Annotated in this window: 279 protein-coding genes, 5 tRNA genes, 12 pseudogenes and 1 riboswitch; of the genes and pseudogenes, 150 read left to right on the top strand and 146 right to left on the bottom strand. The window is 70.6% G+C overall.

The features are described 5' to 3' along the window. Both ACH4U8_RS21935 and ACH4U8_RS21930 read right to left on the bottom strand, forming a co-directional pair. Positions 1-2,144: M4 family metallopeptidase (locus ACH4U8_RS21935; RefSeq protein ID WP_395779518.1), on the bottom strand; the 2,144-nt coding region annotated here is incomplete at its 3' end. A 308-nt stretch (positions 2,145-2,452) separates the two neighbouring features. Continuing rightward, the gene (locus ACH4U8_RS21930) at positions 2,453-3,880 is read right to left on the bottom strand and encodes a helix-turn-helix transcriptional regulator (RefSeq protein WP_360305501.1); all 1,428 of its coding nucleotides are present in this window, start codon (positions 3,878-3,880) and stop codon (positions 2,453-2,455) included. A gap of 273 nt (positions 3,881-4,153) precedes the next feature. Between ACH4U8_RS21930 and ACH4U8_RS21925 the strand changes: the two genes are divergently transcribed. Beyond that, complete coding sequence (locus ACH4U8_RS21925; protein ID WP_360305503.1) at positions 4,154-4,411, top strand: SCO5918 family protein; 258 nt, start codon at positions 4,154-4,156, stop codon at positions 4,409-4,411. A 237-nt stretch (positions 4,412-4,648) separates the two neighbouring features. On the opposite strand, the gene ACH4U8_RS21920 is transcribed toward ACH4U8_RS21925, so the two are convergent. Beyond that, complete coding sequence (locus ACH4U8_RS21920; protein WP_360305505.1) at positions 4,649-5,143, bottom strand: helix-turn-helix domain-containing protein; 495 nt, start codon at positions 5,141-5,143, stop codon at positions 4,649-4,651. A 128-nt stretch (positions 5,144-5,271) separates the two neighbouring features. On the opposite strand from ACH4U8_RS21920, the gene ACH4U8_RS21915 reads away from it, so the two are divergent. After that, positions 5,272-6,708, top strand: coding sequence for a DHA2 family efflux MFS transporter permease subunit (locus ACH4U8_RS21915; protein WP_395779516.1), 1,437 nt, complete (start codon positions 5,272-5,274; stop codon positions 6,706-6,708). Between the two features lie 134 nt (positions 6,709-6,842). On the opposite strand, the gene ACH4U8_RS21910 is transcribed toward ACH4U8_RS21915, so the two are convergent. The 3 genes from ACH4U8_RS21910 to ACH4U8_RS21900 form a co-directional block, all read right to left on the bottom strand. Next, entirely contained in the window at positions 6,843-7,439 is a 597-nt protein-coding gene (locus ACH4U8_RS21910) for an HhH-GPD-type base excision DNA repair protein (protein ID WP_395779514.1), read from the bottom strand. A 66-nt stretch (positions 7,440-7,505) separates the two neighbouring features. Continuing rightward, positions 7,506-8,189 carry a response regulator transcription factor gene (locus ACH4U8_RS21905; protein WP_360305511.1) on the bottom strand — a complete coding sequence of 228 codons (684 nt, stop codon included), beginning with the start codon at positions 8,187-8,189 and terminating at the stop codon, positions 7,506-7,508. Next, positions 8,186-9,448, bottom strand: a complete 1,263-nt coding sequence (locus ACH4U8_RS21900) for a sensor histidine kinase (protein ID WP_395779512.1) — start codon at positions 9,446-9,448, stop codon at positions 8,186-8,188. Before ACH4U8_RS21900 ends, ACH4U8_RS21905 begins: the two co-directional genes overlap by 4 nt. Positions 9,449-9,613: 165 nt before the next feature. Between ACH4U8_RS21900 and ACH4U8_RS21895 the strand changes: the two genes are divergently transcribed. The 3 genes from ACH4U8_RS21895 to ACH4U8_RS21885 are packed head-to-tail and all read left to right on the top strand — an operon-like array spanning position 9,614 to position 12,815. Next, positions 9,614-10,543 (top strand): ABC transporter ATP-binding protein, encoded by a 930-nt coding sequence (locus ACH4U8_RS21895; RefSeq protein ID WP_395779510.1) that lies wholly within the window; start codon positions 9,614-9,616, stop codon positions 10,541-10,543. Then, complete coding sequence (locus tag ACH4U8_RS21890; RefSeq protein WP_395779508.1) at positions 10,540-12,030, top strand: ABC transporter permease subunit; 1,491 nt, start codon at positions 10,540-10,542, stop codon at positions 12,028-12,030. Before ACH4U8_RS21895 ends, ACH4U8_RS21890 begins: the two co-directional genes overlap by 4 nt. Further along, positions 12,027-12,815 carry an ABC transporter permease gene (locus ACH4U8_RS21885; RefSeq protein ID WP_395779506.1) on the top strand — a complete coding sequence of 263 codons (789 nt, stop codon included), beginning with the start codon at positions 12,027-12,029 and terminating at the stop codon, positions 12,813-12,815. Before ACH4U8_RS21890 ends, ACH4U8_RS21885 begins: the two co-directional genes overlap by 4 nt. Positions 12,816-12,837: 22 nt before the next feature. Here ACH4U8_RS21885 and drmB read toward each other — a convergent pair whose 3' ends face one another. The 5 genes from drmB to ACH4U8_RS21860 all read right to left on the bottom strand — a co-directional run bounded on the left by drmB (position 12,838) and on the right by ACH4U8_RS21860 (position 25,825). Then, a complete protein-coding gene (drmB, locus tag ACH4U8_RS21880; protein ID WP_395779504.1) occupies positions 12,838-14,694 on the bottom strand; it encodes a DrmB family protein in 1,857 nt (618 codons plus the stop codon). A gap of 1 nt (position 14,695) precedes the next feature. Then, complete coding sequence (locus tag ACH4U8_RS21875; protein ID WP_395779502.1) at positions 14,696-17,902, bottom strand: helicase-related protein; 3,207 nt, start codon at positions 17,900-17,902, stop codon at positions 14,696-14,698. Continuing rightward, positions 17,895-19,781, bottom strand: coding sequence for a UvrD-helicase domain-containing protein (locus tag ACH4U8_RS21870; protein ID WP_395779500.1), 1,887 nt, complete (start codon positions 19,779-19,781; stop codon positions 17,895-17,897). Before ACH4U8_RS21870 ends, ACH4U8_RS21875 begins: the two co-directional genes overlap by 8 nt. After that, on the bottom strand, positions 19,781-24,454 hold the full coding sequence (locus tag ACH4U8_RS21865; RefSeq protein ID WP_395779498.1) for a DEAD/DEAH box helicase: 4,674 nt from the start codon (positions 24,452-24,454) through the stop codon (positions 19,781-19,783). Before ACH4U8_RS21865 ends, ACH4U8_RS21870 begins: the two co-directional genes overlap by 1 nt. A 444-nt stretch (positions 24,455-24,898) precedes the next feature. Next, the gene (locus ACH4U8_RS21860; protein ID WP_395779496.1) at positions 24,899-25,825 is read right to left on the bottom strand and encodes a serine hydrolase; all 927 of its coding nucleotides are present in this window, start codon (positions 25,823-25,825) and stop codon (positions 24,899-24,901) included. 125 nt (positions 25,826-25,950) lie between these two features. On the opposite strand from ACH4U8_RS21860, the gene ACH4U8_RS21855 reads away from it, so the two are divergent. Beyond that, the gene (locus ACH4U8_RS21855) at positions 25,951-26,781 is read left to right on the top strand and encodes a DUF5984 family protein (RefSeq protein WP_395779494.1); all 831 of its coding nucleotides are present in this window, start codon (positions 25,951-25,953) and stop codon (positions 26,779-26,781) included. On the opposite strand, the gene ACH4U8_RS21850 is transcribed toward ACH4U8_RS21855, so the two are convergent. Further along, the gene (locus tag ACH4U8_RS21850) at positions 26,758-28,440 is read right to left on the bottom strand and encodes an AMP-binding protein (RefSeq protein ID WP_395779492.1); all 1,683 of its coding nucleotides are present in this window, start codon (positions 28,438-28,440) and stop codon (positions 26,758-26,760) included. The two genes, ACH4U8_RS21855 and ACH4U8_RS21850, sit on opposite strands and share 24 nt — an antisense overlap. A 217-nt stretch (positions 28,441-28,657) precedes the next feature. On the opposite strand from ACH4U8_RS21850, the gene ACH4U8_RS21845 reads away from it, so the two are divergent. Next, positions 28,658-29,521 carry a LuxR C-terminal-related transcriptional regulator gene (locus ACH4U8_RS21845; RefSeq protein WP_360305527.1) on the top strand — a complete coding sequence of 288 codons (864 nt, stop codon included), beginning with the start codon at positions 28,658-28,660 and terminating at the stop codon, positions 29,519-29,521. A 307-nt stretch (positions 29,522-29,828) separates the two neighbouring features. Here the strand turns inward: ACH4U8_RS21845 and ehuA are convergent, their stop codons facing one another. From ehuA to ehuB, 4 genes are all read right to left on the bottom strand, one after another. Beyond that, complete coding sequence (gene ehuA / locus ACH4U8_RS21840; RefSeq protein ID WP_395779490.1) at positions 29,829-30,650, bottom strand: ectoine/hydroxyectoine ABC transporter ATP-binding protein EhuA; 822 nt, start codon at positions 30,648-30,650, stop codon at positions 29,829-29,831. A 49-nt stretch (positions 30,651-30,699) separates the two neighbouring features. After that, positions 30,700-31,362 (bottom strand): ectoine/hydroxyectoine ABC transporter permease subunit EhuD, encoded by a 663-nt coding sequence (ehuD, locus tag ACH4U8_RS21835; protein WP_360305531.1) that lies wholly within the window; start codon positions 31,360-31,362, stop codon positions 30,700-30,702. Next, positions 31,359-32,057 carry an ectoine/hydroxyectoine ABC transporter permease subunit EhuC gene (gene ehuC / locus ACH4U8_RS21830; RefSeq protein WP_395779488.1) on the bottom strand — a complete coding sequence of 233 codons (699 nt, stop codon included), beginning with the start codon at positions 32,055-32,057 and terminating at the stop codon, positions 31,359-31,361. The genes ehuD and ehuC overlap by 4 nt, the downstream gene beginning before the upstream one ends. Positions 32,058-32,118: 61 nt before the next feature. Continuing rightward, the gene (ehuB, locus tag ACH4U8_RS21825) at positions 32,119-32,970 is read right to left on the bottom strand and encodes an ectoine/hydroxyectoine ABC transporter substrate-binding protein EhuB (RefSeq protein ID WP_395779557.1); all 852 of its coding nucleotides are present in this window, start codon (positions 32,968-32,970) and stop codon (positions 32,119-32,121) included. 603 nt (positions 32,971-33,573) lie between these two features. Between ehuB and ACH4U8_RS21820 the strand changes: the two genes are divergently transcribed. Both ACH4U8_RS21820 and mtnC read left to right on the top strand, forming a co-directional pair. Beyond that, positions 33,574-34,155 carry a cupin gene (locus ACH4U8_RS21820; RefSeq protein WP_360305537.1) on the top strand — a complete coding sequence of 194 codons (582 nt, stop codon included), beginning with the start codon at positions 33,574-33,576 and terminating at the stop codon, positions 34,153-34,155. Then, positions 34,152-34,901 carry an acireductone synthase gene (gene mtnC, locus ACH4U8_RS21815; RefSeq protein WP_395779486.1) on the top strand — a complete coding sequence of 250 codons (750 nt, stop codon included), beginning with the start codon at positions 34,152-34,154 and terminating at the stop codon, positions 34,899-34,901. The genes ACH4U8_RS21820 and mtnC overlap by 4 nt, the downstream gene beginning before the upstream one ends. A gap of 69 nt (positions 34,902-34,970) precedes the next feature. Here the strand turns inward: mtnC and ACH4U8_RS21810 are convergent, their stop codons facing one another. The 8 genes from ACH4U8_RS21810 to ACH4U8_RS21775 all read right to left on the bottom strand — a co-directional run bounded on the left by ACH4U8_RS21810 (position 34,971) and on the right by ACH4U8_RS21775 (position 43,664). After that, positions 34,971-35,777 carry an FAD-binding oxidoreductase gene (locus tag ACH4U8_RS21810; RefSeq protein ID WP_395779555.1) on the bottom strand — a complete coding sequence of 269 codons (807 nt, stop codon included), beginning with the start codon at positions 35,775-35,777 and terminating at the stop codon, positions 34,971-34,973. Between the two features lie 7 nt (positions 35,778-35,784). Next, positions 35,785-36,399, bottom strand: a complete 615-nt coding sequence (locus tag ACH4U8_RS21805; protein WP_360305541.1) for a sulfite oxidase-like oxidoreductase — start codon at positions 36,397-36,399, stop codon at positions 35,785-35,787. 96 nt (positions 36,400-36,495) lie between these two features. Then, on the bottom strand, positions 36,496-37,869 hold the full coding sequence (locus ACH4U8_RS21800) for an amidohydrolase family protein (protein WP_395779484.1): 1,374 nt from the start codon (positions 37,867-37,869) through the stop codon (positions 36,496-36,498). Beyond that, positions 37,866-38,654, bottom strand: coding sequence for a nucleoside phosphorylase (locus tag ACH4U8_RS21795; RefSeq protein ID WP_360305545.1), 789 nt, complete (start codon positions 38,652-38,654; stop codon positions 37,866-37,868). Before ACH4U8_RS21795 ends, ACH4U8_RS21800 begins: the two co-directional genes overlap by 4 nt. Next, positions 38,651-39,619: an ABC transporter permease gene (locus ACH4U8_RS21790; protein WP_395779482.1), complete on the bottom strand. Its 969-nt coding sequence runs from the start codon at positions 39,617-39,619 to the stop codon at positions 38,651-38,653. Before ACH4U8_RS21790 ends, ACH4U8_RS21795 begins: the two co-directional genes overlap by 4 nt. A gap of 2 nt (positions 39,620-39,621) precedes the next feature. Further along, positions 39,622-40,881, bottom strand: a complete 1,260-nt coding sequence (locus tag ACH4U8_RS21785; RefSeq protein ID WP_395779480.1) for an ABC transporter permease — start codon at positions 40,879-40,881, stop codon at positions 39,622-39,624. Positions 40,882-40,894: 13 nt separating this feature from the next. Next, positions 40,895-42,505: an ABC transporter ATP-binding protein gene (locus ACH4U8_RS21780; RefSeq protein WP_360305551.1), complete on the bottom strand. Its 1,611-nt coding sequence runs from the start codon at positions 42,503-42,505 to the stop codon at positions 40,895-40,897. An 85-nt stretch (positions 42,506-42,590) separates the two neighbouring features. Then, the gene (locus ACH4U8_RS21775) at positions 42,591-43,664 is read right to left on the bottom strand and encodes a BMP family ABC transporter substrate-binding protein (RefSeq protein ID WP_360305553.1); all 1,074 of its coding nucleotides are present in this window, start codon (positions 43,662-43,664) and stop codon (positions 42,591-42,593) included. A 652-nt stretch (positions 43,665-44,316) separates the two neighbouring features. Between ACH4U8_RS21775 and mtnA the strand changes: the two genes are divergently transcribed. Continuing rightward, positions 44,317-45,318, top strand: a complete 1,002-nt coding sequence (gene mtnA, locus ACH4U8_RS21770) for an S-methyl-5-thioribose-1-phosphate isomerase (protein WP_360305555.1) — start codon at positions 44,317-44,319, stop codon at positions 45,316-45,318. A 102-nt stretch (positions 45,319-45,420) separates the two neighbouring features. Here mtnA and mtnB read toward each other — a convergent pair whose 3' ends face one another. Both mtnB and ACH4U8_RS21760 read right to left on the bottom strand, forming a co-directional pair. Further along, positions 45,421-46,068 (bottom strand): methylthioribulose 1-phosphate dehydratase, encoded by a 648-nt coding sequence (gene mtnB / locus ACH4U8_RS21765; RefSeq protein ID WP_360305557.1) that lies wholly within the window; start codon positions 46,066-46,068, stop codon positions 45,421-45,423. A 141-nt stretch (positions 46,069-46,209) separates the two neighbouring features. Beyond that, positions 46,210-47,193 carry a LysR family transcriptional regulator gene (locus ACH4U8_RS21760; RefSeq protein WP_360305559.1) on the bottom strand — a complete coding sequence of 328 codons (984 nt, stop codon included), beginning with the start codon at positions 47,191-47,193 and terminating at the stop codon, positions 46,210-46,212. A 229-nt stretch (positions 47,194-47,422) separates the two neighbouring features. Here ACH4U8_RS21760 and snpA point away from each other — a divergent pair, with 229 nt between their 5' ends. The 3 genes and pseudogenes from snpA (at position 47,423) to ACH4U8_RS21745 (ending at position 49,386) form a co-directional block, all read left to right on the top strand. Further along, positions 47,423-48,094: a snapalysin gene (gene snpA, locus ACH4U8_RS21755; protein ID WP_360305561.1), complete on the top strand. Its 672-nt coding sequence runs from the start codon at positions 47,423-47,425 to the stop codon at positions 48,092-48,094. Between the two features lie 270 nt (positions 48,095-48,364). Next, a pseudogene (locus ACH4U8_RS21750) lies at positions 48,365-48,783 on the top strand (NTP pyrophosphohydrolase). Positions 48,784-48,930: 147 nt separating this feature from the next. Beyond that, a complete protein-coding gene (locus ACH4U8_RS21745) occupies positions 48,931-49,386 on the top strand; it encodes a hypothetical protein (RefSeq protein WP_379987506.1) in 456 nt (151 codons plus the stop codon). Between the two features lie 21 nt (positions 49,387-49,407). On the opposite strand, the gene ACH4U8_RS21740 is transcribed toward ACH4U8_RS21745, so the two are convergent. Further along, complete coding sequence (locus ACH4U8_RS21740) at positions 49,408-50,385, bottom strand: hypothetical protein (RefSeq protein WP_395779478.1); 978 nt, start codon at positions 50,383-50,385, stop codon at positions 49,408-49,410. Positions 50,386-50,820: 435 nt separating this feature from the next. On the opposite strand from ACH4U8_RS21740, the gene thpR reads away from it, so the two are divergent. After that, complete coding sequence (thpR, locus tag ACH4U8_RS21735) at positions 50,821-51,411, top strand: RNA 2',3'-cyclic phosphodiesterase (protein ID WP_360305569.1); 591 nt, start codon at positions 50,821-50,823, stop codon at positions 51,409-51,411. A gap of 252 nt (positions 51,412-51,663) precedes the next feature. Further along, the gene (locus tag ACH4U8_RS21730; RefSeq protein WP_395779476.1) at positions 51,664-52,989 is read left to right on the top strand and encodes a sulfite oxidase; all 1,326 of its coding nucleotides are present in this window, start codon (positions 51,664-51,666) and stop codon (positions 52,987-52,989) included. Positions 52,990-53,113: 124 nt separating this feature from the next. On the opposite strand, the gene ACH4U8_RS21725 is transcribed toward ACH4U8_RS21730, so the two are convergent. Together ACH4U8_RS21725 and ACH4U8_RS21720 are read right to left on the bottom strand one after the other, a co-directional pair. Further along, the gene (locus tag ACH4U8_RS21725) at positions 53,114-55,333 is read right to left on the bottom strand and encodes an NADP-dependent isocitrate dehydrogenase (protein ID WP_360305573.1); all 2,220 of its coding nucleotides are present in this window, start codon (positions 55,331-55,333) and stop codon (positions 53,114-53,116) included. A 115-nt stretch (positions 55,334-55,448) separates the two neighbouring features. Next, a complete protein-coding gene (locus ACH4U8_RS21720; RefSeq protein ID WP_395779474.1) occupies positions 55,449-56,684 on the bottom strand; it encodes a PucR family transcriptional regulator in 1,236 nt (411 codons plus the stop codon). Between the two features lie 299 nt (positions 56,685-56,983). On the opposite strand from ACH4U8_RS21720, the gene ACH4U8_RS21715 reads away from it, so the two are divergent. Together ACH4U8_RS21715 and ACH4U8_RS21710 are read left to right on the top strand one after the other, a co-directional pair. Then, a complete protein-coding gene (locus ACH4U8_RS21715) occupies positions 56,984-58,282 on the top strand; it encodes an FAD-dependent oxidoreductase (RefSeq protein ID WP_360305577.1) in 1,299 nt (432 codons plus the stop codon). 133 nt (positions 58,283-58,415) lie between these two features. Then, entirely contained in the window at positions 58,416-60,455 is a 2,040-nt protein-coding gene (locus ACH4U8_RS21710; protein WP_395779472.1) for a S9 family peptidase, read from the top strand. A gap of 73 nt (positions 60,456-60,528) precedes the next feature. Here the strand turns inward: ACH4U8_RS21710 and ACH4U8_RS21705 are convergent, their stop codons facing one another. After that, positions 60,529-61,650, bottom strand: a complete 1,122-nt coding sequence (locus ACH4U8_RS21705; RefSeq protein ID WP_379987570.1) for a glycerophosphodiester phosphodiesterase — start codon at positions 61,648-61,650, stop codon at positions 60,529-60,531. A 259-nt stretch (positions 61,651-61,909) separates the two neighbouring features. After that, complete coding sequence (locus tag ACH4U8_RS21700) at positions 61,910-63,007, bottom strand: saccharopine dehydrogenase NADP-binding domain-containing protein (RefSeq protein ID WP_395779471.1); 1,098 nt, start codon at positions 63,005-63,007, stop codon at positions 61,910-61,912. A gap of 478 nt (positions 63,008-63,485) precedes the next feature. Here ACH4U8_RS21700 and ACH4U8_RS21695 point away from each other — a divergent pair, with 478 nt between their 5' ends. Further along, the gene (locus ACH4U8_RS21695) at positions 63,486-64,886 is read left to right on the top strand and encodes a M1 family metallopeptidase (protein WP_395779469.1); all 1,401 of its coding nucleotides are present in this window, start codon (positions 63,486-63,488) and stop codon (positions 64,884-64,886) included. 123 nt (positions 64,887-65,009) lie between these two features. Here the strand turns inward: ACH4U8_RS21695 and ACH4U8_RS21690 are convergent, their stop codons facing one another. Next, positions 65,010-65,660: a TetR/AcrR family transcriptional regulator gene (locus tag ACH4U8_RS21690; protein WP_360305587.1), complete on the bottom strand. Its 651-nt coding sequence runs from the start codon at positions 65,658-65,660 to the stop codon at positions 65,010-65,012. A gap of 102 nt (positions 65,661-65,762) precedes the next feature. On the opposite strand from ACH4U8_RS21690, the gene ACH4U8_RS21685 reads away from it, so the two are divergent. The 3 genes from ACH4U8_RS21685 (at position 65,763) to ACH4U8_RS21675 (ending at position 69,032) form a co-directional block, all read left to right on the top strand. Continuing rightward, on the top strand, positions 65,763-67,319 hold the full coding sequence (locus tag ACH4U8_RS21685) for an FAD-dependent oxidoreductase (protein WP_395779553.1): 1,557 nt from the start codon (positions 65,763-65,765) through the stop codon (positions 67,317-67,319). A gap of 127 nt (positions 67,320-67,446) precedes the next feature. Next, the gene (locus ACH4U8_RS21680; protein ID WP_395779467.1) at positions 67,447-68,112 is read left to right on the top strand and encodes a SigE family RNA polymerase sigma factor; all 666 of its coding nucleotides are present in this window, start codon (positions 67,447-67,449) and stop codon (positions 68,110-68,112) included. A gap of 11 nt (positions 68,113-68,123) precedes the next feature. Then, entirely contained in the window at positions 68,124-69,032 is a 909-nt protein-coding gene (locus ACH4U8_RS21675) for a hypothetical protein (protein ID WP_395779465.1), read from the top strand. A 24-nt stretch (positions 69,033-69,056) separates the two neighbouring features. Here ACH4U8_RS21675 and ACH4U8_RS21670 read toward each other — a convergent pair whose 3' ends face one another. The 7 genes from ACH4U8_RS21670 to ACH4U8_RS21640 form a co-directional block, all read right to left on the bottom strand. Continuing rightward, positions 69,057-70,574 carry an FAD-dependent monooxygenase gene (locus ACH4U8_RS21670; RefSeq protein WP_395779463.1) on the bottom strand — a complete coding sequence of 506 codons (1,518 nt, stop codon included), beginning with the start codon at positions 70,572-70,574 and terminating at the stop codon, positions 69,057-69,059. Between the two features lie 52 nt (positions 70,575-70,626). After that, complete coding sequence (locus tag ACH4U8_RS21665; protein ID WP_395779461.1) at positions 70,627-71,760, bottom strand: zinc-binding alcohol dehydrogenase family protein; 1,134 nt, start codon at positions 71,758-71,760, stop codon at positions 70,627-70,629. A 174-nt stretch (positions 71,761-71,934) separates the two neighbouring features. Continuing rightward, positions 71,935-72,873: a ketoacyl-ACP synthase III gene (locus ACH4U8_RS21660; protein ID WP_395779459.1), complete on the bottom strand. Its 939-nt coding sequence runs from the start codon at positions 72,871-72,873 to the stop codon at positions 71,935-71,937. Beyond that, complete coding sequence (locus ACH4U8_RS21655; RefSeq protein ID WP_360305595.1) at positions 72,870-73,118, bottom strand: phosphopantetheine-binding protein; 249 nt, start codon at positions 73,116-73,118, stop codon at positions 72,870-72,872. Before ACH4U8_RS21655 ends, ACH4U8_RS21660 begins: the two co-directional genes overlap by 4 nt. Next, positions 73,115-73,414 carry a lipoyl domain-containing protein gene (locus ACH4U8_RS21650; RefSeq protein WP_360305597.1) on the bottom strand — a complete coding sequence of 100 codons (300 nt, stop codon included), beginning with the start codon at positions 73,412-73,414 and terminating at the stop codon, positions 73,115-73,117. The genes ACH4U8_RS21655 and ACH4U8_RS21650 overlap by 4 nt, the downstream gene beginning before the upstream one ends. Continuing rightward, the gene (locus ACH4U8_RS21645) at positions 73,411-74,391 is read right to left on the bottom strand and encodes an alpha-ketoacid dehydrogenase subunit beta (protein ID WP_395779457.1); all 981 of its coding nucleotides are present in this window, start codon (positions 74,389-74,391) and stop codon (positions 73,411-73,413) included. The genes ACH4U8_RS21650 and ACH4U8_RS21645 overlap by 4 nt, the downstream gene beginning before the upstream one ends. Continuing rightward, a complete protein-coding gene (locus tag ACH4U8_RS21640; RefSeq protein ID WP_395779455.1) occupies positions 74,391-75,293 on the bottom strand; it encodes a thiamine pyrophosphate-dependent dehydrogenase E1 component subunit alpha in 903 nt (300 codons plus the stop codon). Before ACH4U8_RS21640 ends, ACH4U8_RS21645 begins: the two co-directional genes overlap by 1 nt. Positions 75,294-75,855: 562 nt before the next feature. Between ACH4U8_RS21640 and ACH4U8_RS21635 the strand changes: the two genes are divergently transcribed. The 11 genes from ACH4U8_RS21635 to ACH4U8_RS21585 all read left to right on the top strand — a co-directional run bounded on the left by ACH4U8_RS21635 (position 75,856) and on the right by ACH4U8_RS21585 (position 103,383). Beyond that, entirely contained in the window at positions 75,856-76,071 is a 216-nt protein-coding gene (locus ACH4U8_RS21635; protein ID WP_360305603.1) for an MbtH family protein, read from the top strand. Positions 76,072-76,105: 34 nt separating this feature from the next. Then, a complete protein-coding gene (locus tag ACH4U8_RS21630) occupies positions 76,106-76,765 on the top strand; it encodes an FMN-binding negative transcriptional regulator (protein WP_360305605.1) in 660 nt (219 codons plus the stop codon). 162 nt (positions 76,766-76,927) lie between these two features. After that, entirely contained in the window at positions 76,928-78,523 is a 1,596-nt protein-coding gene (locus tag ACH4U8_RS21625) for an amino acid adenylation domain-containing protein (RefSeq protein ID WP_395779453.1), read from the top strand. 34 nt (positions 78,524-78,557) lie between these two features. Beyond that, positions 78,558-78,788: an acyl carrier protein gene (locus tag ACH4U8_RS21620; protein ID WP_395779451.1), complete on the top strand. Its 231-nt coding sequence runs from the start codon at positions 78,558-78,560 to the stop codon at positions 78,786-78,788. Positions 78,789-78,934: 146 nt separating this feature from the next. Next, entirely contained in the window at positions 78,935-80,122 is a 1,188-nt protein-coding gene (locus ACH4U8_RS21615; RefSeq protein ID WP_360305611.1) for an NAD(P)/FAD-dependent oxidoreductase, read from the top strand. 43 nt (positions 80,123-80,165) lie between these two features. Continuing rightward, on the top strand, positions 80,166-87,926 hold the full coding sequence (locus tag ACH4U8_RS21610; protein WP_395779449.1) for an amino acid adenylation domain-containing protein: 7,761 nt from the start codon (positions 80,166-80,168) through the stop codon (positions 87,924-87,926). Positions 87,927-87,937: 11 nt separating this feature from the next. Further along, positions 87,938-95,779 (top strand): amino acid adenylation domain-containing protein, encoded by a 7,842-nt coding sequence (locus ACH4U8_RS21605; RefSeq protein WP_395779447.1) that lies wholly within the window; start codon positions 87,938-87,940, stop codon positions 95,777-95,779. Positions 95,780-95,784: 5 nt separating this feature from the next. After that, positions 95,785-100,815 carry an amino acid adenylation domain-containing protein gene (locus ACH4U8_RS21600; RefSeq protein ID WP_395779445.1) on the top strand — a complete coding sequence of 1,677 codons (5,031 nt, stop codon included), beginning with the start codon at positions 95,785-95,787 and terminating at the stop codon, positions 100,813-100,815. A gap of 15 nt (positions 100,816-100,830) precedes the next feature. Next, complete coding sequence (locus ACH4U8_RS21595) at positions 100,831-101,568, top strand: thioesterase II family protein (protein WP_395779443.1); 738 nt, start codon at positions 100,831-100,833, stop codon at positions 101,566-101,568. A gap of 118 nt (positions 101,569-101,686) precedes the next feature. Further along, on the top strand, positions 101,687-102,625 hold the full coding sequence (locus tag ACH4U8_RS21590) for an ATP-binding cassette domain-containing protein (RefSeq protein WP_360305621.1): 939 nt from the start codon (positions 101,687-101,689) through the stop codon (positions 102,623-102,625). Beyond that, complete coding sequence (locus ACH4U8_RS21585; RefSeq protein WP_360305623.1) at positions 102,622-103,383, top strand: ABC transporter permease; 762 nt, start codon at positions 102,622-102,624, stop codon at positions 103,381-103,383. Before ACH4U8_RS21590 ends, ACH4U8_RS21585 begins: the two co-directional genes overlap by 4 nt. Here the strand turns inward: ACH4U8_RS21585 and ACH4U8_RS21580 are convergent. After that, positions 103,367-106,510: a BTAD domain-containing putative transcriptional regulator gene (locus tag ACH4U8_RS21580; protein WP_395779441.1), complete on the bottom strand. Its 3,144-nt coding sequence runs from the start codon at positions 106,508-106,510 to the stop codon at positions 103,367-103,369. The genes ACH4U8_RS21585 and ACH4U8_RS21580 overlap by 17 nt on opposite strands. 741 nt (positions 106,511-107,251) lie before the next feature. On the opposite strand from ACH4U8_RS21580, the gene ACH4U8_RS21575 reads away from it, so the two are divergent. Beyond that, positions 107,252-108,178, top strand: a complete 927-nt coding sequence (locus tag ACH4U8_RS21575; protein WP_395779439.1) for a phytanoyl-CoA dioxygenase family protein — start codon at positions 107,252-107,254, stop codon at positions 108,176-108,178. Between the two features lie 151 nt (positions 108,179-108,329). Here ACH4U8_RS21575 and ACH4U8_RS21570 read toward each other — a convergent pair whose 3' ends face one another. Beyond that, complete coding sequence (locus ACH4U8_RS21570; protein WP_395779437.1) at positions 108,330-109,238, bottom strand: putative nonproteinogenic amino acid hydroxylase; 909 nt, start codon at positions 109,236-109,238, stop codon at positions 108,330-108,332. Between the two features lie 476 nt (positions 109,239-109,714). Here ACH4U8_RS21570 and ACH4U8_RS21565 point away from each other — a divergent pair, with 476 nt between their 5' ends. The 10 genes and pseudogenes from ACH4U8_RS21565 to ACH4U8_RS21520 all read left to right on the top strand — a co-directional run bounded on the left by ACH4U8_RS21565 (position 109,715) and on the right by ACH4U8_RS21520 (position 135,657). Then, complete coding sequence (locus ACH4U8_RS21565) at positions 109,715-109,945, top strand: phosphopantetheine-binding protein (RefSeq protein ID WP_360305631.1); 231 nt, start codon at positions 109,715-109,717, stop codon at positions 109,943-109,945. After that, positions 109,942-111,189 (top strand): cytochrome P450, encoded by a 1,248-nt coding sequence (locus ACH4U8_RS21560; protein ID WP_395779435.1) that lies wholly within the window; start codon positions 109,942-109,944, stop codon positions 111,187-111,189. Before ACH4U8_RS21565 ends, ACH4U8_RS21560 begins: the two co-directional genes overlap by 4 nt. After that, positions 111,186-111,917 carry a thioesterase II family protein gene (locus ACH4U8_RS21555; protein ID WP_395779433.1) on the top strand — a complete coding sequence of 244 codons (732 nt, stop codon included), beginning with the start codon at positions 111,186-111,188 and terminating at the stop codon, positions 111,915-111,917. The genes ACH4U8_RS21560 and ACH4U8_RS21555 overlap by 4 nt, the downstream gene beginning before the upstream one ends. Before the next feature lie 52 nt (positions 111,918-111,969). Further along, a complete protein-coding gene (locus ACH4U8_RS21550; protein WP_395779431.1) occupies positions 111,970-115,065 on the top strand; it encodes a type I polyketide synthase in 3,096 nt (1,031 codons plus the stop codon). A gap of 39 nt (positions 115,066-115,104) precedes the next feature. Continuing rightward, positions 115,105-120,741, top strand: a pseudogene (locus ACH4U8_RS21545) (SDR family NAD(P)-dependent oxidoreductase); the annotation flags it as partial. Positions 120,742-120,750: 9 nt separating this feature from the next. Continuing rightward, positions 120,751-127,332: a type I polyketide synthase gene (locus tag ACH4U8_RS21540; protein ID WP_395779429.1), complete on the top strand. Its 6,582-nt coding sequence runs from the start codon at positions 120,751-120,753 to the stop codon at positions 127,330-127,332. Between the two features lie 2 nt (positions 127,333-127,334). Then, on the top strand, positions 127,335-130,451 hold the full coding sequence (locus ACH4U8_RS21535; RefSeq protein ID WP_395779427.1) for a type I polyketide synthase: 3,117 nt from the start codon (positions 127,335-127,337) through the stop codon (positions 130,449-130,451). A gap of 175 nt (positions 130,452-130,626) precedes the next feature. Then, on the top strand, positions 130,627-133,848 hold the full coding sequence (locus tag ACH4U8_RS21530) for an amino acid adenylation domain-containing protein (protein WP_395779552.1): 3,222 nt from the start codon (positions 130,627-130,629) through the stop codon (positions 133,846-133,848). Positions 133,849-133,924: 76 nt separating this feature from the next. Beyond that, on the top strand, positions 133,925-134,668 hold the full coding sequence (locus ACH4U8_RS21525; RefSeq protein WP_360305645.1) for an alpha/beta fold hydrolase: 744 nt from the start codon (positions 133,925-133,927) through the stop codon (positions 134,666-134,668). 143 nt (positions 134,669-134,811) lie between these two features. Further along, positions 134,812-135,657: a DUF4097 family beta strand repeat-containing protein gene (locus ACH4U8_RS21520; protein WP_360305647.1), complete on the top strand. Its 846-nt coding sequence runs from the start codon at positions 134,812-134,814 to the stop codon at positions 135,655-135,657. Between the two features lie 131 nt (positions 135,658-135,788). Here the strand turns inward: ACH4U8_RS21520 and ACH4U8_RS21515 are convergent, their stop codons facing one another. The 4 genes from ACH4U8_RS21515 to ACH4U8_RS21500 form a co-directional block, all read right to left on the bottom strand. Further along, the gene (locus ACH4U8_RS21515; RefSeq protein ID WP_360305649.1) at positions 135,789-136,301 is read right to left on the bottom strand and encodes an Arc family DNA-binding protein; all 513 of its coding nucleotides are present in this window, start codon (positions 136,299-136,301) and stop codon (positions 135,789-135,791) included. Positions 136,302-136,308: 7 nt separating this feature from the next. Beyond that, positions 136,309-136,479, bottom strand: coding sequence for a hypothetical protein (locus ACH4U8_RS21510; protein WP_395779425.1), 171 nt, complete (start codon positions 136,477-136,479; stop codon positions 136,309-136,311). A gap of 36 nt (positions 136,480-136,515) precedes the next feature. Then, complete coding sequence (locus ACH4U8_RS21505) at positions 136,516-137,676, bottom strand: serine hydrolase domain-containing protein (RefSeq protein ID WP_379987558.1); 1,161 nt, start codon at positions 137,674-137,676, stop codon at positions 136,516-136,518. 158 nt (positions 137,677-137,834) lie between these two features. Then, positions 137,835-138,524: a substrate-binding domain-containing protein gene (locus ACH4U8_RS21500; protein ID WP_395779423.1), complete on the bottom strand. Its 690-nt coding sequence runs from the start codon at positions 138,522-138,524 to the stop codon at positions 137,835-137,837. Positions 138,525-138,761: 237 nt separating this feature from the next. Here ACH4U8_RS21500 and ACH4U8_RS21495 point away from each other — a divergent pair, with 237 nt between their 5' ends. Genes ACH4U8_RS21495 through ACH4U8_RS21465 form a run of 7 tightly spaced genes read left to right on the top strand, consistent with a single transcriptional unit; the run spans position 138,762 to position 145,995 of the window. Further along, positions 138,762-139,976, top strand: coding sequence for a 4-hydroxybenzoate 3-monooxygenase (locus ACH4U8_RS21495; RefSeq protein ID WP_395779421.1), 1,215 nt, complete (start codon positions 138,762-138,764; stop codon positions 139,974-139,976). Positions 139,977-140,003: 27 nt separating this feature from the next. Further along, on the top strand, positions 140,004-141,029 hold the full coding sequence (locus ACH4U8_RS21490) for an amidohydrolase family protein (RefSeq protein WP_395779419.1): 1,026 nt from the start codon (positions 140,004-140,006) through the stop codon (positions 141,027-141,029). Between the two features lie 19 nt (positions 141,030-141,048). Continuing rightward, positions 141,049-141,744 carry a 4-carboxy-4-hydroxy-2-oxoadipate aldolase/oxaloacetate decarboxylase gene (ligK, locus tag ACH4U8_RS21485; protein ID WP_395779417.1) on the top strand — a complete coding sequence of 232 codons (696 nt, stop codon included), beginning with the start codon at positions 141,049-141,051 and terminating at the stop codon, positions 141,742-141,744. Beyond that, positions 141,741-142,661, top strand: a complete 921-nt coding sequence (locus tag ACH4U8_RS21480; RefSeq protein WP_395779415.1) for an amidohydrolase family protein — start codon at positions 141,741-141,743, stop codon at positions 142,659-142,661. The genes ligK and ACH4U8_RS21480 overlap by 4 nt, the downstream gene beginning before the upstream one ends. 25 nt (positions 142,662-142,686) lie before the next feature. Beyond that, on the top strand, positions 142,687-143,994 hold the full coding sequence (gene ligA / locus ACH4U8_RS21475; RefSeq protein WP_395779413.1) for a protocatechuate 4,5-dioxygenase subunit alpha: 1,308 nt from the start codon (positions 142,687-142,689) through the stop codon (positions 143,992-143,994). A 1-nt stretch (position 143,995) separates the two neighbouring features. Further along, positions 143,996-144,970: a Gfo/Idh/MocA family oxidoreductase gene (locus ACH4U8_RS21470; RefSeq protein ID WP_395779411.1), complete on the top strand. Its 975-nt coding sequence runs from the start codon at positions 143,996-143,998 to the stop codon at positions 144,968-144,970. Next, positions 144,967-145,995, top strand: a complete 1,029-nt coding sequence (locus ACH4U8_RS21465) for an aldo/keto reductase (protein ID WP_395779409.1) — start codon at positions 144,967-144,969, stop codon at positions 145,993-145,995. The genes ACH4U8_RS21470 and ACH4U8_RS21465 overlap by 4 nt, the downstream gene beginning before the upstream one ends. 166 nt (positions 145,996-146,161) lie before the next feature. Here ACH4U8_RS21465 and ACH4U8_RS21460 read toward each other — a convergent pair whose 3' ends face one another. The 5 genes from ACH4U8_RS21460 to ACH4U8_RS21440 form a co-directional block, all read right to left on the bottom strand. Further along, positions 146,162-146,860, bottom strand: a complete 699-nt coding sequence (locus tag ACH4U8_RS21460; protein WP_395779407.1) for an ATP-binding cassette domain-containing protein — start codon at positions 146,858-146,860, stop codon at positions 146,162-146,164. A gap of 201 nt (positions 146,861-147,061) precedes the next feature. Beyond that, complete coding sequence (locus ACH4U8_RS21455; protein WP_395779405.1) at positions 147,062-148,324, bottom strand: ABC transporter ATP-binding protein; 1,263 nt, start codon at positions 148,322-148,324, stop codon at positions 147,062-147,064. A gap of 958 nt (positions 148,325-149,282) precedes the next feature. Then, complete coding sequence (locus ACH4U8_RS21450; protein ID WP_360305671.1) at positions 149,283-150,164, bottom strand: geranyl diphosphate 2-C-methyltransferase; 882 nt, start codon at positions 150,162-150,164, stop codon at positions 149,283-149,285. A 14-nt stretch (positions 150,165-150,178) separates the two neighbouring features. Continuing rightward, on the bottom strand, positions 150,179-151,351 hold the full coding sequence (locus tag ACH4U8_RS21445) for a family 2 encapsulin nanocompartment cargo protein terpene cyclase (protein ID WP_395779403.1): 1,173 nt from the start codon (positions 151,349-151,351) through the stop codon (positions 150,179-150,181). 159 nt (positions 151,352-151,510) lie between these two features. After that, positions 151,511-152,917 carry a family 2B encapsulin nanocompartment shell protein gene (locus ACH4U8_RS21440; protein WP_395779402.1) on the bottom strand — a complete coding sequence of 469 codons (1,407 nt, stop codon included), beginning with the start codon at positions 152,915-152,917 and terminating at the stop codon, positions 151,511-151,513. Positions 152,918-153,339: 422 nt separating this feature from the next. Here ACH4U8_RS21440 and lanKC point away from each other — a divergent pair, with 422 nt between their 5' ends. The 8 genes from lanKC (at position 153,340) to ACH4U8_RS21400 (ending at position 164,230) form a co-directional block, all read left to right on the top strand. After that, the gene (lanKC, locus tag ACH4U8_RS21435; protein ID WP_395779400.1) at positions 153,340-156,015 is read left to right on the top strand and encodes a class III lanthionine synthetase LanKC; all 2,676 of its coding nucleotides are present in this window, start codon (positions 153,340-153,342) and stop codon (positions 156,013-156,015) included. A 6-nt stretch (positions 156,016-156,021) separates the two neighbouring features. Continuing rightward, positions 156,022-156,108 (top strand): class III lanthipeptide, encoded by an 87-nt coding sequence (locus ACH4U8_RS21430; protein WP_360305939.1) that lies wholly within the window; start codon positions 156,022-156,024, stop codon positions 156,106-156,108. A 112-nt stretch (positions 156,109-156,220) separates the two neighbouring features. Continuing rightward, positions 156,221-156,886, top strand: coding sequence for a GNAT family protein (locus tag ACH4U8_RS21425; RefSeq protein ID WP_360305678.1), 666 nt, complete (start codon positions 156,221-156,223; stop codon positions 156,884-156,886). A 58-nt stretch (positions 156,887-156,944) separates the two neighbouring features. Continuing rightward, a complete protein-coding gene (locus ACH4U8_RS21420) occupies positions 156,945-158,144 on the top strand; it encodes an ATP-binding cassette domain-containing protein (protein ID WP_395779398.1) in 1,200 nt (399 codons plus the stop codon). Beyond that, positions 158,141-158,905 (top strand): ABC transporter permease, encoded by a 765-nt coding sequence (locus ACH4U8_RS21415; protein ID WP_360305682.1) that lies wholly within the window; start codon positions 158,141-158,143, stop codon positions 158,903-158,905. The genes ACH4U8_RS21420 and ACH4U8_RS21415 overlap by 4 nt, the downstream gene beginning before the upstream one ends. After that, entirely contained in the window at positions 158,905-159,489 is a 585-nt protein-coding gene (locus ACH4U8_RS21410) for a flavoprotein (protein ID WP_395779396.1), read from the top strand. Before ACH4U8_RS21415 ends, ACH4U8_RS21410 begins: the two co-directional genes overlap by 1 nt. Then, positions 159,486-161,645, top strand: coding sequence for a prolyl oligopeptidase family protein (locus ACH4U8_RS21405; protein ID WP_395779394.1), 2,160 nt, complete (start codon positions 159,486-159,488; stop codon positions 161,643-161,645). The genes ACH4U8_RS21410 and ACH4U8_RS21405 overlap by 4 nt, the downstream gene beginning before the upstream one ends. Continuing rightward, positions 161,639-164,230, top strand: coding sequence for an FtsX-like permease family protein (locus tag ACH4U8_RS21400; protein WP_395779392.1), 2,592 nt, complete (start codon positions 161,639-161,641; stop codon positions 164,228-164,230). The genes ACH4U8_RS21405 and ACH4U8_RS21400 overlap by 7 nt, the downstream gene beginning before the upstream one ends. Here ACH4U8_RS21400 and ACH4U8_RS21395 read toward each other — a convergent pair. Next, positions 164,208-165,113, bottom strand: coding sequence for a BTAD domain-containing putative transcriptional regulator (locus ACH4U8_RS21395; protein WP_395779390.1), 906 nt, complete (start codon positions 165,111-165,113; stop codon positions 164,208-164,210). The genes ACH4U8_RS21400 and ACH4U8_RS21395 overlap by 23 nt on opposite strands. 467 nt (positions 165,114-165,580) lie before the next feature. Between ACH4U8_RS21395 and ACH4U8_RS21390 the strand changes: the two genes are divergently transcribed. Further along, on the top strand, positions 165,581-166,165 hold the full coding sequence (locus ACH4U8_RS21390; protein ID WP_379989576.1) for a cysteine hydrolase family protein: 585 nt from the start codon (positions 165,581-165,583) through the stop codon (positions 166,163-166,165). 214 nt (positions 166,166-166,379) lie between these two features. Here ACH4U8_RS21390 and ACH4U8_RS21385 read toward each other — a convergent pair whose 3' ends face one another. From ACH4U8_RS21385 to ACH4U8_RS21370, 4 genes are all read right to left on the bottom strand, one after another. Further along, positions 166,380-167,858, bottom strand: coding sequence for a GntP family permease (locus ACH4U8_RS21385; RefSeq protein WP_379989584.1), 1,479 nt, complete (start codon positions 167,856-167,858; stop codon positions 166,380-166,382). A gap of 121 nt (positions 167,859-167,979) precedes the next feature. Next, positions 167,980-168,399 carry a RidA family protein gene (locus tag ACH4U8_RS21380; protein WP_395779388.1) on the bottom strand — a complete coding sequence of 140 codons (420 nt, stop codon included), beginning with the start codon at positions 168,397-168,399 and terminating at the stop codon, positions 167,980-167,982. A 124-nt stretch (positions 168,400-168,523) separates the two neighbouring features. Further along, complete coding sequence (locus ACH4U8_RS21375) at positions 168,524-169,279, bottom strand: IclR family transcriptional regulator (RefSeq protein ID WP_395779386.1); 756 nt, start codon at positions 169,277-169,279, stop codon at positions 168,524-168,526. Then, complete coding sequence (locus ACH4U8_RS21370) at positions 169,276-170,388, bottom strand: sugar kinase (RefSeq protein ID WP_379989578.1); 1,113 nt, start codon at positions 170,386-170,388, stop codon at positions 169,276-169,278. The genes ACH4U8_RS21375 and ACH4U8_RS21370 overlap by 4 nt, the downstream gene beginning before the upstream one ends. Here ACH4U8_RS21370 and ACH4U8_RS21365 point away from each other — a divergent pair. The 5 genes from ACH4U8_RS21365 to ACH4U8_RS21345 all read left to right on the top strand — a co-directional run bounded on the left by ACH4U8_RS21365 (position 170,381) and on the right by ACH4U8_RS21345 (position 174,560). Then, complete coding sequence (locus ACH4U8_RS21365) at positions 170,381-170,719, top strand: hypothetical protein (protein WP_395779384.1); 339 nt, start codon at positions 170,381-170,383, stop codon at positions 170,717-170,719. The two genes, ACH4U8_RS21370 and ACH4U8_RS21365, sit on opposite strands and share 8 nt — an antisense overlap. Positions 170,720-170,734: 15 nt before the next feature. Next, a complete protein-coding gene (locus ACH4U8_RS21360) occupies positions 170,735-172,024 on the top strand; it encodes an amino acid deaminase (protein WP_360305700.1) in 1,290 nt (429 codons plus the stop codon). 10 nt (positions 172,025-172,034) lie between these two features. Continuing rightward, on the top strand, positions 172,035-173,648 hold the full coding sequence (locus ACH4U8_RS21355) for an amidohydrolase family protein (RefSeq protein WP_379989581.1): 1,614 nt from the start codon (positions 172,035-172,037) through the stop codon (positions 173,646-173,648). 130 nt (positions 173,649-173,778) lie between these two features. Next, complete coding sequence (locus tag ACH4U8_RS21350) at positions 173,779-174,240, top strand: hypothetical protein (RefSeq protein ID WP_360305704.1); 462 nt, start codon at positions 173,779-173,781, stop codon at positions 174,238-174,240. Then, positions 174,237-174,560, top strand: coding sequence for a transcriptional regulator (locus tag ACH4U8_RS21345; protein WP_395779382.1), 324 nt, complete (start codon positions 174,237-174,239; stop codon positions 174,558-174,560). The genes ACH4U8_RS21350 and ACH4U8_RS21345 overlap by 4 nt, the downstream gene beginning before the upstream one ends. 99 nt (positions 174,561-174,659) lie before the next feature. On the opposite strand, the gene ACH4U8_RS21340 is transcribed toward ACH4U8_RS21345, so the two are convergent. Together ACH4U8_RS21340 and ACH4U8_RS21335 are read right to left on the bottom strand one after the other, a co-directional pair. After that, positions 174,660-175,514, bottom strand: a complete 855-nt coding sequence (locus ACH4U8_RS21340) for an ABC transporter permease (protein WP_379989582.1) — start codon at positions 175,512-175,514, stop codon at positions 174,660-174,662. A gap of 75 nt (positions 175,515-175,589) precedes the next feature. Then, positions 175,590-177,035, bottom strand: coding sequence for an MATE family efflux transporter (locus ACH4U8_RS21335; protein ID WP_395779550.1), 1,446 nt, complete (start codon positions 177,033-177,035; stop codon positions 175,590-175,592). A 183-nt stretch (positions 177,036-177,218) separates the two neighbouring features. On the opposite strand from ACH4U8_RS21335, the gene ACH4U8_RS21330 reads away from it, so the two are divergent. The 4 genes from ACH4U8_RS21330 to ACH4U8_RS21315 are packed head-to-tail and all read left to right on the top strand — an operon-like array spanning position 177,219 to position 182,300. Beyond that, positions 177,219-178,763, top strand: coding sequence for an ABC transporter substrate-binding protein (locus ACH4U8_RS21330; RefSeq protein ID WP_395779380.1), 1,545 nt, complete (start codon positions 177,219-177,221; stop codon positions 178,761-178,763). Continuing rightward, complete coding sequence (locus tag ACH4U8_RS21325) at positions 178,751-179,794, top strand: ABC transporter permease (protein ID WP_395779378.1); 1,044 nt, start codon at positions 178,751-178,753, stop codon at positions 179,792-179,794. The genes ACH4U8_RS21330 and ACH4U8_RS21325 overlap by 13 nt, the downstream gene beginning before the upstream one ends. Next, positions 179,791-180,654, top strand: a complete 864-nt coding sequence (locus ACH4U8_RS21320; protein ID WP_395779376.1) for an ABC transporter permease — start codon at positions 179,791-179,793, stop codon at positions 180,652-180,654. Before ACH4U8_RS21325 ends, ACH4U8_RS21320 begins: the two co-directional genes overlap by 4 nt. Further along, complete coding sequence (locus tag ACH4U8_RS21315) at positions 180,651-182,300, top strand: ABC transporter ATP-binding protein (protein ID WP_395779374.1); 1,650 nt, start codon at positions 180,651-180,653, stop codon at positions 182,298-182,300. The genes ACH4U8_RS21320 and ACH4U8_RS21315 overlap by 4 nt, the downstream gene beginning before the upstream one ends. Before the next feature lie 124 nt (positions 182,301-182,424). Here the strand turns inward: ACH4U8_RS21315 and ACH4U8_RS21310 are convergent, their stop codons facing one another. Continuing rightward, on the bottom strand, positions 182,425-183,144 hold the full coding sequence (locus tag ACH4U8_RS21310) for a response regulator transcription factor (protein ID WP_395779372.1): 720 nt from the start codon (positions 183,142-183,144) through the stop codon (positions 182,425-182,427). A 421-nt stretch (positions 183,145-183,565) separates the two neighbouring features. On the opposite strand from ACH4U8_RS21310, the gene ACH4U8_RS21305 reads away from it, so the two are divergent. The 3 genes from ACH4U8_RS21305 (at position 183,566) to ACH4U8_RS21295 (ending at position 186,040) form a co-directional block, all read left to right on the top strand. After that, complete coding sequence (locus ACH4U8_RS21305; protein ID WP_395779370.1) at positions 183,566-183,850, top strand: hypothetical protein; 285 nt, start codon at positions 183,566-183,568, stop codon at positions 183,848-183,850. Continuing rightward, a complete protein-coding gene (locus ACH4U8_RS21300; protein ID WP_395779368.1) occupies positions 183,847-184,455 on the top strand; it encodes a phosphatase PAP2 family protein in 609 nt (202 codons plus the stop codon). The genes ACH4U8_RS21305 and ACH4U8_RS21300 overlap by 4 nt, the downstream gene beginning before the upstream one ends. A gap of 130 nt (positions 184,456-184,585) precedes the next feature. Continuing rightward, a complete protein-coding gene (locus ACH4U8_RS21295; RefSeq protein ID WP_395779366.1) occupies positions 184,586-186,040 on the top strand; it encodes a sensor histidine kinase in 1,455 nt (484 codons plus the stop codon). Between the two features lie 140 nt (positions 186,041-186,180). Here the strand turns inward: ACH4U8_RS21295 and ACH4U8_RS21290 are convergent, their stop codons facing one another. After that, positions 186,181-187,194 carry a saccharopine dehydrogenase gene (locus ACH4U8_RS21290; protein ID WP_395779364.1) on the bottom strand — a complete coding sequence of 338 codons (1,014 nt, stop codon included), beginning with the start codon at positions 187,192-187,194 and terminating at the stop codon, positions 186,181-186,183. 94 nt (positions 187,195-187,288) lie between these two features. Between ACH4U8_RS21290 and ACH4U8_RS21285 the strand changes: the two genes are divergently transcribed. Beyond that, entirely contained in the window at positions 187,289-187,951 is a 663-nt protein-coding gene (locus tag ACH4U8_RS21285; RefSeq protein ID WP_395779362.1) for a TetR/AcrR family transcriptional regulator, read from the top strand. Positions 187,952-188,179: 228 nt separating this feature from the next. Here ACH4U8_RS21285 and ACH4U8_RS21280 read toward each other — a convergent pair whose 3' ends face one another. After that, the gene (locus ACH4U8_RS21280; RefSeq protein WP_395779360.1) at positions 188,180-190,219 is read right to left on the bottom strand and encodes an NACHT domain-containing protein; all 2,040 of its coding nucleotides are present in this window, start codon (positions 190,217-190,219) and stop codon (positions 188,180-188,182) included. A 408-nt stretch (positions 190,220-190,627) separates the two neighbouring features. Here ACH4U8_RS21280 and ACH4U8_RS21275 point away from each other — a divergent pair, with 408 nt between their 5' ends. Both ACH4U8_RS21275 and ACH4U8_RS21270 read left to right on the top strand, forming a co-directional pair. Continuing rightward, positions 190,628-191,515 (top strand): Scr1 family TA system antitoxin-like transcriptional regulator, encoded by an 888-nt coding sequence (locus ACH4U8_RS21275; RefSeq protein WP_395779358.1) that lies wholly within the window; start codon positions 190,628-190,630, stop codon positions 191,513-191,515. Further along, entirely contained in the window at positions 191,512-191,703 is a 192-nt protein-coding gene (locus ACH4U8_RS21270; protein ID WP_395779356.1) for a DUF397 domain-containing protein, read from the top strand. The genes ACH4U8_RS21275 and ACH4U8_RS21270 overlap by 4 nt, the downstream gene beginning before the upstream one ends. A 124-nt stretch (positions 191,704-191,827) precedes the next feature. On the opposite strand, the pseudogene ACH4U8_RS21265 reads toward ACH4U8_RS21270, so the two are convergent. The 23 genes and pseudogenes from ACH4U8_RS21265 to ACH4U8_RS21155 form a co-directional block, all read right to left on the bottom strand. Then, a pseudogene (locus ACH4U8_RS21265) lies at positions 191,828-192,607 on the bottom strand (hypothetical protein); the annotation flags it as partial. 147 nt (positions 192,608-192,754) lie between these two features. Next, entirely contained in the window at positions 192,755-193,642 is an 888-nt protein-coding gene (locus tag ACH4U8_RS21260) for a hypothetical protein (protein ID WP_395779354.1), read from the bottom strand. A gap of 761 nt (positions 193,643-194,403) precedes the next feature. Then, positions 194,404-195,522 (bottom strand): aminopeptidase P family protein, encoded by a 1,119-nt coding sequence (locus tag ACH4U8_RS21255; RefSeq protein WP_360305742.1) that lies wholly within the window; start codon positions 195,520-195,522, stop codon positions 194,404-194,406. Between the two features lie 49 nt (positions 195,523-195,571). Continuing rightward, positions 195,572-196,888, bottom strand: coding sequence for a dipeptidase (locus tag ACH4U8_RS21250; protein ID WP_395779548.1), 1,317 nt, complete (start codon positions 196,886-196,888; stop codon positions 195,572-195,574). Positions 196,889-196,967: 79 nt separating this feature from the next. Further along, positions 196,968-197,405 (bottom strand): hypothetical protein, encoded by a 438-nt coding sequence (locus tag ACH4U8_RS21245; RefSeq protein WP_395779352.1) that lies wholly within the window; start codon positions 197,403-197,405, stop codon positions 196,968-196,970. Continuing rightward, the gene (locus tag ACH4U8_RS21240; protein WP_395779350.1) at positions 197,402-198,889 is read right to left on the bottom strand and encodes an APC family permease; all 1,488 of its coding nucleotides are present in this window, start codon (positions 198,887-198,889) and stop codon (positions 197,402-197,404) included. Before ACH4U8_RS21240 ends, ACH4U8_RS21245 begins: the two co-directional genes overlap by 4 nt. Positions 198,890-199,285: 396 nt before the next feature. Continuing rightward, positions 199,286-200,731, bottom strand: a complete 1,446-nt coding sequence (locus ACH4U8_RS21235) for an MFS transporter (protein ID WP_395779348.1) — start codon at positions 200,729-200,731, stop codon at positions 199,286-199,288. 1,025 nt (positions 200,732-201,756) lie between these two features. After that, positions 201,757-202,173, bottom strand: a complete 417-nt coding sequence (locus tag ACH4U8_RS21230) for an NUDIX domain-containing protein (RefSeq protein WP_395779346.1) — start codon at positions 202,171-202,173, stop codon at positions 201,757-201,759. 748 nt (positions 202,174-202,921) lie between these two features. Then, positions 202,922-203,998, bottom strand: a complete 1,077-nt coding sequence (hypE, locus tag ACH4U8_RS21225; RefSeq protein WP_360305754.1) for a hydrogenase expression/formation protein HypE — start codon at positions 203,996-203,998, stop codon at positions 202,922-202,924. Beyond that, complete coding sequence (hypD, locus tag ACH4U8_RS21220; RefSeq protein WP_360305756.1) at positions 203,991-205,115, bottom strand: hydrogenase formation protein HypD; 1,125 nt, start codon at positions 205,113-205,115, stop codon at positions 203,991-203,993. The genes hypE and hypD overlap by 8 nt, the downstream gene beginning before the upstream one ends. Next, positions 205,112-205,462, bottom strand: a complete 351-nt coding sequence (locus ACH4U8_RS21215) for a HypC/HybG/HupF family hydrogenase formation chaperone (protein ID WP_360305758.1) — start codon at positions 205,460-205,462, stop codon at positions 205,112-205,114. The genes hypD and ACH4U8_RS21215 overlap by 4 nt, the downstream gene beginning before the upstream one ends. 74 nt (positions 205,463-205,536) lie before the next feature. After that, entirely contained in the window at positions 205,537-207,864 is a 2,328-nt protein-coding gene (gene hypF, locus ACH4U8_RS21210) for a carbamoyltransferase HypF (protein WP_395779344.1), read from the bottom strand. Beyond that, positions 207,861-208,673: a hydrogenase nickel incorporation protein HypB gene (gene hypB / locus ACH4U8_RS21205; protein ID WP_395779342.1), complete on the bottom strand. Its 813-nt coding sequence runs from the start codon at positions 208,671-208,673 to the stop codon at positions 207,861-207,863. Before hypB ends, hypF begins: the two co-directional genes overlap by 4 nt. A gap of 4 nt (positions 208,674-208,677) precedes the next feature. Continuing rightward, positions 208,678-209,070, bottom strand: a complete 393-nt coding sequence (locus ACH4U8_RS21200; protein WP_360305764.1) for a hydrogenase maturation nickel metallochaperone HypA — start codon at positions 209,068-209,070, stop codon at positions 208,678-208,680. Between the two features lie 188 nt (positions 209,071-209,258). Then, positions 209,259-209,360 carry a DUF6893 family small protein gene (locus tag ACH4U8_RS21195; protein ID WP_379988420.1) on the bottom strand — a complete coding sequence of 34 codons (102 nt, stop codon included), beginning with the start codon at positions 209,358-209,360 and terminating at the stop codon, positions 209,259-209,261. Continuing rightward, complete coding sequence (locus ACH4U8_RS21190; RefSeq protein ID WP_395779340.1) at positions 209,345-210,037, bottom strand: hydrogenase maturation protease; 693 nt, start codon at positions 210,035-210,037, stop codon at positions 209,345-209,347. The genes ACH4U8_RS21195 and ACH4U8_RS21190 overlap by 16 nt, the downstream gene beginning before the upstream one ends. Then, on the bottom strand, positions 210,034-211,566 hold the full coding sequence (locus ACH4U8_RS21185; RefSeq protein ID WP_395779338.1) for a hypothetical protein: 1,533 nt from the start codon (positions 211,564-211,566) through the stop codon (positions 210,034-210,036). The genes ACH4U8_RS21190 and ACH4U8_RS21185 overlap by 4 nt, the downstream gene beginning before the upstream one ends. Then, the gene (locus tag ACH4U8_RS21180) at positions 211,563-212,252 is read right to left on the bottom strand and encodes a DUF6084 family protein (RefSeq protein ID WP_395779336.1); all 690 of its coding nucleotides are present in this window, start codon (positions 212,250-212,252) and stop codon (positions 211,563-211,565) included. Before ACH4U8_RS21180 ends, ACH4U8_RS21185 begins: the two co-directional genes overlap by 4 nt. A gap of 140 nt (positions 212,253-212,392) precedes the next feature. Next, positions 212,393-213,007 (bottom strand): annotated as a pseudogene (locus ACH4U8_RS21175) (DUF5947 family protein); the annotation flags it as partial. Continuing rightward, positions 213,004-213,525: a hypothetical protein gene (locus tag ACH4U8_RS21170; RefSeq protein ID WP_395779334.1), complete on the bottom strand. Its 522-nt coding sequence runs from the start codon at positions 213,523-213,525 to the stop codon at positions 213,004-213,006. The gene ACH4U8_RS21170 and the pseudogene ACH4U8_RS21175, both read right to left, overlap by 4 nt. Further along, complete coding sequence (locus ACH4U8_RS21165) at positions 213,522-215,309, bottom strand: nickel-dependent hydrogenase large subunit (RefSeq protein WP_360305774.1); 1,788 nt, start codon at positions 215,307-215,309, stop codon at positions 213,522-213,524. Before ACH4U8_RS21165 ends, ACH4U8_RS21170 begins: the two co-directional genes overlap by 4 nt. Positions 215,310-215,390: 81 nt before the next feature. Further along, on the bottom strand, positions 215,391-216,473 hold the full coding sequence (locus tag ACH4U8_RS21160) for a hydrogenase expression protein HypE (RefSeq protein WP_395779332.1): 1,083 nt from the start codon (positions 216,471-216,473) through the stop codon (positions 215,391-215,393). Positions 216,474-216,547: 74 nt separating this feature from the next. Continuing rightward, a pseudogene (locus tag ACH4U8_RS21155) lies at positions 216,548-217,914 on the bottom strand (M28 family metallopeptidase); the annotation flags it as partial. Positions 217,915-218,664: 750 nt separating this feature from the next. Here ACH4U8_RS21155 and ACH4U8_RS21150 point away from each other — a divergent pair. Further along, positions 218,665-218,898: pseudogene (locus tag ACH4U8_RS21150) on the top strand (peptidylprolyl isomerase); the annotation flags it as partial. Here ACH4U8_RS21150 and ACH4U8_RS21145 read toward each other — a convergent pair. Then, entirely contained in the window at positions 218,855-219,376 is a 522-nt protein-coding gene (locus ACH4U8_RS21145; protein WP_395779559.1) for a hypothetical protein, read from the bottom strand. The pseudogene ACH4U8_RS21150 and the gene ACH4U8_RS21145 sit on opposite strands and share 44 nt — an antisense overlap. A 521-nt stretch (positions 219,377-219,897) precedes the next feature. Between ACH4U8_RS21145 and ACH4U8_RS21140 the strand changes: the two genes are divergently transcribed. From ACH4U8_RS21140 to ACH4U8_RS21130, 3 genes are all read left to right on the top strand, one after another. After that, positions 219,898-220,635: a nitroreductase gene (locus tag ACH4U8_RS21140; RefSeq protein ID WP_395779546.1), complete on the top strand. Its 738-nt coding sequence runs from the start codon at positions 219,898-219,900 to the stop codon at positions 220,633-220,635. 552 nt (positions 220,636-221,187) lie between these two features. After that, positions 221,188-221,739: an RICIN domain-containing protein gene (locus ACH4U8_RS21135; RefSeq protein WP_395779330.1), complete on the top strand. Its 552-nt coding sequence runs from the start codon at positions 221,188-221,190 to the stop codon at positions 221,737-221,739. Positions 221,740-221,980: 241 nt separating this feature from the next. Beyond that, complete coding sequence (locus ACH4U8_RS21130) at positions 221,981-222,826, top strand: helix-turn-helix domain-containing protein (RefSeq protein ID WP_379988429.1); 846 nt, start codon at positions 221,981-221,983, stop codon at positions 222,824-222,826. Here ACH4U8_RS21130 and ACH4U8_RS21125 read toward each other — a convergent pair. Together ACH4U8_RS21125 and ACH4U8_RS21120 are read right to left on the bottom strand one after the other, a co-directional pair. Then, positions 222,751-224,640 (bottom strand): ABC transporter ATP-binding protein, encoded by a 1,890-nt coding sequence (locus ACH4U8_RS21125; RefSeq protein WP_395779328.1) that lies wholly within the window; start codon positions 224,638-224,640, stop codon positions 222,751-222,753. The two genes, ACH4U8_RS21130 and ACH4U8_RS21125, sit on opposite strands and share 76 nt — an antisense overlap. After that, a complete protein-coding gene (locus ACH4U8_RS21120; RefSeq protein ID WP_395779326.1) occupies positions 224,637-226,337 on the bottom strand; it encodes an ABC transporter transmembrane domain-containing protein in 1,701 nt (566 codons plus the stop codon). Before ACH4U8_RS21120 ends, ACH4U8_RS21125 begins: the two co-directional genes overlap by 4 nt. Positions 226,338-226,616: 279 nt before the next feature. Here ACH4U8_RS21120 and ACH4U8_RS21115 point away from each other — a divergent pair, with 279 nt between their 5' ends. The 6 genes from ACH4U8_RS21115 to ACH4U8_RS21090 all read left to right on the top strand — a co-directional run bounded on the left by ACH4U8_RS21115 (position 226,617) and on the right by ACH4U8_RS21090 (position 233,050). Then, complete coding sequence (locus tag ACH4U8_RS21115) at positions 226,617-227,672, top strand: ABC transporter substrate-binding protein (protein ID WP_395779324.1); 1,056 nt, start codon at positions 226,617-226,619, stop codon at positions 227,670-227,672. After that, positions 227,669-228,697 (top strand): ABC transporter substrate-binding protein, encoded by a 1,029-nt coding sequence (locus ACH4U8_RS21110; protein ID WP_395779322.1) that lies wholly within the window; start codon positions 227,669-227,671, stop codon positions 228,695-228,697. Before ACH4U8_RS21115 ends, ACH4U8_RS21110 begins: the two co-directional genes overlap by 4 nt. A 7-nt stretch (positions 228,698-228,704) precedes the next feature. Then, positions 228,705-229,625, top strand: a complete 921-nt coding sequence (locus tag ACH4U8_RS21105; RefSeq protein ID WP_395779320.1) for a siderophore-interacting protein — start codon at positions 228,705-228,707, stop codon at positions 229,623-229,625. Positions 229,626-229,753: 128 nt separating this feature from the next. After that, positions 229,754-230,854: a Fe(3+)-siderophore ABC transporter permease gene (locus ACH4U8_RS21100; RefSeq protein ID WP_395779544.1), complete on the top strand. Its 1,101-nt coding sequence runs from the start codon at positions 229,754-229,756 to the stop codon at positions 230,852-230,854. A gap of 170 nt (positions 230,855-231,024) precedes the next feature. Continuing rightward, complete coding sequence (fepG, locus tag ACH4U8_RS21095; protein ID WP_395779542.1) at positions 231,025-232,068, top strand: iron-enterobactin ABC transporter permease; 1,044 nt, start codon at positions 231,025-231,027, stop codon at positions 232,066-232,068. Between the two features lie 112 nt (positions 232,069-232,180). Next, entirely contained in the window at positions 232,181-233,050 is an 870-nt protein-coding gene (locus tag ACH4U8_RS21090) for an ABC transporter ATP-binding protein (RefSeq protein ID WP_395779318.1), read from the top strand. A gap of 238 nt (positions 233,051-233,288) precedes the next feature. On the opposite strand, the gene metE is transcribed toward ACH4U8_RS21090, so the two are convergent. Next, a complete protein-coding gene (gene metE, locus ACH4U8_RS21085; RefSeq protein ID WP_395779316.1) occupies positions 233,289-235,607 on the bottom strand; it encodes a 5-methyltetrahydropteroyltriglutamate--homocysteine S-methyltransferase in 2,319 nt (772 codons plus the stop codon). A 175-nt stretch (positions 235,608-235,782) separates the two neighbouring features. Further along, a riboswitch (cobalamin riboswitch) is annotated at positions 235,783-235,948 on the bottom strand. An 861-nt stretch (positions 235,949-236,809) separates the two neighbouring features. Further along, a complete protein-coding gene (locus ACH4U8_RS21080) occupies positions 236,810-237,811 on the bottom strand; it encodes a LacI family DNA-binding transcriptional regulator (RefSeq protein WP_395779314.1) in 1,002 nt (333 codons plus the stop codon). Positions 237,812-238,001: 190 nt separating this feature from the next. Between ACH4U8_RS21080 and ACH4U8_RS21075 the strand changes: the two genes are divergently transcribed. Beyond that, complete coding sequence (locus ACH4U8_RS21075; RefSeq protein WP_395779312.1) at positions 238,002-239,747, top strand: amidase; 1,746 nt, start codon at positions 238,002-238,004, stop codon at positions 239,745-239,747. Between the two features lie 560 nt (positions 239,748-240,307). On the opposite strand, the gene ACH4U8_RS21070 is transcribed toward ACH4U8_RS21075, so the two are convergent. From ACH4U8_RS21070 to ACH4U8_RS21055, 4 genes are all read right to left on the bottom strand, one after another. After that, entirely contained in the window at positions 240,308-241,030 is a 723-nt protein-coding gene (locus ACH4U8_RS21070; RefSeq protein WP_395779310.1) for a hypothetical protein, read from the bottom strand. A gap of 373 nt (positions 241,031-241,403) precedes the next feature. Continuing rightward, a complete protein-coding gene (locus tag ACH4U8_RS21065) occupies positions 241,404-242,465 on the bottom strand; it encodes a hypothetical protein (RefSeq protein ID WP_395779308.1) in 1,062 nt (353 codons plus the stop codon). Between the two features lie 655 nt (positions 242,466-243,120). Continuing rightward, complete coding sequence (locus ACH4U8_RS21060) at positions 243,121-243,447, bottom strand: hypothetical protein (protein ID WP_395779306.1); 327 nt, start codon at positions 243,445-243,447, stop codon at positions 243,121-243,123. Between the two features lie 526 nt (positions 243,448-243,973). Next, entirely contained in the window at positions 243,974-244,897 is a 924-nt protein-coding gene (locus ACH4U8_RS21055; protein ID WP_395779304.1) for an MBL fold metallo-hydrolase, read from the bottom strand. A 240-nt stretch (positions 244,898-245,137) separates the two neighbouring features. Here ACH4U8_RS21055 and ACH4U8_RS21050 point away from each other — a divergent pair, with 240 nt between their 5' ends. Continuing rightward, positions 245,138-245,773, top strand: a complete 636-nt coding sequence (locus ACH4U8_RS21050; RefSeq protein WP_360305831.1) for a response regulator transcription factor — start codon at positions 245,138-245,140, stop codon at positions 245,771-245,773. On the opposite strand, the gene ACH4U8_RS21045 is transcribed toward ACH4U8_RS21050, so the two are convergent. Beyond that, positions 245,748-246,845, bottom strand: a complete 1,098-nt coding sequence (locus ACH4U8_RS21045) for a histidine kinase (RefSeq protein ID WP_360305833.1) — start codon at positions 246,843-246,845, stop codon at positions 245,748-245,750. The genes ACH4U8_RS21050 and ACH4U8_RS21045 overlap by 26 nt on opposite strands. 387 nt (positions 246,846-247,232) lie before the next feature. On the opposite strand from ACH4U8_RS21045, the gene ACH4U8_RS21040 reads away from it, so the two are divergent. Continuing rightward, on the top strand, positions 247,233-248,045 hold the full coding sequence (locus ACH4U8_RS21040; RefSeq protein WP_395779302.1) for a BTAD domain-containing putative transcriptional regulator: 813 nt from the start codon (positions 247,233-247,235) through the stop codon (positions 248,043-248,045). Between the two features lie 18 nt (positions 248,046-248,063). On the opposite strand, the gene ACH4U8_RS21035 is transcribed toward ACH4U8_RS21040, so the two are convergent. Beyond that, entirely contained in the window at positions 248,064-248,492 is a 429-nt protein-coding gene (locus ACH4U8_RS21035) for a nuclear transport factor 2 family protein (protein ID WP_360305837.1), read from the bottom strand. A gap of 228 nt (positions 248,493-248,720) precedes the next feature. On the opposite strand from ACH4U8_RS21035, the gene ACH4U8_RS21030 reads away from it, so the two are divergent. Genes ACH4U8_RS21030 through ACH4U8_RS21020 form a run of 3 tightly spaced genes read left to right on the top strand, consistent with a single transcriptional unit; the run spans position 248,721 to position 251,335 of the window. Next, entirely contained in the window at positions 248,721-249,506 is a 786-nt protein-coding gene (locus ACH4U8_RS21030; RefSeq protein ID WP_395779300.1) for an SDR family NAD(P)-dependent oxidoreductase, read from the top strand. Further along, positions 249,506-250,246, top strand: a complete 741-nt coding sequence (locus ACH4U8_RS21025; protein WP_395779298.1) for an SDR family NAD(P)-dependent oxidoreductase — start codon at positions 249,506-249,508, stop codon at positions 250,244-250,246. The genes ACH4U8_RS21030 and ACH4U8_RS21025 overlap by 1 nt, the downstream gene beginning before the upstream one ends. 51 nt (positions 250,247-250,297) lie before the next feature. After that, positions 250,298-251,335: an LLM class flavin-dependent oxidoreductase gene (locus ACH4U8_RS21020; protein WP_395779296.1), complete on the top strand. Its 1,038-nt coding sequence runs from the start codon at positions 250,298-250,300 to the stop codon at positions 251,333-251,335. Positions 251,336-251,371: 36 nt separating this feature from the next. Here ACH4U8_RS21020 and ACH4U8_RS21015 read toward each other — a convergent pair whose 3' ends face one another. Then, positions 251,372-251,938: a hypothetical protein gene (locus tag ACH4U8_RS21015; RefSeq protein ID WP_395779294.1), complete on the bottom strand. Its 567-nt coding sequence runs from the start codon at positions 251,936-251,938 to the stop codon at positions 251,372-251,374. A 9-nt stretch (positions 251,939-251,947) separates the two neighbouring features. Continuing rightward, positions 251,948-252,799 carry an SAM-dependent methyltransferase gene (locus ACH4U8_RS21010; protein ID WP_395779292.1) on the bottom strand — a complete coding sequence of 284 codons (852 nt, stop codon included), beginning with the start codon at positions 252,797-252,799 and terminating at the stop codon, positions 251,948-251,950. Positions 252,800-252,974: 175 nt separating this feature from the next. Here ACH4U8_RS21010 and ACH4U8_RS21005 point away from each other — a divergent pair, with 175 nt between their 5' ends. After that, positions 252,975-253,934: a TIGR03619 family F420-dependent LLM class oxidoreductase gene (locus tag ACH4U8_RS21005; RefSeq protein WP_395779290.1), complete on the top strand. Its 960-nt coding sequence runs from the start codon at positions 252,975-252,977 to the stop codon at positions 253,932-253,934. A gap of 48 nt (positions 253,935-253,982) precedes the next feature. On the opposite strand, the gene ACH4U8_RS21000 is transcribed toward ACH4U8_RS21005, so the two are convergent. Further along, positions 253,983-254,726, bottom strand: a complete 744-nt coding sequence (locus ACH4U8_RS21000; RefSeq protein WP_360305851.1) for a TetR family transcriptional regulator — start codon at positions 254,724-254,726, stop codon at positions 253,983-253,985. 66 nt (positions 254,727-254,792) lie between these two features. Here ACH4U8_RS21000 and ACH4U8_RS20995 point away from each other — a divergent pair, with 66 nt between their 5' ends. Next, positions 254,793-256,301 carry an MDR family MFS transporter gene (locus ACH4U8_RS20995; protein ID WP_395779288.1) on the top strand — a complete coding sequence of 503 codons (1,509 nt, stop codon included), beginning with the start codon at positions 254,793-254,795 and terminating at the stop codon, positions 256,299-256,301. 173 nt (positions 256,302-256,474) lie between these two features. On the opposite strand, the gene ACH4U8_RS20990 is transcribed toward ACH4U8_RS20995, so the two are convergent. After that, positions 256,475-257,677, bottom strand: coding sequence for an acyltransferase family protein (locus ACH4U8_RS20990; RefSeq protein WP_395779286.1), 1,203 nt, complete (start codon positions 257,675-257,677; stop codon positions 256,475-256,477). Then, on the bottom strand, positions 257,674-258,567 hold the full coding sequence (locus tag ACH4U8_RS20985; RefSeq protein WP_360305857.1) for an NmrA/HSCARG family protein: 894 nt from the start codon (positions 258,565-258,567) through the stop codon (positions 257,674-257,676). The genes ACH4U8_RS20990 and ACH4U8_RS20985 overlap by 4 nt, the downstream gene beginning before the upstream one ends. A 384-nt stretch (positions 258,568-258,951) precedes the next feature. Here ACH4U8_RS20985 and ACH4U8_RS20980 point away from each other — a divergent pair, with 384 nt between their 5' ends. The 3 genes from ACH4U8_RS20980 to ACH4U8_RS20970 all read left to right on the top strand — a co-directional run bounded on the left by ACH4U8_RS20980 (position 258,952) and on the right by ACH4U8_RS20970 (position 261,581). Then, the gene (locus tag ACH4U8_RS20980; protein ID WP_395779284.1) at positions 258,952-259,935 is read left to right on the top strand and encodes a DUF6081 family protein; all 984 of its coding nucleotides are present in this window, start codon (positions 258,952-258,954) and stop codon (positions 259,933-259,935) included. A 63-nt stretch (positions 259,936-259,998) separates the two neighbouring features. Next, positions 259,999-260,421 carry a DoxX family protein gene (locus ACH4U8_RS20975; protein ID WP_360305861.1) on the top strand — a complete coding sequence of 141 codons (423 nt, stop codon included), beginning with the start codon at positions 259,999-260,001 and terminating at the stop codon, positions 260,419-260,421. Positions 260,422-260,423: 2 nt separating this feature from the next. Next, positions 260,424-261,581 carry an acyl-CoA dehydrogenase family protein gene (locus tag ACH4U8_RS20970; RefSeq protein ID WP_360305863.1) on the top strand — a complete coding sequence of 386 codons (1,158 nt, stop codon included), beginning with the start codon at positions 260,424-260,426 and terminating at the stop codon, positions 261,579-261,581. A gap of 98 nt (positions 261,582-261,679) precedes the next feature. Here ACH4U8_RS20970 and ACH4U8_RS20965 read toward each other — a convergent pair whose 3' ends face one another. From ACH4U8_RS20965 to ACH4U8_RS20950, 4 genes are all read right to left on the bottom strand, one after another. Then, positions 261,680-262,654 carry an aromatase/cyclase gene (locus ACH4U8_RS20965; protein WP_395779282.1) on the bottom strand — a complete coding sequence of 325 codons (975 nt, stop codon included), beginning with the start codon at positions 262,652-262,654 and terminating at the stop codon, positions 261,680-261,682. 32 nt (positions 262,655-262,686) lie between these two features. Beyond that, positions 262,687-262,953, bottom strand: a complete 267-nt coding sequence (locus ACH4U8_RS20960; protein WP_360305867.1) for an acyl carrier protein — start codon at positions 262,951-262,953, stop codon at positions 262,687-262,689. Positions 262,954-263,047: 94 nt separating this feature from the next. Next, a complete protein-coding gene (locus tag ACH4U8_RS20955; RefSeq protein WP_395779280.1) occupies positions 263,048-264,268 on the bottom strand; it encodes a ketosynthase chain-length factor in 1,221 nt (406 codons plus the stop codon). Then, complete coding sequence (locus ACH4U8_RS20950; RefSeq protein WP_395779278.1) at positions 264,265-265,536, bottom strand: beta-ketoacyl-[acyl-carrier-protein] synthase family protein; 1,272 nt, start codon at positions 265,534-265,536, stop codon at positions 264,265-264,267. The genes ACH4U8_RS20955 and ACH4U8_RS20950 overlap by 4 nt, the downstream gene beginning before the upstream one ends. A gap of 1,493 nt (positions 265,537-267,029) precedes the next feature. On the opposite strand from ACH4U8_RS20950, the gene ACH4U8_RS20945 reads away from it, so the two are divergent. After that, entirely contained in the window at positions 267,030-268,046 is a 1,017-nt protein-coding gene (locus ACH4U8_RS20945; protein WP_395779276.1) for an ATP-binding cassette domain-containing protein, read from the top strand. Between the two features lie 219 nt (positions 268,047-268,265). Next, positions 268,266-268,961, top strand: coding sequence for an ABC transporter permease subunit (locus ACH4U8_RS20940; protein WP_395779274.1), 696 nt, complete (start codon positions 268,266-268,268; stop codon positions 268,959-268,961). Between the two features lie 783 nt (positions 268,962-269,744). On the opposite strand, the gene ACH4U8_RS20935 is transcribed toward ACH4U8_RS20940, so the two are convergent. Next, positions 269,745-270,314 (bottom strand): hypothetical protein, encoded by a 570-nt coding sequence (locus ACH4U8_RS20935; RefSeq protein ID WP_395779272.1) that lies wholly within the window; start codon positions 270,312-270,314, stop codon positions 269,745-269,747. Positions 270,315-270,406: 92 nt separating this feature from the next. Between ACH4U8_RS20935 and ACH4U8_RS20930 the strand changes: the two genes are divergently transcribed. The 4 genes and pseudogenes from ACH4U8_RS20930 (at position 270,407) to ACH4U8_RS20915 (ending at position 272,737) form a co-directional block, all read left to right on the top strand. Further along, entirely contained in the window at positions 270,407-270,718 is a 312-nt protein-coding gene (locus tag ACH4U8_RS20930) for a hypothetical protein (protein ID WP_395779270.1), read from the top strand. Continuing rightward, a complete protein-coding gene (locus tag ACH4U8_RS20925; RefSeq protein ID WP_395779268.1) occupies positions 270,649-271,311 on the top strand; it encodes a hypothetical protein in 663 nt (220 codons plus the stop codon). Before ACH4U8_RS20930 ends, ACH4U8_RS20925 begins: the two co-directional genes overlap by 70 nt. 108 nt (positions 271,312-271,419) lie before the next feature. Further along, entirely contained in the window at positions 271,420-272,118 is a 699-nt protein-coding gene (locus tag ACH4U8_RS20920; protein ID WP_395779266.1) for a type 1 glutamine amidotransferase domain-containing protein, read from the top strand. 74 nt (positions 272,119-272,192) lie between these two features. After that, positions 272,193-272,737: pseudogene (locus ACH4U8_RS20915) on the top strand (hypothetical protein). Between the two features lie 64 nt (positions 272,738-272,801). Here the strand turns inward: ACH4U8_RS20915 and ACH4U8_RS20910 are convergent. Next, complete coding sequence (locus ACH4U8_RS20910) at positions 272,802-273,686, bottom strand: helix-turn-helix transcriptional regulator (RefSeq protein ID WP_395779264.1); 885 nt, start codon at positions 273,684-273,686, stop codon at positions 272,802-272,804. Positions 273,687-273,988: 302 nt separating this feature from the next. Here ACH4U8_RS20910 and ACH4U8_RS20905 point away from each other — a divergent pair, with 302 nt between their 5' ends. Then, on the top strand, positions 273,989-274,840 hold the full coding sequence (locus tag ACH4U8_RS20905; RefSeq protein WP_395779540.1) for an aldo/keto reductase: 852 nt from the start codon (positions 273,989-273,991) through the stop codon (positions 274,838-274,840). A gap of 46 nt (positions 274,841-274,886) precedes the next feature. Here ACH4U8_RS20905 and ACH4U8_RS20900 read toward each other — a convergent pair. The 6 genes and pseudogenes from ACH4U8_RS20900 to ACH4U8_RS20875 form a co-directional block, all read right to left on the bottom strand. After that, positions 274,887-275,174: pseudogene (locus ACH4U8_RS20900) on the bottom strand (Tn3 family transposase); the annotation flags it as partial. A gap of 316 nt (positions 275,175-275,490) precedes the next feature. Beyond that, positions 275,491-276,465 (bottom strand): alpha/beta hydrolase, encoded by a 975-nt coding sequence (locus ACH4U8_RS20895; protein ID WP_395779262.1) that lies wholly within the window; start codon positions 276,463-276,465, stop codon positions 275,491-275,493. A gap of 326 nt (positions 276,466-276,791) precedes the next feature. Continuing rightward, positions 276,792-277,328, bottom strand: a pseudogene (locus tag ACH4U8_RS20890) (zinc-binding dehydrogenase); the annotation flags it as partial. A gap of 184 nt (positions 277,329-277,512) precedes the next feature. After that, positions 277,513-278,928, bottom strand: coding sequence for an amidase (locus tag ACH4U8_RS20885; RefSeq protein WP_360305885.1), 1,416 nt, complete (start codon positions 278,926-278,928; stop codon positions 277,513-277,515). Continuing rightward, complete coding sequence (locus ACH4U8_RS20880) at positions 278,925-280,316, bottom strand: MFS transporter (protein ID WP_395779260.1); 1,392 nt, start codon at positions 280,314-280,316, stop codon at positions 278,925-278,927. Before ACH4U8_RS20880 ends, ACH4U8_RS20885 begins: the two co-directional genes overlap by 4 nt. Before the next feature lie 53 nt (positions 280,317-280,369). Next, on the bottom strand, positions 280,370-281,560 hold the full coding sequence (locus ACH4U8_RS20875; protein ID WP_360305889.1) for a CoA transferase: 1,191 nt from the start codon (positions 281,558-281,560) through the stop codon (positions 280,370-280,372). A 130-nt stretch (positions 281,561-281,690) separates the two neighbouring features. On the opposite strand from ACH4U8_RS20875, the gene ACH4U8_RS20870 reads away from it, so the two are divergent. Both ACH4U8_RS20870 and ACH4U8_RS20865 read left to right on the top strand, forming a co-directional pair. Beyond that, complete coding sequence (locus ACH4U8_RS20870) at positions 281,691-282,380, top strand: TetR/AcrR family transcriptional regulator (RefSeq protein ID WP_360305891.1); 690 nt, start codon at positions 281,691-281,693, stop codon at positions 282,378-282,380. A 778-nt stretch (positions 282,381-283,158) separates the two neighbouring features. After that, positions 283,159-283,812 (top strand): PadR family transcriptional regulator, encoded by a 654-nt coding sequence (locus ACH4U8_RS20865; RefSeq protein ID WP_395779258.1) that lies wholly within the window; start codon positions 283,159-283,161, stop codon positions 283,810-283,812. On the opposite strand, the gene ACH4U8_RS20860 is transcribed toward ACH4U8_RS20865, so the two are convergent. The 4 genes from ACH4U8_RS20860 to ACH4U8_RS20845 form a co-directional block, all read right to left on the bottom strand. Then, the gene (locus ACH4U8_RS20860; protein WP_395779256.1) at positions 283,813-286,671 is read right to left on the bottom strand and encodes an ATP-binding cassette domain-containing protein; all 2,859 of its coding nucleotides are present in this window, start codon (positions 286,669-286,671) and stop codon (positions 283,813-283,815) included. It lies immediately after the preceding gene. A 3-nt stretch (positions 286,672-286,674) separates the two neighbouring features. Further along, complete coding sequence (locus ACH4U8_RS20855; protein ID WP_395779254.1) at positions 286,675-288,900, bottom strand: ATP-binding protein; 2,226 nt, start codon at positions 288,898-288,900, stop codon at positions 286,675-286,677. Positions 288,901-289,177: 277 nt separating this feature from the next. Beyond that, positions 289,178-291,013: a sulfatase-like hydrolase/transferase gene (locus ACH4U8_RS20850; protein ID WP_395779252.1), complete on the bottom strand. Its 1,836-nt coding sequence runs from the start codon at positions 291,011-291,013 to the stop codon at positions 289,178-289,180. Further along, positions 291,010-292,830, bottom strand: a complete 1,821-nt coding sequence (locus ACH4U8_RS20845; protein ID WP_395779250.1) for a sulfatase — start codon at positions 292,828-292,830, stop codon at positions 291,010-291,012. Before ACH4U8_RS20845 ends, ACH4U8_RS20850 begins: the two co-directional genes overlap by 4 nt. 271 nt (positions 292,831-293,101) lie before the next feature. On the opposite strand from ACH4U8_RS20845, the gene ACH4U8_RS20840 reads away from it, so the two are divergent. The 4 genes from ACH4U8_RS20840 to ACH4U8_RS20825 all read left to right on the top strand — a co-directional run bounded on the left by ACH4U8_RS20840 (position 293,102) and on the right by ACH4U8_RS20825 (position 299,581). Next, positions 293,102-294,343, top strand: coding sequence for an ABC transporter substrate-binding protein (locus ACH4U8_RS20840; protein ID WP_395779248.1), 1,242 nt, complete (start codon positions 293,102-293,104; stop codon positions 294,341-294,343). A gap of 55 nt (positions 294,344-294,398) precedes the next feature. Further along, entirely contained in the window at positions 294,399-295,364 is a 966-nt protein-coding gene (locus tag ACH4U8_RS20835; RefSeq protein WP_379988663.1) for a formylglycine-generating enzyme family protein, read from the top strand. 85 nt (positions 295,365-295,449) lie between these two features. Then, entirely contained in the window at positions 295,450-297,927 is a 2,478-nt protein-coding gene (locus ACH4U8_RS20830; protein WP_395779246.1) for a beta-glucosidase, read from the top strand. Positions 297,928-298,015: 88 nt separating this feature from the next. Further along, positions 298,016-299,581, top strand: a complete 1,566-nt coding sequence (locus ACH4U8_RS20825; RefSeq protein ID WP_360305907.1) for a sulfatase — start codon at positions 298,016-298,018, stop codon at positions 299,579-299,581. A 169-nt stretch (positions 299,582-299,750) separates the two neighbouring features. Here the strand turns inward: ACH4U8_RS20825 and ACH4U8_RS20820 are convergent, their stop codons facing one another. Continuing rightward, the gene (locus ACH4U8_RS20820) at positions 299,751-300,941 is read right to left on the bottom strand and encodes a serine hydrolase domain-containing protein (RefSeq protein WP_395779244.1); all 1,191 of its coding nucleotides are present in this window, start codon (positions 300,939-300,941) and stop codon (positions 299,751-299,753) included. Between the two features lie 89 nt (positions 300,942-301,030). Further along, on the bottom strand, positions 301,031-301,693 hold the full coding sequence (locus ACH4U8_RS20815) for a TetR/AcrR family transcriptional regulator (protein ID WP_360305911.1): 663 nt from the start codon (positions 301,691-301,693) through the stop codon (positions 301,031-301,033). A gap of 194 nt (positions 301,694-301,887) precedes the next feature. Here ACH4U8_RS20815 and ACH4U8_RS20810 point away from each other — a divergent pair, with 194 nt between their 5' ends. From ACH4U8_RS20810 to ACH4U8_RS20765, 10 genes and pseudogenes are all read left to right on the top strand, one after another. Further along, positions 301,888-303,444 carry a long-chain fatty acid--CoA ligase gene (locus ACH4U8_RS20810; RefSeq protein ID WP_395779242.1) on the top strand — a complete coding sequence of 519 codons (1,557 nt, stop codon included), beginning with the start codon at positions 301,888-301,890 and terminating at the stop codon, positions 303,442-303,444. 64 nt (positions 303,445-303,508) lie between these two features. Then, a complete protein-coding gene (locus ACH4U8_RS20805; RefSeq protein ID WP_360305915.1) occupies positions 303,509-304,714 on the top strand; it encodes an acyl-CoA dehydrogenase family protein in 1,206 nt (401 codons plus the stop codon). Between the two features lie 104 nt (positions 304,715-304,818). Further along, positions 304,819-306,306 (top strand): MFS transporter, encoded by a 1,488-nt coding sequence (locus ACH4U8_RS20800; RefSeq protein ID WP_395779240.1) that lies wholly within the window; start codon positions 304,819-304,821, stop codon positions 306,304-306,306. A gap of 724 nt (positions 306,307-307,030) precedes the next feature. Beyond that, positions 307,031-307,297, top strand: a pseudogene (locus ACH4U8_RS20795) (integrase core domain-containing protein); the annotation flags it as partial. 24 nt (positions 307,298-307,321) lie between these two features. Continuing rightward, positions 307,322-308,115 (top strand): annotated as a pseudogene (locus ACH4U8_RS20790) (ABC transporter ATP-binding protein). A 211-nt stretch (positions 308,116-308,326) separates the two neighbouring features. Further along, on the top strand, positions 308,327-308,590 hold the full coding sequence (locus tag ACH4U8_RS20785) for a hypothetical protein (RefSeq protein ID WP_395779238.1): 264 nt from the start codon (positions 308,327-308,329) through the stop codon (positions 308,588-308,590). Positions 308,591-308,701: 111 nt separating this feature from the next. Continuing rightward, entirely contained in the window at positions 308,702-309,004 is a 303-nt protein-coding gene (locus tag ACH4U8_RS20780; RefSeq protein WP_395779236.1) for a helix-turn-helix transcriptional regulator, read from the top strand. A gap of 28 nt (positions 309,005-309,032) precedes the next feature. Continuing rightward, positions 309,033-310,196 carry a tyrosine-type recombinase/integrase gene (locus ACH4U8_RS20775; RefSeq protein ID WP_395779235.1) on the top strand — a complete coding sequence of 388 codons (1,164 nt, stop codon included), beginning with the start codon at positions 309,033-309,035 and terminating at the stop codon, positions 310,194-310,196. 291 nt (positions 310,197-310,487) lie between these two features. Continuing rightward, positions 310,488-310,811 (top strand): hypothetical protein, encoded by a 324-nt coding sequence (locus tag ACH4U8_RS20770; RefSeq protein WP_395779233.1) that lies wholly within the window; start codon positions 310,488-310,490, stop codon positions 310,809-310,811. Positions 310,812-310,821: 10 nt separating this feature from the next. Continuing rightward, a complete protein-coding gene (locus tag ACH4U8_RS20765; protein WP_395779231.1) occupies positions 310,822-311,463 on the top strand; it encodes a nucleotidyl transferase AbiEii/AbiGii toxin family protein in 642 nt (213 codons plus the stop codon). A 664-nt stretch (positions 311,464-312,127) separates the two neighbouring features. Here ACH4U8_RS20765 and ACH4U8_RS20760 read toward each other — a convergent pair. Together ACH4U8_RS20760 and ACH4U8_RS20755 are read right to left on the bottom strand one after the other, a co-directional pair. Beyond that, a complete protein-coding gene (locus ACH4U8_RS20760; RefSeq protein ID WP_395779229.1) occupies positions 312,128-313,357 on the bottom strand; it encodes a hypothetical protein in 1,230 nt (409 codons plus the stop codon). Positions 313,358-313,620: 263 nt separating this feature from the next. Continuing rightward, on the bottom strand, positions 313,621-313,920 hold the full coding sequence (locus tag ACH4U8_RS20755) for a hypothetical protein (RefSeq protein WP_395779227.1): 300 nt from the start codon (positions 313,918-313,920) through the stop codon (positions 313,621-313,623). 58 nt (positions 313,921-313,978) lie between these two features. Here ACH4U8_RS20755 and ACH4U8_RS20750 point away from each other — a divergent pair, with 58 nt between their 5' ends. After that, positions 313,979-314,122 carry a hypothetical protein gene (locus ACH4U8_RS20750; protein ID WP_395779225.1) on the top strand — a complete coding sequence of 48 codons (144 nt, stop codon included), beginning with the start codon at positions 313,979-313,981 and terminating at the stop codon, positions 314,120-314,122. A gap of 303 nt (positions 314,123-314,425) precedes the next feature. On the opposite strand, the gene ACH4U8_RS20745 is transcribed toward ACH4U8_RS20750, so the two are convergent. The 3 genes from ACH4U8_RS20745 to ACH4U8_RS20735 all read right to left on the bottom strand — a co-directional run bounded on the left by ACH4U8_RS20745 (position 314,426) and on the right by ACH4U8_RS20735 (position 318,686). Then, a complete protein-coding gene (locus tag ACH4U8_RS20745; RefSeq protein ID WP_395779538.1) occupies positions 314,426-314,701 on the bottom strand; it encodes a DnaB-like helicase C-terminal domain-containing protein in 276 nt (91 codons plus the stop codon). Positions 314,702-314,825: 124 nt separating this feature from the next. Further along, complete coding sequence (locus tag ACH4U8_RS20740; RefSeq protein ID WP_395779223.1) at positions 314,826-318,221, bottom strand: HelD family protein; 3,396 nt, start codon at positions 318,219-318,221, stop codon at positions 314,826-314,828. 93 nt (positions 318,222-318,314) lie between these two features. Beyond that, entirely contained in the window at positions 318,315-318,686 is a 372-nt protein-coding gene (locus ACH4U8_RS20735) for a hypothetical protein (protein WP_395779221.1), read from the bottom strand. 472 nt (positions 318,687-319,158) lie between these two features. Here ACH4U8_RS20735 and ACH4U8_RS20730 point away from each other — a divergent pair, with 472 nt between their 5' ends. From ACH4U8_RS20730 to ACH4U8_RS20690, 9 genes and pseudogenes are all read left to right on the top strand, one after another. Further along, on the top strand, positions 319,159-319,470 hold the full coding sequence (locus ACH4U8_RS20730; protein ID WP_395779219.1) for a hypothetical protein: 312 nt from the start codon (positions 319,159-319,161) through the stop codon (positions 319,468-319,470). A 75-nt stretch (positions 319,471-319,545) separates the two neighbouring features. Beyond that, entirely contained in the window at positions 319,546-320,058 is a 513-nt protein-coding gene (locus ACH4U8_RS20725) for a hypothetical protein (RefSeq protein WP_395779217.1), read from the top strand. A gap of 862 nt (positions 320,059-320,920) precedes the next feature. Beyond that, positions 320,921-324,139, top strand: coding sequence for a helicase-related protein (locus ACH4U8_RS20720; protein WP_395779215.1), 3,219 nt, complete (start codon positions 320,921-320,923; stop codon positions 324,137-324,139). A gap of 17 nt (positions 324,140-324,156) precedes the next feature. Continuing rightward, a complete protein-coding gene (locus ACH4U8_RS20715) occupies positions 324,157-327,018 on the top strand; it encodes a hypothetical protein (protein ID WP_395779213.1) in 2,862 nt (953 codons plus the stop codon). Positions 327,019-327,026: 8 nt separating this feature from the next. Further along, complete coding sequence (locus ACH4U8_RS20710) at positions 327,027-329,975, top strand: DUF499 domain-containing protein (protein ID WP_395779211.1); 2,949 nt, start codon at positions 327,027-327,029, stop codon at positions 329,973-329,975. 1,991 nt (positions 329,976-331,966) lie between these two features. Continuing rightward, positions 331,967-332,662: an HNH endonuclease gene (locus ACH4U8_RS20705; RefSeq protein ID WP_395779209.1), complete on the top strand. Its 696-nt coding sequence runs from the start codon at positions 331,967-331,969 to the stop codon at positions 332,660-332,662. 222 nt (positions 332,663-332,884) lie between these two features. Continuing rightward, positions 332,885-337,981 carry a hypothetical protein gene (locus ACH4U8_RS20700; RefSeq protein WP_395779207.1) on the top strand — a complete coding sequence of 1,699 codons (5,097 nt, stop codon included), beginning with the start codon at positions 332,885-332,887 and terminating at the stop codon, positions 337,979-337,981. A 199-nt stretch (positions 337,982-338,180) separates the two neighbouring features. Beyond that, a pseudogene (locus ACH4U8_RS20695) lies at positions 338,181-339,582 on the top strand (IS1380 family transposase). A 429-nt stretch (positions 339,583-340,011) separates the two neighbouring features. Further along, a complete protein-coding gene (locus tag ACH4U8_RS20690) occupies positions 340,012-341,604 on the top strand; it encodes an ISL3 family transposase (RefSeq protein ID WP_395779205.1) in 1,593 nt (530 codons plus the stop codon). A 387-nt stretch (positions 341,605-341,991) separates the two neighbouring features. On the opposite strand, the gene ACH4U8_RS20685 is transcribed toward ACH4U8_RS20690, so the two are convergent. The 3 genes from ACH4U8_RS20685 to ACH4U8_RS20675 form a co-directional block, all read right to left on the bottom strand. Further along, positions 341,992-343,299, bottom strand: a complete 1,308-nt coding sequence (locus ACH4U8_RS20685; protein ID WP_395779203.1) for a VRR-NUC domain-containing protein — start codon at positions 343,297-343,299, stop codon at positions 341,992-341,994. Positions 343,300-344,094: 795 nt separating this feature from the next. Continuing rightward, positions 344,095-344,832: a hypothetical protein gene (locus ACH4U8_RS20680; RefSeq protein ID WP_395779201.1), complete on the bottom strand. Its 738-nt coding sequence runs from the start codon at positions 344,830-344,832 to the stop codon at positions 344,095-344,097. 985 nt (positions 344,833-345,817) lie between these two features. Then, entirely contained in the window at positions 345,818-346,210 is a 393-nt protein-coding gene (locus ACH4U8_RS20675; RefSeq protein ID WP_395779199.1) for a hypothetical protein, read from the bottom strand. A gap of 332 nt (positions 346,211-346,542) precedes the next feature. Between ACH4U8_RS20675 and ACH4U8_RS20670 the strand changes: the two genes are divergently transcribed. Continuing rightward, positions 346,543-346,770 (top strand): hypothetical protein, encoded by a 228-nt coding sequence (locus tag ACH4U8_RS20670; RefSeq protein ID WP_395779197.1) that lies wholly within the window; start codon positions 346,543-346,545, stop codon positions 346,768-346,770. On the opposite strand, the gene ACH4U8_RS20665 is transcribed toward ACH4U8_RS20670, so the two are convergent. The 4 genes from ACH4U8_RS20665 to ACH4U8_RS20650 form a co-directional block, all read right to left on the bottom strand. Beyond that, positions 346,767-347,321: a hypothetical protein gene (locus ACH4U8_RS20665; protein ID WP_395779195.1), complete on the bottom strand. Its 555-nt coding sequence runs from the start codon at positions 347,319-347,321 to the stop codon at positions 346,767-346,769. The genes ACH4U8_RS20670 and ACH4U8_RS20665 overlap by 4 nt on opposite strands. 12 nt (positions 347,322-347,333) lie before the next feature. Next, positions 347,334-347,543, bottom strand: coding sequence for a hypothetical protein (locus ACH4U8_RS20660; protein WP_395779193.1), 210 nt, complete (start codon positions 347,541-347,543; stop codon positions 347,334-347,336). An 83-nt stretch (positions 347,544-347,626) separates the two neighbouring features. Further along, positions 347,627-348,517, bottom strand: coding sequence for a NaeI family type II restriction endonuclease (locus ACH4U8_RS20655; RefSeq protein WP_395779191.1), 891 nt, complete (start codon positions 348,515-348,517; stop codon positions 347,627-347,629). Between the two features lie 241 nt (positions 348,518-348,758). Continuing rightward, the gene (locus ACH4U8_RS20650; RefSeq protein ID WP_395779189.1) at positions 348,759-349,910 is read right to left on the bottom strand and encodes a replicative DNA helicase; all 1,152 of its coding nucleotides are present in this window, start codon (positions 349,908-349,910) and stop codon (positions 348,759-348,761) included. Between the two features lie 1,195 nt (positions 349,911-351,105). Here ACH4U8_RS20650 and ACH4U8_RS20645 point away from each other — a divergent pair. Beyond that, on the top strand, positions 351,106-351,822 hold the full coding sequence (locus ACH4U8_RS20645; protein WP_395779187.1) for a hypothetical protein: 717 nt from the start codon (positions 351,106-351,108) through the stop codon (positions 351,820-351,822). Then, positions 351,819-352,328, top strand: a complete 510-nt coding sequence (locus ACH4U8_RS20640; RefSeq protein ID WP_395779185.1) for a hypothetical protein — start codon at positions 351,819-351,821, stop codon at positions 352,326-352,328. Before ACH4U8_RS20645 ends, ACH4U8_RS20640 begins: the two co-directional genes overlap by 4 nt. A 57-nt stretch (positions 352,329-352,385) precedes the next feature. Here the strand turns inward: ACH4U8_RS20640 and ACH4U8_RS20635 are convergent. Beyond that, positions 352,386-352,458: transfer RNA gene (locus ACH4U8_RS20635), tRNA-Lys, on the bottom strand. Between the two features lie 512 nt (positions 352,459-352,970). Continuing rightward, a complete protein-coding gene (locus ACH4U8_RS20630) occupies positions 352,971-353,678 on the bottom strand; it encodes a hypothetical protein (protein ID WP_395779183.1) in 708 nt (235 codons plus the stop codon). Positions 353,679-354,236: 558 nt separating this feature from the next. On the opposite strand from ACH4U8_RS20630, the gene ACH4U8_RS20625 reads away from it, so the two are divergent. From ACH4U8_RS20625 to ACH4U8_RS20605, 5 genes are all read left to right on the top strand, one after another. Further along, a complete protein-coding gene (locus ACH4U8_RS20625; protein ID WP_395779181.1) occupies positions 354,237-354,539 on the top strand; it encodes a hypothetical protein in 303 nt (100 codons plus the stop codon). Between the two features lie 208 nt (positions 354,540-354,747). Beyond that, the gene (locus tag ACH4U8_RS20620) at positions 354,748-358,611 is read left to right on the top strand and encodes a HEAT repeat domain-containing protein (protein WP_395779179.1); all 3,864 of its coding nucleotides are present in this window, start codon (positions 354,748-354,750) and stop codon (positions 358,609-358,611) included. A 777-nt stretch (positions 358,612-359,388) separates the two neighbouring features. Next, positions 359,389-360,039 (top strand): helix-turn-helix transcriptional regulator, encoded by a 651-nt coding sequence (locus ACH4U8_RS20615; RefSeq protein ID WP_395779177.1) that lies wholly within the window; start codon positions 359,389-359,391, stop codon positions 360,037-360,039. Positions 360,040-360,147: 108 nt separating this feature from the next. Beyond that, positions 360,148-360,384, top strand: a complete 237-nt coding sequence (locus ACH4U8_RS20610; RefSeq protein ID WP_395779175.1) for a helix-turn-helix transcriptional regulator — start codon at positions 360,148-360,150, stop codon at positions 360,382-360,384. 26 nt (positions 360,385-360,410) lie between these two features. Beyond that, positions 360,411-361,619 (top strand): tyrosine-type recombinase/integrase, encoded by a 1,209-nt coding sequence (locus tag ACH4U8_RS20605; protein WP_395779173.1) that lies wholly within the window; start codon positions 360,411-360,413, stop codon positions 361,617-361,619. A gap of 56 nt (positions 361,620-361,675) precedes the next feature. Here the strand turns inward: ACH4U8_RS20605 and ACH4U8_RS20600 are convergent. After that, positions 361,676-361,749 (bottom strand) — tRNA-Pro (locus ACH4U8_RS20600). 125 nt (positions 361,750-361,874) lie between these two features. Between ACH4U8_RS20600 and ACH4U8_RS20595 the strand changes: the two genes are divergently transcribed. From ACH4U8_RS20595 to ACH4U8_RS20580, 4 genes are all read left to right on the top strand, one after another. Then, positions 361,875-362,837 carry a hypothetical protein gene (locus ACH4U8_RS20595; RefSeq protein ID WP_395779171.1) on the top strand — a complete coding sequence of 321 codons (963 nt, stop codon included), beginning with the start codon at positions 361,875-361,877 and terminating at the stop codon, positions 362,835-362,837. Positions 362,838-362,931: 94 nt separating this feature from the next. Further along, positions 362,932-363,786 carry an AraC family transcriptional regulator gene (locus ACH4U8_RS20590; RefSeq protein WP_360324999.1) on the top strand — a complete coding sequence of 285 codons (855 nt, stop codon included), beginning with the start codon at positions 362,932-362,934 and terminating at the stop codon, positions 363,784-363,786. 45 nt (positions 363,787-363,831) lie between these two features. Further along, complete coding sequence (locus tag ACH4U8_RS20585) at positions 363,832-364,752, top strand: DMT family transporter (RefSeq protein WP_379987685.1); 921 nt, start codon at positions 363,832-363,834, stop codon at positions 364,750-364,752. Positions 364,753-365,185: 433 nt separating this feature from the next. Then, positions 365,186-366,358 carry a M28 family peptidase gene (locus tag ACH4U8_RS20580; RefSeq protein ID WP_395779169.1) on the top strand — a complete coding sequence of 391 codons (1,173 nt, stop codon included), beginning with the start codon at positions 365,186-365,188 and terminating at the stop codon, positions 366,356-366,358. A gap of 147 nt (positions 366,359-366,505) precedes the next feature. On the opposite strand, the gene ACH4U8_RS20575 is transcribed toward ACH4U8_RS20580, so the two are convergent. The 6 genes from ACH4U8_RS20575 to ACH4U8_RS20550 all read right to left on the bottom strand — a co-directional run bounded on the left by ACH4U8_RS20575 (position 366,506) and on the right by ACH4U8_RS20550 (position 372,749). Beyond that, positions 366,506-368,947: an endonuclease/exonuclease/phosphatase family protein gene (locus tag ACH4U8_RS20575; protein ID WP_395779167.1), complete on the bottom strand. Its 2,442-nt coding sequence runs from the start codon at positions 368,945-368,947 to the stop codon at positions 366,506-366,508. 354 nt (positions 368,948-369,301) lie between these two features. Beyond that, positions 369,302-369,372 (bottom strand) — tRNA-Cys (locus ACH4U8_RS20570). 87 nt (positions 369,373-369,459) lie between these two features. Beyond that, positions 369,460-369,530: transfer RNA gene (locus ACH4U8_RS20565), tRNA-Cys, on the bottom strand. An 87-nt stretch (positions 369,531-369,617) separates the two neighbouring features. Continuing rightward, positions 369,618-369,688, bottom strand: a tRNA-Cys gene (locus ACH4U8_RS20560). Positions 369,689-369,942: 254 nt separating this feature from the next. Then, positions 369,943-370,842 (bottom strand): glutathione S-transferase C-terminal domain-containing protein, encoded by a 900-nt coding sequence (locus tag ACH4U8_RS20555; protein WP_379987682.1) that lies wholly within the window; start codon positions 370,840-370,842, stop codon positions 369,943-369,945. Beyond that, positions 370,839-372,749, bottom strand: a complete 1,911-nt coding sequence (locus ACH4U8_RS20550; protein WP_395779165.1) for an FAD/NAD(P)-binding protein — start codon at positions 372,747-372,749, stop codon at positions 370,839-370,841. Before ACH4U8_RS20550 ends, ACH4U8_RS20555 begins: the two co-directional genes overlap by 4 nt. A 1,167-nt stretch (positions 372,750-373,916) precedes the next feature. On the opposite strand from ACH4U8_RS20550, the gene ssuE reads away from it, so the two are divergent. From ssuE to ACH4U8_RS20535, 3 genes are all read left to right on the top strand, one after another. After that, positions 373,917-374,507: an NADPH-dependent FMN reductase gene (ssuE, locus tag ACH4U8_RS20545; protein ID WP_360306431.1), complete on the top strand. Its 591-nt coding sequence runs from the start codon at positions 373,917-373,919 to the stop codon at positions 374,505-374,507. 72 nt (positions 374,508-374,579) lie between these two features. Further along, entirely contained in the window at positions 374,580-375,707 is a 1,128-nt protein-coding gene (locus tag ACH4U8_RS20540) for an LLM class flavin-dependent oxidoreductase (protein ID WP_395779163.1), read from the top strand. Between the two features lie 13 nt (positions 375,708-375,720). Next, on the top strand, positions 375,721-377,151 hold the full coding sequence (locus ACH4U8_RS20535) for an NtaA/DmoA family FMN-dependent monooxygenase (RefSeq protein WP_395779161.1): 1,431 nt from the start codon (positions 375,721-375,723) through the stop codon (positions 377,149-377,151). A gap of 172 nt (positions 377,152-377,323) precedes the next feature. Here the strand turns inward: ACH4U8_RS20535 and ACH4U8_RS20530 are convergent, their stop codons facing one another. The 7 genes from ACH4U8_RS20530 to ACH4U8_RS20500 all read right to left on the bottom strand — a co-directional run bounded on the left by ACH4U8_RS20530 (position 377,324) and on the right by ACH4U8_RS20500 (position 386,446). After that, positions 377,324-378,268, bottom strand: a complete 945-nt coding sequence (locus ACH4U8_RS20530; protein WP_379987673.1) for a glutathione S-transferase C-terminal domain-containing protein — start codon at positions 378,266-378,268, stop codon at positions 377,324-377,326. Positions 378,269-378,667: 399 nt separating this feature from the next. Then, entirely contained in the window at positions 378,668-379,723 is a 1,056-nt protein-coding gene (locus tag ACH4U8_RS20525; protein ID WP_395779159.1) for an LLM class flavin-dependent oxidoreductase, read from the bottom strand. Next, a complete protein-coding gene (locus ACH4U8_RS20520; RefSeq protein ID WP_395779157.1) occupies positions 379,720-381,474 on the bottom strand; it encodes a dipeptide ABC transporter ATP-binding protein in 1,755 nt (584 codons plus the stop codon). The genes ACH4U8_RS20525 and ACH4U8_RS20520 overlap by 4 nt, the downstream gene beginning before the upstream one ends. Next, entirely contained in the window at positions 381,471-382,331 is an 861-nt protein-coding gene (locus tag ACH4U8_RS20515; RefSeq protein ID WP_360306412.1) for an ABC transporter permease, read from the bottom strand. The genes ACH4U8_RS20520 and ACH4U8_RS20515 overlap by 4 nt, the downstream gene beginning before the upstream one ends. A gap of 2 nt (positions 382,332-382,333) precedes the next feature. Then, the gene (locus ACH4U8_RS20510; protein ID WP_360306409.1) at positions 382,334-383,266 is read right to left on the bottom strand and encodes an ABC transporter permease; all 933 of its coding nucleotides are present in this window, start codon (positions 383,264-383,266) and stop codon (positions 382,334-382,336) included. After that, positions 383,266-384,840, bottom strand: a complete 1,575-nt coding sequence (locus ACH4U8_RS20505; RefSeq protein WP_395779536.1) for an ABC transporter substrate-binding protein — start codon at positions 384,838-384,840, stop codon at positions 383,266-383,268. Before ACH4U8_RS20505 ends, ACH4U8_RS20510 begins: the two co-directional genes overlap by 1 nt. A 625-nt stretch (positions 384,841-385,465) precedes the next feature. Next, on the bottom strand, positions 385,466-386,446 hold the full coding sequence (locus ACH4U8_RS20500) for an NAD(P)/FAD-dependent oxidoreductase (RefSeq protein WP_379987668.1): 981 nt from the start codon (positions 386,444-386,446) through the stop codon (positions 385,466-385,468). A gap of 200 nt (positions 386,447-386,646) precedes the next feature. Between ACH4U8_RS20500 and ACH4U8_RS20495 the strand changes: the two genes are divergently transcribed. The 4 genes from ACH4U8_RS20495 (at position 386,647) to ACH4U8_RS20480 (ending at position 390,505) form a co-directional block, all read left to right on the top strand. Beyond that, positions 386,647-386,976, top strand: coding sequence for a hypothetical protein (locus tag ACH4U8_RS20495; protein ID WP_395779155.1), 330 nt, complete (start codon positions 386,647-386,649; stop codon positions 386,974-386,976). Positions 386,977-387,022: 46 nt separating this feature from the next. Continuing rightward, entirely contained in the window at positions 387,023-387,643 is a 621-nt protein-coding gene (locus ACH4U8_RS20490) for a hypothetical protein (RefSeq protein ID WP_360306398.1), read from the top strand. Between the two features lie 311 nt (positions 387,644-387,954). Then, entirely contained in the window at positions 387,955-389,742 is a 1,788-nt protein-coding gene (locus ACH4U8_RS20485; RefSeq protein WP_395779534.1) for a glycosyl hydrolase family 18 protein, read from the top strand. 226 nt (positions 389,743-389,968) lie between these two features. Then, positions 389,969-390,505 carry a group III truncated hemoglobin gene (locus ACH4U8_RS20480; RefSeq protein ID WP_395779153.1) on the top strand — a complete coding sequence of 179 codons (537 nt, stop codon included), beginning with the start codon at positions 389,969-389,971 and terminating at the stop codon, positions 390,503-390,505. Between the two features lie 45 nt (positions 390,506-390,550). Here the strand turns inward: ACH4U8_RS20480 and ACH4U8_RS20475 are convergent, their stop codons facing one another. Then, on the bottom strand, positions 390,551-391,402 hold the full coding sequence (locus tag ACH4U8_RS20475; protein ID WP_379992349.1) for a PAC2 family protein: 852 nt from the start codon (positions 391,400-391,402) through the stop codon (positions 390,551-390,553). A gap of 347 nt (positions 391,403-391,749) precedes the next feature. Here ACH4U8_RS20475 and metH point away from each other — a divergent pair, with 347 nt between their 5' ends. From metH to ACH4U8_RS20460, 3 genes are all read left to right on the top strand, one after another. After that, positions 391,750-395,226: a methionine synthase gene (metH, locus tag ACH4U8_RS20470; protein ID WP_395779151.1), complete on the top strand. Its 3,477-nt coding sequence runs from the start codon at positions 391,750-391,752 to the stop codon at positions 395,224-395,226. 74 nt (positions 395,227-395,300) lie between these two features. After that, positions 395,301-396,149 (top strand): putative RNA methyltransferase, encoded by an 849-nt coding sequence (locus ACH4U8_RS20465; protein ID WP_360306389.1) that lies wholly within the window; start codon positions 395,301-395,303, stop codon positions 396,147-396,149. Positions 396,150-396,278: 129 nt separating this feature from the next. Beyond that, positions 396,279-396,983 (top strand): HAD family hydrolase, encoded by a 705-nt coding sequence (locus ACH4U8_RS20460; RefSeq protein ID WP_395779149.1) that lies wholly within the window; start codon positions 396,279-396,281, stop codon positions 396,981-396,983. Positions 396,984-397,304 lie beyond the last annotated feature (321 nt).

Raw genomic sequence — 397,304 nt, 5'->3', positions numbered from 1 at the left:
GCGGAGACGCTGTCGAGGTGGGCGCCGAACATGACGACCGAGTCGGCGGGGCCGCCGGGCCAGTCGGCGATCAGGTTGTTGGAGCGGTAGGTGCAGGAGGTGCAGGTCTGCTCGCTGACGGTGAAGCCCGCGGCCTGGAGCTTGCCCTTGACGTAGGCGACGGAGGCCGTGTAACCCGCGCTGCCCGCACGGCGGTTGCCGCCGTTCTGCGACGCGATCTGGTTGAGCTGGGTCAGGTGCGCCTGGACGTTGGTCACACTGATGTCCGGCGGATCGGTCGGGTTGCCCGGACCGCTGGAGACGGTCAGGTTGTACTGCGCGGTGTGCGTGGCGCTCGTACCGGTACCCGTCACGGTGATCGCGGTGGTGCTCGACGGCGCCGAGGCGCTCGCCGACAGGTTCAGCACGGAGGTGCCACCCGCCTGCACCGTCGCCGGGTTGAACGTGGCGGTCACGCCGGACGGGAGGGGGCCCGCCGACAGGGTGATGTTCTGCGCCGCGCCCTGGGTCACGGAGGTCGTCACGGTCGTGGTCGTGGTGCCACCGGGCGCCACGCTGCCGTTGGTCGGGCTGACGCCGATGGTGAAGTCCGGACCCGGGCTCACGGGACAGGTCGGGTCACCGGTCTGGGCCGGCACGCTGACCGCGTCCCAGGCCGCCTTGGTCTTGCCGAACAGCACACACGTGGGGTCGAGGGTCTTGGCCGCGCTGAGCGTCGCGGTCCGGTACCTCTTGTAGGTCATGCCGCTGGTCTTGAGCAGCATGCCGCCGTAGAAGACCTTGCCGGCCTGCTGGATGCCGACCCCGGTGAGGGTGGTGTTGTTGCAGGTCGGGCTGGCGGGCTTGCCGCCGCCGGGGTTGGTGCCCTCGGCCAGCAGGTAGAACCAGTGGTTCAGCGGGCCGGCCGCCGCGTGCTCCTCGGTGCTCGGGATCGAGGAGCTGTAGCAGTCCGGGTCGCCGTTGGTGGAGGGCTTGTACATGTAGCGGATCGGGCCCTGGCCGACCAGGTTGACGGTCTCGCCGACGGTGTAGTCGGGGACGTCGTACGGCGAGGGCTCGTTGGTGTAAGCCTCGGTCAGCGCACCCATGATGTCGCCGGTGCCCTCGCCCAGACCCGCCTCGCCGCTGGTGCCGCCGGGGGTGTTCTGGTCGATGCCGTGGCCGAATTCGTGGCCGATCACGTCCATCGACGCGATCCACTGGTTCGACTGGTTGTGGCCGATCGTGATGGTCGAGCCGTCCCAGTAGGCGTTGAGCTCGTTGAGGCCGACCTTGACCGGCCAGCTCCCGCCGTTGCCATTGTGCCCGTTGCGACCGAGCCAGTCGCGGAGCATGTTCCATTCCTTCTGCGCCGCCCACATGGCGTCGACGCAGCCGGTCTCCTTGCTCGTCGCCTGGCCGTTGCCCCACGAGTCGGTGGACTTCGTGAAGACCTGGCCGGTGCTGTAGTCGGCGCAGGACAGGCCGGGACGGGTGGTGTCGCGCAGGGTGTAGGAGCCGCTGGTCTGGATGGTCAGCGGGTTCGGGCCGTTCCACTGGCTGTTGCCGGTGCCGGCCTTGACGTCGTCGGTGGTGTCGAGCACCGCTCCGGTGCTCGCGTCGACGAACACGTGCAGCCTGCTGGGCGCGGTCGCGGTACGACCCGCCACCACCGTCTCCCAGGCCAGCGCGCTCTTGTCGTCCTTGACCCGGACGACCAGGCGGTGCGACTCGACCTTGTCCACGACCGCGAGCCTGGCCTTGGAGGTGGCCTCGGCGGCGGCGGCGGTGATGGTCGGCTGGGTGGTGACCGATATGCGTGCTTCGGTGGAGGACTGGGTCGCCCGCACCCGGCCCTTTCCGTCGGCCAGTACCACGGCGTCCCCACCGACGACCGGGAGGCCGCGGTAGGTGCGCTGGTACGCGACCGAGTACAGGTCGTCGACCCACGGGGTCACGACCTGGCGTTCGTACTGCTCGTCGGGCCCCTTGGCGAGGACATCCAGGCCGCTGGCGGCCGCCCGGTCGGCGGCGGATACCGCGAGTGCCTGGGGGTTTGCGGGGGGAGGGGACGGGTCGGCGGCGGCCGACGGTCCGGCCGCGCCGATCGCCAAACCGGCGAGCATGGCCAGGACGGTCCCGGCCGTGGTCGTTCTGCGATTCATCGAGGCTCCTTGGGTGGAAGGCAGACCTCGACCACGTCGCCGGCATGCGCCGCGTACGCCTCGTGAGCGACGCGGGCGACCGTGCAGGCCGGGTTCGTGCCCGAGCGAGCGAAACACTCACACGGGTGTGGGGACTTGGTGAAGTGATCGGCAACGGCCGGCAAATTCTGGCAAACGCCAAGCAGACCCCGGGAGTCGCGGGAGTGCCGGGTCAACCGATCGGGCGGCCGTCGCTGATTTTCGGTGCCTGCTCCGAGGCCGTCTCATCGCCCATCGACAGAGACGGCCGGAGCCGCGCCGACCGCCGCTCAGTGACCGGGCATCTGCTCCAACAGGTCGCGGACCTCGGGCAGATCGCTCCAATGCCGAGTCAGACGTCGGCGCAGGCTCAGCAGTTCCCGATTGGTGGTGGCCGTGCCCAGACCCGCCGCCTCGTGCACCACCGGCGCGGCGGCGAGCACCGCCGCGTCCGGTTGGCCGGCGCACGCGAGCGCGTCCGCCAGGCGCACCGTGAGCAACACCCGCGCCGGTCGCATCGGCACCGGCAGCAGGTCGAGCGCCGCCTGTACCGATTGCACCGCCGCGCGCGCCGAGGGAAGGTCGCCGGTGCGCGCGGCCAGGTCGCGCAGCGCGCCGCCGATGGTGGCCTCCATCCGCAGCCGGCCGGCCAGCCCGGTCAGCCACGGCGCCTCGTCCCGATCGCGTTCGTCGAAGCGCGTCACGTGTCGATGTGCGGTGGTGATGTGCCGACGACACTCGGCGATGTCGCCGTCGAGCGCGTGGCCGCGCGCCTGGTAGAGCTGGGCCAGTGTGGTGATCCAGGCCCGACCGGGGTCCACCGCCTCCAGCGCGCGGGCATAGGCCAGCGCCGCCGCCGCGTCGCCGTCCAGGCGAGCCAGCGAGCACACGTCGCCGAGCAACGACGCGCGGGCGCCCGGGCTCTCGCAGACATCGGCCCAGTTGAGTCCTCGGTCGTACCAGGCCATGCCGATCACGCTCTGCCCCTGCTGCATCCGGAACCGACCGGCGAGCTGGGCGTAGTCGGCCGCGAGTCGGAGCTGCGCGTGCGGCGAACGGCCGTGCGCGTTGAGCGATTCGGCCCAACTGACGATCCGGCGCAGCACGTACTCCACCGAACCGACCAGCCCGGTGGTGGCGCCGCCGTGCAGACCGGCCTGGGTGTAGCCGCCGAGCAGGGCGGTGAGCACGTGTACGACGTCGGGGTCGACGCCGGTGGGGTTGTTCCCGTCGATGTCGCCCAGGATGGTGAGCGCGTCGGCGTACGGGGGCACCTCGCACTCGTGACACCCGTCCTTGCCGTGCAGCGGGCAGGGCAGCCCGTGGTACGGCAGCCGATCGGGCCAGAACCGGTCGGCCAGCGGTGCCAGACCGGCGGGTGCCTCGCCGCCCGGAATCACCGAGAAATGGGTGCGGTGCAGGGCGGGCGGCGGGATCGATCGGCTGGTCAACAGCGCGGACAGGTCCCCGCCGGTGTCCAGCAGATCGTCGAGTCGGCGCGGTAGTCCGGCGGGCGGCTCGCGCAGGCCGGCCTCCAGCTTGCTGATCAGGCTGTGGTGGTAGCCGACGCGTAGCCCGAGCTGCTGTTGCGTCATTCCCGCGAGGCGGCGCCGGGTCCGCAGCGTGCGGCCGAACTCCGCCCACAACGGTGTCGACGCGACCTTTAGCGGTGGGGACGCGACCTTTGTGGTGACGGGCGCGTTCGGGAGCCTGTTCACGTTCGTCCTCCCCGAGTAACTCCGGATGGTCGACGGTTGGTCACTGCCCGGAGCAGGGTGACAGACGGCGGTAGCGGTTGTCTGCGGTGGAACGAGCCATTCCGCTTTTGCCGGATGGGTGTACGGGGCTGGAGCCCGAACCGAGACGACGTGACATATCACCCTGCATCATCCGGCTGCCCCCCGGACGGCGGTCGTGGGGTGTGCTTGCGGCCGGGACTGCGCGAGACTTGCCACACCGGTAGCACTCACCCCTTCCTTTGCTGAGGCACTATGCGCTGCACGATCGCTGGCCAGTCCTTCCACCTGCAGATGAACGAGGTGGAGCGTGCGATGAGCGGGGTCAAGCCCGACCCGATCACCGGCGAATCGGTCCGTATCGGGCGCCGTACCTATCCGGTCAAGCAGGTGGGATCGGTGGTCACGGGACAACTTCCGCGTGATTTCAGCGCGGCGGAGGTCTCGCGGGCGCTCACCAAGCTCGGCTTCACCGTTTTGCCGCCGGCGCCGGCGGCCGAGACCGAACTCTGATCGTTCGGGTCTTTCGGGGCCGCTCGTAGTCGTTCGAAGTCTTGCGGGCCGTGCGGGGACGTTCGAAGTCGCGCGGAGTCGCGCGGAGGCGTTCGAAGTCGCACGGAGCCGTGCGGAGTCGCGCGGAGGCGTTCGGAATCGTTCGCATGGAGGCCGGTCGGGCTGTGTTTGCCCGGCCGGCCTTCGTCGGCCCCGGTCGGTGCCTGCCGTTCTCGGCCTTTTCGGGTCCGGCGTCGGTCAGGCGCTGGGCGTCGCCCGGCTGGGCAGGCCGGCGAGGAGGTCGCCTCGCGCGCCCGGACCGGCCGAGGCGCGCAGGTCGTGCGAGGTCAGCGGTTCGCCGCAGTGTGAGCACACGTGTACGGCCGTGGTGGGTTGGCCGCAGTTGGTGTGCGTGACGATCAGCGGCGGGCCGTCCGGCGCGGCCCACTGGTCGCCCCACTGACGCATCGCGTTGAGTACCGGCCACAAGGTGCGGCCCTTGTCGGTGAGCCGGTAGTCGTACCGTGCCGGTTTGTCCTGGTACGCCTCGCGGACCAGGACGTCGTGCTCGATCAGGTGCTCCAGCCGCTGGGTGAGCACATTGCGGGAAATGCCCAGCCGCTCGTGGAAGTCGTCGAAGCGGGTCACGCCCAGGAAGGCGTCCCGCACGATCAGCATCGTCCACCACTCGCCGGCCACCTCCAGGAACTGGGCGACCGAGCAGGGCATCTCCTGGAAACTCTTCCGACGCATGGCGCCATCCTAACCGGTGAGTCCTTTCATGGAACTCATTGAGTTGCATTATAGAACTTACCCGCTCTACGTTGAGTTTCGTCATAGAACTCATCCGTCATGGAACTCGACCGAGGGGATGCGCCGTCATGGCCGACACCGATCCGGATCACCCACCACGTGCGCTCGCCGCAGTTCTGGTCTGCGCGGGCGTGGTGCTCGTCAACCTCGACCTGTTCATCGTCAACGTGGCGATGCCGTCATTGGCCGAGACCTGGTCACACTCCTCGCTCGCCGACCTGTCCTGGGTGCTCAACGCCTACACCGTGGTGTTCGCCGCGCTCCTGGTCCCCGCCGGCCGACTCTCCGACCGGATCGGCCACCGGCGGGCGTTTCTGGCCGGGACCGCGGTGTTCACCGCGGCGTCCGCGCTGTGCGCCGCGTCGCCGACGCTCGCGGTGCTGGTGATCGCCCGCCTCGGCCAGGCGATCGGCGCCGCGCTGTTGATGCCCGCGTCGTTGGGCCTGTTGCTCACCTCCTATCCGCCCGAGCGGCGCGGCGCGGTGATCAGGGCGTGGGCCGCGATCGGCGGACTCGCCGCCGCCCTCGGGCCGATCCTGGGCGGGCTGCTGCTCGAACCCGGCTGGCGCTGGGTCTTCCTGGTCAACCTGCCGATCGGGGTGGGCACGCTGGTGCTCGGCCTACGGCGGCTGCCCGATCCGGCGCCCACCGACCGCGGGCCGCTGCCCGACCTGCTCGGGGCCGCGTTGTTGACGGTGGCGATCGGCGCGTTGTCGCTGGGCGTGGTCCGGGCGCCGGACTGGGGCTGGTGGTCCGGCCGTACGGTGGCCGTCTGGGCGCTCACCCTGGTCCTGGTGGTGGGCTTCCTGCTGCGCAATGGGCGCCATCCGCGCCCGGTGGTCGAAGGGGCATTGGTGCGCGACCGCACCTATGCGGTGGCCGGCGTCGCCAACACCCTGTTCGGGATCGCGTTCGCCGGGATGTTGATCTCCGGCACGATGTGGATGCAGACCGTGTGGGGCTGGAGCGCGCTGCGCACCGGGCTGGGCACGGTGCCCGGACCGCTGTGCGTGCCGTTCGTGAGCATTGTGGCCGGCCGATACGTGAGCCGGTTCGGACCCGGGCCGCTGGTGGTGCTCGGGGGGCTCTCGTTCAGCGCGGGGTTGGGGTGGTGGATCGTCCGGCTCGAACCGCACGCGCGTTATGCGAGCGACATGCTGCCCGGCTCGATCCTGACCGGTATCGGGGTCGGCCTGATTCTGCCCACGCTGATCGCCACCGCGACCGGGGCGCTGAGTCCGGACCGGTTCGCCACCGGCTCGGGGGTGATCACCATGCTGCGTCAGGTCGGCTCGGCGCTGGGCGTCGCGGTGTTCGTCGCGGCGGTGGGCGCGCCGACGACGCTCGACGGGTACGACCGGGCCTGGTACATCCTCGGCGCGGCGACCCTGCTCACGGCGACGGCGGCGCTGTTCCTGCCGCGACCGGGGCGGGAGCCGGCGACGGGGGGACCGGTGGCGTCGAAGGCCGGGTCGGTGCGGGCCGAAGGGGCGACGGCCGGCTAGCGATCGGCCGGGGTGCGGGGCGGGCCGTCGGGGCCGAACGGGGCCCGGGCCGGTGGGTGTCGTGGCCGGGAATCGGTGCCGGGGGCCGGCCGCGACACCGGGGCGGTCGGGGGCTCTCTCGGTCGGGAGCCCGGTCAGGCGTCCTTCGCCGCCTTGGCGGCCTTGGCCGCGCGCTTGGCCTCCTGCTTGTGTGCCCGGACCTTGGCCAGCGACTCGGGGCCGGTGATGTCGGCCACCGAGCGGTGCGCGCCGGCCTCGCCGTAGCCGCCGGCCGCCTCGCGCCAACCCTTCGGGGTCACGCCGTACTGCTTGCCGAGCAGGGCCAGGAAGATCTGCGCCTTCTGCTTCCCGAAGCCGGGCAGGTCCTGGAGGCGCTTGAGCAACTCCGTGCCGGTCGCCGCGTCGGCCCACACGGCGCTCGCCTTGCCGTCGTAGTGCTCGACCAGGTATCGACACAACTGCTGCACGCGGTTGGCCATCGACCCGGGATAGCGGTGCACGGCGGGCTTGGTGGAGAGCAACTCGGCGAATTCGTCCGGGTCGTACTCGGCGATCTCGTGCGCGTCCAGGTCGGTGCGGCCCAGGCGTTGGGCGATCGTGTACGGGCCGGCGAAGGCCCATTCCATCGGGATCTGCTGATCCAGGAGCATGCCGACCAGCGCCGCCAACGCACTGCGCCCGAGCAATTCGTCCGCCTCGGCCTGCTGGGCGAGGTGCACTGTCGTATTCATCCTTCGATGATCTCCCGGCGGACACCGCACGCGCACTCGGACTCGCCGAGGTGGGGGCGGGGGCGTTCAGTGGCTGCCGGTGCGCGGTACGACCAGTCCCGATTCGTAGGCGACGACCACCGCCTGGACCCGGTCGCGCAGGCCCAGTCGGCGCAACACCCGGCTCACGTGCGACTTGACCGTCTCCTCGCCGACCACCAGGCGGGTGGCGATCTCCGCGTTCGACAGGCCCTCGGCGACCAGACGCAACACGTCGACCTCCCGGGGGGTCAGGTCGGCCAGACCGGGTGGGGCCGGGCGTGGCCGCAGTCGGGTGAACTCGCCGATCAGCCGCCGGGTGACGCTCGGCGCCAGGAGCGCCTCGCCGGCGGCCACCACGCGGACCGCGTCGAAGAGGCGTTCGGCGGTCACGTCCTTGATCAGGAAGCCGCCGGCGCCCGCGACCAGTGCGTCGTAGACGTGCTCGTCCAGGTCGAACGTGGTCAGCATCAGGATCCGGGGCGGCTCGCCGTCGCCGACGTCGGTACGGATGCGCCGGGTCGCCTCGATGCCGTCCATGACCGGCATCCGTACGTCCATCACCACGACGTCCGGCCGCTGCTCGCGGCAACGCGCGATCGCCTCCGCGCCGTCCGCCGCGGTGCCGACCACGACGAAGTCCGGTTGGGTGTCCAGGAGTGCGGCGAAACCGGCCCGGACCACCTCCTGGTCGTCGGCCACCACGATCCGCAACGTCGCCTGCCCGTTCATCCCGTGCCCCCGGCGCCGGCGAACCCGCCGGCGCCGACGGTGCCGCCCGCACCGGCAAGCCCGCCGGCGCCGGGTATGCCGCCGGTGCCGGCCGGCCCACCGGTGCCTGCCGGGCGCGGGGCCGGGAGGGTGGCCTCGACCAGGAAGCCGCCCATCGGCGTCGCCCCGGTACGCACCTCGCCGCCCACGCTCGCAGCGCGCTCGCGCATGCCCGGCAGACCGTGCCCGCCCGGGCCGGCGCCGACGCGCGGGCCCGGTCCGTTGTCGCGCACTCGCACCCGCAACAGGTCTTCGTCGGAGTAGTCGAGCACTACGTCCACGGCGGCTCCGGGGGCGTGGCGGCGAGCATTGGTCAACGACTCCTGGACGATGCGATAGGCCGCCAACTCGACGCCCGGGTCGAGCACCGCGATCCGCCCGTGCACGATCAGCCGCATGCTCGCGCCGGCGAAGTCGCGGGACTCGTCGATCAGATCGAGCAGTTGCTGGAGTCCGGGCTGCGGCCGGCGGGTCGGCTCGGCGCCGGCGTCCTCGCGCAGCACCCCGAGCAGGCGGCGCATCTCGGTCAGCGCGGTGCGGGCCGTGTCGCCGATCGCGAGCAGCCGTTCGGCGCCCTGCTTCGGCATCCCCGGGGTGGTCAGTCGGGCGGTCTCGGCCTGCACCGAGATCATCGAGATGTGGTGGGCCACCACGTCGTGCAACTCCCGGGCAATCCTGGCCCGTTCGCCGCGCGCGGTGAACTCCAGCAGGGTGCTTTCGATCGCGTGCCGGGAGGCGTCCCGCTCGGCGGTGCGGGTGCGGGCGCCGCGCACCCGGATCCGGACCAGCGTCGCCCACGCGGCGAGCAGCGCGACCGAAGCGGCGATCGGCACACCCTGGTAGAGCAGGGCGGTGGGCACCGCGGCCGCGGTCATCGCCACCGCGACCGTCGCCGGCCGGCGCGGCGCGAACAGCAACGGCACCGTCGCGCACAGGCCCAGGATCAGCGCGATCGACAACGTGCCCGCCGCCTGGCCGGAGCGCAGCGCGGTGCGCAACACCGTCTCCGGCAGGGAGAACAGGCCGAGCGCCACCCCCGCGGCGAAGGCGAGGGAACCCCACGGCGGTTCCGTGCGCCATGGGTGGGTCGGCCACGGGTGGGCGGGCCGGCGGGGTCCGCGCCACGGTTGTGCTCGCCGCGGTCGTCCTCGCCACAGCGACTCGCCGCGCCGCCGACCGGGGTCGAGGGCGCGGCCCGGGATCGGATCGCTGTGCTTCATGGCGCCATTGTCTCGGCCGGTCCACCCGGCCCGCTTCCCCCGGGCCGGGGAATCCGCCTCCCCCGTAGCGGGGAGACGGACCGCGGGCTTCCCCCCATGCGGGGAACCCGGTTTGGCTCGCTTGCGTGATGCCTCGGAACCGGTCGCCTTCATAGCCTCGTGGACATGGAAGCAACCATCGAAGTACGCGGACTGCGCAAACGCTACGGCCCGCATACCGCCGTCGACGGGCTGTCGTTCACCGTCGAGCCCGGCCGGGTCACCGGCTTCGTCGGACCCAACGGCGCCGGCAAGTCCACCACGATGCGGATCATCCTCGGCCTGGACCGCCCGGACGACGGCTCCGCACTGGTCGGCGGCCGGCAGTACCACACGCTGCGCACGCCGCTGCGCGAACTGGGCTCGCTGCTGGACGCCGCCGCGCTGCACCCGGCGCGTCCGGCCCGCGACCACCTGTTGTGGATGGCGCACTCCAACGGCCTGCCCGCGCGCCGAGTGGACGACGTTCTGGAGACCGTGGGCCTGACGTCGGCGGCGCGCCGGCCCGCAGGCGGCTTCTCGCTCGGCATGCGGCAGCGGTTGGGCATCGCGGGCGCGCTGCTCGGCGACCCGCCCATGTTGATGCTCGACGAACCGGTCAACGGCCTCGATCCGGAGGGCGTGATGTGGATTCGGGGCTTGCTGCGCTCGCTCGCCGCGGAGGGCCGCGCGGTGCTGGTGTCCAGCCACCTGATGAGCGAACTGGAGGACAGCGCCGACCACCTGGTGGTGATCGGTCGCGGCCGGCTGATCGCCGACACGAGCATCGGCGAGCTGCTCGCGGGTGCCTCCGGCGGGCGGATCCTGCTGCGCACCGCGCAGCGCCGCGAGGCGATGACCGTGCTGACCGGGGTCGGCGCGACCGTCGCGGCCACCGATCGCGACGCGCTGACCGTCACCGGCCTGTCGGCCGAGCGCATCATCGGGCTGCTCACCGAGCACGGCGTGCCGTTCTCCGGGATCGCCGAGCACCGGGCCTCGCTCGAAGAGGCATACATGGAACTCACCCGGGACGCGGTCGACTTCCGCGCCGCCGATGTCGAGGAGCGAGCATGAGCGGCCCCACGACCACGCCCTACCGCAGCCCGCTGACCGGCGGGCGGGACACCTTCGGTCGGCTGCTGCTCGCCGAGTGGACCAAGCTCAGGTCGGTCCGCAGATGGATGCTCACGCTGATCTCGGCGGCCGTGCTGACCATGCTGGTCGGCCTGCTGATCGCAAGCGGCTCCGGCGGCACCCGGGAGGTGACGGGCGGCGGCGCGGGCGGCAAGGTCAGGCTGGCCGACCATTACACCGACGGGGGACAGTTCGTCGAACGCGAGTTGGCCGGCGACGGCGAACTGGTCGCCCGGGTCAACACCCAGGAACGCAGCGCCGGTCGGGCCAAGGCGGGCCTGATGATCCGGGCGAGCGACGCACCCGGCGCGGCCTACGCGGCGGTGGTGGTCACCCCCGACCACGGGGTCCGGTTGCAGAGCGGGTACGACCGCGACCGGGCGGGCGGCGGAGGGCCCGTGCCGCGCTGGCTCAAACTGGTCCGGGCCGGACACACGATCACCGCGTACGAGTCCGCCGACGGCACCGGTTGGCGACGGGTCGGCCGGGTCGACCCGGGGCAACTTCCGCAGACCGCCCGGATCGGGTTGTTCGTCGGCTCCCCGGACGCGGTCGAGGTCGAGCGGCAGTTCGGCAACGAGGGCATCTCCGGGCAGACCACCACCGGCAAGGCCACCTTCGACCACGTGCGACTGACCCCCGCACAGCCGCAACAGCCCACCGGGACCTGGCACAACCGGGTCGGCCCGGACGGTTCGACCGGCCCCTCCGGCCCGGCGGTCGAGCGCCCCGGCGCCGGCCCGCCCCCGGGCTTCACCGAGGTCGACGGCACCTTCACGGTGATCGGCACGGGCGACATCGGCCCCGACCCGTTCGGCGAGGACGGCACCCAGACGATCCTCGGTGGCGTACTGATCGGCCTGATCGCGGTGGTGGCACTCGGCGTCTTGTCGATCACCGCCGAATTCCACCGGGACACGATCCGCACCACGTTCGCGGCCGTACCCCGGCGCGGCCGGGTGCTCGCCGCCAAGGCGATCGTGATCGGCGCGGCCACCTTCGTCGCCGGACTGGTCGGCACCTTCGGCGCGTTCGCCATCACCGGCCCGGTGGAACGCGGCAAGGACCGCATACCGGCCGGCCTGTCCGACCCCAACGTGCTGCGCGCGCTGATCGGTACGGCCGCGCTGCTCGCGGTGGTCGCGGTGTTCGCGCTGGCGATCGGCGCGATCCTGCGCCGAGGCGCGCCCGCGATCGCCGTCGTGCTCGCGCTGCTGTTGATCCCGCGCATCGTCGGCTCGGGCCTGTCGGTGTCCACCGCGACCTGGCTGGAACGGCTCACTCCCGCAGCCGGATTCGCCATCCAACGCACCTTCGACCGCTACGACAGCACGGTCGGCCCGTGGACCGGGCTCGGCGTGATGTGCCTCTACGCCGCGGCCGCCCTGGTCGTCGCCGGATGGCGGCTGCGCCGGCGGGACACATGAGAAACGCCGCCCACGCCGAATGGACCAAGCTGCGCACCGTGCGCTCGACCGGATGGCTGCTGCTCGGCCTGATCGCGGCCACCGTGCTGGTGAGCGCACTGGCCACGTCGGCCATGCACACCTCGCACTGCCCGACCCCGGCCGGCTGCTTCGAGGACATCACCAAGGACAGCCTGATCGGCGTGCGGGTCGGCCAGATCGCCGTCGTCCTGCTCGCGGTATCGGTGATCGGCAACGAATACGGCACCGGGATGATGCACACCTCGCTGACCGCCCACCCCCGCCGCCTCACACTGCTCGCCGGAAAGGCGCTGCCGCTGGCGACGCTGGTCGCCACCGCAAGCACGCTCGCCGTACTCGCGTCGCTGTGGGCGGGGCGCACCATCCTGGCCGGCAACGGCTTCACCCCCGAACACGGCTACCCCACACCGCCCCCCATCGACGGCCCCACCCTGCGCGCGGCCGCCGGCACCATCCTCTACCTGACCCTGATCGCCCTACTCTCCTTCGGCATCGCCCTGCTGATCCGCGACACGGCCGGCGCCCTCACCGTCGTACTGACCCTCCTCTATATCCTCCCGCTCCTGGCCACCGCGATTACCGACCCCGACTGGCACCGCCGCCTCGAAAAACTGACCCCCATGACCGCCGGCCTGGCCATCCAAACCACCCGCAACCTCGACCGACTCCCCATCGCCCCCTGGCCCGGCCTCGCCATACTCGCCGGCTACACGGCAACAGCCCTGCTCCTCGGCACCCTCACCTTCACCCGCCGCGACGCGTGAGCGGGCGAGGATCGGCGATTCGTCAGGCCGTAACGGACGAGTCCTGGCCGATGAACTCGTACAGACCAGGGGCCGTTCCGTCGGGAGTTCCGATCAGGGCCGCGCGATCGAGAAAGCTGTTGTTGGTCTCGCAGCTGGTTTCCGGCAAAAGCACACACGCATGGCAGGCGGCGAGATTGAGGCTGTCCGTGCCGCTCGCCTCCGACTCCATGCACAAGGGATCCGCGGAACACCAGGACACACGTCGCAGTGCGGAATCGATCGACCGGGCGAGCTTGGCCGGTTCGCCTTGGCCGATGATGCCTCCCAGGCTGCCCGCCGAGTCACTGGTCGCCGTGTAGATCAGGACACCGGCCATTTCCGGTGACACGTACAGCCGTTCGCGAAGCGCGGCCGCAGGATACCCGGCGTCGAGACTCCATTCGTTGATCAGGACATGTGCGAGCGTGTGCAGCAGGATGAAGCGCGCGGTGATTTGGGATTCCGCGACGGGATCGCGGCTGCGGTCCCGGAGTTGAAGGCTGTGGTTGGCGCGAATGAGCCGGGACCGGTGTCGCGTTCCGGGCAGGTTCTCCCACGCCGAGACACGGGCCTGGTCGAGTCGGAGGAATACCCCCTCACCGATCACTTCGATGGCCGGCAACCATGCCATCGGCTTCAGGCTCAGAGCTCCGCGCCGCGCGGCGGTGTCGGTGGGCATCGGCATCTCGACTCGGGTGAACCCCTCGAGCACCCGAACCTCGCGGAGCCGCTTGACCAGCATGACCTGCTCGATGGCGGGGACCGGGGCAGCGGTTTCGTCGGCCTTCGGGGGCACGCACACGAAGCGAATGTGGTTCGGGTCCTCCGGCGTGGTTCGGATCAACTTCGCGTACTCCTCCTGGCGAAGCCGGGAGGAGGCTTCGTGGCCGGTCGACGCATCCATCTCGACCGTGCCGTCCAACCTGCTCAGGTCCTCACGCTCGCGGACGGCGAGGATCAGATCTCGAATCGTGTACGTGTCGTCCTTGAGACGATCGAGAAGCCCGAGTTTGAGCGCGTACTTTTCGATCTCTGCGTCCGACTCGTCGCGGAACATCGGGAAGTGTCGGTCGAGCAGACGCTGGAGGGGGCCATCCCACGGCGGAATGGACAGCGCGGAACGCATTCTCGGGAACCAGGCAGCCGACGAGCCACGCTGGAGTGTCCTGGGAACGCGGTTGCACTGCTCCACGGGAGCCGCCGCCCCCAGCCAGGGCCGCCGCCCCGCGCACCGGATTCCGATCTTGCCGAGGGCCATGCCACTGAACGCTCCCTCCATGGAGGCCTGTTTTCCGCACGTGCATCGGATGACAACTCCGCGAAGCGAAGCCGTGCGCCGGTCGGTGTGCAGGCTGAGCCGGTGTCCGGTGGCCGTGGACGGTTCCGATCGGCTGTGCACCCACATCCAGTAGGGGAAGTCGTCGAGGTGCCCGTCACCGCATGCCACGACGAATCGCGACGGGGTGAGATCGACGAGGCATTCGGGGCAGCGGCTTCTATTCGGAGGTGAGGCGAACTTGCCCCACTGCTGCAGTTTGTGACAACCGCGACAGGAGTAGATCGCGGGAAATCGGCGGACGCGTACCCCGTCCCCACTTGGCGGCGAAGCGGCCGGCGGCAGGCGGAAGTCCGCCACGCCCAGCCGAGCCGACAAGCGCGGTTCGCTGACCACCGACGCGTCGTCGTCGACTTTCCACGAGTCCAATCCACTGACAATGAAGGATTGCTCGCCGATCGCGATCATCGCGCCCACCCCGTACGTGGTGATCTGCTGGGCTCGCCGCACAGCGCCGATCGGCTTGCGCGCGGGGGGACGGGGGACCGTGGCAGACGCCGACTTTCCGGATCGAAGGGCCATGTCAGTTCTCCAGGTAGAGGTCGGATTCCGCGTCCACATCCCGGAGACTCCAAGGTGTGGCGGCGTACGCGTCACCCAGGTCCTCGTCCTCGTGTGCACGCAGCAGGGCGGTGTCCTCGGCTCGGGTCTCGCTTCGCTTCCAGCGATAGGGCGCCTCGTAGACGACCTCGGTATTCTGCTCGGCCAAAGCCCGCCAGTGTTCGATGATGTCGTCCAAGTGGGCGGCGGTAGCCTGGTGTTCCTCGGGGGCAATGGCGTGCACCCGAGTGAGCACCAGCGCTCGCAGATCCACCAGCTTCTCGTGGAAGCGCTCCACCCGGGCCGCGCCCGAGTTGGGCCGGGCCTCGCGGATCATCAAGCGGGCCAGGCCGATGAACATGGCGTGCAGTGCGCGGTCGCGAGCACGGGTCGAAAAGGGCGTCACACTGGTGGACTCGACCTGGCGGTACAGGGCCGAATGGTATGAGGCGAAGCTTTCGTAGTGTGAGCGGTCGCGCGAACGAGCTCCGTTGAGCAGGGTCACGACGAGACCCGGATATCTGCGACCGACCCTGCTGGTGGCCTGGATGTACTCCGCCGTGGTTTGCGGCTGGCCCATGACCACCATGAGGCCCAGTCGGTCGACGTCCACTCCGACGGAGATCATGTTGGTGGCGAGCACGGTGTCCAAGGGGGACGCCGGCAAGGCGGTTTCCAGCTCCTGGAGGTACCGCGGGATGTCGCTCGAAGGGATTCGACTCGTCAGTTCGGCGTGCCGATCCACTACGCAGGAAGCGGAACCGGAGCGTTCGACCAGTTGCCGCAGCCGGGCCTGCACATCGTCCGCGACCTGCAACTCGGCGGCGGCGAGGAGCCGGAGGCTGTTGAAGTAGCCGATCAAGGTCCAGTAGGGATCGCGGACGGCATCGACCGCAGCGAATGTCCGCGTGCTGTGCAGCAATGAAGCGTACGTGCGGACCAGCAGGGCTGCCTGGCTGACGCTCGGCGTCAGCACCCCGACATAGCGTCGGCCCGCCTTCGAGTCCGGTGGCGTTTCGACGGAGAACCAGGTGTCCCGGGTATCCAGACCGGGCGGAGGAAACTGCCGGACCTCGCGATCGAACAAGGCCCTGCCCTGCTCCCGCGCGCGACGGATCGTTGCGGTGGAGGCGATTACCTTCGGTCGGTCCGCGGCGATGTCGACGGCCGTTTCGTACAGGCCGGCCAACGTGCCCAACGGCCCCGAAATCAAGTGGAGTTCGTCTTGGATTACCAACTCGGGCGGGGGGATCGAATCGGCCCGATCGCGGTTGAAGAGTGCGGCCACATCCGCGCGCCAGGCCAGTTGGGCGAATTTGTCGGCCGTGGCGATCACCAGGGTCGGTCGCGCGTCGTACAGGGCCTCGTCGACCAGGTGCACCGGAATCCCCTGGGCGAAGTCGCAAGTCTTCGTACGGCAAAGGACATACATTCGCTTGAGCGCCGATTCGACGCGATAGTCGTTGTCGTCGAGCGGGGTTCCGCACCACGGGCATCGGCGCAGTTGTACGGGATTCATCTTGTCCAGGACTCGGCGTTCGCGCAGCTCCTGCAGCTTGCCTGCGGCATCCTTGAGCGAGTTCGGCGTGGCGTCCTTTCCGACCCACATGCCGAGTGACATCTCCTCCGTGCCGTATCGCTGCGGGTTTTGGCGACGGACCCATTCCATGGCACACAACAGGGCCGCTGCACGCTCGAACTGTTGCAGTGTCAGTAGGCGGAGGGTGTACCGCATGAGCACCGTGACCCCGCCACCGCGTGGCCCCAGTCGCATTCTGCGCAGGAATGTGGTGAAGGCGACCAGTCCCAGATATGCCTCGGTTTTTCCGCCCCCGGTCGGGAACCACAGCAGGTCCGCGAGTTCGCGGTCGGGATGCGCGGGGTCGGCGATGCCTTCGATACACAACAGGAGGAAGCCGATCTGGAACGGCCGCCAGGTGCCGGTCGGCTCGGGTTCGCCAACGCCTCCCGCGCGCACCCACGATGTGCGCCCGCGTTGGATCGCCATGACTCGATTGGCGAGCCGGAACGCCTCCAGTGCTTCGGGGTCGTGCTCCAGCAGTCTGATGCCCGCGAGCATGCGTTCTCGCGCGGCCCGGCAGAGTTGCACGTGTTCGGTGCCGGCCACCCGGAGTCGGGCGTCCGGCAGGTAACCGGACTCCGCGGCGCGATCCTCGATCCAGCCCGCGTAGCCGGCGACGAGGGCGTGCAGCGACGCGAACACCTCGTGGTCGGCCGCATGCGAGAGGTGATCCATACCCAGGTGGCGATCGTCGATCTCCGGATTCGAGTCGGTCGGCAGCACTTCGTACGAGGGGACGAACTCCGTCCAGACCGCGGGCACGGCAGCACGATCTCCGACCGTGTCCGCCGACGTGCGCGGGCGCGGAGGAATCCAGGCCCAGGCCGCGGCGCATCCGTGGCCGGCGGCGAACGCCGGGGCATGTCGGTGCAGGAGTCTCGAAGCATCGGCTTCGACATCGCTGTCACCGGTGAATGGGCGCTCCACGAAGATCGGCTTGCCGTCGGGTGCTTCGACTCGAATCACCGGTTGAAAGACGCAATACGCGTCCTGGAGGTCGTACTCGCCGACCAGCGCCGTGTTCACCAGTGTCGCGGTGATCGCCACCACACCGTGCGGGTCCGGTTGGCGTACGCGCAGCCGCAGTTCGAGGTCCGTGGTCAGTACGACGGGCGCCGGGAGTCCCTGCCGAAGGTCTACCGTCACCGATTCCGGCAACAGCGCCTCGCGTCGCCAAAGGAGATCCTGCTCATCCGTGGTGCGACGTTCGGGGCGTTCGGCCTCGACGGGGTTCCCGGAGCGATCCGTCGGCCGATATCGGGCTCCCCGGACGGTGACGGTCAGGAGCCGGCCACGCGTCGTGTCGACCGCGAACGTGAGCCCCATCGAGGACGGCCGGCGCACGTTCGCCAAGGCGATGCCGAGATCGGGTACGTCCTCGGGTCCGGGTCCGTCGGGGTCGAGATCGATGCTCAGGATTTCCTCGTGGGCTCGTGCCCGCGAAGTACTGCGTGGGAAGAGGATGCCGGTGATGTAGGACGTGATCGGAGTGTCTGACAGAACCTCGTTCGTGCCACCGGTCGGGCCCAGGACGTCCGCGCGAAGCTCGTCCACGAGTTGGTCGCGGAACATGCGGTGCTCGGTGTGCGGTTCGGTTCGCTCAGTCATCGGTCGCGTCTCCGCTCGAACGGGTATCGGAGCCGAAGCGGCCCAAGCCGATCAGTCGTGGTGCCAGCCAGTTGCCGTGCCCGCCGATACCGGCGATCGCCGCGGAAGCCGCACTTCCGACGACGGTTTCCACGGTGTCGATCCGCAACCGCGACACGCTTCGCGGCCAACGAGCCGCGGCCGCGTCGCGCCGATCGTGGACATGGGTGTGGAGGTCACGACGAAAGCATTCCGAGGTCGCGCCGATGGCTCGGCCCGCGTGTGAGATCACGTAGTGCGGGGCGAGCATCGAGCCGTCCGGAGCACCGTCTCGGTGGCCGGATTCCACCCGTGTGAGGATCACCGCGTCTCCCGTGTGCACCTCTGTCCGCAGATACTCCTGCAACGCGACGGGATCCGCCTCGAATCCATACGTCCCGGCGGGATCGGTCGTGTGCACGTCGCCCGAACGAACCTCCAGTCCCCATCGATGGTGGCGGGCCGGCCCGCCACGCGCCCACCGACCGGTCGCCGTGTCCTTGCGCACGAAGCGCATCTCGGGTGGAGCGAGTCTGTACAGGGATTCTCGGGCGCGAGTCATCGCCACGAACAGAACACGGGCCTCCTCGGCGGCATCGACGAATCCCGCATCGGGCAGGTCGCCGGGGTCGACGACCAGGACCCGATCGAACTCCGAACCCTTGGCGCGATGCGTGGTGGACACCGACAACAACGTTGCCGCGCGGTCGCTGAGTTCGTCGCCGATGGATCCCTTGGCCACGGCCGCGTGCAACCCGGAAAGGTCAAGGGTGTTCGGGGAGCCTCGCCCTACGGCATTGCGGAGCGAGCGCCAGGTCCGGTCCGGATCCAGGTCCGGCGCGAGCCGTCCCAGGGCTTCCAGGAACACCACGCGAGACATGACGGGGTCGGCACTGCGAAGCATCGTGTCGACCCAGCCGGGCACCACATGGTCACTTGCGGCCCGACGCACACTGTGATCGATTCGACCACGGTGCAGTTCCTCGGCGATGAGCAGAGCCTGCCCGTTGTCGCGACACAGGATCGCCGTCGTCTCGTGGCCCGCCGACAACGCGTCGCGGACGAACGGAACGGCAAGATCTCCGAAGTCCTCCAGCTCCAGCAGTTCGGTGCGCAGCGCTCGGTGCAGGTCGCGTTTCGCCGCGTCGCTTCCCTCGACGGCCAACACCGAGGCGTGACGTAGCACCTTGCGCGTTTCGGCGGTGCGGGCTCGGAAGTTCGTTTCGAGGGTGAGTTCCACCAACTCGTCGGCGAAGAAGGTACGCAGCCAGGTCACGAAGTCCCCGGCCCCGAACCGACGTCCGGTGGAGTCGGCGGTTTGGAAGCCGTAGATCGCCTGCGCGGGATCACCGACGAGTGTGAAGCCCGCATCGAAACGCTCGAGCAGCGCTCGGACCATGAGCTGACGAATACCCACCAGGTCCTGTACCTCGTCGATGAGGACGTGGGCGAGGTCGGCGTGCACGTGGTCCGTCTTCCCGCTCGTGATCGCCGTCGTGACCTCGTTGATCCGATGGTCGAAGGACAGCCGGTGCCAATCGACGGTCGCCTCGACGGCACCGAGAACTTCCAGGGCCCACGCGTCGAAGGTCAGCACCCTGATCCCGCGGGCACCATCGGTGTCCCGGGCCAGCCGGGTGCGCAGCTCGCGGACGGCGGCTCGCGAGAAGGTCAGCACGAGAATGTTGCCCGCGTCCAGGTCTTCCCGCTCGACCAGCAACTCCAGCCTGCGGGTCAGGGTATGGGTCTTTCCGGTGCCCGCACCGGCGGTGACGAACAACGGCGTTCGTGCCGGCTGCTCGATGATTTGCCTCTGCTCGACCGTGGGCGCCGGGGTTTCGGGTGAAAGCCGAGGCGTCATCACTTGTTCCACAGGTACTCGAACTGGGTGTAGGCGAGGTCGCGGCCAAAATTCTCGATATTGTCGCGGACGTTGAGAATCAGACAGCTTTCCTTGCCGCCGTTGACCGGGCCGCGGAGTCCACGACCGATCATTTGAATGTAGGTGTTCGGGCTGTACGTGGGGCGGGCAACCACCACCGCGCGCACGGCAGGTGCATCGAACCCCTGTGTGAACACGTTGTAGTTGGTGAGTACTCGGATCCGTCCCGCCCGAAAGTCGTCCACCCGGCGGGTGCGCAGGCCACTGCGGGTGGTGCCGTCGACCTGAGCGGAGGTTACGCCTCGCTCGTTCAGCAGGGCGGTGAGGATCTTCGAGTGTTCGACGGAGGTCGCGAAAACGAGGACGGGCCAGCTCGGGTCGAGCTGTTCGATCTCCGCCAGGATGCGCTTGGTGCGTTGGGTGTTCTCGGCGAGATCCTTGGTGACCGCATCGGGCAGCGACATGCTGTTGTTGTTGTCCGTCTCGGCACGCTGTTCGGCGGTGAGTGTGACGGTATGCCCCTCGAGTTCGCGTTGCTCGACCTGCGAGAGCACCCCGATGCGCTGCAGATGCGGGTACGGATTGTTCTCGTCCTCGCCGATGAAGACTCCGTGGTCGAGGCGTTGTTGCCCGAAGCGCAGGGCGAGCCGCCGGGTCTCCTCCACGTTGTTGCCGCGGAAGGGGGTTGCGGTGAGCCCTACCAGCGGACGTGCCGTCCGGTGCTGGGTGATGCCGAGCTGGTCCAGGATGTGGGTATAGCTGCGCGGGATCGCGAAGTGTGCCTCGTCCACGATCACGACCGAGGCCTCGCGTAGCCACGCGTAGCCGTCGGTTGCGATGTGCCGGTGGACCGACTCGTCCACCGCAACGACCAACTGTGGCCCCGAGGAGACCGGTTGGGCCCGATGGCCGGTCCACATGCGGCTGATCCGCAGCGGGACCTGCGGACCGAGTTGGGACCAGACGGACTTCCATGTTTCGATCGCCTGTTCGCACAGCTCGGCGCTCTGCGCGATCCACAGGACCGGGCCGTTCAGGTGCCCGTCCCCGAGCGCGCGGATCGTGGCCTCGGCGGCCACCCGGGTCTTGCCGGCCCCGGTCGGAAGCCGAAGCATCGCCCGCCCGGGATTGCTCTCCAGCAGCAGCCGGTACATGTTCGCGGCGATCAGTTCCTGGTAGCTGTGCAGCCGGGGAAAATCGCGCGGTCCCGGGACGTCCTCGAACGACACGGGCGTCGTCATGTCGGCGCTGCCTGCCCAACTCGCGGGGAAGCCGTACTCGCGGACGAACTTGAGCGCGGTGCTGCCGCCCACCCATTGCATGGGCGCCGGGAATCCGTGCTCGCGAAGCGCGGGGGCAAGTGCCCGCAGGACGTCGTCGCCGTGCGCGGCGATGACGAGCCGAGCCACTCGGACATCGTCGGGAACGACATGATTGATCGCCCGGTCGGCGGTCGCCAGCCCCTCGGGAAGGTGCTCCCGGAGCTCTTCCACGCCGACTGCGAGCAGGAGTTTGCAGGCCGGGTCCGGCTCACGGCGCACGGTGACGAAGCGCTGGTCGTGTCGGTGCTTCTCCTGGAGGTCCAGCAGCGCTTGGCAGCGACCTCGGTCCAGGTCCAGACCCAGGGCTCGGCAGACGGCCATCAGCACGGAGAGATCGTCGTCGGCGGTCCGCACGAGTACGAGGCCGTGATCGATCGCCTCGTCGAGTTCCTGCTCGCGGCGGCCGTTCGGAGTGAGAACGACCTGGGTCAGCGACGAGCACTGGGTCAACCGCAGATCCGTTCGTCCGGACAACCAGGGGCGCAGCCGCGGAAACAGGTCGATCAGCGGTACGGTTTCGCCCTCGGCCGTGTACTCCAACTGCTTGCTGATCAACCCTTGGGGATCCTTCATTCCCCAGGCGCCGTCGATCATCCGGCGGGCGTCCGCCTCCGCGGGGACGAGCAGGGCGGGCAGACCTTCGCGATTGAGGGCGCGGAAGACCTCGGGGTCGGCGGTAACGGCGATTTCGTCGTCTGCACGGGTGGTCCATTCCGCTCCCACTCGACATCGGGTTGCACTGTCTTCGGGCCAGGGCACGTCGGGGACCAACACCAGTAGGGCATAGGCCCGTCCCACGAAACGGTCGTCGGTACCGACGGCGATCCGCTCGAACAGTTCCGACCACAACAGGTCGGGCACCGACGTCAAGTCCGAGGGAATCCGCAGTGTTTCGGCGACGTACTCGTCGATTTCCGCCACCGGCAGCAGATCGCGGTAGGCACCGAGAGACGGCGCCACGCACTGGGTGACCTTGCGCAGGCCCAGTGACGTGGGTACGGCGCCCTGGCGCTGGACATACCAGGTCAGTGGCGAGGGGATGGACGCGCTACGCATGGTGCGACGGTTCACGCTCATCGTCCAGTCGGCGACCACGCCGAGTGGCGGAAGCGCCCTGACGAACGCTGCCCGCCCCGCGACGGACAGTTGCTTCAGTACGTGCAGGGGCCCGGCCGGGTAAGCGCCCTCGAAGGCGAAGGCAGAGAGCGAGGGCCGGCTTTCGGCAGCCTTCAACTGCCTGCAGTAGACGGTTCGGTAGTACTCCCGGTATTCCTCGAACCAGGGATCATGACGTGGGTCGCACGACGGCGCCGGCCGGTCCGACATCCCCAGTGCACGAAGCACGGCCCCATCCGGCTGGTGGAAGCCGGGGTCGACCAGGACCTGCGCGTCCCGGGATCCGTCTGCGGGGATCACCGATCCGGCGAGCAGGCAATCGCGCATCGGCCGGAAGGTTCGATCCGCGGTGCGGACGTGGATCTGCCGTCCCGGGGTGGCCATCTTCCGTTTGATCTCGTCGGCCGCCGGAGCACCGACTCGGCGCACCAGGTCCCAGAATTCCGTCCATTCCCGGTCGCCGTATCGAACGAACCCCCGATCGAGCACCGCGCGGAACCGGCCGTTGGCGTCGGCTTCGGGAATACCCAGGATGTCCAGGGCGCGGGCGGCTTCCGGATCCGAGACGACCAGGGGATGTACGTACGTCAGGTTGTCCCGCAGGCTCGTTGCGGTCGTGCTGCGGCGAAAGACCTCACCGGTGCGTGGCGCGATGAAGCGATCGTCCTGGGTGAGCAGGATGTTTGCGGTGGCGGCAAGGTCGGCGTGCGTCGAGTTCTGTGCACGCATGTCGGCGACGATTCTGAGCGCGAGTGCGGATCCCGCCGCGGATCGATCGGCGACCAGCGCCTCGAGCCATTGCCGGACCGACGCCGTGGGGATCCCCGAGCGGTCCATGATGTCCCTTACGCGCGAACGCCGTTCGCGACTTTCCACGCTGTGATGGACCCACGCGCGTGGGCGACCCGAGTGTTTCGACCACAAGGCGAGCCACTGCGGTTTCAAGTCCTCGGGATGCAGATGTAGGACGGTCGGAAGCGACAACCGGCCGGTCTGGTCGGGCAGCGACGGCCGCTTCGACGCAGCGTCGAGGATCGTGTCGCCGAGCAACTTGTCGGCCCATTGCGCGGCTTCTCGTCCACGGGCGGTCAGCAGCGGGAGATACGATCCGGGGTCGTTGTCGTCCAGCAGTTTCGGCAGGAACTCGACGATCATCGTTGCGGTGGCGGTGATCAGTTCGGTGTTGAAGTCGCTCTGGAGGAGGTTCTGCCGGTCCTCGTTCGTCTTCCACGCGGCATTGACCACACCGGTCAACGTGGTGTCGTAGTTCGTCGGGAAGAAGGCCCAGAACCGGCCGCGTTCCCCACGCGCTCGTACGCCCTTCTCCGGAACCGCCCACGACAGCCTGATGACCGGCCGGTTGTGCAACTCGCCCGCGGTCTCGCGTGCCTCGGCGGTGGGTTCGTGATCGATGGCGAACACGCGCCAGCGTTCGTTGCGGACTTCTCGTCCGTCACCCTCTTCTCGAATGGTGTGCAGATCGCCCTCCGAGTGATGCGTGAGGACACGTCGCGCCGTCCGGCCGGGGCAACGATCCTCGATCACGACGCTTGCCACGTGATCGGAGAACAACGGGAAGTGGGACGGGAAGTTCTCCAGGTCCCGCGCCAGTCTCTGCGCCGCATTCGGCTTCAGAGGCAGGACCACGACCGTGGATGCCCACGTCATCAACTCGTCGAGGACGAGGTCGGTGGTGCGCTCGGTGATCAGATCCAACGGTTTGGCCATGCGTAACACCGGAGTTTCGCCGGCTGTCGGCACGACCGACCGGATGAGCGTGGCGGACCACTCCCGATCGAATCCGAAGCTGCCCGATGTACTGAAGAACCGCGGGGTGTCGGAGACGCTGAGGACGGACTTGACGCCGACACCGAAGCGGCCGATTTGTCCACCCCGCTTACGCGAGACGCTCATTCGCAAAATCGTCTCGGCGCCGTCGGCGGTGATCGGCGAGCCGGAATTCGCGCAGTAGAGGTGCGTCTCGGTGAGGACCACGTGAATTCGTCCGTCGTCCGAGCCGCCGATCTCGTCGGCACCGTTCTGCACGAGTTCGAAGACTTGCCGCTCGCCGTAGCCGCCCTGGGTGATCCGGCGTTCGCCGTTGGCGTGCTCCTCCACGTGCCCGGGATCGGCGTGATAGACGCGGAGCGTGCTTTCGGAAAGAGCGATCACACGTTGGGCGACATCGGCGGCAGGTGGGGGAAGGGCATCCACGGCTGAGACTCCTTGGACCGGGCTCTGATGAGGGACAGGCGTGTGCGAAGGCGGATGCGCTCCCCGCGTACACGGCGGTCCGCCGGCCTCCGGGCAGCGAGAACCGCGTTCATCCGGATGTCGCTTGCACATGCCGCAAGCGGCCGGAATCGGATCGCCAACCAGCCGTACGACCCGTTCACGCTAGCGCGCCGGCCGTGATCTGTCCGAGTCTCGAAGCTCGCCGTAGCGAGATGGTGATGAGGGGTTTCCGGTGAAGCCGACACAAATGTGGTGTCATCGCTTCGCGAACGGTCGGCGTGTGATCGGACCGCAGGTCACTCGTCGGATCGACACCACTTCTCGTCGCGGGTCGCAGGGTCGAGGACATCTGCGCGGGACACCGCGATGTGCCTCGCCGGCTCCGGGTCCAACTCGGGTGCCACGTGCGATGGTTGCGGCCCCTCAGCCGTGGGCGGCTGCGGTGACGGCGGCTTGGGCGGCGGATTCGAGTTGGGTTATGCCGGCGGGCATGGAGGGTTGGTTGTCGGAGAGGATGGCGATCAGGAGGGGGTGGCCGGTGTGGGTGATGTGGGCGATGCTGTTGATCACCCACAGGCCGGTGGCGTCGCGGGGGAGCCGGCCGTTTTTGAGGGCCGGGGTGGTACCCGGATCGGCGGTGGTGGATACGCCCCAGGTCTGGTCGGCTTGCACCGAGGTCATCAGGTCGGCCAGGTAGGCGCGGGACGCGGCGTCGAGGGGGGAGTCGGCGGCGGTGATCGCGTCGAGCAGGCGGACCTGGTCGCCGGCGGTGGTACGGGTCAAACCCCAGGAGAGGCCGGTGGGTTCGGTGTCGGTCAGGCCCAGGGTGGTGTTGGCGGTGCGGAGGCCGGCGGCGCCGCCGATGGCGGACCACAGGGTGTCGGCGGCGTCGTTGTCGCTGGTTTCGATCATGGCCGCCGCGATGGAGCGTTCGGTGTCGGTCAGGGTGCGGTTCGCCTGTTGGGCCTGGAGGAGGAGGGTGGCCAGGATGTCGACCTTGACGATGCTCGCGGTGACGTACGGGCGGTCGGCGTTGTAGGTGACGAGGGTGTCGGCGGTCGGGTCGAGGACGGCCACCGACAGGTTGCCGGTGATCTCGGGCAGGGCGGCGGCGAGGGCGGTTTCGGTCGGGGTGGGGCCGGGGGTGTGCGACGGTGGCAAGGTGGGCTCCGGGCTTTCGGGCGGGGCGGCCGTCGTGGTCGCCGCGGCGCCGAACGGGGTCGGGTCGGCGCGGTTGCCGGAGACGACCAGCCACAGCAGCGTGGCACAGACGAGCACGATCGCGGCCGGTGCGAGGAGCGATGGGCCGCGGCGTGGAGCGCGGTGGGTGCCTTCCCGAGCGGGGCTCATGGTCGACACGGTGCTGTGCGGGTGTGTGTGGTGGGTGAGACGAGTCTTAAGAGTGGGTGAGAGTCGGGGGAGTGCCCGGGAGCGCCGGGGAGCTTCGAGGGGAGCGCCGCGGCGAGTGGTGGCGGGTGGACGTTGTGGTGGTGCGGGACTGGGAGACTCGGCGGATGTTGCGCTTTCGGTTCGTGTTGCGGCCCGTGTCGGCGGTGCGGCCCTGGGGTGCGGACCCGCCTCGACTGGGCTGGTTCATCCTGACGGACGGTTGGTATCGGATCGAGGTGGGCGGCCATGAGCTGCTGCGCTACGCGGACGTCGCGCCGGACTCGGAGCCGCCGTGGGTCGACTACCACGTGGTCCGGTTGTGGGAGGACGTGCTCGACCTGATGCCGCAGGCCCTGGAACCGGTGCCGGCGGATCTGCTCGATTTCGTCGCGGGCGAGCTGCCGGCGGCGACGTGGCCGGCCGCGCCGGAGATCGAGGCGGCGAGGGCCTGGCACGCGGGCCACTCGTTGACCATGGGCCACCTGCGGGCTGCTCCGGACATCCGGTTTTGGCGCACGGTCTCGGGCGGCGCCGACACGATGACCGTCGCGTGGTCGCATCCCGTCGATCCGGACGACGACGACCCGATCGTGTTCACCGCGCCGCCGACCGGTCGGGTCGTGCTCCCGACCGATGCCTTCGTGGCCGCGGTCACCGCGTTCGATCGCGAGTTGTTCGCCGCGATGGAGGAACGGGTCGCCGGCCTGGAAGCGGCCGGCCCACCCGCCGGGGTCGACCTCGATCTGCGCGGGCTGCGCCACGAACAGCGCGACCGTGCTGGCTGGTTGGCCGAGGCGACGACCCGCGACGCCGACACCGATTGGCCCGCCGTACGAGCGGGCGCAGGCACGCTGCTCGGGCCGGCGGGCGAGTCGGCGCGGGATCGGGAGGGGTCAGCTCGGGGGTTGGTCCAGTAGGGCGATGGAGGCTTCGCGCATTTCGATCTTGCGGATCTTGCCGGTCACCGTCATCGGGAAGGCGTCGACGAGGTGGACGTAGCGCGGGATCTTGTAGTGGGCGAGGCGGCCCGTGCAGAACTCGCGGAGTTCGGCCGCGGTGAGTTCGGGGGCGCCGGGGCGGAGTTTGACCCAGGCCATCAGTTCCTCGCCGTAGCGTTCGTCGGGCACGCCGACGACCTGGACGTCCTCGATGTCCGGGTGGCCGTACAGGAATTCCTCGATCTCGCGCGGATAGACGTTCTCGCCGCCGCGGATCACCATGTCCTTGATCCGGCCGACGATCGAGACGTAGCCGTCCGCGTCCATCGTGGCCAGGTCGCCGGTGTGCATCCAGCCGTCCGGGTCGATCACCTCGGCGGTGCGCTCGGGGTCTCGCCAGTAGCCGAGCATCACCGAGTAGCCCCGGGTGCAGAACTCGCCGGGGGTGCCCTCGGGCACGGTCGCGCCGGTGGTCGGGTCGACCACCTTGATCTCCAGGTGCGGGTGTACGCGGCCGACCGTACCGACGCGGCGTTCCAACGAGTCGTCGCGGCGGGTCTGGGTGGACACCGGGGAGGTTTCGGTCATGCCGTAACAGATGGTCACCTCGGTCATGCCCATCCGCTCGATCACCCGCTTCATCACCTCGACCGGGCACGGTGAGCCCGCCATCACGCCGGTGCGCAGCGAGGAAAGGTCGTAGGTGCCGGAGTCGAAGTCGGGCAGCGCGAGTTCGGCGATGAACATGGTCGGGACGCCGTACAGGACCGTGCAGCGTTCCTCGTGCACGGCGCGCAGGGTGGCGGCCGGGTCGAACAGCGGGGCCGGGACGACCATGCACGCGCCGTGGCTGGTCGCGCCGAGGTTGCCCATCACCATGCCGAAGCAGTGGTAGAAGGGCACCGGCAGGCACACCCGGTCGGCGGCCGTCCAGCCCTGGATCTCGGCCACCTGGAAGCCGTTGCCCAGGATGTTGCGGTGCGAGAGCGTGGCGCCCTTGGGGAAGCCGGTGGTGCCCGAGGTGTACTGGATGTTGATCGGGTCCTCCGGCCGCAGCGTGGCCTCGCGGGCGCGCAGCCGCTCGACCGAGACTGCGGTGCCCTCGGCGACCAGCGCGGGCCAGTCCGGGGTGTCGATGTGCACGACGCGTTCCAGGTCGGGGCAGGCGGGGCGGACCTCGGTGACCATCGCCGGGTAGTCGCTGGTCTTCACGCGCGACGCGGCGATCAGCAGCCTGGTGCCGGACTGGGCCAGCGCGTACTCGATCTCGTGCACCCGGTAGGCCGGGTTGAGGTTGACCAGGATCGCGCCGACCCGGGCGGAGGCGTACTGCACGAGGGTCCACTCGGCGCAGTTGGGTGACCAGATGCCGACCCGGTCGCCCGCCTCGATGCCGGTGGCGATCAGGGCGCGGGCGAGGTCGTCGACGGCGGCGTCGAACTCGGCGTACGTCCAGCGTCGGCCACTCGCGCACTCGACGAGGGCGTCGTTGTCGGGGTGGGTGGCGGCGATCCGGGCCAGGTTGGCGCCGATGGTCTCGTGCGGGAGCGGCGGCGTGCGCTCACCCTGGCGGGTGGCGGGCCCGGCCGGCGCGGGGGCGTCCTGGGGCTGCGGGGGCGGGGGCGCGGAAGCGGTCATCGCGGGTCACCTGGCCTGGTCGGGGTGTGGTGGGAGCGAGCGGTGCGGGTCGGCGTTGCCGCGACGGTAGGCGGGGTGGGCGGGGACGGCGAGCGTTGTACCCCCGAATGGGGGTGATGCGAGGCGGGACTCGGCAGTACGTTTCCCTTGCGGCCGGGGCGTGCCGTTCGTGCCGGGTGGACGCGAGCCGACCCCGGGCCGAGGACACGGAGGAGCCATGAGCCAGGGCGCGGGATCGGTCGGCGATCCGGTGGGTCGTGCCGTCGAGCGGTTTCGGGCGCGGACCGGGGTGGACGTCGCGTTCGCGGGTCCGTGTCCCGACGTGGGCGATCGGCTGGTGATCTCGTATCTGAGCGGGACCTCGACGCGCGTGTTGGCGGGGCTGACGGTGGTCGCCGGGACCGGGGTGGGCGGCAAGGCGATCACCACGCGGCGGCCGATCCGGGTGGTCGACTATGTCGCGGCGTCGGCGATCAGCCACGAGTACGACCGGGCGGTCACCACCGAGGGGGTGCGGGCGGTGTTCGCGGTGCCGGTGCTCGCGGGGCGCGAGGTGGCGGCGGTGTTGTACGGGGCGCTGCGTCGGCCGTGCGACTTCGGCGACGGGATCCTGACGACGGCCTGCGACGCGGCGCGTGACGCCGGGCACGAGATCGCGGTCGCGCGCGAGGTCGAGCAACGCATGGCGCAGGCGGCGGAGCTGCCGGGGTGGGCGGCGTCGGAGATCCGGTTGGCGTATGCCGAGCTGTTGGCGCTGGCCGGGGCCGCGACGGATCCCGGGCTGGGGGAGCGGTTGCGGGAGGTGTGTGGGCGGTTGGCGCGCACCGCGGGCGCCTCCGGCGGGGATACGGGTGGCCTCGGCGGGCCCGGGAGCGCGGCGGCCGGAGTGCGGCTGACACCCCGGGAGACGGACGTGCTGGCGCTGGTCGCGGTGGGTCGGAGCAACGCGGAGGTGGGGCAGACGTTGGGGGTGGGGGCGGAGACGGTGAAGAGCTACCTGCGCTCGGCGATGCGGAAACTGGACGTGCACAACCGGGTCGAGGCGGTCGTCGCGGCGCGCGCGGGCGGCTATCTGCCGTAACCGGCGGGTCGGCCGAGGACGGGAAGCCCTCCCGGACGGGCCGGACCTCCGTGCGGTGGGCGAGCGCGCCCCGACCCGCGGCCGGGCTTGTCCTCGAACGCCGGACGGGTGGGATCGGTGGGATCGGTGGGGTCGTGGACGTCGGCCGTCGTGCGGCTTCCGGCGTTGCCTGGGCCTCCGCGGGTGGAGTCGAGTACGTGCTCGGATTGGGCTTGCAGCTTGGTGGGCTTCTCGGCGGCGTTCTCCGGTTCGGAACCGGAGTCTCCCGGTGTGCTGGTGGGTCTCTCGTTCGGCGGGTGGGGCGGGGTCAGGATTCGGCGAGGATGGATTTGAGGAAGCGTTGGGTGCGTTCGTGGGTCGGGGTGGTGAGGAGGGAATCCGGGGGGCCCGATTCGATGATTCTGCCGTCGGAGAACATCAGGACCCGGTCGGAGACGTCGCGGGCGAAGCGCATGGCGTGGGTGACGCAGAGCATGGTGACGTCGGTGGTGTGGGCCACCTCGCGCAGCACGTCCAGGACCTCGGCGGCGAGTTCGGGGTCGAGTGCGGAGGTGACCTCGTCGAGCAGCAGGATGTCCGGCTCGACGGCCAACGCCCGGGCGATGGCCACCCGTTGTTGTTGACCGCCGGAGAGCTGGGCCGGGTAGGCGGACAACTTGTCGCGCAGGCCGACCAGTTCGAGCAGGTCGGCGGCGCGGGCCTCGGCCTCCTCCGTCGAGACGCCGTGTACGCGGATCGGCGCCTCGGTGACGTTGCGCAGCACCCGCATGTTCGGGAACAGGTTGAACTGTTGGAAGACCATGGTGATCCGACTGCGGATGGCCCGGATGTGCCGCTCCGACGCGGGTACCAGTTTCCCCTCGCGCCGCTCGTGGAAGAGTGGTTCGCCGCCGACCTCGATCACTCCGGTGTCCGGCCGGGCCAGCGTCATGAGCATCCGCAGGATGGTGGTCTTGCCGGAACCGCTGGGCCCGATCAGGGTGACCCGCTCGCCGGCGCGCACGCCGAACGACAGGTCGTCGAGCACCACGTTGTCGCCGAAGCGTTTGCCCACCCGGTCGAAGGTGATCAGGTCGGTGGGTGGTGCCTGGTCCGCCGGGGGCGTCGGCGCCGCCTGGGTCTGGGTCATCGTGTGTTCCTCCAACGTCGAGCCGGGTGGTCCGTGCGTTCGCGGGGCGTCAGGTCGCGCGCACCCGCCCGAACCGCCGCTCGACCAGCCGCAACAGCGCGGACATCACCAACGTGACGACGAGATAGAAGACGCCGGCGACGGTGAACGGCTCCAGCGTGCGGAAGGTCTCCGCGTTGAGTTCGCGGGCGGTGGAGAAGACCTCCACCACGGTGATCGCGATCAACTGCGGGGTGTCCTTGAACATCGAGAGCAGGTAGTTGCCCAGCGCCGGCAACACCCGCGGCACCGCCTGCGGCAGGATCACCGACGTCCACACCCGCCGGCGCGGCAGGTGCAGTGCCACGGCCGCCTCCCACTGGCCGACCGGCACCCCCTCGATGCCCGCGCGGTAGACCTCGGACACGTACGTCGCGTAGTGGATGCCCAGGGTCAACGCGCCGACGGTCAGCGGTGCCCAATCGATCCCGATCGTGGGCAGTACGTAGAACATGAAGAACAACTGCACCAACAGCGGGGTACAGCGGATCAGTTCGCAGATCAGCGCGACCGGTACGGACACCCAGCGGGTGGGGCTGCGCCGCAACAGCGCGAACACCAGGCCCAGTACGAGGGCCAACACGTAGCCGTACGCGGTGGCCTGGAGTGCGACCAGCATGCCGGACCACAGATCCGGGACGATCTCCCACGCGTAGTCCCAATCCCAACTCATCGGGCCGCCTCCGCACGCCGCAGCAGCCGTTGCAGCGGTCCCGGCTCGGGTGTGCGGCCGAGCGAGCGCATGGCGTGCCGTTCCAGGGCGCGGATCAGCGTGATCAGTACCAGCGCGATCAGCGCGTAGCCGAACAGCAGGCCGGTGAACACCAGGGTGGTCTCACCCGAGGACATCCGGATGAGTTGGGCGTTGAAGGTCAGATCCGGGATGGACACGATCGACACCACGGCGGACATCTTGAGCAACTCGATCAGGTTGTTGCCCAGCGGCGGGAGCATGGCCCGATACGCCTGGGGCAGCAACACCCGGCGGATGCGCTGGGCGCGGGTGAAGTTGAGGGCGATCGCGGCCTCGATCTGCGCGGCCGGCACCGCCTGGATCGCGCCGCGCACCACCTCGGCGGCATACGCGCCGATGTTCAGGCCGAGCGCCAGCATGCCGGCCCACATCGGGTGCAACTGCCAACCCAGGACCGGGACCACGAAGACGAACCAGAAGGCCAGTACCAGGGTGGGCAGGCCGCGGAAGACCTCCACGTAGCAGGCGCCGAGCAGCCGGGGCAGCCGATGCTCGCTGCATCGGGCCAGCCCGGCGGCCAGCGCCAGGAGCAGGCCGAGTGCCCCGCCGCCCAGCGTGAGGTAGACGGTGTTCAGCGCACCGTGCAACAACAGGTCGAGTTGCCCGGACGTCATCCGGCGGCCTCCGATCGGGAACGGGCGGGTGGTCTGCGCGAGCCGGCGCGGTTGCCCTCGCTCATGCCGCACACACCCGTTGCGCGGTCAGCTCCGGCGCCGGCACATCGGCCTCGGTGAAGCCGAACGGCCGCTGGATGCGCAGCAGTTCGCCGCTGTCCCGAAGCTTGTGCAATTCCCGATCGAAGGCCGCGACGAAGTCCGTCTGATCCGGCGTCACCGCGAACGCACCCGCGGCGGCCGTGATCGGCCGGCCGTCGACGACCGGCCGATACGGCGCGGTGACCTCCAGATCGGCGTGTTTGCGCTGCTGCAGGCCCCAGTTCAGCGAGATCGAGGTGAGCGCGACCGCGTCCACCCGGCCGCCGATCATCCCGTCGAACGCACTGGGCTGGTCGGCGAACCGGGTGATCCGGGCGCCGGGTACGCCGCTTCGTTCGGCCACGTCCGCCTCGACCGCGCCGAGCAGGACGCCCAGCCGGACATTCGAATTCGCGGCCACATCGGCCATGGTGGCCAGTCCGCGCGGGTTGCCCTTGGGTACCAGGAACGCTTCGGCCGCATCGAACTCGGGGTCGGTGAACAACACTTGCGCACACCGTGCGGGAGTGATGGACATGCCGGCGCCGACGATGTCGAACAGGCCCGCCCGCAGGCCCGGGATCAACGCGCCGAAGTCGGAGGGCACCGGTTCGATCCGGCGCACGCCCAGACGATCGAAGATCGCCTTGGCCAACTCGGCTGCCTCACCGGTGAGTTCGGCGTCCTTGTCGAGGAAGCTGTAGGGCGCCTCGTTGGCGAACCCGATGCGGACCGAGCCCCGCTTGCGCAGTCGGTGCAGCAACGTACCGCCGTCCGGTTCGTCGTTCAGGTCCACTCGGCTGCACGCGGCGGCGGTGCCGGCCGCGGTCACCGCCAAGCCGACGGCTCCGACGCCGCGCAGCAGACCGCGGCGGGAAAGTCCGGGACCGGGTCGGGGTCTGGCATCGACGGCACGCAAAACGCGGTCAGCTCCTTCCGCAGGGGACAGGGCACGCCCCGCCGCGGCCGTCGCTGCGAGAGCCTCGACCCCGAGAGCCGTCGACGCGGGGCCGAAACGGTCGGAGTCGGCGCCCGGAAGCGAGCCGGACCCGGTGGTGCGAAGTGGCGACCCTAGGCCGATCCGACACCGGCCGACAAAGAGTCGGGCAAACCCGAACGGCCGTTTCGTGATCGGCCTGTGGCCGGAGCGGCCGATTGTCACGAATGCATCACGACTGGTGTCCGACTTGCCGGATACCCGAGGTGGCCGGCGTCCTCGGCGGAGCCCGTGACCGGCCGCGTTCGTTATTCGGACGTGACGGCCGGCGGGCCCGGCAGGGCGGGCAAAGTCGTCTCGGAGGGTGACCGCGCCCTCGGCCGGAACGGGTCGAGACGGTAGTTTTGGGATCGTTCACGATCGCTTTCGCACCCGAAGGCGAACGAGGACCCAGCGCCCGGGGAGCCCGCCCCGATTCAGTAGCCAAGGAGGGACGCCATGTCCTTGCTGACCGTCTGGCCCGAGACCGACGCCGCCGAGTCGATCCTGCGCACCTCGGACCCGGCCGAGATCGCGAGTGCCCTGAAGCCGATCGGCGTGCGTTTCGAGCGCTGGACGGCCGACGTCGAGCTGCCCGACGGCGCGACGCAGGACGAGGTGATCGCGGCGTATCGAACCGAGGTGGACCGGATCACCGCCGCCGAGGGCTACATCCAGGTCGACGTGATCCGCCTCCAGCCCTCGGACGACCCGGAGTGGCCGGCCAAGGCCGCCGGCGCGCGGGCCAAGTTCCTCACCGAGCACACCCACGACGACGACGAGGTGCGCTTCTTCGTCGAGGGCGCGGGCATCTTCTACCTGCACATCGCCGGCCGCGTGCACGCCGTGCTGTGCGAGGCGGGCGACCTGCTCTCGGTGCCCAAGGGCATCACCCACTGGTTCGACATGGGCGTCGAGCCCTCGGTCGCCGCGATCCGCTTCTTCCACGACGAGGACGGTTGGATCGGCGACTTCACCGGCGACCCGATCTCCTCCCGCTTCCCCGACTTCGACCAGATCTGGGCCGGGTACGCGGCGTGAGCGAGGGCACCACCACCACACCGCTGACGGTCGTCGTCGACATCGAGGGCACCACCAGCGCCACCGGCTTCATCACGGAGCAGCTCTACCCGTACTCCCGCGTGCACTTCGCCCGTTGGCTGGACGAGCACGGCGACCACCCGGACGTGGCGCGCGCGGCGGAGGGCGTCCGCGCCCTGATCGGCGAGCCGGACGCGGACACCAAGCGCATCGTCGAGGCGCTCGACGGCTGGCTCGACCGGGACGAGAAGGTCACCCCGCTCAAGGCGCTCCAGGGCCTGATCTGGGCCGAGGGCTTCGCGTCCGGCGAACTGACCTCGCACTTCTACCCGGACGCGATCCCGGCGCTGCGCGCGTGGCACGCGGCGGGGCACCGGCTGTACATCTTCTCGTCCGGCTCGGTGGCCGCGCAGCGCGCGTGGTTCGGCAGTTCGCCGGAGGGTTCGTTGTTGCCGCTGTTCTCCGGTCACTTCGACACCGAGAACGCCGGCCCCAAGCGGGTGGCCGACTCGTACCGCGCGATCGCGGCGATGATCGGCGAGCCGCGACCGGAACGTCTGGTCTTCCTGTCCGACCTGGTCGAGGAGTTGGACGCGGCGCGCGAGGCCGGCTGGTGGACGATCGGAGTGCGTCGCCCCGACGCGAACGAGCCGTACTACGACCGGGGCGTGGGCGACCACCCGGAGACGGCGACCTTCGCCCGCCTGGATCTGAGCGGCGACCGCCCGATCCTGCGCGACTCCTGAGCCCGCCCGTGCGGGCGGACAAGGCCGAAGCGCGGTCGGTGGCACCGAGGTTGGTGCCACCGACCGCACTCAGCCGAACCGCTCCACCCGGATCCGCGACGTCGGCAGCCCCGCGGCGGTGAGCAACCGCCCCGCGTGCTCCGCGAAACCGGTCGAGCCGCAGACGAACACCTCGTAGCGCTCGTCCGCGAGCACCGCCGCCGCATGCGGCGCGATCGCCCGCGCGTCCAGCCGGCCCACCGGATGCGGATACCCGGCCGGCGCCGCCCGGCTGTACAGCACGGTGTGCTCCTCGCCCGGCAGCGGAGCCAACTCGCCCGCGTACAACAGGTCTTCCGGGGTGCGGGCACAGGCCACCAGGCGCAGCGGCACGGTCGATCGACGCCGGCGCCGGTGCCGGACCATGGCCATCAGCGGGACCAGCCCGGAGCCGCCGGCCACCAGCAGCGCCGGCCGGTCGCCCGGCCACGCGAAGAACCCGCCGAGCGGGCCGCGCACCTCCAGCACGTCGCCCACCCGGGCCACGTCGTGCACGAACCCGGACACCTCGCCGCCCGGCACCCGGTCGACGGTGAACTCGACGTGTCCCTCGTCGTCCGGCGCCGAGCCGACCGAGTAGTGCCGTTGGGCGGTGTAGCCGTCGGCGGCGGTCAGGCGCAACATGTAGTGCTGGCCCGCGACGTGCGCGTGCCATACCGGCAGCGCGAGCCGGACGGTGACCGCGTTGGGCGTCTCGCGGCGCACCTCGACCACGGTCGCCGGCTGCCAGTCCACCTTCCCGCGCAGACTCGGCGCGGCCCGGCCGGGCGCGGCGAACGCGGGAATCGGCGGCGCACCGGACCCGGCCGCCCCGCTCGCCGTCCCGGCCGTCGCCACGGTCGCCTCAGTCACCGGAATACCTCTCCTCCGCCCACGGATCACCACGATGGTGATAGCCGTTGACCTCCCAGAACCCCGGTTCGTCGTGGTCGAGCAGGCGCAGGCCCGCGATCCACTTGACGCTCTTCCAGAAGTACAGATGCGGCACCAGCAGCCGGGCGGGCCCGCCGTGCGCCGGAGTCAGCGGCGCGCCCTCGAAGTCGAACGCGATCCAGGCCCGGCCGCCGGTCAGGTCGGCGAGCGTGAGGTTGGTGGTGTAGCCGGTGTGCGAGTACGCCACCGCGTGGGTGGCGCTCGACCTCGGCGCGACCTCGGCCAGGAACGTGTCCAGCGCGATGCCCGTGAAGTCGGTGCTCAGCTTGGACCAGGACGTGACGCAGTGGATCGGTCCGTCGTAGGTCTCGCGCGGCAACTCGCGTGCCTGCTCCCAGTCCCACGCGCGCGGCCGGTCGACCAGCCCGTCGATCCGGAACGACCAGTCGGCGGGCGCGAGTTCGGGGGTGACCTCGGCGGAGAGCACCGGGAAGTCACGGTGTGCGTCGTACTGCCCCGGGGGCAGTCGCGGGTCGCGCTCGGCGGCGGTGTGCCGACCGACGAAGCCGCGGGTCGTGGAACTCATGTCGATGCCTTCGCACTTGTCTCGACCGCACTCGCCTCGGTCGCACTCGTCTCGACCGCATTCGTCTCGGTCGCACTCATCTCGATACCTCCGCGCTCATGCCGGGATCGCCGGCGAGGGCGTCGAGCCGGTGTCGGTCACGTCGGGATCCCGATTCGCTCGACCGGACGGGTTCGGCAGCGTGGCGGCGAGGGCGTTCAGTTCCTCGATCGCCGCGCCCTCGTCGATCGTAAGCAGTCGCCGGTCGCGCAGCACGATCCGGCCCTCGATCACCGTGTCCCGCACATCGGCGGGGCCGGCCGCGTAGGCGAGCATCGACCACGGGTCGTGCCGGGGCGTCAGGTGCGCCCGGTTCAGGTCCAGCACGACCAGGTCGGCCGCCTTGCCGACCTCGATCGACCCGGTCAGCGCGCCGAGCCCGATCGCCCGGGCGCCGTCCGCGGTGGCCATCCGGACCGCGGTGCGGGCGCCGATCAGGGTCGGATCGGGCGCGGCGCCTGGGGAGACCCGATGCAGCGTGGCGGCGGCGCGGATCGGGCCGAACAGGTCCAGCGCGTTGGCACTGACCGCGCCGTCGGTGCCCAGGCCCACCGGCACGCCGGCGGCCAGCAACTCGGGCAACCGGGCCACGCCGGAGGCGAGCTTGAGGTTGGAGACCGGACAGTGCGCCACGCCCGCGCCGGAGGCGGCGATCAGCGCGATCTCCTCGTCGGTCAGGTGCACCGCGTGTGCCAGCAGCGTGCCCGGACGCAACAGTCCCAGATCGTGCAGGAGTTCCACCGGACGGCGGCCGTACCGACGGCGTACGGTCTCCGTCTCGACCGCGTTCTCGGCCGCGTGGATGTGCAACAACGCGTCGTGCTCGCGGGCCAGTTCGGCGACCGCGAGCAACTGGTCCGGGTTCAGCGTGTAGGTGCTGTGCGGGGTCACGCAGCGAGTCGCCGAACGGGTCAGCAACCCGGGTGCCCGGCGCAGGCGCGCGGCGAAGTCGAGACCGTCCGGCGGTCCGGGCACATCCATGAAGGTGGGCCCGGTGACCAGCCGAAAGCCCGCCTCGGCGGCGGCGGCCAGCCCCGCCTCGGGGAACCAGTACATGTCCATCGCGGTGGTCACCCCCGCCCGGATCGACTCGGCCAGCGCCAACCGCACCGCGGCGCGCACCACCTCGGCGGTCAGCACCGCGCTCTCGGCGGCCACCAGCCGCTCCAGGAACACCTGGAGGTCGACGTCGTCGGCCCGCCCCCGGAACAGCGTCATCGCCGAGTGCGCGTGCGCGTTGACCAGCCCGGGCAACACCAGGCACCCGCGCGCGTCCAGGGTCGGCGCCGCCGGATGGCGCGCGCCCAACTCGGCCGCCGAGCCGACCGCGACGATCCGGCCGGCCGCGATCGCGACCGCGCCGTCGGGCAGGTACGTGTCGGCGGCGTCCGCGGTGAGCACCGCGCCGCCGGTGACGAGCAGGTCGATCACGCCCGGTCCGCCGCCTCGCCGGCCTCGTCCAGGGCCAGTCGGTACAGCGCGTCCAGCGCCACCACGACACCGCGCTCGACACCCTCGGCGACCACCTGCCGGTGCGGGTCGTAGGTCGAGCCGCCGGACTCGTCGACCAGGTCGTCGGCCGCGATCCCGTCCACGACCAGCACGCCGCCCGCCCGGTGCCCGCCCAGCGCGGCGAACACCAGCAACGCGGACAACTCCATCTCGATCGCCAGCACGCCGGCCGCCTGGTACGGCTTCATCGGCAACTCCAGCACACCCGGCATGAACGCCGCCCGGGTCCACACCACGCCCCGGTGATGCGGCGCGGCGTGCGCGCGGGCCGCGCCGTCGAGCGCCAGGACCACCTCGGGCGTGGCAAAGGCCGGGAACTCGGCCGGGACCAACTGCTGCGTCACCCCGTCGTCGCGGACCGCGGCGGTGGCCACCACCAGGTCGCCGTCGCCCACGCCGCGCGCCATCGCGCCCGCCGTGCCCAGCCGGATGAAGGTACGCACCCCCGCCTCGGCCAGTTCGCCGAACAGGCACACCGCGCCCGGACCGCCCACGCCGTGCGAGGACACCACGACCGGTACGCCGCGCCAACTGCCCGCGTAGCTGACGTACTCGCGGTTGGCGCCGATCCGCCGCGCGTCCTCCAGCCGTTCGGCGACCAGTGCGGCGCGCGCCGGGTCGCCGACGACCAGGGCGTGGGCGGGCAGTCCGCTGCTGGGTATTTTCGTGATCGGCAGGACGGCCGGGCGGGTGGCGCTGCTCATGACTGGGGCTCCGAGGTGGTGCGGGCGAATCGGCGAGGACGGGGGATGCGGCCGGTGAGCCGGCCCGGGGGCGCGGCGCCGCGGCGGGCGCGCGAGCGGGTGGCCAGGAACAGCGCGACCAGGGTCATCACGTACGGCGCGGCATCGGCGGCCTGCTGCGGCATGCCCTCACCCTGGAGCCGGAAGCCGACCGCCTCGACCAGGCCGAACAGGATGCCCGCGAGCAGCACGCCGATCGGCAGTGCGCGTCCGAGCATCACCGCGACCACGGCGATCCAGCCGCGACCCGCGGTCATGTTCTCGGAGAACAGGGTCACGTTGCCCAGCGCGAGCTGCGCGCCGGCCAGCCCGCACAGCGCGCCCGAGGTCAGGATCGCGGCGTAGCGGTAGCGGGCGACGCTGACGCCGAGCGACTGGGCGGCCTCCGGCGCCTCGCCGACGCCGCGCAGCCGCACGCCCCACGGGTGTCGGGACAGCAGCACGGCGATCACCACGACGGCGACCCAGGACAGGTACACCAGCGGCGAGTGGCCGGACAACGCGCGGCCCAGGAAGGGCACCGACTCCAGGCCGGGGATGTCGACCGGTTGCAGGCCCTTGAGGTCCGGGTCGCCGAAGGTGCCCTGCTTGCCGAAGACGGTGCGCAGCAGGAAGCCGGTCAGGCCCACGGCGAGCAGGTTCAGCGCGATGCACAGCACCACCGCGTCCGCGCCCAGCGTGACCGCGCCGATGGCGAGCAGCAGCGAGAAGACCATCGCGGCGAGCACCGCCGAGATCACCCCGACCCAGACGCTGCCGCCGAACCAACTGCCGGTGACGGCCGCGAAGCAGCCGATCAGCATGGTGCCTTCCAGCGACACGTTGAACACGCCGGCGCGTTCGCACAGCGCGCCGCCGAGGGCGGCGAACAGGATCGGGGTGAGCGCGCGCAGCGCGGAGAAGATCAGTTCGGCGTCGAAGGACATGGTCACTTACCTCCGTCGCCGCGCGCGGGGGCGGGCGGCCCGGCGACGCCGGTGTCGAGTACTGCGGCTTCCGGTACTGCGGGTTCGAGCACGCCGGATTCGAGCACGCCGGTTTCGAGGTCCGGTGGTGGCGCGGCAGCGCCGTCGGGTCCTCGGCCGAGCCGGTGCAACCAACCACCCTTGCGGAAGATGCCGCCGCGCACCGCGAGGAAGAGGATCACCACGGCCTGGAGCACGGCGGTGAGCTGCTGCGGCACCGCGGTCTCCTGTTCCATGCCGAAGCCGCCGATGGTCAGCGCGCTGAAGAAGAACCCGGCGGCGACCGTGCCCAGCGGGGACGCGGCGGCCAGCAGCGCGGCGAGCAGACCGGTCCAGGTGTAGCCGGGCGTGGTCAGCGCGCCGTCGACCATCCGGTACGGGAAGCCGAGCACGGTGATCGCGCCGACCAGGCCGGCCAGCGACCCGGACGCGAACATCAGCCGCAGGGTGAGCCGGGCGCGGTCCACGCCGGCGTAACCGGCGAAGCGCGCGCCCAGGCCGGTCATCCGCACCTCGTAGCCGGCGGCGGTGCGATGGTCGACCACGAAGTAGACCACCGCGGCCAGCACGATCAGCACGATGCCCACGCTGACCCCGGTGCCCGCACCGGATCCGGCGGCGAACTCGGGCAGCTTGACGCCCTCGGGCAGCCGGTCGGTCTGCGGGATGCCGGAGCCCTTCTGGAGCAGCGGAAAGCGCACCATGTAGGACACGAACGACATCGCGGGGTAGCTCAGCAACAGGCTGCTGACCAGCAGCGGCACCCCGCAGCGGGTCTCCAGGACGGCGGCGAGCGCGGCCCACAGGCCACCCGCGAGCATGCCCGCGAGCAGCGCCAGGATCACGGTGATCGCGCTGGGGAAGGGCGAGTACAGGCCGACCGAGACGGCGGCCAGGCCGCCCAGCACGAGTTGGCCGTCGCCGCCGAGGTTGACCAGGCCCGCGCGCAGCGGGATGGCCAGCGCGAGCGCGAGGCCGACGATGGGGATGCATTCGCCGAGCGTGTCGCCGATGCCCTCGGAGCCGAACGCCCCGGTGAGCACCGAGCCGTACGCGGTCAGCGGATCGGCGCCGGTGCCGGCCAGGATGATCGCGCCCAGGATCAGCGCGGCCACGATGGAGACGGTGACCGGGGAGAACACGGCGCCGCGCACGTGCAGCGCCCACCGTGCGGCCGGACCCGATGGATGCTCGATGGCCGTACCGGCCTTGCTGGCAGTCATATCTGATAACCCGTCAGGCCTGGTGGGCGGTGGTTGTTGCGGTGGGGCGGGTGTCGTCGTCGGGCCGGACCTCGGGCCGGGCCGGGCCGCCGCCCGCCATGGCCAGGCCGATCGTGTGCACGTCCGCCTCGGCGCGCGGCAATTCGGCGACGATCCGGCCCTCGTACATCACCAGGACCCGATCCGACAGCGCGAGGATCTCGCTCAACTCGGCGGAGACCAGCAGTACGCCGTGGCCGGCGTCGCGATACTCGACCAGGCGCGCGTGGATGTTCTCGATCGAGCCGATGTCCACACCGCGAGTGGGCTGCTCGACCAGGAGCAGCGGCGCGTCGTGGGTGATCTCTCGGCCCAGGATGGCCTTTTGCTGGTTGCCGCCGGACAGCGTGCCGATGGTGACGGCCGACGAGGCGGCCTTGACGCCGAAACGTTCGATCACCTTCGCGGCGTGTGCGCGGATCGCCGCGCGGCGCAGGAAGCCGCCCCGACCGGCCAGCGCCGGGGTGCGGTGGAAGCCCATCGCCAGGTTGTCGGCCAGCGAGGCGTCGCGGGCGGCGCCGACGCCGGCCCGGTCCTCGGGCACGTAGGCCAGGCCCGCGTGCCGGCGCTGCGCCACCGAGGCGGCGCCGACGTCCTGCCCGGCCACCAGCACCCGGCCCGCGTCGATCGGGCGCAACCCGGCCAGCGCCTCGACCAGTTCGCTCTGCCCGTTGCCGGCCACGCCCGCCACGCCGACGATCTCGCCCGCGCGCACGCGCAGCGACACGTCCTCGACCAGCGGCTTGGCGCCGCGTCCGGCGGACACGGTCAGGCCGCGCACGTCGAGCACGTCGGCGGCGGGGGTGCCGGCCGGGTGCATGCGGTCCAGATCGATCCGGCGGCCGGTCATCGCCAGCGCGATCTCGGCGGGCGTGGTCTCGGCGGTGGCCAGCCGGGCGGTGACCCGGCCGTCGCGCAGCACGGTGACCCGGTCGCTGACCGCCATCACCTCGCCCAACTTGTGGGTGACCAGCAGGATCGTGCGGCCGGAACGGGCCAGGCCGCGGATCACCTCCAGCAGCCGGTCCGCCTCGGCCGGGGTCAACACGGCGGTGGGCTCGTCCAGGATCAACACGCGCGCGTCGCGGTAGAGCAGCTTGAGGATCTCCACCCGCTGCTGCACCCCGACCGGCAGGTCCGCGACCCGGGCGTCCGGCGGTACGTGCAGCCCGTGCGTGTCCACCAGTTCGGCGACCCGGGCCCGGGCGGCGGCCCGATCCACCAGGCCGCGCCGGGTGGGTTCGCTGCCGTAGACCACGTTCTCCGTGACGGTCAGCGAGGGGAAGAGCTTGAAGCCCTGGTGGACCATGCCCAGTCCGGCCGCGATCGCCTGCACGGGCGAGCCGAAGGAGTGCTCGGTGCCGCGCAGCAGGATGCGGCCGGCGTCCGGGCGTTGCAGGCCGTACAGGATCGACATCAGCGTCGACTTGCCCGCGCCGTTCTCGCCCATCACCGCGTGGATCTCGCCGCCGGCGACCCGCAGGTCGACCCGGTCGTTGGCCAGCACGCCGGGGAAACGCCGGACGATGCCGCGCATCTCGACCTCGGCGATGTCACCGGGGGCGGCGGCGTGCTGATCGTTCATCGGGCGTCTCTCCGGTCGAAAGGGGCGAAACGGGACGGGCGTTCGCCGGTGTCGGGTCCGCGGACCCGACACCGGCGCGGCGGTCCTACTTGGCGGCGGCCGGGTCGGTCACGGTGATGCCGCCCGCGACGATCTGGTCGCGCAGGCTCAGCACGGTCTTGAGCACGTCCGGGTGCTGGGCGATCAGGCACTGCGAGGTCTCCAGGCCGGGCTCCATGCCGGTGAGCGTGATGCCGCCCTCCTTGAGGCCGTACGAGGTGACGCCGCCGGGCTTGCCGGCGGCGATCTGCTCGACGCCCTTCTCGACCGCGATGTCGGTGCGCTTGATCACGTTGTCCACGACCGTGCCCGGCGCCGCCGAGCACTGGTTGACGTCGACGCCGTACGCCTGCACGCCCGCGGCCTTGGCCGCGCTGAACACGCCGAGGTTGCCCGCGGCGGAGGCGGCGCCCATGATCTGGTCGACGTCCTTGGCCTTGAGCGACGCGGTCTGCTCGCTGGCCCGCGCCGGGTCGTTGAACGGCTTCTGGCCGCCGACGAAGAGCTGGGTGAAGGCGCTCGCCGGGTTGGTCTGCTTGGCGCCCGCGGCGAACGGGTCGGAGAAGCGGCGGATCTGCGGGCTGTCCAGCGCGACCACCGCGCCGACCTTGCCGCTCTTGGTCAGCAGGCCCGCCTCGGCGCCGGCGAGGTAGGTGCCCTCGTGCTCGCGGAAGGTCGCGCAGGTGATGTTCGGGTACGGCTTGCTCGTGCACGAGTCGACGAAGAGGAACTGCTGCTTCGGGTTGGCCTCGGCCTGCTGGGCCAGCACGTCGGCGAACTCGAAGCCGACGGCGACCACGACGGAGGGCTTCTGGCGGACCGCGGCCTCCACGTTCTGCTGGATCGCGCTGGTGTCCTTGCTCTCCAGGATGCTCGCGGTGCCGCCGGCCTTCTTGGCCGCGTTCTGCGCGCCGGTGGCGGCCAGCTTGAGGAAGTCGTTGACGCCGATCGGCTCGGGCGTCACCAGCACGACGTTCTTGGCGGAGTCCCCGCCGCCGGTGCCGCCGGCGGCCGGCGTCTTGTCCTTGTCGGCGGAGGCGTTGCACGCCGTGGCGGCCAGTGCGGTGCCGACGACGACGGCGGCCACGGCCAGGCGGTGGCGGGAGGTGATGCGGTACATGAGTGTCCTTGGGAGGAGTGTCGATCCCGGCGGGGCGGAGTCGGTGGTTCGGAGACGGGAACCTCGCGGTCCCATCGGTCTCGGCGCCCGATGGCGCCTCGGTTCCGCGCGCGGCGGTGAGGCGCGGCGCTCGATCGGCGGTCGGCGCGATCGGGTCAGTACGGGCGCCGGCGACAGCGGCCGGTGCGTCGGACGCAGACGCCGCGGGCACCGCGCTTGTCGAGCGGAAGCGGCGGACGGTCACACGCCATGGAGCGGCCGCAGCACTCGATACGTACGTCGCAACACCACGTTTCGGCCACAGCCGACTCCTTTCCGGTCGCACCAGCCCAAGTCTCGATGTGATGATCACACCCGACTGGTTTCGGGGGGGAGGTTAGCACCCTCACCAGGCACTTCTCGCGCTTGTTCATAATGTGGACCGATTGTCCACCATGTGAACATTGGGTTACCGCGCCGACACCCAGCCGCCCCGGATCCCGGGCGTCGTTCGGGAGTGCGTTCGAAGCGTGCTGCCGGGCGACGTAGCATCCGTAGTGCCACCGCATGCGCTCGCTCCCGCCGCGGTGTGCCGCCGAGCCGGTGACCTCGCACACGTTCGCGGCCGCCGTGCTCGCCCGGCGCTCGACCATCCGCCCGGAAAGGACCCCCGATGGCCCCCGAGATACGCTCGCTCGCCTGGCACGGCACCGCCCTGCGCCTGCTCGACCAGACCGCGCTGCCGCAGCGGATCGTGTACCTCGACATCACCGACGTGGACGCGCTGATCGACGCGATCCGTCGCCTCGCGGTGCGCGGTGCACCGGCCCTGGGCGCGGCCGGCGCCTTCGGCGTCGCGGTGGCCATGCTGCAGGGCACGCGCGAGGGCTGGGACGCGGACCGGCTGGCCGGCGAGATCGCCCGGATCCGGGACGCCCGGCCGACCGCGGTCAACCTGGCCGGCGGCGTGGACCGGGTGTTGCCGTTCGCCGCCAAGGGTGTGGACGCGGTGCTCGCCGAGGCGCAGGCGGTGGTCCGCGAGGACGTCGAGGCCAACCACGCGATCGGCCGGCACGGCGCGGACTGGATCCTGTCCCGGGTCGAGCGACGCCCGCTGCGGGTGCTGACCCACTGCAACACCGGCTCGCTGGCCACCGCCGGTTGGGGGACCGCACTGGGCATCGTCCGCGAACTGCACGCGCGCGGCGTGCTCGACGTCGTCCACGTCGACGAGACGCGCCCGCTGCTCCAGGGATCGCGGCTGACCGCCTGGGAGTTGGACCAGGAGGGCATCGCCCATCTGGTGCAACCGGACGGCGCCGCCGCGAGCGCGATCCTGCGCGGCCTGGTGGACGTCGCGGTGATCGGCGCGGACCGGATCGCCGCCAACGGCGACACCGCGAACAAGATCGGCTCGGTCGGCGTCGCACTGGCCTGCGCCGACGCGGGCATCCCGTTCGTGGTCGCGGCCCCGCTGACCACGTTCGACGACGCGACCGCGCACGGCGACGAGATCACCATCGAGGAGCGGCCCGAGTCCGAGGTGCTGGAGGTGGCCGGCATCCGCGTCGCCCCGGCCGACTCGCGCGCCTTCAACCCGGCCTTCGATGTCACGCCGGCCCGACTGATCAGCGCGATCGTCAACGAGACGGGCGTACGCGAGTACCGACCCTGAACCGATCCCGGGACGCGGCCCGGCCGCGTCCCGGACCCGGTTCGGGAGGCGTGCTCGGACCGGCCGGTCCCGGCCGAACCCTCACGCGGCTCCGCCGCCGGCTCAGCCCTCCGCGATGCGGTACTCCAGCAGCCACTCCACGACCTCGACGTGATGGCGGGCCCGGATCGCATCCTCACCCCACACGTACATCCCGTGCGAGGCGACCACGACGGCCGGCACCCCGGGGACCAGCGCTGCCTCCAGGCGATCGCCCAGTTCGGTCATGTCCTGGCTGTTGGCGATCACCGGGATGGTGACCGTCTCGTCGTGCGCGGAGCGGCCGATGCCCTTGAGCATCTCCAGATCGCGCAACTCGATCCCGGCCGGCCAGCGTCGACCCGCGCGCACCGCCGAGACGGTGTGCACATGGAACACCGCGCCCGCGCCGGTCAGCGCCACCACCCGGGCGTGCAGCCCGGCCTCGGCGGACGGTCGGCGCGGCGGCGTGCTCGCCTCCTCGGGGACCGGTACGCCGGCCGCGTCCACCACGACCAGGTCGTCCGCCGCCAGTTCGCCCTTGTCCAGGCCCGAGGCGGTGACCGCGAGGCGCAGTGGTTCACGCGAGAGCACCACGGACAGGTTCCCGGAGGTGCCGCGCATCCAGCCGAGGCCGGCGAAGCGCGCGGCCTCGCGCGCGAGGGTGGCCCCGGCGGCGGCACGCGCGGAGGCCGGGACCGAGGCGGGGTTACCGGCTTCGGGGGTCGTCATGGGGGTCCTCACTGTTCACTCACGGTCCGGTCGAACCGGCTCACAGTGTGGTCGAACCGGCAGATCGGGCCATCATTTCACCCACACCCCGGCGATCCGGGATCGGTACCGGCCGGACGCCGGGTCGGGTCGCCACGCCGCTCACGGCCGGGCCCGGCTCTGGCCGTCGTAGCGCAGGATCGGGCTGTCCTCGCGCAGCAGCCGCTGCCGGTAGGCCACCGCGAGCCACGCGGCCTCGCGGTAGGCGGCCTCCAACTCGTGGTAGACGGTGTCGATCAGGGCCGGTGCCGGACCGTTCTCGGTACGAAAGGCCAGGAACAACCGGACCGTGAGCGGATCGCCGGCCAGCGGCCGGACCGCCATGTCCGGTCGCGGGCGGGACGTGGGTTGGCACGGCGTGACCACCTCGCCGATCGCGACCAGGGACGCCGCGGTGAGGTAATCACCGTGCAGGATCCGGGGGTTGATGCCGGCGTCGGACAACACCTCGCGCAACCCCTCCCATTCGCCGTCCACGCTCGGGTCGACCATCCACTGATCCTCGGCCAACTCGGCCAGCTTGACCTCGGTTTCGGCCGCGGCCGGATGGTCCGGCGACATCGCGATGAACTGCGGTTCCCGCTCGACCAGTACGCGCCCGCGCACCCCGTCCGGGACCCGCAGCGGGAAGCCCTCGACCTCGTGCACGAACGCGACGTCGAGCTGACCCGCGGCGACCATTCCGAGCAGCGTGTTCGCCGACACGTCCACCCGCAAATAGGTGTCGGTGGTGGGCAGTCGCAGCCGGAGCCGGCGCAACCAGTCGGCGATCACCCGGTTCGCGGTGCCGCCGATCCGCAGGTGGGGCCCGGCGGTTCGGATCGCCTCGGCCTGGGTGTCGATGACCAGGGCGCTCATCTCGGCCATGATGGGTCGGGCCCGGTGCAGCATCGTGAGGCCGAGTGGAGTGGGTCGGCTGCCGGTCCGGTCGCGGACGAACAGGGGTGCGCCCAGGGCGTTTTCGATTCTTCTGAGCTGCGCGGTCAAGGACGGCTGGGTCATGCCGAGCAGCCGGGCCGCAGCATGCAGGCTGCCGGTGTCGCCGATGGCACACAGTGCGCGGAGGTGCCTCACCTCTAGCTCCATGATGCGGAGGATAGGACGCACTATCGCGGTCGTACCAGACACCGACGGGCGTGGGATCCGGGGGCGGGGCGTGAATCTTCCGTAACACGATGCGTGCCGGGGCGGTGACGGTCCGGGAACGGGGGTGATACGACGGTGCTATCGCCGGTTGTCATCATCCGGGCCGGACCGGGCTCCGGTGAGACTCAGTGCGCACCGAACAGGTCTTCGGCACCCCAAGGAGCCCCCCATGTCCCCAGTGCGTCCCCGGAACCCCCGTAAGACCGTGATCACCGCAATACTCGGCCTCGGCCTCGCGGCCGGACTGATCGCCGCGCCGGCCGCATCGGCCGGCAACGACGGAGTCGCGGCCCCCCTTCGTGCCTCCGCGCAATACGCCGGTCAGGAAGACCAGGCGCAGAACCAGGCGTTCTTCGACGCCGTGCTGAAGTCCGTGGCGGGCAAGCGCGCCGCGGCGGGCAACTCGGCGGCGGTGGTCACCGTCACCTACAGCGCCGCCAGCGCACCCTCCTTCCGCAGCCAGATCGCCCAATCCGCGCAGATCTGGAACAGCTCGGTCACCAACGTCCGCCTTCAGGAAGGCAGCAACCCCGACTTCCGGTACTACGAGGGCAACGACTCGCGTGGTTCGTACGCGAGCACGAACGGCCACGGCAGTGGCTACATCTTCCTCGACTACCGACAGAACCAGCAGTACAACTCGACCCGGGTGACCGCCCACGAGACCGGCCACGTGCTGGGCCTGCCGGACCACTACTCGGGTCCGTGCAGCGAACTGATGTCCGGCGGCGGCCCCGGCACGTCCTGCACCAACCCGAACCCGAACGCCACGGAACGCGCTCGGGTCAACCAGCTCTGGCGCAACGGCCTCGCGGCGCTCGCCGCCCAAGCGGCCTCCTGACCTCCCGGGCGACGTGCACCCGGACACCCGGGCTCCCCTGTACGTCGCTCCGACCCCTGACCCGGCACCCGGCCACCGCCCCCCGCGGCGGCCGGGTGCCGTTCCATTGCATTCGGCCTCGCGGTCATGGCTGCGGTTGCCTTGCGGCTGGGAGGCGTACCCACCCGTTGCCTCGGGCTTCGGTTTCAACGGCATCGGGGCGGCCCGCTCGGGCCTCTCGGCCACTACTCCTCTGTGTGTGCTTCCTGCTTCGGCGGGGAGGATGGGGGGATGGTCGGTGACGCGGATGTGCCTCTCGTGGTGGTCGATGCGGCGAACGTGGTGGGCTCGGTGCCCGACGGGTGGTGGAAGGATCGGCGGGGCGCCACCGAGCGGTTGCGGGACGCGTTGGCGTCGATGGCCGCGGCGGGGCTGCCGGAGGGCGGGAGCGCCGTGCCCGCGTGGGCGCGGCGGGGGCCGCTGGACATCGTGCTGGTGGTCGAGGGCGCCGCCGGCGGCGTCGCCGAGGTGCCGGGCATCCGGGTCGTCCGGGCAGCGGCGACGACCGCATGGTCGAACTGGTCGCGGCCGAGCACGCGAGCGCGCCCGCGCGGCACTGCCTCGTGGTGACCGCCGATCGCGGCCTGCGGGATCGCGTGCGCGCCCTGGCCGCCGAGGTGACCGGTCCCCGAGCGGTGCGCCCCGGGTGATCGGGCGGCCGGGATTCGGGTTCCGCGTCGGAGGGCGGATATCGTGAGGGGCGGCGGCCCGCCCACGCGGGGCCGACGATCCGAGGTCCCGTCCGCGCCGCCGGCCGTACTCGACACCCCGCCCCGTGGGCAATCGCCGGAGGAAGCATGACCACCAACCGAGTCCGCAAGGGCGTGATCCGAGGCCGGATGGCCGCCGCCGGCGAGTCGTACGTCGTCGCCGCACGCCGGATGACCGTCCCGCGCGGGTCCAAGGCCCCCGACGTCCGGACCGCCGAGGCGCTGGCCACCCGCTACTGGGAGCCCGCCGAGAGCCTCGACCTGCCCTGCCCGTGCGGCGGCACCTGTGCCCCCGGCGAGCGCTGCACCCGCTGCCACGCGACCTACCGGCACGCCGCCCGGATCCCCGGCAGCGACACCGACGTCGAGGTCTGGCAGGACCGGTACGACTGCACCGGCTGCGCGAACAGCTACTCCTTCACGGTGACCCTCCCGGACCGACCCTGGGGCACCACGCAGACCGTGCCGCAGCGCGGCGGCCAGGAGCCGATCGTGCGGATCAAGCCCTTCGAGGGCGTCGACCACCCGACCCTCCGGGCCTGAACCCGGCACCGAGGACGCGGCTCACTGCCCGGCGGGAAGCGGCTTCTTGCCCTTGACCGTCTGCAGTCGGAAACGTTGGTCGGCGGCCCCCGAGCAGATCGCCTGGGCCGCCTCCGCCTTCGGGGTGACCTCGGCGGGGCCGCCGAGGATGCCGATACACAGGCCGCTGTGTACCGGGCGGAGCCGGAAGACGCCCGGATCCACCGGTTCGATCAGGAAACGTTCGTTGGCGGCGCCGGTGCAGTCGCCGGGACTGAGCAGCGCACCGGGCACCAGGATCGCCTCGTCCACCCGCAGGCAGCCGACGCCCTCCACCGGATGGCGCCACTTGATCAGGTAGACGTCCGGCGCCACGGCGACCAGGTAGGTGTCCGGGACCACGCCCTCGCACGAGCGCTGGACCGCGATCGGGCGGTCGGTGCGAAGGTTGCGTTCTCTGCCCTCACCCAGACACAACGACCCGTCGGCGATATGGGTGGGCTTGATCAGGTAGAAGCCGTCACGGGGTCGGCTGGGGAAAGCGGCGGAGTCGTCGCCGTCGCCGTCGTCCGTGCCGTATCGCACGGCGAGGATCACGCCGATCGCGATCAGCAGGCAGGCCATGCCGATGGCGATCGCCATCGTCCCCGGCCGACGCCGACGCCCCGGCGGTGGGGCAGGCGCGGCGTCGGGCACCTCGGCGGGTTCGGGCGCGGGCCGTTCGCTCCCCCGCCCCGCCGCGAGATCCTCGCGGATCGTCAACCAGCGGGCGGCGGTATCGGTGTCCAAGCCGCAGGCGAACACCAGCGCCTCGACCAGATCGGCCCGGGGCAGCGTGCTGCGGCCGAGCGCGGCGGCCACGGTGCTGGCCGGCAACACATGCCCGGACGCCTCGGCCTTGGCCGCCAGTTGACGGTACGTCAGCGCCGACCACTCGCGTAACTCCCGTAACGCGGCGACGTACTCCGCGGCGGTGGTGGCGGTGTCCGGCCGCGGAGCAGAGTCGTCACGTCGGGTCACAAGACTCCCGTTCGGTCACGCGAAAACGTACGCGCGGTAGCGGATGCGGCACCCATGGTGCCGGCAGTTCGGCGGGTCGGGGAGTCCCAGAAAAACGATAAATAGGACCGGAATCCCGTCGCCCGCCCGGCACGCCCGCTCCCGGCCGAACCGAGCCCGCCGATCGGTGATCGGTGCGCACACCCGTCCCGAACGGTCCGGGACACGGGCCGGTCGACGCCGTGACCAGCCGGGACGGCCGCGTGTTGTCCGGGACGGCCCGATCGGCTTGGCAGCGGCCGCGTCGATCCCCCAGTGTCGGGATCGCCCGACGGTTCGGCCCGCCGCGCGAGGGTGCTCATCGGGGGTGGCGGGCCGACCGGTCGGGGCGGCCCGGCCCGGGCGCCCGGTGGGCCGGCGCGCGCCGGCCGGTGACGATGCGGTACGACATCACCTGTGACCGACGACGAATCCCCGACCGCGCCCCGGACCGTACGCCTGTTCGTGGCGCTCGCCCCGCCGGACGACGCCAAGGACGAACTGGCCCGGGTGCTGCGCCCGATCCACCACGCGCATCCCCGGCTGCGCTGGAACCGGATCGAGGACTGGCACATCACGCTGGCCTTCCTCGGCGAGGTGCCGGTCGACGTGGTCGAGGCCCTGCGCGCACCACTGGCCGAGGTCGCCGCCTCCACCCCGCCGGTCGACCTCGAACTGCGCGGCGCCGGGCAGTTCGACGAGCGGGTGTTGTGGAGTGGCGTGCACGGGGAATTGCCCGCACTGCACACGCTGGCCGACGCGGTCCGCGGCGTGGTGCGGGCGGCCGGCGTCGCCCTGGAGGACCGACCGCTGCGTGCCCACCTGACCCTGGCCCGGGCCCGCCGGGACAACCCCGACGGCATCTCGGCCGCCGCCCGCGAGCTGGCCGATTTCGTCGGCAGCCGCTGGTCGGCCCGGCGACTGCACCTGGTCGGCAGCAACTTCGGCCGCGGCCCCGGCCCGATCCACTACCGCGACGTGGACGCCTGGCCGCTGACCGGCCGCTGAGGCCCGAGGTCCCGACGCTCCCACCCACCCCCGAGGCACCCGTCGGCGCGCCCGTCGACGGCGGCCGGTCGGGTCCTCTACGATCGCGCTGTGATCCTCGGCCACCGCCGCACCGACCCGAGCGCGCCCTCGCGCCTCGATGTGCCGCGCCGTCGCTGTTGTTGATCCGTACTTCTCCTCGCAGTCGATGCATCGCCGCGCCGGTTCGCCCGCGCGCGCCTCCCCGACGTTTCCTGAGCAGAGGAAGTCCCGATGACACCGATCAGTGAAGTCGCCTACGACCGCCACCGGTTGCGGCAGTGGTTGGGCGGATCCGCCCGCGCGGACGGAGTGCTCAGACGCGACCTGCTCAAGCTGCTCGGCACGGCCGGCATACTCACCGCACTACCCGCGGGCACCGCGTACGCGACCGACCGGACCGACACCACACCCGCGGCCCCGGCAGGCAACACCCCGGCAGGCAACACCCCGACCGCCGGCGCCGCCCCGGGCATCCGCAAGCCGCTGCCACCCGAGCTGTTCACCATCCGCGGCACCAACGCCGAGACCAACTTCCCCGCACTGCGCGACACCGGCTACCACACCCCGGTCGATCGATTCTTCGTGCGCAACCACACCGCCACCCCGCAACTACCCACCCAGGACTGGCGGTTGCGCCTGTGGGGGAGCGGGCTGCGCGGATCCACCGACTACGCCGGCGCGATCGAGCTCGACCTGGCCGACCTGCGTCGGCTGCCCGCGCACACCCACTCGGCCGCGATCGAGTGCGCCGGCAACGGCCGCAGCTTCTACGCCTCCCAACAGGGCGAACCGGCGGCCGGCACCGCCTGGACGCTCGGCGCGATCGGCGTGGCCCGCTGGCGCGGTGCGCGCCTGTCGGACGTGCTGCGCCGCGCGGGGCTGCGCCGGGAAGCGGTGGACGTGTTGCCACGAGGGCTGGACGACGAGTACGTGACCGGCGGCGTCAACCTGGGCCGGGTGCGTCGACCGTTGCCGGTGGCCAAGGCGCTCGACGACGTGCTGCTCGCGTACGAGATGAACGGCGAGCCGCTCGCCGCGGATCACGGCGCGCCGGTACGGGTGGTGGTGCCCTCGTGGGTGGGCATCTCCTCGATCAAGTGGGTCGGGGACATCGAGGTCGCCGCGCAGCCGCTGTACTCGCCGTGGAACACCGACTTCTACCGCCTGTTCGGGCCCGCCCATCCCGAGGGCGGCAGCGCGCCGCTGACCCGACAGACCCTCAAGAGCGCGTTCGAACTGCCCGTCGACGCCCGCTTCGCGCCGGGTCGCACGCACCGGCTGCACGGCCGGTCCTGGTCCGGCGCGGGCGGCGTGCGCCGGGTGGAGGTCAGCACCGACGGCGGCGCGAGTTGGCGGCGGGCGCGGCTGTGGGACGAGCCGCGGCGCGACGGTTGGGTGCGCTGGAGCCTGGACTGGCGGCCCGCCGAGGCCGGTTCGACCCACCTGCTCGCCCGGGCGAGCGACACCGCGGGCCGTACCCAGCCGGATCGGTCCACCTTCAACACCCAGGGCTACTTCTTCGACGCCGTCGTGCGCCATCCGGTGACGGTGGGCTGAGCACCGAGCCGGCCGCCCCGACACCGCACCGCATCGCCGAAGGACCGGGCCGCCGCCGCACCCGGAAGACGACGAACCGCCCCCGCCGGGCGTGTTGCCGGCGGGGGCGGTTCGGCGGGGTCGATCAGGCCAGCGAGGCCACGGCCTCGTTGAAGGTGGCCGACGGGCGCATCACGGCCGACGCCTTGGCCGGGTCGGGACGGTAGTAGCCGCCGATGTCGGCGGGCGAGCCCTGGACCGCGATCAGTTCGGCGACGATCGTCTCCTCCTGCTCGGACAACGTCCGGGCCAGGCCCGCGAACGCCTCGGCGAGCGCCGCGTCCTTGGTCTGCGCGGCCAGCTCCTGGGCCCAGTACAGCGCCAGGTAGAAGTGGCTGCCCCGGTTGTCGATGCCCCCGAGCCGACGGCTGGGCGACTTGTCGTTGTCCAGGAAGGTGCCGGTGGCCCGGTCGAGCGTGTCGGCCAGCACCTGGGCGCGGGCGTTGCCCACGGACTGCGCGAGGTGCTCGAAGCTGACCGCGAGCGCGAGGAACTCGCCCAGGCTGTCCCAGCGCAGGTAGTTCTCCTTGACCAACTGCTGCACGTGCTTGGGCGCCGAGCCGCCGGCGCCGGTCTCGAACAGGCCGCCGCCGTCCATCAGCGGGACGACCGAGAGCATCTTCGCGCTCGTGCCCAGCTCCAGGATCGGGAACAGGTCGGTGAGGTAGTCGCGCAGCACGTTGCCGGTCACCGAGATGGTGTCCTCGCCGCGGCGGATGCGCTCCAGCGAGAACGCGGTGGCCTTCTCCGGCGACATGATCTCGATGGTCAGGCCCTCGGTGTCGTGCTCGGGGAGGTACTCCGCGACCTTCGCGATCAGGTTCGCGTCGTGCGCGCGGCCCTCGTCCAGCCAGAACACCGCCGGGCTGCCGGTCGCGCGGGCGCGGCTGACGGCCAGCTTGACCCAGTCCTTGATCGGCAGGTCCTTGGTCTGGCACATCCGGAAGATGTCACCCGCGCCGACGACCTGCTCCAGCACCGCGGTGCCGGCGGCGTCGACGACCCGCACCGTGCCGGTGGTCGCGATCTCGAAGGTCTTGTCGTGGCTGCCGTACTCCTCGGCCTTCTGCGCCATCAGACCGACGTTCGGCACCGAGCCCATCGTGGCCGGGTCGTACGCGCCGTTGGCCCGGCAGTCGTCGATGACGACCTGGTAGACGCCCGCGTAGCTGCTGTCCGGCAGCACGGCCAGGGTGTCGGCCTCCTTGCCGTCCGGACCCCACATGTGACCGGAGGTACGGATCATGGCCGGCATCGAGGCGTCCACGATCACGTCGCTGGGCACGTGCAGGTTGGTGATGCCCCGGTCGGAGTCGACCATCGCCAGCGCCGGCCCGGCGGCCAGCTCGGCGTCGAAGGACGCCTTGATCGCGGCGCCCTCGGGCAGCGACTCCAAGCCCTTGAGGATCGCGCCGAGACCGTCGTTGGGGCTCAGGCCGGCCGCCGCGAGCGCCTTGCCGTGCTCGGCGAAGGTCTGCGGGAAGAAGGCCCGAACCGCGTGGCCGAAGATGATCGGGTCGGAGACCTTCATCATGGTGGCCTTCAGGTGCACCGACAGCAGGACGTTCTCGTCCTTGGCCCGGGCCACCTGCGCGGCCAGGAACTCGCGCAGCGGCGCCGCGCGCATCACCGAGGCGTCCACGACCTCGCCCGCGAGCACGGGTACCGATTCGCGCAGCACGGTGGTGCTGCCGTCGTCGCCCACCAGCTCGATGCGCAGCGAGCCGGGCTCGGCGATCACCGCGGACTTCTCGGTGGAGCGGAAGTCGTCGGCGCTCATGTGCGCGACGTTGGTCTTCGAGTCGGCGGTCCAGGTGCCCATGCGGTGCGGGTGCGCCCGGACGTAGTTCTTCACCGACGCGGGGGCGCGGCGGTCCGAGTTGCCCTCGCGCAGCACCGGGTTGACCGCGCTGCCCAGGGTCTTGCCGTAGCGTGCCCGGACGTCCTTGTCCTCGTCGGTCTTCGGGTCGTCCGGGTAGTCCGGCAGCGCGAAGCCCTGCTCCTGGAGCTCGGCGATGGCCGCCTTGAGCTGCGGGATCGAGGCCGAGATGTTCGGCAGCTTGATGATGTTGGCCTCGGGCGTCTTGGCCAGTTCACCGAGCTCGGCGAGCGCGTCCTCGATGCGCTGGTCCGCCTTCAGGTGCTCCGGGAAGTGCGCGATGATCCGCCCGGCCAGGGAGATGTCACGGGTCTCCACCTTGACCCCGGCCGTCGCCGCGTACGCCTGGACCACGGGCAGGAACGAATACGTCGCCAGGGCCGGGGCCTCGTCGGTGTGCGTATAGATGATGGTCGGGTCAGTCACAGGATGCTCCGCTCCATGTCCGCAACATTGCTCGACATCAAGATATCTTGCGGGCGGATCCCCGCGCGTCGCGGCCCCGGCGCGGCGGGCCCCGGCACGGCGCGCCGTTCCCGGATCACCCCGGTGGTGTCGCGTCCGGCCGCTCCGGGCCGGCCAGGTCGCGGAGTTTGAGGCCCAGGTGCAGGGTCAGCCGGTCGTCGCCGCGGTCGAGCCGGCAGCCGGTGAGCGCCTCGATCCGCCGCAGGCGGTGGTACAGGGTGGCCCGGTGCACGCACAACAACGCGGCGGTGCGCCGAACGTCGCCGGCGTGGTCGAGGAACGCGGCCAGCGTCGACAGCAGCACTCCGTGAGCGTCCGCACGCTCCAGCGCGACCAGGGCCGGCACCCGCGCCGCCGCGCGCAACTCCGCCGCCGGCAGTCGCAGGAGCAACTCGTAGGGACCCAGCTCACCACTGCGGGCGAGGTCGCCCAGGCCGGGCACCAGCAGCGCCGCCCGCACGGCCAGCAGCGCCTGCCGGTACGAATCCGGCACCCGGTCGAGGCGATCCACCGGCGCGCCGACGCCGACCACCACCCGCCCGGCGCCGCGCGTCAGATCCGTGAACCGGGCGATGATCCGCCCACCCAGGACGTCCGGCAGCTCCGCCGCCGCGGTGGCCGGCGGCACCAGCAGGATCCAGGCCCGCGAGCGCTGGGCGACCATCAGCCGGCCCTGCTCCGGAAGCGCGCGCAGCCCCTCCTCGACCGCCGCCTCCAGCGCGACCTCGTGCGCGCCGGCCACCGTGCCGGGCTCGTCGACGCACTGCGCCGCGACCACCCGGAACGGACCGGCCTCGGCGGCGAACACCTGCTCGGCCCGCAGGTCCGCGGCGGCCTGGAGCCGACCGGCCGGATCGGATCCGACCAACTCGCGCAGGATCGCCTCGTGCCGGGCCTTGACCCGCTCGTGCAACAGCAGCCGCCGATACAACACGATGCCCGCTCGCCCGGCCGCCGCCTCGGCCGACGCGAGTTGCGCCTCGGTCGCCGCCGACGCGTCGTCGATCAGCCACAGATAGCCCAGCAGCAGCCCGTCGCAGCGGATCGGGACACACCAGCGCGGCCGGCAGCCCGGGACGTCGATCCGCACCCGACCCGGCCGGGTCCACCCGGCGATCCCCTGGCCCAACACCCGATCGGCGATTTCCGGCCGTACCCCGCGATTGAGCACCGAGGCCACCCGGACCGCGTCCTCGTCGCCGAAGTGCCGGCTGGCCGCCAACAACCGGAGGCCCACGTCGTCGATCGCCACCGACCGTTGCAGGCGCTCGGAGAGCTCGTCGACCAGGGATTGCAGATCCTCGTCACCCATCGGTCGACCTCCGTACGCGCCACGCCGCTTCGGGCACCCGCCGCTCCGGGCACCCGCGCCGATCCGAGACCCGCCGAACCGGGCTCGGGGTGCGGCCAGCGTACGGCCGCGTGCGACGGGGCGCCGGGCCCGGAGCGGTGGACGACGCGACGATCGTCGCGTCGGCGTGCCGCGATCCGCGACCGCGGTCGGCTGCCCGGGCGGTGGGCCGCCGGTCAGACTGGACGTGTGGAGCAGGCGGTGTCCCGGCACCGGGGCTCCCGTTCGGCGCGTGCGGCATCGCCAGGGAGGAAACCCGAATGAACACGGATGTCGTGGTGATCGGAGCCGGCGTGATCGGCTCCGCGATCGCACTCGAACTGGCCCGCGCGGGCCGGCGGGTGCTCGTGGTGGACAAGGCCGGCGGTGTCGGCCTGGGTTCGACCAGCGCCTCCAGCGCGGTGGTGCGCTTCAACTTCTCCACCCACGCCGGCGTGGCGGCCTCGTGGGAGGCCCGGTTCTGCTGGCAGGCGTGGGGCGACCACCTGGGCTGCGACGTCGGCGACCTGGCCCGCTTCGAACGCAACGGCCTGGCCCTGCTGGACGTGGACGCGGTGCCGCGCGAGACCTACCTCCCGTTGTTCGACGCGGTGGGCGTGCCCTACCAGGAATGGGACGCCGCGACGCTCGCGGCCAGGATCCCGGGCCTGGACACCGGACGGTTCTGGCCGCCCCGACGCCTGGACGACGAGCGCTTCTGGGCGGAACCGACCGGCACGCTCGGCGCGGTGTTCACGCCGGACGCGGGCTATGTCAGCGATCCGCAACTGGCGGCGCAGAACCTGGCCGCGGCGGCGCAGCGGCACGGCGCCGAATTCCGGTTCCGGCGCACCGTCGTCGCGGTCGGGTCGACGGGCGGTCGGGTGCGCTCGGTGACCCTGGACGACGGCACCGAGGTGGCCTGCCCGACCGTGGTCAACGCGGCCGGTCCGTGGTCCGGGCGGGTGAACGAACTCGCCGGAGTGGGCGCCGACTTCACGATCGGGGTGCGGCCGATGCGGCAGGAGGTGGCGCACCTGAGGGCGCCGGCCGGCTACAACCCGACCGGGGCGGCCGGGGTCACCCTGGCGGACCTGGACCTGGGCGTGTATCTGCGCGGGGAGGTCGGTGACGGCATGCTCGTCAGCGGCACCGAGCCGGAATGCGACCCATTGGAATGGCTCGACGACCCCGACGCCGCCAACCCCAACCCGACGCCGGAGGTCTTCGAGGCCCTGGTGACCCGGGCGGCCCGGCGGCTGACCGGGCTCGCGGTGCCGAACCGGCCGCGCGGCATCGTGGGGGTGTACGACGTCGCCGACGACTGGACGCCGATCTACGATCGGACCGAACTCGACGGCTTCTACGTGGCGATGGGCACGAGCGGCAACCAGTTCAAGAACGCCCCGCTGGTGGGCCAGGTGATGGCCACGCTGATCGACCGGGTGGAGAGCGGCGTCGACCACGACGCGGATCCGGTGTGCTTCGTCGGCCCGCACACCGGCGAGGCGATCGACCTGGGCGCCTTCTCCCGGCGGCGCAGCGTGAACGCGGCCAACTCCGGGACGGTCTTCGGCTGAACACCCGGCCCGGGCCCGGCCGCGCCGCCGCCCGCCCGCACCGCTCCCCGCCCGCCCGCACCGCTCCCCGCCCGCCCGCACCGCCGCCCCGCTCGGTGCCGGGTTCCGGTCGTGGGCTCCGTGACCTCGAAGAATGGAGATCCCTTTGATACCCGACCACTTCGCCACCGCCGACGACGCTTCCGGGCCGTCCGCCGCCGACCGTTTCGCCGCCGTCGAAGAGCACTTCCGGAAGGTGTACGAACCCGCGTTCGGCGCGGTCGGCAGCGCCGCCGACCCGCACATCCGCCCGGACGGCGCGGCGGTGGCCTGCACCGGCACCATCTTCACCGAACTCGTCGGCACCGGCACCACCCGCGTCTGTCTGGCCGAGGCGGGTCGGGTCCGGATCCTGACCGAGGGCGCCGGCAACCAGCGCCTGCCCCGATTCTCCCCGGACGGGACCCGGCTCGCCTACCTGTCCGACGCCGAACGCACCGGCGACTTCCAGGTCGAGGTGCTGGACCCGGCCACCGGCGCGCGGATCGGCCGGGCCCGGGTGCCCGGCATGGTGGAGTACCTGAGTTGGTCGCCGGACGGCACCCGCCTGCTCCTGGGCGTCGCCGCGTACGGCGCCGATCTGTCCGGTGGTCAGGGTTCGGGCACCGTCACCGGGACGGCGGACGAGGCGCCGGCGTGGGCGCCCGAGGTGTTCACCGACCTGGCCGAGGACGGGTGGCGCTCCGCCTGGGTCGCCGAACGACCCGACGAATCAGGCGAGTTCGCGGTACGCCAGGTGAGCCGGCCCGGGACCAACGTATGGAACTCGTGCTGGGCGGGCCCGGACGCGCTGATCTGCGTGGCCGGGGCCGCGCCCGGCGAGGAGTCCTGGTACGTCGCGGACCTGCGCCGGATCGCACTGGCCGACGGCGCGGAGACCGTACTGCGCACCAGCGACCGGCAGTTCGGCCCGGTGTCCGCGTCGCCCTCGGGCCGCACGGTGGCGGTGGTGGAGGCGCTGTGCTCCGATCGCCTGCTGGAGGCCGGGGACGTACTGCTCCTGTCGGCGCGGCAGACCCCGGACGACGACGCGGTGCGGGTGGACACGAACGGCGTCGACGTCACCACGATCGGCTGGATCGACGAGGACCGGCTCGGCTGGGCCGGACTGCACGGATTGCACACGGTGGTCGGGGAGTACCGCCGGGATACGGACAGGGCCACCGAACTGTGGCGCAGCGACGAGACCTTCGGTGCCCGGTATCCCGAACTCTCCTTCTCCGCGCACGGGCACGCCGGAGTGCGGCACAGCTACCGGCGCCACCCCGAACTGGCGATCCTGGACGGCCACGTGATCCGCACGGTCGCCGACCTGACCCATCCCGGCGCGGACCACCTGACCGAGATCGCGGGTACCGCCGAGGCGGTGACCTGGACGGCCCCCGACGGCCTGGAGATCCAGGGCATCGTGTGTCGGCCGGCGGGCCCCGGACCGTTTCCGCTGGTGGTCCACGTGCACGGCGGCCCGGTCTGGAGCTACCGGAACTGCTGGTCGATGATGTACCCGTACACACCGCTGCTGGTCGATCGCGGGTACGCGGTGCTGCATCCCAATCCGCGCGGCAGCAGCGGGCGCGGACAGCGCTTCGCCGAGGCGGTGTTCGGCGACATGGGCGGTGCGGACACCTACGACATCCTGTCCGGGATCGACGCGTTGGTCGCCCGGGGCGTCGCCGACCCGGACCGGATCGGCGTGATGGGCGGTTCGTACGGCGGGTTCATGTCGGCGTGGTTGACCACCCGGGATCAGCGGTTCGCGGCGTCGGTGCCGATGTCCCCGGTCACCGACTGGATTTCCCAGCACCACACCTCGAACATCCCCTACTTCGACCGGATCTTCCTCAACGACGAGCCGCTCTCGTACACCGGTCGCTACGTCGAGCGCAGCCCGCTGCGCTTCGTGTCGCAGGTGCGTACGCCCACGTTCCAGACGGCCGGCGTGCGGGATCGGTGCACCCCGCCCGGGCAGGCCCTGGAGTTCCACCGCGCGCTGGTGGAGGCGGGCGTGGAGTCGGCGCTCGCGGTGTATCCGCAGGAGGGCCACGGGGTGCGTGCGTTCCCCGCGCTGATCGACCACTGCGCCCGCATCCTGGGCTGGTTCGAGAAGCACATGGCACCGCCGACGGCCGGCTGAGCACGACGGCGAAGGGCCCCACACCGCCGTCGGCGGTGTGGGGCCCTTCGGTGTGCGTCGAGTGGGCGGGCCGTCAGGCCGGGAGGCCGGCGCGGGCCGCGACCGCGGTGTCGGGCTGGTCGGCGAAGACGCCGTCCAGGCCGAGGCCGTAGAAGAGTTCGTACTCGGCCGTGATGTCGCCGCGCGCGTTCGGGTCGGCGCCGAGGCGGAAGTCCAGCGGGAGGAACTGGTTCTCCGCGCGGAACGTCCAGGCGTGCACGATCAGTCCGGCCCGGTGCGCGTCGCGCACGACCGAGGTCGGGGCGAGCAGTTTGCCGCCGGCGTCACGCGGGACGATCAGGTTCTTGTTGGTGCCGATGCCGTCCGCGTAGCCACCGATCCACTTCAGGTTCTCCGGCTTGACCAGATCCTGGTACGTGCGCGGGTCGTTGGCCGCCACGAAGTCGTACGGCCGACCGGACGCGTCGAGCAACTGCACGAGCTTGACGTCGATCATCCGGTTCAGCTTGCGCAGGTTGGCGGTCTCGAAGGACTGGATGAACACCTTGTCCTTGCGGCCGGAGAGCCGGTTGTGCCTGAGCGCCTGCACCAGCGGCTCCTCCAAGGGCAGCCCGATCGACTGGAAGTAGGTCGGGTGCTTGGTCTCCGGATACACGCCGATCGGGCGGTCGACCCGGCGGCCCTCGGTCCGGGCCAGGTCCAGCACCTCCTGGAAGGTGGGCACCTCGAATCGGCCGTCGAACGTGGTGTTCGTGGGCCGCACCTGGGGCAGCCGCTCCTTGGCCCGCAACGTCTTGAGCTCGGCGAGGGTGAGGTCCTCGGTGAACCAACCGGTGACCGGCGTCCCGTCGATGGTCTTGGTGGTCTTGCGCGCGGCGAACTCCGGGTGCGCGGCGATGTCCGTGGTGCCGGAGATCTCGTTCTCGTGCCGGGCGACCAGGACACCGTCCTTGGTCGAGACCAGGTCGGGCTCGATGTAGTCGGCGCCCAGTCGGATCGCCAGGCGGTAGCTCTCCAGGGTGTGTTCGGGCCGGTATCCGCTGGCACCGCGGTGGCCGATCACGATCGGGTGGGCCGAGGGCCGCGACGAGGCGCGGGACGTGTCGTCCTGGGCCGCGGCGGCGGGCACCGCGACCAGGGTCGCCAGCAGCACGCCGGCCACACCGAGCGCGGGAAGGATACGTCGCAACGCCATCTCCTGTTCGTCCGGACGCGGCGAGGCCGCGCGGAGCACCAATCGTGCGGGCACGCCGAGTCAACCCGGATCGCCCGAAGGCTCGCCAGGACGAACCCGTGGCCCATGGATGAACCTCCGGAAAACGCCCGGGGGCGCTTCCCGTCGACAGGAGGCACACCGGCGGCCGGACCGGGGGCCGACCCCCGCGCGGTCCTCGATCCGGCCTCGGTGCGATGTCGTCGGGCGCGTGACCGTGCCCGGTCGGTGCTCCGGCCGGTCAGCCGGTGGTGGTCGCCACCGGGAGTTCGGTGAAGGTCTCGAAGCGGGTCAGGTGTTCCGGGGCGAGCGCGCGCAGGAAGCTCTCGGCGGGGAACGCCTGGCCGGCCGCGACCGTGCCGGTCGCGGTGTGCGTGCCGGCGAGGATGCGCTCGACGGCCTCCACCACGATCGGCGCGGTCACCGCGTAGATGTCGCGCCCGGCGACCACCGCACGGCGTTCCCGGTCGCCGCGCCGCACGACCGCCTCGACCAGGTAGGTCTGCTCGGACCGACCGCGGTCGTCGGCGGGCGAGGGAGCCGGGGTGGCGGGGTCGCGGATGTCGGTCAGCGGAGCGAGGTTCATCACCGCGCGCACCTCCGGAGTGTCCAGGTGCCGCGGGATGGTGACCTGGTCGGCCGTGGCGAACTCGTTGGTCTGCTGCTTCCCGAGCGGCGCCGGGAACTCCCACGTGGAGATCTCGGTCGAGTAGGAGAACGGGCTCAACCGCCCCTTGGTGTAGACGAGATGGTGTCCCGCGTTGGTCTCGCCGGTGAGCCGGGTGCCCGCGGTCGGCAGCCAACTGTCCAGCCCGAAGGCGATGGTGATCTCGTCCGCGCTCGGCCAATCGCCGATGGCGACGGTGGCCAGCAGGTCGCCCAGTCCGCCGTAGAAGGCCATCGAGGGGGCGAGTACGAGTCCGCGCTGCGCGGCCTGCTCGGAACGGGTGTCGAACAGGGCGGCGGTGGCGGCCTGTTCGGCGGCCACGTCCAGGTAGTGCGCTCCGGCGCGGATGGCCGCGTCGGCCACCGGGAGCGTGGTCTCGGAGAACGGGCCGGCGCAGTTGACGACCGCCGCGACACCGGCGAACGCGCGATCCAGCGCCTCGGCATCGTCGGCGGCGGCGACCCGGCGCGGCGCGTTCGGGTAGTCGGCGCCGAACGCGTCGAGCTTGGCCCCGTCCCGGCCGACGAGCACCACCGGCCGGCCTCTGCGGTGCAACTCCGCGACCACGAAGCGCGCCGTGTGCCCGTAGGCCCCGTAGACGGCGACCGGGCGAGCCGAGGAGGTGGACGAAGTCTCGGCGGTGAGCGGGTTCGAGGCGCTGTTCTCGGTCATCGTTTTCTCTCTCTGGAACGAGGCCCGGGCGGTGCGGCGGCCGGGCGGTGCGGGGTACGTGTCCATGATCCGGTGGCGCCGAGACCCACACCAGTGGCTGAAACGACATGGGTCGAACAGTTTCGGACACGGCCGGGGATGGGCTCGTGGCCCGGGTCGAATCCCTGCTCGCCGAGGGCGCGTCGGCCGACCCCTGTCACCCGGATGATTGCCCGGAGCTGGTTCTTCGTCCGGGAGTTCGACCGTAGAGTGATTGCCGGCGCGGGCCGATGTTCGCGTGCTTTGTACTGCTGTATCCGTATTTCCCTGTCCGACCCCTCGCCGGGTCGGATTCGTGTGTCCTGTCGTGTCGCGTCGCGGTCCTGTCACCGGCCGGGGTGTGTGGGCTCGGTGCGCGGACCCGGCGACGCGTTGATCGTGTGCGCCGCCGGATCCGCCGACACCTCGGCATTCAGCCACGACACAGGAGGCCCACGCCTTGGCATCGAAGTTCGCCCGCCCCGTCCTCGCCCTCGTCGCGACCCCCGTACTCGCCGCCCTGCTGGCCGGCGCCGCCACCTCCGGAGGTGCCGCGACGCCCGGTGCCCCGGGCGCGGGGGACCCGTACTTCCCGCTGTCCGGCAACGGCGGGTACCACGTCGCCCACTACGGTCTCGATCTCGACTACACGCCCGCGACGAGACGGCTCGAAGGCACCGCCGACCTCGCCGTCACGACGACGCGCAAGCTCTCCTCGTTCAACCTGGACCTGTCCGGACTGACCGTGGACAGTGTGCGCATCGACGGCAGGCGGGTGGCGTTCAGCCGCGACGGCGCCGAACTCACGGTCAAGCCGGCGCACGCGCTGGACAAGGGCCGCAGGTTCCATGTCGTGGTCACCTACTCGGGTGTGCCGGAGCACGTGACCGACCCCGACGGATCTCCGGACGGGTGGATCATCCAGCCGGACGGTTCGGTCTTCGTGGCCAATGAACCGCAGGGTGCGATGACCTGGTTCCCGAGCAACAGCCACCCGAGCGACAAGTCCACCTACGACGTGCGGGTGACCGTTCCGGACGGCTGGACCGCGGTGTCCAACGGCCGACTTCGCGACCGGCGCAGCCGGGCCGGCAAGACCACCTTCTCGTGGTCCGAGTCCAAGCCGATGGCCGCCTATCTGTCCACCGCGAGCATCGGCCGGTTCGAGACCGAGCAGTACGTCACGCGGAGCGGCCTGCCGGTCTACAACGCCGTGGCACCGAGCCAGGCCGCGGCGGCCAAGCCGGTCCTGGACCAACTGCCCGCCGTGATCGAGTGGGAGAGCGGCCTCTTCGGCCGGTATCCGTTCGAGGCGGCCGGCGCCATCGTCGAGGACGCGCCCGACATCGGCTACGCGTTGGAGACGCAGAGCAGGCCGATCTACGACCGGGCCCCGAGTATCGAAACGCTCGTCCACGAGACGGCGCACCAATGGTTCGGCGACTCGGTCACGCCGACCAAGTGGCAGGACATCTGGCTGAACGAGGGCTTCGCCACGTATGCCGAGTGGCTCTGGGCCGCCGAGCACGGCGGGCTCAGCACGGCCCAGCAGTTCGCCGCCGACTACGCGCTGCCGGCCACCGACTCCTTGTGGTCCTTCCCGGCCGGTGACCCCGGGGACGGTGGGAACCTCTTCGCCAAGCCGCCCTACGAGCGCGGTGCGATGGTCCTGGAGAAGTTGCGCCAGACCGTCGGGGACCGGGCCTTCTTCACCATCCTCAGGACGTGGGCCGCCGACCACCGCTACGGCCACGGCGACTCCGCCCAGTTCATCGCCCTGAGCAAGCGCATCTCCGGGAAGAACCTGGACGCCCTCTTCGCCACCTGGCTGTACGGACAGGGCAAGCCGGCCACCCCGTGACACCGTCGGGCCCGCGTGCGGCCGCGGCCCGCCGAGCGATCGGCGGGCCGCGGCCGACTGCGTTGCCCCGACCCGGCGTTGCGGACCGGGTGTCCCCGGGTCGGCCGGGTCGGGCCCGGCGGATCACCCTTCCAGGGCCCGCTCCAGGGCGTCGAAGGCGGCGTTCAGTCGGGCCAGGTGGTCGCCGACGATGCCCTCGGCCGACTCGCCGGCGATCAACCGCGCGGCCGTGGTGACGTAGACGGAGCGGTAGGCCGCGACGACCAGGGCCGCGTACAGGCGTGCCCGCGGATCGTCGGGTGCCGCGCCGGTGCCGGCGGCGACTTCCGCGGCGAGCGCGTCCTCCAACTCCTCGAGACCCTCGCGCGCCCGGGCCCGCAGCGCCGGGGAGTCCAGCACGACCCGCCAGAACCGGGGGAACCGGTCGCCGATCGCGGACAACGGGTGGCGCTGCTCGACCTGGTCGAGCAACATCCGGCGCAGCGCCGCGAGTGGCGACTCGTCGCCGGCACGCTCGCGGACGGCGGTGCCGAACAGGTCCACGGCCTCGGGGATCCGGTCGAGGAAAAGATCCTCCTTGCGCGGGAAGTGGTTGAACACCGTCATCGGCGACACCCCCGCCGCCTCGGCCACTTCGGCCACCGTCACGTGGTCGAACCCGCGCGTGGCGAACAGTTGGGTCGCGACGTCGGAAATCCGCTGTCGGGTCGCCAACTTCTTCCGCAGCCGCAAACCGGGGCGCTCGGGGTCTCCGCCGCTCTCTTTACTCTGCACGATGAAACACTATAGCCACTAAAAAATTAGAGTCACTATAGTGAAAGCCGTCCGGTGAGTGAACGGGTGGGCGCGGAGAGGAGCGCGAACATGGGCATGGGCATGGACGGGGACGGGGACCGGGACTGTGACGTCGTCGTGGTCGGCGGTGGACCCGTGGGGTTGTTGTTGGCCTGCGAGTTGGGGCAGGCGGGGGTTTCGGTGGTCGTGCTGGAACGGCTGACCGAGGTGGACACCACGATCAAGGCGGGCGCGATCAACGCACCCAGTGCCGTCGCGCTCGACCGGCGCGGTCTGTTGCCCGCGCTGGCCCGGGCGCAGGCCGAGGCATTCGAGCACATGGCGGCGCTGCGGCGGCAGTTGTTCCCGGACGGGGACGCGCCGCCGATGAAGGTCCCGCCGAAGTTCGCCGGGCACTTCGCCGGGATGCCGCTGAGTGCCGACCGCCTGGACGCCACCGATCCGGCCTTCGCCGACGTGGGTCCCGCCGGCGAGGTGGGCCTGGTGGCGCAGGAGGCGCTGGAACGCCTGCTCGCCGAGCGGGCGGCGCAACTGGGCGTCGAACTGCGCCGAGGTGTCGAACTGACCGGCTTCGTCGCCGAGGAGCACGGCGTCACGGTGCACGCCGGCGCCACCTCGATCCGGGCCGGCTGGCTGGTCGGCTGTGACGGCGGACGCAGCACGGTGCGCAAGCTCGCCGGCTTCGACTTCCCCGGCACGCCCGGCGAAATCACCGGCCACCAGGCGCTCGTGGAGATGACCGACACCGAGGGCCTCGGCTCCGGCTGGACCACCACCGGGACCGGGATCTACGTGAACGGCCCGATACCGGGGCGGATCCTCACCGTGGAGTTCGACGGACCGCCGACCGATCGCGAAGCACCGATCACCGCGGCGGAGTTGCAGGCGAGCATGCGTGCCGTGTCCGGTGTGCGGGTGACCGTCACCAAGGTGCACAGCGCGACCCGCTTCACCGACAACGCCCGGCAGGCGAGTACGTACCGCATGGGCCGGGTGTTGTTGGCGGGCGACGCGGCACACGTGCACTCGCCGTTCGGCGGCCAGGGTCTGAACCTGGGACTGGGCGACGCGATGAACCTGGGCTGGAAGTTGGCCGCGACGGTGGCCGGCCGAGCCCCCGACGGCCTGCTCGACACGTACACCGCCGAGCGGCACCCGATCGGCGCCTGGGTACTGGACTGGAGCCGGGCCCAGGTCGCGCTGATGCGCCCCGACCGGCACGCCCGCGCGCTGCGTGCCGTGGTCGCCGACCTGCTGGAAACCACCACCGGCACCACGTACTTCGTCAAACACATCGCCGGCGTGCTGCACCGCTACGACCTGCCCGGCGACCATCCGCTGATCGGCCGCCGCGCCCCCGACCTCGAACTGGCCGACGGCACACGCCTCGCCGAGCTCCTGCACGACGGCCGAGCGCTGCTCCTGGACCTCGCGGACACGCCCGACTTCCGCAAGCGGGCCGCCGACTACCCGCAGCGCGTCACCGTCCGCACCGCGACCTCGGCGACTCCCGCGCCGGCGGCCCTGCTGATCCGGCCCGACGGCGTGGTCGCCTGGGCCGCCGACCGGCCCACCGACCCGGTCGAGCCGCTCGGCGCGGCCCTGCTGCGCTGGTTCGGCGAGCCGGCCGCGGCCTGACCGCTCCCGGGACGGGCGTTCGGGCATCCGCGTCCAAGAAGCCGGCCGGAGCTGCAACCTTTGGGCCCGCTCGCGGGCTACTAGAGGCGAAAGGTCTCGGGCGGGCGGGCGGCGGAACGGGGAGCGGATGGACAGGGCCGAGAGGCGGCGCGGACGCACGCAGGGCGCCGCGGCGGAGGAAACGGGCACCCCCGTCGAGGGGGACGAGATCGAGGCCGAGTTCAAGGAGTTCGTGCTCGGCGCGCGTACTCGGCTGTTGCGGACCGCCTACCTGCTCACGGGCGATCACCATCGCGCCGAGGACCTGGTGCAGACCGCGTTGATCCGGGTGTACCGGCGCCGGCGGCGGATCGACCGCGGTACGGGCGCCGAGGCGTACACGCGGCGGATCGTGGTCAATCTGCACAACTCGTGGTGGCGGCGCAAGTCCTCGCGCGAGCAGAGTCGGGCCGAACTGCCCGAGGGGGCGGCCCGCAACGTGCATGCGCTGGTCGAGTTGCACACCGACATGTGGGCCGCGTTGGCGACCTTGTCGCCGCGGATACGGGCGGTGTTGGTACTTCGCTACTACGAAGACCTGCCCGAGGCGGAGGTCGCCCACATCCTCGGCAGCCCGATCGGCACCGTGAAGAGCCAACACGCCCGTGGCCTGGCCCGGTTGCGTGCCGTCCTGGGACCGGAGCAGGCGGAGTCGGACGGGGACACGGCCGCGGTGCGGCCACCCGAGCCGACCGGCGCCCCGTCCACCACCCCATCCGCGTCCACGTCCACGCGCAACGTCGCACACACCTGAGGGGGAGCGAGATGCACGACAACAACCCGGCGCCGGACCCGGTCGTCACGCGTTTGATGGCAACGCTCCAGGCGCACGCGGACACGGTCGAACCGGCCCACTCGGTGTACGTGAGCCTGCGCCGGGACATCAGGCGGGCCCGCCGACGCGCTCTGGCGGCGTGTGCGGCGGGCGTCGCGACCCTCGTGGTGGCCGGCGGCATCGCCTTCACGTCCGGCGGCGCGACCCTGGGCGAGGGTTCGGCGGCGAGCCCCGGGCAGACCTCGTGGAGCGCGTGCCGGACGGACGAGAGCGGGCGGGCGATGCCCACCGGCGCCACCAAGACCCTGCTGACGCAGGCGATCAAGGCATATGGACCGACCGAGGGTCGCGACGCGGCGCAACGCAAGTTGCTGGAGGCCATCGTGTGCCAGGTGGACTACTGGGCGCACGGCAGCGACGGGCTGGGCTGTCGGGTGATGTGGCGAGGCACCTTCGACTCGGGCGCGACCGGCGTGGTCCTGCGGATCAACCGTGGGGCCGACACCGTCGACTTCGTCAACACCAGCTATGGGCAGCGCAGCCATCCGGCGGTTCCGGTCGAGCAGGCGAGCCAGGCACCCTGGTTGCTCATGAAGGTGGGCGAGGCGGCGTGGGAGGCATGGGCTCCTCCCGGCTCGACCGTCGAGATGTACGACCGGACGACCAACCTCCTGATCGCCACCGGCAAGGCGGACGACAAGGGCTACACGGCGGTCTTCCCGGGGCAACGGGTCGACCGGGCGACGCAGACCAGGGCGGTCACGGTGTTGCCGTCCGGTGTCCGCAAGGACGGGCCGCTTCCGTGGACCTACGGAGCCCCGGAGGAGTGCCGCGTTCTGTTCCGCACCTCCACCTGCGAGCCGAACGGTCCGGACCCCCAGGCTCCCCGGGTGCCGTAGGCACGCGCGCGGCGCGGCGATGTCTCAGCCCCGCTCGGGTGGGCCGAACCAGGTGGTGAGGGCCGTGCGGAGGGAGGCGGAAGCGACGGCGGCGTCGATGGGCGCCACCCAGGCGACGTGGCCGTCGGGGCGGATGAGGAGGGCGGCGGGCGCGGGGATGTCGCCGCCGCCGGGGACCGGCCAGTGGTCGTCCTCGCTGCGGGCCCGGACCAGGTCGACACGATCGCGCCAGCCCTCGACGGTTGCCGGCGGCTCGGCGCCGCCGCGCAGGTCGAGCAGGACGGGGCGGGCGGCGTGCAGCAGTTCGTGGACGCCGATCAGGCCGTCGGGCGTCTTGAGATCGGCGTCCGGGACCCGGCGTCCGGTCAACGGGTGGTCGCCCTCGATCGGGTACCGGATGTCCAGTCCGGTGAGCATGCCGCACAGGTATCGGTTGACGTCGTCGAAGACGATGAGCGAGCCGAACACGTCGCGCAGCGCGTCCGTCTGCGGGCCGGGGCGGGTCAGGGCCGCCTGTGCCCGGGTGTTGTGCAACACCCGCTCGGCGACGGGGTGGCGCTCGGCGTGGTAGCTGTCGAGCAGGCTGTCCGGGGCCTGCTCGCGCACCACCGAGGCGAGCTTCCAGCCGAGGTTGACCGCGTCCTGCACGCCGACGTTCAGCCCCTGCCCGCCGGCCGGGAAGTGGATGTGCGCCGCGTCGCCCGCGAGCAGCACCCGACCGTCCCGGTAGCGGGCGGCCTGCCGGGCGGCATCACCGAAGCGGGAGACCCAACGCGGGCTGTGCATGCCGTAGTCGGTGCCCGCGAGCCGGACCAGCGAGTCCCGGAGCTGCTCGAACGTCGCCGGCTCGTCGCCGTCGGCGACGTGGTCGTACTCGGAGGTGATCACCCGGTACCAGCCCGGCTCGAAGGCGATCACCGAGAACTCGCCGGTGGGACGGCGTCGCGCCCAGATGTACTCCTCGGTCAGGTCCGGGAGTTCGACGTCGCCGACCATCGCGGTCATCGTGGCCGGCGTGCCGGGGAAGTCGATGCCGGACAGCTTGCGTACCGTGCTGCGCCCGCCGTCGCAGCCCACCAGGTAGCGGGCGCGCAGCGTCTCGGCGGCACTCCTCGCCGTTCCCAGCTCGACCGTCACGCCGTCCCGGTCCTGGTGGATCCCGCTCAGCTCGGACGACCGGCGCACCCGGACGCCCAACTCCGCGGCCCATTCCTCCAACAGCCGCTCGACGGTGGACTGCAGGATCATCAGCGGGCGGGGGTGCCGCGACTCGGACTCGTCGAAGTCCAGCCAGATCCCGGAGAAGTGGCCCACCGACTGGAGTTCGCCGAGCGCCAGGAAGCGGTCCAGGACTCCGCGCTGATCCAACACCTCCAGGGTGCGTGCGTGCATCCCGCCGGCGCGCGACTCGCCCGTGCGCCGGGCGAGCCGTTCGACCACCACCACGTCGACGCCCGCCAGCCGCAGTTCGCACGCGAGCATCAGGCCGGTCGGCCCGGCGCCCGCGATCACCACGTCCGTGTCCAAGCCGGTGTGCCCCACGTCGCTTCCCCTCATTCCACTGCGCTGCCAAGGTTCGCCGCTGCCGGGCCGGTCAGAGCGGGTTCACGCGGTACATCGGGAAGTACGACCCGATCCTGCCGTTCGCGTAGTCGTCGGCCAGCTCCGGCACCCGGTCGAAGTCGTAGATCACGTCGGATCCTTCGGGGGCCATCCAGCCCTCGGCCTCCTGGAAGTCCCGGATGCCGGGGGAGTCCTGGATCCGCCACACGTGCGTGTTGACGTGGATGTGCCGACTGATGCACTCGGCACCGCGCAGGTGCGACAGGCGCATGCCCGCCTTCCAGCCGCACGTGGTGACGACCCCCTCGCGGGCCAGGGCGCCCAGCGTGACGTCGTACAGGGGCTCGCCGATGTTGTCCACGAAGATCGCCACCCCATGGCCGTCGCCGAGTTCCTCGACGACACCCAGGAAGTTCTCCACCGACTCCCGGCGCCGCCGGTGCCGGTCCCGGTCCGCGCGTTGTTGCCGGGTGGGCAGCGAGAGGTCGGGGAAGCGGCGGCGGTCCACCGGTGTGATGCCGTGCTCCCGCAGGAAGGCCAGCCGTTCGTCCGAGCCCGCCGTCATCGCCACCCGGAACCCGGCCCGCTTGGCCAGCATCAGCTCGGCGAAGGCCACGCCGCCGCCCCAACCGAACACCAGGTGGTTCGCCGGATCGTCGTCGGGGACCTGCGTCCGCCAACACCCGTACGCCTTCCGCCAGTTGTCCCAGGCGGTGAAGTACCGCCCGTAGGTGGCCCATTGCGGCAGCGAGTACCGGGTGTCGGTCGGAATCGGCAGCAGCAGCCGGACGTCCATCTTCGAGCGCTCGGCCAGCAGGCCGATGGTGTCGGGGGCGTCGTAGGCATAGGCGAGTTCGGCGTAGCCGAAGCGGTCCAGCCTGCCGAACGGCAGGAGCAGGCACAGGTCGCCCTCGCGGACCCGGACCTCCCGGTTGCCCGCGTTCACCTTGAGCACGCGCACCACGCCCAGGTTGCCCAGGACCACCGCGTCCTCGCCCCGGCTGCTGCACACGTCGATCGGCGAACGGGCCAGCGCGTGGTCGACGTTGGCCTCCCACGAGCCGAGGATCGGCTCCACCAGCGCCTCACCCTCCGCCAACGCGCCGAAGGCGAAGCGATCGCGTCGCAGCGCGCCGCCGGGACCACCGTCGTTCGGGCCGGCCACCGCACCGGAGTGCAGGATCCAGGCTTCTGGCGAGTAGATGACAACCTCCTGTGATCGACTGCGTTCCCGAGTTCCGAGTCCCGAGTCCCGAGTCCCGAGTGCCGAGTGCCGAGTGCCCGAAGGCCCGGGTTCTCGAGTTCACGGCTTGCGGAGTCCCGGGATTCCGGGGTGTGTTCAGGGTGCCGGGGCCGCCGGCACCCGGTAGCCCACCGAGACGCCGCCCCACGCCTCGCCGGCGCCGTAGGCCACGGCTCCGAGTCGGCCCGCCGCCGGGAGCGAACCGGAGTCCAGTTCGTCGGCGAACGCCAGCGGGATCGAGGCGGACGAGGTGTTCCCGAAGGTCTCGATCCGGTTCACGAAGGGCACGCCGAGATGGGTGGTGAAGTTGCGGACCTGTTCCAGGATGCGGCCGTTCGCCTGGTGGCCGACCAGCACGGTCGGCGCCGGGCCGTGGTCGCAGAGGTACTGCGCCGACTCCGACATGCGACGCACCGCGCGGTCGAACACCTGCGCCCCGTCCAGATGGATGCCGCCCTCGTCGGTCTCCCGCATCAGCCCCTCCTGGGTGCCGTCGCAGCCGGCGACCTGGCAAAAGCCCGCGAACTCCGCGCGGTCCTCCAACAGGACGGCCGCGGCGCCGTCGGCGAAGATGCACGCCGTCTGCCGGTCCGTGCGGTCCACCAGCCGGGACATGGCCTCCACCGAGCAGACCAGGACCGAGCGCGCGGATCCGGCGTCGCACAGCGAAAGGCCGGTGACCAGCCCGTAGACGAAGCCGCAGCAGGCCGCGTTCATGTCGAAGGCCAGCACCGAGGGCCCCAGCCCGACGAGTTGCGCCACCTTCTGCGCGATCCCCGGGACGCGCTGTCGCACCGAGGTGCTGACCACGATCAGCGCGCCGATCGAGGAGGGGTCGGGCATTTGGCCGACAATCGGGGCGCAGGACTCCGCCGCGACCTCCGCCAGGGGAGTCTCGTCCGGCCACCAGGAGCGGGACGCGATGCCGCTGCGGCGCCGGATCCAGGCGTCGGTGAGGCCGATCGACGCGAAGTGGTCGTTGTCGATCGTCCGGCCCGGTTTCGCGGTCGCGATATCGACGATGCCCGCGCTCATTCCCCGTTCGCCAGCTTCACGAAGTAGCTGCCGAATTCGTCCAGGAAGGCGTAGCCCGCGGTCTCCTTCAGGTCGCCCTTGACCTGGAGTTCGCGTTCCAACTGCTGGTGCAACTCGACCAGGTCGAGCGAGTCGAGGTCGAGGTCGGCGATCGGCCGGCCGAGATCGTCGGGACCCAACGAGGGGTCGCGCTCGCGGAGTTTGGCCAGCATGGTCTCCGCGATACGGCTGTCGATGTCGCTCATGTTCCTTCTCCCGTCGAGTGACTGGATGCTTGGACCTCGGACACGCCCTGGTCCGCCGCCAACCGGTACAACACCTCGCCCGAACCGAGGATCGTGCCGACCGTCGCGGCGTGGGCGGTGACCCGTCCGCCGCGCTCCGCCACGATCTCCGTGCTGGCCTTGTCGGTCTCCACGACCGCGACGACGTCCCCCCGCTCGATCCGGTCGCCGATGCCGGCGACCCACTCGATCAGCAGGGCCTCGCCCAGGCCGTGGCCGAAGCCGGGAACATGCATGTCCACGGAGGAGTCGCTCACTTCGTCATCACCAGCACCTCGTCCTTGATCTCCTGCACACCGATCAGATAGGTCTTCTCGAAGTCCGCCGGGGGATACGCGCGGCGCTCGGGCGCCAGCCGGCGGACCGGGCCGCGGAGCACGTCGAAGCCGTGCTCGGCCACCGAGGCGGCGATCTCGGCACCGATACCGACGTCCCTCGACCCCTCGTGCACGATCAGCAGCCGCCCGGTGCGGGCGACGGATTCCAGAACCGTCTCCAGGTCGAGCGGGGCCACCCAGCGCAGGTCCACCACCTCGACGTCGACATCGGGAGCGAGCGCGTGTGCCGCCGCCAGCACCTCGTGGGTGACCGCGCCGTATGTGGCGATCGTCAGGTCGGTGCCGCGCCGCACGACCCGGGCCGCGGTCGGCGAACCGGCCGGTTCCGGGTCGCGGGCGGGTGTGTTGCGCCGCCAGTACAGGCGGATCGGTTCGTAGATCACCACGGGCGAACCGAGTGTGACCGCGTGCCGCAGGACCTGGTCCGCGTCCTCGCCGGTGGAGGGGCACGCCACCGAGATCCCCGGCACACGGGCGAAGAGCGCCTCGTTGGATTCGCTGTGGTGCTCGACGCCCCGCACGCCGCCGCCGGTGGGGATGCGCACCACCAGGCTCGGGCTGACCTGTCCGTTCCACCGGTCGCCGATCCGGGCGGCCTGGGTGACGAGCTGGTTCACCGCGGGATAGGTGAATCCGTCGAACTGGATCTCGCAGATCGGCACCAGCCCGCTCATCGCCATGCCGAGGGCCTGGCCGACGATGGTGGACTCGGCCAGCAGCGAGTCCCGGACCCGGTCCGCGCCGAAGCGTTCGCGCAGACCCCGGGTCACCCGGAACACGCCGCCCAGCCGCCCGATGTCCTCGCCGAGCAGCAGCAGGCGCGGATCCTGTTCGAGCAGGTCGGCCAGGGTCGCGTTGATCGACTCCGCCAGACTGGCGGACCGCACGGTGCTCATCACGCGTACTCCTTCATCAACCGCTCGCGCAGCTCCCGCACTTGCGCGTCGACCCCGTCGAGCCACCCGCCGTCCACCAGGCCCAGTTCGCTCAATCGGGCCGCGTAGGCGCTCACCGGGTCCGCGGCCCGGGCCTGCGCGATGTCGTCGGGGCTGCGGTACACCTCGTGGGGGTCGGAGGTCGAGTGACCGTTGATGCGGGCGACTCGGATCTCCACGAGGTAGGGCGCCCGCTCGGTGCGGATGTGGGCGGCGGCCCGGGAGCAGGCCGCGAAGACGGTTTCCGGGTCCTGCCCCGGGATCCGGACGGACTCGATCCCGAAACCCCGGGCGCGCTCGGCGAGCGACGTGCGCATCTGCTCGTCGGTCGGTTTGGAGATGGCCCAGCCGTTGTTCTGGCAGACGAACAGCACGGACGCCGACTCGACGGCGGCGAGGTTCATCGCCTCCGACATGTCGCCCTCGCTGGTGGCGCCGTCGCCGATGTAGACGACGACGAAGTCCTCCAGCCCCTGGAGCCGTTGCCCGATCGAGTAGCCGACGCCGTGCAGCGTCTGCGCGGCCAGCACCAGGGTGTAGGGAAAGAATCGCAACCTGCGCGGGTCCCAGCCGCAGAAGGTGCGACCGGCCCACTGCGCGACCAACTCGTCCGGTGCCACGCCGCGGAGCAGGGCGACCGCGTGTTCGCGGTAACTGGGAAAGACGGTCGGGGCGGGACCCACCGCGAGGGCGGAGCCCACCTGCGCGGCCTCCTGCCCCTGGCAGGACAACCACAGGTCGAGCGCGCCCTGCTTCTGGAGCTGACGGGCCTCCTGGTCGACGCCCCTGGCCACCAGCATGTGGCGCAACAACGACCGTCGCGTGTCGTCCGGAACGGCTTCGTATTCGGAATCTGACTTCAAGACCATTGATCACCAGTCGCAGGTTCGTCGATGAGCCATCTGTCGCCGTGCCTTTGTGGCATGAATGCGGTCGCCGCCGCGCGGGTCGGTAATCGACCACGCGCTCTCGATCGCCTCGACGCGAGGAGATCGGCCCGACCCGAAATCGAGCAGGCCCGGACCCGGGCCGATGCTCGGTCATGGTGGCACAGAACTCGGTGGGGTACAGGTCCGGGCCGATGGCGGTCGGCGATCCCGCCACCATGGTGACCTCGGCGGCCGCGTCCTACCGTGTGGCGTCGGCACTCGGGCGGCGGCCGCGGATGCCGACTGTCCCGTCGACGGGACGATGCCGAACGGCGAACTCGCGTCCGACTCCGGCGATTTGCCGTCGCGGGTCGCTCCGAGGCCGGTCAGGGGTCGCCCCGGCTCCGGTGATTTGCAATCCTGAGTTGCCCGTGCCGATCGGGGTCGCCCGGACCCGGCCGAATGGCAATCCCGAGATGCCCCGAGTCGATTGGGGTTGCTCGGTTCCGGCTTTTTCATTCCCGAGTCGTGTCGTGACGAATTAAGGACGGTGCCAGTGAGCACGAACCCCTTCGACGACGAGGACGGCCGTTTCCACGTCGTGGTCAACGACGAGGAACAGCACTCCCTGTGGCCGGTATTCGCCGAGGTGCCCGCCGGCTGGCGGGTGGTCTTCGGTGAGGCGGCCAGGGCCGAGTGCCTGGAGTACGTCGAGCAGAACTGGACCGACCTGCGCCCGAGGAGCCTGCGGGAGGCGATGGCGGCGGACTGAACGCCGGTCGGATTCTGCGGAGGAGTGGATCACGATGTTCGTACCTCGCATGTACCGAGAGCCCGACGCGCAGTGGATCGTCGAGTTGATGCGGCGGAACCCACTGGCACTGCTGATGACCAACGGCAGCGACGAGGAGGGGCCGTTCGGCACACACCTGCCGGTCGTCCCGGACCCGGAGTCGCCCGTCGAGGGGCTCGCGGACCTGACCGGGGCGACGCTGCTGTGCCACATGAACCGGGAGAACCCCCAGTGGAAGGCGTTGCGACCCGCGATGCCCGGGGTGCTCAGCTTCGCCGGCCCGCACTCCTATGTCTCGCCGACGCTCTACGGGTTCACCCCCGCGGCGCCGACCTGGAACTTCACGGCCGCACAGGTGCGTGGAGTGATCCACCCGATCGAGTCGGTCGAGGAGACGCTGTTCGTGGTGCGCTCCACCGTGCAGGTCCTGGAGTCCGGGTTCGGATCCGGCTGGGACATGTCCGAGTCGATCGACTACTTCCGCAAGATACTGCCCGGGGTCGGCGCGTTCCGGTTCGAGATCACCAGGGCCGAGGCGATGTTCAAGCTCAGCCAGGAGCAGACCAGCGAGACCCGGGACCAGGTGTGCAGCCACTTCGCCCGGGAGGGGGCCGGCCGGCAGCGGGAGACCGCGGAGTACATGGGCAGGCTGACCGAAGTGAAACAACCGTGATCGACGCCCGGGTACCCGGCCGCGCGATCGCCGCCCGCCCGCGCACCCGGGTGCTCGACGCCGCCTAGCCGCGGATCGCCCAGCGGCGCCGGAGCAGCCCCGTTCCCCTGCGGTGCGCCGGCGGCTCACCCGACCGGACACCCGTCACATCGGAGTCGGCTGATGATTCTTCAGGGAAAGCGGGTTGCCCTGCCTTCGGCGCCCGTCGTCCACAGGCAGTTCGAGGCGCACGCGAAGGCCACCCCCGACGCCGTCGCGGTGCACTGCGCCGGCCGGGAGGTGACCTACGCGGAACTGGACGCCGAGGCCAACCGGTTCGCGCACCTGCTGGCCGCGCTCGGACACGGCCCGGGGGCGAAGGTCGGCGTCTGCCTCGACTACTCGATCGACCTGCTCGTCACCATCCTCGGCACGCTCAAGGCGGGCGCGGCCTACGTACCCTTCGACCCGGCCTACCCGGCGGCGCGACTGCGGCTGCTGCTCGGGCAGGTGCCCGACCTCGCCTTGATCGTGGCCTCCCCGACCACCGTCGAATCGGTCGAGTCGGCGGCCGTCGAGGTCGTCACCCTCGACCGGTTGGCCGAGCGGCTCGACGCTCTCCCGACGACCGCCCCGAACGTCCCGGTCACCGGGGACGACGTGTGCTACGCGGTGTTCACGTCCGGGTCGACCGGTACGCCGAAGCTGACCGCGGTGCGGCACGAGGGCTGGTTCAACCTGTTGAACTGGCTGATGATCGAGTACGGCCTGGACGCCGGGTCGAACAACCTGGTCGTCAGCGCGTTCGGGTTCGACCTCTCCCAACGCAGCCTGATGATGCCGTTGTTCTGCGGGGCCACCCAATACCTGATGGCCAGCCGGAACTTCGACGCGGCGTTGGCGTATCGCATGCTGACGCGGTACGAGATCCGCACGGTGCACTGCGCCTCCAGCACGCTGTACCTGCTGGTGGACTGGGAGATCGCTCGCAAGGGCGAGGCGCTCGGCCGGCTGGACTACCTGCTCTTCGGCGGCGAGCCGCTGCACGTCGAACGTGTCCTGGACTGGGCACGGCGTCCGGGCAACACCTGCACCCTGCTGCACCAGTACGGCGTCGCCGAGTGCACCGATGTCGCGTCGTCGTACGACCTGGCCGGATACCGGCCCGGCGAACACGACATCGCACCGGTCGGCGGGCCGGCCTACAACACCGACATCCACCTCCTCGACGAGGGGCTGCGCGGGGTCGGGGTGGGGGAGGACGGCGAGATCTGCATCTCGGGGGCCGGCGTCGGCGCCGGCTACCTCAACGGCTCCGGTCCCGAATCCGCGCGATTCACCACGATCGTGGTCGACGGCGAGCCGCGCAGGCTGTACCGCACGGGCGACCGGGGCCACGTGAGCGAGACCGGGGAACTGGTGGTCGGCGGCCGGATGGACGCCCAGGTCAAGGTGCGGGGCATGCGGATCGATCCGACCGACATCGAGCGGGCACTCGGCCGGCTGGCCGGGGTCCGGCAGGCCGCCGTGGTGGTCGGCCACCCCGAATCCGGCGACGCCGAGCTGATCGCGTTCCTCGTCCCGACGGGGGAGGACCTGGCCGAGCACGACGTGCGTACCCGCCTCCTGGAGACGTTGCCGCGCAACATGGTTCCGGCCCGCTTCGTCAATATCGCGCGGATTCCGCTGAGTCCGCACGGAAAGGTGGACCGGGCGGCGCTGGCCGAAGCGGGCCGGAAGCAATATGCGTCGACCGGCGCCGACGACGACACGGCATAGTCGACGGACCTTGATGGCAACCGAGAGGACTGTGATGATTGCCGAAAGAGTGCGCACCATCTGGTGCCGGGAACTCCAGCGCGACGACATATCGATCGACGACAACTTCTTCGCCCTGGGCGGCCAGTCCGTGATTATGGCCAGGATTCAGGGTGCTTTCATCGACGAACTGGACGTCGAGGTCCCGGCGGACCAGATGTTCCTGAATCCGACGGTGGCCTCGATTTCCGCGTACATCGAATCCCTGACCGCGGAAACCCGGTAGCGTCGGGCGAATTCACGGCCGTTCGGCAGCGGAAATTCCGTCCGCTGCATCGACGGCATGCTCAAGCACCGTGGGATCTCGAACACGGTGACATTTCCGGCTGCGGCCGCGTTGGGATCCGAAAACTACCTGGTAAGAGAGGCGCCATGTACGACGTAATTGTCATAGGTGCCCGTTGCGCGGGTGCGCCGGCGGCCATGTTGTTCGCTCAGCAGGGATATCGCGTCCTGCTCCTGGAGAAGGCGCGGTTCCCGCTCGACACGTTGTCCTCGCACTACATCCACATGCAGGGCGTCGCGTTGCTCAACCGGTGGGGACTGCTCGACCGGATCCGCGACTCGGGCTGCACGCCGATCACCCGGCAGAGCTACGCGGGGCCCGGCGTCCGGGTCGACGGTTTTTCGCTGCCGATCGACGGTCTGCACCAGACCTACGCGCCGAGGCGGTTCGTGCTCGACCCGATTCTCGCGGACGGCGCCGCGGCGGCCGGCGTGGACTTCCGGCAGGGCTGCGCCGTCAACGATCTGGTGTTCGAGGGCGACCGGGTCGTCGGGGTGCGGTACACCACGCCCGGCGGCGCCGAGGCGACGGACCTGGCGCGTCTGGTCGTCGGCGCGGACGGCATGCGCTCGCTGGTGGCCCGCAAGGTCGGCGCGCAGAACGTCGTCGAACACCCGCGGATGACCACCACCTACTACAGCTACTGGGCCGACGTTCCCTCGCACTTCGAGCTGTACGAGCGGCCGGGGCGCTGGCTCGGGGTCATCCCCACCAACGACGACCTCACGTTGATCATGGCCTACTTCCCCCAGGACGAGTTCAACGAGGTCCGCAAGGCGGTCGAACCCGCCTACCTCGACGCCTTCCGCACCACCGAGCCCGAGTTGTACGAGCGCATGCAGGCGGGCCGGCGGGTGGAGCAGTTGTACGGCACCGGCCATCAGGAGAACTTCTTCCGCAAGGCGTACGGGCCCGGGTGGGTGCTGATCGGTGACGCGGTGAACCACAAGGACTCCATCACCGCCCGCGGCATCACCGAAGCCTTCGTCCAGGCCCAGTCGCTCACCGACCACATCGGCCAGGGGCTGCACGACGACGCCGCGCTCAAGACGGCCCTGCGGCGGTACGAGAACGGCCTGAGCGGTGAAGCCCTCAGCCACTACCAGGGCGCCCTCAACGTGGCCGAACTCAAGCCCGAGGGGCGGGTCGACATGCTGCGGAAACTGGTCGGACACCAGGAGCAGATCGACCGCTACTTCTCGACGTTGTCGGGGGCGTGCTCCATCGACGACTTCTACAACGACGAACTCCTGACCCTGCTCGGCCTGAGCTGAGCGACCACCTGCTCCCTCGTGGTGCCGCCGATTTGGAGACCCAATGATCCCGTTGTCGTTCGCGCAGCGCCGGCTGTGGTTCGTGGACCGGTTCGAAGGCCCGTCGCCGACCTACAACGGCGCGTTCGCGCTGCGGCTGACCGGTGAACTGAGCGTGGGCGCGATGGAGTCGGCGCTTCGCGACGTCGTCGACCGGCACGAGATCCTCCGTACGGTGATCGTCGAGGACGACGAGGGCGTGCCACATCAGCAGGTGCTCCCGGCCGACCACCGGCCGTTCCGACTGCCGGTGGCCGAGGTCACGCAGGCCCGGCGGGCGGCGGCGGTCGAGGAGGTGGCCACCGAGACCTTCGATCTGGCCGCCGACGTGCCGATCCGCGCGCTGCTGGTGCGGTGCGGACCGCGCGACCACACCCTGGTGCTGGTGGCGCACCACATCGCGGTGGACGGCGAGTCGTTCGGGCCGCTGTTCCGCGATCTCACCACCGCCTACGCGGCGCGCAGGCAGGGCCGGGCCCCGGCCTGGGAGCCGCTTCCGGTGCAGTACGCGGACTACACCCTGTGGCAGCGCGACGTGCTCGGTGACGAGTCCGACCCGGACAGCCTGGCGGCCCGGCAACTGGACTACTGGCGAGCGACGTTGGCCGATCTGGCCCAACCGCTGGCGATACCCACCGACCGTCCGCGCCCGAAGGCGATCAGCCCCCGCGGCGATCAGGTGGCGTTCACCATCGACCCCGAACTGCTGGCGTCCGTGGAAAAGTTGGCGGCTCAGGCGGACACCACCGTCTCGATGGTCATGCATTCCGCGCTGGCCGTCCTGCTGTACCACCTCGGCTGCGGCGACGACGTGCCCATCGGCGCGCCGATCGCCGGCCGCACCGACGAGGAACTGCGGGAGCTGGTCGGCTTCTTCGTCAACACCTGGGTACTGCGCGTCGATCTCTCCGGGAACCCGACCTTCCGCGAGCTGCTCCGGCGGGTGCGGGACCGGGCGCTGGCCGCCTACGACAACCAGGACATGCCGTTCGAGCGGTTGGTGGAACTGCTGAACCCGGACCGGTCCACCGCCTACAACCCGTTCTTCCAGGTGATGTTGTCCTGGCAACCGCCCGTGCCGGATCTGACCCTGCCCGACCTCGACGTGCGGGCCGAGCGACTGGACACCAAATCAGCCAAGTTCGACCTGTTCTTCGACATGATCCCGCTCGCCGCGGGCGGCGCGAACTGCCGGCTGGAGTACGTCACCGACCTGTTCGACCAGGACACCGTCCAGGGCATCGCGAACCGGTTCGTGCGCGTGCTGAGCCGGCTCGTGGCCGACGCCGGGCACCGGATCGGCGGCATGGACGTGCTCGACGCGGCCGAACGGGAGCGGTTGCTCGTCCGGTTCAACGACAGTGCCACCGCGGTGCCCGAACTGACCGTCCCGGATCTGTTCGAGGAGCAGGTGGCCAGGACCCCCGACGCCCCGGCGATCGTGTGCGACGACCGGACGCTGACCTACCGCGAGCTGGACGACCGGGCGAACGACGTCGCGGGCGAACTGGTCCGGCGGGGCGCCGGGCCGGAGGACCTGGTGGTACTGGCGCTGCCGCGCACCGAGGACCTGGTGGTCGGCCTGCTCGGCATCCTCAAGTCCGGTGCCGGCTACCTGCCGATGGACCCGCAGTACCTCGGCGGGCGGGCGGCGACCGTGCTGGCCGAGGCCGCGCCGCGGTTCGCGGTCACCGACACCGCGACGTGGCGGGACCTGCCGCACGAGGACATCACGACCGTCGACCTCGACCGGCGCGCCGAATGGCCCGCCCGCGCCGGGGCGTCGCACGCGGGCCGGATCCCGGCGCCGCGCCCGGACAACCTGGCGTACGTGATGTACACCTCCGGCTCCACCGGCAAGCCGAAGGGCGCGGCGATCACCCACCGCAACCTCGTCAACGGGGTACGCGAACTGGTGCGGGTGCTGGACGCGCCGCCCGGGTGGCGGATGCTGGCCGGCACCTCGGTCAACTTCGACGTCTCGGTCTTCGAGCTGCTGACCACCCTGACCACCGGCGGCACCGCCGAGGTGGTGCCCAACGCGCTGGTGCTCGGCGAGCGGGACGGCTGGGACGGCCAGGTGATCAGCGCGGTTCCCTCGGTGCTGGGCGAACTGCTCGGCCACCTGGGGAAGACGACCGGGGTGCGCTCCGTCGTGCTCGCGGGCGACGTGCTCCCGGCCCGGCTGGTGCGACAGGTGCGCGCGGCGCTGCCCGACGCGCAGATCGTGAACTCCTATGGGCAGAGCGAGAGTTTCTACGCCACCACGTTCGCCCTCGGGGCGACCGAGGAATGGACGGACGGCGAGGTCGCGCCGATCGGCACCCCGTTGGGGAACATGCGCGCCTACGTGCTCGGCCCGGGACTGGCCCCGGTGCCGCAGGGTGTGATCGGAGAGCTGTACGTGGTGGGGACCTGCCTGGGTCGCGGCTACCACGGCCGCCCCGGGATGACCGCCGAGCGGTTCGTGGCGAACCCGTTCGGCCCCGCGGGCGAACGCATGTACCGCACCGGCGACCTGGCCCGCTGGAACGCCCAGGGCAGGCTGGAGTGCCTGGGTCGCGGCGACGGCCAGGTCAAGGTGCGCGGCTTCCGGATCGAGACGGCCGAGGTCGAGGCCGCGCTCGCGCAACACCCCGGCCTCAGCGAGGTCGTGGTGGTCAGCCGCGAGGTACCCGCGGGCGGGCGACGGCTCGTCGCGTACGTGGTGCACATCGGCGAGGGAGGCGTCGGCGCCGACGGTGTCGGCGGGATCGGCGACGTGGACGTGCAGGCCGGGGCCTCGGCCGCCGAACTGCGCCGGTTCGTCGCGGCCCGGCTGCCCGACTACATGGTGCCGTCGGCCTTCGTGGTGCTGGGCCGGATGCCGCTCGGGCCGACCGGCAAGCTGGACCGCTCGGCGCTGCCCGAACCGGAGTTCGTGGGCGAGGTCTACCGGGAACCGCGCACCGAGGCCGAGGAGATCATCACCGCGGCCTACGCGGACGTACTCGGTGTGGAACGGGTCGGTGTCGACGACGACTTCTTCGCGGTGGGCGGGGACAGCCTGCGCTCGATCCAGGTGGTGGCCCGGGCCCGCGCCCGCGGCCTGGACCTGACCACCCGGGAGATCTTCGAGTGCCGTACGGCGGCCCGCCTCGCCGAGGTGGCCGGCACCGACCGGGACCGGGCGCCCGCGCTCGCCGAGGACGAGGGCGGCGGCGTCGGCCCGATGCCGTTGCAGCCGGTGGCCCGACACGTCTTCGAGCACGGCGGCGGCATCGACCGCTTCGCCATGTCGATGGTGCTCGAACTGCCCGCGGACATCGACGAGCGCGGCCTGGTCGCGACCCTGGACGCGGTGCTGGACCGGCATGATCTGCTGCGCGCGCGGCTGGTACGGGCCGACGAACTCTCGCTCGTCGCGCGGCCGCAGGGCTCCGTGCGGGCGGCGGACCTGATCCGCCGGGTCGCCTGCGACGGCCGGTGGGACGAGCCTTCCGCGCTGAAGGCGGCCAAGGCGGAACTGGACGACGCGGTCGGGCGACTCGACCCCGAAGCCGGGACGATGGCCGCCTTCGTCTGGTTCGCCCCGGAATCGGGAGCGGGCCGGCTGCTCGTGCTGCTGCACCACCTGGTGGTCGACGGCGTCTCCTGGCGCATCCTCATGTCGGACCTGGCCGAGGCATGGCAGCAGGTCCGCTCCGGTCGCCCGCCCGAGCTGCCCGAGGTCGGCACCTCGGCCCGGCGCTGGGCCGCGGCCCTGGAGAGCCAGGCGTTCGCCCCGGAACGGGAAGCGGAGCTGGACTACTGGCGGGACGTGCTCGAAGCGTCGAACCCCCCGCTGGGCGCCCGGGCGTTCGACCCGGCGGTGGACGTGATGGCCACGCTCGACAGCGTGCGGGTGCAACTGTCCGCCGAGGTCACCGAGGCGGTGCTGACCAAGCTGCCCGCGGCGTTCAAGAGCACCGGGACCGACGTGCTGCTCGCCGCCCTCGCGCTGGCGGTGAACCGGTGGCGCGACGCGGACCGCTCGACCCTGGTGCGGTTGGAGGGGCACGGCCGGGAGGAGGACGTCGTCCCCGGCGCCGACCTGTCCCGGACCGTCGGCTGGTTCACCAGCATGTACCCGGCCCGGATCGACGTGCGCGGGGTCGACTCGGCCGACGCGCTGACCGGCGGCCCGGCCGCCGGGACGGCGATCAAGCTGGTCAAGGAGCAACTGCGGGCGATCCCGGACAAGGGCGTCGGGTACGGACTGCTGCGCCATCTGAACCCGGAGACCGGCGCACGACTCGCCGACCTCCCGGTGCCGCAGATCGGGTTCAACTACCTCGGCCGGATCTCCGACGCCGACGTGCCCGAACACCTGCGCGGCAACGGGTGGGGCCCGGCGTCCTGGTCCGCCGAACTGATCCCGGCACCCGACCCGGACCTGCCCGCGTTGTCCGCCCTGGAGGTCAACTCGGTCGCCACCGAGACCGCCGACGGCACCCGGTTGCAGGCGGTCTTCATGTTCCCCACCGGGGCGCTGTCCCGCGAGCGGGCCGGCGAACTGGCCGACCTGTGGGTCGAGATGCTGCACGGCATGGCCGCGTACGCCGCACGGCCGGCGATCGGCGGACTGACCCCCTCGGACGCCCCGCTGGTGCCGGTGCGCCAGGACGAGATCGAGACCTGGGAGACCCGCTACGGCCGGCTGACCGACGTCTGGCCGGTTTCCCCGTCGCAGTCCGGGATCCTGTTCCAGGCGGCGTTCGCCGACGGCTCCTTCGACGTCTACCACATGCAGTTCGTGCTGCACCTGTCCGGACGCGTGGACCCGGCGCGGATGCGGGCCGCCGGCCAGGCACTGCTCGGCCGGTATCCGAACCTGCGTTCCGCGTTCGTCACCGGCGCCGGCGGCGATCCGGTGCAGGTCGTGGCGGAACACGTGGTGCTGCCCTGGCGGCACGTCGAGCTGACCGGGCGCGGCGAGGCCGAACAGGACGCGGCACTGGACACGTTCCTCGCCCAGGACCGGGCCGACCAACTCGATCCCACCCGGCCGCCGCTGTTGCGCCTGGGGCTGCTCACCTGCGGGCCGGAGCGGGCGAAGCTGGTGATCACCGCGCACCACACCGTGTTCGACGGCTGGTCGTCGCCGTTGGTGATCACGGACCTGGTTCGGCTGTACTCCGAGACCGAAGAGCTTCCGCCGGTCCGCAGCTACGGTGACTACCTGGCCTGGCTTTCCCGGCAGGACCGGGAGGCGTCGGCCGCCCGGTGGGCCGCCGAGCTCGCCGGACTGGAACAGCCGACCCTGGTCGCCCCGAAGGCCCCGTTCCAGGAGGCGGCGTCCGCCCTCGGGCGGGTCGAGGTGCCGCTGTCGATCGACAAGGGCCGCGAACTCGCGCGGCGTGCCGCGGAGTTGGGGGTCACCCAGAACACGCTCCTGCAAGGTGCCTGGGCGATCCTGCTCGCCAAGCTGACCGGCCGGCAGGACGTGGTGTTCGGCGCGGCCGTCAACGGTCGCCCGGCGGACCTGCTCGGCTCGGACGAGATGGTCGGCCTGTTCATCAACACCCTGCCGATCCGGGTGTCGTGCCGACCGGAGCACACCCTGGGCGGTGTGCTCACCGAGTTGCAGGCCCGGCAGACCGCGCTGCTCGACCACCACTACCACGGACTGGCCGACATCCAGCGCGGCGTGGGGCTGCCCGCCCTGTTCGACACGATCGTCGTGTTCGAGAACTACCCGGTCGACCGCGAGGGCATGGCCGACGCGAACACCTCGGCCGGGTTCACCATCGACGGCATCCGGCCGTTCGCGGGCTCGCACTACCCGCTGACCCTCAACTCCGCCGACCCCTACCTGCGGCTTTCCCTCGACTACCAGAACAACCTCTACGACCGCGCCGAGGCCGAGGTGATCGCCGCCCGGCTCGTCCGGGTGTTGGACGAACTCCTCGCCGATCCGGGGGCGCGCCTCGCGGACGTCGACGTACTCGGCGAGCAGGAGCGGCACTGGTTGTTGCACGGCGTCAACGACACGGTCGAGCCGACCCTGGAACCGGACCTGGTGCGGGCGGTGTCCGCGCAGGCCCGGGCGACGCCGGCGGCTCCGGCCGTGATCGGCGAGGAAGAGTCGTTGACCTACCGGGAGTTGGAGGAGCGGGCGAACCGGTTGGCGCATTGGCTGATCGATCGGGGGGTGCGGCCGGAGTCGCTGGTCGCGGTGTGCCTGCCCCGAACCGCGGACCTGGTGGTCGCGCTGTCGGCGGTGCTCAAGGCCGGCGCGGGATACATCCCGATCGACCCGGCACACCCCCGTGCGCGGATCGACCACATCCTGGCGGACTCCCGTCCGGCGCTCGTGCTCGATCCCGATCTGCTCGCCGATGCGCGGTGTTCGGCGTATCCGGATTCGCCGCCGGAGCCGGTCGTGCGGCCGGAGAACACCGCGTACGTGATCTACACCTCGGGTTCGACCGGACGGCCGAAGGGAGTGGCCGTCTCGCGCGGCGCGTTGGCCAACTTCCTGGCCACCTTCCGCCGACGGGTTCCGCTGACGGCGGCGGACCGGCTGCTCGCCGTGACGACGGTCTCCTTCGACATCGCGGGGTTGGAGCTGTATCTCCCGCTCATCTCCGGGGCGGCGGTGGTGCTCGCGGGCAAGGACACCGTCGCCCAGCCGTCGGCCGTGGTGGAGACGATGCGCCGGCACGAGGTCACCGTCGTCCAGGCGACACCGGCGTTCTGGCAGATGTTGCTCATGGAGGAGCCGGACGCGGCGCGGGGTCTGCGGATCCTGGTCGGTGGCGAGGCGCTGCCCGCGCAACTGGCCGAAGCCCTGGCCGCGGCGGGCGTCGAGGTTGCCAATGTGTACGGTCCGACCGAGACGACGATCTGGTCGACGATCGCGCGGGTCGAGCCCGGAGGCGGTGTCCCGGCGATCGGGACGCCGGTCGGGAACACCTCGGTCTACGTGCTCGATTCGGCGCTGCTGCCGGTCCCGCGCGGGGTGCCGGGCGAGTTGTACATCGCCGGCGACGGCCTGGCCCGCGGGTATCAGGGTCGGCCGGAGTTGACCGCCGCGCGCTTCGTGGCCTGCCCGTTCGGCGAGCCCGGCGCGCGGATGTATCGCGCCGGCGATCTGGTGCGGTGGGGCGCGGACGGTCGACTGGAGTACCTCGGACGCACCGACTTCCAGGTGAAGGTCCGCGGCTTCCGGATCGAACCCGGGGAGATCGAGCAGGTGCTGGCCGAACACCCCGGCGTGGCACAGGCGCTCGTCGTGGTGCGCGAGGACCGCGTCGGGGACCAGCGGCTGGTCGCGTACGTGCTGGCGGGCGCCGGGGCGGACCCGGGCGGGCCGGACGTCGAGGCGCTGACCGGCCTGCTCCGCGAGCGCCTGCCGGAGTACATGGTTCCCTCGGCGATCCTGTCGCTCGCCGCGTTCCCCACCACACCGAGCGGGAAGATCGACCGCGCCGCGCTGCCCGCACCCGACCACGCGAAGGCCGCGACCGGACGCGGACCGCGCAACCCCAGGGAGCAGGTGTTGTGCCGGCTGTTCGCCGAGCTGCTCGGGGTGGAGGAGGTCGGCATCGACGTCGGCTTCTTCGACCACGGCGGGCACTCGCTGCTGGCCACGCGGCTGATCGGCCGCATCCGCAGCGAACTCGACGTGGACGTCAAGGTCACGATGGTGTTCCGCAATCCGACCGTCGCCGGGTTGGCGGCGCGGATCGAGGAGTTGTCGAAGTCGAAGCGCCGCCCCCAGCTCCGCCAGATGACCGTCTAGGAGAAGCGTCGATGATCCCGTTGTCTTTCGCCCAACGCCGACTGTGGTTCCTGCACCGTCTGGAAGGCCCGTCCGCGACCTACAACTTCCCGTTCGTGCTGCGCCTGGACGGGCCGCTGGACACGGCGGCGCTGGCCGAGGCGGTGGCGGACGTCGTCACTCGGCACGAGAGCCTGCGCACGTTGGTCGTGGAGGACGCGGACGGCACGCCGGAGCAGCGGGTCCTGCCGCCGGAGGAGGCGGCCGTGCGGTTCGAGGTGGTGGACGTGGCCGCGAACGCGGTGGACTCCGCGCTGCACGAGGTGGTGTGCGAGGGGTTCGACCTGGACACCGAACTTCCCTTACGGGTGACGGTGCTTCGGATCGCTCCGCAGGAGCACGTGCTGGTCGCGGTGTTCCACCACATCGCCGCGGACGGGGCGTCGGTGGCACCGTTCCTGCGGGATCTGGTGTCGGCGTACTCGGCCCGCCGGGAGGGGCACGCGCCGGGGTGGCAGCCGCTGCCGGTGCAGTACAAGGACTACACGTTGTGGCAGCGGCAGCTCCTGGGCGACGAGGCGGACCCGGAAAGCATCGCGGCAGAGCAACTCGCTTACTGGCGTGCGGAATTGGCCGGGGTTCCGCAGCCGGTGCAGTTGCCGCTGGACCGGCCCCGGCAGACCGCGCCCGGACACCGCGGCGGCCACGTCGACTTCGAGATGGAACCGGAACTGCTCTCCGGCATCGGCAAGCTGGCCGCGGACCACGGTGCCACCGCGCCGATGGTCGCCCAGGCCGTGCTCGCGGTGCTCCTGCACCACCTCGGCGCCGGCAACGACCTGACCATCGGCAGCCCGATCGAGGGCCGCGCCGACGAGCAACTCGACGATTTGATCGGCTTGTTCGCCAACACCTGGGTGCTGCGCGTCGATCTGTCGAAGAACCCCTCGTTCGGCGACCTGCTGGAGCAGGTGCGCGATCGGGCGCTGGCCGCGTACGACAACCAGGACGTGCCGTTCGAGCGACTGGTGGAACTGCTCGGCCCGGACCGCACCACCTCGTACCAACCGCTGTTCCAGGTGATGCTCGCCTGGCAGTTCGTGTGGGCCGAGTTCGAGATACCGGGCCTGGAGGTCACCCCGGTCCCGGCGGGCACCGGCACCGCGAAGTTCGACCTGTTCCTCAACATCGTCCCGGGCGCGTCCGGGCGGGCCTACGGGCGGTTGGAGTACGCGACGGAGCTGTTCGACCACACCACCGCCGAGAGCCTGGCCGACCGCTACGTGCGGGTGCTGCGCCAGGTGGTCGCCGATCCCGACAGGCGGCTGGGCGCGGTGGACGTGCTCACCGAGGACGAGCACGATCGGCTGGACCGGTCGAACGAGACGACGGTGCCGGCGCCGGACTCGACGGTGGTGCGGCTGCTCGCCGAGCAGGCGCTGCGCACACCGGACGCGACCGCCGTGGTGTTCGGGCAGACCACCTTGTCCTACCGGGAGTTGCATGCGCGGGCCGACCGGCTGGCCGAGGTGCTGCGCGGGCGCGGGGTCGGGCCGGACGTCCTGGTGGCCGTGGCCCTGCCGCGATCCGCGGACCTGGTCGTCGCGCTGCTCGGCGTGCTCAAGGCCGGCGGCGCCTACCTGCCGATCGACCCCGAACACCCGGCCGCGCGCCTGGACCTCCTGCTCGGCACGGCCGCGCCCGCCCTGATCCTGACCGATCGGGACACGGCGTCGACGTTGCCGAACTGCCCGGCGCCGGTGCTGCACCTCGAAGACCAGCGCCTCGAAGACCGGAGTCCCGAAGCCCAGCGTCCCGAAGACCGGGACCGGCGCGACCTCGTCGGCGACGGGCCCGACACCGGACTCCGCCCGGACCACCTGGCCTACGTGATGTTCACCTCGGGTTCGACCGGAACCCCCAAGGGCGTCGCGATCACCCACGCCGCCGTGGTCAACGGGGTGCGGGACCTGCGTCGGGTGGCCGGGATCGAGGCGGGATCGCGGATGCTCGCCGCGACCTCGGTGAACTTCGACGTCTCCGTCTTCGAGATCTTCACCGCGCTCGGCACCGGGGCGAGTGTCGAGATCGTCCGGGACGTCCTCGAACTCGCCGAACGCGACCGGTGGTCGGGCAGCACCATCAGCGCGGTGCCGACGGTGTTCTCCGCGCTGCTCGACGACCTCGCCGGCAACCGCCCGGGCGCCCTGGAACTGGATGTGCGGACCGTGATCCTCGCCGGCGAGGCACTGTCGGCGGACCTGGTCCACAAGGTGCACGGCGCGCTCCCCGAGGCCCGGATCGTCAACGCCTACGGGCAGACCGAAAGCTTCTACGCGACCACCTTCACGCTCCCGCGCCGGTGGGCCGGGACCGGTGCGATCCCGGTCGGGCAACCACTGGCCAACATGCGCACCCATGTCCTGGGGCCGGAACTGGCCCCGGTCCCGCCGGGCGTGGTCGGCGAACTGTACGTCACGGGCCTGCTCGCCCGCGGCTACCACCGGGCCGGCGGGGCGACCGCGGAACGGTTCGTCGCCTGCCCGTTCGGACCCGCCGGCGCACGCATGTACCGCACCGGCGACCTGGCCCGGTGGGACGACGACGGTCGGCTGAAATACGTCGGGCGAGCCGACAACCAGACGAAGATCAACGGCATCCGCATCGATCCGACCGAGATCGAGACCGTCCTGGCCCGGCATCCCGCGATCGGCCAGGCGGCGGTCACGGTGCGCGAGGACGGGACCGGCAACAAACGACTCGTCGGCTACGTGGCGCCGGTGGGTGTTCGCCCCGCGGACGTCGACGTCGAGACGGGCGCCGATGTCTCGATGGCGGAGCTGCGGCGCTTCGTGGCCGAGCGGTTGCCGGACTACATGGTGCCCGCCGTGTTCGTGCTGCTGGACCGGCTGCCGTTGACCGCGACCGGCAAGCTGGATCGGGCGGCGCTGCCCGAGCCGGAGTTCGCCGGCACCGGCTACCGGGCGCCGCGCAGCGACGCGGAGCGGGTGTTGGCCGAGGTCTACGCCGACGTGCTGGACGCCGAACGCGTCGGTGTCGACGACGACTTCTTCGCCCGGGGCGGCGACAGCATCCGATCCATCCAGGTCGTCGCACGGGCCCGGACGCGTGGCGTGCTGGTCAGCACCCGCGAGGTCTTCGAGCAGCGAACGGTCGCCCGGCTGGCGGAGTTGGTCGAGGGCCGGGGGGACGAGGAGCGGGTCACCCTGGCCGAGTTGCCGGGGGGCGGTGTGGGCTGGGCGCCGTTGCCGCCGACCGCGGCGCATGTGCTGGAGCTGGGTGGCGGCATCGGTCGGTTCTGCATGTCCGCGTTGTTGACGCTGCCCGAGGGCGTCGATCGTGCGGGGTTGGTCGCGACGTTGCAGGCGGTGCTGGATCGGCAGGACGTGCTGCGTTCGCGGCTGGACCGGGCCGGGTCGCGGTTGTGGATGGACCCGGTCGGCGGTGTGGACGCCGGCGCGCTGCTGCGCGAGGTGGTCCACGGCGAGGCGGACGTACGGGCCGAGTTGCACGCGGCGGCGGGTCGGCTGGACCCGGACGCGGGCGTGATGGCGCAGTTCGTCTGGTTGTCGGCCGACGCGGACACCGACGCGGACGCCGGCCGGTTGTTGATCGTGCTGCATCACCTGGTCGTGGACGGCGTGTCGTGGCGGATCCTGGTCCCGGATCTGGTGTCCGCCTGGCAGCGGGTCCGCGACGGCCACACCCCGGAGCCGGCCGGCACGGGTACCTCGTTGCGCCGGTGGGCACATGCCCTGGCCGACGAGGCGACCGACCCCGCGCGGGTGGCCGAACTGCCCGTGTGGCAGGGGATCCTGGCCGGTGACGAGCCCGTGCTGGGTTCGCGGGAGCCGGATCGCACCCGCGATGTCGCGGCCACCGTGGACACGGTGCGCGTGCGGGTGCCGGCCGACGTCACGCGCACCTTGTTGGACACGGTGCCCGCGCTCTTCCGCGCCGGGGTCGACGACGCGCTGTTGGCCGCCCTGGCACTGGCGTTGGCGCGCCGGCGCGGCACCCGGGGCGGGGCCGGATCCTCGACGCTGGTCCGGCTGGAGGGGCACGGCCGCGAGGAGCACCTGGTGCCGGGCGCGGACCTGTCCGGCACGGTCGGCTGGTTCACCGCGATGTATCCGGTGCGCCTGGACTGGGCCGGGATCGACGTGGCGGACGCGTTCGCCGGCGGGCCGGCGGCCGGGCGGGCGATCAAGGCCGTCAAGGAGCAGTTGCGGGCGGTGCCGGACCACGGCATGGGCTACGGCCTGCTGCGCCGGCTCAACCCGGAGACCGCCGCCGTGCTGGCGGGGGAGCGCGAGCCGCAGATCGGCTTCAACTACCTGGGCCGGGCCTCCGGCGGGGACATACCCGAGGAACTGCGGGGCCTGGGGTGGGTCCCGGACACCACGCACGCGGACCTGATCGCCGCGCCGGACGCGGACCTGCCGGTGTTGTCCGCGCTGGAGATCAACGCGGTGACCGCGGCCGGCCCCGAAGGCGAGGAACTGACCGCGTACTTCGGCTTCCCGACCGGCGTGCTCTCCCGCGACGAGGTGCGCGAACTGGCCGATGCGTGGGTCGAGGCGTCGACCGCCCTGGCCCGGCACGCCGAAACGTGCGACGCCGGCGGGTTGACCCCGAGCGACGCGCCCCTGGTCACGGTGAGCCAGGCGGAGATCGACGCCTGGGAGGCCCGCTTCGGCAGACTGGCGAAGGTGTGGCCGGCGACTCCGGCACAGTCCGGGATCCTCTTCCAGACCATGCTGGCCGGGGCGTCGTTCGACCCGTATCACATCCAGTTGGTCTTCCAACTCTCCGGCGCGGTCGACCCGGAGCGCATGCGCCGGGCCGGGCAGGCACTGCTGGAGCGGCACGCCGGCCTGCGCGCAGCGTTCGTCGACCGGGCGGACGGCGACATCGTGCAGGTGATCCCGGAGACGGCGACCCTGCCGTGGCGCCACCTCGACCTGACCGGGGCCGACGAGGCGGAACGAGCCGAGGCGTTCGAGCGCTTCCTCGCGCAGGACCGGGCCGCGCACTTCGACGCGGACGCCCCGCCGCTGTTCCGGCTGGCCCTGGCCGTGCTCGACCCCGATCGACCGGAATTCGTGCTGACCGTCCACCACGTGTTGTTCGACGGCTGGTCCACGCCGCTGCTGATGCGGGACCTGCTGCTGCTCTACGCCGCCGACGGCGACCCGGCCGGTCTGCCCCCGACCCGCGACCACGGCGAGTTCCTCTCCTGGCTCGCCCGACAGGACCGGGACGAGGCGGCTCGGGCGTGGGCGGCCGAGCTCGAAGGCGTCGAGGCGCCCACCCTGCTCGCTCCCGACGCCGGCGACGCGGACGACGGCGCTCGCGGCCTGGTCGACATCCCGCTCCCGCTCGACCAGGCCCGCGAACTCGGCCGACGGGCAGCCGAGCTGGGCATCACCGCGAACACCCTGGTGCAGGGCGCCTGGGCGCTGCTGCTGGGCGAACTGACCGGCCGCCGGGACGTGGTCTTCGGCACCACCGTCTCCGGGCGCCCGCCCGCGGTCACGGGCGTCGAGTCGATGGTGGGGATGTTCATCAACACCGTCCCGGTGCGCGTCGCGTACGCGCCCGGTGACACCGTCGCCGAGGTGCTCACCCGGTTGCAGAGCCGGCAGGCCGGCCTGGTGGAGCAGCACTACCACGGGCTCGCGGAGATCCAACAGGCCGTCGGTCTGCAACCCCTGTTCGACACGCTGTTCGTCTTCGAGTCGTATCCGATCGACCGGAAGGGGCTCAGCGCCGCCACCGACGCCGCGGACGGGATCGCCTTCACCGACTTCCGCCCGTCCGCGGGCAACCACTACCCGCTGTGCCTGTTGGCGGCGGCCGACCCGGATCTCCAGCTCACCATCCAGTACGCGCCGGCCGTCTTCGACCGGGAGACGGTGCGGACGTACGCGGCCCGCCTGGCCCGCGTGCTGCGGCAACTGGCGGCCGACCCCGGGCTCGAGGTGGCGCGGATCGACACCCTGGAGTCGGCCGAACGCGAGCGCATGCTCGCCCGATTCGACGACCCGGCCGCCGCGCCCCGGCGCGTCACGATCACCGAACTCGTCGAGGCCCAGGTGGCCCGGACCCCGGACGCGGTCGCCGTGGTCGCCGAGGGCGAGTCGCTGACCTACGCCGAGTTGCACGCCCGCGCCGAACGGCTCGCGGTCGAACTGGTCGGGCGCGGGGTGGGCCCGGAGACCGTGGTGGGCGTGGTCCTGTCGCGCACCGCGAACGCGGCCGTGGCCCTGTTGGGCGTGCTCCGGGCGGGCGGGGCCTATCTGCCCGTCGACCCGGCCTTCGCCCGCAGCCGCCTGCCGCACATCCTGCCCGGCACCCGGCCGCACCTGATCCTGGCCGACGCGAGCACCCGCGACGTCGTCCCCGCCACGGACGTCCCCATCCTCGTCCTGGACGACCTCGACCTGCGGGCCACCGCGTCGACCGGTGCGGCGGCCACCGCGTCGACCACCGCCCGGCCGGCGGCCGGCCCGGACAACCTCGCCTACGTCATCTACACGTCCGGCTCCACCGGCGTGCCCAAGGGCGTGAGCGTCACACACACCACGGTCGTCAACGCCGTGGACACCCTGGTCGCGCACGCCGGCACCACGGCGGGCGGGCGGGTGCTGCTCGCCGCCTCGATCGGCTTCGACGTCGCGACCTTCGAGTTGTTCGCCGCGCTCACCACCGGTGGCAGCGTCGAGATCGTGCGCGACGTACTGGCGCTGATCGAACGCGACAGTTGGGACGTCGACGTCATCTGCTCGGTCCCGTCCGCGTTCGCCGAACTCGTCGACCAACTCGGCGACCGCATCCGGCCCACGGCACTGAACATCTCCGGCGAAGTGCTGACCCCGGCCCTGGCGGAGCGGGTGCGCACGCTCTGGCCGACGGCCCGGGTGATCAACAGCTACGGCCCCAGCGAGACCTTCTACGCCACCGGACACCTCCTGGACCCCGACGAGCGCTACGCCGGCGGGGTGCCCATCGGCCGCCCCTTCCCCGGGGTGCGGGCCTACGTGCTCGGCCCGGGCCTGACCCTGCTGCCGCCGGACACACCCGGCGAGCTCTACCTGGCCGGGGCCGGACGCGGCTACCACCGCCGCCCCGGAATGACCGCCGAGCGCTTCGTCGCCGACCCGTACGGGCCGCCCGGCACCCGGATGTACCGCACCGGCGACCTCGCCCGGCTCACCCCCGACGGCGAGTTGCACCACCTGGGCCGGATCGACACCCAGGTCAAGATCCGCGGCTACCGCGTCGAACCCGGCGAGGTCGAAGCCGCACTGACGGCCCATCCGCGGATCGCCCAGGCCGCCGTGGTGACGCAGCGGACCGACGACACCACTCCCTACCTGGCCGCCTACCTCGTCCCCGCCCCGGGCGCGAGCGCCCCGGACCCGGACGAACTGCGCGAGCACCTGGCCGAGCGACTGCCCGACTACATGGTCCCCGCCGCCTACGTACCGCTCGACCGGCTGCCGCTGTCGCCCAACGGCAAGCTCGACCTCAAGGCGCTGCCCGCCCCCGACCTCACCCCCACCAGGCCCTTCCGGGCGCCGCGTACCGCCCGCGAACAGGCGCTGGCCGCGTTGTTCGCCGAGGTGCTCGGCCTGGAGCGGGTCGGCATCGACGACGGCTTCTTCGAACTCGGCGGGCACTCCCTGCTCGCCACCCGGCTGATCACCCGCGCCCGCGCCGAGGTGGGCGTGGAGATACCCATCCGCCGGCTCTTCGACCTGCCCACGGTGTCCGCGCTCGCGGAGTGGACGGAGAAATCGGCTGTTCCCCTTCGCCCCGCTCTCCGCAAGATGATCGTAGAGGAGTAGAACCAGTGATTCCGCTTTCGTTCGCACAGCGCCGCATGTGGCTGACGCACCAACTGGAGGGTGGGGCGGAGACCTACAACATCTCCCCGGCGTTCCGGCTGACCGGGCCGCTGGACCGGGACGCCCTGGTCGCGGCGATCCGTGATGTCGTCGAGCGGCACGAGATCCTGCGCACCACGTACGTCACGGACGACGACGGCGAGCCGCACCCGCGGATCCTGCCGGCGGCGCAGGCGCAGGTGCAGGTTCCGGTCGTCGACGTGGCGCCCGACGCGCTGTCCGGCGCGGTCGACGACTTCATCGCGCACCGGTTCGACCTCTCCGCCGAACTCCCTTTGCGCGCCGCCTTGTTCCGCTGCTCCGCCGAGGAACACGTGCTGGTCCTGCTGGTTCACCACATCGCCTCGGACGGCGCCTCGGGCGCGCCGATGGCCCGGGATCTCACCACTGCCTACACCGCCCGCCGGCAGGGCCTGGCGCCGGCGTGGGAGCCGCTGCCCGTGCAGTACAAGGACTACGCGGTGTGGCAGCGCGAGTTGCTCGGCGACGTGGCCGACCCGGGCAGTCTGGCCGCGGCACAGGCCGAGTACTGGCGCGCGGAGTTGGCCGAGGTGCCGCAGCCGCTGAACCTGCCGCTGGACCGGCCGCGCCCCGCGGAACGAAACCTGCAGGGCGACGCGGTCGACCTCGTGGTGGAACCGGAGGTGGCGACCGGCCTGCAGAAGCTGGCCGACGAGCGCGGGATGACCATGTCGATGGTCCTGCAGGCCGCGCTGGGCGTGCTGCTCGGCAAGCTCGGCGGCGGCGAGGACGTCACGATCGGCGGTCCGATCGCCGGGCGGACCGACGAGGCGCTGGCCGACCTGGTCGGCTTCTTCGTCAACACCCAGGTGTTGCGGGTGGACCTGTCCGGCAACCCGTCGTTCGTCGATCTGCTCGGCCGGGTTCGGGAGAAGGCGCTGACCGCCTACGAGCACCAGGACGTGCCGTTCGAGACGCTGGTCGAATTGATCAACCCCGACCGCTCCACGGCCTACCAGCCGCTGTTCCAGGTGATGCTCGCCTGGCAGAACTTCGAGAAGCAGGAATTTGAACTCCCGGGCCTCAAGGTCGAGTTCGAGCAGTACCTCACCCAGACCTCGCTGGCCGACCTGCTGATGTTCTTCAGCATGGACGAAACGGGCGCGCTGCGCGGCGACCTCCAGTACGCGACCCAGATCTTCGACCGGAGCACGGCCGAGGCCATCGCCGCCCGATTCGCCCGCGTGCTGGAGCAGTTGGTCGCGGACCCGCAGGCCCCCATCGGCGCCGTCGAGGTGTTGTCGGCGCACGAGCGGGACTGGCTGGTGCGCGGGGTCAACGACACCGCGCACACGGTGAGCGAGGACACCCTGCCGGGCGCGTTCGAGGCGCAGGTGGCGCGCGCCCCCGAGCGCGTCGCGGTGATCGGCGAAGACGAGACGCTGACCTACGCCGAGTTCAACCGACGGGCCAATCGACTGGCCCACTGGCTGATCGAACAGGGCGCGGGCCCCGAGCAGTTGGTCGCCGTACGGATCCCACGCTCGGTGGATCTGATGGTGGCCATCTACGCCGCCCTCAAGGCGGGCGCCGGCTACCTGCCGATCGACACCGAGCTGCCCGAGGACCGGGTGCGGCTGATGCTCGACGGCGCCGAGCCGCTGCTGGTGCTGGACGAGGCGCTCGCGGACGTGTCCGCCTACCCGGAGACGAACCCGGAGCGCGCCCTGTCGCCGGACAACGCCGCGTACGTCATCTACACCTCCGGATCCACCGGCGGCCCCAAGGGCGTGCAGGTGACCCACCGGTCGATCATGAACCGGCTCGAATGGGGCCTGGCGCACTTCGACGTCACCGCGGAGGACCGGGGGCTGCTCAGCTCGTCGGCGAGCTTCGACGCGTCCATGCCGGAGCTGTTCGCGCCGCTGCAGATCGGCGCGGCCGTGGTGATCACCCGTCCGGACGGACCCCGGGATCCGGCCTACCTGGCCGACTTGATCCGGCGCGAGCGGGTGACCAGCGCGTTCTTCGTCCCCTCCCTGGCGGGGGCGTTCGTCGCCGAACCCGCGGCCAAGGAGTGCACGAGCCTGCGCTGGCTGGAGATCGCGGCCGAGGTGTTCCCGGCCCCGCTCGCCAACACGATCGCCGACCTGCTGCCCGACTGCGCCGTGCACAACCTCTACGGCCCCACCGAGGCCACGGTGGAGGTCACCTCGTGGCAACACGTGCCGGGCGCGGACCGGGTGCCGATCGGCGCACCGATCTGGAACACCCGGGTATACGTGCTGGACACGGCGCTGCGCCCGGTCGCCCCCGGGGTGGCCGGCGAGTTGTACGTGACCGGCGCCGGCCTATCCCGGGGCTACCTCGGACAGACCGCGCTGACCGCCGAGCGGTTCGTGGCCTGCCCGTTCGGCGAGCCCGGCGCGCGGATGTACCGCACCGGGGACCTGGTGCGGTGGAACAAGGACGGTCGGGTCGAATACATCGGGCGGTCCGACTTCCAGGTGAAGATCCGCGGCTTCCGGATCGAACTGCCCGAGATCGAGCAGGCGTTGACCGGGCACCCCGCGCTGGCCCAGGCGGCGGTCGTGGTGCGCGAGGATCAGAAGGGCGACAAGCGCCTGGTGGCGTACGTGGTGCCCGACCCCAAGGCCGCGGTGGACGACGCCGACGCGCACGTGGACGAATGGCGCCAGGTCTGCGACGCGGGATACGCCGGTTCGGCCGGCGAGGAATGGGGCGAGGACTTCCGCCTGTGGAACTCCAGCTACACCGGCGAGCCGCTGCCGCTGGAGCAGATGCGGGAGTGGCGGGACGCGGCGGTGGACCGGGTGTTGCGGTTCGCGCCGCGGCGGGTGCTGGAGATCGGCGCGGGTTCGGGCCTGCTCCTCGCGAAGATCGTCGGCGAGGTCGAGGAATACTGGGCCACCGACATCTCGCCGACGGTGGTGGACCGGGTCCGCGCACAGGCGGAGCAGGCCGGGCACGGGGAACGACTGCGGCTGAGCGTGCAACCGGCCGACGACGTCCGCGGACTGCCCCGAGGCACATTCGACACCGTGCTGCTCAACTCGGTGGTGCAGTACTTCCCGAGCGTCGACTACCTGGACCGGGTGCTGCGCCAGGCGCTGGAACTGCTCGTGCCGGGCGGCCGGGTGATCGTGGGCGACGTCCGCAACGCCGCGACCCTGCGCCTGCTGCTGACCGCGGTGCGGCGTACGGCGCAGCCGAACGCCTCGCGTGAGGACGTGCGCGAGGCGGTCGAGCAGGCGCTGCTCGCCGAACGCGAACTGGTGGTCGCCCCCGAGTGGTTCGCCGACTGGGCGGCGGAGCACGGGGTCGGCGTCGACATCCGGCTGAAGCCGGGCCGGGCGCACAACGAACTAACCCGGCACCGCTACGAGATCGTCCTGCACAAGGAACCGGCGGACGTGCTCGACCTGTCCGGCGTCCCGGCGCTGCCGTGGGGTCGGGAGGTGTCCGACCTGGCCGGGCTGGGCGCGTGTGTGGACCGGGCGGGCGGCGGTCCGGTGCGGGTGACCGGGATACCCAACGCGCGGCTGATGGCGGAGGCCACCGCCGCGTCGGCCACCGGGGTGCTGGGCACGGCCACCGCCTCGCGCCGGCCGGTCGACCCGGAGGACCTCGCCGCCTGGGCCCGCCGGCGGGGCGGGGAGGCGGTGCTCACCTGGTCCGGCGACGCGGTGCACAACTTCGACGCGATCCTGCTGTCCGAACCGCAGGGCGAACAGCGCTCCCTCGCCGCCGGGTTCGTGCCCGGCGCGGCTTCGGGGCGGAACAAGGCGAACGCTCCCGCCCTGGGCAAGTCGATCGCCCCCCTGCTGGCCGGGCTGCCCGAGTATCTGCGTGGCCGGTTGCCGGACTACATGGTCCCGGCCGTGCTGGTGCCGCTTGCCGAGCTTCCGTTGACCGCGGGCGGCAAGCTCGACCGGCGCGCGCTGCCGTCCGAGCACACCACCACGGTGAGCAGCGGCGGGCCGCGCAACTCCCATGAGGAAAAGCTGTGTTCCTTCTTCACCGAGTTGCTCGGCCTGGAGACGGTCGGCATCGACGACGACTTCTTCCGACTGGGCGGGCACTCGCTCCTGGCCACCCGGCTCTGCGCTCGGATCCGCAAGCAGTTCGGCGTCGATCTGCCGCTCAGGACGATCATCCAGTACCCCACGGTGGCCGAGCTGGGCGCGCTGGTGCTCGTCGGCGGCATCCCCGAGGACTACGTCGACGACTCGTTCGACGTGGTGCTGCCGCTGAACCGGGACCCCGGTACCGGCAAGCCGCCGGTGTGGTTCTTCCACGGCGGGGGCGGCGTCGGCTGGGCGTTCTTCACCTTCGCGCCCTACCTGGACCGGCCGGCCTACTCCCTCCAGTCCCGCGGCTCCAACGGCACGGACGAACTGGCGGGTTCGATCGAGGAGATGGTCGAGGACTACCTCGCCCAGATCCTGCGGATCCAACCCGAGGGGCCCTATCACCTGGTCGGCTGGTCCTTCGGCGGCCCGATCGCGCACGCCGTCGCGGCGTCGCTGGACAAGCTGGGTCGCGAGGTCGCCTTCATCGCCGTGTTGGACTCCCAACCGGCGAACTCCGCCCCGGGGAACGGCTTCCGGCAGGTGCGCGACAAGGGGAAGGTGATGTACCGGGCCGATGTCGAGGAAGTCTTCGGCCAGTTCATGAACACCGAGAACCTGGACAACTTCCTGGAGAACATGTCGCGGGTGGGCGCCAACAACCTGAAGACGATGGGTGTCTTCGAATCCCCGGTCTACCGCGGTGACGTGCTGTACTTCAACGCGAAGTTGGACAAGGAGGAGGGCTTCTCGTACGGGCCCGACTGGCGGCCGCACGTCCTGGGCGCGATCGAATCGCACGACGTGGACGCCACGCATCACGACCTGCACATGCCCAAGCCCGCGGGTCAGATCATGAAGGTCATCGTCGCCAAGCTGGCGGAGCTGGACGTGGTGGGCAGGGCCGGGTACTCGAATGCGTGATTGGGGTTGGTCGGGGTGACACAGGCGGACAAGTCCGGACCCGACCGCGACCGGAGCGCGCTGCTGTGCGTGCCGTTCGCGGGAGCGGGACCGTCGTTCTTCCATCCGTGGCGCGAGTTGTCCGGCGACCGGTGGCGGGTGCTCTCGGTCGAGTTGCCCGGTCGGGAGCGGCGGATTCTGGAGACGCCGTACCGCAATGTCGTCGAAGCGGCCCGCAAATCGGTCGACGACGTCATCGCGGACCTCGGCGAAGGGGCCCGGCCCGTGGTGCTGTTCGGGCACAGCCTGGGCGCGGTGCTCGCCTACGAGTTGGTGCATCTGCTCGACGCCCGCGGAGTGCGGGTCGAGCGGCTCGTCGTCAGTGGTTCGCCGGGGCCGTGGACGCAGCGGGAGCGGCGGGCGACCGGCCTTCCGGACGAGGAGTTCCTGGCCCGGGTCGAGGAGTTCGCGGGGTTTCGGCACGAGGCTCTGGATCACCCGGAGATGCGGGAACTGATCCTCCCCGTGCTCCAGGCCGACTGCGAGATGCATGAGAACTACCTGCCCAGCACGGACGAGCCGGTGTCGGTGCCGATCTGCTCGATTCGGGGCGGCTCCGACGGCCTGGTGAGCGCGGACCAGGCGCAGGAGTGGCGGAAGGCGACCACCGGCGAGTTCGAGTATGCGGAGTTCCCGGGCGATCACATGTACCTGGTCGACCGGGGCCGGGAGGTGCTGGATCTGATCGAGGCGCAATCCCGCCGCGATCGTTAGCGGTGTCCCGGGCGCGTTCGCTCCGGCATGTCGTCCCCGTTCATCGGAGAGGGTGTGCCGGAGCGCCGTGTCAGGGGCGTGACAGACCGGTGTCAGGTTCGGCGGCCACGGTGGGGGCATGAAAAGTTCGGCGATTGAAGTCTCAGGGCTGCGCAAGGCATTCGGCGACAAGGTCGTGCTCGACGGCATCGACTTCGAGGTCGCCGCAGGATCGGTGTTCTCCATGCTCGGGCCGAACGGGGCGGGCAAGACGACGACGGTGAACGTCCTGGCGACCCTGCTCAAGGGCGACTCCGGGACGGTGCGCGTCGCAGGCCACGACGTGGCGACCGAGACCAAGGCGGTGCGGGCGGCCATCGGGGTGACCGGACAGTTCGCCGCGGTGGACGAGTTGTTGTCCGGCCGGGAGAACCTGGAGCTGATGGCGGACCTGAAGCGGGTGCGGTCGAAGGAGCAACTGGTCTCGGGGCTGCTGGAGCGGTTCGACCTGACGGAGTCGGCGGACAAGCGGTCCGCGACCTACTCCGGCGGTATGCGCCGCAAGCTGGACCTGGCGATGACGCTGGTCGGCACGCCGCGGATCATCTTCCTGGACGAGCCGACGACCGGACTGGACCCGCGCAGCAGGCGCACGATGTGGGGGATCGTCCGCGAGTTGGTGGCCGAGGGCACCACGATCTTCCTCACCACCCAGTACCTGGAGGAAGCCGACCAGCTCGCCGACCGGCTCGTGGTCCTCGACCAGGGCAAGTTGGTCGCCGAGGGCACTCCCGACGAACTCAAGCGCCAGGCTCCCGGCACCCACGTCCGGCTCCGGTTCACCGACATCGCCGACCTCGAGGTGGCGGATCGCATCCTGCCCGGGGGCGCGCGCGACGACGAGGAACTGACCCTGCGGGTGCCCAGCGACGGCCAGTCGAGGTCGCTGCGGGCCCTGCTGGACCGGCTCGACGAGTACATGATCAACGCCGAGGAGTTCGCGGTGCACACGCCGGACCTCGACGACGTTTTCCTCGCCCTGACCGGGCGCACGAGTGCGGAGGCGATCGCCAAGTGAGCAGCGTTTCGACGGCGTTGGCCGACTCGGGGATCATGTTGCGCCGCAACCTCAAGCACACGGTGCGCAACCCGCTCGTGTTGTTCAACGCGATCCTGTTCCCGATCGTGCTCCTGCTCATGTTCGTCAAGGTGCTCGGTGGCGGCTTCAGCGTCGGCGAGAACTACATCGACTACGCGACGCCGGGCATGCTCGTGATGGCCGTCAGCTACGGCCTGGGGTCCACCGCGACGGCGGTCAACGACGACATGACCAAGGGCATCATCAACCGGTTCAAGGCCATGGACATCTCCCGCGGCGCGGTACTGACCGGGCAGGTCGTGGTCACCACGGTGCGCTGCCTGGTGGCCTGCGCGGCGATCGTCGCGGTGGCCTTCACCATGGGCTTCGACCCGCAGGCGAGTGCTCTCGACTGGCTCGGCGTAGTCGGTCTGCTGCTGCTGCTCACCTTCGGGGCGAGCTGGCTCACCGTCGCCATGGGATTGGCCGCGAAGACCGCGGAGTCGGCGGGTCTGGCCACCGTGCCGCTGATCATGCTGCCCTTCCTCAGCAGCGCGATCGTGCCCTCGGACACGATGGGAGCGGGTGTGCGGCAGTTCGTGGAGTACCAGCCCTTCACCCCGATCATCGAGACGCTGCGCGGGCTGCTGGCGGGCGACCCGTCGACCGGCGACGCGCTCGCGGCGGTCGCCTGGTGTCTGGGGTTGGCCCTGCTGGGCTACGTGTGGGCGGTGGCCACGTTCAAGAAGCGAGCGTGACCTCGACGAGCCGCGACCAGTCGGTCCGCGTGCCCTCCCGAGCCGCCTCGGCGAACCCCGTGTCGCCGAGGCACCGCCGCACGGTCTGCTCGATCCGGGCCACGTCCGGGTGCGAGCGGTCCGGCAGCCCGCGCACGGCCGCGCTCGCCGCGAGCAGCCGCGCGGCCTGCGCGTGATCCCCGCGGCGCAACGCCAGGTCCGCGACGCCGACGAGCACCTGGGCGATCAGCGGCGCGTGGCCCGCCTGGGCCGCCGCCCGGCAGGCCGCCGCGCGGTGCTCCCGGGCCTGGTCGAGGTCTTCGGCGAGGTAGCCGAGCAGATCCTGGGTCAGCCCGCGGACGTTCACCTGCTCCGCGTCCTCGCCCAAAATGGCCGTCGCCACGCCGAGTTGCCGACGGGCCTCCTCGGCATCGCCCTCCCAGCGGGCGAGTTCGGCCTTCGCCAGGGCCAGTTCGGCCAGCGCGTCCGGCCAGGCCACCCGTTGCGCGCAGCGCTGCGCCTCGGCGATGGCGACTGCGCAGGCGTCCTTGTCGCCCGCCAGCCAATACAGTTGCGCCTGCCGCGACCGCATCCGGATGACGTCCTCGATGGCGCCGACCTCGGTGACGACCGCGATCGCCTGTTCGTAGTGCTCGCACGCGGCGGCGAACTCCCCGCGCACCGCTATTCGGTCGGCCAACTCGCTGTGGGCGAACGAGATGCCGAACCGCTCGCCGAGCGCCCGGAATTCGGCGAGCGCCATCTCCAGGTACGCGTCCGCGTCCCGCCCGTCGTGGCCGAGCATGATCCGCATCTTGCCCAGGTGCAGCCGGGCCAGCGCGCGCACCCACGGATCCTCGTCGTCCAGCAGCGGTTCGAAGGCGGGCAGGAACGCGTCGGGCGACTGCAACAGGCGTTCCAGCGCGGCGACGAGCCCCAGCAGCGGGAAACCGCGCCGGCTGCGACGGCCGAGCCGGTGCGCCTCGCGGATCCACTCCGCGGCCTGGTGTTCGTCGCCCCGCCCGGCACTGACGAACAACACGACCAGCGCGTAGACCGTGGCCCGGACCTCGTCGGTCACCTCGCCGGGCATCCTGGTGGCGGCGGTGATCAGCTCGATGCCCTCGGTCCGGTGCCCGCCGAGCCACCAGTACCAACCCGCGCCCGCCGCGAGCCGCATCGCCGCCTGGGCCTCGTCGGCCGCCAACGCGCCGCGCATCGCCGCACCGATGTTCTCGTGCTCGGCCTCCAGCGTGGCGAGCCACCGCAACTGCTCGGCGCGGCGCAGATGCGGCTCGGCGGTCTCGGCGAGTTCGGTGAAGTAGGCGAGATGCGCGTGGCGCGCCAGGTCCGCCTCGCCCGCCTCCGCGAGCCGGTGCCCGGCGTACTCCTTGATGGTGCCGAGCATGCGGTAGCGCGGGGTGCCGGAACCCTCGGCGACCAGCAGCGACTTCTCGGTCAGCGCGGTGAGCAGTTCGAGCACCTCCTCCCGCTCGACCGTGCCGCCCGCGCAGACCCGTTCGGCCGCCTCCAGGCTCGCCCCGCCGGAGAATACCGAGAGCATCCGCAACACCACCCGCTCGGCGTGGGTGAGCAGTTCCCAGCTCCAGTCGACCGCCGCGCGCAACGTCTTGTGCCGCGGCAGCGCGGTCCGACTGCCACCGGTCAGCAGGCGGAACCGGTCGTCGAGGCGGTTGGCGAGTTGGTCGATGGACATGGTGCGCAATCGGGCGGCGGCCAGTTCGATCGCCAGCGGCATGCCGTCCAGGGCCCGGCACACCCGCGCCATGGTGGCCAGCGTGTGGGCGTCCACCCACAGATCCCGGCGCACCGCCCCGGCCCGGTCGCGCAGCAGCCGCACGGCCGGTGAGGACTCGATCTCGCCGAGCCGCGCGTCCCCCTCCGGCAGCGCCAGCGGCTCGACCGGCCACAGCGCCTCGCCGGTGATGCCCAGCGGCTCCCGGCTCGTCGCCAGGATCCGCAGCCGTCGGCATTCGCCGAGCACCCGGTGCGCGAACACCGCCGCGGACTCGATCACATGCTCGCAGTTGTCCAGGATCAGCAGTGTCTCCCGCTCGCGGATCGCGGCGATGAACCGGTCCACCGGCTCCGCGTTCGGGGCGCCGCCGAGCAGCGCGTCGCGCAGGCCGAGACCGACCAGGGTCGACTGCGCCACGTCGCCGTCCGCACCGATGCCGGCGAGTTCCACCAGCCAGACCCCGTCCGGCAGGTCGCCCAGCAGCGTGCGCGCGGTCTCGGTGGCCAGCCTGGTCTTTCCCGCGCCCCCCGGCCCGATCACCGTGGTCAGGCGGTGCTCGGCGACGAGCTCGCGGACCGCGGCGACATCGGCGCCCCGACCGACGAAGGTGGTCAGTTCGGCGCGCAGGTTGGTCCTGCGGCTCTCCCGGCTCGGCCCCAACTCGCCCCGCAGCAGCGCGACGTGCAGCGCGGCCAGCTCGGCCGAGGGATCCACGCCCAGCGCGTCGGCCAGGGCCTCCCGGGCCCGCTCGTAGGCCAGCAGCGCCTCGCTGTCGCGACCGGCCGCCACGAGCGCGCGGATCAGGGCGGCGACGAGCCGTTCGCGCAGCGGGTGCGCGGTCACCAGATCGGCCAACTCGGTCACCAGTTCGGCCCCGTGCCCCAGGGCGACCTCCGCGTCGACCCGCTCCTCGGTCGCGGTCAGCCGCAACCCTTCGAGCCGGGCGACCGCGGCGTCGAACGCGGCGCTGTCCTGGAGACCGACGTCCTGCATCGGCGCACCGCGCCACAACGCCAGGGCCTCGCGCAGCAGCCGCACCCGTCCGGCGGCGTCCTCGGCGCGGGACTGGGCCGCGGCGAGCAGGCGTTCGAATCGCACGGCGTCGACGCCGTCGGGCCCCACCGTCAGCCGGTAGCCGTCCGGCTGCCCCTCGATCGCGCCGTCCGGCAGCACCTTGCGCAATCGGGAGACCAGGCGTTGCAGGGCGTTCGTCGCGTCGGCGGGCGGATGTTCCCCCCAGATCCAGTCGACGAGCGACGCCTTGGGGATCGCCCGACCGGGCCTGAGCGCGAGTGCGATCAGCAGTCCGCGCAGCCGCGCGCCCGGCACGTCGGCCAGGTCGCCGGCGTCCGTGCGCACCTCGAATGGACCCAGCATCCCGATCTGCACCCATTGATTTTGTCATGGGTGTTCGGCGGGCAGTGACCGCGTCGACCGGCTGATTCTGTCGCGCGCGTGCGACGGCGGCCACCCGGGTCGACCGGCGCCGGTACCGGTATCCGCATGTTGCCCCGCCGGTGGTGCGGACAACTGGACGCGGGGCGAAATCACCGCCGCGCCGCGCACCCGTGCAGGCATCCGCCCGGTCTTCCGGTGCGTGCGGGTGGACCCGTCCCGCCGACGGGACAGCCCGCGCACCGCGCCGCCCGCAGCCGACTCCGGGCCCGACCGTCCCACCAGCCGTGGAGCCCGAAATCCCGTGACTTCGGGCGCAGTTGCCACCCGCAGACCGGCTTGCCGGCGGGCCTTGCACCGGCCCTTGGAACGTTGACACCCTCCGGCCCGGCGGACAGAGTATTGGAGCTGGGGAACCGCGAAAAGGCCCGGGTCGTGTTGCTGCGATCGGCCGGCGTGACCCCCGGCCCGGCGGATCGCTGTTGGGCGTGAGCGTCGATCCGTACACGCAGACGAGCCACTGGAACCGTGTCCACCGCGAGTGGAACCGTGTCGCGGGCCGTCTGCCCGGCCAACAGCGGCTGCGCATCAGGGGCGATGCCGCGTCGACACCCCGGTTTCGACCACCTCTTCGTGTCCGGGGCCGAACTTCAGGAGCCGGCAGACGGTACCCCGTGGCGGCTTCACGAACTCGTTCCGCACGGCAAGCAGTACCTGACAAGTAGGAGCTGACCCATGAACACACTTGGCGATGGCGTATTGGAGAAGGCCGCGGCGGAGTACGCGGAGCAGGGCTTCTCCATCATCCGCAACGTCGTGCCACCGGAGGTCGTGGACGAGGCGCGCGCCCACGTCGAATGGCTCACCGGCAAGTACCCGGACCTGCGTCCCGAGCACTTCCATCACCCGCTGATCCGCAACGACGCCTTCTGGGCACGTCTGGTCTCGGACACCCGTCTGGTGGACATCGCGGAGTTCTTCCTCGGCCCGGACGTGGCGTGCTTCACCGCCCACTACATCTGCAAGCCCCCGCACACCGGACAACCGGTGTTGTGGCACCAGGACGGCGCCTACTGGACGCTCAGTCCGATGGAGGCGCTGACGGTGTGGCTGGCCGTCGACGAGAGCAACACCGAGAACGGCTGCCTGCGCATGATCCCCGGCAGCCACGAACTGCCGCTGCACAAACCGTCGGTCCGTACGGACAAGGACAACATGCTGTTCTCCGTGTCCGACGAGACCCTGGTGCGGGAGTGGGTGGACAAGCGCGGCATCGTGGACATCGAACTCCGGCCGGGCGACGTGTCGATCCACCATCCGCACCTGCTGCACTGCTCGGAACCCAACACCTCCGCCAAGCGCCGGTGCGGTCTCGACATCGGTTACATCTCGACGACCACGCGGATCCACAGCGAGGGGCTGTACCTGGACCCCCTGCTCGTCCGCGGGGCCGACAGCAACGGTCTCAACACCTACCGCCCGTTCCCCGCCTACCAGGAGGGCGAGACGATTCCCTTCGCCGGGCAGGACGAGTGGAGCGCCAAGGTGGCCCCGCTCAACGAGGCGCTGACGTCGCGTTCGCGCGAGGGTTCCGAGGACAGTCCGATCGAGGCGACCCGACGCATGATCGACCGGCTGCGCGAAGGCACCGTGAAGCGCTGATCGCAGCCGCACCGGCCGATGGCACACCGCCTTGGGGTGGTGTGCCATCGGTGGTTGTCGGTGCCCGATCGCTCGGCGGGCGCTTCGGGGCGGGGTGGTGCGGGGTGCTGCGGGCCGGCTGCTCAGGCGTTGCGCCGGCGGCCGGGGCGGCTCACCACACGAACGCTTCCCCGTCGCCCCGCTTCTCGATGCAGTAGGCGCGGAAGGCTTGCGCCTTGGCCACCATGTCGGCGTCCCCGGTGCGCCGTACGGCCTCCACGTACCAGTCGAACGACGCGGCGGCGTGTGCGCGTCGCACGAAGTGCAGCGCGGCAAAGCGACGGAACGCCGCCCGCATGGTCTCCGGGGTCAAGTCCCGTCCAGAGTCCATGAGTTCCTCAAGCTCCGCGTCGGTCGGCTCGGGCCGTTCGACGATGCGGATCGGCTCGGTCGCGGGGATGGCGTTGCGGATCGCGACGGGCTCTTCGGCGTCCGTGAAATCAAGGCACAGGGAGAGCCGGGCCGTCCCGACGGAGCTGCGCACGGAATGCGGGACGGTCGTGTGGATCTTCCACACCTCACCGCGACGCAGGTGATAGACGATGTCGTTCTCGGAATGGAGGGATTCATCGGTGGTGCGCAACGGAATCTGCAACCTGGTGCCCGGTTCGGCGAATTCGAGAAAGTCCACGTGCGGTGCGAGAATTCCGTCACGGAGGCTGAAGATGCGCACCCATTGCAGCCGGTCCAGTGGGAAATTATCGGTCACCAGGGACATGATTCCCGGTAGTTCCCGACCCAGTTCGGTGAGGGTCAGGCGACCGTCGTGCGGGCGGAAGGCGGTATCGGAATCGGCGCCGCTGCCATTGGCCAGCACATGGGACGACCACGATCCGAAGGTATAGGTGTCATAGTCGCCTCCGTATTCGTGGCGATCCACGACAGACAATTCGGAATCCAGGTCGTACGAATCGATGGGCAGTACCGCAAGCCGTTGCGACTTAAGCACGGGAATCCCCTTCAGCACATGATTGTTTGATGCACCCGGAAGCTGCTGGGCGTTACTCCCGATCGTCACCATAATTCTCCGGATCTGCGATGGCAATGACGTCACCGTGCCCGGAGTCGCGTGTCTCCGGGCGCTCCGGGAGCGGCGCGGGCCGCCGTACATTGCGGCTGATAGTCGCAGTACCCGGGTGCCGTGCGACCGGGCACCGGCTCATAATGTCCTGTTGGCGGGACAACCGGTGCCCGGCCGGCCGTCCGCACCGCCGGCCCTTGCCTGTGGTTTCCCCGGCCATTTACGTTGGCGTCGCGATGGCCTTCGGGTGCACGTATCGAGTACCCGATCGATGCCGGGACGGGCTTCCGGATCGCCGCGTACCGGCACGGCGCCGGCCCGGCCGGCGAACCTCGCGAACACCCGCAATGGCGTGGGTGGTAATTCCCGTTCGGCGGAGAAAGGAAAGGCTGGCCATGGAATCGTCACCGCAGGTCCACCGGCAAGGTGGGCAGGACCAGGTGTCGGAACGACAAGCCGCGCCTTCGAGTGCGCCGGTGTCCCTCGTCCCGGAAATTGCCGCGCTGTGGGGTGAATATCTCGACGGCCGCGCGGTCGGGGCGGACGACGACTTCTTCGCCATCGGTGGAAATTCGCTGATCGGGATCAAGATCATCGACCGGGTGACCCGGGACTACGGCGTGCAATTGTCGGTGCGTGATTTCTATCTGGCGCAGACCCCGGCCCGGGTCGCCGAGCTGATCGAGCAGGGGAGGGCCCGGTCGTGAGGTTGACGCCGGGTGCCGGAGGCGACGTCGACCTGGACCGCGTCGACCTGTTCGACCTGGACCTGTACACCTCGGGCGATCCGCATCCGATCTGGGACGTGATGCGGGCCGAGGCGCCCCTGCACCACCAGGTCCTCCCGGACGGGCGGGAGTTCTGGTCGGTGACCCGCTACGACGACGTCTGCCGAGTGCTCGGCGACCACCGGGAGTTCACCTCGGAGCGCGGCACGGTGGTCACCCACCTCGGGGAGGACGACGTCGCGGCGGGCAAGCTGATGACGTCCACCGATCCGCCGCGACACACCCAGGTGCGCCGGGCGATCGGCGCCAAGCTCACCGCGCGGGCGGTGGCCCCCTGGCAGGACCGGATCCGGCAGTCGATCGTGCGCTTCCTCGAACCGGCCCTCGACGGCGCCACCTTCGACCTGGCCGAGCAGGCGCATCGGCTGCCGATGATCGTCGCGGGACCGCTGATGGGGATCCCGGAGCGGGACTGGGACGAGCTGGTGCAGTTGACCGCCATGGTCACGGCCCCCTCGGACCCGCACTTCCGACACGGCAGCGAGGCCGCGACGCTGGCCATCTCGCACCACGAACTCGTCACCTACGTCACCGAATGGGTCAGGAAGCGGCGGGCGGCCGGCGGCGAGGACGGCAGCCTGCTCGACCACCTGATGACCGTGCACGCGGGAGACGCGCCGCTGACCGACGAGGAGATCGCCCTCGACGGGTACAGCCTGCTCCTGGGCGCCAACGTGACGACGCCGCACACCGTCTCCGGCACGGTGCACGCGCTGATCGAGCGGCCCGAGCAGTTCGCCAAGGTGCAGGCCGACCCGACGCTGGTGCCCTCGCTGGTCGAGGAGGGGCTGCGCTGGACGTCGGCCGCGTGCAATTTCATGCGCTACGCGGTGGCCGACACCGAGATCGGCGGGGGCGTCGTGCCGGCCCGCGGCGCGGTCGTCGCGTGGATCGGATCGGCCAACCGGGACGAGTCCCAATTCACCGATCCGCACCGGTTCGACGTCACGCGGCGGGAGAACCGCCACGTCGCGTTCGGGTTCGGGCCGCACTACTGCATCGGCGGACCGCTGGCCCGGCAGACGTTGCGGATCTTCTTCGAGGAACTGCTCCTGCGGTTCGAATCGATCGAACTCGCCGGCGAACCGCAACATCTGCGCTCGTACTTCATCGCCGGGATGACCCACCTGCCCATCGTCGCCCGGAAGCGGACGACGCCATGACATCCGCCGCCGCCACGTGGCCGTGGTTCGTCCGGCCGCCGTCCGGCGATCACCCCGCCCGGATCTTCTGTTTCCCCTATGCCGGTTCCGGGTCGTCGGCCTTCGGCGGCTGGCCGGCGGTGATCGACGACGTCGAGGTCTGCCCGGTGCAGTTCCCCGGCCGTGAGAGCCGACTGGCCGAACCCCACTACGGCACCTACGAGCGGCTCGTCGCCGACCTGACCGAACCGCTGGCGCCGTTGCTGGACCGGCCGTTCGCGTTCTTCGGGCACTGCGCGGGCGCGCTGCCCGCCTACGAGACCACCCTGCGCCTGATCGAACTGGGCCTGCCCACACCGGAGTTGCTCATCGTCTCCGGTCAGGTCGCACCGCACGACGCGGCGGGCGACCGGATGCTCGCCATGACCGAGGCGGAGCTGCGGGCCGAGTTGGCGGCGGTCGTGCGCGGCCGAGGCATCGAGCCGCGCCCGGACATGCTCGAACTGGGCATGCTGGTGCTGCTTCGCGACCTGGCCGCCGCGCGCGAGTACCGGCGGGTGGAGCCGGTCCCGTTGCCCTGCCCGATCGTGGTCCTGCGCTGGCGGGACGACCCCGACGTGAGCCTCGACCGGCTCCAGGGGTGGCGTCGGTACGCGGATTCCGTCGACATCCGTGAAGTCGACGGAGGCCGCTACGACTTCATGAAAGCGGCGGACGAACTGCTGAAGTTGTCGACCTCCTGGCGGTGAAAGCCGTGCAGCCCGTGAGAGCCGTGCGCCGAGGAAACCGGAAGGGACTCGCATGAGTGGCGCAGCCACCGATATTGCCGTCATCGGGATGTCGTGCCGCTTCCCCGGCGTGCACGATCCGCAGGAGTTCTGGCGTCTGCTGGTCGAGGGCAACTCGACCGTCGGCACCTTTCCCGAGCGGCGGGCGGCCGATACGACGCCCCCCTCGACCCACCCGGACGCCGCCACCGTGAACGCGGGTTCGTTCCTGGCGGCCATCGACGGCTTCGACGCGGAGTTCTTCGGTACGGGTCCGGCGGAGGCCGCCGCGATGGACCCGGTGCAGCGACTGGGCCTGGAACTCGCCTGGGAGGCCGTCGAGGACGCCCGCGTCCCGGCGACCGCGCTGGCGGGCCGGGAGGTCGACGTCGTGGTCGGCGCGGCCCCCTCCGGGTACGAACTGCTGCGCAGGCTGTCCGGTGGCGACCGGGACGACCACTACGCCGCCCTCGGGTCGAGCGGGGCGTTGATCGCGAACCGGATCTCCGCGCTGTTCGACGTTCGCGGCATGAGCTTCTGCGCGGACTCGGGCCAGTCCTCCTCGCTCGTGTCGTTGGCGCTGGCCTGCGACCGGATCCGCGCCGGCGCGGTCGAGTTGGCGATCGCGGGCGGCGTGCACCTGATCGCCGACCCGGAGGCCGGACTCGGCCTGGCGAACCTGGGCGCGTTGTCCCCCGAGGGCCGTTGCTTTACGTTCGACGAGCGGGCCGGCGGCTTCGTCCGGGGGGAGGGCGGGGCGTTCGTCGTGTTGAAGCGGCTCGACCTGGCCGTGGCCGATGGCGACCACATCTACGCGGTGGTGCGCGGCTGGGGGGTGGGCAGCGGTGGGGCGACCTCCCGGATGCCCGACCCCAGCCCCGGCGCACAGGCGGCGGCCGTGTTGTCCGCGCTCGCACGCTCGGGTGTCCCGTTCGACTCCCTCGACTACGTCGAGGCGCACGGCACCGGTACCCGAGTCGGCGATCCGGCGGAAGCGGCGGGCCTGCGCGAGGTGTTCCGGGAGACCGGCCGGAGTCGGCCCCTGGTGATCGGCTCGGTGAAGACCAATGTCGGGCACCTGGAGCCGGCCGCGGGCATCGTCGGCTTCGTCAAGGTCGCGCTGTGCCTGGATCGTGCCCATCTGGTGCCGAACCTGAACTTCCGCGTCGCCAATCCCGCGATCCCGGACTTCCAGGCGGACTTCGAGGTCCTTGGGGCCGGGCGGCCGTGGCCGGGCACGCCCGGTCGACCGCGGCGGGCGGGGGTGTCGGCGTTCGGCCTGGGCGGCACGAACGCGCATGTGATTCTCGAACAGGCCCCCGAGGAGCGGACCGAACCCCGGTCCGCCGCCGAGGAATCGGGCACCGCGAGCCCCTTCGGGGCGGTGCCGTGGGTGTTGTCGGCGCGCACCGAGCCGGCGCTGCGCGAGCAGGCGGCGCGGTTGCGGGAGTCGTCGGCCGCGGACGCCTCACGGTCGGTGGCGGACATCGCATACTCGCTGGTGTCGACGCGGTCCTCGTTCGCGCATCGGGCGGTGGTGCCGGCCGCCGACCGGGCACAGGCCCTGGCCGGTCTGGACCTGATCGCGGCGGGCGGTGCCGCGCCGCAGGTCGTGCGCGGGGTGGCGGCGGGGCCGGTGGGTCCGGTCGTCTTCGTGTTTCCCGGCCAGGGGTCGCAGTGGCCGGGCATGGGGAAGCGGTTGTACGCGCAGTCGCCGGTGTTCGCGGCCTCGATCGACGAGTGCGCGCGGGCCCTGGAGCCGTGGGTGGACTGGTCGTTGGCCGAGGTGCTGACCGGTGCGGAGTCGGCCGCGTCGTTGGATCGGGTGGACGTGGTCCAGCCGGTGTTGTTCGCGATGATGGTGTCGTTGGCGCGGGTGTGGCAGTCGCTGGGGGTGGTCCCCGACGTCGTGGTGGGGCACTCGCAGGGCGAGATCGCCGCGGCCTGCGTATCGGGCGCGCTGTCGTTGGCGGACGCGGCGCGGGTCGTCGCGGTGCGCAGCCGGGCCCTGATCGAACTGGCCGGTTCGGGCGGGATGAGTGCGGTGGCCGCGTCCCCCGAATGGGTTCGGGACCGGTTGCGGCAGTGCTCCGGGCTCTCCTTGGCGGCGGTCAACGGCCCGTCCTCGGTGGTGATTTCCGGAGACGACGAGGCGTTGGACCGTTTCGCGGCGACGGCGGCCGACGAGGGTGTCCGGGTGCGCCGGGTCAAGGTGGACTACGCGTCGCACTCGCACCACGTCGAACGCATCCGTACCGGGCTGCTCGCGGCCACCTCGGGTCTGTCGCCGCGCACCTCGGCGGTGGAGTTCCACTCCACGGTCACCGGCGAACCGCTCGACACGCACGTGCTGGACGGCTCGTACTGGTACGACAACCTGCGTTCGACGGTGCGGTTCGGCGAGGTGGTCGAACACCTGATGCGCGAGCGCGGCGGGGTGTTCGTCGAGGTGAGTCCGCATCCGGTGCTCGAAGTGGCGATGGCGGAGACCGGCGACGCGCTGGCCGCCTCGCCGGTGGTGGTGGGCACGCTGCACAAGGACGACGGGAGCGCGGGCGAGGTGCTGGCGTCGTTGGCCGAACTGTACGTGCGTGGGGTGTCGGTGGACTGGGCGGCGGCGTTCGCCGCGGACCGACCGCGCCGAATCCCCCTGCCGACCTACCCGTTCCAGCGCCGGCGGTACTGGCTGACCGCGCCCGAGGACGCCGGCCCGACGTCCCCGGGCGCCGCCGCACACGATGGTGGATCCGGCCCGAACGCCGTCACGGCGGACCTGGGTTCGGAGCTTGCGGTGCTCGACCTGGTGTGCGCCGAGACGGCGGCGGTACTGCACACCGGGGACGCGGATCCGACCGGCGCCGATCTCCTCGCCCGGTCGACGGAGACGTTCAAGGGGTTGGGTTTCGACTCCTCGATGGCGGTACGGCTGCGCAATCGGCTCACCGCGGCGGCCGGGGTGCGGCTTTCGGCCACCGTCGCGTTCACCCATCCCACGCCACAAACGCTCGGGCGCCACATCTTCTCCCTCCTCGCACCGGAGTTGCCCGAAGCCGGGGAAGCGGCGACGACGCGTCCGGCAAACCACAGCGACGACGACCTGTACGCGTTGATCGACCGCGGCTACGTGTAGTCACACCTGTTCTGTTGGCAACGGTTGGGGGAGTTCCCGGTGGAGGATGTCGACAAGCTCCGCTCCTACCTGCGACGCGCCGTCGGCGACGCGCAGGTATTGCGCGAGCGGGTGCGCGAACTGGAGGAGTCCGCTCGCGAGCCGATCGCGGTCGTGGGTGCGGGGTGTCACTTCCCGGGTGGGGTGACGTCCCCCGAGGGGCTGTGGCAGGTCGTGTCCGACGGTGTGGACGCGATGGGCGACTTCCCCGGGGACCGCGGCTGGGACGTGGAGGCGCTCTACGACCCGGATCCCGAGGCGCGCGGGAAGACGTACACGCGCTCGGGTGGATTCCTGAGCGATCTCGCGCAGTTCGACGCGCCGTTCTTCGGGATCAGCCCGCGCGAGGCGCTGGCGATGGATCCGCAACAACGGTTGATGCTGGAGACGACCTGGGAGGCGCTGGAACGGGCGGGCATCGACCCGGCCCGGCTGCGCGGTTCGGCGACCGGGGTGTTCACCGGGATCTACGCGGTCGACTACGGCCCGCGGCTGGGCGGCGGGGCGGCCGCCGAGGTGGAGGGTTTCGGGATCGCCGGGACGTACACCAGCGTGGCCTCGGGCCGGGTGGCGTACGTACTGGGCCTGGAGGGCCCGGCGGTGTCGATCGACACCGCGTGCTCGTCGTCGCTGGTCGCGGTGCACCAGGCCGTGCGGTCCCTGCGAGCGGGCGAGTGCACGCTGGCACTGGCCGGCGGAGTGTCGGCGATGCCGACTCCCGGGATGTTCGTGGAGGTGGCCCGGCAGCGGGGCCTGTCGGCCGACGGGCGGTGCCGGTCGTTCTCGGACGCGGCCGACGGCACCGGCTGGGGCGAGGGCGCGGGTGTGCTGGTGCTGGAGCGGTTGTCCGAGGCGCGGCGCCACGGGCGTCGGGTCCTGGCGGTGATCCGGGGCTCGGCGATCAACCAGGACGGCGCGTCCAACGGGCTGACCGCGCCGAGCGAACTGGCGCAGCGGCGGGTGATCCGAGCGGCCGTGGCCGACGCCGGGCTGTCGCTCGCCGACGTGGACGCGGTGGAGGCGCACGGGACCGGTACGAAGCTGGGCGACCCGATCGAGGCGGAGGCGCTGCTGGCCACCTACGGGCAGGACCGGGACGGCGGCAGCCCCCTGTGGTTGGGCTCGCTCAAGTCGAACATCGGCCACACCCAGGCGGCGGCGGGCGTCGGCGGGATGATCAAGATGATCATGGCGATGCGCCACGGGGTGTTGCCCGGGACACTGCATGTGGAACGCCCGACCCCGCACGTGGACTGGTCGACCGGCGCGGTGGAACTGCTGACCGAGGCCAGGGAATGGCCCGGCGCACCCGGGCGGCCCCGGCGCGCGGGCGTGTCGTCCTTCGGGGTCAGCGGGACCAACGCGCACGTCATCCTCGAAGAGGCACCCGAGGCACCCGAGGCACCCGGATCGTCCGAGGCCCCCGGCCCGGGCGTCGCGCCCCGTCCGGCCCGGGACCCCGTCGCCGGCCGGGTGTCGACCGGCGCCCCCGGGACCGTGCCGTGGGTGTTGTCGGGGCGCTCGGCGCAGGCACTGCGCGACCAGGCGTTGCGGCTGCGGGACGCCGTGGCCGCCGACCCGGGCCTGTCGGTCGCGGGCGTGGGCCGGGCGCTGGTGACCACCCGCTCGTTGTTCGAGCACCGTCGGGTGGTGCTCGGCGCGGACCGGGACGAGCTGCTCGCCGGCCTGACCGCCGTGGTCGAGGGCGCCCGCAACCCGGTCGGGGTGGTGTCCGGAGTCGCCGGACCGGTCGGTCGGACGGTGTTCGTGTTCCCCGGCCAGGGGTCGCAATGGGCCGGGATGGGGCGGGAGTTGTGGGAGTCGAGCCCGGTCTTCGCGGAGCACGTGCGCGCGTGTGCGGACGCGCTGGAGCCGTGGGTGTCCTGGTCGTTGATCGACACCGTGTGCGGCGGGCCGGACGCGGCGGACCTGGATCGCATCGACGTCGTCCAGCCGGTGCTGTTCGCGATGATGGTCTCGCTCGCACAGGTGTGGCGTTCGCTCGGGGTGAGCCCGGACGCGGTGATCGGGCACTCCCAGGGGGAGATCGCCGCGGCCTGCGTCGCGGGCGCCCTGACCCTGCCGGACGCGGCCAGGATCGTGGCCCTGCGGTCCCGTCTGCTGGCCACGACCGCGCAGGACGGCGGCATGGCCGGGATCGTGGCCTCCGAGGACCGGGTGCGGGAGTTGCTGGAGCCGTGGCGGTCCGAGGTCGCGATCGCCGCGGTCAACGGACCGTACTCGACCACCGTCTCGGGTGCGGCGGCGGCCGTCCGGGAGCTGATCGCGCATTGTGAGTCCCAGCGCGTTCGCGCTCGCTGGATCCCGGCGAGCGTGCCCGGGCACTCGCCGCTGATGGACCGCTTCGAGGAGCGACTCCGGGACGAGCTGAGCGGGATCGAGCCCATGTCCGCGCCGGTGGCGTTCCACTCGACGGTGACCGGTGGGCCGCTCGACACGGCGGAGTTGGATGCGGCCTACTGGTTCCGCAACCTGCGCGAACCGGTTCGGTTCGAGGCCGGCATCACGCGTCTCCTCGAACAGGGGCACGGTGCGTTCATCGAGGTCGGCGCGCACCCACTGCTCACCGTCAACATCCAGGCGATGCTCGACGCCACCCCCGGTTCCGCCGCGGTGGTGGTGGGCACGCTGCGCCGGGGCCAGGGCGGCTGGGCGCGGTTGTACCGGTCCGCGGCCGAGGCGTTCGTGGCGGGCGTCGCGGTCTCCTGGGAGGCGGTGCTCCCGGACCGGGACGGCCGGTGGGTCGACTTGCCCACGTACGCCTTCCAGCGGCAGCGCTATTGGCTGAACACACCCCGGGAGGGCACCGCCGAGAGCACCTCGGGCCACCCGCTGCTCGATGCCGTGATCGGGTTGCCCGACGACGGCGAGCGCGGTGGCCTGGTGGCCGGCGGGCGGCTGTCGTTGCGACGCCACCCGTGGCTCGCCGACCACGTCGTGCACGGTGCCGTGCTGGTGCCGGGAGCGGTGCAGGCGGAGCTGGCGGTGTGGGCGGCGGCCGAGGCGGGGTTCGACGTGGTCGACGAACTCGTCGTGGAGACACCGTTGGTGTTGTCCCGGACGGCCGATCGCGAGATCCGCGTCGTGATCGACGGCAAGCGGGCGATCGGCGTGCACTCGCGGGGCGAGGGCGAGGCCGAGTGGACGCGCAACGCCGTCGGCGTGGTCGGGTCGAACTCCGGAGCGACCCACCGCGAGGACGACCTCGTGGTGTGGCCGCCGGCGGGTGCGGTCGGCGTGCCGGTCGCGGAGGAGTACGCCCGGTTGTCCGCCCTCGGGTTCACCCATGGGCCCTCGTTCCGTGGCCTGAAGCAGCTCTGGCGTCGCGGCGACGACCTCTTCGCGGAAGTGGAGTCGCCCGCGCCCGACGGCACGCGGCCGGGCGGATTCCGGATCCACCCGGCGTTGCTGCACGCCGCCTTGCTCCCGACCGGGGCGGGGCGACCCGCCGACGAGTCCGGGCCCCAAGGGTGGCTGCCGTACCGCTGGACCGGGATCCGCCTGGCCGCCGCCGCGCCGACCACGCTGCGGGTGCGCCTCGCGGGCGCGGGGGAGGACACGCTGTCCGTCACCTTCGCGGACGGCGACGGAGTGCCGGTCGGCGGCGTCGAGTCGTTGACCCTGCGGCCGGTGGATGTCGAGAAGCTGACCGAACTCGGCTTCGACCGGCGGGACTCGTTGTTCCGGGTGGACTGGGTGCCCGTCGCGATACCGCCGGTTTCGAGCCCTGCCGAGAAAGCCCGGTACGCGGTGCTGGGCGGGTTCGACGCGCCGGCCGCGCTGCCGGGACCGGGCGGAGCGGTGTTCGCCGACCTCGACGAACTCGCCGCCTCCGGCGCGGTGATCCCGCCGATCGTGATCGCCGGCATCGATCCGGTCGGCCCGGACGGCGGCGACACCCCAACCGTCGTCGAGCACAACCTGCACCGGGTGTTGCGGTGGACGCAGGGCTGGCTCGCCGACGACCGGTTCGCCGACTCGCGGCTGGTCGTGGTGACGCGGGACGCGATCCACGACGAGCGGGGCGCGCAGACCGATCCGGCCGCGGCCGCGATCTGGGGATTCGTCCGTACCGCGCAGACCGAGAACCCGGGCCGGTTCACCCTCCTGGACACGGACGGCCTGCCCGCTTCGTGGCCGGCCGTCCCGGCGGCGATCGCCACCGGGCAGGCCCAGCTCAGGATCCGCGCCGGCCTCGTGAGCACCCCGCAACTGGTCCGCGCCCCCGGCGGCTCCCTCGGCCCGGCGGCGGACCGTCCCGGCCTCGGCTCCGGGACGGTGCTGATCACCGGCGGTCTCGGCGGCCTGGGGGCGATGTTGGCCCGGCACCTGGTGGCACGACACGGGGTGCGCCGGTTGTTGCTGGTCGGCAGGCGGGGACCGGCATCACCGGCGGCGGCGGGGCTGCGGGCGGAGCTGACCGAGGCGGGGGCGCACGTCGAGATCCGCGCGTGCGACGTCACGAACCGCGCGTCCGTCGCCGAACTGGTCGCCGCGGTGCCCGACGAACACCCGCTGACGGCGGTGATCCACTGCGCGACCGTGCTGGACGACGGAGTCGTGGAGGCGTTGACCGAGGACCGGGTGGACGCGGTGCTGGCCCCGAAGGCGCACGGCGCCTGGTACCTGCACGAGGCGACCCGGCACCTGGACCTGTCCGCGTTCGTGTTGTTCTCCTCGATCGCGAGCGTGCTCGGCACGGCCGGGCAGGCCAACTACGCGGCGGCCAACGCGTTCCTCGACGGCCTGGCGCAGGCCCGTCGGGGCGCCGGAGCGGCCGCGATCTCGTTGTGCTGGGGCTACTGGGCGCAACGCACCGAGGCGGGCGCCGACCTCGGCGAGTCCGACATCGTGCGCCTGCAACGCCAGGGCGTGCGGCCGATGTCCTCGCGCGAGGGGCTCGCGCTGTTCGACGCGGCGATCTCGCGCGACGAACCGGTGCTGGTGCCGGCGCGACTGAACCTCCCGGCGCCGGGCACCGCGCCCGCGGGTCCGGCGCCGTCACCGCTCCTGCGCGAACTGCTCGGCACACCGGCCGATTCCGTCGGTTCCGTCGATGCGGACACTTCGCAGGCGGAGGACATCGCACTCGCGCGGCGGGTCGCCGCGCTGCCGCCGGCCGACGCCGAGGCGGTGTTGCTGGACGCCGTTCGGGCCCAGACCGCGATCGTCCTCGGCCACGCCGGCACCGGACGGGTCGGTCCCGACGCGGCCTTCAAGGACCTCGGCATCGATTCGCTGATGGCACTGGAGCTGCGGAACAGGCTGGCCGAGGCGACCGGCTTGAAGCTGCCCGCCACACTCGCGTTCGACCAGCCGAATCCGAGCACTCTCGCCCGGTTCCTGTCCGCGGCCCTCGCCCCCGACTCCGGCGCGGACCCGGAGCCCGCGGCCGAACGCCTGACCAGGGAGATCGAGGGACTGGGCGCCCGGCTGGCGGACGCGTTCGACGGGCTCGCGGCGCCGGACAGGACCGCCATTGCCACGCTGCTCGGCGAACTACAGGGCCGGGTACGGGCGATGGCGAGCGACGCATCGCCGGTCGGCATCGTCGACCGGATCGGTTCGGCCTCGGCGGGAGAGCTTCTCGCGCTGCTGGACAAAGAGCTCGGCTAGGGGAGAGCGATGACGAACGACAACAACGCCGATGTTCTCGACTACCTCAAGCGCACATCGATCGAGCTGATCGAAACACGCCGGCGCCTGAAGGAGCTGACCGAGGCCGCTGCCGAGCCCATCGCGGTCGTGGGTGTCGCCTGCCGCTACCCGGGCGGGGTGGAGTCCCCGGAGGCGCTGTGGGAGCTGGTGCGGGCGGGCCGGGACGCGCTGTCGGACTTCCCGGACGACCGCAACTGGGACCTGGCGGCTCTGTACGATCCGGATCCGGACCGGCCCAATACCTGTTACACCCGCTCGGGCGGGTTCCTGCACGACGCGGGCGACTTCGACGCCGAGTTCTTCGGGATCAACCCGCGCGAGGCGCTGGCCGCGGACCCGCAGCAGCGGTTGTTGCTGGAGTCCTCGTGGGAGGCGCTGGAACGAGCCGGCATCGACCCGCAGACCCTGCGCGGCAGCGACACCGGCGTCTTCGCCGGGCTGGCGTACTTCGGGTACGGGAACCACCTCTTCACCCCCGAGAGCATCTCGGGCTACGCGCAGACCGGTTCGCTGCTGAGCGTGGCGTCCGGGCGGGTGGCGTACGCGCTGGGCCTGGAGGGGCCGGCGGTGTCGACCGACACGGCGTGCTCGTCGTCGCTGGTGGCGGTGCACCAGGCGGTGCGGTCGCTGCGGCAGGGGGAGTGCGGGCTGGCCCTGGCCGGGGGCGTCACGGTGATGGCGACGACGCAGGTGTTCCGGGAGATGTCGCGGCAGCGCGGTCTGGCGGTGGACGGCCGATGCAAGGCGTTCGCCGACGCGGCGGACGGCACCGGCTTCTCCGAGGGCGTCGGCATGCTGGTGTTGGAACGGTTGTCGGACGCGCGGCGCAACGGGCGGGCGATCCGGGCGGTGATCCGGGGCTCGGCGATCAACCAGGACGGCGCTTCCAACGGCTTGACCGCGCCCAACGGGCCGGCCCAACAGCGGGTGATCCGGGCGGCGTTGGCCGACTCCCGGGTCCAGGCGAGCGAGGTGGACGTGCTGGAGGCGCACGGCACCGGGACCACGCTGGGCGATCCGATCGAGGCGCAGGCGCTGCTGGCCACCTACGGGCAGGACCGCGATCCCGATCGGCCGCTGTGGCTCGGGTCGTTGAAGTCGAACATCGGCCACGCGCAGGCGGCGGCCGGCGTCGGCGGGATGATCAAGATGATCATGGCGATGCGACACGGGACGATGCCCGCGACGCTGCACGTGGACCGCCCGTCGACGCACGTGGACTGGTCCGCCGGGGCGGTGGAACTGCTGACCGAGGCCCGGGAATGGCCGAACACCCCGGGACGGCCCCGGCGGGCGGGCATCTCGGCCTTCGGGGCCAGTGGCACCAACGCCCACCTGATCCTGGAAGAGGCGCCCGAGGAAACGCCCGTGCCCGACGCCGCCGACCGGGTGCCGGGCATCGACACCGGGTTGGTGCCGTGGGTCGTCTCGGCGCGGTCGGCGGACGCGCTGCGGGCGCAGGCGCGGCGGCTGCGTGCCTTCGCCGCCGCCGACGCGTGCCTGGAACCCGCCGACGTAGGGCGTTCGTTGGTGGCCGATCGGGCCCGGTTCGAGCATCGCGCGGTGGTGCTGGGCGGTGATCGGGACGAGTTGCTGAGCGGTCTGGCGGCGTTGGCCGACGGCGCGGAGTCCGCCGCGGTGGTGCGCGGCGTCGCCGGGGACCTCGGTGCGACGGTCTTCACGTTCCCCGGGCAGGGATCGCAATGGACCGGTGTGGCACGGCGGTTGTACGACACCTTTCCCGTATTCGCGGACGCCCTCGACGAGGTCTGCGCCGGCTTCGACAGCCGGTTGCCCTTCGCGCTGAAGCCCCTGCTGCTGGCCGACGAGCCCGCGGCCCGCGATCGCACCGACATCGCGCAGCCGGCGCTGTTCGCCCTGCAGGTCGCCCTGTACCGGCTCATGGTGCGGTTGTGCCGCGAGCCGAAGTACCTGATCGGCCACTCCGTCGGCGAGATCGCCGCCGCCCACGTGTCCGGCGTCCTCGACCTGGACGTCGCGACCAGGCTGGTGGCCGCCCGCGGACGGATCATGCAGACGGTCACCGAACGCGGCGCCATGCTGGCGGTACGCGCCTCGGCGGACGAGGTGGCCGCGCTGCTCGGCGGGTACGACCGGGTCGGTATCGCCGCCGTCAACGGCCCGGAATCGGTGGTGCTCTCCGGCCTCCGCGACCAGGTGCACGAACTCCGGGACCGGCTCGTCGCCGGCGGCACGTCGGCGAAACCGCTCGACGTCGACCACGCGTTCCACTCCCCGCTGATGGACCCGATCCTGGCCGAGTTCGCCGAGGCGATCGGCGAACTGCCCCCGGGCCGCCTGTCGATCCCGATCGTCTCCACCAGGACGGGCCGCGAGGCCACGATCGAGGAGTTGACGTCCGTCGCGCACTGGGTGAACCACGTCCGCGAACCCGTTCGCTTCTTCGACGCGGTGGAACACGCCCGCGCGGCCGGCGCGGACGTCTTCGTCGAAGTGGGACCGGGAGCGACCCTCACGAGCATCACCACGGAAGCCTTCGCCGCCCAGGGAGTGCACGACGCGGTGGTCCTGTCCTCGTCGCGGCGCAACCGCGCGGCGGTGCCCGCGCTGCTGGACACGTTGGCCCGACTGCACGTCCGGGGCGGATTCGTGGACTGGGAGGCCCTGTTCGGATCCCGCCGGCGGGTGGACCTGCCGACGTACGCGTTCCGACACGAGCGCTACTGGCTGGACTTCGGGGCCGGGACGGGCACGGCGGACGTGGCCTCGGCCGGCCTCGCGGCCCCGGCCCACCCGCTGCTGGGCGCCGTACTGGAGCACCCGGGCACCGGCGAGGTGGTGTTCACCGACCGGTGGTCCCTGCGGACCCACGACTGGCCGGCCGATCACGCCGTGTTCGGTGCGGCCGTCGTACCGGCGACCGCCTACCTGGACCTGGCGCTGTCGGTGGGCGAGGTCCTCGGCTGCGCCGCGATCGAGGAACTCTCCCTGGAGGTTCCGCTGGTGCTGCCCGACTCGGGCGACGTGCAGGTACGGATCGTCGCCGGCGCGGCGGACGAGACGGGACACCGCTCCCTGGACGTCTACTCGCGACCCGACCCGGCCGCCCGCACGGTGGACGGCCCGACCGCGGGCGGCTGGACCCGGCACGCGACGGGCGGCCTGGCGCCGAGCGCGGCGCGCCCGATCGCGCGGACCGAGGACGCCCCCGCCCCGACCGTGTGGCCGCCGGTCGGGGCGCGCCGGCTCGACGTCGCGGGTCTGTACGACTCGTTCGCGGACGCGGGCTTCGACTACGGCCCGACCTTCCGCGGCCTGCGCGAGGTGTGGCGGCGCGGGGACGACCTGTTCGCACTGGCCACGCTGCCGGACCCCGCCGAGACCGGCGGGTACGCCCTGCACCCGGCGCTGCTCGACGCCGCGCTGCACGCGGTGGTGGCCGGCGGGGTCATCGAGGTGACCGACGGCCGGGGCTGGATGCCCTTCTCCTGGTCCGGAGTGGACCGGGTCGGCGCGTGCGGCGCCACCGTACGGGTCCGGATCTCCCCGGCCGGCGAGGGCGTGGTGTCCGTGGCGATCGCCGACGAGCACGGCCGCGCGATCGCGCACGTGCGGGCGCTGACCTTTCGACCGGCGAGCGCCGAGCAACTGCGCGCGGTACGCGGCGGGAACGAGCAAGCGCTGTTCGAGGTGCAGTGGCGCCCGGCTCGGCCGGGCCGGCCGGAAAGCCGGCCCGAGCGGTGGGACGTGCTCGGCGCGCCGGACGGACAGGCCGCACGCCTGGCCCGGACCGGCGCCGAGCGTGTGGCGTTCCACGCGTCCATCGACGACGTCCTGGCCGGGGAGGCGCCCCGACACCTGGTGCTGTGCCTGGACGACTTCCTGGTCGCCGCCGACGCCGACCCGTTCGCCACCGTCGGCGGCACCGACATGCGCGTGCTGGCCTGGGCCCAGCGCTTCCTCGCCGAGGAGGCGCTCGCCGAATCCACGCTGGTGCTGCTCACCCGCCTGGCCGTGGACACCGGCGGCGGGGAGCGCGTCGAAAGCCTCCCCGGCGCGTCCGTATGGGGCCTGATCCGTTCCGCCCAGACCGAGCACCCCGGCAGGTTCCGACTCGTGGACATCGACGACGAGGAAGCCTCCTGGGCACACCTCGCGAACGCGCTCGCCCTCGACGAGGAGCAACTGGCCCTGCGCGGCGACGCGCACCTCGTCCCGAGGATGACGGCGACCGAGACCGCGAACCATCGGATCGAGCCACCGGCGCACGGCGCCCACCGGCTGGGCATCCCGATCAAGGGCACGCTGGAGAACCTGACCTGGATTCCCTGCCCCGAGGTGGAAGCACCCCTCACCGGTGGGCAGGTGCGCGTCCGCGTGCACGCCGCCGGGCTCAACTTCCGGGACGTCACGATCGCCCTGGGACTGGTGGAGCGGACCGCCATCGACGCCGGGATCGGCAGCGAGGGCGCCGGAACCGTACTGGAGGTGGCGGACGACGTCACCGACCTGGCACCGGGCGACCGGGTGATGGGCATCTTCTCCGGCGCCTTCGGCCCGGTGGCCGTCGCCGACCACCGGCTGCTGATGCCCATCCCCGACGGGTGGAGCTACGCCGAGGCGGCGTCGGTGCCCGGTGCCTACCTCACCGCCTACTACGCCCTGTTCCACGTGACGAAGCTGGAAAAGGGCCAACGCATCCTCATCCACGCCGCGGCGGGCGGCGTCGGGATGGCCGCCGTACGACTGGCCGGGCACGTCGGCGCCGAGATCTACGCCACCGCGAGCCCGGCCAAGTGGGCCACCCTGCGCGGTCTGGGTCTGGACGACGAGCACCTGGCATCGTCGCGGAACCTGGAGTTCGCGGAGAAGTTCCTGGACTCCTCCGGTGGTCGCGGCGTCGACGTCGTGCTCAACTCCCTCGCGCACACCTTCGTCGACGCCTCGCTGACGCTGCTCCCCGAGGGCGGGAGCTTCGTCGAGATGGGCAAGACCGACATCCGCGATCCCGGGCGGGTGGCGGCCGATCACGCCGGGGTCGACTACCGGGCATTCGACCTCTACGAGGCCGGCCCGGACTCGATCCACGAGATGTTCCGGGCCGTCATGGAACTGTTCGCCGACGGACGGGTACGCCCGAACCCGATCTCGGTCCGCGACATCCGCGACGCGCGCAGGACGTTTCGCGAGATGAGCCAGGGCCGGCACATCGGCAAGCTGGTCTTCGACCTGGGCGACGGCTTCGGCGGGGGGACCGTGCTGGTCACCGGCGGGACCGGCGGCGTGGGCTCCCTGGTGGCCCGCCACCTGGTCACCGAACGCGGAGTGCGCAGCCTGGTACTGCTCAGCCGGCGCGGCATCGCCGCCGAGGGCGCCGCCGAACTGCGGTCGGAACTGGCGGCGGCCGGCGCCACCGTCACCGTCGTGGCCTGCGACGTCGCGGACCGGGCCGCCCTGGCCGCCGTGCTCGCGGACATCCCCGGGCGATACCCGCTGACCGCGGTCGTGCACGCGGCGGGCGGCCTCGCCGACGGCACCCTGGAGTCACTGACCGCGGAGAGCCTGGACCGGGTGCTGCGGGCCAAGGTCGGCGGTGCGATCAACCTGCACGAGCTGACCGCGGACCACACCCTGACGGCGTTCGTGCTCTTCTCCGCCCTCGCCGGCACACTCGGCACCGGAGGCCAGGCCAACTACGCGGCGGCGAACGGCTTCCTGGACGGATTGGCGGCGCAGCGCCGGGCATCCGGCCGGGTCGGCACGTCGCTGTGCTGGGGCTGGTGGGAACAACGCACCGGAATGACCGAGGACCTGGACGCGGTCGACCTCTCCCGGATCCGGCGGCTGGGCATCGCCGAGATGCCGACGGCCCAGGCCCTGGACCTGTTCGACACGGCGTACGCGATCGACAAGCCCGTGCTCATCCCCGCCCGACTGGACCCGGCCGCACTGCGCGGCAGGAGTGCCGACGAACTGCCGCTGCTCCTGCGCGACCTCGTCGCCGGCGCCCGTCCGGCCCGCAACCGGTCGGGCGGCACCGGGGACGGTGGCTCGCTCGGCCTGCCCGCCCGGCTGGCCGGCCTCGCCCAGGACGAGGCGGACACGGTCGTGCTGGACTGGATCCGCGATCAGGTCGCCATCGTGCTGGGCCACCCCTCCGGCGCGGTGGTGGACGCCGACCGGGCGTTCACCCACCTCGGATTCGACTCGCTGACCTCGGTCGAACTGTGCAACCGACTGGCCTCCGCGACCGCACTGCGGCTGCCCTCCACCCTCGTCTTCAGCTACCCGACACCACGCGAGCTGGGTCGGCACGTCCGCGGCCTGCTGCGTGCGACGGAGCAGCCCGGCTCGGCCGAGGACGCGCGGATCCGGGAGGTGTTGCGCAACGTGCCGATCGAGCGGCTGCGCAGCGCGGGAATCCTGGAACTGCTCCTGGCCTGCGCCGATTCCCCACACCCGGACGCCGACGGGCAGGCGCCGGACACGGAGGCCGATCCGGGCGAACTGGCGGCCCTGGACCTGGAAGCACTCGTCGACCTGGCTCTGGATGAGAGGGGCAAGTGACCATGAACAACGCCGCGGATCGCCCGGCGGACGGCGCGGACCGGGTCCAGCGGGCGCTGCGCACGCTGCTGGAGGAGCGGGACCGCCTCCGGCAGGAGAACGACGCGCTGAAAGCGGGCCGGGTCGAGCCGATCGCCGTGGTGGCGATGGCCTGCCGCTATCCGGGAGGGGTGTCCTCGCCCGAGGAGTTGTGGGACATGGTCCGCGACGGCGTGGACATGGTGGACGAGTTCCCGGGCGATCGTGGCTGGCGGGACGTGTACGATCCGGACCCCGACACGGTCGGCAGCTCGTATGTACGGCACGGCGGATTCCTGGCGGACGTGGGCGACTTCGACGCGGAATTCTTCGGCATCAGCCCGCGTGAGGCGTTGGCCATCGATCCGCAGCAGCGCCTGCTGTTGCAGACCTCGTGGGAGGTCTTCGAGCGGGCGGGCATCGTTCCCGCCGAGGTACGCGGAGCCGACGTCGGCGTGTTCACCGGGGTGAGCTCGACCGAATACGGCTGGCGCTTCCTGGAGGGAGGCAAGAGCGAACTGGAGGGCTACCTGCTGCACGGGAGCGCGCTGAGCGTCGCGTCCGGCCGGGTGGCGTACGAACTGGGGCTGACCGGGGCGGCGGTGACCGTGGACACGGCGTGTTCCTCCTCGCTGGTGGCCCTGCACCTGGCCATGCAGTCGCTGCGGTCGGGCGAGTGCTCGCTCGCGCTGGCGGGCGGGGCGTCGGTGATGTCCTCGCCCGCGATCTTCGTGGAGTTCTCCCGGCAGCGCGGCCTGGCCGCCGACGGCCGGTGCAAGTCCTTCGCGGACGGGGCCGACGGCACCGGCTGGGCCGAAGGGGTGGGCGTGCTGCTCCTGGAGCGGCTCTCCGACGCCCGCCGCAACGGCCACCCGGTGCTCGCCGTCGTTCGCGGTACGGCGGTGAACCAGGACGGAGCCAGCAACGGGCTGACCGCGCCCAACGGTCGCGCCCAGGAGCAGGTGATCCGACAGGCACTGGCCAACGCCGGAGTCGCGGCCGCCGAGGTGGACGCGGTCGAGGCGCACGGCACCGGCACCGTGCTGGGCGACCCGATCGAGGCGGGTGCGCTGCTGGCGACCTACGGACAGGACCGCTCCCCGGACCGGCCGCTGTGGCTGGGATCGATGAAATCCAACATCGGCCACGCCCAAGCCGCCGCCGGGGTCGCCGGGGTGATCAAGATGGTGATGGCCATGCGCCACGGCTTCCTGCCCGAGACCCTGCACGTGGACAAGCCCTCCCGGCACGTGGACTGGTCCTCCGGCGCGGTCGAACTGCTGCTGGCGGGACGGACCTGGACACCGGCGCACGGTCCGCGCCGGGCCGGGGTGTCGTCGTTCGGAGTCAGCGGCACCAACGCGCACGTGATCCTGGAGGAGGCGCCGCCCGCGGACCCGGACGAGCGTGCTCCGAGCCCGGGCGTGGTCGGCGGGCTGGTGCCGTGGGTGTTGTCGGGCAAGAGCGCGGCGGCCGTGCAGCGCCAGGCGGGCAGGCTGCGCGATTTCGTCGCGGCCGATCCGGACGCGGATGTCGCCGACCTGGGTCGGTCGTTGTGGTCGAGCCGCTCCCGGTTCGAGCATCGGGCCGTGGTGCTGGGCCACGATCGAGACGAACTCCTGGGCGGGTTGGAAGCGTTGGCCGACGGCGTGGAGTCCGCCGCGGTGCTGCGCGGGGCCGCCGGCAAGCTCGGCGGCGTGGTCTTCATGTTCCCGGGACAGGGCTCGCAGTGGGTCGGCATGGGCCGGCAACTGCACGACACCTTCCCGGTCTTCGCGCGCACCCTCGACGAGTGCGCGGCCGCGCTGGCCGAGTGGGTCGACTGGTCGCTGCTCGACGTGCTGCGCGAGGTGCCGGGTGCGCCCACGCTGGATCGGGTGGACGTGGTGCAACCGGCGTTGTTCTCGGTGATGGTGTCGATGGCCGCGCTGTGGCGGTCCTGGGGTGTGGAACCGGCCGCGGTGGTGGGGCACAGCCAGGGCGAGATCGCCGCCGCGCACGTGTGCGGCGCGTTGTCGTTGCGCGACGCCGCCAAGATCGTGGCGCTGCGCAGCAAGGCTCTGGTGGACCTGATCGGACACGGCGGGATGGCGTCGGTGGTCGAGTCCGCGGACCTCGTGGCGGCCCGGCTGACCCCGTGGAAGGACCGGGTGAGCATCGCCGTCGTCAACGGACCCCGTTCGGTGGTGGTTTCCGGAGAACCGGACGCACTCGACGAATTCGTCGAGAAGATGAAGGCGGAAGGCGCCCAGGCCCGCCGAATATCGGTCGACTACGCCTCGCATTCCCACCAGGTGACCCGGGTCCGCGAACGGGTGATCACACCGCTGTCCGACGTGCGGCCGAAATCCTCCGCACTGCCCTTCTACTCCACCCTGTACGGCGAAGTCATCGACACCGCAAAGCTGAACGGCGAGTACTGGTACGACAATCTGCGGGAGAAAGTCCGCTTCGAATCCTCCGTCCGCCGGTTGATCGACGACGGGTTCCGGGGGTTCATCGAGATGAGTCCGCACCCGGTGCTGACCGTCCCGGTGCAGGAGATGGTCGAGGACCTGGACGACGCGGTGGTGCTGGCCTCCTCCCGGCGCGATCGCGGCGAGGTCGCGGCCGTGCTCGGCTCGCTGGCCCAACTGCACGTGCGCGGCGGGGCGGTGGACTGGGACGCCCTGTTCGGGACCCGCCGGCGGGTGGAGCTGCCGACCTACGCCTTCCGGCGGCAGCGCTACTGGCTGAACTCCGCGCCCGCAGTGGTCGCGGCCGAGGAGCCCGCGCCGCAACCGCCCGCGACCGACGACGACCCGGTACCCCTGGCCGACCTGCTGCCGACCCTGTCCGAGGACGACGCGAGGACGCGCGTGCTGGAACACGTGCTGGAGCGGGTCGCCGTCGTGCTGGGCCACCCCTCAGCCGAGACGATCGAACCCGACCAGGAGTTCAAGGACATCGGCTTCGACTCGCTGCTGTCGGTGGAGCTGAGCAAACGTCTGGCCGCGACGACCGGACTCAAGCTGCGGGCGAACCTGGTGTTGCGACACCCGACACCGAGACTGATCGCCGGGCACATCATCGCCTCGATGGGCGACCGCGCGCCGCGATGAGCGCGGCGCCGCGGGCGCTCCCCGGTCCGCAGGACCGTCCCGCCGGCGGGACACCGCACGTTCGCGCGCGGTGTGCCCTGTTCCGGCACCCGTTGTCTTGACCGGCCGATCCACCTCCGTGAGTGTGGAGGTGATCTGCGAATTCCTCAGGTTCCCGAGCCTGTTTGCTGAGGGGATGTTCCCTGTGCGTTCGTTCGGTGCGTCGTCGGCGCATAAAGGATTGTGGCTGGCGCAGAAAATGTCTCCGGAAACGCTGAACCACGCGCTGACCATGTGGGATGTGGACGGTGCACTGGATTCGGCGGTGATGGAATCCGCATTCCGGCACGTCCTGGGCGAAGCGGAGGTGCTGCGCGTCAACTTCGTCGACGACGGCGGCGGACTGCGGCTGATTCCCCGGGAATTGGGGGACTGGCGACCGTTCCTCCTGGACCTGAGCGCCGAGGCGGATCCCGAACAGGCCGCGCGCGAGGCGCTGGCCGAGCTGGTGAGGCAGCCGTTCGACCTGGCGCGGGACCTGCTGTTCCGCTTGGGTGTGATCGAACTCGGGCCGGCCCGCTCGCTCGTGGTGATCGCCTACCACCACCTCATCTCGGACGGGTTCGGCGCGGGCGGCCTGCTGTCGCGGCGCCTCGCCGAGGTGTACACGGCACTGGTCCGGGGGGCGGAGATCGCCGAACCGCCGCACCCGTGGGACGTCGAGTCGTTCAGCGCCGAAACGGACCGCTACCGCGACTCGCCGAAGTTCGCCGAGGACACCGCGTTCTGGCGCGAGTACCTCGCGGACGCGCCGCCGCCCGCGCAGGTGCCGCGGATCGCCCTGCCCGACGCGACCCGGTCCGCGCTCGCCGAACCGCTGGGCAGCGCCGACCGCTGGGGGCAGTTGGCCGACGCCATCGGCATGGCGAGTCGAACGCTGACCGTGCCGCGCGCCGAGGCGGACACCTGGACCGAGACCGCGAAGTCCATGGGCGTCTGGATGTCCTCGCTGGTGACCGCCGCCGCCGCGGTGTTCCTCCGACACCGGTGCGACCACCCGGAGTTCCTGCTCTCGCTGGCCGTGGGCAACCGGGTCGGGGCGGCGAGCCGGACCCCCGGCCTGGCGGTGAACGTGGTGCCGGTGCGGGTGAAGGTCCCGCTCGGTGCGACCTTCGGCGAGATCGCCGACGCGGTGGTGGACGAGACGTACGAGATCTTCGGCCAAACCGCCTGCCACTACTCGGAGATCCAGCGCGCGAGCGAAACCGTGCTGAGCGGTCGCGGCAGTTTCGGGACCGTGATCAACGTCGTCGAGTTCGTGGACCGACTGCACTTCGGCGACCACCCGGCGCGCTACCTCGGCGCGACGACCGGCGCCTTCGACGAGCTGGCGATCGGCGTCTACACCGACGGGAGTCCCGAGAGCGACCTCTACGTCCGGCTCGACGCCCCCGCGGGCCTCTACTCCGGCGCCGAACTGCACTTCATCGGCGCGGAGTTGATCGCCCATATCCGCGCGGTGATCGCCGCCGACCCGCAACTGCCGGTCGGTGCGCTGGACGTGCTCACCGGTGTCGAGCGGGATCGGGTGCTGACGGCGCCGGATCAGCCGCCCGGGCCCGGGGCGACGCTTGCGGAGCTGTTCGCCCGCCGGGTGGAGCAGGCCGGCGACGACGTCGCGGTGGTGTCCGGGGACACGGCGCTGTCGTACCGCGAACTGGACGAGCGGTCGGACCGGCCGGCTCGGGCCCTGCGCCGCCGGCAGGTCGCACCCGAGACGGTCGTGGCGGTGGCGATGCCCCGATCGGCGGACCTGGTCGTCGCCCTGCTGGCCGTGGTGAAGGCGGGCGGAGCCTACCTGCCGATCGACCCGACCGCCCCGGCGGAACGCATCAGGTCGGTGCTGAGCGATTCCTCGGCGCGTGTACTGCTCACCGACGCGGCGAGCGCGGCCGGGCTCCCCGGCGATCTGCCCGTGCCGACGATCGTGTTCGACGACCTCGGGTCGCACACCGCCGACGGCGACGACGCACGGGAGGTTTCACCCCTGCCGCATCCGGACAACCTGTTGGCTGTGCTCCATGGCTCCGGATCGAACGGCGCGGCCGGCGGGGTCGCCGTGACGCACCGGAACATCCAGCGGCTCGTCGCCGACCGGCACTGGCGCGACGGCGGCCGAGGCACCGTTGTGTGGCACTCGCCGCCCACCTCCGAAGCACTCGCCCTCGAACTGTGGGTGCCGTTGCTGAGCGGCGGCCGGGTGGTCGTGGCCCCGCCGGGGGAACTCGACCTCGATGTTGCGACCGAGCCGCGAGCGGGCTCCACGATGTGGCTGCCCGCCACCCGGTTCGCGGCGATCGCGGCGGAACGCCCCGAGCGCCTGGCCGGGTTGCGCGAGGTGTGGACCGGTGGTGACCGGGTGCCCGCCGCCGCGGTGCGGCGGATGCGCGAGGCGTGCCCCGAGCTGAGCATCGTCATCGGTCACGGTCCGACGGAAACGACCGGGTTCGCCGCCGGCGACCGCCCGGCGGCGGACGGACCGGCGCGGCCCGCGGGCACGGTCGGCCTGCCGATGGACCACACCGCCCTGTACGTGCTGGGGCCGGGCCTGGCGCCGGTGCCTGCGGGCGTGGTCGGCGAGTTGTACGTGGCCGGGCCCGGCGTGGCCCGCGGCTACCCCGGGCAGGCGGGGCGGACCGCCGAGCGGTTCGTACCCTGCCCGTTCGGGCCCGCCGGCGGGCTGATGTACCGGACCGGGGACCGGGTGCGCCGGGACGACGGCACACGGCTCGAATACGTGGGCCGTGCCGACGCCCGGGCCGAGGTACACGGGCTGCGGGTCGAACCGGCCGAGGCCGAGGAGGTGTTGGCCGAGCACCCCGGGCTGGCCCAGGCGGTGGTGGTCGGCCGGGAGGACGAGTCCGGGCAACGACGCCTGGTGGCCTACGTGGTCCCGGCGGGCGGCCCGCGCGGCGACCTCTCGGGCGAGGAACTGCGCCGGTTCGCCGCGGCGCGGCTGCCGGAGTTCCTGGTGCCGTCGGTGTTCGTACCGCTGGATCGCCTGCCGGTGACGGCGGGCGGACGGGTGGACCGGGCCGCGCTGCCCAAGCCCGAGTTCGACGACGGGCAGTATCGGGCACCGCGCAACCACACCGAGCGGGTGTTGGCCGCGGCCTTCGCCGACGTGCTGGAGCTGGACCGGGTCGGCATCGACCAGGACTTCTTCGACCTGGGCGGCAACTCGCTGCGGGCGATCCGGCTGGTCGGGCTGATCCGGGCGGAGTTGAACCACGAGGTGTCCATCCGCAAGCTGTTCGCGGCGCGCACCATCACCGGTCTGTCGGACATGTGGGGAGACCTCTCCCGATCGAGCAGGCCGGCCCTGCGCAAGCGCACGAAGGACGGCGAAGTGCTCTGAACGCCGACCGCGATCACCACCACTACCCGCACGGAAAAGGCATGTTCGAATGAGGAGTCCGGTGGAGGAACGGTGGGTGCGTCGCTTCCGCGACGACGACGGGTGCGCGACGAGGCTCGTCTGCTTCCCCCATGCCGGCGGCTGGTCGACCGCGTACCGCACCTGGCCGGTGGGACTGCCCTCGGACGTCGGGGTGTTCGGTGTGCGATACCCGGGCCGGGAGGACCGGCTCGGCGACGCCTTCCCGTCCGGACTGGAGGCGCTCGCGGACGACATCGCCGACGCGCTCGCCGAGTCGACGCGCCACCGGCTGGTGCTGTTCGGCCACAGCATGGGTGCCTCGGTGGCGCACGAGGTCGCGCTGCGCCTGCAACGACGAGGGTGTGCGCCGGTCGCGTTGTGCGTGTCCGGCCGGCGTCCGCCGCATGCCCTGGAGGGCCAACGGCGGTTCCTCGGCACGGACGAGGAGATGATCGCCGACGTCGTGCGCTTCGACGAGAGCCGCGCCCCGGTTTTCGCGGACCCGGGCCTGCGGGAGATCCTGCTGCCCGCGTTCCGCGCGGACTACCGATTGGTGGACGAGTATCCCGCCGGCCGGCGGGACCCGCTCGACTGCCCGGTCTACGGCTACACCGGCGACGGCGACCCCGAGGTGACCCCGGAGCAGATGCGCGGTTGGGCGGACACCACGAATGCCGGCTTCCGGCTCCGGGTGTTGCCCGGTGGGCACTTCTACCTCAAGGCCAAGGAGAAGGTGCTGCTCGCGGACCTGAGCGAGGTGCTGCGTCGGATCAAGTACCGTGCGGAGGCCGCTTCCTGAGGTGGGCGCTCGGCGCGACGGGTCGGGCCGGTGGGCGAGGCGAGGCGAGGCGGGTCGGGCCGGCCGGATGTCGATGGCGCCAATGGCGCCATCGCAGTCGAGACGACTTGCAGATGGCGCATGCATTGCGCCATGATGGCGTCATGGACGTTTTCGCTACTCCCGACCCGATCTCCGTCAAGCTCGACATCTACGTCGGCGACGTGCAGATCACCGCCGAGGACCGGATCGACACCGTCGTCGAGGTACGGCCGACCGACGAGAGCGACGCCTCGGACGTGAAGGCCGCCGAGCAGACGAGTGTCGGGTTTGCCGACGGCGTGCTGGTGGTCAAGGCCCCGAAGCCCGGGCTGTCGGCCATGAACCCCTCCCGCAAGTCCCGTTCGGTGGACGTGTCGATCGTGCTGCCGATCGGTTCGCACGTGCACGGCGAGGCGGCCCTGGGCGACCTGCACTGCTCCGGCCGGCTCGGCGAGTGCACGTTCAAGACGACCACCTCCAACGTGCGTCTGGAGCAGGTCGGCGCGTTGCGGCTGCGTACGGCCGGCCACATCACCGTGGGTCGTGTCGACGGCGACGCGGATGTCCGCACCTCGATCGGACGCATCCGGATCGGCGAGATCGACGGCGCGGCCGGGGTCAAGAATGCCAACGGCAACACCGAGATCGGCAAGGTCACCGGCGACATCCGGGTCCGCGCCTCCAACGGCGACATCACCCTCGACCACGCCCTGGGCGACCGGACCGACGCCAAGACCGCCAACGGCAGCATCCGGGTCGGCGAAGTGGTCCGCGGCGCGGTCGTGCTCAAGACCGCGTGCGGTGACCTGGAGATCGGCATCGGTGCGGATCGCCCGGCGAAGCTGGAACTGACCACCGGTTACGGGCGCGTACACAACTCGCTGCAAGAGGTGGCCAAGTCGGCCGAGGAGTCGATCGAGGTGCGGATGCAGTCCTCCTACGGCGACATCACCATCCACCACGCCTGACGAACGGCAGGCCCGGGAGCGGGTGTTCCCGGGCCGTCGACGGGATGCGGACCGCATGTACGCGCATCCCGTCGGCCTCCGGCCGATCCGGGCCGGGCGCGACCGGCGCGATCGCGCGGGCCGCCGCGCCGCTACTGCACCCAGCCGTTGAACTGCTGCTTGCCGCGTTGGGACCGCCTGCTGTTGGTCAGCGCCGCGGCGGACGCCCGGACCATCCAGGTGTTGACCGAGATGCCCTGGCTGGACGCCGCCTTCTCGATCTGTTCCTTCATCTCCTCCGGGGGCCGGAAGTTGATCCGGGCCGTGGCGCCGCTGCGCGGGCCACCGAGGGCGCCGGTCAACCAGTCGCTCGCCGCGTCACCGGTTTCGGCCGGGTCGTCCCCGGCGGGGCCGCCGTCGCTCGGGGGCGCGGTCACCACGAAGCTGGGATCCATCCCGCGCAGGCGCAGGTCCACCGAGCCGGGCGCCAGGTCCCGGCTGATCTCGTCGACCGCGGCCGACAGGACCTTGAGCAACGTGAGCCGGACGGCCGACTCCAGCGGGGCGACGAGTCGCTCGGCAACCGCGCGGGTCTCGGTGTCTCCGGCCGCGGAGGCTGCGACCAGCTCGTCGCGCAGCGCCTCGACGTACTCACGTAGTTCCATGGAACTATCATGGCACATCGATTGCGCCGCGCGGCGCCTGACCGGCGCGCCATTTGTCGGCGCTGTCTTTGTCCTGGTACGTGTGGTGTTTCGGTCCATCGACCGACGCTATTCGGATGCCTTCGGGCCACAACGCGCGAGTGGATTCGGGCGGCCTGTCGCCATCGGCGAGAGCCATGGCGCCATGATGACGCCATGGCGTTCGCGGTCCGGCTCAGCAGTATTCGGCGCTCAGGATGGGCAGGATGGTCTCCGCCCCCCAACTGGCGTTGTAGTTGAACGCGATCCGGTGCCGGCCGTCGTCGGTGGTGGCGACCATGGAGATCCACCCCAGCATGCCGCCGTCGTGGTACCACACGGTGGTGCCGCAGCCCAGCGTGTACCGCTCGATGCCGAGTCCGTAGGAGGCGCCCGGAAAGTCGGGGTTGTCGACGGTCGCCTTCATCGCCGCCAACTGCCGCGGCGGCAGCAGCTTTCCGCGCATCAGGGCACCGTAGAACCGGTTCAGGTCGGCCGCGCTGGAGATGATGTCCCCGTTGCCCCAGCTCTGGGACCCGTTGACCGCGGTGACGTCGTCGACGCGATCCGGCTGTGCCGGGAAGAGCTTGGCGTAGCCTCGGCTGCTCGGTCGGGGCAGGCGGCTGCTCCGCCCGGGGGTGGAGGTCGCTTCCAGGCCCAGTGGTTCGATGATGCGGTCGCGTACCTCGTCCTCGTACGACCTGCCGCCGACCCGCTCGACGATCAGCGCCGCCAGCACATCGTTGGTATTGGAGAACGAGTGCCGGGCCCCGGGCGTGAACAGCGGCTCGTGGGACAGACCCACCCGCACCCGCCACTCGGGCGTCAGCGTGTCGTAGCGGTGCCGGAGGTAGCCGTCGCCCGCCAGGTACGCCTCGCCGTACGCCGGGTCGGCGAGGTAGTCGAACAGGCCGCTGGTGTGGTTGAGCAACTGGCGCACGGTGATCGTGCGGCCGTCGTTGCCGTTGCCGCGGACCAGGCCGGGCAGTCGGCGCTCCACGGTGTCGTCGAGGTCGAGCCGGTGCTCCGCCTCCATCTGGAGCAGCACGGTGGCCACAAAGGTGTTGGTGAGGTTGCCGACGCGGAACCGGTCGTCCTTGCCGCGCGGCGCACCCGTGCTCAGATCGCCCACGCCCGGCGCCGACTTCCAGACTCCGTCGGCATCGTGTACCTGTGCGGTGATGCCCGGAACACCGGCCCGCACGGCCGCGTCCAGCGCGCGCTGCGTCGCCTGGTGGCCGCCCGCCCCGGCACCGGTGCCCCGCGCCGCCTGGGCGGAACCGGTGAAGACGCCGGCCGCCATCGCGATGGCCGCCAGCACGGCCACACCGGCCCTGGATCTTTTGCGTATCGCCATTTCCGCGCTCCCGGGAGTCGTCACCACTCGCCTGTATGCCGTACTCGTGCGGTCCGTCGGCGGCAGCGTAGATCACCATGGCCGGGTACGGGGCGGTTGCGCGGCAAGAGCGCGGCCGACGCGGAAAGCGCGTTCGCGTGTCTCGCCGGCGGGACAGCTCAGGCGGCCTGCATGCCCCTGGCGCGGGCGGTGCGCGAGGCGGTTTCGCAGCCGAGCAGGTCGAGCACCTCGCGGGCACGATCGGGCCGGGTCGAGGAGGCGGGCACGGCCGCGCCGAACGTCGAGGTGATCGCGGCGGCGCCGGGCAGCGGGCCGATCACGGTGACGCCGGGCAGGTCCATCAGTTCGCTGTGCTGTTGCAGGGCCAACTCGGCCGCGCCGGACGCGAGCAGGCTGCCGACCGGCACCCCCGGCGGGGCCTGGACGAGGCGGGTGCGGAGCGGGTCGGCGAGGTCGAGCCGGGCGATCAGTTCGAGCAGGGCGGTGCCGCTGGGCCCGGTGGAGTAGGCGATCCGGTCGGCGGCCAGCAGGGCGGCGCGCAGATCGGCTTCCGAGTCGAGAGCCGGCACCGGCGATCCGGTCGGCACGGCGGCGACGACCCGGGAGACCCACAGCGGGCGCACGGTGCCCTCGACGAGGTGTCCCTCGCGGGCCAACTCGGCCAGTGCCCCGTCGGCCAGCACGAGCACATCGGCCTCGGCGCCCTCGCGTACCCGGCGCGCGATCTCGACCCCGCCGGCCGACTCGAAGGCCACCCCGATGCCGTGCGCGAGCCGAATGTGGTCGGCGACCTCGGCCAGGATCGCCCGCGTTGCCATCGAGGACAGTCCACAGATGCGTCGGTCCACGTCGCCTCCCCATCTTCGACAGTCGGTACGTCCGGCGATCGGGCAGCCGGTCCGCGCACCCCCGTCGGCGCAGACCGGTCGCGCCACCGAGCGCCGGACGTCTGCGCCGAGCCTGCCAGGCGGGCCCGGATCCGCCCGAGCGGTCTTCCGCCTGGCGGAAAGACCGCCCGACCCGAGGCCGTCCCGGATGCCAGGGTTCGAGGAGTTCGAGATGTTCGCCGCCCTCCGGGAGATGCCATGGCCGATGCCGCCGCTGTCGACACCGTCACTTCGGTTCCGGTAGCAATCGTCGGGGCCGGTCCGGCCGGGCTGATGCTGGCGCATCTGCTCGGTCGCGCGGGCATCGAGTCCATCGCGATCGACACCCGCACCCGGCACGAGATCGAGACCACGCAACGCGCCGGCATCCTGGAGGCGGACGTCGCCCGGGACCTGGTCGAGACCGGCGTGTCCGACCGGATCCTGCGCGACGGCGACGAGCACGAGGGCATCGAGCTGCGCTTCGGCGGCCGGCCGTACCGCATCGACTTCAAGGAGCTGGTCGGCGAGTCGGTGTGGCTCTACCCGCAGACCGACGTGTTCATCGACCTGGCCGCCGCCCGGGACCGCGACGGCGGCACCGTGCACTTCGGCGTCCGGGACACCGAGGTCCTCGACGTCACGAGCGAGCAGCCCCGGGTGCGCTACACCGCGCCCGACGGGACCCGCCACGAGATCCGGGCGCGCTACGTGGTCGGCGCGGACGGGTCGCGCAGCATGTGCCGCGGCCTGGTGCCCGAGGACCGGCGGGTGCGCTACACCAAGGAATACCCGTTCGCCTGGTTCGGCATCATGACCGAGGCGCCGGCGAGCGCGCCCGAGCTGGTGTACGCCTGCTCCGAGCACGGCTTCGCGCTGATCAGCCAACGCACCGAGACCGTGCAGCGGATGTACTTCCAGTGCGACCCGGACGAGCCGGTCGACGCCTGGTCGGACGACCGCATATGGGCGACGCTGCAGGCCCGGGTGGCCGGCGAGGACGGCTTCCGGCTCACCGAGGGGCCGATCTTCGAGAAGACGGTGCTGCGGTTCCGCTCGTTCGTGCAGGAGCCGATGCGCTGGGGTTCGATGGTCCTGGCCGGCGACGCCGCGCACACGGTGCCGCCGACCGGCGCCCGCGGCCTCAACCTCGCGCTGCACGACGTCAAGGTGCTCGCCGACGTGCTGCTGCGGGCACTCGGCGGCGAGGGCGCGGGAGCACTGGAGGACTACCAGTCGCGGGCCCTGCAACGGGTATGGCGGGCCCAGAACTTCTCCTACTGGATGACCCGGCTCCTGCACACCGCGCCGGGCGGCACGCCGTTCGACTTCCGCCGTCAGCTCGGTGAACTCGACAACGTGGTGGGCACCCGTGCCGGCCGCGGCTACCTCGCCGAGCAGTACACCGGCTGGCCCACCCGCACCTCGGCCTGACCCCGGACCACCCCCAGGAGACAACGCATGATCATCGACTGCCACGGTCACTTCACCACCGCGCCGGCGCAACTCGCGCAGTGGCGGGATCGGCAGGCGGCGGCGGTCGCGGACCCCCGCGACGCGCCCGACCCCGACGACCTGGTCATCACCGACGACGACCTGCGTCGGGCGATCGAGGACAACCAACTGCGCCTGATGGACGAGCGCGGCAGCGACCTGACCATCTTCTCGCCGCGGGCCAGCTTCATGGCGCACCACATCGGCGACTTCGCGGTCTCCTCGATCTGGGCGCGGATCTGCAACGACCTGGTCCACCGGGTGAGCACGCTCTACCCCGACCGGTTCGCCACCGGCGCGATGTTGCCGCAGTCGCCGGGCGTCGACCCGGCGACCTGCCTGCCCGAGCTGCGCCGCGCGGTGGAGGAACTGGGCGCGGTGACGATCAACCTCAACCCCGACCCGTCGGGCGGCCACTGGAGCGCCCCGCCGCTGACCGACCGCAGCTGGTACCCCATCTACGAGGCGATGGTCGAATACGACATCCCCGCGATGATCCACGTCAGCACCTCGTGCAACCCGGCCTTCCACACCACCGGCGCGCACTACCTCAACGCCGACACCACGGCGTTCATGCAGTTGATCCAGGGCGACCTGTTCGCCGACTTCCCGACGCTGCGGTTCGTGATCCCGCACGGCGGCGGCGCGGTGCCCTACCACTGGGGTCGGTTCCGCGGCCTGGCGATGGCGCTGGGCAAGCCGGACCCCGAGACGCTGTTGGACAACGTCTTCTTCGACACCTGCGTCTACCACCAGCCCGGCATCGACCTGCTCACCCGGGTGATCCCCAGCCGGTCCGTGCTCTTCGCGAGCGAGATGATCGGCGCGGTCCGCGACATCGACCCGCGCACCGGTCACCACTTCGACGACACCAAGCGATACGTCGACGCCACCGCGAACCTCTCCGACCCGCAGCGGGCCGACGTCTACGCCGGCAACGCCCTCCGCGTCTACCCCCGACTCGCCGCCCGCCTGGCCGCGGCCGGTCACTGAGACCCCAGGAGCAGAACCCATGGAGCACACCGAGATCGGCGTCGTGCACACCTCGATCACCCGGGCCGACCCCGAAGCGGTCGCCGCGCTGTCGGCGTTCGGCGTGGCCACGATCCACGAGGCGATGGGCCGGGTCGCACTGATGCGCCCCTACCTGCGCGGGGTCTACTCGAACGCCCGGCTGTGCGGGACGGCGGTGACCGTGCTGCTGCAGCCCGGCGACAACTGGATGTTGCACGTCGCCGCCGAGCAGATCCGCGAAGGCGACGTAGTGGTCGCGGCCTGCACGACCGAGAGCGAGGACGGCTTCTTCGGCGAACTGCTCGCCACCTCGTTCCGCGCCCGGGGCGCCCGGGGCCTGGTCATCGACGGCGGCGTGCGCGACGTGGCCGAGCTGGAGGAGATGGACTTCCCGGTCTTCGCGCGGGCGGTCAACGCCAAGGGCACGGTCAAGGCCACACTCGGCTCGGTCAACGTGCCGGTGGTCTGTGCCAACGCCCTGGTCCGCCCCGGCGACGTGGTCGTGGCCGACCGCGACGGCGTCGTCGTGGTGCCGCGCGAACGGGCCGCCGAGGTCGCCGAGGCGTCCGCGAAGCGCGAGGCGAACGAGGAGGGCAAGCGCGCGCGGTTCCGCACGGGCGAACTCGGCCTGGACATGTACGACATGCGCGGTCCGCTGGCCGCGCTCGGACTGCGCTACGAGGACCGGGCATGACCGAGAACTTCGAGAAGACCCCCGGCTGGTTGGACTGGTACGCCCAGCCGAGCCGGCCGCACTTCCGGCTGCCCGAGGGCGCCGTCGACGCGCACTGCCACGTCTTCGGCCCGGGAGCGGAGTTCCCCTTCGCCCCCGAACGCAAGTACACCCCGTGCGACGCGTCCAAGAAGCAACTCTTCGCGCTCCGCGACCACTTGGGCTTCGCCCGCAACGTCGTGGTCCAGGCGACCTGTCACGGCGCGGACAACGCCGCCATGGTCGACGCGCTGCGCGCCTCGGGGGGCCTGGCCCGGGGCGTCGCGACGGTGCGGCCGGGGATCTCGGACGGGGAACTGCGCGAACTGCACGAGGCCGGCGTGCGCGGCGTGCGGTTCAACTTCGTCAAGCGCCTCGTCGACGCGGCACCGCGGCAGGACCTGTGGGACGTGGTCGAGCGGATCAAGCCGTACGGCTGGCACGTCGTGATCTACTTCGAGGCCGCCGACCTCGCCGACCTGCGCGACTTCTTCCTGGACATCCCGGTGCCGCTGGTGATCGACCACATGGGCCGACCCGACGTCACCCGGGACCCGCACGGCCCGGAGTTCGAGGCGTTCGTCGACTTCGTCCGGGCCAGACCCGACATCTGGTGCAAGGTGACCTGCCCGGAACGGCTCTCGGCGAGCGGCCCCGCGGCCCTGGACGGCGAACAACACGCGTATCGCGACGTCGTCCCGTTCGCCCGACGGGTGGTCGAGGAGTTCCCCGACCGGGTGTTGTGGGGCACCGACTGGCCACACCCCAACCTCACCGCGCACATGCCCGACGACGGCCTGCTCGTCGATTTCATCCCGCACATCGCGCCGACGCCGGAACTGCGCCGCAAGCTCCTGGTCGACAACCCGATGCGGCTGTACTGGCCGGACGCCACCTGACCCACCGTACGATCGGAATCCCACCATGGCGCTGGACAAGACCTACAAACTGGTTCCGGGAACGACCGTCTTCGACGCCGAGCAGTCCGCCAAGGGCTACCACCTCAACCAGTTCTGCATGTCGCTGATGACGGCGGCCAATCGTGCCCGCTACCTCGCCGACGAGCGCGCCTACCTGGACGAGTGGCCGCTGCGCGAGGCGCAGAAGCAGGCCCTGCTCGACCGCGACCTCAACGCCGCGATGGCCGAGGGCGGCAACATCTACTTCCTCGCCAAATGGGGCGCGGCCCTGGGCCTGTCGTTCCAGCAGATGGCGGGCTCGATGACCGGCATGACCGAGCACGACTATCGCGAGATGATGGTCGGCGGCGGTCGCTCCATCGAGGGCAACCGGATCGACCACGCCGTCCTGGACGCGGCGTACGCCGACCCGACACCGCCGACCGAACACGCCACGATCACCGCCGGCGTCTTCACCTCGCACGTGCCGGCGATCGGCGCGGCGATCGACCACGGCAAGACCGGCGAGCCCTATTGGCAGCCGCTCTTCGAGGGCTACGAGTACGCCAAGCAGTGGGAGCGGGAGAACATCCCCGACGTGGTCTTCCTGATCTACAACGACCACGCCACCGCGTTCGACGTGTCGCTGATACCGACCTTCGCGCTCGGTACCGGCGCGGCCTACCCCACCGCCGACGAGGGCTACGGGCCGCGGCCGGTTCCGGGCATCGAGGGACACCCCGAACTCGCCGCACACATCGCGCACTCGCTGATCCGCGACGACTTCGACCTCACCCTCGTCAACGAGATGGCCGTCGACCACGGCCTGACCGTCCCGCTGTCCCTGATGTTCGGGGACGTCGACGCGTGGCCGTGCAAGGTGATCCCGTTCCACGTCAACGTGGTGCAGTACCCGGTGCCCTCGGGCGCCAGGTGCTACGAACTGGGCCGGTCGCTGCGCAAGGCGATCGAGTCCTACGACAAGCCGTTGAAGGTCCAGGTGTGGGGTACCGGCGGGATGAGCCACCAGCTCCAGGGCCCGCGCGCCGGCCTGATCAACCGCGAGTGGGACAACGCCTTCCTCGACAGGCTGATCCGGGACCCGGCCGGTCAGTCGCGGGTGCCGCACCTGGAGTACGTCGAAGAGGCGGGCTCGGAGGGCATCGAGCTGGTCATGTGGCTGATCGCCCGCGGGGCGATGAGCGACATCGACGGCTCGGGCGAGGTCGAGGTCAAGCACCGCTTCTACCATGTGCCGGCCTCCAACACCGCCGTCGGCCACCTGATCCTGGAAAACCACCCGCGGGCCCGGACGCCCGCCACGAAGGAGTGACATGAGCGCCGAACAGACCGTGCGGATCGCCCTCGCCGGGGGCGGAGCCTTCGGCGCCAAGCACGCCGCCGCGCTGGCGCGGATCGAGGGCGTCGAGGTGACCGCGATCGTGAGCGGCACCCTGGAAAGCGCCCGAAAGTTCGCCGCCGAACAGGGCGTGGGCCGCGGCGTCGCCTCCCTGGAGGAGGCGCTGGCGATGGACGACGTCGACGCCGTCATCCTCGCCACCCCCACACCCCTGCACGCCGCGCAGACGATCGCCTGCCTGGAGGCGGGCAAGCACGTCCAGGTGGAGATCCCGCTCGCCGACTCGCTCGCCGACGCCGAGGCGTGCCTGGCCGCGCAGCAGCGCACCGGACTGGTCGCGATGGTGGGCCACACCCGCCGCTTCAACCCCAGCCACCAGTGGGTGCGCCGGCAGGTCACGGCCGGGGACTACCGCATCCAGCAACTGGACGTGCAGACGTACTTCTTCCGCCGCAAGAACCTCAACGCCCTCGGCGAGCCGAGGTCCTGGACCGACCACCTGCTGTGGCACCACGCCGCGCACACCGTCGACCTGTTCGCGTACCAGACCGGGTCGCCGATCGTGCAGGCCAACGCGATCCAGGGCCCGATCCACCCCGAACTCGGCATCGCCATGGACATGTCGATCCAACTGCGCGCGGAGAACGGCGCGATCTGCACCCTGTCGTTGTCGTTCAACAACGACGGACCGCTGGGCACGTTCTTCCGCTACATCGGCGACACCGGCACCTACCTGGCGCGCTACGACGACCTGGTCACCGGCAAGGACGAGCCGATCGACGTGAGCGGGGTCGACGTCTCGATGGACGGCATCGAACTCCAGGACCGCGAATTCGTCGCCGCCATCCGCGAGGGGCGCGAGCCGAACTCCTCGATCGCCCAGGTGCTGCCCTGCTACCGGACGCTGGACGCCCTCGAGAAGCAGCTCACCGCTGCCGTGAACCCGTGACCGCGACCCGCCCGGCGAACCCGGGCCACGCGCCGCGCCGGATCGGCCCGTTCGAGGTCTCGGCGATCGGGCTGGGCTGCATGAATCTCAGCCACGCCTACGGCGTCCCGCCCACCCGCGAGGACGCCGAGACGCTGCTGCACACGGCCGTCGAGGCGGGCGTCACGCTCTTTGACACGGCCGCCCTCTACGGCTTCGGCGCCAACGAGGAACTGGTCGGCCATACCCTCGCCCGCCACCGGGACCGGATCGTGCTGGCCAGCAAGTGCGGAATGACCGGCGTCGAGGGGCGGCGCGTCATCGACGGCCGGCCCGCGACCATCCGGCGCACCGCCGACGAGGCACTGACCCGGCTGAAGACCGACGTCATCGACCTGTACTACCTGCACCGCCTCGACCGGCAGGTCCCGATCGAGGAGAGCGTCGGGGCGATGGCCGAGCTGGTCGATGCCGGGAAGGTCCGCACGCTCGGGCTCTCCGAGGTCTCGGCCGCGACGCTGCGCCGGGCGCACGCCGTGCACCCGATCGCGGCGCTGCAGAACGAGTACAGCCTCTGGTCGCGCAACCCCGAACAGGGCACCCTCGCCGCGACGGCCGAACTCGGCATCGCCCTGGTGGCGTTCAGCCCACTGGCCCGCGGTTTCCTGACCGCCGAGCCGCCCGAGCCCGCGGCGCTGACGGAGCGGGACATCCGGCGGAACATGCCGCGCTTCGACGCGACCAACTACCCCGCGAACCTGGCCCTGCGCGCCCGGATCGCGGAAATCGCCCGCGACGCCGGCTGCACCACGGCCCAACTGGCCCTGGCCTGGCTGCTGTCCCGCGGCGACCGGGTGATCCCGATTCCGGGCACCCGATCCGTCGACCACCTCCGCGAGAACCTCGCGACCCTCACCCTCGACATCCCCGCCGAGGCGCTGCACGCGGCAGGTCTGGTCCTCGACGCCGACACCGTCCACGGTCCCCGCTACAACGAGTCCACCCTGAAGGAGATCGACACCGAACCATGCGGGAAAGCCGGCTGACCGGCCTGCGACGACCCGCGGCCCGCCCGGCGCGACATCGAGCCCGCATCGGGGCGGGTCGTCGGATGGTTGGGGCATGCCCGATGATGCCGCGCATGTCATCCGCTGCCTTTTGTGGTGCCGCGGGCCTCCCCGTGCGACGGGGAGCCCCGGGGCGGGCGCGGCGTCACGCGGACGCGTCCGCCTGCCGTTGGAACATCTCGGCGTATTCGCCGGGTCGGGACATCAGTTCCTCGTGGCTGCCGACGTCCTGGACCCGGCCCTGCCGCATCACCACGATCAGGTCCGCCATCCGTACCGAGGAGAAGCGGTGCGAGACCAGCAGGACGACACCCCCGCCGTGTCGGACCTCACGGGCCGCGCCGGTGTATCGCTCGTAGAGGGCGTGCTCGGCGACCGGGTCCAGGGCCGCCGTCGGCTCGTCCAGCAACAACAGCAGCGGGGTGCGTTTCATCATCGCGCGTGCGGTGGCCACGCGTTGCCACTGGCCGCCGGACAGTTCGACGCCGTCCCGGTAGGTCCGACCCAGGTGCGACGCGAGACCGTCGGGCCGGCGGTCGGGAAGGCGCGCCGCGTCCGCGGCCGCCGGCGCGCGGGCAACCGGCGCCGCCTCGTCCATCCGGGCGGGGTCGCCGGCTCCGACGCTGTGCTGTCCGCTGGTCTCCAGCCTGGCGTAGTCCTGGAAGGTCCCGGAGACACGTTCGCGCCACCGGTCGATGTCCAGGTCGGTCAACGGCGTGCCGTCGACGAGCAATCGGCCGCCGTCGGGGGTGTACAAACCGCACAACATCTTGACCAGCGTGGTCTTCCCCGCCCCGTTGAGACCCACCGCCACCGTGCGACCGGCGGGAAGATGCAGATCCACGTCCTCCGGACAGGGCCGGTCGGCGCCCGGACAGGTGAACGTGACGCCCTCGAAGGGCGCCCCGACGGCATCCGACGGCGATGCCGCTCAGCGTCCGGCGGTTGCCGTGCCGCAACGCGTCCGCGAGCACCTCGGCCCGGCGGCGTGCCGGGTAGGACCGAACCGGGTCGTGCCGTGCCGCGTCGTGGGTCTGTCGGCTCATCACTCGCCCTTCCCGGCAAGGTCGCCGGTTGTGTCGGGGATCCGGCCGTCCGCACGAAAGCGCTGCGCCTGTAGGTCGTACAACGTCGCGTATCGGCCGCCCGAGGCGATCAGCGCGTCGTGGGTGTCGTCCTCGGCGACGACGCCGTCGGCGATCACGACGATCCGGTCCGCCCGGCGCACCGTGGACAGCCGGTGCGAGACCACGATCGAGGTGACGTCGGCCAGGCCGGCCATCGTCCGGTCGAACAGGGCGGCTTCGGTCATCACGTCCAGGGCCGAGGTGGGTTCGTCCAGGAGTACGACGCGGGCGCCGGTGCGGGCCGCGTGCAGGGCCCGGGCCAGGGCGACGCGCTGCCATTGGCCGCCCGAGAGGTCGATACCGCCGCGGAAGGCGGGCGACAGGGGAGTGTCCCAGCCGGCCGGCAGCTTCGCCACGACATCGGTGAGGCCGACGACGGCGGCGGCGCTTTCGACGTCGGCCTGCTGCTCGGGCCCGACGTGCGGACCGTGGAACGCGGACAGCCTGACGTTGTCGCGGGCCGACAGGCCCAGTTTCAGGAAGTCCTGGAACACCACGGCGATGTGGGCGCGCCACTCCTCGGGGTCGACGCCCGAGATGTCGACCCCGTCGAGGAGGATGCGACCTCGGGTCGGGACGAACAGGCCGCACAGCAGCTTGATCATGGTGCTCGTGCCGGCCCCGTTCTCGCCGACGACGGCGATGTGTTCGCCGGCTCGCACGGTCAGGTCGAGGCCGCACAGCACATCGTGCTCGGTTCCCGGGTAGCGGAACCACACGTCGTCGAAGGCGATCGTGGCACCCGGTTGCGGTGACGCCGCCCGGGCGGGTTCACGCTCGACGGGAGCGCTCGCGGTCGACGGGCGCCGGCGGTCCCGCCGCGGGCCGCGGAGGCCGTCGGTGGTTCGCAGCGCGGCGAGTTGGTGGACGGCGGCCGCGATGAAGATGGCCTCGTACCCCATCACGCCCATGTGCGCCAGGCCGACCACCGCGCCCAGCGAGACCGCCAGCCGGCTCGCGGTTAGCTCCCCGTCCGCCGCGTCGAGCGTCAGTACGACGAAGGGAACTCCCGCGCCCAGGGCGGAGAGCAGGAAGACCCGGATGTGGTTCGGCGTGGCCGCCTGCATCAGCCGGCCCAACACCGCGGCGTCCGCGTCGGCGTGCTTCGCGTAGCGGGCGGTCGCCCAGGGCCCGAAGCCGAAGATCCTGGATTCCTTGGCCCCCGGGGCTCCGCCGGCCACCTGGGCCCAGTACTCCGCAGCGCGACGGGCCGGCGCACCGCGGCGCCGGTTCGGCGGGTTCCCGGGGGGAGCGGTGAGGGCGGGATTGTCGCCACTGGCGGGGGAGCTTGCGGCCGTGGTGGACGCGAGCCGGGCCCCAGGCGCATCTCCGGTGAGCAACTGTCGGTGGCGGCGACCCGATTCGCGCCCGACCTGGTCGGAAATCCGGAATGGCCGCGGCGGTTCGGCCGGGCGCTGGAGGAGTTGCAGGCCGCGGGGCGAGTCCGGTTGCCCGCTCGCGCGTCCCGCACCGGTTGGGACCGACGTACCGACCCGCCGCTGCCACTGTGGATGACCCGGGTGGTTCCGGAGCGGATCGCCGAGCCGGCGAAAGCGCGGCGGGTGTGGCCGTACGCGCTCGAAGCCGCCGGGCGGCGGAATCGGCCGCACCCGGCTTCTGGTCGCCGAAAACCTGGCGACGTACTCGTCGTTGGTCGGCGCACTTCGGGTCCTGCCGCGGGACCGCCGACCGGACCTGCACATCGCCTGGGGCGGCGGCAACGCTTTCGCCCGGAGCGTGCACAGCACGCCGCTGCTGGACCCGGTCCCGGCGCAGGTCTTCTACTTCGGCGACCTGGACGTGGCCGGGGCGCGGATCGCGGCAGCCGCGACGCAACAGGCCGAGGAGTTCGGACTCGGCCTGCCACGACCCGCCGTGCCCTTCTACCGCTTCCTCGTCGAGGGCCCACCCTCCTGGCGCGGCCCCGACCGCAGCAACCGGCCCGGCAGTTCCCACGGCACGCTGCTTCCGTGGTTCCCGCCGGACCTGCGCCCCGCCATCGCCGAACTCTTCGCCACCCGTCGGCGCATCCCCCAGGAACGACTCGGTCTGTCGGCGCTACACGCCGACCCCTCCCTCTGGCTGTGGTTGATCGATCCGCCCCGAGGGCGCCCGGGCCCTATCGGGTCCTTGTCGGGTTCAGATGCGGTCGGCGGCGATCAGGAGGTATTGGAAGGAGCCGTCCCGGTAGGAGTTGATGAACGCCTCCTCGATGCCGGTGACCAGGGAGGAGGTGGCTCGCGCCTCCCAGTAGGGCAGCGTTGCCGGGGTCAGGTCGATGACGGCCTGGGGGACGAGGCGGTTGTCGGCCATGGTGCGCATGTACTCGCGGCGCGAGTGGATGTTGCACTCGAAGTGCGCGTTGATCCGGGAGACCCACTTCGAGGGCTGGCCGTAGCGGGGGTTCCAGCAGCCGGTGATGGTCACGTAGCGGCCGCCGACGGCGAGGATGCGGGAGTGCTCGGCGAAGAGGTCGTCCAGGTCGACGTACATGCTCGACTCGTTGTTCCACGAGGCCGCCACCCGCCCCGTCTCGAAGGGCATGTCGAGCATGTTGCAGACACGGGCGTGCACGGAGTCCGCGATGCCGAGTTCACCGGCCCGCCGGTTCGCGAACTCGGCCTGCTTGGCCGACAGCGTGACGCCCTCGACGTCGCAGCCGAAGCGCTGGTGGGCCATCACCATCGAGCCGCCGCGGCCGCAACCGGCGTCCACGAGCGTGTCCTCGCGGCCGATGGTGCCCAGGTGGTCCAGGAGGGTGTCGGTCTGGGCCGATTCCAGGCGGTGCAGCTCGGCGATCAGCCGCTGCTCGTAGCCGCTGTCACCGGTGTTCCCGAGGGCGGCGTGGTCGACGGGGCCGATCCCGTAGTGGTGGTGGTAGAGACCGTCCACGTCGCCGAGCCGCAGGTTCACCGGCCGCGCCTCGTGGTCCCAGTAGCGGGCGATGTCGCCCTGGTAGGGCGTGGCCGGGGCGGGCACGAACGCGGAGACAGGGGCGACGATGTGCTGGGTGTTGGTCACAGATGAGTCCGTTCTTACCAGAAGTCGGGAAGGCTGTAGCGGTAGGTGTTGGTCCGGTGCCAGTAGTGGTTGCCGTCGACCCACGCGGCCACGCCCCGCAGGAAGCGCGGCAGGGCGGCGATCGGCAGCTCGGCGGCCAACTCGGCGGCGGCGGCCTCGAAGGCGTGCATGAGCTCGTTGTGGACCTCGATCGCCTTCAGATAGGCGTCGCGCTCCGAGCAGCCCTCGCGGTCGGCGATCACCACGGGCAGGTTCAAGTGGCGTCCGGGGGAGGCCAGTTCCTTGGTGTACGAGTACAGGTCGTTGACGATCGTGGTCGCGTTCCCGGCGAGCGCGATGACCCGTTGCATGCCGGGGTGGGCATGCAGGTCCGCGGCCAGTTCGTAGCCGCCGACGGTGTCGGTGATGGTCGGGCAGGGGCGGAAGTTGTTGAACTGCCGCATCGCCAGGTATTCCCACACCTCCGGTACGTGGTCCGTCTCGGACCAGGACGCCTCCGCGAGGTACCCCAGGTGCAGCCGCGCCATGTCGTGCCGGAAACGATCGGCCTGGGACGGGGTGGCCTGCCCGACGAAGTACTCCATCGCCGAGCGGTAGGCGCGCCGCGGGGCGTCCGAGTGCAACGACCGGGCCCACTGGGGCTCGTACTCCGTCGTCGTCCACACGGGATCGAGGGCGGTATGCGCCAACAACAGGCGCCCGCCCAGGCCGACGGGCGAGCCGCCGTGGTCCTCGCAGTAGCAGTCGTCGACGGCGTTCTCCGCCGCCATCAGTCGCGCCGCGATCATCAGGTGGTCGACGGTGGGCGCGTCCGGATGGCAGGCGACCATGTAGCGGCCCACGGAGAAGCCGTCGAACTGGTCCTCCCAGTCGGGCGGGAAGAGTTCCACCTCGTCCACGGCCCAGGACTTGATCCGGCGGCCGACCTCCTCCGCCCGTACCGGGTCGGGCTCCGGCACCGGGTGGTGGTAGAGGCCCGGGATCGCGATGCCCTCGGTCGGTGGTTGGGCCGGCGGTTCGGCGGGTGCGGGCGGCTCTTCCCGCCGGTACGGGAACAGCCCTGCCGTGCCCAGGCCACTGGGGCCGCGCAGGATGCGCGCCGGCGCGGGACGCAGGGATCCGGCCGGGACCGGGGACGTGGGTGCGGGCAGGCTCGACGGCGAGGAAGAAGGCCCGGGTTGGGGCATCCGCAACTCCTTGGCTCCTTGGTGAGTGGATGGGCTGTCCCCGAATCCGGGCGTGCTCGGTGGACCGGCCGACCCGGGACGGTGCGTGGTGTCGTGCTCCGCGCGAGCGAGCCGGCGGAGCGTGTCCTCGATCGCCCGACGGGCGATCGAGGACACGACCTAGGCCCTGCGGGCGATCCGGACGTTCTCCAGCACGCCGAGCGCGTCGGGCACCAGGACGGCGGCGGAGAAGTAGGTGGTGACCAGGTAGGAGATGATCGCCTTCTCGTCGATCCCGGTGAAGCGCACCGACAGGCCCGGCTCGTACTCGTCGGCCAACCCCGTCCGGCGCAGGCCGACCACGCCCTGATCGTCCTCGCCGGTGCGCATCACCAGGATGGAGCTGGTGCTCTCCTTGCTGATCGGGATCTTGCCGCAGGGCAGGATGGGGACCCCGCGCCAGGCCGGGACCAGTTGTCCACCGAGGTCGACATGGTCCGGGTAGAGCCCGCGGGCGTTGAACTCGCGCCCCATCGCCGCGATCGCCTTGGGATGGGCGAGGAAGAACCTGGAGCCGCGACGACGACTGAGCAACTCGTCGAGGTCGTCCGGGGTCGGGGCACCGGATTGGGACTGCACGCGCTGCTTGAAGTCGACGTTGTGCAACAGGCCGAAGTCGCGGTTGTTGACCAGTTCGTACTCCTGGCGCTCGCGCAACGCCTGGATGGTGAGCCGGAGCTGCTGCTCGGTCTGATCCATCGGCTCGTTGTAGAGGTCGGCGACCCGCGAATGGATCCGCAACACGGTCTGCGCGATCGAGAGTTCGTACTCGCGCGGGTCGAGTGCGTAGTCGACGAAGGAGCCGGGCAGCGCGGGCTCGCCGGTGTGGCCGGCCGACATCGCGATCTCGGCCTCGCCGTGCCGGTTCCGCGGCCGGCGCGACAGCGCGGCGAAGCGATCGAGGTGGGCGCGCAGGTGCGGCGCGCCGGCCAGCACGGTGTCGAAGTCGGCGCGGGACAACGTCAGGAGGGTGCCGGCGGTCTCGGCGGTGGCGGTGGACTCCCAGGTGGCGTCGCCGTCCAGCAGTGCGTTCGCGCCGAAGTGCTCGCCGTCGGCGAGTACCCCGACCGCGACTTCGTCACCGTACTCGCCGGCCGACGTCCGGCCGATCCGGCCGTGGGCGATCAGCTGTACCCCCGTGGCCGGCGCACCGCGCTCGACCAGCACCTCACCCGCACGAAAGTCGCGTTGCACGCACCGGCCGGCCAGCGCGGTGAGCACCTGCGCGTCGTCGAAGCCCCGCAGCAGGGCGAGTTCGCCGAGTCCGGCGGGGATCACCCGCACCCGCGAGCCGTCCTGCACGAACCCGACGCGCCCGTCGCCGACGGTGTGGGTCAGCCGTCGGTTGACCCGGTACGTCCCGCCCGCGACCTCCACCCAGGGGAGCACCCTCAACAGCCAACGAGAGGTGATCTCCCGCATCTGGGGCACGGACTTGGTCGTGGTGGCCAGGTTGCGGGCCGCCGCGGTCCCCAGGCTGCCGGGCTGCCCGCTCGGCTCCGACTGCGGGCTGGTGTCCACGGTCATCGACGGATTCTCCTTCATTCGGGCAACAATCGGCACATGTCAACATCACCGGTGACAAAGGAAAAATAGAAGGACATTCGGGCCCTGCGCCCGAGGACAGGAGCACGCTAGCGATCGGCACACCCGGACGGACCCTTGAACCGTTCGTATTACCTCGATGCGGTGATTTCTCGCGCCGGGTGTTTGAAGAGCGCTCCGGTGTGCATCGGCCGACGTCCCACCGGATCGCGGCCGGGTGGGGCGGCTCGGCCGCTGCGGATCCGACTCCGCGAGGCACCGCGAGGCACCGCGAGGCACCGCGAGGCACCGCGAGGCACCGCGAGGCCCGGCGAGCAGCATCTATACCTTCGCTATACCGCCCATAAAGCAGTGCCCGTGAGGCTGTTCCCCGGCAGCGGAACCCGAGCGGAGGGTGGGACGCGATGGAGGGCAACCATCACCTGTTCGGCTGGTCGGACCTGATCTTCTACGACACCCCGAGCCGATGCGCGATCGAGAGCCAGGACGAATTCGCCGCCACCACCCGGCAGTTGCCCGTCGGGTGGCGACGCGACGCGGAAGGCGTATGGACGGTGCTGCGGCCCGAGGACGTGCAACCGCCGCGCCAGGGCTGGAAGATCCACGTCTCGGCCACACTCGACGGCGCACCGCGAACCCTGGACGTCGTCTGGGAGTACTGCGTCGCGCACGGGCTCCCGTTCAAGCACCTGCGGGATCGCCACCTGCAATTGCTGCTGGGTTCCAAGTACGCGCCCAGGTCGTCCGCCGGCAAGGTCGTGGTCCTCTACCCGAGCGACGAAACCCGATGCCGGACGGCCCTCGAAGAGTTGTCCGAGCTGTTGGCGGGCCACCCCGGGCCCTATGTGCTCAGCGATCTGCGCTGGGGGGACGGGCCGTTGCACGTGCGCTACGGCGCGTTCCGGGAGATGTGGGTCCTCGACGAGGACGACGAACTGGTGGCCGCGATCGAACGCCCGGACGGCACCCTGGTGCCCGACCGCCGGCGGCCGGTGTTCGCGGTGCCCGGCTGGGTGTCGATCCCGGACTTCCTGCGCCCGCACCTGGACGCGCGCAACGCCGCCACGGGCACCGACTTCCCCTACCGGATCCGGCGAGCCCTGCACTTCTCCAACGGCGGCGGGGTCTACCTGGCCGAACGAGTGGCCGACGGGCGACGCGTGGTGCTCAAGGAGGCCCGACCGCACGCGGGCCTCGATCGCGCCGGACACGACGCGCGGACCCGGCTGCGGCGCGAGCGGGAGATCCTCGACCACCTCGCCGACATCCCCGAAGTCCCGCGTGTCGAAGCCTACTTCACCGCCTGGGAACACGAATTCCTGGCCCTGGAGGAGCGCGTGGGGGAGGGGCTGTACGGGTGGGCCGGACGCCGGCACGTGCTGTTGCGGCCCGACCCTGGCGAGGACGAGGTGGCCGACTACACCCGGACCGCGCTGCGCCTGCTGGACCGCGTCCGCGACGTCGTGGAGCGCATCCACGCCCGCGGGGTGGGCATCGGCGACCTGCACCCGGGCAACATCCTGGTGGCCGAGGACGGGGCCGTCTCGCTGCTCGACTTCGAGACCGCCTCCCGGGCCGACGAGAGCCATCGCCCCACGATGGGCGCCCAGGGCTTCGCCGCCCCCTGGCACCCGACGGGCGAGGCCAGGGACCGGCACGCGCTCGCCGCGATGCGACTGTGGGCCTTCCTGCCGAACAACCGGGTCTTCCCGCTGAGTCCGACCAAGGTCGAACAGACCCTCGCCGCGGTGCTGGAGCGCTTCCCGATACCCGACCCCGACAGCTTCGCCGCCGAGATCCGACGGGACATGGGCGTCGTCGACGGCCGTTGCGAGCAGGTCGCCCCCGACCTGGCCCCGGCCCTCGCGGAGCGACGACGCGCGCTGCTCGGCGAGCCGGCCGACGTCGATCCCGGTGCCGAGGACGCCGACTGGGAAGCGGTACGCACCTCGCTGGCCGACGCGATCCGACTCAGTGCCACGCCGGAGCGGCGGGACCGGCTGTTCCCGGGGGACCCGCGCCAATTCCGGGACGGGCCCGCCTCCTTCGCACACGGCGCGGCCGGCGTGTTGTGGGCGTTGACGGTGACCGGACGCGAGTGCCCGGACGAATACGTGGACTGGCTGGTCGCCGCGGTCGACGCCGGCCTGCCCGGCCAACCCGGCTTCCACACCGGCCTGCACGGCACCGCCTACGCCCTCGACCGCCTCGGCCGGCCGGACAGCGCCCGCGAGTTGCTGCCCGCGGCCTACGCGCTCACCGACGACGTACGCGGGATCTCGCTGTTCACCGGCCTGTCCGGAATCGGGCTGAACGCCCTGCACTTCGCCGCCCGGCACCAGGACCCGCAGTCCCGCCGCCAGGCCGAACGCATCGCCGAGCGCGTCGTCGACGCGGTGACCCGCGGTTGGCGGGCGGGCAGCGCGCCTCGACCGGGCCTGATGTACGGCTGGTCCGGCGCCGCGCTGTTCCTGCTGCGTTGCTTCGAGAGCACCGGCGACAAGTCCTACCTGGACCGGGCCGTCGAGGCGCTGGGCCGCGACCTTGACGACTGTGTGGTCGTCGCGGACGGCACGCTCCAGGTGCTCGACCCGGGCCGCCGTACGCTGAGCTACCTGGCCACCGGGAGCGCCGGTATCGCGCTCGTCGCCGACGAGGTGCTGGCGCATCGCGAAGAACCCCGGCTGCGCAGCGCCATCCGCGCCATCGCGGGCGTCTGTCGGCCCGAACTCGCGGTCGAGACACACCTGTTCAACGGCCGCGCGGGACTGATCGGGACCCTGGCACGACTGCGCCGGCACGACCTGGGATTCGACCCGGACCCGGTGCTCGCCGGCCACCTGCGCCGCACCGCCGCCCTCGCACTGTCCTACCGCGGCCGCCTCGCCTTTCCCGGCGAAGGGAGTCTGCGGCTGTCCATGGACCTGGCCACCGGCAACGCCGGAGTGCTCCTGGGCCTCACCGCCGCCCTGGATCCCTCCGCCGAGTTGCTCCCCTTTCTCCGTACCGATCTCGGCCGCACGTCGGCCGAGGCATCCCGGTACGGGTCGCCGACCGACCGAGCCGTAGGGGGGAGGTGAACACACATGGCCACGATCCTCGACCTTCAGGAGCTGGAGACCTCGACCGAGGGTTCCGAGCTTCCGGTGAGTCTCGCGAGCTGGCACTGCTGACGTTAGCCGCAGGCGCCACGAGCGCTGTCCGGCAGCAGTTGCGATCTGCTGCCGGGCAGCGTCTCGTCCTCCAGCGTACCCACGGTCCCGGCACCACGACAGGGAGCACAACATGACGACTCCAGGGAAGAACCTGTCCCTGACCCGGATGACGGCCGAGGACTACGACCTGCTCGCCGCGTGGTCCTCCTCGCTCACGGGGGTCTACGCCTCCGCGACGGTCGCCTTCGTCTCCGGCGAGGAACTGCGCGAGCACGCACGCGAAAGCGGCCACACCTACCTGATGGCCACCACCGACGACGGCGAACGCGTCGGCTGTTTCGACTATCGGCAGGTGACCTACCCCGGCAGCTACGAACTGGGCCTGGGAGTCGGCAATCCCGACACCTGGGGCGCCGGCTACGGCGCCGAGGTCGTCGACCTGGCCATCGAACACCTCTTCCACGTGCTGAACGCGCATCGGGTCCAGGGCACCATCGGGCTCTACAACCACCGCATCCTGGGCATGGCGCTGCGCCGAGGGTTCACCGTCGAGGCCCTGATGCGCGACTTCTTCTTCCTCGACGGCGGCTACCAGGACGCGGTGTTGGTGTCGATCCTGCGCGACGACTACTACCGGCGCGACGTCCCGGATCGGCTGGCACCGGCCCGGGACCGACTGCCGCAGGCGGAGCGGGCGGCGGCCATCGAGGCGCTGCGGGCGCATCTGGAAGAGGGGCCCAAGGACCATCTCCTGGAACTGCTCACCCGTCCGCGCCGCGACCCCGCCTCGTCGTGACCGGCCCCCGCGACCCGCGCCGCGTGCCCGGCCCCGACCGCGCCCGAGGAGGCGACCGGTGACCCGACATGCCGGCGTGCGACCGCCGGCCCTCGCCCCGGCCGGCTCCGCCGTGATCCGCACCGCGGGGCTGCGCAAGACGTTCGGCGACCCGCGTGCGGGCCGCCGCGGTCGCGGCGGCAACGGTCGACCGGCCGTGGTCGAGGCGGTGCGCGGCATCGACCTCACCGTGCACACCGGCGAGATCTTCGGCTTCCTGGGCCCCAACGGCGCGGGCAAGACCACCACGGTGCGGATGCTCACCACACTGCTCACCCCGGACGGCGGCAGCGCCGTCGTGGCCGGCCACGACCTGATCGGCGAACCGGACCTGATCCGGCGCCGGATCGGTTACGTCGGCCAGCACGGCGGGGTCAACCCGATGACCCGGGTACGCGCCAACCTGATCCTCCAGGCCCGCCTGTTCGGCCTGCCCAAGCCCGCCGCCCGGGTGCGTGCCGACGAGATGCTCGACCGCTTCGACCTGGTCGACCTCGCCGATCGACCGGTCGCCACCCTGTCCGGCGGCCAGGCCAGGCGCCTGTCCCTGGCGGTCGGGCTCACCCACGCACCGCAGTTGCTCTTCCTGGACGAGCCCACCCTGGGACTGGATCCCCGCGCCCGGGCCGGCCTGTGGGAGGAGATCCGGCGGCTGCGCGAACTGGGTTCGACCGTCTTCCTCACCACGCACTACCTGGAAGAGGTGGACCACCTCTGCGACCGGCTCGCGATCATCGACGGCGGCCGGCTCGTGGTGGAGGGCACCCCGGGGGAGCTCAAGCGGTCGCTGTCGGCCGATGTGCTGCGCTTGCAACTCCAGGGCGATTCTCCCGAGTTGACCTCGCTGCTGTGCGAACTGCCGTTGGTCCAGTCGGTGCAGGCGGACGGGCGCACGCTGCGGGTATACGTCAAGGACGGCGAGCACGCGCTGCCGCAGGTGTTGCGGGCGGCGGAGCGGGCCGGGGTGACGATCGAGGGCGTGGCGCTGGGCAAGCCGAGTCTGGACGACGTGTTCCTGCGGCACACGGGACGGGCGTCGGACGACGCGGGGGATGCCGGCGGCGGCTCGGCCGGTTCGAACGGTAGCGTCGATTCGCCCGGTTCCGTTGATGGCGATGGCGATGGCGATGGCGATGGCGATGCCGATGCCGCCGATGCCGATGCCGATGCCGATGCCGGTGCCGGCGCGGCGATCGGCGAGTCCCGGGAGGCGTCGTGAGGGCCCTGCTGCGCGACACCGCGTCGCTGTACTGGTTCGGGATGCACGAGGCGATGAACAACCGCGCCTGGATCGTGCTCGGCCTGGGCCAACCGGTGATGTGGCTGGTGCTGTTCGGACCGTTGCTCGGCTCGGTGCGCGGTCCCGGACTGGGCACCGACGACGACCAGTTGTCGTTGTTCGTCCCCGGCCTGCTGATGATGGTCGCGCTGTTCGGCAGCATGTTCATGGGACTGGGGCTGCTGGCCAATCTGCGCTGCGGAATGCTGGAACGGCTCGCCGCCACACCGGTCAGTCGATTCGCGCTCCTCACCGGGGCGATCCTGCGCGATGTCACGCTGTTGTTCGCCCAGGCCGTGCTGCTGCTGGCGGTCGGCGCGGCGATGGGGATGCGGGCCGATCCGGCGGGGACCGTACTCACCCTGGGCCTGGTGCTCCTGGTCGGCATGCTCGGCGCGGCCACCTCCTACGGGCTGGCCCTGGTGCTGCGCGAGGAGAGCACCCTGGCCGGTGCGGTCAACGTGCTCACCATGCCGTTGGCCCTGGTCAGCGGACTGCTGTTGCCGATCTCGCTGGCCCCCGGCTGGCTGCACGCGATCGCGCGCGCGGACCCGCTGTACTACGGGGTCGAGGGCGCGCGGCACGCGATGGCGGGCAACCTGGGGGACACCCCCGTGCCGGTCGGGTTCGGCGTCACCGGGACGCTGATCGTGGTCGTCGCGCTGTGGGTGACGCCCAAGTTCCGGAAGGGGATCGTGTGATGTCGCCGGTCGACCCGCCGGCGGGGATACCGCGCCACATCCCACTGCCGCGCGGGCGTCTGCTGCTGATCGGCACCGGCGCCTTCTCGGTGGCCGACCTGCCGGGGTGGGCCGGGCTGTTGCGCGCCTGGTACGGGTGGTCCATCCAACCGTGCCTGACCCACTCGGCGGCCCGGCTGGTCTCCCGCGAGGCGCTCGCGGCGGGAGCCGGTACACCCGTCGCGGGGCCCGAATGGTCGATGACCACCGGCACCACGCCGCACCAGGAACTCGCCGCCTGGGCCGACCTGATCCTGGTCGCCCCCGCCACCACCAACTTCGTCGCCAAGTGCGCCCTGGGCATCCCCGACAACCTGGCCCTGAGCATCGTGAACGGCAGCACCTGCCCGGTGGTCGTCGCCCCGTCGCTGCCGGAAGCGGCGGTGACCCGCCCATCCGTCAAACGCAACCTCGAACTCCTGGCCGAGGAAGGCCACTACGTGGTCCCGACCGCCGAGGGCCACTCGATCTCCACCGGGCGGACGGGCGCGGGCGCGATGGCCGACCTGCCCACGATCCTGCGCTTCACGGCGTCGCTCCTGTGACGACGACCCCCGCACACCCACCCCCTCCGGCGGGGTCGGCGGACCGCGTGACCCGGGCGGCTGCCGGGCGACCCGCCTATCCTGCGGCGGCGCGGGGGGACACGGTCGACGACGTGTTCGGGCGTCGGGTACCCGATCCGTATCGGGCGCTGGAGGACAACGCCGAACCGGGGACCCGGGATTGGGCGGCGGCGCAGGATCGGCTGTTCGTCACGCAGCGCCGGCGATGGGGCGATCCGTTCGCCCGTCGGCTGGCCGAGCTGTACGCGGCCGAGTCCGTGATGGTGCCGGTCTGGTACGGGCAACGGCTCTTCCGGATGCGGCACTTCGCGGGCGCCGAGCACGAGGTGTTGTGTACGGCGGCGCCCGGCGAGCCGGAGCGGGTACTGTTCGACCCGGCGGTGCTCGACCCGTCCGGGCGGACCACCCTGGACGCCTGGCAGCCCTCGCGCGACGGCACTTTGGTCGCCTGCCAGTTGTCCGTCGACGGCACCGAGCAGTGCGCGTTGCGGGTCCTGGACACCGCCGGCGGGACCTTCCTCGACGACCGGATCGAGGGCTGCCGGCGCTCACCGATCGCCTGGCTCCCGGGCGCGCGCGGCTTCTACCACACGCGCGGCGCCGAGCGCGGACTGTGGCTGCACCGACTCGGCGACCCGCCCGGCCGGGACCGGCCCATCGTCGGCGACGCGTCGCAGCGGGTGTACGACGTACGTCTGGACGCCACCGGTCGCAGGCTGATCGTCGTGCTCGCCGACGGACCCGGCCGCCCGGACCGACCGATGCTCGCCGACCTGGCCCAGGCTCCGCCCGAACGCCCGTCGCTGCGACCGGTGTTGCCGCCGGGCGTGGCCCGGACGCGAGCCGAGATGGGTCCGGACGGGCGGCTGTACCTGCTCACCGACCTGGACGCGCCGCGCCGCCGGTTGTGCATCGCCGATCCGGCCGATCCGCTGCGCACCCGCGCCGAGTTGATCGCGGAGGACCCGGAGGCGATACTGACCGGCTTCGCCGTGCTCGACCGGGGCCACCTGCTGGTGCTGCGTACCCGGCAGGCCGTCGGCGAACTCGCGCTGCACCGCGCCGACTCCGGTGCACACGTCCGCGAGGTGGCCCTGCCCGGCGCGGGCACCATCACCGGCCTGTCCGTCCGCCCCGGCGGCCACGAGACCTGGGTCGGCTACACCGACCTGCTCACCCCGCCCACCGCGCTGCGCCACGACGTCCGCACCGGATCGCCCGTCGACCCCACCGCGCCCACCCGGCCCCGCGCCCCGGTGCGCCGAGTTCACTACCGCAGCCCGGACGGGACCGACGTCGGCATGTTCCTGATCACCCCGCCCACCCGCGCCCCGGCCCGCCGCACCACCCCCCGCCCGACCCTGCTCACCGGCTACGGCGGCTTCGGCGTCAGCCTCGCCCCGACCTACCGACCCGACGTGCTCGCCTGGGTCGAGGCCGGCGGCGTCTACGCCATCGCCGCCGTGCGCGGCGGCGGCGAACGCGGCGCGGCCTGGCACCGCGCCGGCATGCGCGAACACAAGCAGAACAGCTTCGACGACTTCCACGCCGCCGCCGAGTGGCTGATCGAGCACGGCTGGACCACCCGGAGCCGGCTCGGCGCGGTCGGCGGTTCGAACGGCGGCCTGCTCGTCGGCGCCGCGCTGACCCAACGCCCGGACCTGTTCCGGGCGATCGTGTGCCTGGGGCCGGTCCTCGACATGGTCCGCTACGAGCGGTTCGGCCTGGGCCGGCTGTGGCGCGCGGAATACGGCAGCAGTGCCGATCCGAACGAGGCGGCGTGGTTGCTCGACTACTCCCCGTATCATCGGGTGCGAACGGGCACCGCCTACCCGGCCGCGCTGTTCGCCGTCTTCGAGGGGGACACCCGGGTGGATCCGGCCCACGCCCGCAAGATGTGCGCGGCGCTGCAACACGCCACCACGTCCACCCGGCCGATCCTGCTGCGCCGCGAACACGGCGCCGGTCACGGCAACCGAGCGGTGAGTCGGATGGTCGCCCTCGACGCCGACACGCTGGCCTTCCTGGCGCACCACCTCGATCCGGCCGACCCGGCGCCGGCCGCCGTCGCGTCGAGGGATCCGGCGGCGACCGGCGTGGACCCGACGGACCCGGAACCGACCGCCCCATGCTGAGGATTGCCCGCCGGACCATGCGCGGCCGGATCTCCGGATCCCTCGGCGCGTTGACCGGGGTGATCCTGTGCGCCGTGCTGACCACGGTGTGGGGCGTGCTGTTCGAGTCCGCGCTGCGCTGGGAGCCCGCCCCGGCCCGACTGGCCGGCACCGACGTGGTGGTCGACGGTGATCCCTGGGCCCGGCTGCACGAACCCGGCGGACGGCAGGCCCAGGTCGTCCTCGGCGAGGAACGCCGAATCCCCGCCCGGGTGTTCGACCGGGTGCGCGCGGTGCCCGGGGCGCGCGCGGTGATCGCCGACCGGCCGGTCTACGCCCAGCTCACCGACCGGGCGGGGCGGCCGATGGTCGGTCCGGACGACACTCCGGCCCGGGGACACGCCTGGTCCACCGCGCCGTTGACCCCGTTCGAGCTGACCGCCGGACAACCTCCGCACGCCTCGGGCGAACTGGTGGTCGAGCGAACGCTGGCCGCCCGAGCGAGTGTTCGCGTCGGCGACCGGGTCGACGTGCTGACCGCCGCCGGCTCTCGCCCGCACCTCGTGGTGGGGCTGGCCGGCCGACCCGACGCGGCCGGCCTGCCGCGCGAGGCGTCGGTGTTCCTGGCCGCCGAGGAAGCGGCCGAACTCGCGCCTGACGGCGACCTGTTCACGATCGGTGTGCTGGCGGCCCCGGGGGTTTCGACGGCCGAGTTGGCCGGTCGGGTGACGGATGCGCTGCACGCGCCGGACATTCGGGTGGACACCGCCGATCTCCGGGTGTTGCGCGGTTCGGCGATCGGGGCGGCGGAGGATCACGACGCGGTCGAGGGACGAGACTTCGCGCTCGCGGTCTCGGCGTCCTTCGGGTCCGCGGCGGCGGTGTTCGCGATTTTCGTGATCACCGGTCCGCTGCTCGTTTCGGTCGCCCGGCGGCGGCGCGAGATCGCGCTGCTGCGGGCGGTCGGCGCGACGGCCGGGCAGATCCGCCGAATGATCGCGGGCGAGGCGCTGATCCTGACCGCGGTCGGGGTGGCGCTCGGCGCGACCATCGGCCTGGCGAGCTGCGGTCGGGTGGCCGAACTCTTCCGCCGCGCGGGCGTGTTGCCCGACCGCCTGGAGGTGACCCGGGGTCCGCTGCCGGTCCTTGCCGCACTGCTCCTGGGCCTGCTCGGAACCCAGCTCGCCGCGCTGTTCGCCGCGTTTCGTGCCGCGCGGATCAGGCCCGCCGAGGCGCTGCGCGAGGCCGCGCTGCGGCGTCCGCGCGGATCGATCCTGCGGATCGTGGCGGGCGTGCCGGTCGCGGCGGCGGGCGGGGTGCTGGTGGCGCGCTCGGTACGGTCGGGGACCGAGCCTTCGGTGCCGGAACTGTTCGCCCAGGTCGCGGTGTTGCTGGCCGCCGCCGCCCTGGTCGGCCCGTTGCTGATGCGGGTGATGGTGCGTCCGATCGGCGCGTGCGCCGCGCGGTTGGGCGGATCGGCGGGTCGGCTGGCGCGCGCGTCGTTGTCCGCCGACACCCGGGCGCTGTCCTCGATGGTGGTGCCGCCGGCCGTGATCATCGCGTTGACCGGCACGGTCGTGCTGAGCGGGGTGACGCTGGAGGACGAGGGCGCCCGGCAGACCCGGGCCCGGCTGGTCGCCGATCGGGTGTTGGTGGCGGAGGGTGCACGCGGGCTGCCGTTCGAGGTGGCGCGGCGGGCTCGGACGCTGCCCGGGGTCGTCGCCGTCACGCCCATGGTGGGCACCGACGTGGTGGTGCGGCACGGCAGTGGGGTGGGCGATCTGCTGGACCGGGTCCCGGCGCGCGGGCTCGACCCGGGCGGGTCGGCCGCGACGTTGGATCCCGGCGTGCGCGAGGGGTCGCCGGCGGAGTTGGTCGGGGACGCGGTCGCGGTTTCCCGGGACAAGGCGAACGCGTACGGCTGGCGGGTCGGCGACCGGGTGGAGGTGACCTTCGGCGACGGGTCGCCGGCGATGTTGCGGGTGGTCGCGGTGTATGAGCGGTCGCTGGGCTTCGCCGACCTGCTGCTGCCCCGGGAGTCGGTGGCGCGGCACGTGGACGACGCGCTGGACGAGGAGGTGCTGGTGGCTACCGCGCCGGGCCCGGCCGGCGCCGGCGCGCGAGCCGCACTGGACGAACTGGCGCACGAGTTCCCGACGGTGCGCGCGCTCGATCGGGACCGGGCGGCCGAACGGGCGCACGTGGTGGCCGCGTTCGACACCAGGGGCCGCTACCTGCTCCTGGGCTCGCTGATCGCGTTCGCCGCCGCCGGCACCGTCACCGCGTCGTTCACCAGGGCCGCCGGGCGGGGCCGCGAACTGGCGCTGCTGCTTCTGCTCGGCGCCACACGCGGACAGTTGTTGCGGATGGTGGGCCTGGAATGGGTCGCGGTGTCGGTGTCGGCCGGCGTGCTGGGGGCGGGAGTCGCCGCCGTGCCGTTGGCCGGGTTCAGCGACGGGGCCACGGGGGACCCGTGGCCGTCGACTCCGCTGCCGGTGCTGTCGGGCGTCCTGGTGGCCGGCGCGCTGTTGGTGCTGCTGTCCCAGGCGTTCCCGGCGGCCTGCGTGCTGCGGGCCGATCCGCTTACGGCCGAGCAGAGCGAATAGCAGGCCGACATCGTTTCGTCGGGACTTCCCAGAGGGGTCTGCTGTTCCCCGTTACGCCGGCGAAGACGGTCACCAACTCGCCGGCGAGAATTCGCTCCTGCAGTCGGCGCAACATCTGCGAGGGCTCCAGACCCATCTCCTTGGCCAACAGGACCCGAATCGAATCGTAGGCCGCCAACGCTTCCCCCTGCCGTCCGGAAAGGTGCAAAGCCTGAATCTGATACACCCTCAGATATTCATGGAACGGATGATTCCGAATAGCTTCCGTGCAGGCATTTATTACCGTCGAGTAGTTTCCTGCGGTAGTCTCCAACTCCAGCCACTCCTGAATGATGGCCAGCCGAATCTCTTCCAGGTGAACTGATTCGGCATATATGGCGGGCATCGAGAGCAGATCCGCCAGGGCGGGACCGCGCCAATGTATTAGTGCGGCCCGGAAAAGATCCGCCGCCTGCCTGGTGTCGCCGCAGGCGCGCACCGATCGGGCGGTGCGCACCTGCTCCTCGAACCGGTCGAGGTCCAACTCGCCGCCCTGCAACGCGATCAGGTAGCCGGACGGTTCGCGCAACAGCCGCCCCGGCGCCCCCAGCCGGGTCAGCAGCTTCCGCAGGTGCCAGATGTAGACCTGGATGTTCTTGGCGGCGCTGCGCGGCGGCCCTTCGTCCCACAGCGCCTCCACCAGTCGATCGACCGAAACCGGGCTGCCGCGATGACAGGCCAGTAAGGCGAGCAGGATGCGCTGCTTGCACGAACCGATCCGGACGGCGCCGCCGTCGGCGTATATCTGGACCGGCCCGAGAATTCGAACCTCCATGGATGCCCCCGTTCCCATCGACCTGCCGAGATCGCCGAGATATCGATCAAGGAAGTCGATCAACGACATTTTTGCTGCTCGGCATATGGCTCAGCCTCTGGGACCGTACGCACGCGGGGCGCTCGCCGTCAACAGAACCCGTCCTTCGATGTGGTAAAGCCGCGAGGCGGTGATCACCGACCATTTGCGAATTGCGGATATCGGCAATGCGCATGTATTTTCCGCGACCGTGGAGTGAAGATCGCCCGCACCTGCGCAAAACAATCACCGAGCCGTTCGGCGCTCCTCCTCGGTACCACCCGCGCCCGTCGTCACACGCACACACCCACCCGTCGGGACAGTGCACATCGTGCACCGCCGGTCGACCGGGCGAGGGTCTCCCGGACCGCCCCGCGCAGCCGCTCCGCCGACCGACTCGCGGTCGGCGACTGGTAGTTTCGCCTACGCACGGTCGGCCATCGTTGTCACCACGGCCGCCGAAAAGGCTGTCCGGCCGAGCACGGGGGCTGGACCGGTGGACCGGACGGGAGCCTGTCGTGACCACGGCACTGATCATCGGCGACATCCAGCAGGGCATCACGAGCGGCTACCCGTTCGCCAAGCGGGTCGTGCCACCGCTCACCGAACTGCTGCCACGTGCCCGCGCGGCCGGTGTCCTGGTGGTGTTCGTGCACTTCGCCCTTCGGGCCAACGGGCGCGACCTGCCGCCGGGCAACGCCCTCCTCAGGACGTTCCACGAAGCCGGGGACACCTTCCACGAGGGCTCGGCCGGAACCGGGATCGCGCTGCCGGTCGCGGCCGAGGACGTCGTCGTGGTGAAACGCCGGGCCAGTGCGTTCGCCGGCACCGATCTCGACCTCGTGCTCCGCGCGGGCGGCGTCGACACCCTCGCGATCGCCGGAGTCGCAACCGGCGCGATGGTGGCCGCGACGTGCTACGACGCGGCGGACCGTGACTACCGGGTGACCGTCCTGCGCGACGGCTGCGCCGACGGTGACGCGGCCATCCACGAATTCTTCATGGACGCGGTCTTCCCCAGCCGGGGATTCGAGGTCGTAACCTGCGCCGATTGGCCGCTGCGCCCCGCTCCTTCGGCGACAGCGGGAGCCGGCGCAGTCTAGGCCGATCGCGAACGCGATGCCGGGCCCGACGAGCGGCCGACGCGACGGCGGGCTACCGGAAGGGCCGACGCCGACGCTCGTGGCCGACCCATCCGGGCCCCTGGGACCGCGGCTGGAACGCCACGGGGGAGGTGCGGGCGCCTTCCGCGGGACTGGGCGAGTGAGGTACGCGGGCGCGGTTCACCGGACGGGTTCGCCGGATCACCGGGCTCGGTCAGATCACCAGGCTCAGCAGCGCCGCGACCGCGAAGCCCGCGATCGACAGGACGGTTTCCAGGACCGTCCACGACTTGAGGGTGTCGCGCTCCGAGATGCCGAAGTACTTGGCGACCATCCAGAACCCGCCGTCGTTGACGTGCGAGGCGAAGATCGAGCCTGCCGAGATCGCCATGATGATCAGGGCGAGGTGGGCCTGCGACATGTCCTGACCCTCGACCAGCGGCACCACGATGCCCGAGGTGGCGACGATGGCGACGGTCGCCGAACCCTGGGCGACGCGCAGCACGACCGAGATCAGCCACGCGAGGACGATGACCGGGAGGCCGACGTTGTCGAAGGTCGTCGCGAGCGCGTTGGCGATACCGGACGCCTTGAGGACCGCGCCGAAGACCCCGCCCGCGCCCACGACCAGCAGGATGTTGCCGACCGGCTTGAGCGAAGCGGTCGACACCGTTTCGAGGGACTTGCGGGACCAGCCCCGGCGGATGCCCAGCAGGTAGTACGCGAGGAACAGCGCGATCGTCAGGGCGACGAAGGGGTTGCCGAAGAACTCGATGACCGAACGCCCGGTCGACGGGTCGAAGGCGATCGAGGAGAACGTCGCACCCAGGATCAGGATGAGCGGCGTGCCGATGATGGCGAGGACCGTACCGAGGGCGACGGGCTTCTCGGGCGGCTTGATGCCCGAGGCGGCCTGCTCGGCGGCGACCGCGGCCTTCGCCTCCGCGGCGGCCTCGACCATGTCGTGCGGGACGTCGACGAAGATGCGCTTGCCGATCCACGCGGCGTACGCCCACGCAGCCAGCACGGCGGGGATGCCCACGACGACGCCCATCAGGATGACCCAGCCGAGCGAGACGTCGAACAGACCCGCGGCGGCCACGGGGCCGGGGTGCGGCGGCAGGAACGCGTGGGTCATCGACAGACCGGCCAGCAGGGGCATCGCGTACAACAGGATCGACTTGCCGGAGCGCTTGGCGGCGGCGTAGACGATCGGCGCCAGCACGAAGATGCCGACGTCGAAGAAGACCGGGATACCGAAGATGAGGCCGGTCAGACCCATCGCGAGCGGCGCGCGCTTCTCGCCGAAGAGGTTCAGCAGGCGCGTGCTGAGCACCTCGGCGCCGCCGGACACCTCCAGGATCGCGCCGAGCATCGTGCCCAGCCCGATGATGATCGCCACATGGCCGAGAATGCCGCCCATGCCCGACTCGATGACCGAGACGGCGGCGGACTTCTGGACGGTACCGAAGAGCTCGGTGACGGACAGGCCCGCGCCGAGGCCGACGGCTATGGAGACCGCGAGCAGCGCGACGAAGGGCTGGAGCCTGATCTTGATGATCAGATAGAGCAGGAGGGCGATGCCGAGCGTCGCGACGGTCAGCAGGGCGGCCGTGCCGTCGAACAGGAGGAGCAGACCGCCGGTGTGCGGTGGGGTCTTCGGGGGCGGCGTCGAAGCCGGCAGCGTGAGCAGCACGGAGTGAACCTCATGGTTTCCGGACGCGTTGGGGCAAGGGGGGACCGCGGCACGGCGCCATGGGGGAGCAGAGCGCCGTGCCTTGGGGGACGAACGGGAGGATACGGGGCAAGGGGTCTCAGCCGAGAACGGCCAGCGCGTCGATCTCGATGAGCAGACCCGCGGGAAGGCCGACGTACACGGTGGTACGGGCGGAGGCGGGGGCGGTCAGGCCCTGCTTCTCGAAGTACGCGTTGTAGATCGCGTTCATTTCGGCGAAGTGGCCGGTGTCGGTCAGGTAGACGCGCATCATCATCACGTCGTCCCAGCTCGCGCCGCCCTCCTCCAGGATCGCCTTGACGTTGGCGAAGGTCTGGAGGGTCTGCTCGCGCAGGGTCGGGCCGGCGGGGGTGGGTGCCTGGCCTTCGACGGCCGGGAGGAAGCCGACCTGGCCGGCGACCTGGAGGATGTTGCCCTTGCGCACACCGTGGGAGAACTTGGCGGGCGGCGCGGTGTGGGTGGCGGGGGTGATCGCGATCTTTTCGAGCTTGTCGGTCATCGGCGTGCCTTCTCGGTGGTGGTGGTGATCGCGCTGCGATCGCGTGGTGGTCGTGTGGCGGCCGTACTGCGGTCGCACCGCGGTCCGGCCGCGATCACACGATGGTCGTGCGGTGACCGGGCGGTCATCGTGGGGGATGGGCGGCACCCGAGTACTCCCGCGTGATGGCGTCGGCGGTGCGGCGTACCAGCGGGAGCAGGGCCAGGAGTTCCTCGGCGGTGACGACGACATTCGGCGCGGAGACCGACATGGCGGCGACGACCAGTCCGTCCGCACCGCGAACAGGGGCCGCGATGCAGTTGATGGACTCTTCGTGGCCACCGAGGTCGGTGGCCCAGCCCTGTTCGCGGACGGTCGCCAGTTCCCGGAGGAACGCGGCGGCGTTCGGTATCGAACGGGACGTGTACATGGGGTATTCGAGCTTCTCGGCGACGGCGCGCCGTTCGGGCTCGGGCAGGTCGCCGAGGAGCAGCTTGGCGACGGCGGCGACGGTGATCGCGACCGGTTTGCCGACCCGCGAGTACATCCGTACCGGGTAGCGGCTCTCGACCTTGTCGATGTAGAGGACCTCGTGCTCCTCGTACACCGCGAGGTGCACGGTGTGCCCGCACTGCTCGTTGAGTGTGACCAGGTGCGGATGCGCGATCTCGCGGACGTCGAGGTTCTCGACGGCCTCCTGGGCGAGTGCGAACAGGCGCGCGCCGAGGCGGTAGCGCTGGTCCTGCTGGCGATAGACGAGGCCGTGCTCGTGCAGGGTGCGGAGCAGGCGCAGCGCGGTGGACTTGTGGACGCCGAGGCGCTCGGCGACCTGTCCGAGGTCGGCGGGCCCCTGGGCCAGCAGCGGCAGGATGCTCAGGGCTCGGTCGACGGTCTGGCTCATGGGGTGCATACCTCCTGGTCCGCCCCGGTGGCGGTGGCGTGGGCCTGGGTCCAGCCGGGGCCGAGACGCAGTCTGCCCCAGGCCCCGTCGTCGAGGTCGGCCAAGCGGTCGGCCACGGCGCGCGGCGGCGGGACGGCGAGGTCGCCCGCGACGGTGAGTGCGGCGGCGGCCATGAGGTGGCCGTGGCGGATGCGCCGGCGTACCGGAAGGCCCCGCAGGGTCGCGGAGAGGAACCCGGCCGCGAAGGCGTCGCCCGCACCGACCGGGGCGGCGATGTCGACGGTGAGGGCCGGTACGAAGACCGACGGTCCGTCGTCGGTGAACACGGTGGCGCCCGCGCCGCCCTGCTTGACGACGACCACGCCCGGCTCGGGGAGCGCGGCCCGAATCGCGTGCGCGCCGCGAATGTTCCACGCGGCCTCGGCCTCGTCCTCCCCGACGAATACCAGGTCGGCGCCGCGGGCCAGATCGAGCAGGACGGCGGGTCCGGCGGCCACGCTCCCGCGCTCGTCCCAGAGGTTCACGCGGTAGTTGACGTCGAAGGAGACGAGCGGCCGACCGGGCCGGCGGCGGGTCGCCTCGGCCAGGAGCGCGAGGCAGTCGTCGGAGAGGGCGGCGGTGATGCCCGAGACGTGCAGGACGCGTCCCGACCACAGGTCGCGGTCGGGGATGAGGCGGGGGGACATGGCGGAGGCCGCGGAGCCGGCGCGGTAGTAGAGGACTTCGGCGACGGGTTCGGCGATCGGGTCCGCGATGGGTTCGGCCGCGGTGACGACCGCGACGGCGGCGGGTACGACCGCGGCCGTCGCCGCGGTGTCCGGCGTGGCCCGGTCGCCGTCCCCGGTGGCCCGCTCGCCCGCCGTACGGAAGTAGATGCCGGTCGGCCGGAGCGGGTCGCGCTGGACGGCCGACGTGTCGACCCCGTACGCCGCGATCGCCGCGACGAGGTGGTCGCCGAATCCGTCGGAGCCGACCCGGCTGAGCCAGCGCGTGCGGTGCCCGGCCGCGGCCAGCGCGCACGCCACATTGGACTCGGCGCCGCCTATGCCGCGCTCGAAGGACGGAACATCGGCGAGGCGGCCGGGGCGTGAGGGCAGGAACGTGACCATGGACTCGCCAAGGCAGACGACGTCGACGGTTCCCGGTGCGGTCACGCTCACGATTGCTCGAACTCCCGGTTCATCGGTTCGTCATGCTCGTCAAGAGCATCGGGACATAAAGGATGTAAAGAACGGCAAGGACAGCAAGAGCAGCAAGGACATCGAGTCCGCAAAGACCATCGAGGACATCGAGGATGCCTCGATCGTCGAGCGGTCGCCGCCGTCTCGCCGCCGTCTCGCCGACGGCCGCGTGACGCCGACCATTGACCCGGCGTTGGCTCGGATGTTAGACAACGCCGAGCGATATACGCAATGGGCGTTGCGCAGGATGCAACGATGATGTCAGGAGGCTCCCATGGCTGCCGACAACGCGGTCGGCCGGCTCGCCGGGCTCGCGGACGAGCGTGTCGACCACCGCTTCAAGGCCCTGCCACCGGACGCCGAGGGCCTGACCGTCGGCGAGCTGGCCGCCGAGCGCCGCAACCTCTTCACCGGCGGCTTCACCACACCGGTCCTGGCCCTGTCCGCCGAATCCGTCGAGCACAACCTGGCCCTGATGGAGACGTACGCGCAGCGGCACGGCCTGGCCTTCGCCCCGCACGGCAAGACGTCGATGGCCCCGCGGTTGTTCGCCCGCCAACTCGAACACGGCGCGTGGGGCATCACCGTGGCCGTCCCGCACCAGGCGCGCGTGGCCCGCGCGTTCGGCGTCTCGCGCATCTTCCTCGCCAACGAGGTGGTGGACGCGCCGGCGCTGCGCTGGTTGGCCGGGGAACTCGACGCCGACCCGGACTTCCGCTTCCTCTGCTACGTCGACTCCGTGCGCGGCGTCGAATTGATGGACGCCGCCCTGCGTGCCGCCGAGGCCCGTCGCCCGCTCGACGTGGTCGTCGAACTCGCGGCCGGCGAGGGCGCCCGCACCGGAGCCCGCACCGAGAGCGAGTGCGCCGAGATCGCCGACGCGGTCGCCGCCTCCCCGGTGCTGCGCCTGGTGGGCGTCGCCGGCTACGAGGGCGAGGTGCCGCAGGCCGACGGCGACCGGGTGCGCACCTGGCTGCGCCGACTGACGTCCCTGGCCGCCGACTTCGACAGGCAGGGCTGCTTCGAGCAGCTCGACGAGATCGTGGTCAGCGCGGGTGGAAGCGCCTGGTTCGACGCGGTGGCCGACGTCTTCGCCGAGCTTCCCGAGCTGTCCCGCCCGGTCCTGAAACTGCTGCGCTCCGGAGCGTATGTCTCGCACGACGACGGCCACTACCGGCACCTCACGCCGTTCAACCGGGTCCCCGACGAAGGCGCCCTCCAGCCGGCCTTCCGCCTGTGGGCCCAGGTCGTCTCCCGTCCGTCCCCCACGCAGGCGTTCGTCAACGCCGGCAAGCGCGACGCCGCATACGACCTCGACCTGCCCGAGGCACACGTCGTGCGTTCCGCGCGCGACGGCTCGGTGCGCCCCGCCACCGGCATCACCGTCTCCGGCCTCTCCGACCAGCACGGCTGGGTCACCACCGACGCGGGCGCCGAGTTGGAGGTCGGCGACTGGCTCGGCATGGGCCTGTCGCACCCCTGCACGTCCTTCGACAAATGGCAGTTGATCCCGTTGGTGGCAGCCGACGGCACCGTGACCGACTACATCCGCACCCTGTTCTAGGAGCCGTCGCATGGACCTCGTCATTCGCGATGCACGCGTCGTCGACGGCGCCGGTGGTGCGTCCTACCGGGCCGATGTGGGTCTGGACGGCGGCCGGATCAGCGAGATTCGGCGGGCGGGCGGCCCCCGGCTCTCCGGTCGGCGCACCCTGGACGCGGGCGGCCTCGCGCTCTCGCCCGGCTTCATCGACATGCACGCGCACAGCGACCTCGCCTTGCTGCGCGACCCCGATCACCGCGCCAAGGCCGCCCAGGGCGTGACGCTCGAAGTCCTGGGCCAGGACGGGCTGTCGTACGCCCCCGTCGACGACCGCACGCTCGCCGAGGTGCGCAGGTCGATCACCGGCTGGAACGGCGACGGCTCCGACATCGACTTCGACTGGCGCACCGTCGGCGGCTACCTCGACCGCCTCGACCGGAACTTCGGCGGACAGGGCATCGCGGTCAACGCGGCATACCTCATCCCGCAGGGCACACTCCGCATGTACGCCATGGGTTGGGACGACCGCCCCGCGACCGACACCGAACTCGCCCGGATGAAACGGCTCGTCGCCGAGGGCATGGAACAGGGCGCGGTCGGCATGTCGTCCGGACTCACCTACACGCCCGGCATGTACGCGGACGACGCCGAACTCACCGAACTGTGCCGCGTCGTCGCCCGATACGACGGCTACTACTGCCCGCACCACCGCTCGTACGGAGCCGGGGCGTTGCAGGCGTACGAGGAGATGGTGCACCTCACCAAGGCGGCCGGCTGCGCGCTCCACCTCGCCCACGCCACCATGAACTTCGGCGTGAACAAGGGCAGGGCCCCCGATCTCCTGGCCCTGCTCGACTCCGCCCTGGACGACGGCTGCGACATCTCGCTCGACACGTATCCCTACACCCCCGGCTGTACGACGCTCGTTGCCGTGCTGCCGAGTTGGGCGAGCGAAGGCGGTCCCGAGTCGACCCTGGCCCGCCTCCGGGACGACGCCACCGCCGCGAAGATCCGCCACCACCTGGAGGAGATCGGCTCGGACGGTTGCCACGGTGTCCCCATCGAGTGGGACACGATCGAGATGTCCGGCATCTCCGAACCGGGCCTTGCGGACTACGTGGGCAAGACGGTCGCCCGCAGCGCGATCGAGCGCGGCGAGGAGCCGTGGGTCACCGCCCGACGCCTGCTCGTCGACGACCGACTCGGCTCGACGATCCTCCAACACGTCGGCCACGAGGAGAACGTCCGGCAGATCATGCGCCACCGGATCCACACCGGCGGCAGCGACGGAATCCTGCAAGGAGACAAGCCACACCCGCGCGCGTACGGCACCTTCCCGCAGTACCTCGGCCGCTACGTCCGGGAGTTGGGGATCCTGAGCCTGGAAGAGTGCGTGGCGCACCTGACTTCGCGCCCGGCGGCCCGACTGCGCCTGTCCGACCGGGGTTTGGTCCGCGAGGGATACCGCGCCGACCTGGTCCTCTTCGACCCGGACACGGTCGCGGCCGGCTCGACGTTCGAAAACCCGCGCACCCTGCCCGTCGGCATCCCACACGTCCTGATCGACGGCCGATTCGTCATCGAGGACGGCCACCGCACGAACGTCCTCGCGGGCAAGGCGATCCGCCGGACGACCATGGCCTAGCCCGGGGCCGACGGGGCCGAGGCCGCGCCGCCGCGATCGACTCGGTCGAAGCGCCGTCGCGCGGGCCCCTTGACTTTCCCATCGGGAAAGTAGGACTCTTACTTTCCCGATGGGAAAGTGAGGTTCCGTCATGACGAACACCGCTCCGGAGCAGGCCCGTGCCGCGCTGGATGCCGTCGACCGTGCCCGGCGCCAGGTGGCCGACCAGGTCGGTCTGCCGCGCGGCTACTGGTGGGTGATGGCGGCCGGCTGGCTCGGGTTGGGTGTGCTCGGCAGCGTGTCGCCGTGGCTGGGCGGGACCGCGGCCGCGGTTTTCGGCGCCGGGCACGGGACGCTCGCGTCCCGTCTGCTGGCCGGCCGCCGGCGCACGGACGGACTGCGGGTCAGCGCGGCCGTCGCCGGGCGTCGCACCCCCGTGGTCGTGGTCGGCATGTTGGTCGGGCTCGTCGGCGTCACCGTCCTGGCCGCCCTCGCGCTGCACGCCGACGGCGCCGAGCACGCCAGTATCTGGGCGGCGGTACTGGTCGCGGCCGTCATCGGCTTCGGCGGACCGGACATCCTGCGCGTCCTGCGCCGTTGGGCGCGGGCATGACGAAGGCACGGTTCGACGAGCTGATCCACCCCAGCACCCGGCTGACGCTGGTGGCGACCCTGGCGGCGGCCGACTGGGCGGAGTTCGCCTTTCTCAAGGAGCAGTTGGGGTTGTCGGAATCGGCGCTGTCCAAGCAACTCGCCACTCTGGAGGAAGCCGGGTACGTGGCCACGGAGCGCCGCCCGAGCGGCGGCCGCCGCAAGGTACGCGCCCGCCTGACCACCGCCGGCCGGGACGCCTTCGACGGCCACGTCGCGGCACTCCAGGCCATCGTCACCGGCGCCACCACCCCCGCCGGAAGCCCCGCAACCCGGTCCTGAGGCGGGTGTCGGGGCCGAGTCTGCGGGGCTGATCCGACGGGAGACGAGTTCGGGCGTCCCGGATCCCATGGGCCGGTCGTGCAGGGGGCGGGGCCGAAGTCAGTGGTTGCCGGCGGCGTGCGGTGGTGGGGGACTGTGCCGTCGGTGCCATGGGCGGCGGGACGGGGGCTTGGCATCCGGGGCGGCGGGGGCGGTGATGCGGGCCCGGGCGATCAGTTCCAGCGTGATCGCGGTGGCGACGGCTTGTACGGCCATCAGGGCGACGAGGACGAAGAGTTGCACCGCGCCGGCCGTGATCGGGTCGGCCCCGCCGAGCAGCATGCCGACGAACGCGCCCGGCAGGGTGACCAGGCCCACGGTGCGGGTCTGGTCCAGACCGGGGACGAGTGCCTCCGAGGCGGCCGGGCGGGCGATCTCGATTCTGGCGTCCCGTTCGAGCATGCCCAGTGCGAGGGCGGCCTCGACCTCGCCGTGACGCAGTCGCAGCACCGCCAGGCTCTGTCGGCCGGCCAGGACGGTCGCGGTGAGCGCGCCGCCGATGAGGATTCCGGTGATCGGGATGAGGGTGATGCCGCGGGGCGGGACGAGGCCGGTCGCCAGGAGCAGCCCGACGAGGGGCAGCACACCCGCGGCGATGGGGACGGCCGTCCACCACCACGTGCGGTCGGGGGTGATTCTGCGGCCCGCGGTGCGCACGGCGACCGCGAACATCACGAACAGGAAGGCCGGAAGGCCCGCGGGCGCATGCGCCAACCAGCCGATGGCGGCGGAGACGGCCGCGAGTTGGAGGGCGGCCCGGATGCCCGCGAAGAGCACCTCCCTGGCCCGGCCGGCGTCCTGATCGGGTGACAGGCGGCACACCGCGACCACGGTGACGGCGGCGGCGAGCAGCAGCGCCAGGACCCAGCCGAGGGCCGCGTCGACGGGCAGCAGGGCGGCCGAGGCCGAGTTCATGGGATCACCGTAGTACCGATCACCGAACCCCCTGCCGCGGCTGCCCGCTCGGACACGACGGCCGCCCCGGGTCGGCTACGTGGCCGCGGCGACGGCCGGCCCGGCCGCCCGGCGGTCGAGGGCGGCGGTGAACGCGCGCAGGAGCAACGCGGCGGTGGCGGCCAGTCCGGCGAGCAGGCCGAGCCACAGGCCGAGGGTGTCCCCGCCGAACCCGAACGCGAACAGGCACGACGCGGGCAGGCCGATCGCCCAGTAGCCGACGAGCGTGACGCGGAAGCCGGTTCGGGTGTCGTCGAGGCCGCGCAGGAGTCCGACGCCGATGTTCTGCGCGCAGTCGAAGAACTGCAGGACGGCGGCGACGACCAGCAGCCGGGTGGCGATCGTGCGGGCGTCGCCGGCGGAGGAGTCCAGGAACGGGGCGAGGACCAGGTGCGGGAGCGCCAGGTACACGGCGCCGACCGCGGCCATCACGCACGCCGCGCAGCCGAGCGCGGTGCGCATCAGGCGGCGGGCACGGGCGAGTTCGCCGAGGGTGATCTCGCGGCTGACGTTGATCGACGCGGCGTGGGAGAGGCCGACGGCGACCTGGAAGACGATGTACACCAGTTGGTTGACCGCGGTGTGGGCGGCGAGGGCGGCGGGGCCGAACGATCCGGCCATCAAGGCGGTGAAGAAGAAGAACCCGGCCTCGGAGCCGTAGGTAGCGGCGATCGGCACGCCCAGTCCGACCAGGCGCCGCACGGCGACGCGGTCCGCCTTGGCGGGGTTCAGGGCCAGCAGCGGCGCGAGTTCGCGATCGCGGCGGGCGGCGGCGTACAGGGCCAGGAAGGTCAGGAAGTAGACCCCCGACGTCGCGGCGCCGATCCCGACCAGCCCGGCCTCGGGCAGGATCCAGGTGCCGTGCACGAGGGCCCAGTTCAATCCCGCGTTGACGGCGACGGAGGCGAGCGTGATGCGCAGGAGCGCCTGGGGACGGCGCATGCCGACCGTGAACTGGCGCACCGCCTGGAACCACAGGCACGGCAACAGACCGGGGGCGAGGGCGGCGAGCATGTGCCGCGCGCGGCGGGCGACGTCGTGGTCCTGGCCGAGCAACGGAAGCGCCTGACCGACGCCGAGCATCAGCACCGCGCCGATCAGGCCCGCGCCGGTGGCGACGGCCATGGCGGCGCGCACGACGCCGCGCACCTCCTCGCGCGCGGCGTCCGCCGTCCCGGGTTCGCCCGCCCCGGCGTCCGCGGTGCCCGGCGTGGTCGGGCCCGCGGCGTCGGCGGCGCGCTCGGCCCGCGCGGCGGCCGCGGCGACCTGGTTGCCGACGGAGGTGACCAAGCCCACGCCCATGGTGCGCACCTGGTTGAACACGACGATCGCCAGTCCGCCTGCCGCGAGTTCCTCGGTGCCGAGCAGGCCCATCATCACGGTGTCGGTGGTGGTCAGCGCGACCTGGGCGAGCTGGGTGAGGATCAGCGGGACCGCGAGCACGGCCAGGGCGCGGCCGTCGCGGAAGAAGGTCGTGGACATCGTGCGCAGCGGCTCCTCGGGATCGGGCAGGGCACCGTAGCAGTCGAGTTCACGCCGTCGGAGCGCGGTCGGGCGGGCGACCGCGAACACGGTGCGCTACCGTCTGCGGTCTTGCGCTGTCAGTCGAAATTAGGATAGGCACACCTAATCCAACTGTGCCGGACCGAAGAACGAGGACGCACCGTGTACGTGAACAGGCGCCAAGTGCTGATGACCGCCGGCGGACTCGGGGCGGCAACCCTCGTCGGATGCTCGTCCCAGAGCGGCGGCGCCCCGGTGCCGCAGACCACCGGCGGCACCCCGAAGAAGGGCGGCACGCTTCGCGTCGGCGCGCTGGGCCGGGCCGGGGCGATCACCCGCGACCCGCACGGCACGCAGAGCAACGAGAGCGACTACCTGGTCCTGTCCCTCGTGTTCGACACGCTGACCGTCCCCGCCGGCCGGCCCAACACCGCGCCCCGCCTGGCCGCGTCGTGGGAGTCCACCCCCGACCTGAAGACCTGGCGCTTCAAGATCGCCCCCGGCGCCGCCTTCCACGACGGCAGCCCGGTCACCGCCGCCGACGTCGTCTGGTCGCTGCGGCGCCTGCGCGGCACCAAGTCCGGCGCCTCGCGCCTGCCCGGCATCCAGGCCGAGAACATCACCGCCGACGGCGACGGCACGGTGGTCCTGGTGTCCGACTACCCCAACGCCGAACTGCCGCTGCTGACCCGCCTCAGCAGCTTCATCCTCAAGAAGGACACCCCCGACAACGCGCTGGACAAGGCCCCCGGCACCGGCCCGTTCAAACTCGACTGGTACCGCAACGGCAACGCCCGCCTGGTCCGCAACGAGAAGTGGTACGGCGGCGAAGTCCTGCTCGACGCGGTCGAGATCACCATGTTCGAGACGGCGCAGGCGATGTCCAACGCGATCCTCGCCGGCCAGATCGACCTGGCCTCCAACGTCGGCCCGGTGGCCGCGCGCATCGCCGAAACCCGCAAGGACCTGCGGGTGGTGCGCCGCGCCGACGACATGGCCATGCCGATCGTCATGCGCACCAAGGACGGCCCGTTCGCCGACCCCCGCGTGCGCGAGGCCCTGCGCCTGGTCGTCGACCGCGACGCCATGGTCAAGCAGGTCCTGTCCGGCTACGGCACCGTCGCCAACGACGTCATGGGCACCGGCGACCCGCGCTACGCCCGCGACCTGCCCCAGCGCAAGCGCGACCTGGCCCGGGCCGGGCAACTCCTGGCCGAGGCGAACTTCGACCTCGGCAAGACCTACGACCTGATCACCACCGAGGACATCGCCGGACTCGCCGAGTCCGCCACGCTGTTCGCCAACCACGCCCGCGAAGCCGGCATCAGGATCAACGTGGTCAAGCAGGAGTCCGGCACCTTCTGGGACGCCACCTGGCTCAAGGGCACCCTCTACACCACCTACTGGGGCACCAACGACTCGGTGCTCTTCCTCGGGTCCAAGCTCATGGTCGGCGACGCCGGGCAGAACGAGGCCCAGTTCGCCGACCCGGCCTTCGACGACGCCTACCGCCGGGCGGTCGGCGCCGCCGACGAGGCCGGCCGCGCCGCCGCCCTCGTCGAGGTCCAGAAGATCCAGCACGAGCGCTCCGGATACCTGCTGTGGGGCATGGCCGACGGCATCGACGTCGCCGCGGCCAAGGTCCGGAACCTGCCCACCCTGGCCGGATACGGCCGCGTGCAACTGCAGAGCACGTGGCTGCGCTGACCCCAGGCGCGCCGGCGGCCGGGTCCACCGACCCGGCCGCCGCGGGCCCGCCCGTACCGCCGCGCCCCCGTGACGACTTCGCGCGCCGTGCCGGGCGGGCCGCGCTGCGCGCCGGTGCCGTGCTGCTGCGCCGCATCCTGGTGCTGGCCGCCCTGCTGGCAGTCGTGTTCGTCGCCGTCGAGATGCTCCCGGGAGACGCGGCCACCGCCACGGCCGAACGCGGCGACGGCGCCGCCGCCATCGCCGCCCGCCGCGAACACCTGGGCCTGGACCGGCCGTTGTGGGAGCGCTTCGCGGACTGGATGACCGCACTACCGACCGGTGACCTGGGCACCTCCGCGCGTGGCGAGAAGGTCGCCGACCTGCTGCGCGACCCCTTCCCCAACACCCTGGCCCTGGCCGGCGCGGCGTTCGCCCTCACCGTCGCCGCGTCCCTCGCCCTCGGCTGCCTGGCGGCCGCGCGCCCCGGCAGGCGCACCGACCGGATGATCGGCCACACCGCCACCACCGCGTTCGCGGTCCCCGACTTCGTACTGGCCACCGGCCTGGTCCTGGTCCTGTCCCTGTGGACCGGCCTGCTGCCCGCGGTCACCGTCGCCGACGCGTCCGGCAAGCCCGCCGAATGGACCATGATGATCATGCCGGTACTCGCCCTCGCCGTCCCGCAGACCGGCTGGAACACCCGCATCGTCCGCGGCGCCCTCGCCGACCAGGCCGACGCCGCCCACGTCGAAGCCGCCCGCCTGGACGGCCTGTCCACCACCCGCGTCCTGCTGCGCCACGCGCTGCCCGGCGCACTTCCCGTCATCGCCACCGGCATCGCCACCTCGACGGGCATGCTCCTGGGCGGCGCCGTCGTCGTCGAGACCCTCTTCAACCACCCCGGCATCGGCACGGTCCTGGCCGGCGCGGTCGCCGGGCGCGACACCACCCTGATCGCCGGGTGTGTCGCCCTCGCGGGCGCCGCGATCACCCTCGTCCTCCTCGCCGCCGACCTCGTCCGCGCCAAGACCGTGGGAGCCGGCCGATGACCACCGCCTCCGCCTCGACCGACACCGCGACGCCCGCCCCCGCCCGCCCGGGCCGGCACCCGCACCCGCACCGTGCGCTCCTCCTGCTCCCGGCCGCGCTCTTCCTCGCCGTCGCCCTCGCCGGGCCCTGGCTCGCACCGCACCCCATCGACGCCCCGGTGACCGCCACCTACGCCGAGGCGGGCGACGGCGCCCTCCTCGGCGGTGACCAACTCGGCCGCGACGTGTGGTCCCGCCTGCTGGACGGCGGCACCGCGTTGATCGGCTGCGCCTTCCTCATCGGCGCCGCCGTCACCGCGACCGCGGCCCTGCTCGGCTGCCTCGCGGCACTGCGCCCACGCGCGGGTCGCGTCCTCGAACGCGCCGCCGACGTCGCCATCCTCCTGCCTTCCGTCCTGGGCATCATGCTCGTCGCGCTCGCCTGGCCGGACGGCGGACGCTGGGCCGTCATCGCGGCGGCCATCGTCCTGGGCACCCCGTTCGCGGTCCGCGTGATCGCCGCGGCAGCCGCGCCGCTCGCCGCCGCCGGGTACGTCGAAGCCGCCCTGATGCGCGGCGAATCCAGCCTCTCCATCACCGTCCGCGAACTCCTGCCCAACCTCCGCGGCACCGTGGCGGCCCTGTTCGGACTGCGCTTCGTGGAAGCCGTCTACATCATCTCCACGGCCGCGTTCCTCCAGATCGGTCCGCAGCCACCCGAAGCCGACTGGGCGCTGATGATCCGCGAGAACGCCCCCGGTATCCTCCTCAACCCGTGGGCCGTCCTGGCCCCCAGCGCCGCCGTCGCCCTCCTCGCGATCACCGTCAACCTCGCCACTTCGGCACCGGCCCCCCGCACCCAGGCGGTGACCTCGGCATGAGCCCGCGCACTCCCACCCACCCGGGACCCGACGACGGCACACGGCTCCCCACGCACGCGGACACCGCCACCGGCGGCGGGAGCCTCGCGACCGGCGATACCGCCGACGCGGTGGTCGTCGACATCGCCGGACTCGGCGTCCGCCTGGTCGAAGGCCCCCACCTGCTGCACCCGGCCCACGCCACCGTGCGCGCGGGGCGCATCACCGCGCTCACCGGCGCGTCCGGCTCCGGAAAGACCACACTCCTCAAGGCCCTGCTCGGTCATCTGCCGGCCGGCGCCACCACCGAGGGCACCGCACACGTCCTGGGCCACGACGTGCTGAGGCTGGACCGCGCCGCACTCGGCCGGCTGCGCCGCACCGAACTCGCCTATGTCGGTCAGGACCCCGGCTCCGCGCTCAACCCGTACACGAGCGTTCGCCGCATTGTTGCCGAGACCGCCCGGGACCGAACCCGACAGGGCGTCGAGGCCGTCCTCGCCGAATGCCGACTGCCCCTGGACGGCGGTCTGCCCGACCGTCGCCCCGGCGCCCTGTCCGGCGGCCAACAGCGCCGAGTCGCCCTCGCCCGCGCCCTGGCCCGCAACCCCCGACTCCTCCTGCTGGACGAACCCACCGCCGGACTCGACCCCACGTTGCGCGACGAGATCGCCCGGCTCCTGCGTCGCCTCGCCGACACCCGCGGCCTCGCGGTACTGATGGCCTGCCACGACCCGGAACTGGTCGCGGCGTGCGCCGACGACACCATCACTCTCGCCACTCCGGGCCCGCCCGCGCCGCCGCCCGCAGCCCCGCGGCGACCGCGAGTCCCGGCGGGGCGCAAGCCACCCGGCGAGAGCGCCGCCACCCGCGTCGACCCCACCCACGTGGGCTCGCCCGCCGGGCCCGTCGTCGCGGCAAGGCCCGAGCGGCACGCGCTCGCCGCCCATCGGGTCACCGTCACCTTCGGCACCGGCCGCGATCGCCGCCCGGCCCTGGACGGTGTGGACCTGACGCTCCCGGCAGGCGCCGCGATCTCGATCGTCGGGCCGTCCGGCTCGGGCAAGACCACGCTGCTGCGCGTGCTCGCCGGACTCGCCGTGCCGGACGCCGGCACACTCACCCTGGACGGCGCGCCCCTGCGCCCCGCGGTCCGTCGCCGCGGACGGGACCGGCAGCGCCGCATCCAGTTCGTCCCGCAGAACCCGCTCGCCACCCTCAACCCCAGCCGCACCGTCGGGGCCGCCCTCGCCCGCCCCCTGGCCCTGCACACCCGACTCACCCGCACCGCCCGCACCGCACGCGTGGTCGAACTGCTCGAACTGGTCGGCCTGCCGCCCGCCTTCACCGACCGCTACCCGGCCGAGCTGTCCGGGGGCCAGCGGCAGCGCGTCGCGATCGCCCGGGCCCTGGCCGTCGACCCCGACTACCTGCTGTGCGACGAGATCACCAGCGCCCTCGACCCCGACATCGCCGCCGCGGTCATGGACCTGCTGCACACCGTGTGCGTCGAACGCGGCACGGCTCTCGCCCTGGTCACCCACGACCACGAACTGGCCGCCGCGTACACCCGAACCGTGCACGTCCTCACCGACGGCCGACTGACGGCGTGCGGCGACGCCGCGACGGTCCTGGCCCACACCACGGGGGTCGGTCGAGAGCCCTGAGCATCGGGCCGGGTCGCCGGGCCCTCGTGTCGGCGGTGGGCGGGTCGTGTGCCGTATTCCGGGGCTGCCGACACGCGGCCCGGCGGTTTGCGCCGCCCGTGGCGAGTCGCCCTCGGACGGCGAATCAGCCGGAAGCGACCAGCCGGTACCCGACCCCGCGCACGGTCTCGATCACCGGCCGCCGGCCGGGCGTCCCGGACGGCGCTGCGGGCCCCGTACCCGCGTCGCGACCCTCGCGGGCGAGCTTGCGCCTGAGGTAGCCGACGTACACCTCGACCACGTTCGCCGGGCCCTCGTAGTGTGCGTCCCACACGTTCGCCAGGATCTCCGTCTTCGAGACCGCGTCGCCCGCCCGCCGCATCAGGAACTCCAGCAGCGCGAACTCCCGTGGGGTCAAAGGCGTTTCCTCGCCGTCGATCGCGACGCGGCGGCGTGCGGGATCCAGGGTGAGGCCGCCCACCGCCAGCACCGCCGGCCGTACCGGCGCCCCCCGGCGCACCAGTGCGCGCAGCCGTGCGATCAGGACCACGAAGCCGAACGGCTTGGTGAGGTAGTCGTCCGCCCCCAGGTCGAACGCGTCCGCCTGGTCGTAGTCGCCGTCCTTGGCGGTCAGCATCAGGATCGGAGTCCACACGCCCGCCTCGCGCAGCCGCTCGCACACCCGGTAGCCGCTCAGGCCCGGCAGCATGATGTCGAGCACGATCACGTCGTAGGCGTTCTCGGTTGCGGCCCACAGGCCGTCCGGGCCGGTGTGGACCACCTCGACGTTGAAGCCCGCGTCGACCAGCCCCAGTCGCACGGTCTCCGCCAACCTGACCTCGTCCTCCACCAGCAGTACCCGCACCCGACACCTCCGCCGCCCGCGCACCGGCCGCCGGAACCGCCGACCGTGCGGCCCAGCACACCACCGCGAACCCAAGGGCACGCTGAGACACGGCGGCGCGATCGGTCCCGGCCCGTCCGACGCACGTCGCGCTCGTGGCCTTCCGTCCCTTCCGGGAAGGGGCGGGCGGCCTTCCCCCCGCGCGAGGCACCCCCGCGGGCAGTGCCGGCTGCACCCGACGGACCAGCCCTTCCCTCATGCGCGAGGCACCGCCCCGAGCTGCTCGGCCGCGGTACTCAGCGGATTCTCAGGACCGCCCCGGCAGGCTCGGGGTGGACAACGCGGGGCCGTGCCGCGCTGCGGCGTCCGGGCCGCGCCCGGCGTGGGAACGCCGCAGGCGCGGCGGACGCGGAATCACCGGACGGGAAGGGAGGTGCGCGTGATGTCGTCCACTGCCGGCGACCCGGCCTCGAACGCCCGGGACGCGCGTTCGTGGCCGGGGTCGTTCGACGCGCCGGGTATTGCGGGGGTGCTGCTCGTCGAGACGGGCCCGATGGCGCTCCCGCACAGACCGCCGGTGCTCGCCAGGCGCGACGCGCGCCGGCGTCGGGGCGAGATCCCCGAGGCGCCGGCCCACGTCGGCGCGCACGCGCACCCGGCCTCGTCCCCGAACCCGCCCCGCTCCCACGAGGGCGACCCGGCCGACGGAACGGGGGACCGGGCATGAGCGGCCTCGCGTTCTCGGGCGCCTCCGTCGACGGACCGCTGTACGAGCGGGTGACCGAACTCGCCCGCGAGGCGCCGCCGTTCCTCAACCGGGTGGTGGCCGACTGGTCGACGTACGGCCTGGCGCTGTTCGCGGTGCTGATGCTGACCGTGTGGTGGACCGCCCGCAGCCGCGAGCCCGCGGCGATGGCCCGGGCCCTGGCCGCGCCCGCGATCGTGGCCCTGGTGTACCTGCTGGACACCGGACTCAAGTCGGTGTTCACGGAAAGCCGCCCGTGCCGGACCCTGACCGGGGCTTTCACCCTGGAGGCGTGCCCGGGTCCGTACGACTGGTCGTTCCCCAGCAACCACGCGGTCGTGGCCGCGGCTGCCGCGACCGCACTGTGGGCGGTGGATCGGCGCATCGGCGCGATCGCCGCCGTCGCCGCGCTCGCGATGGCGGCCTCGCGCGTGTGGGTGGGTGTGCACTACCCGCACGACGCGGCGGCGGGCCTGCTGATCGGGGTACTCCTGGCCTGGCCCCTGGTCCGGATGGCCGGACGGGCCGCACCGCTGGTCGAGGGCCTGCGAGGCACCCGATGGCGGGCGTACGTGGCGACCCGATGAGAGCCCCGCGAAAGCCCCGCCCCCGGTGCCCCGCCGACCGCGCACCCGACCCGACCGCCCGAAGCCGGCGACACGCGGCCCGCGCAAGCGCCGCACCCGAGCCGGGCGACCGCGAACTACAGTGACCGACATGTGGCCCCGGCTCGGCGCGTGGTACCGACGGCACGCCGGGGTGCGCATGCGGTCCGCGCTGGCCGCCGCAGCGGTCGTCGTCGTCGTGATCGCCCTCGCCGCGGCCGCGTTCCTGTTCCTCTACCACCGCTCCCTGCTCGACTCCCTCGACGCCGACGCCCGCCGCCGCGCCGACGCGGTCGCCGCCGAACTCACCCGCCCCGAGCCGCCGGGCCAGGCATCCGGGGCGATCCCCCCGGAACGCGGCGACCTGACACCCGTCCAGATCCTCGGCCCGGACGGCACCGTGGTCGCCGCCTCGCCCTCGGTGCGCGGGCTGCCGCCGCTGACCCCGCTGCGCCCGCAACCGGGCCGGACGCAACGCGAGAACCGCAGCCCGGTCCCCGGCCAGAGCGACACCTACCGCGTCGCCGCGCTGGGGGTGGCCCGCCCCGACGGCACCTACACCGTCGTGGTCGGCGAGTCCCGGGAGGCGATCGACGACAGCGTCGAGGACGCGGGCGCGCTCCTGCTGCTCGGCTGCCCCTTCCTGATCGCCGTCGTGGCGGCGGCCACATACCTCTTCGTCGGACGCTCCCTGGTGCCCGTGGAGGCCATGCGCCGCAAGGTGTCGGTGGTCACCGCCGACCGGCTCGACGAACGCGTCCCCGTCCCCGAGGCCCGCGACGAGGTCGCCAACCTCGCCGAGACCATGAACGCCATGCTCGACCGCCTGCAGACCCAGGTCGAGGCCCGGCGCCGCTTCGTCGCCGACGCCGGGCACGAACTGCGCAGCCCCATCACCACGCTTCGCGGCGGCCTCGAAGTCCTCGCGGCACGACCGCTCGTCACCCGCGACGCCGACCTGGTCGGTCTGCTCACCGCCGAGGTCGGCCGCCTCGACCATCTCGTCGACGGGCTCCTGTGGCTGGCCCGCGCCGACGAACACGGTCTGCACACCCGGCACACCGACGTCGACCTGGACGATCTCCTCGACGCCGAACGCCGCCGCCTGGCCGCCCGATACCCCGCACTGCGGATCACCGCCGAGCCGACCCCGACCCGGGTGTACGGCGACGCCGGACAACTCGCCCAAGTCCTGCGCAACCTCGCCGACAACGCCGCGGCCCACGCCTCGTCCGCGGTGCGCCTGGTGGTCGCCCCGTCGGCCGACGGACACACGGCCGTGCTCGACGTGGCCGACGACGGCCCCGGCGTGCCCCCCGCCGAACGCGACCGCATCTTCGGCAGATTCGTCCGCCTGGACCCCAGCCGCGACCGCGACTCCGGCGGCGTGGGCCTGGGCCTCGCCATCGTGCACCACCTCGTGGCCGCCCACCACGGCACCGTGGCCGTACACGAAGCACCGGGCGGAGGCGCACTGTTCCGAGTCGTCCTGCCCACAGAACCCGACCGCCCCGCGGAGCCCAACCGCCCCACAAGCCCACCCCACGACGCCACCGACGACGCCTGAACCCGCGCGGCCGTCACCCGATCCAACCCTCGGGACCGCCCCGGGAGCGCAAAGTCCATCCGGGTGCCCCCGAGTTCATAAGTCGCCGATGGGTGCAAATGTGACGTCATGACTTCGATGCCCAAGCCGGCCCAGCGGTCCTACGCGCCGGGGGCGTCCACGAAGACCGCCCCGATCTCCGCCAGGCCCTCCGCCGCATCCGCCGGGTCGATCAGCGACTCGGGGGTGTGGATGCCCGGCGCGGCGGCGTCGCCGGCGAGGCCCAGCAGCCGTTCCACGCCGAGCGCGATGCCGAGGGCGGTCAAGGGGCGCTGCCCCGCGGCGTGTACGAGGTAGCGGGCGACCGTCAGGGGTGCTCCCGACGGGCCGATGCCGTCGATGTCGATCCGGACCTCGGCGGACGGCCCTTCGCCGCGGCGCCGGCCTGCCGATTCGGCGACCGCGAAGTCGAACCGGACGTCCGGTGCACCCGTCGCGAGCGCCAGGCTCGGCACGTCGAGGACCGCGATCCGCGCGGCCGGCAGGACGGTGCCGTCGAGGGTGGTGACCTCCGTCTCCGTATCCGCGCCGGCGACCCAGGTGAAGACGCCGTCCCGGCGCACGAGTCCCGCGCTGGTGGCGGTGACCCACCGCTCCAGGTCCGCCACTCCTGCGGGGCCGCCGGTGTCGGTCTCGTCGAGGACGGCTCCGATGGCGATGCGGTCGACGCGGTGGAACTCGCGGGCGACGTGCAGCGCGGCCAGTACGACCGTGCCCGCGCAGAAGTGACTCGCCAACAGGATCGGTGCGGTGCCCGGACGTTGCGCGCCCGCGACGACCTCCGGGGCGATGTCCACGAAGCCGCTGGAGATGCCGAGGTACGGCAGCCCGTGCCGCTGCGCGTACCGCAGGGCGTTGAGCCGGTCGTCCCACAGCGTGGCGACGACAGCCGAGAACCCGGTGCCGTCCGCCGGGAGGCCGAGGTCGCCGCGCCGCATGTCGACGGTGACGGCGGTCGCGTCGCGGAGGCCCCCGGCCACCTGTTCGGCGCGGCCGATGTCGCGGCCCGCGATCACCAGGGGCAGCGCCGGGTGCCGGCGGCGCAGGAGGGCGGCCGCTCCCGAGCCCGCCTGCCCCGAACCGCCCAGGATCAGTACCGGCTTCGTGTGTCCCATCGTGTTCCTCCGTCTCACCATGAGGCTACATTCTGTAACCTACATTTTGTAGGTTACATCGTGTAGGTAGACTCGGGGAAACGCAAGGAGGGCCATGACCCCGTCTCCCACCCGCCTCCCCAAGGCCGCCCGGCGCGAGCAACTGCTCGACGCCGCCCTGGGGATCGTGCGCGCGCATGGCGCGGACGCGCTGACGCTGGTCACACTCGCCGAGGCGGCCGGGGTGAGCAGGCCGATCGCGTACGACCACTTCGCCACCCGCGCGGGACTGCTGCTCGCCCTCTACCGGCGGCTGGAGGAACGCCACCGGGCCACGGTGAAGCAGGCGCTGCGGACCGCTCCGCCGAACGCGGGGGCGATCGCCCGCGCGACGAGCACCGCGTACTTCGCCTGCGCCACGGACATGCCGGAGTTCACCGCCGTCTCGGCGGCGCTGAAGGGCGACCCGGAAGTCGCGGTGCTGCAACAGGAGATGCTGGACGGCTACACGAGCGTGATGGCCGCCGCCCTGGCCCCGTACTCCGACCTGGACGCCGAGGCGCTCCGCCTGCACTGCCTCGGCCTGCTCGGAGCCGCAGAGGCGATCGCCGCGGAACTCAACCGGGGCCGGACCACCGCCGATGCGGCCGTCGCCACACTGGCCTGCCTGATCACCGCCGCTGTGGCCACCACTCCCGACGAACTCGGCGAAGCGCGCCCCCGGGCCGGGGCCGACCGACCACGCCTCGAACCGGCGGAGGATCGCGGCGACGCGTAGTGCGGCTTGGCGGTCGGTGGCGAGACCGTCGCCGCGCATGGCGATGCCGCGCCGGCTCGGCGTGGCAGCGAACCCCAGGGCGCCGTCGGGGCCGAGGACCGGTCGCCGACCCCGTCGGGGGCTGCCGGGCCGTGAAGTCCGCGCCGACCAGGACAGGCTCGTGCCCATGCCCGCGAGAGGCGCGGGGCAGGGCGCCGCGTCGCTGAGCAGTAGCCGCAGGCCCGACGGTCAGGGGTTGGGGTGGGACGCGAGCCAGTTCTGGAGTTCGCGGTGGCGGAACTGGTAGGCGATGCCGGATATGCGCAACAGACCTGCCCCGTACGACCAGTGCAGGAAGGCGCCGAGGCGCCAGGGCAGCCGGTTTCGGGTGCAGTAGAGAAACACGAGGTAGCGTCGGCCCGCTCGGGCGAGCAGATACAGCGCGACGGCGCTGTATACGAGTCCGATCGTGAGTCCGAACACGGGTCCGGCCGCGAGGCCGTTCACGATTCCACTGGAGAGTCCGATCGGGAGCCCGCCCACGAGCCCGACCGTGAGATCGTCCCGTACCGGACGGCGGGGATCGGCAAGTGGGGCGTCGCTCAGAGGTTCCGCGAACACGGATATGAGCCCGAACGCGAGCCCGGCGGCAAGCCCGACCGCAAGTCCGAGCGCAAGCCCGGGGCCGCGCGGGTGTCCGACCAGGAGCCCGACCACGAGTCCGAACGTGAGCCCGACCGCGAGCCCGAACGGGAGCCCGTTCCGGAGCATTCGCATGAGATGTGGACCCGGGGCGCGTAGTCGGTGGAGGTGGAGTACGGGGGTTCCCGCAACGGCGGGGCTGCTGCCCGAGCGGATGGCAAATAGGACGAACAGCACAATGATTGTGTCGTTGATCAGTTGCGGGAGGGAAGTGCCGACGCCGAGCAGGGCCAGGAGCAGACTGCCGTAGACGGTCGTGAGGATGGCGGCGAGGAGCGTGTCGACGGCGCGCACGCGGTTCACGCCCGCCATCGGCCACAGCCGGTGGAGCACCAGATCGGTGCCCGCGCCGGGGCCGGTGCCGGAGTACGGGGTCGTGGTGGCGAGGTGCCTGGCGAGAGCGGCGAGCCAGAGGTGAGTGTCGTCGGGGCGGTAGCGGCCGGGTCGGGTCGGGTGTTGCCGGACCACGGCGGGCACGTACAGACCCAGCAGGTGGTCGCGGACCGTGCCGGGTGAGGCGAGGGCGCACAGGTCGCCGGGGTCGCGCACCGGGAGCAGGGTGTCCGGGTCGCGTTCCTCGTAGACGGTGGCGGCGAGGTTGAGGCGCCAAGGGGTGTCGAGGGAGCGGGCGAGGGTGCCGCCGGGTGCGGTGTGCAAGGTGGTGACGACGGGTGTCCAGCGGGTCGGGTCGGTGCTGCGGGCGGTCAGGTACGCGTCGGCCTGGGCGGGGGTGACCGGCTCGATCTCGATGCGGGCGGCCTCGCGCATCCGCATGTCCAGGGCGGCCAGTTCGCTGTACTGGTCGGTGCGGCAGGTCAGGATGACCGAGGCGCTGCCCGCGGGGTCCTGGTAGGCGTTGAGTTGCCGCAACGCGACCACCGCCCGGCGGCGGGGCACCGGGGTGGTGTCGTTGTCCATTTCGTCCAGGCCGTCCAGGACCGGCAGGATCCGTCGCTGCTCGACGAGGGTTTCGGCGTCTGCCGCGGTCAGGCCCTGGTCGCGGAACCGCTGGTGGACCTGGTCGGTCAACCACTCCACGAGAGGTCGTTCGGTCTCCCACCCGGCCAGGGAGATACGTACCGGAACCGGGTCGGTGTCCGTGCGGGCAGGGTCGGTGAGCAAGCCGAGGACGAGATCCGAGGCGAGCACGGTCTTCCCGGCGCCCGGCGCGCCGGTGACCACCAGGCGCGCCGGCCGCACGCCCCGGTAGTAGGCGGTGATGTCGGACAGGCGGCCGGATACGGCGGCGCCCGCGGCGTTGTTGGCCGACTCGGGGCGGTACCGGTAGGTCAGGTCGATTCGGTGGGCGCCCTCGCCGATCAGTTGGGCGCGTTGTCGCGTCTCGGTGGCGGCGACGGCGGCGGCCAGTATCGCGGTTTTGGCCGCGGGATCGGCGGCCTCGCGTCGGTCGTCGCGGTACGCGAGCCAGGCCAGGAACGACGCCGGCACCGTCGGCGTCAGAGCAACCGCGGTGGCGGCCACGGACGCCACGTCGAATTGCCACGTCAGCCATAGGGCCAGCGCCACGGAAGCCGCCTGTAGGACTCCGTAGACGGCAGCCGCTCGCCCCGTCCGCAATCGCACCATGGCACGCATCATCCCCAGCGCCACCGTGCGCGGGCCGACGATCTCCGCTCCCGGTGCCGGATCGTGACTACCCGCCGCCGGCGCGTGATTGAGTGCTCGGTTGTGCTCGCGGGTGCTTCGGGCCGACCGGAAGGACCGGACGCCGTTCCGGCCGACGCGATCACGTGCGGAGTGTGGAGGACGACACGCGCGCGAAGGTGCGGGCCGGGGCGACGAGTTGGCGAATCGCCTGGTTCATGGGGCCGGCATGCGGCGGCCGCGTCCCCGGGCACCGGCGGGGCATCGCGTACGTGCAGTCATTCTTCGGACACGAAGAGTGGACGGTACGGGTGGTTTTCCGCCACGATGGGCGGTGTCCGGGGCAGCTCATCAGGGCCGTTGTGATGCGGCATGAGAAAGGGGCAGCGGATGGATATCGTCGGAGTCGAGGGGGAGGCGTCCGGGGCCGTCGGCGCGCGGGTGGTTCCGGTGGGGGAGTGGGAGCGGGAGCCTCATCCGTCGGACAGTCTGCGCACGTTCGGAGCCGTGGTTCAGGCGCTGCGCGAGCACGCGGGCCTCAGTCGGGTCGACCTGGGTACCCGGGTCCGGTTCTCCAAGCACACGGTGGAGTCGGTGGAGTTGGGCCGCCGGATGCCGGACGAGGCGTTCGTGGAGCGTGCGGAGGAGGCTCTCGGCAACACCGGCGCACTGCGCATGGCCGCCCGGCATCTCACGCGGGGAGAGGCGGGGCTCGCGGCGTGGTTCCGGCGGTGGGCTCGGCTGGAGCGGGAGGCGGTGAGCCTGTGCACGTACGAATGCTGTTTGGTGCCGGGGTTGTTGCAGTCGGAGGCGTATGCGCGGGCGGTGTTCGAGGGCACAATCCCGCTGCGGACCGACGAGGAACTGGAGGCGCAACTCGCCGCACGAATGGAACGGCAGGCGATGATGCGGGAGCGGCCGACCGTGCCGTTCGGCTTCATCGTCGAGGAGCACGTGTTCCGGCGGCGGTTCGGCGATGCTCAGGCGATGCGTGCACTGGTGGACCACGTCCTTGAGCGCAGTACTCCGCGCAATGTGACGCTTCAGGTGGTGCCGCTGACGGCTGAGCTGCACACGTGCCTGGATGGGCCGTTGCAGATCCTGGAGACTCCAGCGGGACAGCGGCTCGGCTACTCCGAGGGACAGGAGAACGGGCGCCTGATCGCCGATCGGAAAGAGGTGAGCCTGCTCTGTCAACGCTATGACACACTGCGCTCGCAGGCCCTGAACCCCAAGGAATCCCGGGACCTGCTGGAGCGACTCCGAGGAGAGCTATGAGCAGTGGTACGTCGGGACTCGCCTGGTCCAAGTCCAGCCACAGCGGTAGTCAGGGCGACAGCTGTGTGGAGGTCGCGGTCACCGAACAAGCCGTCCACGTAAGGGACTCCAAGGACGTGACCCGCCCTGCGTTCGCCGTGGGTCGCGCCGAGTGGGCTCCGTTCGTACGGTCCGTGGCCGGGCGCTGATCGACTTGCCCGCCGCCTGACACCACCGGAGTTCGATGGGGTGTCAGGCGGCATGGCTCGTTTTGTGGCTCTTCGCAGTCGCTGGTGCGTCAGGCTGCGCACGTGCCCGACGGTCGGCGCTCGCTCAGCCGCTCTCGTCGCGTTCCTCATCCGCGCGCCGACGGCGTGCTCGCCCGGCGATCTCCCCGGCGAGCCTGCCCTTTACCGCGCCGGCCCGATCGAGGGTTCCGCTGCCGATGCTCTTGGCGGCTCCGACTCCCTTCGCTCCTGTTTCGAGCGCCTTGTTCCTCACCTCTGCGGCCGCCTCCACCCATCGTCTCGCCTCCGACGACTCGCCACCCGAATCGATTCCGAGCCGCCCGTGGAAGTCGTGGACGCCGGTGATGACATGGTTGCTCGACTGGACCACAGCCGGGGACTTGGTCGGGTGCAGCAGCACCTTCGCGTTGGCCGCGCCGGCCGCCGTGTTCATTCGGGCCACCAGACGCTCGGTGCTCCGCGAGATGAGGTCCAGCCGGTTCTGTCGGGCGGTTCGAAGCCCGAGGCGGTGATCGTTTAGCTCATCGGGAGTCGCGTTCAACACTCGGTCGAGTTCGAGCACCGCGATCGCGTCCTGTAGTTGGAAGCAGCGGGCCAGGACGGCGAGCCACTCCCGCACCTTGGACTCGGCTCCTCGGGCCGCTGCGGCGATGTCACCGATCTTGCTCTCGCGCTCCATCTTTTCCGCGAGTGCGTCGAGTTGGCGCAACGCGTACACCTGGGTCGTCGCGATCGTCGTCGGCGCGTTCTGCACCTTCGACCACGTGATCTCGGAGACCCGGCCCACCTGCTCCCGGATGGTCATGGCCTCCTCGATCGCGAGGTCCACTCCGATCATTTCGGCCAACGCAGCGTCCTGCTGTGCCCCCGACCGCGGCGCTCAGCTTGTACTTGACGCCGATGCCGCTGCCTTCGACCTGCACGACGTACCTGTCGTCGTTGGGCCGGGCCAGGCGATCGCCCACCTGCCGTCCGAGCCCCGGGCACGAGTGGATGTCCGCCTCCACGAGTGTCACGCCAACGCTCCCTTCGCCTGCCACGCCGGATAGGAGGGCTGCATGTCCTCGGGACGGCCGAACGGGTAGCGAGGACCGTCCGGGCGCGCGTACTCCCGCTTCCCGGACCACACCGAGGGGTCGAGCGAGGGAAACAGCGCCGCTCCCGGCAGGTACGGGTAGCCGGGGCTGCCGGGGGTCTCCAGGGCCGGCGCCCAATATCCGATGAGGCCCTTGAACTGCCCGTTGGCGCCCGGATCGGTGTAGGGGTCGAAGACGACGCCGGCATCGTAGGCGGGGTTCTTCCGGGATTCGATCAGGACGTCGTGTACCAGCGCGGCCTTCCCCGCCACCCCCTGCTTGAGGCGGGTGAAGCGCACCTTGACGGCCTCCCGAATGCTCTGCGGCTTGATGTAGAAGATCGCGTCCCACTCGGTGGCGTGCTTCGAGAGGGTCACCGCGCGTGGGCCGGCGAGCCGGGCGCGGGCCGGGGACTGCAGGTTCTTCTCCACGCTGATGTAGTAGGGCGTCGACTTGATGACGTACATCCACCCCTCCACCCACGCGGCCGACTCGCGATCCTCCTGCAGGACCTTGATCACCCGGAGGCTGTGCAGTTCCTCCGAGTAGAGCGAGGCCAGCCGCAACTTCTCCACCACGCGCGGCACCGGCGACGTCCCCGCGCCCTGATTGATCTGCTCTTTGATCCGGGCGTACTCCTTCGCGTATTTCGCGATCGCCGCGTCGAGGTTCCACGCGCCGAGCAGGTCCTTCTTCGTGATCTTCCAACTGATGAACATGTCGAGCGCCGTCCGCACGTCGGAGGCGACACTCACGAAACCGGAGGAGCGCTGGTAATCGGTGAAACCGGCCACGTGCCGGCACAGGTCCATTCCGCTGCCCACGCGTAGAAGCCGTCCTTGAAGATCTCCTCGGGAGCCCTGGTGTCGAACCGGTAGAACCACTCCGGAATCGGCGCGGAAAGGTAGGGGAAGATCGGGAGCTTGGGCAATCCGGCGGTCGTCATGCGGCCTTCGCCTCGCATCGGGTCGACATTCGGGTGTCGGCGCGTTCGGGAGCCGCCGGAGCCCGGCGGTCGTGCAGACGGATTCCGGGCATGCCGGTACCGGCGTGCTGTTTCGACTTCGACGCGGATCGCCTCGACGCGCCGCACTTCGAGGCGGATCTCTTGTGGCGCCCGAACTTCTCGACGTCGCCTCGACGTTCGGCCCGAGCGGGCCGCATCGGACGGCGGGTACCACCACCGCATCCAGGCGACGCGGCCCTGGAGAAAACACTCGGAGTTCGACGCGCCCCCTGCTCACCGAGGCCGCCCAGGCGACCTCGACCGCATCCACCCCCCGCCCGCGCCGGTCCGCGGCGCCCCCGGCGACGGCTGACAGGCATGAGCGTGGCACGCCACCAATCAGCCCGGAACCCACCCCGCGAAGGTGACCGGAACTCTCCGCGACCTGTCCGGATCGATCTCCGCCACCCGACCCGAACCACCGAATTCCACACGCGAATCGACGAACACGGACGCGGGGCACCACCAGGCAGCGGACGCGGACGTCGTCGACGCCCCATCGGATTTCACGCTCCCGGCCCAGCGCCCCTGCGCCCCTGCGCGACCCCGGCGCCGCCGCCGAGGAATCGCCCGGTGTCCTCAGGAGACGGTGGCGAGTTCGTGCGGGGTGTTGTTGAACCGGAGTCCGGCGGTCTCCGTGACGGTGACGATGTCCTCGATCCGGACGCCGAAGCGTCCCGGGAGGTAGATGCCCGGCTCGATGGAGAAGCACATTCCGGGGACCAGCACCTGCTCCTCGCCCTCGATCATGTAGGGCGGTTCGTGCGTGGTCAGGCCGATGCCGTGGCCGGTGCGGTGGATGAAGTACTCGCCGTAGCCCGCCTGCGTGATGACGGCGCGGGCCACCCGGTCGATCTCCTGACACGGGACACCCGGCCGGACCGCCTCGAACGCCTGCTGCTGCGCCTGACGAACCACCTCGTGCACCGTGCGGACCTCGTCGGGAATGTCGGGGCCGACCTGGACGGTCCGGGTGGTGTCGGAGCCGTAACCGTCCTTGAGGCCACCGAAGTCCAGCACGACGGTGTCACCGGGCCGAATGACCCGCTCGCCGGCCTCGTGATGAGGGTTGGCTCCGTTGGGACCGGAGCCGACCACGGTGAAGTCGACCTGACTGTGGCCGTACTCCTTGAGGAGCCGGGCGAGGTCGGCGGCGACCTCGCTCTCCCGCCGGCCGGCGAAGGCCACCAGGACGATGCCGCGGAAGGCGTCGTCGGCGGCGGCGCCCGCGGCGGCGAGCCGCTCCAGTTCGTCGGAGTCCTTCACGGCGCGGAGCATGGGCAGGGCTCGGGTGAGGGGGAGGTAGCCGCCGGCCGGGAGGACCTCCTGTAGGCCGAGCAGGTGCAGGGCCCAGGCCGAGTCGGAGATCCCGTACCGGCCGTCCGGGTCCAGCAGCCTGCTCGCCGCGGCGTACGGATCGGTGCCGTCCGCCCAGTCCGTGATCGTCAGGGCTCCGGCTCCGGGTGCGCCCTCGGCGTCGGGGCGCTCCAGCCTCGGCACGATCATGGTGGGCGGACGGTTCGGTGTGAGCACCAGCGCGGTGAGCCGCTCGGTGATCGCGACCGGCCGATAGCCGGTCAGATACAGCAGGTCCGGACCGGGTGTGACGACCAGCCCGGACAGGCCGGCTTGCGCCGCCGTGTCGGTGGCCCGCGCCATGCGCGCGGCGAAGTCCTGGACGGTGAAGGGTCTCGGCATGGCGTGGCCGCTCCCGGTTCGGTTCGGTGGTGGGGAAGCGGGCGCCGGATCAGCCACCGACGAGGTCGGCGTAGTGGCGCAGGAAGTTGGCCTCCACCAGGGCCATCCGCTCGATCTCGGTGGGATCGACGCTCTCGTTCGGCGCGTGGATCATGCAGCGTGGCTCCTCGACGCCCATGAGGATCAGTTCGGCCTCGGGGAAGGCGGTGGCGAGGACGTTGCACAGCGGGATCGAACCGCCCTGGCCGAGGAAGGAGATCGGCCGCCCGTAGGCGTCCTGCATGGCGCGGTCGAGCGCGGCGTACGCGGGTCCGTCGGTGGCCGCGCGGAACGGCGCGCCGGTGCCCTCGCGCTCCACGTGGACCCGCGCGCCCCAGGGGGCCGCGGCCTTCAGGTGCGCCGCCAAGGCGTCCGCGGCCTTGTCGACATCGGTGCCGGGCGGGACCCGGAGGCTGACCCGCGCTCGCGCCTTGGCCGGCACGGCGGCGGCCGAACCGACCACCGGGGGGCAGTCGATACCCAGGACGGTCACGGCCGGGCGTGCCCACAGCCGGTCGGCCACGCTGCCGGAACCGAGCAGCGCCACCCCGTCGAGGACACCCGCGTCCGTGCGAAACTGCTGCTCGTCGTAGCCGATTCCCTCCCAGACGCCGCTGCCGGACACACCCTGGACGAGAGTGCCGCCGTCCGCGTCGCGGAGCGAGTCGAGGATCCGGATCAACGCGGCCAGCGCGTCCGGCGCGGGCCCGCCGAACATGCCCGAATGCACGTCGCCGGCCAGCGTGGACACGGTGACCACGACGTTGGCCAGGCCGCGCAGCACGGTCGTCGCGGTGGGTACGCCCACGGCCGCGTTGCCGGTGTCGCAGACGAGCAGCGCGTCGGCGCGCAACTCGTCGGCATGTTCCGGCACATAGGCCTCCAGGCCGCCGGTGCCCTGTTCCTCCGACCCTTCGACCACCAGTTTCAGGCCCACCGGGATGTCCTCGCCCAGCGCTCGCAGCGCGGTGAGATGCATGACGATGTTGCCCTTGCAGTCGGCCGCGCCGCGCCCGTACCAGCGGCCGTCCCGCTCGGTGAGCTCGAACGGCGGGGACTGCCAGGCCACGGCGTCCAGCGGGGGCTGCACGTCGTAGTGGCTGTACAGCAGCACGGTCGGGGCCCCCGGGGGTGCCGGACGGTGGCCGACGACGGCGTTGCTGCCGTCCGGGGTCGGCACCGGGCGAACATCGCGCAGCCCCACCTCGGTGAAGGCCGCGGCGACCCATTCGGCGGTACGCAGGCAGTGCTCGGGAGGGTATTGGCGAGGGTCCGCGACCGAGGGCATCGCGACCAGTTCCGCGAGATCCGCCTTGGCCCTGGGCATCAACGCGGCAATCCGGCCGGCGAGATCGTCGGTCACGTCCGTCCGCCCGTCCACTGCTCCTCGGCGTCGTGTCGGTTCGTCAGTCACGGACGATGTCCCCTGTCTTGAGATCCTTGATCCTGTTCTGGTAGTCGTCCAACTTGTTCGGACAGTAGATCCTGATCACCTCGGCGCCGGCCTCCAGGATCCGCCGGTCGGCGATGATCGGGCGCTGACCGGGTCCGCCCGCGCCGTTGGACATCTGGTTCAGCCACAGGCCGCGCCTCAGGGCCGAGTTGGGGTCCTCGCAGACCGGGCCGCCGTCGGTGCCCAGGGTGTCGGCGATGTTGCCCGTGTTCCGCGCGGCGAAGCCGTGGGCGACGAGGGCGTCGTTCAGCTCGTTCGCCTTCCGGTGGGCCTCGTTGGAAGCCCGCTGCTGCGTGTACGTCAACAGCGCGATGACCATCATGCCGACCAGCACGACGACCGCGCCGACGAAGATCCATCGGTGCTCGGACCACATTCGGGTGGGGCTCATGCCGCACCTCCGTCGACCTGGGCGGTGGCATCGGGCTGCCGCCAACCGGGTTTGCGTGCCTTCAGGAACGCCACCGGGATGACCAGCCCGAGCAGCAGGAGGCCACCGCCGACGATGCCGACGTAGGCCCAGGCGTTGCCACCGTTGAACTGCGAGGACGGGATGAAGCCGATCGCCATGGCCAGCGCCGAGGCGACGAAACCGACCACGCAGAGCGTGGTGAGCATCGGTGCGCGGTAGCCACGCGGGTGGTCGGGCAGCTTGCGGCGCAGTTGGATGGCGGCCACGAACATCAGCAGGTACATGATCAGGTACACCTGGGTGGTGATGACCGAGACGATCCAGTAGACGCTGGACACGTCCGGGATCAGCGCGTACAGCAGGGCGATGACGGTGGTGAGCAGGCCCTGGGTGACCAGGATGTTCTGTTGGATGCCATGTGCGTTGAGCTTCTGGAGGTACGGGGGCAGGTAGCCCTCTTCACGGGAGATCAGCAGCAGGCCCTTGGACGGGCCGGCCAGCCAGGTGAGCATGCCGCCGAGCGAGGCGGCACACAGCGCGATCGCGACGATCGGGACCAGCCAGCCGATGTGGAAGTACTGGAAGAAGGCGTCGAAGGCCTGCATGACACCCGCGGTGAGGCTGAGCTGGTTCGCCGGGATGACCCAGCTGATCGCCAGGGCCGGCAGGATGAAGATCAGCAGGACCAGGCCCATGGCCAAAAACATCGACTTCGGGAACTCCTTGGCCGGGTTCCGCAGCTTGTTGACGTGGACCGCGTTCATCTCCATGCCCGAGTAGCTGAGGAAGTTGTTCACGATCAGCACCAGGCTGGCGATGCCGGTCCACTGGGGGAACAGGTGCGACCCGTCCATCGGCGCGGCGGAGGCGTTGCCCTGGCCGAGGAAGACGAAGCCGAGCAGAACCAGCAGCGTGCCGGGGATCAGCGTGCCGATGATCAGGCCCCAGGACGCCAGGCCCGCGACGGCGTTCGTACCGCGGGAGGACACCCACACGCCGCTCCAGTACAGGACCACGATGACGATCGCGGTGTACACGCCGTTACTGGCCAGTGCCGGATTGACCACGTACGAGATCGTGCTGGCCACGAAGGCGAGCAGGCTGGGGTAGTAGAAGATCGTCATGGCGAACTGGCACCAGACGGCAAGGAAGGCCAGCGGCTTCGACAGCCCCTGCGCGACCCAGTTGTAGACCCCGCCGCTCCAGCCGGACGCCAGCTCCGCCGACACCAGCGCGGTGGGCAGCAGGAACACGATGGCGGGCACCAGATAGAGGAAGACGCAAGCCAGTCCGTACACGGCCATCGTGGGCGAGGCCCGCAGACTCGCGACGGAGGCCGTCGTCATCATCGCCAGCGTCAGCCAGGGGATCTTCCCTGCCGCGGCTGCCGAACGGGCCTCGCTCACCGGCGTCGCCCCGGCCGGCCGGCCGAAGTCGTCCGCCGGCACGTCAGCAGCGCTCATCAGGTGCCTCTCTTCCCGGTCGATGATCACCTGGAGTTCATTGTCGTCACGGTGCGTGATGTGTGCTCGTCCGGTTGGGCCTTCCGGGGTTTGATCAACCCGTCCGGTGGCCGGAAGCCGCGACTCGGTCGATCTCGGTCGTGGCGGGCGGGAGGGCGGCGACACGGCCGGGTGGCCTCCCCGGTGGCCCGGGTACGAGAGCCGATTCTTGTGTGACGGCGTCGGCATTTCCGCCGGGTTCCGCGCCGGCCGGATCCGTATCGACCGCAGGGTCGCCGCCGGCGCGCCGAGGCGGTGGTCACCGTGTCGGAGCACGTGGGGCGGGTCGGCGGGAGTGCTTCGAGGACGCGTCACCGAGCGGCCCGGATCTGCCGGGGCGAGAGAGCCGGGTACCGGTTACCGGCCTCCGCCGGGGACGGTATGTGCGTGGGAGGCCGCCGCCATCCCGTACGCCCCGGGCTCGGCCCGACGGCGGCGGGTACGAACCGCCAGGACGGACAGCAGCACGCCCACGCCGGACGCGATCGCCAGCAGCAGGCACGCGCCGGACAGGCCCGCCGCCAGCGCATCCGCCGCCCCTTCTCCGTCCGAGCGCCGCGACTGTCCCACCGTCGTGTTGACCGTCGCCACAGCCGCCGTGAACGCGGCCGCACCGATGTATCGCGCCATGTTCGAGATGCCGGACGCCGCGCCGACGTCGTCGTCGGACACCGACGACGTGGACGCCGAACTCGCCGGACCGTTGACGAGTCCCAGGCCGACGGCCACGAGCACGAGCGGGAGGACGAACGCCGCATACCGCCAGTCCCCCCGGACGAACACCAGCCACACGCAACCGGCCGTCGTCGCCGCGAAGCCGATGGCGAGCATCGGTCCGATGCCCAGCCGATGGACTGCCCGGGGCACGAGCGGCGTGACCGCGATCAGGCCCACCGTCGCGGGCAGCGTGGCCAGTCCCGCCTGCAACGGGCTCAACGCGAGCGTGGCGGGGTTCTGGAAGTACAGGCTGACCAGATACATCAGACCGTTGATCACGCCCGCGCTCAGCAGGATCCCGACCGTCGCTCCGATCAGCACACGATTCCTCAGCAGCCGCAGGTCCACCAGCGGTGCCTCGATCCGCCGCTCCACCGCGACGAAAGCCACGCCCGCCACCAACGCCACGGCGAAGCACCCCAGTACCCCGGCCGACGCCCAGCCCCATGTCGCCCCCTCGCTCAGCGCGAGCAGCGCCGGGGCCAGTACGGCGGCGATCAGCACGGTCCCCGCGAAGTCGATCGAGCGACTGCGATCGGGATCGCGGGATTCGGCGACACCCCTCAGCGTGATCGGGACGCAGACGAGAGCGATCGCCGCGTCGATCCAGAACAGCCCCTGCCATCCGGTGCCTTCCACCAGCACACCGCCGGCCAGCGGCCCGGCCGCGGCGCCCACCGCCGACGCCCCGCCCCACAGCGTCACCGCCCGAACCTGCCCCGCCCCTGCCGTGGACACGGACAACAGACTCATCCCACACGCCAGGATCGTCGCCCCCGCGGCCCCCTGGATGGCCCGACCCGCGATCACCCCCGCACCACCGCCGGACAACGCGATCAACACGCAGGAGACGATGAACAGCGCCAAGCCGCCCAGGAAGACCAGACGCCGTCCGAACACGTCGCCCAGGGCGCCCGAGGTGACGATCACCGCCGCGCCCACCAGCGAATACCCGGTGACGGCCCACTGCAAGGTGTCCAGCGACGTGCCGGTGTCCGTACTGATCGCCGGAAGCAGGATGCTGACCGCGGAGGTGTTCGCATTGACGACCAGAGTCGAGATGCAGGTCGCGATCAGCACAGCCATCGACGCCGACCGGTCGGCAGCCGCGGGTACCGCGTCGGGTGTCCGGGAATTCACATGGGCAGGTTCACACGCGTCGCACCACCCCGCAGCCCGGGACGGCACCCGGGCGGGCCCGGCCGGGTGCCGTACGGCACCCGTGTGGCGCACGGATGTGATCGGCGCTTCGCGGCAACGCGGGACACGACATGGCAGGTGTGATTCAGAGCGCGGTGAGAGTGGTGAGAGGCGGGTTGACCTCGAAGACGATCGGGCACCGAGTGCCGAGCGCCGCCGCGACCCCGGCCGACGGCCCGGGGGCGTGCGTCGGTGATCCGGACCCTGGAGGTCCGGTCGTGGAAGTCGTCGTCGGCGCGGTCGGCCGACCGGGTGATGGACTGCGAGTTGCCGGGGCCCTTGTGGGGCGTTGGTGGGGTGGCGGTTCGTCCGGGGTTTCGTGTGCTGGTCGGGAACCCGGCGGGGCCGCGGTGGGCGGGGTCGGGCTGTGGTGGTGGGGGCTTCGCGGTGCGGGTGTGGTGGCCTGGGGGTTGGTCGTAGAGGGCGGCGTCGGCCGGGTCGAGGGCGCTGCGCGGGTCGTGATTGTTGTGGCGGATATTGGCCCGGAACGCGAGAGCGGTGGATCCGGTGGTGGCGTCCTCGCAGGAAGTGGCGGCCCGTAACGAGGTGGCGAAGTGTCGTTCCGCGCCGGCGTTGTGGCCGCTGTCGTACGCGCGCCACGCCGGTGATGGGACGCCTCGGCGGGGCTGCTCCGAGTGGGCGTCGGCCGCAGTCCCGACCCTCGTGCCGACGGGCCCCACCCACACCGCGTCCCCAACCCCGCCACACCGCACCGGCCGCGCCACGGATGAACGTCTTGTCGTAGCCGAGAGCTCGGCCCAACGCCTGCCTGGGACAGGGCGGGCGTTGACCGTGCGGTGGTGGCGCAGGATCCGGGCGAGGTTGCGGGTGGCGGGGACGGCGTGGCCCTCGGGTGTCGCCGATCGCCACACCCCTTGTCGCCGGGGCGCTTCCGAGGGTCGTGGTTCGGTTTACGCCCGGGCGGGGTGGTCGAACCACGTTTCGATGGAGCGTTTGTAGCCGTCCGGCATGAACAGGGCGGGGATCTCCGCCCGGCCGAAGAGCCCGATCTCCTTGTGTTCGTGGCTGAGGACCGGGGCCGTGCGGGTGTCGAGAGGGTGGACGCCGTAGGTGACGATCAGCACGTGCCGACCGGGGATGGGCTGATACACCCAAGTGTCGAGCAGGGGGCCCGTCTTCGCGTCCCACATGGTTTCCTCGGCGATCTCGCGGACGACGCACTCTGCGGGTTCCTCGCCCAACTCCAATCGTCCGCCGGGGAGTTCCCACTCCCGACGCTCGTTACGCAGGAGCAGGACACGGCCTTCGTGGTCGACGACGACCCCCTTGACCGAGACGGGCCAGGTGCGAGGGGTGGGGTTGTCCATGGAGTCCTTCGCGGGTGGTGTTCCGGGCACGGGACTTCGGAACTTAGCACCGGGGCCGCCCCGCACGGGACTCCTGCGGCGATGACGGTGGGTCGACGATTCCAACTGCTCAACCCGCCACGCCTGATGATGCCGACTTGCGCGGCTCCCGCAACGTCGGTGGGCAATGCCGACTCGCGGACGGGCGGGCGCTCCCGAAGGACCCGGCCGAGCGGCCACCGGACGCCGTCCATTGCCCGGTCGGCGTTGTCCGGGCACGGTGACGGCCACTTCGGATCGGTGTTCGCCCCGGCCGGCCCCGGGGTCTGGGCGATACGGCTGCGCCAAGGCGACATGGCCCGGTCCGCGTCGATCACCCGGTCACACCTCCCCCTACCGCGCGAGGTCATCGAGGCGAGCACGCCGACCGTGGAGACTGCGCCGGGTGCGGCAAATGGTGACAGGACGGCGACCCTTCCCACGAGTGGGACGCCTGGATCAACGACGGCCTCACCTGTGAGGACATCCCCTCCGCCTCCGGCGCCGCCGGCACTGCCACCCCGCCCCGACACCCGCTGCGGTCGCCCCCGCCACCACCGACACTCCCGACGCGGTCACCGGTCGTACGCCTACCGGCGGGGTGAACACCTGCTCGCACTCGCTGGTTCTCGCGGTCGCATCCGGCGCCGCCTACTCCACGCGTGCCCCCGAGGGTCCGTCCCTTCGACGGCATCGAGCACCCGTGCCTGCGGGCACGGCTCCGGTGGCTTCAGCAGATGCGGGGCAGTTGTTCGCCCAGTGGCATGTCCAGCACGCGCGTGCCGCCCAGGCCCGTGCGGGCGACCACCATGCCGCGGTGCTCCTCGACGCACTCGCCGATCACGGCCGCGCCCGCGCCCAACGGGTGGGCGCGCATCGCCGCCAGGATCGCGTCGGCGTGCTCACGGGGTACGAACGCCACCAGCTTGCCCTCGTTGGCCACGTACATCGGGTCGAGGCCCAGGATCGCGCACGCGTTGGTCACGGCCGGCGGGACCGGGACGGCCTGTTCCGAGATCACCACGCCCACCCCGGCCGCCGCGGCGATTTCGTTGAGCGCGGCGCCGAGCCCGCCCCGGGTGGGGTCGCGCAGCACGTGCAGGTCCGGCGTGACCGCGAGCATCGCCTCGACCAGGCCGCCGAGCGCGGCGCAGTCGCTGCGGATCTCGACGTCGAATTCGAGGCCCTCGCGCACGCTCATCACCGCCACACCGTGCACGCCGATGTCGCCGCTGACCACCACCACGTCGCCCGGGACCGCGCGTTGCGGCCGAATGTCGACGCCCGCCGGGATCAGTCCGATCCCCGCGGTGTTGAGGTAGACGCCGTCGCCGTGACCGGCCTCGACGACCTTGGTGTCGCCGGTGACGATCTCCACCCGCGCGGCGCGGGCCGCGTCGCCCATCGCCCACGCGACCCGGGCGACGACCGACATGTCCACGCCCTCCTCCAGGATGAAGGCGCAGGACAGATAGGCGGCCCGCGCCCCGCTCATCGCGAGGTCGTTGACCGTGCCGTTCACCGCGAGTTCGCCGATGCCGCCGCCGGGGAAGAACAGCGGCCGGACCACGTACGAGTCGGTGGAGAACGCGAGTCTGGCCCCGCCCAGGGTCAGCACCGCCGAGTCCGCGAGCCCGGCCAGCACCGGGCCGCCGAACGCCGGGGCGAAGACGTGCTCGACGAGTTCGGCGGACAACGCGCCGCCGCCGCCGTGGCCGGTGACGATCCTGGGATGGTCGCGCAGGGGTGTCGGACAGGTCCAGCCGGAGAAGTCGGGCGCGGAGTGCACGTCGGTGAGGTCAGACAACGGGGCTCGCCTCCCGGGGCGCGGTCGTGGCGTCGAGTCGGCGGTAGAGGTAATAGGCGGCGCAGGCGCCCTCGCTGGAGACCATCGTGGCGCCCAGCGGGTTGCGCGGCGTGCACGAGGTGCCGAAGGCCGCGCACTCGTTGGGCTTGAGCAGGCCCTGGAGCACCTCGCCGCTGCGACACTCGGCGGGCTCGCGGGTGGTGATGTCGGTGACCTCGAAGCGGTGCTCCGCGTCGTGCTCGCGATAGCGCGGCGACAACCGCCAGCCGCTGTCGGGGATCACCCCGATGCCGCGCCAGGCTCGGTCGGTGACCTCGAAGACGTCGGCGAGCATGGCCCTGGCCGCGGGGTTGCCCTCCGGGCGCACCGCGCGGGCGTAGGCGTTGTCGACGGTGTGTTCGCCGCGTTCGAGTTGGCCCACGGTGCGGCGGATGCCCTCCAAGATGTCCAGCGGTTCGAACCCGGTGACCACGATGGGGACCCGGTGGCGTTCGGCGAGCGCCGGATACTCGTCGATGCCCATCACGCTGCACACGTGGCCCGCCGCGAGGAACCCCTGTACGCGGCAGTCGGGCGAGTTCATGATCGCCTCGACGGCGGGCGGAACCCGTACATGCGAGACCAGCAGGCTGAAGTTGCGAATGCCCAGCCGCCTGGCCTGATACACCGTCATGGCATTGGGCGGCGCGGTGGTTTCGAAGCCGATGCCGAAGAACACCACTTCGCGATCCGGGTTGTCCCGGGCGATCTTGAGCGCGTCCAGCGGTGAGTACACCACCCGAACGTCGCCGCCCTCCGCACGCACCCGGAACAGGTCGCGATCCGTCCCCGGTACCCGCAGCATGTCGCCGAACGAGCAGAAGACCACCCCTGGGCGGGCCGCGATCGCCAACGCCTTGTCGATGATCTCCAGCGGCGTGACGCACACCGGACACCCGGGTCCATGGATCAACTCCACCTCGGGAGGCAGCAGTTGATCGATGCCGTGCCGGATGATCGTGTGCGTCTGCCCACCGCACACCTCCATGATCGACCAGGGGCGGGTCACCGTTGCCCGGATCTCGTTCAGCAGGCGACGGCCCACCTCCGGATTGCCGAACTCCTCCAGATACTTCACCGCGCGATCTCCCTCGCTGTGTCGCCCGCGGCGACCGCGGGACCCGATCCGGGCGCCTCGTTCGGCCCGGACACCCAGTCGGGTTCGCCGGCCGCCTCCCATGGATCGCCGAACTCCTCTTGCAGCAGCCCGAGTTCGTCGAACAGCGCCAGCGTCTGCCGAGCCGACTCCTCGTCCAGCCGCTGCAGCGCGAACCCCACGTGCACGATGGCGTATTCGCCCACCCGCAGGTCCGGGAGATATTCGAGGCACACTTCCTTGACCACGCCGCCGAAGTCGACGAGAGCCATCCGGGTGCCGTCGCGATCCTCGATGCTGGTCACTCTGCCGGGTACCGCCAGGCACATCGGATTCTCCTCGTAGTCCGGAACGGCTTTGATTCGACGCTGTGATTCGACGACTGTGATTCGACGGCTGTGCTTCAACGGACGGCGGACCGATCGTGCGCCGCCACCATCAATTGGCCGAGCGCGAGCCCGCCGTCGTTGGGCGGGACCCGGTGATGCCGCAGCACGGTGAAGCCGTCCGCGCGCAATACCCGCGTACACGCCGACAACAGGAGCGCGTTGGCGAACACCCCGCCGGTCAGCGCGACCGCCGTCGGTCCGTACACCTCCCGCGCCCGCGCGCAGACCCGGGCGACAAGATCGGTCACCGCATGGTGGAAGCGGGCCGCGAGCACCGGAACGGGTACGCCCGCCCGCAGGTCCGACAACGCGGCGGTCAACACCGGACCCGGATCCGCGACCAGCAACGCGGGAGCCGCAGCCGGCAGCAACGCGAAGGCGTAGCCCGCTCCCGGCTCCACGCCCACGGCGGCCGCTTCGAGCTCGATCGCGGCCTGCGCCTCGTAGCCCGCCCGATGACAGATCCCGATCAGCGACGAGAACGCGTCGAACAGTCGGCCCATGCTCGACGTGGGCACACAGCCGAGCCCGCGCACCAACTGGACCTCCAACACCCGCAGTTCCTCCGCAGGGCAGGCCACGACCGGAGGCAGATCGGGCGACCACGGCAGGCCCGCGGCGTGCAGGTGCGACAACGCCATGCGATACGGCCGGGCGACCGCGCCGTCCCCGCCCGCGAGCGGGGCGTAGCGCAGGTGCGCCAGGCGCCGGTAGCCCGCGTAATCGGCGAGCAGGAACTCGCCGCCCCACACCGCCCCGTCGTCGCCGTAGCCGGTGCCGTCGAACGCGACGCCGAGCACCGGCTGTGCACCGGTGAGGCCGTGTTCCGCCATCGCCGCCGCGACGTGCGCGTGGTGGTGCTGTACCGCCGTGACCGGCCGGCCCGCCACGTCGCGCCGCGCCCACGCGGTGGACCGGTAGCCGGGGTGGCGATCGGCGGCCAACGCCTGCGGCCGCACACCGGTCACCGCCGTCAGGTGCTCGACCGCGTGGCCGAACGCGGTCAGGGTCGCGATGTCGTCCATGTCGCCCACGTGCGCCGACAACCACGCCTGGCGTCCCTCGCCCACCGCGAACACGTTCTTCAGATCCCCGCCCGTCGCCAGGATCGCCGGGATCGGCGCCGGCAGCCCGATCGGCAACGGGGCCCAGCCGCGCGATCGGCGCACGAACATCGGCTCGCCGTCGACGACCCGCACCACCGAGTCGTCGCACGCCACGTGGATCGGCCGATCGTGGGTGAGCCACGCGTCGGCGAGCGACGCCAGTCGGGTCAGCGCCTGCGCGTCGTCGATCACGATCGGCGCGCCGGCCGGGTTGCCGCTGGTGAGGACGAGCAGTTCCGGCCCGGGCGGATCCCCCGGGAGGCCGAGCAGCAGGTGGTGCACGGGCGTGTACGGCAGCAGGAAACCCAGGTCGGGGCTGCCCGGCGCGACCGCGGGCGCGAGCCCGGAACCGCCCGCGCGCCGGCGCAACAACACGATCGGCCGGGCCGCGCCGGTCAGCAGCTCGCGCTCCCGGGGACCCACGTGCGCGTGCGGCTCGACGTCCGCGACGGAGCGCGCCAGTACCGCGAACGGCTTGTCGCCGCGGGCCTTGCGCGCACGCAGTAGAGCCACCGCGTCGGGATTGCCCGCGTCGCACGCCAGGTGGTAGCCGCCGAGTCCCTTGACCGCGACGATCGCCCCGTCCGCGAGCATCCGCCGGGCCTGCGCGATCGGATCCGCGCCGCCGTCCACGCCGGGCCCGACCAGGCTCAGCCGAGGACCACACCCGTGGCACGCGACCGGTTGCGCGTGGAACCTGCGGTCGGCGGGATCGCCGTACTCGCGGGCACACTCCCCGCACATCGGGAACCGGGCCATCGTGGTGTGCGCGCGGTCGTACGGCAGGGCCGTGACGATGGTGAAGCGCGGGCCACAGTCGACGCACGTGACGAACGCGTGCCGGTGTCGACGATTGCCCGGGTCGACCAGCTCGGCCAGGCAGTTCGCGCAGGTCCCCACATCCGGCGGGATCAGCGTCCGGCCCGACCCGCCGGCCGGCGACGCGAGGATCGTGAAGCCGGCGACGCCGTCGACGGGCAACTCCTCGTCGCGCACCGACTCGACGGTGGCCAACGGCGGGGCATCCGTGCCCACCCGGCGCCGGAACTCCGCGACCGCGGCCGACGGGCCCTCGACCTCCACGACCACGCCCGCACCGGTGTTGACGACGTGACCGGCCAGGCCGAGCCGGTCGGCGAGGGTGAACACGAACGGCCGAAACCCCACCCCCTGCACGACGCCGCGCACCGCGATGCGCAGCCGCCGGGTGGCGATCAGGTCCGCGTCGGTGGTCAAGACACCTCCTCCGCGAGGTCGTGGGTGTGGGTGTGTCCGTCGTGCGTGTGGGTGTACGCAACGGCGGGTTCCTCGTCACGGTCGTGTTCGTGGTCGTGGCCGTGCCCGCCCGGGTCGCGGGCCTGCCGCGCCATCACCGGTACATGCGCCGGCGTGCCCGCCGACACCGCCAGCGCGCGATCCAACAGGCCGCCGACGCCCAGCCCGGAGCGGGCGGAGGTGAACAACACCTCGACCCCCGGGTTGACCTGCCGGACGTTGGCCAGGAACGTGGCCTCGTCGAACTCCACCGCCGCGGCGATGTCCAGCTTCGTCAGCACGACGAGATTCGCCAGCCCGAACGCCGTGGGGTACTTGAGCGGCTTGTCCTCGCCCTCGGTGACCGACGCGAGCGCCACCCGCAGGCTCTCGCCCAGGTCGTAGGACGCCGGGCAGACCAGATTGCCGACGTTCTCCACGAACAGCAGCCGCGCGTCGTCCGGCAGCCAGCCCGCCAGATGCCGGCGCAGCATCGCCGACTCCAGATGGCACAGGCCGTCGGTGAGGATCTGCTTCACCGGAACGCCCGCCCTGGCCAGCCGGGTCGCGTCGTTCTCGGTCGCGAGGTCGGCGGTGAGCGCCGCGACCGGTACGCCGCGGGAGCGGGCCGCCCGCAGTTCGGCCTCCAAAAGCGCGGTCTTGCCACTGCCGGGGCTGGACAACAGGTTGACGGCGACGACACCTCGCGCGGCGAGTTCGGCACGCAGCTCGCTCGCGCCGAGATCGTTCTTGGCGAGTACGGCCCGGCGGAGATCCTCGACACGGCACATGGGGTCAGCCCTCCTGGGCGGGTCGCGCGAAAGCAAGAGCGGGAGCGGGGGAGTCGGCCCAGGCGACGTCGACGATCTGCAACTCGCGGCCGGCAAGCAGTTCGGCCGTGGCGCCGTCGCACCGGGGGCAGCACAGGTCCGGTGGCATCCCGACCGCCCACTCCACCGCGCACGGCGCACAACGGGCCCGGGCCGGCACGGTCTCGACGATCAGCTCGGCGCCCCGCAACACCGTGTCCGAGCAGGCCAGTTCGAAGGAGAAGGACAACGCATCGGGGACCACGCCGGCGAGTTCGCCGACCCGCAGACGTACGGTCAGGGCGGCGCTCGCCCCGATATCCCGAGCGGCCTGCTCGACCTGCTCGACGACGGCCATCGCGATCGACATCTCGTGCATCGGTCCTCCTCCCGCAGGCGCCGGCCGCTGCGGCGGCTCGAACCGCGTCGAGCGGTGTGTCCGTCGCGGGTTCATTACAGGGGCCGGTGGCGACGTGTCCGGGGTACCCACGCCGTCACCGCCCCCACAGGTCAGCCATTTGCCGCAGCGCGACGCCCCCGCTCGCCGGACGGCCACCGACCGGGTGTTCACATCCTGCGCATGCGCAGGTAGCGCTTGATGTCGGGCAGGTTGGGGACGACAACGACGACGACGCCCAGGAGCGTCGCGCCGATCAGGATCTTTCGCACGCCGGTGCCTCTCTCGTGGTGGGGTGTTGCGGGTCGTGGTGGGGCGGGTCGGGTCGGTGCCGGTCCGGCCGCGTCGCAACCGGGTTCGGGGCCGCTTCGGCGGCGATTCGTGCGTCCGTATCGGTACCGCCGGCGGCCCGACCCGCCCGGGTGCCCGGCGGGGCCTCTTCGGCGAGCACCCGCAGGATCAGGGCGACCGCCTCGTCGACGGCCGCCGCCACCGGCGGGCTGAGGCCGATGCCCTCCGCCAACGAGGCGGGTTCGCACCCGACCACCAGGACACGGTTCGGTGGGCTGCCCCCGGTGCCCGCGCTGAGCGTGCCGAGCAGGGCCAGTACCGCGTCCGGTCCCATGCGATGGCCGTCGAGGAGGGCGGACCCGGGCTCCACCGAGCCGGCGACCGCCGCCTCGATCAGATAGACCGTGCCCGGCGCACCTCCGCGTGCGGTGGCATCCACCAGGACCAACGTCTGGTAGCCCTCCAGGAGTTGGTACGCCAGGTGCACGCCGCGTACGCCGAAGTCCACCACCTCGACCCCGGCAGGCAGCCGGTGACCGCCGAGCCGAGTGACCGTCTCCACGCCGAACCCGTCGTCGCCGAGAAAGATGTTGCCGACGCCGGCGACCAGTACGTGCGGGGTCGGACCGGTTGCCGGCGGTGGCTCGTGGGCGTTCACGCGTCCTCCGGGAAGCTGATCTCGTCCGGTTGGAAGTACAGGAACCGGCCCTGGAGCCGCCGCAGATCCGCGCCGGGATCGTCGTCCACGATCACCGCGAGGTGCACCGTGCCGTCGACGTCGTGCAGCACGGCCTCGACGAGAGCGTCGCGTCCGTGCAGGAAGAGATCCTGCGCGTCGGTGCGCCGAGGTCCCGGCCGCAGCCGGACCCGGCTGCCGGCGCCGACCGAGCGACCCTCGACGGTGACCCGGTCGGTCGCCGGGTCGAATCCGGCGTCGCTCGCCGGATCCCACCACGGCGTCTCCGGCGGCACGGACAGCGCGGGAGACGCGAACGGGTCGGACGAGAAGGCATCCGACGAGAGGCGGTCGGACGAAGGAGCATCGGACGCGAGGCCGGGCGACACCGGGACGCCGGCCGCGAACGGGTCCGGCGGCAAGGCGCCCGCCGAGGGCGCGCCGATCTGCTCCGGCCCCCTGCCCCCGGTCACCTCGCGCAACGCCCGTACCGTGCCGTGCAGGCGTTCCCACACCTCCGGCGGCAGCGAGTCGGCGAGATCGACGGCCGCCCCGGCTCGGGCGTCGGTGCCGCGCGCCTCGCGCTTCTCCTGCTCGGTCAGCGCCGATGTGCGCAGGGCGAGGATCTCGTCGATCTCGGTGGCGTCGTACAACGCGCCCGGGCTTTCCGGTGCCACCTGGGGGTGGTCCTCCAGGATGATCGGCGAGGACAGGACCACGTCGTCGCGATCGCTCGCCAGGACCGGCCACGTGTGCAGGTTCCGGCACCCGTCCGAGGCGACCTTGGCCCACTCCGGCGGATCGGTCACGGACAGGAACGACCCGGCGGACAAGCCGAGCAGCACGTGCGCGGAGACCAGCGAACAGGGCAGCGCGGCCTCCCGGTCGGCGCGCGTCGGGGGGACCCATGTGCCGGTGTTCTCGACTTCGACGGTGAGCCTGAGCGTGGTGTACGGGCCGGGCAGTTCGGCGGTCCGGACCCGGATCACGCCGTCCACCCGCTCGCGTCGGTGCACCAGGCGGCCGATCGACCGGCCGTCGAGCTCGACCGGTTCGATCTCCTCGCGCGCGGGCCTGGTGAACGCGAACGTACCCCCTTCGCCGGCCAACCGGTCCACGGGAAGCACCAGTTCGACGCGCTCCTCGACGCCCTCGTCCCACGGCACGAACACCCGGTCCGGCAGTTCCAACTTCTCGACCCCCTCGAAGGCGCCGTCCTCGCGGACTCGTTCCACCGTGCGTCGTCGAGCGTGCAGGAAGCGCACCTGGACCGAGAGCGTCGAGCCCCGGCGCGGGTCGATCAGGCACTCGGTGCGCTGCGCGCAGTGTTCGGCGCTGTCGGCACCCCACGCCGGCGGTACCAGCACGCCGAACTGCCAGCGCATCCGGTTCTTGGCCGCCGACGCCCGGTACGGGTAGAGCACGTAGCCCTCGAAGAGCACGGCGTCGGCGATCTGCCGAGCCGCCGCGAACCGCGCGGCGACCTCGGGCGTGAACACGGCCTCGCTCATCGCGCCGCCCCCTCGGTCGACCGCCGGCTGAGACCGCCGAACACGGGTGCCGTGGACGGGGGTTCGGCCGCGTCGAGCAGCGCCCGCACGGTCGCCTCCCAGGACGGCAACCCGTGTCGGGAGCGGTACGCGAGCAACGCGTTCATCGCGTCGCGCGGCAGTCTGAGCCAGCCGCAGCCGGGGAAATGTTGCTCGATCATGTCGTGCCACACCCCCACCGGCAGGCCGAACCGGGCCTCCTTGTGCCACGGCACCGGCTCGACCCGAAAGCCGCCGGCGCCGGTGAACGCCGTACCGGAGAACAACAGCAGCAACGGCACCTCGCCCTCGGCCAGCGCGTGGAAGTAGCGGGACGAGGCGATGTCCATGTCATACGTGCACGGCACGACCAGGTCCACCTCGGTCTCGCCGGTGAACCCCGGCACGGTCAGCGAGACCTGCGCGAACTGGATCGGGTTGAGCGTGGTGCCCCACCGCGAGCGATCACCGAACAGCACGTCCAGCCGTTCGCCTTCCGCCGCGCCGTAGCGCCGCCGGGCCGGCTCGATCCGCATCTGGCAGCGCAACGCGAGCGCGTGCACCCGGGCGTCGTCCTCGGCGGTGATCCGCAACCGGAGAACCAGGGTGGGACCCGCCGCGTACGCATCGGCACGGGCGCCGACACACGTGAAGTTCAGCTCGGTCACGGCTGCTGCCCTTCGGCCGGGACGCCCGCCGGAACAGCGGGGGAAGCGGGGAATGCGGGGGCGACCGCCACGGGCCGGGCAGGCTCCGGGGAAACGGTGTCGGACGCCGGATGCGGTGCTTCCTGCGCGACGCCCTGCCCGGTGCCGCGGAGCACCTGTGCGCGGGCACGTACCCCGTCGAAGAAGGCCGCCAGATCGGCCCGGGCCTCGGCGCCGCCGTCGAAGCCCTGCCAGTGCAGGCGCATCCGGCCCACCAGTTCGTAGCAGATGTCGATCGGCACCAGGAAGCACTCGCTGCGCTCGTCGGCGCGCCGCACCAGCAGCGCCTCCACGTCGGGCCGCAACTCCCGGGCGAGCGTGCTCTCGCCCAGCACCGCCTGCCACATGTCCGGGTCGAGTTCGCTCTCGGTGGCGCCGGCCGGGCTCGGGTAGAACGCGACGAACCGGTCCAGGGCCGCGTTGCGGAAGAAGAACGCCGTGCCGACCGGGATCTGCAGGCTCTCCCAGGCGCCCTCGCCGAGGCTGTGGTCGGGATCCACGAGGTAGCGCTCGGGCACCGCGCGGAACCGGCCGCGCGCGGCGCCGCGTTGCTCGAACAACATCGCGCAGCCCCGGCACGCGCACGCCAGGACGCGCGCCTCGGTGTCGACGAGGTGCCGGTGTCCCGGGTCGACCTCCTGCCCGCACAGTTCGCACCGCTCGGGCCGCGGTGGTGCGGCCCGGCGAAACCGGCGCAGCCCCGTCGCCGCGGTCACCGCGTCACCCCGGCCGGGCGGGAGCCGATCTGGAGCAGCGCGGGCTCGGGCGGCGCGGCGGGCACGTGCTCCAGGTCGAGCGCGGCGACCTCGGGGGCGTGGCACGCGAGGGCGGCCTCGATCGCCTCGCGCGCGGTCCCCGCGGTACTCCCGCAGCCGCAGCCGGAGCTCTCGGCCGCCACCCGCAGCCGCAGGGTCCCGGACGTCGCGTCGAAGCCGAGCACCTCGGCCGGGTGGTCCGCGACCGCGGTCAGGCCCCGGGCGATCCGGGTGTCGACGTCGTCGGGGTGCAGGTCGTGCAACACGAGCAGACCGGTGACCAGTTCGTCCGCCAGCACCGTGCGTCCGGCGGCCCCGGCGGCCCGGAGCAGGGCCGCCAGCCGGGTGAGCCCGGCGCCGTAGAAGTCCATCAGGGCGCGCACCAGGTCCTCGGTCACGGCCCGGACGGCCGGATCGTCCCGCTCGTCCAGGCCGGCCAGGATCTCCTCGACCCGCAGGCCGGTCTCGTCGGCGTTCACCCGCCCAGTCCGCTCAGGCCGGTGGGCATGTGCATCTCGCGCAGGGTCCGGCCCTCGCCGAGATACATGTGCACGCCGCACGGCAGGCACGGGTCGAAGCTGCGCACCGCGCGCATGATGTCGATGCCCTTGAAGTTCTCCGGAGGGTTCTCCTCGAAGATCGGCGTGTTCTGCACGGCGTCCTCGTACGGCCCCGGGGTGCCGAGAGTGTCCCGCACGCTGGCGTTCCACGGCGTCGGCGGATACGGGTGGTAGTTGGCGATCTTCCCGTCCCGGATGACCATGTGGTGCGACAGCACGCCGCGGACCGCCTCGGTGAAGCCGACGCCGACGGCCTGGTCGGGCACCTCGAACTTCTCCCACGTCTTGGTGTTGCCCGAACGCACCTCGTCGAGGGCCTTCTCGGCGAAGTGCACGGCCATCGCGGCCATGTACGCCTGGAAGTAGGTGCGGGCCCGGTTGCGTTCGAGGGCGTTGCTCCACTTGGGGATCTTCCACTCGAACGTGGTCTCGGGCTTGGTCATCGACTTCGGCAGGTTGATCACCACGCTGTGCCCGGTGGACTTGACGAAGCCGGTGTCGACCAGGCCGTTGAGCGCGGTGGACCACAGCCGGGCGAGCGGGCCGCCGCCGGTGTCGAGGGCGAGATAGTCCTTGCCGTCGTACCAGCGCGGCGACATCACCCAGCTGTAGTTGCCGGCGAAGTCCCGCTTCTGCGGTTCCGGGATGGTGTGCTGGTTCCACGGGTGGCGCGGATCCACGGGGTTGCCGAGCGGGTCGTGCGTGACGAACTGCTCCTGGCCCTCCCAGTCCTTGTAGTACGAACTGCCGAGCAGGATCCGGATGCCGAGGTTGATCTCGGTGAGGTCGTTGGTGATCAGCTTGCCGTCCACCACGATGCCCGGGCTCACGTACATGCGCCGACCCCAGTCGGTCATGTTGCGATACGTGAAGTCGCAGTGGTCGGGGTCGTTGAGCGCGCCCCAGCAGCCGAGCAGGACGCGGCGGCGGCCGACCTCCTCGTAGCCGGGCAGCGCCTCGTAGAAGAAGTCGAACAGGTCGTCGTGCAGCGGGACGACGCGCTTCATGAACTCGACGTAGCGCATCAGCCGGGAGAGGTAGTCGGTGAACAACTGCACCGACGCGACCGTGCCGACGCCGCCCGGATACAGCGTGGAGGGGTGCACGTGGCGCCCCTCCATGAGGCAGAACATCTCCCGCGTGTATCGGCTGACCTGCAACGCCTCGCGGTAGAACTCGCCCTCGATCGGATTGAGCGAGCGCATGATGTCGGCGATCGTGCGAAAGCCGTGCTCGGCGGCGTGCGGGGACTCGGTGCGCTCGGCCAACTCCAGGACGCCCGGGTTGGTTTCGCGGACCATCTTCTCGCAGTAGTCCACCCCGACCAGGTTCTCCTGGAAGATGTTGTGGTCGAACATGTACTCGGCCGCCTCGCCGAGGTTGATGATCCACTCGGCCAGGTGCGGGGGCTTGACGCCGTAGGCCATGTTCTGCGCGTACACCGAACAGGTCGCGTGGTTGTCGCCGCAGATCCCGCAGATCCGGCTGGTGATGAAGTGCGCGTCGCGCGGGTCCTTGCCGCGCATGAACACGCTGTAGCCGCGGAAGACCGACGACGTGCTGTAGCACTCGGCCACGCGTTTCTGCTTGAAGTCGATCTTGGTGTGGATGCCCAGGCTGCCCACGATCCGGGTGATCGGGTCCCAGGACATCTCGGTGAGGCCGCTGCCGTCACCGGCCGCCTTCGTCGTCGTCGATGTCATCGTGTGTGTGGCCCTTCTGGGGGGAAGACGTCGGCGAGCAGGACGCCGGCCGCGCGGACGGGGTGGATCGGCGGGGCTGGTTCAGCGGGGCGCGCGGTAGCCCGTGGTGAGCTGGGGGCCGCGTCGGCGCCAGCGGGGCTCCTCGTCCACGGTCTTGGCGGTGATCGCGCGCAGCTTGCGGATCAGCACGCCGTACGCGCCGCTCGCGGTGCTGGAGACCTTGCCGCCGGGGGGTTCGTCCATGAAGGGCATGAACTTGTCCGGGAAGCCGGGCATGGTGCACGCGATACAGATGCCGCCGACGTTGGGGCAGCCGCCGATGCCGTTCATCCAGCCGCGCTTGGGCACGTTGCACTTGACCACGGGGCCCCAGCAGCCGAGTTTCACCAGGCATTTGGGGGAGTCGTAGGTCTTGGCGAACTGGCCCTGTTCGTAGTAGCCCGCCCGGTCACAGCCCTCGTGCACGGTCGCGCCGAACAGCCAGGCCGGGCGCAGCTTGTCGTCGAGCGGGATCATCGGCGCGGAGCCGGCGAGCTGGTAGAGCAGGTAGGTGAGCGTCTCGGAGAAGTTGTCGGGCTGGATCGGGCACCCGGGCACGCACACGATGGGCAGGCCCGCCTTGGACTTCCAGTCCCAGCCGAGATAGTCCGGAACGCCCATCGCGCCGGTCGGATTGCCGGCCATGGCGTGGATGCCGCCGTAGGTCGCGCAGGTGCCGATGGCCACGATGCCGGTCGCCTTGGGCGCGAGGCGGTCGAGCCATTCGCTGGTGGTGATGGGTTGACCGGTCTCCGGGTCGTCGCCGAAGCCGCTCCAGTAGCCCTCGGCCTTGATCGACTCGTTGGGGATGGAGCCCTCGACGACCAGGACGAACGGGTCGAGCTCGCCGCGTTCGGCCTTGAAGAACCATTCGATGAAGGTGTCCGCGCCCTGCACGGGACCACACTCGAAGTCGATCAGCGGCCAGTGGACCGCGATCGCGGGCAGCCCGGGCAGGGTTCCGGTGACGATCTCCTCGATGCTCGGTTGCATCGCGGCGGTCAGCGCGACGGAGTCGCCGTCGCAGCTCAAGCCGGCGTTGATCCACAGAATGTGGATCAGGGGCGGATCCGGATCGGCCGGGGTCGGGGTGGTCTGGGTGGAACTCGCGGACGTGGCGCTCATGAGGACGCCTCCTCGAAGGTCATGAGTCCGACAAAACGGACTTGTGATCTTCATATCAGCAGGTGGCGGGATGTTCAGAACGTTTCGCCCGTCCGGGGGGTGTCGCGCGTCCGGAGGGTGTAATCGGGTGGGCGGGGCGCGAAGGGCTCGACGGCGGCGCGGGAGGGTGTGTGTCGTGCCGAACCGGATGGGCGAGACGGGGGTGGAGGCTGCGTCTCTCGGGGGTGGCTCGGACGATCGGGCACGGGGACGGGCGAGGGGATGGTCGCCGGTCGGGACACGGCTTGGGTGCGGCTCGGGCGCGGGTCGGGCGTCGGCGGGGGTGGGGTCGCCGTGGCGAGCCGTGGCCTGCACGGTGGGGCGGTGCCCTCGTCCGGGGTGTCCGCCGGACGAGTCCGGCCCCGCGCGTGAGATGGGCGACGCGGCGCTGCTCGACGCGGCGCTCTGTCATGCCCCCGGCGCATGCTCGATGTTGCCGGTTCCAGCCGGGTATACAACTCTTTCGTCCTTGGGGAACGAGGCCGCGGGGGGTGGCGATCGCCGGTACCGGCCGGATGGAGCAGGCCGGTACCGGCGATGGTCAAGGGCTGGGTGGCGGGCGTGGTTAGGCGACTGCGGTCTTCCAGATTGCGTACGCCACGCCGTCGGCGTTGCGATTGAGCACCGTGGCGTCGATGTTGCTCGTGGTGTCACACGCGGAGTGGTAGCACGAGTCGTAGGAGGCGCCGGCCGTGCCGCCCCACTTGGTCGCCTGCGCCGAGCTCTTGATGGCGCTGGCGCCCGCGGCGTAGCCGGAGGTGGGGATGCCGGCTCGCTGGAAGGAGTAGTCGTCGGAGCGGCCCTGGCCCTCGACGTTCTCCTCGGGACGCAGGTTCAGCGTGTCCCAGTACGCCTTGAGGGGCGCGGCGGTGGCCGAGTTGATGTTGTTGATGAAGTAGCCCGCGTTGCGTGAGCCGACCATGTCGAAGTTGTAGTAGCCCTTGATCGAGGAGCGCTGCGCCGAGGTGAGTTGGCTGACGTAGAACTGCGAGCCCTGGAGGCCCTGTTCCTCGCCGGCCCACCAGCCGAAGCGCACGTGCTTGGTGAGGGTGGGGTTGGCCTGGGCGAGTGCGAGTGCGTTCTCCAGGAGGGTGGCGGAGCCGGAGCCGTTGTCGTTGATGCCGGGTCCGGCGGAGACGCTGTCGAGGTGGGCGCCGAACATGACGACCTGGTTGGCGGGGCCGCCGGGCCAGTCGGCGATCAGGTTGTTGGAGCGGTATCGGCAGGAGGTGCAGACCTGCTCGGACACGGTGAAGCCGGCGGCCTGGAGCTTGCTCTTCACGTAGGCCACGGACGCGGTGTAACCGGCGCTGCCCGCACGGCGGTTGCCGCCGTTCTGCGACGCGATGCGGTTGAGCTGGGTCAGGTGCGCCTGGACGTTCGCCACGTTGATGTCGGGCGGCGCCAGGCTCCGGTTGCCGGGCCCGGTGACGGCCTGCGCCTGAGAGCCGGGCGGCGCGGGTGGTTCGGCCGCGGACGACTGGGTCGCCGAGCCGAGGGTGAGGCCGACGAGTAAGGCGAGGACGGTCCCGGCGGTGGTCAATGTTCGATTCATCGAGGCTCCTTTGGTGGAAGGCAGACCTCGACCACGCCACCGACCTGCTGTCGTGGGCACCTCGTGAGGGCCGCAGACGACCGAGCAGGACGGGGTCGTGCTCGAGCAAGCGAAACACTCACACAGGCGTCCGTGCCGGGCGAAGGGACCCGGCCGAACCGGCAAATTCCGGGAAACAGGCCCGCCTCGGGTGCTCCGGGGCTGCGACCGGGTGCCGTGTACCGACCCGCGCACGCCGCCGCACGCACATCGTGGTCTCGGATCACGCCGCTGCCGAACACCACCGGGGGAGAGGACGGCGAGGACACCGGAGCCTGTGCGGCGCGACCACCGCGGCGCCGATCGTGACTGCGTGCACGTTCGTCATTCCGTCGGGGAAGGCGTCCCGTACCGGCGCGGGCAGCGAACGCGGCGCTCCGGGGGCAGGTTGGCGATGTCCAACTTTCGGGGCATCGGCCGCAGGGCGCTTGCGTGCCGCTGGAGCAGGCCATGCAGGCTCCGTGACCGGACCGGCCTCGGTTGCCCGACGGCATTGCCCGATCCGGAGCGTCGTATTCACGTCCGGGGGAAGTGCGGGACGGCTACCGAAGGATCTTCATGGCGGAAGAGCTGTACGCGACGTCGAAGAGCAACCGGGGCGACATCGTGATCCGGTTGCTGCCGAACCACGCGCCGAAGACGGTGAAGGACTTCGTGGAGTCGGCGACGGGCGAACGCCGATGGGCCGACCCGAACATCGGGTAGCCGAGCAATGAACCGCTGTACGACGGGACGGTGTTCCACCGGGTCATCGACGTGGTGACGATCCCGGTTCTCGGCAATGGGTCGGGGTGTCGCTCGGCGTCGTGCCCGCCGATGGTGCCCGGTGTACCTGCTTCGTCCGAGGAACCTGACCGGGGGGTCGGTCGGGGTCGTGTGTTTGCGTGGTGGTTCGTGAGTCCAGGTGGGCCAAGAGCAGTGATTGCAGGTCCGGGGTCAGGGCGATGACGTCCTCGCTCGTCGGAACCAACGCCAACCCGCCGTTCTTGGGGATGCCGCGGTGAAACGCCGCGTCGACCCTGCTTGCCTCGAACAGACGCCCGTCCGGAGACAGCACGAGACTGTGTTCCTTGTTGCCGGTCTCCGGCGCGATCGTCGCCAGTTCCCAGGCCTGGCCGACCGCCTCGAAGACCCGCACCAACTGTGTCTTGCGGCCGAACAGGCCGGCTTTCTCCTCGCGGGTGTCGACGTGCAGGAACAGTGATACGAGCTTCCGTGTGGGCAGCCGCCCGGCCACGTCGGCCACGAAGGTGGCGAGCTCGGGAGTCATCCGAACTCCCCGGCGCGAGTCGATGCCCCGGAGCCTGAGGTGCTCCCGCTCTTCCGCGAACTTGATCTGTTCGACCTCGTGCTCTCGCCTTCGAGCATCGTCGACCGGCTCCATCCGCCACCCCCGTGTTCCTGGTGCCGGGCACGATAGTCCGCGATGGGCCGTCGTGACTCGGGAATGGCGAAGAACCGCCGGGGGAGAGGACGGAACGAGCGGCCGGCGTTCGAGGCCGCCTCGGCGTTGCGCGACATCGGATAACTGGCCTGAGCGAGTGTTGTCTCATTGCCGGTCGTGGTGATCCCCTGGTCCGCGAACAGCCGGGTGGCGGCGGCCAGGACGCGTTCCCGTGCGCCTCGCCCCGGCCGTTGCGCCGGCTGCGCGGGTACGTCCACTTCCGTCTCCGGTGCCGCATTCATGGGGCGAGTATACGGCTGCGTTTACTTCCGGTGTGGCGGGTGGGTAGAGTTGCATCCGTCCAAGTAAACGTTTACGTTTACCTTTGTGTGGGTGAGGAGTACTTCATGGGTCGGTCCGGTCATACCGAGCTGAGTGGTTACGCGGAGCGGCTGATCCGCGGCCGACGAGCCGTGCGTGCGTTCCGGCCCGACGCCGTGGCCCCGGAGACGATGCGTGCGATCTTTTCGCTGGCCGGCGCTGCGCCGTCCAACTCCAATACGCAGCCGTGGCGGGTGGAGGTGATCAGCGGTGCGCTGCGCGACCGTCTGGCGGACGCTCTGCAGGCGGACCACGCCGCACGCCGTACCTCCGCCGACTTCCCGTATCGCGACGACATGTACGCGCCGGTGCAGCAGGAACGGCGTGCCGCCTTCGGTGCCGAGCTCTACGGCGCGCTGGGTATCGGCCGTGACGACACCGCGGCCCGGGTGGCCTACGACGCCGAGAGCCTGCGGTTCTACGGCGCACCGCACGTCGCGTTCCTCTTCGTCTCCTCGGGCCGTGCCGACGCGCGGCCGGCCGCGGATGTCGGCGCCTATATGCAGACGTTGCTGCTGGCGATGGCCGCGTACGGCGTGGACAGCTGTCCGCAGGGGTTGCTGAGCTTCTATGCCGATACCGTGCGCGGCGAACTCGGTGTCAGCGAGGGGAAACTGCTGGTCGGGGTCTCGTTCGGCTACGCCGACGGTGCCGCACCGGTGAACCGGGTCAGCGCCGGACGCGTGGAGCTGGCGGCGACTACGACGTTCCACGACCAGGCCGCGTCCGATGGATGGGATGTGGTGGGAGTTCGTGGGGGCTGACCGGCGGCCGGGGGAATCCGATCGACCCGTTGTTGCCGGATCGTACGTGGGATGCCCTCCGGTCCATCGGCCTGCCAAGCCCGGAGGTACGTCGCACGCGGTCGTGATGGCAGACCGCCGCCGAGTTGGGTCAAGCCTTCGAAGCAGCGGCGGATCGCCGACGCCGTAGGCGTCCGGCCGTCGCACGGTTCGTCCAAGGGCTGCCAAGGCCGCCCTTTGGATGGCGACGCCGAAGTGCCCCGGCCGTACACACCGCCCCGGCAGGAGGAAATCCCACCGGACCGAACCGCCGTCTTGGCCGTCCGACGTCGGGCCGGCCTCCCGGGCCCGGCCGCCGGGCCGCCATAATCGGCCACCGCGCCGCGGCGAATGCCTCGCGTTTATACAGGGGTGATTCAACGCATGGCCGGGTACGTATGTGCATGCTTAATTGGCGCTTCCGAGTGATTGATAAGAATCACCCTCGAAGAATGCCGATTATGCGCCTGTTTGCTGTTGTACTCGGCGATGCCCTTGCGGTATATGCCGTGCCATCGGAGACAAGGAGCGCACGTGAACGCCAGGTTCAAATCCACCCTATTGCGACGCTCGACGGTGATCTCGGCTGCGGTTGCCGTGGTCCTGACTCCCCTCACGTCCTTATCCCAGGCCACCGCAGCGCCTTCCGGCACTCCGCGCCCAGCACAAGCCGATGCCGCCGCCGTCGGTGAAATCACCACGTTTGCGGACAAGTGTCTGATGGTGGCGAATCGGGATCCCAGCGACGGCGCCCGAATCGTGCAGTATCGGTGCGAGGGCGACCCCACTCAGCACTTCACCCTCGTCCCGATCGGGGGTGGGATATTCGAGATCAAGACCTTTGTGGACAAGTGTCTGACGGTGGCGAACCGGGACCCCGGCAACGGTGCCGCGATAGTCCAGTCGCGCTGCCAAGGCGACCGCATTCAGCGCTTCACCCTCGTCCCGGTCGACGCCGGGAAGTATGAGATCAAGACCTTTGCGGACAAGTGTCTGACGGTGGCGAACCGGGACCCCAGTAACGGTGCCGTGATAGTTCAGTCGCGCTGCCAGGGTGACCCCATTCAGCGCTTCACTCTCGGCTAGGTGTATCGACCGCGAGCGTTGTCGACGATCGGGTCCTGATCGTGGCGAAGACCTCCGGTGTGGTGGAGGTGTCCAGGCTCCACACCACGCACGGAGGTCTTCGCGCCCGTACCGCCAACCGCCAACCGCCAAGTCCTACTTCGTGGAACGAACACCGGGGAGACGTCCGATGGCGCACCCGCGGCGAGGTCGCCCCGGAGAGGTTAGGGAACCCTAAGTCGTCGCCGGTATAGTGCGGTCCGTGCAGCAGGTCACGAGGTCGGGCGGCGGCCCGACGCGCGAGGTGGAGCCGCCGTATGCCCTCACCACGTCACGTTTGGGGCGGGAGGCGCGTCCGGGCGGGCATACGTGGGAGTCGCATCGCCACCTCGACCACGAGTTGTTGTGGGGCGTCGTGGGGTCGGTCACCGCGGTGGTCGAGGGGGTGTCGTGGGTGGTGCCGCCGACCGTGGGGTTGTGGTTGCCCGCCGGCGCGGCGCACGAGGTGACGACCGGGCCCGGCACCGACTTCTACGCGACGTACTTCAGGACCGAGGTCTTCGCCCCCGCGTGGGCGTGCGACCTGCCCGGTCTGGTGCCGATGTACGGGGCGCTGCGCGAGGTGTTGTTGCACATGCGGCGCTACGACATGCCGTTCGCCGCGCGCTCGCGAGCGGAGCGGGTGGTTTTCGACATGCTCCAGCCGTTGGAGGTGGCCGCGGTGGATGTGCCGATGCCGCGTGATCCGCGTGCGTTGGCCGTGGCTCGGGCGTTGGTGGCCCGGCCGGCGGATCCGCGTGGGCTGGACGAGTTCGCGCGCTGGTCGGGGTGCAGTGGGCGTACGTTGACCCGGGTGTTCACCGCGGACACCGGGATGGGCTTCGTGCAGTGGCGCATCCAGGCGCGGGTGCGCGCGGCGTTGACGTATCTGGCCGCCGGTTTGCCGGTTTCGGTGGTGGCCCGTCGGGTCGGATACGACAGTCCCAGTGCGTTCGTGGCGGTTTTTCGCCGGGTCACCGGTCGCACACCCGGTCACTGTTTCGGGCTCGTCTGCGACGAGGACGTCGAGCACGGGCCGGTCGGCGTACGATCCGCCGCGGGCGCCTGAAGCGTCTCCGACACCCGACCCGCAGCGGGCGCTCGGCCCTCTGCGGGCGCCGACCAGGCCTGCCACAGCCCCGCGTAGCGCCCGCCCGCCGCCACCAGGTCGTCGTGCCGTCCCTGTTCGACGATCCGTCCGTGATCCAGGACGATCACCCGGTCCGCGGTCGCGGCCTGCCGGAGGCGATGGGCGACCACGATCGCGGTGCGCCCGTCGAGCACCGCCGACGCGGCGGCCTCCAGGGTGCGGGCGCCGGCACTGCCCGCGTCCGCGGTCGCCTCGTCCAGGACCACGATCGGCGGATCCAGGAGCAGGACCCGGGCGAGCGCGAGTTGCTGCGCCTGAGTGGCGGTCGGGGTGTGTCCGCCGGCGCCGATGCGGGTGTCGGGGCCTTCGGGCAGCGCGCCGACCCACCCGTCGGCGCCGACCGTTGCGAGGACGCGTGCGATCGTCGCGTCGTCCGCGTCCGGTCGGGCCAGCCGCAGGTCGTCGGCGAGGGTGCCGGCGAAGACGTGGACCTCCTGGGTGACGATCGCGATCTGCCGGCGGCCGGCGCGGCCCAGATCGGTGAGTGCCACCGTGCCGAGCCGGATCGTGCCGGCGGTGGGTGTGCGGACGCCGGCGATGAGCGTGGCGGCGGTCGACTTGCCCGCGCCGGTCGTGCCCACCAAGGCGACCCGCTCGCCCGGTGCGATCCACAGGTCGAGCCCGGTGAGCACGTCGGGACCGTCGGGGTAGGCGAACGAGACGTGCTGCACGTGTACGGACGCGTCGTGCGGCGTCGGCGGGTGGGTGGGTTCTTCGGCGCGCGGGAGAAGGGTGACCCCGACCAGGCGGGCCAGGCCCGCGGCGGCTTCCTGGAGTTGGTCGAAGACGGCGAGCAGGGAGCCGACGGGGTCGAAGAGGCGGTGGAAGAACAGTGCGGCGGCGGTCGCCTCGCCGATCGAGACCGTGCCCGAGCGGACCAACTGGAATCCGACGGCGAGTACCGAGGCGAGCCCGACGAGTTCGGCGGCGTTGAGTCGGCCGAAGAAGCGGGTGCGCAGCCGGGTCGCGGTCAGGCTCAGGTCGATCGAGGCGCGGGAGCGGTCGGCGACGGCGTCCAGGTGGGCCGGGCCCAGTCGCAGCGCGGTGACGGTGTCCACGGCGCCGAGGGCGTCCAGGAGGCGCTGGGCGCGTTGTCCCTCGGCGATCCGCTCGGCTCGGTACACCGGTGCGGATCGGCGCAGGTACCAGCGCAGCGCGCCGATCTGGATCGGCGCGGCCACCAGGGCGGCGAGGGCGAAGCGCCAGTCGAGGGTGCCCATGCCGATCAGGGTCAGCACGATGGTCGCCAGCGCCGTGGTGAACACCGGGACGGTTTCGGCGGCGGCGTCCGCGACCACGCGTACGTCGCCGCCGACGCGGGCGACCAGGTCGCCGCGGCCGGTGCGCTCGATGTCGTCGGTGGGTAGGTCGAGTGCCCGGCCCAGGGCGTCCTCGCGCAGGTCGGCCACCATGCTCTCGCCGACCCCGACGACCAGGTAGTGGCTGATCGCGCCCGACACGGCCTGGGCGAGGGCGATGGCCGCGAGCAGGCCGGCCAGAACCGTGATGTGCGATCCGGTGTCGGGCCCGTGGCGGTCGACGGCGTCGACCATGCGGCCCAGGACGAGCGGGCCGGCCAGGCCGATCGCGGTGGAGGCGGTGAGCAGGGTGACCGCGGCCAGGGCCCGGCGGCCGTGCGGGCGCAGCAGTTGTCGGGCGGCGGATCGGGTCTGTGCGGTGTCGGCGACGGGGAGCAGGGGTGGTTCGGGTGTCGGGTCGGCGTGCCGGGTCATGCGAGTACCAGCTTGCGGTAGGCGGGCGAGACGGCGGCCAGTCGGGCGTGGGTACCGGTGGTGCCGCGGGTGGCGTCGGCCGCGAGCACGATCACCCGGTCGCATACGGCGAGCAGGGTCGGGCTGGTGGTGACCAGGATCGTGGTGCGGCCGACCCGGTCGGCACGCAGGCCGGCGGCGATCCGGGCCTCGGTGACGGTGTCGACCGAGGTGGTGGGGTCGTGCAGGACCAGGACCGGGGCGCGGGTGGCCAACGCGCGGGCGAGGGCCAGGCGTTGGCGTTGGCCGCCGGACAGGGACAGGCCCTGTTCGGTGAGGGTGGTGTCGAGGCCGGCGGGCAGGGCCGCGATGTCCTCGTCCACGCAGGCCGCGGCGAGCGCGGCTCGGATCGCCTGTGGCCGGGCCCGCCCCGATGCCCCGACATTGTCGGCGATGGTGCCCGCGAACAGGGCGGCGTCGTGGGGTGGGGCGACCACCGTTCGGCGTAGGTCGTCGGGGTCGAGTTCGGGCACGGGTATGCCGTCCAGGTGCAGGGTGCCGGCGTCGGGGTCGCGGCGCCGGGCGAGGACGTCGACCAGCGCTTTGGCGTGTACGGCGTCGTCGGTGACGATGCCGACGAACTCGCCGGGCTCGACGGCGAAGCCGACGTCGATCAGGCCGCCGACGCTCAGCCGGTCCGCGCGGACGTGGCCGGCCGGCCGCCCCGTGTCGGTGCCCGCGGGGGTGCGGGTGCCCGGGCCCACCGCCGGGTCCGTCGTGAGCAGGGCCACGACCCGGCGTGCCGAGGCGCGGGCGCGGCCCAGGCCGGACGCGAAGTAGGCGACGTCCACCAGGGGGCCTTGGAGGAACTGGGCAAGACCCACGACGGTCACCAACTCGCCCACGGTGATCCGGCCGCGCGCCGCCAGGTGCGCGCCCACCAGGGCGATCAGCGCCAGAAGACCGCCGGTGAGCAGGGTGTTGGCGGCGGTGTACCAGGCCTGGGCGCGTTCGGTGCGCAGCGTCGCGGCGAGTGCGGCGCGACTGTCGCGGCGGTAGCGGCGGGCGGCCTCGGAGCGGGCGCCGATGCCGTCCAGGACGCGCAGTCCGGTGAGCAGGTCGGTGGCGATGGCACCGGCGCGGGCGGCGAGTTCGTGGTCGTGTTCGCTGCGCCGTTCCAGCGGGCGGCTCAGGTATTGCATCGCGATCAGTACCGGTGGAGTGCCGAGCAGGACGAGCAGGCCCAGCGGGACGGAGATCACCAGGAGCGCGACCGCGGCCGTGACGATGGCCGCGGCCGCCGCGAGTTTGCTGCTGAGGGTGTGGGTGAACCGGGCCACCGTCTGCGCGTCGGAGGTGGCGAGCGCCACGAGTTCGCCGGGCATCCGTCGCGGTGTCGTGCCGTGCGGGTCCAGTGCCCGGCGGGCGACGGCCATTCGCACGTCGTGGGCGCCGTACTCGGTGACGCGGGCGGCGGCGCGGGCGGCGAAGCGCCACGAGCACAGCAGGCCGACGAACACCACGGCCAGCACGCTCAGCCAGCGCCCGAGCGCGGCCGCGTCGCCGGTGGCCACCGCTTGGTCGATCACCACACCGACGACGACCGGGACGGCCGCCTCGGCCACCTGATGCCCGGTCAGGCCCACGGAGGCGCCGACCAGATATCGGCCCCGTCGATCGCCGGTGAGCGCGTACCGCAACACGGCGCGCGAGGTCACGGGCGTACCGAGAGGGCCGGGCGGGAGTGAGTGGGCAGGGGGTTTCGGCGGGACGGTGGGTGCGGGCATGGGAGCCGACGGTAGTGATGGGGCCGTGCCGGTTGCGCGTGAATCGGACGGACCTTGGCTCGAATCGGCCGGCGCGGCGTTCGGTGTCCGATTCGCGACAAGGTCTGGCGTGTGCCCGACATCGGGTGTTGCGGGATGAGATCACCTCGCGTATTCATAGGCAAGGCTTACCTAACCTTCCCTGTGGTTCCCTGTCCTCCGGAGACGCCGATGCCAACGACCGCACCCGCGCCGCGCCGCACCCCGCACCGACCGCCCGACGCCCTCGTCGGCGACCCGGAACGGGCGCGCGTCACCCATGAACCGACCCGGCGTCGGTTCGGCTTCGGGGCGGGCGCGCTGACCCTGGCGGGGCTGCTCGCCGCGTGCGGCGGCACCACCGAGGGCACCGCCGAGCCGACCGGCACGGCCGGCGACACGATCCGCTACACCTACGGCGGCGCCGACCGCGTGTTGCCCCGCACGCCCCGACGGGTGGTCACCATCCAGGGCCGCATGGACCTCGAACTCGCCCTGCTCGCGGGCTACCCGGTGATCGGTTCGGGCAACGCGTGGATGCCCGGCGCCCGCGTGGGCTCGCAGTTCCAAGGCATCACGGTGCCCGACATCGCCACCGTCGGCCTCGGCGACGGTCTTCAGGTCGACTACGAACAGATCCTGCGACTGGACCCCGACCTGATCGTGATGCCGCAATACGGCTACGAGGTGGACTGGTACGGCAACAAGCGGCTGGAACAGATGGCGCCGATCCTGGGCGTGTCCGAGGACCCGGTGGACTGGCGGCGGGCGAGCACCGAGCAGTTGACCCTGCTCGGGCGCGGTGAACAGGCGCGCACCCACGTCGCGGCCTACGACGAGAAACTCGCCCGACTGCGACCACGGCTGACCGACCGGCTCGGCGGCCGCAGGATCGTGTTCGGCGTCGTCGCCGGCGGCGCGTTCTCGGTGTGGACCCGCTCGATCACCATGTCGGTGGCGCGCGAGGTCGGGTTGGAACCGATGTTCTGGAACGCGGCCGACGAGAACAACAGCTTCGAGCTCTCCCTGGAGCGGTTCGACCGCCTGGCCGCCGCCGACGTGATCATCCGCCAGGCGGTCGAGCCGGCCGAGGCCGCCGCACTCGACGCGCAACCCACCTGGCAGCGCATACCGGCGGTCGCGAACCGCAAGGTCGTGACCATGGACGGCCGCTACAACGCCGGGCTGGTGCTGACCGCCACCGGCTTCCTCGACGTGCTCGCCCGCGCCGCGGAGCTGTACGCATGAGCGCGACCGTCACCGCGACCCCCACTCGCCCGACGCCCGCCCGCCCCGGGGCGAGCGACACGCGACGGACACGCGTCACCGGCGAGTTGACCAGACGTCGATTCGCGCTGGGCGCCGGGACGTTGTCGCTGAGCGCACTGCTCGCCGCGTGCGGCGGCACCGAGGAGACGAAGGACGCGCCACCGGCCGCGACCACCCTCGACTTCTCCTACGAGGGCCGCAGCACGCGTATCCCGGCCGATCCGAGGCGCGTGGTCGTGCTGGATCCGCGCACCGGCGTCGAGTTCGCCGCCATGGCCGGATACCCGATGATCGGCGGCTACCGCATCGACGGCCGCAACCACCTCTCCGACCGGCTGCCCGCGAACTTCCAGGTGTTGCAGGGCAATGTCCGCGAGCCCAACGCCGAGGCGATCCTGGCGCAGCGGCCGGATCTGCTGGTCGTCGGCGCCGACTGGTGGAAGTTCTACCAGGACAAGAAGCTGTTGACCCAGGACATCGCCCCTGTGCTCGTGGTCAGCGGCGGCTTCAGCCCGTTCTGGCGCCGCTACAGCCAGGAGCAGTTGACCCTGCTCGGGCGCGGCGACCTCGCCCGCCGACTGCTCGCCGACTACGACGCGCGCCTGGCCCGAGCCCGCGCCGAGGTCGGTCCCCTGTTGGCGGGCCGCAAGGTGCTCATCGGCGGGGCCGACGACACCAACTTCTGGGTGCAAAGGCGCAGCTTCTACCTGAGCGTCGCACTGGAGCTGGGCATGGACGTGATGTTCCATCAGCCCGACCGCGACCCGAACAAGCCGTTCAACGACTTCTACGGTCCCGAGCAGATCGACGTCTTCGCCCCGGCGGACCTGATCATCTGGAAGGACCCCGACGCGCCGGCGACGCAAGCCAAGACGTGGCAGCGGCTGCCCGCCGTGCGGGCCGGGCGGGTCGTACCGCTGAACTACGACACCACCGCCGGCCTCGTCCTGACCGCGACGGCCCTGCTCGACGAACTCGTATCCGCCGCGAAGGTGTTGGGGTGACCACGTGATGAACGACCCGCTGTACCGGGGAACGGTGCTGGAACACACCCGCCTCACGCCCGGCATGATCCGGATCGTGTTCGGCGGCGAGGGACTGCACGCCTTCGAGAGCACCGGCGTCGGCGACGAATACCTGCGCCTGCACTTCCCGTTCCCCGACACCGGCGAACCGGTACTGCCGGACGAGAACCCGGGCGGGAGTCCCGGGGAGGCCGGGCCCGGCGCCGGCGAGGCCGACCGGTACGCGCAGACCCGGCGCTACACGGTGCGGCGCTTCGACGCGGAACGCGGCGAGGTCACCATCGACTTCGTCGTCCACGACGGGGGCGTGGCAAGTGCGTGGGCACTCGCCGCCCGGCCGGGGGACCAGGTGGGCGTCGGCACACCGCGCGGCCTGTACGCCCCGCCGGCCGAGACCGTCTGGCAGATCCTCGCCTGCGACGCCACCGGCCTGCCCGCACTGGGCCGACTCGTCGAACAACTCCCGGCCCGAACGCGGGCCCGGGTGATCGTCGAGGTCGCGGATGCCGGCCACGAGCAGGTTTTCGACAGCGCCGCCGACGTCGAGTACGTATGGCTGCACGGCAGCGGCAACGGCGCCGCACCCAGTCGGCTGGCCCAGGCGCTGCGCGCGATGACTCTGCCCGAGGGCCCCGGCTACGTGTGGGCCGCGGGCGAGACCCGTGCACTGCGCGAGATCCGCCGCCACGTGCGGCACGAACTGGGGCTGCCCGCCCGGATGTACAAGGTGATCGGCTACTGGACGCACAACGCGGCGGAGTGGGATGAGCGGTACGCCGGCCTCGACCCCGAGGTGAAGCGGCGCTTGGAGACGGCCTTCGACGCCGTGCACGAGGAGCAGCCCGAGGAGGAGATCGAGAACATTCTCGACGAGGTCGAGGCCACGTTGGAGGGTGTCGGGCTGTGAACGCACCACGGGGCGCGCGGATCGCGCCCGCGGGGCTCGGCGGGCCGGTCGAGACGGTCGACGCCGCCGAGCCGGTCGGACCGGTCGAACCCGTCGGACCCGTCGGACCCGTCGGACCGGTCCGGGACATGGCCCCGGGCGAGGCGGCTTCGGCGGGCCGGGATACCGCCACGGCCTCGGCGGCGCCGGCCGCGCCCACGCACGCCGAAGCGGAGCGCGGGCCCGTGGCGGGCTCGCCCGTGCGCCGCGGCCTGTGGTTGATCGTGGCCACCGCCGCACTCGTACTCGTGATCCTGCTGAGCGTCGCGATCGGGTCGAAGAACATCCCGCTCCCGACCGTGTGGGACGCGCTGTTCCACTACGACGGCTCCAACGACCACGTGATCGTTCGTGACCTGCGGCTGCCTCGCACCCTGCTGGGGGTGCTCGTCGGCACCGCGCTGGGCGTCGCCGGCGCGGTGATCCAGGCGGTCGGCCGCAATCCGCTCGCCGACCCCGGCATCCTCGGTGTCAACGCCGGTGCCGGCTTCGCGGCGGTCCTGGCGATCGCCGTGTTCGACATCACCGACCTGCGCGGCTACATCTGGTTCGCGTTCCTGGGCGCGATCGCGACCACCGTCGCGGTGTACACGATCGGCTCGCGCGGTCGCGGCGGCGCCACCCCGGTGCGGCTGACCCTGGCGGGCGTGGCGCTGGGCGCGGTGCTGGGCGGGATCAGCTCCGGGATCACACTGCTGGATCCGAGCACGTTCGACCGCATGCGCTTCTGGTCGGCGGGCTCCATCGGCGGACGACAGTGGGACACCATCGAACAGGTCGCCCCCTTCCTGCTGGTCGGACTCGTGGTGGCGGCGAGCGTGGCCCGCGCGCTCAACGCGGTCGCCCTGGGCGGCGACACCGCCCGCGCGCTCGGGGTGAACATCACCCGTACCCGCGTGTTGTCGGTGATCGCGATCACCCTGCTGTGTGGCGGCGCGACCGCGGTCGCCGGACCCATCGGCTTCGTGGGCCTGATGGTGCCGCACGTGGCGCGCTGGATCACCGGCCCCGATCAGCGCTGGATCCTGGCCTACACCCTGGTCCTGTCGCCGATCCTGTTGCTGGTCGCCGACATCCTGGGCCGCCTGGTGGTGCGCCCGGGCGAACTCCAGGTCGGCATCGTGACGGCGTTCGTCGGCGTCCCCGTGCTCATCGCCCTGGTACGTCGACAGAAGGTGAGCGGACTGTGAAGTCGCCGAATTCGTCGCCGGCTTCGCCCATCGCGCCGTTGCCCGGCTCCGCGTCGTCCACGTCCACTCCCGCGTCGCCGCCCACCGCGCCGGGCCGCGGCTCGGCCGGCTCGGACGCCGGCGGCAAGGGTGCGCAACGGCCGGGCGTACGCCCCAAAACGCGCACGACGATCGACTTCGGGCGCGCGGTCCGGGTGATCCGGCTCCCCGGCGGACGCGTGTCGCTGCGCCTGGACGTCCGGGCCGGCGTCGTGTGTCTGGTGCTGCTCGTCGCCACGACCGCCGTCGCCGTCCTGGCACTGGGCACCGGGGAGTACGCGCTCTCGCCCGTCCAGGTGACCGAGGCACTGTTCACGGACGTACCCGCCAAGGTGCACATGGTCGTGATCGAATGGCGACTGCCTCGCGTCCTGCTGGCCGTGCTCGCCGGTGCCGCGCTCGGTGTCAGCGGTGCCATCTTCCAGTCGTTGACCCGCAATCCGCTGGGCAGTCCGGACGTCATCGGCTTCAACACCGGCGCCAACACCGGTGCGCTCATGGTGATCATGCTCGCCCACGGCGGCTACTACCAGGTCGCCGCGGGAGCCCTCGCAGGCGGCGTGGCAACTGCCGCGCTGGTCTACCTGCTGGCCTACCGGCAAGGGATCCAGGGTTTTCGGCTGATCATCGTCGGCATCGGCATCAGCGCGCTGCTCGCCTCGGTCAACACCTGGGTCATCGTCAAGGCCGACCTGGAGACCGCGATGGCGGCGGCGGTGTGGGGAGCCGGCTCGCTCAACGGCCTGGGCTGGCAGCAAGTACGCCCGGTGACCGTCGTGTTCGCGATCCTGCTGCCGGTCGCCCTGATCCTCGGCCGGCGCATGCGGGTGCTGGAGATGGGCGACGATGCCGCCCGCGCCCTGGGGGTACGCACCGAGCCGACCCGCATCGCCCTCGTGGTCACCGGGGTCGCGCTGACCGCCATGGTCACCGCCGCGGCCGGACCGATCTCGTTCGTCGCGCTCGCCGCACCGCAACTGGCCCGCCGCCTCGCCCGCAGCCCGGGGGTGACGATATTGCCGTCGGCCGCGATGGGAGCGGCGCTGCTGACCACGAGCGACTGGCTCGCCCAACGCCTGTTCGCGCCGACCCAATTGCCGGTGGGAGTGGTCACGGTCAGCATCGGCGGCGCCTACCTGATTCGGCTGCTGGTCGGCGAGGCACGGCGGCAGTGACGACCCGGGCGACGCCGGCGGTGGGCCGCCCGGCGCCCGCCTCGGTTCGCGGCGACTGCGCCCGAGCCCACCGCACCCCCAACCCCTCCTTCGCAGAACGGACTTCGCCACGATGAACATCGCCGTCGACCCCCGCGCGCACCCCGCCGCGCCGGCTACCGCGCCCCGGCTGTGGGCACAGGGGCTGACCGTCGGGTACGACGACCGCGTCGTGGTCCGAGACCTCACCGTGCACATCCCCGACGGAGCGGTCACCGCGATCATCGGCCCCAACGCGTGCGGCAAGTCCACGCTCCTGCGCGCCCTGTCCCGCCTGCTCACCCCGGCCGCCGGCACGGTGCACCTGGACGGCAAGGCCATCTCGTCCTACCCGGCCAAGGAGGTGGCCCGGCGGATGGGTCTGCTCCCGCAGACCTCGGTCGCCCCCGACGGCATCACCGTGGCCGACCTCGTCGCCCGAGGCCGCTATCCCCACCAGAAGCTCCTGCGCCAGTGGTCGGACGAGGACGAGACGGCCGTGCTGAACGCCCTGGCCGCGACCGGGACCACCGACCTGTCGCCGCGCCCGGTGGACGCGCTGTCGGGGGGCCAGCGCCAACGCGTCTGGGTGGCCATGGTGCTCGCCCAGCAAACCCCGCTCCTGCTCCTGGACGAGCCCACCACGTTCCTCGACATCGCCCACCAGATCGAACTCCTCGAACTCCTGCGCGACCTCAACGAACGTGACGGCCACACCCTCGTCGCGGTCCTGCACGACCTCAACCACGCCTGCCGCTACGCCGACCACATCATCGCCATGCGCGACGGCACGGTCCTCGCCGTCGGGCCACCCCGCGACATCGTGACGCCGGAGCTGGTCGAGGACGTCTTCGGCCTCCCCTGCCAAATCATCGACGACCCCGTCTCGGGCACCCCTCTGGTCATCCCCCTGGGCCGCCGCCGGCGACCACCGGGGCACTCACGACACCCGGAAGCCCCGTAGGAACACCCGGAAGGAACACCCGGAACGCCCCTAAGGACAACGGCCCTTCCAAAACGGGCCGACCCGGCGGCCGACTGCCTTCGATTCCGCGCCGAGGTCCCGGCACCCGGACCGAAGGGTCCGCCGAGCCGAGACCGAACACCGATCCGCCGCTCGCGGCGCCTTGGGTGCGGCCTCGGCCCGGATTGCCGACGGCCGTCGGGGCAGGACCGGGAGGTCCCGCCCCGGCGAGCCTCGGTCAGGAGGGCGGCAGCGTCGTGCGCACCTCCCGGGCCGCCGCGACCAGGTTTTCCAGCGAGGCGCGGACCTCGGGCCAACCGCGGGTCTTGAGGCCGCAGTCCGGGTTGACCCACAGGCGCTCGGCAGGGATGGCGGCCAGGCCCTTGCGCAGCAGGCCCACCACCTCGTCCGTGCCGGGGACGCGCGGGGAGTGGATGTCGTACACGCCGGGTCCGGCCTCGCGCGGGTAGCCGTGGGTGGCCAGTTCTCCGGCGACCTGCATGTGGGAGCGGGCCGCCTCCAGGCTGATCACGTCGGCGTCGAGATCGTCGATGGCCTGCACGATGTCGCCGAACTCGGCGTAGCACATGTGCGTGTGGATCTGGGTCGCCGCGCGTACGCCCGACGTGCTCAGCCGAAACGCCTCGGTGGCCCAGGCCAGGTACGCGGCATGGTCCACGGCCCGCAGCGGCAACGTCTCGCGCAGGGCCGGCTCGTCCACCTGGATGACCGAACTCCCGGCCGCCTCCAGGTCGTCGACTTCGTCTCGAAGCGCGAGCGCGACCTGCCTGGCGGTTTCTCCCAGCGGCTGGTCGTCGCGAACGAACGACCACGCGAGCATGGTTACCGGTCCGGTCAGCATGCCCTTGACCGGGCGGTCGGACAACGACTGGGCGAACGAGGTCCAGCGCACGGTCATCGCTTCCGGGCGGGAGATGTCGCCGGCCAGGATCGGCGGGCGCACGTAGCGGGTGCCGTACGACTGGACCCAACCGTGTCGGGTGGCCACGTAGCCGGCGAGCTGTTCGGCGAAGTACTGGACCATGTCGTTGCGTTCGGCCTCGCCGTGCACCAGGACGTCGATGCCCGCCTTCTCCTGGAAGGCGACGACATCGCGGATCTCGGATTCGATGCGTTCCTCGTAACCGGCACTGTCGATGCGTCCCGCGCGCAGATCGGCGCGGGCGGTGCGCAGTTCGGCGGTCTGCGGGAAGGAGCCGATGGTGGTCGTGGGCAACAACGGCAGGCCCAGGTGGGCGCGTTGGGCCGCGGCTCGCTCGGGATAGGGCTTGCTGCGGCGCGCGTCCGTGTCGGTGACCGCGGCGGCGCGGGCGCGTACGGCGGGGTCGTGGGTGAGCGCGGAGGTCCTGCGGGCGGCCAGGTCGGCCCGGTTGGCGGCGAGGTGGGGCGCGATGGTGTCGGTGCCCCGGCCGAGGCCGCGCGTCAGGGTGACGATCTCGTCGGTCTTCTGCCGGGCGAAGGCGAGCCAGCGGGCGATCTGCGGGTCGACGTCGCGTTCGGCGTCGGCGTCCAGCGGCACGTGCAACAACGAGCAGGAGGCGGCGACGTCGACCCGGTCGGCCAGGCCCAGCAGTATGCCGAGCGTGGTCAGCGACTTGCCGAGATCGTTGATCCATACGTTGCGGCCGTCCACGACACCGGCGACCAGACGTTTCCCGGGCAGCCCGCCGACCGCGGCCAGCGCGTCGAGGTTGGCGGCGGCGGCCCCGGTGAAGTCCAGCGCCAGGCCCTCGATCGGCGCCCGGGCCAGGATCGGCAGCGCCTCGCCGAGGCGGTCGAAGTACGAGGCCACCAACAGCTTGGGCCGGTCGGTGCGGCCGCCGAGATCGCGGTAGACCCGCTTGGCGGCGTTCAGTTCGGCGAAGCTGCGGTCCTGGACCAGGGCGGGCTCGTCGAGCTGCACCCACTCGGCGCCGGCGGCACGCAGGTCGGCGAGCAGCCGGGCGTACACCGGCAACAGCCGGTCCAACAGGGTCAGCGGCTCGAAGTCGGCCGCGACCCCCGGCGCGGGCTTGGCAAGCAGGAGGTAGGTGAGCGGGCCCACCAACACCGGGCGGGCGGTCAGGCCGAGCGCGACGGCCTCCTCGAACTCGGCCACCTGTTTGGCGGAGTTCGCCTCGAAGACGGTGTCCGGCCCGAGTTCGGGCACGAGGTAGTGGTAGTTCGTGTCGAACCACTTGGTCATCTCGAGCGGCGCCACGTCCTGCGTGCCACGCGCCATCGCGAAGTAGCCGTCCAAGGCGTCGACTTCGACGGCGGCGCGGTGACGGGCCGGGATCGCACCCACGGCCACGCTGGTGTCGAGGACGTGGTCGTACAGCGAGAAGTCGCCGGTGGGTACCTCGTGGATGCCCGCCTGGGCGAGGCGTTCCCAGTTGGCGCGGCGCAGTTCGGCCGAGGCGTCCCGAAGCGCCTGCGCATCGATGCGGCCGGCCCAGTAGCCCTCGATGGCCTTCTTCAGCTCCCGATTCGGGCCCTGGCGGGGATAGCCGTACACGGTGGCACGGGCCGCCGCGGCTGCGGACTTGGTGGTCACGGAACTCTCCTTCGCGAGCCTGTCGACAAGATCCCGGGACGGATCGCAGGCACGAAGGGAATGGCAAACCACACGGGTCACGTCGGTGTACTCCCGCACGTGTCCCACCGGTTGTCCGCCGACCCGCCCACGAGGTCACCGAGATCACCGTGCGCATCGGCGGCGCACGGGCAGTGGCAGGTCTTCGGACTCGCGGGCACATCCGCCAAGGGCGGACACCTACTGGCCGTCGCTTCCCGGACCCGAGTCGGGTCCAGTGCTGTTTGACGGCGGTCGTTCCCACTCACCGCTGCGGGGCAGTCCCGGATTCACACCGGGTTCCCTCTTACGACGCGCCTACCCGGATGGCAGGGCGAACCGACTGCGTGCGACAGCTTAGCCGGCCGAGGGCGCCGCGGGGAGCCACCGCACGAGCCGGATGGGGCGACCACGCGCCGAAGACGCGGACAACGGCCGGCGACGCATCGGTGGGGCCGGTGTTCGCGATCCGGTGTCGTGTTCGTTCCGACCGCCGACCGGTGGGGAGGACCCGGCGCGGCGGTGACCCTTCGCCGCGGCGCCGAAGTGCCTGGGCCGGCCGGTTTCCACCACACGGGGAGCCCCACACTCGGGGCTCCCCGCCTGCGGCCGGCACCGGGGCCGGGTCAGGGGACGCACGGGGGAGGGGGAGTGGAGTGGTGAAGGAGGGGTTCAGCGGGAACGGGGTTCCGGCCGCGCCCCATACGGACTGCCGGGTGGCGAGCGGGTCGGGGGCGCCGCAGCCTTGAGCCGGTCCACTGTGTCCTCGAAGGTGGCCTCCTCGACGCCGGCCGCGGCCAGGGCGAGTGCGGACTGCATCGTGTTGGGCGGTTCGGGCGTCGTCGAGCTACCGGTGGCCGGGATGAACTTGCCGCCGCTGCCGTCGCCGGCGAACCGGGAGGCCGGCCGGCGGGCACCGTAATCGGCGGCCGTGGTGGGGACGTTGGTGGCGGGGTGGCGGGGTGGCGGGGTGGCGGGGTGCCGTGGGCTGTGAGCAACCAGGCCGTCATGACCAGGGCGAGCCCGGGGGCTGTCGCCGCAATGCGAGATTTGGCGCCAATACGTGAGATATCAAGGCAAGTCGTAGTGTGCGGGGAGTGACGCGACGCAGCACGTTCCGCAGTCGGCGCCTGCCGGCATCGGCCTTGGGCGGGAAGCACTCGAACGGGCGGCACGCGGTTGGTTCAGTGGCCACCCTGGGTCGAGGCCCGGGTGCGCAGTTTCCATGGGTGGAGGCGGACGGTGTCGGGTGGGGTGCGGTCGGCCAGAATGTCGCACAGGAGTTCGGCGCAGGCCTGCCCATAGTCGGCGGGGCGCAAGTCCACGGCGGTGATCGGCGGGTTGCCGGTGCGGGTGGCGGTGCCGTCGACGCAGGAGGCGACGAGCAGGTCCGCGCCGGGAGTTCGACCGAGGGCGCGGGCGCCGTGCAGGACGCCGGGAGCGGCTCCGTCGGGGCCGCACACCACCGCGTCGATGTCCGGTTCCGCGGTGAGCAGGTCCCTGGCGGCTTCGGCCGCCTGTGCGGGGGTCGCCGCGAACGGGACGGTGCGTACGGTGACCGGGACGCCGTGCGGCGTTCCCCACGCGTCGGCGCTCACTCGCAGGGTTTGGGCCCACGCCGAGTCGCCCCCCGGGGCGAGCAGCGCCGGTCGCCGCGCGCCGCGTTCGCGCAGGTGGTCCAGGACCGCGGCGAGCGAGGCGGCGTTGTCGCACACCACGGCACCGATCGGGGCGCGGCTGGGGCCGAGGTAGCGCTCGCCGGTGACGACCGGGACGCCCGCGTCGAGGAGTTTCGGGACGGCCGGGTCGGAGCCGTCGGGGTCGATGACGAGGAGACCGTCGACTCGGGAGGCGACCCGTCCGGAACTGCCCGTGGGCCCGCCGAGCAGGACGACGTCGAGCCCGTCGTGCTGGGCGCGCTCGACGGCTCCGAAGGCGAGGTCCAGGTAGTAGTCGAGCCGGGTCGCGGTCCGGGGGAGGTAGAGGCCGAGCGCCCCCGCGTCGGCGCGGCGCAGACGGCGGGCGGCGCTGTTGGGGCGGTAGCCGAGCGCGTCCGCCGTCTCGCGGACCCGGGCGCGGGTGGCCTCGGCCACGCGTCCGGAGCCTTGCAGGGCGTCCGAGGCGGTGCTCCGGGACACGCCGGCGGCGCGTGCCACGTCGATCAGGGTCACGATGCGGGCGTTCACAACCACGGAGTCTAGATGTCCGGCCCAGGGTTTGCCGGATCGATCCGGCAGCACCTAGGCTCGCCCTGTGCCGGATCGATCCGGCACGGACGTGGGATGCCGTTCGCCCGCCCGGGTTCGGGGCACGGCTTCGACCCCGCGTACCGGTTTACCGAGGCCGCCGAACCGAACCAGCCAGGAGGCACCCCGCATGACCCGCGGATTCGACGTCGTGGAGACCGGCATCGCCGACCTGCGGGTGGCGCTGGAGAAAGGCCAGACCACGGCGGTCGACCTGCTCGACGCCTATCTCGCGCGGATCGCGGCCTATGACCGGCCCGGCACCGCCACCGCGCTCAACGCGGTCGTCGTGACCAACCCGAACGCCCACGCCGACGCCGCGGCCTCCGACGCCCGCCGGGCGCGTGGCGAGAGCCTCGGCCCGCTGGACGGCATCCCGTACACGGCGAAGGACAGCTACCTCGCGAAGGGACTGACGGCGGCGGCCGGTTCGCCGGCGTTCGAACGCCTGGTCGCCCGGTGCGACGCGTTCGCCATCGAGCGACTGCGGGCCGCCGGGGCCGTGCTCATCGGGCTGACCAACATGCCGCCCATGGCCAACGGCGGCATGCAGCGCGGCGTGTACGGCCGCGCCGAAAGCCCCTACAACGCCGACTGGCTGACCAGCGCCTACGGCTCCGGATCGTCGAACGGATCGGGCACCGCGACGGCGGCGTCCTTCGGCGCGTTCGGCCTCGGGGAGGAGACCTGGTCGTCGGGCCGCGCCCCTGCCTCCAACAACGCGCTGTGCGCCTACACACCCAGCCGCGGCGTCATCTCGGTACGCGGCAACTGGCCGCTCGTACCGACCATGGACGTCGTGGTCCCGCACACCCGCACCATGGCCGACCTCCTCGAACTCCTCGACGTCGTCGTCGCCGACGACCCGCAGACCCGCGGCGACCTGTGGCGTTCCCAGCCGTGGATACCGCTGCCCGCGGCGTCCCGGATACGCCCGCTCTCCTACCCGGCCCTGGCGCCGGCGGATGCGACCGCGGCCCGCGCCACGCTCGCCGGCCGGCGGATCGGCGTGCCCCGCATGTACATCAACGCCGACCCCGACGCCGGGACGAACCCCCGCGGCGGCATCGGCGGCCCGACCGGGCAACGCATCCGGACACGCGCGTCGGTCATCGCCCTGTGGGAGGCCGCGCGCCGCGACCTGGAGGCCGCGGGCGCCGAGGTGGTCGACGTCGACTTCCCCGCCGTGACCAACTACGAGGCCGACCGCCCCGGCGCGCCGTCGCTGCCCACCAGGGGCCTCGTCGACCCCGCGTTCCTCACCGTCGAGATCGAGGACCTTTCGGCGTGGGCGTGGGACGACTTCCTGCGCGCCAACGGCGACCCGACACTGGCCACCCTCGCCGACGTCGACCCGGCCCGGATCTGGCCCAAGCACCCCGACGAACTGCCGGACCGCTACGTCGGGTTCGACGACACCATCGCCGACTACCCGAGGCTGGTGCGCGAGCGCCCGTACGCGTCGTTCACCGACATCCCACACCTCGAAGCGGGCCTGCGCGGCCTCGAGGAGACACGCAGGGTCGATCTCGAGGCGTGGATGGACGAACTGCGCTTGGACGCGGTGGTGTTCCCCGCCGTCGCAGATGTGGGCCCGGCGGACATGGACGTCGAGGAGGCGTCCGCCGACCTCGGTTGGCGCAACGGCGTGTGGGTTGCGAACGGCAACCTGGTGCCCCGGCACCTCGGCATCCCGACCGTCACCGTGCCGATGGGCGCCATGGCGGACATCGGCATGCCCGTGGGGCTGACCTTCGCCGGCCGCGCGTACGACGACAACGCCCTGCTCGGCCTGGCCGCTGCCTTCGAGGCGACCGGGAATCGCCGCACCGAACCGCCGCGTACGCCACGCCTGGCGACCGAAATCCCGCGGTGACAGCCCGGCCCTGGTGAACCGGGATGAGCAACATCCCACGATCGGCGAGCCGGGCCCCAAAGTTGGGGCGGCGGGATCTGCACGTCCTCGCGACGGCTCAGGACCTCCCCGAGGCCGGCATCGACCACCACGGTCCCGAGGAGGTCTTCACCCGTTACGTGAGTCACGGCCGAGAGTCGGTCGTCGGGCGGCCGGCCCAGCCCGCCCTTCGTGGACAGCGCACCCTTGCGTCGACCAAATGCGCCTCCTGGAGCTTGCGTTGATGTCGGTGCCCGTCGCGGTGAGTGAATCGCACGGGTGAGCCGTTCGATCAGCTCCGGGTCGGTGCTGTTGTCTGGGCCTCCGAGGGGCGGCCCGTGTCCCGGGCAGGCAACGCGACTTGGCCCGAGTGTGGATCCGTGGTGTGTGGACCGCCCGGCACCGCGACGGCCGCGACGGCCGACACGTATGCGGAAGCCGGTTCCGACACCAGGCAGCACGTGACTTGGAACCCCGCCATCACCTACCCGGGCATCAAGGTCCCTGCCGGCCCGAAGGGGAATGCGGCCCGGCAGGGGCTCTCAGGAGGGATCGGAGTCGACTTCGATGTCGTAGGACGGCGTTGTGTTGGAGCGTAGGGGGGAGTCGAGTTTGTCGACGCGGAGTATGTAGGTGCCCGGAGACAGATCGGCGATGATCTGGTAGCGGCCGGTGAAGCCGGGTTCGGTCCCGGTCCAGTAGCCGGAGCCCAGGCTGTGCTTGAGGATCCATCCGTTGGGCTGGACGATCGCCGGGTAGACCGGGCTGATCGCGCCCCTGACCAGGGCGAAGGACGCCCCGGCATGCGCTTTCGCGCCCGGTGTGGCGGTCAGCCTGAAGGAGAAGTATCGAACGTTGAACGGGGAGCCGGAGGTCAGCGGCTCGCAGCCTCTGGCGGCCACGGGACCGTCGACGACGCCGAGCCGGTGGGGGTCGGTGAAGGTGCCGCTGCCGAGGAGCCTGCCGCAGTCCAGACCCTTGGTTCCGGCGGGCCGGGTGTCGCCGCCGCCGGCCGGAGTACTGCTCCTCCTGGAGGGCGTGGTTGCGACCGGCGACGGGTCGGTCCTGCGGGTGGGTGACGCGGAGGTGGTGGTCGGCGACGCGGGCAGGCTGGGGGTGGGGGACAGTGTGGGTGCGCTCGGCTGCGGCACGAAGGTCACGCTCGCGGTGGGCGTTTCGGCCGCGGTCGTTTTCTCCGGCGACGAATTGTCGCACCCGCCGGCGATCGGTAACGCGCAGAGCAGCAGTATGAGCTTTCGGTGCATGGCCTTCCCCGGGAATGCTTGGCGGTCCGGGAGGACCGGCTATGGCTGATGGTCTTCTACCGTCGTTGGCTCGGAAGGAATGGCCACCCGGCCCTGGGGGACGCTCCGACCACTGATCGAGGACTGTGGTCACCGCTGCTCAGGGGCCTGTCGGCGGAGTATTTCTTCGGGCCGCGCAAGAGTTGGTCACCGTGAAACGGAGCGACGGGCTTGATCACGCCACACGAGCGGATATGGGTCGGCGTCGACGCCGGCAAGGGGCACCGAGGTGATCCATCCCTTTTCTCGACTCGTGGGCGCTGCGGGAATCCGCAGCGGATTCCCGTCGGCCCGTCGAGTGGGCTGCGGGCGTTCGCCGCAATGCCGCGGGATGCTACTCCCAGATTGCACCGGATTTTGTTAAGGTGGGGTATTCCGTGGAATTATTGCTCCCGGTGCGAAACGGAGCGCCTTGATCGTCGATGATCAATGTTCCCTGTTTGCCCTGATACGTCCAGTCAAGTGCGAGCTTCCAGGTGATAACGCAATCGCATGTCCGCCATTCTTTTACAGGGCTTTGTGCGTCGATTCCGAATCTTTGAGTGTCGTTCCCGGCGACTTTATAACTGAATTCTCCGCCGTCCTCTTGTTCGACGCGTGGATTTTCGGCAGCCAAGTCGATTACCATCCGGGGGCCGATAGGTAATCCGGAACCACAGCCGAGCCGGAGGGTCACGTTGGTGCCCGGGGCCAGTTTGCTCTCCCGTCGTTCGATCACGCGCATGGCTCGAAGCGTGACGTTGTAGTCGTGTTTCCCCTCGACGGTCACCACGATGGGCGTGGTGTCGCGATCGATGCCACCGAGTCCGTGGGCCCATTCGGCTGTCGGCTCGCCCGGGGGAACCGGGATGTCTCGAGGGCTTTTGCCGGGGAACAACCAGCCGTGGCACTTGTTCGGGTCCGGTGCGTAGTTCACGCTCGCGGTCAGCGGTGGTGTGTCCGCGACGCTCGCACTCGGCGGGCTCGTGGTGGAGGGTTGCATACCCGGACCGCCATTACTCGGCGGGATCGTCGGGACCGTGGCGGGACGCGGCTTCTCTGGGCCGGAGGCGACCGGTCCTGCCCCTTGAGTCCGGTTGCCCGAGCCGGTGTCGTTCTCCCGTACGGCCATGAAGACGACGACACCGACAAGTCCCATGGCCCCCAGGGCCGCCATGGCCACCAGTACAGGCGAATACACGTGCATGACGTTGTGGTTTCCGGTGACGACCGTTTTCACGTTGTTCCCCGCCGCCACGCTTCCGCTGCTCGCGTGAATGCTCGGCCGCGCGGGTGCGACCTCTGTCGGTGCGACCGAGGCCAACGCCCGATCGGGCGTTCCACCTTCTCCATCGACGCCGGCGGACTCATCGTTACGACCGGGCCGAACACTGAACCGTGTAAAGCGAAAGGTCATGCGCGGGTTTCATTCTCGAGGATATTCAAGCCGTCGCGTTCAGCCGCAGCCGCGTGACGCCGCCCCTGCTTCCCGCGACGAATGGTTGGACCGATGGGTCGGTCGTATGCGGGATCGAGATGGTGATCATGCCCGCCTCTTGCGGTCGAAGATGCCTCCCGACGAGCGCATGAAATCATACTCCGAACGGGCGCGCTTTTCAGGCGTCGACTTGTCCGGAAGGGCGACGAACGAGAGGAGCATCTTCGCCCACACCGACGCCTGCCCAAAGCCTCTCGACCCTCGGATGCGACGTGATCATTTTCCACAAGACGTGGCGATCGATCCTGCGTCGCCTTGGATCACTACTCGCCGGAACACCCGGCACCTTGGCTATTCCTCGCCCCCTTCCACGCACCTATGATCAATTTCGGCAACGTCGCCGGCATTCACGATCACGTGCGATGTGTTGATGCCTACCGACCGACGTGGGAGTCCTGCACGTCCTTCCCGGCGGCGATCGAGCCGCTCCTCGCGGTGATGCCCCGCCCCCACCCTCGCCCCTTGCGACCGAGCAGGGCCGGCTGTTCCCGGCCACCGTCATCGACGTCGCCGCCCGCAAGGTCGTCGGCCGGGCCACCGGCGCCCCGTGTTCACGACGCGCAGGGCCCCATGCTCAGTGAATCGGTGTCCAGTGCGCGAAGGCATCCAGCATTCCGGGACGCTCGGGGTTGTCCCAGATCGGGCAACCCCATGCGAGTCCGGGCACATCGTCGCGCATCAGGTTCGCGGGGCCGTCCGTCAGGGTGCGCAGGGTGGCTTCGAGGTAGGCGGAGATCGACGAGTGGACCGCCTCCGTCACCGGCTGCTCCACGATCGACCAGTCCCCGACGCCGACGTCGCCGGCATAGCAACCCTGCTCGGGTCCGGCTTCGTCCCGGGTGAGCCACGGGAGTACCCGGGCTCCGCCCCACATGTCGCCCGGCGCGCCCCACCCGAGCATGGCGGGCCTCAACTCCACCGCCCGCGCCAGGGAGCACATCACTCCGTGGGGCAGGAAAGCCCCGGAGCCGACCTCACCCTGCTCGTCATTCTCGATGTACTGGTGCTACGTGCCACCGCACAGTCGCCAAAGCGCGTCCAGTTCCACGGGCAGGCCGAACCCGAGGCGCTGCTTCAGCCGGGAGTTCGCGGTGGCGATCTCCTCGTTTGTCGCGGATGGCAGGATCGAGGCATACGAGAGGGGAACATGCTCGGCCGGCCACGCGGTAAGGGCCCGCCAAGCCGCTGTGACCCGCTCGGCTTCGTCATTTGCTCGAACCGACATTCGGCAGCGCTACAAGGCGTCATTTCGGCTTCACCACCGCCGAGGCTGGAGCCGCCGGAAAAGGAGCGGGGTGGCTCCCGGTGAAACCGGCCCTGCCTCGGCTGCGTGTCGCGCCGCCTACCGCGTTCGACCCGCCGGCCGCCCGTGAGCGATCGGCTCGGGGTCCATGCCCGGTACGAAGTCGCCGCACGGGTGGACGCGTTCAGGCGTCGCAGGCGGGCAGTCGGCCGTGGAATTCCACCATCTCCGCGAAAACCGCGCCGATGTCGAGCGCGGCGCCCGGGGCCGCACCCTGCTCCTCGGCGAAGGCGCGATGCAGGTTGGGTACGAGCCGTTCGGAGTCGAGCAGGTGCGCGAAGGCGGTGCGGTCGCTCTCTCGGGCGACCTGGAGGGGGGTGAGGCCAGCGGCTATTCCCTCCCGCGCCAGATCCCGAATCCAGTGCAGGTAGTTCGCTGTGACGTCGAACACTTCGGGGCCGGTCGGCGGACCGTGGCCGGTGATGATCGTCCGGGCGCCCAGTGCGCGCATCCGTTCGAGGGCCGCCAGCGTTCCGGACACCGAACCCATCGGCACGAAGGGCGTCACGCCGGACATCACCAGGTCGCCGGTGATCAGCACCTCCCGCTCGGGCAACCATACGACGGTGTCGTTCGTGGTGTGTGCCGGGCCGAAATGAATCAACTCTGCCCGGGTGTCGCCCACATGCAGGGTGATTCGGTCCCGATAGGTGATCACCGGAAGCGCGAGGTCGAGGTCGCCCCACGCGACGTCGGGCCACAACCGGGTGAGGTGCAGGCCGGCCGCCGCCATCTCGGTCCGGGCATCCGCGTGCCCGACGACCATGGCCTCGGGGAACACGAAGTTGCCGAACGTGTGGTCGCCGTGGAAGTGCGTGTTCACCAGGATCCGCGGCGCGGCGGGAGCCACTTCGAGGATCGCGGCCCGTAGCCGCCGGGCCCTGGCCTCGGTGGCGGCGGTGTCCACGAGCACCGACCCGTCGCGGGACACCACCAGGGCCGCGTTGTTGACGCACCACCCGCCGTGGGGTTGTACATAGGCGAAGACGCCGTCGGCGACCTCGGTGAGTCGGGCTGTCGACGGCTGTTGCCGGGTCGCTTCGGACACAACGTGCCTCCTGGCGGTCTCGGACCGATGATCGGATCGGCGGCCATGCTCGCGCCCGGGGATCGAGGATGGCTGGAGCGGCGGCCGACCACGGCCGAGGGCGTGACTGGAAAACGCCGAAAGCGGGCGGGGCGGCGGCGATCGCCGAAGGGTCGACGAATGGCGGCGGCGCAGATCTGTAATAGTGCCAACTGTTGGTACAGAGAGCAGATCGAGCAGGAGCCGACACGGGGGGGACCGGTGATTCGGATCTTACTGGCCGAGGACATGCACATGATCCGAGGAGCGTTGGTGGCGCTGCTCGGGCTGGAGGCGGATCTGTCCGTCGTGGCGGAGATCGCGGACGGTAGGGCGATTCTGCCGGCGGCGATCGAGTTGCAACCCGACGTCGCGGTCATCGACATCAACCTTCCCGGCGCCAACGGGCTGGACGCCGCGAGCCTGCTGCACGAGATGGTGCCGACTTGTCGGGTCATCGTGCTGACCGCGCTGGACCAGCCGGGCACGGTGCGCAGGGCGATGGACGCGCACGTCTGGGGCTTCCTGCCCAAGATCGCCCCGCCCTCCGAACTCGCCGCCGCCATCCGCCTGGTGGCCTCGGGGCAACGGGTGATCGACTCCCGGATCCCGCCCGGCGCGTGGGAGGCGGAGGAGCGCCCGGCCGGCAGGCGCGGCGGGGGCAGCCCGCTGACCCCACGGGAGAGCGACGTGCTGCAGATGGCCGCCGAGGGTATGAACGCGACGGAGATCGCGGGGGCGATGCATCTGTCGACGGGGACGGTGCGCAACTACCTGACCGCCACCGTCACCAAGCTCAACGCCCGCAATCGGGTGGACGCCGTGCGGATCGCTAGAGCGCGGGCTTGGATAAGCTGAGGGCCCGCAGCGGTTCGACCGGGTGTTCGGCGGTGAGTCGGAACCAGCCGTCGCCGTCGGCACCCGCGCGGAACGTGCCGCCGACCTCGTCGAGCCGACGGCCCAGGTTGTCCAACCCGCCACCGAGGCGATGCGGCGCCCGGGCGCCCCCGTTCGTGGGGACGCCGTCGTTGGCCATCTCCAGCACGAGCCGACCCCCGGTCCGGGAGATGGTGATCCGGCAACTCCGGGCCATACTGTGCCGCAGCACGTTGGTGACCCCCTCGCGGACCACCGTGGCCAGGACGCTGCCGGTGTCCTCGTGCAGGGGAACGCGCTCGTCGTGGATGGCCAGGTCGATGCCGGCGGTGCTCAACACCCGTCGGGCGGCGGACAGTTCCACGGCCAGGGACAACTGTCGATAGCCGTGCGCGACACAGCGCAGGTCGGCGAAGGCCTGGCGGGAGATCGCCAACACCTCCTGGAGTTCCGCGTGCGCGCCTTTGGCCTCTTTGTCGATGAGCCGGGTCACCAACTCGCACTTGAGTGTGATGGCGGCCAGGTTGTACCCCAGCAGATCGTGCAAGTCCCTTGCCACTCGCAATCGTTCGCCCTCCACCGCCAGCCGCGAGAACTCCTCTCGGGCACGCCGGACCACGACGCTCCAGGCGGCGATGCGGGTGACCCCGTACACCATCAGCGCGTTCACGGTGCACGAGAGTATGCCGATGGAGACCCCGAGCGGGCGGGGGTCGATCATCATCACCCAGCCCCCGGTGAGCGCGGTGGCGCAGCCGAAGGCGGTGACGGACCACGGTGGATTGAGCACGAGCAGCACGGCGCCGGCGAGGAAGCCCGACATGCCGGCCCAGGCGAGTCCGAGCACGCACAGCGGGCCGTAGGTGAGCAGCGCCTGGGCGGCGAGGGTCCACCCGCCGTACCGAGCACGGAGGCGGGAGCCCCACAGGGCGCAGTGCAGGCTTTGCAGTGCGAACACCAGGACGAAGGCGGTGACGTACAGCGCGATCCGGCCGGATGTGGGATGTCCGGCGAGGAGGTTCAGGAAGCCGAGGAGGCCCACCGCGGACTGCACGGTCAAAACGATGCACGCCGCGAGCCAAGGGGGTGGCTCATCCTTCGGTAAGTCGACCATGCCGTCCGCCCGATCGAATATGGATCCGAGGGGCGCAGTCAATCAGTAATCCGATCGCGTGGGATGCGGTTGTCGCGCGGGTCACAGGGCGTCCGCCGATATCGGGCCATGATCGAATCGACGGGCGGCCGGTCCCGATGGAGCCGGCGCCGCGATCGCACGGGTCCGTCAGGTCCCGCGGATGGCCTCCGGAAATAGAAGTGTGAATTCCTCATGGGTACGTGTCGAATTCACCCCCGGGAACGTGACCACGTCACTGGGCGGCGGACGTCGGTCGATGCGAGTGTCGGATCGACGTTGCCGAGACACCTCGATCGGAGGACGCCCATGGATGTCGAAGTATTGGGAGAGTTGCTGGTCCGCGAGCACGGTCAATCCATCGTGCCGAGCGCGGGCAAGCCCCGACAGATCCTCGCGCTGCTCACTCTGCACGCGGGTCGGATCGTACCCGTGGCGACGCTGATGGAGGAATTATGGGGAGATGCGGTACCGCGCAGTTCGGCCACGACGCTGCAGACATACATCATGCAACTGCGCCGGCGAATTTCCAAGGCGTTACAAAATTTCCCCGAGCGTTCCCCGAAGGATTTCCTGGCGACTTCCTTCGGCGGCTACCGAATAACGGTGCCCGCGGAGAACTGTGACTGGTCGAGATTCCGACGCTCCGCGGCCGAGGGCAGTATCGCGTTGGCGGCCGGTGATCCCCGCTCGGCGTCGGCACTTCTCACCGACGCCCTCGCCCTGTGGCGAGGGCCCGCTCTGGTCGACGTCCCGGTGGGGCGGGTATTGGGTCTGGAGATCATCCATATGGAGGAAACGCGTAGGCAAGTGCTGGAGGAACGCATAGAGGCCGATATGCAACTCGGCTACCACGCGGCCCTTCTCGGCGAGTTGCGCACGCTCGTCGTCCGGTACCCGCTGAACGAGAACCTGTGTGCCCAACTGATGATCGCGCTCTGCCGTTCGGGGAGTCCCTCGCGCGCGCTCCAGGAGTTCCGCCACCTCCGCGAGCGCCTGTATCGGGAACTCGGCGTGGAGCCGTCGGCACGGCTCCAGCGGCTGCACCAGGCCGTGCTCTGCGGCGCGCCCGAACTCGACCGCTGGGAGGCGGCCGTGCCCGCCCGGCTACCGGCGTACTGACGGTTCGCCATCGCGGTGTCAGCCGAGCTGGTCGTGGGTGATCCGACGGGAGCGGGTGTACACCCCGTCCTCCCCCACCTCCAGGACGTCGTGCACCACGCAGCTCGGGGCGATCTCCGGCTTGCCGCCCGGGCGGACGGTGACCACCAAGGCGTACACCGTGGCGGCGATGCCGCCGTCGGCCCGCAAGACCAGCGCGATGTGGTTGAACCAGTGCCTGCGCTGGACCGGGTCGCCGTCGAACCGCTTGTGGAATTCCACCAGTTCGGCGACGATCCCGGCCCGCGTGCGAGCCGGCTCGGCGGCCGGCGAGTGTTGGAAGGTGCCGTCCGGGGTGAAGGTCGCGGCGTAGTCCTCGAACCGGCCGGCGTCGAGGGCCTGCATCTGGTGCGCGTAGAAGTGCTGGACCCGCGCGTAGAGATCGGTGCGGACGGAGGTTTGGGTCATCGGGCTCTCCTTCGGTGGTTTCGGTTGTGTCGGGGGTGTCCCGGGACACCCCACGGCCGGTGCCGAAGGCCGGCGTCGGCCAGCCTGACCGGCCCACCTCGAAATCGGCTGGAAAGCGGGCCGTCCCGCGCTCCAGCCGGCTTCCACCTCGCCTCAAGTCGCCCGTCCCACGCTTCCCCGGGACGGCGGGACGCGTCGTGTCCCCTACGACAGCGGGATCGGAGACCCATGAGCGAGACAGGCACCCCCGTGGCCCTGGTGACCGGCGCCACGAGCGGAATCGGCAAGGAGGTCGCGCACCGGCTGGCCGGGCTCGGCGCGCGGGTCTACCTCTGCGCCCGGGGCAAGGCCGAACTGGACGCCACGCTGGGGGAGTTGCGGAGCGCGGGCTTCGAGGCGGACGGCTCGGTGTGCGACGTCGCGCGGCCGGAGCAGATCAGGGAGTACGTGCGCGCGGCCGTCGAACGATTCGGCCCGGTCGACATCCTGGTCAACAACGCGGGCCGAAGCGGCGGCGGCGCCACCGCGGAGATCCCGGACGAGTTGTGGTTCGACGTCATCGCCACGAACCTCAACAGCGTCTTCCTGATGACCAAGGAAGTACTGACCACCGGTGGAATGCTGGCCAAGGGCCGCGGCCGGATCGTCAACATCGCCTCGACCGGCGGCAAGCAGGGTGTGGTGCACGCCGCGCCGTACTCCGCGTCCAAGCACGGCGTGGTGGGCTTCACCAAGGCACTGGGCCTGGAACTCGCCCGGTCCGGGATCACGGTCAACGCCGTGTGCCCGGGCTTCGTCGAGACGCCGATGGCCCAGGGCGTCCGCGAGCACTACGCCGGCATCTGGGGCGTCACCGAGCAGGAGGCGCACGACCGCATCACCACTCGGGTGCCGATGGGTCGCTACGTGGAGACTCGCGAGGTGGCCGCGATGGTCGAGTACCTCGTCGGCGACGACGCCGCCGCGGTGACCGCGCAGGCGCTGAACGTCTGCGGCGGGTTGGGCAACTACTGATGTCCGCCGAAACGCGAGTGGCGCTGGTGACGGGTTCCTCCTCCGGGATCGGGGCGGCGATCGCGCTGCGGCTGGGCGCCGAGGGCATCCGGGTCGTGGTCAACTCCGCGCGTTCGGTGGAGGCCGGCGAGAAGGTCGCGGCCGCCCTGCCGGACGCGGTGTACATCCGGGCGGACGTGTCCGTCCCGGTGCAGGCGCGGGAGTTGGTGGAGGCGTCCGTGGCGCACTTCGGCCGACTCGACCTGCTGGTCAACAACGCCGGGGTCACGCGGGTGATCCCGCACGCCGACCTGGCGGCGGTGACCCCCGAGGTGTGGCGGGAGATCCTCGGGCTCAATGTGCTCGGCACCTGGCAGACCACCGTGGCCGCCGTACCGCATCTCATCGCGTCGGGTGACGGGGCGGTGATCAACATCTCCTCCGTCGCCGGCCGCCGGGCCGTGGGCAGTTCGATCCCGTACGCGGTGAGCAAGGCGGCGATCGAGCACATGACCGTGCTGCTCGCCGGGGCGGTCGGCCCGCACGTGCGCGTGAACGCGGTGGCTCCCGGGCTGATCGCCACGCCGTGGACGCGGGACAGCGACTTCTTCGCGCCGATCGCCGAGAAGGTCCGCCAGAGCACCCCGCTGGGCCGGGTCGGCCTGCCGGAGGACGTCGCCGAGGCGGTGATCGGTCTGGCCAATGCCGCGTACACGACCGGCCATGTGCTGTCCGTGGACGGCGGCGCCCACCTGATCTGACCTGCTCCGACCCGACCTGACCGATCCTTCGACCGACCTGAGGAGACGGCCGTGCGACTCGGCGCGAATCTGGTGTACCAGGGAGCGGGCGAGTTGGCCCGTGCGGCGGAACTGCTCGACTACGACGTGGTGTTGGCGCCCGAGGGGTACCGCTCGGACGCGGTGAGCGTGCTCGGCCTGGCGGCCGGCGCGACCGAGCGGATCGGCCTGGTCTCGGCGGTGATGCAGATCCCGGCCCGGCCGCCGGGCACGGCCGCACTCACTGCGGCGACGCTGGACGCGCTCAGCGGCGGCCGGTTCCGGCTCGGCCTGGGGGTGTCCAATCCCGATGTGTCGCAGGGCTGGTACGGCGTGCCGTTCGACCGGCCGCTGGGCCGCACCCGCGAGTACGTGGACATCGTCCGGCGGGCGTTGGCCGGGGAGTCGGTCACGTATACGGGAGAGCACTTTCGGCTTCCCGCTCCCGGCGCCGGCGCCGACGCGCCCCTGCGGCTGACCACCGAACGGCCGCACACCCGGCTGCCGGTGTATCTGGCGGCGGTCGGCCCGCACGCGCTGCGGCTGGCCGGAGAGATCGCCGACGGCTGGCTCGGGGTGTTCACCTCGCCCGAGTCGGTCGCGAAGGCCGTGGTCGAGCTCCGGGCGGGTCGGACCCGGGCGGGGCTCGGCATGGACGGGTTCGAGGTGCTGCCGAGCCTGCCCACGTCGGTGGCCGACGACGTGCCGACCGCGGTGGACGCGCTGCGCGAGCAGTACGTGTACCTGCTCGGCATCGGCGACCCGGCCCGGAACTTCTACTGCTCGATGGCCCGGCAACTGGGCTACGAACGCGAGGTCGCGCTGCTGCGGCGGCGGTTGGCGGCGGGCGATCGGGCCGGCGCGGCGGCCGCGCTCCCGGTGGACTTCATCGACCGCACCGCCTTGGTGGGCCCCGTGCCCCGGCTCGCCGAGCGGATGCGCGCGTACGCCGACGCGGGCGTCACCACGCTCGGCGTGATGGTCTCGGCGGCGGCCACCGACCTGGCGGGTCGGGTGCGGATCCTGCGTGCCGCGGCCCGGGCCCGCGACCTGGCGGCCGGCGCGCGCTGACGGTCGAAGCCCGGAGCGGTCACGGCGCGGGTGGGGTCACAGCATGGGGACCGTCCGGCCGAGGGTGCCGGATGGATCCACGACAGGGTCCGGGAAGCCCGTGACGTCGCCGCTCACCGCGTCGGCGGCGCGGGCCCAGCGGTAGCTCCAGGCCGGGTCGGTGAAGTCGGTCCCGGCCAGGCCGGTCTCCACCGGGCCGCTCCCGTCGGCGCGCACGCGCCAGCTCAAGGCCGGGAGGGTGAACGGTACTTCGGGCCGGAACGGCCCCGGGGCACGCAGGACCAGGCGGCCCCCGGGAAGTGGTTCGGTGTACGGAGACGCTTCGCCGAGCGCCTCGCCACCGGTCAGTGTGTGCCGCACGACCCGCGCGTGCGTGGGGATCCGAAAGCACAGGGCGATGTCGTCGATGCCGCTGCTGAGCTTGGCGGAGAAGGTGATCGGCGCGGGCACGAGGACGATCTCGAACTCCTCTCCCACCCGCGCCGTTCGGGGCGCGGTCACGTTGAAGCGCAGGGTGTAGGCGATGGTGTGGTCGTCGCCGTGCGGCTCGGTGTGGACCCGGCAGGTCAGGGCGAGCGCACGCTCGACCGTCGAGATTCGCATGCCCACGGTTCAGCCCTTCCGGACCGCGGCGGCCAGCCCGCTGGGCCGGGCCCCGGCTTCGGCGGCCAGGGCGGCGCCCCGCCCGTAGCGGCCGGCCAGGGCGGCGATGGTCGGCGCGTCCGTCACCTGCCAGCCGTGGCCGCTCAGCCACCCCGCCGGATCGTCGAGGGTGGACTTCCAGGTCGCCCCCAGGTCGTCGAGGGTGTCGGAGACCCGGGCCAGCCGGTGCCGTTTGGTGGCCGAGTCGATGTGGTCCATCGCGAACTCGCTGCCGGGCGCGGACAACCTCCCCACGGTGTCGAGGAGTTCGTCGTTGCCGGCCCGGTCCAGGTAGGGCAGCAATCCCTCGACCAGCCAGGCGGTCGGCTCCTTCGGCTCGAATCCGGCGGAGCGCAGCGTGGCGGGCCAGTCGTCCCGCAGGTCGACCGGCAACACCGTGCGAGCGCACGCGGGTGCCGCCTGTCGGTCGGCCAGCACACGCTCCTTGAAGGCGAGCAGATCCGGCAGGTCCAGCTCGAACACCCTGGTCCCGACGGGCCAGTCGAGGCGGAACGCCCTGGTGTCCAGGCCCGCGGCCAGGATCACCACCTGGCGGCAGCCGCGGTCCGCCGCGCCGCCCAGACAGTCGTCGAAGAAGCGGGTGCGCACGGCGACGTAACCCGCGAAGTCCCGCATCCCGTCCACGGCGCTCGCCCCGACCGCCTCGACGAAGGCCCGTGCGTACGGGTCGTGGAACAACCGCTCCTCGCGCTCACTCTCCGCGGCCCGCCCGGCGGCGATGCCCACCGCCGTCAGGCCGACGCCCGAGGGCAACCGCACTCCCTCGCCCGATGCGGGTGTCCTTGCCTCGTGCTCGCTCATTCGTGCTCCTTTCGTGGCGCGGATCAGGGTCGTGGGTGGGGGTGGAGGGGGGCTCGAAGCCGGCTGGAACGCGGACATCGGGGCGGCGTTCGAGGGATGCGGTAGCCGGGCTCCAGGCAGTGGTGCCAAGGTGGACGGTACGTAATCGGGTCAGCACACTCACGGAGGTTCGCGCGTGACCAGCTCTCAGGAACGCCCGGTCGGTCCCGTAGGGTTCGCCGAACCGGATGTCTCCGGGCTCGGGTCGCCTCGCCCGTTGCGGATCGGCGGCGACCTGCCCTACTTCGATACCCGGCACGAACTTCGGGACTACGTACAGGCGTTCGAGGATCTCGGCTACGACCATCTGGGCTTCGGCGAGCACGTGCTGCCGGCCCGGGCGCCGAACTGGCCGTCGAGCATGTCCCCGTGTGAGCCGTGGCACGAGGCGTTCACCCAGGCCGCGTTCGTTGCGGCGCTCACCTCGCGGATCGAGATCGCCCCCTCGGTTCTGCTCCCGCTGCGCTCCGCCGGCCTCGCGGCCAAGCAGGCGGCCGAGATCGATCTGTTCTCGGAGGGGCGGCTTCGACTCTGCGTCAGCGTGGGCTGGAACCGGGAGGAGGTACAGGCGTTCGGTGTCGACCCGACCACTCGCGGGCAGCTCGTCGAGGAGCAGGTCGAGGTGATGCGCCTGTTGTGGACCGAGCCGTCGGTCACCCATCGAGGCAAGCTGATCCAGCTGGTCGACGTGGCCCTGAACCCGCGCCCGGAGCGGCGGGTGCCGGTGTGGATGGGCGGCGGCGACTTCGACGGCGGCGGTGTGCCCAAGCCCGTGGTCCTGGACCGGATGGCCCGGATCGCCGACGGCTACAAGATGTTCGGCCCGCTGATGCGCGACGTGCGGGCGGGGGTGGACGTCGTTCGACGGTTGCGCGAGCTCGTGGTCGCGCACGGTCGGGACGTGGACACCTTCGGCGTCGAGGCGCGGATCGCGCTCCAGCTGGTCCCGGAGGACGCGTGGGCGACGAGCCTGGAGACCTGGCGGCAGGCGGGCGCCACGCATCTCACCCTCTCCAATCGGCGGGGGGCCGGCGGCGCGGACGCCGAGATCTCCCGCCTCGCCCGCTTCCGCGAGTTGACCGAGGGGCTCTGGTAGTCGGGGCAGGTGGGCGGCACCTGTCGGGGGCGCGCCGCGCCGACGATTTCACGTCGCCGAGGGTTCGGCCCGGTTCGGGGGATCCTGCTCCGGCACCGGTCCGCCCAGATGCCGGACCAGTCGGCGGATCTGCTCGCCGTATCGTTCCCGGAACTCGGCGGATCGCGGATCGAGCCCCGCTGCCCGCCCGGCGATCTGCGGCATCACGATCGGCGCCATGATCATCCCCATCACGGCCAGCCGTAGGAAGGCCGGGTCCAGGTCGTCGGCGATCTCGCCCCGCTCGCGCGCTCGCCGCAGGCCGGCCACGTCCTCGTCGAGCGCCGCCGCCTCCTCCTCCGGAACCTCCCGGACCTCATCCGAGAGCCCCCGCCAGAGCATCAGCCTGGCCGGCCTCGGGTCGGCGAGCCCCCGCTCCAGGTAGCGGACCGCGACCTCGGCCAAGGGCGTGTCCTCCTCGGCGAAGAGCGCCTCGCTCTCGGCCCAACCGCGGTGCAGCTCGCGGTAGAGGCCGTCCTTCCCGCCGAAGTAGTAGTTGATCAACTGCTTGTTGACGCCCGCCCGTTCGGCGATCTCCTGCACCCGGGCGCCGGCCGGGCCGCGGGACGCGAACTCGTCGAGCGCGGCGTCCAGCAACAGCCGCCGGGACCGCTCCGCGTCGCGTTGCCGCTCCTCGGCTTTGGGCGCCCGCCGGGGCCGCCGGCGATCGTGGCCGTCGTCGGCCTGCGTCGCGTCGGCTCCGCGCTCGCCGGCACCGGCGCCCGCGCCGGGGTTGATCTTCTTGACTGTCATCCGGCCATCCTAACTAATCATCCATCTGTTTGACGGTGACAGCCCTATGGATGAGAAGCTGGAGACATGACTGCATACGATGACCCAGCGGACCCGCCGGCCACGTCGGAGCGCCCCGGTCTCACCCGCGAAGCGCGGCAAGCCGTGCTGGTCGTGCTGATGGGCGCGATCCTCGCCTTCCTGGATTCGACCGTCGTCAACGTCGCCCTGCGGCATCTCTCGGTGGACTTCGACGCATCCCTCGACACCGTGCAATGGGTGGTGACGAGCTACCTGCTGGCCCTGGCCGCGGTGACCCCCGTGTCCGCGTGGGCCGCCCGACGCTTCGGCCCGCGCCGGCTGTACGCGTGGGCGCTCGCGATCTTTACGGTGGCCTCGGCGTTGTGCGGGCTCGCGTCGTCGGCCGAGACGCTCATCCTCTTCCGCACGCTCCAAGGCGTGGGCGGCGGGCTGATGATGCCCGTCGGCCAGATGATCCTGGTCCGGGCGGCCGGGCCGCAGGGCCTGGCCCGGGTGATGAGCGCGATCGGCGTGCCGATGGTGCTCACCCCGGTGCTCGGCCCCACCATCGGCGGATTGCTCCTGGATCACGCGGGCTGGGAGTGGATCTTCTGGATCAATGTGCCGGTGGGCGTCCTGGCGATGTACCTCACCGTGCGGCTGCTGCCGCGTGACGACGCGGGCGAGGCGGCCGGGCCGCTCGATGTGCCCGGGCTGCTCCTGGTTTCGGTGGGCGTGGTGGGCGTCACCTACGGATTGGCCCGGGCCGGGCTGGAGGGCACGGCGGTCTCCGCCGAGGTGCTGCTGCCGTTCCTGGTGGGCTTGGCCCTGACCACCGTGTTCGTGCTGCGGTCGCTGCGGGTCGAACACCCGCTGCTGGACCTGCGGTTGTACCGGAACCGGATGTTCGGCGCGGCGTCCTTCGCGACGTTCGTCATGGGCACCGCCATTTTCGGCGGCATGATCCTGATGCCGCTGTACTTCCAGGTGGTCCGGCACGAGGACGCGTTCCATACCGGCATGCTGCTGGCTCCGCAGGGACTCGGCGCCGCGGTGGGCATGTTCCTGGCCGGGCGCCTCTTCGAGCGGATCGGCAGCCTGACCGCCGTCATCGGCGGGGTCGTCTGTGTCGCGGCCACGTTGCCGTTCGTCCTGATCTCGGCCGGGAGTTCGTACTGGCTGCTGGGGGTGGCGATGGTCGCCCGCGGGTTCGGGATCGGGATGTCCGGCATGCCCGCCATGACGGCGGCGTTCCGGGCGTTGGCCCCATCCCAGGTCAACGACGCCACCCCGCAGCTCAACATGCTGCAACGGATCGGCGGTTCGATGGGGACCGCCCTGTTCGTCGTGGTGCTCCAACAGCACCTCGACGACGCCGGCGGGCGGGCCTCCGAGCAGGCATCCGGCTTCGGTGTGACCTTCGTGTGGGTGCTGGCGGCGTCGGCGCTCGCCATCCTCCCCGCCGTGTTGATGACCGCCTTGGAGCGCGGGGCGAAGCCGTCCGACGACGCGTCGGCGGACGCGGATCCGGCGCCCGACACCGATACGCACAGCCGCAGCGCCCCCGCCGTGTAGGAGACCGGCGCGAGCGCCGCGAACGGGAAAGGGAGCCGACTGCCGCGGCATGGCAGTCGGCTCCCCGTGCCCGGTGTTCGGCACCGGTTCGCCACCGGTTGTTCGGTACAGGGCGCTCGGTGCCCGCAGTTCGGTACCGGCCGTTCGGTACCGGGCGCTCGGGTGCTCGCCGGTCAGTGCACCGATCGCCGCGGATCCTCGGCCACCGCCGCGCCCTCGCCCGACACCACGCCGGGATCGGGCCGGCCGGCGGGTACCGGCTTGCGGGCGCGACTCCACCGGCGCATGACCGGCCGCTCGACGAGCGAGTTCAGCAGCCAGGCCAACACGAGCGCGCCGCCCAGGGTGGGCAGCGCCAGGCCGGCGGCCTGCCAGGGGGTCAGGCTGTCCGCGGTGGTGATGCCCAGCTCGTACGCGACTCGGTCGATGAACAGTTCGTGCACCATGTACAGCGCGAACGAGACCTCGCCGAGCCACAACATCGTCGGGCCGCGCAGTGCGGACGGCCGCCGGTCGAGGTCGGCCCGAGCGCCGGCCCCGATCAGCAGGGCCAGCGGGACCACGGTCACCGCGACCGTGCCGTACTGCCCGGGGATGTACAACGCCCCGAAGTACGCGCCCACCACCAGCGCCCCCGCCGGCAGCAGGCCGATCCGCGGCCACCTGCCCTGGGCGACGAGCTGCGCCAGGAACATGCCGAGGACGAACTCCAGGGCCCGGGTCACCGGGAAGAAGTACACGAACCACAGCTGGGTCACCGAATAGGGCAACCGCGCGGAGAGCGGCGTGCCCGAGTCCAGGAACACGTGGGACACCAGCGGCACGCACCACACGGCGGCCGCGACACCCGCACCCCACCACCACAACCATCGCCCGGGCACCCGCAGCACCAGCCGCAGCAGGAACGGGAACGACAGGTAGAAGAACGCCTCGCAACCCAGCGACCAGCTCACCGTGTTGACGCTGTTCAGGATGTCCAGGCGCGGGAGCCAGGTGTGCACGAGCGCGAGGTTCGGCAACACCTGACGGGTTGTCATCGTCTCGTCGAGGGACAGCGCGAGCAGGATCGCGGCGGCCGCGGTGACCAGGTGGTTCGGGTAGATCTTGCAGGCCCGGGCGCGCCAGAAGGACCGGGCGCGCTCACCCGGTCGGGCCGACCAGGTCAGCACGAAACCGCTCAGGATGAAGAAGAACGACACTCCGGTGGAGCCGGCCTTGCTCCACAGGAACGACACGCCCTTGTCCGCGGATCCCCAACTGGTGGGCACGAACCGGAAGAAGGCGTGCGAGAAGAACACCATGGCGGCGGCCAGGAAGCGCATGCCGGTGAGCGAGGGCAGGGCTCTGCGGCGGCCGGCCGGATCGTCCGGGCTCATCCCGGACCCTGCGGCGGAACCCATCCCGAATCACGCAGGAACGCCTCGAAGGTGCGCAGTTCCGGATGCGCGGCCCGATGCGCGGGAATGTCCGCGGTGTAGCCGACCTCGTTGAACCACACGAAGGTCTTGGCCATCCACTCGTTCTGTCGGGCGATCTCCTCGATGGGCACCGACTCGAATCGGCTCGGCATCCCGGTGTACCGCTCGAAGGCTGCGGCGATCTCCGGTCCGGTCAGCTCCTCGCCGGCGATCTCCACGTTGCGGTCGACGAATTGCGCCGGGTCGTCGAAGGCGTCGGCGACGAACCAGCCGATGTCCTGTGACGCGATCATCTGCAGGGTGGTATCGGGCAGCAGACCGCGGCTGAGCACCAGGCCGCCGTTGCCGTCCGACACCGGCGGAAGGTCGAGGAAGTTCTCCATGTAATAGACCGCGCGCAGGAAGGTCGTGGGCCGTCCGGAGGTACGCATGGTCTGTTCGACCCGTAGTTTGGTCTCCCGCCAGCCGACGCCGCCGGGATTCTCCACCCCGCCGACCGAGCTGTGCACCACGTGCGCCACGCCGGCCTTGCGGACCGCCTCGGCGATCAGGGCCGCGTGCCGTTCCTCGCCGTCGAGGCCGTTGCCGTGCGTCGGCGTGAAGACGCTGAACACCCCGTACGCACCGGTCGTCGCGGCGTACACGGAGTCCGCGTCGTCAAGCGATCCCGGCACCAACTCGGCGCCCTTGGCCGCCAGTTCGCGAGCCTGCGGATGGTCCGGGTTGCGAACGAACGCGTGCACCGCCCAGCCGCGATCGAGCAGGTGTCGGGCGGCCGTACCACCCTGCCTGCCGGTGGCTCCGATGACCAGCACCCAGCGCTCGGCGTCGTTCTCTCCGCCTGTCATGGACTGTCCCTCCCGAATCGGTCGTCCGGCGGATCACAGTCGCGGCCCCGGCTGGAATCCCGCTGGAAGCGGGCTCAAGCGGGCAAGACACGCCGGTCACGGCAGGCGCAGGACACCAGGGCGTGTCTTCGATCCCCCGTCGGGCTCCGCGACGCCCGGCACCGCACCTCGCCGCCCCGGAGAAACACCGGAATAGAACCACTATGCGGGCGCTTCTCCGGCACGCCGATGCACGGCATCCGCCCTTCGGGCTCCTCGCTGCGCTCACGCCGCAGAGCCCGACGGGGGATTGAAGACACGCCCTAGCGGGTGTCGAGTCGCGTTCGAGCCCGGGCCGAAACGCTCGGTTCCCGCAGCCGTCACGGTGAAGGGAGCCCGGCCGTCATGCCCGACAGCCAGCGCACGGAGCAGGACACGGCCATCCGCCGGTCGCTGTTCGACCGGCCCGGATCCGCCGGTCTCCGCACCACCGGACCCCGCCCCGATTGGCAGATCAGACCGGTCGGGACACTGCCGCTGGGCGACGCGAGAGTCCGTACCGGCGACGCCGGGTCGGTGGTCGAACCCCCGGAGACGACCGCCGGCGGTGCGCCGGCGTTCGGCTACGCGACCGGGCCCGGCGGCGCGGACGACCACCTGAAGTGGTGCGCCCTGGTGGCCCACACCGCCTCGTCCGGACTGCCGGGCTTCGACGCGCCCGGCGGCGGGGAACTGGTGGGCGCGGCGGAACTGGCCGTGCGCGTGTTCGGCGCGGAGCGCCATCCCTTCGGCGACGCGGTCGCCGAACCGCAGGCCGACCCGCGGCTCGGCGCCGGCGCGCTGCTCGCGCTGGACCGCGAAACCGGCCTGGTCTTCGATTTTTTCGTCAGCAATCGGCACATCCACGCGGTGTACGAGCGGCTGCCCCGGCCAGGGACCGGGTGGGCCGCGTTCACCTACCTGGTGCCGGTCGCCGAACGCACCCCCGACCTGGTCCGGCGGCTGGAAATCGGCCTCGATCGCGACGCGGGCACGGTCCGCTGGAGCGTGGATGGCGAACAGGTGCTCTCCGTCGCACGGTTGGGGCACCTGTCGCTGCCCCGGACGCACCTGGTGATCGACCACGGTGGCACCGAGGAGTCGGCCGTGCCGAGACAACTCGCTTTCGGACTCGGCCTGTTCACCTTGTTGGATGCCGCCGGGCCGGACGGACGCGGCCTGGTCCGGCTCTCCGCCGAGCGGTATTACGATCCCGCGCGCGGAGCGCCCGCGCCGCAGCGGTTTCGCGACGAACTCGGGCTGCGCGCCAATCGCTTGTGGGGCCAGGGCGTGCGACTGACCGTGCGCCGGGTGACCGTCACGACGGGGCCGGCGCCCGGCTCGCCCTGATGCCGCGTCCACGACCGCGAGCAAGCATCCGTCATCGAGGCATGAGCAGGAGATGGGACATCCATGGAGACCGCGCACAAGACCCTACGGAGGCTGGCCAGGCCGCTGTTGGCCACCGGATTCGTCACCGGTGGCTACAGCGTGCTGCGCGACCCCGGTCCGCTGCCGGCGTTGGCCGAGCGGCACGGGGTTCCGCTGCCGCGGGTGGCAACCCGCGGTACGGCGGCGGGCATGCTCATCGGCGGGGTCGCGCTGGGTGCCGGGTTTCGGCCGTCGCTCAGCATCGGCCTGTTGGCGGTGTGCCTGGTGCCGACGACCGTGACCGTGCACGACTTCTGGCGCCAGCAGGATCCGGTGCGCCGGATCGCCCAGCGCAACGAGTTCTTCAAGAATCTCAGCCTACTCGGCGGGTTGGCGATCGCCGCGGCCGACGCGTTCGCCACCGGTGCGGCCGGCCGGGCCGCGACGCGGGCCGGTGGGGAGTAGCCATGATGCGGACGGCAGGAGAACTCGACAGTGTCACCCCGTTGCTCGCCCGCGCCCGGGACGTCGCGCGCACGGCGGCCCGGCACGCCGTCGACGCCGATCAGGAGCGGCGGTTGCGTCCCGACGTCGTGCGCGAGGTCGTCGACGCGGGATTCGCCCGTCACTTCGTCCCCACCCGCTACGGCGGCGCCGCCGCCGGCTTCACCGAACTCCTCGACGCCGTCGCGATCGTCGGCCGAGCGTGCGCCGCCACCGCCTGGGTGGCCTCGCTCGGCGCCACCGTGGCCCGGATGGCGGTCCACCTGCCCGAAGAGGGGCAGCGTGAACTGTGGGCGGACGGCCCCGACACCCTGCTGGTCGGGGCGTTGATGCCGGTCGGCCGGGCCGAGAAGGTGCCCGGCGGGTGGCGGTTGTCCGGGAAGTGGTCGTACATCAGTGCGGTGGACTTCTCCCAGTGGGCACTACTGTGCGCGATGGCTCCGGCGGACGGGCACAACGGCGACGGATCCCCCCAGGCCCGATACTTCGCGGTTCCCCGCGCCACATACACCGTGCTGGACACCTGGTTCTCGGTGGGGATGCGCGGGACCGGCAGCAACACGCTCGTGCTGGACGGGGCGTACGTGCCCGAACACCTCTCGTTCGCGCGCGCACAGGTCCTCGACGGCGCCGGCTCCACCTCGCCGGCGACCTGCCATCGGGTGCCGCTGCGGGCGGTCAACGGCTTGTCGTTCGTGACCCCCGTCCTGGGGGCGGCGCGCGGCATGCTCAGCGAGTGGACCCGGTGGAACGCGGCCAAGGCCGCTACGGGCACCGGCGGTTCGGCCGCGGACGACGTCGCCTTCCGGGACGTGCTCGCCCGGACCGCGGGCGAGGTGGACGCGGCGGAGCTGTTGCTGCGCCGCGCCGCCGCCGTGGCCGACGAGGGTGTTTTCACCGACCTGTTGACGGCACGCGGCGCGCGGGACTGCTCGTTGGCGTCCGAGACCCTGTTGACCGCCGTCAACCGCATGTTCCGCGCGATGGGGACCTCCGGTCAGACCTCGGGCAGCCCGTTCGAGCGCCACTGGCGGGACGTCAACTCGGCGACCAGTCACATCGTGCTGCGTTTCGACACCGCCGCGGAGTCCTACGCGCGGCAGGTACTGGCCGGCGGCTGAGCCGCCCGACGTACCCGGCCGCTTTGCCGCAGCCGGGCACGCGCGAGGCCCGCCGGGTTCTTGCCCGGCGGGCCTCTTTCGTGCGTTCGCGTCCGGACTCAGCGCGGCACCGTCCCGGGCAAGCCGGCCGCCAGGGCCAGCGTGGCCCGGCTGTTGTCCCCGAGCGCCCTGCGGATGTAGGTCCGCGCGTCGGCGAGCGTGGCGTCGGCCCCGAGCACCGCGGGCACCGCCTCGGGGTCGATCACGACGGTGTGCCGGGCCGAGGCCACCGCCCCGGTGCCGGCGTCGTCGAACGTCCACAGACCGCTGTGGCCGAGCAGCAGCTTCGGGGGCGTCCGCTGCTTGTACGCGATCCACCCGGGCCGCGAACACACCCGGATCGACCGGGTGGTGTGCGCGGACCCGTCGGCGGTGACGGTGTCCATCTCCAGTTCCTGGATGCCGGGGACGGTCTCGGTCAACTCGGTCCTGGCCACGTGCGGCAGACGCTCGGCCCACAGGTCCGCGCGGTTCACGAATTCGTACGCGTCCTCGGCCGGGCAGGCCAGCGCGATCGTGTCGCTGAAGGTGAGGACCAGCCCCCCGGTCGCCGGGCCGACTTCGGCGATCCGGGCGAGGGCGCCCAGTTCGGCCGCGCTGTTGCGGTCGAGCGCCCGGGACACCTCGGCCGCCGCGGTCGGGTCGTGATCGACGATGGTGAAGCGGTGTCGCAGCACCACCTCGGTATGCCCGTCCGGCAACTCGCGCAGCAGCCAACCGCCGCTCATCGAGGCGACCGGCGGACTGCCGTGCTCCTGCCGAAAGGCGACGTAGCGCCGCTCGGGGTCCAGGGTGCGCCGCGAAGTCCATTGCGCCACGCGGCCATTCACATCCGCCCAGATCTCGAAGCGCTCGGCGCGCGGGTTGTGGTCGAGGTGTCGTACATGGACGCACGGGCCGAAGACGGCCGGCCACGACGCGGCGTTCGCGATCAGGTCGTAGACGACGCTCGCGGGCGCCGCGACGACGAGCGAGTGTTCCGCGCGATGTATTCGAGGTGTTGTCGGGGATGCCGTCCGCGGTGACTTGCGCACCGAATTCACGGGGCTCGTGCCCTCCCGTCCGCTCATGACTGCCGGCCGGCCGCCGGCACCCCGTTGACGAGGTCGAGCAGCGCTCGCGGGGTCCTGAGGTCGACCAGCGCGTCGTCGGGGATCTCCACGCCGTGGAGCTGCTTGATCCTGGCAGCGCACTCGATCAGCGCGAGCGAGTCGTAGGCCAACTCCTCGAAGGAGCGGTCGAGCACGTCGCCGTCGAGGTTGACCGCTTCGTCTTCACCCGCACAGGCCACGAGGATCTCGCGGAGTGCGTCGATGTCCATCACTGCTGCCATGGTGTGCCGTGCCTCCTGCTGTTGCCGATGGGTGGGTGGTCGGTGAGGGGTACGTCTCGAAGAACCGGGGGTCCGGGTGGCCCCGTGAGGGATCTCAGAAGTCCGGATGGGTCAGTACGACGGCCGAGTTGAAACCGCGCCGGCCGCGCGCGAGGACCAGCGCCGAGCGAACCTGTGCCACACGCGGCTCGTCCAGGACGAGGTCCAGGCCGTAGTCCTCGGGCACGTGCCTGGTGTGCGCGGTGTGCGGCACGAGTCCGTCCCGCATGGACAGCAGCGCGGCGACCAGATCCACCGGACCGCCCCCGGCGGCCATCCGGCCGGTGAGCGACTTCGGCGCGGTGACCGGTACGCCATAGGCGCCGAACAGGCATCGAAGGGCCTCGGCCTCGACCCGGTCGAGGTCCGCGCCCCCGGCGCCGTCGGCGAACACCACGTCGATGTCCGAGGCGGCCAATCCGGCGTCGGCCAGCGCGAGTTCGGCGGCCCGGCGCAGCCCGGCGGGCCGATCCGAGCCCGGCTTGGGGTCGAAGGTCGAGGCGTAGCCGGCGACACTGCCGTACACCTGCCGCGCACCGCGCTCGCGCGCCGAGTCGGCGTCCTCGATCACCAGCAACGCGCCGCCCTCGCCGGGCACATGGCCGGCGGCGTCCCGGTCGAAGGGCAGATAGGCGCGCGCCGGGTCGGCAACCGTGCTGACCCGACCGCCCGCCAGTTGGGCGGCCCAGCCCCACGGGTCGAACGCCGAGTCGACGCCGCCGCCGAGCACCAGCTTGGTGCCCAGGCGCACGGTCCGACGGGCGTGCCCGATCGCGTCCAGGCCGCCCGCCTGTTCGGCCACCAGGGCGGCGCCGGGGCCGCGCATCTTGTGTCGGATCGAGATCTGGCCGGTGTTGACGGCGTAGAACCAGGCGAAGGACTCGTAGACGCTGACGTACTCGGGGCCCTGGCTCCAGAGCTTGTGGAACTCCCGGTGGGTGAAGTCGAAGCCGCCCTGGGCACTGGAGACCACCACGCCCATGTCGTAGTCGGCCAGGGTGTCCGGGCCCACCTCGGCGTCCGCCAGGGCCCACTCGGCCACGGCCAGCGCATATCGCGTGGACACGTCGGTCTGCGGAAGCAACCGGCCGGAGAGGTGTTCCGCCGCGTCGAAGTCCCGGATCTGGCCCGCGAAGCGGGCCGGATACCCGGAGGCGTCGAAGCGGTCCAAGGGGCCGATGCCGGCGCGGCCGGCGACGACGGACCGCCAGAAGTCCTCCGTACCGAGCCCGATGGGCGCGGCCACCGACATGCCGGTGATCACCGTCCCGGTCATCCGGTGCGCACCTCCGCCTCGTGCAGGACCATCGCGGTCTGGAAGCCGCCGAACCCGCTGCCCACCGACAGCACGGTGTCCACCCGCTGCTCCCGGGCGGTCAACGGCACGTAGTCGAGGTCGCATTCGGGGTCGGGCGTGTGCAGGTTCGCCGTGGGGGGCACGACGCCGTGCCTGATCGCCAGCGCGCAGGCGGCGATCTCGATGGAGCCGATCGCGCCGAGCGAGTGCCCGACCATCGACTTGATCGAGCTGACCGGGACCCGGTACGCGTGCTCACCGAGGCTGAGCTTGTAGGCGGCTGTCTCGTGCCGGTCGTTCTGTTTGGTGCCGGAGCCGTGCGCGTTGACGTAGTCCACGGCGGTGCGGTCCAGCCGGGCCTCGTCGAGGGCGACCCGGATCGCCTCGGCCATCTCGCGGCCATCCGTCTTGAGCCCGGTCATGTGGTAGGCGTTGCAGCGGGAGGCGTAGCCGCCGACCTCCGCGTAGATCGGTGCCCGGCGGGCCCGTGCCGCCTCGTACTCCTCCAGGACGAACATGGCGGCGCCCTCGGCGATCACGAAGCCGTTGCGGGATCCGTCGAAGGGCCGGGAGGCCCCGGCCGGGTCGTCGTCGCGCGGGGTGGTCGCCTTGATGGCGTCGAAGCACGCGACGACGATCGGCGTGATGGGAGTGTCGGTGGCCCCGGCGACGGCCGCGTCGACGGTGCCCTCACGGATGAGTCGGACCGCGTGCCCGACCGCGTCCAGGCCGGAGGTGCAGCCGTCGGACACCATCGTGACCGGCCCCTCCGCCCCGACCGCCCAGGCGACTTCGGCGGGCATCGCCCCGGGGCTGAGGTAGTCGAACATGTACGGGGACAGGTGGTCGTGGTCGACCAGCCACTCCCGCCCGCTGTCCGACATCACGAGGTATTCGCGTTCGAGGCTGGTCGCCGAGGCGACCGCGGAGCCCAGCACGACCGCGACGCGCTCCGGCGGCAGTGTTTCCCGGGGCAGGCCGCTGTCGGCGAGCGCGTCCCGGGCGCAGGCGACGGCGAACTGCGTGGCCCGGTCCATCCGCCGGATCTCGCGCGGGCCGAAGCCCTCGGCACGCGCGTCGAAGTCGACCTCGCCGGCCACGCGCGAGCGAAAGGGCGACGCGTCGAAGGACGAAATTCCGCGCGTGGCCGTTCGGCCGTTGGTCAACAGCTCCCAGAAGTCCTTGGTGCCGTTTCCGCCCGGGGCGCGCACCCCGATGCCGGTGATCACTACGCGCCGTTTTCCCACGGTGATTCCCTTCGCCTGTGCCAAGCCCGGGCGTGACCGGTGTTCCCGGCCGAGCCGGTCCCCGGGACCGTCAACAGAGTCGACGTGCCGGCTCGACCAGCTCTGGAGCCACGCTCGGGTCGGGCTCGCCCCGGCCGCGCCGGTTTCGGGTGGGGGCGGGGGCGGGGGCGCGGGTACCGCGCAGGGGCGGTTGTGATCGAATGTGGTGATTTCGCCGTGGTGGTTGGTGTGGGCGGTGACGCGAGCCGGAGTGTCGCGGGTGGGTGGGAACGATTTGTGGCCGTCCGGGGGAGGGCCGTGGGGGTTTGACCTGGGGGTGTCGCGGTTTCGTTGAGAATTCGTGGGTGTGTTGCACGTAGCCCTGCGCGCCTGAAGACCGGGTCGTGTTTGTGCCGGCCACGGGGGTTGGCCTGCGTCGCAGGGCCGGGCCGGCCTACCGCTTGGGTGTGCGGCCCGGGGTGTGCCGGGACGGTGGTGTGTTTCGGCGAGGTGGTCGAGACGAACCGCGTCGAGGCCGGCTGCGTTCGGTGCCGTCGACGATCGCGGTGGTCGCGGTGATCGCGGCTTGGCGGATCAGGCGGGTGAGGCTGCCGATCCTGCCGGCGGTCCGCCGATGGAGGAGGGCGGCGAGGCGGGGGAGTGTCCCGGCCCGGTGCGCGTTCGGGTCGAGGGCAGCTTTCAACCCGGTGATCAACTCCGTGAACGGTTCGCTTTTCCCGAGCCGCGCGGGGAACACCCCAAGTCGATCAGTGCGGCCCGTCCGACGAGTTGCGCCCCGTATGCCCCACCGGACAACGGTGTGGCGGCCACGTCGTTGCCCGCGTACACGAACGTCGCCCCCACGCGTTCGGAGAGGTCTTCCAACAGGTCGGCGGTCTCGGCGCCGGTGTCCTGCCGGTCGGGGTGAGGGTGTCGGCCGACATCGAATTCATCGAGGGGCTGCCGAAGCCGTATCGGGCGGGTGCGGTGGAGCGATACCGCTGCGCGCAAGTGCCCCTCGGTGTCGCTGAGTTGGGTCACGGGGGAGGAGAGCCGAGATTGATCCCGGCGCTCGTACGCGTGGCCGAGCGAAACCCCAGAGGGTGGGCAGGACACACTCTGTGGCCGACGTAGGGGTCGACCCTGGCGCCTGCTCAGGGTGAAACCGGGGGTCGACCAGGGGTGAACCCGATGGGAATCCGGTTGCGCGGGCACCACGATGGTCCTGGGCATCGAGAGGGCGGTGGACTCGAGTCGGGCGTGCCGGACGACGACTGAACGGTCCCGGCGGAACACGGCGAACTCGGTGGTCACGGGGCCGTCGATCGCCGGGGCTCCGTACCGGTCTCGCTTTTATGGAGGCCCCGCAGGAAAGGTTCAGCGAGCCCTCCTCGAACCCGTGACTCGATGTCCGCGGCACGAGCGGAGACCGACGACAAGGGCAAAGCGGCCCCGAGTTCGAGGTCCCGACCCGTTGAACCGACCAGCGAACATACCCTGGAGCGCTGCAACAGATGATCGAAGCAAGAAGGCTCACCAAACGCTACGGGACCAAGGTGGCGGTGGATCAGCTTTCCTTTCGGGTGCGTCCGGGCTCGGTGACCGGCTTCCTCGGCCCCAACGGCGCCGGCAAGTCGACCACCATGCGGATGATCCTCGGCCTGGACACGCCGACCGGCGGCGACGTCACGGTCAACGGTCGCCCGTACGACCACGTGCGGGCCCCGCTGCGGGAGATGGGCGCGCTGCTGGACGCCAAGGCGATGCACGGCGGCCGGACCGCGTACAACCACCTGCTGTGCCTGGCGCAGAGCAACGGCATCCCCAACCGCCGGGTGGACGAGGTGCTCGGGATGGTCGGCCTGACCCAGGTGGCGAGGAAGCGCGCGAACGGCTTCTCGCTCGGCATGGGGCAGCGGCTTGGGATCGCCTCGGCGCTGCTCGGTGACCCGGGCATCGTGATGTTCGACGAGCCGGTCAACGGGCTCGACCCCGAGGGCATCCTGTGGATCCGCAACCTGATGAAGCAGTTGGCCTCGGAGGGTCGCACCGTCTTCGTCTCCAGCCACCTGATGAGCGAGATGGAGGTGACCGCGGACCACCTGATCGTGATCGGCCAGGGCCGGATGATCGCCGACACCTCGATGCGCGACTTCATCGAGACGAACTCCCAGGCGTTCACCGTGGTGCGCTCGCCCCGGGTCGAGCAGCTCAGGGCGCTGATCGAGGGCAAGGGCGCGAGCATGAGTCCCGAGCCCGGCGTCGAGGGCTCGTTCCGGGTGCACGACCTGCCGCCGACGGTGATCGGCGACCTCGCGGTCGAACACGGCATCGCGCTGCACGAGTTGTCGCCGCGCTTCGACTCGCTCGAAGAGGTCTACATGCGGATGACCCGGGACAGCGTGGAGTACCGCGCCGGTGTCCCGGACGGCTCGCCCCCGGGCGACGGCGCGTCTCCGGGTCGCCCGCACTCCGGTGCCGCGTCGGTCGGTTCACGGTCCATGCCCCGGTCCACCGGAAGCGAGGGCTGAGCGATGGCACGGAACACGCCACCCCCCATGCCCCAGGGCGCTTCGCACCCGACGTACGGAGAGCAGCAGCCCATGCCTGGACAGCGACGGTTCCGCCGGCACCCCGGAAGGCAGGGCCCTCACCCGTCGACCGGGCAGGGGCGAGCGCCCGGACGACTCGGCGATGGCAATGCGGGCTTCGGCCGGGTACTGCTGTCCGAGTGGACCAAGATCCGCACGGTGCGCTCCACGGTGTGGACGTTGCTGGTGATGGTCGTGCTGATCCTGGGCCTGGGGGTGCTGCTCGGCGGCGTCGCCGACCCGAAGGTCAAGGACGACTACGTCTCGATCTCGCTGATCGGCGTGATGATCGCGCAGATCGCGGCGGCCACGTTGGGCGTGCTGACCATTGCCGCCGAGTACACCACCGGCATGATCCGCACCACGCTGACCGCCCATCCACGCAGGGTCCGGGTTCTGGTCGCCAAGGGTCTGGTGTTCGCCGGCCTGATCCTGGTGGTCGCCCTGGTCGCCAACACCCTTGCGGCGGTGATCGGCGACGCGATGCTGACCTCGCGGATCGGCGACTCCGCCGCAAAGGACTCCGACTTCTTCCGCAGCGTCGTGGGCAGTTCGCTCTACCTCGCGGTGATCGGACTGTTCGGGCTCGGGCTCGGCACGTTGCTGCGGCACTCGGCGGGCGCGATCACCGCACTGCTGGGCATCATCCTGCTGCCGATGATCATCGGTCCGATGTTGCCGTCCGGCGGCGACAAGCTGATGCAGTACTCGCCGATGTTCGCGCTGATCAAGCTGATCGACGGCGGCGGCGACACCGGTGGGCCCGGCCCGTGGGGATCGCTGTTGCTGATCGCGGTCTACGCGGGAATCGCGTTGATCGCCGGCGGCGTGCGGTTGAAGACCCGCGACGTGTGACCGGCGCAGGGCGGGGTCGTCGCGTCCGGTGGGGTTCCCGTCGGGGTCGATCGGGACCAGGAGTGCCCATCGCCGAGCCCGGCGTGCGGAGTTCCCGCGGGACCGCAACGGGCGGCGGTAGGCGGCGAGGCATGGTCCGACGGGGTGGTTGTGGATGCCCGCTGAGCCATCCGCGGCCGGGTCTCGCCCTTCGGGGGGTTGTGTCGGGGTTGTCGTCGGTGAAGGCGGGCACGCCGACCTGTGTGTTCGGCGCCCCGCCCGGCGCGGGCACCGCCGCCTCGGCCCGAGCCGAGGTCTCGACCGTCGACTCGCGGCCGTAGCCCTACTCGTCGTCGCGTTTCGAGCCGTCGCCCCGGTCGTCGTCTCGAGCCGTGGAACGCGCGGAGGCGGGCTTTTTCGGCGCCGTACCCCGCGTCCGGGACGACTACGTCACGAGGGGGTCCCAGGTGCCCGGGACGATCGGCCGCGTCGGACGGCCGACCGCAGCGGTGACACCCCGGCGACGGGGGGACGCCGGACCACCGCGTCGGGCCCGGGAGCCGGCCCGTTCCCGGGTGACGCGAACGGCGTCCGGCCCGTGGGGTCGGGTCCCGTTCGCGGGTTTCGCCGCGGTCTCGACCGTCTACCTGCGGTCGTAGCCGTCGTCGCCGGCGCATTGCACGCGGTATTCCCGGTCGCGGTCGTCGTGGGTGGGGCGCCTTGCCCGGGTCCGTGCCGGCGGTGGGCGGGCGATGCCTTCGTGGCCGGACCTGCGAGGCGCCGAGTCGTTCCGCGTCGGGACGGCTACTCGTCTTCCTCGAAGTAGTAGTCCTCCATGGTGTCGGCGAAGCTGCCGAGGGCCAGGGACGCGATGAAGGCTTGGGCGAGCACCTTCTCGTCGGCGGCCCGCGTGGCCTTGTCGCCGTCGGTCTCGGGCAGATGGAGGTGGTGGCGCAGGGCGAGTTCCCCGTCGACGACGACGGCCGCAGGCCTGGTCCAGTCCTCGCCGAGGAACGCGAGGAACCCGGAAAGGTCCGCGTCGTCGACGGGGCCGATGAAGGACGTGACGGCGATCCGGCTCGTGTCCTTGCCGTCGTACTCGAAGTGCAGCTTCTGGCGGCGCTTCTTCGTGGTGCCGTCCTTGAGCGTGACGGTCTGCTCGAAGGCGGCCATGGAGGAGAACATGGCCGGACCCGGCCAGGTTCCCGGCGCCGGGCTGATCGCGTTGTACCGGCGCTGGGCGGCCGGCGGAGCCGGGCTGCTGATCACCGGCAACGTGATGGTCCACGCCGAGGCGCTGACCGGCCCCGGCGGCGTGGTGCTCGACGAGGCGGCGCCGTTGGAGCCGTTCGCGGAGTGGGCCGAGGCGGCCAAGTCCGGTGGCGGGGCGGTCTGGATGCAGATCAACCACCCCGGCCGCCAGGTCCAGGCCGCGATGCCCCGGCGTCGTGTGGGGACCGTCCGACGTGGGCGTCGACCTCGGCCGGCACAGCAACCGCTTCGGCCGCCCCACCGCCATGACCCCCGGGCGGATCGAGGCGACCGTCGCCCGGTTCGTGGCCACCGCCCGGCATGCCGAGAAGGCGGGGTTCGACGGCGTGGAGGTCCACGCGGCGCACGGCTACCTGCTGTCGCAGTTCCTGTCCCCGCTGGTCAACCGTCGCACCGACGCGTGGGGCGGTCCGCTGGAGCGGAGCATCGGGCCAGGATGTTGCTGGACGTCGTCGCCGCCACCCGCGCGGTGGTGTCGCCGTCGTTCGCGGTCGCGGTCGCGGTGAAGCTCAACTCCGCCGACTTCCAGCGCGGCGGTTTCGGCGTCGACGACGCCCGCCGGGTGATCGCGATGCTCGAACCGCTCGACGTGGACCTGGTCGAACTGTCCGGCGGCAGCTACGAGAGCCCGGCGATGACCGGCCGCCCCGCGGACACTCGCACCCGGTCCCGCGAGGCCTACTTCCTGGACCTGGCCAGGGACCTGGTCACGACCAGTCCCCTCCCGCTGATGCTGACCGGCGGCATCACCCGACGCGACACCGCGGACCGGGTCCTCGACAGCGGGGTCGCCCTGATCGGGATGGGCACCGCCCCGGCCGTCACCCCGGACCTGCCCGAACGCCGGCGCAACGGCCGCGAGGCCGACCGGCAGCTGCGCCCGGTGGCCTGGACCGACAAGGCCCTCGCCTCGGCCGCGAGCATGGCGCAGGTCCGCCACCAGATGCGCCGCATCGCCCGCGGCGGCGCCCCTCGGCCCGGAACCCACCCGGCGCGCGCCCTGCTCCCCGAGCAACGCCTGCAGCGGTGGGCACTGCGCCACTACCGCGCCTGGCTGCCCACCGCCGAAACCTCACGCCGCCTGGACCACGACGAGTAGCGGCCGATCGCCCACGGCCGCACATGGGCGGATGACGATCAGGGGTATCCGTGCCGGGTGCACGCGGACGGCGGCACCGTCCGAGCCCCGAACGTGAAGGAGAACGACATGACCAAGGTCCTCATCGTGGTGTCCGCGGCGGATCGCTGGACCCTTCGGAACGGCGTCGTGCACCCCTCCGGCTTCTGGGGCGAGGAACTGGCGATGCCGCACAAGATCTTCACCGAGGCCGGCTGGGAGACCACGATCGCCACCCCCGGCGGGAAGCCGCCCACACTCGACCGGCTCAGCATGTCCTGGACCGCCGGCCGACCGTCCAGACTGCGCGAGGTCGCCCGCTACCTGGACACCATCAAGACCCAGACGGCCGCGCCCCGGTCGCTGGACGACGTCGACCCGGACGCGTTCGACGTGGTGTTCTACCCCGGCGGCCACGGACCGATGGAAGACCTCGCGGTCGACCCGGTCTCCGGCGCACTGCTCACCCGCGTACTGGCCTCCGGCAAACCCCTCGCGCTCCTGTGCCACGCACCCGCCGCCGCCTTCGCGGCACACGACGCCGACGGATCGTGGCCGTTCACCGGATACCGGATGACCGGCCTGTCCAACGTCGAGGAGAAGTTCAACAGCTTCGGCCGCAAGGCCCAATGGTTGCTGGAGGACCGCCTGCGCGACAGCGGCGCCCACTACACCAAGTCCCGCGTACCGCTGCGCCCGTTCGTCGTCGTCGACCGCAACCTCTACACCGGCCAGAACCCGGCCTCGTCCGAACCACTCGCCAAGCGGCTCGTCGCCGACGTGGGCTGACCCGACCGACCGACCGACCGGCCTGGACCGAGCGTTCGGCCGTCGCGGGGACCGCTGTCTCCGCGCGCCCGTGTATGCGCCCGGTCGGCGTCGCTGCGGCGGCCGACGTGTTCCTCGACTCGCTCACCAACCCGAACACCGTGCGGAACCACGGGATCGCGGTCGGCGAGGCGTTGGAACTGCTCTGGGGCGACTCGGCGGTGAACACCTGGAACGCGCGCCGCGGCGCGGTGCGGTCCTGGACGGGATGGTGCGCCGATCGAGGGCTACGACGGGCCAGCCTGGGTGAAGCGGATGCCACTACCGGACCCCGATACCCCGGTGCGCTCGAAGATGGCGATCGACCGCCTGATCGCCCGCCGGGACGTCCACCTGTGGGAGAAGGCGCTGTGGCGGATGCCCTACGAGACGTGCGCCCGCTCCGAGGAGGTCCTCGACGTCGATATCGAGGATCTCGACCTCCTTGACCCACCACGGCGAGCAGGGGGCCTCCGAGCTGATGCTGATGGCCAAGTCGCGGCACAAGAAGGTCGAGAACGTCCGCCGCTACTTCAGGCCCTCGGCAGAGGCCATCGCGGGCGTCACGAGCCTGCTCGCGCCGGGTGACGCCCGGCGCTGAGCTGCGGCAGGGGAGAGGCGACGGCGTCCGGACATGGTGGCGGGAAGGACCGGACGAGGCCGAGTCAGCTGCCGGACGGTGAGGTCGTCGGTGCGGAGGCGTTCCAGCCGGCGAGGAGGTCGAGGGTTTCGGCGTCGCGGCTGCCGGGTGGGACGGTGCACAGGATGAGGCGGAGGCCGTCGTCGGCGGTGAGCCGGGTGGTCTCGTAGGTGAAGGTGAGGTCGCCGACGAGGGGGTGGTGGATGCGCTTGGCCCCGTTGCGGTGGTGGCGGACGTCGTGGCGGGCCCAACGCCGGCGGAAGGCGTCGCCGCCGCGGATGGAGAGTTCGCCGATCAGGTCGCTGAGGGCCTTGTCGTGGGGGCTGCGTCCGGCTTCGGCGCGCAGGGTGGCGACGTTCTGGTCGGCGACGGCCTGCCAGTCGGGATAGAACGCGGCGGCGGTCGGGTCGAGGAAGGTGAAGCGGGCGGCGTTCGCCGGGCGGGCGGGGCTGTCGAAGACCGGGGCGAACAGGGCGCGGGCGAGGGTGTTGCCGGCCAGGAGGTCGAGGCGGGCATTGCGGATGTAGGCGGCGACGCCGCTGATCGTCTCGACGAGGTTGCGCAGGCCGGGGCGGACGGGCTGCCGGGCGGGCCGGCACGGCGCTGCGGCGCCTGCGGCGGCGTTGGCGGCGCGGACCAGGTCGAAGAGGTGGGCGCGTTCGGCGTCGTCCAGGAGCAGGGCGCGGGCGATGGCGTCGAGGACGGCGTCGGTGGCGCCGCGCGCGTCGCCCCGTTCGAGGCGGGTGTAGTAGGGAACGCTGACGCCGGAGAGCTGGGCGACTTCCTCGCGGCGCAGGCCGGGGACACGGCGGGTGCCGGAGAACGGGGAGGGGGTGAGGCCGGCCTGCTCGGGGGTGACGCGAGCCCGGCGGGTGGTGAGGAACTCGCGGATCTCGGTGCGGCGGTCCATGCCTTCGACACTACGGCTGGGCCGCTTACGGGGGCACGGGTGTGGGGGTCCTTGTCAGGGTCTGCTTGAGTGCCCCGCCGGGTGCGGGGCACTGGTTGTCTGGGGGCATGGCCGGCCGTCCCCTCTCGGGATGCCCCCCGATGCCCGCCACTGTCCCCGGCACCGCCGCCGCGCCGGAGGCCGGTTCCGCGCCGGCGGCAGAGCGTGTGCTGCCGCTGAGCGTCCGAGGGAGATGGGACGGGGGCGTCCCGGCACCGGCGGTCGAGGCGCCACCCGTACCCGAACCGCTAAGGAAGAACACCGTGCAGACCGTCACCCTGAACAACGGCGTCCAGATGCCGATCCTCGGCTTCGGCGTCTACCAGATCCCCGCCGACCGGACGGAACGCGCCGTCACCCAGGCTCTGGCGGCCGGCTACCGGCTGCTGGACACCGCTGCCGCCTACGGCAACGAGGAAGCCGTCGGCGATGCCATCAAGAACAGCGGCGTCCGGCGCGAGGACCTGTTCGTCACCACCAAGCTGTGGGTCCAGGATGCCCCCGCCCAGGACAACACCCGCCGCGCCCTGGAAGCCTCCCTGGCCAAGCTCGGCCTCGACCACGTCGACCTGTACCTGATGCACCAGCCCTACGGCGACGTCTACGGCCAGTGGCGCGCCATGGAGACCGCCCAGGCCGAGGGTCTGACCAGGGCGATCGGCGTCGCCAACTTCCACCCCGACCGCCTGCTGGACCTGATTTTCAACAACGACACCGCCCCGCAGGTCAACCAGATCGAGACCCACCCCTTCTTCCAGCGCGACCTGGATCACGCGCTGATGCGCGAGCACCGGGTGCAGCACCAGGCGTGGGGCGGCTTCGCCGAAGGCAAGAACGACCTGTTCACCCACCCGGTCCTCGGCAAGGTGGGTGAGGCGCACGGCAAGTCGGTGGCGCAGGTCGTGCTGCGCTGGTTGATCCAGCGCGACATCGTCACCATCCCCAAGTCCGTCAGCCCCGACCGGATGGCGCAGAACATCGACGTCTTCGACTTCCGGCTCACAGACGACCAGATGGCCGGCATCGCGGCCCTCGACACCGGCACGACCCTGTTCTTCGACCACCACGACCCCGAGATGGTGGCCTGGCTCAGCAAGCGTCGCATCGACAACTGACCCACCCCGCAGGCCCCGCCCGGTGGCCAGGTGTGGTGCCGTGCGTTCAGCCCCGATCGGCCTGCACCGGGTCGCGCAGCGGGCGCAGGCCGTCGGGCATCCAGGGCAGCAGGAACGAGTACCGGCCGAGCATGTCGACGTGGTTCCGGACGAACGGTGATAGCCGGGCGACGTCTTGCTCGCGCACGTCGAAGCCGTCGGCGCGCAGCCGGTCGAGGGCGGCGCCCATGTAGCGGGTGAAAAGCACCAGGGCATTGAGGACCGGGCCGAGCGCGCCGATCCGGTCTTCCATGCCTTCCTGGTAGTGCTGGTAGAGCGGGCCGGCGCGGTCGTAGGGGACGTCCAGGACGTACAAGGAGTCGCGCGGGGTGCCGGCCACCACCTTCCCACCCGGCCCGGCGGCCTGGTCGTAAGCGCATGCCGTCCACGGAGGCGACCAGGCCGCCGCCCCGCGCGCGCGGGCGAGCGGGATTGACGCCTGGGGCCGATCAACGCCGCGTTCGCGGCCCGGTAGGTCTCCATCCGCAGGTACAAATGCGCCGGGCCCGGAACCCTCCGTCACCGGCCGAGAACGCGAAAGGGCCGGGCCCGCCCGCGCCACGTGGGCGCCGGCGGGCCCGGCCCGGCTGTGCGAGGAGCCCCGAGGCCCGTCAGCCGCCGTGCAGCGCGGTGCGCAGGGCGTCGGTGGCGAGTTTGCGGGCGATGTTCGCGGCGCGGGTGTCGCGCAGGCTGTCCAGGAGCAGGAAGTCGTGGACCATGCCGGCCACGCGCACGGAGGTGACGTCCACGCCGGCCTCGCGCAGCCTGTTCGCGTACTGCTCGCCCTCGTCGCGCAGCACGTCGGCCTCGTCGGTGATCACCAGGGTGGTCGGGAGGCCCTTGAGCTGGTCGAGGCTCGCCCGCAGCGGGGAGGCGTGGTGCTCGGCGCGTTGGGCGGGGTCGGTGGTGTAGGCGTCCCAGAACCACTTCATGCCGTCGCGGGTGAGGAAGTAGCCCTCGGCGAACTGCAGGTACGACGGGGTGTCGAAGTCGGCGTCGGTCACCGGATAGAGCAGGACCTGCGCCTTGAGGTCGATGCCGCCGCGTTCCTTGTTCATCAGCGCGAACACCGTCGCCATGCAGCCGCCGACCGACTCGCCGGTCACCGCCACCCGCGAGGTGTCCAGGCCGTGTTCCGCGCCGTGTTCCATGACCCACCGGCCCACGGCGTAGTTCTGTTCGACCTGGGTGGGGTACTGCGCCTCGGGCGCCCGGTCGTAGACTGGGAAGACGCCCGCGGCGCCCGCACCGACGGTGAGTTCGCGGAAGATGCGGTCGTGGGTCTTGTCGTCGCCGAAGACCCAGCCTGCACCGTGGATGTAGAACACCACCGGCAGCGGGCCGGTGGTCCCCTTGGCCCGGATGATGCGGGTGCGGACGGTGCCCCACTCGCCGGTGTCCACCTCGACCCACTCCTCGTCGACGTCCGGGCGCGGCACGCTCGGGTCGCTCTGCAGGCCCAGCAGGATCTCGCGCCCCTTCTCCGGGGGCACCTCGTAGATCCGTGGATGCGGGTCGGTCGCCTCGCACAACTCCCGCGCGGCGGGTTCGAGGTAAGGCGTGATCGGCGGGGGAAGCGGGGTCATCTCGGCTCCAATCACGGGCACCTGCGTGCCTTGGAAGGTGCGGCCCGCCCGCACGGCTGCGGTCGGCGGCTCGCGGGACGAGGCACTCTCGACCAATCCTGGCGCGCGGCCCGCGCGCCGCAACCCGACGCGAAGGCACCGCGCCGCCGACCGTCCCGTTCCCCGTTGCGGCGTGCACCCATTCGGCCGCCCGGGCCCGCGCCGCGGGCCACCGGGGCGGCCACGCCGCCACGGGATCGGGCCGCCGGGCCGGTACCGGACGGGGGCGCGGTCCGCGCCTCCGTCTCGGCGCCGGTCCCGACGCACCCCCGTCGGCACGGCGTACGTCAGGCGTTCACCAGCACGATCTTGCCGGTGTGCCCACCGGACTCCATCACCCGATGCGCCTCGGCGGCCTCGGACATCGGCAGCGTCCGGTCGACGACCAGCCGCACGGCCCCGCTCTCGATCATCGGCCAGACGTGGCGCTGCACGTCCGCGACGATGGCCGCCTTCTGCGCCGCGGACCGGGTGCGCAACGTGGTGCCGAACACCGACACCCGCTTGAACACCAGCTCCGCAAGGTTCAGTCGACCCTCCAGACCGTCCTGAAGACCGATGACGACCAAGCGCCCGTCTGCGGCCGGCGAACGCACGTTGCGTTCGAGGTAGCCGCCGCCGATCACATCGAGGATCACGTCGTAGGGACCGTGCTCGCCGAAGTCCTCCGTGCGGTGGTCGATCGTTACATCGGCGCCCAACTCCCGCGCTCGCGCCGCCTTCTCGGGGCCGCCGACCGTGGTCACCACACGGGCCCCGAGCGCCTTGGCGATCTGGATCGCGAAGGTGCCGATGCCTCCGCCCCCGCCGTGCACGAGGAGCGTCCGCAACCTTGCCACATGCCAAGGAGCCATTCGAGGACGGGATTCATCTTCTGGGTTTCCCGACCGGCGACCCTCGGAGCCGACCGCGGTTCAGCCGGTGCCGAGGCTTGTACACACCGGGATCGGCGGCTGGGTGGTCAAGCTCTCGTCTGGATCACCGGACGGCCCCGTGGGGAACGTCTGCTCAGAGGAGAGGCGGGCGTTGGGTGCCCAGCGAGGCTTCGAGGGTGTGGGCTGCGGAGAGGGCGAGGTCGTCTCGGTGGTGGGGGGCGATGAGTTGGACGGCGAGTGGAAGGCCGTCCGGTGCGATGCCGGCGGGGATACTGACGGCCGGATGACCTGTGTCGTTGAAGACGGCGGTGTACGAGATGGGCAGGGCTCGCTCGCGGAGGGCCACAGCCAGGTTCGGCCCCTCGGCCGGCCACGCGGTGGTGGGGGTGGTCGGCATGAGAAGCAGGTCGTACCGATCGAACAGGGCAGCCGCCCAGCGGTCGAGCTGTGTGCGGTGAGCCCAGTAGGAGGCCATGTCGGCCGTGGTGAGGGAGCGGCCGGCGTCGAGGGCGTCGGCGAACCACGGCTCGAATGCGTGGCGGCGGATCGTGAAGTCGTCGAGCACGGTGAGGAGCCGCGCGTAGGCCAGGACGTTCTGCCGCAGCTGGAACGGGGCGGGGAAATCGTCCGCGCCGGGCAGGGGCGCTTCGTCGTCCCGGACTTCGTGGCCTTGCTCGCGGAGCAGGTGGGCGGCACGGTCGAGGGCGTGCAGGATTTCGGGGCGAGGCGCGGCGATGCCGAGGGTGCGCAGGACGCCGACGCGTAGGGCGGGGAGCGGTTCGTCGAGGGCCGCGCGATAGGACAGGGCGGGCGCGGGCAGCGAGTTGGGGTCGGCGGGGTGGTGGCCGGCGGCGACGTCGAGATGCAGTGCGGTGTCCCGGACGGTCCGAGCCATGCCGGAGAGGCACATGTGCTGGGTCCACGCCGGCATGCGGGCGGGACCACGGGGGATGCGTCCACGGGACGGTTTGAGGCCGACGACCCCGCACAACGCGGCGGGGATCCGGGTGGACCCGCCGCCGTCACCTGCGGTGGCCAAGGAGACGAGTCCGGCGGCGACGGCTGCCGCCGCGCCGCCGCTGGAGCCGCCGGGTGTGCGTTCGGGGTTCCAGGGGTTGCGGGTGACGCCGAAGGCGTTGTTGGCGGTGTGCACCGCGGCACCGAGCGGCGGGGTGTTCGTCTTGCCGACCACCAGGGCGCCGGCGGCGCGCAGCCGGGCGACGTGGATGCTGTCGCGGGTTGCGGGCGGGCGACCGGCGTAGGCGCTGGTGCCGCGGCTGGTAGGCAGGCCTTCCGCGTCTTCGAGGTCCTTCACGAGGATCGGCAGGCCGGCCAGCGGCCCTGCTTCCTCGCCGCGGGCGAGGCGTTGTTCGAGCGCGGTGGCCTCGGCGAGGGCCCGCTCGGGGGCGAGGGCTACGACGGAGTTGACGGCGGAGTCCACGGTGTCGATCCGGTCGAGGGTGTACCGCATGAGCTCGGTCGGTGACAGCTCCCGTCGGCGGATCAGAGCGGTGAGTTCGGTTGCCGAGGCGAAGGACAGGTCGGTCATGGTGTGACGGCTTCCTTGGGGTGTCGGGTTTGATCCGCCGCGGTGGCTTCGAGGCTGACGCCGGTGGTACGCGGGCCGAAGCGGGCGGCGACCAGGCCGCCCACGGCACTGAGGACGGCGAGGAGAACGAAGACGGCGGTGTAGCCGGCTCCGGCGTAGAGGCCGGCGATGAGCATGGGGGCGGCGAAGTTGAAGATGCGGGACAGGGCGTTGGCGGTGCCGGAGCCGAGCGCGCGGATCCGAGTGGGGAAGGTCTCGGCCGAGTAGACCTGGAGGAACGGCACGGCCATCTGGAACGTCAGACTGATCAGGCAGCCGAGCGCCAGGATGGCCGCAGGGGCACGGACGAGCGAGAACAACAGCAGCAGCGTGGCGGTCAGTGTGCCGAGGGCGAGCTGCATGTGGCGCCGGTCCCAGCGGTCGATCAACGGTACGGCGACGAGCGCTCCCAGGGGCGCGGCCGTGCCCAGGGCCGCGGACAGGAGCAGCGTGTCGTCGAGGTCGAGCCCGTTCTCGGCGAGGAGCGTGGGCGTCCAGGTGTTGAAGGCGGAGTAGGCGAGAAGTCCGGTCACCCACATCGTGCTGATGATCAGGAAGTTGCGGCGGTTCGCCGCGGCCCACAGCTCGGCCAACCGCGGCGGCTCCCCCGTACCGACTGGGGCCGGTGCGACCGACGGGCGGTCTTTTGCCGGGGAGCGGACACCGCACTGCGTCTCGATGGACCGGACGATGTCCTCGGCCTCGTCGGTCCGGCCTCGGGAGGCGAGCCAGCGGGGGCTCTCCGGGACCCAGCGGTGGATCAGCCAGGCGAAGACCGCGCCGAACAGGCCGAGACCGAAGACGAGGCGCCAGCCCCAGGTCCAGTGGGGCGCCAGGAAGTAGCCGGACCAGGCCGCGATCGGGATACCGAGCGAGCCGACCGCCACCTTGTAGGTCTGCAACCGCCCCCGCGCCGCGGCGGGCACGAATTCGGTGAGCACGACGATGGCCACTACCGCCATGCCCTGGGCACCGAAGTGCGCCGCCGTCCGCGCGGCGATCAATTGCCATGGGTTCTGGACGAGTACGCAGCCGACGGTGGCCGCGCAGTAGAGGGTGACGAAGGCCAGCATGGTGCGGCGGCGGCCGAGACGGTCTGCGAGGTAGCCACCGAGCACGCCTCCCCCGAAAGCGCCGAGTTGGCCGATGCCGGCCACAACCGCGACGGTCGACAGCGACATGCCCCATTGCTCGCGCAGTACGGGCGCGACGAACGCGAAGGCGTAGGTCTCCACCCACTCGAACAGGATCATCCCGGCCAGGGCGATGACCAGGCGGCGATGGAACCGGCTCAGGGGGAGCCGGTCGAGACGCGGCCCCAGCGCGGCAGCGTTCAAGGTGACAGCCATGGGCGCGTGACCTCCCGGAATGCAGAAGCGGCAGATGGGCAAAGCAGGAGGGGTCAGATCACGCCGTTCGCACGCAACTCGGCGAGCTCGTCCGGGCGGAGGCCGAGCACATCCTGGTACACCTCGGCGTTGTGCTCGCCGAGCGCCGGGCCGGTGGAGCGGATGCTGCCCGGGGTCTTCGACATTCTCGGCAACGGTGCGACCATCGGCAGCTGCCCGAACTCGGGATCGTCGACGGTGACGAGTGTGCCCCGCTCCCGGTAGTGGGGGTCGGTGGCGATATCCGCGATGCTCATCAGCGGCGCAGCCGGGATGCCGGCGTCGCTCAGCAGCTTGGTGAGGTCGTCCGCCGCGTATCCGGCCACCCAGTCGGTGATGACCGCGTACAGGGCGTCGGCGTGCGCCGCGCGCGCCGACCGCGTCGCGTACGCGGGGTCTGCGGCGAGTTCCGGGCTACCCATCACGGCGGCCAGCCGACCGAAGAGGGCGTCCGTCCCGGCGTGGATCGACACGCGGCGCCCGTCGCAGGCGGTGAAGTCGCTGGCGGGCACGATCTGCGGGTTCCGGTTGCCCAGGCGCTCACGGACCTTCCCCGTGGCCGCGTAGGAGGCGAGCGCATCCTCGGAGGCCCGGAACCCCGCCTCGTACAAGGCCAGGTCGACTACTTGGCCGCCGCCGCCTGCGGTGTCGCGATGGTAGAGCGCGGTCACCACGGAGAAGGCGCCCAGATAGGCGGCCATGTAGTCGATCGTCGAGTAGCCGCTGCGCACCGGCGGACGGTCCTCGTCGCCGGTGACGTAGGTCAGGCCGGCGAATGCGCTCGCGATCCGGTCGAAGGAGCCGCGGTCGCGGTACGGCCCGGTCAGGCCGTACCCGGTGACGTAGACGAGCACGGTATCCGGCGCGAGTGCGCGAAGGGTGTCCGGGTCCAGACCCCAGGCCTCGAGGGTCGGGGGGCGGTAGTTGGTGATGACGACGTCGAAGTGCGGCACGAGTCGCCGCACCAGCCGCTGCCCGTCCAGGGTCCGCAGGTCGAGGGTGACGGACTTCTTGTTGCGTGCTTCCTGGGCCCAGTATGGGGACCGGACGCCCGGCGTCGTGCCGCGGGTGAAGTCGCCGCGACCAGGGTCCTCGACCTTGATCACCTCGGCGCCGAAGTCGCCGAGGAACGTGGCGGTGACCGGCGCGGCCAGCACGGTGGACAGGTCGAGGACGCGTATGCCCGCCAGTGGGAGTGTCGACATGGGTGCCCCTTCACGCGCTATTCACGGTTCGTTATTAACGAAACGTTGATAGCGTGACCTTAAAGTGGTGCCCACGACTCGGCAAGGGTTGGAGCGAGAAGATTTGTCCGGCACGGACGGGGAGCGGCACATGAGCGACAGCGACACCGGCGCGGCGGGCGGGCCCGGGCCGACGGAGGCTCGGCCTGCGGCCACGGGCGGGCAGCCCGAGCCCCGGAAGAAGCGGCGACGTCGCAGCCGCGAGGAGACGGAGGCGGACCTGCTGGCCGCCGCGCGAACGCTGCTTGAACGCGACGGCGTGCTCGCCGGGGTGAACCTCCGGGAGATCGCCGGCGAGGCGGGTGTCAACCACGGGCAGATCTACCAATACTTCGGCAGCCGCCAGTCCCTGTTGCGCGCAGCGGCCGCCGATCTGGTCGAGCACCAAGCCGAACACCGTGACGACCACTGGGAGCGACCGTTCGTCGAACGGCGGCTGGAGATGTTCCGCCACCGCCTCGACGAACCGGAGCTCGTCAAGCTCGAAGCACTCCTCGCGCTCGACCGCGACGACAGCTTCAGCCCGCTGCCGCGCTTCCCCCGGACGCTCCAGAGCCTGGAACGAGACAAGGCCGACGGCGCGCTGCCCGAAGACGCCGATGTCGTCGCCGCACACGTCATGACCGCTGCGGCGCAGATGGGGTACGTCATCTTCCGCGAGGCGTACGCCCGTGACACCGGCATCCCCGTCGACGAACTCGATGAACGCGCGGCCCGGGTGTTCGGTCTCATGCTCGCGGGTATCGCCGCGTCATCATCGCCGCAGGCCCCGGGAGTGTGAGAGAACGGTTCCGTCGGCGGTCTTCGTGCTGCCACGCCACGAGGTGGGCGTCCGGCGCCTGCCGCCAAGGCACTTCGCGGGACACGAAGTGCCTTGGCCCCCGTGCCGACCGGATGGCTGCCCGGCCGGCCGGGCGGTGGCGGTAGTCCTCCCAATCGTCGGGTGAGCCGGCCCGCACGGTTTCGGCGACGCCGGGCAGACGCGGCGGGAGGAGCCCGCATGCGTCGTCGAAGCCGCCGACCGTCTCGCCGAAGAGGGTCGCTTCGATCCCGGCGATGTGCGCTGCGGGGATGGGGAGAACCCCGCGTCATCGCGTCCGGCCCCCGGCCGGTCTCCAGGCAGTACACGCGGTCGCTGACGCCCATGATCAGCGGCGGTCGACGCCCGCCCGGACGGCGTGCCGTACGGTTCGACCCGGCGCGTGGTCGCGTCATCCAGCCTCGTTCCTGCGCAGCACCGAGGAGGCCGAGAGCGGATCCGACCGTTCCGCATCGGCGTGGGCCCGACAGCACTGGGCGAGAGTGCAATTTCTAGATACGTTTGCATCTAGATCTCTAGTCAAAAGATCGATAGGAACCCCGTAAAATGCGGCCCTATCGTAGTGCGCTGCCGGGCGGCATCTAGCACCTTTTGCATCTAGGTCAAGCCCGCAGCCGCCTTGGGTGTCGATGTCGGCCGAGCGCCACGCACGTCATCGGGCTGCCCGGCGCCAACGGATGGTCGTCCGGCAGGCACACTGGTCTCGCACAGGTTGTCCCAGCCAGCCAGAAGGAAGGGTATGCAACTCGACTTCGTCATCCTCGGGATACTCGCGCTGCGCCGCTACTCCGGCTACGACCTGCGCAAATGGATGGAAGGCCCGCTCAAATACATCGGCTACGGCGTCCAACTCCCCCAGATCTACCGCCGCCTGGCCAAACTCGTCGAACGCGGCTGGGTCGAATACGACGTCGACCTCCGCGACGGCGGACCCGACGCCAAGCTCTACCGCATGACCGAGACCGGACAACAAGCGCTCAGGGACTGGGCGCGCTCTCCGTATGTGCCGTCACCGCGCATCGGCGACCCCGAGTTCGTTATCCGCTTCATTTTCGGCGGCCAGCTCGACCCCGAGATCGCCCTCACCGTCGTACGCGCCGAACTCGCTTTCAGGGAGGCGAACCAGGACCCGTCGGGGGCGCCGCCGTGGACGCACAATCTCCCCTACGCCCACCTCCAGATGCCCGGCCTGGATCCCGCATGGGTGTCGGAGGTGCACCTGTCCGCACACGAACACGGTTACAGCACCGGGTCCGCCTACATCGCGTGGCTGCGACTCCTCCAACACCGCCTCGAGCGGCGGGCCGCGCAGATCGCGGCGACGCGCACCGACGGGGCGCCGGGGACACCGCCGCGCGAGGCGCCGCAATCCGACGAGGTGCAGCCGGACTGATCACGGGCGATCCCCCGGTATTCCGCCGGATGCCGGTGCCGTGGCGGACGTGGCGACGCTGTCGCTGCGCTTGATGGCGCGTTCGTCGGTGCCCAGGTAGCCGGCGATGACCTTCGGATCGTTGCGGACTTCCGACGGCGTCCCGGCAGCGATGACGCGGCCGGTCTCCAGGCAGTACACCCGGTCGCTGATGCTCATGATCAGCGGCATGTCGTGCTCGATCACCAGCAGGGAAGCGCCCAGTTCGTGGCGGATCTCCTGGATGAGGGGGCCGAACGCCTCGGTTTCTCGCTGCGCGACGCCAGCGGTCGGCTCGTCGAGGCACAGGACGCGGGCGTCGAGGGCGAGCAGTCCGGCGAGTTCGACGATGCGGCGGGTGCCGGTGGACAGGTCGGCGATGAAGGCATCGGCATATCGGCCCAGTCCGAGGAAGTCGACGAGGTCGTGCGCCTCGGCCCTCTTGGCGCGTTCCCCCTTGACCGACCGCGGCAGCCACAGCGCCGAGGAGAGCAGGCCGGAGCGGCCGCGTGCCTCCAGGGCGATCTGCACGGTCTCGGTGACGGTCAGCTCGGGGAACAGCGCCGCCGCCTGGAAGGTGCGCCCGATACCGAGCGCGGCACGGCCTGCGGACGGTTTGCCGGACACGTCCTGCCCGAGGAGTTCGACGCTCCCGGTGGCCGGGACGAACCCGCCGATGGCGTTCATCAGGGTCGACTTGCCGGCGCCGTTGGTGCCGATGAGGCCGACGATTTCGTTCGCTCGTACTTCGACCGTGACCGCGTCGACCGCCGTGACTCCGCCGAATCGGACCCTGATGTCACGGGTCGCCAGCACCGGCCGGTCGTCGGGCAGCGGCTCCTTGTGTGGTCGCGCCGCAAGCCGGGGCGGTGCCGCGGCCTGTCCGGCGGGCGGCGGACCGAGGCGTCGTTCGGCCCAACCGAGCAACGCGTCGCGGGCGCTGTACCCGATCTGCACGAGGCCGCCGGGGAAATACAGCAGCAGGATGAGGAGGCCGAGGCTGGACGCGAGCAGCGGCACCAGTGAGTTGCCCGGGAACACCGCGGGCAGGCCGATCACCCACAGCGCGCCGAGTACCGGCCCGGACGTCGAGCCGAGGCCGCCGATGACGACGACGGAGACGAGCATGAGGGAGTCCTCGCTGCGGAAGTACGCGTCGCCGTACGGCACGGTCTGGAGCGCCCCGGCGAGCAGCGCCCCGCCGAGTCCCGCGATGCCGCCGGCGAGGGCGAACGCGCGCAGCTTCACGCGGGCGGCCCGGACGGTGTACGCCGCGGCGGTCGCCGGGTTGTCGCGTACCCCGATCGTGGTCCGGCCGACCCCGGTGCGGCGCAGTCTGCCGGTCACGGTCAGCACCACCGCCAGCACCACGAGGACCACGTAGTAGTACGAGCGTTGCGAGGTGACGTCGATGCCGAAGACGTCGGTGCGAGGGAAGGACGCGGTGGTCTGCGTAGTGCTGTCGTGGAAGACGTCCTGCCGGTACACCCATTGCTCGCAGGCGACCGCGAACGCGACGGTGCTGACCGCGAGGAGCAGCCCCCGCACGCGCAGCGCGCCGACTCCGATGACGGCGGCGAGCATCGCGGTCAGCAGCGCCGCAGCGGCGACCGCGGTGGGGAAGGTGAGGCGTTCGACGACGAGCACCTTGTCGTTGCCGATGTCCAGGCGCAGGCCCCGGTTGAGCGAGGCGGCGGTGAGCGCGCCGATGCCGGCGAAGGCCATTTGGCCGAGGGAGAGTTGCCCTGCCCAGCCGGTCAGCACGGTGACCGATGCGGCACAGATGGCGTAGGCGGCGATGGTCGTGTACAGCAGGTGCCGCGACGGCTGTGTGACGATCAGCGGGACGACGACGGCGAAGAGCAGGAGACCGAGCAGGGCGAAACGTTCGAGGTTGCGTACCCACCACAGGTTGCGCAGCCGTTCCGGAACCGGTCGCACCCGGGGCGCGAAGGAGAAGGCGCCGCCCTCGGCGGCCTTGTCCCGCCCGGCGGCGAACACGGCGGCCAGGACCAATGCGAAGACGACGAGGTCGGTCAGACCGGGCTGGTCGAGCCAGTTGAACTGCACGACCGACTCCAGCAGCCCGAGTCCGACACCGGCGGCCAAGGCGACGCGGAACGATGCCATGCGGGCGATGACCGCGGCGGCGAGGGCCCGCATGAGGGTAGTCATGCCGAGCACGGCGGGCGACGTCACGGAGCCGTTGCGGCTGGAGATGAGGATCAGGCAGACGGTGGCCATGAGCCCGGCGATCGCCCACACGACGGTGGACACCACCTTGGGGCTGATGCCGTTCAGGCGTGCCAGCTCCGGGTTCTCGGCGGACGCGGTCACGGACTTGCCGAGCACGGTGCGGCCCAGGAACCAGCCGAGCGCGACCGCGGCCAGGGGAACCACGACGAGCACCGCGACCTGGGTGGCCGTCACCTCGACTCCAGCCGGACGCCATGAGGCACTGGACCACACCGGGTACGAGCGGGATCCGTCCACCTCGGGATACGACGTGACGATGACGAGCGCCAGCTGGGCGACGCCGATCGTGGCGACCAGGAGGATCACCCGTGGCGCGGTGAACAGACGGCGTACGACGACGAGGTCGACGATCGCGCCGAAGGCCGCGCCTGCGGCGAGGGACAGAGGCAGGGCGATCCAGAACGGTACGCCGTACCGAACCGCGAGGAGCGCGAAGAGTGCCGAGCCGACGAGGCCCATGTTGGCGACCGCGAAGTTGATGATGCGGGTGGACCGGTGGACGAGCACGATGCCCATCGCGAGGAGCCCGACGACCAGGCCGTTGACGATGCCGTCGAAGGCGAGCTGGCGGGTGAGTTCGATCATGGTTCAGCCACCGTCCTTGCCGAGGAACACCGCGCGTGCCAGGTCGTCGCGTTCGGCCAGTTCGCGGGCGTCACCGGTGAACCGGACCTGCCCCTTCTCCAGGAACACCGCCCGGTCGGCGATGGCGAGGGCGATGTTGAGGGACTGCTCGACGATGATCATGGTGAGTCCGTCGGCCTTGAGGCGCTCGATGATCACGAGCAGGTCCTGGACGACCACGGGGGCCAGGCCGAGCGAAAGTTCGTCGATGAGCAGGATCTCGGGTTCGTGCATGAGGACCATGGCGAGGGCGAGTTGTTGCTGCTGCCCGCCGGACATGGAGCCGGCGCGCCGGCCGAGCCGGGCGGCGAGGTCGGGGAACACGTCCAGTACGTAGGCGAGTCGCGCGTCGCGGTGCGCTTTGTCGCGGTCGCGGAGCTGGAACGCCGCGATGTCCAGGTTCTCGCGTACGGACATGCCGGGGAACACGCCCTTGCCGCCGGGCAGCAGGCGCATGCCGTGCCGCCCGCGCTGCTCGGGGGCCACGTACGTGATGGTCCGGCCGTGGAGCCTGACGACGCCGCGCGATGGCGTTCCGAGCCCGCAGATCGCCTTGAGAATGGTGGACTTGCCGGCACCGTTGGTGCCGAGCAGAGCGAGCGTCTCGCCGCGCCGCACCTCGAAGCCGACGCCGAACAGCACCTGCACGTTGCCGTATTCGAAGTCGATGTCGTGGACTTGGAGCACCGGGATGTACTCCGCGTTGCCGGCCTGCCGGTCGCGCTCCTCCAGTTCCTCGCGGAGTTCGGAGACGACGCGGGACAGGTCGTTCCTGATGAACGCCGAACTGCGGATGAGCATCAGGGCACCGATCAGAATCGACGGCACACCGATGATCAGCGCGGCGGCACGCGGATCGTACGAGTCGAGGATCAGTGCCGACAGGAGCGAGCCGCCGGTCGCGCCGATGAAGAAGATGTAGATGGCTGCGAGCGCCGACGCGAGGCCGCGCAGCCGGTAGGGCGCCACCGACTGCATGACCGGGCCGACCATGGCGAACGCCGAGGACAGCAGGATCATCGGCAGCATCTGCGCGACGACGAACAGCGGAGCGGTCGGCATCGCCCATTGGAGCGGCATCAGCACCGCCACCGGGAGGATGAGGACGCCGATGAGCCGGAGCGCCCGGGCCGGGTCGGTGCGGTAGAGCCGGTCATAGCGTGGGCCGACGAAGGGTAGGACCGCCAAGACGCCGAGCCCGCCCAGGGTGCCGTACACGCCGCGCTCGAACGTGCCGAGCCCGAAGTGGTCCTCCATCCACAGGTTGGTCAGCACCGGCGCGGTGAACAGCCCGAAGCCGATCGCGGCGAAGGCCATGACCACCGTCTTGGTGGTGCGGATCTTCATCAGGCGCGCGAACGCGGCTTCGACCGAGACGGGCATCGGCTTGTCCTGCTTCAGGACTTCGCCGAGGACCGCCTTCATCTCGTGCTGCCCGCGGGGCGGTTCAGGTAGGCGGAAGGCGAACAGCGCGGCCGCCGCGGTGGGCACCGCGAGGACGAAGAACGCCCAGCGCCAGCCCTCGCCGCCGCCCGCCGCCGCGGCGATGCCGCCGACCGCGAGCGGGCTGAGCACCGCGGCGATCCGGCCGGCCATGCCGTTCGTGGCCGCGAGTCGACCGCGGACGCCGATGGGGTAGGTATCGGCGTTCAGGGAGCCGTGCACGGGCATGGTGCTCGACTTCGAGACGCCGACGCCGAGCCGGGCCAGGAACATCAGGAAGACGTTCGCCGCCGCGCCCGACGCGAGCATGAACAGCGAGAAGGCCAGGCCCGCCCATCCGGCCACCCGGCCGCGGCGGTACCGGTCGGCGAGCCACCCCATGGGCAGCGCGCCCAGCACCAGGAACGCGCCGGATCCGGCGGACAGGAACACGATCGCGCCGTCGCTCATCCCGAATGTGTCGCGGATGTCCGGGGCGAGGACGCCGAGTGTGGCGTGCTCCAGTTCGTCGAACGACGACAGCAGCATCAGCGTCAGGAACGTCGCCGATCCGCCGGCCGCCAGCCCCTCGCGCAGCGTCAGCTGCTCGGCGCCGACACCCGGCAGCAGGTCGACCGCGAAGACCGCGTCGCGTTCGGCCTCGGTTCGGCGTGCCCGCTCGGCCTCGGCGGCGACCAGACCGGCAGCAAGGCCGGACGCGGTGGTTTCGGTTGCGGACGGCCCGGATGTGCCGTGCGGCGCCGTCATCGACGGCTCCTGCGCAGCGGGCAGCACGAATAGAACACCATTGTTTGCACTCCCCAGGCATGGGTCGGCGGGCCCGCCGCCCCGTCACGGCGCCCCGGGTCACGGCGCCGAGGCTCGCTCCTACGGGCGCCCCGGCGAACGGAGATCGGCACGTTGATTAAGTGCCCATGAATCTATGGAGCAGACTGGAGTGTCCGCTAATGACTGTCAAGAGAAACAGATCATCGCTCGCTCAACTGCCTCTGATAGATACCTAGGCATCTACAAGAAGCCGGCGTCAGCCAATGCCGAGCGCCTTCCGATGCGCCTCGGGGATTGCCCGCAGCATCCGCTCCCAGTCGAAGACGACGGTCTCGGGCGTGTACCTGCCGTCGATCCGGAGGAGTAGGTGGCGGGCGAGGTTCCCGCCGTACTCCCCGCCGTTGTCGGCCGCCTCGGCGATCACCGCGCGGTACGGACGCGCACGTTCGGGCCCCAGCGCGGCCAGCGCGGTCAGGGCCTCGAGAACGACCGCGGGCGGATGATCGGTGCTCGCCGACCCGGCGAGCTCGTCCGCGGCCTCGGCATCCCCGAAGTGACAGGCCAGCGCCTCGGCGCAGGGGATGCGGACGTGGGGGTCGGGATCGTCGGCGACAGCCGCCCGCAGGAACGGCACGGCGTCGGCCGCGGCTCGGCCGAGCGCGAGCACGCCGATGGCGCCCCAGCGCCGCACCGTGGCGTCGGTGTCGGTGAGCGCGGCCAGGTAGGTCGGCAGGTCCGCCGGGTCCCGGCGGGCGATGCGGTCGGCGACGTCGAGGATGCGCGCCAGCGGGTAGGCCTCCGGCGCGCGGCTCGCGTCGTACCCCTCGGCGGCGGAGCCCTCGGGGAGGAAGCCGTTGTCGTTGACCGCGGTCATGTGGGCGCGAAGGGCGTCGTCGAGCCGGCGTTCCACGTGCGCGTGCGCGGGGTCCCCGGCGAGGTTGCGGACCTGGTCGGGGTCGGCGGTCGTGTCGTACAGCTCGATGCCGGGCTTCTCGCGCCAGAACGCTTCCTGAACGTCGTCCAGTTCGGCGTTCAGGTGCGCCGCCTCCCAAGCCTGGTAGCCCTTGGCAAGCCAGGCGAACGCCTGATGGAGGCCGTAAGGGCGGTGCGGCTCGTAGTTGCGGATATAGCGGTAGCGGGCGTCGCGCACGGTGCGCACCATGTCGTTGCGCGCGTCCATGCGGTTGCGCATACCGAAAGCCAGTTCGCGGTCCGCGTCGAAGTCCGCGCCGACCAGGCTCGCGCCCTGCATGTGCGCGGGCACGGTGCCGCCGACGAGGTCGACCAGGGTGGGCGGGATGCGGATGGTGCCCACTGCCGCCTCGACGCGGGTGCCCGGCGGCGGGAACAGGTGGGCGTACCGCTCGGGCGCGGCGACGATCAGCGGGACGTGCAGGCCCTCGTCGTAGCACCAGCGCTTGGAGCGCGGGTTCACGCCGCCGTGGTCGGAGGTGTGGATCACGATCGTATCGTCGAGCAGGCCGTCTTCGGCGAGTTGAGCCAGCAGCCGCCCGACCTCGGCGTCCATCTCGGCGATCTTGCGGTAGTAGTGCGCGAAGTCGGCCCGGATGTCGGGAGCATCGGGGAGGTACGCGGGCAGCCGGACCGCATCCCGGTCGACGATGGGCTCATCGCGCCGGAACACGCTGCTCTCGTGCGTGCCGTCGATGTTGAACACTGCCAGGAACGGGGCGCCTTCGGGGCGGTCGCGCCAGTGCGCCGTCGGGGCGCAGGCGTCCCAGACGGCGTGCGGGTCGACGTCGCAGTTGTAGTCGGTCTTGACGTTGTTGCTGCAGTAGTAGCCCTGCGCGCGGGCCAGTTCCGGGTACGTGGTCATCCAGGCGGGTCGGTGAGCGACCGCACGCATGTGGTGTGCGGGGCCGTTGCTCTCCGGTGCCACCCCGGTGAGCAACGCGAAGCGGGACGGCGCGCATACCGGGGCAGCGGAGTACGCCTGCCCGAAGAGCGTGCCGCGCTCTGCCAGCGCGTCAAGGTTGGGCGTGGCCGCGAGCGGGTCGCCATAGCAGCCGAAGCGCGGCGGGCAGTCTTCGCTGACCGTCCACAGGATGTTGGGGCGTGTGTTGCGGGTCATACGGGCACTCCGGGGTTGGTGGGGGCGGTGGCGGGGCCGAGTCCGCCGAGGGCCGCGGAGACGGTCCGGACCACGTCGGGATTGAGCAGGCCGGACGCCAGCGCCGACAGCTGGATCAGCGAGAGGTCGCCGACCATGCGGACGAGACTGCCGTCGACGAGCCGTCCAAGGCCGTGGTTGCGCAACACTCCGACCGCTGCCGCGTCGGCGAACAGATCGCGCATGGGCGCATTGACACTGCGCGGACCGTCAGGGAAGTCGGCCGGGTCGAGCGGCTCGGCGTCGCGTGCCGCCTCGGTTTCGGCGCGCTGGACTCGGGCCAGCAGGTGTTCGGGTGTGACCGGCCCCTCCGTGGGCAGACCAAGGCGCGCGTACTGCTCGGCGGGCGCGTCGCAGGCACGCATGACCTCCACCAGCATTGCGGCCATGCGCAGTTCGAGGTCGTCATCGACGAGCGGTTCGAGCTGGTCCGGGTCGGCGGCCAAGTCGAACAGAAGGGTGCCGAAGGAGGCGGGTGACATGGCGAACGCGGCGACCTTGAGGACCGGTGCGCCTTTGGTGAACGCGTACTCGCCGCCGCGAACGAGTTCGGCGCCCGCGAGTTCGCCCGGCGTGAAGCGCGCCGCCATACGGGTGGGCATCAGGGTGAGCTCGGAGAGCGGGGTATTGGCGGGGGTCGCGCAGGAGCGCATGTAGACATGCCGGCCGTCGGTGACGGAGACGTGGCCGCCGAACGAGCCGAAGATGCCGGCCTCGCGCACGGGGGTGTCGTCGGCGACGGTGGCGCGCAGCGGGACGCCGGTCATGTCGGGGGTGCGGTCCACACCGAAGAACTCCAGCAGAGTGGGCGCCAGGTCGACGGTCTGCACCAGTGCCGCGCGGCGTTCGCCGGCCACGCGGCTGCGCGGGTCCCAGACGAACAGCGGGGTGTGGATGGTCTCGTCGTACCAGGGCTGGACGTTCTTGCCCCACCAGCCGCGTTCGCCGAGCAGGAACCCGTGGTCGGTGCAGACGATCAGCATCGTGTCGTCCCACAGGGCGTGTTCGTCCATCGCATCGAGGATGCGGCCCAGGTTGTGGTCGCACATGGACAGCAGCGCGGCGTACTCGTAGCGGACGTGCTCGACCTGCTCGGGCGTCTCGCGCACCATGCGGTAGTCGGGCCAGTCGTACTGAGGGCCGTCGTAGTCGTGCTTGTACAGGTCCTTGTACTGCTGCCGGCTGAAGAACGGCTCGTGCGGATCGAACGTCTCGATCTGCACGAACCAGTTGTCCTCGGTATGGTTCGTCGCGATGAACTCCAGCCCGGCGTCGAAGGTCTTGGTCTGCGGCTGGTCCTGCTCACGCGTCATGTACATGCGGTTGACCCAGTCCTGGCGCCACTTCTCGCCGCGCAGGCTCTTGAGTGTGTCCGGGGTGTCCGGGGCCGCGACGTGGCCCTTCCACGCGTCCCCCTCCTGCCCGCGGAAGAACTCGTAGGTGCGGAAGCGGTTGTGGTAGGTCGCGCCCCCGTCCTCCCAGTAGTGCTGATGGTCCGTCACCAGGTGGGTGTAGACCCGGGCGTCGGTGAGCATTTCCGGGCACGAGTCGTCGTACGGCTCCAGCGGACCCCAGCCGCGGTGCAGGAAGTTGTGGCGGCCGGTGTGCAGTTCGCGCCGGGCCGGCATGCACGGCATGGACCCCGCGTAGCAGTTCTCGAAGACCGCCGTGCGCTCCGCGAGCCGCGCGAAGTTCGGGGCGTGTACCCACTCGGGCGCTCCGTACGGAGGCAGGTACTTCCGGATGAGGGTGTCGAACATGACCATGACGGCTTTCACGCGCTGCTCCAGACCGGCACTGCCGAGGGTCGGGCGTATATTTCCCAGTGATATGTACGCCAGAACGTAATCGCATGCAAGAGGGGCCATTGACTACAGGTAAGGATCGAAGCATTCTGAGGCCCCTTAGGTTCCTGGGACTGTAGTGGGCGCGAGTGCCTGCGTGTCCCGGCTGACGGGAGGTCCGTCCCCCATGCCATCGCACGCTCATGACCCGCGCCGGCGGAGCCTCGCTCTGCGGCGGCTCCGGGCCCTTGCCGCGGCTGCTGCGGTGACTCTGGTCGCCGCCGGGTGCACGATCGAGTCCAAGGGCCCGGCCGGGGCACCCGGCGCCCCCGCGGGACCCTCGGTCCGCGCCGAAGCGCCGGGCGTCACCGCGGACAGCATCAAGATCGGCATCGCCTACCCGGACTTCGCCGCGATCAAGGCGTTCGTCAACATCGACCACGGCGACTTCGAAGCCACCTACCGGGCCCTCATCGACAAGATCAACGCGGACGGCGGTGTACAGGGTCGCAAGCTCGTACCGGTCTTCGCCAAGACAAACCTCATCTCTCCGGCCGCCGCGCAGGAGACCTGCGTCAAGCTCACCCAAGAGGAGAAGGTCTTCGCCGTCCTGTACGCCGCGCCGGGCAACCAGCAAGCCGCGTGCTACCTGCAGAACGGGCGCACCGCGGTGATCGGCGGACCCATGGGCGCCGGCATGTACGCACAGGCCCGGGCCCCGTGGTTCAGCTTCATCGGCGAGGACGCCGCCGGCCGGGCGGTCGAGACATTCGCCGCTCGCGGCGACCTCGCCGGCCGCAAGGTCGCCGTGGGCGGAGTCGTCAACGACCAGGCACAGATCGAGCAGATCGTGCTCCCGGCCCTCAAAGCCGCGGGTGTCACACCGGTCGCCACCGGCTACATCGCCGCCAACGCGTCCGACCCCGCGGCGTTCGCCCAGCAGGCGGGCGTGCTCTTCCAAAAGGCCCAGACCGCGGGAGCCGACACGCTGCTGAGCGTCGGTGCCGGTGCGCAACTGATCCCGCAGTACCTGGAAAAGACCGCCTGGCGACCCCGCCAGCTGTTCACCGCGCTCCCCGACGGGTACCTGACCACCAAGGGCGAGCACGACTTCTCCACCCTCAAGGACGCGGTCGGCGCCACACAGGTCACCGACTTCGCCGACCCGGCCCTGACCGCCTGCGCCGACACCGTCACCAAGGCCGACCCCACCCTGACCGGGAAGCTCGTCGACCCGGCCACCGTGCCGAGCGGCCGGCCCACACCCGGCGCCTCCATGGCCACGGCATGCCGGACCCTCGCGCTGTTCGCCGCGATCACCGACAAGGCGGGCCGGAACCTCGACCACGCGACTTTCCAGCAGGCCGGCTTCGACCTCGGCACCTTCCACGTGCCGGGCTTCCGCGAACCTGCGACCTACCGGCGTGAGACCCCCTCGGGCGCGATCCCGATCCGTGCGATGGTCTACGACGCGACCGCCAACCGATTCGTCCCGGCGGCGAACTGACCGCCCCGGAGCCCCTTGCCGGCGTACTCCGCCGCCTTGAACCGAAGGAGCGCCCATGGGCGACCCCTCCGCCTCCGCGCCCCCGTCCTGCTGCACACCCGGACGGCCGGGGCCCGTCGCCGTCTCGCCGCGGCCGACACCCGCCCGCGGCGCCGACACGGGCCTGGACGGCATGGCGATTCTGCCCGGCGGGGAGTTCCTGATGGGCACCGACGACGCGGAAGGCTTCCCCTCGGACGGGGAGGGCCCGATACGACCGGTGCACGTCGACCCGTTCGCCATCGACGTGTACGCGGTCAGCAACGCACGGTTCGCCGATTTCGTCGCAGCCACCGGCTACCTCACCGACGCCGAACGCATCGGCTGGTCCTACGTGTTCGCCGCGTTCCTGCCCGGCTCGCTGCGCCGCGGCGCACCCCGACCGGAGCGCACCCCCTGGTGGTGTGGCGTGGCAGGGGCACGCTGGGACCAACCCGAAGGCCCCGGCAGCGGTGTGGACGAGCGCCGCGACCACCCGGTCGTGCACATCACGTGGAACGACGCGGACGCCTACTGCCGCTGGGCCGGCAAACGCCTGCCCAGCGAGGCCGAATGGGAGTACGCGGCGCGCGGCGGCCTCGTACAGCGCCGCTACCCGTGGGGCGACGAGCGCGAGCCCGACGGCGTCTACATGTGCAACATCTGGCGAGGCAATTTCCCGGCGAAGAACACCGCCGAGGACGGCTACCGCGGCACCGCCCCCGTCGACGCCTTCCCGCCCAACGCGTACGGCCTGTACAACATGGCCGGCAACGTGTGGGAGTGGTGCGCCGATTGGTGGTCGCCCCGCCACCTCGGACCGTCGGACAACCCACGGGGCCCGCAGACGGGACACGACAAGGTCATGCGCGGCGGCTCGTACCTGTGCCACGACTCCTACTGCAATCGCTATCGCCTCGCCGCGCGTACCGCCAACACCCCGGACAGCTCCAGCGCAAACGCCGGATTCCGCTGCGCCCGTGACCTCGGCGACGCCGCCTGACCCGCAGCCGCACCCCGTACCGCACCCGCGCCGAGCCGCCGTCCCGCAACCCGGCGCATCCCATCGCACCACGTTTGGAGCCCCGATGACCGAGCCGATCGACGCCGACCCGCCGTTCGCAGCTCCCGCCGAGGAAGCACTGCGCGACCTCCTCGCCCGACTGTCGCCGGACGACAAACTGCGCCTCGTCACCGGTGAAGACGTTTGGTCCCTCCCGGAGATGCCGCACATCGGCCTGCGGAAGCTGCGCATGTCCGACGGTCCCGTGGGGGTGCGCGGCACGACCTTCGACGCCGCGGACACCAGCATCGTCCTGCCGAACCCCTCCGCACAGGCCGCGGCCTGGGACCCCGCCGTCGCGAACCGGTTCGGCTCACTTCTCGGCGCCCAGGCCCGCGCCAAGGACGTGCACATCCTGCTCGCACCGACGGTCAACATGCACCGCACGCCGCTCGGCGGACGCCACTTCGAGTGCTTCTCCGAGGATCCGCTGCTCACCGCGCGCACCGCGGTCGCCTACATCGAGGGTGTCCAGTCCCAGGGAGTCGCGGCCACGGTCAAGCACTTCGTGGCCAACGACGCCGAGAACGAGCGCATGACCTACGACGTCCGGGCGGACGCACGCACCCTGCGCGAGGTCTATCTCGCGCCGTTCGAGGCCGCGGTCCGCGAGGCGCGCGCCTGGCTGGTCATGTCCGCCTACAACTCGGTCAACGGCGACACCATGACCGCGAACTCCCCGCTCCAGAACGACATCCTCAAGGACGAGTGGGGCTTCGACGGTGTGGTGGTGTCCGACTGGATGGCCGTGCGCTCGTCCGAGCCGGCCTTCCTGGGCGGCACCGACATAGCCATGCCCGGGCCCGCCGATCTCTGGGGGGAGCCGATCCGCAGGGCACTCGCCGAAGGACGCATCGACGAGGCCGTCCTGGACGACAAGGTGCTGCGCATCCTGCGGCTTGCGGCACGCGTCGGAGCACTCGGCGATTTCCGTGCCCCCGCCGCCGATCCGGGCCTCCCGGCCGGAGCCCGGGACCGGATCCGCGCGCTCACCACACGCACCATGGTTCTTCTGGAGAACCCCCGCGGCAGCCTGCCCCTCGACACGTCGGCGCTGCGCCGCGTCGCACTCATCGGCCCGAATGCCATCCGCACTTCCGCACAGGGCGGCGGCAGCGCCACCTGCTTCCCCGAGCATGTCGTCGACATCGCCGAGGGCCTGCGTTCGGCGCTCGCCCCGGAGACCGAGCTGACGGTGCGGGCCGGCGTGTTCACCCACCGCAAGCTGCCCGGCATCAACCGGGGCAACAGCACCGACCCGGACACCGGCACACCCGGCTTCACCCTGGAGTTCCGCGCCGCCGACGGCACCGTGCTCGGCAGCGAACACCGTCTCGGCGCACAGGCGATCGTGTGGCCCGGCCTCTACCCCGAAAGCACGCGCGTGATCGCCATGCGCACACGCCTTACCCCCGAGTGGGACGGTGACCATCTCCTCGAAGTACTGGGCCTCGGAACGATGACAGCGACCGTGGACGACACGGTCCACACCCTCGACCTGGGGGCGGGCGCGGGCGACGTGGGCGAGAATCTGATGCGCCCGCCCCTGACCCACATCCCCGTGACCGCACAAGCGGGCGTACCCCTCGACGTCGAACTCGTGCACACCGCCGACACCGACGTCCTGGTCGCGAGTGTCGGCCTCGGCTGGTCCCCGGCCCCGCCCGATGACGACACCGAGCTGGCCGCCGCGGTCGCGGACGCCGCCGCCGCGGACCTCGCCGTCGTCGTGGTCGGCACCACCGAGGACATCGAGTCCGAGAGCTTCGACCGCACCGGCCTCGCCCTGCCCGGCCGTTCCGACGAACTCGTGGCACGCGTGGCGGCCGCCAACCCCAACACCATCGTGGTCGTCAACGCCGGATCCCCGGTGCTGATGCCGTGGCGGCACGACGTCGCCGCCGTGCTGTGGGCCTGGCTCCCGGGGCAGGAAGGCGGCGCGGCCGTCGCCGAGGTCCTCACCGGAGCCGCCGAACCGGGCGGGCGCCTGCCCACCACCTTCCCGGCCGACGAAGCCGACGTGCCCCTCCTTGCCCACGACCCGGTCGACGGCGTACACCACTACGCCGAAGGATCGGCCATCGGCCACCGGCTGTGGGCGCTGAGGGGCGCCAAGCCCGCCTACCCGTTCGGGTACGGCCTCGGCTACACCACCTGGGACTACCGGGACCTTCGCGTCGAAGGCGATGCGGCCGCGGGGCTGACGGTCACGGCGACTCTCGCCAACACCGGGGCACGGCCGGGCCGGGAGATCGTGCAGGCCTACCTGGAACCGGTCGACGGCGAACTCTTCGGTGCGCCGGAGCCGCCGCGCCTGGTCGGCTACGCCGCGGTCGACGCCGACCACGGGCATACCGCGACCGTGCGCATCACCGTCCCGCCGCACACACTGGCCCGCTGGGACCCGGCGGCCGACGCGTGGCGCATCGTGCCCGGCGCGTACCGGCTCACCGTCGGCGGGCACGTCGCGAACACCCGTGGCACCGCGACGATCACGCTGTAGCACCAGCACCCTACGGACCGGACCGCCGAGGGCCCATCGCCGCCCTCGGAGGTCCGGTCCGCCCGCCCCCCGCACCGACAGGAATCCCATGCGCATCATCTACGTCGACGTGGACACCCTCCGCGCGGACCACACCACGCCGTACGGATACCACCGGCCGACCACCCCGCACCTCCAGGCACTGGCCGACAAGTCCGTGGTCTTCGACCGCTACTACTGCTCGGACTCCCCGTGCCTGCCCTCCCGCACCGCGCTGACAAGCGGTCAGTTCGGCATCAGCAACGGCGTGATCGGACACTTCGGCGCCGCCGCCCGGTTCCGCCTGGACGCCGGTCACCTGCCCGACCCCGACCGGCCCATGCTGGGACAGCACTTGGTGGCCGGGGGCATGAACACCGCGGCCGTGTCCGTGTTCGCGGAACGGCACCGGGCGTACTTCTTCCACGCCAACTTCCGCGAATCCATCCGCGCCACGCCGAACCTCGGCGACGAAGAAGCCCCCGACGTCAACCGCGCCGCAACCGACTGGATACGCCGGCACGCCGAGGACGAGGACTGGTACCTGCACATCACCTACTGGGAGCCGCACACCGACTACCACCAGCCGGTCGAGTGGACCGAACGGATGGCAGCGTCCGGGCCCGTGCAGGAATGGCCGGACGAGGAGACCATCGCGCGTCACGGCGCCGAGACGTACGGGCCGCGCAGCGCCCTCGACCTGCACTACACCTTCGGCGGCACGCGCACATCCCCGGTGCCGCACAACATGCCCGACCGGATTGCCTCGCGCGCGGACTTCGAGCACCTGATCAACGGCTTCGACGGGGCGATCGCCTACTGGGACCACTACTTCGGCGAACTTATGGCTGTCCTGGAGGAGTTGGGCATTGCCGAGGAGACCGCGGTCATCGTGAGCGCCGACCACGGCGAGTCGTTCGGCGAGAACGGGTCGTACGCCGAGCACGGTCTCGCCAACGAGCCGACGCACCGCCTGCCGCTGGTGTTCTACTGGCCCGGCCTGACCGACGACCTGCCCGAGGAGGCTCGACGCAACGACGCCCTCCTCTACAACATCGACCTGGCACCCACGCTGTGCGACCTCCTGGGGCTCGGCGTGCCCGACGGATGGCAGGGCGAGTCGTTCGCGGCAGCCGTTCGCGGCGAGATCGTCGAGTCACGCGAATACCTGGTCCTCGGCCACGGCGCGCACACCTACCAGCGGGCCGTCCGGACACGCGACCACCTCTACATGCGCACGTACCACCCAGGTGCGTTCCGGGCCGAATGGGAGCAGCTCTTCCACGTCACCGAGGATCCGCACCTGACCCGGGACCTGCTCGCCGACGAACCCGAACTCGCCGCCGCCATGCGCTCCCGACTCGCCGAGTGGTGGCACACGTACGCGGGCCGCCCCGGCTGCCTCCCCGATCCGATGCAGGCGACCTTGCAAACCGGGCCCCAATACGCCGATCCCGCCCAGTACGCCCGGCACTTGCGAGCCACCGGCCGCGGCCACCTCGCCGACGACCTCGAAGCCCGGCTCGACAACCTCGTCGTCCCCGTCTCCTGGCACGCCCGCGAACAGACCTTCGGCGAGGACCTGATGAAGCGCTGGATTCCCCGCATGCAACGGTCCGCGTCCGCACCGACCTGACGCGCGAACGTTGGGGCGGCCAGGCCGGCGGGGTCGCGGCGGGCGAGGCGGTCGGCAACGGCGAGGATGCGTTCCAGCGGGTAGACGCCGGGGCTGCGGCTCGGCTCGCAGCCTTCGGCGGGCCCCTTCGGGGAGGAAGCCGTTGTCATGGAGGGCCGGGCGGGCCGGGTCAGAGCGCGCCGTTGAGGTGCTCTCCGATCCGGACGAACGTCGGCACCAAGGGGGCGACGGGGGCGGACGGGGAGACGATCTGTGATCCGTAGTGGGCGACGACGAGTTCGAGTCCGGGCGAGATGAACAGCCGCTGCCCGTGGATGCCGCTGGCCATGAAGGACCCGTAGCGGTCGTTCAGGATCCACCACAGGTCGTGGTACGAGAGCGTGGCGGGCGCGGTCGGCGGCGCGGCGGGGAAGCGCACGCGCTTCGGGTAACCGTCCGGGACGCCGGAGACGATCGTCGAGGCGACCGCTGCCGGGATGATCTGCCGGCCGCCGGCCGCGCCGTCGCAGCGGATCGCCTCGCCGAGCCGGGCGATGTCGCGCGCGGTGGCACTGAACCCGCCGCACGCCGCCTCGTTGCCTTCGGCGTCCAGGACGAAGTAGGCGTCCTCGTCCACCCCCAGCTTCGACCACAGCAGTTCACCGAGCAGCTCGGCGATGCCGGTTCCGGTGACGGCACGCAGCACGTCGGCGAGCGCCTCGACATTGCCGTTCTCGTAGCGGAACTCGGTGCCGGGAGTTCCGGTCGCCCGGGCGGTGGCCAGGTGTTCGCGGATCGTCGCCGGGCCGGTGTAGCCGTAGGGCCGCAACTGCGGTGCGAGGACGGCGAAGTAGCGCTGCGCCTCCAGCGCCTTGTCGTACGGGCGGGCGGCATAGCTCGGGAGCGTGCCCATGTGCAGCAGGTGGTCGACCCGCGCGTCGCCGAACGCGGTGCCCGACAGGTGGGGGGCGTACTTCGCCGCCCGCGCGGTGCGGTCCAGCAGGCCCTGGTGTTCCAGCATCGCGGCCAGCAGGCCGATGTACGACTTGGTCGCCGAGGCGTTGAAGTGCGGTACGTGGGGCGGATATCCGTGCAGGTACCGCTCGTAGACGACGGTGCCGCGGTGCATCACCAGGAGGGCGTCGGTCTGCGCTGTCGCGAACAGTTCGGCGAGCGTGTGGCGCCCGCCGCCCGCGGCGAAGGTCAGCGCGTCCAGGTCCGCGGACCCGGTGGGCAGGGGCCGCGCGGGCTCGGGGCCGCGCCAGACGCGGCGACTGGGCAGGGTCTCGCGGCCCGACGTGGCGTGCACCCGCACCCAGGCGGGGTCGGTGAACCCGCGCGACCAGGGCAGGTCCGTCAGCGAGGTGGTCGGCTGGGGCATCGTGGCACTCCTCGGTACTCAGTGGAGAGCCGTTACCGTACATCGTGTCCGGAAACGTTGGCCAGTGGGAGATCGGCGCGCATGCGCGCTCACGTCTCCCGGGACCCGGCTCCGCCCGCCACGGGGGCGGTCGGGGCGTCGAACGCGCCGGGCACGTCCGCAGGGGCCAGCCCGGAGGCCCAGACGCGGCCGTACACCGAAAGGTCCCGCAGGTGCGTGGTGATCTCGGTCGCGCTGTAACCGGTGTCGGCCTCCACCCACCAGGTCAGGACGCCGACCAGCTCGCCGGTCCAGGCCCGCGCCACGACGTCGAGCGGTACCCGGGGCGTGGCGCCGTGCTCCTCGGCGCGCTCCCGGAAGACCTGTTCGACCCGGTCGCAGATGATCGCGGTGAACTCCCGCAGCGCCCGCCCGTCGCCCTCGCCGCGCAGGATGACCCGGTAGACGTCGCGCTCCTGCTCCGCGTGCTCGAAGATGTAGCGCACCGGCAGCCCGGTGAAGCCGCGGGTCTGGGCCTGGACCACGGCCGGCAGGAGGCGTTCGCGGTCCTCGGCCAGGTCGCGCACGATGCCGACGAGCAGGTCGTCCTTGTCGCGGTAGTGCGCGTAGAACGTCGCGCGGGCGACGTCCGCCCGCGCGGTGATCTCCTCCACGGTGATCGGCTGGAACCCCTTCTCCAGGACCAGGTCCACCAGGGCCTGGCGCAGTGCGCGGCGGGAGCGGCGGACGCGGCGGTCCTGGGCGGGCTTCATGGCCGGACTCATCTCTGTCGTATCTCCCGTACGCGGACCGTTGACCTGGCGGCCCCGCCATATTACGTTGCCGGACACCAAAGACGTTTCCAGACTCACTGTTCACTAACGTGGTCGACTGGGAGCGCCGATCGACAGTGGCAGGCGGCGTGCGCGCCGCCGTCCCGCGGCAATCGCGCAGCAATGGAGTCCCGATGAACCTTGGCCGGTACGTGCGCCGGACCAGCAGCCACCAACCCGATGCGGAAGCCGTCGTCTGCGGCGACGTGCGCATGAGCTACGCGGAACTCGACGAGGGCAGCGACCGGCTGGCCGTCGTCCTGCGCGCCGCGGGTCTGCGGCGCGGCGACCGGGTGGCGACGCTCGCCGCCAATCGCGCCGAGCTCGTGGCCACCGAAGTGGCCCTGTACAAGGCGGGGCTGGCCCGCGTGCCGGTCAACGCCCGCCTCGGCGTCGCCGAGGTCGCGCACCTGCTGCGCGAGTCCGGGGCGAAGGCGCTGCTCGCGGACGCCGCGCACCTGGACACCGCACGCCAGGCCCTGCCCGGCACCGACGTGGCCACAGTGCTCGGCTATGACGGCCCGAGCGACCTCGGAGAGGGTTACCCGGACGCGCTCGCGGCGGCGGCCCGCGAACCGGTCGACGTGGACTGCCGCGAGGACGACACGGCCGTCCTGCACTTCACCTCGGGATCCACGGGCAAGCTCAAGGCCGCGGTGCAGACGTACGGCAACCGGCTCGCGCTCATGCGCAAGACGGTGATGAACCCGGAGACCCGGGTCGGGCCGGGCTCCCGGCAGATCCTCGCCGGGCCCGTCACCCACGCGTCCGGCATGCCGCTGACGGGAATCCTGTTCGCCGGCGGCTGCGCGGTGGTCATGCCGCGCTGGGACGCCGAGGCGTTCCTCGCCACCGTCGAACGCGAGCGGGCGACCCACGCGTTCCTGGTTCCCACCATGGTCAACACCGTGCTGGCGCTGCCGGACAACCGGAAGTACGACCTGTCGAGCCTGCGGCAGCTGATCTACGGCGCGGCGCCGATGTCCGCCGCCCGCATCCGCGCCGCCTGGGACCTGTTCGGCCCCGTGCTGTCCCAGGGGTACGGCTGCGGCGAGACCACCTCGGGCGTGCTGTTCCTGTCCACCGAGGACCACCGGCGCGCGATCGACGGCACCGACGCGGAACTACTGCTCTCGTGCGGGCGTCCGCCGGCCGAAGCGGAGGTCAGGATCGTCGACGAGAGCGGCGCGGAGGTGCCCGACGGCGAGATCGGCGAGATCGCCGTCCGCGGCCCCGATGTCGTGGCCGGCTACCTCGACGAGCCCGACCTGACCGCCGAGTCGTTCCGCGACGGCTGGTTTCACACCGGGGACCTGGCCCGGCGCCGCGCCGACGGATACGTCTTCATCGTCGACCGCAAGAAGGACATGATCATCTCCGGCGGCTTCAACATCTACGCCGTCGAGGTCGAAGCCGTACTGCACCGGCACCCCGACGTGTTCGAGGCGGCCGTGGTCGGCGTCCCCGACGCCGACTGGGGCGAGGCCGTCAAGGCGGTCGTGGTCCCGCACGACGGCACCGCGCCCACCGAGGCCGAACTGATCGAGTTCTGCGCCGCCCACCTGGCCCGAATGAAAAAGCCCCGGTCGGTCGACTTCGCCGACGCGCTCCCGCACAACCCCAACGGCAAGATCGACCGCCGCGCGATCCGCGAACGCTACTGGCACGGCACCGAGCGCCGCGTCCACTGACCGGCCTCCCGCACCGCCCAGCGCGCCGGCCGGCGCCTCAGTTACCGGTCAGGAGTACACCACCATGCCCTTCACCCTCGACCCCTCGTACGACCACAACTCCCGCCTGCACGACCTCGTCACGCGGCTCCGCGACTACCTGAACGGCGAACTCGCCGACTACGAGAACCGCCTCGGCCTCGCCCAGGAGTCCCGCTACACCCGCGCCGACCTGGAACCGGTGTGGCGACGCAGCCGCGAACTCGGCTTCTACGGCGTGCACCTGCCGGTCGAGCACGGCGGCCAAGGGCTCACGTACACCGAACTGGCCGCGCTGAAGGAGGAAGTCGGCGCGTCCGGCCGCATCCTGCAACACAGCGTGCTCGGCGACATGGGCGGACCACTGCGCACGGGCTCGATCCTGGAATACGCCACCGACGAGCAGTTGCACCGCTACCTGCTGCCCGTGACCCGCGGCGAACGGGCCTGCTGCTTCTCGCTCACCGAGACCGACGCCGGGTCGGACGTACGGGCCATGAGCACCACCGCCACTCCCGACGGCGACGGCTGGCGCATCACCGGCCACAAGGTGTTCTCCTCGGCCGGACCGTTCGCCGACTTCGCCGTCCTCATCGCCAGGATGGCCGACGACGCCCGGCAGCCGGACGCGAAGCCGGTGTTCTCGGCGTTCCTCGTCGACCTCGACGCCCCCGGGGTCACCGTCCTGGACGGCCGGACCCCGATGTCCGGCGAGCACATCGAAGCCGACATCGTGCTCGAGGACTGCCGCGTCGGCCCGGAACAGCTCCTCGGCGCGGTCGGCGACGGCCTGCGGATCGGGCTCGGCCGCGTCACGGTCAACCGGCTGCTGCACTGCCCGACCGTGCTCGGCATGACCCGCCGCGCGCTCGAACTGTCCGTCGACTTCGCCCGCACCCGCCACGTCGGCGGCGCCCCGCTGGGCGCGCTGCAGTCCATCCAGCACAAACTCGCCGACATGGCCACCGCCTACTACGCGGCACGCGCCATGACCTACGACGCGCTCGCCTCCCTGGACGCCGGCCGCCGGCCGAGCACCGAAGCGTTCATGTGCAAGCTCTTCGTCGCCGAGAACGCCTTCCGGATCGCCGACGAAGCCGTCCAGATCCACGGCAAGGCCGGCCTCGTCCAGGGCTCCGAACCCGAATCGCTCTTCCGCCGCCTGCGCATGTTCCGGATCCTCACCGGGTCCTCCGAGATCCAGAAGAACGCCATCGCCGGACGACTCCTGCTCGGCGACGCCCGGCCCTGACCCGCGGTGCCGCAGCCGCCCCCAGCGCCCGCTCCGCATCGCTTCCCGCACGTGCCGGTCCTTACTCCCGGGCCCCCGCCCGGCAATCCCGCCTGGAGCCCTCGATGTCGCGTGCCCTCAACCACCGCGCCACCGGAAAACGCGGTACGGCCTCGCCCCCGGAAACGTCACCGGGCACCGGGCGAGTCGCAGCAGTAGTCGGATTCCTGGTCGTCGTCGAGCTGCTCAGCGGCGTCGTGCAGAGCATGATCCCGCCGCTGCTGCCCAGACTCGGCACCGACCTGCACATCGGCACCGGCGACCTGAACTGGATCGGCGCGGTGCAACTGGTCGCCGCGACCGTCTGCGTCCCGTTGTTCGCACGCCTCGGCGACCTGTACGGCCACCGACTGCTGCTGCGCGTGGCGATGGTCTGCGTCGTGGCCGGTTCGGTCCTGGTGGCCTGGGCCCCGTCCTTCGAGGTCCTCCTGCTCGGCCGGGTCCTCCAAGGCCCACTCGCCGCGCTGCTGCCCCTGGAGATCGGCCTGGTCCGCGGGCGCCTCACCGCCGAGGGCGCCCGCAAATCCGTCGGGATGCTCGTGGGCGCGCTCACCTGCGGCACCGGCATCGGGTTCGTCGCCTCCGGACTGCTGGGCGAAGCGCTGTCGAACGTCCACGCCATCCTCTGGGTGCCCGCGATCGCCACCATCGTCTGCGCCGCCCTGACCTTCGTGCTGGTGCCCGACACCGACACGCGCGCGCCCGGCGGTGTCGACTGGGCCGGAGCCGCACTGCTGAGCGGCGGCCTCGCGGCCCTGATGCTCGGCTTCTCCCGCGGCGCCGACCACGGCTGGAACCAGCCCGACACCCTGGCCCTGTTCACCGCGTCCGCCATCCTGCTCGCCGCCTGGGTCATGGTCGAACTGCGCGTCGAACACCCCGTCGTCGACATCCGCACCGCCACCCGCCGCAGCCTCTGGCCGGTCTACACCGCCGCCCTCATCCTCGGCGTCACCCTGTACGCCTCCAAGACCGCCGCCGCACTGTTCCTGGCCGCGCCGCCCAAGAAGCTCGGCTACGGCTTCGGCTACGACACCCTCACCATCGGCTGGATGCTCCTGCCCGCCGCGCTCTGCGCGTTCCTCGGATCGGCGCTCGCACCACGCATCGCCCGTGCCATCGGCTCCCGCGCGGTCCTGGTAGTCGGCAGCGCGTCCATAGCGTCAGGATTCGTCTTCCTCGCCCTCGCGCACGGCGAACCGTGGCAGTTCATCGTCGCCGACGTCGCGCTCGGCCTCGGCCTGGGCCTCGGACTGAGCATGCTGCCCGTCCTCGTCCTCGATTCCAGCGCCGCCGACCGCACCGGGGTCGACACCGGCATCTACAGCACCGCCAAAACCCTCGGCGGCAGCCTCTCCGGAGCCGTGTTCGCCGCCGTACTGACCAGCATGACCGTCAAGGGCGGCCGGTTCCCCTCCGAGACCGCCTACGAGACGGTGTGGTGGATCTCCGCAGGCGTCTCCCTCCTGATCGCCGCCACTGCGGCAGTCCTCACCACGACCCCCCGCCCCCACCCGGGCACCGCTGCCCCCACACCCGCAGCACACGGCTGACTCCACCTCCACACACCGAGAGCGCAGCCTCATCGCAATCGCCCATAGGTTCCCCCCGGGACGTCGCCGTGCACAACGCCCCCACCGGCCGGGCTATCACCTGAGCCCACAACAGGCGCACGACTGGCTCGAAGCTGTACGAACAGCGCGCGGTGGGCGCGATCGAGTGCGCGCTTCGGTGGTACTCGCCCCACACGCCACTTGGTATGGAGCGGCCACGCGGCAACCCCAACAGCCATGAACAGTCGACTGAACCGCTGTGATACGCCTGGTTGGGGCACACGATGGCCACCACACCCATGCGCGGCGCGCCAGGATCCCCTGACCAGGGCGTTCTGGCGCTGTGGGCAGCGGAGAGGGACGCCAACAGTACGAGGAAGTCTGCCGCGCACCCTCTGCGGTTCGCCTTCCACGGGCGAATGTTGACCGAGGATCACCAAGATCCCGCGACGTCGAAAGCGTGACAGCTGCCACGCCCCCAAGTGCCAATCCCCGGACAGGTCGAGTGATGGCGGAGATATTCGACGTGGGGCACAGCGGCTCGCTTCCGTGGGCACGTAGGCCGACGCGGCCCTGTTGCCGGCTGCTTTGGCCGATCCGGACCGGGGCTTCGATGCGATTGTGCTCGGGTCGAGCGAACGGGCCTTCTACGGGCAGCAGTTCGCGGGGCCTAGGCCGCCGGCCGTCGCGCGGCGTCGCGGAGCGGGATCTTCCAGAGGTCGCGCCCGTCCCCGCAGAGGTCATGTTCGAACGCGCCTGCCGGGAGAACGGCATCACCGTCCGCCTCACCAGGCCCCGTTCACCGACGACGACGGGGAAGATCGAGCGGTTTCACAAGTCGTTGCGACGCGAACTCCTGCACCACGTCGAACCGTTCGCCGACCGGAACGCGGCCCGGGCCGTGATCGACGCATGGGTCCACGCCTACAATCACTCGCGTCCTCATCAGTCGCTGAACATGGCCTTTCCATCGCAGGTCTTCCGCCCCGCACCCGCATCGACGCCCTGGTCGCCCTTGCGGAACAGCGCTCGGACCCTGCCGGGTTCGAAGTGCGCCGCCCCGCCTCGCGGCGGAACCACCCTCGCCGCCGGCCCCGAGCCGGCCCCCTCGGCCCTTCCGCCCGGGCCGTTGCAGTCGACGCTGCCGCACGGACTGTCCCGCCTGCTCGAGCCCAAGGACGGCGCCGTCTACCTGGACGGCCGCGCGATCCACACGATCCGCGGCAAGGAATTCGCCCGCACGCTCGGCATGCTGCCCCAGGCGCCCGCCGCGCCCGACGGCATCACCGTCCTCGACCTGGTCAAGCCCGGCCGCAGCCCACACCAGTCGTGGTGGCGGCAATCGTCCCAGGACGACGAAGAAGCGGTCCTGCGCGCGCTGACCGCAACCTCGCTGCTCGACGAAGCCGAACGCGACATCGACGAACTCTCCGGCGGGCAGCGCCAACGGGCCTGGATCGCGATGGTGCCGGCCCAGGACACACCCGGGCTGCTCCTCGACGAACCCACCAACCACCCCGATCTCACCCACCAGATCGAGATCCTGGACTTGGTGCTCGACCGCAACCGGGAGCAGGGCCGGACCGTCGTGCTCGTGCTGCACGACCTCAACCACGCATGCCGCTACGCCGACCATGTCATCGCGATGCAGCGCGGCCCATCGTCGCCCAGGGCCCGCCGCGCGAGGCCGTCACGCGGCAACTCGTCGAGAACGTGTTCGCGCTGCGATGCACCGTGATCGACGACCCGATCGGCGGCGGTCCGCACATCGTCCCGTACGGCCGCCACCACGGCGGCCCACCCGCGTGACGCCTGTCCGAGCCCGTTGACGAACCGCGCATTCCCGGCGGGGAGTCCACCGCCGCGACCGCCACGCGGTAGCCCGCCGGCTGCGGCGTCCCGATCGCGCCGGCTCCGCCGACCGGGACCGGCGACACCCGACGCCACCACCACTTCGTCGTGTTCCCGTCTCCGTAGTTCTGCCGCAGCATTGCCCGGCACCTTTGCCGTCATCCAACTCATGGGCGTTGCGGTGTCGGACGCCGTCAAGCGCTTCGGCGAACTCGCCGCCGCCCTGGGCGCCGACCCGAACGGCCCTGCGATCACCACGGCCAAGACCGAGGTCGAAGGCGCCGCCGAAGCCGTGAAGGCATCCGGCGACCGAAAGGCCCGACGTGCCGCCGCCGCTGCGCTGGTTGTCCCGAGGGGGACCAGGCGCCCCGAGCCGGTGGGTTGTGCCTGCGGTTGCGGCGAGCGACTCGGTGCGTACGCGAGTGCATCGTGAAGAGCCCGGCGTGGTTCGCGGAATTCGCGTCGGAGAATGACGTGGGCGATCGGCTGGGTCGACGAGCGGAAGTGCGGGGGCTTCACAATCAGGCATCAATAACGGGCCTGTATGGAACGACACGTAAGGACAGGGGTGGTGTTGGTGCGTCATCTGCATCGGACGCGGGTTCGGCCGGAGAGTGCGGAGCGGGACATGGCCGGGGCGGGGATGTTGGAGGGCGGCTGGTATTCCACCGAGGAGGTGGCCGGGCTGCTGGGGGTGGACCCGTCGACGCTGCGGCGGTGGCGGACCGGACGGCCGGTGCAGGGGCCGCCGTTCGTGCCGCTGTCGGCGCGGACGACGCTGTACAGCGCCGCTGATGTGGAGGCGTGGTTGGTTGGTCGTCGGGTGGATCCGCAGGTGGCCGCTTGATACCGCGGCGGGTGGTGCTGCCGGTCGGGTGAAGCTGTCGGCTGACATCGAGTTCATCAAGGGCCTGCCCAAGCCGTATCGGGCCCGGGTGCGGTGGAGTGACGCCGCGGCGCGCAAGCGCCCTTCCGTGTCGCTGAGTTGGGCCACGGAGGAGGAGGCGCTCGCGTGGATCGAGCGGATGCGGACGTTGGTCGCGGCGGGTGTGGATCCGACCATGGCGACGATGTCCCTCGCCGAGTACGGGGACGCCGTCATGGACATGGCGCTGCGCGGGTTGGAGCGCAAGACGACCGATCCGTATCTGGCGGGGTGGCGGTTGCGGGTGGTGCCGTGGTTGGGGCATCTGCAAGTGGACGCGATCACGCACGGCGCGGTCGATCGTGCGGTGTACGGGTGGATCGCCGACGGCCACGGTCGGTCGACGATCAAGAACAGTGCCGCCGTCCTGGTCCGGGTGATGCAACAGGCCGTGCGGGACGGCCTGAACGAGCACAACCCGGCGCGGATCACGGGCCGGCAGAGCGAGTTCCGCAAGGCGGAGGACGAACTCGACGACCCTCGGGCGCTCGCGCTGCCGGACTGGGCCGCGTTGAACACGCTCGCCGACGCGTTGGTCGAGCGCTCCTCGGGACGCTATCGCGGCTGGGGCGACGTGGTGCTGTTCGCCGGGAGTACCGCCGCCCGCACCGGGGAGGTGTCCGGGGTGCGGGTCGCGGACATCGACACCCGCACGTGGGTGTGGAACCTGTGCCGCCAGACCACCACTTCGCCGGGCGGGCTGGTGGACAAGGGCACCAAGGGCAAGCGTCGCCGGAAGGTGCCGATCATCCCGGCGATCCGTGATCTGGTGCAGCGCAGGATCGATTCGGCGGGCTCGGACCCGATGGCGCTCCTGTTCAAGGGGCCGCGTGGCGGGCGGATCACCACTGCGATCCTGCGCGACGCCACCCACTGGGACGATGTCGTCACCGCCTGCGGCTACGAGTACCTGCTGCGGCACGGGTTGCGGCACACCGGGCTGACGTGGATGGCCGACGCGGGCGTTCCCGTCCACGTGTCGCGCATGATTGCCGGCCACGGATCGCTGTCGACCATGCAGCGATATCTGCATCCGGATCATCGCTCGATCACGAGCGCGGGGGAGGCACTGATGGCCCATCCGACGCCCGGTTGGTCCATAACTGGTCCATGAGCGTCTTCCACCACGGACGCCAACCGGTAAGTGGTCTAAACCTGCAAAAGGCGCTGACCTGGGCTTTTGCCCTGGTCAGCGCCCCTTGAACACCATCGGGACGACAGGATTTGAACCTGCGACCCCTTGACCCCCAGTTGGGCGAGAGGATCGCTTTGGCAGGTCAGAGGCATGTTGTCACTCGACGTGACGTTGGTTCCGTAATATTTCGTGTCGTTTCGTGCAGGGCGTGTGGTCCACAACTGGTCCACGCGCCACGGAGCCTTCGGGACCTCTTGGCATACTGGGGGGGTGGACCTTCGCGGGCGGTATGCGGACGTCCGGCCGTATACGGTGCCGGACGTCTTCGCGGAGTTGGCCGGCCCGGCGGAGGGCGTCGTTGTGTTGCCCACGTCCTTGGACTGGACCCCCAAGCGGTCCTACGACCTCGCGGACGACGCCGATGTGCGGCTGTTGTACGAGACGGTGCTTCGTGAGGCGATGCACATCGAGGAACTCGGTCGCCACGTGAACGGCGAACTACTGGTCCAGGTGTGGCCGCGGCTGTGGTTGCCGCTGCGCCTGAGGGCGATGTGGGAGTCGAGGTTCCCCGACCTGGCGCCCGCCGCGACATAGCATTCCGGCCATGGATCCTCTGCACGCCAGGCTCGCTCGCGTCGGCCTCGCCGTTGCGGCCTCCTACGGTTTCGTCCTGGCAGGCGGCTATGCGGTCCAGGCCCACGGCTTTCTCGACCGCATCTCGGACGACGTCGACCTGTTCACCGACATCACCGACTCAACGGCCTTCTCGGAGGCGGTGGACCGTGTGGCCGCGGCCTACCGAGCCGACGGTTTCACGGTCGACGTCGCACTCCTCGGGGACGTGTTCGCCCGCTTCGCGGTGATCGATGAGACGGGTCGTGCGGCAAAGGTCGAAATGGGCTGCGACTGGCGATCCAACCCGCCGGCACACCTCGACATCGGTCCGGTCCTCCACCCCGACGACGCGGTTGCCAACAAGGTCACCACGCTGTTCGGCCGAGCCGCTCCCCGCGACTACTTGGACGTCGACGCGGCCCTCGCCTCCGGCCGCTACACCCCGGATCGCCTCCTCGAACTCGCCGAGGAGCACGACGCCGGCTTTGACCGCCCCTACTTCGCCCTGGCCCTCCAGGCAGTCGATCGCTGGCCGGACCGCGAATACGCGGTGTACGGAGTGAACGAGGAGCAGATCGCTCACATGCGTGAGCGACTGAAGGAATGGGCCACCCTAATCAGCGCTTCGTGAGCGTTGTCGGCGCGGGTGGACAAGCCCTCTCGGTTGCGCGGACTCTTCGCGGGGGGAGTGCTACCTCTCGCGAGAGGACCCGACACCGCTGACCGCCACAGTCCTGCCGATGGGCAGCTCAACTCGTGATGCGGAGCCGTTGCCGCGCCGCAGCTTCAACGCGATCGGGCTTCCCGGCCTGCCGATCGGCCGGTCGTTCGCCGCGCCCCAACCGCCGGTCGCCGCCGACTGCTCGCGCGCCCGCCCGTCGCCATACGGGTCGGGTTCGATCGGGGTCGTTGACGACGGATCATGTCCCTGCTTCTTCCGTAGGATGTCCTCCCCTCCTGCGCCCACCAATCGGGCCACGCCGTGCTCAAGCCCCTCAGGGAGCGCTCGGTGGTGGTGCGCGTCACCAGGGACGGCAGGCTCAGGGCCGCCGCCTCTTCCTGGGTCCCGCTCGAGTCGGTGATCACCGGCCGGCCCCGGCTGGCAGCCGGGTGAACGGGCGGTACGTGACGGGGCCGGGGTATCCATCCATGGGCGCTACCAGAGCACGGCGGCCTGGGAGAGGATGCCGCGCAAGTCTGGGCGGTGGAAACGTGGCAGTGGCCGAAAGTACCGCGACGGCGCTTGACGCGGATCCCGTCGAGAACGAGGCGTGTATGAGTGCGGGGTAGTCCCTTCATCGCCGCGTAGGCCATCCGATGTTCAAGCCCAGGAATCGCTTGATGACGGAATTCAAGGCCTCGGTTTCATCCGGATCCATGAACGTCTGTGCGGGCAGATGGTCGAGCTCAAGGGGCCCGACTCCGCTCACGATATCGTCATATGCCGAGGCGATAGCGGCTCCGATGAAAAGGTCCGTGGCTTCATCCATCGTGAGCTTGCTTTTCGGCCACGCCAGCACCCCACTGTCAACGACGCGAAGGGGGGCGAAAAACCACCAAGGATGGTCATCGGCTTCGGAGTCCAATAGACGAACGCCGTCAGGGTTGACCATCAAGGAACCGAAGTGGCTGATGGACCTGACATCCCTGACGCGCTCACGGTTGAGTAGCGAAGAGAAGAGAAGTGTCATTCTCGCGATTCTTTCTGCAAAGTGCCGCCCGGGGTTCGCCGTATCGCGCAGCGTGGAGTCTGCAGAGAGATTGGAGTCAATTGAACCCACGCGTATGTCGGTGTGACGGGTGATCGCACTGAAGAAGTCGGTGACCTGTCGCGGCGTCGGACGGACCGATTCTTGTTCGGAGTGCTCATATGTCCGGCGCTCCCGGAGAGTTATAGCGGCGAACATGAAGCGGTATGGGGGGTAGAGTTCACGCCAGTCAATGGTGTCGAGGTCGGAATGCAGACCAGGAAGGGGTGGATTTAGGGCGAAGTCGATGAGGGCCAGTACGTCGGAGTGTGAAAGTCTCCTGCCCGCTAGATTCTCGGCAAGACGATATGGCGCGCCATATTCGCCCCGCAGGTTGATTTCCCACATTCTGGAGAGGCTGCGATCCATTATCTGAGGATATGGCCCACGGAAGTGGTAATGCTCATCGAGCAGCCCTGCACACTCGAACAACAGCAGGGTTGTGATGGGCTCATCGCCCCCCAGCAGTGGTCCGAAGCCGTGCATGCGTGTGAATTTATCGGGTTTGCGCGTCAGCATCCCTTGGCCTTGCCACTGGCCCCAGACCGTGTCCAGCGCCAAAGAAATCGAAGCCTGCTCCCTGGCGGCATCCATGTCGCGCCAGTCGAGAGGTTCCGTGCCCAGGATGAGCGCATAGACGCGGTGCAGAACGAGCCACAGTCGAGCACGTTCGGCCACTGCGGGCCCGAACAGGCGGGATTCCCGGGAGTTCCTGCAGAACAGCCGCTGCCCACGAGATCGAAGGCCTTCCAGCGCGGATAAATCTCTCGTGTCCATGCTCCTGAGGGCATAGTCGGCCAGAGAATCTCTCGTGCCTCTCAACAAGTTTAGCAGGATTCCGATCGTGGAACCCTGAAAGCGCACCCAGTGGCTTGTCTCATGCGTGTGACGCAAGTTCCACGACATGACGGATGTCAGGAGATCGTGAGGGTTGTCTCGTGGGCGGTCCAGGAAGAGAAGCTGGCTCCGCAGGTGTAACTGGGCACCCATGGTGCTGTGTAGAACAGGCCTTGGATTGGCTACTGATGGACTGCGATGATTCAACCCTCCTGCTCCTGCTCTTCGTCATTTGGATTGGTGGGCTCGACGGGTTCGATGGGCCCGCGATCGCGAGCGCGATTTACAAGGGTTCGAACCAGGTCATAGATTCCATTTGTTGCTACCCCGGCAGCGATGCTGATTGCGATCTCGACAATTTGCCCATGGTGGAGTGAAGCGGCGCCATCGGTCTTTTTGGTCAGGGTGACGGTGCAGTGGTCCGCGAGCCGCGGGTCTTCGCGGATTTCCTCTTCTAGGAGCCGAAGATTTGCGGTTTCGCCTAGGTATGCCAGCGTATTCATGATCGGATCATATGCGTCGCGGTAGGACGGCGTCGGTGTTTTCGCTGGTCCCGACCGGTTGCATCGTTGGGGGATCGACATCCGCTACGCGGCTCCGATGCTGCGCGATATCGCGTCGGCGGGTCTGCACCGGCACGTGGTGCTCGCGACTGAGCGGGTCAAGGTACCCGAGGATCAGCACGCCGTGCTGGCGGAGGCGTAGTGGCCACCGCACGGCCTCCGCTCCCGCGACCGGGAGGGTACCGCCGCGCACATGGGCAGGACTGAGTGGTGTGACGAGCCGATGTGTCGTGCGCGACTTGGGGGCGGCATAGTGACGCCGGATCGAACGGCCAAAGATGTCGACGACCCGGAGCTCGCAGCGTCGCCAGGTGCTGCTGTTGGTGGAGGCACACAGACATTGCCGACGGCCTCGGCCAGCGAGGCCGGGTTGGGAACGATCATCGTTGGCCCCCAAGGGCTGGGCGGACGGGGAGCTTTCGGAAAGATGTCGATGAGGTGGGCGTTACGTCGGCATCCACTGGCGATCTGCTCCTGTGGGCGCCTTACACGTTGGCATGAGGTACGGCGAGGTGCCCAAGGCTCGGGTAGGTGTGGCCCTGTGTGGCATCCGGGGGACCAGGGGCATGAGTCGTGAGTAGTGGCCTTGAAAGGCGACCGCTACGGTTCCTGTCGGGCCGCCGCGTTGCTTTGCGACGTGGAGGTCCGCTTTGCCGGCGCGCGGCGAGAGTATGTCGTGGGTGTCGTCGCGGTGGAGGAGGATGACGTCGGCCTCGTCCAGGAGCGAGGGTCCGAGGCCGGACAGACGGGGCGTCAGAACTGTTCGCCTTCATTCGCAAACCACGCGGTATCACTTGCGCCTGCTTCGCCTGCTTTGGCAGGCGAAGCAGGGAACTGATCGACGGCTACTGGTGATTACTCACCCTGGAGGAGCCAAAGGCGGTGTCCGCGTTCTCGCCGCCCCAGCCAGTCGGGCTGCGCCAGATGACATTGACGTGGAAGACAGCACGCACCGTGTCCACGGACCAGTCGTCGGCGGGCGGTTCGGGGAGGACGAGGTAAAGACCATCCGCGGGCGTGGGCAGCGTGTGGTTGATCTCGAGCAGGCGGGCCGCGCCCGATCGCAGGTCCGCATATGTGGAGTGGCCTGCGCCCAGGGCCTCGTAGACGAAGAGACCGTGCCGGGTGACGCAGCTGACGTCGACGACCGAGGAGTCGGCCGGCTGGAGGTCCGCCCAGAGAAGTGTTGCCTTCAGCGCATGGCGGACCGCCTCGTGCTTCTTGCATGTACGGTCGGCTTCGGCAGCCGCTTCCAGCGCGTGGAGGAAACCGTCCTTCGTGGTCACAGCCGGTGTTGCGGCGGTGGTGTCCGCGATGGTCATCTGTGTTTCTTCCTTCTGATTGCGTGGTGTCGGGGCGACGGGGAGCGCGTCGTCGGAGTTCGGCGTCGTCGCCGTGTCGAAGCGCTCCTGGAGTTCTCGCCGTGCTTCGGCGAGGGGCCCTGCCCAGCCGGAAGCGTCCAGCCCCTCTGCGAGCCGACCCGCGTCGAAAGTCCCCTCCTTGAGCGCACGGTTGGTTGTGGTGGCGAGGTCGCGAAGAACTTCGAGTCGTCCTTTACCCGGATCACCGAACAGGTGCAGCACGTCGACCCAGTCGGCCTGGTCCCGGCGAAGGATGCGGTTGGCCATGCCCTGGAGCTCGGAGAGGCGGTTGCGGGCCTCGGGAACGTCACCGTCGCTGCCGGTCAGTTCTCCCAGCACGTTCAGCGCCGCGATATAGCGCCCCGCCATCCGCTCCGAGACGGGCGACCGGCCACGCTGTTCGGCGGTGAGTACCGTCTGACTCGTGTCGTTCGCGAACACCCAGCAGTCCAGCTCGTCACCCCGGCGTGGGGGAACCGAGCCTTGCCGTACGGTGAGCACGAGCGGCCGACCGATCACCGGAGACAGCGGCCTGACCTTGTACCGACCGCCGGAGATGTGGCCCACGACCTGGACCCGGACATCGCTGCCGATCCGGGGAAGGTTTTCCGCCGCGCCCGCCGGTCGGGCGTCCGGTGCCGAGGGTTCGATGCCATCCGCGGAGGCGGTGAGCGCTGTCGGCAGCGGGGCGGTGTGCAGGACTGTGAGGCTCTGGGTGCTGCGGGTGAGGGCAACGTACAACTGGCGCAGTCCTGCGGGGCCGCGACCGGCGATGGTGGCGGGCTCGACGACCAGGACGTGGTCGTACTCCATGCCCTTGGCCTGGGCGGCGGCCAGTACGGACACGGCCTCGCGATGCTGCTCGCCGACGGCGTCGTCCTCGTCGATCCTGCGGCTGATCGCCTCCAGCCAGTCCGAGTCGTCGGGAACGATGACGGCCACGGAGCGGGGGGTGCTGCCGTCACTGGTGTCGACAAGCCGGGCCACATGGGCGACGGTGTCGTCGAGCAGCTTCCAGGGTTCGGTCGCCACGGTCCGTACGGCGTCCGCGCCCGCCTCCCGGACGGCCTGGGGGTACGGCAGAGTCGGAGCGATCGCGTGTGCGAGCGGGGCAACGAACTCCATGATTTCGGCCGGGACACGGTAGCTCGTGGTGAGTTGAGCCACGCTCCAGTCGCCGTGGTCGGAGAGGAGCACGCCGAGCAGATCCCAGCTCGTTGGGATGTGGGCACCCGTCGCCTGCGCGAGGTCGCCCAGAACGGTCATTGAGCCGCCCACGGCACAGCGCCGCCGCAGGGAGCGGGCCTGCATGGGGGTGAGGTCCTGGGCCTCGTCGACGACGATGTGGCCGTATCGCGGTGGGGTGTCGCCGCTGATCAGCACGCGGAGCTCTTCGAGGCAGACATGGTCGTCGAGGGTCCACGGTTCGGCGCCGGCGCCGGCGGCACGGGCTCGCAGCAGGGCCGCCTGCTCGTGCTCGTCGAGGATGCCGTCGGCGCAGTCCCGCATGAGGTTGGCCGAGTCGTAGAGGCTGCGTAGAGCCTCTCGGGGGCCGGGAGACGGCCAGACGCGTTCGACGAGGCGCTCGACCCGGCGGTTGCGCTCCAGGTCACGGCGAATCGTGCCGGCCTGCCCACGGCGCGGTGCGATGTCGGCGAGCTCCTGCAGGAGCCGGTCGACGAAGAGGCCCCGGAAACGATCGCGCCGATTCCGGAACGGCCCGTCGCCGGCGTGGGCCCGGTCAAGGAGGGCGAGGACTTCCGACTTCGGCACGCGAAGGGTCGTGCTGCCGGCGGTGACGACGATCGCGGGCTCGTCGCCCTCGAAGGAGGGATCGACGGTAAGGGCGTCGAGAGCCTCGGGGCGGTAGTCGCTCTCCACGCGACGTCGCAGCACGGCCGCCATACGGTCGTCCGACTTCACGAGGCGCCCCTTCGGCGGGTCGGCGCCGAGGATTTCGCCCTCCCACAGCCGGTCCATCTGGACGGCGTTGACGTCCCGGGTGCCGAGGGTGGGGAGGACCTGGCCGACGTAGTCGAGGAACCGCTGGTGGGGGCCGATGACGAGGATGTCCTGGGCCTTGAAGTGCTCGTTGTTGACGAGCCAGGTCACCCGGTGGAGACCGACCGCCGACTTGCCGGTACCAGGGCCGCCCTGGACGACGAGGATGTCCGACGGCGAACCGGTGACCAGCTCCATCTGGTCGCGGCGAATGGTCTCGACGATGTCCCGCATCCGGGCGCCGCGCGACCGCTGGAGTTCGCGCAGCAGGAAGTCGTCCGGCTGGAGCCCCTTCCGCCGCTGCCGTCGCACGACGTCCCCCGGGGTGGGGGCCGCGTCCGCCTCCTCCGCCGCGCGGTCGTCGGCGGCCTGGCGGGGCTCCGGTAAGGCGACGGGCTCGGGTGTCGGCACGGCCGAGGGCATGGGAACGGGCGTCGTCGGCAGGGCGATCTCGTCGAAGTAGCTCTTGACGACCCGCTGCACGCAGCGGAGCTGCCGGCGCAGGACCACCTCGCCCGGCTTCTCGGGCCGGGTCTCGATCCAGGTCTTCGCCAGGGGGCTGGTCCACGGCAGCACCACCAGCTCGTGCGAGGCGTCGTGCACGCCGCGACGCCCGATGTACCAGGGGCGGGGCTCTCCTGCCGGATCCTCCGGTACGTCGACGCGGGCGAAGACCAGGGCTTCGTCGCCGAGCCCTCCGTAGGCTTCGGCCCGTGCCTTGGTTTCGGCCCGGTTGGCGATCCCGTCCTTGCCGCTCGCCGAGGCGGTGGCGGCCGAAGTGCCGCTCAGTTCGGCCAGTTTCGTGGTGTAGCAGTCGTACGCGTGGTCCACCGCCCGCTGCTCGCCGGCGAGGATCTCGTCTCGAGTGGTGGTACTCATGTGCGTCCTCCCTGCGGTGCCGGGGGACACCGCCACGGGCAAGTGCCCGTACCCCGCTGAAACAACTATCAGAAACCAGACGGTGGCGAACAGTCAGTGGATCAGTTCTCGGATGAGGTCGTCGGCCTCGGTCCGCCAAATCTGGGCCTGGTCGTACGTGGGCCCGAGCTCGTACAGGTGGTAGTGGCACCCCAGACTCAGCTGGGACCAGAGGGACTTCGCCCGTCGGGCCGTCTCCGTTGACGCGACGGAGTGCAGGAGGAGCAACTTGTGCCGCCCCGTGGTGCGGGACAGGCCGGGCGTCGCGGCTTCCAGCGCCCGGTCGACGCAGAGCTCCAGCCCGCCGCGCAGTGCGAGGCAGACGCCGCGGTACCGGCCGGCGGTCGTGGTGTCGGCGGGTTCGCCGTCGAGGAGGCGGTCGGCTGTGAGCAGCAGACCTTCCATGGATGCGGGAGGAGGGGTCATGCGGTCACCTCCGGCTTGCGGATCCTCCGCGTGGACGTGGCAAGGCAGTCGCCCAATCGGGTGCGACCACATCGCGACCACCCGGCCCGGCTCCGAGACCTGTTGAAACGGCTCTACACCGCTGCGGTCGCGGGTCGTTCGATGATGTGGCTCGGGGTCGGTCGAAAAGCCATGCGACCACACTGCGACCACCACGCCCCGAGACGAGGGAAAGGCCGCCCTCTCATTTCTGAGAAGACGGCCTCCGACCTGCGTAAACGCTGGTCGGGACGACAAGATTTGAACCTGCGACCCCTTGACCCCCAGCAGGGAGATGGGGCGTTTTCGTAGGTCAGGCGCGCTCTACTGCCCGTTACGGCGTTTGATTTCCATCGTATCGTGTCGATTTGCGCATGTCGTGTGGTCCACAAATGGTCCACAGGGCGGGACCTCTCGGGCGTCCGTTGGCATGCTGGGGGGAACGGACGCTCGCGTGCGCTACGCAGATGTCCGGCCATACGCGGTGCCGGACAGCTTCGCGGAGTTGACCGGCCCGGCCGAGGGCGTTGTCGTGTTGCCCACGTCCTTGGATTGGACCCCGAAGCAGTCGTACGACCTGGCGGACGACGCCGATGTGCGTCTGTTGTACGAGACGGTGCTTCGTGAGGCGATGCATGCTGAGGAACTCGTTGGTCACGTGAATGGGGACCTGCTGGTGCGCGTGTGGCCGCGGCTTTGGTTGCCGATGGGCCTGCGGGTGATGTGGGAGTTGAGGTTCCCGGACTTGGTCCCCGCCGCCGCATAGCATTCCGGGTATGGACCCCCTGCACACCTGCTCGCCGCCGCTGCCTCCTACGGTTTCGTTCTGGCGGGCGGCTACGTGGTCCAAGCCCACGGTTTCCTCGAACGCACCTCGGACGACATCGATCTGTTCACCGACGTCACCGGGTTCGCCGAGGCGGGGGATCGCGTGGCCGCGGCTTACCGGACTGAGGGGTTCACGGTCGATGTCGAATTCCTCGGGGACGTGTTCGCCCGTTTCACGGTGATCGACGAGACAGGTCGCGAGGCGAAGGTGGAGATGCGCCGCGACTGGCGATCCCGTCCGCTGGCACACCTCGGCATCGGTTTGGTCCTCCACCCGGATGAAGCGGTCGCCAACAAGATGACCACACTGTGCGGCCGAGCTGCTCCATGCGACTACCTGGATGTCGACGACACCCTCGCCTCCGGGCGCTACACCCCGGAACGCCTTCTCGAAACTCGCCGAAGTACACGATGCTGGTTTCGAACGACCCTATTTCGCGCTGGCTCTCCAGGCAGTCGATCGCTGGCCGGACCGCGAATACGCGGTGTACGGAGTGAACGAGGAACAGATCGCTCACATGCGTGAGCGACTGAAGGAATGGGCCACCACCCACATCAGTGCTCTGCGAGCGTTGTTGGCGCGAGTGGACAAGCCCTCTCGATTGCTCGGACTTTTTGCGGGGGTGGGGGATTGGTGGCTTTCGCGAGAGGATCCGGCGCCGCGGACCGTCACTGTCCTGCCGACGGGCACTTCAACTCTCGATTTGGCGCCGTCACCGTGCTGCCGCCTCGACACGATCGGGCTTCCACGCCTGTCAGTTGGCTGGTCGTTCGCCGCGCCCCGACAGCCAACCGCACGCTGGCGCCGACTGCTCGCTGGCCCGCCCGTCGCCGTATGGGTTCGGTTTGATCGGGGTCGTTCGCGACGGATCGCGTCCCTGCCTCTCCCGCGCGAGTTCCTCCTCTGTGGCCCGCACGATGTCCTCCTCTCCCGCGCCCACCAATCGGTCCACGCCCTGCTCAAGCCCTCGGGGTGTTCTGTGGTGGTGTGCGTCACCAGGACGGGCAGGTTTAGGGAATAACCCGCGGGCCGCTTTGCGGTGGACCCAGGACCTAGCGAGAGCATGAGCAGGTGCCCCGGGCCAGCGGCGCGGAGGACACCTTGCCGCAGGCAAGGGGTGCCAGGCGGTGCCTGGGTTCCGACCCGCCCGCCCCGAAGGCGCCTTCACCGAGGGAGCGTCGTGCAGCGACCCATCGCCCCACACATCGGAGTGATCGTTATCTATGAACAATGCGGACGAGTCGATACATCCTTGAGATCAAGCCTGAGCGGAACGGGTACACAGCCCGGCACTCGCCGTTAAGCTCTCCCTGGTCAGGGCGCTCGTCGTGGGGGATAGGTCGCTGAACGTGGTGGCCTGACGCTCAGACGGGGCTTGGGGGGGACCGTGACAGTCGCATTACCCGAGAAGGGCCGGCAGGTGCGCGTGGACGGCGCACTGGTTACCGTGCGCGATGCCGACCACGCCGGTGACGGCACCATTGAGCTGTTCGTGGTTGATGGAGTTGGAGCCCCTCAGCGCATTCTGCTGACCACTGCCCAACTCGAAGCCGGTCTCGTTCCCGTCAACGATCGTGGTGGCGACCCGGACAGGGCGCTGACTGGTTTATGGGGCCGCTGGATGCAGCACGCCGTGCCGCGTATTCGCTCTGCGGTGCTAGCAACTCGCCCCTTGAAGCCGTTCGCTCACCAGGATGAAGCTGTACATGGGCATATGCTCACTCAGCCGCGCCTCCGGTTTCTACTCGGAGACGAGCCTGGGACCGGCAAGACGATCATGGCTGGCATGTACCTAACTGAGGGGCGCCGCGTCGGCCTTATCCAGGGCCGAGCGGTGATCATTGTTCCTGCGCACCTTGTTACGAAGTGGGAGCGAGACCTTCAGCGTCTCTTCGGAGTGACGGCCAAGCGCATTACTGCAGCGATAGCCGCAGACCCGGCCGATCTGGACCCCCGCTACGACACTTGGCTCGTCTCGCTGGACCTCTTCACCCACAATGGTGAGGTTCGTCGGAAAGTGGCCGGCTCGCACAGCTCTTGGTCGCTCGCCATCTTCGATGAGGCCCACCGCCTAACGCCGACGAGCCAGTTTCTTGCTGCGGCACGCCAAGTAGGCGACTGCTCCCACCACTTGCTGCTCATGACGGCCACGCCGCATCGCGGCAAAGAGCACTACTTTCGCGGTTTGATGAACTTGCTGGATCCCACGTTATATCCCTGGGATCCGCGCAAGACCGACTACGAGACGGCACTCGTTCCCTCGAAGCTGTCGTTCCTGCGTCGTATGAAGGAAGATCTTGTCGGACATGACGGGTCGAAGCTGTTCAAACAGCGATTCTCCGAAACGATTTCGGTGGATCTGAACCCATATGAGTCAGCCGTGTATGACGCGGTGATGGACTACGTGGAGACCTTCTACGCGGACTCTGCCACGCTGGCACGCTCGATCTACGGTAAACGGGCCGCATCGTCCCTGTCCGCGGCTGCTGCGACGTTGCGTCGTCGCCAGGCCGCCCTCATGGGCGCTGCCCATGAGCGCACCCACCCGGTCCCTCCGGAAGGGCTGATCACGCTGCACGGCCTTGGTGCCGCGGCGGATGATGACGAAGCTTGGGCGCGAGCAGAGACGGCCCTCGTGGCCGCGCGAACCAAGGACAAGCCTCATGAGCTCGCAAAAGTTGCATCACTCCTCGAAACGTTGACTCGGGCCGAGGTTGCTCAAGCGCCAGCGAAATGGTCTCTTCTGATGCAATTAATGGAGCGTCATGGTCTTCGCCAAGGAGAGGGCCAACTCCTGGTTTTCAGCGAGTTCTCTGATACTGCGCGATGGCTCCAGGCGCGCTTCGAGGAGACGGGGTTCAGCTCGCGAGTCCTCGAGGGGTCCGTCGACCATATAACTCGCGATGCGCTGCAGGAGGATTTTCTGGCGGGTGAGTTCCAAGTCCTGGTATCCACCGATGCTGGCGGCGAGGGGATCGACCTCCAGTCCGCTCACGTGATGGTTGACTGGGACCTGCCTTGGTCTATGGTGCGCCTTGAGCAGCGGATGGGTCGACTACACCGAATCGGACAAGAGAATCCCGTTTACGTTTATCACTTGGTCGCTCCGCACACGAGAGAGGGGCGAGTCCAGCAGGTGATGCTGACCAACCTTGAGAACGCAGGAAAATCTCTCGAAGGTAAGGTCTACGACCTACTGGATGCCACGGCCGATCGCGCCGGTTTCGACTGGGGTAAAGCAATGCTGGATGCTCAAGCGGGGCGAGAAGTCGTCGTTCCTGACACGCAGACGCTAATCGCTTCGGCCCAGGCACTCGTTGCCGAGGAGCGGAGCCTGGCCACACCAGCCAACGTCTCCGAAGCCCTGGAGAGGTTTGCAGCAGACCGGCTCGAGGCTATTAACCCGATCATTGTCGAAGCGATGGTCGAGCAGATTGCCCGCACCGAACGTTGGCGAGTAGGTCCCGGTCCCGCCAAGGGTATTCGGGAAGTTGCTGCGACCCTCGCACCATTACCCAAGGCGTTGGGCAGCATGTGGCACGCCTATGTGGCTGCGGCCGGTGACTCCGTACGGCAGGCGATCAACGACGGTGCTGCTGGCCTCGACAACGTGATCGTGCTCGGTCCTACTGAGGAGCCCTTTCAGGAGCTCGTGGCACACGCGCTGGCCCTCGGCGAAGCGGACCTGGTCCGCGGATCGACTCTGGTCGACAGTGGTTCGCTGACTTCGTACGTACTGACCCTTTTTGATGCGGACATTCAGGTGCACAACGGTCGTACCAGGATCATTCGCAAGGCTCCGTTGCTCATCCGGTGTTCCCTCGGGCAGGCGATACCCGTGGCGTGGGACTCTCTCATGAAGTTGCGCGCACCAGCCCTCGAGGACTCGGCGGCGGAGGGCGCTGACTCGCTACCGCCTGCGGTTCGCCACGATGCTCATGAAGCAGCCCGCGAAACCCTGCGGAGCCAGGTTACAGCCCTCGTAGACGAGCGCCGGGCCTGGATAGCTGCCGCCCGATCGCAGCTGGATGCCACCCAATACCGGTTCGAAGAGTCCATTGCAGACCGGCCGCTCGACGAGCGGCGCGCCCTGCTCGAACAGTTCGCTGTGGCGAAGTCGTCGCGGGAAGCTGTCCTTGAGGACATCGCTGGCGTTACGGCTAGCTCCGTGCGACTTGTCGGATGGGTGAGCGTGACGGGCGGAGCGCGGGTCGAGACGTTGGGGTACGACCCGGATGCAGAACAGGTGGCAATTACCACCGTGGTCACCGAGCTCGAACGTCTGGGATATGACGTCGATGATCGGCAGAGCTCCGGGGTGGGTTATGACCTTTACGCCCGCCACCGGGCAACCCGAGAGCAAAGGCTCATCGAGGTGAAGGGGCAGAGCGGTCCCCTACGGGCCATTTGGCTCGAACAGAACGAGTGGGCGCAGGCTCAACAGCGTACGGATGCGTACTGGCTCTACGTCGTCATCAATTGTGCGGCTAGTCCATTCGTCGCCCTGCGGCAGCAGGATCCCGCCGCCGCCTTGAGCGGGCATCGGCGAGTCGAACGCTTCCAGATCCCACTCTCTGAGCTCAACAGACTGATTGGAGACCAGTAGTGACTGCCGGATCTGCCGTGAACGCAGCGATGGACACCGATCGTGCTGCCATGAAGGGGCCCGCAGGTTCGCAACCAGATTCGACGGCACGTCTGATTGACACGTGGTTCCCGTGCGCCGAGGTCGACGCGGCCGTGACAACGCCAGCCGGTTCCGGCCGCAGCGAGAAGGCGCTGTTCACCTGGTTCGCGTCGCGACCAATTGCACAAGCCCGTGCTGCAGTTGCCTGCGCGTTGTTGCCGGATACACCCGAAAACCGCACTGATATCAGACTCAGTGTAAAGGTTGGCGATGTGGGTGCGATGTCGCGCTTGCGAGAACGGATCGAAGCTCAGTATCCAGGCAAAGCTCCCGTGGTGCTGGACATGTTTTCTGGGCGTGGAATTATCCCGCTCGAGGCCGCTCGATTGGGTGCGACCGCTGTGGGTACAGATCTCTCTCCCGTGGCCACCCTTGCGGGCCGGCTCCTAGCCGAGTTTCCGCTCGTAGATTGGTCGAATGAGCCGCCACTTCCCTTTGGTGTCTCGTCATCCCAAGGACGACTCGCTCCTGAGGAGGCTGGGGGTACTCGTGAGCTCGAAGCTACTCTGCTCGCGATCGACGGCCTTGTGGTGCCTGACGACGGGCCTCGATTGCTCGTTGATGTACATGCGGTGCTCGCTGAAGTAGGGAAGCGGGTCGAAGCCCGTGTAGCGCGGTACTATCCCCGCAATCCCAACTCGGGCGGCGCGTTGCCATGGGCTTACCTGTGGGCGGTCACCATTCCTTGTGACGGTTGCCGTCGGCGGTTTCCGCTTCTCGGCACTATGACGCTGCGTCACCCCTATACGCGAACAGGGGACGTCGGGCAAGCCATGCGCCTTGTCGCCGACGGGGATACGTGGAGAGTCGAGATCCATCCAGGGCAGGCCGCCCAGAACCCACCATTTAGTTCACCTGAAGGAAAGCGTGGGAAGTCAGCGCGCTGCCCATTCTCGACTTGCGGACAAACCCATACGCTCGATGTTGTCAAGGCGAAGGGATTCGCTGGGCAATATGCAGATGTGATGCTCGCTGTCGGGGAAGTAGACCCCGGCAGCAATCAAAAGATCTTTCGCGCGCCGAGAGCCGATGAGGTGGAGGCCGCGCGGCTGGCTGAGTCTGCTGATCTTGAGAAGATTTCGAATCTGAGCGCCATTCCTGATGAGCGGATCCCTGTGGGGAACAGGGATAATGTACGAGGCAGTGGCTACGGTTACCTGACTTATGGCTCACTCATGAACAGTCGTCAAGCCGTGCTATTTGCTACCACGGCGCGTGTCATCTCGGAGCTTCACGCCGAATTGTCTGAGAGTGTTTCGGCAGACTATGCCGCTGCTCTTGCCGGTTATGCGGCAAGCAATATCATGCGGCAAGTAAAACACGGCACCAGAGGCGCAAGCTCTAGGGCGCATGGGCGGGCTAATGGATCCGAGCAGAACCGCGTGCAGATCGACCATATTTTCTCTTCTCAATCCGTCATCAAGCATCAATTTGACTACATCGAGGCTGGTCCAGGGGAAGGCCCTGGTACGTGGACCTCAGTGTCGACCAGCTTGATTAACGCGCTCAAGAAGATCCTCGATGAGACGGATGTGTCCGGTCGCCCAGGAAGGTTTCGGCGGGCATCAGCTGTGGCGCTGCCGTATCGGGACGGGACTATGGATGCCCTCGTTTGTGATCCTCCCTATTACGACATGATTGCGTACGCGGATTCTTCGGATCTCTTCTACGTGTGGTTCAAGCGCGCCTTGGGAACTGCTATGCCGGAACTGTTTTCCGGAAGTGCCGACGGCCCTGATGGCCTGCAGGACAAGACCGAAGAGATCATCGTGAAGGGACGGGGGGCCAAGGGGGCTGGCGACCATAGGTCGAGCGAAGAGCGTTACGAGGCCATGCTGGCCAGGTCGTTTACTGAGGCACGACGTGTCCTTAAGTCTGACGGACATCTGACGGTGATCTTCGGCCACTCGGATCCGGAGGCGTGGAAGAGATTGCTCACCGCGCTGACAGATGCCGGGTTCGTCGTAACGTCTTCGTGGCCTTCGCGGACTGAAACCGCGGTCACGGGTGTGGCCACAATTTCCGTCACTGTGTCCATCGGTGCACGTGTCACCCCCAGTCGCCGATCGATCGGAATCGCCGCTCAGGTGGACGCGGACGTCGTTGCGGATGTCAAGGCCCGTTGTCGTGGATGGGACACTGACGGCCTTGCGTTGGAAGACCAGCTCATGGCGTCGTACGGTGCGGCGCTCGCGATCGTGGGTCGCTATGAGCGTGTCATCACTCCGAGTGGCGAGCAGGTTCCGCTTGAGCACTACATGACTCTGGCGCGTCGTGCAGTTCGAGATGCAGTCGCTCTGCGACTCGATGAGCTGCCCTTGGAGACGTTCGATCCGCACACACGACTCGCGGTCTTTTGGCACGAGCTCTACGGCCGCGCAGACGTGCCGAAGGGGGAAGCTCGGTTTTTCGCTCAGTCGGATGATCTCCGCCTTGAGGATTTGCGTGGTCCGATTCTCCTGGAGACCAAGGCGGGATACAGGCTGCGCCATGACGCCCCCGAGAAGGTCACACTCTCTTCGAGTGTCTACGAGGTGATCCGTGCGATGGCGGCCCAGTGGTCGTCAGGAACTGAGGCAGTCGCAGCGGTCATCGCTGAGGCAGAGCTGTCGCCGACCGACGCTCATCTGTGGGCGGTCGTGGACTGGGTCGCCGCCAAGCTTCCCGGTTCGGACCCCGTTGCGGTTGCCCTGGCCGCTATCAAACGCAATCGCGGCACTGTGCAGGCGTCTGCCGCTGTCATGCCCACCGCAGCAGCCGTTGTGCCACATCCTCGCAACCAGACCAGCCTCTTTTAGGAGATGACGTGACCGTGACCACACCTCCCGTCGCTCATTGGGCTGACGTTCTGACGCTGAGGGATGAAGTTCGCCAGACCGAAGGATCGGTGGGTGAGCTTCAGATGAGCCTGGCCAAAGCGGTCTACCAGACCGTACCTGTTCCGTACGCAGATTGCGGCTATTACACGGACATCACTCAGCCGACGCCAAAACTCGTCGGGTTCCTCGGCCGTGTAGCCCGCCGGCTCGGTGTGAGCCATCTCGATACCCAGGCGTGCTTTCATCTCGACCAGGGGATGGGTGGTGGTAAGAGCCATGCTCTGGTAGGGATCTGGCACATGATCAGTCGCCCGGATGCGTTCTTCGCTGCCGAGCTGGGGCTGGCGGTGAGTGCAGAAGCTGGCGCAAGGCAGCACGCCGTTGACCTGTCGCGAGTTCTTCCGGTCATTTTGACCTGCGATGGGATGTCACCCGGCAAGATAGATCCTCGCTTCGGTCCCGCTACGGATCTTTTTGGCCGTTTTCTCTGGCTTCTGTTCGCGGATAGCCAGAACAGGATGGATCGTTATCAGCATTACAGTGGTCTCGGTGCGAATAAGGTGACCTTGCAGGCTGCATTTGCTGAGGTTGATCGCCCGGTTCTGGTTCTCGTTGACGAACTCATGGACTATGCGATGGCGCTCACCGATGAGAGCGCCATAGGTGGAATGCCTGGCGAGCAAGCATTTCTGAATGCGCTGACTGATGCCGTGGATGACCAGGCCGGCGTTGCTCTTGTGATCGTCATGATTAGGAGCGAGGAAGACCAGAGTGGCTATCATCCGGCAGCCGTGGCTTTTCGCGATTACCTCAGTCCACGCTTGCAGCGGAACGGGGAGACGGTAACGGTAACCGAACCTTCCGATTTTGCGCAGATCATTCGTCGCCGCTTGTTTACTCAGGCTAAAACTGATGATGCCGCGATTTCCGTAGCTTCCGCGTTCACGGCTGCCGGTCATCAGGGGGCGTGGAAGGATCAGGTATACATGCCGCTAGGCAGCAAGCGTACGTTGGTCGGACTATCGGAGCGCGTTGCAGAAACATATCCGTTCCACCCGGATCTGTTTGCCCTGGTGAGCAAGGAGTGGACCGTCGTCCAAGCCTTCCAGCGGGTGCGCTCAACTGTCTCAATCTTTGCTCGTACTGCCCTCTTCTGGAGTGACGAACACAAGGCGGGACGTTGGGCTCCCGCGCTCATCGGTGTGGGCGACATACCGTTGCACACCAGCGCACTGGAGGCACTTCTCTCAAGTGGCGTCCTTGCGGGGAACGATCGTGCCATTCAGGGCTACCGAGCTGTAGCAACCACTGACATCGTGAACACTGGCGCTGGCGGTGGTACGGCGTTCGTTCTCGATGCTGCCCTGAAGGCTAGTGGAGTGGACGCCGGACAGCCTGTGCCGGCGTTGCGGATGGGCACCGCCTGCCTCGCTTACAGCCTGGTGCCTCGTCCTCGCGCCGTTCGAGGGGCTACCAAGGCCGAACTGCTGGCCGCGGTTGCGGGACCTGGTGTGGACTACTCCGCCGCCGAAGAGGTGTTCAACGCCCTGGTAGCGAGCCCGGCTGAGGGAGGACTTGGCGCCCTTGAGCGGAGTCGGCCAGGCAGGGGACCTGAGCGTTTCTACCTGTCCATCAAGCAGACGCTGAACATGTACCACGCGAATGCTCTGTCAATGGTCAGCGGCGAAGAGTCAGTCGACACGGTGTGGGTACGTGCGCAAGCACTGGCGGAGAAGCACAGCTTCAGCGCTCTTCACAAGTTGGCTCGTCACGAGTACGAAGTCTCTGCCGCCGCCGCGTTTGCTGGACTGGATTCTCAGCAGACCAGGCTCGTTGTACTCGACCCGCGTCGCTGGACGCTGCTCAATGGTAGAGACCAGGCAACTCGCGCTGACATCGATGTCGCGTACGGCATTTCTGCGGGCCTGCCCAGCACCTTCGCAGCCTCGATGGTGATGGCTGTGGCCACCACCCAGCGACGGGACCGTGCTAAGGCTTTTGCCCGCGACTACCTGGCCTGGAATCAGGTTGTTGCTCAACTGGCCGAGGACAGCGAAGAACTGGGCGCAGCACGCGAGCGCCGTGACCAAGCGGGTAGGAAGCTTGATGAGGCTGTCGCTTGGGCGTTTCAGCACTATGCGTTTGTGTTGCGCACTGACAGTGGGCTGGCAGTGCAGTACAAGACACTGCCGGAGCCGCAGACGTCGCTCTCTGGCCGTTATGTATGGGCTGCTCTCGTAACAGACGGCCGAGCTGTCCAGACGAACCAGCTCTCTGCCGAGTATGTGGCGCAGCTCATCACATCGGGTCAGTATGGGCGCGACCTGACCCCCAAGGAACTGTTCGCGCATCCATACAGCGATCCGACCTGGCCGCTGATCCAAACCGACGAGGAGATGCGTCTCGCACTGTTCAAGCTGGCCACCTCCGATGAATGGATGCTCACGGATAGCGACGGCGTAGAGATTCGGCCTGCGACCGCGGCGCAGATCCAATCTGCAACTCTGCAGCAGCAGCTTCGGCCACGGGTGCTCCTGGCGCCGCCGGAGCAACGGAGTGGGGAAGAAGCCGACGCTGCTCATAGTCGCGCTGCTTCTGCGGCGGTCCCCGAGCGAATCAGTGGGTGCGGTTCGCCAACTCCTGGAAGCCCTGCGGTTCCGGTTCAGGCTGGCAGGGTGACCGAGCCGTCGTTCGAGACCACGGTCATCAGCATCCCTCTGGCGTCGGTGACCGACCCCGCGAAGCGGGAGCAGGTCTGGCACCTGTTGCGTGAGGTGGCTTCGCTCGTCGACCCTGTGAAGTCGAACCAGAACAATCTCCAGATGGTTGGCCTGCAGATCACGATTTCGGCCGCCACTGGAGAGACGCAGGGCATGTTGGGCAAGGCATCGCAGGTACCTGGTTCAAACTCGCGAACGGAGCAGGACGACCTGTAGTCGGTGACTGCGCGCATGGACTCGTGCGCCTGAGCTGCTCGATTGTGACCTGCGATGGCTCCGCAGCGTCCCCGTCCCTGCATGTGGAGACGGGGACGCTCCGGATCGGGGACAACTCAGAGGATCGGCCGGTCGTTTGGGCCCGGCAGCTGCCAGATGCCGGCTGCTTGCGACTCCCTGCGTCCGGGTGCAGGACCGATCGGACGGCCCCGGCAAACGGGTCTGGAGTGTCCCCCGTGGGAGGAGAACGGGCCGCTGTATCGACACGTTGCGGTAGGACGCGCGTTTGCTGGGGTAGGTCCTCCGGTACGCGACCCGCCTCGGCGACAGACCATCTCGTTTGCTGCGTCAGCACGCGAATGACCTGACGTATCAACGCCGTTGCGATTGCCCCCAAGGGGGCTGGGCGGCCATGCAAGGGATGCCACAGCTCATGGCGTTGCAGGTGCTGATGCTGATCCGGCGGTCCGGAGCGTCAGGCACGGGGCATCGCGGGACCCTGCCCGATGCCGATCTGCCGCCGACTGCGGTTGTAGCGCACTTGACTGGCGGTCAAATGGCCTACGGAGAAGCACCTCTTCGACAGCACAGGGTGATGAATGTCTGCCGAAGCGTGTCGGAATCGAGCAGCAAATCCGACTAAACAGCCAATTCTTCTGCCCTGGAATCCGACCGAGAGGGCTCCCTCGGCTGTATTTGGTCCACGGCTGGTCCACGTCGCCCCGGAAACGCTTCGCCAGTCTGTCTAGTGGTCTAAACCTGCAAAAGGCGCTGACCTGGGCTTTTGCCCTTGTCAGCGCCTCTTGAACACCGTCGGGACGACAGGATTTGAACCTGCGACCCCTTGACCCCCAGTTGGGCAGGTCAAAGGTTTTTGCAGGTCAGGGGCCTGTACGCGCACGAACTACCGTGCCGTTCGGCAAGGTTCGTGTGCTTTCGTGCATGGCGTGTGGTCCCCACGTGGTCCCCAAACCAGGCGGACTCGGCGTACATAACGAGTGTCCCCGTTCGTCGGCGGAGCCGCCAATCCAACAGACGGCATTCGCATCTGGGTATGGGGTATTCGGGCTGCCGCGACCGGGTCGAGTGTGCGGGGTGAACTCCGAGCGCTCGTCAGTTGTGGCCGATAGATCTGAACGGCAGGACAGCGGCGTCGGCAAGACTGGCTCGAGCACCGAGGGCTGGCCGCCGATCCGGCTTGGGGTGCACACCGTGTGCTGCAACAAGATGGGAGCGCAGGGCGCCGTGCGGGACCTCGTTTCGGCATCTCGTCGCGCCGGTGTGCAATGCCCTGGGGTTCACTGTCGGGTGCCACCCCGGTGTTCACTCCGAACTTTGGCCCATGGCCGGGCATTCACCGGACCGGGGCCTCGCCATCAACGGTGCGACCCGGCCCTTGGGATCGGGTCGCTTCCGGGGCAGGCCAGACCCGGTCGGTGTCCCTTTGAACAACGCCCGCACCGTTGCGCCAACGAGTCTTCGACGCAGGTCGCGTACGCCGTTCGCGGTCGGACGGACGACCGGCACCCCGGATAGGCCGCCGGCTAATTTGCTCCAGGCAAGCCGGTAGCCGATCGGAAGTACGGGGTGCACTTCGCCCAGGAAGTGAATTCTGATCCGAGAGGTCAGCCAGCCGCCGCTCCACGGACCTTGTCTCCGGCAGGGGCCGCGTTAACGAACGCGAACGGGATGATCGCCGTCGACTCTCCCAGATACCGGGCGCGGACCGGCCTACGGCCCCAGTGACCGAAAGAGTGTTGTTCGTCAGGACAGGACGCCGGACACGATGAACGGGCAATGCAACTCCTCGCGGGACAAGCAGCCTTGAGCAACTTCCTGTACCAACGAGTTCCGCTGCCCACCACCGGCGTCCGTCAACTCCCTCTGCGCGGCCAGCTAAAAGGTCAATTACCCGGCCTTGGGAGAACGCACCGATGTCAGCCCCTCCTCATACAATCCCCGCGCGCGGCTGAATCAGAGAAAGGTGTGCGGTGGACAAGATTCGTCGGGGCGAGCGAGGCAGGCAGAAGACCTGGCAATGGCTCATGGTTCTGACAGCCCAGCGCGGACTCTGTACCTACTGCGGCCGGTCGGCTGCTACGACACTCGACCACGAGAAGCCCATCACAGACGGAGGGCCGGACATCTGGTGGAACTTCGTTCCGGCCTGTGACTGCAATCGCTGGAAGAAGGGCCGCACTGCGAAGAGCTGGGTGGCGAACCTGGACCTGCACCACAGATATCCGAAGGCAGGCTTCGCAACGAGGGCCATGCGTCCCGAGGTCTACGCCGGCATCACGAGGCGCGTAGAGCGCGTGCAGCGGGAGATAGCAGACACGGATCGCCGTGAGTGGTTCCGGTTGCACTACGGAAGCGAGCGTCATCGGAACAAGACTGAACTGTCCGACATTCATGGACGCTGCAAGGAGGAGTTGCGGGGCTACCCGCACCATCCGTGGCGAACGCCCAAGCTCGGCAGGTCTCGAAGGGTCTGTACCCGTCTGATGTGCTGTGGCTACCACCACCCGAAGGCGATGTGGATGACAGCGTTCCTGGAGGGTGAGGAGTACGGCGCCTTCCGGCGAGCCGTCTTCAACGAGCGTGTCCATGAGGGCGACGTACTGGGACGACTGGTCAGGGAATACCTCGCTGGCAAGAATCGTGATCGAGGTGACGGCGCGGCATAGTTATGCAGGTTGAGGCGGGAAAGCGGAACTCCATCGGCCGACGCTGGCAGAGTGAGTGGCTTGGATGTCCATAGCGCCCCACAGCCCGTCGAGGGGTGGAGGAAGGCAGCCTCGACACCGAGGCGTTGTCCCATGAAGGTAACGACCAGGACCGCATGGTTCTCAACGCACCGCTACGGTGAGCCGCGCGGCCACTGATAGCACGATGCCCCCGAGGAGCACATGAACGAGCCCGTTGCGCCGGACGCTGCCGCTCGGTCCGAAGGTGAGACAACATCTGCACCCACGGCTGCTCCCCAGGACGCGGCCGCCGGGTTCGCCACCGTCGCGGCCGGTGAATCTGAGCGAGGTTCGAGCACCTACGCGACCGGCGGTGGCGGCGTTTCGTTCGGACACCGTGTCGCGACCGTCTATCTCGCCGGCATGTTGACCGGCGAACGACGGGCGGAGGCAGCCGAACTGCCGGTCCGGAGGGTGTCGTTCCAAACCGGGCCGGTGCACCCGGTGGATGACCTTCTGGTTGAGTGCGGCGATGAGGCAGCCAAGGTCATCCTTGCCGTTGCATGTCGAGCAACGCCGAACTTCGTCCAGAGCCATGACGAGACGGTGAAGCTCGTCGGATCACTGCTCGCCGAGGTCGAGAAGTTCGACACCGACACCCACCGGGTTGCCGTCGCGACCGCCGGTTGGTCCAATCAGTGGGAGCAGCTCGCAACGCTCTGCTGCATCGCGCGTGCTCATGCCGACCCGGAGTCGTTCCAAGCGTCCATGAACGTCGATGGCCGCTGGTCGAAGCCGGTGCGTGAGCGACACGAGCATCTTCTGAAGATGGTCGAGAAGGTCGTCGAAGACGACACAACGCCGGAAGAGGTCCTGCGGCTGGCGTGGCGGCTCCTTGGCCGGCTGCACATCCTCGGATTCGCGGTTCAGAGCCCGGGCGAAGGCGACCGCGCGGCGGTCGCGACGTCGCTGGACGGAGTGGCTTCGGCTACCGCCGACGGCGTGGTGGTCCGGGACCGGCTCGAGGTCGAGGCAACCCGCTACGACGCGACCGGCGCCGTGGTGGACCTCAAGGTGCTTCGCCGTGACATTCACGTGGTCTTGGACTCGGCCGCGACTCGAAGTCGGCACGCGTGGTCGGTACTTGCTGAACAACGCAAGTTGGCCGTTGCCGCTGTGCGGACCACTATCGGTGATGAGTCATCCGGCGGGCCGGTCAAGATCTCGTTCGCCGCCCGCCGCGAGCAACTCGCAGAGGCCCTGCGCGAGGCCGGTACCCACGCTTCGGCTCTGTTGGTATCCGGCGAGTCAGGCATCGGTAAGAGCGCGTCGACGCTGTCGGCCATCGCAGAGTTTGAAGCCGCAGACCCCGCCGGGTTCCAGGCAGTGGTGGTGAACTTCCGCGGCCTGCCGCAGTCGAGCTTGGAGCTGCGTGCTGCGCTCGGTATGTCGATGGAGGATGCACTCGCGGAGCTTTCGGCACCTGCTCGGCTTTTGGTCATTGACGCGGCTGATGCTGCTCTGGAGCGGTCTGCCGGCCTGTTGAGTGATCTGGTGCTGGCGGCGGCTGCGGCGGGCATTGGGCTCGTAGCGGTGACATCTGACGTGGCATCGGGTTTCGTGCGGGAGCAGGTGGAGATGGGGTTCGCCAGGCCCATTTCCTCTTTCGCGATGGAGCCGTTGGGTGATGAGGACATCTCGGCCGTCTCGGACCACTTTCCGCTTCTGCGTGCGGTCCTGCGAGACCTGCCCGCGAACTCGCTGCTGCGCAGGCCCGTTGTGCTGGACCTTTTGGCTCGGACCGGGTCGGAGCCAGATAGCTCACTGGGTGAGTGGGAGTGCCTTCAACTGGTGTGGAGCAGGGTTGTTCGGGGCGACGGGCGCCCCGGTGTCGGATCGGCGGAGGCACGCGAACGGACATTACTCGCGGTGGCTGCGGCGACGATGAAACTGCCCGAGGACCGTCGACCCGGCGCAGGCGTCGACGCTGCAGCGGTCGATGTGCTGCGCCGGGACCATCTGCTCGCGCCCGCGAGCCCGTATCGAGACCAGCCGGAGTTCGCACACGACGAAGTCCGACGGTACGCGACCGCCATCCTTCTCGTCCGCGGCCCGAGCCCGACCGAGGTATTGGAGGCAATCGGGGAACCCCGGTGGGCGCTGTCGGCCGCCACTCTTGCGTGCAAGGGACTGCTGAAGGCACCGGACGTCCGACCCGTTCGGAAGTTCATCGAACTGCTCTCGCAATTCGAGGCGTTCGCGACAGCGCACGGACCACGGTGGAGCGACGCCCCGGTGGAGGCGGTCCTGGACGCGCCATTCGCGTACGAATGCCTGAAATCAGCTTTCACGGACCAGTCGGCCGGCCTGGCGCTCGGCGACGTGGTTCGAGTTGTGCAGCAGAGGCACAAGGTCAACGGGCTGGTCGACCGTTTGATCTCGAACCCCGTTGTGCAGGTTCTCCTCGATGACGAAAAGCCCTGGGACGTCTCGAAGGAGTCGTTCGAGCTGCTCGCGGACTGGCTACAAGCCCTGTCCCGGGAGGACGTGCCGACCGGCAACGAACTACGAATCCTGCTGCGGGACCGCCTCCTTGCCTACTGGAACTCGCTCCCTCAACGCGAAGCCAGCGGGAACGAACTGCCCGGGCAGACGTCGCAGCGTCGTCGACGCAAGCTGGATTACCACCTGACCAAGGAAGAGTACGTCGAAACGTTGGCGCTGCTCGGACCGGACATCGACGATGCCGTCGAAGCATGCCTTCGGGCCATCGCGGACGACGCACCGGCGTTCCTGGCTCCGGCTGCTGACTCGCCATTGAGCGCCCGAGCCTTGGCGCAGAAGGACCCGGAACTATTGGCGACGTTGATGTCGGCCTACTACATCGACGACGAGCCAAGCTGGCACCGAGATGAGGGTGTCCGCAGGCATCAGGGCCGGTGGACGGGCATCGGAGTACCGTTCTTCCGGTACTACTTCGGTGGGTTCTGGCAGCTGTTCCACACAGCGCCGTTGCGGACCTCGGTGCGAGTGTTGAACAACATCCTGAACAGCGGTGCGCGGGCGCGCGTAGCCACGCTGTCGCGGCTCAACTCACCTGACGTGTGGGCTGGGCCCGCCCGCGCCCGGGACGATAACGCTGATCGCGAGACAGAGAACGGAGAGCGTGAAGACCGCGGTGCGGTCCTGAACCTTGACGGCATGGCCCGCTTGTACGTCGGCGACAGCCACGTGTGGAGCTGGTACCGGGGCACGTCGGTCGGCCCATACTCGGCGATGAGCGCGCTCCAGGCAATGGAACGCGTCGCCGACACATGGTTGAGCCAAGGCGCGTCGCCGAGGAACCTCGTCGAGGTCCTCCTGGACGGCTGCGAGAACTTGGCCATTCCGGCGATGCTGTTCGGTCTGCTCGTGCGCCACATCGAAAACGTCGATACCGAGCTCGACCTGTTCCTCGCCGAACCGGCCGTATGGAAGTTGGAGTTCGGCCGCAAGACGAGTGAGTACAGCAGCCTGCGTGCAACAACCGAAGGTCTCGCGAACCTCGAACGTCGCGAGTGGACACCGCGTGAGGTAGCCATGTGGCTGCTGACGCACGGTGGGCAGGAGCGTGCCGAGGCTTTGAAGAAGGTCGCCGACAAACTTGTCGAGAACGGCGATCGGCTCGGTATCAGCCAGGTGCTTACGAAGAACTGGGGCGCCAGCCTGGACTCGGATCGGTACCGAATCAAGCAGCATGGCGATGCGTTCTACATCGAGGTCGAACCGCCGCTCGACGTGCAAGCCGCACAAGAGGCGCACGCGGCTCACCAGGAGGTCGTGCAGATCGGCTTGCGGCTGCAGAATCGGTACTGGGGTTCGGCCAAACACGACGCCGAGTACATACCGCCCTCGTCGGAGGAGATCGCCGCGGACCTGGCGGCAGGCCGGGCCTTGCTCGAGTCCGATGGAGACCTGATGCCGGCCCGGCCTGTGGACGTCGTCGCTCATGTCGTCCGAGCAGCGGTCGGACGAGCCGCCGCCAGCGATATGGAGGCGCTGGGCAACGAAGCGCACTTCGCAACCGAGCTCGTCATCGGCATCGCATTGTCGTTCCAGGACGCCGAGGACCAACTGCACGAGGGCCAGTACTTCGACCTTGGTGCCGACCGAGCAGTGGCCCAAGCTCTGCCGGCATTCCTCACATCGGCACTGGCCGCCCTGCTGGAAGCGGCCGGCGGCTCGACCGAAGATGTTGCCGAGGCCGGTCTTGCGATGGCGGGCAAGGCATCCTTGGAGACTCGGCTGTACCTGGCGCGAGGATGCGATGTCGTCTGGACGACCCCATGCCACTGCGATCCTTGCATCCATCGGACCGCGTTGAACTGGTTGCTCGAGACCGCCCGTGGCGCAGAAATCGGTCCGTGGGACCAAGACGCCCAGCGGCGGTCGAGGGTCGGGATTGCCGGTGACGTTGCTCAACGCCTTCAGGAACTATCGGGTGAATCCGTCGACATCGCGGTTCTCGATGCAGCCATTCGCGGACTCGGCGCAGCCGCGTCGACGGACCACTGTTGCACCTACGACGCAGCCACACCCCTCGCCGCGTTCCTCAGCATCGAGCGACGTGCCATGGTTGCGCAGGAGAACAAGGGCTGGACCGCAGACGACCGTGGGACGCACACCCTCGCCGCCGCACGGGCCCTGCTCGAAGGCTTCGCGAAGAACGGTGACGCGGGACCGGTGCTCGAACACCTCGACGTCCTTCGCACAGATGCAGGACTGATGTCGAATTTTCTCCACGGTCTCGCCGCAGCAGGTGCAGAGAATGAACGCCTGGCCGAAGCTGCCCGAGGTGTCTGGCCATCGTTGCTGCGCCACGCCATTGGCTACCTGAGTGACGACCCGAGCCCCTACCGCGACCATCACTGGGGCGACTGGGCTGCCGCTGCCCTGCTACCGGACCCTATTCCGTGGACGCAGGGCCTGCACAACGAGGTCGTCGGTGAACCCATCGACTGGGTCCGCGCTGAAGACCTCGTTGAGTCGATCGACGATTGGCTGCCAGCCGCTCGCGGGGAGGCCAAGTCCGTCGACGCGCTCATCGGCATCCTGCGGAAACTCCCGGCGGAAGTGCAGGCCACCCGCGGCGTGCACTGGGTCTCCGACCTGTGCATTCAAGATGGACGTGTCACGGTCAAACAGTCGTGGTTCTTGGACAGCTGGCTCAAGGAGATTCGTAGAACGGCCGAAGATCTCGGCAAGTTGGACGAGTGGCAGATGCTCGTCGACTCCTTGGTGGTCGCCGGAAACGAGGGACTGGCACCCTTCAGCAGGTGACGTCTTAGGGTCCTGCCCGGCCCCTCGCGAGACTTCCGGCGTCAAGGCCGGTAGGCAGAGCAGCCAGCGCTGCCTAACCTCGCGCTTTCACGAAGCGGGGCGTCTGACATGCGGTCAGAAAAGCGAGGAGTGCTCCTGACCTGCAACGATAGGGCTTGTCTAAGGTCCAAATCGTGGCGTGGAAAGAAGCACTCCTCAGGTGACGAAGAATAGCGGGTCGTACCCGCGTGTGCGGTTGGAGTCCGGTGGGTCCGGGATCGTCTCGGTGGCCGGTGGGGTGTTGTTGACCGAGACGGTCCGGGTGGTCGGACTGGATCGGGCGTTGTCGGCGGCGCTTGAGCCATGGCGCCGGTCGCGGGCGGTGCACGATCCGGGGAAGACGGTTCTGGATCTCGCGGTGACGCTCGCGGTGGGCGGGGACTGCCTCTCCGACGTTGGTGTCCTGCGCGAACAGCCCGACGTGTTCGGCCCCGTGGCGTCTGATCCGACGGTTTCGCGCCTGGTCACCGCCCTGGCCGCGGCCGGTCCGAAGGCGCTGCGGGCTCTGCGCGAGGTCCGTGCCGCCGTGCGCGAGGTCCGTGCCGCCGTGCGCGAACGGGCCTGGAGTCTCGCCGGATCCGCCTCGCCGGTCGCGGACGGGCGGTTGACGATCGACCTCGACGGCGTCCTGGTGACGGCGCACTCCGACAAGGAAGGCGCCCGCCCCACCTGGAAGAAGACGTTCGGTTTCCACCCGTTGTGGGCATTCGCCGACCACGGCCCGGAGGGGACGGGCGAGCCCCTGGCCGTGCTGTTACGGCCCGGGAACGCCGGGTCGAACACGGCGAGCGATCACATCGAGGTCACCCGGCAGGCCCTCGCGCAGCTCCCGAAACCCCACAGGCGGGGCCGGAACACGCTGATACGGACGGATTCCGCCGGTGGTACCCACGAGTTCCTCGCGTGGCTGTCCCGGCCGGGCCGGTGGCTGTCGTACTCGGTCGGGTTCACGATCACCGATCGGATCCACGCGGCGATCCTTCGTGTCCCGAGGGCGGCGTGGACACCGGCATACGACGCCGAGGGCCGTCCGCGTGAGGGGGCGTGGGTCGCGGAGGTCACCGACATGCTCGACCCGTCCGGGTGGCCGAAGGGCATGCGGACGGGTCGTGCGGAAGGAACGCCCGCACCCCGGGGCGCAGTTGCGGATCACCGACGTCGACGGGAACCGCTGCGTCTGCTTCGTCACGAACACCGCCGGCGGGCAGCTCGCGGACCTCGAACTCCGCCACCGCCGGCGCGCCCGCGCGGAGGACCGCATCCGCCAGGCCCGCGCCACCGGCCTGCGGAACCTGCCCCTGCACGGCCTCGCACAAAACCGGCTGTGGTGCGAACTCGTCTCCCTCGCAGGTGAGTTGATCGCCTGGACGCAGATGCTCGCCCTGACCGGCGAAGCAAGGCGGTGGGAGATCAAGAAGCTCCGCTTCCGCCTGTTCTCGGTCGCCGCCCGCCTGGTCCGGACCGGCAGACGGATCGTGGTCCGCCTGCCCGAACGGCGGCCCTGGACCGCGCACGTCCTCGACGGCATCGACAGACTCAGCCGGATCGCCGCCCCCACCTGACGCCCGAGCCCCCTTCCCGACGAACCGCGACACACCTCCGGAGACGTGGAACCCGGCGCCCACCCGACACGACAATCGGGCCACCGCCACACCCGAAAACCGCATCGACACCTCCGAACAACGGAAACGGGTCGTCAGCAAGCTGACGACCCGTCACGAAAGATCGAGGCTAAAGAGGTCTGTCACTCCAAGACATCCTCACCACGGGAGGTCCGTTGATGGAAGAGATTGCGATAACAGGAGGCACGCACGAGTTTGTGGCGCAAGGCTTGAACCGGCCTGGGCGGCCCTGTAGTCGATCCTCGTGGCCCGCTCGGACGGGCGTGTCCATACGCGTACCCGCGTGTCGGCGTCGTCTGAACGGTGGTTCTGGATCAATTTCCGTGCCAGAGCCACGGAGGGTCACCGGAGCCGCGATCATGAATGGTCGTGGCTGACGATCCCCTGCAAGACCTCTGGGTCCACCAGACCGCCGACGTCGCGGTCAACACCTTGACCATCCGCGCCGACCGCGTGACCGTCCACGCCGCCACGACCAACGACGAGGCGGGATGCCCGTCGTGCGGAACTGTCTCGACCCGGGTGCACAGCAGCTACGTACGGCGGTTGGACGACCGCGCGGCGGGCGGGCGCCGGGTGGTGGTCGAGTTACGGGTCCGCAGGTTCCGCTGCCGTGAACGAGCGTGCCCCCGGGCCACATTCGTCGAGCAGGCAGCGGGGCTGACCTTCCGTCACGGACGGCGGAGCCAGGGCCTACAGACCGCGCTCCAACAGCTCGCCCTGGCCCTGGCCGGCCGAGCCGGCTCCCGCCTGGCGGAAACCTTCGCGGTCCCGGTGAGCCGTTCCACGCTCCTGCGGCTGATACGAGCCCTGCCGGATCCGGCGCACGCGGTGCCGCGTGTTCTGGGCGTCGACGAGTTCGCCCTGCGCAAGGGCCACGTCTACGCCACGATCCTGGTCGACATCGAGACCCGCCGCGCAGTCGATCTGCTGCCCGACCGCAAGGTCGAGACCGTCCGCTCCTGGCTCGCCGACCACCCGGGTGTGGAGGTCGTCTGCCGCGACCGGTCGGCCTCCTACGCCGAAGCCGTCCGGCTCGGCGCCCCGGACGCGATCCACGTCGCCGACCGCTTCCACTTGTGGCAGAACCTCGCCGACGCGGTGGAGAAGACCGTCCTCCAGCACCGGACCCTGCTACCTGAGCCCGCCCCTGCGGCCGAGTCGGTTCCGGCTGTCGTCCTGGCGTCCGTCAACTCCGAGCCCCGCCGGACCGGCCGGCTGTCCGACCGGGTCCGCGAACAGCACGCCGCCGTCCACGCGCTCATGGACGACGGGTTCAGCCTGCGCGCCGTCGCTCGCAGACTGGACCTGGCTCGCGGCACAGTCCGCCGACTGGCCCGCGCGAAGGACCCCGACGAACTGCTCGTCGGCCGCTGGACAGGACGCACCAGCATCCTCGACCCCTACAAGCCCTACCTCGACCAGCGGTTCGCCGAGGGCCACACGATCGCCCGGCGTCTCTTCCAGGAGATCCGGCAGCGTGGCTTTCCAGGGCAGGAGCAGATCGTCCGCGAGTATGTCCGCCGACTCCGCGCGTCGTTTCCCAATCAGGACCCGCCCCGACGCAAGCCCTCTGTCAGGGACGTGACCGGCTGGATCACCCGCCGGCCCGACCGCCTGCGCGATGAAGAGGCCCAGCAGCTCAAGGAGATCCTGGCCCGCGTCCCGGCACTCGCCACCGCCGCCGGGCACGTCAGGGCCTTCGCCGAGCTGATGAACGACCGCCGCGGACGAGAACTCAAGGACTGGATCACACGCGTCCGGCAGGACCAGGTCCCGGCCCTTCGCAGCTTCGCCAACGGTCTCCTGCAGGACCTCGATGCGGTCGTCGCCGGCCTGACCCTGAGCTACAGCTCCGGCGCGGTCGAGGGCCACAACAACAAGATCAAGATGATCAAGCGCCAGATGTTCGGCCGCGCCGGCTTCGACCTCCTGCGCAAACGCGTCCTCCTCGCGGCATGACGTCGTTGGTCGTGGCGGCGTGGACGGTCACGCGGTCGGCGCGGATGGTCAAGGTGTTGACCGCGACGTCGGCGGTCTGGTGGACCCAGAGGTCTTGCAGGGGATCGTCAGCCACGACCATTCATGATCGCGGCTCCGGTGACCCTCCGTGGCTCTGGCACGGAAATTGATCCAGAACCAGACTTCAACCGCCGCCGACAACGCGAAGCAACGCGGACGCCGGCAGCCCCAACATCCCTGGTGTACATCGTAGCGAACGCGCGTAAATCCGCTACGAGAGAATCATCCGCTGGGGCGATCGTTGTTGTGCACTAACGCTCCGATGGCCTCCATCTGCTGAGTTTCCCCAAGATTCGATCGAGTTGGTTCGTTTCGCAACTCTGAACTTTAGGGCCGCAGCAGGCGTTGCGTCCTGTGTACCTTTGCTATTTTGAGAGGTAGCTGCAAGAGCTTGCTGTTGTTCACGATCCAGTCGCGTTGATCGTCGCTTAGTTTGTCGCTGCTCGACTTCACCTCGGTGAACTCGACATTGGTAATTTCCGACGCGCTCTCACGCCAGGACACCAGGTCAGGCCAGCCCAGATACCTACCCCAGTAGTCTTCTGCGAGGAACCGAAGGATTCTTTTGACTTGCTCCGGCCCCAAGATCTCAATGAGTCTTCGGCTACGCTTGACATCCGTGGCCTGATAGGCCCACAGGTACTGCCGCAAATCCTGTGCGTACGGGGTCCAGTAGTCAAAGAGCCACAACATCTCCTTCGTCGTGCATGGAAGGCTCTCGACGTGCTCCTTCAACTCATCCGCACGGCGACTGGCGTGGACGGGACTTCCGAAGTCGTCGGGGAGTATCGTCCAAATTAGGCCGTCCTCGCCAGCATCGGTCCCGTCGCGTCCGCCGAATCCAGCGGGCCGGTTGCGCGAGTCCCCCGGATCCTGTACCCACAACCACATCAAAGTGGCGTAGAGAGCGTGAAAAGGTCGGCTCTCGCAGAACATGACCTGTCGTCCGGCTCTACGCATGTGCTGGGCCACGAACTCCTCCACGCTCACTGCTGACGGGAGATCCTTCGAATTCAGTGGTAGTACCTGCACATGGCCGATGGTTGGGGTGATGTAGCAGGCCGGGAAATTCTCTGTAACCACCTGGCAGGTGGCCAGCACGTCCGCATCTGAGGCTCTGGCGAAGTCGTACTTCGGCTCCTTTTCGTGCTGGTCCCGGATCTCATCGACAACTACTCGCTCTATGGCCTCGAATTCGTTCCTGTGCTGGTGAGCGAGCGCAGTCACTGTGGACTGCCCGTCAGGCCCTGTCAACGGCAGCCCCTGTTGCCGCGCCCATTCGATGAAACGATGGTTTGCCTGCTTGTAGATCTCCCGCCAGTAGTACCGGTGGACCAGACTGGCTGCCCCTCGTTGCGGTCTCGTCGGGAAAGCTGGAGGTGTCTCGCCGCGGCACTCGTGACACACGCCATGGGCCAAAGGAACGGTGACCTGGAGGGGAAGGCGGGTCTGGGCGTCGACGCCCCGCGTGGCCTGATGAGGGAGTACATAGAGGGCGAGTTCCTGATCGCATGAGCAGGTGAGAACGGCCTGGCATTCTCGGCACGCGTACTTCCGGAGCAGCTCATACGGATTCACAATCGCCAGCAACGCATGCTGGCATACTGAGCGCTGGGTGTTCGTCGGTTGCTTCATGTTTTGCCCCGATCATGCAAGAGTCCACAACTCCTGATTGTCGTAGGACGATGCTCAGAAGCGCATTTGGGTTCCCTACGGGGTCCCGGCGTGTCCGACGATCGTGCCGCGGCGGCGGAGCGGGTGGTGTGATCGGTTCGTAAAAGGTGTGGTTGTTGCGGTGCTGTTGTGAGCGTGATCCGTTTGCTTGCGGATCTGTGCGAGGAGTCGATTGGCTGATGATCACCGCGCCCAAGACCCGCAGCAGCAGGAGCTGGGTCGCCGTCTCCCTGCGCGTAGCCGCCGCGCTTCGCCGGCACGCCCGCGCGATCGGCTCGCGTCGTGTCGATCTGGCGGGTCCGTTCATGAGAGCACGCGGCGCGTGGGGATCTGTCATGGAGCCATCTTCATGTCGCGGATGCGGCGACGGCACGGGTTCCCGCCGCCTATCCCCGCATAAGGGCGGATCGGCCCCCCTGCGACCGCGCCCGGACGTTGCCTAGATACGACGTCTGGATGCAATCGGGCCCTGGTGACACGGATGCTGCCTGGGCAGGTGCCTCGGGATTGGTGCTTGCTCATGGCGTCCTTGATGGGCTGGTCGCGGAACGCGGCCACATCGGTAGCGTGCGGGTTGCATATGGAACCGAGCACGAGGTAGTCCCGCGGGCGTCGACCAACTCCGGCGGCGATGTCTGCGTCGGGCGCAAACGCCGGCGACGTTGCCCCGGCTGAACACGCCCACAAGTCCGCGCGGTCGGGTGGGGACAACGCGTACCGCGCGCTGCTCGTCAACGTCCTGCTCGGCGAGGCCGGTCAGCTCGGAGACTTCACGTGCGCGAGCATGTACTCCCTGATCAGTGACTCAGGCAGTCGACCTCGGGTGTTTACCGGCCGCCCTTCGGCTTTGGCCCAGGCGCGTACTTGCGCCGGTTTGGCGTCTTTCGAGGGCGGATTGTTCTTTGCGGGGTCGTTGTGCAAGGGAGCGGAGGTAGCCGCCATCGCCTGCGTCGGGGCGGCCGAACGCGAGTCTGCGTCGACCGCCTTTGCCTCGATCGCCGAAGCCAGAGACCGGAGGCGCGCAGCGATCAGCCTCGGTGGCGCCGAGATGGCGTGATCGCCATTCTGTTTCACCACGCCTGCGACGCACGGGCTGCCGAGGAAGGCCAGGGCTTCTTCGATCTCCTTCTTGTCGAGTGGCGTGTCCAGTGACGCTTTTGTCTCACGCCAGATATCTCGAACGTCCAGCGCGCCGGCACCGAATTTAATGTCGACGGGGTCGTTGGCGCTCTTCCACATGGCATTGGTCACGAGCGACAGGGCTTCGGTCCGCCGCTCCGTCTCGCGCCAGGTGCGCTCGATTACATCGGCTTGGCTTGCGAGCAGCAGAGCGGCAAGTTCATGGGGGTAGAGAGGGGTCTCGGAGTGGCGGACGATCGCCGCGGCGAGTTGTTTGGCTGTCAGCACCGCCACATCGTCCCTGTTGGCCTCCTTGAACACCCGGCCGTCGAACCCGGGGCCGATGAGCAGGGTGTGGTCGGCGTGGTGACGCATGCGATGTTCGTTCAAATCGCATAAATTGCACATCGTAATCGGTAACCAGCCCCGCGCCGTCTGTCTTGGCCTCCACCGCGATGCGTCGCCGATTTGTCAGAGAGAGCCACAGAGTGACGACCAGGTCTGTTTTGGCTGAGCCGCTGTGCACCTCGGTGTCCATCGCGAGATAGCGGAATGCCTCTGCCAGCGCATGCTCGAACCGCAAGTAATGCGCGCTGTCCGTAGACGAACTCACCACCTCGGCCGCCAATTGTCCGGGCAGGCGAAGGCGTCGACCAGCTTCCGTCGCGGTGTTCTCCTCCTCATCCGACGAGCGATCCCGGTGGGCATCGTGGTGCTTCTGGAGGGGTACGGAGCGGGCAAGGGCCCTGCCCAGTACGGTGCTGCGCGCCACTTTCCCCAGGCGCACGGCGAGCCCGGTTTCCACCAAGAGGGCGACGCGCGCCGTCACGTCCTTTCGGGTGAGAGGCGACGAAGGGAACTTCTCGGCCAGGATCCTGGTCAGCGTCCCTGAGTCGGCTTCGGATTCCAGGGTGTCCAAGGTTTCACCGAGCAAGGCCAGGTTGAGGTGCAAGCAGCGGATGAGGTCTACAGCTTCTCCGGACTCGAGCCATTCCGCGGCAAGTTCGGTCGCTGCGAACTGGTCTGGCCCTACCTGCGCTAGGAGGCCAAGGCCCTGGAGGGTGTTGAGCGACTGCTCAGCAGAGGCCCGGATGAACTCTCTTCGGGACAAACCGGCAGCCGCGGCATCGATGTTGCGACTGAAGGCCATCATGGTTGTTCCGCCCGCGACATATCCCAGCGCTCGCTTGCGTCCCTGTAGCTCGTTCTCGGTCACCTCGTTGAGACGCTCGGCAAGCTGACGAGGAGGCATTGAAAGTTCCGCGGGCAGTTGAACAGCGTGCCTCTGCGACTCGAGGTCACTTCTCCGGATGAGGTCCAACTGGGGAAGTAACGCTCTGCCGTCCTCTGTCAGGGCGAACTAGCCGTTTGTCCAGGATTCGACCATGCCGGCGGCGTGCATCCAATACAATCGGCGACGGACCTGAACAAGGGTCTTCCAACCCAATCCGTATGTATCGCTGGCAATGCGGTTCAAGTCGCCGCAAGTCAGACCTTCGCCGATCGACTCCAATATTTCGCCGAAGAAGCGGACATGAGCGTGGAGCACAGCAATGAGGTAGGTGGTGCCGGCGTCGTCGAGAACGTGTTTGGCCTCGGATGTGAGCGACACACGCAACGGACGGCCCTCCCGGGTGAACAGGCCGCAGGATCCCAGTGAGTGGAGTACCTGACGCAGCGGGACGGCGGAGGAGTCACCTGGCCAGGTGAACGTTCGATCGACGAGGGGATCGGCGTCGATATTTCTCAGCAAGGCTCTCAGGTTGTCAACGAGTTCGGAGAAGTGGCCCGGAATGTAAGGAGAAGTTCCGGCTCGGGCCGGCCACGGGAGAGGAGTGGGAAGGCCCCGCTGTCCGGTGCAGTCGCATGTGACATGGATGTGGCTCCTGCTTGAGGTGCTTGAACGTGTGGCGCGATGTATTGCGAGTACCGCCAATGATGGCCTCAAGTAGCGGGCATATACCGGCGTTTGCCCCATGCTGGCATCCTTACGAGTACCTGCCTGGTCGCGTCGGTTGGAGGCTGGTCGGCTTCCCGCTCCTTAACCACTGAGACGTAGTGATCGCCCACGTGCATCACCCCTACGTGGACAGCGATCGCAGCGCCAGGATGACCATCGGATGCGGCGGATCGAGGCCGCACCGCAACAACATGTGCCGCGAAGTACATCGAATGGTTGACCGATGCGGCTGGGGCAGCCACGCGAAGGCCAGGATCGGGAAGTCGATGACCGATCAGGCGAGTATGCGCAATCGTTCGCTGGACGACCTGCCGCAGAATATGGAAGATGCGCTGCCGAACTGCGTCGCTTAGGAAACGTCGTTGGCCCATGCCGGTACGGGCCACGTTGAGACGTTGCCCAAGGCCAGCTTCATGGGGCGAAGCAGCCTGGTCGCAAGACCGGGATCCGCGAGTGTGAGGGTGAGACCTGCGGCTGCGAACCCGGCCGTCTTGCAGGCGTCGCTTCTCTCTGGCGCGCGAACGCCGAGGGTTCGTGCGCGAGAGACGAATGTCGTGTCGGCGATGCGGATCAAGCGGGTGTACGCCTCTATTCCGAGGTCTGTCGCGAGTTGCCGCCCTTCGGACCATGCGGGGTCGAATCCATCTGCCGGCCAGGTGCGTTCGTACATGGTCTCCATGGCGGTGATGTCCTCCTTGGAAGCGCTGCGCAGTCGTTCCAGAAGGGCTGCGAACGTCCTGCCCAGCGGTCCCAGGTACCAGTGCGCGGGTACGCGGCGGAGTACGCGATAGTGCCAAACATGGTTGCCCGCACGGTCGTTGGCGAGGGCTCCTTCCGCCGAGAGCAGCCAGAAGGAGAAAGGGACCTCAGGGACGACCTTCGCGCGCTTGTCGTGGGCCCACACGTGGTTTCCCGCTCAGTACGGCTTACGCCGAACCGCGGGCTCTCCATCCGCGAGAACCGGCAGCAGAGTTCCACGTCGCCAGGCTGCGTAGTAGTCGTGTGGGTCGTCGCCGACGCCACGTCCCGACGGCCGGGTCAGTTGCCATCCGATGTGGTCGGGCAGCGTGGCGGGGCGGAGGCCGATCGCGGCCCAGTCGGGGGTGATTTCGTAGGGATCGGTCACATCGGCTCCAGCCTCGTGTGCGGTCGAACAGAGTGAACACGAGATCCCTGCGAGAAGCGATTGCGGCGACCGACCTGACTGGGTCAGTAGTCCGCCGGGCCGGGGTGTGGGGTGTCGGTTTGTCGGGCCCGCACGTAGGAGGTGTCCGCGATGGTGGTGGCGGGGCGCGGGTCGTCGGGGCGAGCCGGTACCACGCGGGTCGAGATCCAGGATCCTTTGGTGGGCACGGGGAGTCGGAGCTCGCGGGCGATGTCCGGGTGCTTGCGTTGGTGGCCGAGGATGAGGGTGCCTTCGTCGCGGAGGTGTCGGCGGGCGTCGCGGACGCGTTTCGCCGGGTCGGTCTGGTGGGCGACGGTGGCCACCGGTTCGCGCGGGATGATGCGGTCGCGGACGTGGCGGAAGAGTTCGTTGATGCGTTTTTGGCCGGAGACGCGATCGGCCAGGATCAGGTCGCGGGTGTGGGGCGGTAGGTGCAGGAGGAAGTTCTCCGGTAGGTCGCCGGAGCGTACGAGCCAGTGGATGGCGCGGCGGCCGGTGGGGGACAGGCGGTATTTCCGTTCGGGTGACCCGGGCAGCACCGCGTCCTCGGTGACATGGAGAAGGCCGACGGAGAAGCGTGAGTGTTCGTCGTCGGCGGTGAGCAACAGGCCCACGTGGCCCAGGGATTCGCGGGGGAGGGTCCATGCCCCGGTGAACGAGAAGCGTGGGTGGACGTGGTGGCCGGCGACGGGGTAGTGGGTTGTACCTGCGGGGAAGCCGTATGCGGCCCGGCAGACGATGCCGACCTTGGCGGCGAGGTACGTCTTCTCGGGTTTCTCCAGTGTGGCCACGTCGTAGCGACCGGTGCGTTGGCCGTCGAGGACCTCGTCGAGGGACCGGCGGAGGGCTTCGCCGAATCGGATGTGCCGGGGGTCGTGTCGGTGGAACCAGGTGGCGGTCGCGTGTACCGGGCCCATCGGCTCCGGGGGCGTCAAGACGCGTCCACGTGGTCGTCCGGCGGAGAGAGCGGTTCGCCGATGATTCGTGTCGGTGAGGGCACATTCCAAAGCTAGGAGCCGCTGCCGAACGATGCCATGGTTTGCCGATATGACAGGGATTTCGGCCGACTATCACCGAACACCTGGTTTTGGGCCATTTTCGTCCGAGAGTGGCGGTGTGCTCGACTGGCGTTCGGCCTCACGGGGGCAGCCGGCGCGGGCACCGAGCGCCCAAGACTTATGCCGCCGGTGGATCGGTCGCGTCCAGAGGCATGAACCGTGAGTAATGCCCCTGGAAGGCGACCGTTACGACTCCGGTCGGGCCGCTGCGTTGCTTCGCCACGTGCAGGTCGGCTTCGCCGGCGCGCGGCGAAGCCTTGTCGTGGGCGTCTTCTCGGTGGAGGAGGAGGATGACGTCGGCCTCGTCCAGGAGCGAAGGTTCCAGGTCCGACAGACTCGGTGAGCGCTCGGATCGGGCTGTGGTGCCCGCGATCAGGCGGGACACGACGACTACAGGGATCTTGAGGTCCCGGGCCAGGTGCTTCAAAGAGCGGGCGAGGGAGCGTGGTCCGTCGTGGTCGGTGTCGGGTGCGACGACGAGTTGTATGCAGTCGACGATGGCCAGGCGTAGGTCGTTGCGCGCCCCGAGCGATTGGCATCGTTCGCGGATGTCCTGGATCGAGAGTCGAGGCGAGTCCTCGATGTGAAGGGGGGCGGCGGTCAGGTTGAGGTGTCGGGCGAGTCGTGCCCATTCCTCGTCCCGAAGGCCGCCGGAGCGAAGACGGAAGAGGGGGACTCGCCCCTCTGCGGACAGCAGTCGCATCCGGATTTCACTGTCTGTCATCTCGCAGGAGAAGAAGACGCTCGCCAGCCCCTGTGCGATCGAACACGAGCGAGCGAAGTCGAGTGCCAAAGTTGATTTCCCCATGCTGTGGTCTCCGGCCACGACGACCAGTTGACCGGGCCGGAGGCTACCGGTCAGGTGGTCGAGCTCAGGAAACCCGGTCGAGATTCCGCCGGTTGGTAGGTCGCGGGAGCTGACGGCTTCGATTTCGTCGAGTGTGCCCTCCCAGCCGAACTCGCCTTGGTCGGGTTCCTCGCGTTGCTTGAGCAGTCGGCGCAGATTCATCTCCGTGCTCATGGCAATGGCCCGGGCATCGATGTCCGTCTCGGCGGTGGAGACGTGGCCCTGGTCGACCCGACGTCCCAAAAGGACGAGGTCGCGAAGGAAGGCGCAGTCGACGAGCCGCGTCGCGCACGACTCGGCGAGCTCATCCGCGACGCGGGCTTCGGCGACAAGACTGTCCAGGTAATCCCGAACCGACTGGTCCGGCCGCACCCGCACGCTCGAGCAGCATCCCTCCCAGGACCAGCCGTTCGTCTCTTGCACTGCTCCAGGGAACGTCGCCTCGTGTTCCATCGGGGGGTGACGCCGACGCCGTGCCGGACCGCTTGGGGGCCGTGCGACCGAGACCCGCGGGCCTCTCTTCCGGTGATGGCCTTGCCTGTTGCCAACTCCCCTCGAGGGCCAAGCGAAGGATCTCCGCCTCGTCAGGGGTTGTTCCTTGTCGCTGCGCCTCCAAGGAAAGCCATGTTCCCAGCGTTCGTAGCGCGTAGCGCTTCGGGAAGACCGCCCCGTTGAGGATGCGGCCAAGTGCCGAGTGATTCAACGTCGAGTCCAGGGACGAGTCGTCTCGGATGCCCTTGGCGATCGTCCGTAGTCCAGGCGGCCCTGCTTCGACATACAAGCGATGCAGGGCCACGAGGAAGTCGCGATGGTCCCCGGGCGGGACCGACGTCCCGTTGGGTAGGGCGACCCCCAGGGTTCCGCGCCGTCCGGCCACCGCATCTCCCGACTGTCGCGAAGTGTCCCAACGTCAGTTTCTCGAACTCTGCGACGCAGGTCAGGTATTCGCCGAAATCACGAACTGTCGCAAGGCGTCCAAGAGCGGAACCTCCGAACGCACCCCCGGGAGGCTTGAGACAACACATCCCAAGGAGGCTGCCATGGCACGGTTCAGCAGGTTCGGGTCGACAGCCGTTCGGCGTCGGGCCTCGCGCCACGGGCGACGTCTTTTCACCGGTGTCGCGCACGGTGCCGCCGCGGCGATCGGGAACACGATTGTTGTCGGGATCATCTGGTGGCTGCGGAACGGATGACGGTCTGACGCCCCGCAATCGACAGTGGCAGCAGCGGATACCGTCGTTTTAGGAACCCTCAACTGCAGCCGGTGCGGGTCCATTCTCGTGGTTTCCTTCGCTGATCACCCCTGTTGACTTCCCAGGAGCCAGACTGATCACTAGATCATGAAGAGAATCATTTCTTGCGACGCCGACAACCTGGGCGAACGTTCAAGAAGGCGGCGTTAACCTGCCTGTCCGATCTTCGCGCTTTTACGGGCTTCTCCGGTGCCATGTGTTGCTGAATGCGTACGTGCGCGTATGCGTGGGGAACAAGGTGCTCTTCGCGAGATGCGCGAAAGGCGTCTTCTTCGGCTTGACTCGGTGATGATCGTGATCGTGGCCCCGGCGCGGAGACGGATACAGTACCGTGAGGTGATACCACTGGCGACCCGGGGGCACCCATGAATGAGTTGTCCACGATTCTTCCGGTGCTTGGGGCGCTCGCCAGCGTCGTTCCCCTCGGAATGATCTTGAGGGCACGTCTAATATCCCGAAACCCTAACCAGGCGAGGCGTTCCACGCGCGTTGTCGGCGACGTAACAGTCACGAGCGACGGCATCGTCGCCAGCAGTGGCGTGATCGTCAGCAACCACTACTACGCTGCGGACGACCTGTCGCCGAAGGAGATCGCAGCCGAGTTGGGGCAAATTTTGCGGGAGGTCAGCGGCGACGGATTCGAGGACGAATCACTCGCGGCGGTCAGATCCTATTTCGGATCCGAGGTGGCGGGGACGAACGATGCTTCGTGGATTCATGAATCTCCCGGTATCTTTGTACGCGGCCCCGCGGGACCTCTTATCAGAGTGGATATCCTCACTCCCGATACTGAAGAACGGTGGCGGGGCTTCCTTCGCTCGCCGAGTACGAGCCAAAAAGCCCGCCTGATTGCGAATGATTGGCTTTCCGGTGTCAAGCGGCAAGTTCTTTCGCGGCTTGCCGAGGCGCGCCCCGAGAGCTTGCAGGTCGCAGAGTTGTCGGATGACCCCGAAGTTCCTGGCGCAATCGGGGAACTCAGCGCGGGCCTGAACGATCTCTTCAGAATTCTTGGCCCTCCACCTCTCGGGAAATTGGGTGGGGTACAGACTCCAAGCATGCAGCCGGGGGGCGAGAGGAAATGAACGAGTTTCACGAGTTCCTGCGGGACGATGAGGGTAGTCCTCTCGAATTTGCCCTCCAATGGAGTACCCTCCCCGCCGAGCACCTGCAGATCGCCCTCACGGCGCTTGAACCCGAACTCGCCCGACGCAACGAACGGCGCAAACTCGCGGCTGAACTGGCGGCCCGCGAAGCGGAAGCCATACGTGAGCACGCCCGCATGGAGGCGGAGAGCGCCCGTGCGCACTCGCTCTACATGTCGGGCCTATGGGCTGGTGCCGTGCTGGTGCTCGTGATGCTCGGCGGATCGATCTTCGTCGGCACGAACGGACAACCCTGGTTGTCCGCGATGTTGGCCGGCCCAAGCATGCTTGCGCTGGCCGGGCTGTTCGTGCTCCGCCGCAGCGATCGATCGCAGTCCCGCGAGGTTGCTCGTAGCACGAGCGCAGCCCTTGCCTCTGCTACAGCTCCTGCGCCGGCACCTGCTGGTGTTCCTGCGTCGCCGGGTGGGGCTGCACCCGTCGTATAGAGCCTCGCCAGGGCAGGGGCCAAAGTGAATTGCTAATCGGCGGTGGTGTCCTGCGCGGGGGGCGTCAGGGGATCGAACCTTGTACTCGCGGATTAAAAGTCCGCTGCTCTGCCAATTGAGCTAACGGCCCGGTTGGGCGTCGGCGGGTGATCCGCTTTTGCCCACCGGCAGAGTACCGGTATCGGATCGAACATGCTGCGAGTATCCCCGGACACGCCGTGACCTGCGGGAACGACCCGGCGGGCAGCTCGCACCTGGGTGTCGGGCGCGTCAGTACAAGGCGCGCGAATCGGACAAGTCATCGGCTGTGCCGTGCGCGGTCGGAGTGGTGCTCGGGTGCCTCGGAATCCGTGTGAGGGTGTGAAATCCCGCTGGATGAGTGTCCGTCGCGGACTTCCGGCCTCACTAGCGTTATGCGATTTTGATTACCCTCCGTAGTTACGCTTGGACGTAACCCCATGCGTGGTCGACGTATCCCTGGCCGCGATCAACGCGCCCTCGACGCCCGGGTCGGAGTCAGTCACTCCGCGCTGCACGAGTGGGGACACGGGTGCCGTTCAGGGCGCAGCGATGGCGGGGTGGCCGTCGACGCCAGTTCTTGCGGGCATCACGGACTAGCCACCCGACTTGCGCCGACTCCCGTTACGTGGGCTGAGCGGCCCGAAGTTCGAACTCGGGGACGGCCGACCAGTTCACCGTCTCGCCGAGATGGGCGGCTACAATCCCCGCCAGGTGCTCTGCTCCAGCTCGATAGATACGTGCGCAGGTGATAGCTCCATGCATCACGAGTGAGTGCTTCCCCTTCGCCATGGGGCGCAGGACGGATGCTGCGTGTTGAACCCCTTGCCTGACGGGGCCGGGCCACACCTCGCTGCTCCAGCCGCTGGCCAATCCATGCGCGAGGCAGTGTCGCACCTGCATCCACCCCTGTGCGGCCTGTTTCGTCTCGTCCCAGTTCAGGTCACGTTCCTGCCAGAGCGTCTTACCGACAACGGGCGGGTCCCACACGGTGAGCAGGTGGCTCTTGCCAATCACCTGCTTCAGGGAGGGGAACTCACGACAGACGAGTGCCTCAATGTCTGCCACATCAGGATTCGTAAGGTTCATCTTCTTCGCGATCTGCGCGAAGCTCTGACCTTGCCGATAGAGCACAGTGGCAAAGAAGTCTTCGGAGAAGCCTTCGAACGCCGACAGCACTCCTTGAGTGACGGCAGGCGCCAGCGCAGCCGCGTTACCCGGATGCCCCTGCTTCCTCGGATGAAGTGCCAAGAGCCTGGATGGAATGATCAACGAACGGGCGAATCTGTCCACGCTGGCCTGCAGGCTTGGCGCGAGTACGGCAGTGGCCACATGTATCTCCTGACGCTCGATCGCGGGGTGATGTCCAGGCTTGTCAGTTTCCGCTTGTCTGGGACACGTTGTCGACCATTACGATCACCGTGACGGTCAGGCTGCACCGAGCCCGTGGTACTCGCGGAGTTCTGCCTAACCATCGCTCCGATTGGGCTCGATCACGTCCCGCTTTTTTGGTCTCTGAAGTCCAGCTCTGTGTGGTGTCCCGTGCGTGGATGGCGGGAGCGAGTGTGCCTTGCTTCTGCGGTTGGAGGCGGGCTGCAGAGGCGCGCCAGCGCGGCCGGTTCCGCGTCGACCGCGATGTGGTTGTCGGCGGTCACCCGGCTCGCCAGGGATTGCCGCCCGGCGCGCGGTGAACGCGGACTTGCCGACCCGCGCCCAGCCTGTGGTGCGGCATCACCTCACCAGTCCTGGTGAATGCCGTTTCCACCGAACCGAGTTCGTCTTGGTGGATGCTCCGGACGTTCCGCAGACCCGGGCCATGGATGTGGTCGATACTGACTTCGCGGGGGGTGTCGGGTGCTTGGTCTTGCGGGGGCAGTGATGAGTCCGGTCGTGCAGCGGTTGGTCGGTGCGGTGGGGGCGGTGGTGGTTGCGGCGGTGGTGAACGTGGCCACGGGATTCCTCACCGACCATCGTGCGGCGACATGGTGGGTTTCAAGCGTGGTGCTGCTCGTGGTCGGGGTATTGGTGCAGTGGTGGCTTCCGGTCGTATCGCAGCCCTCGACGATCAGGCGTCAGACGGCAGATGACAACAGGGTCGGGGGCTCGTTCGTCCAGAGGACCGACGGGCCGGCGGAGCAGGAAGCCCGCCGGAACGACATCGCGGGCGGCTTCAGCCAGAGCCAGGATGGGTAGGCTACGGAACTGGCGGCCCTGGCGATCGTCTGGCACACGCCGCGAGGCGCGAACCGACATCAATCAGGTGGTCGCCGGCAACGACGTCGACGGGGATCTTACGGTCTACGTCTTCCATGGGGAATCCTCCGATGCCCGTTTCGAAGATAGGGATTTCGCTTCGGCGCGTGTGGGATATCTGCAGCGTGTACGAGACCGATATCAGCGGGTGGACCTGGAGATCCTGACCCCGTTGACCGTGCAGGACGAGCACCCGGTGATGCTGCTGGGCAAGGTGTTCGTCCCGCAATCGGTGCGAGAGAACCCTCCTCCCCCGGAACTGTTGGACCTCCCGCGCGAGGTTCTGAGGCGCTTGAGGGACGACGGACAGATGCCCGACCTGCCCAATCAGGTCGACCGGGAACGGCTTGAGCAGGCGCGTCGCCTCTACTTCGACCGTCCGGCGCGCCCGGTCCTGGAGGCGCTCGGACATTCGGACAGGGCCGTGGTGCTCGGTGACCCGGGCGCGGGCAAGTCGACGCTCGCGCGCTACGTGGTGCTGGCCCTGGCCGCGGCCGAACTCGACCCGGACGGGCACTGGTCGGCTTCGACGGCTCTGCCGGTGGAGTGGAGGGGATGCCTTCCGCTCCTGGTGGAACTGCGTGTCTTCGCCGACCAGATATGGCGCGAGAGGACGTTCTTCGACCTGATCGAGGAGTTGGGGAAGGGCGACCACAACCTGGGCCTTCCCAAAGCGGCGCTGGAACGCTTCCTGCACGACGGCGGGAAGGCACTGATCGTTTTCGACGGTCTCGACGAGATCTTCGACCCCGGGATCAGGGCCGACGTCGTCAAGCGGATCGAGGGATTCGCCTCCCGCTACTCGAACATCCGCGTGATCGTGACATCGCGCGTCTTCGGATACAGCCCGTCTGTGCTCAACGCGGCCGGGTTCACCACCCTCATGCTCCAGGACCTGGAACCGGCCCGAATCCGGACGTTCGCCACCACCTGGTACAACCACAGTTGCGAGAACGATCCGTCGGCGGCAGAGCAGATGCGTGCTCGGCTCCTGAGGGCCATCGACGACTCCCCGGCGGTCGCCGAACTCGCGGGCAACCCCATGTTGCTGACGATCCTCGCGATCATCGCGCGCCGGCGGGAACTCCCCCGCGATCGCCGGACCGTGTACCAGCACGCAGTCAACGTTCTGATCGAACACTGGGACGTCAACAAGCACCTACGTCAGGAGGACGAGGGGCTGCCCCACCTGGAACCCGACGACAAACTGTCCGTACTGCACAAGGTTGCCCACCGCATGCAGGACGCCCCCGCCGGGCTGGCCGGCAACCACCTGTCCGCGAAGGAACTCCTCCGGGAACTCAGCGCCTTCTTCATCGACGAATTCAGCCTCCCCGAGGACCGCGCCGACAGTGCTGCCCGTGCCATCCTTCGCCGGTTTCAGCACCGCAACTTCATCCTCTCCAGCTTCGGCGCCGGGCTGTACGGCTTCGTCCACCGCGCCTTTTTGGAATACCTCGCCGCAGACGACGTAAGACAACGACACACCAACCGCGACCTTGAGGACTCCGACCTCCTCGCACTCTTCCACACCCATGCCCACGACCCCGCATGGAGGGAGACACTCCTCCTGCTGGTCGGCATGATCCCCAACAAGTTCGCCGTTCAAGTCGTCACCCGACTCCGGTCCGTCGACCCCGCATGGCGACTCAAGAGCCACCTGCCCGTCACCCAGCTCCTCGCACTGAGCGCCGTCGGCGAGATCCGACACCGCCCCACGCTCACCCACCTGGCCACCGACACCACCCGCCTACTCATCGACCTGCTCACCGAAGCGGCACAAAGCCAGCGAGTGTTCGATGGGGGCCTCGGTATCGCGCTGCGCCAAGCTCTTCCCGCATCGGAACAGGCACCCACATGGTTGGACACCCTCCTGTACCAGTCCTGGTATCAGGTTTCCGGTTACGCCCTGGACCGGACCCGCACCATCGGCCGCATCGCCGCCCAGCTCTACGTCACCACCCGAGACCACTCTCCGGCCACCTTGTACGGATACGCCACTAGTGACGCCCGCCTCATGGTTCGACAAGCAGCCATCGAGGCGATCGCGCGGAGATGGCCGCAGGATCCCGAGACGCTCGGGCTGCTGCGCAAGCTGGCCATCACCGCCCTCCACGTGGACGTTCGTCGGGCCGCGGTCGAAGAGATCGCGCGGCGATGGCCGGGGGATCCGGAGACGCTCGCGTTGTTACGCCAGCTGGCCACCATCGACGACCACCAAAGCCGGAGAGTCGCGGTTGTGGCGATCGGACGAGGATGGCCCGGGGATCCCGAGACGCTCGGGTTGTTGCGCGACCTGGCCACCACCGACGACCACTGGGTGCCCCGGCGCGCTGCGGTCGAGGCGGTCGCGCGGGGGTGGCCGCAGGATTCGGAGACGCTCGCGTTGCTGCGCCGGCTGGCCGCCACCGACGACCACGAGGGCGTTCGGCGGTCTGCGGTCGAGGCGGTCGCGCGGGGGTGGCCGCAGGATTCGGAGACGCTCGCGTTGCTGCGCCAAGCCACCACCGACGACCACGAGGACGTTCGAGAGGTTTCGGTCGAGGCGATCGCGCGGGGATGGCCGCAGGATTCGGAGACGCTCGCGTTGCTGCGCCAAGCCACCACCGACGACCACGAGGGCGTTCGGCGGTCTGCGGTCGCGGCGATCGCGCGGGGGTGGCCGCAGGATTCGGAGACGCTCGCGTTGCTGCGCCAAGCCACCACCGACGACCACGAGGACGTTCGAGATGCGGCGGTCGCGGCGATCGCGTGGGGATGGCGGCGGGATCCGGAGGCGCTCGCGTTGCTGCGCCGGCTGGCCACCACCAACGACCACGAGGGCGTTCGGCGGTCTGCGGTCGCGGCGATCGCGCGGGGATGGCCGCAGGATTCGGAGACGCTCGCGTTGCTGCGCCGGCTGGCCGCCACCGACGACCACGAGGACGTTCGAGAGGCTGCGGTCGAGGCGGTCGCGCGGGGGTGGCCGGAGAATCCGGAGACGCTCGCGTTGCTGCGCCAAGCCACCACCGACGACCACGAGGACGTTCGAGAGGCTGCGGTCGAGGCGATCGCGCGAGGGTGGCCGGAGAATCCGGAGACGCTCGCGTTGCTGCGCCGGCTGGCCACCACCAACGACCACGAGGACGTTCGAGAGGCTGCGGTCGAGGCGATTGCGCGGGGGTGGCCGGAGAATCCGGAGACGCTCGCGTTGCTGCGCCGGCTGGCCACGACCGACGACCACCAGGGCGCTCGGCGGTCTGCGGTCGAGGCGATCGCGCGGGGATGGCCGCAGGATCCGGAGACGCTCGCGTTGCTGCGCCGGCTGGCCACCACCGACGACCACCAGGGCGTTCGGCGGTCTGCGGTCGAGGCGATCGCGCGGGGGTGGCCGGAGAATCCGGAGACGCTCGCGTTGCTGCGCCGGCTGGCCACGACCGACGACCACGAGGGCGTTCGGCGGTCTGCGGTCGACGCGGTCGCGCGGGGATGGCCACAGGACCCCGAGACGCTCGGGCTGCTGCGCCGGCTGGCCACTACCGACAAGCACTGGGTCCCCCGGCGGACTGCGGTCGAGGCGATCGCGCGGGGATGGCCGCAGGATCCCGAGACGCTCACGTTGCTGCGCCGGCTGGCCACCACCGACGACCACCAAGTTGTTCGACAGGCTGCGGTTGCGACGATCGCGCGGGGATGGCCACAGGACCCCGAGACGCTCACGTTGCTGCGCCAGCTAGCCACTACCGACAAGCACTGGGTCCCCCGGCGGTCCGCAGCCGCGGAGATCGCGCGGGGATGGCCGCAGGATCCCGAGACGCTCACGTTGCTGCGCCAGCTCGCCCTTACCGACGACCACCAAGGCGTTCGGCGGGTCGCAGTCGAGTTGGTCGCGCGAAGATGGCCGAGGGATCCCGAGACGCTCGCGTTGCTGCGCCAGGTGGCCAGCGCCGACGACCACGAGGATGTTCGACAGATGGCCGCCACGGCCGTTATGGGTAGGCGCGCCGATCGTTATGAGCTTCCTTCCGACTGAGTGCTTCGAACAAGGCGCGAATGCACGACCTGGTCACGTCGTGGGCCGAAACCGGCAAGTCCGCGTGTCCAGGGTCGTGATGCTCATGGCCTCGTTTCGGTGTAGCGCCACGCAAGGTGGATGACAATCCAGCCCGCCTAGTGGCCGTCAACGGCGCGTTCACTCTGCACTCGTACTAATTACGCAACGTGAAATCGGTAGTCAGCGAGAGCTGGGAATCGGCCTCGATCGTGCCCGGTGCGGGACGATGGGGCTCACACCGGCCTCACAACGACGTTCCCGACACCGTCGCAAGTGCTTCGCGACCAGCCGGAGGAATTAAAGCCCCAGGTCAGACGGCTGCTGTGAAAATCGGCGCCGCCGTTCGCCGCCTTCCGCTAATGCCGGGCGGCGGATTAAAAGTCCGCTGCTCCGCCAATTGAGCAACTCGTCTGATCGGGGTTCGCGGCAGCCGCGTGAGCCGTGGGCGCCGCGCCGTGCCTCAGGTATCACGGGCGGACACCAATGGGGTGGGCGAAGTCGTCGCGTGCCTCGCTGCTTGCGTTCATGGGCGGCTGGGGGCCGCTGGCTAGTCCGGCTGTTGGCTCGCCGTCGATCGGGGATCAACTCCCAGGCTCAGGACTCGGCTTGGTTGCGCGGGATGGCGGGGCGAACGATGCCATCGACGTCGACGCCTAAGGTGTCTCGATGACGTCTCGTGTGACTGTGATGTTCGCCAACGGAGAACCAGCTCTTGAATGCTTGTGATTACTAGTTAGGTAGATCAAACTCGTACCCATGACGAACATGGATTGGGCAACTGGTGTCGCCGGGCTTCTGGGAGCTCAGGTCCGGAGGTATCGCAAGGAGCGCGGGCTGACGGCGCTGCAGCTTGCCGAGGCATGCGTTGCTCTGGGTGTCGACGTTCCGGCGAGTGTGATCAACAACCTGGAGACCGGCCGGCGTGCGTCCTTCGGCGTCGCCGAACTGCTGGTGGTGGCGAAGGCGCTCGACGTCGGTCCGATCAGCTTGCTGTTTCCGCTCGGTCGGCAGGCAAGTGTCGAGGTTCTGCCCGCGGTGGAGGTGCCGGTGTGGGAGGCGGTGGCGTGGTTCACCGAGGAGACGCCGTTGGCGGAGGCGGCGCCGGAGGGGTCTTCACGGGCGGTGATCGACGCGTTTCGGGTGCACGCGGACGCGGTGCACACGGCGCGGACGTCGTTGCGGTTGCTGGGGGAGCACCAGCGGAAGGCGAACACGTCGTTGGATCCCCGCCGGCGGGCCGATCACCTGCGCTCCGCCGATCAGTTGGGGGAGATGCTCTTCCAGGACGGTCAGGCGCTGCGGGCGTTGCGGGCCGGGATGCGTGAACGTTCCCTGGTGCTACCTGCGTTGCCCGTCGAGTTGGCGTTCGTCGACGACGAGGTGGAGAGCGAGCCGGTCGGCGAGTAGGAGTGTGCGTGCTGCGGGGCGGTCGCCGCGAACGGGCCGATGCGTGAACTTCTCGTACAGACAGGGGTGGTGATGGTGCGTCATCTGTATCGGACGCGGGTTCGGCCGATGAGTGCGGAGCGGGACATGGCGGGGGCGGGGATGCTGGAGGGCGGCTGGTACTCCACCGAGGAGGTGGCCGAGTTGCTGGGTGTGGATCCGTCGACGTTGCGGCGTTGGCGTACCGGGCATCCGGTGCAGGGGCCGCCGTTCGTGCCGTTGTCGGCGCGGACGACGGTGTACAGCGTCGCCGATGTGGAGGCGTGGTTGGTGCGTCGTCGGGTGGATCCGCAGGTGGCGGCTTGACGGGCCGCGGGATACCGCCGGCGGGCATGAAGGTGTCCGCCGACGTCGAGCATCGGCAGGGGCGCGCGAAGCCCTATCGGGCTCGCGTGCGGTGGGTGGAGGCCGGTACGCGCAACCGCCGTTCGATCTCGCAGGCGTGCGCGGAGCCGGAGGACGCTCAGGCGTGGGTCGAGCGGATCCAGAATTTGGTGCGGGCCGGCGTCGATCCGGCGATGGCGGTCATGCCGCTCGCCGAGTACGGCGACGCGAACATGGACATGGCCCTGCGAGGGTTGGAGAAGAAGACCACCGACCCGTATCTGGCAGGATGGCGGTTGCGCGTGGTGCCCTGGGTGGGGCATCTGCCGGTGGAGTCCGTCACCTACGGGGCGGTCGATCGTGCGGTGTCGGGGTGGATCGCCGACGGTCACAGTCGCTCGACGGTCAAGAACAGCCTCGCCGTCCTGGTCCGCGTCATGCAACAGGCCCTGCGTGACGGGCTGATCGACGCGAACCCCGCACGCGTCAGCGGCTGGCAGAGCGAGTTCCGACACGCCGAGGACGAACTGGACGATCCGCGAGCCCTGGCACTTCGGGACTGGGACGCGCTGGACGGCTTGGCCGGTGCTCTGGTCGCGCGGTCCCATGGCGGCTATCGGGGATGGGGCGACGTGGTGCGCTTCGCGGGGTGCACCGCGGCGCGTATCGGGGAGGTGTCGGGGGTGCGGATCGCCGACATCGACACGGCCACGTGGATGTGGGATCTGTGTCGTCAGACCACCACTTCGCCCGGTGGGCTCGTGGACAAGGGCACCAAGGGCAAGCGTCGACGCAAGGTGCCGATCATTCCCCAGGTCCGGCCGATGGTCCTGCACCGGATCGCGCTGGCCGGGCCCGACCCCGACCCGATGACCCGACTGTTCACCGGACCACGCGGGGGACGGATCACCACGGCGATCCTGCGGGATGCGACCCACTGGGACGACGTGGTGGCCTCGCTCGGCTACGAGTTCTTGCGTCGGCACGGTCTGCGGCACACCGGGCTCACGTGGATGGCGGACGCGGGGGTGCCGATTCACGTGTTACGGAAGATCGCCGGCCACGGGTCGCTCGCGACGACACAGCTTTATCTGCATCCGAATCTGCGTTCGCTGACCCTCGCCGGAGAGGCCCTCAGCGCGCATCTGACGGCGGCTTGGTCCCCAGATGGTCCCCAAGCCCCCGGAACGATCTCGATCGATCATTCGGTGGTCTAAACCAATAAGAGGCGCTGACCTGGGCTTTCGCCTAAGTCAGCGCCTCTTCGACACCGTCGGGACGACAGGATTTGAACCTGCGACCCCTTGACCCCCAGTCAAGTGCGCTACCAAGCTGCGCCACGTCCCGGTGTTCGGCCGGCCGAACACGGAAACCATATCGCACTTTGGGGGGTGGTCCGCCACGTGGTTGTTCGGTGGTGTCGGGCGTGGGGAGGGGGGTGGGTCCGGGAAGATCTTGGGGTGGCTTATCCGGTGAATGTCGATGTCGTGCCGCTCGAGACCTATCCCGATCTGGATGAACTCCAGCGGCTCGGGGTCGGGGCGTTGCTGAGTGATGGGCTCGAGTCCGTGGAGGGGTTCGAGGAGGCGGATGGGGTCGGGGTGGACCTGGTGGACTTTCGGGTCACGCCCGGGTCGGAGGGGGCCGCGGTGTTGATGTCGGTGGATGCGCCGACGTTGGAGGCGGCCGAGCGCGGGGCGCGGCAGATGGTGCTGGCGGTGTTGGAGGCCAGTGTGTTGCTCGCGGATTGGCGGGTGGTGCGCAGCGAGGTGCAGCTTCACGAGGAGTTGGTGTACGAGAGTCTGCTCGCGGCGGACGGGCCGGACGCGCCGGCGGGGGATCCGGCGTTGCGGGCGCGACGGCCGATGCCGGAGGAGCGGCTGCGGATCGAGCGGCAGGCGGCGGGGGTGCGGGCGTTCGGGCTGGACGCGTTCGGGTGTGAGCCGGACACCGCGCAGCCGGACGTGCCCGAGGAGAAGGCTCGGCTTGCGGCCGGGGCCGTGGCGAGTTCGGTCGGGGTGCTCGTGGATCTGCTGTTCACGGATCTGGTGAATCTTCGCGAGGCGGATGGGGCTTCGTTTTTCGTGCTGGATGCGTTGCCCATCCTGGAGGAGGGGTTCGTTCGGCGGTTCGTGGTGGCCGCCGTCGCGGTCACCGGGCGGCTCGGCGCGAACGAGTGGGCGCCGCCCTCGTGCTTTGCGGAGGAGATGGCGTTGCGGTTGTTGGTGGATCAGGCGGCGTCGCTGTTGGAGCGGCACGGGTTGTACGACGACGATGTCGAGGCGGCGTTCGTGACGTTCAGCGACGCGGCGTCGGACGATCCGGAGTCGGTCGAGCTGCGGCTGTCGGACCCCGGGTCGGAGGAGTGGTTCGAGCCGATCGTGCCGGGGCGGCCCCTGCACGGGTATTTGAGAGCGCATCGACATGAATGGTGACCTCGGAGTGCCGGGCAGCCCGGGTGGTTCGGGAGGTTTGTTCAGTGATGCCGCCCCGCCCGCCGCCTCCGACCGCGGGCGTGGGGAGTCCGCGGTGTGGACGCGCGTATACGGGGTCGAGGACACTCCGCTCGACCTGATGACCGCGCGATTTCGGCGGCACCGGTACGCACCCCACGCGCACGAGGAGTACGCGATCGGGGTGTGTATCGAAGGCGTGGAGCAGATCGGCTACCGCGGCGCGGTGCACCGATCCGGGCCCGGCACCATCGTGGTCGCCGAGCCCGGCGAGACGCACACCGGCGGGCCCGGCATCCCCGAGGGGTACGCCTACCGGGTCTTCTACCCCTCGGCGGCCCTGGTCGGCGAGGATCTGCCCGGCCCCGCACCGCACTTCCCGTCGCTGCTCGTGGCCGACCCGGGGCTGGCCGCCGAGATGGTCGCCGTTCACGTGCACCTGACCGCCGGCGGCGACGCGTTCGAGGGCGAGTCCCGCGTGGTGGAGGCGCTGCGGGCGCTCGTCGGGCGGTACGCGATACGGAACCCGGCCGATCGGCACGGCTCGCCGGACGCCGCCCGGGTCGCCCGTGCGGTGCGCGAGCGGCTCGCCGATCAGCTGGTGCGCCCGCCGTCGCTGAGCGAGTTGTCGGCCGGGATCGGACTCTCCCGCTACCAGACACTGCGCGCGTTCCGCGACGAGGTCGGCCTGCCCCCGTACGCCTGGCTTGCCCAGCACCGGGTCGCCCGCGCCAAGGTGCTGCTCGCCGCGGGCAGGACGCCGGCCGAGGCGGCGCTCGCCGTCGGTTTCGCGGACCAGGCGCACCTGGGGCGGTGGTTTCGCCGGGTGCTGGGGGTGACCCCCGCCGGCTACCGCACCAGCGTGCTGCGCGACAACGGCAGCACGCCGCCGCGCAACAACGTTCTAGACCGATCGGCCCCGCGTGGTTGATCATCCTCTTCGATCGAGCACCAGAGATTGAGGGGACACGGGGCCGTGAGTCGTCGTGGAGCGTTGTTGTTCGCGTGCATGTGTGTGATCTGGGGGATCCCGTACCTGCTGATCAAGGTCGCGGTGGACGAGGTGTCGCCCGGCGTGCTGGTGTTCGTGCGTACCGGGCTCGGGGCGCTGCTGCTGTTGCCGTTCGCGCTGCGGGGCGCGGGGCTGCGCGGTCTTACCCCGTACAAGTGGCCGCTCCTCGTCTTCGCGGTGACCGAGTTCGTCGGGCCCTGGTGGATGCTCTCGGACGCCGAGCGGCGGTTGTCCAGTTCGACGACGGGGCTGTTGATCGCATCGGTGCCGATCTTCGGGGCGGTGCTCGTGTATCTGACCGGTGGTACCGAGCGCATGGGGGCGGTGCGCTGGGTCGGGCTGGCGATCGGGTTCGGTGGGGTCGCGGTGCTGGCCGGGCCGACGCTCGGCGGCGGGGATCCGTGGGCGGCGGTCGAGGTGCTCGCGACCGCGCTGTGTTACGCCGGTGCGGCGCTGGTTGCCGAGCGGCGGCTCAAGGACGTGCCGAGCCTGCCGATGACGGTGGTGTGCCTGGGCTTCACCGCGCTGGTGTACATACCGCTCGCGGCCGTGCAGTGGCCCGCGCACGTGCCGGGCGGCAAGGCGCTCGGGGCGATGGGCGTGCTGGCCCTGGTGTGCACGGCGATCGCGATGGTGATCTTCTTCGAGCTGGTGCGCGAGGTGGGTGCGGCCCGGGCCACGGTGATCACGTACGTCAACCCGGCGGTCGCGGTGGCGGCCGGCGTGTTGATCCTGGACGAGAAGTTCACGCTCGCGATCGGGGCGTCGTTCGTGCTGATCCTGGGCGGAGCCGTACTGGCCACGCGCAAGAACGCCACGCCGGTCACCCTGCCCGACGGGACCCCGGAGCTGCCGGGGGTGGTGGACGCACCCGGCCGCCGCTAGTGCCGGGCCGGCCTCGGGTGCTCCTCGGCCGGCTCGCGTCCGGCTCGTGTCCGGCGCTCGGCCGGTCCTCGACGGGCGGACAGGGCGCGGGTGGGCGTGGCATCGTGGCGGAATGACGAGCCACGGGGGAAGCGACGCAGAACGGGAGCACGAACCACAACAGGACAGCGACGCGCATCAAGAGCCTGACCCACAACAGGGCACCGACGCGCACCAGGACCCCGACCCACAACAGGGCAGCGACGCACACCAAAAGCCTGACCCACACCGGGGCAGCGGCACGAACCAGAAGCCCGACCCACACCCGGAAAGCGACGCCCGACAACAGCGCGACGCCCAACGCCCAACCGGCCCGCAGCGCCCAATCGACCCGCAACGCCCAACCCGCCCCAAAAAGCGTTCCCGTCGGCCCTCCGAGGCCGAACTCCGAGCCGTGATAGAGCCGTTGGCCAAGATCGAGCGGCTGCCCACCTCGCCCGGCGAACGCGCGGCCGCGCAGCAGATCGCGGCGATGTTGCGTGAACTCGGGGCCCGGGACGCAGTGGTCGAGGAGGAGCCCGCATACGCCTCCTACGCCCGCCCGATCGGCACGCTCACCGCGATCGCCACGGTGGCCGGTCTGCTCGCCGGGCGTTCGCGGGTCGCGGCGACGCTGATTGCCGCCGCCGCCGGTCTCGGCGTCGCCGACGACATCTCCTATCGCCGCCAATACGCCCGCCGCGCCCTCGGCGGCCGACGGCGCAGCGCGTACAACGTGGTCGCCTCGGTCGGCGACCCGGACGCCGCGCGCACCCTCGTGGTGACGGCGCATCACGACGCGGCGCCCACGGGGGCGGTGTTCGACGAGCGGGCCGCACGCTGGTTGGCCACCCGCTACCCGCACCTGGTGGACCGGGCGAGCGAGAACCCGCCGCTGTGGTGGCCGGTGGTCGCCGGCCCCGCCCTGATCGCGCTGGGCGCGGCCACCGGCGCGGACGGCGTGCGCCGTGCCGGGATCGCCCTGGCCGCGGTGAGTACGGCCGCGTTCACCCAGATCGGCCGCAGCCGCGCGGTCCCGGGCGCCAACGACAACCTGTCCGGGGTGGCCGTGCTGGTCGCGCTCGCCGCCACGCTGCGCGACGAACCCATCGACGACGTAAGGGTGTTGCTCGTCTCGGCCGGCGCCGAGGAAGCGCTCCAGGAGGGCATTCGAGGCTTCGCCCGCCGCCACTTCCCGCAACTCGACCGCGACCGCACGTGGTTCCTCAACGTGGACACGGTGGGCTCGGGCAACCTGGTCCTGCTGGAGGCCGAGGGCCCGTTGCGCATGGAGCCCTACGACGTCCCGTTCAACAACCTGCTCTCCGAGTGCGTCACCCGCAACGACATCGCGGTGCTGACCGGACTACGCTCACGCAGTTCCACCGACGGCGTGGTGCCCAACCGGCACGGCTACCCCACCGCGACCCTGGTCTCGGTCGACGACCAGAAGCTGATCCCGCACTACCACCTGCACACCGACCTGCCCGAACACGTCGACTACGACTGCGTCGCAGACGCCTGCGCCCTCGCCGAGGCCGCCGCCCGAGCCCTGTCCCGAACCGAACCACCTTCCACCATTGAGTAGTTGGCATACCGGACCCGCGCCCGGCGCCGGACCCGCGCCCGGCGCCGGACCCGCGCCCGGCACCGAATCCGGCGCCGGGCGCAAGATGCGGCCGAGTCGAGACCGAGGTCGGGCCCGTCCCCCCGGGCCCGCCCCCGTCGATCCACCTCAGGACCGCTCGAACAGCTCCTCCCACAGCCGCTCCAGCAGATCCAGGAAGTCGTTGCCCGTGCTCGGGTGCACCCGCAACACCTGCGGATCGTGATCACTGGCCTGGTCCGCGAACGCCGCGTTCACGTGCACGATGTCGTACTCGAAGCGGCTGATCCGCGGGCTGGTCAAAATGTGGTCGAGCATCTGGCTGTTGCCGTTGAACACGTACCCCCAACGCTCGTTCGCCGGCAGCGTGTCGACCATGGTGCGCAGCGCGCCGCCGTCGGTGAGGGTTTTGAGCGTCGGCGAGAACGCGAAGTCGTTCAGGTCGCCGAGCACCACCAGGTTCGCCCTCGGGTCGGACGCGAGCAACTCGTCCACGAACTGGCGCAGCACCTGTGCCTGCGCCACGCGCTGGACCTCCGAACTGCGCGTCGGCGGCTGGAATCGACTGTCCAGCGCCTGGTCGCCGCCCTTGGAGGCGAAGTGGTTCGCGATCACGAACACCGTCTTGCCGCGGAAGCGGAACTCCGCCGCGAGCGGCTTGCGGCTGCTCTCCCACGCCGGGTCCGCGGGGGAGACCCGACCCGGGGACTGGGTCAGTTGAGTACGCCCCAGCCAGTCCTTGCGCACACCCACCGCGCTCGTGGAACCGCCGCCGGGACGATCCACGAACTCGACGCGCGTAGCGTCGAAGAGGAACGCGTTGCGGATGTTGCCGCCCGGCTGGCCGCCGTCCTTGCCGTCGACGGGCTCGATCGAGCGCCACGAATAGGCCGGGCCGCCCGCCGCCTTGATCGCCGCGACCAGCTTGTCCAGCGTCTGATCGGCCGCGACCACACCGTCGTTGGTCGGTCCGCTGTTGTCCTGGATCTCTTCCAGGGCCACCACGTCCGGCGTGGACAAGGCGGTGACGATGCCCTTCGCCAGCCGGTCGAACTTGGCCTGGGTGTCCTTGGGGGAGAGGTTCTCCACGTTGTATGTGGCGACCGCGAGTTCGCTGTTCTTCTGGTCCCGCGTCGTCTCCGGCGTCAGCGTGCCCTTGACCACGTTGCCCAGCGTGGTCGCGGCCAGCGAATACCCGCCGAACTGGTCGTAGGTGAGCGGGCCGGTGGTCTCACCGGTGAGCGTGTCGTCGACGTCGGCTTGCGGGAACGGCTCCTGGGAGAACGGGATCAGCGACGCGACCTTGAGCCGGCCGCTGTTCTGCGCGTCGTACCCGCCGTACAGCGTGCCGCCCTGTGCCGTCGGGTTCTGCGTCGGCTCCAGGGTGACCCACAGTTCGCCGAACGAGGTGCTCGGGCCGACCACACGCGATTCGCCTACGCGCGTCAACTGGCCTTCGAGCGACTCGAATCGGTCCAGCGCGTACTTCGTCGGCTCCAGCGCGAGCGCCTCGATCGACGGCGTCCCGGTGGGCGCGTACGCGTCCGGCAGGGTCGCCGCGTCGAGCAACACCGGTGCGGGCAGCGCCTGACCGGAAGCGTCGATCACCCACGTGGCGTCGGTGACCTGGGTCAGCGACTGGCCGCCGGCGTTCGCGCCACCCGGATAGAACTCCTCGACCTTGCCGGTCACCTTGACCGCGTCGCCGACCGCGACCTTCGGGGTGACCGTGCCGGTGAACACGAACAGCCCTTCGGACGTGCGGGGATCATCGTCCGGCGAGCCGTCCTGGAACCAGAAGCCGCGTGCGCTGCCGAAGCCGCGAACACCGGTCACCACGCCCGGAACACTGGTCACCCGAGTGCCGTTCTTCGGCGATACCCGGGTGGTGCCCTGGATTTCGTGAATGCGCGCGTTGGTCGGCTCGGGCGTGCCCGGACCCGGGTCGCTCGGACCCTGGCCACGCGCGTTGAGCGGCGTCGGTGCGCCCGCGACGAAGTCCGCGGCGTTGTCGTCGGTGTCCACGAGCGCCGAAGTCCGGGCCACCGAGGCCGAGTTCGACGCGCCGGTCGCCGGGGTGCCCTCGCGCACCACCGCGTCGCCGTAGCCTGCGACGTCCACGACCCGGCCGTCGGCCAGGCAGTCGGCCGCCGTCAGGCACGTGAGCGCCGTGTTGCCGCGCACCAGCGCGACGGTGCCGCCGGTGCCCGACATGTTGATCGCACCCTGCGCGTCCGGGGTGGGCAGGGCCAGGGTGCCGCCGGCGCCCTTGGCCTCGCCGATCAGGTACCGGCCGCCGGGCGCCACCGCGCCGGTCAGCGCGGTGACCTGCCAGGCCGAGGTCGGCTTGGGCGCGGCCGGAAGGTACTGCACGCTCCAGCCGTCGACCGCGACGGCGGCCGAACCCTTGTTCGCCAACTCGATGAAGTCGTTGGTCAGGCTCGCGCCGCTGTTGCCACCGCCGCCGTACACCTCGGCGAGCAACACGTCCACGGCGGGTGCCGCGACGGCGGGAGCGGGCGCGATGACGAGCGCGCCACCGGCGAGGGCGCCGGCCACGGTCGTGGCCACGACACCGATCCGCCGCCGCCGCGTACTCGGCACGGATCGTCGTCGAGACGATTGCTGACGGAATGTCACCCAGGGCCTCCGAAAAGCGAAAGGGACAGGTCCGGGACATTCTCGGGACTGCGGGTGAACGCCGTCCATCCTTTGGGCGGCCCGAAAGGGGCCAAGGTTCCCCCGGGGCCCGAATCTTTTTCCCCACCCACGCGTCGCATCCGGCAGCGGACCCGCCCCGGGTCCACCCTTGTCGCTTCCGCGTCGACCGTTGTCGTCCCCCGGCCGACTTTGTCACTCACCCCGGGGCCACCCGGTGCCCGCGCCGAAGCGCCCGCACCCACACCCCGAACCACACCAACTCGGAGATGGAGGCGGGATTCGAACCCGCGTGCACGGTTTTGCGGACCGCTGCCTTGCCTCTCGGCCACTCCATCGCATCCGACCACCGCGCGTTCCGTCGGCCGTCGGCGCCGGGAATCCCGGTCCGTCCGGCCGCGGTTCGGGCGGCCCTTCACCCTTCGAGATGGAGGCGGGATTCGAACCCGCGTGCACGGTTTTGCGGACCGCTGCCTTGCCTCTCGGCCACTCCATCGCATCCGACCACCGCGCGTTCCGTCGGCCGTCGGCGCCGGGAATCCCGGTCCGTCCGGCCGCGGTTCGCGCGGCCCTTCGCCCTACGAGGTGGAGACGGGATTCGAACCCGCGTGCACGGCTTTGCAGGCCGCGGCCTGTCCTCTCGGCCACTCCACCCGGCCGGGCCACCAACCCGGTCGATTCATCCGCCCCGACCACCCACGCCCCACCGACCGGGCGATCCGGTGGGCCTCCGCACCGGATCGCCCGGTACTCGGGGATGCGCCGCAGGCCCCCTCGCCCGGCGGCGCACCCCCCATTCGGTCCCGCACCCCGGGATCCCCGGCGCGCACACCCGCGTCCCCACGTGCGGCGCGCATCCCGCAGGACCGACGCCGACCCGACCCCGCGTCGGATCGGCGAGCCGGCGATCAGCCCAGCGCCGCCCGATTCTGCGGCGCCGCCCACTGCTCGGCGGTAGGCAGCGCCGGCGACTCGGGGAACCGACGCAGTCGGATCTCCTCCTGTACCGCGAGGTCGGTGGTCTCGCGGAACTCCGGCCGGCTGTAAAGGTCTCGCGCGTACGCCCACAGGTTGGGGTAGTCCACCAGGGTGCGACCGTCCTGGACGATCGCCGCCCGGTAGGTGCCCGGGAAGCGCAGCAACTTCACCCAGAACCGGATGTCCGAGATGGTCAGCCGATCCCCGAACAGGTAGCGCTTGTCCGCCAGATGCGCGTCCGAGCGCTCCAGCGTGTTGATCGTCTCGCCCTCCTCCGACGTCCACAGACCACCCTTGCGTGCGGCGGTCGCGAAGTCCGTGTCGGTGATGTCGATCGCCTCGCGCAGGTCCTCCGGATACAGGTCCGGCGCGTGTTCGCCGACCAGTTCGGCAAAGCTCGTGGCCAGGTTGTTCGGGATGGCGTCGAACGCGTTCGACACGATGCGATCGCCGGACCCGTCCCACAGGGTCGGTACCGAGATGTGCCCCGCGTACCCGGGCGCCGTCGCCTCGTACGCCTCCCGCAGCAGAGCGAACCCGTTCACCGGATCCGGACCGAACCGCTCCCGGAACGCCCAACCCCGACCGTCGCGTTCCTCGTCCACATACGACGCGCCGACGATCTCGGTGAGACCGCGCGCATGTCGCACGATCGCGGCGATGTGCGCCCACGGGCAGCCGTGCGACAGATACAGGTGATATCGCCCGACCTCCTCGGGGAATTCGGCGTCGCCGATGAGGCCGGTGAACGGATACTGCGGGTCGGTGACCGCGTACGGACCGTACGTGTCGACGTCGACGGGGCTCGCGTAGCCGAGTTGAGTGGTCACTGGGTGGCTCCTGTCACAAGTTCCAGCCGATCGAGAGCCCGATCGGCGGCGGGTCCGATGCCCCGCAGATGATCCAACACACCCCGGACCAACGCGTCGTTGACCCGAAACGCCGGGGCGTCGAACCGAGGCCGGGAGAACCCCGCGCTCCCGGCACCCCCCGCGACGCCGTAGCCGACCGCGAACCGGCCCGGGTGCGCGTCCCCGTGCACGTCGACCACCCGCCGGTCGCCCGCCCGCGTGTTCAGCCGGCCCGTCGCGTCCGGGCACGCCTCGCCGCGCGCGGCCAGCCGGCGCAACAGCGCGTCCCGGGTGCGCTCCAGCGACGGATCCGGCAACCGGGCCTCCACCAGTGCCCGGGCCCGCACCCGAACGTCCGGCAGGCTCGCACTGCTCGCCAGCCAGTCGCCCGCGTCCTCGTCACCGGATATCTCGACGTCCTCGCCGAGAAAACGGATCACCCCGGCCCGGGCCAATGCCAACAACTCCTCCAGACGCGGCCCCGGCGGCCCGCTGGCCAGATAGCTGAAAAAGCCGAGCAGCCGAGCCGGATCGGGCACCGGCTCACCCGCGTCCTGTAGCCGCAACACCACCCCGTACACGCTCAACAGCGCGTGTATGACGGCCAGATCCTGGCTGTACGCGGGATCGTGCCGACGGGTCAGGTCGGCCTCGATGTGCGCGTGCATCCACTCCTGGAGCGTGTCCTCGTCGGCGAACGGTCGCCCCTGCACCGGCCGATCCAACAACGCCCGGTCGAACCGGTCGGCCGGATCCGGCACCGCCCGCGCGATCAACTCGCTCGGGTCGGCCGCCGCCGCGAACCGCGCGTCGAACTCGGCCCATTCCATCGTGGTGCGCTCGCGGTGCGCGGTGAACAGCCGGTGATAGTGCGCACCGGCCAACTCCTTGCCGATCAACGGCCACACATCCGCGCCCGCCCGGGCCGCGGCACGCGCCGTCTCCACGGTGAAGTACCTGGGCAGCGGCGGCCGTTCACCCACCCACTCGTAACCGGTCTTGGACCGGTACGGCACCCCGCGGCGCGAGGCCGCCAGCAGCAGCGGCTCCCGCCCCGAAGCCCGGTAGCGCAGCACCCCCGCCGCGTCCCGCTCGAACGTGCCACCGCGACCATGGCTCAACCGCACCATCAGGTCCACGAACGCCAACCCGATGCCACGCACCAGTACCGGCTCGCCCGGACGCAGCGCGTCCAGGTCCAGGTCGGCGGTGTACCCGGTCGGAATGTACGCGAGCCCGTGCCGGCGGGCGAACCTGATCTGCTCGCGTTCCGTCGGCGTGGGTTCGGCGTCCAGATGCCCCTGGGCCAGGATCACCGCATCCACCTGGAGCGCAGGCCGCCGCCCGGCCAACTGCACCCGCTGTCGGCGCGGACCGTCGGTGATGTCCACGACCGTCGTCTGATGCACGATCACCCGCACGTTGGCCGGCGCCCCCTCGACCGCGGTTCGGAAGAACCAGGCCAGATAGGTGCTGAGCAACGGTCGGGACGGAAACGACGTCGGCCCACACGCGGCCAACTCCACAGCAAACGGCCTCAGTTCATCGGTGCCTCGACCCTCGCGCAACTCGCCGGCGCGGGCTCGGGCCCACTCGGCCAGCGAGGGTCCCGGTCGGATCGGTCCCTTGATCGTGGACACCTCGTCGGTGAACAGCGTGATGTCGGCGGCCAGCGAATTCGCCCACAACAGCGGTGACTGGGCCCGCCGCCAGACCCGACCCGCACCCGGCGGGTAGGGATCGACGACGTGCACGTGCAGCGGACGGTCACCGAGCAACTCGGGCACATTGGCCAACAGGCGTTCGAGGACGGACGCGCCACCGGGTCCCGCGCCGACGATGCAGACGGCGACGGGGCGGAGGCGGCCGGACGGATGGTCGGGCATGGCTCTCCCCTCGTGGGGGTATGGCGAAGAACGCGAACCGCACCCGACGTCCCGATACGCATACGAAAACCGTCACGGATACGAATACGGGTACGCCGAGGCGTGGTTCGGCAAGTGGGAAGGGCCTTACGCCACAAGGCCGGATGCGCGATCCGAGCGGAAGCTCAGGATTCCCCGGTGCATGGGACCGAGGGGCGCGGCGGCGAGATCAGCCGCGGGTACGACACAGCCCGCCGGCCACACGACACAGGTCGATGGGGCGGCACGACACGAGGAAGAGGTCGGGGCTCACGACGTCGACGCTACGGAGCCGCCTGACGAGTTGTCAATGTCGAATGGCCACGCGGCGCTTGCCACCCGGCCTCCCGACACCCGTCCGACCCCGGGGGGAAGCACGGATCCCAGGGCTCTGGAACACGTAGTCGTAGACCCGCAACACGGTCAACGACGCCAATCGAACCCGGCCGTCCCGCTCGGGAGACGACGCGGCGTGGCATGCCTCACCGCCAACGAAGTGTCCGAGCAATACCATACGAATGCCCCATATCGAACCGTCGCGGTCGTCTTCGAGCAATTGACCGAGTACCGCCCGGCGGGTTAAGTTCCGGAACATCGTGCCGTGGCGCTCCGCCATGGCCCAGCGAGGGGATCCCGGTGGCGCAGTACGCGCGACGCAGCAACGGGGCGGCCATGTCCGCCGCCGGTTGGCTGCTGTCCGCCCGCCTCCACATCGACCTCGGTCGCGTCACCAGCGCCGCCTGTTGTAGCTGACCCAAGCGCGCGGCCCCGCCGCGCCGTCGGCGCTCCCACAATCGGCCCCATCGCCACGCCCCGCCACGCGGCCCCCGGAACCTCGTCGCGGCCCGGCCGGCGCGCCCCGCATCCCACCAAAACGCCCGGCGCAGCCGACCGCGAAGCCAGTGGGAGCGGTCTCCCCGCCGCCGGCCCATCGGCACAGCCGGCCACCTGCGGCAACCCCTACCCACCACCCCGAACCCACCGGCGCTAGCACGTCGCCGCCGACGACACCACCCCTGAACAACCCCTGACTCACCCCTCAATCATTCCGATTTCGCTCCTCGACCACCCCGAACCGACGCCGGCACCACCGGCGCCACCCCGAACCGACGCCGACACGACCGGCACCACCCCGAACCGAGGTATCCCATGGCAACCGTCCTGACCGTATGGGGCAGCCCCTCCGCGACCTCGCGCACCGGCGTCGTCGCCCGCCACGTCGCCGCCCGGTTGGCCGCCGACGGACACGACGTGTCCACCCTCGCCGTGCGCGACCTGCCCGCCCGGGCCCTCCTGCACGCCGACTTCACCGACCCCGACCTGCGCGCCGCGCTGGCCCGGGTCGCCGACGCCGACGCGCTCGTGATCGCCAGCCCGGTCTACAAGGCCGCCTACAGCGGCGTGCTCAAGACCTTCCTGGACGTGCTCCCGCAGTTCGCGCTGCGCGGCAAGGAGATCCTGCCGGTGCTCACCGGCGGCACTCCCGCACACGTCCTGGCGCTGGACTACGCCCTGCGGCCGGTGTTGACCTCACTCGGCGCCGACCACGTCGCCCAAGGTTGGTTCGTCCACGAGCGGTTCGTCTCCGTCGAGGCCGCAACCGAGACCCACGGCAGCTCCCCGGCCCAAGGCGGCACCCCGGCCGCCCAAGGCCGCATCGAACCCGAAGGCGTCGCACCCCTGGAGGAACTCGCCGACGCGTTCTCCGCCCGGCTGCGCCGCCCCGCCGCCGTCGCCTGACCCGCACCGGTCGGCGCCCCCACCCGCCGCCCGGGCCGGGGCCCGACCCACCCGTACGACAAGGGAGTTCGCATGACCACCGGCCATCTCCACCTCGGTGTCGCGCTCGACGGCGCGGGCCGTCACCCCGCCGCGTGGCGCTCGCCGCACGCCCGCCCCGCCGAACTGTTCGATCCGCGCTATTGGGTCGAGCTGGCCCACACCGCCGAACGCGGCCTGCTCGACTTCATCCGACTCGACGACTCGCTCGGCCCACCCTCCGCCCGCATCCCGGGCCGACTCGACGCGGTGTCGGTGGCCGCGCGGCTGGCCCCGGCGACCGCCTCCATCGGTCTGATCCCGGCCGCGACCACCACCCACACCGAGCCGTTCCACGTATCCACCTCGGTCGCCACTCTGGACCACGTCAGCCGAGGCCGCGCCGGCTGGTGGCCGCTGCCCTCCCGGACCGCCGCCGAGGCCCGCCACTTCGGCCGCAAACCGGTCGCCCCGGCCGGCGAACTCACGGACGAACAAGCCGAGTTCGTCGACGTCGTCGGCCGCCTGTGGGACAGCTGGGAGGACGACGCGATCATCCGCGACGTGGCCACGAGCCGGTTCCTGGATCGCGACAAACTGCACTACGTCGACTTCGAGGGCACCTACTTCGACGTCCGCGGCCCCTCCATCACACCGCGCCCGCCCCAGGGCCGGCCGGTGATCGGGATCACCGTGGAGGGCCCCGACACGCTGGAGATCGCCGCCCGCTTCGCCGACGTGCTCTTCGTCGACGCGTCCGGCCCCGACGAGGCCCGCCGACTGCGCGAACGCGCCCACGCGATCGCCGAGGGCAACGACCGCGACCCCGGCGAACTGCGGGTGCTCGCCGAGATCACCGTCCACCTGGCCGCCACCGACGCGGACGCCCGCCGCGAACGCGCCCTCCTCGATGCCCGCTCGGACGTCCCCGTCCCCGGCGGACTCTGCTTCACCGGCACCCCCCAGGCCCTCGCGGACCGCCTCGCCGGCTGGTACGTCGGCGGCGCGGTCGACGGCTTCACGCTGGTCCCGGGCGTGCTGCCGTACGACCTGGACCGCATCGTCGAGGACCTGGCGCCGATCCTGCGCGAACGCGGCCTGATCCGGCCGGCCTACACCGCCGACACCCTGCGCGGACACCTCGGCCTCCCGCTGCCCGCCAACCGCTACGCCCGGACCTGAGGAGAGGTCACCGATGCCCCACCCCAGCAGCCCCCACCCCACTCCCACCCCCCGCGCCCCGCAGTCCCGCGCCCCCCGACACCGCACCCGCATCCACCTCGCCGCGCACTTCCCCGGCGTCAACAGCACCACCGTGTGGAGCGATCCGCGCTCCGGCAGCCAGATCGACTTCGACTCGTTCGAGCACCTCGCGCGCACCGCCGAACGCGGCAAATTCGATTTCTTCTTCCTGGCCGAGGGCCAGCGCCTGCGCGAACACCAGGGCAGAATCTTCGAGTTGGACGTGGCCGGCCGTCCGGACGCACTCACCGTGTTGGCCGCACTGGCCGCGATCACCGACCGGATCGGCCTGGCCGCCACCGCGACCGCCACCTACAACGAGCCGTACGAACTCGCCCGCAAGATCGCCTCGCTCGACCAACTCAGCGCCGGCCGCGCCGCCTGGAACGTGGTCACCTCGCCGGACGCCTGGACCGGGGAGAACTTCCGTCGCGGCGGCTTCCTGCCCCGCGAGGAACGCTACGAACGGGCCATCGAGTTCGTCGAGGCCGCCCGCACGCTGTGGGACAGTTGGGCCCCGGACGCACACGTGGCCGACGCCGAGGGCGGCGTGTTCGCGGCTCCCGGAGCGGGCCGATTCGACTACCGCGGTCGGCACTTCGCCATCGAGGGCCGCTTCACCGTGCCGCGCAGCCCGCAGGACCGGCCGGTGCTGATCCAGGCCGGCGACTCCGAGGACGGTCGCGAGTTCGGCGCCGCACACGCGGACGTGATCTTCTCCCGGCACGGCGAGTACGAGGCGGGCCGGGCCTTCTACGCGGACATGAAGGGCCGCGCGGCCCGACACGGGCGCAGCCCCGACGAGCTGAAGATCCTGCCCGCGGTGACGGCGGTGATCGGCGCCACCGCCGAGGAGGCCCAGGACAAGGCCGCGTGGATCCGTCGGCAACAGGTCAGCCCGCAAAACGCCATCCAGTTCGTCGAACAGGTGTGGGGCCGAGACCTGTCCGACCTGGATCCGGACGGCCCGCTCCCGGACTTCGACCCGGTCACCGACGGCACCTCGATCGCCCGAGGTCGGGTCCGCACCGGCGGCGACCCGTTCGAGCTGGCCCGCGCCTGGCGCGAACTCGCGGCGGCCAAGGGCGGGTTGAGCCTGCGCGAGGTGGTGATCGAGGTGGCCGCCCGACAGACCTTCATCGGCACCGCCGAACACGTCGCGGACCGCATGGAGGTACACGTACGCGACGGCGCCGGCGACGGCTTCATCCTGGTACCGCACCTGACCCCCGCCGGTCTGGACGAATTCGTCGACCAAGTGGTGCCGATCCTCCAGGAACGCGGCGTCTTCCGCGCCGAATACCAGGGCACCACCCTGCGCGAACACCTGCACCTGCCCGCGCCACGCCCGGCCGGCGCACACCGCACCGACGTGGCGGTGTGAGCACCCGAGCCCTGGACACCCGAGCCCGAAGCCCCCGAGCCCGAAGAACCCGAACCCGAAACCGAAACCTCCGAGCCCGGAGCAAGCGAGCCCGAAGCCTCCGAACCCGAAGCCTCCGAGCCCGGGGCGGGCGAACCCGCCCCGACCCGCACCGCCCGCCGCGCCGCCCGGATCAACTCCAGTCGTTGAGCGCGATCGACACACCCGAAGCCGCCGGACCACGACAGTGGCTCCGGTGGTTTCGGGCGATGTGGTCCAGCCGCAGGTTGTGACGGAACGCCGGGATCAGGTGCAACCGCCGCGCATACGCCCACAGATGCGGGTGCGCGGCGAGCCGGTGCACGTCCTGGGCGTCCAGATGCCGCTTGTGCACCACGTCCAGGTGCACGAGCGTGGTCCACAGGTGCACGTCCGCCGCGGTGAGCGTGTCACCCAGCAGGAACGGGCGCGCCGCCAGCCGCCGTTCGGCCACCGCCAGGGTCGCCAGCACGGTGCTCATCGCCTCGGCCCGACGCGGGCCCGCCGACGCCCGGCCGGCCCGCTGCGCGGCATCGGTGACGTCCTCCTCGAACAGGGTGTGCAACGCGCACAGTTCCTCGCGCCGCTCGGCCGGATACAACGCGCCGCCGCCGCCGAAACCGGTGGCCAGGTCGCGCAGAATATGCGGCGCGTGGTTGCTGACGATGCGTCCGCTCCACCGATCCCACAACACCGGTACGGTCACCGGCCCGTCGTAGTGGTACTCGGTCGCCTCGTACGCCTCGCGCAGGAACGCGAACCCGCCGTTGGGGTCCAGCCCGTGGCCGTCCCCGTCCCGAAACGCCCAGCCGCGCCCGTCCCGGACCGGATCCACCAGCGAGGTGCCCACCACCTCGCCCAGGCCCGCCAGGTCACGCGTGATGGCCACGCGCAACGAACGCGGGCAGGCCAGGCACAGGTAGAGGTGATAGCGATTGGCCTCGGCGCGGAAACCGGCGCCGATCCGGCTGCGGAAGCGCTGCATCGGCGGGCGGATGGTCTCCAGGCCCGGCAGCGGCGAACCCGAGTGGCGGACGCGGTAGCGCCCGTGGGTACGGAAGTCGATCGGTCCGGCGGCCTTCGGGGGTGTCGTGGACATACGGGTCTCCCTCGCGCAGGTCATGAGTGTGGCAACGGTCGAGGCGGCACGGCACGGCGTGGTCCGAACCGGATGCGGACGGACCGGTGGCGTGGAACTCAGACCGAGCGACAACTCGCACTGCACACGCGCAGGAAGTCGATGTGTCGGCGAATCAGGAGGTGGACGGCAATCAGGACCCGCGCCCTCGGCAATCCCGGGCGGGGGCCCGCGTGACACACGCAGCCGTCCATGGCTCGGATTATTCGCGCTCCGCACACGTCCCCGCAAGGGGCTCGCGCCGATCTCCACCACCCGAGCGCCGCCCCCCACGGCCGCCCCGCCCCAACCGTCCCGTGCCCCCACACCCACCAACCGGGCGGCCCTCACCGACCGGCACCGCCCCGCCCGACCGCGACTTCAGGCGGCCTGCTCCCAGACCCGCGAAGGCAGCGCCGCCCGCAGCGCCGGCGCCACCTGGTCCGCGAACAACTCCAGGACCGCCCGCCGTTCCACCCGATCCAGCCCCTCCGTGCCGATCGCCTGCACCTGATGTCCGTAGGCCGCGTGATAGCGCCCGATCTTGTCCACGATCTGCGCCGGACTACCCACCAAAGCCGGGCCGTTGGCGATGTTGTCCTCCAACGACGTGAACGGCGAACGGTTGTGCTGCGCCGCAGCCGACCCGGCGAACGCGTCGTAGTACGGCCGATACCGTGCCAACGCCTCCTGCGACGTGGGCGCCACATAGCAGCCGCCCGCCCCCGACCCCACCACCGCGTCCGCCGGATCGCGCCCGTACGCCACCCAACGCTCGCGATAGTGGTCGATCAGGTCGGCGTACTTGGCCATCGGATGAAAGCCGTTCGCGGTGAACAACGGATCGCCCCACTTCGCCGCCAACTCGGTCGACGCCCGACTGGTCGCGCTGCCGTGCCAGATCACCGGCGCCCGCCCGTCCGCACGCGGGAACGGCCGCGGATAGGTGGTCACTTCGTGCAACGGACTGCGAAAGCGACCGGACCAGGTGACCCGCTCCTCGCTCCACAATCGGCGCAGCAACTCGAACTTCTCCTCCTGCAACAGCCACTGGTCGTCCTCGGCGAGCCCGAACAGCGGGAAATGCCGCGGATCGTTGCCCTTGCCGACCATCAGATCCAGCCGGCCCCGGGACAACTGGTCCAGCGTCGCGTAGTCCTCGGCGACCCGGACCGGATCCAGCACGCTGATCACGGTCAACGTGGTCAACAGCCGAATCCGCGAGGTGCGCTGCGCGACCGCCGCGAGAATCACCGGCGGCGCCGAGGACAGGAACGGCTCACCGTGCCGCTCGCCCACCCCGAACGCGTCGAAGCCCAACTCCTCGGCCAGCGCCGCCGTCTCGACCAACTCCGCCAACTGCTCGTGCGCCGGCGCCCGCTGCCCGGTGAGCGCGTGCGGGGCGTTGGCGCCCAAGGTGAACACCGCGAACCTCATGACACCGCTCCCAACGGTTGCGGGCGCCGGCGCCCGGGAATGGCCGCGATCAACTCGCGCGTGTACGGATGCGTGGGCGCCGAGAGCACCTGCTCGCAACTGCCCTTCTCGACCAGCCGACCGGCCCGCAACACCCCCACCCGATCGGCGATCTGGCGCACCACCGCCAGATCATGCGAAATGAACAGGTACCCGACCCCCAACTCGTCCTGCAGCCCGCCCAGCAGCTCCAGGATCTGGGCCTGGACCGAGACGTCCAGCGCCGACACCGGCTCGTCGCACACCAACAGATCCGGCTCCAGCGCCAACGCCCGCGCGATCGCCACCCGTTGCCGCTGCCCCCCGGACAACTCGGCCGGCTTGCGCCGCAACACGCCCTCCGGCAAAGCCACCTGGTCGACCAACGCCGCCGCACGGGCCCGCTGCTGCGCCCGGCTGCCGACCCGGTACGCGCGCAGCGGCTCCTCGACGATCTCGGACACCGTGAAGCGCGGATCCAGCGAGGCGTACGGATTCTGGTAGACCAACTGCATGCGTCGGCGCAACGCGCGCAACTCGGCGCGCCCGGGCCGGGTCGCATCGCGTCCCTCGATCAGGATCCGGCCCGCGGTGGGCGCCTCCAGCCCCAGGATCATCCGCACCGTGGTCGACTTCCCCGAACCCGACTCGCCGACCAGCGCGAACGTCTCGCCGCGGCGCACCGTGAACGACACGTCGTCCACCGCGCGCAGCGTGCGCGCACCCTCCTTGGTCCTGGGCAGCGCGAACTCCTTGACCAGCCCGGTCACGGTGAGCAACGGCTCGGCCCGCGGCACCGGTTCGCGCACCGGACGCGGACGCGCCCGACGGCTGGTCAGGCTCGGCGCGGCGGCGATCAACCGCCGGGTGTACGGGTGCTCGGGATCGGTCAGGATGCGCGCTGCCGGCCCCTGCTCGACCACCGTGCCCCCGGACATCACCACCACCCGCCGGGCACGGTCGGCGGCCACACCCAGATCGTGGGTGATCAGCAACATCGCGGTGCCGTGCGCGTGGGTGAGCTCGTCGACGTGGTCCAGGATCTGCCGCTGCACGGTGACATCGAGCGCGCTGGTGGGTTCGTCGGCGATCACCAGCCGGGGCCGGCAGGCCAGCGCGATCGCGATCAGCACCCGCTGCCGCATGCCGCCGGACAACTCGTGCGGGAACTGCCGTGCCCGAACCGCGGGTTCGGACAGACCCGCCTCGCCGAGCGCGGCCACCGCCCGCTCGGCCGCCGCCTTGCCGCTCGCCAGACCGTGCACGATCAGCGCCTCGGCGACCTGATCGCCGATCCGCCGGACCGGATTGAGCGAGACCATCGGATCCTGCGGGATGAACCCGATCGACCGCCCGCGCACCGCACGCAGCTCGCGCTCGCGCAGCGTCAGCAGATCACGCCCCTCGAACAACACCCGCCCCGCGCCCACCCGGCCACCGGACGGCAACAGGCCCACGATCGCATGCGCCGTGGTGCTCTTGCCGGAGCCCGACTCGCCCACCACGGCGACCACTTCACCCGCGCCCACGGTCAGGTCCGCCGAGGTCACCGCGTCCACCGGGCCGTTCGAGGTCCGATAGGACACCCGCAACCCCCGGATCTCCAACAGCGGACCGTCCCCGTCCGCCACCACCGACAGCGGGCCCTCCGCCCGATCCGGGCCCGCCCCGGCCCCGACCTCGGACCCACCCCCCGGCGAGCCCCCGGCGAGTCCCCGCAACGTCTCACTCATCGATCCTGCCCCCGCTCTCCGTCCAAGGCCCGCGAGATTCGGTTCGCGGACAACACCGTCGCCGCGATCACCAGGCCGGGAAATGTGGTCAACCACCACGCCGTGGCCACGAAGTTGCGCCCATCCGCCACCAGCACACCCCACTCCGGCGTCGGCGGCGGCGCCCCGAAACCCAGGAAGCTCAGCGCCGACACCGACAGGATCGCGATGCCGAACTCCAACGCCGCCATCACCAACACCGGCCCGGACGCGTTCGGCAACACATGCCGGGCCAAGATCCCGCCCGACCGCACCCCGCTCGCCCGCGCCGCCTCCACATACACCGACGAACGCACCCGCAACACCTCCGCCCGCATCACCCGGGCAAAGCCCGCGACACTGGCCACCCCCACCGCGATCGCCACCTTGGTGGTGCCGAACCCCAACGCCCCGACCAGCGCCAACGACAACAACAGACGCGGAATCGCCTGCAACACGTCGACCACACGCATCAACACGTCGTCCAGCCACCCCCCGAAGAACCCGGACGCCAACCCGAGCCCCCCGCCCACCACGAGCGCCACCGCCACCGCGACGAACGTCGCCCGCAACGACAACGAACTCGCGTGCACCACCCGGGTGAACAGATCACGCCCGAGCTGATCCGTGCCGAACAGGTGCTCCGCGCTCGGCCCCTGCAACTTGTCCCGCGGCGTGCCCACCAGCGGATCGCCGTCGGTGAACAAGCCCGGGAACAACGCCGCGAGCAACACCAACGCGAACACCACCAGCGACAACAACAACCCGGGCCGGCGCAACACGAACCGCAGATGCCCACGCGCGGCGGGCAACACCTCCGTCGCAAAACCGGCGGCCATCGTCACACCGTCCTTCCCACCCGCGGATCCAGCACCGGATACAGCAGGTCCACCGCCAGCGCGACCACCACGAACACCAGCGCCGCCAGCAACACCACGCCCTGCACCACCGCCACGTCCTGGGTGTCCACGGCGGCGGCCGTCAACCGGCCGATCCCGGCCCGGGAGAACACCGTCTCCACCACCACCGACTCCACCAGCACATTCCCCGACACCACCGCCGCCAGCGTGAGCGCCGGCAACGACGCGTTGCGCAACGCGTGCCGCAGATGGATCCGCACCCGCCCCGCGCCCTTGGCCCGCGCGGTCTCCACATACGGCTCGGCCAACGCGGTGGTCATGCTCTTCGCCAACACCTGCGCGATCATCGCCCCGGCCGGCAACGCCAACGTCAACGCCGGCAACACCAGACTCTCCCAGCCCTCGTTACCCATCGCCGGCAGCAGCCCCCACTGAAAGGACACCACCTGCACCAGCAACAACCCCACCCAAAAGCCGGGCATCGAGATCCCGATCGCGGGCAACGACAACAACACCTGACGCAGCGCCCGCAGCCGGGTGAACGTCGCGGCCAACGCCACCCCGGCACCCCCGAACACCGCCAGCAGCATCGCCACACCCGTCAACGCCAGCGTCTGCGGCAGCGCGTCCACGATCGTGCGCGCCACCGGCGCCCCGGTCTGCGCCGACGTGCCCAAGTCACCCGTCAGCGCGTCGCCCAGCGCACGCACGTACTGCACATGGACCGGATCGTCGAGCCCGTGCGCACCGCGCACCGCGTCGATCTGCTCCTGGGTGGCGGTGCCCTCCAAACCACCCAGCTTGATCGACAACGAATCACCCGGCAGCAGATACAACACGACGAACGACACGGTGAACGCGGCCCACAACACCACCACCGCCTGCAACGACCGACGCACCAGATAGCCGCGCATCAGCTGCTCACCCAGGTGTCGTGGAACTGCAGGCGCGAGGACGCCTCGAAGCCCAGCCCGTGCACCCGGGGACCGAGCCCGTGCACCTGGGACAACTCGAACAGGGGGATCACATAAGCCCGTTCGGCCACGATCCGCTGCGCCTGGGCGACCTTGGCGTTGCGCTGCGCCGGATCCAGGCTCTGCGCCTGGTCGTCCAGCACGGTGTCCAGCTCGCCGGAGGCGATCTTGAGCCGGTTGACCGTCTTCGTGCTGAACAGCGTGCGCAGGATGTCCGGATCCGAACGCGTGACGTTGTAGTACGCGAAGTCGTAGTCGCCCGCGGCCTGCACCTGGTTCTGTTCACCGGGGGCGAGCTTGCGCAACCGCAGATCCACGCCCACCTTGCGCAGTTCCTGCTGGACCAGCTCCAGGACCGACTGACTGGCGTTGAACAGCGGCGCGAAGATCACATCCACGCTGAGCCGGCGCCCGTCCTTGACCCGCACACCGTCCGAACCGACCTTCCAACCGGCCTCGTCCAACAGCCGCTTGGCGCCCTCCGGGTCGTGGCCCAATTGCGCCGACAGGTCGACCCAGCCGGGCGTGACCGACGCCAGCGGCGAAGTCGCCGGCCGGTACTTGGGGGTGAGTACGGTCTGCGCCAACTCCGGCCGGTTCACCGCCTTCTGGATCGCCTGCCGGACCGCTTCCTCGGCCAGGATCGGTCGGGACACGTTGGCCTGGAGGTTGAACACGACGCCCGGATTGGGTCGGGTCAGCACCGTGTACCCGGAGGCGAACCGCCCCTCGTCCTGCGGCTGCACGTCGCTGATCGCGTCCACCTGAGCGGACTCCAGGCTGCCCGCGCGCACGCCGGACTCGGGCACGATCTTGAACAGCAACCTGTCCAGATACGCCTCGCCCGGATGGGCGAACAACGAGGATCCCCACGCGTAGCCGGCCCGCTTGGCCAACTCCACGCTCTGGTTCGGCTTGTAGGAGCGCAGCGTGAACGGTCCGGAGCCGACCAGATCGCCCTGGCAGCGCTGCTCGGCGGTCTTGGTCAAGGTGGCGGGGGAGAGCAGCCCCAGCGACATGGTCGAGGTGGCCTGGAGGAACTGGGCGCTGGGCGCGGCGAATTCCACCCGCACGGTGGTCGGGTCGAGCACGGTGGTGCCCCGGTATCCGGTGAGGTAGCTGCCCGCGATGGTGGCCTTGGCACCCAGCGCGACCACCCCGTCCAGGTTGGCCTTGACCGCCGCGCCGTCCAGCGGCGCGCCGTCGGCGAAGGTGACGCCCGGGCGCAGGTGGAAGGTGAACCGGGTGGCCTGCGGGTCCACCTCCCACGAGGTGGCCAGCCACGGCTTTATCTCGCCGGTCCTGCCGTCCTGGTCGGTCAGCGAGTCGACGATCTGGCGGCCCACGTTCAGGCTCGCGTTCGCGCCGAACTGCTGCGGATCCAGGCACGTGGGGTCGGCGGCCAGCGCGAAGGTGAGCGTGCCGCCGGACCGCGGCGGGCCGACCTCGGCCGAGTTCGCCGCCGTGTCGCCGGCGCCGTTGCAGGCGCCGGCCAGCAGCGCGAGGGCCGCCATGGCGGCGCCGGTGCCGGCGGTGCGGCGCAGTCTTCGAGGAGGGGAGGAGGCGGCGAATACCGAAAAGCGCATGTGAATCTCCGGGCATGGCGAATTCACGCGGCGGCGCGCGTGATTTCGGGCAGGAATAACCGTCGATTCGCGCGCACACGAAGCGTCGCAAGCGACGCGAGTGACGCGGACGACGCGGGCGACGCGGAAGAAAAGGACGCGTCAGAAAACGCGCCGGCGCGGGACGCGGCGAATCGAGGCAGGAGTCGTGAAACGGCGGGCGGACGGCCGACCGGCGATCACGAGGATCGCCGGCGAGCGTCCGGCGGCGGAGCAGCCCGGTCCGCGGGGATCAGCGGATGCGACAGGCCGAGCTGTGCACGCGGCCGAAATCGACATGCCGGCGGGTACACAGGGGAGTTCGCGGACGGCGCACGGCCGCACCGCAGGGCGCGACGGCCTCGACCCGCCGAGAGGAGACTCCCGGCGGGGAGGCGGTGACCGGCACCACGAGCGTCATGACGTCCTTCGACAACAATGGATCGATATCTGCGACTGCGTGAGCCTATCGAGTCATCCGTCGAGGCAACAAGTGCTTATTCCGCTTTTCGGCCGGGGTCGGCCGGAAATCGCCCTACGGCACGTCCGAGGAATGCCCCGGAAAGACGTGCGCGGACGGATCGACCACGGTCATCGCGTTGTTGACCGCGGTGGCCGCCTCCCCGAATCCGGTGGCGATCAGCTTGACCTTGCCGTCGTAGTCGACGATGTCACCGGCCGCGAAGACCCGGGTCAGGTTGGTGCGCATCGCCTGATTGACCAGGATGTGCCGCTTGCGCTGCTCCAGGCCCCAGTGCGTCATCGGGCCCAGGTCGGCGATGAAGCCCAGCGCGGCCACCACCGCCTGCACCGGGAGGGTACGCACCGCGCCGTCGGCCTTGGCGACCACGTCCGCGGCCCGTACCTGTCCGTCGCCGTGCAGCACGGTGACCTCGGCGGAGGTGATCACCTCGGTGGTCGACTCCAGCACCCGGCGCACGGTGTGCTCGTGCGCGCGGAACTTGTCCCGCCGGTGCACCAGCGTGATCGACTTGGCGATCGGCTCCAGGCTGGTCGCCCAGTCGAAGGCCGAGTCGCCGCCGCCCACGATCAGCACGTCCAGCCCGGCCAGATCGGCCAGGCGCGGTACGAAGTAGCGCACCCCCTCGCCGGTGAACGCGTCGGCGGCGGGCAACGGGCGGGGGCTGAAGGTACCGATCCCGCCACTGATGAGCACCACCTTGGCCCGCACCACCAGGCCGCTCGCGCAGGTGATCGTGACGCCGTCGTCGTCCTGCGCCAACTGCTCGGCGCGATGGCCGAGCAGATAGTTCGGCTCGAACGGCGCGGCCTGCTCGACCAGCGCGTCGACCAGGTCCTGACCCTTGATCGCCGGGAAGCCCGCGACGTCGTAGATCATCTTCTCCGGATACATCGCGGAGATCTGCCCGCCGGGCTCGGGCAGCGAGTCCAGGAGCACGGTGCGCAGGCCCCGAAAGCCCGCGTAGTAGGCGGCGTACAGGCCCGTCGGGCCCGCACCGATGACGAGCAGGTCGGTGTCGACGGTGGAGGACACGCACGCTCCTTCCCGAGCGGGGTTGCCCGGACCCTAGCCCAACGGTGCGCAGGCTTCTTCGAGTTCGTGCCCCGCGTCACACGAACGGAAGCACCGACCCGGCACGAGCTCGCCCAACCACGGGCAAATGTCCGTACGGCGGCGTATGGAAGCGATGGAACTTGTTCTCATCCGGCCCGCCGATCGTTAGGGTCCGGTTCATGGAGAACACCTGCGCGCCGCCCCGCTCGGCCGACGCCCCGGCACGGATCGCGGACGCCAGGGGTTTAGACCACGCCCGGACCCGGCTCCCCGGCCCGCCGACGCGGCCCGGCGACAGCCGCGGCGCCCTCGCCCCGACGCGAGAGCGCCCCGCCCGGAGCGCCATCGGGACGACCGGCCGACTCACCCTCGACGGCGCCGCCGAACACGTGTGCGGCAAACTGGCGGCGTTCGCGGAACCGGTCGGCTCCGAAGCCGTCCTGCGGCCCCTCGGTTTCGACCCGGTGCGCGAGCCCGCCGCGTTCGCCGCGGTCGTCCCACCGTCCTGATCCGCTCCGACCCCGTTCGAGTCCCGCACGACCGCGAGGATGCACCATGACCCTGTTCCCCGGCAGGGACACCGACGTCACCACCGCCGTCGCCGCTCTGCTGGCGAAGTGCCGACTGTCGATACCCCGCACCTGGATACTCACGGCGCTCGACTACGCCTGGCACGACGAACGCCCCGTCGTGGTCGTGCGCCACCAACCCGCCACCCATCCGCACCCGGGCGGCCCGCACGCCAGCGTGGTGGTGGACCGCGCGGACGGCACGCTGTTGGGCTGGACCCGGCTGGACGGCCCGCGCCCGGGCCCGCTGCCCGGCACCGAGGAAGCGCACGCCGCCGCCGAGGCGTTCTGGCACAACGTGGACCCGCTGCACGCCGAGGGATTGACCGTGCAGTGGGTCGCGCAACACGACGAGACCATCGGGACCGCGGCCGGCCGGGCCACCTCGGTGAGCGGAATGCGGGTCAACGCGCGTCACATCAACGGGCTCTACACGTGGGCGGTACTCGCCGGGGACCTGTCCGTGCTGACCTACGAGCGCGACGTGCAATGGGACGAACGGGCCGCCCGCCGGCGCACCCAGATGTGGTTGCACGACCGCTGGCGCGCGGCCGTGGACGGCACCGCGCCCGCACCCGGCGCGCCGTACGCCCCCGCCCGACGCTGAAGCCGGATCCGCCGAACGCGCGGAAAATTTCGGCAAGTTCGGCAAAGCCCCAGCTCACGCGGGCCCTTCGGGGCCCGCGTGTGGCATTTCCGGCCTCGGGCGGCATGGTTGGTCCAGACCATTTTGGTACAGACCATTGACCCCTGGTCCAGACCTTTCCTACTCTCACTGGGACCTGCGGTGGGGTGAGCGTCGAATCGTTTCCCCACCGGGAGGTGCCACGTCCCCGTATGTCTGGCCCCACTCGAGGAGCACCCTTGAGCACAGGAACCAAACGACGCACCACCCTGTCCCGGCGCACCCTGGTCGCCATGATGAGTGCACTGCTGCTCCCCCTGGCAGCGATGGTCGGCCTCGCGTCCCCCGCACAGGCCGCCGACACCACCGCCACGTTCGTCAAGACCTCCGACTGGGGCTCCGGCTTCGGCGGGAGCTGGACGATCAAGAACACCGGCACCGCGGCGATCACCTCGTGGACCCTGGAATGGGACTTCCCCGCCGGCACCGCCGCCGGCTCCTTCTGGGACGCCACCGTCACCCGCACGGGCGACCACTACTCCGCCAAGAACGTCGGCTGGAACGGCGCGGTCGGCCCCGGCGCCTCGGTGACCTTTGGCTTCAACGGCACCGGCCCCGGCAACCCGACCGGCTGCAAGATCAACGGCGGCTCGTGCGACGGGGGTCCCACGAACCCCGGTGACAACCCGCCCTCGGCCCCCGGCGCGCCCGTGGCGAGCAACGTCACCGACAACGGCGTCAAGCTGACGTGGACCGCGGCGACCGACGACCACGGCATCAAGAACTACGACGTGCTGCGCGGCGGCAGCAAGATCGCCACCGTCACCACGCCCACCTACACCGACAGCGGCCTGGCCGCCGGCACCGACTACTCCTACAGCGTGGTCGCCCGGGACACCGTCGACCAGACCGGCCCGGCCAGTGCCGCGGTCACCGTGCACACCACCGGCGGCGGAGGCAACGGCGGCAGCGCCGTCAAGCTCGGCTACTTCACCAACTGGGGCATCTACGGCCGCAACTACAACGTGAAGAACATCGTCACGTCCGGCTCGGCCGCCAAGATCACCCACATCAACTACGCCTTCGGCAACGTCCAAGGCGGCAAGTGCACCATCGGCGACTCCTACGCCGACTACGACAAGGCCTTCACCGCGGATCAGAGCGTCAGCGGCGTGGCCGACAACTGGGAGCAGCCGCTGCGCGGCAACTTCAACCAGTTGCGCCAGCTCAAGGCCAAGTACCCCAACATCAAGATCCTGTGGTCCTTCGGCGGCTGGACCTGGTCCGGCGGCTTCGGCCAGGCCGCGGCCAACCCCGCCGCGTTCGCCGAGTCCTGCTACAACCTGGTCGAGGACCCGCGCTGGGCCGACGTGTTCGACGGCATCGACCTGGACTGGGAATACCCCAACGCGTGCGGCCTGACCTGTGACACCAGCGGCGCGGCCTCGATCAAAACGCTGCTCGCGGCCACCCGGGCCAAGTTCGGCACGAACAACCTGGTCACCGCGGCGATCACCGCCGACGCGTCCTCCGCGGGCAAGATCGACGCGGCCGACTACGGCGGCGCGTCCGCGTCCGTCGACTGGTACAACGTGATGACGTACGACTTCTTCGGCGCCTGGGACGCCAAGGGCCCCACCGCCCCCCACTCGCCGCTGACCTCGTACACCGGCATCCCCAAGGAGGGCTTCAACTCCGCCGACGCGATCGCCAAGCTCAAGACCAAGGGCGTACCGGCGAGCAAGCTCCTGCTCGGCGTCGGCTTCTACGGCCGAGGCTGGACCGGAGTGACCCAGGCCGAACCCGGCGGCACCGCCACCGGCGCGGCCCCGGGCACCTACGAGGCCGGCATCGAGGACTACAAGGTCCTCAAGAGCAGTTGCCCCACCACCGGCACCATCGCCGGCACCGCCTACGCCAAGTGCGGGAGCAACTGGTGGAGCTACGACACCCCGGCCACCGTCACCTCCAAGATGAGCTGGGCCAAGGCGCAGAACCTGCGCGGCGCGTTCTTCTGGGAGTTCAGCGGTGACACCACCAACGGCGAACTCGCGGCCGCGGTCCACAACGGCCTGAGCTAGCCCCAGAAGACGCGGCCACGAACGCGGCCGCCTTCACCGCTTCGTGACCGCAAGGTCGTGGCCGGGCCCACCGGGGTGCCCGGTCACGACACCACGAACGGAACCGTCGTCCACCGGCGCGGACGGCGGCTCCGGCACAGACCGGGCGGGTGGGGTCCACGGACCCCACCCGCCCGGGCCGTTCGGCCCGGGTCGCCCCCGCCGCCCGCGCCGTAAGGTGGCCCACATGCACGGCGAACGGCGAGCACCGATGGACCTCACACCGCAGCCGACCCTCGACCCGGACGCGCCACCCGCGGGCATCGCGCCGCCCGCCGCCGGGCGCGCCGACATCACCACCCGCGCCGACCTGGACACCCTGCTCCGCCGCTTCTACGGCGCGGCCTTCGCCGACCCGGTCATCGGCGCCTACTTCACCGAGATCGCCGGCACCGACCTGGCCGCACACCTGCCCCGGATCACCGACTTCTGGGAACGCGCCCTGTTGCGCACCGCCGACTACCGCGGCGACGCGCTCGCCGTGCATCGCGTGCTGCACCGGGCCGAACCGCTGACCGCCCGACACTTCGGCCGCTGGGTCCAGCTCTGGCGGGCCAGTGTCGACGGCGGCTTCGCCGGACCGCGCGCGGAACGGGCCAAGGCCCAGGGCGAACGCATCGCCCTGGCCATGCTGCGCCGCCTCGCCGGCCCCGACGCCGCCGCCGAGCCGGGCCCCGGCGGCTTCATCCCGCTCTCCACACTGCAACTGCGCCGCCCGGCCTGAGCACCCGACGCCGCGCCCCGAGGCGCCGGCGTCGCGTCGCGCCGATCACCCCTCGGGCTGATCACCCTTGCGCTTGAGATACCGCTCGAACTCGGCCGCGATCGCATCGCCGGACGCCTCGGGCAGGTCCTCGGTGTCGCGCGCGGCCTCCAGTGAGCGCACGTACTCGGCGACCTCGGTGTCCTCGGCCGCGAGCTGATCCACCCCCACCTGCCAGGCCCGCGCGTCCTCGGCCAATTCGCCCATCGGCACGGTCAGGTCCAGGAAGTCCTCCAGCTTGCGCAACAGCGCCAGCGTGGCCTTCGGCGAGGGCGGCTGCGCCACGTAGTGCGGCACCGACGCCCAAAACGTCAACGCCGGCATGCCCGCGTGCGCGCAGGCCTCCTGGAACACGCCCACGATGCCCGTGGGCCCCTCGTACCGGGACTGCTCCAGACCCACGTTCGCGGCCACCACCGGGTCCGACGTGGTGCCGTTGACCGGGACCGGCCGCGAGTGCGGCGCATCGCCCAGCATCGCGCCCAGCACGACCACCGTCTCCACGCCCAACTCGTGCGCGAAGCCCAAGAGTTCGTTGCAGAACGAACGCCAGCGCAGATTCGGCTCTATGCCGTGCACCAGCACCAGGTCGCGGCGCGGCTCGGCCAGCCGGACCACCGAGAGCCGAGTGGTCGGCCAGGTGATCCGCCGAGTGTCCCCATCCAGCCATATCGTCGGACGATTCACCTGAAAGTCGTAGTAGTCCTCGGCATCCAGGGCCGCGAACACCTCGCCCTTCCAGACCCGGTCGAGGTGCTCGATCGCGGCGGAAGCGGCATCGCCCGCGTCGTTCCACCCCTCGAATGCGGCCACCATGACCGGGTCGATCAGCTCGGGCAGGTCGTCGAGCTCGATCACCCAGTGCCTCCTTCCGGCCGGGGCCGGGATCCGTGCGCCGCGGGCACCCGTCCCCGGGGCCGCGAGAGCTGTACGGTCCCCACATTACGGGTTGAGACACCCTCGACCAGACCCGCCCGCGTCGACTTCGCCCACAGTGAAATCCGGGCGCCACCGGGCAACCGAACCGCAAACACGGCCCGAACGCGCCGGTGAACACACGTGAGCATCCGGTGACCAGTGGGCGACGTCACCCGCGCGCCACCGGGCCGTGCGCGCCGATCGCATTAAGCTGGCGCTCTGGCCCGACCCGTCTCGACGGACCCGGGCAAGCCGACAGCCGTCGCACCCATCGGAGACGCATTTCCATGACAGCCACCCCGCAGCAGCTTCGTGAAGCCCTCGCCACCCGCGTCGTCGTCGCCGATGGAGCGATGGGAACCATGCTCCAGGCCCAGGACCCGAGCATGGACGACTTCCAGGGCCACGAAGGCTGCAACGAGGTCCTCAACGTCACGCGTCCCGACATCGTGCGCAACGTGCACAAGGAATACTTCGACGTCGGCGTGGACTGCGTCGAGACCAACACCTTCGGCACCAACCTCGGCAACCTGGGCGAGTACGACATCCAGGACCGCATCTACGAGCTCGCCGAAGCCGGCGCCCGGATCGCCCGCGAAGTGGCCGACGGCTACTCCACCCCCGACCGCCCGCGCTGGGTGCTCGGCTCGATCGGCCCCGGCACCAAGCTGCCCAGCCTGGGCCACGTGCCCTTCGCCACGCTGCGCGACGCGTTCGAGATCAACGCGGCCGGCCTGATCGACGGCGGCGCGCACGCCCTGCTCATCGAGACCAGCCAGGACCTGCTCCAGACCAAAGCCTCGATCATCGGCTCGCAGCGGGCGCTGAAGAAGGCCGGCGTCGACCTGCCGATCTTCGCCCAGGTCACCGTCGAGACCACCGGCGCCATGCTGATGGGCTCCGAGATCGGCGCCGCGCTGACCGCCCTGGAACCGCTGGGCATCGACTTCATCGGGCTCAACTGCGCCACCGGCCCCGTCGAGATGAGCGAACACCTGCGCCACCTGGCCAAGCACGCCGGCATCGGAGTCACCGCGATGCCCAACGCCGGCCTGCCGATCCTGACCAAGGACGGCGCGCACTACCCGCTCACCCCCCAGGAACTGGCCGACGCGCACGACAGCTTCACCCGCGAATACGGCCTGGCCCTGGTCGGCGGCTGCTGCGGCACCACCCCCGCGCACCTCAAGGCCGTCGTCGAGCGCGTGCACGGCCGCGAACTCACCCCCCGCAACCCCCGGCACGAACCCGCCGCCGCGTCGCTGTACCAATCGGTGCCCTTCCGCCAGGACCTGTCCTACCTGTCCATCGGCGAGCGCACCAACGCCAACGGCTCCAAGGCGTTCCGCGAGGCCATGCTCGAAGGCCGCTACGACGACTGCCTCGACATCGCCCGCGACCAGACCCGCGACGGCGCCCACATGCTCGACCTCAACATCGACTACGTCGGTCGCGACGGCGTCGCCGACATGAAGGCCCTGGCCGGTCGCCTGGCCACCGCCTCCACCCTGCCGATCATGCTCGACTCCACCGAACCCGAGGTGCTCGAAGCCGGCCTGGAACTCCTCGGCGGGCGCGCCGTGGTCAACTCGGTCAACTACGAGGACGGCGACGGCCCCACCTCGCGCTTCCGCCGAATCATGCCGCTGGTCAAGGAACACGGCGCCGCCGTCGTCGCGCTGACCATCGACGAACAGGGCCAGGCTCGCACCGCCGAATGGAAGGTCCGAGTCGCCGAGCGGCTGATCACCGCCCTCACCGGCGAGTGGGGGATCAAGGTCTCCGACATCATCATCGACGCGCTCACCTTCCCGATCGGCACCGGCCAGGAGGAGACCCGGCGCGACGGCATCGAGACGATCGAGGCGATCCGCGAGATCAAGCGCCGCCACCCCGACGTACAGACCACCCTGGGCCTGTCCAACGTCTCCTTCGGCCTCAACCCGGCCGCACGCATCGTGCTCAACTCGGTCTTCCTCAACGAATGCATCGAAGCCGGCCTCGACTCGGCGATCGTGCACGCCAGCAAGATCCTGCCGATGGCGCGCATCCCCGAGGAGCAGCGCGAAGTCGCCCTCGACATGGTCTACGACCGGCGCCGCGAAGGCTACGACCCGCTCCAGCGCTTCCTGGAACTGTTCGAGGGCGTCGACGCCAAGTCGGTGCGCGCCACCCGCGCCCAGGAACTGGCCGCCCTCCCGCTCGACGAGCGACTGGAGCGCCGGATCATCGACGGCGAGCGGGCCGGCCTCGAAGAAGACCTGGACCAGGCCCTGCGCGAGCGCAGCGCACTGGTGATCATCAACGACACCCTCCTGGCCGGCATGAAGGTCGTCGGCGAACTCTTCGGCTCCGGCCAGATGCAGTTGCCCTTCGTCCTCCAGTCCGCCGAGGTGATGAAGTCCGCCGTCGCGCACCTGGAACCGCACATCGAAAAGATCGAAGGCGAGGACGGCAAGGGCACCATCGTGCTGGCCACCGTCAAGGGCGACGTGCACGACATCGGCAAGAACCTGGTCGACATCATCCTGTCGAACAACGGCTACAACGTCGTCAACATCGGCATCAAGCAGCCCGTCTCGGCCATCCTGGAAGCCGCCGAGGAACACCGCGCCGACGTGATCGGCATGTCCGGCCTGCTGGTCAAGTCCACCGTGATCATGAAGGAAAACCTCCAGGAGCTGAACACCCGCGGCCTGGCCGCCGGCTACCCGGTCATCCTCGGCGGCGCCGCCCTGACCCGCGCCTACGTCGAAGAGGACCTCTACGACATCTACGCCGGCGAGGTCCGCTACGCCCGCGACGCCTTCGAGGGCCTGCGCCTGATGGACGCCCTGATGGGCGTCAAGCGCGGCGTGCCCGGCGCGGAACTGCCCGCGCTGCGCCGGCGCAAGGTGGCCGCCGCCAAGGTGATCGAGACCGAACCCGAGGACATGCCCACCCGCTCGGACGTGGCGACCGACAACCCGGTACCCACCCCGCCGTTCTGGGGCGACCGAGTGGTCAAGGGCATCCAGCTCAACGACTACGCGTCCTGGCTGGACGAACGCGCCACCTTCATGGGCCAATGGGGCCTCAAGCCCACCCGCGGCGGCGACGGGCCCTCCTACGAGGAACTGGTCGAAACCGAGGGCCGGCCCCGGCTGCGCTACTGGCTCGACCGGATCGTCACCGACAACCTGCTCGACGCCGGCGTGGTCTACGGCTACTTCCCGTGCGTGTCCAAGGGCGACGACCTGATCGTGCTCGACGACGCCGGCAACGAGCGCACCCGCTTCACCTTCCCGCGCCAGCGCCGCGACCGGCACCTGTGCCTGGCCGACTTCTTCCGCCCGGAGGAATCCGGCGAGATCGACGTGGTCGGCTTCCAGATCGCCACCATGGGCCCGCGCCTGTCGGACGCCACCGCCAAGCTGTTCGCCGACAACGCCTACCGCGACTACCTCGAACTGCACGGCCTGTCGGTGCAACTCGCCGAGGCCCTGGCCGAATACTGGCACGCCCGGGTGCGCGCCGAACTCGGCTTCGCCGGCGAGGACCCCGGCGACCTGGACGGCATGCTCAAGCTGCACTACCGCGGCGCGCGCTTCTCGCTCGGCTACGGCGCCTGCCCCGACCTCGAGGACCGGGCCAAGATCACCGAGCTGCTGAAGCCGGAGCGAATCGGCGTCGAACTGTCCGAGGAGTTCCAGCTCCACCCGGAACAATCCACCGACGCGATCGTGCTGCACCACCCCGAGGCGAACTACTTCAACGCCCGCTGACCCACCACCCCATCCATACCGGCGACGGCCGGGGCCCACCCGCCCCGGCCGCCCCGACGGCACGAACGAGGCACATGCTCGGCGACGTCGTGGAAACCCTCGCCTGTCCGCACTGCGGCGCGGACCTCGCGCAGGCCGACGCCGGCCTGCGCTGCGCCGCCGGACACACCTTCGACATCGCCCGACAGGGCTACGTCAACCTGCTCACCGGAGCGGGCTCGGTGGGCACCGCCGACACCGCCGCCATGGTCGCCGCCCGCGTCGACTTCCTCGGCGCCGGCCACTACGACCCGATCGGCGACGCACTGGGCACCGCCTGCGCCGACGCGGTGCCCGGAACCCTCGTCGACGTCGGCGCCGGCACTGGACACCACCTCGCCCGCGTGCTCGACACCCAGCCCCAGCGGTACGGGCTGGCCCTGGACATCTCCAAATACGCGCTGCGCCGAGCCGCCCGCGCCCACCCGCGGCTGGGCGCAGCGGTGTGCGACGCGTGGCGTCCGCTGCCGGTGCGCACCGGCGCCGCGGCCCGGGTGCTCAACGTGTTCGCCCCCCGCAACCCGCCCGAGCTGCACCGCATCCTGGCCGCCGACGGCGCCCTGGTGGTGGTCGCACCCACCGCGGGACACCTGGCCCAACTGGTGCCCGCGCTCGACCTGCTCCAGGTCGACCCGGACAAGCAGGAGCGCATCGACGCCAAACTCGCGCCGTGGTTCACCGTGCGCCGGCGCGAGCGGGTCACCTTCACCATGGCGCTCGACCACACCGCGATCGCCGGCGTGGTGGCGATGGGCCCCAGCGCCTGGCACACCGATCCCACCCGACTACGATCCGCGATCGCCGAGCTGGCCGACCCACTCGCCGTGACCGCTTCGGTCATCGTTTCCGTATACGACCCCGTTCGGCGGTTGCCCCAAGCCTGACGGAGCCGCACAATCGAGGACCCACCGGAGCCGACCGGTGGATGCAACCTCCTGGAGAACCCGCGTGAGGAGATTCACCAACTTCATCCGCACCACGATTTCCCGTACCGGGGGAGAGGCGGCCACACGATGACGGCAGCGCTCACGACCACGCCCGGGATCCGCCCGGGCCACGGCCTCGAGGCGGTCCTGTTCGACATGGACGGCACCCTCGTCGACACCGAACGCAACTGGTTCGCCACCGAGACCGCCGTGATGGCCGACCTCGGCTTCACCCTCACCGCGCAACACGCCGAGCACCTGCTCGGCAGCCCGATGGAGCCCGCCGTCGCCTACCTGCTCGCGGTCTCCGGTCTCGACGTCGCGCCCGCCGAGCTCGAACGCCGGATCAACGCCGGCATGGTCGCCGCGCTGCGCGACGGCGTGGACCTGCGCCCCGGCGCCAAGCGGCTGCTCGCCGAGGTCGACGAGGCCGGCGTGCCCTGCGCGCTGGTCACCGCCTCGCAACGGGTCATCGTGGACGCGGTGCTGCCCTCGATCGGCGCCCACCACTTCCGCTTCACCCTGGCCGGCGACGAGATCGCCCGCACCAAGCCGCACCCCGACCCGTACCTGACCGCGGCCCGCCGGCTCGGCGCCCACCCGTGGGCCTGCGTGGTCGTCGAGGACTCACCCACCGGCATCGCCTCCGGCGAGGCGGCCGGCTGCGCGGTCCTGGCGGTGCCCAGCATGACGCCGATCCCGCCCGCGTCGACGCGCACCGTCGTGGAATCCCTCGAAGAGGTCGACCTCGACTTCCTGGGCGAACTGGCCCGGGCCCGCGTCGCCCGCTGAGCCCGAACGGCCGGCCGCCGCGCCCGTCGAGCGCGGCGGGCCACCCGCCGCCGGGAGGGCACAAACGGGTGGGAGCGGACGGGCCCGAAGGCCCGCCCGCTCCCACATCCCCGTGTTTCCCCCGTACTGCGTTCCCCCGGTACTACATTTCCCCGTGCAACTGCGTTTCCCCGTGTACTGCCATTCCCCCGTGCCGGAGCCCCCGTGCTCCGACCCGTACTGCTTCCCCGTCGGTTCTGCTCGACCTCCCGGCGGCGGTTTCCCCCGTCCCCGTGACCGCCGAGAGGTCGGCCGTGCTCCGTCCGGACCCAAGGGCCCGAA

Origin of the sequence: Embleya sp. NPDC020886 (assembly GCF_044333915.1) — a bacterium.
Lineage (GTDB): Bacteria > Actinomycetota > Actinomycetes > Streptomycetales > Streptomycetaceae > Embleya.
The sequence above is the reverse complement of the archived record's forward strand: the minus strand, read 5'-3'. Positions and strand labels throughout refer to the sequence as shown.

What these genes read in the sequence shown, in the direction of transcription:
- ACH4U8_RS21925 (WP_360305503.1), top strand. Translation starts at nt 4,154, where the DNA reads ATGCGCTGCACGATCGCTGGCCAGTCCTTCCACCTGCAGATGAACGAG.
- ACH4U8_RS21920 (WP_360305505.1), bottom strand. Translation starts at nt 5,143, where the DNA reads ATGCGTCGGAAGAGTTTCCAGGAGATGCCCTGCTCGGTCGCCCAGTTC.
- ACH4U8_RS21915 (WP_395779516.1), top strand. Translation starts at nt 5,272, where the DNA reads ATGGCCGACACCGATCCGGATCACCCACCACGTGCGCTCGCCGCAGTT.
- ACH4U8_RS21910 (WP_395779514.1), bottom strand. Translation starts at nt 7,439, where the DNA reads ATGAATACGACAGTGCACCTCGCCCAGCAGGCCGAGGCGGACGAATTG.
- ACH4U8_RS21905 (WP_360305511.1), bottom strand. Translation starts at nt 8,189, where the DNA reads ATGAACGGGCAGGCGACGTTGCGGATCGTGGTGGCCGACGACCAGGAG.
- ACH4U8_RS21900 (WP_395779512.1), bottom strand. Translation starts at nt 9,448, where the DNA reads ATGAAGCACAGCGATCCGATCCCGGGCCGCGCCCTCGACCCCGGTCGG.
- ACH4U8_RS21895 (WP_395779510.1), top strand. Translation starts at nt 9,614, where the DNA reads ATGGAAGCAACCATCGAAGTACGCGGACTGCGCAAACGCTACGGCCCG.
- ACH4U8_RS21890 (WP_395779508.1), top strand. Translation starts at nt 10,540, where the DNA reads ATGAGCGGCCCCACGACCACGCCCTACCGCAGCCCGCTGACCGGCGGG.
- ACH4U8_RS21885 (WP_395779506.1), top strand. Translation starts at nt 12,027, where the DNA reads ATGAGAAACGCCGCCCACGCCGAATGGACCAAGCTGCGCACCGTGCGC.
- drmB (WP_395779504.1), bottom strand. Translation starts at nt 14,694, where the DNA reads ATGGCCCTTCGATCCGGAAAGTCGGCGTCTGCCACGGTCCCCCGTCCC.
- ACH4U8_RS21875 (WP_395779502.1), bottom strand. Translation starts at nt 17,902, where the DNA reads ATGACTGAGCGAACCGAACCGCACACCGAGCACCGCATGTTCCGCGAC.
- ACH4U8_RS21870 (WP_395779500.1), bottom strand. Translation starts at nt 19,781, where the DNA reads ATGACGCCTCGGCTTTCACCCGAAACCCCGGCGCCCACGGTCGAGCAG.
- ACH4U8_RS21860 (WP_395779496.1), bottom strand. Translation starts at nt 25,825, where the DNA reads ATGAGCCCCGCTCGGGAAGGCACCCACCGCGCTCCACGCCGCGGCCCA.
- ACH4U8_RS21850 (WP_395779492.1), bottom strand. Translation starts at nt 28,440, where the DNA reads ATGACCGCTTCCGCGCCCCCGCCCCCGCAGCCCCAGGACGCCCCCGCG.
- ACH4U8_RS21845 (WP_360305527.1), top strand. Translation starts at nt 28,658, where the DNA reads ATGAGCCAGGGCGCGGGATCGGTCGGCGATCCGGTGGGTCGTGCCGTC.
- ehuA (WP_395779490.1), bottom strand. Translation starts at nt 30,650, where the DNA reads ATGACCCAGACCCAGGCGGCGCCGACGCCCCCGGCGGACCAGGCACCA.
- ehuD (WP_360305531.1), bottom strand. Translation starts at nt 31,362, where the DNA reads ATGAGTTGGGATTGGGACTACGCGTGGGAGATCGTCCCGGATCTGTGG.
- ehuC (WP_395779488.1), bottom strand. Translation starts at nt 32,057, where the DNA reads ATGACGTCCGGGCAACTCGACCTGTTGTTGCACGGTGCGCTGAACACC.
- ACH4U8_RS21820 (WP_360305537.1), top strand. Translation starts at nt 33,574, where the DNA reads ATGTCCTTGCTGACCGTCTGGCCCGAGACCGACGCCGCCGAGTCGATC.
- ACH4U8_RS21805 (WP_360305541.1), bottom strand. Translation starts at nt 36,399, where the DNA reads ATGAGTTCCACGACCCGCGGCTTCGTCGGTCGGCACACCGCCGCCGAG.
- ACH4U8_RS21795 (WP_360305545.1), bottom strand. Translation starts at nt 38,654, where the DNA reads ATGAGCAGCGCCACCCGCCCGGCCGTCCTGCCGATCACGAAAATACCC.
- ACH4U8_RS21790 (WP_395779482.1), bottom strand. Translation starts at nt 39,619, where the DNA reads ATGTCCTTCGACGCCGAACTGATCTTCTCCGCGCTGCGCGCGCTCACC.
- ACH4U8_RS21785 (WP_395779480.1), bottom strand. Translation starts at nt 40,881, where the DNA reads ATGACTGCCAGCAAGGCCGGTACGGCCATCGAGCATCCATCGGGTCCG.
- ACH4U8_RS21780 (WP_360305551.1), bottom strand. Translation starts at nt 42,505, where the DNA reads ATGAACGATCAGCACGCCGCCGCCCCCGGTGACATCGCCGAGGTCGAG.
- ACH4U8_RS21775 (WP_360305553.1), bottom strand. Translation starts at nt 43,664, where the DNA reads ATGTACCGCATCACCTCCCGCCACCGCCTGGCCGTGGCCGCCGTCGTC.
- mtnA (WP_360305555.1), top strand. Translation starts at nt 44,317, where the DNA reads ATGGCCCCCGAGATACGCTCGCTCGCCTGGCACGGCACCGCCCTGCGC.
- mtnB (WP_360305557.1), bottom strand. Translation starts at nt 46,068, where the DNA reads ATGACGACCCCCGAAGCCGGTAACCCCGCCTCGGTCCCGGCCTCCGCG.
- ACH4U8_RS21760 (WP_360305559.1), bottom strand. Translation starts at nt 47,193, where the DNA reads ATGGAGCTAGAGGTGAGGCACCTCCGCGCACTGTGTGCCATCGGCGAC.
- snpA (WP_360305561.1), top strand. Translation starts at nt 47,423, where the DNA reads ATGTCCCCAGTGCGTCCCCGGAACCCCCGTAAGACCGTGATCACCGCA.
- ACH4U8_RS21745 (WP_379987506.1), top strand. Translation starts at nt 48,931, where the DNA reads ATGACCACCAACCGAGTCCGCAAGGGCGTGATCCGAGGCCGGATGGCC.
- ACH4U8_RS21730 (WP_395779476.1), top strand. Translation starts at nt 51,664, where the DNA reads ATGACACCGATCAGTGAAGTCGCCTACGACCGCCACCGGTTGCGGCAG.
- ACH4U8_RS21720 (WP_395779474.1), bottom strand. Translation starts at nt 56,684, where the DNA reads ATGGGTGACGAGGATCTGCAATCCCTGGTCGACGAGCTCTCCGAGCGC.
- ACH4U8_RS21715 (WP_360305577.1), top strand. Translation starts at nt 56,984, where the DNA reads ATGAACACGGATGTCGTGGTGATCGGAGCCGGCGTGATCGGCTCCGCG.
- ACH4U8_RS21710 (WP_395779472.1), top strand. Translation starts at nt 58,416, where the DNA reads ATGGAGATCCCTTTGATACCCGACCACTTCGCCACCGCCGACGACGCT.
- ACH4U8_RS21705 (WP_379987570.1), bottom strand. Translation starts at nt 61,650, where the DNA reads ATGGCGTTGCGACGTATCCTTCCCGCGCTCGGTGTGGCCGGCGTGCTG.
- ACH4U8_RS21700 (WP_395779471.1), bottom strand. Translation starts at nt 63,007, where the DNA reads ATGACCGAGAACAGCGCCTCGAACCCGCTCACCGCCGAGACTTCGTCC.
- ACH4U8_RS21685 (WP_395779553.1), top strand. Translation starts at nt 65,763, where the DNA reads ATGGACGGGGACGGGGACCGGGACTGTGACGTCGTCGTGGTCGGCGGT.
- ACH4U8_RS21680 (WP_395779467.1), top strand. Translation starts at nt 67,447, where the DNA reads ATGGACAGGGCCGAGAGGCGGCGCGGACGCACGCAGGGCGCCGCGGCG.
- ACH4U8_RS21675 (WP_395779465.1), top strand. Translation starts at nt 68,124, where the DNA reads ATGCACGACAACAACCCGGCGCCGGACCCGGTCGTCACGCGTTTGATG.
- ACH4U8_RS21660 (WP_395779459.1), bottom strand. Translation starts at nt 72,873, where the DNA reads ATGAGCGCGGGCATCGTCGATATCGCGACCGCGAAACCGGGCCGGACG.
- ACH4U8_RS21655 (WP_360305595.1), bottom strand. Translation starts at nt 73,118, where the DNA reads ATGAGCGACATCGACAGCCGTATCGCGGAGACCATGCTGGCCAAACTC.
- ACH4U8_RS21645 (WP_395779457.1), bottom strand. Translation starts at nt 74,391, where the DNA reads ATGAGCACCGTGCGGTCCGCCAGTCTGGCGGAGTCGATCAACGCGACC.
- ACH4U8_RS21630 (WP_360305605.1), top strand. Translation starts at nt 76,106, where the DNA reads ATGTTCGTACCTCGCATGTACCGAGAGCCCGACGCGCAGTGGATCGTC.
- ACH4U8_RS21625 (WP_395779453.1), top strand. Translation starts at nt 76,928, where the DNA reads ATGATTCTTCAGGGAAAGCGGGTTGCCCTGCCTTCGGCGCCCGTCGTC.
- ACH4U8_RS21620 (WP_395779451.1), top strand. Translation starts at nt 78,558, where the DNA reads ATGATTGCCGAAAGAGTGCGCACCATCTGGTGCCGGGAACTCCAGCGC.
- ACH4U8_RS21615 (WP_360305611.1), top strand. Translation starts at nt 78,935, where the DNA reads ATGTACGACGTAATTGTCATAGGTGCCCGTTGCGCGGGTGCGCCGGCG.
- ACH4U8_RS21610 (WP_395779449.1), top strand. Translation starts at nt 80,166, where the DNA reads ATGATCCCGTTGTCGTTCGCGCAGCGCCGGCTGTGGTTCGTGGACCGG.
- ACH4U8_RS21605 (WP_395779447.1), top strand. Translation starts at nt 87,938, where the DNA reads ATGATCCCGTTGTCTTTCGCCCAACGCCGACTGTGGTTCCTGCACCGT.
- ACH4U8_RS21590 (WP_360305621.1), top strand. Translation starts at nt 101,687, where the DNA reads ATGAAAAGTTCGGCGATTGAAGTCTCAGGGCTGCGCAAGGCATTCGGC.
- ACH4U8_RS21575 (WP_395779439.1), top strand. Translation starts at nt 107,252, where the DNA reads ATGAACACACTTGGCGATGGCGTATTGGAGAAGGCCGCGGCGGAGTAC.
- ACH4U8_RS21570 (WP_395779437.1), bottom strand. Translation starts at nt 109,238, where the DNA reads ATGGTGACGATCGGGAGTAACGCCCAGCAGCTTCCGGGTGCATCAAAC.
- ACH4U8_RS21555 (WP_395779433.1), top strand. Translation starts at nt 111,186, where the DNA reads ATGACATCCGCCGCCGCCACGTGGCCGTGGTTCGTCCGGCCGCCGTCC.
- ACH4U8_RS21550 (WP_395779431.1), top strand. Translation starts at nt 111,970, where the DNA reads ATGAGTGGCGCAGCCACCGATATTGCCGTCATCGGGATGTCGTGCCGC.
- ACH4U8_RS21540 (WP_395779429.1), top strand. Translation starts at nt 120,751, where the DNA reads ATGACGAACGACAACAACGCCGATGTTCTCGACTACCTCAAGCGCACA.
- ACH4U8_RS21535 (WP_395779427.1), top strand. Translation starts at nt 127,335, where the DNA reads ATGAACAACGCCGCGGATCGCCCGGCGGACGGCGCGGACCGGGTCCAG.
- ACH4U8_RS21530 (WP_395779552.1), top strand. Translation starts at nt 130,627, where the DNA reads ATGTTCCCTGTGCGTTCGTTCGGTGCGTCGTCGGCGCATAAAGGATTG.
- ACH4U8_RS21520 (WP_360305647.1), top strand. Translation starts at nt 134,812, where the DNA reads ATGGACGTTTTCGCTACTCCCGACCCGATCTCCGTCAAGCTCGACATC.
- ACH4U8_RS21515 (WP_360305649.1), bottom strand. Translation starts at nt 136,301, where the DNA reads ATGGAACTACGTGAGTACGTCGAGGCGCTGCGCGACGAGCTGGTCGCA.
- ACH4U8_RS21510 (WP_395779425.1), bottom strand. Translation starts at nt 136,479, where the DNA reads ATGGCTCTCGCCGATGGCGACAGGCCGCCCGAATCCACTCGCGCGTTG.
- ACH4U8_RS21505 (WP_379987558.1), bottom strand. Translation starts at nt 137,676, where the DNA reads ATGGCGATACGCAAAAGATCCAGGGCCGGTGTGGCCGTGCTGGCGGCC.
- ACH4U8_RS21495 (WP_395779421.1), top strand. Translation starts at nt 138,762, where the DNA reads ATGGCCGATGCCGCCGCTGTCGACACCGTCACTTCGGTTCCGGTAGCA.
- ACH4U8_RS21490 (WP_395779419.1), top strand. Translation starts at nt 140,004, where the DNA reads ATGATCATCGACTGCCACGGTCACTTCACCACCGCGCCGGCGCAACTC.
- ligK (WP_395779417.1), top strand. Translation starts at nt 141,049, where the DNA reads ATGGAGCACACCGAGATCGGCGTCGTGCACACCTCGATCACCCGGGCC.
- ACH4U8_RS21480 (WP_395779415.1), top strand. Translation starts at nt 141,741, where the DNA reads ATGACCGAGAACTTCGAGAAGACCCCCGGCTGGTTGGACTGGTACGCC.
- ligA (WP_395779413.1), top strand. Translation starts at nt 142,687, where the DNA reads ATGGCGCTGGACAAGACCTACAAACTGGTTCCGGGAACGACCGTCTTC.
- ACH4U8_RS21470 (WP_395779411.1), top strand. Translation starts at nt 143,996, where the DNA reads ATGAGCGCCGAACAGACCGTGCGGATCGCCCTCGCCGGGGGCGGAGCC.
- ACH4U8_RS21445 (WP_395779403.1), bottom strand. Translation starts at nt 151,351, where the DNA reads ATGCCCCAACCCGGGCCTTCTTCCTCGCCGTCGAGCCTGCCCGCACCC.
- ACH4U8_RS21440 (WP_395779402.1), bottom strand. Translation starts at nt 152,917, where the DNA reads ATGACCGTGGACACCAGCCCGCAGTCGGAGCCGAGCGGGCAGCCCGGC.
- lanKC (WP_395779400.1), top strand. Translation starts at nt 153,340, where the DNA reads ATGGAGGGCAACCATCACCTGTTCGGCTGGTCGGACCTGATCTTCTAC.
- ACH4U8_RS21430 (WP_360305939.1), top strand. Translation starts at nt 156,022, where the DNA reads ATGGCCACGATCCTCGACCTTCAGGAGCTGGAGACCTCGACCGAGGGT.
- ACH4U8_RS21425 (WP_360305678.1), top strand. Translation starts at nt 156,221, where the DNA reads ATGACGACTCCAGGGAAGAACCTGTCCCTGACCCGGATGACGGCCGAG.
- ACH4U8_RS21410 (WP_395779396.1), top strand. Translation starts at nt 158,905, where the DNA reads ATGTCGCCGGTCGACCCGCCGGCGGGGATACCGCGCCACATCCCACTG.
- ACH4U8_RS21400 (WP_395779392.1), top strand. Translation starts at nt 161,639, where the DNA reads ATGCTGAGGATTGCCCGCCGGACCATGCGCGGCCGGATCTCCGGATCC.
- ACH4U8_RS21395 (WP_395779390.1), bottom strand. Translation starts at nt 165,113, where the DNA reads ATGTCGTTGATCGACTTCCTTGATCGATATCTCGGCGATCTCGGCAGG.
- ACH4U8_RS21380 (WP_395779388.1), bottom strand. Translation starts at nt 168,399, where the DNA reads ATGACCGACAAGCTCGAAAAGATCGCGATCACCCCCGCCACCCACACC.
- ACH4U8_RS21375 (WP_395779386.1), bottom strand. Translation starts at nt 169,279, where the DNA reads ATGAGCCAGACCGTCGACCGAGCCCTGAGCATCCTGCCGCTGCTGGCC.
- ACH4U8_RS21370 (WP_379989578.1), bottom strand. Translation starts at nt 170,388, where the DNA reads ATGGTCACGTTCCTGCCCTCACGCCCCGGCCGCCTCGCCGATGTTCCG.
- ACH4U8_RS21360 (WP_360305700.1), top strand. Translation starts at nt 170,735, where the DNA reads ATGGCTGCCGACAACGCGGTCGGCCGGCTCGCCGGGCTCGCGGACGAG.
- ACH4U8_RS21355 (WP_379989581.1), top strand. Translation starts at nt 172,035, where the DNA reads ATGGACCTCGTCATTCGCGATGCACGCGTCGTCGACGGCGCCGGTGGT.
- ACH4U8_RS21350 (WP_360305704.1), top strand. Translation starts at nt 173,779, where the DNA reads ATGACGAACACCGCTCCGGAGCAGGCCCGTGCCGCGCTGGATGCCGTC.
- ACH4U8_RS21345 (WP_395779382.1), top strand. Translation starts at nt 174,237, where the DNA reads ATGACGAAGGCACGGTTCGACGAGCTGATCCACCCCAGCACCCGGCTG.
- ACH4U8_RS21340 (WP_379989582.1), bottom strand. Translation starts at nt 175,514, where the DNA reads ATGAACTCGGCCTCGGCCGCCCTGCTGCCCGTCGACGCGGCCCTCGGC.
- ACH4U8_RS21335 (WP_395779550.1), bottom strand. Translation starts at nt 177,035, where the DNA reads ATGTCCACGACCTTCTTCCGCGACGGCCGCGCCCTGGCCGTGCTCGCG.
- ACH4U8_RS21320 (WP_395779376.1), top strand. Translation starts at nt 179,791, where the DNA reads ATGACCACCGCCTCCGCCTCGACCGACACCGCGACGCCCGCCCCCGCC.
- ACH4U8_RS21315 (WP_395779374.1), top strand. Translation starts at nt 180,651, where the DNA reads ATGAGCCCGCGCACTCCCACCCACCCGGGACCCGACGACGGCACACGG.
- ACH4U8_RS21305 (WP_395779370.1), top strand. Translation starts at nt 183,566, where the DNA reads ATGTCGTCCACTGCCGGCGACCCGGCCTCGAACGCCCGGGACGCGCGT.
- ACH4U8_RS21300 (WP_395779368.1), top strand. Translation starts at nt 183,847, where the DNA reads ATGAGCGGCCTCGCGTTCTCGGGCGCCTCCGTCGACGGACCGCTGTAC.
- ACH4U8_RS21295 (WP_395779366.1), top strand. Translation starts at nt 184,586, where the DNA reads ATGTGGCCCCGGCTCGGCGCGTGGTACCGACGGCACGCCGGGGTGCGC.
- ACH4U8_RS21290 (WP_395779364.1), bottom strand. Translation starts at nt 187,194, where the DNA reads ATGGGACACACGAAGCCGGTACTGATCCTGGGCGGTTCGGGGCAGGCG.
- ACH4U8_RS21285 (WP_395779362.1), top strand. Translation starts at nt 187,289, where the DNA reads ATGACCCCGTCTCCCACCCGCCTCCCCAAGGCCGCCCGGCGCGAGCAA.
- ACH4U8_RS21280 (WP_395779360.1), bottom strand. Translation starts at nt 190,219, where the DNA reads ATGGTGCGATTGCGGACGGGGCGAGCGGCTGCCGTCTACGGAGTCCTA.
- ACH4U8_RS21275 (WP_395779358.1), top strand. Translation starts at nt 190,628, where the DNA reads ATGGATATCGTCGGAGTCGAGGGGGAGGCGTCCGGGGCCGTCGGCGCG.
- ACH4U8_RS21270 (WP_395779356.1), top strand. Translation starts at nt 191,512, where the DNA reads ATGAGCAGTGGTACGTCGGGACTCGCCTGGTCCAAGTCCAGCCACAGC.
- ACH4U8_RS21255 (WP_360305742.1), bottom strand. Translation starts at nt 195,522, where the DNA reads ATGCCGAGACCCTTCACCGTCCAGGACTTCGCCGCGCGCATGGCGCGG.
- ACH4U8_RS21250 (WP_395779548.1), bottom strand. Translation starts at nt 196,888, where the DNA reads ATGCCCAGGGCCAAGGCGGATCTCGCGGAACTGGTCGCGATGCCCTCG.
- ACH4U8_RS21245 (WP_395779352.1), bottom strand. Translation starts at nt 197,405, where the DNA reads ATGAGCCCCACCCGAATGTGGTCCGAGCACCGATGGATCTTCGTCGGC.
- ACH4U8_RS21240 (WP_395779350.1), bottom strand. Translation starts at nt 198,889, where the DNA reads ATGAGCGCTGCTGACGTGCCGGCGGACGACTTCGGCCGGCCGGCCGGG.
- ACH4U8_RS21235 (WP_395779348.1), bottom strand. Translation starts at nt 200,731, where the DNA reads ATGGCTGTGCTGATCGCGACCTGCATCTCGACTCTGGTCGTCAATGCG.
- ACH4U8_RS21230 (WP_395779346.1), bottom strand. Translation starts at nt 202,173, where the DNA reads ATGGACAACCCCACCCCTCGCACCTGGCCCGTCTCGGTCAAGGGGGTC.
- ACH4U8_RS21215 (WP_360305758.1), bottom strand. Translation starts at nt 205,462, where the DNA reads ATGTGCCTGGCGGTACCCGGCAGAGTGACCAGCATCGAGGATCGCGAC.
- hypB (WP_395779342.1), bottom strand. Translation starts at nt 208,673, where the DNA reads ATGTGCCGTGTCGAGGATCTCCGCCGGGCCGTACTCGCCAAGAACGAT.
- ACH4U8_RS21200 (WP_360305764.1), bottom strand. Translation starts at nt 209,070, where the DNA reads ATGCACGAGATGTCGATCGCGATGGCCGTCGTCGAGCAGGTCGAGCAG.
- ACH4U8_RS21185 (WP_395779338.1), bottom strand. Translation starts at nt 211,566, where the DNA reads ATGAGCGAGGCCGTGTTCACGCCCGAGGTCGCCGCGCGGTTCGCGGCG.
- ACH4U8_RS21165 (WP_360305774.1), bottom strand. Translation starts at nt 215,309, where the DNA reads ATGACATCGACGACGACGAAGGCGGCCGGTGACGGCAGCGGCCTCACC.
- ACH4U8_RS21160 (WP_395779332.1), bottom strand. Translation starts at nt 216,473, where the DNA reads ATGAGCGCCACGTCCGCGAGTTCCACCCAGACCACCCCGACCCCGGCC.
- ACH4U8_RS21145 (WP_395779559.1), bottom strand. Translation starts at nt 219,376, where the DNA reads ATGACTCCCGAGCTCGCCACCTTCGTGGCCGACGTGGCCGGGCGGCTG.
- ACH4U8_RS21140 (WP_395779546.1), top strand. Translation starts at nt 219,898, where the DNA reads ATGGGTCGGTCCGGTCATACCGAGCTGAGTGGTTACGCGGAGCGGCTG.
- ACH4U8_RS21125 (WP_395779328.1), bottom strand. Translation starts at nt 224,640, where the DNA reads ATGACCCGGCACGCCGACCCGACACCCGAACCACCCCTGCTCCCCGTC.
- ACH4U8_RS21115 (WP_395779324.1), top strand. Translation starts at nt 226,617, where the DNA reads ATGCCAACGACCGCACCCGCGCCGCGCCGCACCCCGCACCGACCGCCC.
- ACH4U8_RS21110 (WP_395779322.1), top strand. Translation starts at nt 227,669, where the DNA reads ATGAGCGCGACCGTCACCGCGACCCCCACTCGCCCGACGCCCGCCCGC.
- ACH4U8_RS21105 (WP_395779320.1), top strand. Translation starts at nt 228,705, where the DNA reads ATGAACGACCCGCTGTACCGGGGAACGGTGCTGGAACACACCCGCCTC.
- ACH4U8_RS21100 (WP_395779544.1), top strand. Translation starts at nt 229,754, where the DNA reads ATGGCCCCGGGCGAGGCGGCTTCGGCGGGCCGGGATACCGCCACGGCC.
- ACH4U8_RS21090 (WP_395779318.1), top strand. Translation starts at nt 232,181, where the DNA reads ATGAACATCGCCGTCGACCCCCGCGCGCACCCCGCCGCGCCGGCTACC.
- ACH4U8_RS21075 (WP_395779312.1), top strand. Translation starts at nt 238,002, where the DNA reads ATGACCCGCGGATTCGACGTCGTGGAGACCGGCATCGCCGACCTGCGG.
- ACH4U8_RS21070 (WP_395779310.1), bottom strand. Translation starts at nt 241,030, where the DNA reads ATGCACCGAAAGCTCATACTGCTGCTCTGCGCGTTACCGATCGCCGGC.
- ACH4U8_RS21065 (WP_395779308.1), bottom strand. Translation starts at nt 242,465, where the DNA reads ATGACCTTTCGCTTTACACGGTTCAGTGTTCGGCCCGGTCGTAACGAT.
- ACH4U8_RS21060 (WP_395779306.1), bottom strand. Translation starts at nt 243,447, where the DNA reads ATGCTCGGGTGGGGCGCGCCGGGCGACATGTGGGGCGGAGCCCGGGTA.
- ACH4U8_RS21040 (WP_395779302.1), top strand. Translation starts at nt 247,233, where the DNA reads ATGGATGTCGAAGTATTGGGAGAGTTGCTGGTCCGCGAGCACGGTCAA.
- ACH4U8_RS21035 (WP_360305837.1), bottom strand. Translation starts at nt 248,492, where the DNA reads ATGACCCAAACCTCCGTCCGCACCGATCTCTACGCGCGGGTCCAGCAC.
- ACH4U8_RS21030 (WP_395779300.1), top strand. Translation starts at nt 248,721, where the DNA reads ATGAGCGAGACAGGCACCCCCGTGGCCCTGGTGACCGGCGCCACGAGC.
- ACH4U8_RS21025 (WP_395779298.1), top strand. Translation starts at nt 249,506, where the DNA reads ATGTCCGCCGAAACGCGAGTGGCGCTGGTGACGGGTTCCTCCTCCGGG.
- ACH4U8_RS21015 (WP_395779294.1), bottom strand. Translation starts at nt 251,938, where the DNA reads ATGCGAATCTCGACGGTCGAGCGTGCGCTCGCCCTGACCTGCCGGGTC.
- ACH4U8_RS21010 (WP_395779292.1), bottom strand. Translation starts at nt 252,799, where the DNA reads ATGAGCGAGCACGAGGCAAGGACACCCGCATCGGGCGAGGGAGTGCGG.
- ACH4U8_RS21000 (WP_360305851.1), bottom strand. Translation starts at nt 254,726, where the DNA reads ATGACAGTCAAGAAGATCAACCCCGGCGCGGGCGCCGGTGCCGGCGAG.
- ACH4U8_RS20995 (WP_395779288.1), top strand. Translation starts at nt 254,793, where the DNA reads ATGACTGCATACGATGACCCAGCGGACCCGCCGGCCACGTCGGAGCGC.
- ACH4U8_RS20990 (WP_395779286.1), bottom strand. Translation starts at nt 257,677, where the DNA reads ATGAGCCCGGACGATCCGGCCGGCCGCCGCAGAGCCCTGCCCTCGCTC.
- ACH4U8_RS20985 (WP_360305857.1), bottom strand. Translation starts at nt 258,567, where the DNA reads ATGACAGGCGGAGAGAACGACGCCGAGCGCTGGGTGCTGGTCATCGGA.
- ACH4U8_RS20980 (WP_395779284.1), top strand. Translation starts at nt 258,952, where the DNA reads ATGCCCGACAGCCAGCGCACGGAGCAGGACACGGCCATCCGCCGGTCG.
- ACH4U8_RS20975 (WP_360305861.1), top strand. Translation starts at nt 259,999, where the DNA reads ATGGAGACCGCGCACAAGACCCTACGGAGGCTGGCCAGGCCGCTGTTG.
- ACH4U8_RS20970 (WP_360305863.1), top strand. Translation starts at nt 260,424, where the DNA reads ATGATGCGGACGGCAGGAGAACTCGACAGTGTCACCCCGTTGCTCGCC.
- ACH4U8_RS20960 (WP_360305867.1), bottom strand. Translation starts at nt 262,953, where the DNA reads ATGGCAGCAGTGATGGACATCGACGCACTCCGCGAGATCCTCGTGGCC.
- ACH4U8_RS20955 (WP_395779280.1), bottom strand. Translation starts at nt 264,268, where the DNA reads ATGACCGGGACGGTGATCACCGGCATGTCGGTGGCCGCGCCCATCGGG.
- ACH4U8_RS20945 (WP_395779276.1), top strand. Translation starts at nt 267,030, where the DNA reads ATGATCGAAGCAAGAAGGCTCACCAAACGCTACGGGACCAAGGTGGCG.
- ACH4U8_RS20925 (WP_395779268.1), top strand. Translation starts at nt 270,649, where the DNA reads ATGTTGCTGGACGTCGTCGCCGCCACCCGCGCGGTGGTGTCGCCGTCG.
- ACH4U8_RS20920 (WP_395779266.1), top strand. Translation starts at nt 271,420, where the DNA reads ATGACCAAGGTCCTCATCGTGGTGTCCGCGGCGGATCGCTGGACCCTT.
- ACH4U8_RS20910 (WP_395779264.1), bottom strand. Translation starts at nt 273,686, where the DNA reads ATGGACCGCCGCACCGAGATCCGCGAGTTCCTCACCACCCGCCGGGCT.
- ACH4U8_RS20895 (WP_395779262.1), bottom strand. Translation starts at nt 276,465, where the DNA reads ATGACCCCGCTTCCCCCGCCGATCACGCCTTACCTCGAACCCGCCGCG.
- ACH4U8_RS20885 (WP_360305885.1), bottom strand. Translation starts at nt 278,928, where the DNA reads ATGACCGACCTGTCCTTCGCCTCGGCAACCGAACTCACCGCTCTGATC.
- ACH4U8_RS20880 (WP_395779260.1), bottom strand. Translation starts at nt 280,316, where the DNA reads ATGGCTGTCACCTTGAACGCTGCCGCGCTGGGGCCGCGTCTCGACCGG.
- ACH4U8_RS20875 (WP_360305889.1), bottom strand. Translation starts at nt 281,560, where the DNA reads ATGTCGACACTCCCACTGGCGGGCATACGCGTCCTCGACCTGTCCACC.
- ACH4U8_RS20870 (WP_360305891.1), top strand. Translation starts at nt 281,691, where the DNA reads ATGAGCGACAGCGACACCGGCGCGGCGGGCGGGCCCGGGCCGACGGAG.
- ACH4U8_RS20865 (WP_395779258.1), top strand. Translation starts at nt 283,159, where the DNA reads ATGCAACTCGACTTCGTCATCCTCGGGATACTCGCGCTGCGCCGCTAC.
- ACH4U8_RS20860 (WP_395779256.1), bottom strand. Translation starts at nt 286,671, where the DNA reads ATGATCGAACTCACCCGCCAGCTCGCCTTCGACGGCATCGTCAACGGC.
- ACH4U8_RS20855 (WP_395779254.1), bottom strand. Translation starts at nt 288,900, where the DNA reads ATGACGGCGCCGCACGGCACATCCGGGCCGTCCGCAACCGAAACCACC.
- ACH4U8_RS20850 (WP_395779252.1), bottom strand. Translation starts at nt 291,013, where the DNA reads ATGACCCGCAACACACGCCCCAACATCCTGTGGACGGTCAGCGAAGAC.
- ACH4U8_RS20835 (WP_379988663.1), top strand. Translation starts at nt 294,399, where the DNA reads ATGGGCGACCCCTCCGCCTCCGCGCCCCCGTCCTGCTGCACACCCGGA.
- ACH4U8_RS20830 (WP_395779246.1), top strand. Translation starts at nt 295,450, where the DNA reads ATGACCGAGCCGATCGACGCCGACCCGCCGTTCGCAGCTCCCGCCGAG.
- ACH4U8_RS20825 (WP_360305907.1), top strand. Translation starts at nt 298,016, where the DNA reads ATGCGCATCATCTACGTCGACGTGGACACCCTCCGCGCGGACCACACC.
- ACH4U8_RS20820 (WP_395779244.1), bottom strand. Translation starts at nt 300,941, where the DNA reads ATGCCCCAGCCGACCACCTCGCTGACGGACCTGCCCTGGTCGCGCGGG.
- ACH4U8_RS20815 (WP_360305911.1), bottom strand. Translation starts at nt 301,693, where the DNA reads ATGAAGCCCGCCCAGGACCGCCGCGTCCGCCGCTCCCGCCGCGCACTG.
- ACH4U8_RS20810 (WP_395779242.1), top strand. Translation starts at nt 301,888, where the DNA reads ATGAACCTTGGCCGGTACGTGCGCCGGACCAGCAGCCACCAACCCGAT.
- ACH4U8_RS20805 (WP_360305915.1), top strand. Translation starts at nt 303,509, where the DNA reads ATGCCCTTCACCCTCGACCCCTCGTACGACCACAACTCCCGCCTGCAC.
- ACH4U8_RS20800 (WP_395779240.1), top strand. Translation starts at nt 304,819, where the DNA reads ATGTCGCGTGCCCTCAACCACCGCGCCACCGGAAAACGCGGTACGGCC.
- ACH4U8_RS20785 (WP_395779238.1), top strand. Translation starts at nt 308,327, where the DNA reads ATGGGCGTTGCGGTGTCGGACGCCGTCAAGCGCTTCGGCGAACTCGCC.
- ACH4U8_RS20780 (WP_395779236.1), top strand. Translation starts at nt 308,702, where the DNA reads ATGGAACGACACGTAAGGACAGGGGTGGTGTTGGTGCGTCATCTGCAT.
- ACH4U8_RS20765 (WP_395779231.1), top strand. Translation starts at nt 310,822, where the DNA reads ATGGATCCTCTGCACGCCAGGCTCGCTCGCGTCGGCCTCGCCGTTGCG.
- ACH4U8_RS20760 (WP_395779229.1), bottom strand. Translation starts at nt 313,357, where the DNA reads ATGGACACGAGAGATTTATCCGCGCTGGAAGGCCTTCGATCTCGTGGG.
- ACH4U8_RS20755 (WP_395779227.1), bottom strand. Translation starts at nt 313,920, where the DNA reads ATGAATACGCTGGCATACCTAGGCGAAACCGCAAATCTTCGGCTCCTA.
- ACH4U8_RS20740 (WP_395779223.1), bottom strand. Translation starts at nt 318,221, where the DNA reads ATGAGTACCACCACTCGAGACGAGATCCTCGCCGGCGAGCAGCGGGCG.
- ACH4U8_RS20735 (WP_395779221.1), bottom strand. Translation starts at nt 318,686, where the DNA reads ATGACCCCTCCTCCCGCATCCATGGAAGGTCTGCTGCTCACAGCCGAC.
- ACH4U8_RS20700 (WP_395779207.1), top strand. Translation starts at nt 332,885, where the DNA reads ATGAACGAGCCCGTTGCGCCGGACGCTGCCGCTCGGTCCGAAGGTGAG.
- ACH4U8_RS20685 (WP_395779203.1), bottom strand. Translation starts at nt 343,299, where the DNA reads ATGAAGCAACCGACGAACACCCAGCGCTCAGTATGCCAGCATGCGTTG.
- ACH4U8_RS20680 (WP_395779201.1), bottom strand. Translation starts at nt 344,832, where the DNA reads ATGCGTCACCACGCCGACCACACCCTGCTCATCGGCCCCGGGTTCGAC.
- ACH4U8_RS20645 (WP_395779187.1), top strand. Translation starts at nt 351,106, where the DNA reads ATGAATGAGTTGTCCACGATTCTTCCGGTGCTTGGGGCGCTCGCCAGC.
- ACH4U8_RS20640 (WP_395779185.1), top strand. Translation starts at nt 351,819, where the DNA reads ATGAACGAGTTTCACGAGTTCCTGCGGGACGATGAGGGTAGTCCTCTC.
- ACH4U8_RS20615 (WP_395779177.1), top strand. Translation starts at nt 359,389, where the DNA reads ATGACGAACATGGATTGGGCAACTGGTGTCGCCGGGCTTCTGGGAGCT.
- ACH4U8_RS20610 (WP_395779175.1), top strand. Translation starts at nt 360,148, where the DNA reads ATGAGTGCGGAGCGGGACATGGCGGGGGCGGGGATGCTGGAGGGCGGC.
- ACH4U8_RS20605 (WP_395779173.1), top strand. Translation starts at nt 360,411, where the DNA reads ATGAAGGTGTCCGCCGACGTCGAGCATCGGCAGGGGCGCGCGAAGCCC.
- ACH4U8_RS20550 (WP_395779165.1), bottom strand. Translation starts at nt 372,749, where the DNA reads ATGCCCGACCATCCGTCCGGCCGCCTCCGCCCCGTCGCCGTCTGCATC.
- ssuE (WP_360306431.1), top strand. Translation starts at nt 373,917, where the DNA reads ATGGCAACCGTCCTGACCGTATGGGGCAGCCCCTCCGCGACCTCGCGC.
- ACH4U8_RS20540 (WP_395779163.1), top strand. Translation starts at nt 374,580, where the DNA reads ATGACCACCGGCCATCTCCACCTCGGTGTCGCGCTCGACGGCGCGGGC.
- ACH4U8_RS20535 (WP_395779161.1), top strand. Translation starts at nt 375,721, where the DNA reads ATGCCCCACCCCAGCAGCCCCCACCCCACTCCCACCCCCCGCGCCCCG.
- ACH4U8_RS20530 (WP_379987673.1), bottom strand. Translation starts at nt 378,268, where the DNA reads ATGTCCACGACACCCCCGAAGGCCGCCGGACCGATCGACTTCCGTACC.
- ACH4U8_RS20525 (WP_395779159.1), bottom strand. Translation starts at nt 379,723, where the DNA reads ATGAGGTTCGCGGTGTTCACCTTGGGCGCCAACGCCCCGCACGCGCTC.
- ACH4U8_RS20520 (WP_395779157.1), bottom strand. Translation starts at nt 381,474, where the DNA reads ATGAGTGAGACGTTGCGGGGACTCGCCGGGGGCTCGCCGGGGGGTGGG.
- ACH4U8_RS20515 (WP_360306412.1), bottom strand. Translation starts at nt 382,331, where the DNA reads ATGGCCGCCGGTTTTGCGACGGAGGTGTTGCCCGCCGCGCGTGGGCAT.
- ACH4U8_RS20510 (WP_360306409.1), bottom strand. Translation starts at nt 383,266, where the DNA reads ATGCGCGGCTATCTGGTGCGTCGGTCGTTGCAGGCGGTGGTGGTGTTG.
- ACH4U8_RS20505 (WP_395779536.1), bottom strand. Translation starts at nt 384,840, where the DNA reads ATGGCGGCCCTCGCGCTGCTGGCCGGCGCCTGCAACGGCGCCGGCGAC.
- ACH4U8_RS20495 (WP_395779155.1), top strand. Translation starts at nt 386,647, where the DNA reads ATGGAGAACACCTGCGCGCCGCCCCGCTCGGCCGACGCCCCGGCACGG.
- ACH4U8_RS20490 (WP_360306398.1), top strand. Translation starts at nt 387,023, where the DNA reads ATGACCCTGTTCCCCGGCAGGGACACCGACGTCACCACCGCCGTCGCC.
- ACH4U8_RS20485 (WP_395779534.1), top strand. Translation starts at nt 387,955, where the DNA reads ATGATGAGTGCACTGCTGCTCCCCCTGGCAGCGATGGTCGGCCTCGCG.
- ACH4U8_RS20480 (WP_395779153.1), top strand. Translation starts at nt 389,969, where the DNA reads ATGCACGGCGAACGGCGAGCACCGATGGACCTCACACCGCAGCCGACC.
- metH (WP_395779151.1), top strand. Translation starts at nt 391,750, where the DNA reads ATGACAGCCACCCCGCAGCAGCTTCGTGAAGCCCTCGCCACCCGCGTC.
- ACH4U8_RS20465 (WP_360306389.1), top strand. Translation starts at nt 395,301, where the DNA reads ATGCTCGGCGACGTCGTGGAAACCCTCGCCTGTCCGCACTGCGGCGCG.
- ACH4U8_RS20460 (WP_395779149.1), top strand. Translation starts at nt 396,279, where the DNA reads ATGACGGCAGCGCTCACGACCACGCCCGGGATCCGCCCGGGCCACGGC.